442 protein-coding genes, 6 pseudogenes and 2 riboswitches (1 of these 450 running past the window's edge) are annotated in these 461,373 nt (G+C 48.7%); of the genes and pseudogenes, 265 read left to right on the top strand and 183 right to left on the bottom strand.

The features are described from left to right. The 8 genes from L4174_RS21415 to L4174_RS21380 all read left to right on the top strand — a co-directional run. Positions 1 to 1,505 carry the 3' portion of an FAD/NAD(P)-binding protein gene (locus tag L4174_RS21415; protein WP_248141790.1) on the top strand. 238 nt of this gene lie to the left of the window's left edge, so the window shows 1,505 of its 1,743 coding nt (coding positions 239–1,743); its start codon lies off the left edge, out of view; its stop codon occupies positions 1,503 to 1,505. Positions 1,506 to 1,522: 17 nt separating this feature from the next. After that, positions 1,523 to 2,053, top strand: coding sequence for a cupin domain-containing protein (locus tag L4174_RS21410; RefSeq protein WP_248141791.1), 531 nt, complete (start codon positions 1,523 to 1,525; stop codon positions 2,051 to 2,053). Next, the gene (locus L4174_RS21405) at positions 2,053 to 2,796 is read left to right on the top strand and encodes a sulfite exporter TauE/SafE family protein (protein ID WP_248141792.1); all 744 of its coding nucleotides are present in this window, start codon (positions 2,053 to 2,055) and stop codon (positions 2,794 to 2,796) included. The genes L4174_RS21410 and L4174_RS21405 overlap by 1 nt, the downstream gene beginning before the upstream one ends. A 143-nt stretch (positions 2,797 to 2,939) precedes the next feature. Next, positions 2,940 to 4,955: an alkaline phosphatase D family protein gene (locus L4174_RS21400; protein ID WP_248141794.1), complete on the top strand. Its 2,016-nt coding sequence runs from the start codon at positions 2,940 to 2,942 to the stop codon at positions 4,953 to 4,955. Positions 4,956 to 5,125: 170 nt separating this feature from the next. Continuing rightward, positions 5,126 to 6,679 (top strand): long-chain fatty acid--CoA ligase, encoded by a 1,554-nt coding sequence (locus L4174_RS21395; protein WP_248141796.1) that lies wholly within the window; start codon positions 5,126 to 5,128, stop codon positions 6,677 to 6,679. A 125-nt stretch (positions 6,680 to 6,804) separates the two neighbouring features. After that, a complete protein-coding gene (locus L4174_RS21390) occupies positions 6,805 to 7,185 on the top strand; it encodes an STAS/SEC14 domain-containing protein (protein WP_248141797.1) in 381 nt (126 codons plus the stop codon). 122 nt (positions 7,186 to 7,307) lie between these two features. Continuing rightward, entirely contained in the window at positions 7,308 to 8,024 is a 717-nt protein-coding gene (locus L4174_RS21385) for a hypothetical protein (RefSeq protein ID WP_248141798.1), read from the top strand. A 98-nt stretch (positions 8,025 to 8,122) separates the two neighbouring features. After that, a complete protein-coding gene (locus tag L4174_RS21380; protein ID WP_248141800.1) occupies positions 8,123 to 9,001 on the top strand; it encodes a 6-carboxytetrahydropterin synthase in 879 nt (292 codons plus the stop codon). A gap of 75 nt (positions 9,002 to 9,076) precedes the next feature. Here the strand turns inward: L4174_RS21380 and lhgO are convergent, their stop codons facing one another. From lhgO to L4174_RS21365, 3 genes are all read right to left on the bottom strand, one after another. Beyond that, a complete protein-coding gene (gene lhgO, locus L4174_RS21375) occupies positions 9,077 to 10,336 on the bottom strand; it encodes an L-2-hydroxyglutarate oxidase (protein WP_248141803.1) in 1,260 nt (419 codons plus the stop codon). Beyond that, a complete protein-coding gene (locus L4174_RS21370; protein WP_248141805.1) occupies positions 10,333 to 12,534 on the bottom strand; it encodes a TRAP transporter permease in 2,202 nt (733 codons plus the stop codon). Before L4174_RS21370 ends, lhgO begins: the two co-directional genes overlap by 4 nt. Positions 12,535 to 12,605: 71 nt before the next feature. Next, positions 12,606 to 13,619, bottom strand: a complete 1,014-nt coding sequence (locus L4174_RS21365; RefSeq protein ID WP_248141806.1) for a TAXI family TRAP transporter solute-binding subunit — start codon at positions 13,617 to 13,619, stop codon at positions 12,606 to 12,608. A gap of 530 nt (positions 13,620 to 14,149) precedes the next feature. Between L4174_RS21365 and L4174_RS21360 the strand changes: the two genes are divergently transcribed. Together L4174_RS21360 and L4174_RS21355 are read left to right on the top strand one after the other, a co-directional pair. Then, the gene (locus L4174_RS21360; RefSeq protein WP_248141811.1) at positions 14,150 to 15,727 is read left to right on the top strand and encodes an ATP-binding cassette domain-containing protein; all 1,578 of its coding nucleotides are present in this window, start codon (positions 14,150 to 14,152) and stop codon (positions 15,725 to 15,727) included. Positions 15,728 to 15,768: 41 nt separating this feature from the next. Beyond that, positions 15,769 to 16,197 (top strand): GFA family protein, encoded by a 429-nt coding sequence (locus L4174_RS21355; RefSeq protein ID WP_248141816.1) that lies wholly within the window; start codon positions 15,769 to 15,771, stop codon positions 16,195 to 16,197. 175 nt (positions 16,198 to 16,372) lie between these two features. Here L4174_RS21355 and L4174_RS21350 read toward each other — a convergent pair whose 3' ends face one another. The 6 genes from L4174_RS21350 to L4174_RS21320 all read right to left on the bottom strand — a co-directional run bounded on the left by L4174_RS21350 (position 16,373) and on the right by L4174_RS21320 (position 21,510). After that, the gene (locus tag L4174_RS21350) at positions 16,373 to 16,873 is read right to left on the bottom strand and encodes a hypothetical protein (RefSeq protein WP_248141817.1); all 501 of its coding nucleotides are present in this window, start codon (positions 16,871 to 16,873) and stop codon (positions 16,373 to 16,375) included. Between the two features lie 343 nt (positions 16,874 to 17,216). Next, positions 17,217 to 18,179, bottom strand: a complete 963-nt coding sequence (locus L4174_RS21340; RefSeq protein WP_248141818.1) for a hypothetical protein — start codon at positions 18,177 to 18,179, stop codon at positions 17,217 to 17,219. Positions 18,180 to 18,242: 63 nt separating this feature from the next. After that, positions 18,243 to 18,458, bottom strand: coding sequence for a hypothetical protein (locus tag L4174_RS21335; protein WP_248141821.1), 216 nt, complete (start codon positions 18,456 to 18,458; stop codon positions 18,243 to 18,245). 101 nt (positions 18,459 to 18,559) lie between these two features. Beyond that, positions 18,560 to 19,456: a hypothetical protein gene (locus tag L4174_RS21330; protein WP_248141823.1), complete on the bottom strand. Its 897-nt coding sequence runs from the start codon at positions 19,454 to 19,456 to the stop codon at positions 18,560 to 18,562. A 496-nt stretch (positions 19,457 to 19,952) separates the two neighbouring features. Next, complete coding sequence (locus L4174_RS21325; RefSeq protein WP_248141824.1) at positions 19,953 to 20,426, bottom strand: hypothetical protein; 474 nt, start codon at positions 20,424 to 20,426, stop codon at positions 19,953 to 19,955. A gap of 25 nt (positions 20,427 to 20,451) precedes the next feature. After that, the gene (locus L4174_RS21320) at positions 20,452 to 21,510 is read right to left on the bottom strand and encodes a helix-turn-helix domain-containing protein (RefSeq protein WP_371929419.1); all 1,059 of its coding nucleotides are present in this window, start codon (positions 21,508 to 21,510) and stop codon (positions 20,452 to 20,454) included. A 510-nt stretch (positions 21,511 to 22,020) separates the two neighbouring features. Between L4174_RS21320 and L4174_RS21310 the strand changes: the two genes are divergently transcribed. The 3 genes and pseudogenes from L4174_RS21310 to L4174_RS21300 all read left to right on the top strand — a co-directional run. Further along, positions 22,021 to 22,527, top strand: a complete 507-nt coding sequence (locus tag L4174_RS21310) for a hypothetical protein (RefSeq protein WP_248141825.1) — start codon at positions 22,021 to 22,023, stop codon at positions 22,525 to 22,527. Beyond that, complete coding sequence (locus L4174_RS21305; RefSeq protein WP_248141826.1) at positions 22,524 to 22,982, top strand: DUF3850 domain-containing protein; 459 nt, start codon at positions 22,524 to 22,526, stop codon at positions 22,980 to 22,982. The genes L4174_RS21310 and L4174_RS21305 overlap by 4 nt, the downstream gene beginning before the upstream one ends. Before the next feature lie 399 nt (positions 22,983 to 23,381). Further along, a pseudogene (locus L4174_RS21300) lies at positions 23,382 to 23,564 on the top strand (hypothetical protein); the annotation flags it as partial. A gap of 122 nt (positions 23,565 to 23,686) precedes the next feature. Here the strand turns inward: L4174_RS21300 and L4174_RS21295 are convergent. Then, entirely contained in the window at positions 23,687 to 24,709 is a 1,023-nt protein-coding gene (locus L4174_RS21295; RefSeq protein WP_248143273.1) for a tyrosine-type recombinase/integrase, read from the bottom strand. Between the two features lie 363 nt (positions 24,710 to 25,072). Between L4174_RS21295 and L4174_RS21290 the strand changes: the two genes are divergently transcribed. Further along, positions 25,073 to 25,873, top strand: coding sequence for an HNH endonuclease signature motif containing protein (locus L4174_RS21290; RefSeq protein WP_248141829.1), 801 nt, complete (start codon positions 25,073 to 25,075; stop codon positions 25,871 to 25,873). A 355-nt stretch (positions 25,874 to 26,228) separates the two neighbouring features. Here the strand turns inward: L4174_RS21290 and L4174_RS21285 are convergent, their stop codons facing one another. The 3 genes from L4174_RS21285 to L4174_RS21275 form a co-directional block, all read right to left on the bottom strand. Next, the gene (locus tag L4174_RS21285; RefSeq protein ID WP_248141830.1) at positions 26,229 to 27,143 is read right to left on the bottom strand and encodes a hypothetical protein; all 915 of its coding nucleotides are present in this window, start codon (positions 27,141 to 27,143) and stop codon (positions 26,229 to 26,231) included. Positions 27,144 to 27,309: 166 nt separating this feature from the next. Next, entirely contained in the window at positions 27,310 to 27,777 is a 468-nt protein-coding gene (locus tag L4174_RS21280; protein WP_248141831.1) for a hypothetical protein, read from the bottom strand. A gap of 38 nt (positions 27,778 to 27,815) precedes the next feature. Then, entirely contained in the window at positions 27,816 to 28,484 is a 669-nt protein-coding gene (locus tag L4174_RS21275) for a phage repressor protein CI (RefSeq protein ID WP_248141832.1), read from the bottom strand. A gap of 181 nt (positions 28,485 to 28,665) precedes the next feature. Here L4174_RS21275 and L4174_RS21270 point away from each other — a divergent pair, with 181 nt between their 5' ends. The 10 genes from L4174_RS21270 to L4174_RS21225 all read left to right on the top strand — a co-directional run bounded on the left by L4174_RS21270 (position 28,666) and on the right by L4174_RS21225 (position 34,796). Further along, on the top strand, positions 28,666 to 28,878 hold the full coding sequence (locus tag L4174_RS21270) for a hypothetical protein (RefSeq protein WP_248141834.1): 213 nt from the start codon (positions 28,666 to 28,668) through the stop codon (positions 28,876 to 28,878). 129 nt (positions 28,879 to 29,007) lie between these two features. Beyond that, complete coding sequence (locus L4174_RS21265) at positions 29,008 to 29,532, top strand: phage regulatory CII family protein (RefSeq protein WP_248141836.1); 525 nt, start codon at positions 29,008 to 29,010, stop codon at positions 29,530 to 29,532. 10 nt (positions 29,533 to 29,542) lie between these two features. After that, positions 29,543 to 29,944, top strand: a complete 402-nt coding sequence (locus tag L4174_RS21260; protein WP_248141837.1) for a hypothetical protein — start codon at positions 29,543 to 29,545, stop codon at positions 29,942 to 29,944. 62 nt (positions 29,945 to 30,006) lie between these two features. After that, complete coding sequence (locus tag L4174_RS21255; RefSeq protein WP_248141840.1) at positions 30,007 to 30,513, top strand: hypothetical protein; 507 nt, start codon at positions 30,007 to 30,009, stop codon at positions 30,511 to 30,513. Further along, positions 30,510 to 30,959, top strand: coding sequence for a DUF3850 domain-containing protein (locus L4174_RS21250; RefSeq protein WP_248141842.1), 450 nt, complete (start codon positions 30,510 to 30,512; stop codon positions 30,957 to 30,959). Before L4174_RS21255 ends, L4174_RS21250 begins: the two co-directional genes overlap by 4 nt. After that, positions 30,956 to 31,183, top strand: coding sequence for a hypothetical protein (locus tag L4174_RS21245; RefSeq protein WP_248141844.1), 228 nt, complete (start codon positions 30,956 to 30,958; stop codon positions 31,181 to 31,183). The genes L4174_RS21250 and L4174_RS21245 overlap by 4 nt, the downstream gene beginning before the upstream one ends. Further along, on the top strand, positions 31,180 to 31,416 hold the full coding sequence (locus tag L4174_RS21240) for a hypothetical protein (protein ID WP_248141845.1): 237 nt from the start codon (positions 31,180 to 31,182) through the stop codon (positions 31,414 to 31,416). Before L4174_RS21245 ends, L4174_RS21240 begins: the two co-directional genes overlap by 4 nt. Further along, on the top strand, positions 31,413 to 33,923 hold the full coding sequence (locus L4174_RS21235) for a replication endonuclease (RefSeq protein WP_248141847.1): 2,511 nt from the start codon (positions 31,413 to 31,415) through the stop codon (positions 33,921 to 33,923). Before L4174_RS21240 ends, L4174_RS21235 begins: the two co-directional genes overlap by 4 nt. Positions 33,924 to 34,102: 179 nt before the next feature. Beyond that, a complete protein-coding gene (locus tag L4174_RS21230; protein WP_248141852.1) occupies positions 34,103 to 34,369 on the top strand; it encodes a hypothetical protein in 267 nt (88 codons plus the stop codon). Positions 34,370 to 34,529: 160 nt separating this feature from the next. After that, a complete protein-coding gene (locus L4174_RS21225; protein ID WP_248141854.1) occupies positions 34,530 to 34,796 on the top strand; it encodes a hypothetical protein in 267 nt (88 codons plus the stop codon). Here the strand turns inward: L4174_RS21225 and L4174_RS21220 are convergent. The 6 genes and pseudogenes from L4174_RS21220 to L4174_RS24155 all read right to left on the bottom strand — a co-directional run. Continuing rightward, positions 34,793 to 35,029 (bottom strand): ogr/Delta-like zinc finger family protein, encoded by a 237-nt coding sequence (locus L4174_RS21220; RefSeq protein WP_248143275.1) that lies wholly within the window; start codon positions 35,027 to 35,029, stop codon positions 34,793 to 34,795. The genes L4174_RS21225 and L4174_RS21220 overlap by 4 nt on opposite strands. A gap of 117 nt (positions 35,030 to 35,146) precedes the next feature. Next, positions 35,147 to 35,233 (bottom strand): annotated as a pseudogene (locus L4174_RS21215) (hypothetical protein); the annotation flags it as partial. A 398-nt stretch (positions 35,234 to 35,631) separates the two neighbouring features. Then, a pseudogene (locus L4174_RS24170) lies at positions 35,632 to 35,700 on the bottom strand (hypothetical protein); the annotation flags it as partial. Between the two features lie 477 nt (positions 35,701 to 36,177). Further along, positions 36,178 to 36,417, bottom strand: a complete 240-nt coding sequence (locus L4174_RS24165) for a DUF3289 family protein (protein WP_371929446.1) — start codon at positions 36,415 to 36,417, stop codon at positions 36,178 to 36,180. A 312-nt stretch (positions 36,418 to 36,729) separates the two neighbouring features. Next, positions 36,730 to 36,849, bottom strand: coding sequence for a DUF3289 family protein (locus L4174_RS24160; protein WP_371929445.1), 120 nt, complete (start codon positions 36,847 to 36,849; stop codon positions 36,730 to 36,732). A gap of 236 nt (positions 36,850 to 37,085) precedes the next feature. Further along, positions 37,086 to 37,172 (bottom strand): annotated as a pseudogene (locus L4174_RS24155) (hypothetical protein); the annotation flags it as partial. A gap of 206 nt (positions 37,173 to 37,378) precedes the next feature. Between L4174_RS24155 and L4174_RS21210 the strand changes: the two are divergent. Together L4174_RS21210 and L4174_RS21205 are read left to right on the top strand one after the other, a co-directional pair. After that, positions 37,379 to 37,717: a hypothetical protein gene (locus L4174_RS21210; RefSeq protein WP_248141856.1), complete on the top strand. Its 339-nt coding sequence runs from the start codon at positions 37,379 to 37,381 to the stop codon at positions 37,715 to 37,717. Next, the gene (locus tag L4174_RS21205; RefSeq protein ID WP_248141857.1) at positions 37,668 to 38,153 is read left to right on the top strand and encodes a hypothetical protein; all 486 of its coding nucleotides are present in this window, start codon (positions 37,668 to 37,670) and stop codon (positions 38,151 to 38,153) included. Before L4174_RS21210 ends, L4174_RS21205 begins: the two co-directional genes overlap by 50 nt. Before the next feature lie 131 nt (positions 38,154 to 38,284). On the opposite strand, the gene L4174_RS21200 is transcribed toward L4174_RS21205, so the two are convergent. The 4 genes from L4174_RS21200 to L4174_RS21185 form a co-directional block, all read right to left on the bottom strand. After that, entirely contained in the window at positions 38,285 to 38,581 is a 297-nt protein-coding gene (locus L4174_RS21200; RefSeq protein ID WP_248141860.1) for a HigA family addiction module antitoxin, read from the bottom strand. A 42-nt stretch (positions 38,582 to 38,623) separates the two neighbouring features. Continuing rightward, positions 38,624 to 38,932, bottom strand: a complete 309-nt coding sequence (locus L4174_RS21195) for a type II toxin-antitoxin system RelE/ParE family toxin (RefSeq protein WP_248141861.1) — start codon at positions 38,930 to 38,932, stop codon at positions 38,624 to 38,626. A gap of 502 nt (positions 38,933 to 39,434) precedes the next feature. Next, complete coding sequence (locus L4174_RS21190) at positions 39,435 to 40,478, bottom strand: phage portal protein (RefSeq protein ID WP_248141862.1); 1,044 nt, start codon at positions 40,476 to 40,478, stop codon at positions 39,435 to 39,437. Then, positions 40,475 to 42,265: a terminase large subunit domain-containing protein gene (locus L4174_RS21185; protein ID WP_248141864.1), complete on the bottom strand. Its 1,791-nt coding sequence runs from the start codon at positions 42,263 to 42,265 to the stop codon at positions 40,475 to 40,477. The genes L4174_RS21190 and L4174_RS21185 overlap by 4 nt, the downstream gene beginning before the upstream one ends. A 179-nt stretch (positions 42,266 to 42,444) precedes the next feature. On the opposite strand from L4174_RS21185, the gene L4174_RS21180 reads away from it, so the two are divergent. The 24 genes from L4174_RS21180 (at position 42,445) to L4174_RS21065 (ending at position 62,783) form a co-directional block, all read left to right on the top strand. Then, positions 42,445 to 43,347, top strand: coding sequence for a GPO family capsid scaffolding protein (locus L4174_RS21180; RefSeq protein WP_248141865.1), 903 nt, complete (start codon positions 42,445 to 42,447; stop codon positions 43,345 to 43,347). Continuing rightward, positions 43,348 to 44,355, top strand: coding sequence for a phage major capsid protein, P2 family (locus L4174_RS21175; protein ID WP_248141867.1), 1,008 nt, complete (start codon positions 43,348 to 43,350; stop codon positions 44,353 to 44,355). A 9-nt stretch (positions 44,356 to 44,364) separates the two neighbouring features. Beyond that, the gene (gene gpM, locus L4174_RS21170) at positions 44,365 to 45,075 is read left to right on the top strand and encodes a phage terminase small subunit (RefSeq protein WP_248141870.1); all 711 of its coding nucleotides are present in this window, start codon (positions 44,365 to 44,367) and stop codon (positions 45,073 to 45,075) included. Between the two features lie 108 nt (positions 45,076 to 45,183). Beyond that, entirely contained in the window at positions 45,184 to 45,591 is a 408-nt protein-coding gene (locus L4174_RS21165; protein WP_248141871.1) for a head completion/stabilization protein, read from the top strand. Further along, a complete protein-coding gene (locus L4174_RS21160) occupies positions 45,591 to 46,073 on the top strand; it encodes a phage tail protein (protein ID WP_248141872.1) in 483 nt (160 codons plus the stop codon). The genes L4174_RS21165 and L4174_RS21160 overlap by 1 nt, the downstream gene beginning before the upstream one ends. Beyond that, positions 46,051 to 46,719, top strand: a complete 669-nt coding sequence (locus L4174_RS21155) for a hypothetical protein (RefSeq protein WP_248141873.1) — start codon at positions 46,051 to 46,053, stop codon at positions 46,717 to 46,719. The genes L4174_RS21160 and L4174_RS21155 overlap by 23 nt, the downstream gene beginning before the upstream one ends. Before the next feature lie 22 nt (positions 46,720 to 46,741). Then, entirely contained in the window at positions 46,742 to 47,863 is a 1,122-nt protein-coding gene (locus L4174_RS21150; protein WP_248141874.1) for a DUF2586 domain-containing protein, read from the top strand. Further along, positions 47,863 to 48,312, top strand: coding sequence for a phage protein (locus L4174_RS21145; RefSeq protein WP_248141875.1), 450 nt, complete (start codon positions 47,863 to 47,865; stop codon positions 48,310 to 48,312). Before L4174_RS21150 ends, L4174_RS21145 begins: the two co-directional genes overlap by 1 nt. Positions 48,313 to 48,321: 9 nt before the next feature. After that, positions 48,322 to 48,543 carry a TraR/DksA C4-type zinc finger protein gene (locus L4174_RS21140; protein WP_248141877.1) on the top strand — a complete coding sequence of 74 codons (222 nt, stop codon included), beginning with the start codon at positions 48,322 to 48,324 and terminating at the stop codon, positions 48,541 to 48,543. Next, complete coding sequence (locus L4174_RS21135; RefSeq protein WP_248141878.1) at positions 48,540 to 48,962, top strand: DUF5675 family protein; 423 nt, start codon at positions 48,540 to 48,542, stop codon at positions 48,960 to 48,962. Before L4174_RS21140 ends, L4174_RS21135 begins: the two co-directional genes overlap by 4 nt. Positions 48,963 to 48,966: 4 nt before the next feature. Then, positions 48,967 to 49,488 (top strand): hypothetical protein, encoded by a 522-nt coding sequence (locus L4174_RS21130; RefSeq protein ID WP_248141879.1) that lies wholly within the window; start codon positions 48,967 to 48,969, stop codon positions 49,486 to 49,488. Next, entirely contained in the window at positions 49,489 to 49,764 is a 276-nt protein-coding gene (locus L4174_RS21125) for a hypothetical protein (protein WP_248141881.1), read from the top strand. Beyond that, entirely contained in the window at positions 49,761 to 50,024 is a 264-nt protein-coding gene (locus L4174_RS21120; RefSeq protein ID WP_248141883.1) for a putative phage tail assembly chaperone, read from the top strand. The genes L4174_RS21125 and L4174_RS21120 overlap by 4 nt, the downstream gene beginning before the upstream one ends. Positions 50,025 to 50,065: 41 nt before the next feature. After that, the gene (locus L4174_RS21115; protein ID WP_248141885.1) at positions 50,066 to 50,209 is read left to right on the top strand and encodes a hypothetical protein; all 144 of its coding nucleotides are present in this window, start codon (positions 50,066 to 50,068) and stop codon (positions 50,207 to 50,209) included. A 3-nt stretch (positions 50,210 to 50,212) separates the two neighbouring features. After that, positions 50,213 to 52,240 carry a phage tail tape measure protein gene (locus L4174_RS21110; RefSeq protein WP_248141886.1) on the top strand — a complete coding sequence of 676 codons (2,028 nt, stop codon included), beginning with the start codon at positions 50,213 to 50,215 and terminating at the stop codon, positions 52,238 to 52,240. Then, positions 52,237 to 52,560 (top strand): DUF2590 family protein, encoded by a 324-nt coding sequence (locus L4174_RS21105; RefSeq protein WP_248141892.1) that lies wholly within the window; start codon positions 52,237 to 52,239, stop codon positions 52,558 to 52,560. Before L4174_RS21110 ends, L4174_RS21105 begins: the two co-directional genes overlap by 4 nt. Next, complete coding sequence (locus tag L4174_RS21100) at positions 52,553 to 53,740, top strand: baseplate J/gp47 family protein (protein WP_248141893.1); 1,188 nt, start codon at positions 52,553 to 52,555, stop codon at positions 53,738 to 53,740. The genes L4174_RS21105 and L4174_RS21100 overlap by 8 nt, the downstream gene beginning before the upstream one ends. Beyond that, positions 53,733 to 54,329 (top strand): phage tail protein, encoded by a 597-nt coding sequence (locus L4174_RS21095; RefSeq protein WP_248141894.1) that lies wholly within the window; start codon positions 53,733 to 53,735, stop codon positions 54,327 to 54,329. Before L4174_RS21100 ends, L4174_RS21095 begins: the two co-directional genes overlap by 8 nt. A gap of 7 nt (positions 54,330 to 54,336) precedes the next feature. Further along, on the top strand, positions 54,337 to 57,495 hold the full coding sequence (locus L4174_RS21090; protein WP_248141895.1) for a phage tail protein: 3,159 nt from the start codon (positions 54,337 to 54,339) through the stop codon (positions 57,493 to 57,495). A gap of 2 nt (positions 57,496 to 57,497) precedes the next feature. After that, positions 57,498 to 58,037 (top strand): adenine glycosylase, encoded by a 540-nt coding sequence (locus tag L4174_RS21085; protein ID WP_248141897.1) that lies wholly within the window; start codon positions 57,498 to 57,500, stop codon positions 58,035 to 58,037. Continuing rightward, positions 58,034 to 58,720: a hypothetical protein gene (locus L4174_RS21080; protein ID WP_248141902.1), complete on the top strand. Its 687-nt coding sequence runs from the start codon at positions 58,034 to 58,036 to the stop codon at positions 58,718 to 58,720. The genes L4174_RS21085 and L4174_RS21080 overlap by 4 nt, the downstream gene beginning before the upstream one ends. Next, positions 58,711 to 59,475, top strand: a complete 765-nt coding sequence (locus L4174_RS21075) for a hypothetical protein (RefSeq protein WP_248141904.1) — start codon at positions 58,711 to 58,713, stop codon at positions 59,473 to 59,475. The genes L4174_RS21080 and L4174_RS21075 overlap by 10 nt, the downstream gene beginning before the upstream one ends. Positions 59,476 to 59,477: 2 nt before the next feature. Continuing rightward, entirely contained in the window at positions 59,478 to 59,675 is a 198-nt protein-coding gene (locus L4174_RS21070; RefSeq protein WP_248141906.1) for a hypothetical protein, read from the top strand. A 744-nt stretch (positions 59,676 to 60,419) separates the two neighbouring features. After that, the gene (locus L4174_RS21065; protein WP_248141909.1) at positions 60,420 to 62,783 is read left to right on the top strand and encodes a Lon protease family protein; all 2,364 of its coding nucleotides are present in this window, start codon (positions 60,420 to 60,422) and stop codon (positions 62,781 to 62,783) included. 65 nt (positions 62,784 to 62,848) lie between these two features. Here the strand turns inward: L4174_RS21065 and L4174_RS21060 are convergent, their stop codons facing one another. After that, positions 62,849 to 63,256 carry a helix-turn-helix transcriptional regulator gene (locus L4174_RS21060; RefSeq protein WP_248141911.1) on the bottom strand — a complete coding sequence of 136 codons (408 nt, stop codon included), beginning with the start codon at positions 63,254 to 63,256 and terminating at the stop codon, positions 62,849 to 62,851. A 108-nt stretch (positions 63,257 to 63,364) separates the two neighbouring features. Between L4174_RS21060 and L4174_RS21055 the strand changes: the two genes are divergently transcribed. The 3 genes from L4174_RS21055 (at position 63,365) to L4174_RS21045 (ending at position 66,115) form a co-directional block, all read left to right on the top strand. Beyond that, positions 63,365 to 64,273 (top strand): aldo/keto reductase family oxidoreductase, encoded by a 909-nt coding sequence (locus tag L4174_RS21055; protein ID WP_248141913.1) that lies wholly within the window; start codon positions 63,365 to 63,367, stop codon positions 64,271 to 64,273. Between the two features lie 409 nt (positions 64,274 to 64,682). Then, positions 64,683 to 65,162, top strand: coding sequence for an N-acetyltransferase family protein (locus tag L4174_RS21050; RefSeq protein ID WP_371929418.1), 480 nt, complete (start codon positions 64,683 to 64,685; stop codon positions 65,160 to 65,162). A 101-nt stretch (positions 65,163 to 65,263) separates the two neighbouring features. Beyond that, positions 65,264 to 66,115: a GNAT family N-acetyltransferase gene (locus tag L4174_RS21045; protein ID WP_248141916.1), complete on the top strand. Its 852-nt coding sequence runs from the start codon at positions 65,264 to 65,266 to the stop codon at positions 66,113 to 66,115. Positions 66,116 to 66,187: 72 nt separating this feature from the next. On the opposite strand, the gene L4174_RS21040 is transcribed toward L4174_RS21045, so the two are convergent. The 3 genes from L4174_RS21040 to L4174_RS21030 form a co-directional block, all read right to left on the bottom strand. Next, positions 66,188 to 66,532 (bottom strand): hypothetical protein, encoded by a 345-nt coding sequence (locus L4174_RS21040; RefSeq protein WP_248141917.1) that lies wholly within the window; start codon positions 66,530 to 66,532, stop codon positions 66,188 to 66,190. Between the two features lie 163 nt (positions 66,533 to 66,695). Then, on the bottom strand, positions 66,696 to 67,379 hold the full coding sequence (locus tag L4174_RS21035) for a GIN domain-containing protein (protein WP_248141920.1): 684 nt from the start codon (positions 67,377 to 67,379) through the stop codon (positions 66,696 to 66,698). Positions 67,380 to 67,603: 224 nt separating this feature from the next. After that, a complete protein-coding gene (locus L4174_RS21030; protein ID WP_248141922.1) occupies positions 67,604 to 70,150 on the bottom strand; it encodes a hypothetical protein in 2,547 nt (848 codons plus the stop codon). Positions 70,151 to 70,396: 246 nt separating this feature from the next. On the opposite strand from L4174_RS21030, the gene L4174_RS21025 reads away from it, so the two are divergent. Next, positions 70,397 to 70,780, top strand: a complete 384-nt coding sequence (locus L4174_RS21025; RefSeq protein WP_248141924.1) for an MAPEG family protein — start codon at positions 70,397 to 70,399, stop codon at positions 70,778 to 70,780. A gap of 44 nt (positions 70,781 to 70,824) precedes the next feature. Here L4174_RS21025 and L4174_RS21020 read toward each other — a convergent pair whose 3' ends face one another. Next, positions 70,825 to 71,943, bottom strand: a complete 1,119-nt coding sequence (locus tag L4174_RS21020) for an anhydro-N-acetylmuramic acid kinase (RefSeq protein WP_248141926.1) — start codon at positions 71,941 to 71,943, stop codon at positions 70,825 to 70,827. 261 nt (positions 71,944 to 72,204) lie between these two features. Between L4174_RS21020 and doeB2 the strand changes: the two genes are divergently transcribed. The 4 genes from doeB2 (at position 72,205) to L4174_RS21000 (ending at position 77,407) form a co-directional block, all read left to right on the top strand. Then, positions 72,205 to 73,377 (top strand): N(2)-acetyl-L-2,4-diaminobutanoate deacetylase DoeB2, encoded by a 1,173-nt coding sequence (gene doeB2, locus L4174_RS21015; protein WP_248141928.1) that lies wholly within the window; start codon positions 72,205 to 72,207, stop codon positions 73,375 to 73,377. A 119-nt stretch (positions 73,378 to 73,496) separates the two neighbouring features. Further along, the gene (locus L4174_RS21010; RefSeq protein ID WP_248141929.1) at positions 73,497 to 74,756 is read left to right on the top strand and encodes an aspartate aminotransferase family protein; all 1,260 of its coding nucleotides are present in this window, start codon (positions 73,497 to 73,499) and stop codon (positions 74,754 to 74,756) included. Next, complete coding sequence (gene doeA / locus L4174_RS21005; protein WP_248141930.1) at positions 74,753 to 76,024, top strand: ectoine hydrolase; 1,272 nt, start codon at positions 74,753 to 74,755, stop codon at positions 76,022 to 76,024. Before L4174_RS21010 ends, doeA begins: the two co-directional genes overlap by 4 nt. A gap of 18 nt (positions 76,025 to 76,042) precedes the next feature. After that, complete coding sequence (locus L4174_RS21000; protein ID WP_248141932.1) at positions 76,043 to 77,407, top strand: NAD-dependent succinate-semialdehyde dehydrogenase; 1,365 nt, start codon at positions 76,043 to 76,045, stop codon at positions 77,405 to 77,407. A gap of 24 nt (positions 77,408 to 77,431) precedes the next feature. On the opposite strand, the gene L4174_RS20995 is transcribed toward L4174_RS21000, so the two are convergent. Continuing rightward, positions 77,432 to 78,649, bottom strand: coding sequence for an MFS transporter (locus L4174_RS20995; protein WP_248141933.1), 1,218 nt, complete (start codon positions 78,647 to 78,649; stop codon positions 77,432 to 77,434). 268 nt (positions 78,650 to 78,917) lie between these two features. Between L4174_RS20995 and L4174_RS20990 the strand changes: the two genes are divergently transcribed. The 4 genes from L4174_RS20990 (at position 78,918) to L4174_RS20975 (ending at position 81,878) form a co-directional block, all read left to right on the top strand. Then, the gene (locus L4174_RS20990) at positions 78,918 to 79,358 is read left to right on the top strand and encodes a DoxX family protein (protein WP_371929417.1); all 441 of its coding nucleotides are present in this window, start codon (positions 78,918 to 78,920) and stop codon (positions 79,356 to 79,358) included. A gap of 54 nt (positions 79,359 to 79,412) precedes the next feature. Continuing rightward, positions 79,413 to 80,108, top strand: a complete 696-nt coding sequence (locus L4174_RS20985; RefSeq protein ID WP_248141934.1) for a pirin family protein — start codon at positions 79,413 to 79,415, stop codon at positions 80,106 to 80,108. 99 nt (positions 80,109 to 80,207) lie between these two features. Beyond that, complete coding sequence (mog, locus tag L4174_RS20980; RefSeq protein ID WP_248141936.1) at positions 80,208 to 80,741, top strand: molybdopterin adenylyltransferase; 534 nt, start codon at positions 80,208 to 80,210, stop codon at positions 80,739 to 80,741. A 117-nt stretch (positions 80,742 to 80,858) separates the two neighbouring features. After that, positions 80,859 to 81,878, top strand: a complete 1,020-nt coding sequence (locus L4174_RS20975) for an adenosine deaminase (RefSeq protein ID WP_248141937.1) — start codon at positions 80,859 to 80,861, stop codon at positions 81,876 to 81,878. Positions 81,879 to 82,276: 398 nt separating this feature from the next. Here L4174_RS20975 and L4174_RS20970 read toward each other — a convergent pair whose 3' ends face one another. Continuing rightward, on the bottom strand, positions 82,277 to 82,873 hold the full coding sequence (locus L4174_RS20970) for a hypothetical protein (protein WP_248141938.1): 597 nt from the start codon (positions 82,871 to 82,873) through the stop codon (positions 82,277 to 82,279). A gap of 106 nt (positions 82,874 to 82,979) precedes the next feature. Between L4174_RS20970 and L4174_RS20965 the strand changes: the two genes are divergently transcribed. Beyond that, the gene (locus tag L4174_RS20965) at positions 82,980 to 83,462 is read left to right on the top strand and encodes a glutathione peroxidase (protein ID WP_248141939.1); all 483 of its coding nucleotides are present in this window, start codon (positions 82,980 to 82,982) and stop codon (positions 83,460 to 83,462) included. Positions 83,463 to 83,532: 70 nt separating this feature from the next. Here the strand turns inward: L4174_RS20965 and L4174_RS20960 are convergent, their stop codons facing one another. Then, positions 83,533 to 83,880 carry a hypothetical protein gene (locus L4174_RS20960; protein ID WP_248141941.1) on the bottom strand — a complete coding sequence of 116 codons (348 nt, stop codon included), beginning with the start codon at positions 83,878 to 83,880 and terminating at the stop codon, positions 83,533 to 83,535. 138 nt (positions 83,881 to 84,018) lie between these two features. Continuing rightward, entirely contained in the window at positions 84,019 to 84,981 is a 963-nt protein-coding gene (locus tag L4174_RS20955) for a CHAD domain-containing protein (RefSeq protein ID WP_248141942.1), read from the bottom strand. A 459-nt stretch (positions 84,982 to 85,440) separates the two neighbouring features. Here L4174_RS20955 and hppD point away from each other — a divergent pair, with 459 nt between their 5' ends. The 3 genes from hppD to L4174_RS20940 all read left to right on the top strand — a co-directional run bounded on the left by hppD (position 85,441) and on the right by L4174_RS20940 (position 89,965). Then, positions 85,441 to 86,511, top strand: a complete 1,071-nt coding sequence (gene hppD / locus L4174_RS20950) for a 4-hydroxyphenylpyruvate dioxygenase (protein WP_371929416.1) — start codon at positions 85,441 to 85,443, stop codon at positions 86,509 to 86,511. 163 nt (positions 86,512 to 86,674) lie between these two features. After that, on the top strand, positions 86,675 to 88,135 hold the full coding sequence (locus L4174_RS20945) for a hypothetical protein (RefSeq protein WP_248141944.1): 1,461 nt from the start codon (positions 86,675 to 86,677) through the stop codon (positions 88,133 to 88,135). A 171-nt stretch (positions 88,136 to 88,306) separates the two neighbouring features. Further along, complete coding sequence (locus L4174_RS20940; RefSeq protein WP_248141945.1) at positions 88,307 to 89,965, top strand: hypothetical protein; 1,659 nt, start codon at positions 88,307 to 88,309, stop codon at positions 89,963 to 89,965. 89 nt (positions 89,966 to 90,054) lie between these two features. Here L4174_RS20940 and L4174_RS20935 read toward each other — a convergent pair whose 3' ends face one another. Next, positions 90,055 to 91,128: a Preprotein translocase subunit SecY gene (locus L4174_RS20935; protein WP_248143279.1), complete on the bottom strand. Its 1,074-nt coding sequence runs from the start codon at positions 91,126 to 91,128 to the stop codon at positions 90,055 to 90,057. A 462-nt stretch (positions 91,129 to 91,590) separates the two neighbouring features. Here L4174_RS20935 and L4174_RS20930 point away from each other — a divergent pair, with 462 nt between their 5' ends. The 3 genes from L4174_RS20930 to L4174_RS20920 all read left to right on the top strand — a co-directional run bounded on the left by L4174_RS20930 (position 91,591) and on the right by L4174_RS20920 (position 93,023). Further along, positions 91,591 to 92,118: a CbrC family protein gene (locus L4174_RS20930; protein ID WP_248141946.1), complete on the top strand. Its 528-nt coding sequence runs from the start codon at positions 91,591 to 91,593 to the stop codon at positions 92,116 to 92,118. 132 nt (positions 92,119 to 92,250) lie between these two features. Further along, entirely contained in the window at positions 92,251 to 92,700 is a 450-nt protein-coding gene (locus L4174_RS20925; RefSeq protein ID WP_248141947.1) for a thioesterase family protein, read from the top strand. 74 nt (positions 92,701 to 92,774) lie between these two features. Continuing rightward, entirely contained in the window at positions 92,775 to 93,023 is a 249-nt protein-coding gene (locus L4174_RS20920) for a hypothetical protein (RefSeq protein ID WP_248141948.1), read from the top strand. A gap of 67 nt (positions 93,024 to 93,090) precedes the next feature. On the opposite strand, the gene L4174_RS20915 is transcribed toward L4174_RS20920, so the two are convergent. The 3 genes from L4174_RS20915 to L4174_RS20905 all read right to left on the bottom strand — a co-directional run bounded on the left by L4174_RS20915 (position 93,091) and on the right by L4174_RS20905 (position 96,871). Then, the gene (locus L4174_RS20915) at positions 93,091 to 94,431 is read right to left on the bottom strand and encodes a TldD/PmbA family protein (protein ID WP_248141949.1); all 1,341 of its coding nucleotides are present in this window, start codon (positions 94,429 to 94,431) and stop codon (positions 93,091 to 93,093) included. Next, entirely contained in the window at positions 94,431 to 95,813 is a 1,383-nt protein-coding gene (locus L4174_RS20910; RefSeq protein ID WP_248141950.1) for a TldD/PmbA family protein, read from the bottom strand. Before L4174_RS20910 ends, L4174_RS20915 begins: the two co-directional genes overlap by 1 nt. 65 nt (positions 95,814 to 95,878) lie before the next feature. Further along, positions 95,879 to 96,871 (bottom strand): GTP-binding protein, encoded by a 993-nt coding sequence (locus L4174_RS20905; RefSeq protein WP_248141951.1) that lies wholly within the window; start codon positions 96,869 to 96,871, stop codon positions 95,879 to 95,881. Positions 96,872 to 97,202: 331 nt separating this feature from the next. Here L4174_RS20905 and L4174_RS20900 point away from each other — a divergent pair, with 331 nt between their 5' ends. Both L4174_RS20900 and L4174_RS20895 read left to right on the top strand, forming a co-directional pair. Then, positions 97,203 to 98,780, top strand: a complete 1,578-nt coding sequence (locus tag L4174_RS20900; RefSeq protein ID WP_248141952.1) for an alkaline phosphatase — start codon at positions 97,203 to 97,205, stop codon at positions 98,778 to 98,780. A 291-nt stretch (positions 98,781 to 99,071) separates the two neighbouring features. Continuing rightward, positions 99,072 to 99,848 carry a hypothetical protein gene (locus tag L4174_RS20895; protein ID WP_248141953.1) on the top strand — a complete coding sequence of 259 codons (777 nt, stop codon included), beginning with the start codon at positions 99,072 to 99,074 and terminating at the stop codon, positions 99,846 to 99,848. Between the two features lie 107 nt (positions 99,849 to 99,955). Here L4174_RS20895 and L4174_RS20890 read toward each other — a convergent pair whose 3' ends face one another. Beyond that, positions 99,956 to 101,716, bottom strand: a complete 1,761-nt coding sequence (locus tag L4174_RS20890) for an ABC-F family ATP-binding cassette domain-containing protein (RefSeq protein ID WP_248141954.1) — start codon at positions 101,714 to 101,716, stop codon at positions 99,956 to 99,958. A 618-nt stretch (positions 101,717 to 102,334) separates the two neighbouring features. On the opposite strand from L4174_RS20890, the pseudogene L4174_RS20885 reads away from it, so the two are divergent. Next, positions 102,335 to 104,354, top strand: a pseudogene (locus tag L4174_RS20885) (methyl-accepting chemotaxis protein). 70 nt (positions 104,355 to 104,424) lie between these two features. Here the strand turns inward: L4174_RS20885 and L4174_RS20880 are convergent. After that, positions 104,425 to 105,000 carry a hypothetical protein gene (locus L4174_RS20880; RefSeq protein ID WP_248141955.1) on the bottom strand — a complete coding sequence of 192 codons (576 nt, stop codon included), beginning with the start codon at positions 104,998 to 105,000 and terminating at the stop codon, positions 104,425 to 104,427. Then, positions 104,997 to 106,580 (bottom strand): FAD-binding oxidoreductase, encoded by a 1,584-nt coding sequence (locus tag L4174_RS20875; protein WP_248141956.1) that lies wholly within the window; start codon positions 106,578 to 106,580, stop codon positions 104,997 to 104,999. The genes L4174_RS20880 and L4174_RS20875 overlap by 4 nt, the downstream gene beginning before the upstream one ends. A 631-nt stretch (positions 106,581 to 107,211) precedes the next feature. Here L4174_RS20875 and L4174_RS20870 point away from each other — a divergent pair. The 4 genes from L4174_RS20870 (at position 107,212) to L4174_RS20855 (ending at position 111,271) form a co-directional block, all read left to right on the top strand. Next, positions 107,212 to 107,526, top strand: a complete 315-nt coding sequence (locus tag L4174_RS20870) for a hypothetical protein (protein WP_248141957.1) — start codon at positions 107,212 to 107,214, stop codon at positions 107,524 to 107,526. A gap of 3 nt (positions 107,527 to 107,529) precedes the next feature. Then, positions 107,530 to 108,972: a DUF4041 domain-containing protein gene (locus tag L4174_RS20865; RefSeq protein WP_248141958.1), complete on the top strand. Its 1,443-nt coding sequence runs from the start codon at positions 107,530 to 107,532 to the stop codon at positions 108,970 to 108,972. A gap of 983 nt (positions 108,973 to 109,955) precedes the next feature. After that, the gene (locus tag L4174_RS20860) at positions 109,956 to 110,942 is read left to right on the top strand and encodes a serine protease (RefSeq protein ID WP_248141959.1); all 987 of its coding nucleotides are present in this window, start codon (positions 109,956 to 109,958) and stop codon (positions 110,940 to 110,942) included. Positions 110,943 to 111,007: 65 nt separating this feature from the next. Then, positions 111,008 to 111,271, top strand: coding sequence for a hypothetical protein (locus L4174_RS20855; RefSeq protein WP_248141960.1), 264 nt, complete (start codon positions 111,008 to 111,010; stop codon positions 111,269 to 111,271). Between the two features lie 18 nt (positions 111,272 to 111,289). Here the strand turns inward: L4174_RS20855 and L4174_RS20850 are convergent, their stop codons facing one another. Continuing rightward, positions 111,290 to 112,165 carry a LysR family transcriptional regulator gene (locus L4174_RS20850; protein WP_248141961.1) on the bottom strand — a complete coding sequence of 292 codons (876 nt, stop codon included), beginning with the start codon at positions 112,163 to 112,165 and terminating at the stop codon, positions 111,290 to 111,292. A 165-nt stretch (positions 112,166 to 112,330) separates the two neighbouring features. On the opposite strand from L4174_RS20850, the gene L4174_RS20845 reads away from it, so the two are divergent. Continuing rightward, positions 112,331 to 113,491, top strand: a complete 1,161-nt coding sequence (locus L4174_RS20845) for an S-(hydroxymethyl)glutathione dehydrogenase/class III alcohol dehydrogenase (RefSeq protein ID WP_371929415.1) — start codon at positions 112,331 to 112,333, stop codon at positions 113,489 to 113,491. Between the two features lie 150 nt (positions 113,492 to 113,641). Then, positions 113,642 to 114,493, top strand: a complete 852-nt coding sequence (gene fghA, locus L4174_RS20840) for an S-formylglutathione hydrolase (RefSeq protein WP_248141962.1) — start codon at positions 113,642 to 113,644, stop codon at positions 114,491 to 114,493. Between the two features lie 57 nt (positions 114,494 to 114,550). Here the strand turns inward: fghA and L4174_RS20835 are convergent, their stop codons facing one another. Continuing rightward, positions 114,551 to 115,747, bottom strand: a complete 1,197-nt coding sequence (locus L4174_RS20835) for an MFS transporter (protein ID WP_248141963.1) — start codon at positions 115,745 to 115,747, stop codon at positions 114,551 to 114,553. A 97-nt stretch (positions 115,748 to 115,844) separates the two neighbouring features. Between L4174_RS20835 and L4174_RS20830 the strand changes: the two genes are divergently transcribed. After that, entirely contained in the window at positions 115,845 to 116,621 is a 777-nt protein-coding gene (locus tag L4174_RS20830) for a helix-turn-helix domain-containing protein (protein ID WP_248141964.1), read from the top strand. 115 nt (positions 116,622 to 116,736) lie between these two features. Further along, a complete protein-coding gene (locus tag L4174_RS20825) occupies positions 116,737 to 117,210 on the top strand; it encodes an NYN domain-containing protein (protein ID WP_248141965.1) in 474 nt (157 codons plus the stop codon). Positions 117,211 to 117,339: 129 nt separating this feature from the next. Here the strand turns inward: L4174_RS20825 and L4174_RS20820 are convergent, their stop codons facing one another. The 4 genes from L4174_RS20820 to L4174_RS20805 form a co-directional block, all read right to left on the bottom strand. Continuing rightward, a complete protein-coding gene (locus L4174_RS20820; protein WP_248141966.1) occupies positions 117,340 to 119,358 on the bottom strand; it encodes an acetoacetate--CoA ligase in 2,019 nt (672 codons plus the stop codon). A 71-nt stretch (positions 119,359 to 119,429) separates the two neighbouring features. Then, entirely contained in the window at positions 119,430 to 120,068 is a 639-nt protein-coding gene (maiA, locus tag L4174_RS20815; RefSeq protein ID WP_248141967.1) for a maleylacetoacetate isomerase, read from the bottom strand. A 12-nt stretch (positions 120,069 to 120,080) separates the two neighbouring features. Beyond that, positions 120,081 to 121,103, bottom strand: a complete 1,023-nt coding sequence (locus tag L4174_RS20810; protein ID WP_248141968.1) for a fumarylacetoacetate hydrolase family protein — start codon at positions 121,101 to 121,103, stop codon at positions 120,081 to 120,083. Positions 121,104 to 121,157: 54 nt separating this feature from the next. Continuing rightward, positions 121,158 to 122,288: a homogentisate 1,2-dioxygenase gene (locus L4174_RS20805; protein WP_248141969.1), complete on the bottom strand. Its 1,131-nt coding sequence runs from the start codon at positions 122,286 to 122,288 to the stop codon at positions 121,158 to 121,160. 539 nt (positions 122,289 to 122,827) lie between these two features. On the opposite strand from L4174_RS20805, the gene phhA reads away from it, so the two are divergent. The 5 genes from phhA (at position 122,828) to L4174_RS20780 (ending at position 126,952) form a co-directional block, all read left to right on the top strand. Then, positions 122,828 to 123,640 (top strand): phenylalanine 4-monooxygenase, encoded by an 813-nt coding sequence (gene phhA, locus L4174_RS20800; RefSeq protein ID WP_248141970.1) that lies wholly within the window; start codon positions 122,828 to 122,830, stop codon positions 123,638 to 123,640. Further along, the gene (locus L4174_RS20795; protein ID WP_248141971.1) at positions 123,633 to 123,974 is read left to right on the top strand and encodes a 4a-hydroxytetrahydrobiopterin dehydratase; all 342 of its coding nucleotides are present in this window, start codon (positions 123,633 to 123,635) and stop codon (positions 123,972 to 123,974) included. Before phhA ends, L4174_RS20795 begins: the two co-directional genes overlap by 8 nt. Positions 123,975 to 124,404: 430 nt before the next feature. After that, positions 124,405 to 125,112 (top strand): hypothetical protein, encoded by a 708-nt coding sequence (locus L4174_RS20790; protein WP_248141972.1) that lies wholly within the window; start codon positions 124,405 to 124,407, stop codon positions 125,110 to 125,112. Between the two features lie 143 nt (positions 125,113 to 125,255). Beyond that, positions 125,256 to 126,449 (top strand): cystathionine beta-lyase, encoded by a 1,194-nt coding sequence (locus L4174_RS20785; RefSeq protein ID WP_248141973.1) that lies wholly within the window; start codon positions 125,256 to 125,258, stop codon positions 126,447 to 126,449. A gap of 146 nt (positions 126,450 to 126,595) precedes the next feature. Continuing rightward, on the top strand, positions 126,596 to 126,952 hold the full coding sequence (locus tag L4174_RS20780) for a hypothetical protein (protein WP_248141974.1): 357 nt from the start codon (positions 126,596 to 126,598) through the stop codon (positions 126,950 to 126,952). 271 nt (positions 126,953 to 127,223) lie between these two features. Here L4174_RS20780 and L4174_RS20775 read toward each other — a convergent pair whose 3' ends face one another. Beyond that, entirely contained in the window at positions 127,224 to 127,511 is a 288-nt protein-coding gene (locus L4174_RS20775; RefSeq protein WP_248141975.1) for a hypothetical protein, read from the bottom strand. A 758-nt stretch (positions 127,512 to 128,269) separates the two neighbouring features. Here L4174_RS20775 and L4174_RS20770 point away from each other — a divergent pair. The 5 genes from L4174_RS20770 to L4174_RS20750 all read left to right on the top strand — a co-directional run bounded on the left by L4174_RS20770 (position 128,270) and on the right by L4174_RS20750 (position 134,326). After that, positions 128,270 to 129,241 (top strand): cation diffusion facilitator family transporter, encoded by a 972-nt coding sequence (locus L4174_RS20770; protein WP_248141976.1) that lies wholly within the window; start codon positions 128,270 to 128,272, stop codon positions 129,239 to 129,241. Positions 129,242 to 129,406: 165 nt separating this feature from the next. Then, positions 129,407 to 129,808, top strand: a complete 402-nt coding sequence (locus tag L4174_RS20765) for a 4-oxalocrotonate tautomerase family protein (RefSeq protein WP_254589138.1) — start codon at positions 129,407 to 129,409, stop codon at positions 129,806 to 129,808. Between the two features lie 159 nt (positions 129,809 to 129,967). Next, complete coding sequence (locus L4174_RS20760) at positions 129,968 to 130,291, top strand: multidrug efflux SMR transporter (RefSeq protein WP_248143281.1); 324 nt, start codon at positions 129,968 to 129,970, stop codon at positions 130,289 to 130,291. A 595-nt stretch (positions 130,292 to 130,886) separates the two neighbouring features. Further along, a complete protein-coding gene (gene astB, locus L4174_RS20755; protein ID WP_248141978.1) occupies positions 130,887 to 132,221 on the top strand; it encodes an N-succinylarginine dihydrolase in 1,335 nt (444 codons plus the stop codon). 383 nt (positions 132,222 to 132,604) lie between these two features. After that, complete coding sequence (locus L4174_RS20750) at positions 132,605 to 134,326, top strand: phospho-sugar mutase (protein WP_248141979.1); 1,722 nt, start codon at positions 132,605 to 132,607, stop codon at positions 134,324 to 134,326. Between the two features lie 71 nt (positions 134,327 to 134,397). On the opposite strand, the gene L4174_RS20745 is transcribed toward L4174_RS20750, so the two are convergent. After that, positions 134,398 to 134,868: an exoribonuclease R gene (locus L4174_RS20745; protein ID WP_248141980.1), complete on the bottom strand. Its 471-nt coding sequence runs from the start codon at positions 134,866 to 134,868 to the stop codon at positions 134,398 to 134,400. A 229-nt stretch (positions 134,869 to 135,097) separates the two neighbouring features. Between L4174_RS20745 and mrcB the strand changes: the two genes are divergently transcribed. From mrcB to L4174_RS20720, 5 genes are all read left to right on the top strand, one after another. After that, positions 135,098 to 137,431: a penicillin-binding protein 1B gene (gene mrcB, locus L4174_RS20740; protein ID WP_248141981.1), complete on the top strand. Its 2,334-nt coding sequence runs from the start codon at positions 135,098 to 135,100 to the stop codon at positions 137,429 to 137,431. A 73-nt stretch (positions 137,432 to 137,504) separates the two neighbouring features. Beyond that, the gene (locus tag L4174_RS20735; RefSeq protein WP_248141982.1) at positions 137,505 to 138,038 is read left to right on the top strand and encodes an NUDIX hydrolase; all 534 of its coding nucleotides are present in this window, start codon (positions 137,505 to 137,507) and stop codon (positions 138,036 to 138,038) included. A 141-nt stretch (positions 138,039 to 138,179) separates the two neighbouring features. Beyond that, positions 138,180 to 138,770, top strand: coding sequence for a YceI family protein (locus L4174_RS20730; protein WP_248141983.1), 591 nt, complete (start codon positions 138,180 to 138,182; stop codon positions 138,768 to 138,770). 75 nt (positions 138,771 to 138,845) lie between these two features. Next, positions 138,846 to 139,463 (top strand): fumarylacetoacetate hydrolase family protein, encoded by a 618-nt coding sequence (locus tag L4174_RS20725; RefSeq protein WP_248141984.1) that lies wholly within the window; start codon positions 138,846 to 138,848, stop codon positions 139,461 to 139,463. A 55-nt stretch (positions 139,464 to 139,518) separates the two neighbouring features. Further along, positions 139,519 to 139,746: a DUF3820 family protein gene (locus L4174_RS20720; protein ID WP_248141985.1), complete on the top strand. Its 228-nt coding sequence runs from the start codon at positions 139,519 to 139,521 to the stop codon at positions 139,744 to 139,746. A 51-nt stretch (positions 139,747 to 139,797) separates the two neighbouring features. Here L4174_RS20720 and L4174_RS20715 read toward each other — a convergent pair whose 3' ends face one another. After that, positions 139,798 to 140,226, bottom strand: coding sequence for a MarR family winged helix-turn-helix transcriptional regulator (locus L4174_RS20715; protein ID WP_248141986.1), 429 nt, complete (start codon positions 140,224 to 140,226; stop codon positions 139,798 to 139,800). A 3-nt stretch (positions 140,227 to 140,229) separates the two neighbouring features. Beyond that, positions 140,230 to 140,859 (bottom strand): cytochrome b/b6 domain-containing protein, encoded by a 630-nt coding sequence (locus tag L4174_RS20710; protein ID WP_248143282.1) that lies wholly within the window; start codon positions 140,857 to 140,859, stop codon positions 140,230 to 140,232. A 166-nt stretch (positions 140,860 to 141,025) separates the two neighbouring features. Here L4174_RS20710 and L4174_RS20705 point away from each other — a divergent pair, with 166 nt between their 5' ends. Both L4174_RS20705 and L4174_RS20700 read left to right on the top strand, forming a co-directional pair. Further along, the gene (locus L4174_RS20705) at positions 141,026 to 141,457 is read left to right on the top strand and encodes a cytochrome c (RefSeq protein WP_248141987.1); all 432 of its coding nucleotides are present in this window, start codon (positions 141,026 to 141,028) and stop codon (positions 141,455 to 141,457) included. Between the two features lie 12 nt (positions 141,458 to 141,469). Beyond that, on the top strand, positions 141,470 to 141,922 hold the full coding sequence (locus L4174_RS20700) for a hypothetical protein (protein WP_248141988.1): 453 nt from the start codon (positions 141,470 to 141,472) through the stop codon (positions 141,920 to 141,922). A 100-nt stretch (positions 141,923 to 142,022) separates the two neighbouring features. Here L4174_RS20700 and L4174_RS20695 read toward each other — a convergent pair whose 3' ends face one another. Continuing rightward, positions 142,023 to 142,445 carry a DUF3010 family protein gene (locus tag L4174_RS20695; protein ID WP_248141989.1) on the bottom strand — a complete coding sequence of 141 codons (423 nt, stop codon included), beginning with the start codon at positions 142,443 to 142,445 and terminating at the stop codon, positions 142,023 to 142,025. Positions 142,446 to 142,676: 231 nt separating this feature from the next. Here L4174_RS20695 and L4174_RS20690 point away from each other — a divergent pair, with 231 nt between their 5' ends. Further along, positions 142,677 to 143,120, top strand: a complete 444-nt coding sequence (locus L4174_RS20690) for an isoprenylcysteine carboxylmethyltransferase family protein (RefSeq protein WP_248141990.1) — start codon at positions 142,677 to 142,679, stop codon at positions 143,118 to 143,120. A gap of 72 nt (positions 143,121 to 143,192) precedes the next feature. Here L4174_RS20690 and L4174_RS20685 read toward each other — a convergent pair whose 3' ends face one another. The 3 genes from L4174_RS20685 to L4174_RS20675 form a co-directional block, all read right to left on the bottom strand. Further along, positions 143,193 to 143,561 (bottom strand): HopJ type III effector protein, encoded by a 369-nt coding sequence (locus tag L4174_RS20685; protein ID WP_248141991.1) that lies wholly within the window; start codon positions 143,559 to 143,561, stop codon positions 143,193 to 143,195. An 88-nt stretch (positions 143,562 to 143,649) separates the two neighbouring features. Continuing rightward, positions 143,650 to 144,051 carry a DUF2750 domain-containing protein gene (locus L4174_RS20680; RefSeq protein ID WP_248141992.1) on the bottom strand — a complete coding sequence of 134 codons (402 nt, stop codon included), beginning with the start codon at positions 144,049 to 144,051 and terminating at the stop codon, positions 143,650 to 143,652. A gap of 134 nt (positions 144,052 to 144,185) precedes the next feature. Beyond that, positions 144,186 to 145,226, bottom strand: coding sequence for a transporter (locus L4174_RS20675; protein ID WP_248141993.1), 1,041 nt, complete (start codon positions 145,224 to 145,226; stop codon positions 144,186 to 144,188). Positions 145,227 to 145,591: 365 nt separating this feature from the next. Here L4174_RS20675 and L4174_RS20670 point away from each other — a divergent pair, with 365 nt between their 5' ends. From L4174_RS20670 to L4174_RS20645, 6 genes are all read left to right on the top strand, one after another. Then, positions 145,592 to 146,251, top strand: a complete 660-nt coding sequence (locus tag L4174_RS20670) for a hypothetical protein (RefSeq protein ID WP_248141994.1) — start codon at positions 145,592 to 145,594, stop codon at positions 146,249 to 146,251. Between the two features lie 44 nt (positions 146,252 to 146,295). Further along, entirely contained in the window at positions 146,296 to 146,628 is a 333-nt protein-coding gene (locus tag L4174_RS20665; RefSeq protein ID WP_248141995.1) for a carbon storage regulator, read from the top strand. Positions 146,629 to 146,810: 182 nt separating this feature from the next. After that, positions 146,811 to 147,371, top strand: coding sequence for a hypothetical protein (locus L4174_RS20660; RefSeq protein ID WP_248141996.1), 561 nt, complete (start codon positions 146,811 to 146,813; stop codon positions 147,369 to 147,371). A 151-nt stretch (positions 147,372 to 147,522) separates the two neighbouring features. After that, complete coding sequence (locus L4174_RS20655; protein WP_248141997.1) at positions 147,523 to 148,203, top strand: C39 family peptidase; 681 nt, start codon at positions 147,523 to 147,525, stop codon at positions 148,201 to 148,203. 15 nt (positions 148,204 to 148,218) lie between these two features. Then, positions 148,219 to 148,746 (top strand): hypothetical protein, encoded by a 528-nt coding sequence (locus L4174_RS20650; protein WP_248141998.1) that lies wholly within the window; start codon positions 148,219 to 148,221, stop codon positions 148,744 to 148,746. 273 nt (positions 148,747 to 149,019) lie between these two features. Next, positions 149,020 to 150,366 (top strand): VpsR-related response regulator, encoded by a 1,347-nt coding sequence (locus tag L4174_RS20645; protein ID WP_248141999.1) that lies wholly within the window; start codon positions 149,020 to 149,022, stop codon positions 150,364 to 150,366. Positions 150,367 to 150,439: 73 nt separating this feature from the next. Here the strand turns inward: L4174_RS20645 and L4174_RS24065 are convergent, their stop codons facing one another. Beyond that, entirely contained in the window at positions 150,440 to 150,568 is a 129-nt protein-coding gene (locus L4174_RS24065) for a hypothetical protein (RefSeq protein ID WP_256549385.1), read from the bottom strand. Between the two features lie 143 nt (positions 150,569 to 150,711). Continuing rightward, positions 150,712 to 151,719, bottom strand: coding sequence for an endonuclease/exonuclease/phosphatase family protein (locus L4174_RS20640; protein WP_248142000.1), 1,008 nt, complete (start codon positions 151,717 to 151,719; stop codon positions 150,712 to 150,714). Positions 151,720 to 151,931: 212 nt separating this feature from the next. Between L4174_RS20640 and nrdD the strand changes: the two are divergent. The 3 genes and pseudogenes from nrdD to L4174_RS20625 form a co-directional block, all read left to right on the top strand. Beyond that, positions 151,932 to 153,761, top strand: a pseudogene (gene nrdD, locus L4174_RS20635) (anaerobic ribonucleoside-triphosphate reductase); the annotation flags it as partial. 19 nt (positions 153,762 to 153,780) lie between these two features. Beyond that, positions 153,781 to 154,296: an anaerobic ribonucleoside-triphosphate reductase-activating protein gene (gene nrdG, locus L4174_RS20630; protein ID WP_248142001.1), complete on the top strand. Its 516-nt coding sequence runs from the start codon at positions 153,781 to 153,783 to the stop codon at positions 154,294 to 154,296. A 198-nt stretch (positions 154,297 to 154,494) separates the two neighbouring features. Continuing rightward, a complete protein-coding gene (locus tag L4174_RS20625) occupies positions 154,495 to 154,758 on the top strand; it encodes a DUF2960 domain-containing protein (protein WP_248142002.1) in 264 nt (87 codons plus the stop codon). 1 nt (position 154,759) lies between these two features. Here the strand turns inward: L4174_RS20625 and L4174_RS20620 are convergent, their stop codons facing one another. Together L4174_RS20620 and L4174_RS20615 are read right to left on the bottom strand one after the other, a co-directional pair. Then, complete coding sequence (locus L4174_RS20620) at positions 154,760 to 155,548, bottom strand: ceramidase domain-containing protein (protein WP_248142003.1); 789 nt, start codon at positions 155,546 to 155,548, stop codon at positions 154,760 to 154,762. 39 nt (positions 155,549 to 155,587) lie between these two features. Further along, complete coding sequence (locus tag L4174_RS20615; protein ID WP_248142004.1) at positions 155,588 to 156,184, bottom strand: class I SAM-dependent methyltransferase; 597 nt, start codon at positions 156,182 to 156,184, stop codon at positions 155,588 to 155,590. A 188-nt stretch (positions 156,185 to 156,372) separates the two neighbouring features. Between L4174_RS20615 and L4174_RS20610 the strand changes: the two genes are divergently transcribed. From L4174_RS20610 to L4174_RS20575, 8 genes are all read left to right on the top strand, one after another. After that, positions 156,373 to 156,726 (top strand): DUF2750 domain-containing protein, encoded by a 354-nt coding sequence (locus L4174_RS20610; protein WP_248142005.1) that lies wholly within the window; start codon positions 156,373 to 156,375, stop codon positions 156,724 to 156,726. Positions 156,727 to 156,886: 160 nt separating this feature from the next. Next, positions 156,887 to 157,432 (top strand): hypothetical protein, encoded by a 546-nt coding sequence (locus L4174_RS20605; RefSeq protein ID WP_248142006.1) that lies wholly within the window; start codon positions 156,887 to 156,889, stop codon positions 157,430 to 157,432. A gap of 11 nt (positions 157,433 to 157,443) precedes the next feature. Continuing rightward, on the top strand, positions 157,444 to 157,836 hold the full coding sequence (locus tag L4174_RS20600) for a carboxymuconolactone decarboxylase family protein (protein WP_248142007.1): 393 nt from the start codon (positions 157,444 to 157,446) through the stop codon (positions 157,834 to 157,836). 327 nt (positions 157,837 to 158,163) lie between these two features. Beyond that, the gene (locus L4174_RS20595; RefSeq protein ID WP_248142008.1) at positions 158,164 to 160,212 is read left to right on the top strand and encodes a PhoX family phosphatase; all 2,049 of its coding nucleotides are present in this window, start codon (positions 158,164 to 158,166) and stop codon (positions 160,210 to 160,212) included. Between the two features lie 170 nt (positions 160,213 to 160,382). Then, on the top strand, positions 160,383 to 161,135 hold the full coding sequence (locus L4174_RS20590) for a triacylglycerol lipase (RefSeq protein ID WP_248142009.1): 753 nt from the start codon (positions 160,383 to 160,385) through the stop codon (positions 161,133 to 161,135). 92 nt (positions 161,136 to 161,227) lie between these two features. Then, positions 161,228 to 161,389, top strand: a complete 162-nt coding sequence (locus L4174_RS20585; protein WP_248142010.1) for a hypothetical protein — start codon at positions 161,228 to 161,230, stop codon at positions 161,387 to 161,389. Between the two features lie 61 nt (positions 161,390 to 161,450). Continuing rightward, positions 161,451 to 161,960 (top strand): GNAT family N-acetyltransferase, encoded by a 510-nt coding sequence (locus L4174_RS20580; RefSeq protein WP_248142011.1) that lies wholly within the window; start codon positions 161,451 to 161,453, stop codon positions 161,958 to 161,960. 268 nt (positions 161,961 to 162,228) lie between these two features. Beyond that, positions 162,229 to 163,182: a sensor domain-containing diguanylate cyclase gene (locus L4174_RS20575; RefSeq protein WP_248142012.1), complete on the top strand. Its 954-nt coding sequence runs from the start codon at positions 162,229 to 162,231 to the stop codon at positions 163,180 to 163,182. A gap of 255 nt (positions 163,183 to 163,437) precedes the next feature. On the opposite strand, the gene L4174_RS24095 is transcribed toward L4174_RS20575, so the two are convergent. Beyond that, complete coding sequence (locus tag L4174_RS24095; protein ID WP_305885163.1) at positions 163,438 to 163,710, bottom strand: tyrosine-type recombinase/integrase; 273 nt, start codon at positions 163,708 to 163,710, stop codon at positions 163,438 to 163,440. Then, positions 163,668 to 164,447 carry a phage integrase N-terminal SAM-like domain-containing protein gene (locus L4174_RS20570; RefSeq protein ID WP_305885162.1) on the bottom strand — a complete coding sequence of 260 codons (780 nt, stop codon included), beginning with the start codon at positions 164,445 to 164,447 and terminating at the stop codon, positions 163,668 to 163,670. Before L4174_RS20570 ends, L4174_RS24095 begins: the two co-directional genes overlap by 43 nt. A gap of 202 nt (positions 164,448 to 164,649) precedes the next feature. On the opposite strand from L4174_RS20570, the gene L4174_RS20565 reads away from it, so the two are divergent. From L4174_RS20565 to L4174_RS20520, 10 genes are all read left to right on the top strand, one after another. Next, complete coding sequence (locus L4174_RS20565; protein ID WP_248142013.1) at positions 164,650 to 165,075, top strand: GNAT family N-acetyltransferase; 426 nt, start codon at positions 164,650 to 164,652, stop codon at positions 165,073 to 165,075. A 710-nt stretch (positions 165,076 to 165,785) separates the two neighbouring features. Next, entirely contained in the window at positions 165,786 to 166,148 is a 363-nt protein-coding gene (locus tag L4174_RS20560) for a hypothetical protein (protein WP_248142014.1), read from the top strand. Between the two features lie 80 nt (positions 166,149 to 166,228). Continuing rightward, the gene (locus L4174_RS20555) at positions 166,229 to 166,651 is read left to right on the top strand and encodes a hypothetical protein (RefSeq protein WP_248142015.1); all 423 of its coding nucleotides are present in this window, start codon (positions 166,229 to 166,231) and stop codon (positions 166,649 to 166,651) included. Between the two features lie 50 nt (positions 166,652 to 166,701). Beyond that, the gene (locus L4174_RS20550) at positions 166,702 to 166,890 is read left to right on the top strand and encodes a hypothetical protein (protein WP_254589137.1); all 189 of its coding nucleotides are present in this window, start codon (positions 166,702 to 166,704) and stop codon (positions 166,888 to 166,890) included. Between the two features lie 155 nt (positions 166,891 to 167,045). Further along, positions 167,046 to 167,561 (top strand): hypothetical protein, encoded by a 516-nt coding sequence (locus tag L4174_RS20545; protein WP_248142017.1) that lies wholly within the window; start codon positions 167,046 to 167,048, stop codon positions 167,559 to 167,561. A 114-nt stretch (positions 167,562 to 167,675) separates the two neighbouring features. Beyond that, positions 167,676 to 168,128, top strand: a complete 453-nt coding sequence (locus L4174_RS20540; protein WP_248142018.1) for a HEAT repeat domain-containing protein — start codon at positions 167,676 to 167,678, stop codon at positions 168,126 to 168,128. 152 nt (positions 168,129 to 168,280) lie between these two features. Further along, a complete protein-coding gene (locus L4174_RS20535; protein ID WP_248142019.1) occupies positions 168,281 to 169,042 on the top strand; it encodes an alpha/beta fold hydrolase in 762 nt (253 codons plus the stop codon). 649 nt (positions 169,043 to 169,691) lie between these two features. Continuing rightward, positions 169,692 to 170,249, top strand: coding sequence for a hypothetical protein (locus L4174_RS20530; RefSeq protein WP_248142020.1), 558 nt, complete (start codon positions 169,692 to 169,694; stop codon positions 170,247 to 170,249). Between the two features lie 139 nt (positions 170,250 to 170,388). Further along, on the top strand, positions 170,389 to 171,039 hold the full coding sequence (locus L4174_RS20525; RefSeq protein ID WP_248142021.1) for a GIN domain-containing protein: 651 nt from the start codon (positions 170,389 to 170,391) through the stop codon (positions 171,037 to 171,039). 191 nt (positions 171,040 to 171,230) lie between these two features. Further along, complete coding sequence (locus tag L4174_RS20520) at positions 171,231 to 171,608, top strand: GFA family protein (RefSeq protein ID WP_248142022.1); 378 nt, start codon at positions 171,231 to 171,233, stop codon at positions 171,606 to 171,608. Between the two features lie 97 nt (positions 171,609 to 171,705). Here the strand turns inward: L4174_RS20520 and L4174_RS20515 are convergent, their stop codons facing one another. Further along, positions 171,706 to 172,134 (bottom strand): hypothetical protein, encoded by a 429-nt coding sequence (locus tag L4174_RS20515; RefSeq protein ID WP_248142023.1) that lies wholly within the window; start codon positions 172,132 to 172,134, stop codon positions 171,706 to 171,708. 246 nt (positions 172,135 to 172,380) lie between these two features. On the opposite strand from L4174_RS20515, the gene L4174_RS20510 reads away from it, so the two are divergent. The 5 genes from L4174_RS20510 (at position 172,381) to L4174_RS20490 (ending at position 175,477) form a co-directional block, all read left to right on the top strand. Continuing rightward, a complete protein-coding gene (locus tag L4174_RS20510) occupies positions 172,381 to 172,827 on the top strand; it encodes a hypothetical protein (RefSeq protein ID WP_248142024.1) in 447 nt (148 codons plus the stop codon). 135 nt (positions 172,828 to 172,962) lie between these two features. After that, complete coding sequence (locus L4174_RS20505) at positions 172,963 to 173,460, top strand: hypothetical protein (RefSeq protein ID WP_248142025.1); 498 nt, start codon at positions 172,963 to 172,965, stop codon at positions 173,458 to 173,460. 153 nt (positions 173,461 to 173,613) lie between these two features. After that, positions 173,614 to 174,072, top strand: coding sequence for an SRPBCC domain-containing protein (locus tag L4174_RS20500; protein ID WP_248142026.1), 459 nt, complete (start codon positions 173,614 to 173,616; stop codon positions 174,070 to 174,072). Positions 174,073 to 174,131: 59 nt separating this feature from the next. Beyond that, a complete protein-coding gene (locus tag L4174_RS20495; RefSeq protein WP_248142027.1) occupies positions 174,132 to 174,881 on the top strand; it encodes an alpha/beta hydrolase in 750 nt (249 codons plus the stop codon). Between the two features lie 131 nt (positions 174,882 to 175,012). After that, positions 175,013 to 175,477, top strand: coding sequence for a hypothetical protein (locus tag L4174_RS20490; RefSeq protein ID WP_248142028.1), 465 nt, complete (start codon positions 175,013 to 175,015; stop codon positions 175,475 to 175,477). A gap of 93 nt (positions 175,478 to 175,570) precedes the next feature. On the opposite strand, the gene L4174_RS20485 is transcribed toward L4174_RS20490, so the two are convergent. The 7 genes from L4174_RS20485 to L4174_RS20455 form a co-directional block, all read right to left on the bottom strand. After that, on the bottom strand, positions 175,571 to 176,122 hold the full coding sequence (locus L4174_RS20485) for an NADPH-dependent FMN reductase (protein WP_248142029.1): 552 nt from the start codon (positions 176,120 to 176,122) through the stop codon (positions 175,571 to 175,573). Positions 176,123 to 176,172: 50 nt separating this feature from the next. Beyond that, positions 176,173 to 176,658, bottom strand: coding sequence for a DUF2846 domain-containing protein (locus tag L4174_RS20480; RefSeq protein WP_248142030.1), 486 nt, complete (start codon positions 176,656 to 176,658; stop codon positions 176,173 to 176,175). Between the two features lie 282 nt (positions 176,659 to 176,940). Continuing rightward, positions 176,941 to 177,660: an FMN-binding negative transcriptional regulator gene (locus L4174_RS20475; protein ID WP_248142031.1), complete on the bottom strand. Its 720-nt coding sequence runs from the start codon at positions 177,658 to 177,660 to the stop codon at positions 176,941 to 176,943. Between the two features lie 85 nt (positions 177,661 to 177,745). Next, positions 177,746 to 178,267: a GNAT family N-acetyltransferase gene (locus L4174_RS20470; protein ID WP_248142032.1), complete on the bottom strand. Its 522-nt coding sequence runs from the start codon at positions 178,265 to 178,267 to the stop codon at positions 177,746 to 177,748. 136 nt (positions 178,268 to 178,403) lie between these two features. Beyond that, complete coding sequence (locus L4174_RS20465; protein WP_248142033.1) at positions 178,404 to 178,715, bottom strand: hypothetical protein; 312 nt, start codon at positions 178,713 to 178,715, stop codon at positions 178,404 to 178,406. 45 nt (positions 178,716 to 178,760) lie between these two features. Beyond that, on the bottom strand, positions 178,761 to 179,105 hold the full coding sequence (locus tag L4174_RS20460; protein ID WP_248142034.1) for a hypothetical protein: 345 nt from the start codon (positions 179,103 to 179,105) through the stop codon (positions 178,761 to 178,763). Positions 179,106 to 179,301: 196 nt separating this feature from the next. After that, positions 179,302 to 180,873: a tetratricopeptide repeat-containing response regulator gene (locus tag L4174_RS20455; protein WP_248142035.1), complete on the bottom strand. Its 1,572-nt coding sequence runs from the start codon at positions 180,871 to 180,873 to the stop codon at positions 179,302 to 179,304. A gap of 322 nt (positions 180,874 to 181,195) precedes the next feature. On the opposite strand from L4174_RS20455, the gene L4174_RS20450 reads away from it, so the two are divergent. The 20 genes from L4174_RS20450 to L4174_RS20355 all read left to right on the top strand — a co-directional run bounded on the left by L4174_RS20450 (position 181,196) and on the right by L4174_RS20355 (position 210,767). Then, the gene (locus tag L4174_RS20450; protein ID WP_248142036.1) at positions 181,196 to 182,650 is read left to right on the top strand and encodes a DUF4150 domain-containing protein; all 1,455 of its coding nucleotides are present in this window, start codon (positions 181,196 to 181,198) and stop codon (positions 182,648 to 182,650) included. A 12-nt stretch (positions 182,651 to 182,662) separates the two neighbouring features. After that, positions 182,663 to 184,864, top strand: a complete 2,202-nt coding sequence (locus tag L4174_RS20445; protein ID WP_248142037.1) for a pesticin C-terminus-like muramidase — start codon at positions 182,663 to 182,665, stop codon at positions 184,862 to 184,864. Beyond that, a complete protein-coding gene (locus L4174_RS20440) occupies positions 184,861 to 185,226 on the top strand; it encodes a hypothetical protein (RefSeq protein WP_248142038.1) in 366 nt (121 codons plus the stop codon). Before L4174_RS20445 ends, L4174_RS20440 begins: the two co-directional genes overlap by 4 nt. 154 nt (positions 185,227 to 185,380) lie before the next feature. Continuing rightward, positions 185,381 to 186,190, top strand: a complete 810-nt coding sequence (locus tag L4174_RS20435) for a hypothetical protein (RefSeq protein WP_248142039.1) — start codon at positions 185,381 to 185,383, stop codon at positions 186,188 to 186,190. Positions 186,191 to 186,316: 126 nt separating this feature from the next. Beyond that, a complete protein-coding gene (locus L4174_RS20430) occupies positions 186,317 to 186,967 on the top strand; it encodes a hypothetical protein (RefSeq protein ID WP_248142040.1) in 651 nt (216 codons plus the stop codon). Between the two features lie 782 nt (positions 186,968 to 187,749). After that, positions 187,750 to 188,214, top strand: a complete 465-nt coding sequence (locus L4174_RS20425; RefSeq protein WP_248142041.1) for a lysozyme inhibitor LprI family protein — start codon at positions 187,750 to 187,752, stop codon at positions 188,212 to 188,214. A 160-nt stretch (positions 188,215 to 188,374) separates the two neighbouring features. Beyond that, positions 188,375 to 188,758 (top strand): hypothetical protein, encoded by a 384-nt coding sequence (locus L4174_RS20420; protein WP_248142042.1) that lies wholly within the window; start codon positions 188,375 to 188,377, stop codon positions 188,756 to 188,758. A gap of 54 nt (positions 188,759 to 188,812) precedes the next feature. After that, entirely contained in the window at positions 188,813 to 189,613 is an 801-nt protein-coding gene (locus L4174_RS20415; protein WP_248142043.1) for a hypothetical protein, read from the top strand. A 144-nt stretch (positions 189,614 to 189,757) separates the two neighbouring features. Continuing rightward, positions 189,758 to 190,210: a hypothetical protein gene (locus tag L4174_RS20410; RefSeq protein ID WP_248142044.1), complete on the top strand. Its 453-nt coding sequence runs from the start codon at positions 189,758 to 189,760 to the stop codon at positions 190,208 to 190,210. A 26-nt stretch (positions 190,211 to 190,236) separates the two neighbouring features. After that, a complete protein-coding gene (locus L4174_RS20405; RefSeq protein WP_254589136.1) occupies positions 190,237 to 191,025 on the top strand; it encodes a hypothetical protein in 789 nt (262 codons plus the stop codon). Between the two features lie 15 nt (positions 191,026 to 191,040). Next, entirely contained in the window at positions 191,041 to 191,580 is a 540-nt protein-coding gene (locus L4174_RS20400) for a hypothetical protein (RefSeq protein WP_248142046.1), read from the top strand. A 96-nt stretch (positions 191,581 to 191,676) separates the two neighbouring features. Continuing rightward, positions 191,677 to 192,864 carry a hypothetical protein gene (locus tag L4174_RS20395; RefSeq protein ID WP_248142047.1) on the top strand — a complete coding sequence of 396 codons (1,188 nt, stop codon included), beginning with the start codon at positions 191,677 to 191,679 and terminating at the stop codon, positions 192,862 to 192,864. 56 nt (positions 192,865 to 192,920) lie between these two features. Next, on the top strand, positions 192,921 to 193,979 hold the full coding sequence (locus L4174_RS20390) for a polysaccharide deacetylase family protein (RefSeq protein WP_248142048.1): 1,059 nt from the start codon (positions 192,921 to 192,923) through the stop codon (positions 193,977 to 193,979). Positions 193,980 to 194,216: 237 nt separating this feature from the next. Next, the gene (locus L4174_RS20385) at positions 194,217 to 198,770 is read left to right on the top strand and encodes an alpha-2-macroglobulin (RefSeq protein WP_248142049.1); all 4,554 of its coding nucleotides are present in this window, start codon (positions 194,217 to 194,219) and stop codon (positions 198,768 to 198,770) included. Positions 198,771 to 198,798: 28 nt separating this feature from the next. Then, positions 198,799 to 200,979 (top strand): penicillin-binding protein 1C, encoded by a 2,181-nt coding sequence (gene pbpC / locus L4174_RS20380; protein WP_248142050.1) that lies wholly within the window; start codon positions 198,799 to 198,801, stop codon positions 200,977 to 200,979. Positions 200,980 to 201,338: 359 nt separating this feature from the next. Continuing rightward, positions 201,339 to 201,932: a DUF1449 domain-containing protein gene (locus tag L4174_RS20375; RefSeq protein WP_248142051.1), complete on the top strand. Its 594-nt coding sequence runs from the start codon at positions 201,339 to 201,341 to the stop codon at positions 201,930 to 201,932. Positions 201,933 to 201,948: 16 nt separating this feature from the next. Then, complete coding sequence (locus L4174_RS20370) at positions 201,949 to 204,036, top strand: peptidase (protein ID WP_248142052.1); 2,088 nt, start codon at positions 201,949 to 201,951, stop codon at positions 204,034 to 204,036. A 61-nt stretch (positions 204,037 to 204,097) separates the two neighbouring features. Continuing rightward, on the top strand, positions 204,098 to 208,969 hold the full coding sequence (locus L4174_RS20365) for a DNA repair ATPase (RefSeq protein WP_248142053.1): 4,872 nt from the start codon (positions 204,098 to 204,100) through the stop codon (positions 208,967 to 208,969). After that, positions 208,966 to 209,685: a phospholipase D-like domain-containing protein gene (locus L4174_RS20360; RefSeq protein ID WP_248142054.1), complete on the top strand. Its 720-nt coding sequence runs from the start codon at positions 208,966 to 208,968 to the stop codon at positions 209,683 to 209,685. Before L4174_RS20365 ends, L4174_RS20360 begins: the two co-directional genes overlap by 4 nt. Further along, on the top strand, positions 209,682 to 210,767 hold the full coding sequence (locus L4174_RS20355; protein ID WP_248142055.1) for a toxic anion resistance protein: 1,086 nt from the start codon (positions 209,682 to 209,684) through the stop codon (positions 210,765 to 210,767). The genes L4174_RS20360 and L4174_RS20355 overlap by 4 nt, the downstream gene beginning before the upstream one ends. A 148-nt stretch (positions 210,768 to 210,915) precedes the next feature. Here L4174_RS20355 and L4174_RS20350 read toward each other — a convergent pair whose 3' ends face one another. Both L4174_RS20350 and L4174_RS20345 read right to left on the bottom strand, forming a co-directional pair. Further along, positions 210,916 to 211,752, bottom strand: a complete 837-nt coding sequence (locus tag L4174_RS20350) for a hypothetical protein (RefSeq protein WP_248142056.1) — start codon at positions 211,750 to 211,752, stop codon at positions 210,916 to 210,918. Positions 211,753 to 211,973: 221 nt separating this feature from the next. Further along, on the bottom strand, positions 211,974 to 212,318 hold the full coding sequence (locus L4174_RS20345) for a cupin domain-containing protein (RefSeq protein WP_248142057.1): 345 nt from the start codon (positions 212,316 to 212,318) through the stop codon (positions 211,974 to 211,976). A 637-nt stretch (positions 212,319 to 212,955) separates the two neighbouring features. Between L4174_RS20345 and L4174_RS20340 the strand changes: the two genes are divergently transcribed. Next, a complete protein-coding gene (locus tag L4174_RS20340) occupies positions 212,956 to 213,951 on the top strand; it encodes a S9 family peptidase (RefSeq protein WP_248142058.1) in 996 nt (331 codons plus the stop codon). 28 nt (positions 213,952 to 213,979) lie between these two features. On the opposite strand, the gene L4174_RS20335 is transcribed toward L4174_RS20340, so the two are convergent. The 8 genes from L4174_RS20335 to L4174_RS20305 all read right to left on the bottom strand — a co-directional run bounded on the left by L4174_RS20335 (position 213,980) and on the right by L4174_RS20305 (position 222,189). Next, positions 213,980 to 214,738 carry a hypothetical protein gene (locus L4174_RS20335; protein WP_248142059.1) on the bottom strand — a complete coding sequence of 253 codons (759 nt, stop codon included), beginning with the start codon at positions 214,736 to 214,738 and terminating at the stop codon, positions 213,980 to 213,982. 168 nt (positions 214,739 to 214,906) lie between these two features. After that, positions 214,907 to 215,395, bottom strand: coding sequence for a putative adhesin (locus L4174_RS20330; RefSeq protein WP_248142060.1), 489 nt, complete (start codon positions 215,393 to 215,395; stop codon positions 214,907 to 214,909). 84 nt (positions 215,396 to 215,479) lie between these two features. Beyond that, positions 215,480 to 215,629: a hypothetical protein gene (locus tag L4174_RS20325; RefSeq protein WP_248142061.1), complete on the bottom strand. Its 150-nt coding sequence runs from the start codon at positions 215,627 to 215,629 to the stop codon at positions 215,480 to 215,482. A gap of 98 nt (positions 215,630 to 215,727) precedes the next feature. Next, positions 215,728 to 217,740: a PatA/PatG family cyanobactin maturation protease gene (locus L4174_RS20320; RefSeq protein WP_254589135.1), complete on the bottom strand. Its 2,013-nt coding sequence runs from the start codon at positions 217,738 to 217,740 to the stop codon at positions 215,728 to 215,730. A 218-nt stretch (positions 217,741 to 217,958) separates the two neighbouring features. Beyond that, positions 217,959 to 218,267, bottom strand: a complete 309-nt coding sequence (locus L4174_RS24150; RefSeq protein ID WP_371929444.1) for a helix-turn-helix domain-containing protein — start codon at positions 218,265 to 218,267, stop codon at positions 217,959 to 217,961. Between the two features lie 503 nt (positions 218,268 to 218,770). Then, complete coding sequence (locus tag L4174_RS20315; protein WP_248142062.1) at positions 218,771 to 220,036, bottom strand: ABC transporter substrate-binding protein; 1,266 nt, start codon at positions 220,034 to 220,036, stop codon at positions 218,771 to 218,773. Next, positions 220,033 to 221,478, bottom strand: a complete 1,446-nt coding sequence (locus tag L4174_RS20310) for an ATP-binding protein (protein WP_248142063.1) — start codon at positions 221,476 to 221,478, stop codon at positions 220,033 to 220,035. Before L4174_RS20310 ends, L4174_RS20315 begins: the two co-directional genes overlap by 4 nt. 12 nt (positions 221,479 to 221,490) lie before the next feature. Beyond that, on the bottom strand, positions 221,491 to 222,189 hold the full coding sequence (locus L4174_RS20305; RefSeq protein WP_248142064.1) for a response regulator: 699 nt from the start codon (positions 222,187 to 222,189) through the stop codon (positions 221,491 to 221,493). 226 nt (positions 222,190 to 222,415) lie between these two features. Here L4174_RS20305 and ptsG point away from each other — a divergent pair, with 226 nt between their 5' ends. After that, positions 222,416 to 223,858 carry a glucose-specific PTS transporter subunit IIBC gene (ptsG, locus tag L4174_RS20300; protein WP_248142065.1) on the top strand — a complete coding sequence of 481 codons (1,443 nt, stop codon included), beginning with the start codon at positions 222,416 to 222,418 and terminating at the stop codon, positions 223,856 to 223,858. A 64-nt stretch (positions 223,859 to 223,922) separates the two neighbouring features. After that, entirely contained in the window at positions 223,923 to 224,840 is a 918-nt protein-coding gene (locus L4174_RS20295; RefSeq protein WP_248142066.1) for a PIG-L family deacetylase, read from the top strand. Between the two features lie 84 nt (positions 224,841 to 224,924). On the opposite strand, the gene L4174_RS20290 is transcribed toward L4174_RS20295, so the two are convergent. Then, positions 224,925 to 227,240 carry an FdhF/YdeP family oxidoreductase gene (locus L4174_RS20290; RefSeq protein WP_248142067.1) on the bottom strand — a complete coding sequence of 772 codons (2,316 nt, stop codon included), beginning with the start codon at positions 227,238 to 227,240 and terminating at the stop codon, positions 224,925 to 224,927. A 461-nt stretch (positions 227,241 to 227,701) separates the two neighbouring features. Here L4174_RS20290 and L4174_RS20285 point away from each other — a divergent pair, with 461 nt between their 5' ends. The 4 genes from L4174_RS20285 (at position 227,702) to L4174_RS20270 (ending at position 231,835) form a co-directional block, all read left to right on the top strand. Then, entirely contained in the window at positions 227,702 to 228,439 is a 738-nt protein-coding gene (locus tag L4174_RS20285; RefSeq protein ID WP_248142068.1) for a response regulator, read from the top strand. Positions 228,440 to 228,463: 24 nt separating this feature from the next. Further along, a complete protein-coding gene (locus tag L4174_RS20280; RefSeq protein WP_248142069.1) occupies positions 228,464 to 229,903 on the top strand; it encodes an ATP-binding protein in 1,440 nt (479 codons plus the stop codon). Positions 229,904 to 230,026: 123 nt separating this feature from the next. Next, complete coding sequence (locus L4174_RS20275; protein WP_248143285.1) at positions 230,027 to 231,262, top strand: ABC transporter substrate-binding protein; 1,236 nt, start codon at positions 230,027 to 230,029, stop codon at positions 231,260 to 231,262. Positions 231,263 to 231,343: 81 nt separating this feature from the next. Further along, positions 231,344 to 231,835 carry a histidine phosphatase family protein gene (locus L4174_RS20270; RefSeq protein WP_248142070.1) on the top strand — a complete coding sequence of 164 codons (492 nt, stop codon included), beginning with the start codon at positions 231,344 to 231,346 and terminating at the stop codon, positions 231,833 to 231,835. Between the two features lie 51 nt (positions 231,836 to 231,886). On the opposite strand, the gene L4174_RS24090 is transcribed toward L4174_RS20270, so the two are convergent. After that, positions 231,887 to 233,209, bottom strand: coding sequence for a PAS domain-containing methyl-accepting chemotaxis protein (locus tag L4174_RS24090; protein ID WP_305885161.1), 1,323 nt, complete (start codon positions 233,207 to 233,209; stop codon positions 231,887 to 231,889). 347 nt (positions 233,210 to 233,556) lie between these two features. Between L4174_RS24090 and L4174_RS20255 the strand changes: the two genes are divergently transcribed. After that, positions 233,557 to 234,681, top strand: a complete 1,125-nt coding sequence (locus L4174_RS20255) for a histidine decarboxylase (protein WP_305885160.1) — start codon at positions 233,557 to 233,559, stop codon at positions 234,679 to 234,681. Positions 234,682 to 234,808: 127 nt separating this feature from the next. Here L4174_RS20255 and L4174_RS20250 read toward each other — a convergent pair whose 3' ends face one another. From L4174_RS20250 to L4174_RS20230, 5 genes are all read right to left on the bottom strand, one after another. Next, positions 234,809 to 235,960 (bottom strand): hypothetical protein, encoded by a 1,152-nt coding sequence (locus tag L4174_RS20250; protein ID WP_248142072.1) that lies wholly within the window; start codon positions 235,958 to 235,960, stop codon positions 234,809 to 234,811. 20 nt (positions 235,961 to 235,980) lie between these two features. Continuing rightward, positions 235,981 to 236,745, bottom strand: a complete 765-nt coding sequence (locus tag L4174_RS20245) for an outer membrane lipoprotein-sorting protein (protein WP_248143290.1) — start codon at positions 236,743 to 236,745, stop codon at positions 235,981 to 235,983. A gap of 76 nt (positions 236,746 to 236,821) precedes the next feature. Then, entirely contained in the window at positions 236,822 to 239,176 is a 2,355-nt protein-coding gene (locus tag L4174_RS20240) for an RND family transporter (protein WP_248142073.1), read from the bottom strand. Between the two features lie 219 nt (positions 239,177 to 239,395). Then, entirely contained in the window at positions 239,396 to 240,184 is a 789-nt protein-coding gene (locus L4174_RS20235) for a TetR/AcrR family transcriptional regulator (RefSeq protein ID WP_248142074.1), read from the bottom strand. Positions 240,185 to 240,444: 260 nt separating this feature from the next. After that, positions 240,445 to 241,596 carry an iron-containing alcohol dehydrogenase gene (locus tag L4174_RS20230; protein ID WP_248143291.1) on the bottom strand — a complete coding sequence of 384 codons (1,152 nt, stop codon included), beginning with the start codon at positions 241,594 to 241,596 and terminating at the stop codon, positions 240,445 to 240,447. A 169-nt stretch (positions 241,597 to 241,765) separates the two neighbouring features. Here L4174_RS20230 and L4174_RS20225 point away from each other — a divergent pair, with 169 nt between their 5' ends. Then, the gene (locus L4174_RS20225; RefSeq protein ID WP_248142075.1) at positions 241,766 to 242,668 is read left to right on the top strand and encodes an AraC family transcriptional regulator; all 903 of its coding nucleotides are present in this window, start codon (positions 241,766 to 241,768) and stop codon (positions 242,666 to 242,668) included. Between the two features lie 89 nt (positions 242,669 to 242,757). Here the strand turns inward: L4174_RS20225 and murQ are convergent, their stop codons facing one another. Next, a complete protein-coding gene (gene murQ, locus L4174_RS20220) occupies positions 242,758 to 243,672 on the bottom strand; it encodes an N-acetylmuramic acid 6-phosphate etherase (RefSeq protein WP_248142076.1) in 915 nt (304 codons plus the stop codon). Between the two features lie 250 nt (positions 243,673 to 243,922). On the opposite strand from murQ, the gene L4174_RS20215 reads away from it, so the two are divergent. The 7 genes from L4174_RS20215 to L4174_RS20185 all read left to right on the top strand — a co-directional run bounded on the left by L4174_RS20215 (position 243,923) and on the right by L4174_RS20185 (position 250,360). Then, the gene (locus tag L4174_RS20215) at positions 243,923 to 244,276 is read left to right on the top strand and encodes a hypothetical protein (RefSeq protein ID WP_254589134.1); all 354 of its coding nucleotides are present in this window, start codon (positions 243,923 to 243,925) and stop codon (positions 244,274 to 244,276) included. Between the two features lie 88 nt (positions 244,277 to 244,364). Then, the gene (locus tag L4174_RS20210) at positions 244,365 to 245,024 is read left to right on the top strand and encodes a DsbA family oxidoreductase (RefSeq protein WP_248142078.1); all 660 of its coding nucleotides are present in this window, start codon (positions 244,365 to 244,367) and stop codon (positions 245,022 to 245,024) included. A gap of 493 nt (positions 245,025 to 245,517) precedes the next feature. Further along, the gene (locus L4174_RS20205) at positions 245,518 to 246,195 is read left to right on the top strand and encodes a hypothetical protein (RefSeq protein ID WP_248142079.1); all 678 of its coding nucleotides are present in this window, start codon (positions 245,518 to 245,520) and stop codon (positions 246,193 to 246,195) included. Positions 246,196 to 246,410: 215 nt separating this feature from the next. Then, positions 246,411 to 247,232, top strand: a complete 822-nt coding sequence (locus L4174_RS20200; protein WP_248142080.1) for a hypothetical protein — start codon at positions 246,411 to 246,413, stop codon at positions 247,230 to 247,232. Between the two features lie 546 nt (positions 247,233 to 247,778). Then, positions 247,779 to 248,720 (top strand): hypothetical protein, encoded by a 942-nt coding sequence (locus L4174_RS20195; protein ID WP_248142081.1) that lies wholly within the window; start codon positions 247,779 to 247,781, stop codon positions 248,718 to 248,720. 262 nt (positions 248,721 to 248,982) lie between these two features. Beyond that, positions 248,983 to 249,729, top strand: coding sequence for a metallophosphoesterase (locus tag L4174_RS20190; RefSeq protein WP_248142082.1), 747 nt, complete (start codon positions 248,983 to 248,985; stop codon positions 249,727 to 249,729). A 142-nt stretch (positions 249,730 to 249,871) separates the two neighbouring features. Next, positions 249,872 to 250,360: a VOC family protein gene (locus tag L4174_RS20185; RefSeq protein WP_248142083.1), complete on the top strand. Its 489-nt coding sequence runs from the start codon at positions 249,872 to 249,874 to the stop codon at positions 250,358 to 250,360. Between the two features lie 65 nt (positions 250,361 to 250,425). Here the strand turns inward: L4174_RS20185 and L4174_RS20180 are convergent, their stop codons facing one another. Beyond that, the gene (locus tag L4174_RS20180) at positions 250,426 to 251,370 is read right to left on the bottom strand and encodes a DMT family transporter (RefSeq protein WP_248142084.1); all 945 of its coding nucleotides are present in this window, start codon (positions 251,368 to 251,370) and stop codon (positions 250,426 to 250,428) included. 125 nt (positions 251,371 to 251,495) lie between these two features. Here L4174_RS20180 and L4174_RS20175 point away from each other — a divergent pair, with 125 nt between their 5' ends. Further along, positions 251,496 to 252,416: a LysR substrate-binding domain-containing protein gene (locus L4174_RS20175; protein ID WP_248142085.1), complete on the top strand. Its 921-nt coding sequence runs from the start codon at positions 251,496 to 251,498 to the stop codon at positions 252,414 to 252,416. Here the strand turns inward: L4174_RS20175 and L4174_RS20170 are convergent. From L4174_RS20170 to L4174_RS20160, 3 genes are all read right to left on the bottom strand, one after another. Next, entirely contained in the window at positions 252,407 to 253,966 is a 1,560-nt protein-coding gene (locus L4174_RS20170; RefSeq protein ID WP_248142086.1) for a cryptochrome/photolyase family protein, read from the bottom strand. The two genes, L4174_RS20175 and L4174_RS20170, sit on opposite strands and share 10 nt — an antisense overlap. After that, positions 253,953 to 255,254 (bottom strand): DASH family cryptochrome, encoded by a 1,302-nt coding sequence (locus tag L4174_RS20165; protein WP_248142087.1) that lies wholly within the window; start codon positions 255,252 to 255,254, stop codon positions 253,953 to 253,955. Before L4174_RS20165 ends, L4174_RS20170 begins: the two co-directional genes overlap by 14 nt. A 73-nt stretch (positions 255,255 to 255,327) precedes the next feature. Continuing rightward, positions 255,328 to 256,317, bottom strand: coding sequence for a LysR family transcriptional regulator (locus tag L4174_RS20160; RefSeq protein WP_248142088.1), 990 nt, complete (start codon positions 256,315 to 256,317; stop codon positions 255,328 to 255,330). Positions 256,318 to 257,052: 735 nt separating this feature from the next. Here L4174_RS20160 and L4174_RS20155 point away from each other — a divergent pair. Then, a complete protein-coding gene (locus tag L4174_RS20155) occupies positions 257,053 to 257,265 on the top strand; it encodes a cold-shock protein (protein WP_248142089.1) in 213 nt (70 codons plus the stop codon). A 349-nt stretch (positions 257,266 to 257,614) separates the two neighbouring features. Next, positions 257,615 to 257,824: a hypothetical protein gene (locus L4174_RS20150; RefSeq protein WP_248142090.1), complete on the top strand. Its 210-nt coding sequence runs from the start codon at positions 257,615 to 257,617 to the stop codon at positions 257,822 to 257,824. A gap of 41 nt (positions 257,825 to 257,865) precedes the next feature. On the opposite strand, the gene L4174_RS20145 is transcribed toward L4174_RS20150, so the two are convergent. After that, positions 257,866 to 258,798 carry a hypothetical protein gene (locus tag L4174_RS20145; protein WP_248142091.1) on the bottom strand — a complete coding sequence of 311 codons (933 nt, stop codon included), beginning with the start codon at positions 258,796 to 258,798 and terminating at the stop codon, positions 257,866 to 257,868. Between the two features lie 190 nt (positions 258,799 to 258,988). Between L4174_RS20145 and L4174_RS20140 the strand changes: the two genes are divergently transcribed. Continuing rightward, positions 258,989 to 259,873 carry an alpha/beta hydrolase gene (locus L4174_RS20140; RefSeq protein ID WP_248142092.1) on the top strand — a complete coding sequence of 295 codons (885 nt, stop codon included), beginning with the start codon at positions 258,989 to 258,991 and terminating at the stop codon, positions 259,871 to 259,873. 56 nt (positions 259,874 to 259,929) lie between these two features. On the opposite strand, the gene L4174_RS20135 is transcribed toward L4174_RS20140, so the two are convergent. Continuing rightward, positions 259,930 to 261,285 (bottom strand): MATE family efflux transporter, encoded by a 1,356-nt coding sequence (locus tag L4174_RS20135; protein ID WP_248142093.1) that lies wholly within the window; start codon positions 261,283 to 261,285, stop codon positions 259,930 to 259,932. 140 nt (positions 261,286 to 261,425) lie between these two features. Here L4174_RS20135 and L4174_RS20130 point away from each other — a divergent pair, with 140 nt between their 5' ends. The 4 genes from L4174_RS20130 to L4174_RS20115 all read left to right on the top strand — a co-directional run bounded on the left by L4174_RS20130 (position 261,426) and on the right by L4174_RS20115 (position 264,197). Next, positions 261,426 to 262,319: a LysR family transcriptional regulator gene (locus L4174_RS20130; RefSeq protein ID WP_371929414.1), complete on the top strand. Its 894-nt coding sequence runs from the start codon at positions 261,426 to 261,428 to the stop codon at positions 262,317 to 262,319. 81 nt (positions 262,320 to 262,400) lie between these two features. After that, on the top strand, positions 262,401 to 262,862 hold the full coding sequence (locus L4174_RS20125) for a carboxymuconolactone decarboxylase family protein (RefSeq protein WP_248142094.1): 462 nt from the start codon (positions 262,401 to 262,403) through the stop codon (positions 262,860 to 262,862). Between the two features lie 105 nt (positions 262,863 to 262,967). Further along, entirely contained in the window at positions 262,968 to 263,681 is a 714-nt protein-coding gene (locus L4174_RS20120) for a helix-turn-helix domain-containing protein (RefSeq protein WP_248142095.1), read from the top strand. 243 nt (positions 263,682 to 263,924) lie between these two features. Further along, entirely contained in the window at positions 263,925 to 264,197 is a 273-nt protein-coding gene (locus tag L4174_RS20115) for a hypothetical protein (RefSeq protein ID WP_248142096.1), read from the top strand. Positions 264,198 to 264,297: 100 nt separating this feature from the next. Here the strand turns inward: L4174_RS20115 and L4174_RS20110 are convergent, their stop codons facing one another. Then, positions 264,298 to 265,521: an MFS transporter gene (locus L4174_RS20110; protein WP_248142097.1), complete on the bottom strand. Its 1,224-nt coding sequence runs from the start codon at positions 265,519 to 265,521 to the stop codon at positions 264,298 to 264,300. A gap of 107 nt (positions 265,522 to 265,628) precedes the next feature. On the opposite strand from L4174_RS20110, the gene L4174_RS20105 reads away from it, so the two are divergent. The 3 genes from L4174_RS20105 (at position 265,629) to L4174_RS20095 (ending at position 268,436) form a co-directional block, all read left to right on the top strand. After that, on the top strand, positions 265,629 to 266,522 hold the full coding sequence (locus tag L4174_RS20105; RefSeq protein WP_248143293.1) for a LysR family transcriptional regulator: 894 nt from the start codon (positions 265,629 to 265,631) through the stop codon (positions 266,520 to 266,522). Between the two features lie 163 nt (positions 266,523 to 266,685). Further along, on the top strand, positions 266,686 to 267,183 hold the full coding sequence (locus L4174_RS20100) for a GNAT family N-acetyltransferase (RefSeq protein WP_248142098.1): 498 nt from the start codon (positions 266,686 to 266,688) through the stop codon (positions 267,181 to 267,183). Between the two features lie 34 nt (positions 267,184 to 267,217). Further along, positions 267,218 to 267,317, top strand: a riboswitch (purine riboswitch). 105 nt (positions 267,318 to 267,422) lie between these two features. After that, positions 267,423 to 268,436 carry an adenosine deaminase gene (locus tag L4174_RS20095; RefSeq protein ID WP_248142099.1) on the top strand — a complete coding sequence of 338 codons (1,014 nt, stop codon included), beginning with the start codon at positions 267,423 to 267,425 and terminating at the stop codon, positions 268,434 to 268,436. A gap of 51 nt (positions 268,437 to 268,487) precedes the next feature. On the opposite strand, the gene L4174_RS20090 is transcribed toward L4174_RS20095, so the two are convergent. From L4174_RS20090 to L4174_RS20070, 5 genes are all read right to left on the bottom strand, one after another. After that, the gene (locus tag L4174_RS20090; protein ID WP_248143298.1) at positions 268,488 to 269,567 is read right to left on the bottom strand and encodes a low specificity L-threonine aldolase; all 1,080 of its coding nucleotides are present in this window, start codon (positions 269,565 to 269,567) and stop codon (positions 268,488 to 268,490) included. Between the two features lie 131 nt (positions 269,568 to 269,698). Further along, positions 269,699 to 270,406 carry a murein L,D-transpeptidase family protein gene (locus L4174_RS20085; protein ID WP_248142100.1) on the bottom strand — a complete coding sequence of 236 codons (708 nt, stop codon included), beginning with the start codon at positions 270,404 to 270,406 and terminating at the stop codon, positions 269,699 to 269,701. 239 nt (positions 270,407 to 270,645) lie between these two features. Beyond that, positions 270,646 to 271,008, bottom strand: coding sequence for a hypothetical protein (locus L4174_RS20080; protein WP_248142101.1), 363 nt, complete (start codon positions 271,006 to 271,008; stop codon positions 270,646 to 270,648). A gap of 96 nt (positions 271,009 to 271,104) precedes the next feature. Then, positions 271,105 to 271,623 (bottom strand): hypothetical protein, encoded by a 519-nt coding sequence (locus tag L4174_RS20075; protein WP_248142102.1) that lies wholly within the window; start codon positions 271,621 to 271,623, stop codon positions 271,105 to 271,107. Positions 271,624 to 271,854: 231 nt separating this feature from the next. Continuing rightward, positions 271,855 to 272,154, bottom strand: a complete 300-nt coding sequence (locus L4174_RS20070) for a putative quinol monooxygenase (protein WP_248142103.1) — start codon at positions 272,152 to 272,154, stop codon at positions 271,855 to 271,857. 106 nt (positions 272,155 to 272,260) lie between these two features. On the opposite strand from L4174_RS20070, the gene L4174_RS20065 reads away from it, so the two are divergent. Further along, complete coding sequence (locus tag L4174_RS20065) at positions 272,261 to 272,668, top strand: VOC family protein (RefSeq protein WP_248142104.1); 408 nt, start codon at positions 272,261 to 272,263, stop codon at positions 272,666 to 272,668. Positions 272,669 to 272,730: 62 nt separating this feature from the next. Here L4174_RS20065 and L4174_RS20060 read toward each other — a convergent pair whose 3' ends face one another. The 6 genes from L4174_RS20060 to L4174_RS20035 all read right to left on the bottom strand — a co-directional run bounded on the left by L4174_RS20060 (position 272,731) and on the right by L4174_RS20035 (position 280,296). After that, entirely contained in the window at positions 272,731 to 273,174 is a 444-nt protein-coding gene (locus L4174_RS20060; RefSeq protein ID WP_248142105.1) for a YtoQ family protein, read from the bottom strand. A 318-nt stretch (positions 273,175 to 273,492) separates the two neighbouring features. Then, a complete protein-coding gene (locus L4174_RS20055; protein WP_254589133.1) occupies positions 273,493 to 273,849 on the bottom strand; it encodes a hypothetical protein in 357 nt (118 codons plus the stop codon). 131 nt (positions 273,850 to 273,980) lie between these two features. Continuing rightward, complete coding sequence (yegD, locus tag L4174_RS20050; protein ID WP_248142107.1) at positions 273,981 to 275,333, bottom strand: molecular chaperone; 1,353 nt, start codon at positions 275,331 to 275,333, stop codon at positions 273,981 to 273,983. Positions 275,334 to 275,424: 91 nt separating this feature from the next. Then, positions 275,425 to 275,898, bottom strand: coding sequence for a hypothetical protein (locus tag L4174_RS20045; protein ID WP_248142108.1), 474 nt, complete (start codon positions 275,896 to 275,898; stop codon positions 275,425 to 275,427). 488 nt (positions 275,899 to 276,386) lie between these two features. After that, positions 276,387 to 277,367 carry an HD domain-containing phosphohydrolase gene (locus tag L4174_RS20040; RefSeq protein ID WP_248142109.1) on the bottom strand — a complete coding sequence of 327 codons (981 nt, stop codon included), beginning with the start codon at positions 277,365 to 277,367 and terminating at the stop codon, positions 276,387 to 276,389. Further along, on the bottom strand, positions 277,360 to 280,296 hold the full coding sequence (locus tag L4174_RS20035; protein WP_248142110.1) for an MHYT domain-containing protein: 2,937 nt from the start codon (positions 280,294 to 280,296) through the stop codon (positions 277,360 to 277,362). The genes L4174_RS20040 and L4174_RS20035 overlap by 8 nt, the downstream gene beginning before the upstream one ends. A 317-nt stretch (positions 280,297 to 280,613) precedes the next feature. Between L4174_RS20035 and L4174_RS20030 the strand changes: the two genes are divergently transcribed. From L4174_RS20030 to L4174_RS20020, 3 genes are all read left to right on the top strand, one after another. Next, the gene (locus L4174_RS20030; RefSeq protein WP_248142111.1) at positions 280,614 to 281,414 is read left to right on the top strand and encodes an AzlC family ABC transporter permease; all 801 of its coding nucleotides are present in this window, start codon (positions 280,614 to 280,616) and stop codon (positions 281,412 to 281,414) included. Further along, the gene (locus tag L4174_RS20025; RefSeq protein WP_248142112.1) at positions 281,411 to 281,728 is read left to right on the top strand and encodes an AzlD domain-containing protein; all 318 of its coding nucleotides are present in this window, start codon (positions 281,411 to 281,413) and stop codon (positions 281,726 to 281,728) included. Before L4174_RS20030 ends, L4174_RS20025 begins: the two co-directional genes overlap by 4 nt. A 159-nt stretch (positions 281,729 to 281,887) precedes the next feature. Then, positions 281,888 to 283,435, top strand: coding sequence for a cytochrome-c peroxidase (locus L4174_RS20020; RefSeq protein ID WP_371929413.1), 1,548 nt, complete (start codon positions 281,888 to 281,890; stop codon positions 283,433 to 283,435). Between the two features lie 70 nt (positions 283,436 to 283,505). On the opposite strand, the gene L4174_RS20015 is transcribed toward L4174_RS20020, so the two are convergent. Continuing rightward, positions 283,506 to 284,039 (bottom strand): hypothetical protein, encoded by a 534-nt coding sequence (locus L4174_RS20015; RefSeq protein ID WP_248142113.1) that lies wholly within the window; start codon positions 284,037 to 284,039, stop codon positions 283,506 to 283,508. 410 nt (positions 284,040 to 284,449) lie between these two features. On the opposite strand from L4174_RS20015, the gene L4174_RS20010 reads away from it, so the two are divergent. Beyond that, the gene (locus tag L4174_RS20010; RefSeq protein ID WP_248142114.1) at positions 284,450 to 285,868 is read left to right on the top strand and encodes an MATE family efflux transporter; all 1,419 of its coding nucleotides are present in this window, start codon (positions 284,450 to 284,452) and stop codon (positions 285,866 to 285,868) included. Positions 285,869 to 285,879: 11 nt separating this feature from the next. Here L4174_RS20010 and L4174_RS20005 read toward each other — a convergent pair whose 3' ends face one another. Then, positions 285,880 to 286,695, bottom strand: coding sequence for a helix-turn-helix domain-containing protein (locus tag L4174_RS20005; protein ID WP_248142115.1), 816 nt, complete (start codon positions 286,693 to 286,695; stop codon positions 285,880 to 285,882). 74 nt (positions 286,696 to 286,769) lie between these two features. On the opposite strand from L4174_RS20005, the gene L4174_RS20000 reads away from it, so the two are divergent. After that, complete coding sequence (locus tag L4174_RS20000) at positions 286,770 to 287,498, top strand: gamma-glutamyl-gamma-aminobutyrate hydrolase family protein (protein ID WP_248142116.1); 729 nt, start codon at positions 286,770 to 286,772, stop codon at positions 287,496 to 287,498. A gap of 158 nt (positions 287,499 to 287,656) precedes the next feature. Here the strand turns inward: L4174_RS20000 and L4174_RS19995 are convergent, their stop codons facing one another. Then, the gene (locus tag L4174_RS19995; protein ID WP_248142117.1) at positions 287,657 to 288,787 is read right to left on the bottom strand and encodes an acyltransferase family protein; all 1,131 of its coding nucleotides are present in this window, start codon (positions 288,785 to 288,787) and stop codon (positions 287,657 to 287,659) included. A 117-nt stretch (positions 288,788 to 288,904) separates the two neighbouring features. Further along, complete coding sequence (locus L4174_RS19990) at positions 288,905 to 289,822, bottom strand: EamA family transporter (RefSeq protein WP_248142118.1); 918 nt, start codon at positions 289,820 to 289,822, stop codon at positions 288,905 to 288,907. A gap of 118 nt (positions 289,823 to 289,940) precedes the next feature. On the opposite strand from L4174_RS19990, the gene L4174_RS19985 reads away from it, so the two are divergent. From L4174_RS19985 to L4174_RS19965, 5 genes are all read left to right on the top strand, one after another. Then, positions 289,941 to 291,371, top strand: a complete 1,431-nt coding sequence (locus L4174_RS19985) for a PLP-dependent aminotransferase family protein (protein ID WP_248142119.1) — start codon at positions 289,941 to 289,943, stop codon at positions 291,369 to 291,371. 103 nt (positions 291,372 to 291,474) lie between these two features. Beyond that, the gene (locus L4174_RS19980; RefSeq protein WP_248143301.1) at positions 291,475 to 292,956 is read left to right on the top strand and encodes a DUF3404 domain-containing protein; all 1,482 of its coding nucleotides are present in this window, start codon (positions 291,475 to 291,477) and stop codon (positions 292,954 to 292,956) included. After that, positions 292,953 to 293,597 (top strand): response regulator transcription factor, encoded by a 645-nt coding sequence (locus tag L4174_RS19975; RefSeq protein ID WP_248142120.1) that lies wholly within the window; start codon positions 292,953 to 292,955, stop codon positions 293,595 to 293,597. The genes L4174_RS19980 and L4174_RS19975 overlap by 4 nt, the downstream gene beginning before the upstream one ends. 2 nt (positions 293,598 to 293,599) lie before the next feature. Further along, complete coding sequence (locus tag L4174_RS19970; protein ID WP_248142121.1) at positions 293,600 to 294,517, top strand: DUF2861 family protein; 918 nt, start codon at positions 293,600 to 293,602, stop codon at positions 294,515 to 294,517. Between the two features lie 91 nt (positions 294,518 to 294,608). Then, positions 294,609 to 297,077, top strand: coding sequence for a glycoside hydrolase (locus L4174_RS19965; protein WP_248142122.1), 2,469 nt, complete (start codon positions 294,609 to 294,611; stop codon positions 297,075 to 297,077). 68 nt (positions 297,078 to 297,145) lie between these two features. Here L4174_RS19965 and L4174_RS19960 read toward each other — a convergent pair whose 3' ends face one another. Further along, a complete protein-coding gene (locus L4174_RS19960) occupies positions 297,146 to 298,066 on the bottom strand; it encodes a M14 family metallocarboxypeptidase (RefSeq protein WP_248142123.1) in 921 nt (306 codons plus the stop codon). Positions 298,067 to 298,134: 68 nt separating this feature from the next. Further along, positions 298,135 to 299,526, bottom strand: a complete 1,392-nt coding sequence (locus L4174_RS19955) for a glycoside hydrolase family 1 protein (protein ID WP_248142124.1) — start codon at positions 299,524 to 299,526, stop codon at positions 298,135 to 298,137. A gap of 480 nt (positions 299,527 to 300,006) precedes the next feature. On the opposite strand from L4174_RS19955, the gene L4174_RS19950 reads away from it, so the two are divergent. Further along, positions 300,007 to 300,627, top strand: a complete 621-nt coding sequence (locus L4174_RS19950; protein ID WP_248142125.1) for a glutathione S-transferase family protein — start codon at positions 300,007 to 300,009, stop codon at positions 300,625 to 300,627. Positions 300,628 to 300,706: 79 nt separating this feature from the next. On the opposite strand, the gene L4174_RS19945 is transcribed toward L4174_RS19950, so the two are convergent. After that, entirely contained in the window at positions 300,707 to 300,931 is a 225-nt protein-coding gene (locus L4174_RS19945) for a hypothetical protein (RefSeq protein ID WP_248142126.1), read from the bottom strand. A gap of 79 nt (positions 300,932 to 301,010) precedes the next feature. Continuing rightward, the gene (locus L4174_RS19940) at positions 301,011 to 302,453 is read right to left on the bottom strand and encodes a PLP-dependent aminotransferase family protein (protein ID WP_248142127.1); all 1,443 of its coding nucleotides are present in this window, start codon (positions 302,451 to 302,453) and stop codon (positions 301,011 to 301,013) included. Positions 302,454 to 302,712: 259 nt separating this feature from the next. On the opposite strand from L4174_RS19940, the gene L4174_RS19935 reads away from it, so the two are divergent. Continuing rightward, positions 302,713 to 305,127: a metallophosphoesterase gene (locus L4174_RS19935; protein WP_248142128.1), complete on the top strand. Its 2,415-nt coding sequence runs from the start codon at positions 302,713 to 302,715 to the stop codon at positions 305,125 to 305,127. Positions 305,128 to 305,274: 147 nt separating this feature from the next. On the opposite strand, the gene L4174_RS19930 is transcribed toward L4174_RS19935, so the two are convergent. The 4 genes from L4174_RS19930 to L4174_RS19915 form a co-directional block, all read right to left on the bottom strand. Further along, complete coding sequence (locus L4174_RS19930; protein WP_248142129.1) at positions 305,275 to 305,901, bottom strand: LysE family translocator; 627 nt, start codon at positions 305,899 to 305,901, stop codon at positions 305,275 to 305,277. Between the two features lie 283 nt (positions 305,902 to 306,184). After that, positions 306,185 to 306,586, bottom strand: coding sequence for a cupin domain-containing protein (locus L4174_RS19925; RefSeq protein WP_248142130.1), 402 nt, complete (start codon positions 306,584 to 306,586; stop codon positions 306,185 to 306,187). A gap of 101 nt (positions 306,587 to 306,687) precedes the next feature. Then, positions 306,688 to 307,152: a DUF3291 domain-containing protein gene (locus L4174_RS19920; protein ID WP_248142131.1), complete on the bottom strand. Its 465-nt coding sequence runs from the start codon at positions 307,150 to 307,152 to the stop codon at positions 306,688 to 306,690. Between the two features lie 87 nt (positions 307,153 to 307,239). Further along, positions 307,240 to 307,773 carry a cupin domain-containing protein gene (locus tag L4174_RS19915; RefSeq protein WP_248142132.1) on the bottom strand — a complete coding sequence of 178 codons (534 nt, stop codon included), beginning with the start codon at positions 307,771 to 307,773 and terminating at the stop codon, positions 307,240 to 307,242. Positions 307,774 to 308,303: 530 nt separating this feature from the next. Here L4174_RS19915 and L4174_RS19910 point away from each other — a divergent pair. Then, positions 308,304 to 309,764: an aerolysin family beta-barrel pore-forming toxin gene (locus tag L4174_RS19910; RefSeq protein ID WP_248142133.1), complete on the top strand. Its 1,461-nt coding sequence runs from the start codon at positions 308,304 to 308,306 to the stop codon at positions 309,762 to 309,764. 78 nt (positions 309,765 to 309,842) lie between these two features. Here the strand turns inward: L4174_RS19910 and L4174_RS19905 are convergent, their stop codons facing one another. The 6 genes from L4174_RS19905 to L4174_RS19880 all read right to left on the bottom strand — a co-directional run bounded on the left by L4174_RS19905 (position 309,843) and on the right by L4174_RS19880 (position 314,848). Then, on the bottom strand, positions 309,843 to 310,457 hold the full coding sequence (locus tag L4174_RS19905) for a histidine phosphatase family protein (RefSeq protein WP_248142134.1): 615 nt from the start codon (positions 310,455 to 310,457) through the stop codon (positions 309,843 to 309,845). After that, positions 310,454 to 311,008, bottom strand: a complete 555-nt coding sequence (cobU, locus tag L4174_RS19900; protein ID WP_248142135.1) for a bifunctional adenosylcobinamide kinase/adenosylcobinamide-phosphate guanylyltransferase — start codon at positions 311,006 to 311,008, stop codon at positions 310,454 to 310,456. Before cobU ends, L4174_RS19905 begins: the two co-directional genes overlap by 4 nt. A gap of 1 nt (position 311,009) precedes the next feature. Further along, positions 311,010 to 311,789, bottom strand: coding sequence for an adenosylcobinamide-GDP ribazoletransferase (locus tag L4174_RS19895; RefSeq protein ID WP_248142136.1), 780 nt, complete (start codon positions 311,787 to 311,789; stop codon positions 311,010 to 311,012). Next, the gene (cobT, locus tag L4174_RS19890; protein ID WP_248142137.1) at positions 311,790 to 312,830 is read right to left on the bottom strand and encodes a nicotinate-nucleotide--dimethylbenzimidazole phosphoribosyltransferase; all 1,041 of its coding nucleotides are present in this window, start codon (positions 312,828 to 312,830) and stop codon (positions 311,790 to 311,792) included. A 22-nt stretch (positions 312,831 to 312,852) separates the two neighbouring features. Beyond that, the gene (locus L4174_RS19885) at positions 312,853 to 313,464 is read right to left on the bottom strand and encodes a flavin reductase family protein (RefSeq protein WP_248142138.1); all 612 of its coding nucleotides are present in this window, start codon (positions 313,462 to 313,464) and stop codon (positions 312,853 to 312,855) included. A gap of 235 nt (positions 313,465 to 313,699) precedes the next feature. Continuing rightward, the gene (locus L4174_RS19880) at positions 313,700 to 314,848 is read right to left on the bottom strand and encodes an MFS transporter (RefSeq protein ID WP_248142139.1); all 1,149 of its coding nucleotides are present in this window, start codon (positions 314,846 to 314,848) and stop codon (positions 313,700 to 313,702) included. Positions 314,849 to 315,039: 191 nt separating this feature from the next. On the opposite strand from L4174_RS19880, the gene L4174_RS19875 reads away from it, so the two are divergent. The 4 genes from L4174_RS19875 to L4174_RS19860 all read left to right on the top strand — a co-directional run bounded on the left by L4174_RS19875 (position 315,040) and on the right by L4174_RS19860 (position 319,481). Then, positions 315,040 to 316,074 (top strand): helix-turn-helix domain-containing protein, encoded by a 1,035-nt coding sequence (locus L4174_RS19875; RefSeq protein WP_248142140.1) that lies wholly within the window; start codon positions 315,040 to 315,042, stop codon positions 316,072 to 316,074. A gap of 83 nt (positions 316,075 to 316,157) precedes the next feature. Then, positions 316,158 to 317,312 (top strand): hypothetical protein, encoded by a 1,155-nt coding sequence (locus L4174_RS19870; protein WP_248142141.1) that lies wholly within the window; start codon positions 316,158 to 316,160, stop codon positions 317,310 to 317,312. 303 nt (positions 317,313 to 317,615) lie between these two features. After that, positions 317,616 to 318,803 (top strand): threonine--tRNA ligase, encoded by a 1,188-nt coding sequence (gene thrS, locus L4174_RS19865; RefSeq protein WP_248142142.1) that lies wholly within the window; start codon positions 317,616 to 317,618, stop codon positions 318,801 to 318,803. Between the two features lie 267 nt (positions 318,804 to 319,070). Then, positions 319,071 to 319,481 (top strand): hypothetical protein, encoded by a 411-nt coding sequence (locus tag L4174_RS19860; RefSeq protein WP_248142143.1) that lies wholly within the window; start codon positions 319,071 to 319,073, stop codon positions 319,479 to 319,481. Between the two features lie 175 nt (positions 319,482 to 319,656). Here L4174_RS19860 and L4174_RS19855 read toward each other — a convergent pair whose 3' ends face one another. The 3 genes from L4174_RS19855 to L4174_RS19845 are packed head-to-tail and all read right to left on the bottom strand — an operon-like array spanning position 319,657 to position 323,616. Further along, the gene (locus L4174_RS19855; RefSeq protein WP_248142144.1) at positions 319,657 to 321,180 is read right to left on the bottom strand and encodes an FAD/NAD(P)-binding protein; all 1,524 of its coding nucleotides are present in this window, start codon (positions 321,178 to 321,180) and stop codon (positions 319,657 to 319,659) included. Between the two features lies 1 nt (position 321,181). Continuing rightward, positions 321,182 to 322,393: an MFS transporter gene (locus L4174_RS19850; protein ID WP_248142145.1), complete on the bottom strand. Its 1,212-nt coding sequence runs from the start codon at positions 322,391 to 322,393 to the stop codon at positions 321,182 to 321,184. Then, positions 322,378 to 323,616, bottom strand: coding sequence for an acetyl-CoA carboxylase biotin carboxylase subunit family protein (locus tag L4174_RS19845; protein WP_248142146.1), 1,239 nt, complete (start codon positions 323,614 to 323,616; stop codon positions 322,378 to 322,380). Before L4174_RS19845 ends, L4174_RS19850 begins: the two co-directional genes overlap by 16 nt. Positions 323,617 to 324,132: 516 nt before the next feature. On the opposite strand from L4174_RS19845, the gene L4174_RS19840 reads away from it, so the two are divergent. The 7 genes from L4174_RS19840 to L4174_RS19810 all read left to right on the top strand — a co-directional run bounded on the left by L4174_RS19840 (position 324,133) and on the right by L4174_RS19810 (position 330,283). Next, positions 324,133 to 324,741, top strand: coding sequence for a DNA-3-methyladenine glycosylase I (locus L4174_RS19840; RefSeq protein ID WP_305885167.1), 609 nt, complete (start codon positions 324,133 to 324,135; stop codon positions 324,739 to 324,741). Positions 324,742 to 325,060: 319 nt separating this feature from the next. Beyond that, a complete protein-coding gene (locus L4174_RS19835) occupies positions 325,061 to 326,134 on the top strand; it encodes a DUF6765 family protein (RefSeq protein WP_248142147.1) in 1,074 nt (357 codons plus the stop codon). A 56-nt stretch (positions 326,135 to 326,190) separates the two neighbouring features. Further along, the gene (locus tag L4174_RS19830; RefSeq protein ID WP_248142148.1) at positions 326,191 to 327,135 is read left to right on the top strand and encodes a hypothetical protein; all 945 of its coding nucleotides are present in this window, start codon (positions 326,191 to 326,193) and stop codon (positions 327,133 to 327,135) included. After that, complete coding sequence (locus L4174_RS19825) at positions 327,132 to 327,461, top strand: hypothetical protein (RefSeq protein WP_248142149.1); 330 nt, start codon at positions 327,132 to 327,134, stop codon at positions 327,459 to 327,461. Before L4174_RS19830 ends, L4174_RS19825 begins: the two co-directional genes overlap by 4 nt. 207 nt (positions 327,462 to 327,668) lie before the next feature. Further along, a complete protein-coding gene (locus tag L4174_RS19820; protein WP_248142150.1) occupies positions 327,669 to 328,304 on the top strand; it encodes a LysE family translocator in 636 nt (211 codons plus the stop codon). A gap of 293 nt (positions 328,305 to 328,597) precedes the next feature. Then, positions 328,598 to 329,767 carry a MerR family transcriptional regulator gene (locus tag L4174_RS19815; RefSeq protein ID WP_248142151.1) on the top strand — a complete coding sequence of 390 codons (1,170 nt, stop codon included), beginning with the start codon at positions 328,598 to 328,600 and terminating at the stop codon, positions 329,765 to 329,767. A gap of 3 nt (positions 329,768 to 329,770) precedes the next feature. Next, positions 329,771 to 330,283, top strand: coding sequence for a GNAT family N-acetyltransferase (locus L4174_RS19810; RefSeq protein ID WP_248142152.1), 513 nt, complete (start codon positions 329,771 to 329,773; stop codon positions 330,281 to 330,283). A gap of 65 nt (positions 330,284 to 330,348) precedes the next feature. On the opposite strand, the gene gcvP is transcribed toward L4174_RS19810, so the two are convergent. The 3 genes from gcvP to L4174_RS19795 all read right to left on the bottom strand — a co-directional run bounded on the left by gcvP (position 330,349) and on the right by L4174_RS19795 (position 335,119). Next, complete coding sequence (gene gcvP / locus L4174_RS19805; protein ID WP_248142153.1) at positions 330,349 to 333,231, bottom strand: aminomethyl-transferring glycine dehydrogenase; 2,883 nt, start codon at positions 333,229 to 333,231, stop codon at positions 330,349 to 330,351. A 108-nt stretch (positions 333,232 to 333,339) separates the two neighbouring features. After that, entirely contained in the window at positions 333,340 to 333,714 is a 375-nt protein-coding gene (gene gcvH / locus L4174_RS19800) for a glycine cleavage system protein GcvH (protein WP_248142154.1), read from the bottom strand. Positions 333,715 to 333,823: 109 nt separating this feature from the next. After that, positions 333,824 to 335,119, bottom strand: coding sequence for a serine hydroxymethyltransferase (locus tag L4174_RS19795; protein ID WP_248142155.1), 1,296 nt, complete (start codon positions 335,117 to 335,119; stop codon positions 333,824 to 333,826). A gap of 564 nt (positions 335,120 to 335,683) precedes the next feature. Between L4174_RS19795 and L4174_RS19790 the strand changes: the two genes are divergently transcribed. Both L4174_RS19790 and gcvT read left to right on the top strand, forming a co-directional pair. Continuing rightward, positions 335,684 to 336,319: a helix-turn-helix domain-containing protein gene (locus tag L4174_RS19790; protein ID WP_248142156.1), complete on the top strand. Its 636-nt coding sequence runs from the start codon at positions 335,684 to 335,686 to the stop codon at positions 336,317 to 336,319. Positions 336,320 to 336,528: 209 nt separating this feature from the next. Further along, a complete protein-coding gene (gcvT, locus tag L4174_RS19785) occupies positions 336,529 to 337,647 on the top strand; it encodes a glycine cleavage system aminomethyltransferase GcvT (protein ID WP_248142157.1) in 1,119 nt (372 codons plus the stop codon). 111 nt (positions 337,648 to 337,758) lie between these two features. On the opposite strand, the gene L4174_RS19780 is transcribed toward gcvT, so the two are convergent. Both L4174_RS19780 and L4174_RS19775 read right to left on the bottom strand, forming a co-directional pair. After that, positions 337,759 to 337,920, bottom strand: coding sequence for a hypothetical protein (locus L4174_RS19780; protein WP_248142158.1), 162 nt, complete (start codon positions 337,918 to 337,920; stop codon positions 337,759 to 337,761). A gap of 375 nt (positions 337,921 to 338,295) precedes the next feature. Then, the gene (locus L4174_RS19775; protein ID WP_248142159.1) at positions 338,296 to 338,607 is read right to left on the bottom strand and encodes a DUF3081 family protein; all 312 of its coding nucleotides are present in this window, start codon (positions 338,605 to 338,607) and stop codon (positions 338,296 to 338,298) included. Positions 338,608 to 338,843: 236 nt separating this feature from the next. On the opposite strand from L4174_RS19775, the gene L4174_RS19770 reads away from it, so the two are divergent. After that, positions 338,844 to 340,025, top strand: a complete 1,182-nt coding sequence (locus L4174_RS19770; protein WP_248142160.1) for an amino acid aminotransferase — start codon at positions 338,844 to 338,846, stop codon at positions 340,023 to 340,025. A gap of 76 nt (positions 340,026 to 340,101) precedes the next feature. Here the strand turns inward: L4174_RS19770 and L4174_RS19765 are convergent, their stop codons facing one another. The 3 genes from L4174_RS19765 to L4174_RS19755 all read right to left on the bottom strand — a co-directional run bounded on the left by L4174_RS19765 (position 340,102) and on the right by L4174_RS19755 (position 342,897). After that, on the bottom strand, positions 340,102 to 341,100 hold the full coding sequence (locus L4174_RS19765) for a sphingomyelin phosphodiesterase (RefSeq protein ID WP_248142161.1): 999 nt from the start codon (positions 341,098 to 341,100) through the stop codon (positions 340,102 to 340,104). A 292-nt stretch (positions 341,101 to 341,392) separates the two neighbouring features. Further along, entirely contained in the window at positions 341,393 to 341,908 is a 516-nt protein-coding gene (locus tag L4174_RS19760; RefSeq protein ID WP_248142162.1) for a hypothetical protein, read from the bottom strand. Between the two features lie 131 nt (positions 341,909 to 342,039). Next, on the bottom strand, positions 342,040 to 342,897 hold the full coding sequence (locus L4174_RS19755) for a lipase (protein WP_248142163.1): 858 nt from the start codon (positions 342,895 to 342,897) through the stop codon (positions 342,040 to 342,042). Positions 342,898 to 343,219: 322 nt separating this feature from the next. Here L4174_RS19755 and L4174_RS19750 point away from each other — a divergent pair, with 322 nt between their 5' ends. Further along, the gene (locus L4174_RS19750) at positions 343,220 to 343,876 is read left to right on the top strand and encodes a hypothetical protein (RefSeq protein ID WP_248142164.1); all 657 of its coding nucleotides are present in this window, start codon (positions 343,220 to 343,222) and stop codon (positions 343,874 to 343,876) included. Positions 343,877 to 344,153: 277 nt separating this feature from the next. Further along, positions 344,154 to 345,854 (top strand): HTH-type transcriptional regulator SgrR, encoded by a 1,701-nt coding sequence (gene sgrR, locus L4174_RS19745; protein WP_248142165.1) that lies wholly within the window; start codon positions 344,154 to 344,156, stop codon positions 345,852 to 345,854. Positions 345,855 to 345,874: 20 nt separating this feature from the next. On the opposite strand, the gene L4174_RS19740 is transcribed toward sgrR, so the two are convergent. Further along, positions 345,875 to 347,107, bottom strand: coding sequence for a D-alanyl-D-alanine carboxypeptidase family protein (locus tag L4174_RS19740; protein ID WP_248142166.1), 1,233 nt, complete (start codon positions 347,105 to 347,107; stop codon positions 345,875 to 345,877). A 277-nt stretch (positions 347,108 to 347,384) separates the two neighbouring features. Between L4174_RS19740 and L4174_RS19735 the strand changes: the two genes are divergently transcribed. Beyond that, positions 347,385 to 348,743, top strand: a complete 1,359-nt coding sequence (locus L4174_RS19735) for an endonuclease (protein ID WP_248142167.1) — start codon at positions 347,385 to 347,387, stop codon at positions 348,741 to 348,743. A 295-nt stretch (positions 348,744 to 349,038) separates the two neighbouring features. After that, positions 349,039 to 350,439, top strand: coding sequence for a sodium:proton antiporter NhaD (gene nhaD / locus L4174_RS19730; protein WP_371929443.1), 1,401 nt, complete (start codon positions 349,039 to 349,041; stop codon positions 350,437 to 350,439). 123 nt (positions 350,440 to 350,562) lie between these two features. Here nhaD and L4174_RS19725 read toward each other — a convergent pair whose 3' ends face one another. Continuing rightward, entirely contained in the window at positions 350,563 to 352,149 is a 1,587-nt protein-coding gene (locus tag L4174_RS19725; protein WP_248142168.1) for a phosphoethanolamine transferase, read from the bottom strand. A gap of 246 nt (positions 352,150 to 352,395) precedes the next feature. On the opposite strand from L4174_RS19725, the gene L4174_RS19720 reads away from it, so the two are divergent. Next, the gene (locus tag L4174_RS19720) at positions 352,396 to 352,926 is read left to right on the top strand and encodes a cytochrome b/b6 domain-containing protein (protein ID WP_248142169.1); all 531 of its coding nucleotides are present in this window, start codon (positions 352,396 to 352,398) and stop codon (positions 352,924 to 352,926) included. Between the two features lie 43 nt (positions 352,927 to 352,969). Here L4174_RS19720 and ltaE read toward each other — a convergent pair whose 3' ends face one another. Next, on the bottom strand, positions 352,970 to 353,974 hold the full coding sequence (ltaE, locus tag L4174_RS19715; RefSeq protein ID WP_248143307.1) for a low-specificity L-threonine aldolase: 1,005 nt from the start codon (positions 353,972 to 353,974) through the stop codon (positions 352,970 to 352,972). Positions 353,975 to 354,237: 263 nt separating this feature from the next. Here ltaE and L4174_RS19710 point away from each other — a divergent pair, with 263 nt between their 5' ends. Then, the gene (locus L4174_RS19710; RefSeq protein ID WP_248142170.1) at positions 354,238 to 355,917 is read left to right on the top strand and encodes a glycosyltransferase family 39 protein; all 1,680 of its coding nucleotides are present in this window, start codon (positions 354,238 to 354,240) and stop codon (positions 355,915 to 355,917) included. Between the two features lie 111 nt (positions 355,918 to 356,028). Here the strand turns inward: L4174_RS19710 and L4174_RS19705 are convergent, their stop codons facing one another. From L4174_RS19705 to L4174_RS19675, 7 genes are all read right to left on the bottom strand, one after another. After that, complete coding sequence (locus tag L4174_RS19705; RefSeq protein WP_248142171.1) at positions 356,029 to 356,832, bottom strand: Imm49 family immunity protein; 804 nt, start codon at positions 356,830 to 356,832, stop codon at positions 356,029 to 356,031. 142 nt (positions 356,833 to 356,974) lie between these two features. Then, positions 356,975 to 361,228: a DUF637 domain-containing protein gene (locus L4174_RS19700; protein WP_248142172.1), complete on the bottom strand. Its 4,254-nt coding sequence runs from the start codon at positions 361,226 to 361,228 to the stop codon at positions 356,975 to 356,977. An 18-nt stretch (positions 361,229 to 361,246) separates the two neighbouring features. Then, entirely contained in the window at positions 361,247 to 363,436 is a 2,190-nt protein-coding gene (locus tag L4174_RS19695; RefSeq protein ID WP_254589149.1) for a filamentous hemagglutinin N-terminal domain-containing protein, read from the bottom strand. 543 nt (positions 363,437 to 363,979) lie between these two features. Then, complete coding sequence (locus L4174_RS19690; protein WP_248142174.1) at positions 363,980 to 365,701, bottom strand: glycosyltransferase family 39 protein; 1,722 nt, start codon at positions 365,699 to 365,701, stop codon at positions 363,980 to 363,982. Beyond that, positions 365,655 to 366,356 (bottom strand): TVP38/TMEM64 family protein, encoded by a 702-nt coding sequence (locus L4174_RS19685; protein WP_248142175.1) that lies wholly within the window; start codon positions 366,354 to 366,356, stop codon positions 365,655 to 365,657. Before L4174_RS19685 ends, L4174_RS19690 begins: the two co-directional genes overlap by 47 nt. Continuing rightward, positions 366,349 to 367,050: a glycosyltransferase family 2 protein gene (locus L4174_RS19680; protein WP_254589148.1), complete on the bottom strand. Its 702-nt coding sequence runs from the start codon at positions 367,048 to 367,050 to the stop codon at positions 366,349 to 366,351. The genes L4174_RS19685 and L4174_RS19680 overlap by 8 nt, the downstream gene beginning before the upstream one ends. Positions 367,051 to 367,422: 372 nt before the next feature. Continuing rightward, positions 367,423 to 368,067, bottom strand: a complete 645-nt coding sequence (locus L4174_RS19675; RefSeq protein WP_248142177.1) for a glutathione S-transferase family protein — start codon at positions 368,065 to 368,067, stop codon at positions 367,423 to 367,425. A gap of 679 nt (positions 368,068 to 368,746) precedes the next feature. Between L4174_RS19675 and L4174_RS19670 the strand changes: the two genes are divergently transcribed. Together L4174_RS19670 and L4174_RS19665 are read left to right on the top strand one after the other, a co-directional pair. Then, positions 368,747 to 369,049 (top strand): hypothetical protein, encoded by a 303-nt coding sequence (locus L4174_RS19670; RefSeq protein WP_248142178.1) that lies wholly within the window; start codon positions 368,747 to 368,749, stop codon positions 369,047 to 369,049. Between the two features lie 258 nt (positions 369,050 to 369,307). Next, the gene (locus L4174_RS19665; protein ID WP_248142179.1) at positions 369,308 to 370,147 is read left to right on the top strand and encodes an isopenicillin N synthase family oxygenase; all 840 of its coding nucleotides are present in this window, start codon (positions 369,308 to 369,310) and stop codon (positions 370,145 to 370,147) included. Between the two features lie 183 nt (positions 370,148 to 370,330). On the opposite strand, the gene L4174_RS19660 is transcribed toward L4174_RS19665, so the two are convergent. From L4174_RS19660 to L4174_RS19645, 4 genes are all read right to left on the bottom strand, one after another. Then, a complete protein-coding gene (locus L4174_RS19660; RefSeq protein ID WP_248142180.1) occupies positions 370,331 to 370,978 on the bottom strand; it encodes a hypothetical protein in 648 nt (215 codons plus the stop codon). A gap of 269 nt (positions 370,979 to 371,247) precedes the next feature. After that, complete coding sequence (gene msrQ / locus L4174_RS19655; protein WP_248142181.1) at positions 371,248 to 371,904, bottom strand: protein-methionine-sulfoxide reductase heme-binding subunit MsrQ; 657 nt, start codon at positions 371,902 to 371,904, stop codon at positions 371,248 to 371,250. After that, the gene (gene msrP, locus L4174_RS19650) at positions 371,904 to 372,914 is read right to left on the bottom strand and encodes a protein-methionine-sulfoxide reductase catalytic subunit MsrP (RefSeq protein ID WP_248142182.1); all 1,011 of its coding nucleotides are present in this window, start codon (positions 372,912 to 372,914) and stop codon (positions 371,904 to 371,906) included. Before msrP ends, msrQ begins: the two co-directional genes overlap by 1 nt. Positions 372,915 to 373,010: 96 nt before the next feature. After that, on the bottom strand, positions 373,011 to 373,703 hold the full coding sequence (locus L4174_RS19645) for a cupin domain-containing protein (RefSeq protein ID WP_248142183.1): 693 nt from the start codon (positions 373,701 to 373,703) through the stop codon (positions 373,011 to 373,013). A gap of 206 nt (positions 373,704 to 373,909) precedes the next feature. Here L4174_RS19645 and L4174_RS19640 point away from each other — a divergent pair, with 206 nt between their 5' ends. Both L4174_RS19640 and L4174_RS19635 read left to right on the top strand, forming a co-directional pair. Beyond that, on the top strand, positions 373,910 to 375,034 hold the full coding sequence (locus L4174_RS19640) for a fatty acid desaturase (protein ID WP_248142184.1): 1,125 nt from the start codon (positions 373,910 to 373,912) through the stop codon (positions 375,032 to 375,034). 347 nt (positions 375,035 to 375,381) lie between these two features. Beyond that, positions 375,382 to 376,290, top strand: coding sequence for a L,D-transpeptidase family protein (locus tag L4174_RS19635; RefSeq protein WP_371929432.1), 909 nt, complete (start codon positions 375,382 to 375,384; stop codon positions 376,288 to 376,290). Positions 376,291 to 376,396: 106 nt separating this feature from the next. Here L4174_RS19635 and L4174_RS19630 read toward each other — a convergent pair whose 3' ends face one another. From L4174_RS19630 to L4174_RS19615, 4 genes are all read right to left on the bottom strand, one after another. Next, the gene (locus tag L4174_RS19630; RefSeq protein ID WP_027251090.1) at positions 376,397 to 376,660 is read right to left on the bottom strand and encodes an Lpp/OprI family alanine-zipper lipoprotein; all 264 of its coding nucleotides are present in this window, start codon (positions 376,658 to 376,660) and stop codon (positions 376,397 to 376,399) included. Positions 376,661 to 376,884: 224 nt separating this feature from the next. After that, the gene (locus L4174_RS19625) at positions 376,885 to 377,478 is read right to left on the bottom strand and encodes an SCO family protein (RefSeq protein WP_248142185.1); all 594 of its coding nucleotides are present in this window, start codon (positions 377,476 to 377,478) and stop codon (positions 376,885 to 376,887) included. Next, positions 377,475 to 377,936: a hypothetical protein gene (locus L4174_RS19620; protein ID WP_248142186.1), complete on the bottom strand. Its 462-nt coding sequence runs from the start codon at positions 377,934 to 377,936 to the stop codon at positions 377,475 to 377,477. Before L4174_RS19620 ends, L4174_RS19625 begins: the two co-directional genes overlap by 4 nt. Before the next feature lie 131 nt (positions 377,937 to 378,067). After that, complete coding sequence (locus L4174_RS19615) at positions 378,068 to 378,979, bottom strand: DUF368 domain-containing protein (RefSeq protein ID WP_248142187.1); 912 nt, start codon at positions 378,977 to 378,979, stop codon at positions 378,068 to 378,070. 210 nt (positions 378,980 to 379,189) lie between these two features. Between L4174_RS19615 and L4174_RS19610 the strand changes: the two genes are divergently transcribed. Then, on the top strand, positions 379,190 to 379,483 hold the full coding sequence (locus L4174_RS19610) for a hypothetical protein (RefSeq protein WP_248142188.1): 294 nt from the start codon (positions 379,190 to 379,192) through the stop codon (positions 379,481 to 379,483). A 22-nt stretch (positions 379,484 to 379,505) separates the two neighbouring features. Here the strand turns inward: L4174_RS19610 and pdsS are convergent, their stop codons facing one another. Together pdsS and pdsR are read right to left on the bottom strand one after the other, a co-directional pair. Beyond that, a complete protein-coding gene (pdsS, locus tag L4174_RS19605) occupies positions 379,506 to 381,707 on the bottom strand; it encodes a proteobacterial dedicated sortase system histidine kinase (protein ID WP_248142189.1) in 2,202 nt (733 codons plus the stop codon). Next, positions 381,695 to 382,381 (bottom strand): proteobacterial dedicated sortase system response regulator, encoded by a 687-nt coding sequence (gene pdsR, locus L4174_RS19600; RefSeq protein ID WP_248142190.1) that lies wholly within the window; start codon positions 382,379 to 382,381, stop codon positions 381,695 to 381,697. The genes pdsS and pdsR overlap by 13 nt, the downstream gene beginning before the upstream one ends. Positions 382,382 to 382,619: 238 nt before the next feature. Here pdsR and pdsO point away from each other — a divergent pair, with 238 nt between their 5' ends. Both pdsO and L4174_RS19590 read left to right on the top strand, forming a co-directional pair. Next, the gene (gene pdsO / locus L4174_RS19595) at positions 382,620 to 383,372 is read left to right on the top strand and encodes a sortase-associated OmpA-like protein PdsO (protein ID WP_248142191.1); all 753 of its coding nucleotides are present in this window, start codon (positions 382,620 to 382,622) and stop codon (positions 383,370 to 383,372) included. A gap of 9 nt (positions 383,373 to 383,381) precedes the next feature. Next, complete coding sequence (locus L4174_RS19590) at positions 383,382 to 383,624, top strand: hypothetical protein (RefSeq protein ID WP_248142192.1); 243 nt, start codon at positions 383,382 to 383,384, stop codon at positions 383,622 to 383,624. A 34-nt stretch (positions 383,625 to 383,658) separates the two neighbouring features. On the opposite strand, the gene L4174_RS19585 is transcribed toward L4174_RS19590, so the two are convergent. Then, a complete protein-coding gene (locus L4174_RS19585) occupies positions 383,659 to 384,651 on the bottom strand; it encodes a chemotaxis protein CheV (protein ID WP_248142193.1) in 993 nt (330 codons plus the stop codon). 564 nt (positions 384,652 to 385,215) lie between these two features. Here L4174_RS19585 and L4174_RS19580 point away from each other — a divergent pair. Continuing rightward, complete coding sequence (locus tag L4174_RS19580; protein ID WP_248142194.1) at positions 385,216 to 385,578, top strand: NADH:ubiquinone oxidoreductase; 363 nt, start codon at positions 385,216 to 385,218, stop codon at positions 385,576 to 385,578. Positions 385,579 to 385,654: 76 nt separating this feature from the next. On the opposite strand, the gene nagA is transcribed toward L4174_RS19580, so the two are convergent. Beyond that, positions 385,655 to 386,800, bottom strand: coding sequence for an N-acetylglucosamine-6-phosphate deacetylase (nagA, locus tag L4174_RS19575; protein ID WP_248142195.1), 1,146 nt, complete (start codon positions 386,798 to 386,800; stop codon positions 385,655 to 385,657). Between the two features lie 127 nt (positions 386,801 to 386,927). Next, positions 386,928 to 387,467, bottom strand: coding sequence for a hydrolase (locus tag L4174_RS19570; RefSeq protein WP_248142196.1), 540 nt, complete (start codon positions 387,465 to 387,467; stop codon positions 386,928 to 386,930). A 300-nt stretch (positions 387,468 to 387,767) separates the two neighbouring features. Between L4174_RS19570 and L4174_RS19565 the strand changes: the two genes are divergently transcribed. Next, positions 387,768 to 388,454, top strand: coding sequence for a VC0807 family protein (locus tag L4174_RS19565; protein ID WP_248142197.1), 687 nt, complete (start codon positions 387,768 to 387,770; stop codon positions 388,452 to 388,454). 52 nt (positions 388,455 to 388,506) lie between these two features. On the opposite strand, the gene L4174_RS19560 is transcribed toward L4174_RS19565, so the two are convergent. After that, complete coding sequence (locus tag L4174_RS19560) at positions 388,507 to 389,379, bottom strand: DNA ligase (RefSeq protein WP_248142198.1); 873 nt, start codon at positions 389,377 to 389,379, stop codon at positions 388,507 to 388,509. Positions 389,380 to 389,725: 346 nt separating this feature from the next. On the opposite strand from L4174_RS19560, the gene L4174_RS19555 reads away from it, so the two are divergent. Continuing rightward, positions 389,726 to 390,406: a chromosome segregation ATPase gene (locus L4174_RS19555; protein WP_248142199.1), complete on the top strand. Its 681-nt coding sequence runs from the start codon at positions 389,726 to 389,728 to the stop codon at positions 390,404 to 390,406. A 26-nt stretch (positions 390,407 to 390,432) separates the two neighbouring features. Continuing rightward, positions 390,433 to 390,801: a cupin domain-containing protein gene (locus L4174_RS19550; RefSeq protein WP_248142200.1), complete on the top strand. Its 369-nt coding sequence runs from the start codon at positions 390,433 to 390,435 to the stop codon at positions 390,799 to 390,801. Between the two features lie 45 nt (positions 390,802 to 390,846). Here L4174_RS19550 and L4174_RS19545 read toward each other — a convergent pair whose 3' ends face one another. Next, a complete protein-coding gene (locus L4174_RS19545; protein WP_248142201.1) occupies positions 390,847 to 392,280 on the bottom strand; it encodes an FAD-dependent oxidoreductase in 1,434 nt (477 codons plus the stop codon). A 451-nt stretch (positions 392,281 to 392,731) separates the two neighbouring features. Between L4174_RS19545 and L4174_RS19540 the strand changes: the two genes are divergently transcribed. Both L4174_RS19540 and L4174_RS19535 read left to right on the top strand, forming a co-directional pair. After that, complete coding sequence (locus tag L4174_RS19540; RefSeq protein ID WP_248142202.1) at positions 392,732 to 393,718, top strand: OmpA family protein; 987 nt, start codon at positions 392,732 to 392,734, stop codon at positions 393,716 to 393,718. Positions 393,719 to 393,961: 243 nt separating this feature from the next. Continuing rightward, positions 393,962 to 395,296, top strand: a complete 1,335-nt coding sequence (locus tag L4174_RS19535) for a trypsin-like serine protease (RefSeq protein ID WP_248142203.1) — start codon at positions 393,962 to 393,964, stop codon at positions 395,294 to 395,296. Positions 395,297 to 395,378: 82 nt separating this feature from the next. On the opposite strand, the gene L4174_RS19530 is transcribed toward L4174_RS19535, so the two are convergent. Continuing rightward, on the bottom strand, positions 395,379 to 396,173 hold the full coding sequence (locus L4174_RS19530; RefSeq protein WP_248142204.1) for a M48 family metallopeptidase: 795 nt from the start codon (positions 396,171 to 396,173) through the stop codon (positions 395,379 to 395,381). A 107-nt stretch (positions 396,174 to 396,280) separates the two neighbouring features. Here L4174_RS19530 and L4174_RS19525 point away from each other — a divergent pair, with 107 nt between their 5' ends. The 4 genes from L4174_RS19525 (at position 396,281) to L4174_RS19510 (ending at position 398,757) form a co-directional block, all read left to right on the top strand. Next, a complete protein-coding gene (locus L4174_RS19525; protein WP_248142205.1) occupies positions 396,281 to 396,718 on the top strand; it encodes a hotdog fold thioesterase in 438 nt (145 codons plus the stop codon). Beyond that, positions 396,715 to 396,951, top strand: coding sequence for a DUF3389 domain-containing protein (locus tag L4174_RS19520; RefSeq protein WP_248142206.1), 237 nt, complete (start codon positions 396,715 to 396,717; stop codon positions 396,949 to 396,951). The genes L4174_RS19525 and L4174_RS19520 overlap by 4 nt, the downstream gene beginning before the upstream one ends. 194 nt (positions 396,952 to 397,145) lie before the next feature. Further along, positions 397,146 to 398,048 (top strand): phosphotransferase, encoded by a 903-nt coding sequence (locus L4174_RS19515; RefSeq protein ID WP_248142207.1) that lies wholly within the window; start codon positions 397,146 to 397,148, stop codon positions 398,046 to 398,048. Between the two features lie 67 nt (positions 398,049 to 398,115). After that, on the top strand, positions 398,116 to 398,757 hold the full coding sequence (locus L4174_RS19510) for a RimK/LysX family protein (RefSeq protein WP_248142208.1): 642 nt from the start codon (positions 398,116 to 398,118) through the stop codon (positions 398,755 to 398,757). Positions 398,758 to 398,832: 75 nt separating this feature from the next. Here the strand turns inward: L4174_RS19510 and L4174_RS19505 are convergent, their stop codons facing one another. The 3 genes from L4174_RS19505 to L4174_RS19495 all read right to left on the bottom strand — a co-directional run bounded on the left by L4174_RS19505 (position 398,833) and on the right by L4174_RS19495 (position 402,771). After that, positions 398,833 to 399,648 (bottom strand): DUF2797 domain-containing protein, encoded by an 816-nt coding sequence (locus L4174_RS19505; protein ID WP_248142209.1) that lies wholly within the window; start codon positions 399,646 to 399,648, stop codon positions 398,833 to 398,835. 121 nt (positions 399,649 to 399,769) lie between these two features. Further along, the gene (locus L4174_RS19500; RefSeq protein ID WP_248142210.1) at positions 399,770 to 402,166 is read right to left on the bottom strand and encodes a fatty acid cis/trans isomerase; all 2,397 of its coding nucleotides are present in this window, start codon (positions 402,164 to 402,166) and stop codon (positions 399,770 to 399,772) included. Positions 402,167 to 402,318: 152 nt separating this feature from the next. Next, positions 402,319 to 402,771 (bottom strand): DUF3069 domain-containing protein, encoded by a 453-nt coding sequence (locus tag L4174_RS19495; protein ID WP_248142211.1) that lies wholly within the window; start codon positions 402,769 to 402,771, stop codon positions 402,319 to 402,321. 265 nt (positions 402,772 to 403,036) lie between these two features. Between L4174_RS19495 and L4174_RS19490 the strand changes: the two genes are divergently transcribed. The 5 genes from L4174_RS19490 to L4174_RS19470 all read left to right on the top strand — a co-directional run bounded on the left by L4174_RS19490 (position 403,037) and on the right by L4174_RS19470 (position 406,208). Beyond that, on the top strand, positions 403,037 to 403,984 hold the full coding sequence (locus L4174_RS19490) for a diguanylate cyclase domain-containing protein (RefSeq protein ID WP_248142212.1): 948 nt from the start codon (positions 403,037 to 403,039) through the stop codon (positions 403,982 to 403,984). A gap of 144 nt (positions 403,985 to 404,128) precedes the next feature. After that, positions 404,129 to 404,803 (top strand): YceH family protein, encoded by a 675-nt coding sequence (locus L4174_RS19485; RefSeq protein ID WP_248142213.1) that lies wholly within the window; start codon positions 404,129 to 404,131, stop codon positions 404,801 to 404,803. After that, the gene (locus L4174_RS19480; RefSeq protein ID WP_248142214.1) at positions 404,796 to 405,098 is read left to right on the top strand and encodes a GIY-YIG nuclease family protein; all 303 of its coding nucleotides are present in this window, start codon (positions 404,796 to 404,798) and stop codon (positions 405,096 to 405,098) included. Before L4174_RS19485 ends, L4174_RS19480 begins: the two co-directional genes overlap by 8 nt. A 64-nt stretch (positions 405,099 to 405,162) precedes the next feature. Further along, on the top strand, positions 405,163 to 405,630 hold the full coding sequence (locus L4174_RS19475; protein WP_248142215.1) for a hypothetical protein: 468 nt from the start codon (positions 405,163 to 405,165) through the stop codon (positions 405,628 to 405,630). Between the two features lie 32 nt (positions 405,631 to 405,662). Next, a complete protein-coding gene (locus tag L4174_RS19470) occupies positions 405,663 to 406,208 on the top strand; it encodes a YaeQ family protein (protein WP_248142216.1) in 546 nt (181 codons plus the stop codon). 113 nt (positions 406,209 to 406,321) lie between these two features. On the opposite strand, the gene L4174_RS19465 is transcribed toward L4174_RS19470, so the two are convergent. Continuing rightward, a complete protein-coding gene (locus L4174_RS19465) occupies positions 406,322 to 406,933 on the bottom strand; it encodes a glutathione S-transferase (RefSeq protein WP_248143311.1) in 612 nt (203 codons plus the stop codon). Positions 406,934 to 407,034: 101 nt separating this feature from the next. On the opposite strand from L4174_RS19465, the gene L4174_RS19460 reads away from it, so the two are divergent. After that, the gene (locus L4174_RS19460; protein ID WP_248142217.1) at positions 407,035 to 407,628 is read left to right on the top strand and encodes a TetR/AcrR family transcriptional regulator; all 594 of its coding nucleotides are present in this window, start codon (positions 407,035 to 407,037) and stop codon (positions 407,626 to 407,628) included. 109 nt (positions 407,629 to 407,737) lie between these two features. Here the strand turns inward: L4174_RS19460 and tenA are convergent, their stop codons facing one another. Genes tenA through thiD form a run of 5 tightly spaced genes read right to left on the bottom strand, consistent with a single transcriptional unit; the run spans position 407,738 to position 411,919 of the window. Further along, positions 407,738 to 408,409: a thiaminase II gene (tenA, locus tag L4174_RS19455; RefSeq protein WP_248142218.1), complete on the bottom strand. Its 672-nt coding sequence runs from the start codon at positions 408,407 to 408,409 to the stop codon at positions 407,738 to 407,740. Positions 408,410 to 408,451: 42 nt separating this feature from the next. Beyond that, positions 408,452 to 409,393, bottom strand: coding sequence for an ABC transporter substrate-binding protein (locus L4174_RS19450; RefSeq protein WP_248142219.1), 942 nt, complete (start codon positions 409,391 to 409,393; stop codon positions 408,452 to 408,454). 19 nt (positions 409,394 to 409,412) lie between these two features. Continuing rightward, a complete protein-coding gene (locus L4174_RS19445) occupies positions 409,413 to 410,231 on the bottom strand; it encodes an ABC transporter permease (RefSeq protein ID WP_248142220.1) in 819 nt (272 codons plus the stop codon). Continuing rightward, the gene (locus tag L4174_RS19440) at positions 410,224 to 410,994 is read right to left on the bottom strand and encodes an ABC transporter ATP-binding protein (RefSeq protein ID WP_371929442.1); all 771 of its coding nucleotides are present in this window, start codon (positions 410,992 to 410,994) and stop codon (positions 410,224 to 410,226) included. Before L4174_RS19440 ends, L4174_RS19445 begins: the two co-directional genes overlap by 8 nt. A 49-nt stretch (positions 410,995 to 411,043) precedes the next feature. Then, positions 411,044 to 411,919, bottom strand: a complete 876-nt coding sequence (gene thiD / locus L4174_RS19435) for a bifunctional hydroxymethylpyrimidine kinase/phosphomethylpyrimidine kinase (RefSeq protein WP_248142221.1) — start codon at positions 411,917 to 411,919, stop codon at positions 411,044 to 411,046. Positions 411,920 to 412,015: 96 nt separating this feature from the next. Next, positions 412,016 to 412,113, bottom strand: a riboswitch (TPP riboswitch). A gap of 176 nt (positions 412,114 to 412,289) precedes the next feature. On the opposite strand from thiD, the gene L4174_RS19430 reads away from it, so the two are divergent. Then, positions 412,290 to 412,646 carry a VOC family protein gene (locus L4174_RS19430; RefSeq protein ID WP_248142222.1) on the top strand — a complete coding sequence of 119 codons (357 nt, stop codon included), beginning with the start codon at positions 412,290 to 412,292 and terminating at the stop codon, positions 412,644 to 412,646. Positions 412,647 to 412,715: 69 nt separating this feature from the next. Here the strand turns inward: L4174_RS19430 and L4174_RS19425 are convergent, their stop codons facing one another. Continuing rightward, positions 412,716 to 415,304: a family 20 glycosylhydrolase gene (locus tag L4174_RS19425; protein WP_248142223.1), complete on the bottom strand. Its 2,589-nt coding sequence runs from the start codon at positions 415,302 to 415,304 to the stop codon at positions 412,716 to 412,718. A 545-nt stretch (positions 415,305 to 415,849) separates the two neighbouring features. Here L4174_RS19425 and L4174_RS19420 point away from each other — a divergent pair. After that, entirely contained in the window at positions 415,850 to 416,389 is a 540-nt protein-coding gene (locus L4174_RS19420; RefSeq protein WP_248142224.1) for a hypothetical protein, read from the top strand. 308 nt (positions 416,390 to 416,697) lie between these two features. Here L4174_RS19420 and L4174_RS19415 read toward each other — a convergent pair whose 3' ends face one another. Together L4174_RS19415 and L4174_RS19410 are read right to left on the bottom strand one after the other, a co-directional pair. Beyond that, on the bottom strand, positions 416,698 to 417,279 hold the full coding sequence (locus tag L4174_RS19415) for a hypothetical protein (RefSeq protein WP_248142225.1): 582 nt from the start codon (positions 417,277 to 417,279) through the stop codon (positions 416,698 to 416,700). Positions 417,280 to 417,572: 293 nt separating this feature from the next. Continuing rightward, complete coding sequence (locus tag L4174_RS19410) at positions 417,573 to 418,001, bottom strand: hypothetical protein (RefSeq protein ID WP_248142226.1); 429 nt, start codon at positions 417,999 to 418,001, stop codon at positions 417,573 to 417,575. Positions 418,002 to 418,266: 265 nt separating this feature from the next. Here L4174_RS19410 and L4174_RS19405 point away from each other — a divergent pair, with 265 nt between their 5' ends. The 7 genes from L4174_RS19405 to L4174_RS19375 all read left to right on the top strand — a co-directional run bounded on the left by L4174_RS19405 (position 418,267) and on the right by L4174_RS19375 (position 423,538). Further along, the gene (locus L4174_RS19405; protein WP_248142227.1) at positions 418,267 to 419,031 is read left to right on the top strand and encodes a DUF3450 domain-containing protein; all 765 of its coding nucleotides are present in this window, start codon (positions 418,267 to 418,269) and stop codon (positions 419,029 to 419,031) included. 1 nt (position 419,032) lies between these two features. Beyond that, positions 419,033 to 420,367, top strand: a complete 1,335-nt coding sequence (locus tag L4174_RS19400) for a MotA/TolQ/ExbB proton channel family protein (protein WP_248142228.1) — start codon at positions 419,033 to 419,035, stop codon at positions 420,365 to 420,367. Continuing rightward, positions 420,367 to 420,912 (top strand): MotA/TolQ/ExbB proton channel family protein, encoded by a 546-nt coding sequence (locus L4174_RS19395; RefSeq protein WP_248142229.1) that lies wholly within the window; start codon positions 420,367 to 420,369, stop codon positions 420,910 to 420,912. Before L4174_RS19400 ends, L4174_RS19395 begins: the two co-directional genes overlap by 1 nt. Beyond that, a complete protein-coding gene (locus L4174_RS19390) occupies positions 420,912 to 421,316 on the top strand; it encodes a biopolymer transporter ExbD (protein ID WP_248143315.1) in 405 nt (134 codons plus the stop codon). The genes L4174_RS19395 and L4174_RS19390 overlap by 1 nt, the downstream gene beginning before the upstream one ends. Further along, positions 421,316 to 421,942: an energy transducer TonB gene (locus L4174_RS19385; RefSeq protein ID WP_248142230.1), complete on the top strand. Its 627-nt coding sequence runs from the start codon at positions 421,316 to 421,318 to the stop codon at positions 421,940 to 421,942. The genes L4174_RS19390 and L4174_RS19385 overlap by 1 nt, the downstream gene beginning before the upstream one ends. Then, positions 421,939 to 423,099: a lipopolysaccharide assembly protein LapB gene (locus L4174_RS19380; protein WP_248142231.1), complete on the top strand. Its 1,161-nt coding sequence runs from the start codon at positions 421,939 to 421,941 to the stop codon at positions 423,097 to 423,099. The genes L4174_RS19385 and L4174_RS19380 overlap by 4 nt, the downstream gene beginning before the upstream one ends. 64 nt (positions 423,100 to 423,163) lie before the next feature. Continuing rightward, positions 423,164 to 423,538: a hypothetical protein gene (locus L4174_RS19375; RefSeq protein ID WP_248142232.1), complete on the top strand. Its 375-nt coding sequence runs from the start codon at positions 423,164 to 423,166 to the stop codon at positions 423,536 to 423,538. A 42-nt stretch (positions 423,539 to 423,580) separates the two neighbouring features. Here the strand turns inward: L4174_RS19375 and L4174_RS19370 are convergent, their stop codons facing one another. Then, positions 423,581 to 424,057, bottom strand: a complete 477-nt coding sequence (locus L4174_RS19370; protein WP_248142233.1) for a hypothetical protein — start codon at positions 424,055 to 424,057, stop codon at positions 423,581 to 423,583. A gap of 223 nt (positions 424,058 to 424,280) precedes the next feature. After that, a complete protein-coding gene (locus tag L4174_RS19365; protein ID WP_248142234.1) occupies positions 424,281 to 424,949 on the bottom strand; it encodes a MaoC family dehydratase in 669 nt (222 codons plus the stop codon). A gap of 433 nt (positions 424,950 to 425,382) precedes the next feature. On the opposite strand from L4174_RS19365, the gene L4174_RS19360 reads away from it, so the two are divergent. From L4174_RS19360 to L4174_RS19335, 6 genes are all read left to right on the top strand, one after another. Then, positions 425,383 to 426,534: a serine hydrolase gene (locus L4174_RS19360; RefSeq protein ID WP_254589147.1), complete on the top strand. Its 1,152-nt coding sequence runs from the start codon at positions 425,383 to 425,385 to the stop codon at positions 426,532 to 426,534. A gap of 90 nt (positions 426,535 to 426,624) precedes the next feature. Next, positions 426,625 to 426,843, top strand: coding sequence for an alternative ribosome-rescue factor A (locus L4174_RS19355; RefSeq protein ID WP_248142236.1), 219 nt, complete (start codon positions 426,625 to 426,627; stop codon positions 426,841 to 426,843). 128 nt (positions 426,844 to 426,971) lie between these two features. Beyond that, on the top strand, positions 426,972 to 427,742 hold the full coding sequence (gene modA, locus L4174_RS19350) for a molybdate ABC transporter substrate-binding protein (RefSeq protein WP_248142237.1): 771 nt from the start codon (positions 426,972 to 426,974) through the stop codon (positions 427,740 to 427,742). Between the two features lie 30 nt (positions 427,743 to 427,772). Next, positions 427,773 to 428,471, top strand: a complete 699-nt coding sequence (gene modB, locus L4174_RS19345; protein ID WP_248142238.1) for a molybdate ABC transporter permease subunit — start codon at positions 427,773 to 427,775, stop codon at positions 428,469 to 428,471. Then, positions 428,471 to 429,556, top strand: a complete 1,086-nt coding sequence (modC, locus tag L4174_RS19340; protein WP_248142239.1) for a molybdenum ABC transporter ATP-binding protein ModC — start codon at positions 428,471 to 428,473, stop codon at positions 429,554 to 429,556. Before modB ends, modC begins: the two co-directional genes overlap by 1 nt. Before the next feature lie 409 nt (positions 429,557 to 429,965). Next, positions 429,966 to 430,640 (top strand): CAP domain-containing protein, encoded by a 675-nt coding sequence (locus L4174_RS19335; RefSeq protein ID WP_248142240.1) that lies wholly within the window; start codon positions 429,966 to 429,968, stop codon positions 430,638 to 430,640. Between the two features lie 78 nt (positions 430,641 to 430,718). On the opposite strand, the gene L4174_RS19330 is transcribed toward L4174_RS19335, so the two are convergent. The 4 genes from L4174_RS19330 to L4174_RS19315 all read right to left on the bottom strand — a co-directional run bounded on the left by L4174_RS19330 (position 430,719) and on the right by L4174_RS19315 (position 434,079). Continuing rightward, complete coding sequence (locus tag L4174_RS19330; protein ID WP_248142241.1) at positions 430,719 to 431,273, bottom strand: hypothetical protein; 555 nt, start codon at positions 431,271 to 431,273, stop codon at positions 430,719 to 430,721. Positions 431,274 to 431,445: 172 nt separating this feature from the next. Further along, complete coding sequence (locus L4174_RS19325) at positions 431,446 to 432,234, bottom strand: alpha/beta fold hydrolase (protein WP_248142242.1); 789 nt, start codon at positions 432,232 to 432,234, stop codon at positions 431,446 to 431,448. Then, positions 432,231 to 433,262 carry a M14 family zinc carboxypeptidase gene (locus L4174_RS19320; RefSeq protein ID WP_248143317.1) on the bottom strand — a complete coding sequence of 344 codons (1,032 nt, stop codon included), beginning with the start codon at positions 433,260 to 433,262 and terminating at the stop codon, positions 432,231 to 432,233. Before L4174_RS19320 ends, L4174_RS19325 begins: the two co-directional genes overlap by 4 nt. Positions 433,263 to 433,386: 124 nt before the next feature. Next, positions 433,387 to 434,079 carry a DUF4336 domain-containing protein gene (locus L4174_RS19315; protein WP_248142243.1) on the bottom strand — a complete coding sequence of 231 codons (693 nt, stop codon included), beginning with the start codon at positions 434,077 to 434,079 and terminating at the stop codon, positions 433,387 to 433,389. A gap of 457 nt (positions 434,080 to 434,536) precedes the next feature. On the opposite strand from L4174_RS19315, the gene L4174_RS19310 reads away from it, so the two are divergent. Then, complete coding sequence (locus L4174_RS19310) at positions 434,537 to 435,637, top strand: efflux RND transporter periplasmic adaptor subunit (protein WP_248142244.1); 1,101 nt, start codon at positions 434,537 to 434,539, stop codon at positions 435,635 to 435,637. Between the two features lie 2 nt (positions 435,638 to 435,639). After that, positions 435,640 to 438,822 (top strand): efflux RND transporter permease subunit, encoded by a 3,183-nt coding sequence (locus tag L4174_RS19305; RefSeq protein WP_248142245.1) that lies wholly within the window; start codon positions 435,640 to 435,642, stop codon positions 438,820 to 438,822. Between the two features lie 84 nt (positions 438,823 to 438,906). Here the strand turns inward: L4174_RS19305 and L4174_RS19300 are convergent, their stop codons facing one another. Then, the gene (locus tag L4174_RS19300; protein WP_248142246.1) at positions 438,907 to 440,382 is read right to left on the bottom strand and encodes a Na+/H+ antiporter NhaC family protein; all 1,476 of its coding nucleotides are present in this window, start codon (positions 440,380 to 440,382) and stop codon (positions 438,907 to 438,909) included. 26 nt (positions 440,383 to 440,408) lie between these two features. Beyond that, the gene (locus tag L4174_RS19295) at positions 440,409 to 441,755 is read right to left on the bottom strand and encodes a glutamine synthetase family protein (RefSeq protein ID WP_248142247.1); all 1,347 of its coding nucleotides are present in this window, start codon (positions 441,753 to 441,755) and stop codon (positions 440,409 to 440,411) included. Positions 441,756 to 441,960: 205 nt separating this feature from the next. On the opposite strand from L4174_RS19295, the gene L4174_RS19290 reads away from it, so the two are divergent. From L4174_RS19290 to gabT, 8 genes are read left to right on the top strand one after another with little or no spacing between them, the layout of a single operon-like run. Beyond that, complete coding sequence (locus L4174_RS19290) at positions 441,961 to 442,734, top strand: gamma-glutamyl-gamma-aminobutyrate hydrolase family protein (protein WP_248142248.1); 774 nt, start codon at positions 441,961 to 441,963, stop codon at positions 442,732 to 442,734. Beyond that, positions 442,712 to 443,266 carry an HTH-type transcriptional regulator PuuR gene (gene puuR, locus L4174_RS19285; protein WP_248142249.1) on the top strand — a complete coding sequence of 185 codons (555 nt, stop codon included), beginning with the start codon at positions 442,712 to 442,714 and terminating at the stop codon, positions 443,264 to 443,266. Before L4174_RS19290 ends, puuR begins: the two co-directional genes overlap by 23 nt. Before the next feature lie 24 nt (positions 443,267 to 443,290). After that, a complete protein-coding gene (locus L4174_RS19280; protein WP_248142250.1) occupies positions 443,291 to 444,778 on the top strand; it encodes an aldehyde dehydrogenase in 1,488 nt (495 codons plus the stop codon). 12 nt (positions 444,779 to 444,790) lie between these two features. Beyond that, positions 444,791 to 446,068 (top strand): FAD-binding oxidoreductase, encoded by a 1,278-nt coding sequence (locus L4174_RS19275; RefSeq protein ID WP_248142251.1) that lies wholly within the window; start codon positions 444,791 to 444,793, stop codon positions 446,066 to 446,068. A 22-nt stretch (positions 446,069 to 446,090) separates the two neighbouring features. Beyond that, on the top strand, positions 446,091 to 446,963 hold the full coding sequence (aguB, locus tag L4174_RS19270) for an N-carbamoylputrescine amidase (RefSeq protein ID WP_248142252.1): 873 nt from the start codon (positions 446,091 to 446,093) through the stop codon (positions 446,961 to 446,963). A 39-nt stretch (positions 446,964 to 447,002) separates the two neighbouring features. Then, positions 447,003 to 448,097 (top strand): agmatine deiminase, encoded by a 1,095-nt coding sequence (gene aguA, locus L4174_RS19265; RefSeq protein ID WP_248142253.1) that lies wholly within the window; start codon positions 447,003 to 447,005, stop codon positions 448,095 to 448,097. Positions 448,098 to 448,151: 54 nt separating this feature from the next. Then, positions 448,152 to 449,585 (top strand): NAD-dependent succinate-semialdehyde dehydrogenase, encoded by a 1,434-nt coding sequence (locus tag L4174_RS19260; RefSeq protein ID WP_248142254.1) that lies wholly within the window; start codon positions 448,152 to 448,154, stop codon positions 449,583 to 449,585. A gap of 12 nt (positions 449,586 to 449,597) precedes the next feature. Beyond that, positions 449,598 to 450,869, top strand: a complete 1,272-nt coding sequence (gene gabT, locus L4174_RS19255; protein ID WP_248142255.1) for a 4-aminobutyrate--2-oxoglutarate transaminase — start codon at positions 449,598 to 449,600, stop codon at positions 450,867 to 450,869. Positions 450,870 to 450,993: 124 nt separating this feature from the next. Here the strand turns inward: gabT and L4174_RS19250 are convergent, their stop codons facing one another. After that, positions 450,994 to 451,449, bottom strand: coding sequence for a hypothetical protein (locus tag L4174_RS19250; protein ID WP_248142256.1), 456 nt, complete (start codon positions 451,447 to 451,449; stop codon positions 450,994 to 450,996). A 266-nt stretch (positions 451,450 to 451,715) separates the two neighbouring features. Next, positions 451,716 to 453,362 carry an ABC-ATPase domain-containing protein gene (locus L4174_RS19245; protein WP_248142257.1) on the bottom strand — a complete coding sequence of 549 codons (1,647 nt, stop codon included), beginning with the start codon at positions 453,360 to 453,362 and terminating at the stop codon, positions 451,716 to 451,718. A gap of 198 nt (positions 453,363 to 453,560) precedes the next feature. Here L4174_RS19245 and L4174_RS19240 point away from each other — a divergent pair, with 198 nt between their 5' ends. The 4 genes from L4174_RS19240 to L4174_RS19230 all read left to right on the top strand — a co-directional run bounded on the left by L4174_RS19240 (position 453,561) and on the right by L4174_RS19230 (position 456,401). Next, the gene (locus tag L4174_RS19240) at positions 453,561 to 453,797 is read left to right on the top strand and encodes a hypothetical protein (RefSeq protein ID WP_248142258.1); all 237 of its coding nucleotides are present in this window, start codon (positions 453,561 to 453,563) and stop codon (positions 453,795 to 453,797) included. A gap of 87 nt (positions 453,798 to 453,884) precedes the next feature. Continuing rightward, positions 453,885 to 454,166, top strand: coding sequence for a peptidylprolyl isomerase PpiC (gene ppiC, locus L4174_RS19235; protein ID WP_248142260.1), 282 nt, complete (start codon positions 453,885 to 453,887; stop codon positions 454,164 to 454,166). Positions 454,167 to 454,551: 385 nt separating this feature from the next. Continuing rightward, positions 454,552 to 454,686, top strand: coding sequence for a hypothetical protein (locus L4174_RS24060; RefSeq protein ID WP_256549388.1), 135 nt, complete (start codon positions 454,552 to 454,554; stop codon positions 454,684 to 454,686). Positions 454,687 to 455,273: 587 nt separating this feature from the next. Then, positions 455,274 to 456,401: a hypothetical protein gene (locus L4174_RS19230; RefSeq protein ID WP_248142261.1), complete on the top strand. Its 1,128-nt coding sequence runs from the start codon at positions 455,274 to 455,276 to the stop codon at positions 456,399 to 456,401. Positions 456,402 to 456,665: 264 nt separating this feature from the next. Here L4174_RS19230 and L4174_RS19225 read toward each other — a convergent pair whose 3' ends face one another. Further along, a complete protein-coding gene (locus L4174_RS19225) occupies positions 456,666 to 457,589 on the bottom strand; it encodes a LysR family transcriptional regulator (protein ID WP_248142262.1) in 924 nt (307 codons plus the stop codon). 108 nt (positions 457,590 to 457,697) lie between these two features. Between L4174_RS19225 and L4174_RS19220 the strand changes: the two genes are divergently transcribed. Both L4174_RS19220 and L4174_RS19215 read left to right on the top strand, forming a co-directional pair. Beyond that, positions 457,698 to 458,000, top strand: coding sequence for a putative quinol monooxygenase (locus L4174_RS19220; protein WP_248142267.1), 303 nt, complete (start codon positions 457,698 to 457,700; stop codon positions 457,998 to 458,000). Continuing rightward, complete coding sequence (locus L4174_RS19215; protein WP_248142269.1) at positions 457,997 to 458,974, top strand: Gfo/Idh/MocA family protein; 978 nt, start codon at positions 457,997 to 457,999, stop codon at positions 458,972 to 458,974. The genes L4174_RS19220 and L4174_RS19215 overlap by 4 nt, the downstream gene beginning before the upstream one ends. A 162-nt stretch (positions 458,975 to 459,136) precedes the next feature. Here the strand turns inward: L4174_RS19215 and L4174_RS19210 are convergent, their stop codons facing one another. Then, the gene (locus tag L4174_RS19210; RefSeq protein ID WP_248142270.1) at positions 459,137 to 459,886 is read right to left on the bottom strand and encodes a hypothetical protein; all 750 of its coding nucleotides are present in this window, start codon (positions 459,884 to 459,886) and stop codon (positions 459,137 to 459,139) included. A gap of 580 nt (positions 459,887 to 460,466) precedes the next feature. Further along, positions 460,467 to 461,357, bottom strand: coding sequence for a transcriptional regulator CynR (gene cynR, locus L4174_RS19205; protein WP_248142271.1), 891 nt, complete (start codon positions 461,355 to 461,357; stop codon positions 460,467 to 460,469). Positions 461,358 to 461,373 lie beyond the last annotated feature (16 nt).

Raw genomic sequence — 461,373 nt, 5'->3', positions numbered from 1 at the left:
ATTTTTATGACTGGCTGGGTGAGCATCGCCAGCGTCTGGCCGCAGAGTTTCCGGCTTTGATCCGGGAGACACATCCGGGTGTCCCGCTGGATACATGGGAACCGGATCCGGAAGGATTTTATCCCCGGGCGTTATTTGGGGTCTATCTGGAAGAGCGGTTCAGGGAAACAGTTTCGAAGGCCCGTCGTCATGGGATCCGGATTCAATCCTATAACGGCTATTGTGCAATCGATGGATACAGACAGTCAGAGCGGTTCAGTCTCGTGATTGAACGTGTGGATGATGGCAGCAGAGAAGTCATCACCGGGATCGACAAGCTGCTTCTTTCGACCGGTCACTGGGTGCCGCTGGATACTGAATCTGAAATGACTGCCGGGAACTTTCTTGACAGTCCTTATCCCGATTCAAAACTCCGGGCCAGCGTGGCGGCGTGGTCTGAAGCCGTCCGGGACAAAACCCTGACGTGTTTTGTCAAAGGGATGGGACCGAGCGGAATCGATGCCATTATGTCGCTGGCCGAATCCGGGACATTCCATTTTTCAGACAGCGGGCATATCACAGGCTATAGCCCGTCGCAAGCAGAGGCTCAGATTCAGATTGTTGCGGGCAGCCGGTGCGGTTTTTTCCCTGCGGTTCGGGGCGCGTCGGTCGAGTATCAGTTTCAGTATCTGACGGAAGAGACCTTCGGCGAGCTTGAACGGGTACTCGGTCAAAAATTAGGCCTGAATGATATTTTGTCGATGATTGATCAGGAACTGAGGGCGGCGACATCAGGTCAGATCGGCTGGCAGGATATTGTCGAACCGAAGTTTGAAAATGCCTTTGAAAAGCTCCGGTATGATGTGACCTGTCCGCATGAGAATAATCTGGTTCATACAATTCTTCTCAAAGCCCGCCGGATGAAATTCTATCGTCATCTGAATGCGTTTGAGAAAGAAATCTATGACCGGGAGCTGGACACGCACTTTATCCGGATTGCCGTACCGATTCCTTTACTGAACGCTGAAAAGTTGCTGGCTTTGTTTGAATCCGGAAAGCTGGAATCCGTAAAAATGGGCTACCAGATATCGGGTAATCCTGTGGCTCATGGTGGCCAGTATCAAGTCACCTTCACAGACGGAGACGCGGAGAGCACAAGGCTGGTTGATGCCGTAATTCGTGCATCCGGACAGGATTTCCGGTTGTCCCTGCATCCGTCCAGACTGGTGTCGGCGCTGGCTGAACGTGAAGAGCTGCTGGCAAACCGGGAAGGTCATTATTCGACCGGGGGGATTATGCTCGACAGCGATGAATCTTATGGCGTGATGTGCCGGGATCCGGAAACCGGCAGGGTGGTCCCGTCACCATGGATTGCTTCGTATGGCGTATTGACCCGTTACTGGCAGAATGAGCGGAATTTTTCAGCCGCGTTTGTTGAAGCGGCAATGTGGTTGTCAGAAGAATGGGCTGCCTATTGTGCCCGTCAATCGTCACCATTGGTCGCTGAGTCTGCCTGGCAGAACTAATTTAAGGAAATGCAGTCATGGAAATGAAAGAGTTTTATTATCAGGACGGTATTCGCGTCAGTCTGTTTAATCTGGATCATGAGGCGGTGCCGTATCATTTTCACCAGTCGGTCTCTGACATGATCTATTGCTCGAAAGGTACCATTCGTATTGAACTGCCTGAGCTCGAAAAGCTGTTTATTGTGCCTCAGGGAAAAGTGTTTCAGATCCCGGCTCAGGTAAAACACCGATTTGCCAATGGTGCCCCGGAGGGAGTGGCTAGCCGGTATGTACTGATGCAGCTCGGTCATTTTGATATCGAGTTCGTGAAAGACACCCGCGCCATGCAGGCGCTGCTGTCGGAAACGGGACCGCAAAACGGGGATGAAAAGCCGGTATACATTGAGGACCGTAAAGCAGACATCCTGGCGCTGGCCGATCACTTTACACAGCACAAACCTGAGGTACTCACCGATGAGGAGAACCGGGATGTGGTGACGGCACTGAGATACTTTGCAGAGCAGGGCATTGCTGCGATTTACCCTCTGATGCCGGAAGAAATTGTTTGATGGAATATGATGTTACAACCATCGTAATCATCATGCTGGTCTTTGCGTTTGCCGGCATGATCAAAGGTGTGGTGGGCCTCGGCCTGCCACCCGTTGTTCTGGGGTTACTGACGACGGTGATCGGGATTCATTCCGCAATGTCAATGGTGGCTTTACCCGCATTTCTGACCAACATCTATCAGGCTGTTACCGGACCACATGCCCGGTCGCTCAGCCGTGAGTACTGGTTGTTTTTCCTGTCGGCTACGGTTTCAGTCGGAGCCGGGTGCTGGCTGGCGCTGATGATCGACACGGGCTACATGTCCCTTTGTTTAGGCATTTTGCTGAGCCTGTATGCTGTGACCGGGCTGCTGAATTTTCGCTTGTCTGTCCGGCCTCAGTGGCAGACGGCGTTTGGTGTGGCAATGGGCACCTGTAATGGCATCTTTACCGGCCTGACGGGATCTTCTGCCGTGCCCGGGGTGTTTTATCTGCAATCAGCTGGGCTGCCCAAAGAAAAACTGGTGCAGGCCATGGGGATTTTGTTCACCTTCTCTTCTGCAGGGCTGATGCTCGGACTATGGGTGCAAAATATACTGACACTCTCAGCCAGCGGTCTTTCTCTCGTCGCTTTACTGCCGGCGTTCGCGGGTATGGCTATTGGTGCAAAGGTCCGTCAGCGCTTATCTGTCCCTGTTTTTCAGCGGCTGTTTTTTATGTCCCTCTTTGTTCTGGGTGGATACATTATCCTCAACCACCTGTGACGTCTGGCGGTGTGTCGCCGGGAATCACCCGCTGCGTACCGCTTCACATGACCTGTCCCCGGCTTTGACAATCAATTTGCATCAGACGAAAGTGTATCGGTTACAATGCCTTCTGTTGTCCAGAGACAGATATTCGGGGATAGATGACAGTCAGTAATCAACATCAGAAAAAGACACAGCATTCGTCAAGCCTACCTGCTCAGGATGAGACTGAGTTGCCGCTGGTGCTCGCCGGTCCGGTATTGCGGCGATGTGATGCCCAGTCGGTCACGGTGTGGATGGTGACGACCTCAAGACTGGAAGGGCAGTTTGAGCTCTTTCATGCCAAGGAGGAAAACGCTTTTTTCCAGGCAGAGCTGACAGCTGAACAACAGATTCAGGTCGGCCGTTCTGCCTGGATTGTGATGGCGCAATTTCAAGGTGAGTTCCCTGTCGATTGTGAACTGGCCTATGAAATCCAGACTCAGCAGGGGCCGGTAAGCACCCTGATCCCCGAACTACTTTATCCCGGCGAGAAACGATTGTCGCTGATGATCAAATCCCGTGCGGATTATATCCAGCATGGTTCCTGCAGAAATCCGCATTTCCCCGGAAAAGACAGTCTGGTAGCAGCAGACAGTAAGGTGGCTGCGCTGGCTGTTTCGGAACGTCCGGCTTTGCTGATGATGAGCGGCGATCAAATCTATGCCGATCATGTTGCCGGGCCAACCCTGGATGCGATCAGTCAGGTGATTGATCTGCTGGGTTTGCCCGACGAGCACTTTTCCGATGCGCCTTATGCATCCTTGTCTGAGCTGCGACACAGTGATTATCAGTTATACGGCCGTGATCAGGTTTTGCCTGTTCACGAAGAAACCGGACACTGGTTGTCAGATAGCCGTGGATTCAGCTGGCTGCCGAAACGCTGTCGTCCTGTTTTCAGTTCAACTGACTGTGAAAACCACCTGATTGGTCTGAGCGAATTTCTGGCGATGTATCTGCTGGTGTGGTCGCCGCAGGTCTGGCGGCTGGTGGATCACGGCAGGCTGGCACAAGAGGGTTTTCAGTGTGGCACGCAGGTGCTGGCTGAGAAATGGCAACAGCTGTGGCATCGGGAAATGACGGAAATTGACGGATTTATTTCAGGTCTGAATCAGGTCCAGCGTCTGATGGCGCATATTCCCACTTACATGATTTTTGATGATCATGATGTCACGGATGACTGGAACCTGACGGTAGGCTGGGAGCAGGCTGTCTATCAGAATGCTTTTTCACGACGAATCATCGGCAACAGTCTGTTCGGGTACTGGTTGTGTCAGGGATGGGGGAATGACCCGTCCCGGTTTGACGAACGCTTTGCTGCCAAGGCCCGGGCATTTTTCTCGCAGCCCAGTGATGAGAACCATGAGGCGATGATCAGCCTCTTGTACGAGTTTGAGCACTGGCATTACGAGATTGCGACGCAGCCTAAGATTCTGGTGCTGGATACACGCACCCGGCGCTGGCGGTCGGAGTCGAAAATGAATAAACCTTCGGGTCTGATGGACTGGGAAGCCCTGACAGAAATGCAACAGGCCCTGATGCACGAATCTGCGGTCATTATTGTTTCACCAGCCCCGATTTTTGGTGTGAAATTCATTGAAGCCCTGCAACGGATCATGACCTGGCTTGGCAAGCCGCTGATGGTGGATGCGGAAAACTGGATGGCTCATCCGGGCGCGGCCAATACGCTGCTGAGTATTTTCACTCACACCAAAACACCGACCAATTTTGTGATCCTGTCGGGTGATGTTCACTATTCTTTTGCCTATGACATCAAATTGCGTTTTCGACGCAACAGCCCGCATATTTATCAGGTGACTGCCAGCGGTATCAAAAACACCTTTCCTGAACGATTGCTCCGATTTTGCGAGCGGATGGACCGGTTGCTATATACGCCCTCTTCACCGCTGAACTGGCTGACGAAGCGGAAGAGAATGAAGATCGAGAAGCGGGATCCGGATACGCCGGGACACGGACGTCTGGTGAACACCAGCTGTATTGGTGAGCTTTGGATTCACGAATCGGGACGACCGGAGCGGATCGCGATCCTGACAGCTGAAGGAGAGACGATCGGCTTTCCGCCGACCCGACAGGAGTCGAAGCGGCTCGCGAAAACGGAGAAGAAACTGAATTCCTGATCCTGACGATCAGGCGTAAAGTTGCGTTGGCTTCACAAGTTGTTAACAAAATCAAATCGCCTCGTTGACTTTGGTCGAACGTCCGATTAAATCTTTTGTATCAATTCCGGGTTGTGTCAACTGACCCGACAATAAGATGGTTGTGTAGAGAACATCACAAGGAAAACACCATGCTGAATCTTGCCGCTGCACTACAACGAAATGCTGTTTCTCAACCTGATAAAATCGCCATTATTTGTGGCGAGACTCAGATCACTTACGCTCAGTTCAATGCCATTGCCAGTCAGATTGCCAACGGCCTGAAAGCAAAAGGCGTCCAGCCTGGGGATCGCATTGCGCTGAGTTGTCCGAACCTGCCATATTTTCCGCTGGTTTATTACGGGATTCAAAAAGCCGGTGCAGTGGTTGTACCGTTGAATGTTCTGCTGCGTGAGCGGGAAATTCAGTACCACCTGGAAGATGCACAGGCGAAATTCTATTTCTGTTTTGAAGGCACGGCAGAATTACCGATGGCGGATGCCGGGATTGCTGCTTTTCAAAAGGTTGGTGGCTGTGAACATATGGTGGTGATGACTGCGGATCAGTCGCAGCAGGAATACAAGGGCATGCCAACTCTGTCTGCGCTGATGAAAAATCAGCCCTCTGATGGTGACTGTGCATACCGCAGTGCCGAAGATACGGCGGTTATTCTGTATACCTCGGGGACCACCGGATTGCCGAAAGGCGCAGAGCTGACACAGAGCAACCAGTATATCAATGCGCTGGCAGCGCAAAATCTGATGCAGATGCGGGGGGACGATGTCCACCTGTTGACGCTGCCGTTGTTCCACACATTCGGTCAGACCGTCAATATGAATGCGCCGGTCAGCCTTGGTTGTACCCTGGTGATGGTGCCGAGATTTGATGCAGCACTGGTGCTTGAATTGATTGAACAGCATCGCGTGACCATCTTTGCCGGTGTACCGACGATGTATATCAGCCTGAATCTCTGCAAAGCCGAACACGATGTGTCCAGTCTGCGACTGGGAGTCAGCGGTGGTGCCTCCTTACCGGTCGAAGTGTTGCGGACGTTTGAGGGCAGGTTCGGCATTCCTGTACTCGAAGGATACGGATTGTCAGAAACCAGCCCGATTGCCAGTTTTAACCATCTGGATAAGCCCCGGTTGCCTGGTTCTGTGGGACAGCCGATTCAGGGCGTTGAGATTCGCGTGGTGGACGACAATGATCAGCCGGTGCCGCAGGGCGAGCCGGGTGAAATTATTATTCGTGGTCACAATGTCATGAAAGGTTATCTGAACCGTCCGGAAGAGAACGACAATGCGCTGCGTCATGGCTGGTTCCATTCAGGCGATATCGGACGTTTTGATGAACATGGCAACCTGTTTATTGTTGATCGCGTCAAAGACCTGATCATTCGTGGTGGGTTCAATGTGTATCCCCGCGAAATTGAAGAAGTGTTTATGACGCATCCGGATGTGGCGATGGTGGCTGTGATTGGTATTCCATCTCAGCAGTATGGGGAGGACGTGAAGGCCTATGTTGTTCTGAAGGAAGGGGCGACCATCACTGAGACTGAATTGCAGGTTTGGGGGAAAGCCCAGCTGGCAGCGTACAAATATCCGCGCCAGGTTGAAATCCGTCAGGCCCTGCCGATGAACGCCACGGGCAAAATCCTAAAAAAAGAACTGAAAGCAGAGCTGCGCAACGCAACCGAAACGGCGTAATTCTTTTGCTGCATTGTCGGGCCAGATGGCCCGGCAATTGATTCAAATCCCGTCATTTTTCCTGATGCCCGCTACACTTATCCTGATCTTTCACTTTCCTCAGCCGTCGGCAACAGGAGGCCCGTATGCAAACCACGCACGGTTTATTTTTTGAAGTAGACAGACATGACGATAATTTTTTCATGGAACTGAAAGCGGTCGGTAAATTGACTCACGAAGATTATGAGCAGATCACGCCACTGATTGATGAAGCCCTGGCGGGCGTCGAGCATCCGAAAGTGAATGTGTATTTTGATGGCTCGGAGTTTGAGGGCTGGGAGCTCAAAGCGGCGTGGGATGATCTGAAACTGGGCCTGAAACACGGCAAAAAATTTCACCGTATCGCTATTTATGGTGACAAGAAGTGGATTGATGTGATGGCGAAAGTCGGCAGCTGGTTTATTTCGGGGGAAGTGAAATGTTTCGATACCCCGGTGGATGCGCTGGCCTGGTTGCGGGAGGATTAGAGCACCAGTGATGCTGTCTCTTGTTTTGACTCGGATTTTTGCTCGTCTGGAATTCAGGGACTTGCTATGATGCGGCAATACCGGGCAACGGTCCGGCGAGCCGTGATCTCAGGGAGGCAGCTTTGCAGTTTCTAACATCTTCTATTGTTCCTTTTGCGTCTGCGATGTTTGCAGGGTGTCTGTTCAGTGCCGGTGTGCAGGCTAATCTTGCACAGCCTGCGTCGGATGCAACGATGAGCAGTGCGGAACAGCAGGTTGACACTGTGCAGGCAGAAGACAGCCGGTATTTCTTTGGTTTGCGGGGCGGCGTGAGTCTGATGGGACTGACCGATAAAGCCACGGTGTCTGGTCAGACCGAAACCGCAAAAGATGCCGGTGGCAACGGATTTTGGGGTGTGGATTTTGGCTACTACACACCGGAAGGACGCAGTCGGATCTACTACAGTTTTGAACGACATCACAGCGACAGCGACTTTTCGTCATCCGGCCTGAGTTATGAAAATCTGGCGAATCTCCACCTGCTGGCGACAGATTATTTCTTCTTATATCACAAAGACTTTTCACCTTATGTCGGCTTGCATTTAGGCTATGCCAGCGTGAAATCAAACTCGGATTATCAGAGTGACTATCATGTGAATGGGGTGATTTTCGGGATGCAGACCGGCCTGGCATGGCGGGTGTCTTCGGATATGACTCTGGAAGCCGGATTTCGTCACAGTATGCTGCCAAGTAAGATGAAAAACTGGCAGGGGCAAGACGATCAGGGCAATGCGATTACTTTTCAGTCGCAGCAACGTGGTGTCAGCTCCCTGTTTCTGGCGGCAAATTATCGCTACTGAGCATCGGATTTACGGAGCGTGTTTAGGTTTACTCCTCCGGCTGTCCGCGTATAATGCCCAGCTCCGTAAACGACTATCATTTCAGTAAGGACGTCAGCGTGAAGCTATTTGTCAGAGATCTCACCGTTATTGATGCCTCATACCTGTGCCCGGCCCGCGGCATGGTGGGCGACAGCTGGATACTGGATGTGGTGATGTCTGGCGAGCTGAATGAAATGAGCATGGTGCTGGATTTTGGCCGTGTGAAGAAGCAGATCAAAAAGCTGGTGGATGAATACGTGGATCACCGTTTGCTGGTGCCTGTGAACCATCCGTCAGTGCAGATTGCGGAAACAACCCCAGGTTATGCCACGGTTGATCTGCTGCGCGATGAGAAAAGTATTCACCTGCACTGTCCTGAAGAAGCATTCTGCTTAGTTGAAGCCGAAGCCATTACCATCGACACCGTGACCGAGCATCTTTACCAAGTGCTGGCCGGAGAGTTGCCGGATAATGTTCAGGGGCTGGAACTGGTGCTGCGTCATGAACAGATTGACGGTGCTTTCTATCATTACAGCCATGGTCTGAAAAAGCATGACGGCAACTGCCAGCGTATTGCGCACGGTCACCGCTCGCCGATTGAACTCTATGTTGACGGCAAGCGGGACAGCCAGCTGGAAGCCGACTGGGCGAAGCGCTGGACGGATATTTACCTGGGCACTGCGGAAGATCAGGTCAGCGTGACGGCACTGAACCTCAGCGAGCATGCTGCAGGTGCGACGGACGAGACGCACTATGGTTTCCGTTATACCGCGCCACAAGGTCTGTTTGAACTGGCGATTGCCAAGAGCGAAACTGACATGATCCATACCGACACCACCATTGAACTGCTGGCGCATTTTATCGCGGCCGAAGTGAAACCGAAGCTGGGTGAAAACCAGCGACTGGATGTTGTGGCTTATGAAGGTGTCGGAAAAGGCGCCATGGCGAGTCTGTAAACAAGCGACTTGAACAGTCGAACAGAAACACATCAACACCCCGGTATGATTACCGGGGTGTATTTTTATGAGCACTCAGTTCGTTGCAGAATCGATGACTGGAACCACTGGCGGCATTTTTTCAGCAACTTTATCGCAGATGTAGTCGGCAATCGGCATGGCGGACGTTGCGGCTGGTGACGGTGCGTTACACACATGCAGGCTGCGCGGGCTGTCTGCAAACAGAAAATCATGTACCAGAGTTCCGTCTTTCAGCACAGCCTGTGCCCGAATCCCTGCCGGATACGGCTCAAGGTCCGCCAGTGTCAGGCTCGGACAATATTTCCTGACCCGCTCTAAATAACCGGCTTTCCACCAGGCATCCCTGAACTCCTGCAATCCGGTTTTCAGGTGTTTACCCGTGACCTGCCAGAAACCGGGAAAAGACAGCATCTCAGCACTGTCCCGGAGGCTGAAATTCAACCGTCCGTAGCCTTCCCGCTTCCAGCCCTGCACCGCATTCGGGCCAACGGTCACGGAACCGTCGATCATCCGGGTTAAATGCACGCCAAGAAAGGGCAGATCAGGATCGGGGATGGGATAAATCAGATGACTGACGATCTGATTATGCCGTGCGGCTAGGCGATAATATTCACCCCGGTAAGGAATGATCTGAAAATCGGTAATCAGCCCCAGCATGCGGGTGAGCCGGTCGGCCATCAGGCCGCCGCAACTGACCAGAAAGCGTCCCTTGACAGTAAATGGCTCGGCACTGGTGACGCTGGGCTGACGGCATGTCAGTTCGATGACCTGATCGTCTTCAGTTATACCAATCACTTCTGTGTGCAGCGCAATTTGGCCGCCCATGGCCTGAAAGCGCTGCGCCATGGTTTCCGTCACCAAACGGTAATCCACAATGCTGGTGGAAGGGACAAAAATCGCGCCCAGTCCGGTGATATTCGGCTCACGCTGGTGAAGCTGCGCCGCATCCAGCAGTTCAGCGTCAATGCCGTTTTCTCCGCACCGTTCAAACAGGGCTTCCATCCGGCTCAGTTCGGTCTCATTGGTTGCGACCAGCAGTTTGCCGCAGTTTTCGACCGGGATGTCATGCTGCCGGCAGAATGCAAGGGTGCGCTGGACCCCGGCTTTACAGAACCGGGCTTTCAGGCTGCCGGGGGGATAGTACACCCCGGCGTGAATCACACCGCTGTTATGGCCGGTCTGATGGCGGGCCAGCTGCGTTTCTTTTTCCACCAGCAGAATTTTACACTCGGGGAAACGACGTTGCAGTTCACAGGCGGTTGCGACACCGACGATCCCGCCGCCAATCACCAGATAATCGTACACGGATGTCATGGCATCACCTTTTGTTGGTTTGAGGACGACGGCGTATCGGAGGTGCCGGACATTGTTTGAATGCCTTGGGTGCCGTTTCGTGCCGTATACACAAAGAGCACAGCGAAAATCACGGCCGCGACGACCCGCCACCACCAATCGATACCGGGCAAGAGTAGGACAGCCGCATCTGCGGTCAGGAGCAGACGGCCGAGTACATTCAACCGGCCTTCCAGATAACCTTCGATCGCAGCAATGAGCGCATAAGTGCCAATGACGGCAAATCCGCCAATCAGCAGCACTTCGCCCCAGTCATGACTGATGAGCGCGGTATAGGCGATCAGCAACGGCACCAGATACAGTCCTTTCGCGATTTTCCAGGCCGTCAGACCCGTCCGCATCGGCGGTGTGCGTGCAATCGTCGCTGCGGCAAACGCGGTCAGGCAGACCGGCGGGGTGACATTGCTGTCCTGCGACAGCCAGAAAATGATCAGGTGGGCTGACAGTAATGCCAGCGTGACGGCACTTGCACCGAGGCTCTGTTCCAGCAGCATGGACTTGAAATCGGCCGGTACCAGTGCCAGCAGACTCTGAGCATTTTCCATCGTCATCGGCGCATTGAGCGCTGCCAGCTGATCGGGAGCAGCCAGCATGAAAATCGCCTTGGCCTGTTCCGGTAACTGGCCCTGAACCAGTAAGTCCAGCAACTGACTTTCAGCGATTAACTGATAAAGCGCCGGTGCCGACAGCGTGCCTAACACAATGTAAGCGGCAGTGACGGGCAAGCCCATCCCGAGGATCAGCGAAGCCAGCGCAATCAGCAGCAGCATGACCAGCAGGTTGCCGCCAGCCCATTCATTAATCATCAGCGAGAAAGTATTGCCGATCCCTGTGGTACTGATGACATTGACGACCAGTCCGATGCCAACCAGCAGCACAGCAGTCGTAGCCATATTCCGGCCGCCCATTGACAGCGCTTCGATGATGGCTTTCGGGCCCATTTTATGGGGGGACAGCCAGGATGCGACAATTACCGAAAGGATTGAAATCCCAGCGGCATAAGTGGGCGTGAAGCCTTTCACCAGCAGCACCACGAGGACTCCGATCGGGATCAGGTTATGCCAGCCCCGGAACAGGACTTTCAGAAACGGTTCACTGTGGGTGTCAATTTTGTGCACGCCGCTGCGCTTGGCTTCAATGCGGACAAAGAAGGCGACGGACAGAAAATAAATCAGTGCAGGCACCACAGAAACCGCCACAATATCGACATAGGGCACTTGAGTATATGAGGCCATGATGAAGGCACCGGCACCCATCACTGGCGGCATCAGTTGCCCGCCTGTCGATGCGGCTGCTTCGACGCCTGCAGCAAAGCGGGCAGGAAAACCGGCTTTACGCATCATCGGAATGGTGATCACTCCGGTTGAAACGGTATTCGCAACGCTGGAGCCGGACACTGAGCCCATCAGGCCAGAGCCGAGCACGGCAATAAATCCGGGACCGCCGATGATTTTTCCTGCTGCCGCTTTGGACAGATCAATGATGAAATCCCCTACGCCGGAACGCACCAGAAAGGCGCCGAACAGAATGAACATGAAGACATAGCTCCAGCTGATGCGGGCGATCGGGCCGAACATACCGTCGGCACTGTAGAAGCTCCGGTATAGCAGGGTTTCCATACTCAGACCGGGAAACTGAAACATGCCCGGCACCCATTTCCCCCACAGCACCACATAGCTGAGGCAAATCACAATCAGTACCGGAATGAACAGCCCGATGGTACGACGGATGAGTTCAAGTGCGATAGCAATCGCCAGCAGCGAGAAGACCCAGTCGGCGGTGACAAACTTCACGCCGCGGGCATATAAATCATCTTCGGCCAGCGGGATATACACCAGACAGGCCAGCGCTCCGAGCGCTATCAGGATATCGAGGGATAAAGCAATTTTGCTGTGCCGCAAGCGGGCATGGGCCGGGTACAGCAGCGCGCAGATGACGGCAAAACCGGCAAAGTGTGTTGCTGAGACCCACAATTCCGGCAGGGTTGAGAGGGTATTAAACCAGAGATGCAGCAGCGCTAAAATCACGGCAAATCCGGTGACAAAATGGGTCAGCCAGGGAATATCGCTGCGCGTGGTCAGTTCGAACTGCTGCAGCGCTTCCTGCTCTGTGGTTTGTTCGGTTTCTGGTTCAGGGCGTTGATCGGCGTTTTGAGTCATCCTGTACGCTCATAAGGTCAAACATGGGGTGTGAAATGAGATGGCCAGCCCGGAGAAGACTGGCCGAAAGCTTACTTCGCAATTAAACGTTCAGGAATGTTAATCCCGACTTCGCGGTAATATTTGGCTGCACCCGGATGGAGCGGCACGGGCAGTCCGGCAATGGCTTTTTCAATCGCCATGGCTTTGGTCGCCGCGTGGATGCTGTTCAGGAAAGGCAGATTCTCGTAAATGGTTTTGGTCAGCAGATACACATCCTGCTCGGAGATATCATCCCGAACGGCCAGGAAGTTGGGCTGCGCAATGGTCTGAACGTCTTTTCCCTGGCCCGGATATGTTCCGGCCGGAATGGTATAAGGCGTCCACAGCTCATAATTCTGATTGGCTTCTTTCACCTGCGCATCGGTGAATGACAGAATGGTGATGTCTTTCCCCAGAGAAGCAAATGCCCGGGTCACGGCGCTGACCGGCACGCCTGCCGGGGTATTCATGCCATCCACCGTGCCGTTTTGCATGGCATCGGCACTGGCACCGTAGCCCAGATAGGCCAGATTAAAGCTGTCCGGATTCACCCCCAGTCCTTTCATGATCTGGCGGCCCGAACCTTCCGTCCCGGAGTTTTTGCTGCCAATCGAGAATTTATGGCCCTTCAGGTTGGATAAATCACCCACGGTGCCGGTTTTTGCCAGATCAGAACGCACCACGAAGTGTTCGACGTTTTGCCACAGCATGGTGACGGAGCGCAGTTTGTCCTGACGGCCACTGCTGGCAAACTGTCCTTCACCGTTCCAGGCCCAGGCACCGTACAGGCCCTGTAAAATCGCAAACTGTGCTTCGTTTTCATTCATCAGTTTAACGTTCTCACCGGAACCCGCCGAGCTGATGGCCGACAGTGAAAAGTGATGGGCCGGCTCCAGCTTGACCTTGCTGAGCGTTGCCAGTGCCACACCAACCGGGTAGTAGGTGCCACCGGTGGAAGCCGTCGCCAGAATATAGTTTCTGTTTTCTGCGGCCTGTGCGCCTGCGGTCAGGCAAGCACTGAGGGTCGCGGTGGCGATGAGGGTTTTGAGGGTACGTTTCAACATCCTGTAAAGCTCCTTGCTATTGCCGGGGCCAGCCGACCCCGGATACCGGCACATTCCACTGCTGGTGCCATGAAACGAATTAACGTGTTGATCTCCTTGGCTAATATTAGCCAGTTCCGTTGGATTCGCCGCTACTGATTGTTTTCTCTGTGAACCAGATCGGGCTGTTGCACAGAAACTGTGGTCTTGACATGAAGTCGAATTCGCGCGGCTTGCGATTTTATGCATCCGATGGTTTAATGCGCGCATCATTTCTTCCGGAGTTAACGCCACGATGAATCACTAACCCCCTGACATCCTTTGAACTTATTTTTTGGATCCGCAGGGTTAGTGGGCGTTAACCGTCTTTGTCTGTGCCATTTTTCAATGGCTGCGCATTGTTTTATATACGCATCGCTTCAAGTGCAAATTGCTTTTTTATCAATCGCTTCATTTGATTGCCTGCGATTTCAAGAAAGCTTTGAACAGACACAACTGCAATACATTTTCTGACGGTCATGCCGCGCCCTGCTTTTGCACAGGAGGTCGATATGACATTACTGCACGCACAATCACTCACGGTTTTGCTCCCGCAAGGCGAGCCATTATTTTCTGATCTTTCAATCACACTGCAGCGTGAAGTCACGGCGCTCGTCGGGAAAAACGGCAGCGGTAAATCGGTGCTGGCGGCGGTGCTGAGCGGCTGGCGTCAGCCTGATGAAGGAAAAGTCACGGCAGAAGGCAATATTGTCGCACTGCCGCAGCTCACAGAGACGGCAGATTTATCGGCACTTGGCACAGTCGCAGAAGCGCTGGGCGTGGATGCCTGTTTACAGGCGCTGTCGCGCATCGAAGCGGGCAGTTGCGACCCGGCTGATTTTGAGGCCGTGGACGACCAGTGGGATTTACCGGTTCAGCTTTCACGGCAACTGCAAGCGCTGGGACTCCCCGATGATCCCTGGCAACATTGTGCGCACCTCAGCGGCGGCGAGCTGACACGTCTGCGTTTATGGCTTTGTTTTCAAAGCGAAGCCGGACTGCTGATTCTGGACGAACCATCCAACCATCTGGATCAGGCGGGCAGAACCTGGCTGGCCGAACAGATCGCGGGTTATTCCGGCGGGATCTTCCTGATCAGCCATGATCAGCAATTACTGACACTGGCCGACTGTATTTATGAACTCAGTCATACCGGGCTGACGTGTTACGGACGGGATATTGTTGATTACCGCCTGCAAAAACAGCAGGAGGCACAGGCGCTGACCAACGGGCTGGCGAAGGCGAAGCAGCAGATTGCCAGCCTGACCCGGCAGCATCAGCGCAATGAAGAGAAAGCGCAAAAACGGGCGGCCTCCGGCAATCGGGACAGACGTAGCGGCAGTCAGTCGAAACTTCTGCTGGACTTTCAGAAAAACAGTGCCGAAAGCGCCGTATCTTCAAGGAAACAGCAGCAGGATCAGCAACTGACCCAGGCCAGAGAAAAGCTCAAAACGCTTCAGGCGAAAGTCGATCCAGCCAAACCGCTCAGCTTCAGTACTGAAACGGTCAGAAAGCAAAGTGCGCGTTTACTGACGATCACTGAACTGGGTCTGGTGCGGGGGAAGATGCCGACAGTCAGCCGCAGTGTGTGGTACGGCGATAAAATTCACCTGCAAGGAAATAACGGGATTGGGAAATCGACCCTGCTGAAAACCCTGCTTGGTGAGTTACCGGCAAAAAGCGGTCAGGTACAAAGACACGGCTCGGTTTGTTATCTCGACCAGCACTTTTCCCTGCTGAACTTGTCCGACAGCATTCTGGAGAACCTGCTGCGGTTGTGTCCGGCGTATCCGGCCAGCGAGTTGAGAACCCTGGCTGCCTGTATTGGTTTCCGGCGCGATCGGGTTGCGCAGCAAGTCTCGACCCTGAGCGGCGGCGAACGGATGCGGCTGGCGATGCTGGTGGTGAGCCATCAGTATCAGGAAGGGGTCTTACTGCTGGATGAGCCGGATAATCATCTGGATTTGGAAGGAAAATCGCTGATGGCACAGGCGCTGAGTCAGCATCAGGGCAGCTATATTCTGGTCAGCCATGATCCGGCGTTTGTTTCTGAATGTGGTGTGAATCAGTACTGGGAATTATCACAGTAAATCCATTATGCTATCTGAGGCATTTCAATCAGGAGATCATCATGTCTGAAACGACAACATTTCACCATATTCATGGGCATTGTTTGTGTGGCAAGGTCGGGCTGAACTCAACCAGCGGCGCCAAACATGCAGAAGCCTGTCACTGTAACATGTGCAGAAAGTGGGGCGGTGGCCCGTACCTTTCTGTAGCTGCGGGCACCGAAGTGACTTTTACCGGTGAAGAAAATATCACCCGTTTTGCGTCATCTGAATGGGCCGAACGCGGCTTCTGCAAACAGTGCGGCACACACCTGTTCTATTTCCTGAAGCCAACCGGCCAGTACATGGTTCCGGCTGGCTTGCTGGATCAGGAAAAAGAACTGGAGATGGATCAGCAAATCTTCATCGACAAGAAACCCGCCTACTATGCCTTCAGCAACGACACCGAGAATCTGACGGAAGCGGAAGTGCTCGCGAAGTTTATGTCCTGAAGTACGACAGAACCCGGGCTGTGATGGCCCGGTTTTTTGTGTGGTGGCAATCAGAAATAGGGAGAGTACGGTTGCGCTTCCTTTTGGTGTTCACAAAGGTGATCTTGCAGTCGAATTCGTGCGTACCTTTCAGCAACACAGATTCGTTGATTCGGGCACCGGTGGCTAGGCAAATCTAGAATATCTTCCTCAGTTCTTCATCACAGTTGCTTTGTTTGATGGTTTCAAACAGGTGAAGTATCTGTGCCTCGGTCAGGAAGGTGAGTTCGGGTTCAGAGCGCCGAACTGAGTTCAGCCCTTCAAACGGATTTGGAAAGCTCCATTCGTCCAGTTTTGCCAGTTCTTTGGTGGTGATGTCGCTGGCAATCGGGTTATTCAGGTCGTTACACACCGCCAGCATACGTATTTTTGCTCTGTGGCCAGAACTGAGCTTCTTACCGTGTAGCTGAAACCACAGTTCTATTAAGTCTAACAGGCGGCGGTGATCCGTTTTTTCACCCAGCCATGGTTTATCGTCCACTTCCCGCATGATGTACCGTTCATAGGCAGCGGCCTCGCCTTTGGTACTGAAGCGTTTACTAACCCGCTTGCCGTTGCGGCCGTTCGGGTAGCACTCACAAATCCATGGATTCTTCGAGCGCCATCTTTGAGGTTTCGGATAGACATGGAAAATCACTCAAAATGCTGTATATAAAAACAGTGTTAATTGAGGCAGACAGCGAAACAATGTTTGATATGAACGAAGAAAACAATGAGTGGTGGCTCATTTGAATTCTGACACTTCAGGCTTTAACAGATCGTACAATGAGCCATACAAACTTTTCCTTGGACATTTCCAAGTTAAATTCTTAACTCTAACTCGTCAGTTTCAGATTAAAATTTCTATGAGTTAACACCGTATTAAAGTGTGAGTAACGCTACCACAAAACTAAACCATACCACCATAAACACGAACCCAACCTTGAACTGAAAATGCCAAGCGCTGGGAATCACTCTTAAATGCTTTGTTAACCCGATGCTTACTGCCAAGCTACAAAGTCAGATATATTGTCTAGTCGCTCTACCACCACAACTTTGCCTAAACAACCACTCCAATAAGTTTCACGGTCGGCTTGCTCTCCAGCACCTGACCATTCAACTACTCGTAAGGGAGTACTTTGTAAGTAAGGTTTTAGTAGCATATTTAAATGTGTATCAAACCCTGAATATCCAAATAGAATGATTTCCTCTGCCTCGGATAAAGCAAATTGAAGATAATCCCAATATGTAGAGAGGGCATCGGACGCAGCGATAACTGAAGGCTTATGTTTTACATGAGTTAGCACAATATCCTTGCTTGGTATATCTCGTCCTAAATGAAGACTGTTTCTCGATAATTTAACAATATTACCATCATTCTCCATAAACAAAGGTGAGCCGTGGAGGTGCAAGTAATAACCAAAATTATTATCGAACTTCCGCTCTAAAGCATCTGCTGAAAAACCACGACCAAGCATTCCATCGATAAGGCTACCTTTATAGCCATCTACTAAGTCATTATCGATAAACGAATTGTACAAAAGCTTGTCATAATTCAATGTTGCAACGTGAGACTTGGTTTCCCGAATAAAGTCAACCAATGCGTCCTCAAAAGCTTGAGGCAACGTACCGTTATAGTTATGAAGTTTGGTCGCTACCTTATGGATATAAGTAGCAGTTATTTCTGGAAATGATTGACCATCTTCCGTAAGCCAGTGAATATCACCGTCACCGATTGAGTTTAGTGATTTACAGTGCGTTATTGCTTGATGAAGTAAATCTAGTTCATCTTCACCTTGAGGCGCTCCAGGACGTCCAAGGCAACGCTCTATTAGTTGCTGCTGTTCTAAAGTTAAGAAATCTTCACGTTCCCAGATATCTTCCAACGCAGAGGTTAAAGAAAAATGAGCAGGATCTAATGACATTCCTAGCCCATTCCCAAAAATCACTAATTTCCTAGCCAAAATTTACTCCTAATTCTAATAAATAGGGTTAACGTCTCGTTACTGTAATGGCTTGTTATGTTTTTATTCAACAGGTATTAATACAACATTATCCCAAGTGCAATAAACACCATTTTTGACGTTCACAGGAATTCCACAAGCTGTTCTGTATCCCTTTGCTCCATCATGGGTAGTTGGAATACCATTAAGAGGTCGACTTGTCTTCTGCGAAACTTCTTCTATTATTTCGTATGTATTTCCAAATTCATCACGAAATAATCCTAGATTATTAATTTTCATTTATATTCCTTATACACAAATTAAAACCAAATGTTACCAAACACATAACGCCTCAAACACCGTCGCAGCTTTGCTACGTCCGAGTGTTTTGCTTGTTACACCTAGCTCAGCTCACCAAAAAGGAGGCTAAATATTGTTAAGTTATTGTTCATAATCGAAACCACGTCATTCGATTGAATGACGCCGTGATCCCGATATAGGAACACATCGAGTAGCAGCCCATATGAGATGTGTAGCAAGTAATAAGCATGGGCATATGTGGCCAATTTTGCTGAACTACTTCTGAATGGTGGAAAAACTCCACCATGAAACCTCTCATTCCTAGAGTTAGCCAAGATTACTTTTATAAGAAACTTTGATAGTTCCTCATCTGAAAATAAAAACTTATCGCCAGCAAGATCAACTTCATTACCGCTAAAAATTAACCTGAATAGCCGGCCAGCCTTTCTTTGATCTGCTGGTGTAGGCTTGCCATTTGCTCCTGGTGGATACTTGGTTACAAATTTTTCGACGAAACTAGCCCCTAGCGAACTCTTAGCCCTAGAGAATAATGTTTTGGCATGGTTATCAGCTTCGTTAGATGCCTCGATAACTCTTTTCGCAGCATACTCACATGTCTGGTATGGAATTAAAGGCAAATAACTTAGAAATACTGCTGAAGATTTTCCATCATTCAGGATACGATCAACGAACCCGTCAAATCGGGAACAGTTTTGGTTTCCTATCTCTTGCTGTACAAGGAAAAATTCGGAGTCTAATGCTTTCCAGACATGATCAAATGCTAGATCAGGACGTTTAGGAAGCATATCAAGAGCATCAATTAGATAACCTAGATAAAATTGAAATTGGTAATTATCCGAATAGCCTAAATCACAAGAGACAAATGCCTGTTGAAGCCCCTTAGACCTAAGCCTATTCAGGAATGTCTCCTCCACTGGAAAGTCGAAGGATTTTGGCCAGTCATTATTGTACTTAATTCGTAATTTCTTAGTGTCCATACAATCTCATTAAGAGGTGTAACATTTTATTAGTGCGCATGCGTGTTTTCCAAACTTATTAACTAATTTTGTGTAAGTTTATGTGATTAATTGTTAAGTGGTTTTGATAATTTCAGATTGAAAAACGAGCAAACTAATTATGAGGCGCTAAAAACAGGGTTAATAAATAAGAACTGTTAGGGCAAGTAGTTCGTCAATTTTCGATTCACTAAACGAGTGCTAGCAAGCTTTGGGGCATTAGCGTGCTATTTAGCTCAGCAGCCAATTTAGGTACGCTACCGCTATCACGTACGCAAAGCTCCGTGCCCTCGCCTATCCAGCATAGCTGCATACATAACCGTACACATGGTTCAATCTCATATATGTGCGGCCATTAACAAAATTATGGGCAAACGAAGTGACTAGAACGTTGTAGAGATTGCAAATCTAACGAGCTTTGGGGCATTAGTGTGTTGGAGCAATCTGTGAGGTCGTGCCAAAGCAGAGCACTTTTAAATTATTCTGGTAACTCAACCAAATTCACAAACTGCTCACCATCAATCGGTAGTCGTAAATCTTTTACTTCAAAGAATTCATCTAGTGTTTTGATGTCAACCAGCTTCAATGAAGTACGCAGTACTGCTTTGTTATTTTGTGCGTCGAGTTCATCAATTGTTAGGCTTGCAATCGTAGGATGTTTTGACGATTGCATGAACGTCTTGCCGTTGATGATGCAAGTTGAGCTGATGTTACCGGAGCTTTTTTGCTTGAGTGTGGTGTCGAAGCCTTGTTTTACATCTGCCCGCCATATAGTTACATCACAAAAGTTCTTTTCGTCTTGTGCGAGATTGATGTTTACCGCTGGTTTACCACCTATCTCATAGGCAAAGTCGGAGACTTTAATGGTGTTTACTTGAAAATCAGGTTTGTTTTCAGAGCAGGCAGTAAGTGCGATAGATACGGCGAGTGATGCAAGAATTCTAGTTTTCATTAGCTTTCCCTAGCTAGTCACAAAATCAATCCTTCTTTGAAGTAACCGCAACCCTGCCGATTACCTTGATATCTTCTTCTTTTGCTTCAATCGTGCTCTCGCCGAAGGCGATCGCCAGTTTCTTTCCTGGGAAACGCTGAATACGATTGAATGACAGCAGGCCATCCACATCGATTAGGTACACACCTGATACAGCATCAGTTGAAGACTTATCTACCAGGTAGATCGCTTCATTCGTTTCCACTTCAATGGTGTGTTCAGCCTTCAGGTTGAAGCTGTTCATCCGTCGAAGTGGATAGGGGATGTCTCCGGTATCAATCAGCTGTCCGTTAGTCAGGCAATAGCTCTTCAGTACAACCGTGGCAAGAGGATGATTGCCGAACGTTGATGCGGATTCCTGTACCTGCAGGTTTTCTGTATTGACACGCAGGGAAGGGTAGAACGCTGATTCTGTGATATGGCTCATATCTCCTAGAGCCAGCAAACGAACAGAAATGCCTTTGGCTAAATGCAACCGGACAATCAGCTCGTGCGAGTTACGGTTGTGCTGGTTCCAGGCACTGAAGGTTGATTTCGGGGCATCCAGAATATCAGCCAGTTCCAGAAATGTTCTGCACCCCACAGCACTTCTGACCAGTTCCGTAAATTGCTGACCAACCAGATAGTCAAAAGACGGGATTTGTTCACCAACGAAATTATTGTTGATGAATTGTTCACTATCCAGCCCCTCACCGAGCGCTAGTGTGCGCATGGGAATGCCTTTTGAAAGATGTAAACGCACCATCAGCTCATGAGAGGTCCGGTTATGTAAATTCCAAGTGCTGAATGTTGGTTTCTTGACGTCAAATATCTGTGACAACTCCAGGAATGTTTTACACCCGGTCACTTTCTTGAGCATCTCAGTAAACGCATGACCTTTTAAGTAGTCAAAAGGCAGAATCTTTCCCTTTACCATATCGCCAATGATGTTATTTTTGATATTGATCGCCAAATTTTCATTGAGGTTGTTGTTTTGGCGATCTATCATCGTTCTGTCCTTGGGTATCTTGCCGACCAAAGCAAAAGAAACCCGATAAAAAAGCAAACCAACTCAGGAGGATAGCACCATGTTTTCCTTTAATACACCCCTGCATCTCGCAGATCTGTACGATGACAAATTTCCATGATTTTGTGGCGAGCCACCAGTTATCATTCAGCATAAAATTTTGAACAGTGTCCCCATTACCGGACTTTCAGAAGGGATTCCATGGGCCCGTTCTGAAAAATAAAGGTATTTCACTGTAAAAATGTATTTCGCTGTGAAAGAGGCATTCCGCTGGAATACGTCCGGACCTTCGCGGCCTGTAGTTACGTGTGGCTGAATATCTTGATGAATCGTCGCTGAGCGGTCTAAAGCTGCGACAGGTCTGAAATTGTGACGGGCCTGAACCTGTTAAGAGGCAGAAGAAGGCAGCCAGCGGTGATCGTCGTCATCCGTTCTGAGAACCTGACTGGTCCTCTTTGTTGTATGAACCCTTCAAGTTTTCCCGTGAATTGATGTTGCAATGTGTCCGCCTGGTGCGGACTTTCTTGTCACTTTGGTTAGGAGAAAAGCATGAGTCATGCACAAGCCATACTGGAACAAGCCCAGCAGGCAAAAAAAGAAGCCGTTGAATTACTCAAAGAAGTGAACCGGCACTCGGAAGAAAATCTGATGTTGTTAAACCGCTGTGAAGCCATTGTGCGGCACGTACTGGTTCAGGGGACAACTTCCTTCAGCTCTCAGGAAGAACCGGCAGAAACAGGGGCTATGGACGCTGAGAAACTGGCCGAGGCGATCCTAAATCGCAGTGCTCATGATGTGGCCTTAGGCATTCTGCAAATGGCAATCGAGTGTAAACACTTGCTGCATGTTCACGTGAGCTATTCGCCCCATACCGACTGGCTGTATATTTACGTGTGTCCGCAAAATACCCCTTATGAAAACTGGCAAAGTGAAGTTCGTTTATTTGATGATTCATTTCATTTTGCACATGATGACATTCAGGATTTGCTGGCGATTGAAGATAAGCTGATTGAGTTGATTGCTGAAGCGCACCTGACAGCGGGGGTGCAATCGTGAATCAAGTCACTCTCCATGAAGTGAAAGTACAGCCTGTTCATTTCAGAGAAGTCTTAGCCGGACGTAAAACCCATGAAGTGCGTTTGAACGATCGTGATTATCGTGCTGGTGATGTCCTGATTCTGCGAGAGGTTGACGATAACGGCGATGATACCGGGCAGGTAATGAATGCAAAAATCACCTATGTGCAGCGGGGCGATCACTTTGGTCTGATGAACGGCTGGTGTGTGCTTTCGCTGGCAAATACCACGCCGTTGCAAGGGATTCGCCTGATTGGTTATTTACGGGATCGGCTCAAGGAGCATTGCGATTATCTTGAAGCGCAGGTTCCGGTTATCAAGCAAACGGGCAATGCCACGGATGATGCGACACGTGCCGTTGAGGCGGGTCGTTGCTGGGTGGATGAAGCAAACCACTTTCTGAAGCAGTTTCCGCTGATTGAATGGCAAACGTAAAGGTTACATCGTTAAGTGAATTTGATGGCGGCATTCACCGCCATCAGCAGTATCCAATACAAAAAAATCTCTTTTAGAGCGGACTTTCAATGCGGAGGCTGAAATGATCGACTCAACGTTATTTCCCGGTGTGTTGCGAGGGGGAATCAGGACCGCAGCGATTCAGTCGTTCTGGAATAAATGGCCTGTGCTTCGCCTGTCTTCTTACGGCTTAAACCTTTTGGGCGATTTAAAATCAACCAACCAAATCCAAGCCGGTTTCATTTCCCCGAATCCAAAATCGCACAAAAAACAGACAATCAAACGTTTTACGCCCTAAAACCAAGCTAAGTCACTAAAAAGTAACTATTTGCTGACTACACTGAAACCATTATCAGTGAAGAGAAGAAGGGGAAGGGTATGACCATTCAAGTATTAAAATCCGATACCCTGTACCGCAGCTGCACCCTGAACGGGCTGGATGCCGACTGTACATCGACCAAACATTTAGAACCGCTGGACGAGATCGTCGGCCAGGAGCGTGCCCAGCAGGCGGTTGAGTTTGCGATGTCGATTAAGGAGAAGGGTTATAATATTTACTCTGCCTGAGAAAGCCCGGAATCCCTTGCTATCACAGGTATAACAAGGGATTAGGATAATCTCTGAATCTGAAGAAAACCGATGAAAACCGAAAAATCCTGAGTTTTGTCGCCATTTTGTCGCCACTAGATATCGATGCGGTTGAGCGGATTTAACCGGACGACAGACGATAAATGATCGGGTGAGAAATGGGCGTAAATCATCGTATGCTTGATGTTTTTATGGCCCAGCGCATGCTGCAAATCCAAAATGTTCCCTCCAGCACGCATAAACTCAGTGGCAAAAGTATGCCGTAGAACATGCGTGCCTTGCCCATAGGGTAAATCGGGCAGGGCTATACTTAACCACTTATAAGCAGTGTAATAGGTGCAGGAAAACAGTCTTCCGCTGTGTTCTGGTTTGAGTTCCTGGTAGAGCGTTTCAGCAATTGGGATAGTACGGTTTCGCTTACCTTTGGTATTCACAAAGGTAATTTTGCAATCAAATACGTGTGAGCCTTTTAACAAAACGGCTTCGTTGATACGGGCTCCGGTTGCGAGGCAAATCTTAAATATCAGCTTCAGATCGTTGTAACAGTCACTTTGTTTGATGGTTTCGAACAAATGCAATATTTGAGTTGTTGTAAGAAAGGTCAATTCTGTCTCAGACCTTCTGACAGAACTGAGTCCATCAAATGGGTTAGGCAAACCCCATTCGTCCAGTTTGGTGAGTTGGTTGAACATGCCCCGAAGGTTGGCGATGTCGTTTACAATGGTGTTGTTTGCCAGTTCTTTACCGGTCCGACCCAGGCCCCGGTTTGGGCGGTTTGAAAAGTAGTGCGCCAGTTCTTTTGTCGTGATGTGGCTGGCTATCGGGTTATTGAGGTCATTACACACTGCCAGCATACGTGTTTGTGCCCTGTGGCCAGAACTGAGCTTCTTACCATGCAGCTGAAACCACAGCTCAATTAAGTCAGCCAGGCGGCGGTGATCCGGCTTTTCACCAAGCCAGGGCTTATCGTCTACTTCCCGCATGATGAAGCGTTCAAAGGCAACGGCTTCGCCTTTGGTGCTGAAGCGTTTGCGCACCCGCTTGCCATTGCGGCCACTGGGGTAGCACTCGCAAATCCACGGATTCTTGGAGCCATCTTTGAGGTTTCGGATAGACATGGAAAATTGCCCAGAGTGCTGTATAAAAAAACAGTATAAATTGAGGCGGGTTGTGAAACAATGTTTGATATGGACGAAGAAATACAATGAGTGGTGGCTCATTTGAATTCTGACACTTTAGACTTTAACAGATCGTACAATGAGCTATACAAACTCGTCATTGGACATAAATGAGTTATGTACCAAAGAACACTCTGAGTATTTTGCATTATCTGAAGTATGGCAAATGAAGTCGAAAAACTCAGTCTGTTCATTATTCCTACCAAGCGACTCATCAGCTTACACGCGCATACAAGAAGTTGATCAATATTCAGTCACTGATATGATGGAACAGTAAAAAACCGATAGCTAAAGGGAGTCAAAATGGCTGAAGATAGACCCGCTATACCAGAACCAATAAAACGAGAAGTCAGACAGCAATGCTGCTTCGGTTGTGCCATTTGTGGGATGCCTTTCTTTCAATATGACCATATTGAGGAATATGCCGACGTTCAGGAGCACACTGCGGACAATTTAGTCCTGCTGTGCCCCAACCATCATTCGGCAAAAACCACCAACAAGCTATCTAAAGAACGCATCAAAGCGGCAAAGAAACAGCCGTTTAATTCCACTCGTCCCCATACTTCGGGATTCCAAGTTGAGCCCTCTCAAGAACTGCTTACTCTGTTGGGCAACAATGTCGTGAGTGGTTGGTATCCAAATGGAAACGGCGATCATCATCCTGTCTGGATCAATGGTAAAAGTTACTTCACCATTCACAGCGATGAAGGCTGGCTGTCTGTTTCCCTTCAGGTGACGAATGTTCGAGGTGACATTCTTCTAGCTTTGGTGAGAGGGGAACTAATGGTCGCCACTGGTAATTGGGATTACGTTTATGAAGGCGAAAATATCAAAGTACGAGCTGGGCTCGGTGACATAATCCTTGATATGAACCTGTCAGACACGAAAGTTGAAATCCTTAGAGGTATGTTCCTTGACAGAACGATAGACGGGTATGTCATTAAAGACGATACCTTGATTACTCTATGTGAAGGCCAACCAAGAGGCTGGGATATCGGATGTTCTGCCCACGCTAATGGCTTCGGTGGCTGGGGGCTCTTGAACAAGAAAACGTCCCCTGATGTTCAAACACCAAGTGGATTCGGCTTCTTTAGAAGCTTCTAAAGTTATCGACTTGCCACGAGTTCAAGCTTTGGCAGACCGCCATAATCAGGTGAGGTATCCATCTTGATATTGTCTTTCAATATGCTTTGCATCTGGTTAGCTAACTCACCCCATTCGTCAACGTCAGAAACGAGGCGAGGAAGCATAGCCACAGGTCGGAGCGTCTGGGTTTTGCGCTCTTGTTCTAACTGCCCAAAATGGCGGGGGGCAACTCTTGCCTTTTGCCAGTCATTAGTTTGGGTATGTCAAAGTTACCTGAACATCTTTGTTCCAACTTCGAGATGCAACCAACTTTGGGGCAATAGTATGTTAGAGCGATCTGTAAAGTCATGTTGTTAACCTTATAGAATAAAAACTACAGTTCAGTATAAATAGCAATTGGTTCAATTATGATTTCATTTTCAGCACGGCCACCAAAAGTTTGCTCAAGATCATACATGTTTTCTGCAAGTGAATATATGTGAGCTAAAGGATTGTCGTTTTCACTTGGTACTGAGAATTTAGTTTTATGTTTACCGCCAATATTACTTATCGCCCCAAGAACAATAAAGTCTTTTGCAGTTTTTCTTGAATACTTTCTGTAAATTGATTTCAATGAATCCCTCAGGTGTTCATTATTTAAGCATGATGAGAATAGAGTTCCACCTAGAGTTTGTTGAAATCGAATAATATCATCTCCAAATAAGTTGAGTACTTGAACTAAACTTTTAGTAACTTTTTCAGGTAGAAAGTTCTCTTGATTTGCCACTGCTTGATTTATTGTTTTATCTAATTGGGATTGAATTTTTTTAAATTCATTAGATTTTGAGTTTTCAGATCTAAGCTTTTCTAAATACTGTATTTGCTCAGTAAATTTTAGGTGTATTAAAGAGAGGGTAGTTTCATTAAGGTTTTGTAAGAAATACTGAATCTCGCGAATATCAACAAATTTTCCTTGAGCTCTAATTCGAACAAAGGATTTATTAGATGCACATATCTCGGAATAGGTTAGATTATCGTTAGCTACATTAATTAATGAACCTGATTTTAAAAGTTCTGTCTCAAATATATTAAATGAATGATCATGAAGGAATTTTTTTGAAGTTGTAGAGCTAGTTTCACGAATTACATCAGCAATAACTCTGCCTGATGTGACTCCCTGTTTAGATGTCTCGCTGTCTTCATTTACTATTTGATCTTCATTTAGTACAAATTCAGTTACGCCTTCAAATAATTGTGATGAATAAGAGTAAAGTTTAGGTTCGTCTAAGTAGATAAAATTTTTGATCATTTTCTTGTCAGCCTTGTCCGTTTTTTGAAGCGCTTCCTCGCTTCATCCCTTTTAGCTTTTCGTTCTTGGATAAATTGTTCATGAGAGTACTTACGTTTTGTATCAACGTAAGTCCAAATTGAGAAGATCAGTGTTGCAACAACCGCAATCAAAGTAATTCCACTGATTATGATGTCTGCGAGCATGGCTCTTCTCCTATTGCTGACTTTGTTGGCTGCGATGCTTTCGCCTTTGCAGTCAATCTTCTGAAAATGACGAAACAAAGTATAAATGAACAGCAGGCCAAAATCATTGTCGATTGCGTGAGCTGTTCTACTTTTATCTTGTCAAATCCAGATTCAACTATTAGTAGAGCAAACATCAGGAAAGCATAGAGAGCAATGCCACATATGGAGATAGTGTTACTTGTAGACTTCCAGGTCTCATCACCAGTTAAATGCTCTATCTCATTGAATATTGAGATATGTAAAACAAAGCCAAATGCAATGAAATCTGCTGCTGTGAATTGATCTATACCATCAATAAAGATGCAAGCCAGAAACCGAAGTGCAATCGGTATTAACCCAATTGCGACGGTATAACAGAACCATTTAGTTAGTTTTGAAACGGGCTCGTATGATCTCGGCTGGCTCATGTTTCTCTCCATGGTGCTTCCCTAGCCAGTTAAAAAAATCAATCCTTCCTCAAAGTAACCACAACCCTGCCGATTACCTTGATATCTTCTGGTTTCGCTTCAATTGTGCTCTCGCCAAAGGCGATAGCCAGTTTCTTACCTGGAAAACGTTGAATGCGGTTGAACGACAGCAGGCCGTCCACGTCGATCAGGTACACACCAGAAACAGCATCAGTTGAAGATTTATCTACTAAGTAGATCGCTTCGTTCGTTTCCACTTCAATGGTGTGTTCAGCTTTCAGGTTGAAGCTGTTCATTCGACGAATGGGGTAGGCGATATCCCCGGTTTCGATAAGTTGCCCGTTTGCCAGACAAAAACTTTGTATCACAACCGTAGAAAGTTGGGTTACTTCAGGTGGATTTTTTTCGACAGCAGTATGGCTACCAGCTACATCATCAACTGGCTTTTCATACTTTTGTTCTGCCTCTTCGACATCTTCACCCAGTGCAAGCTGACGGATTGGCGTTCCCGTCGCCAAATGAATTCTAACCATGAGCTCATGTGAGGTTCGGTCATGCAAGTTCCAAGTGCTAAAAGTAGACTTGGGCACATCTAATAATTCCGATAACTCCAAAAAATCTTTACATCCCAGAATCCGTTTTAGGTTCTGAGTGAAGTCATGACCTTTCAAATAGTCTGGAGCAAGGATTTTTTTTCTGCTGTTCATTCTCACCTAGCGAAATATTTGACTCAGATCGTTAAATGGGATTTATAATCCAGCCAAATCTCAATTGAGTCTTGATTAAATCCCCTTTGGCGATCTATCATCCCTGTGACATCGAGTTTCACCGCCGACCAAAGCAAAAGAAACCCGATAAAAAAGCAAACCAACTCAGGAGCATAGCACCATGTTTTCCTTTAATACACCCCCGCTCGTCCCATATATGCGCTATGAAGAATTTTCGCGTTTAAGTGGCGAACCCCTAGGCACCATCAAGCATAAAGTTTCGAACGGTGTGTACATCATCAAGAAGAAAGAAAAGCCTTACGAAAAGCCCATGCTGAACATGTATGCCATGCACGAAATGGCCGCGCGTGAAGCAAAAGAGTTGTTGGGCTAAGTCATGCGTTTGTCCTCCCTGAACCCGACCAAAGAATACTGCCCGACATGGCTGGATGCCGTTGCCTGGGTTGTCATTCTTGTCCCGATATGTCTTTAAACAGTGTCTTTCATGGATGAGTAAATCGCTATGTGCGGATTACGTGAGCGCAAACAACGAGATTACAACGCTGTTTGTTGTGATTTTGCCCTGAACCACAACATGGAACAGCTCGCCAAACGCATTGGCGTGACCAGCGGCACCATGCTGCGAAACAAGCTGAACCCCGAGCAACCGCATAAGCTGTGCCCGGTTGATCTCGCCATGCTGTGCAAAGAGTCGGGTGACTTCACCATTCTGAATACGCTGTTTGCCGATCTGGGCGTGGTGACTGTGCCGGTGCCCACCGAAGCAGAAGACAAGAACCTGCTGGAACGCACCTTACTCAACAGCTCGCTGTCTGGCGAACTGTCTGGCGATGCAATGCGCTTGTGCAGTGCAGACCGTTTGCCTCGTAGCCAGAAGCGAAAAACCTTAGCCAAAGCTCAGGCTGCCATCAGCAACCTTGTGCTTTTAATCAACGATTTGGAAAACCGCACCACCGCCTTTCAGCCGCTCATGCAGTTCGGCTCGGATTTTCTGGCGAACGGTGCCCCCATTCCCGGACTTTCGTAAGGAGACACCCATGAGCCAAACCGCTCTGAAACCACAAACGCACTCCGCTGAAGTACACCCGTTCCTGCGCGGCCAGCCAAAGAGTGTGGCCGATGTGCATGTGGTGACAACCAATGCACCGAAGAAGTCGGCACTGGAATCTATCGCCGCAGCCAAAAGCCTGTTCACCCACGAGCACAAGCGCAACAAGCTGAAACTGGTTTATTGCACGCTGGATGAAGAACAGCGCCGGATGCTTTGCTTTTGTGCTGGCCTGAAACAGCTGCATGTCAGCATGAGTTTCGATGACTTCACCCAGGAAGAGGCCGCCAAAATTGCCACTGGCCTGAAGATGATGGCAGGTGTGGTTACCCGTTTTGAAAACATGGCTGGCCCTGTCGGTCGTCTGAACCCTTCCAATTTCTGTAGCTAATTGTTGTCGCCCTTTGCCCGCCTGGCGCGGGCTTTTTTTGTCACCTTGGTTAGGAGAAAACCATGAGTAATGCACAAGCGATACTGGAACAAGCGCAGCAGGCAAAAGCAGAAGCCGCTGAATTACTGAAAGAAGTGACCCGCCATTCTGAAGACAATTTAAAGCTGTTGAGCCGTTGTGAAGCGATTGTGCGACAGGCTTTGGTTCAGGTGAAACCGCGTACCGGTTCGCTGGAAGAACAAGCGGTCTCACTGGCAATGGATTCTGAAAAGCTGGCTGAAGCCATTCGGAACCGCAATTCGCATGATGTGGCCGTAGGCATCATGCAATTGGCGATGGAGTGCAAGGATGTGCTGCATATTCATGTGAGTTATGCGCCGCATGCTGATGAGTTGTATGTGAGAGTACTTCCAGTCACAACCCAATATCAACCTGATGTGCGTCAGGTTCGTCTTTTCTATGCATCGTTTTATTTCGAACGTGACGACATCAAAAACCTGCTGGCAATTGAAGACAAGCTGATCGAGCTGGTCGCCGAAGCGCGAGATAACGCGGAGGTGCAGGCATGAGTAATTTCACGATTCACGAAGTGATGATCCAATCGGCTAACTTCACTGAAATCTTAGCTGGGCGTAAAACCCATGAAGTCATATTGAGCGACAGCTATCAGGTTGGTGATGTCCTGAACATGCTGGAAATCGACGATAACGGCGATCACACCGGGCAGGAAATGAATTCGCAAATCACCCATGTGCTTGAAGGCGGCCAGTACGGCCTTGCGGATGGTTGGTGTGTGCTGTCGTTGTCGAATACTACACCATTGCAGGGAATCCGGCTCATCGGTTACCTGCGCGACCGCCTGCAGGAAAACTGCGATTGCACCGAAGCGGCTTACCCGCTCATCGAGAAAGCTGGCTGCACCACCGACGATGCCAAACGCACCGTTGATGCGGGTCGCTGCTGGGTGGATGAAGCCAATCACTTCCTAAACAAATTTGGGGAGGTCGTGGCATGAACTACCTTGCCGTATTCCTCTGTCCTGATGGCGGCATCATCCGCCATCAACAAACCGCAGAGCCTATGAATATCGAACTGGGTGAATTCGAAAGCCGTGGTGAAGCAGTACGCGAAGCCTGCGTAACCCTTGAATGCGAACACCTCATGAAAGGCGTGATCAGCAAAGGCCCCAATAAAGGCGGCTTCTTGATTGTGGATGCACAGGAGTTTGTGACGGTATGAGTAATCAAACTTTTCAAACTAGTCATGGCATTGTGACTGTTACGCCTCGCCACTTTAACTACTTGTATGGTGACTTTGCTATTGAATTAACATTGTCTCCGCCAGATTTGTCTGGCTGGAGTGTGGCCGTAGCATTACCAGAATCTATGGCTGAGAAAATCAATCAAGAATTTGTTCAACGTTGGGCGAATGACGCGATTGGCAAACTTGTTGTTGATGCCTCTACGTCATGAGTGATGTTTACTCAACACCGGAATACATCCGCAAGGCTTCAATTGCCTGCCAGAACTGGGCTCAGCAGACGTTAGATTTTGCTGAGCCTCAGCCAATCGCACTAATTCCCACCAAAATAGAAGCCGATCGCACGCCGGATGATATGACCATCAGCGAGCGCCGGCTTTACAACCTAAACCCTGCCGACCATGAATGGCGTCGTCAGTATTTTGGTGATCTGCCAGATTACCTGGCGCGTTATTTTGCCGATCGGTACATCCGTATTTTTGAAGCGGAAGGCCGTGCTGCAGCCAACATCTTTTTGCGTACCTACATGGGTGAAGACCTGCAGCACCGCATCAGCATGGTGCGCCAGCGCTACAGGCACCTGCCAACCATTCAGAAGATTGCTGTGATGAACGACGACGTTGATCAGAGCAATTTCAAGCATCAGCACGCTGTTGAAAAAGGCACGTTAGAACAGCTGATGAAGAAACCCGCTAAAAACCGCCGCGAACGTATTCTGGCTGAACTCAGCAAAGATGAAGTGGGGAACCTGGCCGCGCAAGTGGCAGTGCTGTTTGAAAAGTGCCTGCGTGATCTGTCTGAAGCGGTAAACCCCAAAGTGAAATATGAAGTGACCATCGTTCAGGCATACGAACATCTGGCCGAAATGTGCCGAAGCTTCGGCATTGTGCCGCCTGTTACCAAGCAAACCATACTGCCGGAAGATGCTGAGTGTGGTATCGGCAAATTAAGTAAAGAGAATTGGTGGAAGAACAAGTTGTGGCGTGCCCGCAATATCATGCGGGAACACCTGGCAATTGCCATGGGTGGGGTTTCTAAACTCGCCACGCCATACTGCAGCCGTGATTGTCTGGAAGAACACAAAGCCCAGTGTAAACGTAACTGGGACATGATCAGTAATCACGAACTGTTCGACGAAGACACAGAAGAAACCGCACAGCTGGAAGACATGGTGCTTAAGTCGGTCGCCAACCCAGCCATTCGCCGTCATGAGCTGATGACACGGGTTCGCGGCTGTGAAGACTTAGCCGCAAACCTGCAATTGGCCGGGCAGTTCTATACCCTCACTGCGCCTAGCAAATACCACAACAGCCGCAAGCGCCGAAAGAAAGGCGCCAGAAATACCTTTGTTGAACACTGGAACGGTGCCAGCCCGCGAGACACGCAGCAGTACCTGTGTCGCACCTGGGCAAAAATTCGCGCAGAAATGGCCCGGGCTGATATTCGCTGGTTTGGTATTCGCGTTGCCGAGCCGCATCACGATGGCACGCCGCACTGGCACATTTTGCTGTGGTTAAAACCAGAAGATGTAAAGGCCGCCAAGGCCATTTTTATTGACTATGCGGTGGAAGAAGACCGCGGTGAGCTTATTTCTAAACGCAGTGGCAAGCTGCTGCACCGTGCCCGCTGCGATGTGAAAACTATCGACCCGGACAAAGGCACTGCCACGGGCTATATCGCGAAGTACATCAGCAAGAATATCGACGGCTACGCGATGGATGACGCCGTGAGTAAGGAAACGGGCAAGCCCGTGCAAGACATGGCGAAAAACGTGACAGCCTGGGCGTCGCGCTGGAGCATTCGTCAGTTTCAGTTTTTTGGTGGTGCACCGGTTACTGTGTGGCGGGAACTGCGCAGGCTGGCAAACCTCGACCGCAACAGCTTTGCTCAGTACCTGTTCGAGCTGAACCGTAATGAACTGAATCAACTGTGGACCGACAGAAACCATGATTACGTCGGCCCGCATATGCCTGCGTATTTAATGCAAGGTAAAGAGATTCGCCAACGTCTGGTCGATAGCTATCAGCCTAAAGCCAAACTGAATGATCAGATTGCCGAAACGCTGCAAGCAGCAGATGAGGGCAACTGGCAGGGGTACGTTATGGGGCAGGGTGGCCCGTTCGCTAAGCGAAAAGAGCACCCAATTACCACCCATTACGAAGTCACGCCATTCGGGAACGAATACGGCGAGGCTGTCAGCCGCGTGAAAGGCGTGGACATCTTCAATGGGGAGTCCTCGGAAACCAAAATTACGCGGGTACGAAACTGGACCATACGCAAGAAATCGGCAACTGGCACAACAGCCGGTGAGGGCGCTCTTGTCTCTGGCGGCTCTGCCGCCTCTCGGAGTTCTGTCAATAACTGTACGGGTGCTCGGCCGGACAGGTTTGTCGATGATCTGAAAGCGGTGATCCGTAAAACCATCGGCCCTCTGGCCGACACCGACAACAATCTCAGCCGATTATTGGCTGGCCAAACGTTGTTTACCAATGATGGCGCCCGTTATCGCTTGCGTTCCGGACCATTGAACCGGCAATCCGGCTCGGTACCACTTGAAATTGAAACCACTTTCGCCACCAAACCCCAGCCTTATGGCGGCTGGGATGGTTGGGACGAACCTAAGAAACAGACAACACCCAAACATAAACCCGATACCGACCAGCCCGACTTGCTATCTCCTGCCAGCTGGCAGAGCGATGACGACTGGCCGTTGATTTGATGATAAGGAATAACAATGTGCTTTAACGCAGCAGAGCTAAAGGCGATTCAGCGGCAGATTCAAGACAACAGAGAGCGGCTGAAACGGGAAGGCGCATCTGGCGATGTGCCCCCTGAAGAGCGGCGCTCAACTTATCCCAGCCGCTATACTCTGAGTAACCCTACATCTCAGAATGTCCCATGAGCAAACGACCCAAGCGCCTGAGTACCCGGAACGACATGGACCTGTTCAGAAAGCCGGGCGCGATTGATATCAGAAAACAACGCCAGATCAAGGAAGAGCTGAACAAATCTATTTTGCAGGACAAAGGTGATTTGCTTGAAGTCTGCACCCGCTGTCATCACTACGGTATTATCCGCTACGACCATGAAACCCAGGAATACCACTGCATTAAATGTGGTGGCGTCTGGAACCCTCCCGAGCTGCCGGACTACTTTATTCGCTAGCCTGAATCGCTGTCTTTCTCTGCATGATCAGGAAAAGATGAGAGACAAAGCACATTTTCACTCGACTGTTCTATCACTCCAGGCAAGGAAATTAAGAAATTGGTTTAACACTGAAAACCACTGTATTAATATACAGTTGTTAGTGAGTTTGGAGGCGTAAATGTCTGTAGCGGAAGAGATAATGGGCCAGCGAAAGATGGACCAGACACAAAAACAGGACGATATTACGCTGGCTGCGCTGGAGATAGTGATCGACGGGGTAGCGAGTAGCAACGCATCAGTCAGGGCCAGGCAGGCGGGAGCCTACATTGCTGGCCTGATTATGGCCGATATGAAAGGGCAGTTGGATGCAAAGAAACAGGCGGCCATACTGAGCATTGTTGAAATGGCCGCCGAAATTGAAGGGAGTGATTGTTTTCGATATTAAAACATGGATAGTTGTTGGTTAAGGCTTTGCCGCGCCTCTGGTGGTAAGGCCTTAATGAGTGAAATAGCCAGTTCATGAGTGGTTTTGGCCGAAGGACTTAGCGTGTGTGCATAGGCCAACGCCATCACAAAGCGATGCCCGCAGTGCTGGCAACTGCAGTACACATCCGCCACATTATGAGAGAACCGGTTCGTTTTATTGATGACGGCCGCTTTCCCGCAACCGCAATACACCCTGCCACCCTGAGCGTATCCGCTCGGCTGCGTTTCTTGTACTTTTTTAGGCAGTTCCAGTGTGTGCTTAAATCCCATTTCAGACACAAACGTGTGTCCGCATTCCGGGTCCCGGCATGAACAGTAAAGCGCTGCTGTATCAGCAGAAAGGGGAACAGAGCGGCTGATTGAAGACGCCGATCCGCATTGGCAATAAACCCGCATATTTTTGACCTGATATGTTGATTTCTTGCTGTGAGTATATCAGGTGAACTGGATGTTTATACAGTTAACCACTAATTTTACAAACCATTCGAATAAACAATGCCTCATTTGAGGCATTGTCTGTAATGGGGAAAAGTCAACGTTGAATACGACTCAATACATCAGCAAATAAAAGGTTGGGGCAATTATCCCCATACATACGTGGTGGAGAAAAAAATGTTTCCAGTCACGTTCGATCGCAGTCAAAATGGTTTGAGCAAAATAGAAAAAAATTGTAAAAGGCACCATCAATGCAATAAAAAAACCTATTATTGGTGGAAGGTTGTATAATATGACATTAAAAAAGTTTAGAGTTAAGTAAACGAAACACAAAAAATACCAAAAAATAGAAAAGTACATTAAATTTCACCTTCAATAATATAGTCAAAATTCATTTCCGTAATAAATGGATTATAAGCGTATTTCTCATATCTTTGTAAGAGGAATCTAGACCTAAATAGAGATAATAACTCAAAATTTTTCCCACCATTAACATCGAGTCAAAAATGGTCATGTATTTTATATGTGATCACACCTCTAAATCGATTTTTATTAAACTCTAGCTCTTTAAGTTTAACAATAACGGACCAAACCTTCCGAACAGGAAATGCCTCCATTGAGGCATGGCCTGTGGTGGGATAAGTCAACGTTGAATATTATTCAATACATCAGAAAATAGAAAAATGGAGCAATTATTCCCATACAGATTTGATGGAACATAAATTTTTTCCAGTCACGTCTGTACATAGTCAAAATAGTTTGAATAAGATAGAAAATAATTGTAATCGGTACAGTGAGCCCAATAAAAATTCCTATCATTGGTGGAAGGTCATAATAAAATAGATCAAGAAAATCAAGAGCTAAAGTTATAAACATAGACAGATACCAAAAGATTGAGAAATACATTAAATTTCACCTTCAATAATATAGTCAAAATTAATTTGCGTAATAAATGCTTTATAAGCGTATTTCTCGTATCTTTGTAAGAGAAACCAAGACCTAAATTCAGATAATAACTCAAAATGTTTCCCACCATTAACATCGGGTATATCAAGTCCAAAATGGTCTTGTATTTTATATGTGATCACACCTCTAAATCGATTCTTATTAAACCCTAGCTCTTTAAGTTTAACAATAACCGACAAAACCTTTCGAATAGAAAATGCCTTATTTGAGGCATTGTATGTGATGGAATATGTCAACGTTGAATACTATTCAATACATCAGTATATAGAAAGATGTAGCAATTATTCCCATACAGATTTGATGGAACATCAATTTTTTCCAGTCACGCTTGTACAGATTCCAAATGGTTTGAACAAGATAGAAAACGATTGTAATCGGTACAGTCAGACCAAGGAAAAGTCCTAGTATTAGTGGAAGGTTATAATATATGCCAAACAAATCAAGGATTATATTAGCAAATATGAACAAATACCAAAATATTGAAAAATACATTAAGATTTACCTTCAATAACATAGTCAAAATTCATTTCTGTAATAAATGGCTTATAAGCGTATTTCTCGTATCTTTGCAAGAGAAGCCAAGACCTAAATAGAGATAATAACTCAAAAATTTTCCCACCATTAACATCGTGAACAGATATGCCTGTCCCATCTCGCCCACATCCGCCACGTTATGAGAGAATCGGTTCGTTTTATTGATCACAGCCGCGTTCCCGCAACCGCAATACACCCTGCCACCCTGAGCGTATCCGCTCGGCTGCGTCTCTTGTACTTTTTTAGGCAGTTCCAGTGTGTGCTTAAATCCCATTTCAGACACAAACGAGTGCCCGCATTCTGGATCCCAGCATGAACAGTAAAGCGCTGCTGTATCAGCAGAAAGAGGAACAGAACGGCTGATTGATGACGCCGATCCACATTGGCAATAAACCCGCATATTTTTGACCTGATATGTTGATTTCTTGCTGTGAGTATATCAGGTGGGCTGGATGTTTATACAGTAAATAAGTAATTGATCTGACAGTAAAGAGTCATAGTTGAAATGACGGTTATAAACCACAGTTTGACAGTGAAAAGTGCTGTTTTTACATCTGTCGAACGATATAAATGATTGATATTATTTTCTTTTTTTGAGAGGATTTTATGTCGAAAATTATTAACTATTGCAAGATTGATGGGTTAGAGTTGTCTGCAGAAAGCGTTCGGGATATCCAGATCATCAATTCCAAGCTTGAGCTTGGTGATATGTTGGCGACAATGATGGTCGCAGCTCCATTTGTTGAGATTTTTTCCAAGAAAATGAAACCTCACGAGCGAATCGAAACTATCTCAGATTATGATTGGGATACTTTTGCCAATGCACTGCTGGCAGTGCCGACAATTACCCGAAACCGTGTAAACATGATTGCAGAATCAAGGGCGTTAGATACATATGGAAAAGAAAGGCAATTTTGGTCGTGCGTTGAAAAAGCTAGCCGCTAGTTCTTTGTTGCTGCTGCCTCTTGTTGCGAACGCAGGCTATACGCTTGAAGAAGCCTATCAGGAAGTAAATCAGCAAACAGCTCGCTGCTTGAAAATGAAAAATCGACCAGTCGATGTTGTCCAGGATGCCTGGTTTGATTCGTTGAGTGCAGATCAGAAGCGTGCGGTTCTTTTTGAATTATCGAAAAGAGCTATGGACCGCTGTACATTAGAGCAGAGAGAAAAGTACTCTTGGGCTCTGGTGAAGCAGGCAGGCGAAACGGGTGACATGAAAGGTCTGAAAGATTGGATTGAGCTGAATAGCCCTATCGAAAGCAAAGCGCAGACCATCTTGAATTCACTGCCGGAAAAAGAAATCAATCGGTTGTCTTTATCGGATGATTTCTACTATCCGTTTGATTCAATGTCTTTGAGAGACAAACTCACTTTTGAGTAAGCTAGTTAGACTTAAAACCCAAGGTTAGTTGGGTTTGGTGTCCATAGAAATTAAAAAGGTCGCATCAAGCGACCTTTCTGTTCTGAATGTTACTTGCGGTATAGTGCTTTATGCACCACGCAATTATAAGATTAAGCGACTTCGAGAGGGAGTGGCTTAACTTCTGTTTCCAGAACCATGTTCTCTGCTTCCCAGGTGTCCAGCCTTGCCTGCATGTTAATCCAGAAGGCAACGCCTGTGCCCGTGGCTTCGGCTAAACGTCGGGCCATTGTGTGAGAGCACTTCGAGTGTCCATTGATGAATGCGCTCAACGTCTTTCTTGTTACTCCGAGTAGTTCGGCAGCCATAGTTACAGAAATCCCTCTCTCTTCAAGAATTTCTTCTTTGAAAAACTCGCCTGGATGAGATGGCTTTCTTAGTTGCTTCATGTTTGACTCCTAAACATTGCAATACTGCAACAATGCTTATTTTCAGGAGCGGGACTTTATCTGTTTACCGTGATAGTCACAATAGTCAAGGAATGTAGCTCCTTCATCAGCAACTTCAAAGGTAACTCGCCAGTTTCCGTTAACCTTGACACTGTAAACGCCTTTTCCTGCCCCCTTTTTTTCTGCAAACCTGTGTTGATACACAGCCTTTAAATCATGAGGATGATGTGATGCCGCAATAGCATCCAATATCATTCTCAGTTTGTTAGCATGCTGAGAATTTATCCCTGACTCATCCCCATTATAGTGAAACTTTTCCAGTCCTTTGTGATGAAAATCTTTGATAGCCATGATTGGCGACCTCCGGATACAAATAGAAAGCTCTATGACAGATAGACATGATAAGACTCCATATATTTTTTTTCATAATTTCAATAAGTTAATTGATAAATGCTAGTTGCCAGATACAAGAATTTAAATATCAATGCTTTAGTTTCTATTTTCCAACAGTATTACGAACATCTCAGTGTTTGAGGTTTGTTGTAACCTGTAACGTAACACTACTCGCTACTTTGGTGTGATGCAAGCTCTTTGATGAAAAAAACATCAAACTATGCCCATTTAAATAAAACTGCGTTGATATCAAAGGGGTTGTTGAGGCAGGCAAAAAAATCCCCCGGTTTGCGGCCGGGGGTAAACTGCGATGGGACAATGCTGTGTCTTCATCGGGGGCAGATTATCTGACTTTGATACCTTAGCAATTGAGTAAATCATTAAAAATGGTTGGTTTCGGCATGCATCTCTATCTGTATGAAATTTAATGATAATAACTCTTTTGATTTGCGGCGGACGTTTAAGATGCTTTTTCAAGCTCTGTGTTGAAGTGCAAATGTAAATCCCGGTACGGCGCGATCTCCGGGTCGTTGTTCACCTCATCCATGATCAGTTCACAGACAGGGATAACCTCATCGCGAGCGTACTCCCGGCTGACCTTCTCGATGTCGCCGAAACCTGCCGCATTGGTGGGCACGATGCCGCCTTTGCCGGGCGGGAACCGGTGCGAAACCAGCACATCCTGCGCGGTAATGTTCTTGATACGTTCAAACTCATCTTTGGTGGCAATGTCGCCTACCGGAATCAGCTGAATGCCTTTCTCTTTCCCGTTCGGGATGTTCACAAACATGCTGCGAAAGTTGCCCACCCCCTTACTGCTGGCGATCTTGGTTTTCATCATTTCCTCGTCTTCAGCGCTCAGGTTCGGGTCTGTGGCGTAGAAAATGAAGCCCATGTGCGCACCGTTTTTGTAATACCGACGACGGAACAAGGTGGCATCTTTGTTCAACAGAGACGACTGCATGCCCCCCACGTAATCGGGCAATCCGTATACCTGCTGCTTCGGGTCGTACTGGGGCAGCCAAATTACATCCTTTGCTTTATAAGGCCGCTTTTGGTCTTCCCGCTCTAGCAGCCAGAAATCGCCGTTTTTCCGTTTCCGCATGAACATCGCAGGCAATGGGTAATACCCCATAACGCCGCCAGCACGGTTGCGTAACTTCAGCAAGGCGCCTTGCCCAAACTGAAAGTAATCACGGCAGAACTGAGCCATGTGCCGGCGGCGGATGTTTCCGCCGCTCTTGAAACGGCCGGATACATAGTTACCACGGGCGATCAGCATACTGCCGTGATAGGCGTTGGCATGGGCAAGCTGTGCCAGCCCTTCAGGATTAATGGGCGGCTCCCAGTAGTCCTCGCCATCGTTATAGAACAGATCCGTGTATTCCGTCAGCCAGCTGTTGCTGTCGACAACTTCAATATCAGAGCCAATGGAATAGGAACTTGCCAGGGTTTCTGGCAGGTGTTCGTCATTGGCGGCGGTGGTGATCAGTGCTTCTGTCATGCTGCGGTAGCCCAGGTTGATTTGCGTTTGCTGTTATGGTCGAGCGGTTCATTGATGATGGCGTGGCTGATGGCCCAGAAAGCATCGGCATGGCCTGTGGTTTCGCTGCGCTCGGCTTTGAAGGTCATTGCGTTACCGCTTTTGGTGCTTTCGCGCTTAATTGCCATGAAGGCCATAGCGATGTCTTTGTGTTCCGCATCGAACTGCAGACGGTCGGCATCCACAATGTCGATCATCTTCAGTACCAGGCGGTTTTTATTCTCGGTTGAATAGTGAATCGCATGGGCCTCGCGGGGGTGTTTGGCGGTTACCAAATCCCACACGCCAGCACCAATGCCCGTGGTATCGACACCCAGATAAGTCACGTTGTAGCGCTCGAATACTTTTTCAATTTCCGCCACATGGTGCTGAAAGTTCAGTCCTTTCCAGTAGTGTTTTTCCAGGATCCGGAATTTTTCCAGCGCGACAGCAGGCGGTGCGACGACAACCAGGCAGGCATTGTCCCGCGTGCGGCTGGGGTCGTATCCCAGCCAGACCTCACGGTTACTGAACGGCCGTTTCTGATGCGGTTTGAAGTCCTGCCAGTGGGCGGCATCCACCATGGCTTTTTCCAGCTTGGTGAACTTAAACACACTGTTGCTGCCGTCCACGAATACGCACATGAACAGGTTGGCAAAGTCGTCGCCGCTGTATTCGTCGCGCAGTTCGTCGATGTCGAACAGGTCACAGCCGCCTGCCGCTGCATCTTCAATGGTGACCACATAACGCCACTGCCGATCGGGACACAGGCGGCCACCGTCGCGGAATTCATCAAAGCCGGGAAATTCAATTTTCTGACGGGTGTCTTTGCCTTTCTTCCAGGCATCCCCGGTCCAGAACGGATACGCCTGATGGGTTTTGGATGACGGCGTCGAGAAATAGGTTTTCCGCCATTTCTTATGCGTCGCCATGGCCGAAGCCAGTTTGTTCAGCTCGTCGAATTTCGGGATCCAGAAATATTCGTCGATATACACATGGCCGTGATAACTCTGGGCGGTTTTGCTGTTGGTCGACAGGAATCGCAGCTCTGCCCCGTTACTGAGGATGATCGGGTTACCGCTTAACTCAATGCCCAGAAATTCCTGCGCAATCTGGATGATGTAGCTGCGGAAGACCTCAGCCTGCGCACGGGAGGCCGACAGGAAAATCTGATTGTCGCCCGTGAGAATGGCGTCTTCCAGTGCTTCGGCGGCGAAATAGTAAGTTGCGCCGATTTGGCGGCTTTTCAGAATGTTGCGGATACGCTGATGCAGGTTGTCCCGCATCGTCAGCTGGTATTTGAACAGGCTGTCGTGCAGCTCTGTAAAGTCGGCTTCCCCGATTTCGCTGATGTCGTTCTTTGCCTTCTTGCCGCGTTTTTTACTGTTGGCGCCAGCTTTGTCACTTGCTGCTTTCAGATAAGCCTTTTGCTCTGGTGTCCTTTCATTGCCTGAGCTTTGCTGCGGTTCGCTTTGCTTCACCGACTGAGCCCGCTGCTTTTTCAGCTTCACATGCTTTTCAATCAGCATGTCCAACTCTTTCAGCTGGCCGGGTGTTTTCTCGGCCTGATCGGTCAGCAGCACAATGCGGCGGGCGATTGCTTCGTCCACTTCTTCTTCCCGCAACATGTCGCGCCAGCCGTGTTTGTCTGCCCAGTGGTAAATGATGCGGGCATTCGGCAGGTCGAGTTCCATGCGGATTTCATCCGGCGTATAGCGCCGGAGGTAGAGACGTTTTGCCGCCTCGCGAATTTCAGATGAGTATGCCATGCCCGCATTTTACTGGCGTTTACTGCGAAAAAATCCGCTTACCGTTCGGATGCATTCTGAAACGGCTGAAATCCGAATTTCCAAGAACAAACCAGCATGAACACTGGCTTTAAAAGTCGTATCTTTGCCGTGACCTGATACGTAAACAGCGATTTCGCGAACTGAATAACGGTAGAAAGATGGCGAAAACCAGTGATTGGAAAATTGTAGCGACAGAAGGTGCCACAGTTGATGGCCGAAAACTTCTACGCCAGTGGTTTAAAGAAATGGCTGAGCAGTATTCTACTCAGGAGTACACAGCCATGATTTGGCCGGAACATTTTCGATTCGGTGGTTTCGGCGATAACTGGGGAACGGTTGAAGCTGTTAAAGCCGAAGAACTGAACGGAAAAATGCGCTTGTTCGCAAAGATTAAGCCAAATCAATACCTTCTGACAGCCAATAAGCTTGGGCAGAAACTTTTCACCTCGATCGAAATAAACCCAGATTACAAAGGCGAAGGGCGATGCTACCTGAGAGGACTGGCTGTGACTGACTCCCCAGCATCTACAGGCACGTCGAGGCTTGAATTTTCGGAGAGGAATGGACAAGTCAAAGCCATTGAATGTGATCAACTTGAAGAGCTGGATTTTTCTGAATGTCAGCCAAACGCCTTAGTTCAAGCTATTTCAACACTGTTTACTCATTTCCAATCTGGTAATCCCACATCAGAAACACAACCCGAATCGGCATCAGAGGACACCGACGTGACTCCAGAGCAACTGAAAGCGGCGCTGAAAGAACAGTTCAGCACCATGAAAACCGAACTGAAAACGGAGCTGGAAGAAAGTCTGACAGCCAAGTTTTCCCAGAATCCGCAGGTCGATGAACCTGAAGAAGGGGGCGATGCAGGCAAAGAGACGACGACTGAAATACAGAACTTCTCTGCCGAAAGCTTCACCAAAGCACTGCAGGACGGCCTGAAACCACTGACTGACAAAATGGAAGGTCTTGAGCAGAAGTTTGCCGCCCTGAATGTCGAAGCCGACGGCCAGCGCCCTGCGGGTGAAGGTTCAGACGCAGACAAAATGGAGGTGTTTTAAATGCTGAATGCTGTCTCTACTCAATTTCTGCACGAGTTCTGCAACGCCACCGTTGAAAGCGCTGGTGCTGCGGCTGGCGCCCGGATGTTTAACATCACACCACCGATGGAAACCAAACTGCGCCAGGCCATCATGCAGTCGGATGCCTTTCTGGGCATGATTGCACTGCTGCCGGTTCAGCAGATTAAAGGCCAGGTGATCGATGTAGGCAATGATGGCTTGTCAACGGGCCGTGCTGAAGGCCGGTTCAGTGTTGAAGTCGGACAAAGCGGCAATACCTACGAACTGACCAAAACCGATTCCGGTGCGCATATTCTCTGGGAAACCATGACCCAGTGGGCGAACTCGGGCTCGAAAGGCGACTGGCTGAAGATGATGAAAAATGCCATCTCACGCCGCTTTGCACTGGACATGCTGCGGGTCGGTTTCAATGGTACGTCCATTGCGACGATCACCAATCCGGTTGCCAACCCGTTAGGTCAGGACGTCAATAAAGGCTGGCTGACCATCGTGAAGGAAAAGAAAGCGGCGCAGGTACTGGCTGCCGCTGTTCTTGACCCGACAGGCGCCACAGCTGATTCCTACAAAAACCTTGATTCACTCACGCAAGACCTGATTAACACCACCATTGCCCCGGAGCACCGTCAGGACCCGGACCTGGTTGTGATTGTCGGCTCTGATCTGGTTGCCGCCGAGCAGCACCGTCTACTGGAAGCGGCAGACACGCCAACCGAACATAAAGCGGCGCAGCAACTGGCGAAGACCATCGCTGGTAAGAAGGCTTACACGCCGCCTTTCTTCCCGCCAAAAATGATTTGGGTCACCAATCTGAAAAACCTGCAGATCCTGACGCAGGAAGGCACACAGTGGCGGAAGCAGGAAAACAATGAAGACCGCCTGCGTTTTGAAAACAACCACATCCGCATGGAAGGGTATGCGGTGGGCAACCTGAACAAGTTCGCGGCCATTGAAGAAGTCACGGTCGCTGAACCTCAGCCTGCGGCGTAGGAGTGAATCATGGTTAGCCCGTTAAAACGTCAGCGAGACCAGTTACTGCAGTCGGGCACACAAACCGTGGCGCAAGCCGCCACGGTGAACACCGACAGCCTGCACTTGCGCCTGATTGAGTTTGAAAACGACAAGAAGGCACTGAAGAACTTCAACGCCATTGCTGACCGCATCGTCCATAAACGCGATGTGCTGGTGCCCAAGTACCGCCCGGTTGCAGAAACCTATTTGGCCGCTGGTGAGCACTACGAAAACCCGATTTTCACCACCCTCACGCTGTGGCTGTTTGATATCGGTGATCTGGAAACCGCGATTGCCTGGTGCCTGAAAGCTATTGAAATGGACTTACCGACACCGGAGAACATCAAACGCGACTGGCCGACCTTCTGTGCCGATCATGTTCTGGAATGGGCCGAGCGCGAAGCCGAGCGCGGCCACAGCATTGAGCCTTACTTCAGCCAGGTGTTTGAGAAGGTGATGCATGACTGGCGGCTGCACGAAAAGGTCAGCGCTAAGTGGTTCAAGTTCGCCGGATATTACCTGCTGCGCGATGACGAAGGAAAACCACGTCCGGCGGCTGTGGGTGACATCGACACTCTGGAAAAGGCGCAGGCACTACTGCAAAAGGCACATGAGTATTACGACAAGATTGGCGTGAAAAGTGTCTTGGACCGTATCCCTCAGCGTATCAACGCCCTGAAGGACGGCAAGAATTTATAACGGCTCCTAACCCCGCCGCGCCTCGGCTGGCGAGGATAAGACAGTGTTTCACTCGTCTGAATCCGTCGACCCAGTGGGCAGAGGCGCACTCATTAAGGAAAGGCAACGATGAGCTTTGGCGGCAAACAAATCTCACAGCAGAACACAACGATTAGCAACGGGGAATGGCCTGAACTTTCAACCGAAGAGTTTCGCAAATTGCGACGTATCGCTTTTGTGTTCGAAGAAACCAGTCTGGCAATGGCTGTCAGCATTGCCGCGATGGAAGTAAATGACGAACTGAAAGATGTTGACCCGGTAAAGATAACCGGAAACAAAGTGTTTGCCTACAAACGCGCAGTGTATAGCAGGGCACATGCCGATTTGTTGCCGGAGTTCGCGACTCAGGATCGCCGAGAAGTGGCAGAGAATGCAGCGGAAGATTCTCCTGAACAGGCTGCCCGTTTCCGCGCCCAGTCAATCAGAGATATTTGTTTGTTGCTGGGACGCAGCGCTAATGGTGTGGAGCTGATTTGATGGAGACCAAATTGCAGCACTTGCACGGTTATCTGGTTGACAGCCTCAATGTGCTGGTGCACGAGGGCAAGATACACGCAACACAGGCAGGCGGTCAGGTCATTGTGGACGGTGAAGACCGAGGGAACGAAGGCTTTAGAGTTGCCTACTGGCAGTACGATGCGGGGCTGCTCATTGAAGGGTTCCCGCACCTCAAGATTGATCCCAAAAACCTGTTTGCCCTCCTGGCGTGCTGGTTGGATGAATACGACAGTGATCGGGATGTACTGGACGACCTGCGTGATCCTGAAATTGAAGTTGAAGAAAACAATGAGGCGACAGCTGATGTGCTGATTCGAATTACGTTTGCTGAACCGATCGAAATTGTTCCGGACGAAAACGGCCTGATTGTATGGAATGGCAAACGTTACAAAGTCAATCCGGTAGATATCTGGGTGGCTGAAGAAAGCGAGATAAACAATGAAACCGGTAATCACGCTTAATGCCAGTGATGCGGTTTCGGCAAGGAAGGCGTTAGAAGCGTTAGCGCTCCCTCCTAAGAAGCGATTTTGGTTACTGAAAGATTTGGGCCGCTGGGAGATTCGCCAGACCAAAAGCCGGATTCGCAGACAAAAGGATGTGAACGGCAAGCCATTTGAAAAGCGTAAGCAGGGCGAAGACCCGGTATTAGCCAGCTTTACCCAGGGAATGGAACCCTATGTGCAGGACCGGGTGACTTTGAACCTGACCTGGAAACGTAAACTGAAAGGCAGTAAAGCCGCTGCCAACCAATTGGGCTTTATCGAGCATCAGAGCGCTGCAAAGCACATCAAAAAAATGAATCGTCGTTTTGGTGAGCCGGACTACGGAGCGCCTGCCACAGATAAGCAGGCCATCGCTCTGAGGCGATTGGGTTACAAGCTGAAACGTAAAGGTGGCGGCTATAACCGACTGAGCAAGCGGAATATTGCCAAACGAATGACGATAGGCCAGGCGGGCGTAATTATCCGCATGATGCGGACGGGGTCTCGAAAAGGTAAGCAGAGCTGGACGATAGAAAACCCACAACGTGAGTTTTTAGGAACATCAATAGAACGTGTGCGTGCTCGACTGGTACAGAACATTGAAAAAGCCAGGCAGCGCAGATAACGACAAGCAAAGGATAGAGTAAATGGCAATCGGAACCGTTGATGTCAACAACCTCAACTTAGGGCAAGGCGACGTGCCGGAAATCGAGCGTCATTTGCTCTTTATCGGCAGTACGTCAAAAGCTGAGCTGCAGGGCAAGCTGACCCATGTGTCTGCAGCAACCAACTTGGATGATGTGGTGGCAGATGATGCCCTGGGCCGCAATGTGATCGCCGCGCAGCTCAATGGCAAGCAAAACTGGACCGCAGCTATCTATGCGTTGGCAGACGGCCAGACCTGGGAAGACGCGGTGGATGCGGCCAACCTGACCGGCTCTTTCGAAGGCATTGTGATTGTGGATGAAACCACAGACAAAGCCGGATTTGATGCCATGCAGGCCAAGCACACCGAACTGGTGAGCAAGCTGGGGCGCTGGGTGTTCTTTCTGGCTGCCGTACCGGGCATTGATAAAGCGGCGCAAACCTGGTCGGCCTATACCGGCTCAATGGTCACCTTGGTGAAGGATGTGGCAGCCAACATGGTGGTGCCGGTGCCCCAGCTGCATGGCAACAATATCGGGGTGCTGGCAGGTCGACTGTGTGACCGCAGTGTCACCGTCGCCGATACGCCCATGCGAGTGGCAACCGGCAATGTGCTGGGAATAGGGGATACGCCTGTCGACAGTGACGGTAAAGAACTGGATATGGCGACCATTATTGCACTGGCGACCGCCCGTTATTCGGTGCCGCAGTGGTACGCGGACTTTCCGGGGATTTACTGGGGGGATGCCACCACGCTGGAAGCGCCAGGCGGCGATTATCAGGTGATTGAATACGTGCGCCCAGTGCACAAGCTGAACCGCCGGGTTCGAGTGAAAGCGATTCGCCGGATTGGCGACAAAATCCTGAATTCCACCCCGGCGTCTATTGAGCGCAATCGTCAGTATTTCAGTGCAGACATGCGTCAAATGTCGAAGACCACCGAAATTGGCGGCATCACTTTCCCCGGTGAAATCATGAAGCCACGGGAAGAAGATGTGACGATTCAATGGCAAACCAAAACCAAAGTGATCATTGGCCTGATGGCCCGCCCGCATAACTGCCCGAAACATATCGCAGTGAATATTGCACTGGATTTGACTAACCCAGCGGATGCGGAGGCTTAATGCGTATTTCCGGAAAAAATATGCGATTCAATCTGGGCGACATCCGATTGAGCGCACAGAAGTTCACCTTGTCGATTACCGATAACAGCGCGGTGTCTAAAACCAACGGCGTGCCGGATGGCTACGTGGATGGCGATGTAGAAGCATCGGGCGAAATGGAGCTGACCACCTCGCAGTTCAACCTGCTGAACAAGGCCGCAGCCAATGCAGGCGCCTGGCGCGCACTACCGGCATTCGATGCCATGGGTTACGGCAAGATTGATAAGGATGAGCTGAAAGTCGAGATGTTCGGCGTTCGCATCAAGATTTCTGACTTGCTCGATGTTGACAGTAACGGCGGCAGCGCCCTGGTGCACAAAATCCCATTCGATATTACCAGTCCGGACTTCATCAAAATCAACGGTACATCGTACCTGCGTGATGACGAAACCGAAGATCTGGTTTTCTGAGGATAGCGAATGCCGGACGTATTTGATCATGCCAGTGCTATCGAAGCCAAATTCAACCAAATGGCGCTGGACCGACAGCTGGGTGCCACGTCCCGCCAGACGGACAACCAGACCAGCGCGACGGAGTGCGCGGAGTGTGGCGACGCCATCCCGGAAAAACGCCGTCAACACATACCAGGGTGTCAGTACTGCACCCCATGCCAGGAACTCGCAGACAAGGGGAAGCTGTGAAGAATTTCATTCTGAAACGTCGTTACTTTGAACACGGCACATACGGAACGCTTCATCGTGAAGATGGCAGCACCGTTTGCTGCATGGTTGAGCGTCCGTTTTTAAACAACAAAAAAGGGGAATCCTGTGTGCCGGAAGGCACGTACACCCTTTATCCGCATCAAAGTCCGAAGTTCGGCAACTGCTACGCATTGGAAGCTGAAAGCCTGGGAGTGACCCGTTACGGGCCGAGCCAGAGGACTCACATTCTGATCCACAAGGCTAACTCTCCATCGCAGTTGCAAGGCTGCCTGGCCCCTGGTGTTGATTTTGGGTTTGTCGGCAATGAGTGGGCGGTTTTGAACTCAGCGGCAGCGTTTCACAACCTGATGGATGAGCTGGCCGGAGCGCCTGCTGTTCTGACCATTCAAAAGGATTAACAGCATGTGGGACAAAGTGAAACAGCTAATCGGCACCGCAGCCCCCATGGTCGGTACCTTGATTGGTGGCCCGGCAGGTGTTGCAGTCGGCGGGCTGATTGCCAGCGCGCTGGGTGTTGATAACACCCCGGATGCCATTGAGCACGCGATTAAGAATGACCCTGATGCCTTTCTCAAGCTTAAGCAGATTGAGATGGAGCACGCACAGGAGCTGAAACGCCTGTCGCTGGAAGAAGGACGGCTGGCGATGGAATCCGCCCGCATTGCAATGGCGGATACCCAGCACGCCCGTGAGCAGCATAGAGATCACTGGATGCCGAGCGCGTTGGCAATTTCCATGGTCGGCATGGTGGCCCTGATGTTTACCGCGCTGCTGTTCGGTCCGCCAATGCCGGAACGCTATGACAGCGTGCTGATGATCATTGTGGGCGCTGTACTGACCGCATTTTCGACGGCCATTGCCTACTGGCTGGGAAGCAGCAAAGGCAGTGTTGATAAAACCAAACACCTGAAAACAGGGGGATAGATGACCGACACCACACGCCAGACATCACCGGAACGGACGAATTTAAGTGCAATTGTCCCTGTGCTGAGTGTGGCCCTGACAATTTTGGCGGCTTGCATTGGCTATCTGTTTATTCAAACGGCGGCCAACAAGCTGGCAATTTCTGAACAGCGCGCCTATGTCGCTGAAAACTATGCTACGCGGGATGAGCTGAAAGCAGGCTTTGACCGCCTTGAACAACGCCTCACCGACGGGTTCAACCGTCTGGATGAAAAACTGGAGCGAGTAAAACCATGAGCAAAACAATCACCCTAACCGTTGCAGGTACTGACGTCATCTTTCAACCCACCCCGGACCTGTATGCGGAATACATGGGCCAGATTGCGCAGGGCAATATTTCCGATGGCGCCCACAACTTCATCATGCAATCGGTAGGTGAAGACGGGAAGGAATACCTGAGAAATTTGACTGGAGAGAACCCAGGCGCAGCCATACAGCTGGGGTCGACGTTGATGCAGGCATACGCGCCTAAAATCGCCATCTCCGTAAAAAAATAAACAGCAAGGTCACTGCACTGGATAACAGTGACCTTGCCCAGATGCTGGCATTTCGTCGCAAGTGGCTGCCGGGTGAGACGGATGATGAAACCAGTCTTGCCCAGGCGACCTGGCTGGAAAAACGCTACTGGGAAAACATGGCCGCAGCGATGGCCTCTGGTGTGAGCAAGGCATTTTCAGGATAAACCATGTCATTACCCGAACCGCTCCGATTTACCGTTGGACTGATCGACCAAATCTCTAAACCGCTGGGGAATATCCAGCGTCAGTTTAGCGGTATGGCCAGTTCTTATCGTGACGGCACCCATACCATGGTTGCTGGCGCGGCGGGTGTAGCCGGTGCGGGGATTGCCCTGCAGCAAGCGCTGATGCCTGCCATTGAAATGGACCGGGTGTTAGGAGAAGTGAAGTCTCTGGGGGTTGCGGATGAGCAGCTTCAGCAGCTCAGTGATACTGCACTGAATTTTGCCGTGGAGTATGGCAAATCTGCCACTGAATTTGTTGCGGCCAGTTACGACATCAAATCCGCTATGGGGGATTTGACGGGTGATGAGCTTTCAAATTTGTCGAGAACAGCCGCGATTACTGCTGCGGCAACAAAAGCTGATACCAAAACGATAACTGATTACTTCGGAACCATGTATGGCATTTTCCAAGATCAGGCGACGGTCATTGGGAAAGATGCATGGGCCGATCAGCTGGGTAGTTACACAGCATTAGCGGTGGAACGATTCAAAACTGATGGTGTGAAACTGTCTCAATCTTTCAGGGCGTTAGGGAATGATGCAACGGTTGCAGGTGCCGGTTTAGGTGAACAGTTTGCAATCCTTGGGCTATTGGGCAACCAAATGGACGGCGGTGTAGCTGCCACCAAATACCAGGCTTTCATCAGTAAAGCCGCCGGTGCGGGAAAATCACTCGGGCTTAATTTCTTAGACGCGAATAACCAGCTGCTTGATGCGGCCTCAATCATTGATGTCATCAAGGGCAAGTATGGCGACTCGTTAGATGCTTTAGAAAAAATGAAATTGGAGAAAGCTTTCGGTGGTAAGGAAGCGATGTCCTTCATTTCAACGCTGTATGGGCAAACCAAGGAGCTCAGGAAGCAAATTGCAGATTTCTCCCAGGTCAAAGGGCTTGATCAAGCCATGCAAATGGCCGGAGCAATGACAGACCAATGGGAGCGTTTAGAGCAAGGACTATTCGCTGTACGTGCGGCATTCGGGCAGGCGTTACTCCCTTCCATTTTGCCTGTGGTCGAAATGCTTGCTGATGGCGCCAGGGAGGTGCTGTTGTGGACAAAACTGTTCCCCAACCTGACCAAATATATTGGTTATGCAGTGCTCGGGTTTTTAAGTCTGACCGCTGTCGGCGGCGCATTCACCGTCATGGTTGGAGCCGCAAAAATGGCCTTTTCAACCCTGATGCTTCTGATGTCTCCCATTACCGGAACCGTGGCGCTCGTCGCAGCAGCATTCGCGGCAGCAGCGTTTGTGATTTATGAGTATTGGGACCCAATTGCTGCCTTCTTTTCGGGGGTATGGGAAGCGCTGAGCGGAACATTTTCGAATGTCTTTGGCGTGAGCAACGAGACATCGGGCGCATTGAGTGAAGTGTTCAAAGCTGTGAGCCTTTTATGGGGAGCCGTGACGAACCTTTGGGACAGTACTTTCGGGCTATTTGCTGAGTTTTTGTCAGCATCTGATGGCTTGAACGCGTTTACCGAAGTCGGCCGCTTATTTGGCATGACGATAGCGAATTCATTCATGTTGGTGATTCAGGTGCTCAAGCTGGTTGCAGCCACCTTTACCTCTGTAATTACCGGCATTACGGCGTTGTGGAATTTTGCTTTTTCAGGGTTCAGTGACACCTCAGTCTTTGCGCCGTTTATTGAGGCCACTGAAGCATTTGGGCAGGCATTCTGGGGTGTGGTCGGCACTTTATGGAAACAAGTGACCGACATGATTAATTGGGTGATTAAACAGGTCAACCTGATCCCTGGAATTGAGATTGGCCTGATTGGTGAACAGCCGGACATCAAGATTGATGCTGTGGCAAAAGCTCAACCCCGAGCACAAGTACAACCCGGTGGCGTGGCGAAAACACTGTCGAACTATCAGAGCAGCTCGACCCACTACGGGGGCGTCAGTATCTATGCCCAACAGATGAATAACCCGCAGGACTTCGCGAACGAAATGGAGATGTTTGCCGGATGACCTATCAGGACATTTTGATTGAGAACGGCGATGTCGTGCTCGATGCCGGGCGAAACCCGGTACTGATTCAGGACCGGGCCGTAATTGCGCAGGACATCAAGCACGCGATTATTGAATCCGGTCTGGCTGTAGCCCTGATTGCAGAGCGCAGCCGCAGCAAGCGCCGTGACATCAGTACCCAGATTGAATTGCTGGTTGAAGAAGATGTACGCCTGGTTCCGGGAACCGTCCGGCTCGAAGAGCCCACCCCCGGCACCATCTGGGTGTTTGCCACCACGCGGGATTTCGGCACGTTAGAACTGGAGGTCAGTCATGGCTGAGATCCCAAAACCTGACTATGCCCAAATCGTGAAAGATGCCGGGGTGCCCCTGGATAAAGACAGCTGGAAGCAGGTGCTGAAAGCCGAGATGGCCGCTGAAGAGGCCATCATCAATAACGACTCGCCGTTCTCCCCGTTCTGGCGCCTGATTGAAAATGCGGTGATCCACTGCACCGTGTGGCTGGTTGACCGGCTGATGGTCAAACATGTGCTGCCGAACACCTTTCTGGCAACGGCCGCCGGGGAATGGCTCGACCAGCAAGCCTGGGCCTGTCAGACAGAACGGAAAGGCGCCAGCAAGGCATCCGGCCATGTGGCGTTTCAGCGTGCCGCCGCGCAGGGACCGGCCCTGATGATTGCGGCCGGCACCTGGATCCAGACCGATGTGATTAACGGTCACATTTACCGGGTCCGGGTCACTCAGGACACGGAGCTCCCGGAAAACCAGACTCTGGTGTTGGCACCGGTTGAGGCGGAATTGCCCGGCGCGGCGTACAACCTGGGCGAAGGGTATTACCACATCCTGCCCACAGCCATTTCCGGTATTGCTGCGGCGACCAACGCCGCGGACTGGCTGGACAGTGCCGGGGCGGATGAAGAATCCGACGATGAGCTGCGCCTGCGGGTCCGTGACCAGTGGTCAGCCATTGCCAAGTGGCACATTGATGCAGCTTATCGGGCGCTGCTGACCAAACGAGCCGGGATCCAGGATGACAATGTGTATTTTGAGCACAACGCACCGCGCGGACCGGGCACTGCCAACGCCTACATTCTGCTTGATACCGGCGAACCGTCAGCGGCAATGATTGCGGACATGAATCAGCACATCCGGGACAACGGCCAGCACGGCCATGGGGATGATTTACTGGTGATGGCCATGCCCGGTGTGGAAACAAATATTCAGGTGTCAGTCTGGCCTGTGGCATCAATGACGCTGGAAGCGCGGGACGCCCTGAAAGCGCAGATTGAACACTTTATCCGGGCCGCTTTTCGAGAGAACTCTGATTATCAACCGACCCGAACCAACCCGGTCAAACGCTTCAGCTTCTCGAAACTGGGGCAAGAGCTGCACGCCCAGTTCCCCGGCGTTGAATCACTGGAATTTGCCCAGGTGGACATTCTGAACAACCTGACCATTCCCCGTATCGGGACGCTGGAGGTGACGCTTGAGAATGCCTGACATTGTTCTGAAGTGGTGGATGGGCCAGGGTGAGCTGGCAAAGATTGCCCGCGCCCTGCATCGCTACTGGGGCAAGGTCTCGGAGGCACTGCAGCTGCCACTGCAGCAACACGACCCGCTGACCGCACCCATGGGCATGGTCGAGCTGCTGGGCTGGCAGCGGGGTGTCACACGGTTAGGCCAGGAGCCGGAAACCCTGTTTCGCATCCGGGTGGCCTACGCTTACCAGTTCACCAAAGAGGCCGGTTCGATTGCAGGCTGGGAAGATATGTTCCAAAAGCTGGGCTATCCCCACATCACTCAGGATGAGCGATTGCAAAATGTTGACTGGGATGTCATTAGCCTGGAAATCCGAGATGGTGACTTAACCAAAGTGCCCCGGTTACTCGACACCGTCATTCGCCAGTATGGCCGAACCTGTCGGCGCTACCAGTACACCAGTTATATCCAACTGCCCGTCGCCGCGAAAAGCCAGGCCATAGATGCCGGGTTTGAAACGGCGCATATCAACACCCGCGTCAATGTACCCATGTTGCCCAAAGTGCTGAACATGGAATGTGAATACTACACAGCGACAGTAAAAGGTTAAGAAAACCATGGCAAACAACACTGAAACCAAAATTCTCACCGCAGCCGGGAAAGCCCTGCTAGCGCAGGTGAACGCAGACGAAAGCCCGCTGACCATTGATAAGCTCATTTTTGCAAACATTCCGAATCTGTCAGGTTTTCCTCAGCCGGAAGATGGTGTGCCAGCAAACTCTGTCGTGTTTGAAAAGGCTGTGGAGCAGCGGGGTCGGCTCAGCGCGGATGCGGTGATTTATTCAACCACTCTGAAAAGTGATGAAGGTCCGTTCGACTTCAACTGGACTGGGGCATACAGCACAGAACATGGTGTGCTGGTCACCATTGACCACCACAAGCTGACCCCGAAAACGGCAGATGAGCCGGGCATTGCGGGGAATACTTTGGTGCGCTCTGTAGTGTTGGAATACAAAGATATTGCTGAAATCACCAACATCTCGGTCGACGCCTCCACCTGGCAATACAATGCGGCAAAGCGACTGCAGCGGATGGATGATGACAGTGCTCAGGCGATGATCGATATCAATGGCAAAGACTGGTTCATCGACGATGGTTTTCGGGTGACCCCGCAGTCTACTGCATTCAACATCAAAGCCGGGATTGGTTATGTTGCCGGGAATCGCGTTCACCTGGAATTTGACCGATTTGTTCAGGTGGCAGAGCGGCCAGCGTTTATCTATGTAGACGCCTATCGCCAGGGTACTGCGACGGGAGCTTGGGAGACAAAATTTGAATTTGTCATTACCCCCGATGAACTGGATGACTACACCAATCCCCAAGGGACCAGGCATGTGGTGTGCAAAATTGCGCAAGTATTTGACGATGGCAGTATCAGTGATTTGCGCTCTGATGGTCATGGTGCTGGAAAAAATTGGACCACTCAGCATTTTGCCAAGGTTGTGCGCAATGTGGATCAACTGCTGCAGCTTTCCGGAACAGCTGAAGGGCAGCAAGTTGAATTGCTGGGGTATCACGATGAAGGTGACGGTGGTGGCGGCTCTTTGATTTGGATGACTGAACCCGGACGTGACGTAGATGGAGCCACAGTGTTTCAAGCTGGCAGTCCTTCCGGTTATTGGGTTCGGCGAAACCAGACCATCACCCCGCTTCAGGCTGGCTGGCAGCCGGATAAAAACGGACCCGGCAGGCTGCGGGATCTATTGAATGCCGGAGTTCAGTTTGTGAAGCCTGGTCGGCTCACCTCCCTGCAAGGTCAGGCGGCAAAATGGGCTGCCGGATTGAAGGCGCCGGTTGGGTTTTATGGCGACTCAACAACGGACGGCAGGGTAACGACCGTGGATGGTGTGAATCTGGCATTTCGTTGGAACACCAATCGCCTGGTCGGGAGCCAGGTGCCGGATGACCTGACTTATGACCATGATGATACTGAAGTGCCCAATGCATACCCGAACGTTTTGCAGCGAATATTGCGGGCGTTTCACGACAATGACCAGCTTCGTGTCTATAACGCTGGTTTTAAGGGCAAACAAGCTCAGGATGGTTGGGCAGTGAATAACGTTCACAATGCTGTGTACGGCAACCCTGTTTATTCTGACATTGAGTGGTTGGGGGTGATGTTTGGTCTGAATGATTCCAACGCTGATAACAGTCCTGCAGCCTTGGAACGCCGGACCTACGTTGAAAACCAGGCCTTGATTCTGGATGCGTTTGCACGGGGAGTACAGCCCGCTTTGCTCTCATGCCCGCCCAGTAATAACACGGCGCAAAGCGGGGATTATGGAAACAACACGGAAGTGAGTGAACTGGTTGATCAGGTTAAACGCCGACTGGCCCATGAATACGGGATTGAGTTCATTGATGTGAATCAGGCGATAAAGCACTGGATTTACAACAATGGCGATAAACTTGCGTTTTCTTCTGTCTCTACAGATGGCTTGCATCTCAATGAACTGGGGCACCTGAAAAAAGCGGAATTTCTGTTTAAAACCGCAGAGCGGGACAACGTGCCCACGTTAGACAGCCAGCGTCATTGTTTTGATGTGGTTCACTCCGCCGTTCGCTACCGTTTGGGGCGCAATGATATCAGTTCGTCTGATCCCAACCGGGGGGCGAATAAATTATATCTCAATGGCGTAATTGAGGCGGATGACGTTGCCAAGGTGCAGGGACTGGATGTGATTGATCTCTGGGTCTGGAATGAGCAGCGAGATGTTTCACTGATTTACCGCGCCTACAAGGATGCAGGGGTTCATTTCGCTGAAGCGGACCGTGCAGACTTGCCCCGGGTGCTGGTTGAATCTCAGTTGTTTACCGCCAGTGATTTCCATCGCCAGGTGATATTTGAGGATGTTTCACCGGAGTGTATCGGGCATACCGGCTCTGGCCGGACAGACTTACCCTGCTTTGTCGGGAAACTGAAGTACGGACTGAATCGGGTGCGGATTCGAATCCCGGAGACGGCCAGCCGATTATTTGACAACGAGGTCGTGACAACGTTTTTGAAAATTGGCTGGTTGGATTTTATTGCTGACAGGCAGGAAAACCGCTATCCGGTGATGCATTACAACACCGGTTTCAGTTACATGGATAAAGCACACTGGCGTGATGTCGTTGCCGGACGGGGACGGGTTGTCCATCCGCCGATTGATACCGGGGTGCCGTACAACTATGTCAGGAATATCGTCTCTCCGTCACTGAGGGGTTATAACAATTACTCACTCCAGCGCCCAGGCGATGTGGTGGAGTTTCGGTTTGAAGCAAATTTCCCTTCAGGAACCGGGGTAGTTCTGAGCTGGAACAAACGGGATGACTTTGGCGATGGCTCAGAGGTTTATGACAAAAAAGTGATGTATTCGTCTGGCGGTATTTTAGTGATGTACGCCAGTACAGCTGAAGTGCCTGCAGTCAGGTTTGTTTTTCTCAGTCCGGCGAATCAGGGTATCCCAAGTGTGCCGCTGATTGAGACAGGAGTTGCAGCCAGTGACATACAAAACAAAACGATGCTGGTTCAACTGAAATTACTGTCGGATTACACCATACAGGTAACTCTGCTGAGTGCGGAGCTGACCCCGTTGTATGAAGGGATAATTGATGACCCTTTAGTGGTTGGTGAAATCGCCACAGCATATTGTGGCGGCTCGTTTGGAACTGGCTCTTTTGCCGGAGGAACGTTTGAGCTCGAATATCTGCAGCTTCGGGAATACAGCGAGTAAATATGCTGACCTTATCCGGAGCCCAGCTCCTTCTCAAATCCCTGCGCCTCAGTGTGCGCCAGCAACTTGCCGGACAGGATATGTCCGGCCAGACGGCTGCGACGGACCAGGCGGAAACCGGGGACAAAGCCAAGGTGCTGTCTGTGAGTGGCACCATTCCTTTTGAACGTCAGCAACACCTGAGCAAGCTGTTCGAACTGGCCGGGGCCAAAAACAACAACGCCCGCCAGGTGTATCGCATCAGCAACCAGACAGCCCAGGCCCTGAAAATCCGTGAAGTGAAGTTTCAGGGCAACATCAGGGCGGATGAGCAGGAATCCCTGCGTCAGTGGGCGGTGAGCTTTGAGCTGGTTGAACACATGTCTGTGCCTGAGCGGGTTGAACAACGCCAGGCAGAAAAAACAGCAGTGCAACAAAAAGTACAGGGTGTTACCACGCCAGCAACTGAAGTCATTGCTTCTGCTGAAGTACCACCGGGGACTGAAGTTGAAATGTCTGGCTTCATGCGATTCCTGAAATATTTGGATAACCAGCTGGCATGAACAATCCACGCTTTACCGTTCAGGTTTATATCGGCCGCCAGAAAACCAAGGTCAGCACGCACCGGCTGACCTTTGATGATACGGCACCAGGCCGGGCGCAACTGGTCATCGAAGGCAGCCCTGAGGTGAACAGCATTGTCGCCGTTGACCTGGGGTGGGGGGAAAACCTCAGCCGGGTATTTCTGGGTTATGTGGAACGGGTGCAGCCGACCCAGAAAGGCTGGTCGACCGTTTTTTGCCGGGAGTTGGCTGCAGTGCTCTATCGTCCGTTGCCGGTCATCATGCGTCATCCGACCCTGATGCAGCTGCTGAGTCATGTCAGTGAGAAAACCGGGCTGCAGTTCGTGGTGCCCGAGCGGGCCTACAGCAAAACCGCAGCGCCCTGCTTTTACAGTGACGGCAATGGGTATCGGGTCATGGATGAACTGGCCACGACCTTCAGCGTGCCTGATTTTTTCTGGCAGCAGCAAGGCAATGGCCAGATTTTTGTCGGCAGCTGGCAGGACAGCTATTGGGCCGATAAACCCGTGACAATCCCCAATGAACTGATGACGGGTCACACGGCCAACAAAAGCGCCACAATCCCCTGTATCCCCAAACTCAAGCCCGGTGCCCTGGTCAATGGCACTCGCCTGAAAGCGGTGGAATTTACGGGCACAGAGGTGAAATTGACATGGACTTAAATACCATCCGGCGGATGATATACCGCCTGTTCCCGGAGTTGACCGCAAAAGCGCACCTGCCTCGCTGGGGTAAGGTGGTCGCCCTGCCTGAACTTCCCAAGGAAGGCGACCTGTCCGACCGGTTTTATCCCCATTATGCAGTCAATGTACAGTTGCTGGATGAGCAGGGGAATGATTTGAAAGACTGCCCGCCGTTGCAGGCGGTTCCGCTGCCTGTGCCCGGCGTGGGCGAGATGGCCGGACGACTGGAGCCGCCCGCGAAAGGGAGCATCGTCGAAATTGGCTGGATGTTCGGTCAGGCGGATAAGCCATTTATCCGCTGTGTTCTGCCGCTGGGATTTCGACTGCCAGCCATTTTGGAAGGGGAGTCCCGTTACCAGCAGCGAAAAGGGGTTTACCACCTGGTTGATCAGGTGGGTAACTTTGAGAGCACCACAGATAAAAACGCCACGCTGAACTGCATTGACAGGAACGTGAACGCGACCAATTACACTGCAGTCATTGAGCAGCTGCGGAAAGTCCTCATCAAGCAGAATGAGGAAATCACCGTGCTCAAAGACAAAATCGAAAACATCGAAGGCCAGGCCAAACTAACCGTCAGCAAAGACCTCATCATCCAGGCGAAGAACATCACCGAGGATGCAGACACCATCAAACTCAACGGCGGCAATGGTGTCTGCACCGGCGCGACCATCTGCCCGTTTACGGGCAAGCCGCATGTGGACGTATCAACCACCGTATTCGCAGGGAAGTAACCATGGCACTCGATAAAGATTCATTGAAACAAAAAATCATCGACAACCTGAAAGCCAAGGGCTTTGTCACCGAAGGGGAGCATGCAGCTGCGGGTGATATGGCCGACGCGATCGCTGCGGCTGTGGTGGATGAAATCACGGAGAATGCTCAGGTGTCAGTTACAGGTGGCAGTTCTGAAGGAAGCTATAAAGTCACCTGAACATATTCACCGACCAGCAAGCGCCCACCATGGGCGCTTTTTTGTTGCCTGCAGTTAGCCTCGTTGCAACGGCCACGGAATGGAGCGAGCGCGTGACGTAATCCGCACTCCTCCTCCCCACCTTCGAGCTTTGCGATCTGGATTTTTTTCAATTCAAAATCCTGCAATCAGCCACATCAAGGGCTATAAAGTCAACGAACTCAAACACTGTGACTACTGGGCTCTCATCACCTGAACAAGCCCACAGTTCGTGTTACTGGGCCGATTAAGAAATTTCAAAAAGTGTGATTCTTTTCAGGGAAATGAAAAACTCAGTAAGATCTTATGGATCAAATGTTTGGCGTAAGTGATTGTCTATTAAGTAAAAGTTGTATTTTACGTGAGGGATGGAAGTGAAATGAAGATCTGGAAATGATCTCTGTTTTCTTGATAAATGCTGATAAATCAACTATTTATCATTTAAAGGGAATTTCAAATTTGATCTCACAGACAGTGGAGTGAACTGAAGGAAAAAAATTCTCTCGTCATTTACGTAATTCAAGATTACGTCAAACCGAGTGAGCCATAAGAGCTTTACACTGAGCAGAGAAGATTGGCAGAGCTACTGCAGCGAAACGCTGAGGAATGAATCAGCAAATCCGAAGCAAAGAATTTACCTGTCGCCACTTTGTCGCCATTTGGTATTTATGCAGCGTCATTTCCCATAGGCGATTTGGATGAGAAGAACAATGAAAAGGATGCACTATGGCAGTTCAAAAACTACATCCTAAAGATTTATATCTAGCTGTTAATCAAGATAAATTTGAGTTTTCTTCGACCAAGCATTTAGAACCGCTGGACGAGATCGTCGGCCAGGAACGTGCCCAGCAGGCGGTTGAGTTTGCGATGTCGATTAAGGAGAAGGGTTACAACATTTATGCCGTTGGCCGGAACGGGCTGGGGAAGCGCACCATGGTGCTGCGCTACCTGAACCGTCATGATCCCAATGGTGATGCGTCGCCGTTGTATGACTGGTGTTATGTCGCGGACTTTGATGAGCCGCGTACCCCGAAAGTGCTGAAACTGCAACCGGGAATGGGGACGCCATTCAAAAAAGATATCGAAAAGCTGATGATGCGGATGGTGAAAGCGCTGCCGCTGGCCTTCGACAATGAAATGTATTATTCGCGTTCTGAGCAGCTGAAAAATCAGCTGGCGCAAAAACAGCAAGCGGCACTGGGCAACCTGACGACTGAAGCTAAGGACCAGAATGTCAGCCTGACACTGACCACTCAGGGCGACTATCAGCTGGTGGCAATGAACGGCGAAGAGCCTCATACCGAGGAAAGTTTTGAAGCATTACCTCAGGCTGAGCAGGAGAAGTTTGAAGAAATTATCAGTGCACTGGAAGTGAAACTGCGTGGGATTGCCCGCGAGATGACCGACTGGGAAGAAGAGTTCTCCGATAAAATCCAGAAGCTGAATGAAGAAGTCGCGCTGGGTGTGGTGTCGCACTTCATCAAGCCTTTGAAAAAGCAGTATCGGGGCCATAGTGAGATTAAGGAATATCTGTCGGCGATGCAGAAAGATATTCTGGAAAATCTCGATATCTTTCTGGAAGAAAGTGAAGATCAGGTCGCGCTGGCTTATGCGGCGCTGGACCGGAAAATGCCGCGGCGTTATCAGGTGAATGTGCTGGTCAGTCAGGACAGTGAGCGTTTTCCGATCGTGGTGGAAGAAAGTCCGAATTACCACACTATTTTCGGTTATATCGAAAATGCGACCTACAAAGGCACCGTGTTTACCGACTTCTCGTTGATCCGCTCCGGCAGCCTGCACCGTGCGAATGGCGGCGTGTTGCTGATGGATGCGGTGAAAGTGCTGGAGCGGCCTTTTGTGTGGGACGGTCTCAAGCGTGCGCTGCGTTCGCGGAAGCTGAACCTGAGTTCGCTGGAAAGGGAAGTGACGTTATCCGGCACGATTTCTCTGGAACCGGAGCCGATTCCGCTGGATGTGAAGATTATTCTGTTCGGTGATTATCAAACCTATCAGTTGCTGGTGCATTATGATCCGGACTTCAGCGAACTGTTCCGGGTGACTGCGGACTTTGAAGATGAGATGGATCGCACTGATGGGTCAGAAGCGCAGTACGCGCGGTTCATTTCCAGCATTGTGCACGATAACAATATGCTGCATTGCGACCGTAAAGCGATTGCCCGGATTATCGAATACAGCTCTCGTCAGGCAGAAGATCAGAATAAGTTGTCGCTGCATTCGGCGGATATTGCAAATCTGCTGCGGGAGACCAATTACACCGCCAGAGCGGCCAATGCGACCATGATTCGTGTGGCTCATGTTGAACAGGCGCTGCTCCGTCAGGAAAAACGGGTCAGCCGGTTGCAGGATCAAATGCTGCACACCTTCAGAAACGGCACCACGCTGATTGATACGCAGGGGGAAGTGACGGGGCAGATTAACGGTTTGTCGGTGATTTCGACGTCCGATCATCGTTTCGGGATTCCGAACCGGATCACCGCGACCACGTCCTGGGGAGAAGGCGAGGTGATGGATATCGAACGCAGCGTGAAGCTGGGTGGCCGGATTCACTCCAAAGGCGTGATGATCCTGACGGCATACCTGTCTTCCCTGTTCGGAAAAAGCGCAAAAATTCCGTTGACCACCCATCTGACGTTTGAACAGTCTTATGGTGGTGTCGACGGAGACAGCGCCTCAATGGCGGAGCTGTGTGCGATTATTTCGGCTTTCTCGGGTTGCGCGCTCAACCAGTCGATCGCGATCACCGGTTCGATGAATCAGTTCGGACAGGCGCAGCCGATTGGCGGTGTCAATGAGAAGATCGAAGGCTTCTTCGATGTCTGTACCATTAAAGGCCGCCATGCCCGGCAGGGTGTCATTATCCCGCAGTCGAATGCGCATAACCTGATGTTGCGTAAAGATGTTTTGGCCGCTGTGGAGAAAGGAGATTTCCATATCTGGGCGATTCATCATGTCAGTGAAGCCATCAGCCTGCTGACGGGAGAAGAAACGGGTATATGGCAGGAGGGCGGTTATCCGCCGGATTCTGTGCTGGGGATTGCACAAAACAAGCTGAATGCGATGCGCAAGTAGCGTATGGATGCGTTTTCACTTTCCCTCTCTCCTGTCTGGGGGGAGGGAAATTTGTTGTTCAGTCGTTACGATGGCTCTTCCTGTTGTGCCAGAGACAAAAAGCTGGCCATGGCCTGTACATCCAGGTAGCCATCGGATTTTTTATGGGTGCGGAGAAACTGGTAGCCGGACAGCACTTTGGTGAGTTCGTCTGCGGTTTTGCCACTGAATGATTGCCCGGTCACATGCTCCCAGGCAACAGCCAGCGCATCTTTGTCCACGACTTCAGCCTGACGGTAGAGATAACCACAGCCGGTGGCCAGCCATTCCAGTGAACAATTGGCTTTCATCGCGATTTGATTGGCCTTCTGCAGGCTGGGTTCACTGCCATTCAAATACTTACGGATCAGCCCTTCACTCAGCTCGACCCGACGGGCAAAACCGCTGATGCTTTCCTTACCCATCAGGTTTCTTAATCGTTCTGAAAATGACATTGAATACTCGTACTCTGGTTCGAATCTTGTGGGTTATATCATTGCCCGCTGCCTCAATCCAGCCTAGGATTAGGAATTATTTCGAGCAATGAATAAAGGAGTATTGCTATGGTGGCAAAAGTCGAACTGACGCCTCAGGGGCCTGAGTTTTCTGAACTGGTCCAAGGCTACTGGCGTCTGGCAGACTGGGGCATGAGCCCTCAGGAGCGACTGACCTTCCTGAAGCAGCATATTGAGCTGGGGATCACGACCGTTGATCATGCCGACATCTACGGAGGGTACAGTTGTGAGCAGCTGTTTGGTGAAGCGCTGGCATTGGATCCGAGTGTGCGTGAGCACATTCAGATTGTCTCGAAGTGCGATATCAAACTGTGTGGCAGCCAGTATCCTGAGCAGAAGATTAACCATTACAACACCAGCAAATCGCACATCACCGAGTCGGTCAATCATTCATTGCAACGCCTTGGCGTCGAGCAGCTCGATGTCTTGCTGATCCACCGTCCGGATGTGCTGATGGATGCCGATGAAGTGGCCGAGGCTTTCGCAGCACTGAAGCAGCAGGGCAAAGTGGCGCAGTTTGGGGTGTCAAACTTCTCGCCAGCACAGTTCGACCTGCTGCAATCACGGTTAGACGCACCACTGGTGACGAATCAGGTTGAAATCAATCCGCTGAATTTTGAGGTCTGCCATGACGGCACTCTGGATCAGCTGCAAATGAAACGCACGAAACCGATGGCCTGGTCTTGTATGGCCGGCGGCGAGATCTTCAATGGTCAGTCTGAGCAGGCCGTTCGTGTTCGCAATGAACTGGAAGCGATTCGTCAGGAAATCGGTGCTGATTCCATTGATCAGGTCATTTATGCCTGGGTACGCCGTTTACCGTCCAAGCCTTTGCCGATTATCGGTTCCGGAAAAATTGAGCGGGTGAAAGATGCGGTGGCTTCACTGGCGTTTGAGCTGAGCCGTGAGCAGTGGTTCCGGGTCTGGGTGGCCTCCAAAGGACACGGAGTGCCATAACGGTTCCGTATTTTTTGAGCCAGAACATGCAACAACCCCGCAATTGGCGGGGTTGTCTTTTCTGAAGTGGTGATTGAAACGCACTTATTTTTTCTTCTCAGTAGCTTTTTTCAGGATTTCTTTGATGCGCTTGTTCGAGACTCGTCTAGCCATAAATTACTCCTTTCAAAGTCAACTCATACAGAAAATACATTCAGAAAGCCGATCATTGCTTTCAATTTAGTGACGTTGTAACTTGCTGGTGGTTGTCACCAAACTGACATATGACCTTTGTTTACTATAGCTGCTGCCTCAATGAATAATGAGACCTGCCTCAACCTCCGGGTAAACAGTCTTCGTTTTTTACGGCTCGAATCACTTAAACTGTTCATCTAACTGATTGTTTTATATTGCTGCTCGCAGGGAAATCATGAATCTGATTCGTATTGAAGCAATGAAACCGGCTCATCTTGAGCAAGTTGCGGTGTTGTCGGTTGAGGAAACACAGGTGAAATTTGTCGGGACCATGAATGAGATTCTGGTGATCATCGACAATATCGTTCATCCGCATGTGATTCTGGATGGGGAAACTGTCGTCGGTTTCTTTCTGATCGATACCCGCTATGGTCAGTGTTACGATTTTTCAGAGACGGATGCTCTGGGGCTGCGTGCCTTTTTCATCGATCAGCATCATCAGGGCAAAGGTTACGGCAAGGCCGCTGTTGCCAGCCTGAAGTCATTCCTGAAATCAGCTTATCCGGAAGCACTGCAGCTGTTTCTGACGGTGAACTGCAAAAATCCGGCTGCCAGATATTGCTATGAGCAAGGTGGATTTACCGATACCGGTGATCTTTATCTGGGGGGCGCAGCCGGGCCACAGCACATCATGCAGATGGCCCTGAAAAACTGATGCGATGCTGACTGGTCCAGCCGACGCTTTTTGTGGCTTGTGTTACTGTTCGTATAAATGCAACTCAAAGAATAATCATAAAAACGTCAGGAGAATATGTGATGGAAAACAAGTTGTTGACGATCAGGCCGATGAAAACGGACGAAGTCGAAATCGCGGTTGAGTGGGCTGCTCAGGAAGGGTGGAATCCGGGGCTCAATGATGCAGCCTGTTACGCCAAGGCTGATCCTAATGGTTTTCTGATTGGCCTGCTTGATGAAGAACCAATCGCGACAATTTCTGCGATCCGCTATGACAGCACGTTTGGCTTTATCGGATTTTATATTGTAAAGCCGGAATATCGCGGGAAGGGGTATGGCATTCAACTCTGGAATGCAGCGATGAAGTCTCTGGCTGGCTGCAATGTCGGTCTGGATGGCGTGGTTGAGCAGCAGGCAAATTATCAGAAATCCGGTTTTCAACTGGCGTACAGCAATCTACGGTATGAAGGTGTGGCTGGCGGAGATGTCCAGCCAGATGCAGCGGTTGTACCGCTGTCTGATGTGCCATTGGATGCGATTGAAGCTTATGACCAGCCTTTCTTTCCCGTTCAGCGAACCGACTTTTTGAAAACCTGGATTAATCAGCCGCATAGCCATGCGCTGGGGATCATGGAAAATGATCAGCTGGCTGGCTATGGTGTGATTCGCCAGTGCAGAACCGGCTATAAAATTGGTCCTTTGTATGCGGATAATGCCCAGCTGGCCGAGCGTTTGTTTCTGGCACTGAAATCCCGTGCAGATTCATCTCAGCCTGTGTTTCTGGATGTGCCGGAGGTCAATACAGCAGCCGTTGCGCTGGCCGAAAAATATGGAATGACAGTGTCCTTCGGCACTGCCCGGATGTATACCCAAAATGCGCCAGCATTACCGCTGAATCGGCTGTTTGGCGTGACATCATTTGAGATTGGGTGACCGGTTTCAATAGAAGAATTTTTGAAGGCCCGTATGGGCCTTCATCTTTTTGATGGCGAGTTTAGCCATGATTCATGTGACCGGTACCTGCATGATCATTTCCCGGTGTGCAGTCATGTACTGAATGTTGATCACATAGGCGCCCGGGTACTTTTGCTGTCTCTCCACCATCTTGCAGCTATTCGGATGGAGCTTTTGCCACCAGCACGCAAGGAGGGGGATGTCGGTTTTGTTTAGCAAATAGAGATCGGGTAAACCAAATAGCCAATGAGTCTGATTTCGAATCCCTGAAAATAGAATATTGACCGACTCGCCGTTATCCAGCGAAATCATGACACTCGATTCAATCCGTTTTTCATAGTGCTCTGTCGCTGCAAGAATCGCTCGCTTGGCATCGTTGATTGAAATTTCAGGCATATCTGATGGCCCCGTACCCCGGATACTGACGTTGGATGTTTATCTTAGCGGGTGCATTGAACTGAGAACTTTGAAAGGAAAAAGATGATCTTTGTGTGAGGTGATTTCTCAGGAAGAAATGAGCAGGTACTGACGTGCCTGCCCTGAATCTTTTTGACTTCTGTTAACACGCATCAAATACGAGGGTTGTGCCGTAGCCGCTGTTGATGTGGGTTTGCGTGCCGGGAGAAACAGATAATCGGGTCCCGGCTGACTGATTACCGGAAACCGATTTGGCATGGCATAACCAGGCGCTGGCGCCCATACCCAGCTCGACGGTGGCTTTGTTGATCTGTAATGGTTGCGGGGCCTGCGTCAGTACGGCACCCATGGCCAGCTCAAGTGAAAGGGTCTCGGTTTCACCGCTGAGTGCCAGTTTACTGCCCATTTTGCCGATGGCTGTGAAGCTGTCTTTCGCAAGGGCACAACTATCCACATCGGCCTGAATACCAAATCTGGCTTCGAGTTTATGCAGTGGCTGTGCGGTATAGACATGAAGCGTGATGGGTTCAATATCTTCCCATTTCCCCTCAGATTCATTGCTGATCTGAACCGTCCCCTGCCGGTCCCTGACTTTCATTTGATCCAGGACTTTGCTGTCTCCGGTGGCTTCAAAATAGTTTCGGTCACTGCAGTGCACGCTGACTTCCATCCCTTTTTCAACCGTCAGCGAGTCGAAACTGCTGAGGGGTAACGTGCGGGTTTGTTCATCAGCAAAGCTGAAAGGGATACCACCGACGATGCCGGAGAAAAGCAGGATACCGGTGAGAGAAGCGGGAAGCATTACTTTTTTGGCTGTTTGATTCATCAGTCGTCACATTCGTTTGAGGAAAATTGGATTTGAATAATCAATATACGTGCCAATGTTCAACCAAGCTGGCGAAGCCAGGTTTGATACGGCTTTGAAGCGAATTCATGTGCGAACACTCAGTGCTTTCCAGAGAAAATCATTCGTCATAAAAACGAACAGGTGGCGAATTTAGCCACCTGTTTTATCAATTTCAATCGTGCTTTTGAGATCGGCAGCAACTGCTACATCAGCGAATTCACGGTGAAAGAGACATTGCGGATCACGCCATGATCCGTCGCCAGTTGCCAGTCCGGATCGGTCATGAATCGCAACGCCGCAAAGCCAAGGCCATCGGCATCCTGTAAGGTCCAGGTCATGGTTTTGTCACTGCCGGTGAAACTGATCTCCAGTTGTCCGTTGGCCTGAATGACCCAGCTGAATGCTTTGCTGACCGGCTGGTCCGCACCCGGCGTGACATAGGTACCGGTGCCAGAGAGCAATCCGTCACCGTTGGCTGCCGGTACGCCGGAGAACTCAAGGCTGTGACCATTGTCCGTCAGGAGTTTCGTATTGGTCAGCAGCGCCGCAGTGAACTGCAACGGCGTTGCAGCCCATGGGGTTCCGCAGCTGGTCAGTGCCTGATCGTACTCTGTCCGGGTTGCACCACTGTCCGTCGGGCTTTGTGTACTGTCATTCCAGCCGGTGTTGAAGTCATCACAATGTGACAATATGCCGCCGGGTAATGCACTCCGGACCAGTGAACCCGAACTGATGGCGCCCTGTTCAGCCGTAATGCCGCCGGGTGTGCCGTTTTTCACCCAGAGGGTATCCTGAGTAAACACCTTCCAGTTGGTTTCATGGTTAGCCTCGTCTTCTCCCAGTGCGGCAAAGGTTTGAATCCAGCTGGTTGAATTTGCAACATCGCTGCCGACGATCACCAGTTGATTGTTTTCCACTTCCCACTGATAAGTCTGATAGTCTCCGTTTTTCTGACGGTAACCAAAGCCCTGATTTTCACCGTCGGTGGTCAGGAAGGTGTAACGGGTGGACAGATCGTCATCAGATTGTCCCCACAGGAAGGACTGGCTGGCCAGAAGGTCGGCAGTAAACGTAATATCCCCGCCAGTCGTACCTTGTTTGCAGGTTTCGATCGCTGCAGTAAATTGTTCTTTGGTTGCTGCTGTGGTGGGCGCATCTCCAGAGAACGAAGAGTCATCGGTGGTGCAGGGGGGCAGGCCCGCACTGGCAGCCGGAACAGGATCGTTTGACTGCCGGTAATCCAGACTCCGCATCTGCGAGATTGCCTGCGTATCGATGAGGCCATTGCCCTGACTGGCATATTCAGAATAAACGACGAAGGCATTGGTTTCGCTGTGCTTATTGAGCAGCGCCCAGACTTCCGCATCACCGTTGCTGTGGAAAATCTTCACCATACCGGGCGCGAAGCCGTTGCGGTCATTACTGGTGGTGATCAGCCAGTTGAAGCTTCCGGTGGCCAGACCATTCCGGTAGCGAACGCCAGTGCCGTCATTTGAAAATTCAAAGGCTTCACTGCCGCCTGTACCGGTCACATGGCTGCGACGCAGTGTTGTTAGCGCCTGCACGTCGGCAATCCCGAGGGGCAGATAACCCCCGCATTGCAGGATGACGTTATGTACTGAGCTGGCATCCATATCAAATGTGCTGGAGATGATGGCATCAAACTGACAGTTTGATTTTGCCGCGTCCATCGGATCTTCGTCGTAACTGTCACTGACGCCATCGTTATCATTGTCCGGATCCGCATTATCACCGGTCCCGTCGCCGTCCGTATCGACGGTTTCACTGCCGTCAGTCGGGAACTGGTCATCTTTGTCGCTGACGCCATCCCCATCGGTATCCGCATTGAACGGATCGGTTTTAAGAACAGCCTCTTCGGCATCGGTCAGGCCATCATTGTCATCATCGGGGTCGGCGTTATCTCCGATGCCGTCATAGTCGTAGTCTGCATTTTCAGTGGCGTCATCCGGGAAAGGGTCTGCCGCATCAATCACGCCATCGCCATCGGTGTCGGTGCTCAGCGCGACATCATCAACAATCACAGGCTGACTGTCACTGTCCAAAATAATCCGGCCATGAGCATCTCTGACCAGATGGTGATGGGTATCTAACTGTTTCAGGGCATCGCGTAAGCGACGAAACTCCGCCAGCGGTGCGGTCACATCGGCACCGCTGGTCAGTTCCTGTTCCGGCAGGATCCCCAGCATGACGATGGCCCGGGCTTTTACGGCGACATCCGCCAGGCCGCCGGCAATGTAATCGCCCATGACCTGAGCCGTGCCAATTCCGAGAGACTGCGCCACGGCTGCAATTGCGGTTGATTCCCCAAGTCCTTCAAACATATAGAGATGAACGATACTGGTCAGCGGGGTGACCGTGGTATAACCCACCGGAGCAGACATCAGAAAGCCAGTGGCGACGGGACTATCCGGTTGATCCCTGTCAACGGTTTGTCCCGGAATCGCAAGGACAAAGGAAGCATACTGGGAAGGTTTGTCCAGGCCATTGAGGAAAATGGAAGCCTGACCTGAAGCATTGGTCATGCCTTTGCGATCCCCGCCTTCGAAGCGGAAGTTCTCCCCGATATCCACCCACGCCTGGGCATTTTCGAGATAGCCGTCAATGGCGGTAACAGAATAGGTAGAAATAGTTTTTACTGGCGTGGCAGGTGCTTTGGCTTCTCCGCCACAACCCGCCAGCAGGCTGATCCCGATCAGCCCGCATGCGCACTCCCATGATTTGTTCATCATGTTCAGCCCCTAAAATCAGTCACACCACATACCGTGGTCAATGAAGTTGCAGGGCTGCAACATCACAGCCCGGCTTTTTTATCATGCTCTGAGTGTTAGCTTAGTGTTGTCCAGCTTGACCATCATTCAGGCCGGAGAAAATGGTTGTCACGCAACTGAGAATTGACACGTTTAGGAAGCGTTCATTGTCAACATTCTGGTATAAGCTTATGAAAGTCATCATAAATCACAGGGAGTGTTCTGCTCATGACGACAAGTTTTTTTGCTTCGGTGCTGGCGCTGTGGCTCTGCTGGCTGTCGATCCAGGTCATCAAGGCTCGCCGGCGTCATCAAATTGGTTACGGCGACGGAGAAGGGAAAGCAAAAGATCTGCAACTGGCCTGTTCGGCGCAGTCAAATGCGGTGAATTATATTCCAATTGCGTTGATCTTACTTTTTCTGCTGGAAGAAAACGGCGGTGCAAACTGGCTGATTGTCCTTGCCGGGCTGGTGTTTACCTCAGGGCGGGTGATCCATGGCCGGGGGATTCTGGCTGACAGCCTGAAAGGCCGGGTACTGGGGATGCAATTGACGCTCTGGCCGATTATCGCGCTGGCGGTGCTGAATTTGTTGTACCTCATTTTTGGCTGAAAGAAATGTCAGCGGCAGCCTTTCGGCTGCCGTTGCATTTGTGCTCAGGCGAAGTACAGCACTCCCAGAGATGCCAGTCGGCTGGCTCCGGTCACTTCGGGTAAATTGCTCGGCAGGTTGTGAATACGTCGCTGAGCCAGCCAGGCAAACGCCATGGCCTCCATGTAATCACTGTCGATGCCATGTTCACCGGTAGTGGAAACCTGCCAGTCGCCCAGCAATGCCGCTAAACGTGTCATCAGGAGCGGGTTCCGGGCTCCGCCGCCGCAGACCAGCAGGGTCGGCTGCGGGCCGGACTGAAATGACAGAACATCCCGGGCAATGGTAACTGCGGTGAATTCACACAGGGTGCGCTGCACATCTTCTGGTTTGAGTGTCTGGCCTGCCAGGTGTTGGGTCAGCCAGGGCAGGTTAAACAGTTCCCGGCCGGTGCTCTTCGGGGCTGAACGGGCAAAATATGGATCTTGAAGCAAGGCATGCAGCAGTGTCTGGCAGACCTCGCCCTGACTGGCGAACTGGCCGTCGTGATCAAATTTGTGGCCGGTATGTTGCTGACACCAGGCATCCATCAGCATGTTGCCGGGACCGGTATCAAACCCGAGCACCGGCTGATCCGGGTGGAGCACGGAAATGTTGGCGATGCCGCCGATGTTCAGAATCACGACACTGGAGTCGGAAGACTGGAAGATGGTTTTGTGAAACGCGGGCACCAGCGGGGCACCTTGTCCGCCGAGCGCCATATCTTTGCGGCGGAAGTCGGCCACGGTATCGATCCCGGTTTTGGTGGCGATAATATTGGCATCTCCCAGCTGCATGGTGAAGGGAGCATCGCCGCAAGGCTGGTGGAATACCGTCTGACCATGGTTGCCAATCGCCCGGATCTGTCCGGCGGAATAGCCGGATTTCTTCAGCAGGGCATTGACCGCATCAGCAAACAGGTGCCCGAGCAGATGGTCCAGCGCACCGATTTCAATCAGACTGGTTTGCTGGCCGATACATACATCCAGCAACCGCTGTTTGAGGTCTGCGGGCATCGGAAAGTCATAATGGGCTAATAATTCAAGGTGTTGCTCGTCAATCGCAACCAGCGCCGTATCCACACCATCCATACTGGTGCCGGACATCACGCCTATGTATAACTCCCGGTATAACTCCCGGCTCATGATTTTGCTCCTGCCGTTAAGACCAATTTCAGGCAACGACGTTATCACGATTTTGTGCCGGATGGCGTGCTGTATTTGCCCGAGCGTGAAATTCATCTGGGTCGGCGGGTGGAAAATCAAACGAAAGTTGAGAACTGCTGCCATCATGGCTAGGCTTGCAGTTAAGTGCCGGAAAATTATCAATAAAAGCGTTGGGTTGCGTGTGTAAATCTGCCGCTTCAGGGTTGTTCCGGTCTGGCTTATGGATGATCAGGTAGTGTTATGTCCGATTTTTGGCAAAAAAATCTGTCTGCGGCGAAATCCTTCAGGCAGGAATTACATCGTCATCCCGAACTGGGGTGGCAGGAACATCAGACGGCCGCAGCGATCCGGGACCGGCTGACGGCGCTGGGCATTGACTGGCGCCTTTGTGCGAAAACCGGCACGGTTGCGCATTTTCCGTCGCTTCACCCGGATGGCTGCCATCTTGCGCTGCGGGGCGACATTGATGCGCTGCCGATTGAAGAAGACAGCGGCCGAAGCTGGGCTTCCCGGCATCAGGGCTGTATGCATGCCTGTGGTCATGACGGTCACACCGCGGCTCTGATGGCGACTGCGGCCTGGCTGAAAGCGCATGAAGATCAACTGAAAGGGCCGGTCACTTTGCTGTTTCAGCCCGCAGAGGAAGGCGGGCATGGTGCCCGGGAAATGATTGCCGATGGCGCGCTGGACGGTGTTGATGAAGTTTATGGCTGGCATAACTGGCCAGCCATCCCGTTCGGAAAAATGATTTGTCCGGATCACCTGGTGATGTGCGGCAACGGGACTTTTTCGGTGACGGTGAAAGGCAAGGGGGGGCATGCCAGCCAGCCGGAGCTCTGTGCTGATCCTGTGCTGGCAGCTTCAGCGATAACACTGAATCTGCAGCAGATCATCAGTCGTCGTCTGCCCCCGCAGCATGCTGCTGTGGTGAGTGTCACGTCAATCGAAGCTGCCAGTGGGCTGACCGTGATTCCGCAGCAGGCCGTGCTGAGTGGCAGTATCCGCGTGCCGGATGACGACACGAAAGCCCGGATCAATCAGCTGATTGAAGAAATCTGCCATCATACTGCTCTGAGTTACGGCGTGACCTGTGAAGTGGCAATCCAGCCGCGCTACAGTGCGACTATCAATCATGCGAAACAGGCTGAAAAAGCCCGCCGAGCCTGGCTGGCGGATGCAGAACAGCAGCTTGATCACGCAATTTCCCTGCCGGTGATGGCGTCGGAAGATTTCAGTTACTACCTGCAACAGCTGCCGGGTGCATTCGCCCTGATCGGTGCGGATGACGGCGAAAGGACGCATCAGTATCCCTGTCATAGTCCGCACTACGATTTTAATGATCGGTTACTCGAAAAAGTGGTTCGATGGTACGCCCGGCTTGCGGGGGCGCCATTACCGGACTACACAGAGTAAGAGAGGTAAAAAAAGTTCAAGGGCTGTTGAACGCTGGCTGAGTAATTGGCGGAGCGCAACAGCCCTCTTCACATCAGAGATTTCACTCCAGATAATCTGACCGCACAAGGAGATGTACGATGAGCATTTTTGAACAGCGCGAATCCGAAATCCGGGCATACTGCCGGGTCTACCCTGTCGTGTTTGACACGGCCAGCAATGCCAGGCAGACAGATGAAAACGGCAAAGAATATATCGACTTTTTCGCCGGGGCTGGCGTGCTGAACTTTGGTCATAATAATGAACGGATGAAACAGGCGGTCATTGAATATTTGCAGCGTAACGGCGTGACCCACAGCCTGGACATGCATACCCTCGCCAAGCGTCATTTCATGGAACGATTTTCCCGGATCATTCTTGAACCGCGCCAGATGTCACACAAGATGCAGTTTATGGGCCCTACCGGCACCAATGCGGTTGAAGCGGCCCTGAAGCTGGCCCGGCGTGCCACGGGACGGCATGACATTGTGGCTTTTCATCATGGTTTCCATGGCATGACGCTCGGTTCACTGGCATGTACTGCCAATCAGTATTTCAGGGAGGCGGCCGGTATTCCGCTGACACATGTCTCGCATACCGCATTCGGGGCGGAAGGGGCAACGGCCGATACCGCCATGCAGGCATTAAAACTGCTGGAAGAAAGTTACCGGGACGGGTCAAGCGGGGTAACAGCACCGGCTGCCTTTCTGGTTGAGACGGTGCAGGCAGAAGGCGGGGTGAATATTGCCGACAAAACCTGGCTTCGGGCTTTGGCGTCACTGGCGAAGTCGGTCGGTGCGCTGCTGATTGTGGATGATATTCAGGCGGGGATGGGGCGGACCGGTTCCTTCTTCAGCTTTGATGATTACGGCATCGAACCGGATATCATCTGTCTGGCGAAAGGCTTAGGCGGACTGGGTACGCCGATTGCGATGAATCTGGTGAAACCTGATTATGACCGTCACTGGTCACCGGGTGAACACACCGGGACTTTCCGTGGCCAGTGTCTGTCTTTCGTGGCCGGCAGTGAAGCCCTGAGCTATTTCGAAGACAGTCACCTGATGGCGGAAGTGAAAGAGAAAGAAGCCATCATGCAGTCTGCACTCGGATCGCTGGGGGCTTATGAAACCATTGAGATCCGCGGCAAAGGCATGTTGTACGGTGTGGATGTCGGGAACGGCGAAAGAGCAAAAACCATTGTCAGCCGCTGTTTTGACGGCGGACTGCTGGTCTCCGCCTGCGGCAGCGGGGGCCGGGTGATTAAGCTGATCCCGCCGTTGACGACACCAGAGGCTGATCTCAAGGCCGGGCTGGCGATTCTGGTGGCTGTGACACAAGACGTTCTGCAGGAGGCGGCATGAAAAAACGCGATGATATGACGTTCCCTTTTGAAGAATATGAACGTCGCCTGAGTGAGCTTCGTCTGCGGATTGCGCAGCGCCATCTGGATGCGGTGGTGATTACCGATCCGGAAAACATCATGTACCTCACAGATTACCAGACCACCGGATATTCTTTTTTTCAGGCACTGGTGGTGCCGCTGGAAGATGAGCCTTTCATGATCACCCGGGCGATGGAAGAGTCGAATGTGTTCGCCCGGACCTGGATCGAGCGCACCCGGCCCTATCCGGATACCGGGGATGCCATTCAGATGCTGGTGGATGCGCTGCGTGAATTCGGGCTGTCGCGAAAACGCATTGGCTATGAACGGAACAGCTATTTTTTCCCGGCGTACCACCAGGATACGATTCATACCACCCTGACCGAAGCCAAATTGCTGGACTGCTTCGGCATTGTTGAGCAGGGGCGGATTTGTAAATCACCAGTCGAAATTGAGCTGATGCGCAAAGCAGCCGTTGCCACTCAAGCCGGGATGAAAGCCGGGATTGAGGCCTGCCGGTCTGGCGTGACGGAGAATGAAATTGGTGCGGCCATCAGTGCGGCAATGTTCAAAGCCGGCGGGGAAGCACCGGCTGTGATGCCTTATGTGACTTCCGGTCCGCGAACCATGATTGGTCATGCGACCTGGGAGGGCAGGGTGGTCAAACCCGGTGAGCATGTCTTTCTCGAAGTTGCCGGTTGCTATCGCCGCTATCACACCGCCATGATGCGCACGGTCGTTCTGGGAGAGCTGACGGATTCGATGTTCAAGGCTCAGGAGCTGATGAAGCAGGCGCTGCATTCGCTGAATGATTACATCCAGCCCGGTATGACCGTCTCGGATGCGGATAATCTGATCCGGAATATCATTTCCCAGAATGACGTGGGTGCCCGGCTGATCACCCGGTCCGGTTATTCAATCGGGATTGCTTTCCCACCCAGCTGGGATGAGGGCTACATTGTCAGCCTGAAGCAGGGGGTGTCTACGGTGCTGGAAGAAGGCATGACTTTTCATATTATTCCCTGGATGTGGGGCGTGGATGGCGATAAAACTTGCGGGATCTCGGACAGCATTTACATCACGGCCGATGGGTGCGAGTCCTTTTTCAGTTTGCCCAAAGATTTCACGGTACGGCCGGATCAGGGCAAAGCTTCAGAGCTGGAAGGGCCGTCGGCAACTGTATCTGCAGAGAAAGCCACGTCGATCGACAAAGCCCGCAAAGGCAAACACCAGCAGGCGAACGGATAGCATGAGGAGAGGCGCACCATGTTACTGAAAGCAATCAATCCGGCCAATGGCACGCTGATTGAAGAATATCCCACACTGAATGCTGATGAGATGGCGCAGTGTATCTCCGCGGCCACTTTGGCACAGGCGGACTGGCGGCGTTTATCTTTTGATGAACGGGCTGAAGTGCTTCGGCGGGTTGCCGGTCAGCTCAGAGAACATCAGGCCCGGCTTGGTGCTTTGATGACTCAGGAAATGGGAAAACCGGTGAAAGAAGCCGGGCCGGAAGTGGAAAAGGCTGCCTGGTGTGCGGAGCATTATGCGGAACATGCGGAAGCCTATCTGGCGGATCAGAATATCAAGACGGAAGCGTCACACAGTTATGTGTGCTACCAGCCATTGGGCACTGTGCTCGGCATTTTGCCGTGGAACGCACCTGTGTGGCTGGCGTTCCGGTTTCTGGCTCCGGCACTGATGGCAGGCAATACCTGTGTGATGAAGCATGATCCGCACGTACCGGGCTGTGCCCGGGCGATTGCAGAGATGTTTTCGCTGGCAGGAGCGCCGGACAATATCATGATCAACCTCCCGGTTGAGAATGATTTGGTCGGGCAGGCGATCGCTCACCCCGATATTGCAGCGGTTTCCTTTACCGGTTCCGATCGCTCCGGCGCCACAGTTGCTTCACTGGCTGCGAGTCTGATTAAACCGGCTGTGCTGGAACTGGGGGGATCGGATCCTTGCGTGGTGCTTGCAGATGCAGATCTGGAAACCGCCGCAGATATTGCCACCCTTTCTCGGATCATCAATGCGGGCCAGTCCTGCATTGCAGCGAAGCGGATTATCGTTGAAGCGCCGGTGTATGAAATCTTCATTCAGTTAGTGGAAAGGCGGCTGACTCTGCTCAGAGTGGGTGACCCGGTTTCCCCCGAGACGGATGTTGGGCCACTAGCACGGGAAGATTTGCGCCAGAATCTGCACCGGCAGGTGGAAGAAAGCGTTGCTGCCGGAGCGCGTTGTCTGATGGGCGGGCAGCCGGATACCGGTATGGGTTATTTTTATCCTGTGACTCTGCTGGCAGATGTGACGCCTGAGATGACCGTGTTTCGGGAAGAAACATTTGGCCCTGTGATGGCGCTGATCAAAGCCAATGATGCGGATCATGCATTGCTTCTGGCCAATGATACGGCATACGGACTCGGGGCCAGCGTGTGGACGACGAATCCGGCTCAGGCCCAGCGGTTTATCCGGGAACTGCACGCCGGTCAGGTGGCGGTGAACGGGATTGTTAAAACCGATCCCCGCCTGCCCAGCGGCGGTATCAAACGTTCAGGCTATGGTCGTGAACTTGGTCCGCATGGCATTCACGAGTTTGTGAATGCCAAACAGGTGTGGGTGAAGTGAAGGAAGGGCGTGTGGCTGAAGCGGTTAAACCGCTTCAGCTTCTTCAACTTGCTGTTGCAGATAACGCGATGAGCAGATGTACAGGTAACCAGCAATGACCAGTACAAAAGCGGTCGACAGGAACAGTGCCGGGCCGCCATACCAGGACAGGATGATGCCCCCAGCCAGAGGAGACAGACTGACACCAATGGAGGTCAGGTTACCGGCCCCAAAATAGGCCCCCCGCAGATGATCCGGAGCGGCACGGTCGATCAGCAGATTGAAGGTCGGAAACAGAATCACTTCCCCGACGCCCAGTACAAAGGTTGCCGCCAGCCAGCTCCAGTCCGGTGAATCTAACGGGAACATGGCATACATGACAAATGCGACAGCAAACAGCGACACTCCCAGATAAACCCGCTGATATAACGACCAGCGGCTCAGGAGTTTCAGCACGGGAAATTGCAGCAGGACAATGACGCTGGCATTGACCGTGATCATCTGCGTGTACAGGTCAACCACCCGATCCCCCAGCGCGTTCAGATACTGAACCAGTGAGGTTTCCTGATGCAGGTAGGCATACATCACCAGGGTGTTGGCCAGAATCAGGATCATGAACGCTTTATCTTTTGCCAGAACCTGCAGGGTTTCACCGAAGTTCTGACTGTTCTTGGGCGGCTGCGGTGTATTGCGGATTTGCCAGAAGGCAATGATAAAGCAGCCGCAGTAGATCAGATATCCCAGCGCGACCAGATAAAACGAAGACTGCACGCCGGTAAAGCCGAGCTGTAAACCGAGCAGTGGTCCAAAGGCCGCACCCAGGTTAATACAGTAATAACGGACCTGATGGGCCATCTCCCGCACAGGAATCTCTGGCAGTAAATCTGAAATCATGGCCCGGGCCGGGGGTTCGAGCATAGCCCTGCTGATCCCGGCCATGAGTGCTCCGGCAGCATACAGCCAGCTTTGATCGGCCTCAGCCAGAATGACAAAGGTCGCGACGTGCGCCAGGCAGCTGATGATCAGCAGGTTTTTCCTGCCGAGCTTATCTGACAGGTAACCCACATAGAGTGCGACTACGGCGCCCCCAAAAGCGGCCAGACTCATAATGGTGCCGATTTCAATTTCAGAGAGCCCGAAATTGCGGTGCAGCATGACAGCCATATAGGGCCAGACCATGAAAAAAGAAGCGCGGGTCAGGAATGTGCCGATCAGAACAGCCCAGATCGGTGCAGAGAAACGACGTACGTGAGACAACTCCATGTCTTTCATTTTCCATTGAACTTTCCGGATATGCAGTCTGTCACAGAGACAGAATATTGTCTGCAACTATTTTTATCAGTAAGCACAATCTTCGCTTGTTCGATTTATTCGAATTACTTACTCAAATCCGGGCTGTGTTGTTTGGCTGTCACAGCAACTACACTTGCTCTCAATCGAGTCAAACAGCAAAGCTACTGAACTTTACGGTGCTTTCAAAATCTTTGAACTTGTATCCGACTTTTATCTGAATATTTTGAGGAAATTTATCATGTCTTTGATCAAACGCCTGCTGACTTCTGCTGACAGTTTTGCTCCTCTGGCGCTGCGTGTGCCAGCCGGAATTATCTTCATGGCCCATGGTGCCCAGAAACTTTTCGGAGCTTTTGGTGGCTATGGTCTGGAAGGCACGGGGCAGTGGATGGCATCTATCGGTCTGGAACCTGGCATGCTGATGGCATTCATGGCCGGCAGTGCAGAATTTTTCGGTGGTCTGTTCATCCTGCTGGGTCTGCTGACTCGCCCTGCGGCAGCGGTGCTGGCTGTCACCATGGTTGTTGCAATTGTCAGTGTTCACTTACCAAATGGCCTGTTTATGTCAAACGGTGGTTATGAGTTCGGCCTGTCTCTACTGGCGATTGTTGTGTCTCTGGCAGTCTCAGGTGCAGGCAAACTGTCTGCAGACAGCCTGCTGGCAAAACGCTTTCAGTAAGTACGCGCTGTAAAGAAAACCTGTTATCAGGCTTCATGAATGAGGAGTGACATCATGCTGGAAATCAGACGTGCTGCAGACCGCGGAAGAGCATCTTTCGGCTGGCTCGACAGCCGCCATACGTTCTCTTTTGGTCATTATTACGATCCGAAGCAGATGGGGTTCTCAGCACTTCGGGTCATTAACGATGATACCGTGCGTCCGGGGGCAGGGTTTGATACCCACGGTCATCAGGACATGGAAATCATCAGTTATGTGCTGGAAGGCGAAATCGCCCACAAAGACAGTGCAGGCAATATCAAACGCCTGCCTGCCGGTGAATTTCAGCTGATGTCAGCCGGTAAAGGGATCTATCACAGCGAGTTTAATGCGTCTCACGAAGCGGACCTGAAATTTCTGCAAATCTGGATTCAGCCGAACCAGTTTGGCGGTGAGCCGGGTTATCAGCAGAAAGATTTTGGGCAGCAGGATGGATTAACCCCTGTGATTACGCCTGAGGGCGAAAATGGCACGCTGTCGATTAAACAGGATGCCCGCCTCAGTCAGCTGATTCTGCCGGCAGGGGAGTCCCTGACGTTAACACAGCAGGCCGGGCGACGATTCTACATTCATCAGGTCAAAGGAACGTTGACTGCGGGCACTGAAACACTTCAGCCCGGAGACGGCCTGAAAGCGGAACAGTTACCTGAGTTGATTGTATCCAATTCCGGTGAAGTTCCGGCAACAGCATTGGTGTTTGATTTGCCATAAACGTTGCTCAGAGGTTTTCCCCTCAGCCAAGATTGCTTACACTTGACCTCAGTCCGGCCACATCATGTGGCCGGTTTGATGAGAACCTGAGGAGAACAAATGACAACAGCGAAAATAGGGATTGTAACCGTCAGTGATCGTGCAAGTGCTGGCGTGTACGAAGATATTTCCGGTCAGGCCATCATTGATACACTGAACGACTATCTGACGTCACCCTGGGAACCTGTTTACGAAGTGATCCCTGATGAGCGTGATGTGATTGAATCCACGCTGATCCGTATGGCTGATGAAGAAGAATGCTGTCTGATTGTGACCACAGGGGGTACCGGTCCGGCGAAACGCGACGTGACCCCGGAAGCGACGGAAGCGGTCTGTGACCGGATGATGCCGGGCTTTGGTGAACTGATGCGTGCTGAATCACTGAAGTTTGTGCCGACGGCGATTCTGTCCCGCCAGACGGCCGGGCTGCGCGACGATACCCTGATTGTAAACCTGCCGGGTAAGCCGAAATCCATTCGTGAATGTCTGGATGCTGTGTTCCCTGCGATTCCTTACTGCATCGATCTGATGGAAGGCCCATATCTGGAAAACGACGAGTCTGTGATTCACGTTTTCCGGCCAAAACAGAAATAATCCCTGACTGCATTCCCTGCTGTCTGCACATCTCAGCAGGGAAAATCTCCCCAACACCGCCCTCTCGCAATCTACACTTTAAACAATTACCTATGTGTCGCGCGAAGAGGTCAATGCATGGAAAGCTTCATCCGAACCCTGCCGAAAGTTGAATTACATGTCCATATCGAAGGGACATTAGAGCCTGAGCTGATGTTTCAGCTGGCACAACGGAATCATATTGCGTTGCCGTACGACAGTGTGGCGGCTGCAAGAAAGGCTTATCAGTTTACCGACCTGCAATCGTTCCTGGATGTGTATTATCTCGGGGCGCAGGTGCTGCAGACTGAAGAGGACTTTTACGATCTGACCTGGGCTTATCTGCTGCGTTGTCAGCAGGATCATGTCATGCATACCGAGATCTTTTTTGATCCGCAAACGCACACCGAACGCGGGGTGGCTTTTCAGACGGTGATGGCGGGGATCACCCGGGCATTGGCCGACGGGGAACAGAAACTGGATATCTCGAGCCGGCTCATTCTGTGTTTTTTACGCCATCTCAGTGAGGAGGCGGCATTTGAGACGCTGGCGCAGGCCATGTCCTATCAGGAATACATCATTGGGGTCGGTCTGGACTCTTCAGAACAGGGACATCCGCCGGAAAAATTTCGCCGGGTGTTTGAACAGGCATTTAATGCCGGATTTCTGACCGTCGCCCATGCTGGAGAAGAAGGGCCTGCAAGTCATATTCGCGATGCGATATCCATGTTGCGGGTCTCCCGGATTGACCATGGGGTGCAATGCAGTCAGGACCCAGATCTGGTACAGGCGCTGGCCGAGAGTCAGATGCCGCTGACGGTGTGCCCGCTGTCGAATATTAAACTCCGGGTGTTTGAACGAATGGCGGATCACAACATTGTGGATTTGCTGCGGCAGGGATTGTGCGTCACGATTAATTCGGACGATCCGGCTTATTTTGGCGGGTACATGACGGATAATTTCCTGGCGGTTGCCCATGCTTTTGCGGTGACGAAAGAGGAAATGGCTGCCTTTAGTGCCAATGCGATCCGGGCGAGTTTTTTGCCGGAAGAAGAGAAAGAAAAATTACAGCAGCGGCTGGCGCATTATCTGCAGGTTCAGCTGCATCCTGTTCTGTAAAAAAGCTCTGAAAAGCGGGCAAAAAAAACGCCTGTCAAATAAATGACAGGCGGGGGAAATAAATATACTCGAGCTACCAGAGGTGAGGGGTTAAAGGCTGAAAGCCAGTCCGCAGCAACACCTGTGGTGAGAGTATATAAAGGAACAACATACTTGGTTAAAGCGTAGGCGGTATTATAGGGATGATTAAAAAACACGCAACGATCTATTTTGTAAATTATGTATAGCTAATTGTTAAATTAATAAAATATCAAAAACTTATCCAAGGATAAAAATTTCAGATTATTCCCTGAAAGGGAAAAAATTGATTTTAATAACCTGATTTCAAATCAATTATTCTTTCTGTTTTCACTTTTTTGTCTTTTGTAACTGTCGTTTTGTCCGGGGAAAAGATTTATTTATCCGGTTTTTCTTCGTAACACCTGCTGAAGCCAGCGATAAATTGCTTTTAACTTGCCCGGTACAGACGGCCTGACCTGATTTTGTTCAGACGGAAGCTGAGATGCAGATTGTCCGTGATAATAAGCCTGCATGAACTGGCGTCGTACCTGTTCGGCACGGCTGTGGCTCAGCCCGGTCTTTTCTTCAGGGAACAGCAACGCCGCGGTAGATTCTGCATGCTCAGCCACATAACTGAAGTCCATGTTTTGATTGCCGAGAACCAGCATCCATAACCGGGTGACCAGGATGCAGTCGGTCTGGTACTGATTGGTAAAACGTCCGGCATGATCGGCGCCAAGCGTCTGAACAAAAAGCGTTTGCATGGCTTCGCTTTTGTCTTCGGTCAGCTGAAGTTGTTCTAATGCTGCAAGGTGGGTTTTTGTCATGAGTCCGAGCAGCAGATCGGCATCGTTTTTGTCTGGTCGCATCGACTGAATACGGGCAAATTCTGCATCAAGATGCGCCAGAAGCGTTTTCAGACTATGGGTTTCGGCTTGATGACAGAACAGGGTATGGACGCCCATTTCAGTCAGATAATGGCTGAGGGAAGACAAAGGAACTCCGGGATACTGGGGAATAACCGTCAGTATACGGGAAATGCTGCGGTTTGCTAAAGTTTGCTAAACGGATGATAATTTTGACAAATAAGGAGAGCGGCGTATGACAGCATTTTATGATTTTTCGGCCAATACACTGCAGGGTGAATCGCAGCCGATGCGTGCCTTTGAGGGGAAAGTGGTGCTGGTGGTTAACACGGCCAGTCAATGTGGCTTTACGCCGCAATATCAGGGGTTACAGGCCCTGTACGAGAAGTACAGAGAGCAGGGGCTTGTGATTCTTGGCTTTCCCTGTAACCAGTTTGGTCAGCAGGAGCCGGGAAGCGGTGATGAAATCAGTGAATTCTGCGAACTCAATTACGGCGTTGGTTTCCCGATGTTTGAAAAAATTGAGGTGAATGGCCCGCAACGTCATCCGATGTATGCTTATCTGACCGAAACGCTACCGGGTCTGTTCGGGAAAAAGATCAAATGGAATTTCACGAAGTTCTTGATTGGGCGAGACGGAAAACCGATCAAACGTTATGCTCCGATCACTAAACCTGATGCGCTGGAGTCGGATATTCAGGCGGCGCTGAAAGGATAAGCGGGGGACGATGGGTGACCGGACGCAATGTGGTTGTTGGTCCGGTCACTGGTGAAACGAACTGGTTTGATTAACTGGAGCTTCCCGGAGGCATCTGATGGCAAGCGCTGGCTTTGTTCAGTGCAGGCTGCATTGCTTCAATGGAGAGGCGGACCCGCTTGGCACCTTCAGTGAGAACTGCCGGGCCGGACTGAGTCAGCGAATGAAGCGGTTGCGAGTTATGCTGGTTACACTGTATTGCTGAGACAGTATGAAAGACCCCCAAGGCATACCCCAGGCAGAGTGATTCATTGTGATAGGTCTGGAGGCAGTCATCCATAAATGCTTTCTGGGGATCATTTGCCATTGCTTGTGGCGTCACTGCCAGTGCAGACAGTGCTGAGAGAATCAGTGGGATGGTTTTGATTGTTTTTTTCATACACACTTCCTTCCATGTAAGCCATATCTAATCTTTAGCAAAGTGCTGAAAATAAAGCGTGATTGGGCTCTCAGCCTGTACTGATGAATGAGAATGCAGCAATGAAATGTGTGTGACCGCGCATTTTGGACGTCGTGTTTAAGGCTGATACAGCTTTTCGTAACTTTTCTGATGCGTCGCAAACGTGTACTGACTGACATGATCAACCACACTGATTTTGTGGTCTGCATGCTGCTTCTCACTGAATTCCAGTAAATGAGAAATCGCAGTGTGGCGTCTTGATTCCGGTTTCTGCTGTGCCAGATACTGGCTGAGAAAAGTCATTTGTACCGAGCTGTCGTTGAACTCCCCCAGAGATTCCTGCAAAGCCTTCAGTTGCTTGATTTGTTCTTTGATCACTTTCCCGGGAAAAAGCGGCGCGAAATACTCCAGCAGATAACGCAGCTTTTTGCATGAGATTCTGAGCTGATGCAATTGTTCGTCCGGATGGTTGTACCCGACAGCCTGACATAACGACAGGGTTTGACTGAATCGCTTCCAGATCCGCTTTTGTGCTGTCGGCAGGCACAGTCTTTTCCCGGCAGGCGTCGGGTTGTTTTCCATCTCATTGATCAGCCCGGCGATTTGCGCACATTGCTGCTCGTATTCGTCAGATTTCAGCCAGTCTTTGACGTCATGAAACGCCTGGGTGCGTTTATCCAGCAGATCATTGAAAAAGAGCGTCAGCCCCTGATGATACTGATGCTCCAACGCGTAAAAAAAGGGCTCCATGTTGTCCAGATAAACATCCAGATCCCGCAAAGCATTGGTTTTCTGCATCAGGGTTTTAAGATCATTTTGCAGCATGAGTTTTTGTTCAGGGACAAACAGCGGGCTTAACAGACCAATGATGGCGCGGCAGCGTCTCAAAGCCACACGGTACTGATGCAGAAACTCTGTGTCGTCATCCCGGATCAGCCCGGTTTCATGACGACGGGCGTGGTGAAACTCACCTTTTAAGAAATGATATGTCGGCAGATAAATGGCGCTTTCTTTTTTGAGTTTGACCTGGCTTTTTTTCCGTTCAGGTAAGCGAAGTTTGTCCCTTTTATTCATGTTCATAACGATCTTCTCCCCGGGGACCGCTGACCTTTTCCTTCGGTGTTGATGTGTTGAAATGAGATCGGTTCACGGCACAGTCACGTTTCAGGGAAAACCCCGGTTACCCACTGCAATCATGACCGTGAAAGATCATCAGCTTTATAACCATAGCTAAGCCAGTCTTCCGGCGCATACGCATATGTAAAGCTTTCTACACTATTTTTCAATTTTATGACATGGCTTGATTTCATGATGTTTCAGGTTTTTACGGCCTTTTCAAATACTGCTCTGCGAGGGGAAGCCGGACGCGGTTTTGGGTTGGCAAGCAGGGTTTACAAAAGGTTTTTACATCACGTTAACCTTAGTTTTACATCTGGCTTCTCAACCGGACCTCAGTAGTGCTAATTCTATAGGTAAGAAATCGCTGAACAGGTCAACAGACCCTAGCAATCAACATGTGAGGATAAACGGATGAGTGAAATGATGAAAAATCCTATGGGCACGGACGGCTTTGAGTTTGTTGAATATACGGCGCCGACCCCTGAGGGGATTGCCAACCTCAAAAACCTGTTCCGTCTGATGGGTTTTGCAGAAATTGCAAAGCACAAACATAAATCAGTCTGGCTGTACCGTCAGGGTGACATCAACTTCATTGTGAATGGTGAGCTGCATTCTCAGGCTGCAGGCTTTGCCGGCGTGCACGGTGCCAGCGTGAATGCGATGGCATTTCGTGTGAAAGATTCCAACGCAGCACTTGCTCATGCAGTTGAAAACGGCGCAACAGCCTGTCCTGCACAGGCCGGTCCGATGGAGCTGAACATTCCGGCTATTTACGGAATTGGTGAGTCGCTGATTTATCTGGTCGACCGCTATGGTGATCACGATATCTATGAGATCGATTTTGATTACTATCCGGACTACAAAGAGCGTCTGGCAACGCTGGATGCGGGCCTGAATACCCTGGATCACCTGACGCACAATGTGAAGCAAGGCAACATGGATCTGTGGGCGGGTTTCTATGAGCGCATTGCGAACTTCCGTGAAATTCGTCACTTTGACATCAAAGGGAAAGTCACTGGCCTGCTGTCCCGTGCGATGACAGCGCCGTGCGGTAAGATTCGGATTCCGATTAATGAATCAAGCGACGACAAATCACAGATCGCAGAGTATCTGGATCAATACAACGGTGAAGGTATCCAGCATATCGCCCTGAGCACGGACAACATTCTGGAGACGGTTGCACAGCTGAAGAAACACGGCATGCAGTTTATGGATACGCCTGACACCTATTATGAAGGCGTCAACAAGCGTATTCCGGGTCATCAGGAAGATCTGGCGAAGCTGAAAGATCTGAAGATTCTGATCGATGGTGACGAAACCGGTATTCTGCTGCAAATCTTTACGGACACTGTGATTGGTCCTGTGTTCTTTGAGATTATCCAGCGTAAAGGGAATGAAGGCTTTGGTGAAGGGAACTTCCAGGCACTGTTTGAATCGATTGAACTGGATCAGATCCGCCGTGGTGTGATTCAGGTGCCGGACAACGCTTAATTCAATTTGCCATGAAACGAAAAAGCCCGCAGTCAGATGCGGGCTTTTTTATGTGCCTTGTTCTGCGGCGCGCTGCCGGAGTTCAGGGGAGCAAAGCCTGCTGCGCCGGGCAACCTGAGGCGACTTCGTTATACTCAAGAGAGCTTCACGAAAAGGGACGATCATGCGTTTTCTGGCGGCGTTTTTTCTGGTGTTGGTCACTGCGTGCACCTCTTTGCCCGAGCCGGTTCCGGATTCAGTACCGGCCCAGAAACAGATCTATACGCATTCGCAGAGCCACTGTCTTGATTTGCTCACCGGATTTAAGCGAACGGTTCAGGCGCAGGGGGTACAAGATGCGCAGCTGGTGTGGGATCCGAGGTTTCCGCATCTTGCTTTTGACCGGTTCAGCCTGTCAATGCTGACCGGGCTGACCTCTCGCGCCAGTCAGCAGCAGTGGCTGGCTTACGTTGCACATCAGGCCAAGATGCAGCGACAGGCTGAATATCAGAACCTGCCGCAAAAAGCCGGTTATCAGGCACAGGTGCTGGAATCGTGTGCCGCACAGCTGGTCAGATACAGTCAGTATCATCCGATGTTCTGGTCTGTGCTGAGCTCGAATCCGCCGGATTTCCCCTCAGACTACGTCACCTGGCAGCGGGTGCTGGGTCTGTACCCGATCAGCCGGTATGTTGCCAGGCCGTCCATCGACAAACAGAAACGTCATTTAATCAGTCAGTTTATTCAGCCTGCCGATGGCGATGTGATCCGGTATGCGGTCCATGAAAAGCCTCCGCTGAGCCGTACACAAATCCGGCAATGGTTTGAACAGGCAGGCAATCAGTCTGCTCTGAACTGGCCGGTTTTGACGGAGGCGCAACAGCAGCGGCTGCTTCAATACTATGCGCCGGAGGTTCAGGTTGAAACGCGTTCCCGGGATGACTTTCCCGGACAGGTGAAATATGTCACGTCGGGCCAGCCAAGTATCATTACCCGGACACCGTCTGTTTATACTCACGTGAGTTACACCCGCTTTTATGGCCAGACGCTGATGCAGCTCAACTACAGTCTCTGGTTTGCGAACCGGACGGCACGCTCTTCGTTTGATCCTTATGCAGGACCATTTGACGGGGTCTTACTCCGGTTGACGCTCGACCCGGACGGGCAGCCCTATCTGCTGGACAGTATTCACCATTGCGGGTGTTACCACATGGTCTTTGCCCTGGCGCCGCAACTCAAATTTGCCTCACTGGACAATGCGATGGAGTGGCCCGTGACCCTGCGAATTTGGTCAGGCGAGTCTGCCAGACAACCAGCCGGAAAACTGGCCGTCACTTTGAGCCATGGCGAACATATGATTAAAGATGTGCGCTGGTCGAATTCGGATGACCCGACCCGGCCGTTGACCGTTCTGTCGTATCAGCAACTCCGCAGTCTGCCGGCGTCCGGCAACCATCATCAGAGCCTGTTTGATCAGCAGGGGATGCTACCTGAAAGTGTCCGTGCAGAACGTTTTTATCTCTGGCCATTCGGGATTCCGTCTGCGGGGACTCAGCGTCAGTCAGGGCATCATGCGACGGCGTTTATCGGCCAGCGCCATTTCGATGAGCCATTTCTGTTTGAGACGCTGTTTCAAAAACCTTAATACGCTTCCATTCAGCAGGTTACCTCTGTTGTGTTGTCTGCCGTCTCACTTGCCGGAAAAGTTTCGTATCCAGATTTCTATACTCATGACATTGCATCTTTAACAAGGTGTCAGACCATGCCTGTTTTGGTCTGCGCTGATCAATCAGGTATCTGAATCTGTGAGTGCATCATGATGAAAAAAATGCCGATTCTGTTTTTCACCCTCATGCTAGGATTGGGTCTCACATCTGCAGCAGATGCCGGTGATGATTTCTATGCGACGGACGCCCGGGTGTCTGGTTCTGCCGATCGGGCAAAGATCTTCCCGCTGGACAGAAGGACGGTGGCTTTTGAGCAAGTCACGTTTGATCTTGAGATTGGCACCATCGCCGCGAGTGACTGGGGGCAATTCAGAGTGAGGCTGGCACAATTGTCTGATCGCTATGGGAAACCTGTCGGTCCCGGTTACGTGAACGTGTTCTTATATCCGGATTCCGGTTCAAGTGCTGGCACGCCCGTCTGGTCCGTTGATAACTTATTTGTCTCGGGCCCCACCTCCTCAACGGGAAAACAGCACAAGATGAAAGGTGATTTCGAGAGGAATCGTCCTCACGGTTGGGCCGGTCACGATGTCTGGGATAGCAATGATCAAAGTGATATCAGGCACAATCACCGGAAAAATGATCGCTATGTCTCACAAACTCATATCGTGAAACAACAAGCCGTGAATCAACAGGCGGATGCGACGGTCTATTTCGACTTACGTCCGGGCACAGATGGTGCAGGGCAGATCCAGCGCCTCAGAGCGACAGTGCTGTTCTCGCCGCAGCCGTTACCGAATATCACAGATATCGTGCAGTTTGCGGCTCAGTTTCCGCCGCAGATGTACCCGGTTCGTACGACCGTTGTGAACGCAGAAGGTGCCGGGCACGTGGATGGCCGGGTCAATCCGGTGTCATCGTCAATCCCGAATACGCTGTCGCTTGGCAGACCGCCACAACCGGTTTTACCCGCACCGTCAGTCCCGGATGATCTGAGTTTTCCGGTTCAGGTCATTCAGGCGGATCAGCCGAATCTGGATTCAGCGCGCAATCAGTGTATTCCCATCGCCAATGCCAACGCGCTGCAGTATCTGGAAGATCGCTATGACAATCTGCCGCTCGCCTGGCGTGTACCTCAGCTACATATTCGCGGCATCGGTAAAATCGGCACCGCAGGCGATGTGACGATCTGGACGCCTGACCCAGAGAACAGTTTGGTTGCGAACATCGACAGCTATGGTCGCAGGGACAATGTGCATGATCTCGACAGTGGTGACTACACGAGTTTCTGCGGGCTGATCCGCGGCGTGTTTGGCTATCTGACCGATCCGGTTTCCGGCCCGCTGGATGTGGCGCATTTTCGTCATCAGGGCAGCAACTCGATGGTTTTGGGCGATAATGCAGACTGCGACAATGGAACGGTCAGCATGGGGGGATTGACCTCACAGCGAGAAGGCGATTTCCCGACATGGGAGTGGATTTTTAATGAGCTGTCGCAAGGTCGTGCCGTCACGATTCTGTTCAGTTGGTACGACCTGAACGGTGAATGGAAAGGGGGCCATAGTGTCCGGGTCTATGGTGCTGCCCTGATCAATAACAAGCATTACATCATGACACTCGATGATGCTTCGCAGGGGGATAACTTCAGTAATGTGTCCGATCCGCGAACGCAGCAATGGGAAGTGGCTGACACCGGCCAACCGGGCCTGGACGGGGTCCCCGACGGGCGCCTGAACATGGATGGCATGAGCTGGGAGATTGACTTTGCGTTGTCCATTGAAGCAAAACCCACCTTGCTGATTCCCTGAGTATTGTTTTCAGAACGAAAAAAAGCGGGAGGTTTGCTCCCGCTTTTTCGTGTTCACTATCCCTGATGTCCACTGCCCCTGAGCAGAGATCAGCTTGCCGATGTTGCTTCTTCAGTTGCGGCCTGAACGCCGTGCCACTGGAAGTGATGGTTTGGCTTCTTGCTGACCATGCCTTCCTGCATCATCTGGTGGAACACAGCATCGACTTCTTCTGCGGTCAGCTTGAGTGCCCGGATGATGGCGCGTTTCGAGCAACTGACCGCATTGGATGTCAGCGCGTCGACGACACGCTCATAAGGTGACTGCAGGCTGACCGCTTCAGTCTGTTCTTTCTGTTGCTGGTCCTCGTGGGCTGCTTCCAGCGCAAGTGTTGCCAGACTGGCTGAGCTTTCAGTCACGGCGTTTGTCGAACGGGTTTCATCGGATGTTTGATTGTGTACGGCGTCCGATTGCCGCACCGTTGTATCCGAGACATAAATTGCGTGCTTGCGGTTGAAGTTCTGGCGGAAACGCAGCTCTTCACCGATCAGCCCGACAAAGAAAGCAGCAAAGAAATCCAGTAAAACAGACAGGAAAATCACCAGTCCAAGCTGCGCGGATTCAGCGCTGACTCTGAGGGTCTTGGCCAGACCGTCAATCAGACCCAGCACCGATCCCTGGCTGACGACGGGCAGGTTGTCCCTTTCTATGGCCAGCGCCTGCTGCTGTTTGCGGAGTTTACTGTTTTCATGCTGGATCCGGGTGACCCCGGTGGCAATGCGCGCCATCTGGATATATTTCTGCGCAGCCACGTTATTCAGAGCAATCTGTTTTTCGATCGCTTCAATCTGCATGTTGTAAGCATTGATTTTGCTTTGCTGAACGCTGACATGGCTTTGTGCCTGATTGGTCGCACTCTGGATACCGCCCACGGAGCCGCCGATAGAAATCGCGGCCAGCACGGAATAGAAAGCAAAAGCAGAGGCCGCACCGGTGTAGCTCCGTCTGGCGCGTCGCTCGCCAAATTCATACCAGGCAAAGAATTTACCCAGTTCGAAAATGACCGCCAGTCCACCAAAGAGGACCTGCATGACCGGGTTCTCGTCGATAGATAAAAACAGCAAGAGCGAAAAAATGATTGAAGCCAAGATTGAGGCGCCGGTAAAGCTGTACACCGTCCACATGGCAAAACGGCCTTTCGGAAAGCGGATATTGCTTCTCCCGGGAATTGCGTTGTCTGAAACCATAAGTGCGTTTTTCTTTGGCTGGGCTGTGAGCCCGGCACATTCGTTATCGATTGGCGGGCAAGGATACCGGAAAAAAGCAGTCAGACCGTATGAAATTACCGGGAATTCAGGCCTTGAGCCGGAAATTTGCACAGGCCTGTCATAACTGGTGAAAGCTTATCCAGCCGGAGATTGCTGTGCGCCGGACGAACCCGGAGGGGACCCGGTCATTATGATACGATTGTCGATAAAGTGATCACGCTTCGGATTTTCTCATCCACTCTGTCAGAACCCTCATGTGTGGCTAAATTCTGTCGCATATTCGCCGCATTGGATTGATGCCAAGGTTTCTTGTTTGCTTTGGTGTGAAACGATGAGAATGGCTCTGCAAAGCCATCGGTTTGACAAAGGATACAAATAGTGACACTTCCGAAATTCACATATCATCCGGATCCACTGGCAACCGGTGCCGTCGTGAAAAGCATGAAAGTTTGCGACTGCTGTGGTGAGGCGCGTGGATACCTGTACAGTGGCAGTATTTATTCTCAGCGTGATATCGAGTGGCTGTGCCCTTGGTGTATTGCTGACGGTTCGGCTGCCAAGGCATTTAAAGCGTATTACTCTGATGACTTTCCGCTGGACGGCGCGGGCCTGAACCGCGATGTGATCGCCGAGGTCTGCCAGCGCACGCCGGGTTATCAGTCCTGGCAGCAGGAAGTCTGGCTGGATCATTGCGGAGACGCCTGCGAATTTCATGGCTTTGCTGAACCCGAGGAACTGAAAGCGCTCAGCGGACAGGCCCTGCAGGCGTTTTTGAGCCGCCATCTGCTGAAAGCGGAAATCTGGCAGGATATTCTGAGTACGTACGAGAAGGGCGGAAACCCGGCTGTTTACAAATTCAAATGTCGTCACTGCGGCGAAATCCTTTACGGGATGGATTTTCTGTAATACTGCGCGTGTTGCCCGAACGGCGTCCGATGCGTCGTCACTCACTGACTTCTCATTTCTGAGGCCGGATGTTGTGGTTATGTTGCGGAAAGGTTAGATTAAAAACTCTAACCTTATCCTTGAGGAATCAAGATGGACGCAATTCTTCAGCAGTACCCGGTGATCACTGAAATTCCTGTTGCCTGGGGTGAAATGGATGCCCTGAATCATGTGAACAACGTGGTTTATTTCCGTTATTTCGAGACCGCGCGACTGGATTACTTCAAAGAAGCCGCTTTGATGGACGACATGAAAGATACAGGTGTCGGACCTGTACTCGGTGAAACCAGCGCCCGCTACCGCCTGCCGGTCACTTACCCGGATACTCTGCTGGTCGGCTCGAAAGTCACCCGGATCGAAGACGATCGCTTCACCATGGAATACGAGATCTTCAGTAAAAAAATGGGTGCGGTGACCACGCGCGGGACTGCACTGGTGGTGATGTTTGATTTCAAAAACAACACCAAAGCCAGCATTTCTCCAAAGCTCCGCGAAACCATCGAGGCCATTGAGGCCCGCAAAGAACTGCCTGCCAGCGCATAAGCGACGACAGACCAGACAGGAAGACTCATGCTCAGCTCCTATACTCAGGTAAGGAGCTGACTGAGGAATCTTGCATGTTTATCGCGACGGAACACAATATTACGGACGTCGAGCTGTTCTCACAAAAGGCTGGGTCAGCACTGGGACAGCCGCCGGAAGGGCTGCATCTCCGGACGGCATTACTCGATAAAGACAACCACTGCTGCCAGTGTGTCTGGGAAGCCGACTCCATCGAAAGTGTTCAGGGATATCTGGATCCCGAGCTCGGCGCAGCATCCGTGAATGTGTATTATCTGCTCGATCCGGATTCAGCTATCGGGTGAGATAATCGATTGTTTACCTAAACAAAAAAAGCGAGCCGAAGCTCGCTTTTGAGGACGGTAAGCGCATTTATTTTCCGGCGATACTCAGGCCGTTAAAACGAATTTTCGGTGCGAAGAAATCGCGCTCATAATCGTTCTCCAGCTGATTTCCGACCGCATCAATGGCTTTGATCATCTGATAGAAGTTTCCGGCAACGGTGATGCCCCGGACCGGCTGAATGCGTTTGCCGTCGCGGCACAGGAAGCCGCTGGCGCCGAAGGAGAAATCGCCGCTGATCGCATCAGCACCGGAATGAACGCCCTGCAACTCGACCAGTTCCAGATATTCACCTGCGGTGACTTCGGCCTCGGAACTCTGACCTTCAGCAATCACCAGATGACGCGACGCCACACCCAGACCACCTTTCGCAGAACGGGAGGCGTTGGCCGTATTGGCAATGCCGAAATAACTGGCCGTATGGCTGTTATGCAGCAGGCTTTGCAGCTGGCCTTCACCAATTAAAATGGTGTCCTGCGTCGCGAAGCCTTCGCTGTCGAACGCTTTGATGGCAGAACCGCCTTCCATGTAAGCCATATCGCTGACGGTGAGGAGCGGGCTGGCCACCTGCTGATGCAGTGAGTCGCGCCATGGGTTGATGCCTTTCATGGCCGACTGGCCGGACAGGCACATGCCGAACGCGCCGAACAAACTGCTGAGCTCGCTCAGGTTAAAGATGACCGCATACTTGCCGGTTGCAATCGGGCCGCCGTCTAACAGTGCCATCGCGGTTTCAACGCCGTGGCTGATGCAGTACTGCGGGTCCAGCTCGTCAAAACGGCGTCCGGATGACATGCCGCCATGCATGGCCTGTTTGCCGTCCTGATCGATCAGCGCATAGGTATAGCAGTACGTGGAACGCTCTCTGTGCTGACAGAAGCTGCCACGGGTGTTTGCCAGCAGACTCAGGCTGTCGGACTCGCCAAAACCATTGTAGGGCGCACTTTTCGCACCTTTGCCGATCACACCTTGTTCCAGAGACAGTGACAGAGCAATCTTCTGATCAATCTCAGCATCATCCTGCTGATAAATTTCCGGATGAGTGGTCGTCAGACGGCTGTTTTCTGCCTGAATGCCCTGATGTGCGTCGGCTTTGGTGTACTGAGCACTTTGCAGCGCCTGTTCTACCATGAGCTTCAGACTGTCCGGATGCAGCGATTCGGAATAGCTGGTGGCTACTTTGTCGTCTTTGGCGACGCGAACGCCGATCACCTGACCGGACGTGACTTTGTACTCGTCCAGCTCGCCGTTGTTGGCTTTCAGCGACAGGTTATGGCTGCTGCTGGCCAGGACATCCGCTTCTGCACCGGCTGCTGTAGCCAGTTCCAGCACTTGTTCCATGGCGTGTTGCAGGGTTTGTTGATCCGCCATCAGTTACCTCCCACCAGAATGTTGTCTACTTTCAGCGCCGGCTGTCCAACTGTTGTCGGAACCGAGCCACTGACCGAGCCGCACATGCCGGCGGCCAGTTCGAAATCCTGTCCGACCATACTGATCTCTTTCAGGACTTTCGGACCGGTGCTGATCAGGGTGGCTGATTTCAGCGGACGGGTAATTTTGCCGTTTTCGATCAGATAAGTTTCCTGCACCGCAAAATTGAATTCGCCTGTTCCCGGCTGGACTGAACCGCCGCCCATTTTCTTGGCGAAAATACCTTTCTCGACACTGGCAATCATCTCATCCAGGCTGCTGTCGCCCGGTTCAATGAAGGTATTGCGCATCCGGGAAGTCGGCGCGAATTTGTAAGACTCACGACGGCCGGAACCTGTCGGCGCAAAGCCGGTTTTCTTCGCGCCCATCTGATCCACCATGAAGCTGGTGAGCTTCCCGTCTTTGATCAGCTGAGTCCGCTGAGTGGCCATGCCCTCGTCGTCAATGTTGATGGAGCCCCACTCATTTTCCATGGTGCCGTCATCGACCGCACTGACCACAGGACTGGCAATCATTTCACCCATCTGGTCATGGAATACCGAGGCTTTTTTGGCAACAGAAGTCGTTTCCAGCAAGTGGCCGCAGGCTTCGTGGAAAATCACGCCGCCGAAACCGTTGCCGATGATCACGGGCATTTCGCCGGACGGACAGTTCTCTGCCGTCAGCTTGATCATCGCTTGTTTCGCTACTTGCTGGCCCAGGCCAGTCGGGTCAATGCTGGTATTGAATTCCCAGCCGGTCAGCGCGCCCGGTGCTTCGAAACCGGTGGACTGTTCACTGCCGTTTTGTGCCACAGCAGTTGCCGCAATTCGGGTGTAATGGCGGGTATCGCCAATGTGCAGGCCGTTGGAGTTGAAAATTTCAATTTGCTGTTGGCGTTGCAGAATGCGGCCAATGAACTGAGCGATTTTGTCGTTTTCTGCACGGGCTGCTTTGTCGGTGGCGCGCAGGAAAGCAATTTTTGCTTCCAGATTGGCATCCTGAGACAAAGGCTGATGCACCGGATGGCGGTCGGCCAGTCGGGTAAAGTTCAGTGCGGCAGCCTGAGCAATCTGGTCGCGGCTGTCTTTGGCCGCCAGCAGGCTGGTGACCCGCTTGAGTTCCTCTTCTTCGGTACTGTTGGTGTAGCCGTACAGTACTTTATGACCGAAGAACAAACGGATACCGATACCAAAGTCGATACCGCCGTTAATTTTATCGACATCACCGGCATTGAACTCGACAGAGCCCGACTGGTGGTGCTCGACGAACAGTTCGGCGAAATCTGCGCCGAGAAACAGCGCATGGTCGATGACGGCTTTCGCCGTTGATGGGTTTAGCATAATTGCTCCTTGCGTAAATTCAGGTGGCAAGTTGATCCCAAATCATTGATTAACAATAGCAGTAATCAGGCTTTTTTAGCCAAAGAGCATAAGATCTCTTCCAGCTCATCCCAGGGCAGGGTGTCTTTGTCGATGACTTCAATGCGGGACTCAAACCCTTCCAGTGTGAGTTCGTTCACCGAGACTACCTGATTCACGACGTTGAATGCAAAACATCCCCGTTCAGTGTTCACCACGGCTTTGACCCGTTGTGCGTTCAGGTTGGTAAACAGGGTAAAGAGTTGTGAGAAGTCGAACACTAAATCGGTGGCGAAGAACCAGCCGCAGCTGTGGTAGCCCTGTCCGTGGTTTTCTCTGCGCACAAAGGTTTCGCCCGGTGCCAGTTCAAGACCCGGCAGCGGCGCAGCATCGTCACTGCTGTGATCATGGTGATGGCTGTGCGCGGCCTGACGTTGAATGCGGGGCACTTCCAGCAGCGATAAATCCAGCTGTCCCTGCTTCACCTGTGCAAGGGTCTGTTTGGCGGGCTCGCATTCATTCGCGTATTGCTCGAACATCAGCAGATCGTAGTCTGAGCAGGCATCAATTTTGTTGGCGACCAGGACATCGGCCAGCGCAATCTGGTCCTGAAAATTCTGGTTGTCGGTATAGAGACTGTCTGAAAACTGTCTTGGGTCAACCAGCGTAATGGTCGCTTTCAGATCAATATATTTCGCATAACTGTCAGACGTCAGTTTATTGATGATCTCTTTCGGATGGCCCAGTCCGGTTGGCTCCAGCAGCAGGCGGTCCGGATTTTGTGCCAGCAGGGCATTGATGCCGACGGACATCGGCAGTCCGGCCACACAGCACATACAACCGCCCGGTACCTCTTTCACGATCGCACCCTGCTGATCCAGCATTGCGCCGTCTACGCCGACATTGCCAAATTCATTAATCAGAATGGCCCATTTTTCATCCGCTGGCTTGCGTGCCAGGAGAGACAGGATTGCCGTGGTTTTTCCGGCGCCCAGAAAGCCGGTGATGATATTGGTCGGGATAGGTTTGCTGATGGTCATTGTATATCCGTCTTACCGCAGAACTAAGTGACAGCCATCATACTGCATGGCGGGGCGGGAAATGAAGGGGAATCCATGACTTGGATCAAATGCCTCGCCGCTGAAATATGAATTGAACTGAATAACGTGCCAGTGACGCCAGGCTGAAGCTGACCGGTGATGACTGAGTAAACAACGATTTCGAATCACTTTTCTGTTCATCAATACTCGCAGAGTTCAATGATGAATGGGGTATTGTGATTGATTGCGTCAATAAAACCTTTTTATTGCTGCAATAAAAACGTCAAAAAAAATTGTTTAACTGGCGCCGCATTTATATTTGGGTACCAAGATGAAACATATAGTCAAACCTCTTATTTTAGCCGCTGCAACTTCTACAATCTCTTTTTCAGCATTATCGGCAGAAATTAAAAACGTCATCTTAATGATTGGTGACGGTATGGGACCACAGCAAGTCGGCTTGCTGGAAACCTACGCGAAAAATGCGCCCCATTCAGTGTACAAGGGTGAAACCACGGCCTTGTATAAACTCGCTCAGGAAGGGGTCATCGGCGCTTCAATGACGAATCCGGGCGAAGCCATTGTTGTCGATTCGGCTTGTTCAGCAACTATGCTGGCGACCGGGGTGTATACCGCTTCAGAAGTGATTGGTATTGACGCCCAAGGCAACACGGTTGAAACCGTGCTTGAAAAAGCGAAGCGTCTTGGGAAAGCGACCGGTCTGGTTTCAGATACTCGCCTGACGCATGCCACGCCTGCAGCATTCGCGGCTCATCAGCCACACCGTTCTCTTGAAAACGACATTGCTTCCGACATGCTCGCAACCGGCGCGGATGTGATGCTGTCCGGCGGTCTGCGTCACTGGATTCCTCAGTCAGTCAATGACAAAGGTGCGACGTATCAAGCTCTGCAGACACTGACACATGGCGACGTGAAGCTGAAATCCAAGCGTAAAGATGAGCGTAACCTGCTGACGGAAGCAAAAAGCGATGGTTACAGCCTGGCATTTAATAAAGACATGCTGGAAGAAGCGCATGGAAATAAGCTGCTGGGTTTGTTTTCTGATTCAGGCATGAATGATGGGATTGCTTACAGCAATTCTAAAAACGACCCGAAACGGACACAACCAACACTGAAAGAAATGACAGAGAAAGCAATTAATCTGCTTTCTAAAGATAAAGACGGCTTTTTCCTGATGGTTGAAGGCGGCCAGATTGACTGGGCGGGTCACAGTAATGATGCGGGCACCATGCTGCATGAAATGATCAAGTTCGATGAAGCAGTCAATTCTGTGTATCAGTGGGCGAAAGGTCGTGATGATACCTTAATCATTGTCACTGCTGACCATGAAACCGGCTCATTCGGCTTCAGTTATTCTTCACAAGGGTTGCCGCAACCTGAAAAACGTTCAGGGAAAGCTTTCCAGAAGCAAGCTTATGCTCCGAATTTCAACTTTGGTAAGTTCGAAATCCTGGATGGTCTGTACAACCAGAAGATGAGCTATGCGACCATGTTCGCTGAGTTTGACGGGTTGAATCAAGCCCAGCAAACACCGGAAAAACTGGCTGAAATCGTCAATGAAAACAGCGATTTTCCAATCACTGTTGCTCAGGCTGCGGACGTGCTGACGACCAAGCCAAATCCATACCATCACGACAACCACAGTTACCTGTCTGTTGAGGAAGTCCCGGCAATCAATGATTTTGATGCTTACTTCCCGTACAACGATCGCGGAAATTTGCTGGCGCGTGAACAGGCAACAGCGCAAAACACCGTTTGGGGTACAGGGACACACACGCATACGCCTGTGAATGTCTTTGCCTGGGGGCCGATGAAAGAGATTATTCCGGTCTCGAAGATCATGCATCACTCCGAACTGGGTGAGTACATCAAAGGTATGGTGAAGTAAGGATCTGCTGAGGATTCAGACCTCAGGTCAGTTCAGCTGCATACATCACCATCAAAGATTGAAACGGCCCTTTGTCCTCAGGGCCGTTTTTTATTTTGCATCACCAACCCGTCCACCTTTCCTTATTTGTGGTTTCCGCGCTCACAGTACCTATTTATCAGGTTCTCAGTGACTGTGCTTCCTTTATGGCATTTGCGACATATGCTTAATTAAAAGTGTGGCTGACTCAGTGGCTGACGGACGCGAGCGGTGGTCGTCAGGTATTCACAGCTGAAGTGACCGGGGTGGTATATGAAAGTCGGTTTTTTAGAATCTTTGCCTATCTCTCTGATCTTTATCGGCATTGCGCTGTTCATGCTGATTTTCTGCGAAATAGGTTTTCAGTTTGGCTACCACGCCCATATGCGGAAGGACAAGGCTGCCCCCAGTACACTGGGATCAATGGTGGGCGGGTTACTGGGCATGCTGGCTTTTGTGCTTGCCTTTACCTTTTCGATTGCATCTTCTCAGCACGAGCTCAGACGGAATAATGTGCTCGAAGAAGCCAATATTATTGGTACCGCCTATTTAAGAGCCGATTTGCTGGATGAAAAATCTGCCACAGCGGTGAGACGGCTCTTAAGAGAATATGTCGATATTCGCCTCAATGCCGTCCAAGGCAGTGACATCAACCTGGCCTTAGAAAAATCTACTGAAATCCATCGTCTTTTATGGAAAGAGGTCTCTTCCGCTGCCATCGAAAATCCAAGCCCCATGACATCACTGATGGTCCAGGCTACAAATGAAGTGATTGATATGCATGAAAAAAGGGTGACGGCTGCATTGCGGAACCGGATTCCGCTCAGTATCTGGATTGCGTTGGCTGCAATCACCGCCCTTGCCATGATCGCGCTGGGGACTCAGGTTGGTTACACCGGGAACCGGAGGCTGATTGCCGTGATCCCTTTAGTGCTCGCTTTTGCTGTCCTGGTGACGCTGGTTGTTGATCTCAATCGTCCTCAGAAAGGCCTCATTATTGTCAGCCAGCAGTCGATGATTGATCTCCGGAGTAGCATGGGTACGGAATAGCCGGTAGGGAAGAAATAATCGGTGAGGCGTCAAAGCCAGTTTTCGTCATTAATCCGGGGCAATCTCCAATTGCCCCGGGGCTGCTTATCTTTTTAGATCAAGGTGCTTTAGATCAGGGTATTGAGCCGGGCGATTTCAGCCCGCCACTGTTGTTGCAGGTGTGGCTTCTGATGCTTTGGCCGCCGGTTCAGATCCTCTTCCAGCAAGGTTTCCAGTGTGATCAGCCGGTCCAGCAGCTGTTCTTCGTCACTCATTGCTGTGCCGGTTTCAGACGGTTCCGCACCGGTTTCACCCGGTTCAGCATGAACAGCAGGCTGTGATGGCTGAGACGACAGTTGCTGATACACCGCTTCAGGAGACAGATATTCCGTCAGCACGCCATGCTGAATCAGCCAGAACCGGTTACAGCTTTGCTCAATCAGGCTGCGGTCGTGGCTCACCAGTAAGGTTGCACCTTCAAACTGATTCAGGGTCTCAATCAGCGCTTCTTTGCCTTCCATGTCGAGGTGGTTGGTCGGCTCATCCAGAAACAGTAAATGGTATCGGGCTAATGTGAGCCCGACAAACAGCAGGCGAGCCCGTTCACCACCACTGAGTGATGCCACGGTTTGCTGGTGTCTTACATACGCAAAACCGGCACTGATCAGCGCTCGTTTGCACTGTTCTGTACTGAGTGAACCGAAAGACAACAAAGCATCACTGATGGTGTCCTGATCGCGGAGCTGCTGCTGGGTTTGGTCGTAGTAACCTAACCGGCAGCGATCGTGAAAAGTCACCGCTTGTGGTGTGCTTTGTGAGTCTTCCGATGCCTGATAGATGTTGTACAGCTGGTTGAGCAGGGTCGATTTACCACAGCCATTACTGCCAATGACTGCAATGCGGTCACCACTTTTGATGCGCATATCGCCGATTTCAAACAAGCTGACTTGACCCGGTCCGGTTTCGGCTGCTGATTTTACCGCCAGGGGTTTGACCGAAAATGGCGTGATTTCAACCAGGCGGTTTGCCGGCAGTGTTTCCCCCTGAAGGGTGAGTGTCCAGGGCGTGCCTTCACTCAGTTCTGTCTGTTCCTCCTCTAAGCGCTCTTTTCTCGCCAGCATCGTTTTTGCTTTGCGGGCCAGGTCTTCGTTGTCATAAACCTTGCCCCAAGTCGCGAGCCGTTTTGCACTTTTGGCAATCCGGTCGATCTCTTTTTGTTCGCTGAGATGCCGCAGCCTGTCCGCTTCATCTTTTTCTTTCAGGGCGGCCCGGGCCAGCGAACAAGGCAAGGCAAAATGATGCAGCGCCTGATCGCGCATGACCCAGGTGGTGTTGGTGACCGCATCCAGCAAGGTTTGATCGTGGGACACCAGGATGAACGCGCCTCTCCAGGAGGATAAAAATTGCTCCAGCCAGAGTAAGGCAGGTAAATCCAGATGGTTGCTTGGCTCATCCAGCAACAGTAAATCCGGCTGGTGGATGATGGCGCGTGCCAGCAGCAATCGCATCTGCTGGCCGCCGCTGCAGTGGGCGACGGGCATGTGCCATTCCGAAGGACTGAAGCCGAGTTCATCCAGCAGCAGTTCTGCCCGCCAGTACTCATCCTCCGTCAGCATTTCTGACAGCGCGGAGAGCACCGTTGTGGCCTGCAAGGTGTGTGGAATGTGCTGTTCTACATAGCGCATCAGGCAGGAATTGGCTTTTGCAATCTGTCCGTGACTGGCCTCCAGTTGTCCGTCGAGCAGCTTTAACAGCGAGCTTTTGCCGCAGCCGTTATGACCGATCAGACCGATTTTATCGCCGCGGTGAATGGTCAGGCTTAGGTCTTTAAAAAGTGACGCGGAGGAATAGGAAAGAGTCAGGGATTGTGCAGTTAAAAAAGTACTCATTATGTTCTCAAGAATTTTGGGCGCAAAAGGCCGTTGTCAAAGCTGACAATAATTCTTCGAGCATGAGGGAAAAAACTCGGGTTGACGCTACAAGTCGGTCGTAAATATTTCGCTCAAGTCGAGATTATCGCAGCGCGATCTCTGAAACTCTTGAGCGGACATAAATACCAAATAAGCGTGAGTTGATTGAACACCACTGCGACATAAATATCCTCCTTTTGTTTGTGTTGGGGAAAGCGAAAACACTTTCAGTGAATCGGTGGCGCTATCATAAAGCCATATGCAGCCATGTACACAAATAAGCGTGAAAAATTTTGGGAATAGTGGGATTTGTCAAAAAACAGCGGCTTTGAATTTTTTGGGCCTGAGACTCACTTTATTTCAATGTTTTGAATTCGTTCTCAATGGCTCAATGACAGCGATCCATTTTCCTTCAGACGTTTACCGGCCTCATCTCTGTGTTCACTTCCAAAAAAATCTTAAACCGGGACGAAGAAACGCGCGGTGAAATTTTTAGGCTAGACTCTAAGTCATCATGCTCACTCTGTTGCGTATGTTGCTGTTTCCGTATTGCATTCTTTGGTGATCACCAACATTTTGGACAAGGGGTTGGTTCCTATGAGAGTAAAAGCAAAAGTTTTTGTAACTTTTGGATTTGTCGGATTCGTGGTGGCCGCTGTCAGTCTGTTTGCGGTCAGGGCTCTCTCGTCAAGTTCGTCATCGCTCAATTACATTATCGGTGCGGCATGGAATACGGCAGATGGTGCAATGGAGACATCGATTGAAATCGAAGCGCAAATGTTAGCAGTGAAAAACCTCATTTTTGGCGCCGACCTTGCTGCGGTTGAAAAAGATCTGAACAAGGCGATTGAAGGGGCGAATGAAGCTTCCTCCCGGATGATTGAGGCGGGATTACTGGGAGAGCAGCGAGCGCAACAATTTACGCGCCTCAATCGTCAGTATCAGGCGCAACGGAACGAGTTGATTGACGTTTTTCATCAATATAATGCAGCGAAAAAGGCCTATGATCAGGCAACAACACGGCTGGTGGATTTTGGTGAAAAATATGAAGCACTTGGGGATCATGCGGTTGAAGCACTGGAGCAAGAACCCGACAAATTGCTGACCTGGCGTGAGGATGTTCAGACGCGCTGGCATGCCGCTGATGGTGCGATGGAATCTAATATCGGATTGCTCTGGAAACTCTATCAGACACAGCGTCTGCTGGATGGCGAGGATGACCAGATGCAACAGGCAAAGATAGAACAGGCGGCTCAATTCCAGAAAGAAGCGAATGCAGCCATGTTCTCGACGGGACTGTTTGATGTGGCCGTGGGGGGGCGATTGGGGAGAGCGAACCTATACCGATGTTTTTCAGCAGTTAAACAGCCAGCATGAAAAGGCGACCACAGAAGTCATTGAAGCTTACCGGCAATACCGGGCGCGGTTTGCAGAGTACAACACGACCTCTCAAGCGTTTTTGAGTTTTATTTCTGAAATGGAAGCCTATGCCGACAGCATGGTGGAGCAGCAGGCGGTTGAGACTTTGAAAGAGAGTGCTGTCGCAGCTTCTGTATTCAAAGCCGTCATCGTCGGTGCCTTGGGGATGGTCATCATTCTGGGCTGGATTTTATGCAGACAGATTTTGTCTCCGGTTGAGCGTTTAATTGAAAGAATGAACGATATCTCGGACGGCAACGGAGATTTGACACGCCGCGTCGGCATCGCGTCACAGGATGAATTTGGTCAGCTCGGCAATTCCGTTGATAAATTCATTGCCAAAGTTCAGGTACTTGTCGATGAAATCAATCAGTCGATCGAGACGGTGCGCGGGGCTGCGGCCGATCTTTCCCACACGTTTCATCTGACGACGGACTCGGTGAAGGAACAGACCATTGAAGTGAAGGCGATTGCGTCGGCGACAGAAGAAATGGCCAATAACTCCACACAAGTCGCCAGCAGTGCCCGGGATGTGGATCAGTCTGTTGCATCAATCGACAACGATACCCAGAACACCCTCAATAGTGTCCGCGAAGCGTCAGTTGCGGTCAGCGAACTGGTCACGGAAGTCGCCCGGGGAACGGAAACGATCAATGCCCTCAAAAATCATGTCACGAATATCGAACCGATTCTGGATGACATCAACGGCATTGCTGAACAAACAAACTTGCTGGCGCTGAACGCAGCGATTGAAGCGGCCAGAGCCGGTGATCAAGGGCGTGGTTTTGCCGTCGTGGCCGACGAAGTTCGGTCCCTGGCGATCCGGACACAGGACAGCACCAGTATGATTCAGGAAAGTATGCTGAAACTGCGTCAAAGCGCTGATGATTCGGTGCGTGTGATGAATGAAGGGATGACGAAAGGCAGCCAGACAACCAATATTGCAGAACTGGCTGAGGAATCGCTCCACCGCGTTGCACTGGAAATCAACCGGCTCACCGAGATGAACCAGCAAACGGTTTCTGCAATTTCTGAGCAGGAGCGGGTCGCGAATGATGTGGTGTCCAGCGTCTCGAATCTTCAGGAACTGTGTGACAGTACACATCAGAATATTCATCAGAGTGAAAGTACGATCAATGCATTGCTGGCTAAGCAGGAAGAGCTGGCCCTGAAAGTCAGCCGATTTAAAGTGAGCTAGCCGGGCACCGGCAGGGCGTTGATAACCCCCTTTGCTTTTGTGGCTGACAAAGGGGGGAGCGAAACCATGGTCAGGTTCTGAGCTGCGTCAACCCCCGGAATAATTTCTTCAGCGGCTGTGTGATCCAGTAGCGAGAAACAAACAGGCCAATCTGGATCAGGATGTACTGGCGCTTGCAGTAAAGGATACAGGCGTAATCGAACTTCTCGGTCGGTCCTTCATACAGCACATGCGGATAGACGAATTTTTGCCGGGCAGCGACTTTTGGGTTGCGTGCCCCGCTCATGAAATAGCGCTTTTTCATCCGGTAGGCTTCCCAGCAGGCATAGATGAAGACATAGCCTCGCTCAAAATCATTCAGATCGGGCATTACCCAGAGTCCGCCCCCTTCCACGATATTTCCGGTGGCGAGCTGCAGCGGGTGCTCTCCCATCTGAGGCGGCAAATCTGAAAGATAGGTCAGGGGCGTACGGCTGTTCACGGTGAAGCCTGCACACATTTTTCCTTCTGAATCGTAAAAAGCTTTCACGCACGAGCGGTGTCTGAGGTACTCAACCGTATTACTATTGCCGGAAATGGCGTGGTAATGTTCGGCAAACTCAAGCAAATCCTGCTGGGTAGAAAGACGTTTGCACCGGAGGGTCATCCTTGTTGCTCCATGGATAAGTGGGAAGAGATGTTCTGTTGGTAGCGACCGGGCGAGACAATGTCATCCGGATCGAATGCGGTTTTGATGCGCTGACGGAGCTTCAGGGCGTCCTGTTCCAATTCCTGCTCGCCGTCGAATGGCATTTCATCGACTGCACGGCGGTAGCAAGGCCAGCTGTGGGCGCGGTATAACGCACGGAGATCCCGGGCGAGGGCCGTGGCCCGTTCAATTTCATCTTTGTTGCTGGTGTCATAGTAAATACTGATAATCGCCTGACACAGATGAGCGTTGACGGCCGTGAGCGTAACACCAAACTCGAAACCTGCTGCATCGAAGGCTTTCTGAGAGAGTCGCATGCATTGCTCAACTTCAGTGCCAATTAAAGGCAGCGCTGGCGCGACCCAGAAAAATCCGCAGCCGTCTTCCACCGGATTCATTCTGGCCGGGATGTCTTTCCGGTAACGCCAGTAACAGCCTTTCAGCGCCATATCTTTCGGATTACCTTCCAGCATATCCATCATTTCGGTGAAATCGCTGAGGCTGTTTTGAAAGCGATGGTAAATCGCGATACGTCCGAAAACCGGACTGAACTTTTGGGCCATCTGATTCAGCTGCTTGAGCTTTTTCAGGCTGACAATATTAACCTGCGCAATCGGGCTGAGCAGTTTTTTCACCCGTGCTGCTTTGGCTTTGGCAATCGCTGTGGCGCCGGTAATCACAAACGCACCCGACCAGGGCGTCAGCTGATACTGCTGACAGAGTCGCGCGATGTCGGCTTCATTTGCACCTTTGGCGGGATCCCACCGTTCGAAGTTAAAGCGTTCCATCATGGTCAGCATGCGGTAGGTATTTCCCAGATGAGGGAGGCCGTCAATGGTGCCTTCAGACTTGAGGCGGCGCATGATGTCGATGTAATCCGGCAGATGTTCGGGCGATTTCAGACGGACCAGACACCGTAAACTACATTCTGGTTTACGCATCAGCTCAAAGGTCATCTTACTGATGACTGCAATATTATTCTGGGTAAACAGCTCATGGAGGTTCGCCGAAAGCCCCGCCCGCCCGCAGTAACGCGAACTCTGGCTCAGTTGGATCACTTCACCGTCCGCCAGAATCAGTTCGCTGATGGTAAAGTGCTGACTGCGGTTACCCACTGGACCATGACCGAAGCCCCGCTCAAGCACATTGCCCATGATGCTGGTATCCGGCCCGGCACCCGTACAGTCGAGCATCCACGGCGTGTTTTCAAGATAGCGGGCAACCTGACCCTGCGTCACCCCGGGCTCAATTTCAATGACGCCTAGTTCCTCATCAAAACTCAGAATCTGATTCATCGCACTCAAATCAAGCAGCGTACAGCCATCTTGCGGCGGGGTTTTACAGCCATACCCCCAGTTGTTCCCTTTCCCGATGGGGTATACCGGTTGTTTGTTCTGGTAAGCCTGCGCAATGCACTGCTGTAATTCTTGTGCTGACTTCGGCTGTACAACCTGACTGGCAACGCGGGCATGAAAACCAAGACCGCTGAACAGCGTTATCGATGGGCTGATTTCTGCTTCTTCTGCAACAGATGACACGGGCAATTCCTTTTACGGGTGAATAGAGAAACTCCTGAGAGACCGTTCTCAGGACATTTTCTGTTGTCCTCAAGAGGACGCAGATTATTTCAGTCGGATCGATATAAATCAATATTCATATTTGTGTCATGAATGATTTTTGAAAAGTGTTTTTTATCAATAGCTTCTGGAGGGTTTGAGATTGTCTGGAGCGTATGTCGCGCTTTGATTCGGAAGCAATTTCAGCATTTGTGCATGCGCGCCAGGCAGGCTTTGCTGGCCCAACTCATACCCAGAAATGCCTTTTGTTTCTCTGGTGTTGTCCGGTCCGGTTGCCGGTGCTCCCGGCGACGACAACTTAAAAATACGTCCTGAATTTTTAGGTTGTGGGGAATGGCTAAGGTCAAACTTGGAATTGCCCCATAACAAGTTAGCGACTGCTTAAGTTATTAATTTCAATATTATCATTTGGAATATTTTTCTAATTCCTAGTGAGGGCCTATTAAGCCTTTACGATTCATGGGGCAGTTGGACTCTAGCACTTTATATAACCATATAATTTATGCAATCTATTTGATTCCAATAACAATCCCGCTCTTTGGGTTGTGCTAGCATCGTAAATTAGGTTTGGTGTGCTCAAAGGAGGAATACATTGGCTAGACGAGGAAGTGGCTTAAGAACGGCTATAAAAGTTGTTAAGGCGATAGATAGAGCTACCAAGCAAGCTGCTCGCGAGGCTCAACGCAGAGAGAAAGCTCGACAACGTGCTGAAGCTCAAGCACTTAGAGAGCATGAAAAGTCTGAACGTGAAGTTCAGCGAGAGTTAAAGCGACAAGTAAGACAGCAAAAATCCGCGGCAAAGCAAGCGTTTAAAAATGCACTGGCAGGTGCAAGTGACGAGTACCAAGAGCGCTGCGAGGAACGAGCCGCCCTTAGAAAGCAATTCATAGAAGAGGTTTTAAGGTAAACAATGGATAATAATATGCTGATCTTTGCAGGTATCTCTTTAGTAGCTGTTTTGCTTACCTATATATTGACGAAACGAGCAGCGAATAAAAAAGTTGGACAGTATAAGTCTATCGAGGAAGCATTAGCCATAGCTAAGGGAGAGCACGAGGCATTAAAGGAAGCAAATGAGTCACTACAAAAAAATACTGTGATAGCAAAGCAAGAGCTTTCCACAGTTAACGCTGAAACTGCCGAACTACAAGCTTTGAAAGGCCAGGATGATTTACTTAAACTTAGCATTCAAGAGCAACAAGAGTCTCTAGAAACTGCTAAAAACACCCTAAGTGAACTTAATGCCAATATAAAAAATTACGAACTCGAACTGAACGAGTTAATGAGAGATATAGACTTGTATTCACGACTTGATGAATATACTGCTCATGGTCACTTTGAGATGCCACAATATCTATACGAAACATCTGCTCGCTATGCTGAAGAGATCAAAAACATCAGGCAGCAGCAGAAAGATATGATTAAAGACCAGACAGCAATCACCTTCCCAGAAACAACCGTTATTTCTAATGACAAGTCCTTTAATAATAAAATTCTTAATGGGCAAGTTAAGCTGATGCTCACAGCGTTCAATATTGAGTGTGACATGCTTATTGGCAAGGTATCTCCAAGTTCATTTGGTCGAACATTGGAACGAATTGAGAAACTAGCAAACAATTTAGAAAAGTCGGCAGCGACACTCGAGTGTGGCTTTGACATCGACTACATTGAATTAAAATTCGAAGAATGTAAGCTTCAGTATCAATCTTCTCTGAAGAAGCAGGAAGAAATTGCCGAACAGAAGCTTATCAAAGAGCAAATTCGTGAAGAGCATAGAGCGATAAAAGAGTTTGAAAAGGCTATTGCTGAAGCTGAGAAAGAAGAAAAGATGTATCGAAACCTTCTTGATAAAGCTCAGCAAGAGCTTGCTAAAGCGACTGAACAAGAACGTAGTGAAATGGAACAAAGAATAGCCATTCTAGAACAGCAGTTAGCTGAAGCGGAAGCTAAAGAAGAGCGTGCTAAGAGTATGGCTGAACAAACTCGTAAAGGTCATGTGTACGTGATAAGTAACATTGGTTCCTTTGGTGAAGATGTTTACAAAATCGGTTTAACTCGTAGGCTAGAGCCTATGGACAGGGTTAAAGAGCTTGGTGATGCCAGTGTACCATTTCCATTTGATGTACATGCCATGATTTATACTGATGATGCACCTGCACTCGAAACAGCATTGCACCGTGAATTCCACTCTCAACGTGTTAATGCAGTCAATCTTCGCAAAGAATTCTTTAATGTCGATCTAGAAGAAATTAAAGATGCCGTTGAGAAAATAGCGGGAGTAGAGGCTGAGTTCAAAATGACGGCTCTAGCTGAAGATTATTACGAAAGCCTTCGTCTTAGCGATGTAGCATGAATTAGAATGCACTAGTAGATCTAGTGCATTTACTACGTTATATTTTTAACTTGAACTGCACCACTAATGAAACATGGAACTAAGTTACGTTGCTATATCTAAATCAATTCATGAGTTGATAATATTTAACTTTCTGAAAATTATTTCTGTTCAAAATTGGTCTTAAATAATCAAACTATCCAGATATCCCAGGGAAAAATTCATGGATGAATTTTTAGGTTATCGGCGCCGGGAGCGCCTACAACCGGCCCGGACAACATCAAAGAACACAAAAGCATTTCTGGGTACTCTTTGTGCTGACAAAGAGTACCTGGCGCGCAAGCACAAATGCTGAGATTAGCTCAGAGTCAAAGCGCGACATACAAATGAACCATCAAACAGGCAGGCGCGACTTACCAACCACACTTCAAAAGTTGCACTCCTACAATGGATTTCCACCTTCGTAACGGAAGAGGCATGCTGTTTGTTCCAGCAAACCCCCTCCTGATCTCTGATGACCATTCAATGTTCATTTATCGTGTGAAGCGATTTTATTTATATCCATGTTTTAAAGGATATTTTTAATTTTTTATAATCTATTGTTTCGATTATTTATTAATTATTCCTAAAGTTCATATCTTCATGGAATTCTGAGATTAAACTTAAGTGTGGTTTTCCATTCGCCGGTTCTTACTGACTATATTGTTTTTTTAAATATCGCAAAGCTATGCACTTTTTAGATTGTTTGCTATATTTGATTTACTACCTTATCTTTTATTCTCATTTCTGAGATATTAGTCATTAATTCGAGTAATAGATTATTGTTTTATTGCATGAATATGGATAAATAATAATCTCTGTCACGAAATGAACTTAATTAATATATCTCGCATCAGCGCTATTCATCCTGTTCTATAGTTACCTCTGCGAAAACAGTTGGCTTTGTATTTTTCGCTTTATTAAAGAAATTTAATAAATTCACTATTCTAATCAGGACAATAATTATGAACCGGAAAATAGCAATTGCTGCAATTGCGGGCTTATGTATTTCTGCCGCAAATGCAAGCAATCTAAATCACTTTGTAAAATTGGATGAAAAAGCAGCATTCATTGAAGGTGAGAATGTTGTTCAAGTTCCTTCTGCGTCAGAGTATTCGCTGCGGCAAAAATACACTGCAGCAGAAAGAGCGGAGGCGATGAGTGCGGTTGCGGTCTCCGCTGACGGGACTCAATTCACATCCGAGATATCAGAAGAAGCGTTAGCGCTTTTAGAAAAGGCCATTCAGACGATGCAGGCGCAAGGTTTGGATTCGAGCTTTTTCAGCGCTGGTGCACACTCGCCGACAAAAGCAGCCGCAGAGGATGATTCAATGTCATCATCGCGAGTGATAGGCGCGGATAACCGGGTACGAATCACGAACACTGTTGTGAACCCACATTATTTTAATGGCCGGATTGATGTCGGTTGTACGGGGACATTAATCACCAAAAATCACGTTTTAACAGCAGGTCATTGTGTTTCGAATGGTGCCGGGAGTTGGTATAAATCCCTGAATTTTACCACGGCTCAAAATGGCTCCTATAAGCCATGGGGAACCGCAACCTGGAAAAATTCGGTCACCACGTCAGGTTGGCATAATAACGGTGATACCAACTATGATTACGCAGTGATTGTCCTGAATAGCGCTCCTCACGGCGGTAATTCTGGCTGGGGGGTATATTCAGGCGGAACACATAGTGTGACCGGTTATCCCGGTGATAAACCCGCAGGCACCATGTGGACAGACAGCGGTTCAACCTATGCGATCTCGGACAGACGAGTCTGTTACACCCTAGATACTTCCGGCGGACAAAGCGGCAGTGGTATTAAAGACAGTAATTACTATGTCAGAGGGATTCATACGACAGGATCTACAACGCAAAACTGTGGTACCCGGATGAACAGTACGATCTTTAATACAATTCGGGGCTGGATTACTCAGTTCCCTTAGTTCAATCGATTGGACTGACTTTGATAAGCCCAACTTTGTTGGGCTTTATATCGAGAGTGGACGATATGATGAGAAATATGATCGCGATTGCACTTTTCATGGTGATGCAGGCGTGTTCAGCCAGTGATTCATGGGAACGGGTGATGATCCGGGGAAGTGCAGAAGCCAATGATCCCGTTTTGAAACAAGTCCGGGAACTTGAAAAAACGGGTCAGGTGAAAGATGTGACTGTACTTGAATCGTTTCCTGTTCAAATCTGGCTGACCGCCTCAAAAGACACCATTGAAGCACTACAGAAAATACCGCGAAAAACTGCGACTGATCAGTAACGGGATTCAGACGCTGGTTTACGCTCTACTCAGCCCTTCCGCCAAAAATTCCACCAGCAATCGCACTTTGGGAGACAGCCGCACGCTGGACGGAAACAGCGCCCAGATGCCTTCGATGTCGTCGCGGTACTGGGGAAGCACTTCGATCAGTTCGCCGGATTCCAGATCCTGCTGGATGTAATAATCCGGGAGCTGGACTAACCCCAATCCGCGTCTGGCGGCGTCGCGCAGGGCAAAACCGCTGTTGCATCTGAGCCGGCCGGAAATGCGCATGGATTTGGACTGATGGTTGTCTTTGAACCGCCAGACATCAATGGTGCCGACCAGACACTGATGTTTGCTCAGTTCCGACAGGGTGTGTGGTTCGCCGTATCGTTTCAGATAAGCCGGGCTGGCACAGACGTAGGACTGACGGGTTGATAAACGGCGGGCAATCAGACTGGAGTCTTCCAGCCGTCCCAGACGAATGGCCAGATCGACCCCGGATTCGAGCAGATCCAGTTTCTGATTGGTCAGCATCAGTTCCACATCAACCTGAGGATATTGTTCCAGAAACTGATTGATCAACGGGGCGAGGTGCATTTCGCCGTAGGTCACCGGGGCGGTGACACGTACCAATCCTTTGGGTGTGGTCTGCATTTGCGTGACGGTCAGCTCTGCCTGTTCCAGCCCTTCCACCAGATGTTTGCATTGCTGGAAATACAGCATTCCGGCTTCGGTGAGGGTGACTTTTCGGGTGGTACGATTGAGCAGTTTCACCGCCAGACGCTCTTCTAATGCTGACACCCGCCGGCTCACCTGAGCCACCGAGGTTGAAAGTTTTTGCGCCGCCAGCGTGAAGCTGCTTGATTCAGCGACGGCGACAAATTCACTAACGCCTTCCCAGTTTGCCATGATGCGTTCCTGTGGTTGGGTTGACTGGTTTCGATGGAATTCAATTATTACATATCCGTAAAAATGATTTACCTGAAAGTGAGATTATCTACGGAATCGAAAGGGATATACTTCAGCCATCGACCATGAACTTAATGTAACTTATTCATCAATAAGGGAAACACTATGACCCACGATTTGAAACTGGCATTGAAACCCGGACAGACCTCAATTAAATCCAAAGCTGCTGTTGCCTGGGCTGCCGGTGAACCGCTGAAAATGGAAGAAGTGGACGTACAACTGCCGAAAGCGGGCGAGGTGCTGGTGCGAATCGTCGCGACCGGTGTGTGCCATACCGATGCTTTTACGCTGTCAGGCGCTGATCCGGAAGGGATTTTCCCGGCGATTCTGGGCCACGAGGGCGGCGGTATTGTTGAAATGGTGGGTGAGGGCGTCACCAGTGTTGAAGTCGGTGATCACGTGATCCCGCTTTACACGGCGGAGTGCGGGGAATGTAAGTTCTGTACTTCCGGCAAAACCAACCTGTGTCAGGCAGTGCGGGAAACGCAGGGCAAAGGCCTGATGCCGGACGGCACCACGCGTTTCTCGATCAATGGCGAGCCGATTTATCACTATATGGGCTGCTCGACGTTCTCTGAATATACGGTGTTGCCTGAAATTTCGCTGGCAAAAGTCAATAAAGCTGCGCCGCTGGAAGAAGTTTGCCTGCTGGGTTGCGGCGTCACAACCGGTATGGGTGCCGTGCTCAACACGGCCAAAGTGAAAGCTGGTGACACCGTTGCGATTTTTGGTCTGGGCGGCATCGGTCTGTCGGCCATCATTGGTGCGCGCATGGCAGGTGCCAGCCGGATTATTGGTATTGATATCAATGAAAGTAAGTTCGAACTGGCGCAGCAACTGGGTGCGACGGATGTGATTAATCCGCAGCAATTTGATAAGCCGATTCAGGAGGTGATTGTTGAAATGACCGACGGCGGTGTCGATTACTCATTTGAATGTATCGGTAACGTCAACGTGATGCGTCAGGCGCTGGAATGCTGTCATAAAGGCTGGGGTGAGTCAGTGATCATCGGTGTTGCGGGTGCCGGGCAGGAAATTTCGACCCGTCCGTTCCAGCTGGTGACCGGCCGCGTCTGGCGTGGTTCTGCCTTTGGTGGCGTGAAAGGCCGTTCTCAGTTGCCGGGCATTGTGGAGCAGTATCTGGCCGGTGAGTTTGGTTTGCAGGAGTTCATTACGCACACCATGGGGCTGGAAGCGGTGAATGAAGCGTTCGAGCTGATGCACGAAGGCAAAAGTATCCGCACTGTGATCCACATGGATCAGTAAGCGTTGCCTCGGATCCATCATTGAAAAAGCACCATGCAGCCTCAGGCCGCATGGTGTTTGCGCTATCAGATACTGACAGAAGAAATCGCTCAATGATGACCTCTGATGTTTAAAAAACGAGAAAACCGTGAAGAAAGGCAGGAATGCGGCATGAAAAACCTCGAACTCGCCAGTCAGAATAAAGTTTTTGGCGGCTGGCTGAAACAATATACCCATGAATCTACATCGCTGAACTGCACCATGCGGTTTGCGATTTTTCTGCCATCGACGGCATCCTCTGCACAACCTGTGCCCTCGGTGTACTGGTTGTCCGGTCTGACTTGTACCGATGAAAACTTCTCCCAGAAAGCGGGGGCATTCCGGGTGGCAGAAACCCTGGGAATCGCACTGATCATGCCGGATACCAGCCCGCGCGGCGAAGGGGTGGCAGACGATGAAAACTACGATCTGGGGCAGGGCGCAGGTTTTTACCTGAATGCGACCCAGGCGCCATGGAACGCGCATTACCGGATGTATGACTACGTGGTCAAAGAACTGCCGGGCATGGTGGAAGCACATTTCCCGGTGTCTGCTGTGAAATCGATCTCCGGGCACAGCATGGGCGGGCACGGCGCACTGACCATAGGACTGAAGCATCCGGATATGTATCGCTCTGTCTCTGCATTCAGCCCGATCAGCCATCCGATGAATTGTCCGTGGGGGCAGAAAGCCTTTGCTGCTTATCTGGGGAACAACAAAGATGACTGGCGTTTGTATGATGCGTGCGAACTGCTGAAGCTGGGCAAAGCAGAATTGCCGATGCTGGTTGATCAGGGGGATGCCGATAACTTCCTGAATGAACAGCTGAAACCGGAAGCGCTGAAAGCTGCTGCGGCGTTGCATGACTCTCCGCTGGAGCTGCGCATGCAGGCAGGCTATGACCACAGCTATTATTTCATCGCCAGCTTCATAGAAGACCACCTGCATTTTCATGCCCGGTATTTATTTGCTGAGCAGCGCTAAGTGGTTGGGTTCACCTGTCTGTTGGGCACGTCATCACGTGCCCAACTTTCGTGAATTTTAATGGCTTTCCTGCTGAGTCGATGGCTCCGAATCAACGCTTTGCCCCTGCCGTGAAACCAGAACTGCACAAAGACCCCAGACAAGACTGCATGCCAGCAGGATTTTCAGGCTGAAGTGCCAGTCGCTGCTGAGGTCATGGAAAGAGCCGAAGATGACCGGACCGGTTGCTGCGACCAGATAGCTGACGGACTGCACCATGCCGGACAGCGCAGAAGCGTGGCCTGCATCTGTTGAACGCCAGTTCAGCATCGACATGCCCATAATGAATCCCAGGCTGGTGCCCATACCAATCAAGACGCCAGCGAGCAGTGCCGTCTCTTGAGTGATCAGCAGCAGGACAATGCCGGTGAGGGTCAAACAAACGGCGGCAATACAAGGGTAAAGCGGACTTTTCAGCTTACTGAGCAAGGGCACCATGATCAGGCTGGGAATCATGGCGGAAAGCAGCGCGATTCCGTGATACAGACCCGAATCTTCTGTGCTGTAACCCATTTCCTGCACAATCACGGCGTACCAGGCCACAAAAACATAGTTAATCAGTGAATTCATGGCCATATAGGCGGTGAGTTTCCAGGCTGCGGCCGAGCGCCAGACGGTCTGCTCCGTCGAGGTCGCTGTGGATGTTCGGGTTGCGTGGCTGAGTTGCGACAGCCAGGTCAGTCCGGCCAGCACTGCAATCGGCAGGCAGGCCATTAAGGCCAGCGGCCAGTTGTTTCCACCGCCCAGTGTTGCAACGGGCACCACAAGGGTGGACGCCACGGCTGCACCGATGCCCATGATCAGGATGTAAAAAGACGTATAGGCTGCCGCACGTTCCGGATAACGGCGCTTCAGAAAGGCGGGCAACAGCACGTTACAAAATGCAATGCCTAAACCGATCAGCGCGGTGCCAGTAAAAAGCAGTGCGGCATTGCCGGTGCCCCGCAGCCCGATCCCCAGAGCGACAGCTATTAACCCCAGTAAAATGCCCTTTTCGATGCCTGTTTTAGACGCAGTGACTGAAGCCAGCGGAGAGAAAAAAGCAAAAGCCAGTAAAGGTAATGTGGTGAGTAACCCCGCGCTCTGTGATGATAAAGACAGGGTACGGCTGATGTCTTCCAGGAGGGGCGACACACTGGTAAAGGGCGCCCGCATCATGAGGGCGGTGAGCGTCAGGGATATTAGAAACAGGATGTGGTGATGTGTTTTTTTCATACTTGTCTCAGTGAATGAATCAGAAGGTAGGGCTAGTGTAAGTGGCCTGAATCCTGTTTAATTGAGTGAATTTGACAATTTATTACTAAAAACAGTCATGATGAAACCCGTCAGTGAAGCTTTATATGACAGTACGTCTTTTCCGCAGCGTGCTGTTGCTCTGAAAGTGGGCAAAGATGCCGACAGAGAATCGCCGATTCATCAGCATGGGAAGGGTCAGCTGGTGATGCCGACCACCGGCTATGTGACCAGTCATATCAAAGAGGCAATCTGGATGGTCCCGCCTCAGACGGCGGTATGGATCCCGGGGAATATGCCGCACAGTAACCGCATTTCTGAAGATGGTGAAGGCTGCATGCTATTTATTCAGCCTTCCGCGATTGTGATGCCGGAGGATGTGTGTACGGTGTCTGTTTCTCCGATGCTTCGGGAAATGATCCTGTATTTATCCGTGCAGGATCAGCAATATTCACCGGGCAGCGAAACAGATAAACTGGCGGAAGTTTTGCTTTCTCAGCTTTCGCAGATGCCTGTGGCACGGTTTGATTTCGCTGTTCCTGAAGAACCGAGATTACATCTGATTGCCAAAGCTCTGGTGGACAATCCGGGGGACCGGCGGACGATCGGCCAGTGGGCGGCAGACTATGCCATGAGCGAGCGGACTCTGTCCCGGCTGGTGGAGAAACATGTGGGGATGACATTCGGGAAGTGGCGGGGGCAATTACATATCGTCGTCGCCCTGCAGCAGCTGAATTCAAGGGTACCGGTTCAGCGGGTGTCTGAAAACCTGGGCTATGAGTCGGTCAGTGCCTTTATCACTTTTTTCAAAAAGGCGCTGGGGAAATCCCCTAAACAATATTTAGCCGGGCGTTGACCCCGGTTGCAGGTCAGTTCAGACTTCACGCTGTGGTGGCCGTGTTTCGGCAGATAAGAACAACAATATGAAGTGTTCCGAGAACACAATGAAATGATGAACAGGATTTGATTTGATGGAAAAAGTGGCCATTTTTGTCGATGTGCAGAACGTTTATTACACATCCCGGCAGCGTTATCAGCGCAATTTTGATTACAACACATTTTGGGCAAAGGTGACTCAGGGACGGGAAGTGGTCGCTGCATTTGCGTATGCGATTGACCGGGGCGATCGGAAGCAGCAGGAGTTTCAGAACATTCTGCGGGCGATTGGTTTTGATGTGAAGCTGAAACCTTTTATCCAGCGTTCAGACGGCTCAGCCAAAGGCGACTGGGATGTCGGAATCACCATTGATGCGCTGGAATATTCTGTCGATGCTGACGTGGTGGTGCTGGTCTCCGGCGACGGCGATTTTGATTTGCTGCTGAATAAGCTTCGCGTCGGCAAAGGCAAACAGGTTGAACTGTATGGCGTGCCGGATCTGACAGCTGCGTCACTGATCAATGAAGCCAGCCTATTCTGTCCGATTGACGATGGACTGTTGCTGTAGACCGGCTGTGGTTTTCAAAATATAAACGCCCCGTACGGGGCGTTTTTTGTGATGACTTCACGGCTGAATGAATTTACAGACCCCGTTGAATCACCTTCAGGCATCACTGACTGCTTGAGTCGGCACGAATCAGCACGACAATTCAGGCCGATGCTTATATTGTTCCAGCGCCTCCGGGTTTGCCAGCGCACCGACGTTTTTGACCGGTTGCTGGTGGACCACATTCCGGACGGCCAGCTCGACCAGTTTGCCTGATTTGGTCCGTGGAATATCAGTCACCGCAAGAATGACTGCTGGGACGTGGCGGGGCGAGCAGTGTTCCTTGATACGCTGGCGAATTTTCGCTTGCAGCGTCTCATCGAGCTGATGACCTGCCGCCAGCTGAACGAACAGCACCACACGCACATCATTTTGCCAGTTCTGGCCGATGACGATGGAGTCGGTAATTTCATCCATCGGATTCACCTGCCGATAGATTTCTGCGGTGCCAATACGGACGCCGCCCGGGTTCAGCACTGCATCGGAGCGACCAAAGAACACCAGGCCACCGTGGCGGGTCAGCTGAATAAAATCACCATGATGCCAGGTGTTCGGATACACCTCCCAGTAAGCGCTGTGATACCGCTGATCCCCTTCGTCATTCCAGAATCCGACGGGCTGGTTCGGGAAGCTGTTACAGCACACCAGCTCTCCCTGAGCTTCGATGACCGATTGCCCGTTGTCATCATAAACCTGCACATCCATCCCTAAAGAGCGGCCCTGACATTCGCCCCGGTACACAGGGCTGATGGGGTTGCCAATCGCGAAGCAGCCGCAGATATCGGTGCCGCCGGAAATCGATGCCAGCTGTAAATCCGATTTGATCGACTGATACACATAGTCGAATTGTTCCGGTGCCAGCACGGAGCCGGTGGAACAAAGTGTTCTCAGATAAGGCAGCTGATGGGTCTTTTCCGGCTGATAACCTTGTTTTTCGAGCGCTTCCAGATATTTGGCGGAGGTGCCGAATAAGGTGACGCCTTCTTGATCGGCCATGTCCCACAACACATTACCGTCCGGATAGAATGGTGAACCGTCATACAGAATTAAGGTTGCTCCGGCTGCCAGACCGCTGGCCATCCAGTTCCACATCATCCAGCCGCAGGTGGTGAAGTAAAACACCCGGTCCCCTGGGTTCACATTACTGTGCAGCATGTGTTCTTTCAGGTGATTCAGTAAGATACCGCCGACACTGTGCACAATACATTTCGGCTTCCCTGTGGTGCCGGAGGAGTAGAGGATGTACAGCGGATGGTTGAACGCAACACGTTCAAACTGAATCGGTGCTGGGGGAAAGGCTGCTAACACATCGTGCCAGTCCTGATACCGCTCTGCCAGAGGAGAATCGGTGGGTGCGTTCAGACTGGCGAAAGGGATCAGCACGACTTTCTCGACACTGTGCAGTTCACTCAGCATCGCGTTGACTTTGTCGGTGCAGCTGTGTCGCTTGCCGTTATAAAAATAGCCATCGGCTGCGAACAGAATTTTGGGGCAGGTCTGCCCGAAGCGTTCAACCACACTGTCGACACCGAAGTCCGGCGAGGTCGAGGTCCAGATGGCTCCGACTGCGCTGGTGGCCAGCATGGCAATCAGTGTCTGCGGCAGGTTGGGCAGGTAGCCGGCAACCACGTCGCCCTGAGTAATTCCCTGTGCACGCAGGTACTGGCTGAGCTGAGAAACCTGCTGCTGAAGTGCCTGCCAGCTCAGTTGCTGGCGACGTTCCGGCTGGCCCTCACAATGGAAGACGATTGCGTCTTTGTTTGGTGCCTGATTGCCATAGGCCAGCAGATTTTCTGCAAAATTCAGCCGGGCATCCGGAAACCAGAGGGTATCTTTGGCCGGTTCAGTGCTGTTTGGCGGACAATCGGTGACCCGGTCGCCTTTGTCACCAATCACACCACAGAAATCCCACAGGCGGTCCCAGAAATGCTCGCTGTGCCGGACGGACCAGTGATGCAGTTGCTGGTAGTCATGGAACAGGGTGTCTTCCCGCTCGCTCAATTCCACCATGAACTGGTAAAGCAGGCTGTCGTGAATACTGTCTTTTGTCGGTTGCCACAAGATTGGCGCTGACGCTTCTTCCAGATGATGGTCTTGCATGCTCATCATTATTGTCCTTATCGTGATGGCTACGTCCTGAATGGCTGACCTGATGTTTCAGTTCCGGCTCTGGTGAGAGTTTATTTTGCCTGATTGTCCGGATGGGCCTGCCTGAATGCCTCCAGAGCCTGACAAGCTTCATCAATCCTTACCAGTGTAGGATAGGGCGATAAATCAAGCTCAAACCGACGGGCGTTATACAGCTGCGGGATCAGGCAAAGGTCAGCCAGTGACGGCGTCTCACCGCAGCAGAATGTGCTGGGATGCTGCTGATGACGGGAAGCCATCCGGGTTTCCAGTGCAGCCAGACCGGCTTTCAGCCAGTGGTGATACCAGGCGAGTTTGTCGTCCGGGCTGACGTTCAGTTCGCCTGTCAGATAATTGAGGATACGCAGGTTATTCACCGGATGAATATCACAGGCCACAATCAGCGCCAGCTCCCGGCATTGTGCCTTCTGCCATGGATCGGCAGGCAGAAGCGGAAACTGGGGATGGCATTCGTCCAGATATTCAAGGATTGCCAGAGACTGGCTCAGATAGCCGTGCTCTGTTTCTAAAGTCGGCACCAGTTGCGAAGGGTTAATGGCCTGATAAGCCGGGGTTTGTTGCTCTTTTTCCACCAGTGAAACCGGGTGGCTGTGATAGCGCAGCCCTTTCAGGTTGAGCGCGATGCGCACCCGGTAGGCGGCGGATGAGCGAAAATAATCGTAAAGCGTCATCCGGCCTCCTGGTCAGTTCGGTTGATGGTGGTTCAGATCAGCCGGGCTGTACTGGTGTTCATACTTCACTACGGTTTGCTCGATCGCACCGAAGATGGTGTCACCGTGATCATCGAACATTTCAATTTTCACTTTATCGCCAAACTTCATAAACGGCGTGACGGCCTGACCCTGATCGATAATTTCAAGCATCCGGCGTTCTGCCAGACAGCAGGAACCGCTCGAACGGTCGATGTTTGAGACGGTCCCTGAACCGATGATGGTTCCCGCACTGACATGACGGGATTTCGCCACGTGCTGCACCAGTTCTGCAAAGTTGAAGGTCATATCCACACCGGCCTTGGGTTCCCCGAACAGTTCGTCATTCAGATGAACGGTCAGGCGGTGATGTACTTTGTAGTCGTGCCAGCGGTCACCTAGTTCATCCGGGGTTACGGCGACAGGTGAAAAAGCAGAAGCCGGTTTGGACTGGAAGAATCCAAAGCCTTTGCTCAGTTCCGCAGGGATGAGGTTGCGCAGCGAAACATCGTTGACCAGCATCAGCAGTTTGATGTGGCCATGGACTTCTTCGGTCCGTGTTCCCATCGGAACATCGTTGGTAATCACGGCAATTTCGCCTTCGAAGTCAATGCCCCAGCTTTCATCCGCCATTTCAATATCCTGACGGGGACCAAGGAAACCATCGGACATGCCCTGATACATCAGCGGATCTGTCCAGAAGGTTTCCGGCATTTCTGCGCCGCGAGCCTTACGGACCAGTTCCACGTGGTTGACGTAAGCACTGCCGTCTGCCCACTGGAATGCGCGTGGCAGCGGCGAGGCACAATGTGCCGGGTTGAACGGAAAGACATCCTTCGCGATGCCATCGTTCAGGTTTCGGTACAGGTGCTGCAAATCTGCCTCGACCTGTTCCCAGTTATCCAGCGCAAATTGCAGCGTCGGTGCGATATCGTGCGCATGCACGGCTTGGGTAAGATCACGTGAAACAATAATCAGTTGTCCGTCACGGCCATGGTTCAATGAGGCTAATTTCACGTTTTACTCCTTACTTTACAATGTAAATCTAATGCTTGTTTTTTGACCCGGGGATCACTTCCGGTTGATCCAGGAATACACATAATCTTTGTTTTCAACACCATCCGGCAGCTCTGCCACTTCCAGCGGATAGCGGGTATCGATCATCACTGCCACCTCGTCAGTTTCTTTTTTCGGTTGTGACATGCTGGCTGCCAGTGCTTTCGGATGCGGGCCGTGAGAGAAACCACAGGGGTGATGGGTAATCATCCCGGCTTCGATGTTGTCACGGCTGAAGAAGTTGCCACGGTGATAGAACAGCACTTCATCATAGTCGTCATTGTTGTGATAGAACGGGACTTTCAGTGCACCCGGATCCGATTCGATCGGACGCGGTACAAAGGTACAAATCACGAAGCCATCTGCGACAAACGTCGTGTGAGCCGACGGCGGCAGGTGATAGCGGTGGCTCATCAGAGGACGAATATCACGCCAGTTCAGTTTGAACACGGTCAGATTCCCTTTCCAGCCCTGTGCGTCCAGCGGGTTGAACGGGTAAGTGATGGTATTCATCTGATTTCTTGCTTTGAGCTTCACCTGCCAGCGCTGATCGTTGTTTTGCTGGGCAAGAAATGCATCGTCGATGCGCGCATATTCCAGAACCGCCGGGTCATACACGGCATGCTGACCCGCAAGACCGCGATCCGGCATCTGGTAGCCGCTGTTGGTGGCTTCGATCAGCAGCAGAGACACAGGTTCATCGACTTCAATACGCCAGCTGGTTGCGCGCGGGATCGTAATATAGTCGCCGTCGCGGAATGTCAGGTGGCCATAGTCACAATAAAGATGACCGCTGCCCTGATGGACAAACAGCACTTCGTCACCGTCACCATTACGGACCAGATGGTCCATGCTTTGTGAGGTGTTCCAGACGCGCATTTTCAGTTGATTGTTGAACAGAACCAGGGATGCATCCCAGGGAGACTGACCTGGCTGTTCCAGACGCGTTGTATCAATCGCGCGGGGGCGCAGCGGGCCATCCCATTCCACCCAGCCGGTCGGCGGGTTGTCGTGGTACATATGGCTGGCGGGGCCGAAGAAACCTTCCTTACCGCATTCACGCTCATAGGTGCCATCTGGCAGGTCACAGTGTGCCTGACGGGATGCTTTACCTTCGATAATCGGAAATTGAAACCAGTGACGCATCTTAATGGTCCTCATTGACGATGACAGCCCGGTTCAGTCAGTACATCCCTGAACCCGCTGTCTCTATCCTTGTCTGCCGGTGCCGCAGCTGAGGAGTACCCGGCATAGCAGGTGATCTCAGCTGATGTGGTCATACCGGATTAACATTGTATTAACCTGATGCTTTAACTCTGGTTGAGAGCGAATGAACAAGCAACCCCCCGGCTGATATTCGCTTTTTATGAGTGTGCGTTTTTTTTTACATAACTGTATGTTCTTATTGATGGACTAAGTAAAAGTTCTGTTTGTCTTTTTCCACCGTGTTTCATCAGACCAACGCAACAAAGTGTATGTAAAAATATTGTTACACTGATGTGATTTTGCGATTCAGGACAGATGGTTCCATTGCGATCCCGAAAACGCCTACCCTTAAACGAGATAGGGAGCAGCCCCGGTTTCTGCTGAAGCAGATGTGAAGACACATCTGGCTGAGCGGATCAAAAGAAGCCGCTGCGCTGAGAATTGCCAAGGTAAGGCAAAGAGATATAGAAGGTTGTTTTATGGGTAAAGCGACAAAGTATGTATCGAACAAGCCGGATGAAAACGGCGTGATTCACTGGTCTGATGATGAGCATCAAATCTGGCACGATTTGGTGACACGTCAGCTGAGTTGTATTCAGGGCAGAGCCTGTGATGAATATATTCAGGGGCTTGAACTGTTGAAGCTGCCGGTTGATCGTGTTCCGCAACTGGCTGAAATTAATGCGGTTCTGAAAAAATCAACGGGCTGGCAGTGTGTTGAAGTCCCGGCATTGATTAACTTTGACCGTTTTTTCAGCCTGCTGGCGAATCAGCAGTTTCCTGTTGCGACTTTCCTGCGTTGCCGGGAAGAGTTCGACTATTTGCAGGAGCCGGATTTCTTTCATGAGATTTTTGGTCATTGTGCCATGCTGACCAACCCGGCATTTGCTGAATTCACGCATACTTATGGCCGGCTTGGCCTGGCTGCCTCAAAAGAAGAGCGTGTGTATCTGGCGCGTTTGTACTGGTTTACTGTCGAGTTTGGCCTGATGCGTCAGCACGGTGAACGTCGCATTTACGGGGGCGGGATTCTGTCGTCACCGGGTGAAACTGAATATGCGATGACAAGCGATAAGCCAATTTATAAAGCGTTTGATCCGATTGATGTGTTACGTACGCCGTACCGCATCGACATTATGCAGCCGATATATTTTGAAATTGATGGGATCCAGCAACTCTATGAGCTGGCTCATCAAGACATTATGAGCATGGTTCATCAGGCACAGTCACTGGGTCTGCATGCACCTTTATACCCACCAAAGAACAAGGAGCAAGTTGGGGAATATGTCTGATTTAACTGAATTGAAGTGCGAAGCTTGTCAAATTGATGCCCCTATGGTGACAGACAGTGAAATGATGCAACTGTCGAAAGAAATTCCGGAGTGGCAGGTGCTGGATGTCAATGGCATTAAACAGCTTGAAAGAGTGTATAAGTTTAAAAACTTCAAACTGGCCTGGGCATTTGCCGATAAAGTTGCGGAAATGGCTGAGGAAGAGTTCCATCATCCGACCATTACCCTGGAATGGGGGAAAGTGACGGTGAACTGGTGGAGCCATTCAATCAAAGGCCTGCATAAAAATGATTTCATCTGTGCCGCGAAAACGGACAGACTGTCAGAAATTTAAACACATTGAAAAGCCACAAATAAATCAGTCAGCAAGGTTTAAAAAATAAAGCGTTGGTTTTCCAGCGCTTTTTTTATTGAATCAGCGAATACTGCTGTCAGTCGTTTTTACAGTCTGGCTTCTTGCCTGATGTTCCTTCGGCTGAACCATCGGGTGCTACGGTTTAGCACTTGCTGAGACCCGACCTGCTAAATGTATTTGATTCCGAAGCACTTCGCATTTTGCCTTGCAAAATGAGAAGCAAATCACAAATTTATCCCCAGTCTTTTTATTGATACGCTTCATTGCATTGACGGATGCTCGGCACCCAAATTGCATAGAGATCACACCGCTGTCTGAAAATGATGTCATTCAGACAGGACGACAAAATCAGGCTGTGCATCCTGAATCCCTTTGGATTCGGGCAGTTGTGAATTATGGGGGTGGCATTATGTATGACGCAGAGATGAAGCTGAACCATCAGATTGTACAGTTTCTTGAGTTCCAGATTCAGACACTGCAGGAAAACGTTCAGGAACAGGTGACTGAACCGCCGGAGCTGTATACTGCGATTCTGGCTGTGCTGGCACAGTACATGACCGGATTGAAGTCGATCAGTTGTTTGTTAAACCATGGTTTTGTGGCCCAGAGCCGTGGGATATTTCATACGCTGGGCGAAGATTATGAAGATATCATTTTCCTCAGCCTGCCTGCGATGAATGGCTTAATGACCAATCTTCATTATGCGTACCTGAAACGGATTGCCGGTGAGGAAGAACATGCGTATTACAGCCCACTGTCCAGATGTGAAATTCGCAGCCAGATCCGGGAAGCCAGCGGAATTAATCACAATGTCTTTCAGCTTTACCCGAAACGGCAGGCATTGCAGGTTTTACGCCCCGTTGGTGACAAGCCTTGTTCAGCCAGTCTGGCGATTGAGTTACATCGTCACTTTGCCTATAAGGCGATACTGCTGACTGTATTAACGGCGAAAGTTGCGGGTGAATCCGAAGTGATGGGTGAATGCCTGAATTACCGGGCCCGTCTTGAAATGATTGATCCGCAGGCAGTCATGATGCCTCAGGCCCAGCCGCCGCGCCGGACTCAGCCAGTGGCAGACAGAGCAGAGAACGATATATCTTATGCTGCAATCAGATAAAAACCTGTACTGCTGAGCTGTACCCAAACATCAAAGAAGATGTTAACGTCTGAGTTATTCACTGAAAGCCATGACATTTTTGTCATGGCTTGGGTCAACAGGCCCGATCCTTTGACGGACCAAAGAACAGACTTGGGAACAGCATGGCAGACAAAAAAGCATTAGATACCAAAATTATCACCGCTGGTCGTTCAAAAAAATGGACTCAGCATCTTGTGAATCCTCCGGTCAGCCGTGCATCAACGATCGTTTTCGACTCGGTCGCTGAAATGAAGCATGCGACAGCGAACCGCGCCAAACAGGCGCTTTTTTACGGACGTCGCGGCACCAATACTCACTTTGCTTTTCAGGATGCGATGGTTGAGTTGGAGGGAGGCGTTGGTTGCGCGCTTTATCCCTGCGGTACAGCCGCAATATCGAATGCCATTCTGTCGTTTGTGAAGGCGGGCGATCATATATTAATGGTCGACGGCGCTTACGAACCAACCCGCGATTTTTGCGACAAAGTGCTGGCAAAAATGGGGGTAGAAACAACCTATTATGACCCGTTGATCGGTGAAGAGATTCGCGAACTGATTCGCCCGAACACGACGGTACTGTTCCTGGAATCTCCGTGTTCCATCACGATGGAAGTGCAGGATGTCCCAACGCTGGCGCGGGTTGCCCATGAGCATGATATAGTGGTGATGCTGGATAACACCTGGGCTTCACCGATCAACTTCCAGCCGTTTGAACATGGTGTCGATATCTCGATTCAGGCCGCGACCAAATACATTGTCGGACACTCTGATGTGATGCTGGGAACTGCAACGGCCAATGAACGTTGCTGGGATCAGCTGCGTGAACACAGCTATCTGATGGGGCAATGTACTTCACCGGATGACGTTTATCTGGCAATGCGTGGTTTACGGACATTGGGGGTTCGTCTGCGTCAGCATGAAGAAAACAGTCTGAAGGTTGCCCGCTGGCTGGCTGAGCGTCCTGAAGTGGATCATGTCCGCCACCCTGCACTGCCAAGTTGTGAAGGACACGAGTTCTATCTGCGGGATTTCAAAGGATGTAACGGTCTGTTTTCGGTCGTTCTGAACCGCGGAAATACTGAAGCGCTGACAGCATTGCTTGATGGGATGGAACATTTCAGTATGGGTTATTCCTGGGGAGGTTTTGAAAGCCTGATTCTGGTGAACGAGAATATCAATTCCCTGCGTACGGCGAAGAAGAAAAACTTTGCCGGCCCGATATTGCGCCTTCACATTGGCCTTGAAGATACCGAAGATTTGATCCGGGATCTGGAACAGGGTTTCGAGCGATTAAATCGTCTCCTGGAAACAGAATAAGCTGCGCTGATAAAGCGCATGGAATGACGGAAGCCGCGTATTCGCGGCTTTTTTGTGGCTGTTTTCTGAGATCGTGACGTGGCAGTCGCCGGAAGTCGTCTAAAATTCAGACATAATAAGCTGCGTCGTAATACAGGAGTACGGCAATGAAAATACTATCAGTGATGTTTTTCAGTTTCTGGATTCTGACAGGGTGTTCCGGGATGGATTCAAAATACGGAGTCGGTGAGTACACACTTTTCCCCGAGGCTTATGTAAATCAAGAACCGTATGACAGTATTTATCATTATGGATTCAACCAGGGATGTGAAAGTGCGTTAAAGCTGAAAGGCTTAGCTGAAACAACCTATATGAAAGATATCACGCTGACCGATTCTGATACCCGGTATGACGAGGGGTGGGAGGATGGCAAAACCGCCTGCAACAGTGGACAGCGGAGCATTATGGAAAGCAGCAAAATTCATGTGGGTTCGCAAAGCGTCAATTCATCGACGGTCTATTAATTGGCTTGGGATAAATGGGAGCAGGGTAATACTGCATCAAGATGATTGAAAATCATCAGCTTAGAGGACTGAATGGTGTTTCGATGAGCAAAGAATAATAATTATCACTCAGATTGAATGGTGATTCGGGAATGATATCTTACCGTTAGGTTAGATATCGGATGAAAAAAAACAGACCGGAAGGTCTGTTTTTAGTACGCATCGAATCAGTGGACAAGAAATAAACCTAGCCCAAGTTCTTCTGTTTGTTTTTCCACAATTCTGATGCGTATTATGCCGCTAAAGGTTTGTTCAGAGAACGAACTTGCCCTTGGTGGAACAGCACCGGCACAACAATGTGGACTTCAGTCAGAATCAAATAAGCCGGGTGATCTGCCGGGGTATGCAGTTCAACAACGACCTGTAAATTTTGATCAATCGCTTTCTGAAGCAGTTTTGTTGCAGATGTCTTTCCTAGCTCGGCAAATGGACTAAATTTTCCATTTCGGGCGTAGACCCAAATGGTGAAAGAGTGTTCCTCTCTTTCGAGTTGCTCGATGAAATCAACAATGTGTTTCATTAACAGTCCTTATTGTCGAATCAATATTGAAATATTGACCCGACTATTATGAAATGCCTGTAATGAAATTCAAATTCTTTAATAGGATTTATTTGAGAATGTGACTTGAGCGATCTTTTTGTGAAATGGGTTCTATTTTTGGGAATGCTTTTCTTCTGAAATTATATGTACAGTGTTTCTTATATTTTTGTCTATACAAAAAGCGTTGTTAAAAAATATCGTTTTATTTCGACTCTAATAAAAGAAAAATAATTGGAAAGATTATTTGCTTCAGTATTTTATCGTTAATTTATGACATAACGATTTAAAACCTGTGTTTTAACGAATAGGTAAATCAATCGTCAGACATGCAGCGCTAAATATGTACATGCAGGTCATGAAACAATCTTTTGGGGGTGAGTCGGATGACTGAACATGATGGAAGACAATGCATTGATATCTTCTTTGATTTAAAACTGCTGTTTGGGCTGCTGGATGGTCAGCATGTCCCTGAGTGTTCCCTTGCGTTGGTAAGATGTCCTGGTCTCGGGGAATCTTGCAATACAGCGGTCAATTCAGCGGTTGTATAATCATCATAGAGAGAGAGGCTGCAGCCCTGAAATGAAGGGAAACGAATTGCCGCACTTTGTCCACTGAGATTGTCCGCTGAGATTGTCCGCTAACTTTGTCCAGGATAGTCTGGCAGCTATGTTGGCGTTCGGTATGTCGTGGTCTGAGAGGATGAAAAGGCAGGGACGGGGTTTGAAACAGGAATGAGTATGCAGGATTCATCACAGCAGCAGGATATCCATGGCCGGGTGGTTCGCTCCGCGACACTGGTGGGGGCAGTGCTGAACATTTTTCTGGCGGTGCTTAAAATTGTTGTCGGTAAGTTGTCTGGCAGCCAGGCACTTGTCGCTGATGGTGTGCACAGTTTCTCGGATCTGGCGACCGATGCTGCCATTTTACTGGGTTCCAGATACTGGACGGCCCCAGCTGACAGCAGTCATCCTTACGGCCACGGGAAATTTGAAACGCTGACAAATGTCTTTATCGGCGTGATGCTGGTGCTGGTCGGGATCGGGATTGGCTGGGAATCAATCCAGACGCTGAGTGAGGCGCCGCCACCGGCCCCGGGGATGATGGCTTTTTATGCTGCGATGATTTCAATTTTTCTGAAAGAATTCTTGTTTCGCTGGACTATCCGCAAGGCCCGGGAGATTAACAGCGGCGCGCTGCGTGCCAATGCCTGGCACCACCGCAGTGATGCACTCAGCTCAATTCCCGTGGCCGTTGCCGTAATCGCCAATGCCATTTTTCCCGCATTGAAGTATCTCGACCAGATTGCGGCTTTGCTGGTGACCGGCATGATTATGAAAGCGGCATTTGAGATTCTCTGGCCGGCTTTTCAGGAACTGACAGATGCCCGGGGCAGTGAAGAAGTCGAGAAACAGCTGAAGAAAATGGCTGAGCATGACACTGAGATCCGTGAAATTCATGCCATTCGCAGCAGACAGACCGGCGGCAGTATTCTGCTGGACTTCCATTTGCTGGTTGATCCGGAGCTGACGATTGACGCGGCACACACGATCAGTGAGCGGTTTAAACGACAGATTCTGGACCAGATGGATGATGTGATTGATGTGGTGATTCACATTGAGCCATACACCTGTGAGGAACGAATTGTGAACCCCTGCTCACTGGAGGAGTACCGGAAACAGCAAACCCAGCGTAAGCAAGATAAGCGCTGACTTTGGTACTTTTTTATCATCCAGTCTCAATTGTGATTCTGTTGGAATGATAAAGGATCACTAGGCTTAAAGGGAAAATCAGGGATAGAAGTCTGCGTCTAACTGACTGATGTCACTGAGAATATCTTGTTTCATACCGATTGTTACCGTATGAGCAATTGCCTGATGACTGGGGGATATATGCCGCTGATCCGTATAAAATCGTTGCCCTTTGCCGGGGATGTGGAAGTGAACGTTGCGCTGGGGCGATTATCTCAGGCGATTTCAGATGCCACACAGATCCCGCAGCAACATATCATGATTGTCTGGGAATACCTGCCTGCAGGTCATTACGTTCATGGCGGCCTGCAGGCGAATCAGCAGCCTTCCAATTCACACCCCATTCTGGTGGATATGGTTGCCCCGAACTTCAACACGGAAGCCCAAATTGCTGCGATGCTGGAGTTAATTGCCGGGAACCTATCGAAGTCATTACCCGTGGCGCAGAACAATATTTTCATTAATTACATTCCGGCGTACAGCGATGGTGTCTACGATGACGGGCATGTGGTTGAGTGGGAAAATTAACAAATAAGGAGCTGGTGGTGGGCCATGAGAGAACTTTCGGCGGGCAGGCAGAAAATTTCTTCCTCTTGTCATGGTGCTCAGTACATTCGGGTGTAGAATGAGCCGTTTTTTTCCGGATGTGAGTCAATCATGCTGCATGTTATTTCTGCATTGCCACCGATGGTGTCGCTGTTTCTGGCAATTATTTGTGAAGTGATCGCCACCTCAATGCTTCCTAAAACGCAGCAGTTTACGCAGTTGGTGCCGACGCTGGTGGTACTGACAGGCTATATGGTTGCGTTCTTTTTGCTGTCTGTGACCGTCAAAGTTGTCCCAATCGGAGTTGCATATGCGATCTGGTGTGGTGCCGGGATTGTTCTGGTCGCGCTCATCAGCTGGTTGTGGTACGGACAAAAGTTAGATTTGTATGCCTTACTGGGAATGACGCTGATTTTGGCTGGGACCCTCATCATTAACGTCTTTTCTAAATCAGTCTCACATTAATCCCTCCCGTTTCCGCTGTGTCTGGCTCTGCGTTTCGGGGCCGGCCGGGCTCATAAACCTGATCAGACACACAAAATCAGAAGAAAGAGTGAGAAAAATTCACTTGGATTTGACCTGCAGAAGTGCGTAATTATGTATTCGTTATGCAGTTCAAAGGGCAGCGAATCCGGACTCGCTGCTCAGGTGCTTTGAATCAGCTCTGTGTGCCGGATGAATCACGTCTATGCTTTTATAACGTATCTGAATGCAGCCGCAGGCTTCAGGCATTTGAAAAGAATGTGTACAAAAGGCTCTCAGCCCTTCTGCCTCTTTGAAAGTACGAAAAATCAGGGATTCAGACCGGGAAATCCGCGGTTAATCTTCCTGATATATGAGGAAAATGTCCCCGGCAACAATGTCCTGATCCGGGCCGTTTTCACCCGCCGCAAACACAGGTGAAACGTTGCGTCTGGCTGACTGACAGCGGTGAATAGGCATGCTTCAAATTGGTGTGAATATCTAATTTATAACATTTGGTTAGACAAATATCTGGATCTTGTTGCTAATGTAAAAGCTTTGTTATCTTTAGCCCGAGATAAATTGAGATGGAAAGTCTATGAAAGCACGTGAAGCGAATTTTGACGGATTGGTAGGACCAACGCATAACTACAGTGGTCTGTCGTATGGTAACGTCGCGTCAGCCAAGAACCAGGCGGCGCCATCCAATCCGAAGCAAGCTGCGAAGCAAGGCCTGGACAAAATGAAGGCTCTGGCCGACATGGGCATGCTGCAGGGTGTACTGGCGCCTCAGGAACGTCCTGACGTACACACGTTGCGCCGCTTGGGTTTCACTGGCAGTGACAAGTCTGTCATTGAGCAGGCTGCGAAGCAGGCGCCGAAAGTCCTGGCGGCTTGTTGTTCAGCCTCCAGCATGTGGACTGCGAATGCGGCAACGGTGTCACCTTCTGCGGATACTGCAGACGGCAAGATTCATTTCACTCCGGCGAATCTGACAAACAAGTTCCACCGCTCGATTGAGCACGAAGTGACTGGCCGTATCCTGCGCAGCACTTTTGCTGACCCTGAATACTTCTCTCACCACCCGGCGCTGCCTGGTGTAGAACACTTTGGTGATGAAGGTGCAGCAAACCACACCCGCTTCTGTAATCAGTATGGTGAGCAAGGTGTAGAGTTTTTCGTTTTTGGCCGTCATGCATTTGATACCCGTCATCCGGCACCGAAAGTGTTCCCGGCCCGTCACACTTATGAAGCCTGTGAAGCGGTCGCACGTCTGCATCAGCTGGATCCATCGAAAGTAGTGATTGCACAGCAAAACCCGGACGTGATTGACCAGGGTGTATTCCACAACGATGTTATCGCGGTAGGTAACAAGAACATTCTCTTCTGTCATCAGCAGGCATTCCTGGATCAGCAGGGCACGTACAGTGCGCTGAAAGAGAAAATGGGTGAAGGCTTCAATATCATTGAAGTACCGACCAATGCGGTTTCTGTTGAAGATGCGGTGACCAGCTACCTGTTTAACTCACAGCTGATTGAGCTGCCAAACGGCGAGACACTGCTGGTTCTGCCGGAAGAATGTCGTAAGAACGACAACGTCTGGCGTTATGTTGAGCAGCTGCTGGCTGACAAACGCGGTGTGGATCAGGTGAAAGTATTCGACCTGAAACAAAGCATGGCCAACGGCGGTGGTCCGGCTTGTCTGCGTCTGCGTGTGGTTCTGAATGAGCAGGAAGCGCGTGCAGTGAATCCGTCAACGCTGATGAATGACGCACTGTACGGACGTCTGACCCAGTGGGTTGAGAAGCACTACCGTGACCAGATGGTTGAAGCTGATCTGGCTGATCCGCAACTGCTGGATGAATCACGCTCTGCGCTGGATGAACTGACTCAGATTCTGTCTCTGGGTTCTGTGTATCCGTTCCAGCGTTAATTCTGACAATAAGCATTGTCCCGGTTCAGGCGGCATCCGAGAGGGTGCCGCTTTTCTCTTTTTTATCATCCGCTTGAATCTCACCCCATCCGAAGTGAATCCCTCTATACTTGTCAGACAGAGTAAAATCGGTACAGGACAACGAGACGAAGCCGCATTGCTGTCTGAACAGCCGGAATGGTCCGGGCTGGCACTGATGGTTTTTGTCTGTTGAGTGATCACAACGGGTTACAGATTGTTTTGCCTTGTGCCCGGCAATCTTTCTTATCAGAAGCCGAAAAGCGTCTTATCCCGGTTGTTTTCTTCCCACTGAGATTTTTAACTGCGAATGAATATCATTTGTGGTATTTTGTGTTCAGATCCTGCAAGTAGGAAGACAGAGAATGAAAGAACAAATTGCACAATGGTTAGCGCGAGATCCCGATCCGGTCACCCGTAAGGAATTACAAGATCTGATTGATACAGGAAATGAGACCGAGCTGGCGGAACGTTTTTCCGGCCGGCTGGCTTTCGGAACGGCCGGTCTGCGGGGGATTGTCGGCGCGGGGCCAAACCGGATGAACCGTCTGGTGATTCAGGAGACTGCAACCGGACTGGGGCAATATCTGCAGGACACTGTCGACCTGGCTACTCAGCAGGGCGTCGTCATTGGTTATGATGGCCGCCCAGACTCGAAGCGTTTTGCACACGATGCTGCAGCCGTTCTGACAGCGCAGGGCATCAAGGTTTACCTGACTGTGACCGTGGCGCCGACGCCGTTGGTGGCATACGGTGTCACCGCCCTGAAAGCGGCCGCAGGGATTGTGGTTACAGCCAGTCACAATCCGCCAGCTTATAACGGCTTTAAAGTTTACTGGGGGAATGGCGCTCAGATTATTCCGCCGCATGATAAAGGCATTGCGGCAAAAATTGATAAGGCGGCAACGCAACCATTGACGCTGATGGATTTGCAGGAAGCAGAACATCAGGGACTGCTCGTCTGGCTGGATGATGAATTTTACAGCGATTACCGGGACACGGTTCAGCAAAGTGCACTGCTGCAGAACCATACCCAGCCTGAGACGGTCAGCATTGCGTATACGGCGATGCATGGTGTCGGCGCTGAGATGGCAGAAGCTCTGCTGGCGGATGCCGGATTTACACAAGTGTTCAGTGTGGCTGCACAACGTGAACCGGATGGCAGCTTCCCGACCGTGAATTTCCCGAACCCGGAAGAGCCCGGCGCCATGGATATGGTGATTGCTGAAGCACAAAAACATCAGGCTACGCTGGCTTGTGCCAATGACCCGGATGCGGACCGTTTTGCTGTCGCTGTTCGTACAGAAGAGGGCGATTACAAGATGCTGACCGGCGATCAGGTCGGTGTCTTGCTGGGTCATTATTTACTGACCCGCGTCAATCCGGAAGAGAGCCTGGTGGGCACCACGATCGTTTCTTCCAGCCTGCTTCAGAAAGTAGCCACTGCGGTTGATGCTGCTTATTACCAGACACTGACCGGCTTTAAATGGCTGACCAATGTCGCCATGCAAAAGCAGAGTGACAGCAACCGTTTTCTGTTTGCTTACGAAGAAGCGCTGGGCTACACCGTGGGAAATATGGTCTGGGACAAAGATGGTTTGTCTGCCATGCTGGCGTTTGCACAGTTAACCGCAGAGCTAGCTGCACGTGGCAGGACGGTCTGGGATCAGCTGGAAGCCATTTATCGGGAGCACGGGCTTTACCTCAATGCACAGGTGAGCATTGCCTTGTCTCCGGATTCTCCGCCGATTGGTGACAGCCTGCGCCAGCAGCCGCCGGAAGAGATTGCCGGTCGTAATGTGATTCGTGTGGATGATTTGAAAACGTCTCGGCGTCAGTATGCCGACGGGACGGTCGAATCCATTGACTTACCGGCCAGTGACGTCCTGATTTATTTCCTGGAAGATGAATCCCGAGTGGTGGTGCGTCCGTCCGGTACTGAGCCGAAGCTGAAATGCTACTATGAAGTGGTTGAAATGATTGATCAGGTCGACACACTGGAGCATGCCGCCCAGCGGGCCCAGAGCAGTATGGATGAACTGATACGTCGTCATCAGAACAGTCTGACAGGCATGACCGCCGACTGATCCGCTCTTGTTCCGTCTACAGAAACGCCAGCATGATGCTGGCGTTTTTGATGGATTCAGAAAGATCGGATTTAAAGCGATGAACCGGCGGAGTCCTGCTGATTGTCGTTCAGGCTGGCGTAGTGATGTAGCAGATCCGTCAGAGTTTTAATCCAGCCGAAAGTGTCCTTCGGGGCATTGGGCAGTATGTTTTCAATCGCTTCACAGTGTTGTTCCAGCGTCACGGCGGCTTCAAGCTGGAAGGCAATCGCGTAAAAATGCCAGAGCAACAGCCGGGTCATGCGCTCCGTGTTTTGGGTTGCCTGTGCTGAGTCGGCAAACGCAGCAGATACTTCTCCCAGAGCAATCGCTGACATGCGCAGCATCGCGTCAAACTGAGCTGAACGAAGCCGGTCTGCGGTTTGTGTTTCTTCCGGCTCAAAGGTAAACAGCTCTTCCATGACGTCTTCAGGTACCATCCGGCTGAGGATGCGCTGGCTGAATTCTTCCAGTTCATGACGTGGCATGGTCAGCAGACAGTTCAGTGTGTAATCCCGTTGCATTGCTTTTCAACTCCCGATTGGCCTGCAATTTTGAAAGGGCCGTATTGTGCGCGATGCCTTGCTGAAAGGCCAGTTTTTTGGTTTTGAGCAGAGTCTGCTGCCGAATTGAGCGTCAATGAGTTGACACAGGATTGACAAGAAATGAGCAAAATTTAGCTATCGTGCATGCCTGAAATCCCACATTTTATGCCGGGTAAGCATACATCCGGCCGCAAGTGAAGAAATGAGAATGACAGAGTCTGCACAACAATCTGCCCATACTTCAGCCCGCTATTTATCGGGTAAAAAGTCTGATGGTGGCGAGCCGCCACGCCGCAGTCCGTGGAAAAAGCTGGTTGCCCTGATATTAATCGGCATTGTGATTGCCATGGGTGGTCTGGGCTGGACACTGAATCAACAGATTGCGGATAAGTTTTCCGGCCAGCTCTGGCAGCTGCCGTCTGTTGTTTATGCCCGTGAACTGGTGCTTGAGCCGGGCGCTCAGGTTCGCTATGAAGATCTGGTGAAAGAGCTGAAAGCGCTGAACTACCGTAAAGTCAGCAAGCCGACCCGCGTGGGCGAGTACAGTACCAGTCGTCTGAGAGTGGAATTCATCCGCCGCCCGTTCCAGTCGCGGACCGGCCCGCAGCCGACCCGTCATGTCATTGTTGAATTCAACTACGGCTCGGTGAAGCGGGTTGTGGATGCCAATACCAACCGTGAATTCGGTATTTTCAGCGTGGAACCGCAGATGCTCGGGATGCTGGAAACGGATTCCAACGAACTGCGTCTTTACAAGCCAAAAGCTGAGATGCCATCGACGATGATCGATGCGTTGATCGTGACCGAGGACCGTGATTTTTACACCCACGATGGGGTGTCAGTGGTGGCCATTGGCCGTGCGTTTCTGGCGAACCTGAAAGCAGGCCGTACCGTTCAGGGCGGCAGTACGCTGACACAGCAGCTTGCGAAAAACCTGTTTCTTTCCAGCGAACGCAGTCTCTGGCGCAAGCTGAAAGAAGCCTATATGGCGATGATCATTGATTATCGCTACAACAAAGATGAAATTCTGGATGCCTACCTGAATCAGGTTTATCTGGCGCAAAGCGGCGCGGATGCGGTTCATGGTTTCGCACTGGGTTCCCGGTTCTATTTCGGTTTGCCGCTGTCTGAGCTGCGGGTGGATCAGCAGGCGTTGCTGGTCGGTATGGTGAAAGGACCGTCTTATTACAACCCATGGCGCTATCCGGAGCGCGCAAAAGAACGTCGCGATTTAGTGCTCAGCCTGATGCATGATGCGGACAAGATTGATGACAAGACGTATCAGAAAGCCATCAAACAGGATCTGGATCTGCAGCCGAAAGGTCATGTTGCCGGACGTCAGCCTGCGTTCTTCAGCCTGCTGAAACAGGAGTTAGGCCAGCGAGTCAGCCAGGGCTATCAGCCGGGATTGGGGCTGCGTCTGTACACCACGCTGGATCCGATTTCACAGGCCAGTGCTGAAAATGTTGTCCGGACGAAAATGGCAGCAATGAAGAAGCAATACGGTAAGCAGCTGGAAACGGCGATGGTGGTTGCTGATCGTCAGACCGGTGAAATCCGGGCCATGGTTGGCGGCAGCCGTCCTGAATTTGACGGTTTCAACCGGGCTCTGGACGCCCGTCGTCAGATTGGTTCTGTGGTGAAGCCGGGTGTTTATCTGTCTGCACTGGCGCGTCCTGAGCGCTTCAGCCTGGGCAGTAATCTGGATGATAAACCGCTGACACTGACAGATGAGAAGGGCCAGACCTGGTCCCCACGGAACTACGATCGTCAGTATCGGGGCGAGGTGCCTCTGGTACAGGCGCTGGCGCGTTCGTATAATATTCCGACCGTGAATCTGGGCATGTCTGTCGGACTGGATAACGTAATTGATACCCTGGAGTCCCTGGGCGTTGATCCGGAGCAGATCCCGCATGTACCGGCAATCTTGCTGGGAGCATTTACGCTGTCGCCGTATGAAGTGACGCAAATGTACCAGACGATTGCTAACGAAGGTCGCCGCAGCGAACTGACGGCACTGAGTGCGGTGACTGATCGTGACGGCAAGATGATTTACCAGCATTTACCGTCTGCGCAGCAGGTGGTCTCGAAACAATCGGCCTGGCTGACCATGTACGCAATGCAGAAAGTGGTGACTGAAGGGACAGCACGCTATCTGGATTCTATTTTGCCGTCGCTGAAACTGGCGGGAAAAACCGGTACCTCGGATGAAGGACGTGATACCTGGTATGTGGGTGTTGATGGCCGTGAAGTTGTTACTGTATGGATGGGACGCGATGACAACAAAAACGTGAAGCTGACCGGCTCTTCCGGACCACTGCGTTTGTATGCGGACTATATTCAGCGCCGCGATCCGGAGCCGCTGTCTTTACGGGAACCGAAAGAGATTACTGAGGTGGCTTATCAGGTCAATCAGCAGGGCGGATTCACTCAGGCCTGTATCGGACAGGTTGAGCTGCCGGTCTGGGACAAAGACGGGCGGTCAACGCACGGCTGTGAGAATAAAGTCTCTACCATTATTCGCTCAATCTTCAATTGGTAAGTTGAAGCAAACTGGAAATCAACAACGGGTCGGTTACAATGCCGACCCGTTTTTATATACGAAGGAAAATGTGATGCGGCTTCTTCAGACAGCAACGCACCCGGATGTAGCCGATAAGCAAGGGACAATGTTTTATCGTCAGGCCGCCAGAGCCATTATTCTGGATGGCGAAAAGATACTGATGCTCTATACCGCCCGTTACCATGACTACACCTTACCGGGTGGGGGGATTGATGAGGGAGAGAACGTCGAGGACGGTCTGATCCGGGAACTGAAAGAAGAAACGGGTGCCCGGAATATCCGTGATATCACGCCGTTTGGTATTTATGAGGAATTTCGCCCGTGGTACAAACCGGATTTCGATATCATGCATATGAAGTCATTTTGTTTTACCTGCCAGATCGACCGAGAGCTGGGCGAAACACAACTCGAAGATTATGAGATCCGAAATGGTATGAAGCCGGTATGGATCAATATTCATCAGGCCATCGCTCATAATGAAGAAACCCTGGCGAAGAGTGACAAAAAAGGCCTGTCCGTCGAACGTGAGCTGTTTTTACTCAGAACCATCCGTGATGAGCTGCTTCAGGTCCGTATCAGCGCATAATCATTTGCAGAGACTTGGCTGAAGACGCTGTGTGATGACGTGAAGCCGCACGAAAATTGTTCGGCGATGAAAGATTTTACACACGGATATGGCAGGAAGTGCCTACTATTAATCCAATATATCTCAATGTTGGAGAAAGTTATGACAATGTTTGTCCGTAATCTGGTTCTTGTTGCCCTGTCGGTTTTTCCGCTCTGTGTTTCTGCCAGCTGGAAGCTCGACAATAATCAGTCACAGTTACGTTTTTTATCGGTAAAGAATAATAGTGTGGTCGAGCAGCATACATTTAAGCAGCTTGAAGGCACGATCACGGACAAGGGAACGGTGCAACTGATTCTGGACTTATCCAGTGTCGATACTCAGATCCCCATTCGGGATGAGCGCATGAAGACCATGCTGTTTAATGTCGCGGATTTTCCTAAAGCAATGCTGGAAGGTGAAGTTGATGTTTCTGGTCTGGAAGATCTCAAAGCCGGCGAGACGTTAACACAGCAGGTTTCTTTCAAACTGAATCTGCATGGTGCGATTAATCCGGTCAATGCAGATTTACGAATCACCCGTCTGGTGGACGATACGCTGATGATTACCACCCAGAGTCCTGTGGTGATTGATGCCAAAGCCTTCGGGATGGACAAAGGAATTATGGCACTGCAGGAAGTCGCAAAGCTGAATGGTATTTTGCCGAGCGTGCCGGTCTTCGTGAGTCTGGCTTTTGTCCCTGCGTCGTCATAACGTCCTGAATCTTTTGACTTGTCTGGTGACGCTCTTTATTCTCTGCCTTGTCATTCATCAAGGCAGGGAGCAGCCATGAAAAGCGTAACGGTTCTGAATCAGTCGGTGCAACCGGGGAAAATTATCTGTATTGGCCGGAATTATGTCGCCCACATCGAAGAGCTGGGGAATGAAGTCCCGGACGATATGGTCATTTTCCTCAAGCCGAATACTGCAATGGGGACGTCACTGCATGCGACACATCAAGGTGAAGTCCTGCACTATGAAGCCGAAATTGTGTACCACTATCAGAATGGACGATTTACAGCGGCGGCGATCGGACTGGATTTAACCAAGCGTGATCTGCAAACCCGGCTGAAAACGAAGGGCTTACCCTGGGAACGCAGTAAAGTGTTTGAAGGTGCAGCGCTGTTCAGTCCTTTTGTTGAGCTGCCCGATTCTGATGCGCCGCTTGGTTTAACCCTCCACATTAACGATGCTCTGACGCAGCAGGGGGATACAACACTCATGTTGTATTCACCGGAGGTGATTCTGGCGGAAGTGCAGAACGTCATCCCGCTGGAGGATGGTGATCTGGTGATGACCGGGACACCTAAAGGTGTTGGTGAGGTGGTTGCCGGACAGGTCTTCCGTGGCGCACTGACCTGCGATGGAAAAGAACTGGTCACTGTCAGCTGGAAGGCGCAAGCCTGATGAGCGGCATAATTTCTAATAAACTATCTTCTGAAAAAACAATCTGCTGAAGTCAATGTTTGATAAACGTGATTTGGTCAAGCTGGCCAATATGAAGATGCCATTTGGCAAATACAGTGGCCGGATCCTGATTGATTTGCCCGAACCTTATTTGCTGTGGTTTGCGAAACAAGGGTTTCCGGAGGGTGAGCTTGGCCGGTTATTGGCATTGGCCCTGGAAATGAAAATTGAAGGGCTGGAGTCTGTGATCCGTCCGCTCAAAGGATATCAGGGAGAATTATGATCCTGATATCTAGGGATTTAATCCAATCTGAGTGCAGGTCAATCCTGCACTTTAAACATCAGACACGATTTTTTGCAAGAGGGCCAGCATCTGCTGCTGCTCTTCGGCATTCAGCGCCCTTAACAGTTGTTGGTTGATGGAGAGAGGGATGGGGGTCAGTACTTCCTCCAGATCACGTCCTTTCGGGGTCAGATAGATTCGAAAAGTCCGTCGGCTTTGTGGATCCGGATGGCGTTCAACCAGCCCCAGTTTTTCCAGCTTGTCGAGTGTGCGTGTTGTGGTCGAATTTTCAACTTTCGCCTTCGCCGCAATCTCACGCTGACTGACGCCTTCTTCTTCCCAGAGACACATCAGAGTCGGCCAGAGCGCAATAGACAGGCCGTGCTTCTTCAGTTCAATGTCGAACAACTTTTCTGCTTTACTGGCAACGACATTGACCATCCAACCGAAACTGCTTAGCCTGTCAAACTTCTCACTCATTGTTTATTCCATTGAAAGTACAACCATCGCCATGGTAACGAATACGGCACCAAGAAGCACGAATAAGGCGCGTTTCGGGGAGACAAAGCTTGGCTCAGGCAAAATCAGGGGCATTTTTTGTCTGCCAGTGATCATGGCCGTGATCAATCCGTGTCCCCGGAATTGATACAGGATCGCAGCGCCGACATGAATGCTGACGATCCAGGGTAAGCCCTTCGCAAGAAGCATGTGCATTGAGGTCAACACATCCGCGACCAAATCAGTCAGCCAAAGCTGAGCAAAAGGCAAACGATCAAGGAATCCTCCCAGAGCCAGACCGGAGATGCACTGGATCAGAAGCAGGGTAATCAGTGAAAACACCATCCAGGCCCCTGCCGGGTTGTGCCCGGCACCGGCATTGTCCATCCCCTGAAGATAACGCCACGCCTCGGAAGGAGAGCTGCTGAAATTTGCAAATCGTGCTGTTTCACTGCCGAATAATCCCCATCCCAGTCGCCAGACGAGCAAAGTAAATAACATGAGTCCCAGAGGAATATGGGGGCCCGTTTCTGTATAGCCGGTGGCTAACAATCCAAAAAAGAGTAAAGCCTGTAACCAGTGATAGACGCGGATCGCCAGATCCCAAACCTGGATTGTATTCGTTGCCTGCATAATTTCTTCCCTGCCGAGTTGTGAATGAGATTCTTCTGTCTGTTTCAGAAGCGTGATTCGTTGGCCAGATAATTTACTAGACAATTGTTGCGCAAGCAACTATTGTTATTCGAACTTAGTTCACTGGAAGTCGCTGGAGATTGATGACATGCAACGCATCCTTTGCTTCAGTGTTTTATTGACGTCGGGTTTTGCGCTCGCCGCTGCCGATGAGACTGTGATTGAACACCGGCAAAATACTTTTCAACTCATTGAGACCGAATTAGAGGAAGCCGAGGATTTGCTTGATGGTGCAGAGACACCATGGGGTGCGCTTGATCCAATCGCCCTGAAGTTATTGCAAGCCGGGCGTGAGCTGAAAGATAGTTTTCCGCAGGGCAGTGACGCAGGAAGCAGCGCAAGCCATCAGATCTGGAAGAATCCTGAGCCTTTTCAGGCGCTTTTGGACGAGATGGGGCAAGGTTTTTCTCTGTTGCATCAGGCGGTAAAACAACAGAATGTCCGACTTGCTGAACAGGGCATCGAACAGGCTGAAGCGACGTGCCGTCGTTGTCACCGCAGTTATCGGTCCTTTTGGTAAATCCAGGAGAAAATGATGAAAAATTTAGGAAGCGTACACCGAATTGCCGCTATCACGGCTTTTGTGCTGATCGCCAGTTTTTTCAGCGCCTCCTTAATGAGCGAATTGTTTGCCGGGCAGCAGACGGTTGTTGTCGTGAAACAGCTGATCGGGGATGCCGTTTGGATCCTGTTGCTGCTGATGGCCGTGACAGGTTCGACTGGCACAAAATTAGCACCGGGTGTTCACTCTGGCCATGGGCCGTTGGGTCAGAAAAAACAACGGATGCCGATTGTGGCTGCGAATGGAATCATTGTATTGCTGCCATCGGCACTCTATTTAAGCCATTTAGCAGCACTGGGTCAGTTTGATCGTTCGTTTTATTGGGTTCAATCGATTGAGTTGACCGCTGGTGCGGTGAACCTGACCCTGATGGGACTGAACATTCGGGATGCGCGTCGATTCAGGAAAGGGGGAAGCGTTTGAATTGAAACCGAGGTAGAAGTGCACACGGCACTTGTCATGACCATCACAGGACACCGTTGTGGCCGCTGTGATGGTCATCAGAGCCGCATGGGCTGCGTGTTTACCGACTCAGAAAAGCATACCCTGCTACAAATGCATTTTCCTGGAACTGGCGCAGACCTGTGCCTCGGAAATCAATTGAAAGCGGGTTATGCTTCAGCTTCTGTTTGATATCTGCGTTACTGATGAAAGTAACATCCAGGTTCTCAATCAGCTGAATTGCAGTTTCCATTTTGAAACTTTCTGCACTGCCAGCTTGTTTTCCGCGGGTTTCACGGGTTTTGATGACAACCTGTTCAACCTGATAATCTTCGACCAGTTTCTGGAAGGTCTTCTGGAAATTGCGCATCTGTTCATTGTCAGACGCGTTGTTCAGCACCAGTTTTTGAGACCGGCAATCAGGAATTGAAAACATCCCTTGGTTCAGTGAAAGCAAGCAAAGGAAGGCTTCATTGCCTTTCAGTTCAACAGCAAAAATTTTCATGGCATAACCTGATAAGAGACTTTGGCCGCTATTGTAGGGCAAGACCAGCGATCCTGTTAGCGAAAATCTCTGCAGCTAAGGTTTTTTATCAGGTTGCAACATGACTTTGCTTGATTCTGTCCTGCAAACCGGGAGGGGTTTAACACTTCATTCACAACATAGCGCCATTGATCATAAATTAGGCTTATACTTTTTAATATCAAGCTGTTGACTGTGATTGAGGGATCCAACATGAGATTCAGAGTTTCTCCTCCTTTGGTGTTCTTGCTGACCTTGGCGGCTATGTATTTACTGGCCCGCTATGTACCGATCTGGCGCTTTGCATTTCCCGGGAAGGTATTGCTGGAATGGGCATTCAGTTTAATGGCTGTCGGGTTTGGTCTGGCAGGAATCATGGCGTTCGCACGAGCCAAAACGGCGATCAATCCGAGTAAAGCAACCCGTTTAGTGACTTCTGGTGTGTACCGGATTTCCCGAAACCCAATTTATCTGGGGCTGCTCTTGTTGCTGGTGGCGGTGTTTTTAAATCTGTCCGCCTTATCCCCGGTGATTATGATCCCAGTTTTTGCGCTGTATATGAATAATGTTCAGATTGCAGCAGAGGAAAGAGTTCTCAGGCATGCTTTTGGCCAGCAGTACAAGGACTATTGTCAGCGAGTCAGACGCTGGTGCTGAATGAAGACAAGAAAAGAAAGGGGAGCCGGAAGCTCCCCTTTTATTGAGGAGAAAACAGTGCGTAACGGCCTGTTACGGATTAGTCACGGGTTGTTTTAATGTCAGTGGTTGTCCGGCAAAACGAATTCCCTGCCAGCCATATTTGATGAAATTCCGGATATTCATGTGGTCTGTTCCGTCCGGATTGTTCAGGACGGCATCAAAGTAATGGTGACCAAAACAAGCCAATGTTTCCTGTTCTGTCAGCTGGTGGAGTTTTGCAAAGGCAAAAATCCGGCAAGAACCTTCATTGCTTCCGGCTTCATTGGCCAGCGTGTCGTTGCCTATCCCATTGCTGAAGGCTGTCGGCTGATAATTGTAATGGGCATTGATCACGTTCAGAACGTGTTCAAAAACAACCGATTCCGGTGTTTCCCTGATTGTTTTGAGCAGCGTATCCATGCTGTTCTCCTGATAGGTTAAAGATGATTCCCGGAAAAAACGGGTTACACTGTTTTCACCGGGAAGAAGTGGAGAAATTGTGGTGAAGTTAGCGGCGGCCTGATTTTTTTGCTTGCTGTTTCAGTGCATCGTCAAACTCGTCCGGGTACAGGATGAGTCCTTCCTCTTCCAGGCTCGGGAAAATCACAATGGCTAGTTCGTCGTCTTCCAGCCCTGGAGTCCAGCGGCTGTGCCATTTATTAACAGAAATCGCTTCTGGTTTGCAGTCTTCCCAGTCGCCGGTTGCCCAGGCTTGTGCAAATTCCTGATTTGGCCATACAGGCACACAATCTTCGTCATCGCTGTTGAGCATGACGCAGCCATGTTCGTCAGTCAGAATCCAGATTTGCCCCTGGCTTGTGACTTCTTTCAGCAAATATTGAAACCTTTTTTCCGCATCGTACTGCAAAATGGTGTCAATTTGTTCTTGGGATAATAGGGGTGTGGACATCGTCGGATCCTGTACTCGAAGATAGATTTGCAAGCGGATAACTTGCTTCAACTGCCCCTAAGCATAGTGGAAAGCGGGATGGGAAGGAAGGGAGATGCCAGCTCGGGCCGGCATCTTTGGGGAGGATAATCCGGTTATTTCAGCGTGTAAGGTACGCGGATGGTCAGCTGGAAGTCCGGCGCATCTGCGGTTAAACCCGCCGCAGCGCCTACATTGAGCGTTGTTTCCCGGTTGATGGCATAGTTTGCACCAAAGGAAATGGTATCCAGCTGGAGCAGTTTGGCATCGTCCGGATAATCACCATTTACTTTCGATTTGAGGATTGTTTTGTGGTTCAGGCCGATGCTGAATGAAAATTTCGGGTTCACGGCGAAGCCCATGCCCGCGCCCAGCGAGATGGTATCCCCTAAATCAATGGTATTGATCTGAGTGCTCGGCGCCTGATCAGTGGCCGGGATCTGCACACTGACGTCGTCTTTAATATTCCAGATGTAACTGGCATTCAGGAAAAGCACGGCGGGGTCCAGCGGCATAATCATGGTGATGCCCGGTTCTATGCTTGGAAAACCGGAACCGGTTGGCAGTTCTTTGAAGTCATTGGTATCGTCCAGCGGGACATCATAAGGGGACGAACCTGTGGTACTTTTGAAGCGCAGGCTCCCGATCCAGTAAGGCGCTTCCAGCATGTTGAACTGGTATTTAAAGGCCGCTTCTATATCACCCAGGTCATTCCCTTCCAGGGTTTTGGTGGTCGGGCTGTTTGAGGGGCCATTGATGTCACGCTCTGAAATTGAGTCGTTCCGGTACACCCAGGGGATCCGGGCTTCGACTTCTAACCGGTTGGTGATCCCGTACCGGCCTGTCAGGCCAAATGTCATGGTCGTACGGTCAATATCACTGGCGCGGATCAGACCGACGATCAGAGATGGCAGAACGGTATAACCAACAACGGAGACCGTATTGGATGAGTTCTGGGTGTAAGTTAATGAGGTATCCAGAACGAAAGAACCTTTCGGGGTCAGTACACCGGGCTTTTCCAGAATATCGGTGACTGTCTGGACTTGACGAGATTTTTGATGGGTTGTTGTAGATTTTTCTGCAGTTTCCTCTGCAGCAACCATGGTTGAAAAAATCGCTGTCAGCGCTAACAGGCTGTATGTATTGAACTTTCTCACGATATCCTCACTTAGTAAGCAAAGGTAACCCCTAATAATATGAAAGTCAGTTGCACTGGCTTGTCATAAGAATAGTCAAGCATCATATAAAAAGAGAGTGATATAAGGTTATTTTTGTCTTATTTCTGATAAGTAATAAATAGGTTTTAATATTAATACAAATATTATTAATGAGAATATTGACTCTATTCTTATAAATAAAATGATAGTAATTAATTTGACTAAAGTGTGATTTTGATTTTTATGGAAAGGCTTTTATTAAAAATAATACAAATCAAAAAGTGGCAAAAACTAGTATTAAGTTATCTCTCGTGGCAACGCGGGAGTGTAAAAAATAAAAAACTCAACATATTTGGAGTCTTATCATGCGTAAATCTAATCTCGCACTGTTAGTGGCAGTACTGGTAGCTTCACCACTTGCACTGGCAAGTGGCTATCCTCAGCAGCCTCAATCACCATCTTATGGTGGTCACTATGGCGACTACGACGATAATGATGCCACCATTGTTGACTCATACAATGATGACATCACAAAAGAAGCCACAATTACTTATGACAGTGATAAAACAATTACTGACAGCTTTAATGAAGACAATGATTATCTGAAAATGAAGGACATTAATAATGATAAGTCCTTCAAATATACAGATAATAGCGACAACAGCAAAAAGTTCTACTATGAAAGCAATTACAATCATAGTGAAACCTGGAAAATTGACATCGACAAAAACTTCTACATGGCGAAGTCTGACCTGGATGGTGAAGTCATTAAAAACGACGTAAGTTACGGTGGCGCTTGCTGTAATGACCGTGGTGGTCACGGTGGCTACGGTGACAGCTATTCACGTGGTGGCAGCCATGGTGGTGGTTACGGTGAAGTTGGTTCACTGACAGTCACTCATGTGAACGAGATGTCTGGTTCCTTTACGAATGCTTCTGGTATTAACCTTGCTGGTCAGAACGCAGGTAACAACTCGCTGATTCAACAAAGTGCAAGTACCAACGCAGTGCTTCTGGGTCAATAACACATTAGCTGGGGGATGTCTGAGACAGCTCTCAGGAGGACGTCATGAAATATTTAACACTGACTGTAGCTGTACTTCTATCATTCGGTGCCGCTGCTGATGAGTTGGATATTCTAACAAGTTCCGAAACGTTGAGTGACAGTTCAATGGTTGAGGCTCGGGGCGGGCAGTACGAGCTCAACATTGACTATATGCAAGCCGATTCGGATATGTACGGTGATGTCATAGGTAACGGCGCGTATGGAAATACAACGGGGAATAACATCATAGATGGCGGATCCTTTGACGGAGCCAGTGGTGTGATAAGCGTTGTCCAGAATAGCGCTCCTAATGTGTTAATTCAGAACTCGACCGTAATTAACCTGACATTGAAGTAACACTGTTAGTGTATCTAATCCGGAATAAGATAACCGGAAATAAACTGAATGTTAAATTACTAGTAATTGATATTTAGTTTCGCAGGGCTAACATCATTGCTTCAACAGTTTATAACATTGAACCCCGTATGAGATTTTATATGAATCTCATGCACTAAGGGAAACATAATTGGAGTAATACCATGCGTAAATCAAACGTATTGTTATTGGCAGCACTTGTTGCATCACCTCTTGCTTTAGCGAGCGGTAATAATCATGCACCAGATGCGGATCTCATTGACGGAAGTTTTAATGATACAGTACATAAAACATTAACCGTTGATGTGGATAAAAATAAAGAGATTGATTATTCATTCAATGAAGATAATGACACTCTTTATATGAAAGATATCGGTAACGATAAATCAGTTCGCATTAAAGATAACAGTGATAACTCATGGCGAATGAAAGCAATTAAGAACTCTACATATGAGAAGACATTCAAACTGGATGTTGAGATCAACAAGGTTCTGGCAAAATCTGAACTGGATGGTGAAGTGATCCGAAATGAAGTTACCTATGGCGGTGCCTGCTGTGACGGTAAGTCTGGTGATGTGAGTGTGGAACACTTTAACACCATGACTGACTCGTTTGTAGATGCTTCTGGTATCAACGTAGCGGCTCAGAATGCTGGTAACAACTCCATGGTTCAGCAATCAACCAGTACAAATGCAACTTTATCTGCCTCTGCTGGCGGTTATTAATCAACCGGGGCCGTCGAAAGGCGGCCCTTTATCCTTTTTATCTATATGATTTCTATGAACAGATTTGAAAAATCAGATAGATAAAAATGATACATAACCTGACGGTATTCTTACTGGTTGCCCTGTCAGATGAAATGAAAAGGGTGTGGTCATGAAAAAGAAATTCGTTGCCTTTGCATTGTTTGGATTCGCGATAAGTGCTACGGCAAATGCGCTGGATTATTTCCCCAGTCGGGGCGCTTATAACGTAAAGGTAAAAAGTTATCAGGAACAACTTTTCGGTGATGTGATGCGTCAGCAGTACGACTTTAGTTGTGGTTCAGCTGCCGTCGCGTCATTAATGAGATATCACTACGGGATTGAGACCACGGAAAACAAAGTCTTTAAATCCATGTTTGAAAAAGGGGACAAGGACAAAATAGAAAAGCAGGGATTTTCTATGTTCGATATGAAGGAATATATGCGCTCAGTGGGATTAGATGCGAATGGTTATCGTCTGCCACTGGAAAAGTTCAAGTCACTGGGCATACCGGGTATCACCATTGTTAATTTCGATGGCTATATGCACTTTGTGGTTATTAAGGGCATGAACAGTGATCAAATCATTCTTGGTGACCCTTCCCGGGGGACCATGGTGATGAAACTGAGTGAGTTTAAACCTTATTATCGCGGCTCTATTCTGTTGGTGAAAAACCGGGTGGATAAGGCGCGCGAAAGCTTTATTACCCAGGAAAATTACAGCGTTTATACCCCATCTCCAGTGTCTGATGCTGTGACGAGAGATTCCCTGTCGACGTTCAGTATCACATTGCCGGGTTCAAACGACTATTAAAACGCAGAGGCTAGTATGAATAAGCTATCTCATTATGCGGTTGCAGCAGCCATTGGCGGTGCTGCCCTGATCGCAAGTACGTACGCGGATGCATACGCCAAACCATCCCCCTTTAAGATGCTGGATGATTCAGGTCTGATCGCCATGACACAATCAGAAATGTCGGCGATTCGGGGCGGGTTCTCGGCGGAAGGGTCTCTGATCAGCATCGGGCTCAGCATTATTACCGCGCTGAACGGTGAAGAGATTCTGCGATCCCACATCGCGAATTTCACCATCAGCAACGGGGTACTGACGACAACAGCAGGCTCTGCCTATGCCAGCGGAGACATGATTAATCTGAAACAGGTGGGGAACGGCAACACCTTTGAGCGACCCGAGCTGCTCCCGAACAGTATTATGCAGGTCGTCCAGAATACGGTGGAAGGCAGCCATATCCGAATTGAACGGAACATAGACATTAATGCCGATATTAATAGCTATTTGCAGAATAGTGTACTGAAAAGCAGACTAGAAAATTCACTTTTACATACAGGGTATTAATTGTTCGCTACTCCTTTTTTATGCTTTTAAGTGGCAAGGTACAGTATTTCGCTGTACCTTTTTTGTATGCAACTTAGTCCGAACGAGCATACGATCTTAAAAAAATTGAACTTTCTTCCCATTCTTAACTGATTGATTCATAGTTTCTTCTATTATCAGAAGAATCTTCTCAAGACAATTCTTACTTCTGATACCACCCGGTGGTGGGCTTTCTTGCCTATATTTTCCAATGAACATAAATAATAATATGCATTGATATGAAGGTGACTTCTAATGGTATCTCAATGTCAAAATAAAGCTCTAAATGGAAGGCTGGTGGCAATCGGATGTAACTATGAGCCTTGGATAGCGCTTTTGGAACAGTCAGGTTGGAAGACTCAGTGCTGTTACGATCTAAGAACGGTTGATTCAATCCTGGAAGAGTTCAGCCCATGTATATGTATTGTCGATTTAAGCAATAATGATTTTAGCTTGAATAGTATCTCTTTGAGGGCAAATAAAACCAAACAAGTGAAATGGATTGCTCTGATCAAAAAAGAGCAATTAAAAACCGACGCAATATGTCAGTTTATTAATAATTTCTGCGTCGATTACTTTACCGTTCCGGTTCCGGGAAGCCACTTATTAGATACAGTCGGCCATCAACTGGGCATGCTGGATATTGAATCTTCCTCCTGGCAGGAAATCACGTCACAGCATGAAATGGGACTGTTTGGTGAATCGAAATCCATTAAACAATTGCGTGATATGGTCCGTCGGGTGGCATTGACTGAGGTGAATGTTTTCCTGACCGGTGAAAATGGCACAGGGAAAGAACTGATTGCGAAATCAATTCACAGCCTGTCTAAACGGAAACATGCGCCTTTCGTCACCATCAACTGTGGTGCACTCTGCAAAGACGATGAAAAGCTGAACTTTCTGAAGCACGTGTCAAAGCCTGATGAAGAGGGAACCAGTTTTAACGGCACCATCATGCTGGATAATGTGGAAGAACTGGCCAGAGACTTTCAGGACCTGCTTCTGTCTTTCATTCAGTCACCCGGCAGTGACTCCCTGGATGGTGATTCCGCCTGTGATGTCCGCATTATTGCGTCTACCAGTGCTGATCTGGAAGCGCTGGTAGCGAAAGGAGACTTCAGCAAAGAGTTATACTACCGTCTGAATGTGTTCCACATTAAAGTCCCCACACTGCGCGAACGTGGTTCAGATATCTTTTTACTGGCAGAAACGTTCCTGCGTCAGTTCGCGAAAGAATACAGCACCATGGCGTCATCGTTTTCGGAAGACTCCAAACAGCTGCTGCTGCGTTATAGCTGGCCCGGTAATGTGCGTGAACTGATCAATCAGGTGAAGCGTGCAGCTTTGCTGGCTGAGGGGAATGAAGTCAGAGCTGAGCACTTCGATTTGCCAAGCAAAGCGAATCTGAAGCAAAGCTTGCGTAACATTAAAGATGAAGCTGAGAAAGATGTGCTGGTGGCTGTGCTGGAAACGCACCGGGGTCAGGTTGCTTCTGCAGCGAAAGATCTGGGGGTTTCAAGAGCGACGATGTACCGGCTGCTGAACAAGCACAACATTGTGCCTGATGTGCGGCATTACAATTCGCCATTCCTGCGTGAATGAACGTGAGGTCAACCAAAACACCCCGCACATGCGGGGTGTTTTTTTGTGGCGGTTCTGGTGAACCAGCCCGAAATTACAGAGACAACAGAATAATTTCGTTGTGCTCGTCAGAATCTGTGTTGGTGAAGACACACTCTGGCTGGTCAACCATCAGTTCATCCATGGTTGGCACAACGAGTGTTGCCAGGCTGATATGCTCCATTTGTGTTCCTTACTACTTCTAAAGGCTTTGTATTACCCTAATCACATGGCATGACATTAACATGACAATCCCGGGTTGTGGATATTAATGCGCCTGTCGTTGATCTTTGTCCACAAATAATTCAGATTGTTCCCCACATTCGTCTATTGCATGTGGGCTGAGGGTAACGGAAGCCTGAGCACGACCGGGCAGTGATCTGAGAGGTTATAGCGACTAACATCCTCCCGAGGGAAACTGAATTGATACACCAGTCCCCGTTGTGCGGCTCCCGCGACATCTGCTGATGCCACAAAGTGATCAATCAGCTTTTTGTAGTGCCGGTATTCGGTTTTTTTCCCTCTTCGACTCAGCCGAACATAGCATGAGGCGTTCACGTCTTTTGTCAGTAAACGGACAGAATCTTTGTCACCACCCTGTTCAGCCAGTGATGTAAACAACCAGCTGCCTGGCTCTGCCATGCGATGATTGAAATCGCCGCTGATTAGAAAAGACTCCTTACGCGTCAGCCGTTGTGATATCCAGCCGCTTAATACTTCTGCCTGATAACCAAGCACCCGACAGGACGCGGAGCGTTGACTGGCTGCACGGCTGAAACACCCTGACTTCAGGTGGACACTCAGCAAGTGAAGGGGCGGGCCAGATTCGGGATAAACAATCACATAGGCACCGTAGCGGAGACGACCACGGCGGGGTTTCTCACCGGAAGCCGGTGCATGCCGGATGTTCAGGTCCGCCAGATCTTTCGGGTCAGTGATCCTCAGTGTGCGTTTTACGGCAAATCCGGTGTACTGGTTGCCGTCCTGAAACCCTTCCCGCAACTGACCTTGACGGTCAGACATAAAGATCCGGTATTGATGGTCAGGCAGAATCTGCTGCAGTGCAGAGCTGTTGTCTATTTCTTGGAATGCAATGATTTCCGGCGCAATCTGTCGGATGATACCGGAAAAATATTGGGTATCGGCTGCAGTGCGTGGTCGCTGCGGTGCGCCGAACCACTCCATGTTCCAGCTCATGATAGTGAGCACCTGCTGAGGCTTCACGAGGTGAAATTCATGGGGTTTCACTTCTGATGCCAAGGCGCTGAAGCTGGCATTCCAGAAAAGGATCAGCAAGAACATGAGCAGGAACATTGGCTGTCTCAGGTGCACCATGTGTCTGAATCCTTCAACGAAAAAGCAAAATCATCGCGGTGTTCTAAGTCTAACCGACATTCGTACAACCCTGATTCAGATCAAAGCAAGCTTGCGACGATTATCGCTAAATACACTACATCTTGTGTTTACGATAATTACAAATTGCATATTTAGTGTTTGTGGGGTGCGTGGTGACTAATAACAGGGATGGCGTTCAACCTTTGGGTCGTATGCTGGAAGAAATTCGTGGGCTGATGGCGCAGACCCACACTGAACTGCTGAATGAAAATGCCAATAAAGACGGCCGGGTTATACCGACTCAGCGTGATTTACTGGCCGGTATTGTGGCCAAACATTATGCAAAGCAGTTTCTGTTACCTACTGCCGTGGCTGAAGCGCATGAAAAGGGGGAACTGCATTTTCATGATCTCGACTATGCGCCGTTCTTTCCCATGTTTAACTGTATGCTGATTGATCTGGAAGGGATGCTCACGCAGGGCTTCAAGATGGGCAATGCCGATATTGATACGCCCCGTTCCATTTCTACCGCAACGGCAGTTACTGCGCAGATTATCGCTCAGGTTGCCAGCCATATTTACGGCGGTACGACGGTCAATCGCATTGATGAGGTGCTGGCACCTTATGTCACCAGCAGCTACCAGAAGCATCTGCAGGTTGCCAGGCAGTGGGAGATTCCTGATGCCCGCGCCTATGCCAGACAGCGCACCGAAAAAGAGTGCTTTGATGCATTTCAGTCGCTGGAATATGAAGTGAATACCCTGCATACCGCGAACGGACAGACTCCATTTGTGACCTTTGGCTTCGGACTGGGGACGTCCTGGGAATCCAGACTGATTCAGGAATCCATCCTGAAAAACCGGCTGGCAGGCTTAGGGAAGAACCGAAAAACTGCGGTCTTTCCAAAGCTGGTTTTTGCGATTAAAGACGGTATCAACCATAAAGCGGGAGACGGAAATTACGATATCAAACAGCTGGCGCTGGCATGTGCAGCAAAACGGATGTACCCGGATATTCTCAATGTGGAGCAGGTTGAAGCTGTGACCGGCTCGTTCAAAACCCCGATGGGGTGCAGAAGTTTTCTCGCACGCTACGAGGAAGACGGTGTCGTGAAGCATGAGGGACGCTGTAATCTGGGGGTTGTCAGTCTGAATCTGCCCCGGATTGCTCTGGAGGCCAAAGGGCAGGAAGCGGTGTTCTATGAACTGCTTGATCAGCGACTGAATCTGGCAAAAGAGGCCCTGGACTTTCGTATTGCCTCACTCAATGGGGTGAAAGCCAGAGTGGCGCCCATTCTTTATATGGAAGGGGCTTGTGGTGTTCGGCTCGGGCCGGAAGATGAGGTGTCAGAAATCTTCCGGCATGGCCGGGCTTCTATTTCGCTGGGTTACATTGGCCTGCATGAAACCCTGAATGCATTGTACGGTTGCAGCAGACATGTGTTTGATTCAGAAGCATTACAGCAAAAAGCATTGTCGATTGTCCGTCGCCTGCGTGAGGCAGTGGATCGCTGGAAAGCGGAGGCCGGGTATGGTTTCAGTCTTTACGCGACCCCGAGCGAAAATCTGTGCAGCAGGTTCAGTGCACTGGATCGGCAGACATTTGGTGAAGTTGCCGGTGTGACCGACAAAGGTTATTACACCAACAGCTTTCATCTTGATGTTGAAAAGCAGGTCAATCCTTACGACAAGATTGACTTTGAAATGGCTTATCCGGCGATCTCCAGCGGTGGTTTTATTTGTTACGGCGAGTACCCGAACATGCAATATAACCTGGAGGCACTGGAGAACGTCTGGGATTACAGTTACAGCCGGGTACCTTACTACGGCACCAATACACCGATTGATGAATGCTACGACTGCGGATTTCAGGGGGAATTTCACTGCACCAGTAAGGGATTTGTCTGTCCCGGCTGCGGAAATCATGAACCGTCGCGGGTTTCTGTCATTCGTCGGGTCTGCGGATATCTGGGGAGTCCGGATGCGCGTCCGTTTAATGCCGGTAAGCAGGAAGAAGTACGTCGCCGGGTGAAACATCTGTAATCCGGATGCAGAGGCTGGAATGAATTTTCATCAGTATTTTAATTGTGATGTGTTGAATGGTCCCGGTACCCGTTGCACACTGTTTGTATCGGGGTGTGTACATCAGTGCCGGGGGTGTTATAACCAGTCGACCTGGCCGGTCAACAGCGGTATGCCCTTTACTCAGGACATGGAAGACAGACTGATTGCTGATCTGCTGGATACACGGATTGTCCGCCGCGGGTTATCCCTGTCTGGCGGCGATCCGCTGCATCCGGCCAATCTGACGGATGTGAATCGGTTAATCCGGCGGGTCAGGGCTGAGTGTCCCGGGAAAGATATCTGGCTCTGGACGGGTTATGTCATGGAGCAACTGTCAGCGCCGCAACGCCAGGTTGTGGCTTTGATTGATGTGATGGTGGATGGTCCCTTCGTACGCCAGCTGCATCAGCCCGGGTTACAGTGGCGAGGCAGCAGTAATCAGCGCATCCTGCGTAAAGCGGGCTCGGGCGGAGCATGGATGGAAGCCAGTGCTCAGGCCCCGGCAGACTATTAAGCTGTTCCTTTATCATTGTATTTATTGATAACTTCAGAAGTTATCCACTGTTTCTGTGCATAACTGTGGGAAAATAAAGTGAATGAATCGGAAAACCGTGGATAAGCAGGTCCCGGCAAAGCCTGCTGCCACTAGGCTTGCCGGATAAAATCCGCTACACTTCGCCCCCAGATTCAGACAGAACACATGAGTCCAGCTATGGCACGTACAGTGATTTACACCTATAAAAACCAGGAAAAAAGCATCAGTTTTTCCTACAGTCAGTTTCGTTCAATTCATGAAGCCGTTGCTGCTGCGGAAGGTATTGATTTAACAGACTATCTGAAGATGGAACTGCAGGTCGAAGCCGTGTCGAGCGGTGAAAAAGCCGTCCGGGATTTTCGTGACAGCCACTTCCGTAAATTAGGCTTTGGCAAAATTGCGCTGGCACCCAAAGAGCATCGTGGTATCGGTGAAAAGTGAGTTATTGCTGCGATAGTCGCTTTTTCAATAACAGATAGATCCACCACCCCGACAATGCGGCCAGTAAGTGTTTCACACTGTGGCCGCTTATCCACCCGCCAGTCAGTGCAAACACTTCGTTGTCCTGATATTCGGCCAGTTTGGCCAGCCCGTATGACATCAGGGCTGCCAGATAATATCGTCCCCCCGGGCGCTTTTCGTCATACAGCAACAGAATTAAGGGTAAATGCAGAACGGGCAGTAATTGTACCAGGACGTAGGCACTTAAATCGGCAGGGCGATCGCCAGTGCTGGCCTGAACATACCAGTAAATGACCGCCAGCAGTCCGTACACATTGAGCGGAAACAAAAGTTTCTGCCCCAGACTGGGCTGAATATATTCACTCAGGACCAGACAATACAGACTCAGAAACACCAGACAGATTGGCAGGCGGTCCAGCATCAGACTGAAAGGCGCCGGCGAAAGATGGTAATAGGCAGAGCCTAAGGCAGCAGCAATCAGGCCCTGAAAAAACAAAAAATAGGCCGGAGACACTTCCGGTTCAATCACCCGGTCTACATGTTGTCTGCTGATCTGGCTGAGCAGCCGGACTCCCAGGAAGCCGATGAGCGCAAATGGCAGGTTGGTGATGACATTGGCAAAATTTGCAATACCGAAAGCAGCACGCGTATCGGCGTACTGATAGTAATCAGCGGGTTGTGTGATGGGCGATTGAGACAGAATCAGCACTAGCAAAATCAGCGCACTGGTGATCAGCAGGACAGCTTTGAACTTTTCCGTTCGTTGCATCACTAGGTGCCCGTGCTGCTTTCGCTTCATGGCAGCCGATTATTTCTTCATCGCAATTAAGGTGTGAATGTGCCACTGGTGTTTCGTACCGGTGAGGCGTGAAGAAACCTCGTGCCGCTGCTGCCAGGAAACGACATAAAACTGACTGAATAACCGCTCCAGCTCTTGTCTGCTGAGCGTCATGACCTGATCAGAGTTGTCGGTTTCATCTCCATTCATGCCAAGAAAATGACCACAGAATAATCCTCCCGGATATAAGCACTGAACAATCTTTTGCCACACCGCGTAGAAGTCTGGCCTCGGACAAAAGAAGAGTGAAGCACTGGCATTAACAAGGTGGGCCTTTGGGAAACGGTATTCGCTGAAATTGCAGTGCTGAAGATCTAACAGTGGATTGGAAGCCGCAAGCGGATGTGTTGATAATTGTCTCAGGCTTTCAAGGTTACTGTCGAAGGCATAGACCCGGTACTGATTTTCCAGCAAAAAGAAGGTATCCCTGCCGCGACCGCAGCCACAGTCCACAGCCACTTTTCCCCGCAGCTGATCCCCCAGCAACTGATGGGCTTCGATCAGATGAGGGCGAGGCGGTTGCAAAGCTGATGGAGACAGATAAGTTTGCCAGTCAATAGTGGCCATGTTTACCTCGATAATGCTTACTTCGTGGTCATTACAAGTATAAACACGGTCTGAGACGGTCAGCGTTCAATTGTTAGACGGAGTGAAAATCGGCCTAAGAATTTGATCTTACATTACGGATAAACTTTGCTACTATTTGCGCCAGCAGCCCGCGAATCAGCGAGCCCCTAATCAAGAGAGATATCACGATGACGAAATTAACTGCAGACGTTCAGGCAAATGCCGAACTGTTCTTCACTGAATCCAAAGAGGCACAGGTTGTCTACGGTTTGTGTAACGAAGAAGGGGATTGGCTGTCGGTTGATTCCAGTGAATTTGAAGAGTCAGAAGTGATGCCGTTCTGGTCGAACGAAGCTGACGCGAAATTCCACTGTGTGGATGAGTGGGCTGAGTTTCAGGCGACTGAGTTGCCGCTGGATGTTTTCGTTCAAGACTGGATGGTCACCCTTGCCGAAGATGGTGTTCTGGTAGGTCTGAACTGGAACCAGGAACTGGAAGGTGTTGAACTGGAACCTCAGGAAGTGGCCAAACAATACCTGTAAGGTTCAGCATTTTCGTGAAAAACCGCCAAAGTTGGCGGTTTTTTTATAGGTGACAAGTTGATTATCTGCCTGCTATCAACATTCTGATGATTCAGGGTTGCAAAATGAACTGTGTTCAATATTAAATGCAGCCCTCACAAAACCACGGAATGGACAAAACATGAAGAAAAGAAAAACACTGCTCGTTGCGGCAATGGGATTAGTGATGAGTGGCTGCGCGTTGGTTGGATTGCAGGCCGATAAAAATAGCGGTGTACTCGCCCTTTATATGGACATCGATTCGGAAGCAAATCATTCATTGCCTTGTCGTGCAATTGCTTTTCGAATGAAAAAAGTGACCGATGAGAACGGCACTGAAGATATCTGGAGCGCAGAATCATACTTCGATATTGAAAATCAGGCTGCCATTATTACAGGCATTGCAGATGGTAAGTACGTGATTGACAACATGCGTTGCTTTGCAAAAACGCGTCATGTCTTTAATAATTTCGCCCAGTATCTTGATATACCAACATTTGATATCGTGAACATTTATCAGGGTAAAGTGACACTGAGTTCGAAGGCGTTTAAAGCGGGACAGAGTCTTGACAAAGAGAAACGCGTCTATGTTCAGTTGACAGATGCCGGTAGCCTGAAACAGGATAAGCTGACTGATGTACTCCGGGCCAATCCGAGTTTGGCTGGCTGGGAGTTGATAAAAGATTAAAAGAGCAAATTATGACAGACGAAAAACGTTATCAGAAAGGCCTCTCCAGACTCAACGAACTGGATCCTCACGCAGCCGGGCATTTAAAAGAAAGTTTCAAGTCTGTTTGCCCGGAGCTGGCTGACTTTATTATTGCTTTTCCATTCGGTGAAGTGCTTTCCCGTGAAGGGTTGGATTTTCAGACCCGTGAACTGGCGACAATTTCTGCACTGACTGCAATGGGAAATTGTCAGCCGCAGCTGGCGAGTCATATCAAAGGTGCACTTCACATTGGATGTCAGCCGCAACAGATTGTTGAAGTCATTCTGCAAATGGCTGTCTATGCGGGCTTTCCGTCTGCCATCAATGGGATGACAGTAGCCAAAAATGTTTTTGAAGAACTGGGAATCTCATCCGTCCGATAAACAATAACTAGTCTGAAATATTCGCCCGACAGGGCCTGCAAGAAATGTTGAGACATAAAATCTCGCGGCCGGAGCCATGCATTGAACGGTTCCGGCCCTGTTTTTGTTCCGGCTGCCTCAAATCTCCCCTTCGTCTTTTTTCGCCCCCTTCCAAAAAATATCGACGCAGTACATCACATCTTGACATGTACGCGAACTAACACTCTGTTTTTAAAGAGAATGAAACTGAATCGTCATCGTTTTCTCTCCGTGTTGTAACACTGCGCCGTCAGTATATGAGCCCGTTTGTACATCTATGCTGATAATCATCACAACTAGGGAAGAATCATGAGCAAGGCGACGTTCGATCCAAATCGCTATAACAAAAGTGGCAATGAAACCTTTCAGGAAGTTCTGGACAAACATTTGTCCCGCCGTACGGCACTGAAAAGTACATTAGGGCTGGGTGCACTGACGGCGCTGAGCAGTTTCGGACTGGCTGGATGCGGCAGTGACAGCCAGTCAGGTAAATCAGGCGGCAGTACAGATACAGTCAGCCGCAGCGATGTGGTGCTGAATTTTGAGTCGATCCCTGGCGCTTTGCTGGATGCTGTTGCAGTACCAGCAGGTTATCAAGCTCAGGTGCTGGTGCCATGGGGCACGCCATTGAACAGCAAAGCGAATGCCTGGGATAATACCGGGAACAACTCGGCAGATGATCAGGCAAACGCCATGGGGATGCACCATGACGGAATGCATTTTTTCTCTTTGAATGATGCTGCTGATGACGGTCTGTTGTGTATCAACCACGAATATATTGATCAGAATGCCTTGCACCCGAACGGTCCGACCAAAGATGGCGGCACGGGTATGCGGACAAGCGTTGAAGAGATCCGGAAAGAAATCAATGCACACGGTGTCAGTGTTGTGCGTGTGAAACTGAACGGAAACACCTGGCAGATAGTAGACAAGGATCCGTTGAACCGTCGATTTACCGCAGCTACTGTCATGGACATGGCGGGCCCCCTGGCCTTTACGTCTCATCTGGAAACCCGTTTCTCGCCCGATGGCAGCCAGACTCGCGGCACCCTGAATAACTGTGGTAACGGTTACACACCCTGGGGCACATACCTGACCTGTGAAGAGAACTGGCCGGGTTACTTTGTCAACAAAGGCACGAAAACTGAAGATCAGAACCGGATTGGCGTTTCTGGTTCGGGTACGCGTTATGGCTGGGATGATCTGGCGGGCGATGCTGATGAACGTCTGGATGAATTTACCCGGTTTAACGTCACACCATCGGCAGGCAGCGCAGCAGGAGACTACCGGAATGAAGCAAACGGCTTTGGCTATATTGTGGAAATTGACCCTTACAATGCCTATTCACGCGCTGTAAAACGAACTGCACTGGGCCGTTTCCGTCACGAAGGGTGTGCGTTTGGAAAGCTGGAAGAAGGAAAGCCGGTCGTTTTCTACTCGGGCCATGACTCCAAGTTCGAATACATTTATAAATTCGTTTCTGAAGCAGTCTGGGATCCGGCTGATGCGAGTCCGGCGAACCGTCGCGCAGTCGGTGATAAGTACATGGATCACGGAACACTCTATGTCGCGAAATTCTCTGAAGACGGTATCGGGCAATGGCTGCCACTGACGATGGACAGCCCGAAAAAAGACGGCGGCGTATTGGGGGACGACTTTGATTCTCTGGCTGCAATTTTGCTGAACACGCCGGGAGCTGCAGATCTGGTGGGCGCGACACCGATGGATCGTCCGGAATGGACGACGGTTGATCCTTACACCGGTACTGTCTATCTGACACTGACCAATAACTCCAGCCGTAAGGAAGCCAATGCAGCGAACCCGCGTCTGGATAACTATTTTGGTCACATCATCCGTTGGGATGAGGGCAGTGACCAGAATTCATTCAGCTGGGATATTTTCCTGTTCGGAGCGCCGTCCGGTGCAGATGCGGATATCAACCGCTCGGGTCTGACGGATCTGAATATGTTTGCCAGCCCGGATGGCCTGTCGTTCGACGGGCGTGGCATTTTATGGGTGCAAACCGACAATGGTGCTTCGGAAGTGACCAAGTACACCAATGATCAGATGCTGGCAATCGTGCCTTCAGCCATGGTCGATGCACTGGGGAAACAACAGGTGGTCACCAGTGAGAATCAGACCCAACTGAAACGTTTCTTTGTCGGTCCGAATGACTGTGAAGTGACAGGGTTTGCAATCAGTCCGGATTACAAATCAGTCTTCATTAATATTCAGCACCCGGGCAACTGGCCATACTCTGAGAATGCGGCCGAAGAAACACCGGTAGGTGTGACGGTTCGTCCCCGTGCTGCAACGGTTGTGATTCGTCGCAATGACGGTGGTCCGATTGGCGTTTGATGTCTTGAGCTGAATCCGTCTGAGATTTCAATTGAAACCCGCAGCGAGCTGTGGGTTTTTTTATGCTGTCTATAGTTATCAGGCCCGAGTTATCAGGCGCGGCGTGAAGCATCTCTGGCGAGGAGCTTTGGTGCCGATTCAGACTCACTTGTGACGAGGTATCCCCCGGAATGAAACAGAGGGTTTTCAGATGCTTGTTCTTCTCCTGCCCGTATCTTGCTGCCAGTTCGGCGCTGGTTCAGGCTGCAACCTTGAATCCCGGTTGTGTTGTGCTGCTGCACGGGCTGGCAAGAACCGCTCATTCAATGTCCGCGATGTCTGAGGCGCTGAAGCAAGCGGGCTATCAGACAGTGAATGTCGATTATCCTTCAACTCAGATGAATATTCCGGCACTTGCAGAGCGGGTGATACCGGAGGGGGTGTCTCAGTGTGGCCACACGCAGCCGGTTCATTTCGTGACACACTCTATGGGCGGCATACTGGTCCGGCAGTATCTGTCTGTGCATCACTTGCCCGCATTAGGGCGCGTCGTTATGCTCGCACCGCCGAATCAGGGCAGTGAGGTCGTTGACACATTGCGTGACTTTTTCCTGTTTCAGTGGATCTACGGACCGGCGGGGCAACAGTTAGGAACGGATGTCCAGAGCCCGCCGAAGTGCCTTGGTCCTGTCAATTTTGAATTAGGTGTGATTGCCGGAAATCGCAGTATCGACTTTCTGACCTCATGGCCATTGCCGGACCCGCATGATGGCAAAGTGAGTGTCGAAAGTACAAAAGTTGCAGGGATGAAAGCTCATCTTGTCCTGCCGGCAACCCACACATTGATCATGAATGATGACGAAACAATTCAGCAGGCGGTCTATTTTCTTGGACATGGCTTTTTCCTGAACCCGGATATTTCGAATCAAGAAGAACGTTACTGACTGATTCAGAAGATACACAGGTTGTGACGTTAAGCAGGCTGTGACTCGTGAACAGAAGCTGCCTGAGGAAGGGCATCAAATGAGAGGTCATCATGAAAACAATCCTGAAAGTGGTTGCTCTGGTGTTACTGGTGGCTGCCGGTTTTGTTGCTGGCGTGGCCTTCGAACGGTTTCGGTATGAGGACGTATGTCTGGATATGGGAGGCGGCCAGAATCCCGGTGATTACCCCATCTGTGTGATAAAGATTCCATGATTGTTGTTGCGTGACTCATGCCGTCATTGTACAAACAAATTTTTGGAATGTGGGTCGCTTCATGGATGTCATTGAAATTAAAGATTTGTCGCCTTATTTTCAACAGTTAACCGGGTTGCTGCAGGATTGTGTGGATGATGGTGCTTCCATCGGTTTTCTGCCGCCGCTCAGCCGTGTTGATGCTGAAGCATACTGGCAGGATGTTGCACAAGCTTTGGGGGAGCACAGAAAACTTTGGATTGCCTGTGAGGGTGAACAGCTGCTCGGTACGGTTCAGCTGGCATTGTGTGGCAAGGAAAACGGTGCGCACCGTGCAGAAATCGAAAAGCTGATGGTGAACACAAACGCGCGTGGCCGTGGGGCAGGTAAGGCGCTGATGCTGGCTGCAGAAACATATTGTCAGCAAATAGCCCGCCACTTGCTGGTACTGGATACCCGGGAGGGTGACGTCGCCTCATCGCTGTACAGAAAGCTGGGCTATACAGAAGTGGGACGGATTCCACAGTTTGCGTTGAACGCGACGGGTGAACTGGATGCAACGGTCTATTTCTATAAGCTCCTGTCGCAGTAATGTCTGAAAGATAGGCCAATCAGTACGCTTCCTGTGTGAAGATTGTCTGTCAACAGCAGGGGAAGTGTGAACCGGAGTTTTCTCTGATATGACGCTTTGGAATAAAAAATTACCCCATATGAATCATTCGCATAGAAATTGTGAATCAATGTGAGGTGAACGACATAATATCCGGTCTTGAGCGTGATAAATCGGATAAAGGGTTTTCGTAAATGCTTTGGTAGTATATTTTGTGGATATGAGAGTTGAAGTTGTAGGATCGGAAGTCATGTTAGTGCCGGAGAAGCCCAGAGATGAAGTTGAACGGCTGCAGTGTCTGCGTTCGCTGGCAATATTGGATACGGAGCGTGAAGAGCGTTTCGACCGCGTGACCCGACTGGCGCGACGGCTGTTTAATGTCCCGATGTCGACGGTGACTCTGGTCGATGAAAACAGGCAGTGGTTCAAGTCTTGTTACGGTGCTGAACTGACCGAAACCGGACGTGATGTTTCTTTCTGTGGTCATGCCATTTTAGGGGATGAGCCTTTCATCATCACTGATGCCTCCAAAGACGTGCGATTTCATGATAACCCGCTGGTGGTTGGTCCGCCTTTTATTCGTTTCTACGCCGGTGTGCCACTACTGTATCGTGGAAAGTACAAACTGGGGACGCTTTGCATCGTCGATCATCAGCCTAAAATGTTGAATACAGACCAAATTCGGGATTTAATTGATTTGGCAAAAATTGCCGAACAGGAACTGTCGGCGCTGCATGAAGCAACGATTGATGAACTGACTCAGATTTCCAACCGGCGTGGTTTCATCAAACTGGCCTCGGAAAGCCTGCAAAATTGTCAGAAATACGATGAACCGTTTTCTCTGGCTTTCTTTGATCTCAATAAATTCAAGACGATTAATGATCAATGGGGTCATCAGGCCGGCGACCATGCGCTGAAAGATTTCGCAATGCTGATTAGCCAGAGTTTCAGATCTTCCGATTTGTTTGCCCGTGTTGGCGGAGATGAGTTCGTGGTGCTTTATACCGGGATGGAAGAGGAAGAAACCCGGAAAGCGATTCATCGGTTTGAACGGTCTGTAGACGAATTTAACCGCAACCAGCATCGCCCTTATCAGCTGTCATTCAGTGTTGGACTGTACACACTTCCTCCTGGCCGACGTATGAATCTGGAAGATATCTTGGCGAAGGCCGACTCCCGGATGTACCTCAGTAAAAAGAGCTAGCGGGTCCGTTTTCGGATAGAGGCATCTGCGAGCTTCTGAGCCCACGTTCATTTCTTTCACGAATTCAGGCGCATCCGATGCGCTTTGAAGGTCTACCTGCACTCACTTTTCCCGTTCTGCAATGCATCCAGAAATGCAACTTTGCGCTTACCCACAGATATGCAACCTCAAACGCATCATTGCGTGAAACGCCGTTCATCTCTGCCTATGATGTCAGGCAACAAGAAATATATCTTCAGGCGCGTGACTTGACTGTCAGGAGCGGTAGCGTGTTTGCGGGGATGCATCCATTGGACTGGTCACGCCTGAGTGATGCACACCGGCAACATGAGTGTAAATCTGTGTGGTAGATATGTCTGAGTGACCAAGCAGTTCCTGAATGCTTCGCAGATCAGTTCCGGCTTCTAACAGCCGTGTCGCAAATGAATGCCGAAAAGTGTGGCATCCGGCTTTTTTATAGATGCCTACCGTTCGAATTGCCAGGTTCACATGTCGCTGAATCTGGCGGGTACTGATATGGTGCCGCATTCTTTTGCCTGATCTCGGATCCTGACTGAGATGCAATGCTGGAAACAGGAACTGCCAACCCGTACTTTTGGACGCGGACGGATACTTTTTGCCAAAGCAAATGGCATGTACACTTCCCCAAAACCGTTTGCTAAATCTTGCTGGTGGCGTTGTGCCACCCCTAGAATCTGCCTGGACAAGATTTCATGCAAACTTTTGGGAAGCAGGGTTTGGCGATCTTTATCTCCTTTCCCAGTTCTGACAGTGAAGGCACTGCTGGTGAAGTCGATGTCCTGAACTCTCAATCGCATTGCTTCGCTGACACGTAAGCCGCTACCGTACATGAGCTGTGCCGCCAACTGATAGGGTTGGGAAATCTCTTGAATAATACTGATGGCTTCATCATGTGAAAACACAACGGGTAAGCGTACTTTCGGTGCCGCTCGTTTGAATGATAATTGCTCTGTGTTGAGCTGAAGATATTCCCGGCACAGAAAAATTAACGCATTGAACGCAGTTTTTTGTGTACTCGTAGCCACATTTGCCTGTAACACTAAATGCTCGAGAAAAACCGGAATATCTTCAGGACGAATGTGATCACGTCGTTGATAGCGATGGAACAGAACAAATCGGCGAATCCAGTGCAGATAAGTCTTTTCCGTGGAATAAGACAGTCCCCGTAACCGGATAAAAGCACGCAGCTGGTGAAGAAATTTACCTGAAGGTTGTTTAATCGGTGGTGGTATGTCGGTCATCATTTCACAAAAACAGTTGAACAGAACCGGGACTATAGTCTGTCGCTTTTTCAGTTCCGAATCACAAGTCGCTGATTTTCGATGTGATGAGTAGAAATCATGAAACGCTAGACAGAACAGTTACATAAAATTGTATACATAGATTAGATAGACGACATGATGTCGTTGAATAAAATGTTATAACTCTCCGTGGTATGGATGAAAAATGAATATTGAAGTAACAGATAATCCAAATAAAAATGACCTTGAAGTAATAAGTAAAGGTATTCAGTCGTTTAATCAACAACATATGCCAGATGAAGTTGTGTTCGAGCCTGATACAAAATTTGCGGCATTTGCGAAAGATGAAAATGGCAAAGTTCTAGGTGGTATTAGAGCAACAGGTTTCTGGAATTATTGCATCCTTGAGCTGCTTTGGCTTTCAGTGGAAACTCGAGGTAAAGGTGTAGGGAATAAGCTTATGGACGCCGCAGAACATTTTGCTAAAGAAAAAGGCTTTCAATACATACGTACGGAAACTCTTAGCTTTCAGGCTAAACCGTTCTATGAAAAACGTGGGTACAAAGTTTTTGGTGAGCTGCCCGATTATCCAAAAGGTCACACGACATACTGCCTTGTAAAAGAGTTATAACAAAGCGTTTAAGACAGATTCCCAACGCATGGCATTTTTCATTCCATCGTTGGGTTTCGTGTTTAGGGTGGTATGGTTAGGTTTCGTGGTGGCGTTGCTCACTACTTAACGCGGCGTTAGCTCTTATTTTAGTTCAGCGGGATGTTGCGTACTTTCGAATGAACTCTTAGCTACACACTTTCATTAATGGACTTACAAGCAGATAAACGTTGGTCTTTTAAGAGTCGGCGCTCATAGTGTACAAATTGACGTTTTTTCAGCCTTCGCTCATTTCGGTAGCGTCGCTCAATTTGGTAAAGACCGTCGACGAATACGGTATCTGCGATGCAAGGGATTTTAATTTTGTCGGTCATAACAATACCCCAATATCACTGGGTGGGTTAAACATCTCAAAATGTTGGTTGCCAATAAATCTCAGACTTCAACAATTGGCTTCACTATTGTGAACTAGACATACTGACCGAGTTTCGCGTCAAAAAAATTCATTTTAGGAATGCATTGGTTTTCATGTTTGTTGAAGCTGATTACAATGCAGAGCGTTTTGCAGTTCTTTGCCAAGCAAAGCAAGGTGAATTAAGCAGCTAACAAAGCGTTAAAGAGGGATTGCAAACGCGTGGCATTTTCGGTTCCAATAGGGTTTTGTGGTTAAGGCGGTTCCATTGGCATTCGAGTGGCGTTTGCAACCCCTTAACGCGACGTAAAGTGTCAATATGGATTCGTACTCTGAATTACTAGACTACATAGTTTCTCTGGATTCTAAATATCAAGAGGTATGGGATAGTGAAGAGAATTACCATCGAAATGAAGATGGTGATTCTACAATGTGTGGAGTGTTGTCAGAGTTTGGACAATATTTACAAGATCACCAAAGCCTGGAATCACTTCCTTACTTGGAGCCATTATTTCAATTTATTGAGGCTGAAGCAGATTCCCAATCGGATCTGGGGGGCTCAATCAGAGTCTGTTTTCTAGAGAATTTGAGCCATACAGAGGCAGGTAAAAAACTAGAAAAATACATGGGTAAGCGTACATTTCATTACTACAACGGAGGCACCTTCCCGTGGAACACTTAACAAGCAAAGGCAGCATCGCCCTTCGGGCTGGACGCGCTAACGCGCGCCGCTGCTTTGGGCGTTAGGCAATTGGAGATAATATGAACAAGAAGCACCTGAAAAGGTTTGAAGAATTAGAACAACAGTCTGAAGTTGTGTTATCTACAAAAAGGATGGGTACGGGAACTTACTCGCAAGGTGTTGAGTATGTGGATCAGAACACACTAGATGAGTGGCGCATCAAAGTTAAAAGCTTGATCGCCAACAGTTGTGGTAAAGATTCAGAGCATTACTCTGAGTTTGTTGCCGGTGAAAATCCAACTTCATTTGAGTCAAACCTTTCCGTATTTAAACGGCTAAAAGCAATTTTTAATGCTGCTTGTGATGACTTTGAAGGTGGCTACCTGATATCGGTGAGAACCTTGGTTCAAGCGGAAGTGTTTGATAGTGAATTAGAACAAGCTACTGAACTATTAACATCAAATTATCCAACCGCAAGTGCTGTTATCCCGGTATCGTTTTAGAGACTAGCTTAAGAGAACTATGCGATAGAAATAATATCCCTCATGGGAAGATGGACAAAATGAATGCTGATTTAACCAAAGCTGGCATTTATAACTCACTACAACAAAAACGAATTACAGCTATTGCAGGTATTAGAAATAGTGCTGCACATGGCAATCACGATGAGTTTTCTCGTGACGATGTAAGAGTAATGATATCTGATATCGAAAGATTTCTACTAACGTACTTGTTGGAATAATTGCCTAACAAAGCATTTAAGAGTGATTCCCAACGCATGGCATTTTTCATTCCATCGTTGGGTTTTGTGTTTACGGTGGTATGGGTACGTGTTGGTGGTAGCGTTGCTCACACCTTAATGTGGCGTTAGGGTTCTCTCAACAATCGAGGTTACAAATGGAAAGCAAAGTAATCGGAAAATTAAAGGTTCATGCTGAAATTGATGAATGGTATGAAAGTGAAACGATTTCAATCCCTTTGCTTGGTGGGCACAAGCTATCATTCACTATCGAAGATATCGACGAAGATGAGAGCCCAGATGAGTTTGAGGAAGCAATATCGAATTTTATGGGCCTTGACGAATCATTAAAGTCTGAGATTGAACCCTACGTATATAAAAACTATCTTGATTTCAAGGAAGCCGTTGGTGATGAGTACTGTCCTCCCAACATACTCAATCCAGCAGGTGTGTGGCAGTATGTCTACCCGAGTTACGTTAGTGTTTCACGTAGGCCTTATGGCAACAAGGAAGTATACGTTTTACTGCTTGCTGAATGTGAATGGGAGCCTGAGCATGGATTACAAATAGTATTTCACAAAGGTAAAACCCTTAATCGGGTAAGCGCTCAAGATGGTCACCTGACACACTCAGACGCATATGCCTTACCTGAGGAACAGGATCGCATATGCTAAACCCTAACAAGTCATTTAAACGGACGTAATAACGCTGGCTTTGCTCCTCCGTCGCTTAGTATAGCCTGCAATTTTGCGCCGCTTAATGAAGCGTTAGCTGTACTGAGAAAGTTCATGGATAGGGTCGAGATTGAAGAATATTTAAAGCTACTTGATGGTAGAGGATCTGATAATGAATTCTCAGTAGTTAAGGAGCTTTCTTGCCTGGGTATGGAATTCCCGAAACTGCTTCTGGAAAAGTACCGTGGTTCGAAAAAGTGGGGGGAGCGGGCTTCTTGTTTATATCACGCATCTAAGTATGTTGTTTCAAGTCCGCATGCATTTGAGCTTGGCATTGAGGCTCTAGGTGATAAATCTAAAGTGGTTAGGTATCGTGCGTGTCTCTTGCTGGCCATGGCGCAAAAGTCGGAGGCTATAAAACCACTCGGGGCATTAATTACCAATTCCGAATCATCAGATGACGCAAAGGCAGCAATTGATGCAATCGAGCATAAAAATCATCACTATATTGCTGATCGAGATCACTCGGGTATGGCAACTCTGAATGTCGAGCAAAAATACAGCTAATAAGCCTGTCAACTACGCGCCTGCGGCGCCGGACGCGCGCCGGTTATTGGGGCGTTAGGTTTCACTGTACATACAAATCTCATTGATACTGTTCTTATATACAGTATTTGTGCTACTATGCAGAGCAATTAATATAGTGGTTAGGTAACAAAATGAAAGAGTTTAAACTTGAAAATGATGTAATTATTCGATATCACGACTTTTCTGGCGATGAAATACCAATTATTTTCATTCATGGTCTTGGATGTGCATCTTCATTTGATTATCCACAAGTAGTTTCAATGGGTAGCTTAGTTAATCATAGGCGTATACTAGTCGATTTGGTCGGCTCTGGATACAGCGATAAGCCTGAGTGGTTTGATTATACAATAGCTAATCATGCTAAATATCTCGAAGAATTATTAAGTTATTTGAGCTTAGATAATATTGTGATCTTTGGTCACAGCATGGGGGGAGCGGTATCTATTGCATTAGCTGAACGTGTAAAAGATAAAGTTAAGGCTATTATTTTAAGTGAGGCAAATCTTGATGCTGGCGGCGGATTTTTTAGTAAACAAATCGCAAGTTATAGTGAAAGTGATTTTATAAAGTTTGGGTATGCAAAAACTCTTCGAGAGAGTGTTGTAAGTGGTAATACTGAATGGGCTGCTGGACTATCAAATAGTTCACCTATAGCCATTCACCGAAATGCAGTATCTCTGATAAAAGGTCAAACACCAAGTTGGCGTCAAATATATTATTCACTGGATACTGTTAAAACATATATTTATGGAAGTGAAAGTTTACCTGACCCAGATTATGACGAGTTGGCTAGGCATAAAATTAACGTTGCAGTTGTAGCTAATGCAGGACATTCAATGGCATGGGAGAATCCAGAAGGATTGGCGTTAGTAGTTGAGAAGTATATTAAATAACCTAACAAACGCTTCAAGACGGATTCGAAAATCTCGGCGGTTTTGGTTTGATTTGGTTTTTGGGTTTACGGTGCAATAATTGATTGTTGTGGTAGCGTTACTCACCACTTAATCGGGCGTTATATTTTTTCGAAAAATTCCATCGAAACTTAGTTAAAAATCTAATAACTTTAATCCACCTCAGTTCGATTTGTGATGACATTTGAGTAATGATGGATGGTGAGGAATTTGTTCAATTAGTAAAAGAAGAAGCTAGAGATTTCTCTATAGATTGGTCTGACGGGAGTCAGGTATCTCAAGCGATGCTCAAACATGGTTATCAAATCTGTTTTTAAGTGAGCAGTTATTTGTGCGTGAGATTGTTACTGAAGCAATAGATCATAGTTTGTTCCAATTGTTAGAAATAATGGATGGTGTGCATACTAAGAATCAATTACCAATAGAAGCCTCGTGTTGTAACGAGAAGATCTCTGGTGAAGGAATGCCACAGTTGCATGATTTGTACGCAAGAAAAATATAACAAAGCAATCAAGGTGATGCGTTACACTCGGCGATTTTAGTATGGAGTGTGGTGTGCTTTGTTGGTTCAGTGGGGCACAGATTTTCGCAGCCGTTATAAGCCTTAAGGTACTACATAGGATATTGAACATTGGAAAATGCAGAGAAACAAAAAGGACCTGGTTGTCTTGGATTTGTAATTGGTGGAATGTCATTCATCCCCTTGATTGGCGTTTTATTTGGGATTGTAGCAATCATCTGGGGCTTCAAAGCGAAAAGTACAAAACTTAAAGTAGTCGGTCTTTGTGGTATTAGTTTTACTTTTATCTTGTATGGGACTCTTGGGTACTTTGGTTTTGTACAAGAAGGAGGAGTATACGATGATCTACGCTTTAAGTTAGTAAAGGTACAATTGACTAATTCAGTACAAGCTATTGAACTATACAAAGTTCAACATGGCGTATATCCGCCATCATTGGAAGTACTACAAGAATCCTTGCCAGAAGGCAGTTTGGTATCTCTAAACGATGCAGCACAGGTGAGCATTTCCGGAGAGAAGCTGTATTACTATATTGTTATTGATGAAAATTATTATCATATTCGATCATATGGAAGAGACGGAATAATCAATACATTGGATGATATTCTGCCAACACCTATAGAAAAAGTAGGACTAGTCGCCGACTATCAAATAGAAAACGGCTTATAACAAAGCATTTAAGAGAGATTCGCAACGCTTGGCATTTTCAGTTCTAGGTTGGGTTTAGTGTTTACGGTGGTATGGTTTAGGTTGGGTGGTAGCGTTGCTCACACCTTAATGCGGCGTTATATTTTTTAGGGAAAAATCGATGAATATAAAAAGGATATGTTTTTTATCTGTATGTTTGATAAGTAGTTCTTTCACATTTGCTACTGAAAACACAATAGAAACCACAGTTCCCGCATGTGATTACACGAGGCTAACCATTAACGTGCCTTCGACAGTCAAACTGATTGCGAGTGGTGATTCGTCTGGTACTGTGAAAGGTGCCACTAAAGAACTGAACGCTTTGAAATACACCTGCTTTAACGGAAAGTTTGAAATTAGTACTAAAGATACGGTCGCAATCAAAGAAGGTTTTGTTTTTGAGTTAACCAATGGTTCAGTGTCTAGTCTAACCTTAAATGGCGCGCAAACGGTCGACATTACAAATTTGGCAGCTAAAAGTTTTACTCTTGTAGTAAATGGAGCTGGTACATCAAATTTGTTTGGCAGAGTTGACGATTTCGATGTTGCCCTCAATGGTGCAGCTCAAGTGGAAGCTACATTGCTAGAGTCTCAAACGGGCAAAATTAAAGTTAATGGTTCAGGCTTAGTTCGACTGAATGTTTCTTCCGAACTAACTGGAAAGGTAAATGGTTCAGGTCGTATTGAGTATTTAGGGACTCCACAAACTATTGATACAAAAATAAATGGCAGTGGCTCGATATCAACAATACTGGTGTCACCAAAAATATAACAAGGAGCCAACGCAATTGACTACAAAGTTACGAGAGTGCTGAACATACACAGCTAGCAAAGCGTTTAAGTGGGAATCGGTACGCGTGGTATTCTTGTGATGCGTTTGGTTAAATGTTTAAGGTGCAATGCAGAAGCTTCGGTATTGCGTTGCTCACCCCTAAATAGGGCGTTAAGTTGTAAGGAGTTTTGATGAACGGTAAGTGTCTATGTGGCGAAATTCAGTTCGAAGTAAATGGCGGTTGCACCAATATCTATCAATGTCATTGTTCATTATGTAGAAGAGTGACAGGCTCTAACTCCAATTCGGCAGTGCTTGTGGAAAGTAATAGTTTTAAGTGGCTCTCTGGTACTGACAAAATAACATCTTTTATCAAGGAGTCCGGATACAGATCAGAGTTTTGCGCTAAATGCGGCAGTCCAGTCCCCAACGAATTAAAAAACAAAAGTGGCTATTGGGTTCCTGTAGGATTACTCGATAAAACTATGCACTTGAAGGTATCTGCCCATCTGTGTGTTAGCTCTAAAGCGGAGTGGGATGAAATTGGTGACGATGGTCTCCAATATTGAATCACTTAACAAAGCATTGCAACGGAGTAGCTGTTGAATGCGGCGCTAGGTGTTCAAGTGAAAGTCCAGTGTGGAACTGGACTTAAGAAAGTTAGTACTATTTACAGTGATTTATCGGTAGAAACTTTAGGTCAGACGGGACGAGTTGCGATTCACTATTTACTAGTTTGATTCCAACTATGTCGTAACGTTTGTTTGCTTCTGGCGTAAATTCAAACGCATAAGAGGTAACATGGGTTTCGGATGTATAAGTAGCGTAACTTTTGACCAGAATTATTAGGCGCTTGTTTTCTTTCAATTGAACAATTTTTTCTTTCGGATCTAACAAGGCACCACCGACAAGGCCAATCTGTTGCTCAGAGTCAAAATCACATTCGGACTGTAATACGGAATAACCGTGAGCATGGTTGTATTTATGATCACCATGCATACGTAAGAAGGGACTGTTTTCATTTATGTTTTGAGGGCTGTATGTTGTTGCGCATCCACTTGTCAAAACGAAAAAAGATAGAATTAGCTTTTTCACGATATGTTTTCTGTATTATTAAAAGGTTAATGATAATTATTTCAATTTATGAAATCAACTGAAATCTATCAAATGGTTTTTCACACATAACAAAGCGTTTAAGAGGGACTCTTAGTGCCGGGAGGTTTTGTGTTATATTTGGTTTAAGTGTCTGTAGTACAATGGTTTCATTTGCACGGCATAGCGTTGTCGCAGTGAAAGCGGCGTTGGAACAGAAGTTAATTTGAAATAGATTCAGGAAACAAAATGAAAAAATATGTATTTGCTTTAACTTTGCTGACAGGGCTTGTTGGCACTTATCCTGTATCAGCAAGTCAACCATCTCATGATTTGGGGTATTGCATGAATGACAACATGACTGGTGAAGAGAGGAAGATGCTTGCAAAGTGGATATTTTTTTCCATGTCAGAGTACCCGGAAATTAAGCCTTACGCAAATGTCATAGAATTAGATAAAGAGAACGCCAATAAGTATGCAGCTGAACTAATAACCAGGCTTTTGACAAAGGATTGCGTAAATGAAGCAAAAATTGCGATTCAGCACGAAGGGAAGCTTGCTATACAAGGTGCATTCCAATTGGTTGGCAGTGCTGCTGTTGAAGAATTGTCAACGAATAGCGACGTGATTCGATCCATGTCTGGTTTTGGAAAATATCTAGATCAAACTAAATTCGATTCAATTTTATCTGAGTAAATTTCAAGTGAATTCAGTAAAAACCTCACAAGATATTTAAGGTGGCCCTGGATTATTCCTTTTCGTTTGAAGTTCGGTGTGTTTTTGGGGTTTAGTGTGGCGTTTGATTGCAGGTGTTAGATTCAAGGGATAGGCATGTTCAATAAATCACAAAAGCGTGAAACCTATCGAGTGCTTGGGTTAGCTGCAATGTGCTCTGGTGGTAGCGAATATAAGGTGTCTTGGGCTATTTACCTATTGGAGCAAGGTATCGAAACAGAACATCTTGCTATATTGGCCTCTCTTTTAAAGCCAGTAAATGAATTTGAAGCTGAAGCTTATTTTAATACTGTTCTTAATGAACTCGGTATTGTACGGCCAAATGAGGAAGCTGCTTTAGAGGGGTACGCGAAGGTCTTAGCACAGGCTGTCGTTGATGGTGCCTTAGCTCCAGAAGACGGCGTCTCTCAAATTTATGCGGTAAATGTTCAGTTGGATTATCCGGGAACACTTTCTGAATATACGTCACTTGAAGATAAATGGTATTGCGAACATATTCACGGTTGGTCAGCGCAACATAGAAGAAGTGAAATAATCAATGCGTGCAAAGAAACAATTGACGTGTTGAATTACCCAGAACTCTTTAAAGACTAATAAAGCGTTTAAAAATGATTCCAAATGTTTGGCATTTTGAATAAGAGTTGGCTTTAATGTTTACTGCACAATGGATTCGGTTGGAAGGTTGCGTTGTTCACACTGAAACGCAGTGTTAGACCCCCTCACAAACATTTATCATGGAGCCATACTATGAATAACTACCAAAACAGCATACTTCTCTCTGTACCTGTCTCTCATGTTTACGATGCCTTGACCACGCAGCGCGGCATATCTGAATGGTGGACTCCTTCTTGCGAGGTAGGCACTACCGTCGGAGAACTGATAACGATAAGGTTTGGTGAAACGTTCAAAGTGATGCGTATTGAGTCCCTGCGACCTCAATCGGAGGTTTGTTGGAGTGTTATAGACGCGCAATTAGTTGTTCCCGGTTTGACACGAACGGACGAATGGATAGGGACAACAATCGTATTCCAACTTTCAAGTCCATCCGAATCCACTACGCGTTTGGATTTAGAGCATCTCGGTCTGACCCCACAAATTGAGTGTTTCGAAGTTTGCAGTCAAGGCTGGACTCACTTTCTGGCAAGTCTTAAAAATTACCTGGAGACAGGTAAGGGGATGCCTTATACCGAGCCTTCGGCTGAATAAGTTGCCGATTAGCTCAGTGTGAGGCTTCTTTGATTACATTCTTAAAATCAGGATATTGTATGAAGCGTTTTTTGGGCGTATCTCTTTTGATCTTGCCTTTTGTGGTAAACGCAAAAACCACGGTTGTTTTGGATTCGTCTCGAGAGCGTTCCATTCCAGTTGAAATTGAGTTTCCTAAAAATACTGATAACTGTACTCCCTTAAATCGATGCAATGTTGCTTTTATCAGTGCTGGAAATCGCGTTCCGTTTACAAAGTATAAATTCGTCTCTGAGACATTGAATCGTTTGGGGTATATGACGGTTGCAGTAGATCATGAACTTCCAACTGATCCGCCATTATCGAGAACGGGTGATTTGTATCAGACTCGTATCGAGAACTGGGAGCGAGGGGCAGACACATTGGACTTCCTCCAGCGTGAGCTGGGTATGCGTTTTCCGTCTTTTGACTTCAACAAGCTCACCTTGGTTGGGCATTCGAATGGAGGCGATATCTCGACATGGTTAAGCAATGGAAATAAAAAATATATTTATCAACTAATTACATTAGACCATATGAGAGTCACTTTACCGAAAACGGACAAGATGAAAGTTCTTTCGGTGAGAGCGTCAGAATATCCAACGAAGTCAGGTGTCTTGCCGACCGAAGCAGAACAACAGACGTATGGCAGCTGTATTGTTGAGATTCCAGCGTCGAAGCATATGGATCTAACCGACTATGGTTTGAGTGCGGTTCAACAAAAAACGATTAATATCATTTCTGGCTTTGTGAAAGGGTTAACTTGCGCTGACTTGAGAACAGAAGTCTGACAGACTGTTCAAGAGGCGTCACAACGCGGGGTCTTTGACTGTGCGTTGGTTGAAATGTCTAAGATGGTTTTCGGAGGCTTGGCTACTGTGTCGCTTTCCATTTAACATGTGTGATGTGTCGTTAGGATGATATGCAAAAATTTTTATTTTTAGGCGGGCTTTTATTTATGCCTTTGGTGCAAGCGAAGTCTATTGAAGGTTGCTATCTGACAAGTGAGAAAATAACCAGTTTTGTCTCTGAAGAAACAGAAATGAAGTCAACGTATTTAAAGATTTCAAAGGCCGCTGATGACTTTTGGGTGGAAGGGGTCATTTTGGGGGCAAACTTTCATGTTTGCTATCTAGGCTCTCCTATTGAAGGTAGTGAAGGGCCACTACAAATGAGACGAGTCGATAACAAGCTTGTCTATAGTCAACATGAGGTTGAATATGGTATCAGCTGCGACCTTGAAATATCATTTCATAACAATAGCCTAACTATAAGCGACTCAAACGACCATTGTGCACGGCACGTATTTTACTGTGGTGCGCGTGTTGGTTTAGATCACGTGGAACTGCCAAAAGTCGTACAGAACTGTCCGGATACCGACAAATAACAAACAACTATAGCGACCGTAGCCAAAAACATGAAGGCGACACCGATGAACGCTGCTCATTGTTCGTGATGTCGCCTTGCTGAGGAAGGCAATTTAGATGACGTTGTGATGTTGTTTTTTCAGATGAATCGCCCCACAAAAGACCTCAAGACCGGCTTTTAGTTGGCTGGTAATTTCCTCGTTTTCCATCACACCATCGGCATCGAGTTCGGTGCCTAATAAAGGGACTGAAACGCTCGCTTTTTCAATCACATCACCCGACATGGTGGCAAGCACTTCCTTTAACGCTTGCTGTGCATGTTGTGCCCGGGGTGATGTATTCACCAGCATGATTGGCTTATAGGGAAAGGACACGCCGCTGACCAGCCAATCGAGCGCGTTTTTCATCGGGCCGCTGATGCCATGCGCATATTCCGGACTTGCGATAATCAGGCCATCCGCAACACTCAAAGCTTTGTTCAGCGCTTCTAAGGCCGGGATGTGTTCATCTTCACGATCCGGGTTAAACAGCGGCAACTCGCTGATAGAACCTATCATGATGTCGACATGACTTGGTGCCAGCCGTTGGAGTGCTGTGATTGCCGTGGTGTTATATGAGGTTTTCCGCAAACTTCCGGACAAAGCCAGTATTTTGATGTTTTCCATGGTGTACGACACTTCCTGTTGAAAGATTTGTTCAGTTCAGAAATTGCAGTTTATTGCACCGCTAAGCTGTTCATATTTGTTAGTACAATGGTTTCGGGTTGAAAGTGAGTACTTTCTTGTAAATATGTCGCTTCATCACGTTTGATCAGAAGAAATCCGGGAATTGAGACAATTTCAATGAACGGAATAAGCATCTGAGGACCCAGTCTGTCTGGGTTCGCCTTCACCATGAAATAATACTGCTGATTTGGCTCAACAATGAGCTCATAAGTCATTTTTTGCGTGGTTGAATCCGCTTTGACAGATATCGTATGTTTTCCCGGACTGATTGGCACCTCTGCATAATGGCTTGTACCCAGTTTTAAGATACTCTGATCATCGACATAGAAAATCGCGTTCATGCCCGCAGCATTCAGCTCTTCAACCCGATATAAGTGTATCGTTCCATCATTTTCTGAGATTTGATGGCGATATTGTGTAATCCCTGTACATCCGAACATCATCAGACTCATCAGGAACAAGCATAGTTTTTTCATTTTTATTTCTCTTTATGTTGTTAATCTGCTCAGGAAGAAGAATGCCTTCCTGCGATGTATTTCTTTGTTGATACTGTGTATTCATTTTGACCTCAAGAGGGGCGGCCCAGCCTTCGTTCTGGGAAGGGACAAGATACACTTGAAAATCACTGTCTTCCTCAAATGAATACATCCGCTCGTCGGTGTCGTCGAGCAGTTCTGAGCTGAATATCATGTACTCGCCAACCCGGTGAACAATGCCTCAGTCTGGTTTCTGAATATGGAGATGTTCAGAATGAAAGATTACGAATTGCCAAGCCCAACGTTTCTTTTTTCCATATAGCTGGCTAAAGCAATTGCTTCAGGAGTTTTGCTTTCACTCAGCGCCAGGTAAACACCTTGCTGATCTTCTTTTTTCCGGTGCTGGCCCAGTTTCTCTTTTGCCTGAATGTCATCAACCACAATTTTAAAACCAACAATTGCCTGTCTTAATTTGTTCTGAAATTCATCAGGCATGATGTCTCTGTTTGCATCTAACTCAGGCTCATGTCTGGCGATCATCACCTGCAGTAGTTGCTCCGTTTGAGCATCATCTAATAACTGAATCGTGCCATAACAATGCACCGCAGCGTAATTCCATGTAGGGACCGCGGGGGTATGATGATACCAGGTTGGGGAAATATAAACATGAGGTCCGCTGAATACGATCAGCACCCGTTCGTTTTCCAGTGTTTTCCAGTGATCATTCGCTTTCGCAAAATGACCATACAGAACGCCCATTTCCGCCTCTTTTTCCTCAAATACAAAAGGAAGGTGTGTTGCATCCAAGTTTGATGATACGAGCAAACCGAAGTTGTGCTCTGAGATAAATGCTGAGACAGCAGTTTTGTCATGCATGAGCATGTTTTTGGGAATATACATCGGACTCCTTTCCTGCGATATCCAATAAAGAACTATGATCAAATGGCTTCGATACAATGCTGAAGGTTTTGCATCAGACAGATGTTTTGTTGTTCTGAGCATAGCTTTTATATAGTGAGATTGCAGTAACTGGCAGTAAGATTCGGCAGACCTGTATAGAGAATGCTGTATCGATGTTGATTGTGACTCAAAACATATATCCCAGCCAGTCAATATGGCCGGATGGCCATTCCAGACCGCTGACAGGCTGTATTAAGAGTTCATTCAGGGGCTCAAAACCGATCCCGTAGTTTTGATGTTCATGGAGTCTGAGCCAGCTGTGATGTGCGGTGACCTGCTGAAAGCCATGCCGGCAGTAAAAATGGGTGTGTTCAGACATCAGCATCAGGAAATCCACATCTCTGGTTTTTGCATACGCAGACAAGGTCGCTAACATGGATGAACCGATACCTTGTCCACGGGCATGTTCACTGACGCAGAAGTCAATGACGCCCAGTATTTTCAAGACAGCATCGCCAACCCGGATGACACGATAATCCAGTCCCATGTGCCCGATGAGTTGTTCACCAGAATAAGTAAGCATCCGCGAATGTGGCAGTTGTTTGAAGTAGGAACGATTAACCTGATGATCCTGAAATGCAGCGTTTCTGAGCAATTGAATCGCTGCATGCGTTTCAGGGGGGATATCTATTTCTGCAATAATTTTCAACGAATTGTCCTATGTCTTATTTGACGTTGGGTTCAGTGAAGGGCAAAAGACTTTTGGTGTGATGCATGCTGAATGGAGAACCAAATCGTTTTATGATCATCAATTTGGCTCTCCTGAGTATTGAAAGACAGTAAATTTAATTATATGTCCGTACGATGAACGCTGAATCTTTGTAGTTTGTGGCGTTGCAATTGTAGTTATCGGCAGGATAAGCAATCATCACATTCTTCCCGGCCATTTGCGCGGAAAGCAGTGCGGCATATCTTTCTTTGGTGCCCACATCGCTCAGTACACCTAAACGTCGCCAGATACCACTCTGCTGATAAAGGACGATACTTCCTTCAATCTGAATATTTTGGATTGGAGCGGCCGGGCAGTCAGTTCTTGCTATCACACTCTGGCTGAATAACACACTAGTAAGCAGAGAAATTATGGGGATTATTTTCATGAATAAATCCTTCAAAAAAATTGAATTATTGATTTTTCTTGGATGTTATGACTTTGGGAAAGCGAAAATACCTTTGATGGAGCATTTCCACCAGCCGGTATTTTCTGTTTGCTCAAACCTTAAGTTTCCCTGAAAGTTTTTGGTTGCCATCATCGTGAGGAGCAGAGAATACAACTCTTTATAGTTCGGATTTTGTTTGGATAGTCTTGCGCCTTTATCCTGATTGCATCCAGGCAGTGAGCCAGGCTGAAATTCGATGTATAAACCGTCGCCAGCATCATGATAAAACCCTGTCGGATATAGTGTTGCTATACGTGGTCCTGTTTCAATTTCAGCACTGGCGTTGACTGAAAAAAGAAACAGGAGTGATGCAAGAAGTGAGCGTTTCATTTTCGCCTCTGTGAATTAATGTGACTAAATGAGAAGAAATTGGAGTGAATAACACAAAAAAATAACCGACGTATTATGTGTCATCATTTTTTATATGGCGAGGAAATTATATTTGTTTTTGATTATCACTCGTACGAACAATGTGTAAGTCAGTTTAATTTCAGTGTGCAATGAGTACTGCAGAGTCAATGTAATCTCATTCAAGCCGTATCATCGCCAGTCTGTAAAAGTCCAGCGCACGGCGTTTTTGTTGTACGGTGGGTCGTTTGTCATTGCAGTAAACCCAGTAGCAGGATTTTAAAATTTCGGTGATTGCTTCGGGTTGTAACCAGGAAGGTGTTGCCAGTCCGGTGAGTTCCAGCAGCAAAAAGCAGAGCTCATGATGAAATGGCACAATGAAAAAAGCACGGTATGCTTTTTTGAGGGCTTTATTGGCCAGATTTTGCTGGCGGTATTGTTGTGCCTGCTTGACTAATGTACTCCCTAATTTCAGTCGCTGATAAATTTCATCTTTAAAACCATTCAGCAATTCAATCTGGCTGAGCATCAGTCCTTCATCTTCAGCCCGGCCACAAATTTGACGGGCTGTAGCCATGGACATCTCATACATATCGGGCATGCCGCAAAAACCGTACATACGGGCAAGATTCAGTGCGGTGTAAAAGTCATCAGTTTGTTCGTGCTCCGTTCCAATCTGATTCGCGATGCTGTAACAGTTCTGAATTTCCCCGCGTAAACAGGCCAGGATGGCCAGACCAACCAGTAAACTGGGGTGATTGGCCAGATTCTTGTCTTCTTTACTGGCTTTTTGATTCAGGCGAACTAACGCATTACGTGCATCATTCACCAGTTTTGAACGTTGCTGCACATCCTTGGTATAGATACTGGCTAACAGCAAGGAAATGGATGTATTCACGTCTACGCCATAACTGTACAAACTGGTATCGCGGACTTTATCGGTAAAACGCTGATAGCCGGAAGCCGCATTTTCATGCTCCTGCTGAGTGGCATACAGGTTCGCAATGATCAGTTCACGGACCGGGTTGGCAGGGTTAATTTTGTGCAGCTGTAAAAAGTGCTGCAGTGCCTGAGGCAGTTCTTCTTTGCGGATCAGACAGTTGGCCAGGCACTGTTTGGCTTTGGGGTGATGGGGATGTTTCAGCAGGATGTCCTGAAATACTTCTTCAGCTTGTTTGAGTTCCCCTAATCCCTGAAGGGCGTTGCCAAAGCCTATCATGGGCCAGACATGCTGGGTTTCCTGACATGCCTTCTGATAAAAATCTTTGGCTTCCTGATGGCGCTGTAAGCGTAACAGGCAATCGCCGTGAATCCGGCCGACATAGCCTTTGTATTTCGGATACTGATGCGTGAGATCAGTCCCCAGTGTGATGGCCTCCGCATAGTGTTTTTGCTCAACGGCGGTCAGTAAAGGGTTCAAAGCCATTTTTCGCTCCAGAACATATTCGATCCGGGAAATGAAATCGTGAAAGCGAAATGGCTTAATCAGATAATCATCGGGTTCGAGTTCCAGAAAATGTGTGACTACTTCCTGAGTGTTATCCCCGGTTACACAGATAAAAACACTGCTTGGCGGAAGCAGGTGGTTGTGTTTGATCTCGTCAAAAATCAGGCCCCCGTCAATATGATGCTGCAAATTGTAATCACACAGAACGACATCGTACCGGTTTATTCTCAGCATTCTGAGGGCTTTCAGGCTGTCTGTGGTGGTGTGAATATTGGCGTTGGAGACGCCTGCATTGGTTAACATGGAGCGCATGAGTGCGATGGATATACTGCTGTCGTCAATTATTAAAAATGTGTGGTGGCATAACAACATACACTGCATCTTCCATGACCTTGAATACACACCAAAAAGAATAGCTCAGCATTGCATATATAACAGATAAAATTTTTCCTTTTCTGAAAGTGTTTCGTGAAACAAATTTGTAAAAAACGGAACACAGCTCACATTTTAAGTTAAACCGTTAAAACGACAGTCTGATGTGGCTGAATCACTGATAATCCAGTGAGAAAGCAATCGCACCTTGTTGATAAAATGGCCTTAAAAATCAACAGAGTGAGGATTAGGGATGCCAATAACGGTGAGTGCAGATGGCTTGAGCATTGTCCATCAAGGTTCGGATGGTGTTGCGAACGCCGATATTCCAGATGTGTGCAAGACGCAGTGTGGGCCGCCTGTGGTCCCGATTCCTTACTCAAATATGGCGAAGTCGGCCGATCTGGTCGATGGTACGAAAACCATCACCATGGATGGCGGTAACAGCATTGCCATTAAGCCCAGTAAGTTTTCAACCAGCACCGGTGACGAAGGCGGTGATAAAAAAGGGATTGTATCCGGGGTGATACAGGGCGAAGCGGCTTTTGTTACAGCGTCGGCAACGGTGAAATTCGAAGGCGAAGGTGTCACTCGTTTGTCCGATATGATGACCATGAACAAAGCCAACACCATGTGCTTGGCCGGGGTGTCACAGGCCAGTGTCGTGGTGCCGCCGGATGAAGCCTCAACGTTCGATGTCACGCTGAGTTGTCGTTATCCGACGGGCACGCCATTGGCGAATGCGCCATTTACAGTCACAGATGAAGGCGGGGCTGAACTGGGAAGCGGTACTCTGGATGCCAGTGGCCAGGCGGTGGTGAGTGGTCTGGAAGAGACACTGTGTATCTTCAACATTCAGGAGTCGCAGGATCCTTATCTGCCGTATGAAGATTTGCCAGAAAACACCACAGAAAAGCCATACCCGGACATGTTCACTTACTTCTCAGCAGTTGCGGGTAATCGCGTGCCTTACTGGCAAGAACGCAGCGGGGTTCGAAATGACTGGGGCGTTCTGCTGTCTGAAACCTGTTCTGACCCGGACTTTGAATCTCTGGTCCGATTCGAAAGTCAGTTCAGTGCTGCTTACTTTGCCACGGAATACCAGCATAAAGTGTTTGCGGAATGCTTTGTTTCGGCCATGGACTGGATTCAGCGCGATCCCGATACGGTCGATCATTATGTGCCGCTGATACACAGCCTGGCTCCTTTGTGCCATCCGCAGGGTCATATCCTGGACGCCATGTTTGCACCTGATGATCTTCTGCCTGCGGCATTTTTGCTGGGCGGCGTTCGTTATCACGGTACGGGTAACAGTATCGAATATATCCGAAATATGGACTGGGACGCAGTCGCTCAGACATTCAATCAGTACATCGATACTTTTGTCAGTGTCATCAAAGAATATCTGGCTTTCATGAAACTTCAGGCGGAATACGATCACCGGACTGTCATTGTTGATGGGATTGCCCGATATGAAGAAGGTTTAAAAACTCTGAACCGACTGTTGCCGGATATCACCACGCAATACTTTTCATCTTTAAGTGAGACCCTGATGCAGCTCACTGAAAATGCTGAAGAAAGTATTGTGACAAGTACTCAGGTTTCCGGTTACAGTTCCACGGTCGGCCAGGTGACCGCTGTGGTCTTCACTACAGCAACCACCGGACAGGAAAGCCTGCTTCCGTTCTTCGATGTGTATTCAGACTAAGGTAGTAAACACATGAAAACTGCATTCCCGATTTGCCAGGTCGACGGCAAACCATTCAAAGATCTGGCCGCACTTAAGGTATTGCTCAACGGGCAGACCAGTGGCCGGTATATCATCAGTAAAGGCCGTGGCTGGCATGGTGGTCTTCACATCAACAGTCGCATCGCTTTCTGGGCACAGCATTTTCAGCCGGTTCAGGCGATGGCCGACGGTGAGCTGGTGGCCTATCGTATGGCGGAGGAATATCCGACCACGCAATATCTGGATACCACGTCCAGTTACAGCAATAATTTCTGTCTGCTGCGTCACAGCTTCCAGAACCCGGATAAAGAAGACGAGAAATACACCTTCTATTCTCTGTATATGCATTTGCAATCCCAGAAAGAAATTCAGGATTCAATCACGATGGCGGAGAGTGTGAGTGAGATTCAATATATTCAGCTGACGCAAACGTGGTCTGTCCGGGGTAACCCGGCCACGACAGATTTCAAACCGCCAGTACTCATGCCAATGGGTACAGTGATTCAATTACTGGATCCGACACGAAGAGCGACGACAAAAAAGAAAGTCAGAGGGACTGATTGGGATTTTCTGAAATGCAAAGTTGTTCAAGTAGGTCTGTTTGATGAAAATGAAAGAAACCGTGATAACAAACAGTCTGAAGCAGATCGGAAGCTTGGTCAGGAAGTCTGGCTGGCTGTAAATAAATACACAGAAAACACGGCAGAAAATTATATACCTCAGATAGCTAATGTTCTGACCAAGAAGTTGCCCCCATGGCACACCAAGAACGGAGCGGAAGCGAGCTTGCCGATTATTGTTGATGGCACCGTTCAGATCCCGGAAATCCCGTTCAAGATTGCCGCAGAAGAGCATCTGGGCTATCTGGGCAAATATGAATATCTGAAAAATGCTCAGGGGAATATCGATCAGGAATATCGTGTTCATCTAGAAGTGTTTTCGAACGATCCACCCCCACCTTATTTCCTGAAGGCGTTGTCTGGTGGTCAGGAAGAGCATGGCTTTCAGGTGATTGATGGAAGTGACAGCAATGGTATCATGGAGCCATCAAATATCTTTTTTTGTGATGTTCGACGTGCGATAGGAATTGATACAGATGGTGACGGTAAGATTTCTGAAAATGAGTTGGTTGCTTTTTATCAGGCTGCAACAAACAAGCTGGAAAAAGTGATCGCCAAGCACCCGAGTGAGTGGCACTTTGAAGAGCAGGTGGAAGATTCTTGGGTTAACGACGTATTGGAAAAGGGGCGAGAGCTGTTTGAACAACATGTCATCCGTTACTTCCTGACCGAAGAAACTTTTCGTGAGTCGCCATATCGTGACAAAATCATGTCACTGTATGATAAATTTACTGATCACGAGAAAGAGCGAATTGAGCAGACAGCATGGATTCAGAAGTTAGATGCCGAGAAGTTGCAGATTCAGCCGCAGGTGTGGCATTTTTGGCCGTTGGGTGTAACGTCATTGCTAGATGATGAAATGAATGAAAAGTGGTTTACCGTCACGCGTGGACAATTGACATTTGACTCTGAAGGAAATGATACGCCAGGAGACGTGTTTTTTACTCGTGTACCTCATGTTCCGAATAATAATGGAGTTGTTATAGATAACTCAGGAATTACCTTAGGAAAAGGATTTGACATTGGAAGCAGAACAGAGGCAGAAGTAAAAAATATTTTGGATACGGTTCAACTGGAGTGTAAGAATATTTCAAAGAAATTATATGACTGGCTCGTAGGTGGTGCGGGTAAAACAAAACAGCCAGCTTATAATTATTATCTTACACTGGATAGTAAAGTTCCAAAGAGTGAGCAGGTTATAACGAGAAAGTTTCAAAATAAATTATTTTCTACAATATATTCAGACTATGAGTCTGATGCTGAAAGGATAACAACTAAAAAATCCGTAAGGGATGCCTATATTAATGGTAATGATTTGAATTGGGGTGATTTGTCACAGGCAGTGAGAGAGGTAATAGTGGATTTGATCTATGTGGGGCATTATACTGGGTTATCAGATTTAAGAGGAAACTCAAGGGAGAAAATTATTCCAGCTATTTATAATGACTTAACTGAAGGGAAATCTGGTTCAGGTTCACATTTTTATGAGGTTATGGATGATAGTAATTTTTGGGAAATTGATTTTGGGGTAGCAAATGATAGGTTTACTGCTAGGAGGGATTATTTGCAATGAAATTTATATATATATTGATGTTAATGTTTTCACTTGATGCTCTTGCGGATGATGTCAGTAATTATCGATATTATCAGAAGTGGAAAACTCGTCCAAACTCTAAGGACAATGGGAGTGTCTATATTAGAAATGATGATCCTTGTATTACAGTTTATAATAAAAAAAAGGACAGTAAAAAACGATATTGTCAAATGGAACCTAGTCAATTAAACTTAGAGAAAAGCTATCCTACCATTTATCCAGCACGGATAAATTTTGATGGAGCTAATCTATTTTTTCTTGTGGCAGCACCTTGGGCTGAACAGAAATGTAAGATTCATTTGGGGCGGGAAGAGATTCAGTGTGAGCCAACGGGAAAATAATCATTCATTTCTCGCATGAATATTGTAAAAATCACCAGTGATCAATAGGTTGCTGGTTTTTTAATTAGAAAACACCTGAGATTAAGTTGATTAAATTTTAGATGTTATATTCATATTTTCGTACTCTGATGATACGTAAGGATGCATGAACTTCGTGAAAATCATATTCGTTTCGTCCTTGTTCATCTTCAGCATGAAGTCATTTGGTGCACCTGAGACTGGTTGCCTTGAGAGCGATCTGAGTATCATCCAGAAATATCAACAGGGAAACGATGCTGAGTTTCAAGGTGACGTAAAATCGATTCAGTGTAAGAAACACCCACAGAATGAAAACCAAGTATTTGCTTCATACATAAAAAGTAAAAGTACCACTGAAGATTATCAGAGTTATCTATGGCGTGTTTTATTGATTGATAACTCATTATGGCGAGTTACTTCGAGTTACAATGATGTCATCGTTGAAGGTGGTGATACTGAGATAAAAAGTACAAGTATTAACCTGGATACAGCGAGATATTATTTGGACGAAAATACTCGAGCATTGGGTGTTCGTCTAAATATTGGTACGGCTCCGCGCTGTGCAAATTTTCTAGCTAATGATTTTCTAAATTTGTTTGTACAGGATGGAGAAAAACTGAAACCTGTACTTAAAAATATGCCAACTTACTTCTGGTATCTAGCGGAGGGAGACCATTGTAGTGATTATGAAGGTGTGATTAAAGAAAGAACTGTGAAAACAGTTCTACATTTATTGAAGTCTAATTCGAATGGATTCAGAGATATAAGGATATCAAATAAAATTGAGGAAATGACTCATTATAAATACAATGATGAAAAATTTGAAACTAAAAGAGTCAATAAAGTCATAAAATTTAATGGGGATCAGTATTTTATTCCGCAAGGAACATTTTCATTTTTTGATGGTAATTACGAAAATATCGGTGGCTCAAAAGATAAAAAATGATAGCTATACAGGAAGTTAGGAGATAAGTGTTGATTAAGTTAGGTATTGTTTTTTTTTACTATTTTTTCAAGTCATTTATCACTTGCGAATGATACGCAGCATTGTTCAGGTTCAATAATAAGCTTGATGAAAAAGGATGCATTTCATTCAAATGATGGAGATCATAAAAATGATGAATTAAAGGCATATTCCTGTAAAAAATATTCTGACAATCCTGATTATACTTTAGCCTCATATTTTCAGCTAAGTGAAAAATATAAAAAAAATAATTCATATCATTGGCGAGTTTTGCTTATTAAAAACGAACAAAGCGTTGAATCTTCCTATACGGGATTTATTAATGAAGAAGCTGAGATAGAGGTAGGTGATGCCCCTGTTTTTTTAGATACACAAGATTATTATATAAATGATCACGTCAAAGCATTCGGAGTAATATTGAATGTTGGATATACAGCTCCATGTTCAACGGCTGGACGAAATAAATATTTAAGCTTATTTGTTAATGATCATGATAATATAAATAGGGTGCTGATTGATTATCCAATGCAAAATTGGTTTATTTTGAAAGGAAATTCTTGTTTTAAAGATCGAAGAGTAATAAAACAAATCATAAACTCTTATATTGAAGTGCAAGAATCAAAAACAAATGGATTTTATGATTTGATGATTAAAAATGAAGATGAAATTGAAAACGGTCGAGAAGAAGTCCTAGATAATAAATTGAAAGTAACAATTGAAAATCGTCTTTTGAAATTTAATGGTGATTTTTATAAATGAAAATTCAATTCATTGTATTGAGAGTGGATTTATGTTTTGGGGGATTATTTTTATAATGAAATATTCTTGTGAAGATGTGACTCTTCTGAGCGGAGTTGGTTTTAAAGTATGAAATTCATATTGATATGTTCTTATTCCCTATTCTTATTGGCATCAGTGCAAGTTCATGCGGATGACATCAGTCAATATCGTTATTATCAGAAGTGGTAGACTCGTCCTAACTCTAAAGATAAAGGGAGTGTTTATATTAGAAAGGATGATCCCTGTATCACGGTTTACAAAAAAATAAGGATAGTAAGAAACGATATTGTCAAATGGTTCCTAGTCAATTGAATTTAGAGAAAAACTATCCAACGATTTATCCGACACGGATAAGTTTCGACGGAGCAAATCTATTTTTCCTTGTTGCAGCGCCTTGGGCTGAACAGAAGTGTAGGATTCATTTGGGGCGGGAAGAAATTCAATGTGAGTCAACGGGGAAATGATCATACTTTTTTACATGATAATTATCAAAAATCTCCAGCGGTCAACATACTGTTAGTGATGTTTAAATTTGAAATTTTCCGAAATTAAGTCTGATCCAACTTAATTATTTCATTCGTATCTCCTTTCCTAACTTGAACTTAATTTATAAGTGCAACCTTAACTTATGTATCATTTTGGTCGCTTAGGTTTACTAAGTTGCGCCTGGCGCTGATGTATCAATTTGCGGCAGAATCTTTCCTGGCTGAATGTCAGCAGGTAAACCGGTTCGATTGAACAGAACGACAGAGTACGGTGATATGAAAACACAATTTGCTGGTATTCGTTTCTTGATGCCATTGCTGTTCGTGCTCATGACCCTATGCGGTTCTTTCATGGTACAGGCGCAAAAGCCAGATTGGCAAGACAGTATTCACGGCAGTTACCTTCACGATTACAAGAAATATGAGGCCAAAGATAAAACACTGAATTTGCTTTATCGGGACCTGAAGGCGCAATTGAGTGAAGACGAATACAGTCAGCTGAGGGATGTGCAGCGGTCCTGGGTTCGCTACAAAGAAAATGTTTGTGATCACCTTCTTTATTTTGGTGATGATCTGGAAGTTCCTGAGTTAGATCCATCCGCAAAATGGATGATCTATCGATGCAAAGCAGAAGTGACGGAAGCGAGGCTGTTAGAGTTGCAGTATCTTGCATCTAAGGACACAGAACTCGCTTACGATGTACTTGTACAAACTCAAAGCTATTCCCGGAACAGAAGCTGATCAGAACATATTGTGGAAATATTATTCAGATAAAAACTGCCGTTTTATGCAGTCTTATCTGAATGAGGACATGGATGAATGTATGAAAAGACAAAGGTTCTATGACGTAGAGCTCAATCTGTAAAACTGATTTTTTATTGTATACAGAGGGACAATAAACATGAAAATGCTTGCTTTCAGTCTCGCCTTAACGAGTGCTGCTCCGGCATTGAGTATTGAGGTTTCAGACTTAAATGACATTTATCAAAATCTGGATGTGACGTCATTCAGAAGTTCGCTCATGCCAAAAGAGACCGCGCAAGAAAGGAAATTGCCTGATTTCGATTATGTACCAAAACCTGAATTTTCTGGCAGTAGTATTACTATGGAAGATGAGCAATGGGTTTATCGTTTTGATGTGATCAAGAAAAACAAACAAGGTTATTTTGTTTGTTTTACTGATGGTTCGAAAATTGGCACTTACTCAAAACAAAAATCTATGCTGTTAAGAAAGTATGGCTCGGATCTGGTTGCGATTGATTTTGAAATTGAAGCATGTAATTAATTGAGAAAAATGAAACTTGAAGGTATGAATGATAATAAATTTTGAGTGTTTGAAATGAATGATAAGTTTTTCGCAAATATGATTATTCCAGTCTTTATACTCTTTGCTGCTTCAGTGGTTAGTTTTCAAACTTCAGCTCAAGCTCAGCAGTCATGTGATGAAGCGACGCTGTTGGTAATTCAGGCTGATTATGTACAGCATAAAAATTCTCAAAGTACCCGTACCGATTTTTCATCGTTAGCATGCAAGACACTCCCGAACCAGCCAAACCTTACGTTATCCTCTTATATCATGAGAGATGGTTCTGGTGAATACGGGGATATGTTTCTCTGGCGGGTCATTCTCATCGAGAACAAAAAAAGTGTTATTGCTGACTATGAGAGTTTTTTTAGTAATGATGAAGGTGGGATCAGAATTGAAGAAGATCAAATTTGGTTAGATACAGCCAGATATCATTTGAATAAAGCAACAAGAGCTTTTGGGGTCAGGCTGGCAATTGGTCATTCATCCAGATATGCAGAAGGTGGTTGGAATGATTATTTAACCTTATTTGTTCGTGAACAGGATAAGTTAAAGCCAGTACTTGCTAACTTTTCAATGTCTTATTGGGTATTCAAAGATGGTTATCCTGGCGATTCTGTTCAGAATAAACCGGTATGGATTGAAGCGACAAAAATTATATTGGGCATTGAAAACACGATGACAAATGGATTTCGTGATATCAAGGTGAATTCAAAAATTCAAAAAAAGAAGAGTGGTGAGTTGCATCTGGATAATTTTTATTCTGAGCGAACTGAAACGCAGATCATGAAATTTAATGGGACTCAGTATGTGGGATATGACCAATGGAAATGAATAACAGTGATTGGAAATGAAATGAAATGAGAGACATTTTCATGTCTATTGGATAGAACCAATGAAGCTCAAAATGTGTCTCTGTTGGTACTCAGTTGGTTCCTGACTACGCGGAATTGGTTGATTTTTTAAAAGGTGTATTTAGTGAAAATTATATTCTTTTGTGTAGTCAATTTGCTGTGTGCATCTGTGGTTCACGCGGGCGACTTACCGGATTATCTGCAAAATGCACCTTGTGAAGAATTCAGCAACTTTAAAATTTTCACAAAGCAGGATGGTCAGCGCATTGTTGAAGTGCTGTCGAATCAGATTTATATCCAAGCCCGTCTGACAACGCATGAGGACCAAACGCTGGTTTATCTGATTCAGCCGGATGATTTGGGACTGGGTGGTATGCAATTGCATTGGGATGACTTTTCAACAGAACATCCGGTGATGGCACTTGAGAAGCGGAATGAATCACAGTATGCGGTGACCTGGTATGGCTTTTGGACTGTGTCCCGGAATGGCTATATGCATCAGGAACTGAATGGTTTGGATGACGCTTATGCCAGCAAGGAAACTGGTCGCCATGACTTGTATCGGTGTGAGTTTTGAGAGGCGTCGTGGGTGTTCACCAGATCATGAGAATGTTGAGCTTTGTGCTGATGTTTGTATCCGGCAGTGTAATGGCATTTGAAATCAGTCTGCAAAGTTCTAAAGAGGGCTTTGAGCCTTACTGTGCCATTCAGGTGAAGCATCATGATCAACGGATCCTTGAACAGTGGTGGGGACATGGCTGCGGCAGTAAGACGTCAGATTTTGTATACCGCGACAGTGAATCGCTGCTCAAAGTTATTGTAACGAGCGATCGGGGAAATCAGGGCATCGTGTATTACATTGATACATCAGGAGCGATAAAGGTTGTTGCTGAAGCATCGTTTCAGAAATTACATGTCCCGCCTTTCACTGAAGTGACGGAAACCAAAGTCAGAAAGCCGTTTGAGATGGATAGGACAAAGATCCGATCCGCCGCCGATATTGTCTTGCTCTCTGAGATATTTGGGTTGCCCCTGAGCCTGAATCAATTCTCACCGTCACAACTTTACGATGAAGCTGGTTATTCACTTATCGACCGGATTGGTCATGAATTTTACACCGGATGTTCAGCCTCAGAGCGTTATTTTTATATTTGCGATATCGGTCGTCAGCGTGTTGCCAGTGTGTGCTTTGACAACAATGCGGCACAGCTGACCTATAACTTTGCGAAATCGGGACAACGTGAACTCAGCCTGAAGCAGACTTATCCGGTTCAATCGGAGGCTGAGCTTTCATTTCAGCGGGGTAATTATGAATATGCTCTGGATACCCGAACGCATCAGTTGCGGGTGAAGCATCACCGGCAAACTCTTTTTGAAGCCCAATGCAGGTAAGTGTGGATGAGTCAGATGAAATACAGAATTGCTGCTTTTCTCTCAATGATGATTTTCTCAACATTGATCGATGCGAAAGTAAAAGTCAGTACAGAAACTCTGGTCGAAGAAGTCAATATTTATCATGAATACATGGACATTGTGTTCGTGAACGATGATGTGCAAACGATACAGGCAACTCATGATGTTGAATACCTGGATTATAGCTACCGATTTGTCGATATCAATTTTGACGGCTATCAGGATTTGGTGATTGATGATGATCCTGGCGCGAATCAGATGTCTGAAATCTTTTTATATCATCCGGCAGAACAGTTGTTTTCGGAAGCGGCAGACTGGGAAATCAATGGCATAGTCGTGAATGCCAAACGCCAGCTGGTTTGTGGGTTTTACAAAACTGATGAGACACATCAAGAAGTGCAAGTGCTCGAAAAGGGCGCTTGGGTTGAACATGTTACCTATGACTACACCAAAAATCAGGGGAAATCTGAGCTGACGCAAAAAATGATGAACCGGAAGTCTTATGAAGCGCTCAAAAAACGATGTATGCATTGAAATGAGTAATACTCAATGAATAGATGAGCAACCTCTTAAGTATTGGTATCGTTATGTCGCCATTAGGGTAACAGTCAACAAAAAGGAATAATAACGATGTTTCAACGTTCTTGGCTAAAAGCTTCATGCCTGACAGCTTGTGTGGGATTGATGTCGTCCATGGCGAATGCCGGCGAAATTCAGGTGCTCAGCGCCGTGGTGAAAGGAAAAACCATTCCGGATGCTACCGTCACCTGGCAGCGGACGGGAGAGAGTTCGGTCAAAGTGAATACGGACGCGAAAGGCACAGCCGGTTTCACTCAGTTTAAAGATGATCCGGATACCACCATGCTGATCGAAAAAGAAGGATATTCGACGCTGGTTGTGAAGTGCCCGTGTGAAGGATTCACCTATGCATTGTCACCGGAAATGCCGAACCTTGACGGATTACGCGTTGTACTGACCTGGGGTAGCTCGCCGTCAGATCTGGATTCGCACATGGTGTTTCCTGACAACCATGTGTTCTTCTCAAGTAAAGAAGGCGATCAAACGCATCTGGATGTGGATGACACCACGTCGTATGGCCCTGAAACCATTACTGTGGTGAAAAAGAAGCAGGGTGAGCGTTATGTCTATATGGTCCGGGATTATTCGAATGGTGAGCGTCAGCAATCGAGAGCGCTGTCGGCCAGTAATGCCCGGGTTGATGTGTATGTCGGGAAGACACATATCAGAAGCTATAAAGTCCGAAATGATGTGAAGGCAAACAGCTGGGTTGTTTTTGGTATTGACGGCAACGGTGCTTTCCATGATATCAACCAATACCTGTCGCTGACGCGCACTGCGGATCTTAATAATCATCTCGCAGGGATTCTGAAAGCTGATTCTTTTGAATCGCACAGCATGATCACGGACACCATGATTGCGCAAGCGAAACGAATGAACACGGCTGGTGAAAAAGCTTATCAGAATAAAGATTATCTGGCGGCCATGTACCATTTCCAGGATGCAGTGAACCTTTATCCTGATTTCAGTCAGGCATACAGCAACCTGGGCGTGACTTATCCGAAACTGGACCGCCGTGCCGAAGCGTTATGGGCGAACCGTAAAGCAATTGAACTGGCTTCCGGTAATCGTGCAGACCGCATTAAGGCCAGCTCGTATTACAATATCGGCCGTATCTACGAAGCGTCTTCTGAATGGCAAAGTGCGCTGGAAAATTTTGAAGCGGCACAGCGTCTGCGTGAACATTCTGCTTATCAGAAGGGAATTTCACGGATGAAAGAGAAACTGCACATTCAATGATGGCTCGTCTTAAAACGCCTGCAACGTCAGGCGTTTTCTTCTATTTCGGATAAACCATGAAAATCATCAGGTTACTGTTTTTACTCTGTCTCTGGTCCGGACAGGTGCTGGCTGCAGGCCCGGCAAAAGTCGCCACCATCGACAGAGCGTTGTGGTCGGAAGCTATTGATTCACGAGAGGCATTTGACCGTGCTTCTGCCGCAGAAATTTTGCAGTTCGCAAGTATGATGAATACTGTGCCTCTGGGCTCGGAAGAGGAGATTGAGACCTTTACCGGGCTGAAGCAGGTGAATTCTGCTTCAGTGGCACAATGGCGTGAAAAAACGCAGCGTCAGTTAATGCAAGGCTACGGGAATGCAACCGGGCAGACCGGCATTGATCGCTGGGAAACGTTGCTGGAGCTGGCTGACGAGCGTCTGCCAACATTGAACAGCCAGTGGCTGAAAGCCAGTGCGCAGTTTTATCAGTATTATTTATTTGAGCAGGTCAGGCTGGCAGCCTTGTTTCCGCGAATCAGCAGTGAAATTCTGACTTATGATCAGAGTGAGCTGACGGGGGAAAATTACGCGGATGGCGAGTTTCTGCTGACATTTGACGATGGCCCGCATCCGACCCGGACAAAACAGTTGATCACACAGCTTACGGAAAAAGAAATTCACGCGACTTTTTTTGTTTTGGGTCATAAGTTAGCTGAGGCCAAAAATAAAGCGCTTTATCAGAATCAATGCCTGGGTTCGCATGGCTGGCGCCATCGCGCTCATAAAGATCTGAGCTGGTCGAAATCGTCAGTTGAAAAAACGGTTCAGGCTTTGGCGCCGTTTTCTTCGCTGAATACGCAAAAAGGTTTTCGTCCGCCTTATGGCATGCGGACTGCGGAAATTTCAGCATGGCTCCATGAGCAGGGCCATCCGGTTTATTTGTGGAATATCGACAGTCAGGACTGGAACGGCAAGATGAGTGCAAAACAGGTGAGTGATCGGGTGACCACACTCATGTTGTTGTGGCGAAAGGGGATTATTCTTTTTCATGATATTCACCCGAAAGCCAATATTGCGTTGCCGGAGCTGGATCATTTGGTCAATCAAACCCGTCTGAAATGGCGATCTTGCATCTGATTTAATGGCGAAGAAAGTGTGCGGCATACGCATGCTTTCTTTCATTGACTGAACCTGTTTCTGCATCAAGTGAGATTGCCCAGTCATGGTGAGACCGATGCAATTTCAGTTGATTCTGGTTCTGCCAATTCAGGGTTTTTATTGTAGTTCTCAACTTTCAGGAAATTATATATTTTTATTTCTTACCGGGTTATTCACCCCGTTAACTCTCGTCAGTAAGGACGGCTGGGACTTTTTATGTTTATATCGCGTAACTTGAACCGGTGGAGGCAAATATCGCTTCTACTGTTTTGTTCTTTCTTTTCTGCGCTCAGTATTGCTGAAACTGAGTCTGAAAATAAGCAGCAGGCACCGGATGTTTTGTTTGTTGGCAGCGGACCTTTAGTCCCGCAGTCTGACGATCAGTCGATTCCGATTAACTTTATTAACCTGAAACATGTGGATGTCGAAATTCTGAAGGTGACGGAGCCGGGTCAGCTGCTCAACCGTCATTATATTCAGGACAAAATGTCCAGTTACGACCTGGACCACATGAACCATGCGTTCCAGAGTGTATTTTCCGACCGCTATACATTGCCGCCCAGCGAAAAGGACGTCCAGACACCGGCAAGGTTACCCATCCCGCATTCATTGCCTTCAGGGTGGTATGTCGTGGTCGTGAAAGCGCCGGGTATGTTTTACAAAGTGAAAGCCAAGCATATGTTGCTGACGGACGTGGGCATTCAGGCACGAATTCATCAGCATCAGGCATCATTCTCGCTGGCACGCTTGTCTACAGGTGACGCTGTTACTCAGGGCGTGGTTGAGATTTACCGGGATAATAAACGGATCGAACGTCAGCCGGTTAATCAGCACGGTGTCGCCACGTTCGAGATGAAAACGGAACGGGAAGACATTGTGATTGCCCGGGTGAAAAGCACCAACGATGCGGGCATTGAAAAAGAAGAAATGGCGATTCTGCCGCTACGTGAAGCGCCGCTGGATTTGGCTGAGAGTCAGGTCGGCGGACGTAAATTTCAGTCTGCAGAAGCATACATTTACAGTAACCGCGATTTGGTGAAACCGGGTGAAAGCCTGCCGCTGAATATCCTGTTACGGGATATGGATGGCCGCCAGCTGGCCGATCGGCCGATTACGCTGACGGTGATGAATCCATGGAACGAAGAAATTCTGAAAGAGCAGCTGGAACCACAGGCGAGTGGCTATTATTTCCGCCAGCTGGAAACCGAGCTGAACTGGAAAACCGGACGCTATCGTGTGGAAGTCCGGTTGGATCCGACGGCGAAAGCACCAATCAGTGAGCTGGCTTTCCAGTTAGAGGAATTTGTCCCTGAGCGGATGGATCTGACTTTTGACTCTCCGGCTGAGTTTGTATTTGCCGGACAGACAAATGATGTGAATCTGAACGGACGCTATCTGTTCGGAAGCCCGGCTGCCGGCAACCGCCTGAAAGCGGCGGTCACGTATCAGCCGGTTCAGACCATACCGGGTAAATATTCCGATTTCGTCGTCGGTGAATCCTTCACGCTGGATACGGATTACGCACAGCTGGAAGAGCAGACTTTATCTGACGAAGGCCGTCTGCTGGTGAAGTTACCGACGCCTGCACCGGAGAAACTCAAAAGCCCGGTGAAAGTGGTTGCCAACTTCAGTCTGCTGGAATCCGGCGGTGCCGCGGTGCAGCGCAAACTGAAGTATGTCTCATGGAAAAACACATCTGTTCCCGGGATCAAACCTGAGTTCGTGAGTGTGCCGTATAACAGCGATGCTTTGTTCCAAATCGCGTTGCTGAGTGCTGACGGCCAGTCGCTGATCAAAGGTCAGCTTGAAGTCACCATGGATTACGATCAGGGTCCTTATTACTGGATCTATGAAGACGGGATTGGCTGGGAGCGCAAAAAGCAGGATCGCTGGAAACGGATGTCGACTCAGACGATTCAAGTGGGTCAGAATCCGGAGCCCATGGTCTTCCCGACCCGCTGGGGTGATTACCGCCTGACGGTGAAAGATACCGCCACGGGTGTTTCGTCGACCTATTCATTCTATGCCGGCTGGTATGACGGCAATGAGCAGATCAAAGCGAAGCCTGATCATCTGGCAATCAACACGGACAAAGCGGCTTACCTGGCTGGTGAGCAGGCCAATGTCACCATTACTGCGCCGGTAAACGGCAATTTGCTGGTCACGCTGGAAACGGATCAGCTGGTATGGTCTGAAAGCTATCCGGTGCAGGCCGGTGAAGTGACAATTCCGGTACCATTGGATGCCTCCCTGGCCCGTCACGATATTTACCTCACCACGACCTTAACCGGGAATGATGGTCAGACGCCGAAACGTTACTTTGGAATTCGTCCGCTGAAACTGGATCGGACTGATCGCAAGCTGACGGTTTCGCTGACTTTACCGGATTTGATTAAGCCGTCTGAGACACTTTCTGTCCCGGTTACGATTGAACATCTGGATCCGAAGCAGAGCGGTGAGACCTGGGTGACTCTGTCGATGGTGGACAAAGGGATCATCAACCTGAGTCGTTTCGAGCCGGTTGATCCGCACGGTTATTTCTTCGGTCAGCGCCGTTACAGTGCAGATGTCGTTGATATGTACTCACGGCTGTACGATCCGCGCCCGAATCCGTTTGCGCAGTCCCGTTTCGGTAGTGATGCCAATAAAAAAGCGGACAACAAGAATGACGGGCTGGTTGAAAGCAAAACTGTCATTCTGATGAGCAAGCCGGTGAAAGTGGTGCAGGGGAAAGCTGTGGTTGACATGGTGATCCCGGATTACAACGGCGAAGTTCAGGTGATTGCCACAGCCTTCAATGGCGCTCAGGTGGGTCAGACGGTTTTGGATAAACCGGTCAGTGCGCCGGTAGTCGCTGAGCTCAGTGTGCCCCGCTTCCTGGTGCCGGGTGATATCTCGACGGTAACGGTTGATCTGCACAACGTGAGTGGTCACCCGCAGACACTAAATGTTGCGCTGAACCTGAGTGAAACACTGGCTGCACAGGGACAACTGACGCCTGAGCCGGTCACCCTCAAACACGGCGCGCACTGGAGCCAGAGCTTCAGTTTCCGCGTGTCGGATGCCATATTGACTGAACGTGCCCAACTGGCACTGACCGTGAGGAATGATGAGATTGATATCGATCGTTCCTGGGAAGTACCGGTCCGTCCTGTGATGCCATGGGTCACTCAGGTGCAGTCGGTTCTGCTGCAGAAAGGGAAAGAATACAAAGCCAGCGAGGGCTTATGGTCAGGAATGGATGTGGTGCAAAACAGTATGGGTCAGGCTTATTTCAGCCGGACGCCTGTGCTGAACCCGGAAGAACATGCACGCGGTCTGTTCCGTTACCCGTATGGCTGTGCCGAGCAGACCACCAGTAAAGCCTGGCCGTTCCTGATGGACGCGCCGGAGCTGAATCGCTTTAAAGCCAAAGTGCACCAGTCTGACCGCATCAGTCATGCTGAAAGCATCTCGCCGGATGAAGCAGACAAACGTGTGGTTGAAAAAGCCGTTCAGCGTCTGAAAACCATGCAGAAAGCCAATGGCGGTTTCTCGCTGTGGGACAGCAGCGGCCATGAAAACCCATGGCTGACGGCGTACGTGGCCGATTTCCTGAATACGGCGGAACAGCGTTTTACAGGAGTTGTGCCGGAATCCATGTTGAACCGGGCGAATAACCGTCTGCTGGTTTATGTCCGGAACGATTCACTGACCAGTGATCTGGCTTATGACAGCCAGTCTGCCAAAGTAGCCCGTGCCTATGCCGCTTACCTGACCAGCAAGCAGGGTAAGCTGAAATGGAGTGATCTGGATAAGATGAAGCTGTCGGACCTGCCGACTCAGCTCAGCTACCTGCAACTGGCCGCCAGTTATGCCAATGTGGGTGCGAGTGATGAAGCTGAAGACATGCTGGATGATATCGGCCGTTTCAGCCGGGAATACCGTTACTACGGTGATTACGGTTCTGATCTGCGTGATGTTGCCAAGTCTGTGCTGATTCTTGAAGAAATGTCGAAAGATAAATCAGTGAAGCGTGAAGCACTGGAACTTCAGGCCAAAAACCTGGAACGTTTGATTGGTTTGTCACAGACACGCTGGATGAGCACGCAGGAACGCTCTGCGCTGGTTCAGGCGTCTGTACTGGCAAGTGCAGCGAATCGTGAGCAAATGTTCAATCTGGCTTTCAATGATCAATCGGTCAGCCACAAGGGAACATTCAGCCAGCCCCTGACATCCGATCTGGTGATTCGCAATCTGGATCAGTCACCGGTTTATGTCAAAGTCATGGCGGAAGGTTATCAGAAACTGGATCGCACGATTGCCAATCAGGCGAGTCGCTTCAATACCCTGAACGCTGAGAGAGTCACGCGTCAGTGGTATCAACCGAATGGGCAGCCGCTGGCGTCTAACAAAGTGAAAGTGGGTGACCGGGTCGTGGTCGTTCTGACCGTTATTCTGCAGGAACAGATCAATGATGCGCTGCTGGTGGACAAGATTCCGGCTGGCTTCGTGCTGGAAAACCCGGCACTGAATCAGGGGCTGCCAATTGAACGGATGCTGCCGGAGAAAGTGAAACTCGAAACACCAGACCATCAGGAATATCGCAACGACCGGTTTGTTCTGTCTGGCCAGATGTATAAAAAACAGATTTATCAGTACGGCTACGTGCTGCGCGCGGAAGTTCCGGGGACGTTTGCTGTGCCACCTGTGTTTATTGAGTCCATGTACCGTCCGGAAAAACATCTGGCGTACTGGCAGACACCGCAAACCTTTACGGTCGAGCAATAATGGCAATCTCTGAGACGATAACGAATCCATGAAATTGCCGTTCACGACACGCTCATCCCTGCTGAAATTGGCGGCAGGGATGAGCGCCTTTCTGATTTTGATGGCGTGGACACTGAACAGTGTGTTCCCGCTTCCGCCTTTATATCCGGATGGTCCGGCAACTGTGGTTGTCAGCAGGGAAGGTGAAGTGCTTCGCTCTTTCGGTGATCGCCAGGGTGTCCATCGTTACAACGTCACCTTACCTGAAGTCGATCCTTTTTATATTGAGGCGTTGCTGAACTATGAGGATCGCTGGTTTTACCATCATCCGGGATTTAATCCGTTTTCAATTCTCCGGGCTGCGTTTCAGTGGCTGATTCACGGGCATGTCGTTTCTGGCGGATCTACCCTGACGATGCAGGTGGCCCGTTTGCTCGACCCGCATGAACGTTCGGTCGCCGGCAAATTTAAACAACTCTGGCGCGCCCTTCAGCTGGAATGGTATTACAGCAAAGATGAGATTCTGACGCTTTATCTGAACCTGGCACCGTTTGGCGGCAACATCGCGGGTGTAGAAGCGGCAGCTGACCGTTACTTCGCAACCTCAGCCAGACACTTAACGAAAAATGAAGCGGCGCTGTTGGTCGTGTTGCCGCAAAAGCCGTCGCTGTATCGTCCGGATCGCTATCCGGAAGTCGCAAAAGCGATGCGAAATAAAGTCCTGTCGCGTCTTCATGACAGCGGGCTGCTCAAAGAACAGGCATTTCAATATCTTTCCCAGGAACCGGTTGAACTGCGGCAGTCTGACCGGGTTCAGCTGGCTCCCCTGCTGAGCAGGACGTTGAAACAGACTTACCCGGATCAGCATGTCATCACCACCACGATCAATGACACGATTCAGCAACGAGTGGCCCGATTGCTGGTCAAAGTCAAACGTGATTTGCCGGTACACTCGTCAGCAGCCGTATTGGTGGTAGACAACCAGACAACTGAGATTCTGGCTTATCAGGGTTCGGTCGATTTTCAGGATGACAGCCGGTTCGCTCACGTCGACATGACACAGGCGGTCCGTTCACCGGGATCAACCCTGAAACCGTTTATCTATGGCATGGCTATCGATCGCGGCATCATTCATACCGAAAGTTTACTGAGTGATATTCCTTTTACGTTTTATGACTACAAACCACAGAACCTGAATGGCCGGTTTCAGGGAGCGGTCAGTGTCAGTGAGGCCTTGAAACAGTCTCTGAATATTCCTCTGATTCAGGTGTTTAACGCACTCGGTCCGGACGTGTTTGATGCGCAGATGAAACAAGCAGGAATTCAGCTTGACCATGAAAAAGCGAATCTGACGGTAGGTCTGGGCGGGACAGGAACAAATCTGATGACGCTGGCGTCCATGTACCGCTCGCTGGCAATGTCCGGTCAGGTTTCCCCGCTGCGAGTGGTGAAGGGCGGAGCGCAGGCAGTTCCTGTTGCGAACGAGGCGCAGTTGCTGAGCAAAGAAAGCAGCTGGATGGTGTTTCACATGCTCAGCAGCATCAGCGCATCTGATCGGGTAGTGCCCCGCGTGCGTCGCGAAATCGCATGGAAAACCGGTACCAGCTACGGTTATCGTGATTTCTGGTCTGTGGGTGTCAGCCCAGGCTATACCGTGGCCGTCTGGGTCGGCCGACCAGATGCAACGCCTGTGGTGGGGTATCTGGGGGCAACCCGCGCGGCGCCGGTGATGTTTGATGTGTTTGATCAGTTACCGGAAGAGAAACGACGGGTTGAACAGCCGGAGACCGTCATCCGCAAACTTATTTGCTGGCCGGGCGGACGGGCAAAGTCGGCAACGGCAGATGAAGACTGTTTTAATCAGAAATATGCTTTTACCCGAAACGGGCTCACGCCACCCACACTGGAAAGTGATGGCGACTTTGTTCGTCATGATCACTGGCCGGAATCGCTCAGCATCTGGCATCAGCAGCGGAAAATTATCAGCCAGGGACATCCGGAACTGGAAATTGCAATTCAGTCGATCAAGAACGGTCAGCATTATTACCGCTCACAAATCCGGCAACTGAAGCTGGAAAGCAATAAGCCAGCGTCCGAAGTGCTTTGGTATATTAATCATCAGCCGTATGAACAGCAGCAACTGTTATTGGCGGATTATAGTGGCGAAGTCGTCATTACTGCCTGTCAGGGGCAGCAATGTGATCAGCGAAAGATTGTGATTCACCGGTGATGTTCAAAACGGATGTGGCTTCCAAAAGTCCGAATTGCTTTGTTCTGACCGTCAAATTTTCACCGGTAGATCGACAGTTGAAAAAGTGATTTTAACCATACAGAAAATTGAAATGACATCCGGCTGTGCGTTATTGGCGGTGCAGTTCAAGTTTTGTTTTTTCCGTCTTTTACCAATGAGATACCTTTTCAGGGAGAAAACCATTTGTCGCGGAGGTTTGAGGGTGATAAATTCAATGAGCCTTTTTTAACTTTCCCTTATATACGGTCGCCAAATGTGACCAGATTCCAGATAAAAATAAATTTAATCATTCTGTAAAATAGTTGGTAAGTATGACCTTAGACGAGATGATATCAATATTGTTATCTTTCCCTACCAATGTTTTTTTTGTTCCTTTCGCCATCTTTCTGATGATTATGCTGGTGGATCTGGTGTTCAACATTGTTGAAAGTGTGGCACCGGACGTTGATTTTTTTGACGCTGAAAACATACCGGGAGCCGGTTTGTTATTACCGCCGATATTGTCGAAAGTTCCGCTGATGGTGGCGCTTTGTGTCAGCTTCTTTATTGGGACGATCCTGTCTTTTTACCTGAACCAGGGGCTTGCTGCTGTTTCTGAAGCAAGCTGGATGATTGTCATTGAGGTGGTTTCTATCCCGGTGACAGCCTATCTGGCGTTATGGATTTCAGCCTGGTTGCTGAAACCGCTGGCACCTTTGTTTGACAGAAAGAAAAGTTTTGCCAAGGTCGATTTTATTGGCCTGAAAGCCAGAGTTCACAGCAGTGCTGTCAACCAGACTCGGGGTGAAGTGGTGGTTCACCATCAAGGTAATGAATTCTTACTTGATGCCCGTGCAATTGAGCCGGAGACATCAATGGAATACGGCGATGAAGTGATTATCGTCTCACAAGATAAAACAACAAATCATTATATAGTGGCAAAAAATAGCTAAGCATAAGGAGTTGGCTATGCAAATCTCTCCAAGCGTAATATTCATTAGTGCTGGAGTCGGTATATTTTTACTGATCTTAATTTTTCTCACAACACGATATAAAAAGGTCCGTGGTGAAGGTGATGCATTGATCGTGAATGGTCTGCATGCGACCCGTGCATCGCTGACCGGTACTTTTGTCTGGCCGGTGGTGAACCAGTATGAGTACATGGATATCACCCGTAAAAAGATCTCTGTGATTCGCAGTGGTCGTAAAGATCAGGAAGGTGAAGAGTATGAAGGCCTGCACTGCCGTGACAATATTCGTGCAGACCTGAAAGTTGATTTCTATATCGGCGTGAATCACGAAGAAGAAGATATTGTTCGTGTTGCGAAGCTGTTTACTGCTCATGAAGCCTCGAATATCGAACGTCTGAAAGAACACTTCCAGCCGAAATTCTCTGAAGCCCTGAAAACTGCAGTTAAACAGTTTGAATTTGAAGAACTGCTGACAAACCGTCGTGCATTCCGTGACGCTGTTGTTGATGTAATTGGCAGTGAAATGGACGGTTTCAAAATCTATGACGTGGTTATCGATAAAGTCGACCAGACGTCTTTAGATGCTCACAGCCCGGACAATATTCTGGATGTGGAAGGTATCCGTAAGATCTCAATGATCACGGCGCAGAAGAATACGGAGACGAATGCAATCCGTCAGGATGAGCGCACAACGATCAAGAAGAAAAACGTTGAAGCTGAAGCGAACCGTCTGCAACTGGATAAACAGGAACAGGAAAGTGTTGCCCGTGCGAAGCGTGAGATCGAAATTATCAAGTCACAGGAAGAAGCACTGACTTCTGAAAAGCGTGAAGAATACGAGCGTGTGACGCAACTGGCGAAGCTGGAAACTGAAGAAGAAGTGGCTAAGAAGCGTGAAAGTGTTCAGATGGAAGTCGAAATGACACGCATCGCGAACCAGCGTCAGGTTGCTATTCAGCAGGAAGAGCTGAACCGTGCAGTTGAAACCGAGAAAGTTCGGACTGCAACGGAAGTTGCAGAGAAAGAAATGCTGAAAGAGACGACGGTTGAGGAATCTCTGAAGGCGGTTGCAGAAACCCGTTCTCAGCGTGTGGAAATTGAACGTAAGATTGCCCGCGAAGAGGAAGAAACTGAAAACCTGCGTGTTCATGAGCAAGTGAACCGTCAGAAGCGTGTGACGTTGACTGAAGCTGAAGCTATCGCTGAAGCGAAACAACTGGAGCTGCTGGTCGCTGCGCGTGCAGAGAAAGATGCTGCCCGTGAGAAAGCGGAGCGTCTGCTGATCGAAAACGATGCGGCACTGAAGATCAGAACCCGTGATGCTGAAAATGAGCTGGCTGTGAAGACCCGTGAAGCAGAAGCTGAGCAGATTGTTGCGACCAAGCGTGCTGAAGCTGAATACGTTACGAAAGAGCGTGAAGCAGCTGCGAAAGAGCGTATGGCGAAAGCTGAGAAAGAAATGATCAGCGCGACCGGTCTGGCAGAAGTCGAAGTTGAACGCGAGCGTGCACTGGCGATTCGTGAAGTGGGTGAAGCGGAAGCGTACACACTGCAGACTGCTGGTGAAGCAGAAGCGCAGGCAATGCGTGCGAAAGGTCTGGCAGAAGCTGAAGCTCAGTCTGCCCGCTTTGAAGCAGCACAGCAGTACGATGAGCATACCCGTGAACACGACAGATGGGTGATGCAGCTGCAACAAGAGAAAGAGCTGGAAATTGCACGCATTGATGCGCAGAAAGCTGTTGTGGGCGAAAATGCGAAAGCCCTGGCACAGGCACTGTCTCAGGCTGATATCAAGCTGTTTGGTGGTGAAGGCATGGAGCAAATCCGTCGTACCATCATGGATGCGGCTGCAATGGATGCCAAGTTCGATGAATCTAAAGTGCTGAATCCACTGGTTTCTGAATACATCAAAGGCCAGCGCAGCATGCCTCAGGACATCAAAGATATCCTGGAAAACACAGATCTGAAAAGCAGCGACCTGAGTAATGTCGCTCTGGCCAGCCTGCTGAATTCACAGGGCGGTGCGACTGAGTTACTGAAGAAAATTCAGACCTCTCTGAACACCAAATCAGAAACGAACTCATAATCCACGTCTTTCATCCCACGCGATCCCGCCTCGTTCGAGGCGGGATTGATTAGGTAAATGCATGTCCGAAACAACTCAACAAGCGGTGAGCGAGGGTGGGGCGTACGAAATACTGAAATCCCGTTTATTTCAGCAAGGCAAACAGCTCAAATCCCTTTCGCAGACCTTTAATCAAAATCGTCAGGCTATTTTTGGCGGCCGTGAAAGCCAGCTGGTCGGCAAGGCGAATGTTCAGACCGAAGCCCGCTCGATTCCGATCGATATGGCACAGGTCAATCAGCAACTGCTCTTCGGTTATCAGGTTCACCTTGGCCTGAAATCAGCCCCGTCCCTGCAAGATGTCTTTGGCTTATATCAGCTGCATGAACAGGACGGTACCTTCCGTATCGAACCTCTGCCGCTCGAAAACAGCTTCCTGACCGATTCACGTTTTCTCCACGAATTCACTGAACTCTTCACTTACTACGGTGATGCGCGTCTGACGCAGATCTCTCGCCAGGAAAGCATGCTGTATATTGCGTTCCAGATTGGTATGCGGCCGGAAGACCGGAAGGTGTTTCGTTTCCAGCTGAACGCAAATTCGGTTGAATACCTGGATTCGCTGGGGAATCAGCAACTGGAAAGCGTTCAGCAGCATGATTTCGAATGGATTGCGACCACACGAAATGATCACGTTGCCGGCACGCATCCGCATGTGTCGATTCGCGATAAGCTCTTTGTGGAGTGTATCGGCGGCGATCTGACCATTAAAGTGGAAGACAACACGGATGACGGCAAGGGGATTTACAGTGAAGTGGTGGAGGATCCGCACCAGAGTGTGGCCGATGCCCAGATCGAATACGCCTTTATCGGTGATCTGATTGCACTGAAGATTCGCCCGAACCGTGAAAAGCATTCCCGTTATTTCATTTATAACCCGATCAACCAGTCGGTCACGCGCGCGGATGCATTGCGTCACAGTGCGAAATCGCTGCCGGAAGATCATGGTGTGCTGTACTCCCATGGTTTTGTTCTGGCGAACGGCGAGAGCAAGCAGTTTGACATGCCGTGGCAGCATCTGAAGTTCTTCCAGAAAATTGCTTCACCCAATGGTGAAGACATCCTTTATTTCTTCTTCAATATGCTTGAAGGCCACTATGTTGGCTTTACCTACAACATGATTGAGAAGAAGTTTGCTGCGCCATTGGAAAGCCATGGTTTCAGTTTGTATCCGGATGGCCGGATGCTGGTATTCCAGGCGTCAGAAAATGCGGAAGCGTCGACGATTCACCCGCTGCGCATCTGGGATACGCCATTCTCGACACCGGAATATTATACTGCGCAGAATGCTTCTGCTGATGGTTCCAGTCCACTGTTTAATCTGGGTAACGCTGAGCTGGTCCGCGCATTGTCATCTGTGCTGTCTATTTGCCAGCTGGCGCAATCCGAAGAAGTGACTCAGGTGGCATTTGAAGTGCTGCTGAAAGAGTGTCAGACCACACTGGATCATTATCACTGGCTGAACCATGACTATGCGCTCGGCATGGGTGAGGTGATCAATGTTCTGATGGATACGGCAAACAAAATCATTGATGAGTTTGCCAAAGTACTGCAGATGCAAAAATTTGCATCAGAAAGCCTTGAAGAACATCAGCAAGTGGTGACGGATTTGATTGCGAAAATCAAACTGGCACCCAAAGAACAGGCGAATGTCCTGTTAGGTCTGTTGTCTGATGTGAAAGCTCAGGTCGGTGCGACCATGGCGCTGCGTCAGCAGCATTACATGGACACTGAACGTGTCGATGAAATGCTGGAGCAATTGCAGCATCATCGTGAGCAGCTCAATCAGCATTTGTTGTCGCTGTTGCAGGAAGAAAAAGCGTACCAGCCGTTCAAGCAGCAGATTCATGAAATCGAAGAAGCGCTGGTGACAGTCAGTAAAACGGCTGACATTCAGGCGTTGCAAAAGCAGGTTGAAACGCTCCGCGCTGATTTACAGCTGGTTTCGGAAGAAGTCACGGACATTGAAACCGATGATCCGACGCAGTCAACCCGGATTCTGGATCTGACAACGGAAGTTTCTTCACTGCTGAATGCGGTGTCCGCCAAACTGCGGAACAAATCGCAAAGTCTGCAAAGTGATGAAGCTCAGGCTGAATTCAGTGCACAGTTCAAGCTGTTGGGTCAATCGGTCAGCAGTGCGATGGAGCAGGCGACGACGCCGGATGAATGCGATACTCAGCTGGCAAAACTGGTGGGGCAGCTGGATAAGCTTGAATCACGTTTTGCCGATTTCGATCAGTTCCTGGCTGAAATTTACGCCAAACGTGATGAAATTCAGTCCACGCTGGACAACCACAAGCAGCAACTGATCGCCGCGCAGCAGCGTCGGGTCCAGAATCTGCTGCAGGCTGCCAATGTCACTATGGGCAGTATTGAAAAACGGGTGTCCCGTTTTGACGATGTGAAATCGCTGAACAGTTATTTCGCAACCGATGCCATGGTGCTGAAGCTGCACCAGTTGTCGCAGTCCATTCGCGATTTGGGTGACAGCGTCAAAGCCGACAGTCTGGATTCCCGTCTGAAGTCGTTGCAGGATCAGTCGCTGCGCGCCCTGCGGGATAATCAGGATATCTTTGAAGATGGCGGGAAAGTCCTTCGTCTGGGTCGTCATAAATTCAGTGTGAATCAGCAGGCACTGGATTTAAGTCTGGTCGAACATAACAAGCGGCTTTGTACACATATTTCCGGGACGGATTTCTATCAGCCGATTGAGGATGAAGGATTTCTGAAGCTGCAAGAAATCGCACGCCTGGATGTGTCTTCTGAAAGTGACGTCGTCTATCGTGGTGAGTATCTGGCTTACCTGATGCTATACAGCGCGATGAACAAAGAGGCTGAGCTGTCTCTGGAGATCCTGTATCAGGCGGGCAGAGAAAAGCAGTTGCTGCCAATGGTTCAGCGATTTGCAGCCCCTCGGTACAAAGAAGGTTATGTCAAAGGGATTCATGACCACGATGCAGCCTTGATTCTGCAGCAGCTTTTGCCGACGTTTGAGCAGGCTGGTTTGTTGCGTTTCAGTCAGGCAGCCCGTGCGCATGCTTTACTGTGGCTGATCGCTCAGCCGGAGACAGTACTCGAAAGCTGGGGGCTGAAGGCCAAAAATGCTCAGATGCTGAAAGAGCACCTGAATGCCGCCGACGCATTCAATGATCTGAAAGTTCTGCTGGCAGAATCTGTTCAGGGACCCGCTGCGCTCGAAAGCAGTGATTACCTGATTCGACTGCTGTCCGGTTCGGATGTGCAGATTGAAGTCAGCCAGGATGCTTATGAACTGTGTGAAGATTATCTGCAGTTCCGCCGTAGTCTGGGCTGGCAAGGTGATGAAAATACGCTGGACGTTGCTTTTGTGGATCATCAGCAGTGGCTGGGTCCATATACGCTACAGAAGCAGTATGGTCAGGCCTTTGTGGTGGAAGCAGCAGCGATCGCGGTCTGTAAAACCCACTCAAGCCGTCTGCTGAACAGTGTGGATTTCTCACTGGCTTGCTCAGTTAGCGCTCTGCTGGGCGAACATGACAACCTGGAAAGCGGTAAGCTGACACTGGTTCTGGACGATTTCATTCAGCGTTGTGAGCACCACCGTCGTGTGATTGTGCCGCAGTTTGAGGCCTATCTCAGCCAGCGGACGCATTTGCTCAATCAGGCGAAAGAACAGTTCAGACTGAGCGAATTCAAACCGCGCCCGCTGACATCTTTTGTCCGGAACAAACTCATCAGCGACAGCTATCTGCATCTGATTGGTGATAACTTTGCCAAGCAAATGGGCACCGTGGGTGATAAGAAGCGGACTGACCTGATGGGGATGCTGCTGCTGATTTCACCACCGGGTTACGGTAAGACGACGCTGATTGAATACGTGGCCCATAAACTGGGTCTGGTCTTCATGAAGATCAATGGCCCGTCGATCGGCCATCAGGTGACGTCGCTGGATCCGGCGGACGCTCCGGATCAGAACTCGGCCCGTGAGATTGAGAAAATTAACCTGGCGCTGGAAATGGGGAATAACGTGCTGCTGTATCTTGATGATATCCAGCATACCAACCCGGAGCTGCTCCAGAAATTTATCTCACTTTGTGACGGTACCCGACGGATTGAAGGGACCTGGCAGGGTAAGACGAAAACCTACGACATGCGCGGTAAGAAGTTCGCGGTTGTGATGGCAGGGAACCCGTATACCGAAACCGGTGAAGCATTCCGGATTCCGGATATGCTGGCAAACCGTGCAGATATCTACAACCTGGGTGATATGCTGTCGGATCAGCAGTCTGCCTTCGAACTCAGCTTCATTGAGAACTCACTTACATCTAACCCGGTCCTGGCACCTCTCGCGACCCGCGATCTGAATGATCTGTATCGTTTCGTGAAGATGGCACAGGGTGACGGTGTTGCGCTCAGTGATATGTCGCACTCGTATTCTTCCACGGAAGCCAACGAAATTGTCGCAACCCTGCAGAAACTGATGCAGGTTCAGCAGACGGTACTGAAAGTGAATCAGCAGTACATTCTTTCAGCGGCGACTGCGGATCAGTACCGTGTCGAACCTTCGTTTAAACTGCAGGGTTCTTACCGGAACATGAATAAACTGGCTGAGAAAGTTTCTTCTGTGATGACGGATGAAGAGCTCAATACCCTGCTGCAGGATCACTACCAGGGTGAAGCACAGACGCTGGCAAACGGGACTGAAGAAAACCTGCTGAAACTGGCTGAGTTGCGCGGCAATATGACCGATGCACAAATGGCTCGCTGGGATGAAATCAAGCAGACCTATCAGCGGAAACAAATGATGGGTGATGACAGTGACCGCGCCGGTCAGGTTGTTCAGCAACTGGCGATGCTGAATCAGCATATCGCGCGTTTTGCTCAGCCGGTCAGGCTGGAGGATCTGGAATGAATCAGCAACAATGGCTCGACTGGTTAAGTGACTCATTACAGGATGGTCGTTTAGACGACAACGAACGTCGTGAGTTGCAGGTTTCTCTGATGGAAGCCGGTCTGTCGGATGACGATCGCGCTTACCTTCGGAATCAGAGCTTTAAACTGGCCCAGCAAGCCATTCAGGAAGGGACTTCGTCCCTTTCTGTCCTCCGCTGGCTTGAACGTGTTGTAAAAGTGCTTGATAACACTCGAAATTCGGCGATTGCAGAGGTGGCAACCAGCTGGTTTTCTCCCGGACGTGCCTGTGCTGCCGGCATTATTGAGCAGCTCAGACAAGTCAGAAGCAAAGTGGATATTTGTGTATTCACTATTGCCGATGATGAACTGACCAAACATATTCTCGCTGCTCATGATCGTGGGGTAAAGGTGCGGATCATCACGGATAACGACAAGGTCAATGACGCCGGCAGTGATATTGATTATCTTGCCCGTAAAGGCGTTCCGGTCAAAATTGATACGACGGCGTATCATATGCATCATAAATTTGCTGTGTTTGATGGGATGCGCCTGATTAACGGAAGCTTCAACTGGACACGAAGCGCGTCCAGATATAATCAGGAAGATATCACGCTGACCGACGATCGCCGCTTTTTAACGGCATTTGAGGAACAGTTTGATCAACTGTGGCAGCGTTTCCCCTCTCATCAGCCAACCCAAGGAGGAAGGGCATGAGTCATCTTGTGGAGCCAGTGAAGCAAACGACGGAACAATTGCAGGAAAATGGACCAGCTGAACTGACACCGGACATTGTGGCGTTAGCAGAGCGGTTTGATCCGTTTGATTCGGTGGCGACCATTACTTTTGGTAAGGAAGCACTGGAAAAGATCACCGCGTTTTCTGATCACGTGCTGGAACAGATTCGTGTCCGGGATACGGGCGATGCGGGTGAAATTCTGCAGTCCATGGTGGAATCGATGGACAGTGCAGCGTTTGATCAGCTGAAAGGCAACAGCTTTTTGGCGAATTTACCGCTGATTGGAGAGCTTTTTGATTCATTTAAGAAGTTTTCCCGAAGTTTTGATTCTGTGAAGCAACAGTTGGAGCAGTTGTCTCAGCAACTGGAAGCGCAGGAAGTGAAACTGGCGCATGATATCAGTCAGCTCGATGGGCTCTATGATAATAATCTGGATTTGCTGAAAGGGCTGGAGCAATACATTGCTGCCGGACAATACAAGCTGGATCAGTTAAAAACTGACGTATTGCCTGAACTCCTGACTGCTTCAGAGCAGTCAGGAGATGCACTGGCAGCTCAGAAGTACCGGGATGCCAGTCAGGCTGTCGCCCGTTTGGAAAAGCGCGTACACAATCTGGCGCTGACCCGGATGGCTGCTGTCCAAACCGCACCGCAGATTCGTTTGTCGCAGGAAGGGAATAAAATGCTGATGGAAGATATCCAGGATATCGTCCATAACACCTTCCCACTGTGGAAACGTCAGTTCCTGATCGCGATTTCGAATTATGAGAAAGAAAAAGCCCTGAAAGTGACCCGTGCTGTGAAGGATTACACCAATAAACAGTACGTGAAAAATGCTGAGGGTCTGAAAATACTGGAAGAGCAGATTGCAGAGAACTACCAGCGTGGCATTCTGGATCTTGAATCTTTGCAGGCCGTGAACCAACTGACGATTGAAACACTGAACAATACCTTGTCTCGAGTGAAAGAAGGTCGTCAGCAACGTGAACAAGCCGAAAAAGTGATTGCAAAGGCGGAGCAGGAACTGAAACTGGCGTTGCAGCAGACGTTGGAAAACTGAGTGCAATAGTGAAATCAAATAAAGAAAAACGGCAGCGATTGGCTGCCGTTTTTGTTGTTATCTTTCAACCACCATCTATGGCGGTGGTGATTGCAAATCACTTTGTTTTCTGATGTGTCAAGATCGATAACAATTGTCAGCTGAACATTCAATCCCCACCCGAACTACAGCTGCTACAACTACTACAGCCACCACCACCACCACCGCTGCAGCTTTGGCTGCTGCTGTCACTGTCAAATCCACTGGTGTAATGATAATTGTCATTGGTATCAGACCCATTGCGATAGTCGTTGTCTGTATCGTTGTGACTACTGCTGTCATTGCAATCATCGTAGTTATCGTCATCATCGTCGCCTTCTGACCCATCGCCGTCATCCTCGGAGCAGAGGGGCGTTTTACAATAGAGAAACCACCCGTCCTCATTGGCAGAGTCAATGGTGTTGACATGGATGGATCTTTTCCTTGGGCTGTGGTGATAACAAAACCCATCTTCTATGTTCAGTTGTTCATCAATTGAAAACAGCAGTGGCATTTCCCGTGGATATCCAGGGCTGATTTGCTCGTGGAGACAAATGAATCGCCAGCTTTGTTCATTTCTTAATCTTCGGGAGGCTGTTGTATTGCTTTCCCAGTCGGGCGAGTGGTGGAAGTAACGGCCAAAAGATTTCTGGCAAAAGTGGTGGTAGGTTTTGGTTGCTAAAATGAACTCATGCCAGGCAACATCGACAATTTTAGAAGGCATAGAAATCGCTTTCAGGGGTGTTTGAGAACAAATCAGAAAATAATCTCGAAGTGCTTCAAATACGAGCTCTATTTCGTCATCTGAAAGGTGCGGGTAACAGGCTTTTACCTTTGCTTTGAGTGGCGGCGGGAAACGATATTTTTTTATATGTTCAGTTCTGAGATATGTGGTGGTCTTTATCCATACGTAAGCGATGATACCGAGAGGGATGAGTGTGATGAAGACGAAAATGGAAGTGTTCATTGATTGTTCAAATGCATTTGGCTTTCTGATGTAGTTGAATAGGCGACAGAAAAATCTGATGCTTTAATGAATGGCTGCATTTGCAGAACAATGCATAAATTTGAATGCGATGAGAAACCAGCAACAATTGCGTTGCTGCTTTCTTGATACGGGTGCTCTTTATTTCAGGTGTAAAAATTGTTCGAAGTTTTTCAAGTGTTCTTCTTCTGAAAGGAGATAAATTATTTTAACTCTGTTTCAAGAAGCACAATTTCAGTTGAACCCACATTTTTCACATTATGCGTTTCAGCCTGAGCAAATAAGGTCATACCTTCTTTAATTTGTAGTGTTTTGGCTGGTTTTGCTGAACCGGATGAGCTGAGTTCAAGCAAGCCACCTTTCAGGACGTAGACGGTCCGGTTTGGATAGCGGTGTGTATGCATGCCGGATTCAGTCGCGGGCGGGTAGGTCAGACGTACAACCTGTACACGGTCATTTTCTAACAGGATTTCTTTATGGTCAGATTCGGATGCCGAGTCGCTGAAAGTTGGCAATGACAGCATCAAAAGCAGAATTATATATCTCATGGTCTTCCCTCTGGGCTGAAATTGCTTTTGATTGCGCTCATCATTTAATAAGCAGTTGAATTGAATTTAGATGAATCTTTCAATCAGTTCAATTCCTTCGCCATCAGAACCTGAGATAAAAAGAACTTTTCTGATTGTTGTACCATTATTATGTTTTACTTAAACTCGACCTCTCAATATCTTTACCTCTTTGGACTGTAAAAAACAGATGGAATTTTTTAATGATTGCGCTTCTATCGAAAAATGTGCGATTGTCCCCTGATTTTCAGACTGATAATTCTCGAAAGGAAAAAGTTCCAGGCAAGTCCCGTGACCAATATTGAGTTTGAGGTTGCCCTGTGCGCTGCCCAAATCTGTGTTGGCGGAAAAGCTGAGGATGTCCCGATAGAAGGCGATAGACTTTTGGATATCCTGACAACTGACAACTGACAACTGACAACTGATAGCGATAGACTTAGTTTTAGTGTTTTGAGTCCTATTTCTCACTCTTTATTGATGAAGGCAGATATTTCGCGCAATGTATTCTTTCTTGATGTACCTGCACTTTTTTTAACAGACGAAGTGTAAACTCAAACGTTTAAAATTAGGGTGCATTCTTCCACATGATTATCCTGGATGGTTGAAAAAGGAGTTATCCATGTTTCAACGTTGCTTGTTCCTGTTTTGTCTTTGGACTTGGTCTTGGTGCGCCATTGCGTCAGAAGAAGTGGTATTTCTGCATACTGGGCATCAGCTCTCCGGGCAATATCTGGCGCCTTTGAATGGCCAGCATGCAAAGGCTGTACTGCTTTTTGTCCATGGTGATGGCGCGATGACTTATGACGCCGATGGGTATTATGCCATTTTCTGGCAACCTCTGAGGGAGAAGGGCTTTGCTATTTTTAGCTGGGATAAACCCGGTGTGGGAAAATCGACTGGACGCTGGCTGAATCAGTCAATGTCCGATCGTCAGTCCGAAGTTCGGGCTGCCGCAAAAGCTGTTCAAGATAAATATGGTTTTACATCAAAACAGACCGGATTGGTCGGTTTCAGTCAGGCGGGCTGGGTGCTCCCTGAACTGGCAAAACAGCCCTCTGACTTTGGCTTCATGATCGGTATTGGTTTCGCATCTGACTGGATCGCTCAGGGAAGGTATTACGCCAGAACAAGACTGGCAATCACCGGAGCATCTTCGGAAACGCTTAAGGCGGGTTTAGCTGATTACGACAAAGAGATTGCATTATTGCGCACTCAGCCTTCTTTTCTGCATTATCAGTCTGTTGTCGGGGAGGGTGATCTTTCGAAGGAACGGTATTCATTCGTGCTGCGTAATTTTCAATCGAACGCTGTGGCAGATTATCCGCACATTGCTATTCCGACCCTGTTGCTTTGGGGAGATCAAGACCTCAATGTTGATGCCCGGTCAGAATATCGCTGGTGGCAAGTGCATCCGAACCCCTGGGTAACAACGCAGCTGATCAAAAATGCCAGTCATGGTTTACTCAAAGCGGACACCTTTCATTCGCAGCAGTTTGGCTTGTTGCAGTGGATCAAGCTGATGTGGATGGAACAGGACGCAATGGCACCTGATGTGCTGCCAACGCTATTGACCTGGCTGAACGCATTGCCTGTGTCCAGTATTGAACGAGATTGAAAAATCAATGTGATGTTGGATATTTGTTTTATGAGCGATGATGTCCGGTTAACCCTTTTAATCCCCAGACGATCGCACCGATGACAGCCGTTGTTCCTGTAGCAAAGATTTCATCCAGCACCGGTGTATTTACGGTTTCATCCTGAAAAAGGTTAAAAGCAATTTCAACTGCGGGGGATATCATATCCACAAAAAACAGAATGATTATCAAGGTGCATAAATTTTTTATTGTCGCAAAGTCATGTTCATAATTTATCAACACGGCTGAATCTCTAGCAACGACTGGTTCAGCTACAGAATCAGCTTGATAGGCGTGAAATAAATCATCAAAAAAACGTCTCACTGATATGGTATACCAAGCGTGAAATTCATGGGTATCTGAGAGGACCGTTTCTCTCACGACTTTCCGGAATGCATTTTCCTGGGTGATGATGGAGGACTCTAATTCTTGTTTCACCGAATGAATATCACGGTCTTTCTCTGCTTCGAAATGTGACTGAATGTCATGCCAGACATACCCTTCATATAAGTTTCTGTTTGGGTTTAACTCTCTATCCATCGCATGATGAATCAGTTCCAGAAAAACAGGTGTTGTTAAAGAGGCAGCCAAAAACAGATCTTTTCCTGGTTCATGACAGATGCAATCGACGAAGTTTGTCCATTGTTCTTCAAAGATTGATCGTCCTGTTGAACGGATCATTCTATCTTGTCTCCAATACATTTTAAGGGCTGTATGAAAAGCTCTTCCACCTTGAACCCAAGGTCCAACGAACGCTGATGTATACACAATGCCTCCGGACGTTTTTTACATAAGTTGGTTATCCGTATTTTATATAAAGTATTCAATTGCCACATATCAAAGGAATATCATAATTTAATTCTGCATAGTAATTAAAGAACAGGCTCATTGCTTTCTCTGGATGAATCATCAATGAGCCTGTTTCTTTTTGATTACTTATTTTTGGGTAATATTGACACCTATTTCTTTCCCACCACTGTCGGATAGATTAACTTCACGGCAGGCAGCCCAGATAAAGATCACTTCTTTAGCTTGATGTATAGCTGGAGAGAGATATTCAAACAAAGTAGTGAGATTAACACCATCTGAATAAACACTGTCAACTGTGACCTGAATGTTGAGGTCATCAGCCGGTACTGGGTCATTGTATTTAATCTGATGCCAGGTTGTAGAGTTTGGCGCACGTATGTTCAAACCTTCAGGCGGATAGAGTCGCATATTAGGAATATGCGTATATTGTTTAGCTTCTTGTTCCGGTTCCAAACCTTTAATTCGACCTTGATCCAACTCTCCCCCAAATGCATCAGACATTAGTTTGGCGTTGAGAGTATAAAACTTAAAATGACATCCTGCGGGCACTTGAACAAAGGCATCACTGCCAAGCGGCCACATTCCATGTCCACTGAAGACAATTATTTTCGACATGACATTTTCCTCAAGTATTGCTGTAAGTGATTAAGAATATGTTTGGAAAAACGCGCGACTGGTTCAGCCGCGCGTTGTACTGATTTAGCTCAGTACACCTTGCAGAGCGGCTTGACCTGCTTTTTTCAGTACGTTCCGTACGCTTCCCCAAAATGCAGGGTTGACACCCGCAGCTTTGGCTTGTGCAATACGATTTGAACGGTCAACGCTTTGTGCTTGAGTTGGAAGTTTCATAATATTCTCCTATTGAGATTTACAGTTTTATTTTGAGGCGCAGCCTCAGGGATATGCTGCGAAACAACCTGGCAGCAATTCTGTTGACCGGCACGAAATTAATAGGCGTGCCAGGTCCGTAAAGTTCCGATGGTGACAGGTATCACGTCGCTGACATCCACGGTATAGCGATAGAGTTTCCGCGCTGCGGTTAAGCGCTCTTTCGGGTTAAAGAATTCCAGAATGACATCCCAGCAATCTGATTCCGGCCGACTGACAGGGCTCTGTTCAGCGCTGATGCGATTTAGGAACAGATTCTCTTCGAAGGCATCATCGAAAATTTCTTTCATCTGATATGCATTTGTGGCTGCATAATTGATTGCACGTTCCTGTGAATTGAGCCCCCGGTTACGCAGCTCGTAATAGATCCGGTTGAGGAAATTGGTCATTTCAGCCGTTTTGGCTGTATCTTTCGTCTCGCCCATGACCAGTTCTGCTAATGTTTCGGATTTCCAATTGAACATGCCTCGCAGGACAGGGGAGACCTTAGGAATGACATGACCATTAAACAGTCGGGTTTCTCCGGTCACGACACCTGCGATAGAAACACGCTCCACACCGGCAGTTTCCTGTTCATGTAAAAAGCTGACTAAACGGGCATATTGCAGCACAGCAAATTCACTGTCCGGGTCAATGGCATAAACCGGTATCCCATCAATTTTCAGCGTCCAAATCAGCGCATTTGACTGTTCTGCGTTATCGCCTGTGTTCAGGTGTTGCGCCATACACTCCGGATCAAACGGATGTGAATCTTTATTGCCCATCACTTGAGTGAAGTAATCCAGACGGGCCTCTGTCCCAAAATCGTATCCAATGGTGCCAATCAGGAAGACTTTCTCTGCCCCCTGAATTTCACGGGCATCTTTAATGGCTTGTGCCCTGACAGGTCTGGGTTCTCCGTGTACATAGCGGTTTGCCGCTGGATCAGCGATCCGGGGTAATTTCAGCGCGGCTGGCTCACATGTTTCATAGCCAGAAAGGTTCCCCGATGACAGTTCTGCCGAACTTATCTCTGGTTCATCCTGCACGCTTGATTCAAGGGTATCAATGAGCCCCGGTTCAAGGTCACTGATATCATCAGCCACTTGTGGCCTACATTCAGCCGACTGCATTGGGTTGGGTTCAACAGCATGTGTTGAGGGTTCGTGGTTTGACATGGCATTCGTCCTTTTGGGTGGTGGTTTCAGATTTGAGTGATTTGTTTTGCGCACAACGTGTCTTAACAAAGCAGAAAGATTGATTCGATGTACGACAACGCCGGAACGGTTTGGGCTGTTCACATACATGAATGAGGCAGTTTCAAACAGAATTTTGCGTAACCGTTCTGGGGTGTCTGATGCACATCTATCTAAATGGAGTGCGTTGATGAGTAAAGCGCAGATGCCTGAGACGATTGGCGTCGCAAAGCTGCTGCCACTCACACTGGTAATTTGGTTATCAGGAGTCGCCACAGGCATGAGCACACCGGGCGCCAGTAACATCTTCTTGACTAGACGTTGGCCATGATTATTAAAAATGGCCGGTATTCCTTCGCGATCACACGCACCCACGGCAAGCACGGAATCGAGAGATGCGGGTATGCTTTCCGTGTTCTGTCCTTCATTTCCCACCGCAGCAACCACAAGAACACCAGCGTCTTGGCATAATTTGATTGCTTTACGTAATTCGTCCGTTCCGCGACCATTGAGCGAAAGTGATGCGCCGCTGATGTTAATGATGTCGCACTGATAGTGACATGCTTGTGTGATTGCTTTCGCGAGTATTCGCTCTGAACAACCGCTGATATTCCCTTCATTGTCTTCATGGAAAACGGGAAAACTTATGATATTCAGATCGGTTGCCAAGCCGACTCCCTGCCCAGCAATTAAGCTACAGACAGCAGTGCCATGCTTTGTCTGTGCTTGCTGAACCTCTCCAGCTTGCTGGATTGAAAGATGAGTGAGCATCGGATGGTTATGTTGAATTGCACCATCAATGACAGCCACATTTATCCCCGCGCCGTGTTTACCTGCAGTTTTTAATTGCTCGAGAACAGAGACAAGTTCCTGCTCGACTGCTGATTCCATAACCATTGAAGACTCCAATCGGTTTATTATTCAGTCAGTCTCTGAACTTCATCCATACATAAAAAAACAAGCTGTAACGTCGGATATCAGAGATTTTTCTGTGTTTAAAAATCTGTCGTGTTATTCAAGTTCAGATGTTATTCCTTGCCTGATATGCAATGAATTTCCTGAACTTGTAAGTAAAGATACTTAAATTTTTTTTGGTATGCCGTATCGCTTTGGTATCAGTTTGAAGGTGAGTGATGGGTGAACATTTCTTTCATTGACGGATGCTCTTCTGATTCTTGAAGCAATAAATAAAGTGTTAAGCAGGCATGGCTGAGCGGCTGCAGGGATTCGTCACTCTTCTGGGTCAAACTTGGCTTCCAGTGAATGGTGGTGCTCTGCCATTTGGGAAAATTGACCTCAGCATGAGGAGCGACAGGAAGGAGCAGGTCGTCCGTTTTTACTTGAAAGAATTTCGCGAGTTTTTTCAGTGTTGTATTGGATGCCTTCTGTCCTGACTCTATCCGTTTGAGCGTTGCGATCGATATATAACAATGGCGCTCCAGACTTTCATTGACCAGATCTTCTTGACTTAACCCTTTTTTTTAATCGCATTGCTTTAATGAGTGATGTGTTAATTAGATTTCCATGATTCGACATGATTATTTTCCTTTTTGGTTTTGGGTTGGAATGGTGATTTGAGGGGCACAAGGAGAGCAAGAATTAGGAGGGCTTGAATGCTCACTTGTTTCCCTTGAATGAAGATTCCATGTGATTTCGAACGGAGAGTTTGTATATTTTGAATACAACAGTATATGTAGTTCAATGAATTCTGCTTCACAGGTTTCAATACACGTTCTTAGAGTGATCTCACGAGAGTCATTTTTACTGGAATCAATTTCTGGATGGGAGCTCTGCCAATGTCATGCAGACAATACGATATCTGAAAGCATGGCTGATCACTTGGGGACTGATAGTTTATATGTGAGTGCTTTGGTAATGGGAGGATTTTCAATCTTTGAAAAACCGTTCAATGAACATCGATTATTTTTCATCCCCCCCGCGGAATATTTTGCAAATGAAGAATAAAGTCTTCAGGCTTCATATTGTCATCATTAAAAAAACGAAGAATTTCACTGGATGTCGCCTGTTGTACCAGTGGGCTGACCGCCATGGAATCAACAATACTTGGGATCAATTGGCCGGTTTGGGAAGCGGTAAGCATGTCTGCTTTTGCTTTCACAGAACAGCGGTTAAAGCCATCTAATGTAATATCTTTCCTTGCAGGAATGGACCCTTTCACTTTGTTGAAGGCTTTCAGGAAGGCAGGGGAAGACAATGTCTGACTGACAATCTTAGCTGTCTCCGGATGGGTCCGCGGGCTGTCAAATAGGGCAAAGCTGTCCATATTGTAAATAAAGCCCGTTTGTTTCGATGGGGTGGGGTAACATCCGATCGCGTCCGGAATACTCACTTTTCCGGCAAGCAGTTCGCCCAGCACCCAGTCCCCGGAAATCTGAAATGCCCGCTCACCTTCAATCAGTAATTGAGTACCTTCGTCCCAGCGCATGTGTGACATCCCGGGTTTGACGAGTTGGCTGATGGCTCTGAATCTCGCCAGAATGTCATAGGTTATCTGACTGTTAAGCGCTTCGGGGTCCATGTTGATAAAGGCACGCTGGTAATAATCGGCACCGCCGTAGCCAAAGGCCAGATTTTCAAACAGCAATGCAATTTGCCACTGTTCCTTACCCAGAGCCAGCGGCTCTACACCTTGTTTCTTCAGGCGGGCGAAAACATCAATGAGTTCATCCCAGGTGGTGGGAATAGCCAGTCCGTATGTCCGGAGAACCTTACGGTTAATCCACATCCAGTTCAGGCGATGGACTGTGATCGGTATGGCCACATAGTGTCCCTGATACTGATTGACATCCCGGGCAATAGGTAAGAGGTTTTCCTGCCAGTTGCCGTCTGCTGCAACCTTATCTAATTGATGGAGAAAACCCAGCGCCGCCCAGGATTGAATGGAAGGCCCCTCCAGCTGGACCAGATCTGGCGGCGTTCCCGCGATAGCACGTGCCTGCAGGATAGACATGGCTGTATCTCCACCGCCACCCGGGACGGGCAGATCCAAAATATGGACACCTGCATTATCCAGTGCTTCTCTGACCAGATTGAAGGCAGCAACTTCACCTTTGGCGGTCCACCAGTGCAAAAATTCGATTTCTTTCATCGATGACGTTGGTGATGAAGCTGGTTCTGAGGCAGAAACTGGCAGCGTCAATGCACAGATGCAGAAAAGAAGGAATCGTTTCATGTGTCTCTCGTCAATCGGATTAGCACGACTAGCCCCTGCGCAGGATGGTTTTGTAATGTCAGGTCACCACCGTGACTTCGTGCAATACTGCGTGATATCGTCAACCCCAGGCCGGAACCCAGCTCATCTTGCGGATTGACGCGAAAGTAAGGTTCGAATACTTTTTCTGACCATTTCTTATCGAGTCCCGGACCATAGTCTCTGAACTGAATCTGGATGTCTTTTTCTGAATATTCCAGCTGAATATCTACTTTTTTGCCATATTTCACTGCATTATCGACGATGTTGTATAAACATCGCTTGATTGCCAGAGGCTTACCCAAAAAATGAATTGGCTCATTGGTAAACAAATGGACTTTGGGCTCGTTGCGGTTGTAATAGCTGGCACATTGTTCGAGCATCTGAGTCATATCGATCCATTCTGGTTCCTCATGGATATCGGTATCCCGGATACATTGCAACGCACCTTTCAGCATCAGGTCGAACTCATCGAGAATTTTTTCAAATCGTACTTTAGCCTGTTCATCATCCAGCATTTCTGTGCGCAGCTTCAGACAGGCCAGCGGTGTCTTCAGGTCGTGAGAAATGGCACCGAACAACATTTCCCGGTCACGAATATAAGCACGAACCCGCCGGTTCATTTTGTTAAAAGCACGGACGGCTGCCCGTGTCTCTTTACTGCCTTCCTCATCAACCTCTTCGACATAGAGCTGTCCACCCATCAGGGTTGCGGCTTTAGCCAGCCTGCGAATTGGCCGGATTTCCATTCGCAGCAGCCAGACCGTACAAAGGACCAACAGCAGTGAAGAGACACCCAGGAACATGAGCTGTTTCTGGTCGATAAACTGGGGCGACAGCGATGAAAAAGGGACAGGTAAGGTGGCTGCCAGATAAAACCATTCCTGCTCAGACATCTGGATTTGCATCACGACAATGGGTAAGTCCATGTCTCCAAGAGCCAGGCTGTAACTGGCCCAGATTTCCGGGAGAGCATCCAGTTTGATTCCGGAATTGAAGACCCTCAGGTCCTGGCGCCGGCTTAAAGCGATATCGATTTGCTCTGCGTGGTTTATCTTTTGACCCAGTACATCATGCGCGGTTGAAAGCAGCAGTTCAGTCCGGTCATTTGCTGTTGGGAGGGTGACGGGTAATTTCCGCTGGTTAATCGAGATAAAAAAGCGCGTACCGCCCATTTCACGTATCTGGTTCAGGATCAGGTAGCGATAATTCACGGGCAGCGCATGGAAATAGTTATAGGTGTCTGCGGCATTCGACATCAGACTTGTCATGGTTTTCTGCAGGTTTTCGGCTTCTTTTTTTGCACCGGACTGATACCAGATCAGTCCGGCGATCAGTTCCGCAATCACGATAACGATGAGCAGCGTTGCACCAATACGAAAAGTGATGGAAGAAAAAAGAGATGATAGAGAAGTCAGCTTCATGAGGAGAATCAATTACACCGTTATCACATCACTGGCCAGCATGTAGCCTTTGTTTCTGACGGTCAGAATCAAAGACCGGTCATCATCATGCAGATGTTTTCTCAGGCGGCTGATCTGGACGTCGATCCCCCGTTCAAACGGTTCGGCATCCCTTCCCCAGATACAGCGGGCAATATTGTCACGGCTGAGTAACTGATTCGGCTTTTCCAGCATCAGGCTGATCAGGTTGAAGTCAGCCCCGGAGAGCGGAATGATTTCGCCCTCTTTGCTGATTAAACGACGTTTTATCAGGTCACAGGTCCAGCCGGAAAACTGTACCAGATGGTGCGATGCGGCTTCTCCGTGTGTGACCTGAGTCCGGCGCAGCAAGGCTTTGATTCGCGCCAGCAGTTCTCTCGGGCTGAATGTTTTGGTGATGTAATCATCAGCTCCGATTTCAAGACCGGCAATCCGATCCACTTCATCGGTCACAGCGGTCAGCATGATAATCGGCACATTGGAACGCTTCCGGATCTGACCGCAGAGGGTTAGCCCGTCATCTCCCGGCATCATAATATCGAGAATGATCAGATTCGGTTCGGCCTGATTGAAGTGTGCCCACATCTCTTCGCCATCGCAGGCAGTCAGTACATGAAACTCTGAGCGACCAAGGTATTCAGTGAGTGCATCCCTGAGTTCCTGATTATCGTCCACGACGAGAATCGTCTTCATTTCTCTGGTGTTCTTCATACCTGACCGCGTTGCTTATTCCATTTGTGTATCTGATACATCATTTCAACATGGAAAACCACAGCTATAGCTCAAAACTCATACGTACCTCAACTTGGGTATGTAACAGGCTACTTACAAACTCATAGGCTTTTGTAACCTTCAGTCCGCTTGTTTTCATTAAGTTAGTTATGTACCTCTACGAAAATATCAAGAAGGACATAAAAAAATGATAAACAGTACTTTTGGACTCTTACAACGGATTGGCAGATCTCTGATGCTGCCAGTTGCCGTGCTTCCGGTCGCGGGATTATTGCTTGGGATTGGGTCAGCCAATTTTGCCTGGTTGCCGGAGTTGGTCTCAAACATTATGGCCATGTCTGGTGACGCGGTATTCAGTAATCTGGCACTGATTTTTGCTATCGGTGTCGCACTGGGATTATCAGATAATGACGGCGCTGCAGGGCTTGCTGCAACGGTCGGTTTTGCCATTATGACAGCCACCATGGGAGTCATGGCAAAATTGCACGGCATTGAACCTGCAACAATCATCGGGATTCCGAGCCTGAATACCGGGGTATTCGGCGGGATCATGATCGGTGCTGTGGCCGCTTATCTCTTTAATCGTTTCCACAATATCAAGTTACCCGAGTATCTGGGCTTCTTTGCCGGTAAACGTTTTGTCCCAATTATCACCGGTATCAGCGCTATTTTCCTCGGGATTTTACTGAGTTATGTGTGGCCGCCAATCGGCAGCGCAATTGACAGCTTCTCGCACTGGGCGGCATACCAGAGTCCGACAACCGCGTTCGGGATTTATGGTCTGGTTGAACGTTCCCTGATCCCGTTTGGTCTGCACCATATCTGGAACGTTCCTTTCTTCTTTGAAGTGGGAGAGTATGTTGATCCGGCGACTGGCAAACTCATTAAAGGTGAAATTCAACGTTATCTGGCAGGTGATCCGACGGCGGGAAATCTGGCGGGTGGTTATCTGTACTCTATGTGGGCGCTGCCTGCTGTTGGTCTGGCAATCTATCATTCAGCCCGTCCTGAAAAGCGTGCCCTGATTGGCGGGATTATGGCTTCTGCAGCGCTGACTTCCTGGCTGACAGGGATCACGGAGCCGATGGAGTTTTCCTTTCTGTTCGCCGCACCGGTTTTATATGTGATTCACTGTATCCTGACGGGGCTGGGGTTTGCATTGGTGACCGCGCTGGATATTCATCATAGTGTGACTTTTGCACATGGTGCGATCGACTTCCTGCTTTATTTCCCACTGTCGCAAAACGCCTGGTTGTTTATTGTGATTGGTCCTTTGTGGGCACTGATGTACTACAGCATTTTCCGCGTACTGATAGCCAAACTCAATTTGATGACACCGGGACGTGAAAGTGAAGCTGATGAAGTCAGCAGCCTGTCTGAAATTGGCACTGAGCTTGCGCAGAATCTGATTCAGGCTCTGGGCAGCAAAGAGAATATCAAGAATGTCGATGCCTGCATTACACGTCTGCGCGTGACGTTGCTGGATATCAAACAGGCTGATATTCCCAAAATTAAACAGTTGGGTGCCCGTGAAGTACTGGTGGTCGGAGATAATCTGCAGGCTATTTTCGGGACGCAATCAGACAATATTAAGACCGAAATGAAGGCGGTTCTCGTCGCTTCAAATTAATCCGGGACCGGGCGGTGAGAACCGTCCGGTTTCATTTGTGTTTATTGAAGAAAAGGAATGACTCATGCATTTTTCGAAGCGTTCAATGATGGCGGGCATTTTGGCTGCGGCTGTGTTTTCTCCGTCGTTGGTACAGGCTGCACCATTGGATGTGAATCAGGAAAAACTCTATTTTCTGAGTCCGCACCCGGACGATATTCTGCTGACCTTCGGCGGTCTGATCAATAAATTATCCAAAGAAGGAACACTGGATCAAAAAAACAATGTCACTGAAGTGTTTTTCTCTCTGTCAAATTACACAACGAACCATCTGAATGAGCTGACCAATAAACGTGTATTTGATGTTTCAACGATGCGGAACAGTGAAGATTTCGGGGCCCACATAAAAATGTTCGGACAGTGGGATAACTTTCGGTACAAAACGGCTGGCTTCTATGATGCGCCATTGCGGAAATATGAAGGCTCTGTCACGGCTGGTGGGGGGCCGGCAGGAACATTTGCGGACTTCCGTCAGGATGAGATTGCCGTTTATGAGCGCATTGCCGCTGATGTCACACCAGTATTGAAGCAAGAGAACTGTGCCGCATTTGTTCTGTTGGCAAACGGCAGTCATATTGATCACTTCATTGTGCGTGAAGCCGTGATGAAAGCAGCGCATGATTTGGGGAATGAAGCAAAATGTCAGATCTATTTCGGTGAAGATCAGCCATACACGGGAGCGAATCCGGAAAATGCAATGGATGAAGTGAATAGTATCCAGGCCCGGCTGCCGGCGAATGCTCTGACCTCCATGACTTTCTGGATAGATAAACAGCATAAGATCGAGATGTTTAAGGAATATTATCTGAGTCAGTACGACACAGGCTATATCCCGCCACTCGAAAGCACAGATTATGAAACCATTTATAAATGGGATAAATCGACATACAGCGCACTACAGCCCCATGCGAAGTGTCAGGCTGCATTCTGTAATTTGCAGTAGCGGATCTGTTCATTTCCCCCGAACACATTCGTTTTCTCTGCGAACCGGGAAGTAAGATACTTCCCGGTTGATTCATTGTCCGGATTAATAAGGAGCCAGATCGATTCGTTCATCGTCAACCTGACTAGGCGTAAGCACGACAGGAATGGCTTTCGAAATCGGGGTATCACTCAAGTCGCCTTTACTGTCCAGTGCCACCAGCGGGTTAGTTTCCGGGAAATATGCGGCGATATTGCCAGCCGGGATGTCATAGCTGATAAGTTTGAACCCTTCGACCTGACGCTGGATGCCATCGGCAGACAACGAAGTCACGTCGACTCTGTCCCCCGGTTTTAAGCCTATTGCCTCGATGTCTGATGCATTCATCATCAGGATCTTACGTTCGCCTGAAATCCCGCGATACCTGTCTTCAAAACCATAAATTGTCGTGTTGTACTGGTCGTGAGAGCGAACGGTCTGAAGAACGAAAACCGGATCATCGCTGAGTTGACGTAAATTGGCCGGGAGCAGGTGGTCGGGGAGCGGATGCGTTCTGAACTCCGCTTTTTGGGAATCCGTGTGCCAGATTCGCTCTGCAGCACTGTTACCCAGATAAAAACCGCCGGGCTGTTTCAGTTTGAGGTTCATCTCACTGAATCCGGGAATGACGTCGGCAATCAGATCACGTATCCGGTCGTAGTCTTCGATCAGCCAGTCCCAGTCAACCGGGTGATTCCCCAGTGTGGCTTTGGCGATACCGGCAATGATTGCAGGCTCAGAGCGCATTTCAGCGATGTCACTTTCAACGACACCGCCGGAGGCATGGACCATACTGAAAGAATCTTCAACCGTGACCGATTGCGGTCCGTTTTCCTGAAGGTCGATATCCGTTCGTCCCAGGCAGGGCAGGATCAGACTGTCTTGACCGGTGATCAGGTGGGTACGGTTGAGTTTGGTGGCAATATTCACCGTGAGCGCGCAACTTGCCAGTGCCTGCTGGGTGAGACGGGTGTCTGGTGTCGCTGAAGCAAAGTTGCCTCCTAATCCGATAAAGACTTTACTTTCTCCGGCCAGCATTGCCTTGATGGCATGAACAGTATTGTGACCCTGTTCTGATGGGGGAGTGAAGCCGAACCGTTTTTCAAGCGCCTGGGTGAATGCCGGTGCCGGTTTTTCATGGATGCCCATGGTCCGGTCACCCTGTACGTTGCTGTGGCCGCGGACCGGGCAAAGTCCGGCCCCCGGTTTGCCTAACTGACCAAAGAGTAATTGCAGGTTGGTGATTTCCTGAATGGTGCTGACAGAGTGCTTGTGTTGTGTAATGCCCATCGCCCAGGTGATGATCACGCGTTGAGAGTGGCGATATAGTGTTGCAGCGTATTCAAGATCCTGTTGGTTCAGTCCCGCCTGTTCCGTAATGAGAGACCAGTCTGTTGCTTCCACTTCGCTCAGGTAGCTGTCTAATCCTGTCGTATGCGCCCGGATAAAATCATGATCGAAAATAGAATCTTTTCCTGCAGCGGTCTCGGTTTTATCCATGGCAATGAGGGCTTTGACCATGCCCCTGACCACCGCCATGTCACCGCCCAGTTTTGGCGTAAAATAGTGACTGCTGATGGCGGTTGCGCCACCGGTCAGCATTTCAGCAGGAGATTGCGGGTTTGTGAATCGCTCAAGACCGCGCTCTTTGAGGGTATTGAAGGTCACAATTGCGGCGCCGCGTCGAGAGGCCTTACGCAGAGTATCCAGCATTCGGGGATGATTTGTGCCGGGATTCTGCCCAAAGACAAAGATAGCGTCAGCTTTATCAAAGTCTTCGATTTTTACTGTACCTTTGCCGATGCCGATACTTTGTTTCAGTGCGACGCCACTGGCTTCATGGCACATGTTTGAACAGTCCGGAAAGTTATTGGTGCCATAGGCCCGGACAAAAAGCTGGTAGAGAAACGCCGCTTCGTTGCTGGCTCGTCCTGAGGTGTAGAATTCGGCCTGATTTGGGTTATCCAGTGCATGCAAATGACTTGCGATCAGAGCAAAAGCTTCATCCCAACGGATCGCTTCATAGTGATCTGTCTTGGGGTTGTATCGTACGGGGTGGCTCAGGCGGCCCTGATATTCCAGAAAGTAATCGCTCTGTTGCTGCAGCCAGCCGACCGGATACTGGGCAAAAAACTCCGGGGTGACCCGACGACTGGTTGCTTCCCAGTTTACGGCTTTGGCACCGTTTTCGCAGAACCTGAAACGCCCCTGTTCTTCGGTTTCCCCCCAAGCACAGCCCGGGCAGTCAAAACCATGTTCTTGGTTCGTTTTCAGTAAGTTGCGGATATTTCGGGTGATGTTCTCACTTTTCACCAGATGACGGGTTGTACTGGCAAGTGCCCCCCATCCACCGGCGGAGCTTTTGTATTTTTTTACGGTCATGGTGATTCATCATCCTTGTGTGTATCAGGCGTGTGTCTGGCAAGACGTTGATTGCCGGGATCGAGAAAAAACTTTGGCTTCCTGACGGCTGTAGACGCCGGTCAGGGGAAAGACAATCGGATTAGTGTGCAGTTATCCCCTGCAGGATGCCAGTTTTCTGTGCGCGCTTGCTGGTTTTTCAGGCGGCATGGTTTTACACGGCTCTCTATAGTATTACGGCAGGCGTGATAAAAATGTAATATTCCCCACAAAAAATGTGAGATTAGTAGCGCTGCGCACTTGCAAGTTCAGTGGTAGCAGGCGGTTGCATCATGCCTCTGTCTTCATCTGACTGTTACGCGGACGTTACACTGAACCTCAAGCGTTTTCAGCCTGAGTCTGGTATCTTACGGGTTTCACGATATTGATTAGAAAGGCTGGCCTTTGCCGAAAAGAAAGGGCTGGCAGAGAGGAAAAGCAGAATGATTGCGAACAAGCTGGTCCTGGTCGTTGATGATGATCAGGAGATTCGCGAACTGTTGGACGAATATCTGACCAAGCAGGGTTTTCAGGTGGTCACTGCGGAAGATGGGATTGCCATGAAACGGGAAATGACCATCAGCGAGCCGGATCTGATTCTGCTGGATATTATGTTGCCGGGTGAGGATGGTTTTTCACTGTGCCAGCATGTCCGTAAAACCTCTGACGTGCCCATTATTATGCTGACGGCGGTGTCTGATGAAATGGATCAGATTGTGGGCCTGGAACTGGGAGCGGATGACTATATCGCGAAGCCCTTCAGCCCGAGGCAGCTCATGGCGAGAATTAAAGCGCTGATGCGCAGGGTGAAACCGTCAGAGACCCAGCAGGAACCCAGTCAGCCATTACCGAAAGCTTTTCTCTTTGATCACTGGCGGCTGGAGACGGCTTCTCAATCTCTGGAAGACATCAATACCCAGCGCCGTTATGAGATGACCAACAGTGATTATGCTGTGCTGTTACTGTTCCTGAGTCGTCCGAACGAAGTGCTGGATCGCGATACCATCTTTTATGCCACCCGTGGGCGGGATGCGCAGCCATCAGAACGTGCGGTGGATGTGCAGCTCAGTCGTTTGCGTCAGCGTCTTGGTGATAAAGGACGTCAGCAGCGTCTGATCAAAACGGTTCGCGGGAATGGGTATCTGTTTAACGCAGAAGTCAGCTACGAATCGAAGGACTGACCGGTTCGCGGGTGTTGAGGGATAATGAACTGGAAAAAATGGTGGCCAACGTCTTTGATGGCCCGAACACTGTGGTTTACGTTACTTGCTGTGTTTCTGGCGCAGATGATTGCGACTTTAATCTGGTACGGTCAATCGAAACGGCGCGATTTGGAAGGGCTTGAGTCTGCCGCGTCCAGTATGGCAACGATGTTTGCTTCGACGGTGACATTTTTTGAATCACTGCCTTTACAGTATCGTCATATCGTTCTGGATCAGATCCGGAATATGGGCGGTACCCGCTTTTTTGTTTCGTTTAATGAGGAAGAAATCCGCATTGATCCGATTCCCGCCTCCAGTATGAAACACACCGCGGTGAAAGCGATCCGGGAAGTGCTGCACGATAAACTTCCCCGGCTGGATGTTATTCGGGTGGAGTTCTCCCGTCCGGAAACGCTCCATGTGCTGAAGAACGATATTCTGCTGAGTGATTTGCCCCGATCCTGGGCGCATTACACGTTAAGTCTGGAGCCGCTCAATCCGCCGATTCTCGTGGTTCAGCTGGAACTGGCCCAGGGAGAATGGTTGTATATCGCAGCATTGCTGCCGCCGCCTTATACCTCACTCGAAGATGAAATCATCACCAAGCAGCAGGTGCTCTTTTTACTCTTTATCACCGCATTGTTGCTGTTTTTTACCTATACCATGGTGCGTCGCCAGACCAAGCCGCTCAAGCGACTGGCGGATGCGGCGAATGCCCTCAGTATGGACATCTACCAGCCGGAACTGAAAGAGGAAGGCGCAAGTGAGCTGGTGACGGCAACACGGGCATTTAACCGGATGCAGCAACGGCTGCGGCGGTATATCGATGACCGTGAACACCTGTTTTCAGCTATTTCGCACGATCTGAAAACCCCGATTACCCGGTTAAGGTTAAGAGCTGAGCTGCTGGATGACGATGCCAAAATTGATAAGTTCAACAAAGATCTTGATGAACTGGAAATGATGGTGAAAGGCGCGCTGCAGACCGTCAGAGATACGGATTTACATGAAAACCTGATTCAGGTGGATGTGTCTGAGCTGATGCGCAGTATCGCGGAAAGTCACAACGGGTATCAGACACAGGTCCATTTGCCGGACGAGCACATTTCACCAGTCATCGGGAAGCCGCTGGCACTCAAACGTTGTCTGAGTAACCTGATTGAGAATGGTGTGAAATACGGCCGGGAAGTCTGGGTAGATGTGGCAGACAGTGAGGAATCACTGGTGATCCGTCTCTGGGATAAGGGGCCGGGAATTCCGGAAGAAAAGATGGATGCAGTGTTTGAGCCTTATGTCCGTCTGGCAAAAGATGATGAAGGTCACGGCCTGGGTATGGGGATTGCCCGCAATATCTTACATGCACATGGTGGCGATATGACGATTCGGAACCTGAAGCAGGGCGGGCTGGAAGTCACGCTGACTTTGCCTCGCTTCATCGTTTGATACCATGTTACAGGCCGGTTTTGATTGCGTGTTGATGCTCTGATTTGGAATTGAAAACAGATGATTAGAAAATGCTCCGCTGGCACAGTTCGCCGATTGACTTTGTCCTTAGCCGTAGCTCTGATGCCTTTTGTTTCACCCGCTGCGCTGAGTGCGGAACCGGATTCTGCGGGGGGAGAAGTGGAGGTGCTGCACTGGTGGACCGCAAAAGGTGAGATGAATGCCGCGGATGTGCTTCAGAACAGTCTGGAGCAGCAGGGCATTGGCTGGAAAAACTTTGCGATTGCCGGCGGTGGTGGTGAAAGCGCGATGACGGTTCTGAAAAGTCGCGCGGTTTCCGGGAATCCGCCTTCAGCAGCACAGCTGAAAGGGGATGATCTGCAAGAATGGGGCATGCTGGGTTTTCTGACGAATCTGGATAAAGTCGCTCAAGCAGAACACTGGGACCAGCTGTTGCCTCCGGTCATCAGCCAAATCATGAAATATCAGGGACATTATGTTGCTGTGCCGGTCAATATTCATCGGGTGAACTGGCTTTGGGTGAACCCGGCTCTGATGAAACAGGCGGGTGCAACGGTGCCGGATTCACTGGATGCGTTTTTTGATGCGGCGGAAAAACTGAAAGCAGCTGGAATTGTGCCTGTTGCTCTCGGAAGTGACCCCTGGCAGGAAGTGACTTTGTTCGAATCGATTGCTTTGGCCGTTCTTGGTCCGGCTGATTACCGGCGTGCGTTTGTCGATCTGGAGATGTCTCAGCTGGACAGCAAAAAAATGGTGGAAGTTTTCCGTCAGTTTAACGCGATGCGTCAGTATATTGATGTGAAAACCAAGGCAATGGAGTGGAGTGATGCCAGCGCGATGGTCGTCCATGGCGAGGCTGCGATGCAGTTTATGGGAGACTGGGCCAAAGGGGAACTCACCGCCATGGGGAAAGTTCCGGGCGAACATATTCTGTGTATTCCCGCGCCTGGCACACAAGGTTATTTCACTTACAATATCGACAGTTTCGCGTTCTTTAAAAATAATTCTGCCAGACAATTGAAAGCACAGGAAATGATGGCGCATACCATTCTGACGCCTGATTTTCAGCGTCAGTTTAATCTGGCGAAAGGCTCGATTCCGGTTCGCAGCGATGTCTCGCTGGAAGGGTTTGATCAGTGTTCACGTGCATCTGCTGAGGCTTTCAGTGCAAGTGAAGCTCAGAACACGCTGGTTCCCAGTCTGTCTCAGGGGCTGGCAAATACCAGTTATGTGCAGGCGGCTATTTTTGATGTCGTCACCAATTTCTTCCACAGTAAAAATGCAGATCCGGAGCAGGCCGCGCACCGTTTGGCCAGAGCTGTAAAATCTGCCCGCTAATCAATGTGATTCAGGTATGAGTTAAGCCTGACAGATTGCGCTAGGCTTAGGACAAAAGAAAATGAGGGAGGAACCAAGAGTATGAAGCTGCTTTATATCGTCCGTCATGCAAAATCGTCCTGGGATGATCCGGATCTGGATGATCACGATCGCCCGCTCAACCAGCGTGGTCTGGATAATGCGGCAGATATGGCAAAACGTTTTGCGGCCTGGCAGGCATTACCTCAGCGAATCTTGTCCAGCACGGCAGAACGGGCTTTTCAGACTGCGCAGTATTTCGAACAGGCGTTGCATCCTCATCCGACTGAACTGGCTACAACAGTGGGACTGTATACGGACAATGCTCATGAAGTTGTTGAGATAATTCAGTCGGTTTCCGATGAAGTCGAACGTCTGATGGTTGTCTGCCACAACCCGGCAATTAATGATCTGGTGGCTCGTCTGGGGCTGAAAACAGAGAATGTTCCGACTTGCGGCGTAATTGTCTTTGCTGTTCATACCCGGGAATGGAAACAATTCGGGCCGGATAACTCTCAGCTTCTCTTTTTTGACTATCCAAAGCGTTTGTCATAATTCAATCAGGCCGCATTTGCGGCCTGATGTTTTTAGGATGCATCTTCCGGGTCAGCCTGTTTCAGACATTTTGCGGATCGCATTGACGACATCACTGATGCCGGCTTCAATGTTGTGGATGGCTGCGCTGGCTTCTTTGACTTTTTCCATGCTGCTGTGGGCATGGGTAATAATCTCAGACATTGAAGAGACCGCTCGCGTGGTTAACTGACTGTTTTGTTTCACAACATGATCGATTTTTTCTGTGGATTCGTTGGTCCGGAATGCAAGCTGACGAACTTCGTCTGCAACCACGGCGAAACCTCGGCCCTGATCGCCGGCCCGTGCAGCTTCGATGGCCGCATTTAAAGCCAGTAAATTTGTTTGATCTGCAATCCCGGAGATCGTGTCGACCATGCTGGTAATCGTTTTCGATTGCTCTTCCAGCTGGGTCATGACGCCTGAAGTGATGTTCAGGGCCTCGACCATCTGAGTCATCTGCTGAATCGCCATATTGCCTGCACTGCTTCCCTCTGCAGATAATTGGCTGGTATTGACCGACAATTCGTAAGCCAACTGGCTGTTTTCCTGACCAATCAGGACACTCTGAGTGATGTCGGTTGCAAATTTGATGATTTTATAGAGTACCCCGTTGGCATCGAATATCGGATTGTAAGTGGCTTCAAGCCACAAGGTGTCCCCGGCTTTGTTGATCCGTTCGAACTTCCCGCCCAGATATTGCCCATGGACGAGCTGATCCCAAAAATTCTGATACTCACGGGATTTCGCATACTCAGGGGCAACAAAAATCCGGTGATGTTTGCCCTGAATTTCTGTCAGCGTGTAACCCACGGTCGACAGAAAATTATCATTGGCATTCAGAATATGGCCGTTCAGGTCGAATTCAATAATTGCCATCGAACGTGAGACAGCCTGCATCTGACTGGCAAGATCATGATGCTCGGCAACCCGTTCAGAAATATCAGATGCAATTTTAATGACTTTGTAAACGGAGCCGTCCGGATCAAATACAGGGCAATAACTGGCTTCCAGCCAGATTTCTTTTCCGCTTTTAGTTAATCTTTTAAATAAGCCGTTTGATTGCTGACCTTGCGCCAGCTGTTTCCAGAAAACCTGATATGCCTGACTTTGACGGGTTTCTTCAGTGCAGAACATGCGATGGTGTTTGCCTTGAATCTCGCTCAGGTTGTATCCCATGGCACGAAGGAAAGGCGGGTTGGCGGAGATGATTTCTCCCGTGGGTGTAAACTCAATGAACGCAAAAGCATTTTTAATCGCATTGAGTAAATGTTTTGCTTCGTTGTTTTCCCGTTGTACAAATTCATCATTTGTCAGTGATACAACATTTTTTCTGGATACCCCGAACCCGAACATGTCTCATTCCTTTATGACATATACCCACTCACGACTATAGAACACCAAAATTTATTTAAAAGTGTAAATGTGCTCGAAATTTCAAGTCTTTCAGGTAGATCACGTCTCTGAGTCAGAATAGCAGGATTGATTGCTATAACTGTTCCCTGGAGATTTTTATATTTTCTGTTTGAACTATCAGTGCCGGATACCTGTAAAAAATCTTGTACAAAGTCGAGATAAGAACATTTTTATCAATAAAAATATGCTTGTTGTTGCAACTAAAATTCGTTGTTAGTATCGCCGCGAATTAAAATAATATATGAAACGTGGTTATCTCAATGCAATTATCAGCCCAAGATCAAAAGATGCTTCAAGACTTTTTTCATACCTGTAAATCAAATCAATTTAATGTTATCGGCTATCCGGTTTCGGCAGACTTTAACTATCAGGAACTTGATAAATTCTGGCAGTTTTCATTTAATAATTGCGGTGACTGGGCCGTCGAATCAATTTACAGCCTCAATACTTTCCGTTTTGAAAAAGAAGTGATGCGCTATTTCGCAGAGAAATTCAGCATTCCTTTTGAAACATCCTGGGGATATGTGACTAATGGTGGCACCGAAGGAAATATGTATGGTTGCTATCTGGCCCGTGAAATCTTCCCGGATGGTATTCTGTATTTTTCGGAAAATACGCATTACTCCGTCGCTAAGATAGTGAAATTGCTCAGAATTGAACATCGTGTGGTCAGAAGTCTGCCGAATGGTGAAATCGATTATGAAGATCTCCAGAGACAGATTGCACTGAATGAAACTGAGCATCCGATTATATTCACAAATGTCGGCACAACGTTGCATGGTGCGACAGACAATCTGGATAAAATAAAAGCGATATTAAAATATGCAGGCATTCAGCGAGAAGATTACTACCTTCATGTTGATGCTGCATTTCACGGCATGATTCTTCCTTTTGTTGACGCACCGCAACCTTATTCATTTGCAGACGATATCGATTCTATTTCTGTCTCAGGTCATAAAATGATTGGTGCGCCGATACCCTGTGGCGTGGTGTTAACCAAGAAAGAATATGTAGAAAACATTAGTGTTGCCGTTGATTATATTGTTGCGAATGATAAGACAATCACAGGTTCAAGAAATGGTATAACACCACTGATGCTGTGGTATGCCATTAAGAGCAGCACCGAGCAGGAAAAAGAACTCCGGGTGAAGCGCTGTTTGCGTCTGGCTGAATATGCGACTGAGAAGATGAACGAGAAAGGCGTACCAGCCTGGAGGAACCCGAACTCAGTGATTGTTGTCTTTCCGACACCTTCTGAGGCGGTTTGGCGAAAATATGGTCTGGCGAATTCAGCGGAGTATGCTCACATCATTATCACAGGGCATATGATTGATAACATTCAATTTCTGGATCAGCTGATTGAAGATGTGGCACTGGATTTGAAGGAAGATGAAACCATGACGGTTGCCTAGTGTCGTTGTTGAGCTGCGAGAGGTAAGTGGCATGATGAGCCACTTCCTCTTCAGTTCATTCGGATTTGCCGGAGGACTGGAGTTTTTCCGGCATCAGCTTTTAAAAAATAGATGATCAGGACTGCACTTAAAAATAATATTCTAACGCCAGCTCAATGAAGTCATCTTTGCGCGCAAAATACAAAGGGCTGTCCAGTTTGTCAGCATTAAACCACCAGGCATTCGCGCGCCATTTCCAGTTGTTATTGATGCGGGCAGAAGCTTCAACACGTCCGGTTGATTCCTGACGATGATCCAAATCCTGACTGATCCCTATCAGAACCTCTGTACCGTCGATATCATTCAGGGCAAACCGGGTTCCGAGGAATAAATCGTTCTGATTCAGGCTTTCTGAACGAGAGTCGTACTGGTATTCAGCAATCAGGCCGATATCCCAGTAAGTCTCAAATGCCCCAACGATGGTGTATTCAAAACCAGTCACTGCCGCAGAATGGTTTTCCAGACTGTCACGGTATAAGGCTTCAAGCTTTAGCAACCAGGTGCCGAAAATGCCCTGAATATCGACGCTGGTTTGCTCCATTTGTGCGTAATAGGGCGTCAGGCTGGTCGAACCGGGCAGGAAATAAGGCTCCCGGTTGGTGCCTTTGAAATAGCTGGCACCTATATCCCAATCACCGAAGTAATGGCTGTAACGAAGTGATCCGTCGATGTGTTCCTGGCCCGCGGATGATTCATAACGGGCATCGTCATTAACCGGAAGTGGCGGTCGCAGTCGGCCATCTCTGCCAGCAAATGTCCGTTCCCGGAAGTAGGGCAGGACAAAGCCAGTCACAGTTCCCCAATCTTTCACAGCGGTCAGGCTGAGCATCGGCTGACCTAGTTTTTGTTCACCGTCCACGGACTCAACGTTATCTGTCTGATTAATGACATCCACCAGATGGATGGACTCCGTTACCCCCCAGAAGACTTTTCCCACACCGATGCGTAGTTCGTAGTCATCAATTAACTGCAGGTACATGAATTCACGTAAGTCGGCATGGGTTCGCTCATTATCCAGGCTGTCGAGCCGCAGGAATGGCTGAATCGTGAGCCGGGCATCGCCGTCCTGCCATTCGGTATACCATTCTGGTTCGATGACCAGTGAGCTCTGGCTTTTGTCCTGTCCTTCAAGTCCGTCATGCAGAAACTGGCGTTGTTCAAGGTTGATCTGGCCGCTGAAACCGGCTGCCTCAACAGAGGCAGCCAGAAACAGGGGCAATACAGCAAATCGGAATGTCATGATTGCTCCTGTTCTTGGATTTATTTCGCGCGCTTGAGGCTGGCTTTATTAAAGTCGCCTTCATCAAGCCCATTGTTAAAAGTCAGCTCATGAGTGGTCAGCACCGTTGTTTTTCCTGTCTGATGATTGGTCATCGTCATTTTATGCGCACGCCAGTACTTGTTCAGATACTGCGTGTATTCTTCAAAATTCAGCGTTTTCAGCAGGCTGTCTTTCCGATCGTAAAACTCAACTTTCAGCGGACGATACTGGTCTTGATCGATCCAGACCAGTTGCTTGGTATAACCGGAATATTCATCGGTCGGAATCTGTTGAACTTTGAATACGGACTGGCCATCGAGGGTTTCATTGCCCAGATAAGTAAAATCATATTTCTCAAGCTCGAACGAACTTAAGTCTTCGTAGGCAAATTCACTGCCCATAAACGGACCGGACTTGTTGCGAGATGCAATGCGTTTGACACGCTTCAGGGCAGGAAGGTAAAGCCACTGATCATCCGGCTTTGTGGTATGGGCAAAATTGAGAAAGGCGGTGCCCTGAACATCACGCGGCTGATCGAAAATCGTCAGTCCTTTATCACCATCATCGGCGACTTCCAGGGTTTTGATGCGCATTTTACGGGTGCTGCTTTCACCCTGAGCATTGGACAACAGCATGGTCATGTCGGCAATACTGTCGCCCCAGCCAGTATCCCGTGCTTTACGTTCTTTTGCGATGTCGAGTCCCTGTTCGTTACCGGCATGGCAAACGGCCGGTATCACCGCTAAACCAAGGGCAACAATCATGCCGATTGGAGCCAGCCATTGGGTGATTCGCGCAGTTTGATTGGTCATCACGTTCTCCTTCGTCTCGAATCAATTTTTATTGGGTAATTGGATGATTTGTATTTGTTAACTTGTTGTCGGGTGAGGCAGTTTCGGCATCACCTTGCGATACGGGTTTGCGGTCAAACAGCATGAGCATGGTTGGCAGCATCAGGAAGTCCACAACAAGCGCAATAAAGATGATCAATGCGCTCAGCTGACCGAGGTCGCTGTTCAGACGGAAACTTGAACTGGCGAGCACCATGAAACCAGCCACCAGAACGACAGTCGTAATCCATAAAGCGCGGCCCACCGTATTGAAAGCGTAACGGACGGCTTCTTCTGCATTTCGGCCTTCTTTCCGGGCAATCTGGTACTTGCTGAGGAAATGTACGGCGTCGTCAACGACAATACCCAGCGTCATAGTGACCACCACAGACAGACCCAGATTGATTTCTCCGGACCACAGTGACCAGATGCCGAAGCCAATCGCAGCGGGGGCAATGTTCGGGATCAGGCTGATCACGCCCAGTCGCAATGAACGGAGCGCAAAAATCATCAGCGCAGAAATCAGGACCAGGGTGACCGGGAGTGTCCCGAGCATACTGGCCATGTTGGTCTCACCAATGTGAGCGAACATCAGGTTCGGACTTGAAGCGGTGACCCGATAACCCGGCGCATTGCCGGCAAACCAGTCATAAATTCTGGCTTCCATCGCAACCAGTTCTTTACTGCCGATATTCTTGGTCGTCAGGGTCAGCTTGACGGAAGACTTGTCGACATTCAGCTGGTTGTTCAGGTCAAGTCCGTACGGCAGTGACATTTCATACAGCAGCAGATATTGGGCAGCCAGTGCTCTGTCTTCAGGCAGTCTGTACCAGTGGCTGTCATCTCCGTGCATGTTCTTGTTGAGGCGCTTGAAGACATCACTCAGGCTGGCAACATGATCGGTCTCCGGCTGGATGCGTAACCAGTCAGTAAAATCACGCAGAATTTTCAGAAATGATGGATCGGCAATCCCCTGTGGTTGTCCGGAGTGAATTGCAATGCTGACGGAAGTCATCCCGCTGATGTTGTCTGCCATGAAGTCGGCAGCCTGACGGAATTCACTGTTGGTGCCAAAGTATTTCACTGGCTCGTCATTCACGACATTGCGGGGCAAAAGCAGCGATGAGCCGGCGAGGACGACGATCGACAGCGGCAGAATGATTTTACGGTGCTGAACAACCAGGTTTCCAAGTTTATTGGTCCAGCCGGACTGACCTTCAGGCTGGATCGCCGGTGCACGCATTGGCAGAATCGTCAGTAAAGCAGGCAGCAGGCTGACGGAAAGGAAGCAGGCGATCATAATGCCCAGTGCTGACAGATTGCCCAAATCACGTAGAATCGGCGAATCTGAAGCGTTCATCATCAGAAAACCGATCGCGGTCGTCGCTGAAGTGATGAGAACCGGTATGGCGTTCAGCGTGATGCTGTAGTGAATCGCATCTTGTTTCCCCATGCCGCGCTGCATGCCCTGACGCATGGTTGCGATCACATGAACACAGTCGGCGACAGCCAGGGTGAGCACTAACGTCGGGACATTGACGGTGGCGGTACTGAGGAACATTCCCGCCCAGCCCGAGATACCCATGGTTGCGGTCACTGAGCCGATAATCACAATCAGTGTGGCCAGCACGGCAGTGAATGTTCGCAACATCAGGGTCAGGAAAACGAGGACGATCAGGACCATCGCAGGTACCAGTGTACTGCTGTCTTGTTGGGCCATGTCCATGAACGTCCGGTTCATGGCAACAATGCCAGCCTGGTAGAAATCGACATCCGGGTATTCGGCGCGATATTTATCCAGCAATGCCTGAGAGAAATTGGTGACTTTGGTAATTTCTGCCGTTTCGTCAACTTTTGGCATTTGCAAAGTCACATTTACGACTGCAACATCTCCTTTGGCGGAGATCAGTGCATCCCGCAGAAGAGGCTCTTGCAAGGCGATTGTTTTCACTTTATTCACCCGAGCCTGATCCAATGGATAGTCTTCGAGGAGCAGATCTTCTACCAGCAGGTCATCTTCAACTGCTTCTGTATGCTGGAAATTGGCCAGCGAATCTACGCGGCTTGAAAAAGGGATCTGCCAGCTGTCGTTTGTCAGATTTCTCAACAGAATCATGGTTTCCGGGGTAAACACATGCCTGTCTCGCGGGGCTATGACAAAGCTGATATTGTCTGTTTTACTGAAGGTGTCCTGAATGGTATTGAATGCTTGTAGCTGAGGGTTATCACCATCAAAAAAGATGCTGTAATCACCACGGAAGTAAAGGTTTTTTGCCCCGATCGTTGCTGCAATCAGCAGGGCAATCACTGCCATCGTAACGAGGTAAGCTCGCTTGACTGGCAGTCTGGATATACTGTCTTTCATCACACGCTCCATAAGTGACGTTTCGTCAAAAGTTGGTGTTTAAAAACCAGTTCGAAAACTGGCTGACATCCTAATTCGCTCACAGACATTAAAAACTGTGTTTTATGTCAGGAACGTTTCACCCCAATTGATATGCATCTCAGGGAGTAAACTCTTTTTATGACTAATCGTCAACTCTGGTGTGAAATTAACCCGCGTGATGCGGGTTAAACGGGTAACTCAACGACCAAGTTGTGACAGAAGTGAGATCTCATCAGCAAAAAAGGTCTGCTCAATGTGTTTCCACAATCGTTTGTAGTCCTTTTCACTGGATAAAGGTTTCCAGTCCATCCCATCAAGCAACATGTTTACGTTGTTGAGAACTGTGAAAGGATCCTGCAGACGGTGAATACAACGGCTGTTGGTTGCATTCATAATCAATGCATTGGAACCCAGAGCAAGTGACCAATTGGCAAAAACGACGGCATCGGTACTGACAGCGGCAGACATCATCAGGTTGCCTTCTTCCAGTGCGTGATTCACGATTGCATCCGCACTATCAATCATTTGCTCTTCGAGCTGGTTTAATATTTCCACGCGAGCGCCTGAGGCTTTATCAATTACCCAAGGGGTTTTAGCCGTGAGCAGGCAGGTCGACAAAACGGGTTCGAGCCGGGCAAAGATATGATAAGCCACATGCACAGCCATCAGTATTTCCCGGCTGCTGCCTTCCATACCCAAGACTCTGTTAAACAGCAACATCTCAGCTTTAATGGCGTGAGTACACAAGGCAACGATGACATCTTCTTTACTGCAGAAGTGGTTATACACCGTACCTTTAGAATAAGGGCTGATTGCTGCCAGCTTGTCCATCGTCAGGTTCGCAAAGCCTTCTTTGTTCACCAGATCTTTGGCAAGCATGATCAATTCCTGATCGCGATCAGCAATCGCCTGCTGTTTTTTGGTTTTTGGTACACGCTCTCCAGAGAAGAGGGCACATCTATCTTTATTACAGTTAAACCCGAACATAACTTCCGACTTTTTGCTTGTCAGTTGCGTGGATACATTGCAACTCCTGTCTCATAAGTTTAACACGATTCCCTGAAGGATAAATCACTTCAAAAAATGACGATTAGTCAAAGTTGACTGATCGTCATAATAGCTGCTTATGCACAGAGATCAATACCTCAAGTGTGATCTTGAACGAAAACCGTTATGGTCGGAGCAGTCAGTAAGAAAAAAGCCGCTTGTGAAAGCGGCTTGGACAGGTGATACAACAGATTCAAAGCTTACAGCGCAGTACGCAGAATCGCTTCACTATCGGAAATACTGATTTTTCCGTGTTCGCCCAGGGTGGTCATACCATGTTTTTCAAGACTGTTGATCAGCACCAGAATGTCTTCTTCACCCAGATCGACATCGCTCAAGCGGGTTGGGACTTGCATGTCACGGAAGAAAGATTCCGTGTTGGCAATGGCTGTTTCAATGCGCTCATCAACACTGCCTTCAGTCAGCCCAAAGATACGCTCAGCATATTGCAGTAACTTCGCTTCTTTTTCCTGACGCTGTTCTTTCATGACTGCTGGCAGCACGATACTCAGTGTCCGCGCGTGATCAATCCCATAGTTCCCGGTCAGCTCATGGCCAATCATATGAGTTGTCCAGTCCTGAGGAACACCAACACCAATCAGGCCGTTCAGTGCCTGAGTCGCTGACCACATGATATTGGCTCGTACTGTCATATCTTCTGGCGATGCCAGTGCTTTCGGGCCTTCTTCAATCAAAGTCAGCAGGAGACCTTCCGCAAATCTGTCCTGTACTTTTGCATCAACCGGGAAGGTCAGGTATTGCTCCATCACGTGGACGAAAGCATCGACGACTCCATTGCTGACCTGACGCGGAGACAGGCTCAGTGTTGTAGCAGGATCCAGTACAGCAAAAGCCGGCTGGACTTTGGCGGTCATGAAGCTCAACTTATCCTTGCCGCGTGAAACCACGGCACCTTTATTACTTTCTGAGCCGGTTGCTGGCAGGGTCAGAATGCAGCCAATCGGCAGGGCATCTTTAACCGGGGCATACTTTGCCAGGATATCCCAGGGATCTGCACCCTCAAAGCGAGCGGCTGCGGCAATAAACTTGGTACCGTCAATGACAGATCCCCCGCCAACAGCCAGCAGATAATCAAAACCTTCAGTTTGAATTTTGTTTACGGCTGCCATCAGTGTGTCGTACTGCGGGTTTGGCTCTATACCGGCAAACTCATCCCACTGATGACCTTCAAGTGCCTGAGAAACCTGATCATAGACGCCGTTCTTTTTGATCGAGCCGCCACCGTACAGGACGAGGACCTTGCTGTCTTTCGGGATTTCTGTCCCGACTTTAGCAATCTGTCCTTCACCAAAATGAATACGGGTGGGATTGTGATAGCTGAATGGATTCATCATTGCGCTCCAGGTTAGCTTGAAGATTGAATGTGAGGGCAAGTGTAGGTGACATCCTTGTCATCAGTAATACACAATTCTGCTTAATTCTTGCCTGATCCTGCTTTACACTTTTCAAGGCTTGGTGATTCAGTCTGTCTGCGTCATCATGATGAAAAGAGGAAAGGTCATGAATAGATCGCTGGAACTGGCGTCATCGCTGTGTAAGCAACTTGGTTTAAAATCTAAGCAAGGTAAGGTTGGTACAGCATTAAATGGCGTCAGCCTGTTTAAAATCACTCAATATCACCATGTGACACCACAGATGTACCAGCAAGGGGTTGTGGTGATCTTTCAGGGCAATAAGATCGGCCATCTGAACGACTATCGTTTTGAGTATGATACCCGGCATTGCCTGATTGTCTCAGCACCATATCCAATCGCCTGTGAGACTTTTGCCTCTGAGGAAGCACCGTTAATCGGCATTGATATCGGATTCGAGCACAGCGTGATTCGTCAACTGGTTGATGAGATGGAAGCCGAACTTGGGGCAGATTATTTTTCGTCAGATGTTCAGCACAAAGGTGTTGCCGCTTCTCCGATCACGCCACAAATTGACAACTGTATGCAGCGTTTGCTGATGATATTACACAATCCGCTGGACGCACGGATGCTGGGCCCGCAATTGTTACGGGAGTTCTTCTACCGGCTGTTACAGGGAGAGCAACGTGCACTTCTGGCGCAGTATGTGAGGCAGGACAGTGCACTGGCGCGAGTTTCCGGGGTGATAGAACATGTGCAGTCGCACTATGCGGATAAACTGGCCATTGATGATCTTGCTGACATGGCGGGCATGAGCATTTCAGCTTTTCATCGTGTATTTAAGCAGGTGGTGACGGATCCGCCTTTGCAGTACATCAAAAAAATCCGGCTGAACAATGCGAAGCAGCTCATGGTGCAGGACGGTCTGACGGCCAGTGTTGCAGCCAGTCGTGTGGGATATGAAAGTCCGGCTCAGTTCAGCCGGGAATTTAAGCGTTATTTCGGGTTGCCGCCGAGTAAGATCGGACTCCAGGGGGAAGAAAGAGTCTGACCTTTGTCTGTGATGCTCTGAAAAAACGCACCAGATTGACAGGTACGTTTGTTGTGAGTTCAAGCTGAGGCGGGTGATCAATAGCTGGTTTAGTCCTGTGAGGAAACCTGCTGAATGGCTTTCCGGGTAAAGCCCTGATTGTCTTCAAGTAATTGACGGGCCTTATCGGCAGTTGATCCTGTCAGCAGCATCACGATTGCCGTTTTGCAGTGGCCGCCGCAAGCTGCCAGAGCAGCTTCAGCGTCTTCCCGGTTTGCGCCTGTTGCCGCGGTGACGATGTTTTTCTGGCGTTCGACCAGCTTGGCGTTGGTTGCTTCCACATCCACCATCAGATTTCCGTAAACTTTACCGGTCCGAATCATCGCGCCTGTGGTCAGCATATTCAAAATCAGTTTTTGCGCGGTTCCGGCCTTCATGCGGGAAGAGCCCGTCACAACTTCCGGTCCAACAATCGGTGTCATCGCGATATCGGCCAGTTGTGACATCGTGCTGTCAGGGTTACAGCTGATCGATCCAACGGTTGCACCAACAGATTTTGCATATGTCATCGCGCCAATAACATAAGGTGTGCGGCCGCTTGCGGCGATACCAATCAAAACGTCTTTGTCGCAAAAATTCAGGTTTTTCAGATCGTCTGCGCCCAGTGTCTGATTATCTTCGGCGTTTTCGACGGCACGGAAAACCGCTTCCTGTCCGCCGGCAATCAGACCGACAACCTGAGACGGATCACTGCCGTAAGTTGGGGGGCACTCACTGGCATCCAGAATCCCTAAGCGACCAGATGTGCCGGCACCCGCGTAAATCAACCGGCCGCCTTGCTGAAAGGCATGGGCAATGGCATCTACGGCTTCAGCGATCCGGGGCAAAGTTTGCTCGACGGCCAGTGCCACTTTCTTGTCTTCATCGTTAATCACTTTCAGCATGTCGAGCGTTGAGAGGGTATCAATCGCCTGGCTGGCAGGATTGCGACTTTCAGTGATCATGGCGTTTAAATCAATTTTCATGGCAATGCCTTCACTTCGTTATCTGGTGCCATCATATGGGATCTCTGATTTCTGTTCACTGTTTTCAATCGTTTTTCGGGTGAACACACATGTCAGTTTCGGGCACTTTGAATTCAACCCTCACTCAGAGATGAAGCCTTGCCAAGGCACAGGAAGCCGATATGGCCTGTAGCAGCATGAATGCCTGAGTATGGTGCTACACTCATATCAGTCACAACTTCGTGAAATCAGGCGGGTCGCGGAGGAAAAGATGTTCAGGCTGATTTCAGTTGCGTTTATCGCAGGGGTACTGATGATGCTGAGTGCTCAGGCTGATGCCGATATTATCGACGCACGTTGCGATATTTATCCGAAAGGAGCAAAACTGCCAGAGGGCCGATATCTTTGCGTACTGTCTCAATATCATGGCTATATCAGTATTAAAAGAAGCGATGGGGTGAATTATGACTTTCATCCGGCACATAATGCGCCTGGTTTATACAGAGATGGCTTTGACCAGCCTGTCCGGCAAAGGAATGATTTAGGACAGAAAGGGCTTATTTTTGAGTTAAATAACGAGTCAATTTATGTTTACTGGGATACATCGGCTTTGTCAGAACCTTAGCCGTCAGATCTCATTTTCGGGGATTTTGGGTTGATTTCTAACCTTTCGGTCATCACGATCAGCCCACCTACATAAAGGGACGACGCCCATGTCGACAAATACTACACTCACAATAGATATCGTATCCGATGTTGTTTGCCCCTGGTGCTATATTGGTTATCAGCGGCTGAAACAAGCACTTGATTCTTATCAGGATAAGGTAAATTACACGTTACGCTGGCACCCGTTTGAGCTGAATCCGGGGATGCCCGCGGATGGACAGCTTCTCAGTGAGCATCTCGCGCAGAAATATCAGATTACCCCGGAAGAAAGTGAAGAGAACCGTGCGCGAATCATTGCTTTGGGTGAGGCGTGTGGTATTCGCTTTCATTTCACCCCGTTATCCCGCATTTATAATACGTTCAAAGCACATCAGCTTTTACACTGGTCAGCGACTTATGGTCGTCAGACTGAACTGAAGCTGGCGTTGTTTGAAGCGTATTTCACAGAACAGGAAAATCCGAACGCGCTGGATGTTTTACTGGAAGCAGTCGATAAAGCCGGGCTGGATCGTGATGAAGCTGAGTTGGTTCTGAAAAATAATCAATTCGCAGAAGCCGTGAGATCCGAAGAGCAGACGTGGGTTGAACAAGGTGTGTCTGCGGTACCGGCATTTGTCTTCAATGAAAAATATCTGGTTTCCGGTGCTCAGGAAACGGGGACCTTCAGACAAATCATTGATACTTTACTGAGCGAAGCGGCTGAATAATCCGGCTGGAACCGCCACGTGAAGTTTGGCCTCACTGTTGGTTTCCTATTTCCCCAAAATCAGGCATGAACATCGATTGGGTGTTGATGCCTTGTATTTTGTGACTGCGATCAAATATCAAAGAATAAGATAATCTGACAGGGTGTTCCGATAAATCGCCTATGAATTCAGTTAAATTTCGATGATGGTTTTAGGATAAAATCGTTTTTATACATTCGAATGGTCGTCGATGTTTTGGATTTTCAGGAACATTTACATCGATTGTCTATTTGAGGAACGATGAAATGAGAAAAGAGTAGAATGATTAAGCTGACACTAAAACGGTATAATAGATAATATTCACTCAAAAATACCTTTTTGAAGTGTTTTACTGAAGTGCCATGAAATGATATCAAACAAATTTGTTGGTTATTCCATCAATGTCATAATGAGTGAATCCAGGTGGCATTGTATTTGACTGAGATTATTTGTCAGAGATTTGAGTGTAAATCATATGACTTGTACACAAAGTGAATATCACCAGATCAGAAAAGACATCATAGCTGATCGGAGCTATAAAAGTGATGATGAACGATTGACTACGTTTAAGGAAAAGTATCAAAATATTATTGCTTCAGAGGAAGCAGTAGCTGAATGGGATATAAAATTTTATCCAAAATCTTTAAAGTTTGAATCTGCCTTCTTTTTGTTTTTTTACATATCAATCAATGTATTTGTATATTTTTATGTCAGTGATATGATTATGACGAGCCTAACTTTGTTAGGATTCATGATTTTTTCTCCAATATTACTGATGTTTCATCTAATCTGTTACAAACATAAGTTCACGAAAAGTGGATTCTATGTTTTGAAATACAAAAAAGGCAAGAAGGCCAGAAAAGTAATCTTGGCCCTCTATTTGGTGCTTGGTGCATTTGCTGTACTATATGCGATGATGACCATTGGATTTATGGCCTTTGCAGGTGCAGGTGCAGGTGCGGGCGCATTAGGATTTCTTTCATTTATCACAATTGTCGCGAAAGAAAATCGTGTATCTGAAGTGTACTTTCCATGGCATGGTTTGTTAATTGTAGTGGCAAAGAATAATAGTGGTTTTTGGGGCGATGATTACCGAATTGATTTAAATAATTACGAGGTAAGAACTAACAAGAATGACTATGAAAATATCTAAAAGTTAATTATTAAACATATTCGTGAAGATGCTTATTTTACGGACACAGGCTATGATTATAGGTCTGATGTATGTAAAAAAGCTAAAATAACTCTTGAAAAAGAGCTACCATTTTATATGCCTGAATATAATCATATTGATTTGTAGCTATTTATTCCTCTTGAACACTCATCCTTTTCTTGTGAATCGATGAGTGTTCCATTTAGAGAAAAATCATGAACAATAATGATCGGAATCTTCAACAATATCAAAAAATTCGTGACTCGATTGTAAATGATACAAAGTTTACAACAGATGCTGAACGTTTAGCTGCATTTATGAAGTCATACTGTAATATTATAAAGAATGAAAAACCATTATTCGAATGGAAGAAAGATAGATGGGAAAAAGGGTTAAGAGGTGGTTGTCTATTTTTCTTTTTAGTTTCTATTTCGATTTCTTCAGCGATTGAATTCCTGGGAGATGAATATTTAAAAGGAACTGGGCTAGTCGTGGGTGCAGTAATGTTATCCATACTTTTAATTTCAATGTTACTGGCTTGTTATCCAGAGAGATACCATCATCGAATAACAGAGACTGGAATTTATGTCCGTTCTTACCGAAGAGGTAAAAAAATTCGTCAAGGAACGCTCAGAGTGTTTCTTTTGCTCGCAATTCCAACTGTGATCGGATTATTTTTGATCATGGGGCCAATGGTTTTTGCCGGTGCTGGCGCTGGGGCATTAGGTGTTTTTTCAATGGCTACTGTGTTCAGAGAAAAAGAACCGGTGGAAAAATCTTTGCCTTGGGAGTCAATCTTTGTTGTTAAAATATTTGATGAGAATAACTTTTTTTCATCGAATAAATGCTTTGATATACACTTTCGATTTGACCTGATTTGTGATGATTCGAATTTCGATGAAGTAAAGAAAATATTGGATAATTGCATGTCAGATAAAATGATTTATATCAATGATTACTTGATTGATACACGTACAGATAAGTATAAAAAACTGATTGATTATGTAAGAAATGAGATACCATTCTTGGTTAAATGAGTTTTACTTTTTTACGAATTTGTTGTTATTGTACTAAAGCACTCGATTAGAGTGCTTTCAATCTATTCATTTCTCGCGACTGTTGTAATGAATGAGTTAAATTTTATATTTTGATTAATTTTGTCTATCAAGTGTTCTAAGCGAGATAGCTCATAGCACTGGATATAATCTAGATCATGTGGCGATAAGTTGCCATGGAATGAAATGTCAAGTTTACTCTCTGATTATATTAATGAAATCTGTGAAGTCATCCCAGATAATAGCTTTTGGCATAATGACAAGCTGTAATGGTGTTTTAATTGTATATTGTGCCAGTATAAAATTTATGCTGACGGTAGAATAGATAAGCTTTTATTAAAAAATAAGACCGAAGCGACATTCTGGGTAATAAGTTTTGGAAAACTCAACTTAGTTTGCCGATTTCCTATTGTTCAAAAACATGAAGCAATAAACGACCGCCTGTTCAGGCTTTGTCATGATACAGTCTTTAGAATCATCCGAAAATTGAGAAATCAGTCTGTATTTAATACCTGAAGGATGATTCCCTTGAAGAAACTTACCTGGCCTGTAGCCATTGTAATCAGCATTGTCTCGTTGATTGGTTCGGCAACTGTGAGTGCAACTCCTGTGTCTGTTCATGTCCCCGGAACGTCTGTCACTATGAGTCCACCGGATGGATTTGTTGTTGCGAAGCAATTCTCAGGGTTTGTAGAACCGAAAACCAATTCCAGTATTCTGATTGCAGAATTGCCCAAAGCTGCATATGTCCAGCTCAGTCCTGTTTTTTCAAATCTGGAACTGGCGAAAAGAGCCCTGGCTGAACGGGGGATTGAAGTGACGCGCTTGTTGCAAGTGAAGCAGGGAAACGTGAGCCAGCCAGTTTTGGTTGGTGTTCAGAAGATACAAGGGACAGACGTTGGTAAATACCTGGCTTTGTTTCCAGGAGACTTCAGCGTGATGCTGACTTACAACATCATTCCGGCAGACAGTATCAGTGAAGACAAGCTTGGCGCTTCGATTGCTTCAGTATCTATCGGCAACGCCGTCACAGTCCGGGAAAAAGCAGAGCAGTTAGCATTTACACTGGATGCCGTACCGCCATTTCAACTGACCGATGTGCTGGCCGGTTCATCTGTGGTGCTGACCACTTTTGACGGTGTCGATAAAACCGGTAAAAAACCACTGATCACGATGGGGCACTCGCTGGTGGCTTCGTCTATTCGTTCACCGGATTTATTTTCAGAGCAATTGCTGAACAGTGTTGCCGGCTATGAGAAAGCCGTTGTGATTTCCACAAAGCATACGACCTTCGCCGGGCTCAAAGGTTACCGAATCGAGGCGGTGAATAACGACCGAACCATCATTCAATATACGGGGTTTGATCAGAGCGGGCAGTACTGGCGTTTGATTGCAACGGGCTCAACGGAAGCGCTGGCCAAAATATCGGATGAAATTCAGCGGGTTGCTTTATCAGTGAAACGACGTTAATTGTCGGGTGCCTCTCTGTTCGGGCAAGGTGAACCCGGTAAAATAATCTGATGCTTGGTGAAACGGAAAGGATATGAAAATGAAAGGATTCGCGCTGAAGTTTTTGACCACTCTTGTGATACTGGCTGCGCTTTTTGGCGGCGTTTTCTACTACGTTCAAAGTGGCATTCACTAAGCATCTTGTTTGAAGAGGCTGATGCCTGCTGGGTGAGTGACGCAATAGCTGAAACCGGAACATGAACTGAAATGTAAGGGGCGCGGCATGGAAAAATACGCGATATTGTCAGATATTCACAGCAACGTTTTTGCACTGGATGCGGTTGTTGAAGATGCTATCTGGAAGGGAGCAACACGTTTGGTCAATCTGGGAGATATTCTGTACGGCCCGATCGCACCTCGTGCGACTTATGAGCGCTTGCAGACCCTGAATGCGCTGACCATTTCCGGTAATCAGGACAGACAGATATATCAGTCAACCAAAGATGATGTCGCCTCAAACCCAACGCTGCAGTTTATTCTTGAAGACCTGGGTGACGTTCCCCTGCAATGGATGCGACAACTGCCTTCTGATGTGCTGATAACAGATGATATCTATGCCTGCCATGGTGCACCGGACAATGATTTAATGTATCTGCTGGAAGACATCAGTTCAGGGTATCCGCAGGTCAAAAGGGATGATGAGATTTTGGCATGTCTTGACGGGGTTCAGGCCCCGATCATTCTGTGCGGGCACACACATTTGCCCCGCAATGTACGTTTGTCCAGCGGGCAGACGGTTGTGAACCCCGGCAGCGTGGGTTTACAGGCTTATCAGGATGAATGGCCGCTACCGCATGCAATGCAGAATTACACGCCGCAGGCTTCATATGTGCTGATTGAAGAGGGGATTCAGGGGCAGTGGGATATCTCATTTCATCGGGTCGATTATGATGTGCAAAGTGCGGTTCAGGCCGCGAAATCTAATGGCCGTGAAGACTGGGCGCATTATCTGAAAACGGGCAGATGCTGAACGAAATACTAAAGTTCAGGACTGAGCCATAGCAGACACCTGGTGTCGGAAACGTCACTTTCGGATTGAATCCGCGATCTTCGACTACACTTGGCCTGTATCAAAAAATCACACAGGCATGTCTGAATTTCCGGAGGCGAAGATGGCAGCGCTATCAGTCAGCTCAGCGAAAATTGTTCCTCATCTCTGGTTTGATCAAGCGGCAATTGAAGCGGCAAAATTTTATACGCAAACATTTGAGAACTCGCGCGTCATTCATATCAGCCAGATTCATGACACACCTTCAGGTACGGTTGATATTGTGAATTTTGAGCTGTTCGGCCAGCCATTTATGGCAATCAGTGCCGGGCCAATGTTTACTTTCAATGAATCCATCTCTTTTGTTATTTCGTGTGATGATCAGGAAGAAGTGGACCGATATTGGTCTGCCTTATCAGCAGATGGTGGTGAAGCAGGGCAATGTGGCTGGCTGAAGGATAAGTTTGGTTTATCCTGGCAGGTGGTGCCAAAAGTGATGAACGAAATGATGCGCAGCGGGGATCCAGAAAAGCTGGCCCGTCTGACTCAGTGTTTTCTGACGATGACGAAGCTGGATGTAAAAGCTTTGGAACGCGCTTTTCATGGCGAGTGAAGATCGTATTGAAAAAAAGCGGCAAGGCCGACAGGAGTGACGACTTTGCCGCTGAACAAAGGGAATCAGGCTTTGGTTTCTTCGATGGTTTCTGTAACCAAGTCTTCAGATGCCATGCTTTCTGCAACCCTGGCATCTGTTTGAGTGCCAGCGGCCGCTTTTTTCTTCGCACGCTTTTCTTTCTGTGCCAGCCAGACCAGTGGCATGATGATCATCAGGGTTCCGAGAATCATGGGCATATCCGGCACTTCGTCAAACCACAGCATGCCGATAATCACAGCACCAATCAGGCCGCTGTATTCTGCGCTGGCAATTTTGTTCGATTCTGCAGAACGGTAGGCTAACACACAGGCACCGGCATAAATCATGATAAATGTGCTTGAACCGGCCGCGGTCAACAGCGGCGACCAGTCCCATGGTTGACCTTCCCACAGTGCTAATGCCAGCGCAGCGGGCATACCAGCCAGATTGGTCAGCAGCAGGGTCTGCGCGACGGTCTGATGTTTCGGCAGCTTGCGAACCAGCAGGTTGTTCCAGGCCAGCGTGAAGGCCACAACCAGTGCTGCGATCGCAGCCCAGTTGATTTCGGTCGGACGGATAATCACGAGTACGCCGAGAAAACCGATTACCGCGACACCAACAGTATATTTGGATAGTTTTTCCTGGAACAGCATCATTGCCAAAGGCAGCATGATCAGCGGCGCAGCATAGAAGATGGCATTTGCCGTTGCTAAAGGCAGACTGGTAATCGAAATCACCATGAACACCATACCCAGCAGCCAGATATGACCGCGCAGGGCATGCCATTTAAAGCCTTCAAAGAAGTCTGCTTTTTTGGTACCGATACAAAACGGAGCCAGAATTGCAACTGAGGTCAGCTGACGAAAAAAGACGAACTGAAAAATGGCTGTGTCATCACCCAGAGATTTGATCATTGCATCGGAGCAGACCGCAATCAGGTTGCCGACAACCAGCAGAATCATGGCTAAGCCAACAGACATTTGAGGCATACGCTGCTCCTTTTTTGTTTTGAGAGTGAGTGTCGAAGCGACAGGAAACTGTGATCCAAAGCATAAACCAGCCCAAGTGATGAAGTATAATGATATAAATTATTTTGGTATGAGTTTTTTCGATAATGAAGTTGCCGCCCTTACGTGCTGTCCATTATTTTGAAGCGGTAGCCCGTCTGAACAGTTTCTCGCGGGCTGCTGAGTTTCTGAGCGTGACGCAGAGTGCGGTCAGTCATCAGGTGCGTTTACTGGAAGATTATCTGGGTGAGGAGTTGTTTCAGCGTCAGGGGCGGCACTTATCTCTGACCCCCGTGGGTGAACGCTACTATGAACAGATCAGTCATGCTTTGAGTGATATTGCAGAAGCCAGCCAGCAGATTCGGGAGGGTGAAAGCGGCAAAATCCGTCTGGCGCTTTACAGCTCTCTGGCGGTGAAGTGGCTGATCCCGAGACTGGAAAATCTGCGTCAGTTGCATCCGGAAATTGAACTGACGCTCAATATGGTCAGTAATGATCCGAATTTCAGCGACGAACTGGCCGACTGCTTTATTACGGTTTCTCCGCCAAAACGCAGCAATTTTGTTTCTGAACTGCTGTATCACGAACAGTTGTATCCGGTCTGCAGCCACAAGCTGTGGCAACAAATGCGGGATAAGCCGTTGCCGGAGGCACTTTGGGATCATCCGTTACTGACAACTCGATCCATATTCAAAAATGCCAGACATGGTGAGGACTGGCATCGCTGGTGTAAGCTGGGTGGCTTTGAGCTGCCGGAGTCGGCCAGATTTCAGTTATTCAGCCATATGTTACTGGCGGCAGAAGCTGCCCGGTATGATCAGGGGATTACCTTCCTGAATGATTATCTGATGAATGATCTGGATCGCCAGCAGCTCTTTGTCCGGATTCCTATGCATGAACTGCCGACAGGCGACAGTTTCTATTTTGTTTATAAGAAATCAAGGGCGAAACAGAGCGCCATTGTGACTTTAGGGCGCTGGCTGAAGCAGCAATGTGACGAACTGGACAGAAGGGGCAGTCAGAGCTGATCCAGATGAGTCAGGCAGTATTCGGCTCTGTCGAGCACTGCCTGGCGTGCAGCGTCAGTCTGATTATCCCAGCTTCGGTAAATCATCCCGATCCGCGGATGGACCGCCAGTGTGCGCTGATGTTTGTCCATAAAACGCCAGTAAAGACTGTTCAGCGGACAGGCATCGTCACCGGTTTTCTGTTTGACGTCATAACGACAGGACTGGCAGTAATCGCTCATCTTGTTGATGTAATTCCCGCTTGCCGCATAAGGTTTGGTTGCGATAATGCCGTCATCTGCAAACTGGGACATGCCTCTGGTGTTAGGCATTTCGACCCATTCGATTGCGTCAATATAGATGCCGAGGTACCAGGCATCCACCTGATCGGGATGCATCTCCGTCAGCAGACAGAAATTCCCAGTGACCATCAGGCGCTGAATGTGGTGAGCATATGCATATTTCAAGGACTGTTGAATCGCAGCTTTCAGGCAGGCCATGCCTGTCTCGCCGGTCCAGAAGAAATCCGGCAGTTCACGTTCGGCTGAGCGGGTATTCAGAGTGCCATAGTCAGGCATGTTCGCCCAGTAAATTCCCCGGACATATTCTCTCCACCCCAGGATCTGGCGAATAAACCCTTCGACTTGAGCCAGGGTAATGTCGCCTCTTGCCTCATCGTAGCGATTCAGTGCGGCTTGAATGACCTGCATCGGGTGCAGCATTTTGGCGTTGAGCGCAAAGGACAGCCGGGAGTGGTAGAGGCTCCACTGGTGGGCTGACTGACAGGTCATGGCATCCTGAAACTGTCCGAAGTGAATCAGTTGGTGCTGACAGAAATAGTCCAGCAGCTGGCGGGCCTGGTTTCGGGTCACCGGCCAGAGCAGGGATTCTGTGGCCTGACCAAAATGCGGAATCTGATGGGTTTCAAGCCGTTTCAGGATATCGCCGACCGGATTCGTAAATATCAGCGGCTCCGGTATCTCTGAAAGATCTGTTTTTGACAGTTTCTGCCGGTTCTCTTTGTCATAGTTCCACTTACCGCCCTCGGGCTTGTCGCCATCCATCAGTATCGTGAAACGCTTTCGCATCATGCGGTAAAAGTGTTCCATCAGCACATGTTGACCTGTGGCGAATTGCTGAGATATTTCATCAAACGGCAGCAGAAAGTGCTCGGTATCGGCTTCGTAACAAATCACGTTATCGGGTAACTGCAGGCTTCTGAGCTGAGTCAGGAGCCGGTATTCATCCGGTCGTTGGAATTCAAAACTTTCAATCCGGTGTTCTTTGATCAGCCGGATCAGTAAGTCCGGCAGGGAAGGATCGTTTTTTGTGTCATCCAGTGTCAGGTGGCAGACCTGAAAACCGGCTGTGCGCAGCGCGTCTGCGAAAGCATTCATTGCTGCGAAAAAGGCACAAATTTTCTGCACATGATGTTTGGTGTAGGTCGCTTCCTGATGCAGTTCGGCGATCAGGTACAACGTACTCTGTTCTTTGGCATGAAACCACGAGTGTGCGGCATTCAGCTGGTCGCCCAGGATCAGCCGTAAAGTCTTGTATTCAGGTTTTTCCATTGTTCAGCCAGTGGCGGATGAATTTCCGTTCAGGATCATAGAGATCTGTTTGCTTTTGCAAGTCGAAATAACGCCAGCCACGCGGATCTGCACCCACACCGGCCAGGTACTGCCAGTTGCCCCAGTTTGACGCAACATCGTAATCAATCAGCTGCTGCTCAAAGTAGGCGGCACCGTAACGCCAGTCGAGGGCGAGTTCATGGACGAAACAACTGGCGACCAGCTGGCGTCCGCGGTTTGACATATAGCCGGTATGATTCAGCTGGCGCATACAGGCATCGACAATGGGATAACCGGTTTCGCCTTTACACCATTGCTGAAAGCGGTTTTCGTGATGCCGGTTTTCCGGTCCTTTTTGCCGGATGCCGTGGTAATAGAACAGTTTCTGTTGGTAGGTATGGGCATACCATTGAAAATACTCTCGCCACAACAGCTCGAAAGCGATCCATTCGGTCGACTCATTTTGGATGACTGTCTGGTGGTATTCAGCCAGTGATCTCAGCACAGTCACCGGAGACAGACAACCCAGCGCCAGCCAGGGAGAGAATTTCGTGGAGTTTTCCCAGCCGTCCAGGGCGTTTCGTGTGTCTTTGTAACGGGCCGGTAAATCACCTGAAAAATACTGCTTCATATGTACCAGTGCAGCAGTTTCTCCGCCAATAAACTGGTGGCTGTCTGTATAGCTTGTGTACAAAGACGTTCGGGGAAGCGTCAGGTTGACCGGATGTAACGGTGCTCCTTCAGGTAAAGACGGTGGCGGTGGCAGGAGCAGTTCGGTATCGGCTTCAGGGCGACAGTCGCCATTTTCCACCATCAGACGAAACTGAGTGAAGTTGGCCGGAAGTTCATTCAGGGGAAATGGCAGTAATTTCCGGGTGAACAGCGTGTGCGTAGGCTCTGTCAGAAAAGTAATTTCCGGATATTGCGACTCAATGTAGGCCCAGCTGCGGTTTTCGTAGTAGCCGGCCTGTTCACTTCGACCGATGATGGTGATCGGATACTGGTCAATCAAATTGTCAATCGTGTCTTCTAAAGGCGTGTCACGAATCATCAAAAACTGATGCTGGTGCTGTTCAGCAAGCTGAGCATTGAGATCGGCCAGCGACGCCAGCAGAAATTCCCGGCGGTGCTCCCCCCACTGGCTGATATGATCCGGAAAACTGTCCTTGGTCTGGCGGGGCAGACAGTAAAGGCACAGCAGGTTGTCCACCTGCTCGGAGATCCGTTGTAACGCCGGATTATCATGCAGGCGCAGATCGTAGCTGAATACAAAAAGTCCCGTGGTCATGACTGGCCTTTACCAATAAGCATGTACCACAAGTGTAGGCCGGGATTCAGGTAAACCAAGATCACCCGGTGAATTACTCTGCGAAAGGATGTGGCTCAATGACTGGCAGATCATGGGTTTGCTGCATCAGTGTCTGAGTGTCAACATGGCCGTTCAGATAGTAATCTGACGGCAGGTTTGTCTCGTAAAGTGACTGCCTGAGCTGGTCAGCAAGATCTACGATCAATTCGATCATGCCAGGCTGACTGGCCCTTTTCTTGTGGCACATAATGTACAGCGATTCACTGAGACGCATGGCATCATGGCGTAAAACAGGGATCAGTTCTGTGGCCGCGGCACAGAGATAACTGGGCAACACCGCAATCCCCATTCCTCGCTGAGCGGCGTGCAGTTTCGTCAGGTTGTTATCGAAGTACTGGCTTAGCTCCGGCAACTGAAATTTACTTTGCTGAGCAAAGATATTCGGCCAGTCCATTTTCCCCTGTGATTGGATCAGCAAGCGGTGATGCGTCAGATCGGCCAGTGAGTTTGGTGTGCCGTATCGTGCCAGATAGCCCCGACTGGCAACAATCATCTTCTCAATATCGGCCACACGCAGGGAATAGCAGGCCGGATCCGGCCGGTCAAAAATCAGGGCAATATCCAGTTCATCATCAATGAACGCCTTGTCCCGGCTGGGTTCAACCAGATTGATGACCAGTCGCGGGTAGGTTTCCATCAGTTGGTTTATCACCGGCAGGACGACCTGATGACCTAATGCGGCAGAGCAGGCCAGATAAACCGGGCCGGAAAGGTTTTCCGTCTGGCTCAGCGACATCATACCGTTGCGAAGTCCGTTCAGACGGGTCTGGCACTCTGCCAGCAGCTGGACACCTTCCCGGCTGAGCCGGAAATGGTGTTTGTTTTCATGGATAAACAGCGGACAGCCCAGCTGATTTTCCAGCAGTTTTACTTGGGCGCGGAGAGTCGACTGAGCTAGATTCAGCTTGTTGGCAGCCCGTGAAAAACTGTTGTACTCGGCAACAGCCTGAAAGTAATGCAGCAGCGCAAATGACTTATCCATGCTCGTCGCTATTTATCTGTCAATCAATCCGTTTTTATGAATTATTTTTGACGCCTGGCTCAATTGGTACAGGCTTTACTGACATAACTATAGGTAATTTCAGTGAATCTTGGTACCCGTTCTGCGTTGCACAGGGTTCCGCATATCATCATTGCCAGTCATGTGTTTTGTCTCGTTCTGTGATGGCTGGTGGCGTACTTTCGTGTCTGGGCGGTGAGTGTGACAGGTGAGTACGTCAGGAAAATGTGCCAGAAAATTGTGACAGATAAGCGCACTGGCCGTTTACAGGCAGCGTTTGTTTGTATATTTGGTATTCAGTGATTGAGAAAAAACAGGGTGCTTGCGATGAAAAGCCAGTGAAGAAGCGATGGTTGAACCGTACGTGTTCAAGGAAGATGGGCCAGTACATTCTCGTGTATATGATTGATAATTATCATTTATATGAAATAAGTGGACCATGATTTATATTCTGAATTGTATTTTTGCTGGTTATTTTCAGTGGTGTCTAAAATAAAGCTTTACAAAGGGGGCCACTCGCGTATGATTCGTCTTGCTCTGTCGCTCAAATTTAGTAATGCAACTTCAAGTCAAAGTTAAACCTCAGTATTTCTTCGTTACCGTTGTTAATCTTAGTGTTTCCCTTAGCTTCATTGTGACATTCAATAATTCAGATCTTCAGCGCATCGCATCATTGCGATCCATATTTTGAATTCATTTAATTAAAGGGGACATAACATGTCTAACAAATCAACTGGTCTGGTAAAGTGGTTTAACGAAGAGAAAGGTTTCGGTTTCATTACTCAGGACAACGGCGGTGCAGACGTATTCGTTCACTTCCGTGCAATCGTTTCTGAAGGCTTCAAGACTCTGGCTGAAGGTCAAAAAGTATCTTTTGACGTTGAGCAAGGTCAGAAAGGCCCTCAAGCTGCGAACGTAGTCGCGCTGTAATTTTTCTGTCGGCGCAAAGGGTTATCTTTTGCGCCGATACTCAACCGCTTAATTTACTCCCGCGCCTTTCAGCCTGACAACACCCTGTACGCCTTTCGTTCCCGTTTTTACATACTTCGCTCTGATCTGCTTTGTCACATTCGTGTCATTCGCTTCCAATATATTTATTCACAATTGATTCAGCGCTCAAAATACCCCCGAACTTTATTACGCCGTATTTTTTGCCGCCATTAAAGAAAAGATAAGGAGATATGATGTCTCGTTCATCAGGCCGACACCGTTTCTGGTTTCAGCAAACTCGTTCAAAACATGATTCAAATAAACTTTCAAACAAGAGGACCTCAATTCAGTGATTGTTAATTTTATGCTTTATGAAGACGCCGTGTCCTGGAATTCACACCTTCATCAGCTGACCGGTGATGCGCTGCGCCGCCATGTGCAGGTGAAAGGGAAGATGGCACACCGGGAGCTGGATTTTTCTTACTGTGAAAATTCGAATACCGGAAATATTCTGAACAGCGAGAATGAGATCATCGGGCGCTTTAGTGTCTGCGTCTGATGGTCAACAGACCCGGAATACAGGACGTCTGTAGATCTGAGTCAAAACGGAAAACCAAAGTTCAAGCGTATACCGTGAAAGTTCTGGTTCGTCTGGTAACTCAAACTGATACGAAAGTCATCAAGAAAGTCCCCCACATAGGGCAGATTGCCTGAAGCCGTACTCCCCAGAGAAACACCGAGTTCCATGATCTGTTGCACGCTTAAATTTCCCCGTCCCGGGCGTGTAAACTTCAGGCTCGGCGTGAAGTTGTGATAAATGACGAAAACGCCTGCATTCAGCGGAATGTTGCCAAGATGCGCACGGATCGGATGACGGACTTCTGCGCCAGTGTAAAGGGTCCCATAGGCTTCAGATTGATTGCGATTCCCGTTCCCCAAATTGCCATTCCCAGCCCAGATAAACGCCATACCGTAAAGCAACTCATAACCACCTGAATGATGACGGAATAAGCCAGAAACGCCGAGCTGATAGGTATAAAACCATGCCTCATTCAGATCGACAGCGTATTTTTCACCATCCACAATGATTTGACCATCAGCCCCGAAGTTTTTGCCCGGCCCCCAGGCAATCAGCGGCGAAATCTGGAAGGTTTCACTCAGCGGAATTTTCAGCATCAGCATGGGTTGTACTGCCAGACTTTCGCTGTCTGCACTGGCCGAGACCAAGTTGCCCTGAAAGTCACCGTTGGTTCTGAACCGGTAGCGTCCGTAGGTGACGGGGATGAACAAGTCTAACGTGGCGCTCTGAAAGACATCATCAAAGGAAAACGTCAGTGGCAGTGAGTAAACTTCCGCATCCAGCCCGCCGATAGAATACTGCCCGAATCCGAATTGGGTGGTGTAAACGTAATTGGCCTGCACGTTAATCTTCGGTGGTGCTGCTTTGGCATGACCAGCGATGGTGATGCCAAGCAATATGAGAACAGCCAGACTGAAATGATATTTCCGTCGATCGTGATGGTCTTTTTTCACTCGGCTTGCCCTGAATATAGATTGAATCATCTGGTGTGGAAGTCCGGACCCATGTCAATCGAATACAAAGGATTGGAGTAAGCATAGCACCCGCATTTCAGTGCGTTTCGGTCATGATGGCCGGGCAACGCTTGTCAGGGATTGAATGGCATCTACACTTTCAGATAACACTCTATGAAAGGTAGTGCCCATGAAAAAATTGATCACTGTACTTTTCTGTGTGCTCGTGATGATGGGCATTGCTGGCTGTGAAAGTTTATTTTTCTGGCCTTCAAGGCAATTCGTTCCTTCTCCGGAAGTGCTTAAATTTACAAAAGAAGATCGGTTTTTCACCGCAGAAGACGGCACCTTAATCCATGCCTGGCGGCTCCCGGTGAAGGGCAAAAAAAGAGGGACAATTTATTTCCTCCACGGGAATGCACAGAACCTGAGCTATCACGTTGCCAATGTGTTCTGGCTGGTCGACAAAGGCTGGGAAGTAGTGATCATTGATTACCGCGGTTATGGACGAACTGCTGGTGATCCTGATTTTGCGTCGGTTCAGCAGGATGCGCTGGCGGGTTATCAGGCGTTACTGAATGAACGTCAGGACAACAGTCCTGTCATTGTATGGGGGCAGAGTCTTGGTGCATCCATTGCCGTCAATATGGTCGCCGACCTGCCAGAGGATAAACGTCCTCAGGGGCTGATTATTGACAGTGCTTTCAGCTCTCATCAGAAAATTGTGCGGGAAAAACTGGGCAGTTTCTGGCTGACCTATCTGTTTCAATATCCGCTGAGCTGGTTTATTACGGACACCTATGCCCCGGAGCGTTCAATGGCACGTATCCAGCATGTACCTGTGTTAATTGTGCACAGTGAAAACGATCCGGTGATCAGTGCCAGTCATGCCAAAACCCTGTATCAAATGGCGCATGAACCGAAACAACTCTGGTTATCTCAGGAGCAGGGGCATATTGCTGTATGGGATGATGAAATCTGGCGGGATCATCTGGTGTGTCTGCTGGATCACTGGCCAAAGCTCAGTGCTCAGGCGCAGGCTTGCGAGCCTGACACACTGGCTTCAGTTCAGTAGACGACAATTTCCGGAAATCGAACGGGCAAGCTGAAAGTTGCCCGAAACCACAGGTATCAGGGGATGGCGGACGCAAGATGCTGCTGATCTGAGGCGCGGGACAGTGATTTCCACATTGCACCCAGTGCAAAAACGGCCAGAACAATATTGGACAGCGGCATCGCCAGCCAGACACCTTCCAGACCCAGCCATTTGGGTAACAGCCAGAGAAACGGCAACTGTACCAGCATATTTCCGAGCGAAATCGCGAAAGCCATCCCGCCGCGGCCAACCGACATAAAATACACGGTGCTGATGACGATCAGACCATCCAGAAACAGGCTGAACAGGTGTAACCGGATCCCCTTGTGTGCTTCACTGATCAGCGATGTATTGTCCCCGTTGAACCAGCCAATTACGGCTTGCGGATACAGGTTCAGCAACGCGATCCAGCTGATACCAATGACTGTTGTGACTTTGCAGGCCAGCCAAACCGTCTGACGGACTTTATGATGTGCTCTTTCGCCATGAAAGTAACTGACCGGTGGCTGCATGCCTTCGGAGATCCCCTCTGCCAGCAGGTAGTACAGTGTCATCAGGTAGCCGACAATGGCATATGCGGCCACACTGGTCGCAGAACCATATTCCATGAACAGCCGGTTATGCAGAGCCACCATCATCCCGGTATAGAGATACATCACCAGACAGGATGAACCCAGCTTCAAAATCTCAAGAAGTTTGCTTGGGTTTATCTGAAATGCTCTGAAAGACAATCCCAGCGCCGAATACCGGCTCAGGAAATAGCTCAAGGCCAGCAGCGCTACTGTTCCCTGTGCCATGACCGTTGCGACAGCAGCGCCTCTCAGTCCCCAGCCCAGTTTACCGATGAAAACATAGTCCAGCACCGTATTCATGAGGGCTCCGAAGACCATGAGGCTGGTGGCAAACTTCGGCGAATCATCATTTCTGACCAGAAAAGGAGCGGCGCTGGCGCCCACGGCCAAGACTGAACATCCGGTGAACACTTGTAAGTAGCTGGTGGCGAATTCGCCTGCCTGGTCAGCCGCACCCTGCAGTACCAGTAATTGCGAGCCAACGACTTGCAGCAGTGCGGATACCGCCAGTCCGGTCAGAACCACAAGCAATATCGCATTTCCCAGTGCCGCTCTTGCTTGTGTTGTGTCACGCATTCCCCGGTATTTTGAAATCAGACTGCCGGCTCCCATTCCGATCATGAGGCCGGTACCGATAAAAATGCTGATCACCGGCCAGGCGATGTTTATTGCGGTCAGGCCATCCTGCCCCAGGTAATGTCCGACAAATATTCCGTCCACAATCTGGTAAAGGCCGTTGACAAGCATCGCCATGACAGCCGGAATAGTGAACCGGCAGAAAATCCTGCCGATGGACTCGGTTTGTTGCATAGCTTCCATTGTATTCTCTCTGCGAAGCATCTTGGTGTTACCGTGCATTCTCTGTCAGAATCAGGATGGAACGAAGTTGGTTACTATCCGTTTTTCGGATGGATAATCAGTGTGAGAGAGAATGATAAATGGATGACGCAAGAGGGCTTATGTCACGTATTACCTGGAATCTGGACCAGCTGGAAGCCTTTGTGACCGCAGCCCGATGCGGATCATTCACAGCCACGGCACGACAACTGGGCAAAGCGCAGTCACGGGTCAGTACCGCCATTGCAAATCTGGAAGCTGATCTGGGCTTCTTGCTCTTCGACCGTTCCGGTAAATTCCCTGTGCTCACTGAAGATGGCCGGGAAGTCCTGAATGATGCCGGTTCGGTATTAACTCAGTGCCAGCGTCTTCAGTCGCGGGCTTTATCGGTTGTATCGGCCAACCCTGTACAACTTGCCATTGCCATGGATGAAGCCGTGCCGATTGAAAACTTTGAGATGCTGTATGCCCGGTTGGCTGACAGGTTTCCGCACCTGAGTGTCACCTTGCTGAACGGTTCACAGGAAGATATCGCCAGTTGGATCGATGAGGAAAAAGCGGACATTGGTTTTGTTCTGCAGGACCACGTTCTGCCGGATTCCCTGGAACGCTATGCGATTGCCCGCACCGGACAGGCGCTGATTGTGTCTGAGAATCACCCGCTGGCAGCTGTTCCGGCTCCGACGGAAAGCCAGCTGATTGAATATCGCCAGCTCGTGATCCGTGACCGGCTGGGGCAGGCACTTGGCAAACCGATCTCGCCCAGTTACTGGCATGTTGACAGTTTCTACCTGATATCGTCTCTGGTTATGCAGGGGATTGGCTGGGCTTTTGTGCCGGAGCATGTTGCGACAGCTGAATGGTATGAAGTGAAAACGCTGTCGACGGAAAATCTGCCCTACCAGCAGGATTTCATCTTGTCTGCGATTAAGCGGCGAGATACGGCATGGAACGCTGTACTGGAATGGTTACTGGCAGAATCACAGCAACTGTTTACTGAGGAAAAAGAAGCTTGAATGGCTGGTGTCGGAAATATTCAATAAAACCCGTTTCAGAGTGGTTATCTTCAGACTGCAAGTTCATTAAGGAGATATCACATGACAAACCGACTGAGTTACTTCAACGCTGCGCCTCAGGCAATGGAAATCCTGTTACAACAGGAAAGCTATTTTCATCAGCAATTTCGCGAGTCTTCCACGATGTCCATGACCATCTGGGAGCTGGTGAAACTGCGTGTATCACAGATCAATCAGTGTGCTTATTGTATCGATATGCACAGTAAAGATGCGTTAAAACTCGGGGAAAAACCTGAAAGAATTTATGGCTTAAGTGCCTGGCGGGATATGCCTTTGTATACCGCGCAGGAAAAAGTCGCACTGGCGTTTGCAGAACAACTGACCGCCTGCCAGCCGGTGTCTGATGAACTTTATCATCAGGTACTGGACACTTTCGGTGATTTGGCTATGGTAGATTTAACCGTGGCAATTAATGCCATTAACAGCTGGAACAGAATGGTAAAAGCCTTCAAACCGAAAGTCGGCATTTACCAGCCGAAATAGGATACACACTGTTTGATGGATTTCAGAATCTTCAAACCTCAGGGCTTACTGACAGACCATGTTCAGGGAATATGGTCTGTTTCCGTACCATCCGATCAGCCTGCAGTGGTCGAAAAACTGCTGTTCAGCGATGCCGGCAGCGGCATCCTGTTTAATCTGGGGTGCGAGGTCAGCTTCGGCGGCCATTGGCACCCGGCCGGAGTTGTGTTGCTACCCGTCAGTAAGGAAGCACAGCAGGTCACGATGCCACCCGGAGCGGTGTTGGCCGGAATCCGTTTTCATCCCGCCATGGGTTACAGCTTGCTGGGCAAACGTTTTGATACGCCAGTCACGATCGAACAAGGCTCAGATGATTTTCTTGTATTGCAGGTCTTACAACAACAATTGCGCCAGTGCAGCAACCACTCTGTCCGGATCGCCACCGTGTATCGCTGGATCAAGCGAACCTTTGAATTTGAGAAACTCACCCATCAGACCACGCTCGATATCGTCAGTGCCGTACAATCCAGCGGCACAGGTCAGTCTCTGCCCGTGGGAACACGCCAGATAGAGCGCCATTTTCAGAAGTGGATGGGCATAACTCCAAAACATTATCAGCGCATCCTGCGAGTGAAAGAAGCGCTCGAACAAATCAAATCTGCGCCAGACATGCCCTTAGCTGATCTTGCCTTTGAGCAGGGCTTTGCTGATCAGGCACATATGACCCGCGAGTTTTCGAAAATCGCAAAAATTACCCCCAAAAAATATAGTTTGCGTGTCAAGCAGACTCTCCGTGAAAGACCTGGAAGATATCGGCGTGATCTGCATCAGAATAGATAGCATCATTATTTTAAATTGAAAGTCCTGTTTTAATGTTTTGAAATAAAAGCATTAATTTTTCTGTTATTTTTATTCCCCTTTGGAATTAATAAATTACATTGTAGCCTCATTAATATGTTAACAAAGAATGATTAAGCCGGATTTTTTAAGCGATTGTCATTTTTTTGTGGATAAAAATAGAATGGTAAACTATTTTCGTAATGCTGTATCAAGTTTATTTGATCACATATGAGGAATAACCCGATGGCAGCTGACACCATTAAAATCGTGAACGACTCAGATACCCGTGTGCTGTTTAGTAATTTTAATGCCGGCGATAATTTTATTCCGTTTGATACGCTGTGGCTCGATCCTGGGAAAAGTGGTGAGTTGAAAACAGGCAATTTCAACGCTCTCAGTATTGGTGCTCAGGTTCAGGAGGGCGGTCGGTGGATCGGAGGTGATCCAAAAAATAAGCCTTACGCGACGCCGGGTGATACCGTCACGTTTACGATTTCCAAAGATATATCTGGTTAATTGTTACGAAAGATAAAGGCAGCCTGGCTGCCTTATTCGATTTTAAAAATATATTTCAAGTGATTACTTGAATATCAGGTCAGTGACGCAGACAAGAGGTTCATGTTTCTGTTTCTGTTTTATAAATCGATTTTTTATTTTTGAGTTTCCAACAAAACGGCACCATACAAGTCATTAAAGTAAATACCAACAGCAGACTTGAAAAATTTAATTGATCGGGTTGAGTGGAATGAATGAAGAGGCTACTGACTGCTCCGCCTAAACCGACCGCAATATGTTGAATCGCATTTTGAATTCCTGCCATTGTTGAACGCAATCCGGGGACTAAATTTGTGAAAATTGATGTCATGACGATCAGTGTTCTCGCTGAACTGACAATCATGAAACACGCAAATGACGCGAGTGCCAGCATCATCTGATGTGTGAGAAAACCTGTCAGCGCTGTGACCACCATGAGTGCTGACAATCTGTTGATCAGCCTGAAATCGGACAGGCGGTCATGACTCCTGCCATACCATTGAATCACCAGAAAAGATCCGGCACCCCCGAAGACATAGCTCAGACTGAGCAGGTTATCGGGAAGCTGCTGATTGATCACCAGCATGACTGGAAATTGCGTCGATATAGTGAATGTACTGAATACAGTCAGAAAGATGATGAAACCGAGGCGCATGATCAGTGAACGGTCTGCTGAGGAGCGGGGAATGAGATCTGCGGAACGGGGTGGTGCAGTATCTGGTTGGCTGACCCGGTTCGGGTTTGTGAGCAGAACAAGCAGTGCACACAGGCTGAAAGCACCCCCAAGAAGGTAAAAGCTGAGTGGCCAGTTTTCTTCCCCGGATACCCACAGTAAGCCCGGGACACCCAGGGTTAGTGCCAGCGGGAAGGTACTCATCAGCATGGCAATTGACCGTTTGCGCTGTTCGGCGGGTGTGATCAGGCTTAAGTAATTCAGGTTGATCACAGCCAGCGCCCCGCCAAAGATTCCTGCAATGGCTCTTGCTGCCAGCATGGCATGGAAATGCGCTAACAAGGGCAGGCAGAAAGTCGCGATGGCCAGACCGGTCAGACAAATGAGAAGCCGATTTTTTTCCCGGAGCTGATGTTGGGTTCCCCGTATGCACAGACTCGTCAGGGTTGCTGCAATCGCATAGCTGGCAGACAGGTATCCTGCCTGTGCGGCAGAGACATGGCTGGCGGCAGTGATATAAGCGCTGAAGGGCACAATGATGAGTAAATCCAGTGCCATGAAAAAATGAATCAAGTAAGCAAGGAATATTTCCCGGCTTGAAGTGTGGTTTTGGGCTTGATGTTGAATGGTCATCGTCTCGCTCTGTATTCATTCAGTGTCAGAAATGAACATTGTATAAATTACATTTGCGGGATAAATTGGGTTTTATTGGTTTAATCATCCCAAAATTTGGTTTAATTGTGATTGAAGAGATTGAGATTCAGTGGTTGCGAAGCTTTCATGCGGTTTACACCTGCAACAGCTTTAAACAGGCAGCAGAAATGCTCGGCCTTCCGACATCCAATGTGAGCCGTCATGTGGTTCAGCTCGAGGAGAAAATGGGTACCCGTTTATTGCAGCGAACCACCCGGCGTATGAGTCCGACAGAAGCGGGTCATCAGCTGTTTGCCTCGACGTCACCACTGATGACTGCTTTGAATGATGCGCTGGAAGATATCAGCCAGCACTCGCAAAGGGTTGCCGGGCAGTTGAAGATCCTGATGCCCGACTTGCCAGAACTGGCAGAGATTCTTGTCACCTTCAGCCAGGCCTATCCGCAGGTCAGTATTTGCTGCGAAACCAGCTTAAATCCGAAAGAAGATTTGCTGGATGGCTTCGATCTGGTGCTGAGTTTTCACCGGGGGGCACTGGATGACAGCGGCTGGGTGGCGAAAGAGGTATCGCGCTGGGCGAGTTGCATTGTGGGCTCCCCGGATTTGATTGCACGCTGTGGAGTGCCTGCCACGGTAAATGAATTGCGTCAGATGCCCTGTATTACCAGTCTGACGGCGTTAAACGGTATGCCCTGGATATTTAAGGGGAGCAAAGGCCGTTCTCAGACGATTCCGGTAACTTCTTCGTTTAAAGCCAACAGCGGCAACATCGCCACAAAAGCTGCGTTAGCAGGGTTAGGCTTCGCCATTCTGGCTGAGGTGGGTTGTCGCGGTGCTCTTGAGGCCGGGCTGCTTGAGAAAATCACGCTGGAAGCGGAGCCCGAGGATCTGGTGCTGTATGCTTTTTACGCCGGGAGAAAGCATCTGCCCCACAAAATTCATGCATTTCTGACGCACCTCGACTCGTATCTGAAGTTGTGAATCTTCATCCGTGCACAGTCTTCGTTGTGCTGTTGGTTTTTGCGATTCCTTGGCACAACTCAACAAATCCCCTGCTTGTCAGTAGCCCTGGCCGGGGGGCTATGGTAGAACAATGACCTCAGAAAAATTATCTTGATATGAATGACTTAGTCAGGAGTTCGGTATGGCAATCACAATCCGCCATATGGAAGAAAAAGATATGGATAGCCTGTGTGATATCTATTCTTTTTCAACGGTGCTGGAAAATACTTCTCAGTTCATGCATTTGGGCAGTAAAAGAGTTCAGGCGATATTTGCGTCTCCTGAACTGATCACTCTGGTTGCTGATTTAGATGGCCGGGCTGTGGGGCACGTGACTTTGGTGACCCGGAACAAGCCGAAAGAAAAGCACATTGCCGGTATCGTGATCGCGGTTCATCCGGAGTTTCACGGCAAAGGGGTGGGATCAATGCTCATGGCCGAAGCAATCGATCTTTCTGATAACTGGCTGAATATTCTGCGGCTGGAACTGGACGTGAATACTGACAACGCCCCTGCCATTGCATTGCACCGGAAATTTGGGTTTGCGCTGGAAGGGGAAAAGAAGCTGGCGACTTTCAAATCAGGCAATTACGCCGATTTGTATATGATGGCCCGGCTTGCAAGCTGGCACAAGGTATGAGAAAGTTGTGCGCGTTGTGGTGACGGACCTGCCTGCAAGCGGAAGTCACCAGCTTCGTATAACCCCGCTAATAGGGTGTGGGGGTCTCTACCAGAATCCGTAAAATTCTGATTACGAAGAGTAAAGCCGATGAATCGCTTTTCTCTTTGTCGTGATCAGAGCCTCTCTTATCTCCATCAATTCAGAAAAGCTGTTCATCATCCTAATCAACGTATTGAGAACCCGATGAAGAGCACCTTATGAATCAATTTATTGCCGGACTGCCAAAAGTCGAACTGCACCTGCACATTGAAGGTTCACTGGAACCAGAACTGATGTTTGAGCTGGCTGCACGGAATCAGATCGCGATTCCTTTCCGCTCTCCGGAGGAAGTCCGGGCTGCGTACCAGTTCCATAACCTGCAATCGTTTCTGGATATCTACTATCAGGGCGCCAATGTTCTGATCCATGAGCAGGATTTTTATGATCTGACCTGGGCGTATTTGTTGCGCTGTCAAGCAGACAACGTTGTCCACACGGAAATTTTCTTTGATCCGCAAACACATACCGATCGCGGTATCGCTTTTGAAACTGTGGTGAACGGGATTCACCGTGCGCTGGAAAAGGGCAGGGAAGCACTGGGCATTTCCAGTTTGCTGATCATGTGCTTTCTGCGTCATCTGGATCAGGCATCTGCCTTTGAGACCCTGGAACAGGCGATGGCTCATCGAGACAAGATTATCGGCGTTGGGCTGGACTCTTCTGAACAGGGGAATCCGCCGGAAAAATTCAAAGATGTTTTTCAGCGTGCTTTACAGGCCGGTTTTCTGACGGTAGCGCATGCCGGGGAAGAAGGTCCCTCTGAAAATATCACTAAAACGCTGGATTTTCTGGGAGCAACCCGGATCGATCATGGGGTGCGCTGTACCGAAGACCCGGAACTCATGAAACGGTTGATTTTGGAGCAGGTGCCATTAACTGTTTGTCCGCTCTCTAATCTGAAGCTGAAAGTCTTCGAGGAGATGAACGCTCACAATATCGTTGATTTGTTGCGAAAAGAAATGTGTGTCACGATTAACTCGGATGATCCGGCTTATTTTGGTGGCTACATGACGGATAACTTTCATGCTGTCGCAGAAGCGCACCCGATGAGCGGTGAAGAAATTGCTCAGTTCACGCTGAACGCCATTATGGCGAGTTTTATCAGTGACGCAGAAAAACAACGGCTGACACAGCTGACATTAGATTATCTGGCGCGTTTTCAGATGTCTTAACGAAATGACAAAAGAGCCGCGGTATCTGCGGCTCTTTCATCAGCAAGGTTGTTAAGCACAAACCAGATTTGCCAGTTTTGTCAGAATTGCTCTCAGGCGGTTGTCATCCAAATTCAGCAGGTTATCGCCGATATACCATTCGATGTATGACTGATCAGGCAGGGCTGCTTGCTGTGGGTTACCCAGCCAGACTTTGTCTTCCTGTGCGAAATTGTCACGAATGAGGGTCGCTTTTTCGGCACTGACCGGAAGATAAAGATGCAGCATATTGGCCTGTGGTGCGGCAGGATTCGGGGTGAATTGCCGATATTCACTCAAGATGCGGTAGAGCTGCTGAGTGCGTTCAAACAGTGCCGGCATTTGTGCCAGCCGCTGGTCAAACTGCATCGCGGCTGACACGGCGTAAGGCGTTCGATGGACAACATTTCCGCCCTGACGTTGTGTCCAAACCCTGGCTTTCTCAATGAAGTCCTTGCTGCCGAGCAGCATGGCTCCGCCTAAACCGGCAACGCCTTTGTAGAGCGAGACATAAGCTGAATCAAACCCGGCAGTGATTTCCTGATAATCACGGCCATAGCCGGCTTTCGTCTCCCAGAGCCGCGCACCATCCAGATGCAGATGAATTCCTTTTTCACGGCAGTGCGATTTGATGTCGTTCAGCGCTTCCCATGAAGGCAGCTGGCCGCCAATCTCGCGCATCGGCAGTTCATACAGCACAGCTGCAATGTCATCCGGCCAGGCGGTCAGATCGTCGAGTGTCCAGGGCTGATAAGGGTGACCGACAGGCAGGATGCTGAACCAGTCTTGAAGCTGATAATTCTGGCCTTCGTGCAGGTAAATATGGCTGGACGGATGCATCGCAACCACAGGATTTCTTTTTGCAGTACAGGCTATCCGCAGTGCTGTCGGCTGTGTCATCGTGCCGGTCACAACGAAGAGGCCAGCTTCAAACCCAAGCAAAGATGCGATTTTGGTTTCAAAGCTTTGTAAAAATTCACCCTGACCATAGATATCGTGATCAATGTGATGCTCTTTGCACCAGTCTGCCATGTTCTGAAACATCTCTGCTGGTGAAACCGTGCGATTGCCCGGGATGAAGACCGTGCATTGTGAGCGTAAATCCATGCCCAGAAACTCCTTGAAAGATAGGTTTTATTCCCTTGATTGAGCTGGAAATATTATGGTTATCTTCCAAGGCTGGCAAAATTATGGATTAAATTTTTGAGCTGAAGCCGCTTATTTACCTGATTGAGGAACAAAAGTTAGTACACGAATCGGGAAAACTCACTCTCAATGGATGCATAGAGCTCTGATATCCACACCGGAGAATGGTTCGAAACAGGACGAATCGGTGCTTTTCTCGGGTCATGTGGCGCGATGACGACTTCGGCATTTTGATGGCCGATTTTACCAACCAGGGTAAAGAGTTCTTCAATCGCGCTGTCACCAATGGCGAGGCATCCGATCGATGCAGCCTTACCATGAATGAAAATATTGTTGCCCGGGCGGGTACGGCCTTCAAGATCTGCGTATTTTCTGTCGAAATCATTCGGATAGTTGAGTTTCATGGACAGGTGAAAACGACTGTTCGGATTCAGGCCGATAATCTTATAAATGCCTTCCGGGACCTGGCGGTCACCTTCTTTCAGTTTCGGGCCTGCTTTACCGCTTGCTGCCGTGACAGGGTAACTGTATACAAAGTGATGGTTGCCCTGCTTATCTATGGCCCAAAGCTCGAGTTTTTTTTCTTCTTTCAGACCAAGAAGAGCAATTTTTTCAGGTGGATAGGCGACATTTGCTTTTTTAAACCGGTATTTCAGTCGTTGCTCTGAAAGATGGCCGTAAACTGCTAAAACATCATCAACGGTGCGCTGTCCATTTGTTGTCGAAACAAATTGGCTGTGAGCACAAAAAGTTGTAAATACTGTGAGTAAAGGTATGAATTGTTTTAAGTATTTTAAAATAAACATATCAGTATTGCATATTATATCCCTGTAAAGTAATTACATAATAAGATTTAGATGTCATCGTTGTCTTCTGCGCTTTGTTAATTTTTGCCACAGATCGACAAATTATATGATCCGGATATGCACTTTTTTGATGTGATTACAGAGACCTGATGACGTTCCCTGAATATTGTCATCAGGTCTTTCAATTGAATATATTCGGTGAACTGGTTGATAAACCAATAAAAATTATTCAGTGTGACTTACAGGGAAACATCCTTAGCGCAAAAGACCTGGCTCATGTCGGTAGTGCCGTAGCAGGTCAGATTCTCTTTCAGGATATCGTAGGGAATTTTTAAGCCAGGTTTTCCATTGATTGTAATTGTGTCTTTCTCTTCGCTCGAAGTGTGCGACAGGGTAGAACCATCTCTGACAGACCAGTTGCTGATATACTCAATGGCATTCGCGCAGACAGTAATAGAGCAGGATGCCGGGGCTGTTGACTCACTGCTGATGATCAGGCATTGAGCTTCTATTTCACCGCAGCCGGCAAAAGCTGAAGCATTCATGAACAGCACGGAGGTCAGCACAAAAGAGAGATTTCTCAGAGGTTTCATGTACGGCATTGACTGTCCTTATGTATGGGAATCAAGACAAATTATTTGAACATCTTATAAGGCGGTTGATTTCAAGCCGTTGTTAATTGTCATGATATGAATTTTTTATATCCAGGTCTTCATCTGACTCTGAGTTAATTTGTTTATTAACGCCTGAATAAAAAGTTCATCGCCCTTATTTTTTGTTGATAAGACGATATTAAACCAAACACCCGCTTCGATAGCACTGATCCGATAAATTCGGGCATTCCGGATATTTTTATACTGTATTGGTTTGACAGAGGCTATCTCATCAAAGGGCATTTCAATGACAGATAATTTCTGATTTTCAGATTGATTGTAATGTATCAGTAGATGATCTGTCAGAATCGTACCACCCTCTAAGACAGACCTTGTTCCGTAAGAGTAAAAGTATTCAATCTGATCTTCACCGGAAATAATATAGTGGCTGATTAATGTATTCAGTGTGCTTTGTGAGAGTTGTTCGCCCGTCTGTACTGTGGATTCCGGTACAGAGCGGAGCATAATGAACTGGACGGCAGCCATCAAAAGCAGAAACACAATGATGACGGGCGCGATGGCCTTCAAAATGCCGCGATACTGAGTGTTGTGATTTGAGTTCACCGGTTTTCCATCGTTGTGCAATATCAATGTCCCTTTCGCTGTGCTTGCCTGGCAAAAAAACAAAGGCAGCACATCGTGGCAGAAGCTATCTATTCTACGTGAATCTGACCATTTGTATATTGACCGGATGGATGTAGGGAAAACATTGTACTGAATGGTCGTTGCGTCATTTGGAGAAAGCAAAGGACAGAGAGGTGAATGTATGTCTGCCCGATTTTCAATATTAAAATGTTATTGAGGATTTCGTTGAACGACATCACAGCGAAGTACAGACTGATCTTTAATCAGGTCGGCTAAGTGTTTTCGGCTTTCCAGATAATGTGAAGTTTGTTTGTGGACTGCCAGCGCAGCCTCGCTGGTATAGATCTCATAGAGATAAAAACAATGATCGTTCTCTTGAGAGACCATTACATCAAACACCAGGCAGCCCTCTTCATTCTCTACCGATGCTGTCGCATTTTCTTTCATGATGGAGAGGTATTGCTCGCTGTAGCCTGCCTTCACAACATTCTTCACGACGATACAAAACATAATAACTGTCTTCCTTTTCAGTGAATCATTTTTCAGCCAGGGATTGAGCTGAATTGTGATTTATTGTATACAATAATTACATGTTTTGCACACGGAGTAATCTTGTATGACTCGGCGTCCCAAACCATTGAACGGACTCAGACATTTAGCGCTGGCAGTACACCCGTTTGAGGAATGTGTTCGGTTTTATACAGAAATAATGGGTATGGAAGTACTCAGAAAAGCCAATGAACACCTAATTTACCTGAGTTGCGGAAATGACAATCTGTCATTGAGCAGAGCACATGAAAACCAGGACGACCAAAATCAGTCGCTGGATCATTTTGGCTTCATTGTGGACAGCAAAGAAGAGCTGCAAGCGTGGTATGAATTTCTGAAATCACAAGGCGTACCATTACTTGACCGTCCGCATGATCACAGCGATGGGGCACGCAGTTTCCATTGTACCGATCCTGCCGGGAATGTGGTGCAACCCTTGTATCACCCGGCTGTTTCCGGACAACGCTTGCGTTAAACAGTGTCTGAGTTGAGCAACGCATGTGGTACTGCGCGCGTTGCTCAGCTGGTTTCAGTCGTTTACTTCTGAGTCAGCAGGTAGTCCAGGATCTCAACCACTTGTGCCGGAGAGGTCGCCCAGGCATTGGCACTGGCATCGACTTCTTTCAGCGGGTGAACAATATCTTCACTGTGAAGCGTAATGTAAGGTTTATTCAGCGCAGCACAGAAACCTGCATCAAAGGCTGCATTCCACTGCTTGTATTGCTCACCAAAACGAATGATGGCGAGATCGCACTGTTTGATCAGATTCTGAATTCGGATTGCATTCACCTTTGCCGACAGATGATCACGCCAGAATCCGTTGTTTTCTTTGCCCAGAACATCGCCCGCCGCATCACTGCTGTCGTGATCGGTCACAGCTGAAGTAAACATAATTTTCAGGTCTCTGGCCTGACAGCCCTGAATAATTTGTTCACGCCAGTCGGTATGAATTTCACCTGAGAGATAGACATTCCACGTCATGACATCACCTTCCATTTATTGTCTTTGTTGATAATTTCATGGTTTATTGTACACAATTTTTGAGTTTTCGCACGCGGGCTTGTCGGAAGCAATGCAGCCTCAGGTGTCAGTGCTAGTCAATACTTCATGACGGGAAACGCCGGATTCATGAAATGGCCGGGCCGGATCAATTTGAGCCAGATATTTCGGGTTCATGGATGAGAGTTGAAGCATTGTCCCGACGGGCATGAAAATGGGGCTGGTGTTTTGAAGTGTTATATAAACTTGCGAATTTCCCGGGCAAAGAAGAAAAGTCGCAAGTTTCATCCGATCGGTTGATCAGTCCACCAGGGTGATCACAGTCAGTTTAGGAGCTTTATAATTCCAGAATTCGTGGCAGCCGTTGACCCAGCCAGTAATCGATTTTCCGGAAGCCTTTGCGGTTAATGCGAGCGAAAACATCTCTTTTTCATAGGGAGATTCTTTGTTAATGACTAAGAGTCTTTCTCTGTCTTTGTCGCACTGTTCAGTATGTCGTTTTACGCCATCAGGTGCGATTTTCACAATGATCATATTTGAGTCATGAACAGTGACACTTTCCACTTTGACAGGGCCAAAGTCGCTGTTTGCAGACACAAATGGTGTCATCAGTAAGGCTGCCGCACAGACAATCTTTTGATTTATCTTTTTTATCATGACGATATTTCCTTAATAAAAGTGAGTTCGAATCAAATTCAAGGCAGGGATTGTACAGAAACACATTGCACATGAGAAACAGTTGTAATGCGTTTCTGTGATTATTTTGTGGTGCTTGATTCAAATCTCTTTTATCTGAAACAACGTTCGGCCCATCGGGTCAGGCCTGCGGTGACTGAGCCAAAGTAATCGCCGACAACAATCGGCACTCCGGGTAAGCGCTGCTCGATTAATTGGCGTAAGATCGGTGAACGGGCACTACCGCCTGTCATAAAAATCACTTCCGGGGCACATTGTGCCTGAATGAGCGCTTCATGAATCAGTATACTGATTTTCTCTGCATTGCTGCTGACGGCTTCCGCCAGCTCAGTGTCCGTACAGTGAAGCGGGAGTGTCTCCTGACCAATTTTCAGCTGAGCACCGGCGCTTGCGCGATCGGACAGCGCTATCTTCATCAGTTCCGCTTCGCGGACCAACTGATGGCCGAGGGAATGGTGATACACCTGCAATAAACGTTTGAGTACGTCCGGTTCAGCAGAGTCTCTGACCAATTGCTGCAAAACTGCCAGGTTGCTGCTGGCATAAAAGTCACTTTGGGCGGCGACATTGTTAATGGCAACAGGATTCCAGAACTGGCTGACTGGTGCCGCGAGGCCTCGCTGACTGACCGTGTTTTTGCCCAGCAGCGGCATGATGTGCTCAAAGGCGAGGGCAATGTCCAGATCGTTTCCGCCGACGCGGCTGCCACTGTGCGCCAGTAGTCCGGCTGAACGGTCAGTTTTGCTCAGCCAGCCCGGACCCATCTGTAGAACGGAGCAGTCTGTTGTCCCGCCGCCGATATCAACCACGAGCACTGTGGTGTCTTTTTCCAGCTGGCTTTCATATTCTAATCCGGCAGCAACCGGCTCAAACTGAAACTCAATCTCTTTGAAACCCGCACGGGTAGCTGCGCGTTTCAGAATATTCTCGGCCTGTTCGTTGGCTTTCTCGCCACCGGTCCCCTGGAAGTTAATCGGACGACCAATCACGGCCTGAGTGATCGGGGCCTCAATCTGCATTTCACTCTGGCGCTTGATGTTCGCCATCATGGCGCAGACTAAATCTTCGAACAGGCTGAGCTGAATATCAACCAGTCCGGAAGCGCCAAGGAAAGACTTCGGGGATTTGACGTAATAGACTTCGTCCGGATCAGCAAGATAACTGTCCAGTGCCTGCTGGCCAAATTGTAATGCCTGTGCATCTACGACAATGTCGTCTTCTTTATTTGCAGCAATGGCTCGACGAAGTAACTGTTCACCGGTCTGGCTGGCTGGTTTGATGTCATAATGACGAAACAACGCTTCGCTGACCGCATCACGTGTCGGTGCTGCGAGGGTCGAAGGGATGTAAAAGCGGTTGCCTTCCAAAGGAAGTAGCTGGGGCTGACCATTCTCCATGATGGCAACAGCGCAGTTTGCTGTGCCGTAGTCAAATCCGATATACATAACTCCCTCCTGACAATTGAAAAGCCGGACAGTCTACGTGATTTACCAGCGGTGACAAGCAAAAGGGAGCGCAGCAAGGCGCAGTATGAACTCAGCGATACAGCTTTTTGAAGAACTTTGAAGTGAGCGTATAGTCGTAGCGGAGCTGGACCAGGGAGTAGATCAGAGTCGAGCCTGCAACTGTTCCCCACGGGTAAAAGAAAAACAGGATGATCCCGAACAGCATCGTGGCTTTTTCTGCCCAGCGATGAAGCACCAGCAGGCTGTAACCAGCACACAAATGGAGGATAGTCATCATCACGGCCAGCAGGACCTTATACAGATTGTCGGTCTCAATGTTCATGATGCCGTCAATTGCGGCCTGAAAACCAGAGACGATCCCGACGATCAGCCAGATGAGGGCATAAAGTGCGTGAAATGCAACCGCCAGTCTGTATTTGAGAGAGTATTTTGAACGCAGAGAATTTGACTGAGATTGCTCTCCTTCACTGCACTTTCGACACATTTCTGCTGGTGTGCCATCGGGCCTGTCCAGCGTTCTGACACCACATTTTACGCAGTACATGATTGGCACACCACAGTTCTGATTTCCCCTGAATCTTTATCCTGAACTCAGCTTCGTGCTGAGGGGCCTGTTTGTTAACAACAAACCCATTAATTATGATTCCATATATTTCAGTGTTATTTAATATGTGTTTGTTGTTTTTTTGCTGTGAAATCGATTGTAATCACGAAAATTGCTGTGGGCATCTCATTTTAATGAACGAAAAAACCTATTGCATAAGCTGATGAAAATTAAGAATTAAATTGATTAGAATATTCTGATTTACGGTTATTGGTAAAATTGATATGAAATGCATCTGAACTCAACCGGAAGGAGATTTTGTCGATTGTCAGTGCATGAAAAGTCAACGGTACTTTCGCTTTATTTCTGTAAAATAAAAGCATTCACTGCTTTTTCACTCATTTTAAGGCGTTTTTATTCATTTTAGTTTCTCTGAAAGCTGACTCAGCGAATGCTTAAATTCATCCGCAAAGAGCTTGGTCAGACACTCATTCATGCCATTTATCTTTTGTGTGAAGCAGATCCGGCAAACAGCTGAAAAAAACATCAATCAGCTGCGGGTCAAAATGGATCCCGCTGTTCTCGCGGATATAATCTGAGGCATCTTCGACAGACCAGGCGGTTTTATAGGGACGTTCGCTGGTCAGGGCATCAAACACATCCGCGATGGCTGTGATTCTGGCTTCAACGGGGATGGCTTCCCCTTTTAATCCGTGCGGATACCCTGAACCGTCCCACTTTTCGTGGTGATAAATCGCAATATTACGGGCAATTTGCATCAGCTCGGAGCCGTCATCTTCCAGGATTTCTGCGCCAATCACGGTATGGTCTTTCATCACAGCCCATTCTTCCGGTGTGAGCTTGCCTGGTTTGTTCAGAATGTGCTCAGGAATACCAATTTTGCCGATATCGTGCATGGGGGCAGCATGTAGCAGTGTTTCCGACCAGGAAGCGCTGAATCCGGCGGCAAGCGCAATCGAATGGACGTAATGACTCATACGGATGACATGATGACCGGTCTCATTATCTTTGTACTCCGCAGCTTTGCCGAGCATCTGAACTACGGACAAACGTGTTGATTTCAGTTCTTCCACCCGAACCAGTGAAAGATGGTTTTTGACCCGTGCACGCACAATCGGAGGGCTGACTGGCTTGGCAATGAAATCTACGGCGCCTAATTCAAAGCCTTGAGCTTCATTTTGTGCATCGGACAGGGCCGTGACAAAAATTACGGGAATATTCCGGGTCTCGATAACCGTCTTTAGTTGCTGGATGACTTCAAAACCGGACAGGCCGGGCATCATGACATCCAGTAAGATTAAATCGGGCTTCTCTGCACATGCCAGCGCCAGTGCCCGGCTGCCATCTTTGGCAAAGATCAGACGATACTCTGAAGAAAGAATATTTTTCAGCACCTGAAGATTCGCGGGTTCGTCGTCCACCAGAAGCAGTGTCTTTCGTTTAAGCATGTTCGATCTCCGTGTGCAGAAGACTGTCCAGATAGTCATTGAGTAAAAGTGCGGCTTGTTCCAGCTCGAAGTTATTCATGGCAGATTCGACCGACTCTGCCAGTGCTTCAGGTAATTGAGTTTTCACTGCCATAAATGTGCTTTCCGGGTTCTCACCCTGCGACAGCTGCCGGGCAATATTTCGAATGTCTTGTTGTCTCAGCGCCGGCCGCGGCGGGTTGTCAGCCTCACCGGATGTGATCGAACCGGCTGAACTGAGCCGATCATGAATGGCGTTAAAGCGGTCTCGGTACTGGCTGAACAGCGGTACGGTGTTTTGTTCCCGTTGCAGCGCTTGCTCCAGTTGCATCATGCAGTGATGGATGGCCGGCAGGCAGAGGTTCCCTGCGATTCCTTTTAACCGGTGTATATGGGAAAGGGCTTTCGTCTGACGGCCGCTCAGCAGACGCGCCAGGTAGTCCGGGTGGTGATGCGTCTGATTGATAAACTTTTGGATCGCAGCGAGCAGGGACTGTTCCGAGCCCCAAAGCTGACGGCCTTTTTCAAGATCAATATGCATCTCAGCGTTGGAAGACTGAGGTCTGGCTTGCGGATCCACATCGACAGCAATACCCATCAGATGGGCGATTTCAGATTTCAGGTCATGAATATCGATCGGTTTGACAGCAAAGCCGCTCATTCCGGCGGCTAATGCATCACGCCGGTCTTTTTCCAGAACGCTGGCGGTCAGTGCAATGACGGGAACAGGCTGAAGTCCTTCAGAACGTTCATAGGCCCGGATAGCTTTGCAGGCTTCGAGGCCATTCATTTCCGGCATCTGAACATCCATCAGGATGATATCAACCGGTGTGTTCTGAACGATAGTCAGTGCTTCCTGACCTGTTCTGGCTGTCAGCAGATGGTGGTGGTCTCTTTTCAGCAGCCCGGTCATGAGCTCCAGATTCTGCTCGACATCATCAGCGATCAGGATAGTCATTGGCGGGATGTATATCTGGTGAGTCAGATGCTCTTCCGCTTTCGACGGTTCGCCTCTCTGCAGGGGCAGATCCACTTTGAATGTTGACCCCTCACCCAGCTGGCTGTTGACACTGATATGGCCTCCCATCAGTTCTGCCAGCTGCTTGGCGATGGTGGTCCCCAGTCCCGTGCCGCCAAAACGGCGTGACATGGTTGAGTCTGCCTGAGAGAAGGGAGCAAAGATGGTATGGAGCCGGTCTGCCGCAATGCCGATGCCAGTGTCTTTTACCTGAATGGTGATGCCTTGGGCCCGGCTGGGCGTGAGATTCAGTGTCACAGAACCTCGTTCGGTAAACTTCACCGCGTTGCTGAGCAGATTCAGAATAATTTGCTGGATACGCAGGGGATCCCCCTGGTAAAACTCACTCATCTGCACATCGTAATGCAGGTTCAGTTCGATTCCCTTTTGGTTGGCAATCAGCGATTGAGTCGCGATCAGTTGCTCGCATATCTGGCGCAGGGAAAAATGTCGTGTTGTAAGTTGTGTTGTGCCGCTTTCCAGCTTGGCGGAGTCCAGTACATCATTCAGCAGGTTGAGCAGCGTCTGGGCGGAATTGCGAATTATCCCCAGATGTCTTTGTTGTTCCGGATGCATCTCGCCGTCGAGCATCAGTTCCGAAAAACCGATGATGGCATTCATCGGCGTTCTCAGCTCGTGGCTCATATTCGCCAGAAATGTACTTTTCGCCTGGGCTGCAATTTCTGCTTCTTCTTTTGAACGCCTCAGTTCAGCTTCCATTTTTTTCTGCTGGCTGATATCCGTGATGACCCCGACAAAGGTGCTGACACCATGGAGTTTCGATTCACCTAAAGACAGACGGATCGGCTTCATTAATCCATTCTTCTGCAGGGCAGTCACTTCCCGGCCAACCCCGATGATGCGTGCCTGACCGGTTTTCAGGTAGCTGTCCAGATAAGAATCATGTGCGCTTCGGTAGGGCTCCGGCATCAGCATGCTGATATTTTTGCCCAGAACTTCGCTCTCATGATAGCCAAGGATGCGCTCAGCCGATGCGTTAAAAGAAAGAATGGTGCCGCGGTGCGAAATTTTGATAATGCCGTCAACCGCGGTGTGAATGGTGGCTTTCAGTTCGGCGGCCGTTTCTTCACTGCGCTGGAACAGCGCGCGATATCTGGCCAGAGCATTCGTGGTGGTAATCAGTAAGCTGAGTGCGACAGTCACGACAGTAATTGTGATGGCCAGCAGGTAATGATGCTGATTGTCGGAGGCAAATTCTGGGTCCGGCTGACCCACAAACCGCGTTGCTTCCATCGCGGTATAGTGCATACCGGCAATCGCTAATCCCATGACGACACTGGCGATGAGCTGAGGGAGGTAACCGGTCAGGTTCAGACGTTTTCTCAGACCAAAGCTGATCCACAATGCCAGTGTGGCCAGGGAAGCAGCAACCACAATCGAAAGCATGAACAGCACAGGATCATACTTCAGGGCAGGTCCAAGAACCATTGCTGCCATACCAATGTAATGCATGGCGCCGATCCCCAGTCCGACCGTTATCCCGCAAAGCAGCAGCCGGGCATTGCTGACGGTCTGCTTGGTCAGCAGATGCAGCGTTACCCAGGAGGCCAGAAAACTGGGAAGAACTGACAGCAGGGTAATGTTGATTTGGTAATTCACCGTCGTACAGAGTTCAAAAGCCAGCATGCCAATGAAATGCATGGCCCAGACACCGACTCCCAGGGATGCTGCGCCTGTCAGAATGTGAATGCGCCGCATGACTTGGGTTGGACTTTGCTTCGCTAATTCAGCCAGAGACAGAGCGAGCAAAGATGCACCGACAGAAATCAACAGGGAGATAGCCACCAGCGTTGAATCATATTCGCCGGAAAACAGCAGGCTGGGGTCTGTGTTGCTGGTGATGAAATAGCGGGAGAATAAATCTGAAATCATTGCTCAGTGATTACCGGCAGCAAACAGGCCCGCAAATACAGAAAGGACAATTGGTGACTTGACGCTTCCTGCACCTGACATCACGCTGCATATCGGTGTCGGCGGATAAGTGAATGTTCGGCGCAACATTATCTTTTCAGTCCGGAAGAGTAAACCTTCGTACCGTGAGCTCGTGCCAATAATCAGCGAATGTTCAATCATCTGCTTCTTTTCGGGGCAGTGGGTGATTTAACAAAAGGCAAGAATGTACAAGATGCGTGCTGAATTTTATCGTATCGTGTCTGCGGCGTCGTTGGATGTAAAGTGAGTCAGAGACCATGAAAAATGAACATGTACCCGAAGTATCGACATCAGCAGAACCTGATGGGCGTGGGTTGTTACTGAACAGACAGGAGAAGTGGCGGTTATTCAGACAAGGAGCGCTGGCAGTATCACCCTTGTGCATTGCAGTCGTTCCATGGGGATTGTTAGCGGGCTCATTTGCGATTGATGCCGGGCTGGATGTGTTTCAGAGTATGGCGATGTCCGCGATTGTGTTTGCAGGTGCGGCTCAGCTCGTCGCAACCGGTTTGATCAAAGCGGGCGTGGGGCTGTTCACGATTCTGCTGACCACGTTTTTCATCACATCCCGGCATTTGCTTTACAGTATCACCATGAGACAAACCATCAGTCTGCTGCCACTGCGCTGGCGGCTGGGGTTAGGCTTTCTGCTCACCGATGAGCTGTTTGCGTTGTGCGGAAATCAGACACCGCAACGCTTTCAGCCCTGGTATGCCTTAGGTGCAGGGTTATGGTTCTATCTCAGCTGGAATCTTGCCACAATTGCCGGCATTTTCGCGGGTAAGTTTATTCCCAATCTGGAAAGTCTGGGACTCGACTTTGCGATTGCTGCGACTTTTATTGCCATTGTGATTCCTACAATTCAGCGCTGGCCCGTTCTGGTGGCCGTGGCTGTGGCTTTATTGGCCTCAGTGTTGATGGCTGCACTGGAAATTGAAGGAGGGCTCATGATTGCGAGTTTACTGGCAATGATCTGCGGTTATTTAACGGAACGATGGGTTGGAAATCATCCGATAAATCGTGAAGGTTCTGAAACTCAGCAGGGAGAATTAAAATGACGTGGATCATTATCATCACAATGATGCTGGTTATCTTTGTCAGCCGTTATCTGTTTTTAGAGCCCAGGCTGCCGATAAAGCTGAATCATCAGACACAACGTTTTCTCAGTTACTCGGGTCCTGCCGTATTAACGGCAATTTGGGCGCCTATTGTTTTTTTGCCTGAAAATAATGGGATTGATGTCACTTATCATAACCCATATTTTATTGGCGCTTTGGTTGCAGCAATAATTGCATGGAAAACAAAGAATGTTTTATTCACGGCTGTCCTCAGTATGGTGGTGTTTTTTTGTGCGTCATTTTTTATAAATTAAGACTTTATTGCTTATGCTTTTGATTTAAGTGAAATTCTCTCTTTTGAGAAACGCGGCCGACAGAACCTCATTCTATAGTTTACCCATCGTCTCATCTTCCGTAACGCTGCCCGTTTCAGGGCGGCTGATACATGCGTGGAAAATAAGAAAGAGGTTAATATGGCCATGCAAGCATCTAAAGGCAGACAACCGATATCCATCCCTACAAAATTAACCGGAACATTTGTTCTGGTTATTTCGACCATCTTTTCAGCTCATATAGAGGCAAAAAGTGACAATCACAATGAAACCGATTTAAGTTATCTGGAGGAACTTGGCAAACGGTTATTTTTTGAAAATATCTCTGACCCTGAGCGAATGTCATGTGCCACCTGTCATGCCCCGAGCACAGGGGGGACTTACGGTGTTTCCGGTGTGAATTTACATCAGGTCGCTGTGACAGGGGCGAGACCGCATTTAAGACCGCAGGACATTGAGCTTCTGGGCCTGCAAGGTAAAACGACCACGAAAAATGCAGGGACACTGAAACCGCCGACAAATCAGTACACCATTTTCCTCGATAAAAATGGTAACCCCTTTGGTTTAGGGCGCCTGAAAGACCGGGGTGTTGCCCCATGTGGTTTCTTTCCTTGTGGGGGTGCATTCTGGAATGGTCGCGCTACGGGTGACATTGTCGAGCAAACGAATGCAGTGTTTATGCCTTCGGATGCGTCCTGGCTGAAATTAAACGAGTATTCAAAATATCTCGGTCCCCTTGCTGATCAGGCCTTTGCCAGCCCATTTTTGAACCCTGTTGAGCAAAATCACAAGTCAAAATCTGATGTGTGTCAGCAAGTTGAAGGTACGAAATGGGGGAGTGAACTGTATTATCTGTCCTGGAATGTGCCTTTAGACTGCCAAAGCGAAGATGGCACGAATCAGGCTTTTGCCCGTTTTGCTGTTGCGCTCGCGGCCTGGCAAATGTCTGCGGATAATAACCGTTTCTCGTCTAAAAGAGATATGGCTCTGGCCAGTGATGCAGACCACAAATTTCCACTGGATGGATTTACGCAGCTTGAAAATGACGGACATGACCTGTTCTACGGAGAAGCCGGATGCTCAGCCTGCCATAGCGGTGGTGGAGATGGGACTGATCCGGAGGAACGCTATACGGATGATACTTATCACTCCATTGGTGTTCCGAGAAACTATGAAATCCCGGGTTCTCCTGAGCCTAATCCGGGTGTCAATCCAACGTTGATCCAGTTTGGCCTGACATCAACGGTATTCGGTATTCGGAATGCGTTCATAGGCCACCATAAAACACCGACATTAAGAAATGTTGATAAACGGAACGGGAAAGGTTTCATTAAGGCTTATACCCATGGCGGCTGGTTCAAGAGCCTAGAAAGTTTGGTGCATTTCTACAATACATCGAATGTGAATGGCGAAACGGCAAAAGGATTTAATATTAAGCGTTGTCCGGAAGGTATCGTGACGGAGAAAGATGCACTGGCGAATAATTGCTGGCCTGCGCCTGAAATTAATTCACCGTTCAGTTCACTAGGGGCGGTTAATCCGGCCACGGGAAAAACGTTCACCGGTGATCTAGGGTTAACTGAGTATCAGGAATCGGCAATTGTGGCATACTTAAAAACGCTGACGGATACCACAACCGTGGAACCACCGAAGCCTTATCAATCCAGCAGTCAACAGAAGAAAAAATAGTGTGGTAAAACAGAATAAAGAAAGCGAGATTTAATCTCGCTTTCTTTTTTTCAGCATATTCTGCCTGAGGCTAAGGCCTTGGCCCGATTGGGACCATGATGTGCTGGTAAGGTGTATCTTTCCACATCACGTAAGGGCCGCCGTTATTTGGATCCGTCGGCAGCGAATCCAGCAGGGCTTTATCCGGTGTGATGATCATCAGGTGTGGCCCTTCGACAATCCACTGGTTGTCGGCTGTTTCACTTTCGGCATAGGGGTCAGTATTACTGGCACCGCCATCACCACCCAGCATATAAGATATTCCGATGGTTTTAATTTCAACGGGTTGCTTGTTCATCCAGGCCTTTGCCCAATCCATCCATGGGCCGTCCATACACATGGGCGCCTTTCCTTTTAACTGTGGCGGGGTTGGGAAGCAGGTATAATTACTGGTTCCTTTTTGTAACACATTGTTATCCCAGTCCATCACGGTGACTTTGTCTTTGAGTGTCGGGGGCGCCGCACTCAGGGCATCCTCCAGCATTGCTTGTTTGTCATCAGCTTGAGCGGTGCTCTGCATCGCCAGTGCCATTACAGCCAGAGAAAGATAGTAGTAATATTTCATACCGTTATCCTTAGTAGAATCACGGTGCCGAGTAGGTATCACCTAAGTATAGTTGGCAGTCATTTTCCTGAAGCACAATCGATTCAAATCCTGCCGGTTCTGATTTGTTGCGGAAATTGAGCGAAGGCTCTTGGATGATATCGTTGGGCTTCGCTCTTATTAAATCTGTCCAATTCCGAGGCTTGTGAGACTAGTCTTATCCGGAGGCGTTTGTGAAACCAGAAGACGAAAACCTGAAAATTACCGTGTGCAATCCGAAGCAGGAAAAACGGCGCGTCAGCACGTTGCACCTGCGAAGTAAAATAAAGTCAGACCTGAAATGGTCGCATCTTTGTCTGAGTATGCATTCTTAGTTGGCTTAATATTAAGAACAACAAGATGAACAGAGGCTCCTTGAATAAGGCATGGCAATGACAGATAAGCAAAAAAAATTCCTGAAAGGCCCGATTCATACAGCACTTCTCTCACTGGCGATTCCAATTATTCTCACCAATATTCTTCAGTCGGCTTATCAGTTAACGGATGCATTCTGGGTTGGTCGGCTGGGTGCATCGGAAGTCGCTGCTGTATCGGTCAGCATGCCGGTTACTTTCTTAGTCATAGCGCTGGGTTCCGGACTGGCGATGGCAGGCGCGACCTTATCGGCACAATACATGGGCGCCGGGAAAAGAGACAAGGTGAATCATGTTGCTGCTCAGACCATGCTGATGGTCGCTTTCACCTCGGCGATATTGGGAATGAGTGGTTATTTGCTCTCACCGTACTTTCTGACATTGCTGGGGGTGAGCGATAAGGTTTTTGATGATGCCCTGAAATTCATGCATGTCTCCTTTATCGGGGTTATTTTTGTGTTTCTGTTTGCCATGTTTCAGTCGCTGATGCGGGGCATCGGACAGATCAAGATCCCGTTGCTGATTGTATTGGGTACTGTGATTTTGAACTTCTTTCTCGATCCGCTGTTTATTTTCGGATACGGCAGCTTTGAAGGCCATGGCGTGATGGGGGCCGCACTGGCAACCCTGGTCACTCAGTCGATTGCCGCGATGTTAGGACTGACTGTATTTCTTCGCGGAAACCATGGCATCAAACTGGAGTGGCATCACTTTAAACCTGACTTTGCCTATATCCGGAAGGCGTTTTTTCTCGGAGCACCGGGATCGGTCGAATTGTCGGCGCGGGCATTGGGAACCATCATCCTGTCATTTCTGGTTGCAAGCTTCGGCACAGTGACGATTGCGTCTTATGGCGTGGGCGCAAACCTGTTGCAGTTTGTCATGATTCCCGCCATGGGGTTATCAATGGCTGTATCCACCTTAGTGGGTCAGAACATTGGTGCGAATCAGATCGACCGCGCTGAAAAAATCACCTTACTGGGAACCCTGTGGGGATTTCTCGGGCTGACGCTGATCGGCGTTGTTGCCTATGTGCTGGCCCCTGATCTTGTCGCTGTTTTTATTCCCGACGATCCGGCAGTCATTGCCGAAGGCGCTCACTTTCTGCGAATTATGTGCCTGACCTGGGGCGGGATTGGAATCCAGCTTTGTGTGGTTTCTGCCTTCAGGGCTTCCGGGAATATGCAAAATGCCATGATGGTCGCTCTGGTCTCACAATGGATGGTGCAATTCCCGCTGGCTTATGTCCTGTCAAAACACACCACGCTGGCTGATCGTGGCATCTGGTGGTCTTTTGCGGTCACCAATGTGGTCGTCGCGATTTTTGCTTTCATCTGGTTTCAGCGGGGGACCTGGAAGAAAACCCGGATTACCGAAGAAGAGCAGCAAATTGCTCATATTTGTGATGAAGCCATGATTGAAAAAGGCAGTCAGTAAAATGCCTGACGCTACTGATTCCGGTAGTGTTGCTTGAACTGCTGCGGCGTCTGCTTAAACGCCATCCGGAAGGCTTCGATAAACGCAGAGACGGACTGGTACCCAATGTGATGAGCAACGTCCTGCACCGCTTCATCCTGCTCCAGCAAAGTCAGGGCTGTCATCAGTCTCAGTCTTTGCCGCCATTGCGGAAAAGTCAGCTGTACCTCCTTGTTGAACAGCCGTGACAGGGTTCGCTCTGTTGCTCCCGTCTGTGAGGACCACTCTGCCAGGGTTTTCGGACTGCCGGGACAGCTCAGTAATTCATGGACAATGGGCTGAAGACGCCGGTCGGCAGGCATGGGCAATTCCAGAGAGCTGTCTTTTTCTGCCCGCAGCTCGTCTTCAAATACGGTCAGCAAGTTCAGGACACGGTCGGACAGCGGCTGCCCGATGTGAACATTCTGGGTCAGCTTCAGGATCAGTTCTCGCAGAAACGGACTGACTTCAATCGGCTGGCAGCTGTTCGGCAGCGCTTTGCAGAAAGCCGGGTTCAGATAGATTCCGATAAAAGAGGCATCCTTCATCACGTAAGATTCATGGATTGTGCGCGCAGGAATAAACAGTGCCCGGTGATGAGGGACATAAAAGTGATGCGACTCAGTCCGGCTCTTCAGTAATCCTCTGGAAGGATAGATCACCTGATGCCATTCGTGCTGGTGAGGTTTGTCATGGTAGCCCTTCGTCATGTTTACGGTCTTGATCAGTACAGGCTGTTTCGGAAAAGTCGCGATCAGCGTATTACTGCTTGGCAATGGACTTGTCTGGTTATCGGTATTTAGTGTCATACTGCCGCTATCTGTTGTGAGTAATTGTGCATAGTATTAGCACGTCTCTAATCATAATGACGGTAAGGACCATAATGAAAGTTCATTTTTTGATTCATGAAGCCTTTGAAGGACCAGGTGCATTGCTTCAATGGGTCGATCAGCGAAATTATTCAACCAGCTATTCCCGGGTTTATCTGAGAGAAGCTTTGCCGGCGCATGGCGACGATATGGATCTGCTTGTGGTGTTGGGCGGGCCGCAGAGCCCGGCGACAACGACTGAAGACTGTCCGCATTTTGATGCCGCAGCGGAAATTGAACTGATCCGCAAAGCACTGGATGCGAAAACGCCTGTGGTTGGTTTTTGTCTGGGGGCACAGTTGCTGGGAGAAGCGCTGGGGGCAAAGTATTCACGTAGTCTGGAACCTGAGGTCGGTTGTTTTCCGATTGTGCTGAACAAGCACGCTCGTTTAGACCGAAAATTTGAGGGATTTCCGGCGCAGCTGGTTGTCGGGCACTGGCATAACGACATGCCGGGGCTGACACCCGCTTGTCAGGTGCTGGCGACCAGTCTGGGATGTCCCCGGCAGATTATCCGTTACTCGTCATTAGCCTATGGTTTTCAGTGTCATCCTGAGTTTACCCGTGAATCGGTCACCGGGATGATTGAGCATGCCGGTGCCGATCTTGAGGGGGCAGGGACGCAGCCCTTTATCCAGACTGCTGCACAGTTACTGGACTATGACTACAGCGAAATGAACCGGGCACTGTTCGGGTTTATGGATGCGCTGGTGGCTGAATCACAAATACACAGACGAGGTTGAGTCAACCGACATCGATTTCACAAGCCATTGCTGAAAAGCTAGAACTGGTGCTGAATGGCGATGTCTCTCTGGCACGACCGTATAGTATTCCAGCCCTGACGGCGTCGCAGGCCGCAGGGTTGGATGTGGTGTCAGCCAGCCTTGATCCAAAGCCTGCTCTATTTCCCATTGAAGGCAAAAGCAGCCAGCCTCTGTCTGGAAATAATCTGCCGATGAATCAGAAATGAAATGATCGAGACCGTTGTGACCAGGATACAGAACCCAATGATTGCAGGTACATTGAGGTTAATGAGCAGCAAGCCAATCGCAATGACGAAAACATGATGAAATAAATAAACCGTATAGGAGGCGTCTGACAGGAACAGGATTCTCCGGGAAGGCGCATTTAAAAAGCGGTAAAAGAGGCCGAAACAAAGCGTGATAGCCATCCAGACTGTCAGCTCTTTCAGGTACACGGAAATTATCTTAGTGGTTAGATGACTGTCCGGAATAATGTTCGCTGCAAGCAGCGACGTGATGAGGATGGCTGTCAGTGCAACAGAAAGTTTGTACTGACAGAAACGCTGAAAAAATCGCGGTTCACTGGCGAGAATCAGCCCGAACAAAAAGTAAGGCAAATAGTGAATGAGCTCATAGGTATCAATTAATCCATAAACGTTTGAATAAATGGGAACACCGATTTTATTCAACGATAAAAATTCCAGTGAGAGGACGGGTAAAAGAAACAGAAGCACAGACACGGGTAACCGGGCTAACACGGTGTTCATCGCGGTGACCCAGGGTTTTGAAACGGGTCTGAAGATTGCAAAACCAATTGCAGTGACCAGAAAATAGATCAACAAAACCACCAGAAACCAGAGATGGGAAATATATTGCCCTTCGTGCAGGTAGGGCATGACTTCAAAATACTGCCAGTGGCTCTGGTTCAAGATCAATGCCTGCACCGTGTTGACCGTGAGTGCGGTAAAAAAGAAGGGAATCGCCAGCCGTTTGAATCTGACCAGGATAAATGTGCTGAATTGATATTTTCTGAAGGTCAGCACGCAGAAGAAACCGGAGACGACAAAAAAAGCCGGCATCCGGAACGTATGAATCACATCAATGAGGTCAGTCATGAGCCAGCTTGTATTCTGGCTGTAAATGAGCCAGGAGTGTTCAGGATTAAAGACCTCAGCAGAGTGCAGGACAACGCCCAGGACCATCAGGGTTGCTCTCATTGCATCCAGGAAGTAGAACCGCTCCGGCTGTTGGGCTGCACCCACCGTATTTTGACCTGAGTTTTTCAGCATCAGCCATCTCCACTTTGCAGCAACACAGTTGTTCTGCACTGAAATTAAGTGTAGCCAAGGGAGATCGCCAGGTCGTTTCTTGTGGTCGATTTCGGGCAAAATAATTCAGTTGTTCTGTCAGGTTTTCTGGCCGGAAAGCAATTTTATCCGCCATTGTAACAACGCTGTGCTCAACTGAGGGTCACCCGGGCGCATCAGAATAAACAGGACGCCCGCCAGAATAAAACTGGCAGCCATGATCTGCAGGATGCCGACGGTCTCATCGTAAAACAGATACCCGCCTGCCAGTCCAAACACAGAAACCATCAGATTGATCGGAGCGACGGTACTCAGCGGATATTTCACCAGCATGCGATTCCAGATCCAGTAGCCGAATACGGTGGTCGGGTAGGCCTGAAACAGGACCGAAAAGGTGGTATAGCCATGCCAGTTGTGAAAAGCGTGCTCAATCATTGCAGTTCCATGCAGTGACAGAGCGAAAATCAGCAGCGGCACCGGGGCAAACACCATACCCCAGATACTGAATGCAAAGGCTTGCGTAGTGCCGGACTTTTTCACAATCGCACTGACCAGACTCCACGACAGTGCGGAAACCAGAATCAAAGCCACGCCTTTGAGGGTCACTGTGCCGTCTGTGGCCATCAAAGACAGTGCTAATCCACTGGCAGCCAGGAGTGCACCAATCAGTTTGGTTTGAGTGAACTGCTCCTGAAACATCAGATAGCCGAACAGCAGGCCAAAAATGACATTGGTTTGCATCAGTACAGATGTCATACCCGCTGAAAGACCTGCGGTGATTGACCAGGACGCGAGGCCCCAGACACCCACGCCAAAAAGAACCCCATAGCTGATCAGGTAGCGCCAGGGCACATCAGGTTTTTTCACGAAAAAGATTAACGGTATTGTGGCGAGGGTAAAGCGGACTGCTGTTATCAGCATCGGATCCACATCACTGACTCCGAGTTTGATCACGGAAAAGTTGATTCCCCAGATGAACATCACGAGCAGGCCCAGTAAGGCATCTTTGAAAGCCATGCGTTTTCCCTCACTTGTTATGGATTCAATTTTCATTTTGCATTGCTGTCCGGGTGCGGTGCAGATACAATTTTTGAAAATAAAAAGAGTACAGTTGGCGTGTGAACGGAGGCAATCCATGAGGTACAAGCAGCTTGCGGAACAATACGTGCTGGATATTCAGGCGGGAAAGCTGGCCGCACAATCCCGGATGCCTTCGCTCCGTCAGTTCGCCAGCCTGCATCAGGTCAGTATGACGACTGCACTGAATTGTTATCAGTCGCTGGAGGCATTGGGCTGGATTATTGCGAAGCCGCAGTCGGGGTATTTTGTGGCAAGGCGAGGCAGCCAGAACCTGCCCGCACTGGAACAGTTCGAAAGCCGTCTGGCGGCGGTATCTGACTATCAGCCTCAGGCCGGGCAGATCCCGGACAGCCAGCATGCCGGGCCGCTGGGTTATTCACGATTTGAAGTCGGCGCAGAGCTGGCAAAGCAAATGGGGCAGAGTTTTCGCCGGGCGCATCAGCGACTGGGAGAGCGGATGAGTTTCTATCCGGTGTCTCAGGGAGAGCCCATGCTGCGCCAGGTTTTGGCTGCGCATTTCACGCAGTACGGTTTTCATTTTCAGCCGGAGCAGCTGGTGATTACCAACGGCTGTATGGATGCCATCCGGACCGCCATTGACGTATGCACCCGGCCGGGAGATACAATTGCCATCAGTTCGCCCTGTTTTAATGGCTTGCTGACCCTGTTGCGGGAAATGTCGCGCAATATTGTCGAAATACCGTCGGTGGCAACCGGGATCGATCTGGATCAGCTTGACCATCACATGCGGCTGGGGACCATTCAGGCCGGTCTGTTTTGTACGACTCACATGAATCCGCAGGGAATCACCATGTCACCGGCACAGAAACAGCGACTGGCGGACATGGCGGCACAGTATCAGATCCCGGTGATCGAAGATGATGTGTACATGGAGTTGCCACACAGCAACACCGTGCCGCTGCCTGCCAAATATTACGATAAATCCGGCTATATACTCTGGTGTGGTTCAGTCTCAAAAACACTGGCGGCCGGCTATCGGTTAGGCTGGTGTCTGCCGGGACGGTACCTGGAGGCCTACCTCCGTAAATTTCGTGCCGGGTGTTTCGGGGTTGCATTGCCGGTACAGCTGGCCATCGCCGATTTTATTGACAGCGGGCAATATGGACGTCATCTGAAGAACAGACGTTTTGCGTTACTGACCAACAAGCAGCGATACACGGAGTATCTTCAGCAACAGCTTCAGGATGCCGTGCGGATCAGTGATCCGGCTGGCGGTATGGTCCTGTGGCTCCAGCTTCCGGGGATGGCAACGGCGAAACTGAAACATCTGCTGGCTGATGCGCAGCTGGACATTCGTTTAGGTGAATTCTTTACTTGTCGTGATTTTTACCGGGACAGCTTGCGGATCAATATCGGTTTTGCATTGCCGGAGGCCGGGGAGCCGGATAATGCGGCCATGCAGGCGCTGGATTCTCTGACTCAAGTGCTGAAACAGGTGAGTCCGGCTCAACCGGACCATGTCTGAGAGATGTTGTCAGAAAACAGACAATGGTGACATTGCGGCGACAAAACGGTGCTGAGCATGAGTATACTCACAGGTTTGGGTTCAGAGGAAAATTTTGTTGAGAGTGGTCTGGTTTGCACTGATTTTTATGGCGTTGCCCGCATCTGCACAGTCAGGCGGAGCGTCGTCCGTGCCATCAATTCAGCAACAGTGGCAACAATTTACTGATCGTCTTGCGGCGATTGATGCTGACCAGATAATTTCGCAGCAAACACTTAATCAATTTCCCCAGTCTTTGCTGCTTCCGGCCAGCCAGTATCCGGATCTGGCAACATTCAGCTGGCAGCAACTGAAAACCCTTTATACCGTTCACCAGAACTGTGAATTGCCAGCGGAAGATCCGATGGTACAGAGCCCGGCCTGGCAGCAGGCGATGCAGTTTGAATGGCTGTTGTGCCAGGCTGGGGAACTGACGTCAGACTGGAATTCGGTGTTGTCAGCACTGCATCCGGCTGGGGGCAGCTATGCTGACCGGTATCTGGCCTATCTTCAAGGGCAAGCGGATCAATCTGTCGTCAGGGCATTTCTGCAGGAACATGCAGGCAATCTGACACTGGCCAATCCTGAGCATCCTTTGCACGAAGCTATGGCTTCACTCTCTTCATCCGGCAAAACAGCGCTCTTTGAAGGATATCGTTTTTATCTCAGTAATCATGGCCAGCTGTGGCGAAATCACCCCGGGGGCATTGACGTACTTCGTGCAGAACAATGGGAGGACGTTGCTGATGAGGCCGGGTTGTCTGTCACTTCGCTGGATGCTCAGGATCATCAGAATTGCGTCATGCAATACAGTAACTTATGCATTTCATCTGTACCCGAACGTCCTTTGTGGTGGCAGGCGGCACTGGTGCTTTTGCTGGTGGCGGTGCCGGGGCTGGCACTGAAGATGCTGCTGGAGCGGCGGCGTGCACTGAAAGAACGTCAGTTTATTTTGCAGTTACTTACCCACGAACTGAGAACACCAGTGACCAGTCTGGGATTCACTGTGGAACAGTTTCGTGATGAGTTTGATCATCTCAGCGGCCCGGCGCAGGATGCATTCTACAGACTTTCCGGTGATTACCAGCGCTTGTCCCGTCTGACTGAGGCCAGCAAAGGCTTCCTGAGTGACAGGCAGGATGCGATGGCGGAAGGCGATCTGGCCTTGTTCTCCGACTGGTTGGATGCCGTGACTGAACCGTACAACCTCAGTTATCGTCTGACAGGCGATCTGGAAATCGCGCTGCCGTATTATTGGCTGGGTGTGTGTCTGGACAACCTGATACGCAACGCACTCATTCATGGTGAGCCTCCGGTGCGCATTGAAGCAAAGATCACCGGGGAAAAAATCTGGATTGAAATCAGCGATCAGGGGCAGTCATCACCCCGGCGTCTGCTGTGGCGGCGTTTTGTGTCTGATGCTGGGAAAACCAAAGGAAAAACAACGGATCACACAGATGGAATGGGGATTGGCCTGATGATTGTCAGGCGCATCATGCGACGGCTGGGCGGCAAATTAACTGAACACCGTCAACCGACAAGATACAGACTGGAGTTACCCAGATGAGTCAGATATTACTGGTCGAAGACGATCATTTACTGGGGGAAGGGCTGTCTCGTTATCTGACTGGCCAGGGGTACAGCTGTCGCTGGATCAAACGTATGGCTGATGTCGAAAAGTACTGGTATCAGGCTGATTTGGTGGTGCTGGACCGGCAATTGCCGGAAGGAGACAGCGTCCAATGGCTGCCGGAATGGCTGACCAAAAAAGCGTTGCCGGTGATTATTCTGACGGCAAAAACAGAAGTGGCGCACCGGGTTGAAGGATTGGGGGCCGGAGCAAAGGACTATGTCATCAAACCTTTTGCGCATGAGGAACTGCTGGCCCGGGTTCAGGCCCAACTGCGGCCGCTGGGTGAGGTTGAGATCCGTTACAAGAGTCTGGTGGTGAACCTGTCCGGTCAGTCTGTGCAGGAGAACGGGCAAACCGTGCCATTGAAGCCGAAAGAATTTCAGCTGCTGGCCTTGCTGGTGCAAAACCCCAACCGGGTGTATCACAGAGATGAATTGCTCAACAAAGTTTGGGGATTTCAGGCATTTCCGTCGACACGGACGGTCGATAATCACATTTTGCATCTTCGGCAGAAACTGCCAGCGCTGGAAATCGAAACGGTGCGCAGTGTCGGCTACCGGCTCAGGGGAGAATAACCGTGTTGAACCGGCTTTCTTTCAGGAAACGATGGCGGCTCTCATGCCTGCTTGCCAGTCTTGCTTTGCCAACGGCAGCGGGTCCGTTCCCGACCAATCCGGCTGACTGGTTCATGACGACGCCGTTACAGTCTGTTTATCAGGCATTGGTCGAGGATCAGACTGAGCTGGCATGGCAGGAGTTGCAGCTTACTTTGCAGCAGCATGCATCGGTGCCGGTATCCCAGTGGCAACCTGTGTTTCAGCAGATCCTGAATCAGTCCGATTGCGGACGGCGTCTGGGAGCACCTTTATCTCTGGCAGACAGTACTCAAACCGCAATGCGGGTTTCATTGTCCCTCCAGCATAAAGTGAATCTTCATCAGCAGGTGCAACAGTTAAAAGTTGCCATCGAAGGTGCCAGCCAGCCGTTGACTATTGTTCTGACCGACAGGGCAGGGAAGCCCTGGCTGAGTGGTATCGTGACACCCGATAAAGAGGGTTACGCAGAGCTGGAAAGCGCTGAGTGGTTTCAGCCGGTACCTGATGGGGGGTATCTGCTGCAGGTCGGGAAACAGACTTATCCGTTGATTCTGGTCTCAGCGTGGCTGCCCGGTTCAGCAGCGCCGGTGACATTTCAGGATAAGCGTCAGACGGAGAGCCCGTTTCTGTTTCCCTCGCCGGAAGTCACACCTGCGCGCCGGTGTCAGGTTTCCCGTCGTCTCTGGCAATGGCTGGATGGCACTTATCAGCTCGCTGCACCGCTGGAAGCCGTCCAGCTCGACAACCAGAGGCGGGGAATCATACCGGCATCCGTTCCCGCGGATGCTGAATGGCTAAGCGCTGTGGTGGCATCACGCTATTTTCAGGGCAGTCTGGATATTGAACAGGTGTACCGGGTAACTTTACCAGTCAGATATCTGCATGTGAGTCGTCCGTGAATGGCGAGCAGGCGATAATGAAGACACTGGGGTGACAATTCGCAATGATGGCTCACGTCTAATACCTGTATCGAAACAAACAGGTATTTACATGAAAACAGCACTTTTCCATCAAACCCATGTTGCCCGATTTTCTTTCTCTGCTGCTTACAAACCCTTATTACTGCTGGTTTGTGCGGCTTTTGCAGCGCCAGAGACACATGCAGAAATGCTTTCTCTGCGCCATCAGAACCAGCAGGTCCGGCTGGACCCCCAAACACTGGCTATTGACTGGATCGCTGATGGTCAGACATACGCAGTGAACCAGGCCAATGCCAGTGTGGATGGTTTACGCCAGTCGGTGCGTCAGCTGCCGCAGACACAGCCCAATGTTCTGTCGTGGCTGTGGTTACCGAGCAATATTCAGGTCAGTGCCCGGCTGGAGGCGAATGATCTGAGTTTGCAGTTTGAAAGGAATGCGGATCAGCGCATCAGCCGGAATCAACCGGTACGCTTAAACTGGTTTGACTTACCCGAGGAATTTGCAGACGCCCTGTTATTACCGCTGAATGAAGGGCTGCGCGTCCCGGTACGTCATGAAACCTGGGCCTCTTATCTGCAAAATGAGTATTCCGGCAGTAATACCACCCAAGATTTGAAAATGCCGTTCTGGACGGTGTCGGCTCACCCGGTGAGTACGGCCAAAAAAACGGCCAGCCATGAAAACAAGGCAGCCTCTGCCGATCGTTTTTTCTCTTATTTGTTACTGAATCCTTTTAATAACCGGATTGATTTCAGAGACTTGTCAGGTCAAAAGACCAAAGGGCAACAGGCTGCGGTCGAGATGACATCCAGTCATCTGTTTACGGCTCTGAACCGGAAAGAGCCCTTTCAGCTCTTGATTCACATGGGCACGGACAACCTGTCGGGAGCTAGCCGTTACCGTCAGTGGCGGGAAGCGCAAGGGGAGCGGGACAGCCTGAGCGATAAGGCCGCACACAACCCGAATGTCAGGAAGCTGATCGGTGCCAGTCATGTCTATCTGTTTGGCTCGGACGGCATCGCTGAGCAGGATGTGACCGATTGGGCTGGACTGATGCAATGGTTTTTCAGCGATCCAAACCTGAGTCCGTTTGCTGACCAGGAAGCGGTCCGGGAGCTGACGCCGCTGACGCAATCGAATGGAAAGATTCGGTTGAACCAGTACCAGAAGCGGTTATTAGTTGAGGCGGTCAACCGGTCTCTGGCAGCTTATTTTCCTTTCAGTGCGCCTCAGGTGGACGAGGATGGCATTGCCAGACAATACGAAGCGGTCCGTCAGCGAAAAGCCTATCTGAAGGATCATGCGGCCCGTTTTCTGATCGCTCCCTCGCTGTGGGGGCAGAGTCTGTCACAACCTGTCCTTCAGACTTTTCAAGCTGCCGGGCTGAACCGTCTTTGGATTGGGCTGGATAACTGGTTGCCCGCATTTTTTCAGCCGGAGGTGGTGGATCAGGCGAAACAATCGGGTTATCTGGTGGCAACCTATGACTCCTATAACACCGCCATTCACGTGACCGATAATGAAAGCTGGCTGACCGCGCATCTTCCGGAATCCGTCAGGAAGGCATGTGCAATAGAAAATGCCGACGGCAGCAAGCAGCGTGGTTTTCGCGGACAAGGCAATTACCTCAATCCGGGCTGTGGAACTGATTATGTGAAACGACGGGCTCAGCACATTATGAAATTCGGACGGTTTAACAGCCTGTTTTTAGATGTGGATGCAACCGGTATGGCGCGTGAAGATTATACCGTCCGGCCATATCTGTCAGGTTCAGAGCCGGAGTCCGGCATGTCTGAGCAAAGAATGACTGAAGCTTTTAATGCCCGAATGTCATGGATGAGTGAGCAGGGCATGGTGCTGGGTTCGGAAGACGGTAACAGCATCACAACTCGTGGGGTGGTGTTTGCGCATGGTATGGAAACCACGGGATTTGGCTGGACAGATCCGGATATGAAACGCAATCGTCGTTCGCCTTATTTTCTGGGGGCCTGGTATCCGGATCAGAAACCAGCGTTTTTCTTCCGGTCTGCTCAGGTGAAGGAGCCCTACAGGTCGCTCTTTTTCACACCGGCGTTTAAGATCCCGTTATATCAGGCTGTGTTCCATGATGAGCTGATGAACACACATCACTGGCATATGGACAGTCTGAAGTTTTCGGATGTGAAAGGTGTCCGGGATCTTGCCGGTATGCTCTATAACACACCGCCGATGGTGCATCTGAGCCGGGATGAAGCGCAGTCGACGGATTTACCGAGAATCAGGGCATTGCAGCATTATCAGCAGGGATTTGCGCCTGTGCATCAGGTGCTCTGGGATAAAGCCCTGGTCGGTTTTGACTGGCTGGATAAGGACGGAAATATTCAGCAAACCCGTTTCAGTGACGGCAGTCAGATTGTGGCGAACTTTACGAAAAAGTCGCAGGTTGTCCGGATCGGCGACGACACGGTGACGCTGCCAGCGATGAGTTTCCGGGCTGAATTGCAGTCCGGGGACGGTCAGAAACCCAGTATTGTGATGTGGACATCCGGGGTGTACTGAGCCTTTGAGCAGGTTCCTCGCTATGAAAATGAATCAGTGGCAGCCTACTGCCACTGATTCACGCGGGGTTACTGTTGCCTGATGATATATTCCAGCGCGCCGACGATAGCCGCGACTTGCGCGTCATTACACTCTGACGGTGTGACCAGCGGACTGTCCGGATACACTTCCGTGGTGGAAGTGTACAGGCAGTCAGACAGGCCGGCACACAGTCCCAGTTTTTTCAGTGGATAATCAATCACCCCTTCCTGAGAGACCGGAGAACCGATGATGTTGCCTTCATCATCTGCGGGTGCAATGTGTGTCACTTTGCGTACTTCATCAATAATGGCTTTCTGGAAGGCATCGTGCGGGTTCGCGGTGTCACCGACCACATAGAAGCCATCCGGGATGGTACCCGGAATATATTCAACACCATCCCGGGCTGCCAGCGCCGGACGAAATTCAGTTTCATCCGTGTCCGTGGTTTCGTGCAGATCAATATGGGCAAGAATCTCAATGTCCATATCGTTCACCATTTCCATCAGTGCGGCAGACTCTTCAGCCGGACTGTTGTCGTAAAAAGAACGATTGGGATCGATTGCGTTCGGGTTCCAGCGATTGATGGTTTCGTATCCCCACGGGCTCACGCAGGGAGCGACCAGAAGGTTGAAAAACTGGCTGTAGTGTTCAGCTTTCTGATCCACAAACTGGATTGCGCCGTGCACGCCACTGGTTTCGTAACCGTGGACACCGCCTGTCACCAGCACTGTTGGCTTCTGGTCACTCCAGTTTTTAGAACAAATGGCAAACAGCGGGTATTTATCGGTGTCGTAGGACAGGGCACCGTACTGAAATACATCGAAGCGTGTTTTCAGGGCGTCAATCTTTGTTACGACTTCGTCCTGATATGAACGCTTGATACTGAGCTGCGCCAGCCACTCCGCTTTTTCTTTCATGGTCCATTTCTGGCCGGGAGTGCCGATAGGGTAGGTACGTTTACTGCTCATGACTGTCCTTTCTGATTTATCTTTGCGACGTCAGAAGCTTACTCCTCCTGACATACAGGTTCAAATGTTCAGGATTTTAATGAGGCACCATTGGTGCGTATGACATCCTGATACCAGAAAAAGCTTTGCTTGCGGCGGCGCTCCAGGGTGCCGCTGCCGTCATCATGCCGATCGACATAAATATAGCCGTAGCGCTTGCTCATTTCCGCTGTTGAGTTTGCGACCAGATCAATCGGCCCCCAACTGGTAAAACCCAGCACTTCAACACCATCCGCAATGGCTTCCCGGGCCTGAACCAGGTGATCGTTGAGATAAGCAATACGGTAATCATCCTGGATCTTGCCGTCCTCATTCACCACGTCTTTGGCTCCCAGGCCGTTTTCCACGATGAAGAGCGGCTTCTGGTACCGGTCATACAGCAGGTTGAGCAGATAACGCAGGCCTTTGGGATCAATGAGCCAGCCCCATTCACTTTTCTCAAGATAAGGATTCGGCACACTGTCGACGATATTCCCCACTTCTTTTTGTTTCGGATCGGCACTGGCACAACCGCTGGCATAGTAACTGAACGAAATGAAATCAACACTGGCGCTGGCGAGAATGTCGAGGTCACCGGGCATAATTTTCAGTTCAATCCCCTGATCCCGGAAGTAACGCAGCATATAGCCCGGATATTTTCCCCGGGTCTGGACATCACCAAAAAACAGCCATTTGTTGTTCTCATGCATGGCTGCCAGCACATCGTCAGGACTGCAGGTGTAAGGGTAGTTTACGGCGCCCAGCAGCATGTTGCCGATTTTTGCGTCAGGAATGATTTCGTGACACAGACTGACGGCTTTGGCACTGGCGACAAGTTGGTGGTGGATTGCCTGGTAAATGGCTTGTTCATTCGCATCTTCCGGCAATCCTACACCCGTAAATGGCGCATGCAGGGACATGTTGATTTCATTGAATGTCAGCCAGAGTTTCACTTTGTCTTTGTAACGCTCAAAGACGGTCCGGGCGTAGCGCTCAAAGCACTCGATCACCCGACGGCTTGACCAGCCGCCTTCGTTTTCCACCAGCCCGAATGGCATCTCATAATGTGACAATGTCACAAATGGTGTGATCTGATGTTTTGCCAGTTCATCAAAAATGCGATCGTAAAAAGCCAGTCCGTCCTCATTGGGTTCCGGTTCATCTCCGTTCGGATAAATGCGTGTCCAGGCGATGGACAGCCGCAAACAGGTAAATCCCATTTCTTTGAACAGTGCAATGTCTTCCGGATAACGATGATAAAAGTCGATCGCCAGATCTTTAATGCCGGGTGTTCGCTGTTCGGCCGGTTGATGCGGACTCAGAATCCCTTTGGGCAGGAGATCGGCCGTAGATAATCCTTTGCCGTCCTGATCAAAGGCACCTTCAACCTGATTTGCAGCGATGGCGCCGCCCCACAGAAAGTTGGCCGGAAATGTTTGCATGATATTTTCTCTCAATGCTGATGAGCCTGATTCGATACTAGCAAAATTGTTGATAAAGCTGATTGAATGAAGGGTGAACAAAAAGCGATTGGCTGTGTGAATGAATGATGTTCAGGTGGTGGGAGATGAAAAAAAAAGCCCCTGCAAGCGAGGGGCAAACGTACACATGCATTTCCCAAAAACATGGAGAACTTTAATTTAGCGTTCCTGACAAAAGATGGCTTGATTCAGATCAATCGAATCACTTTCTCTGCAAAATAAAGGAATTTGTCATCAAAGCCTGTTTTCTTTCACTCAGATCAATATTTGCGACGTTCCTGAGATGTTGTGATTGAAATTTGTGATATTTGCTCAGTATTGACAGCTTCGGTTCATGGAGACAGGCGGAAGAATCAGGTAGGCTGACCAGTCAGTAATATTGACAACACTGTCTGATAAGCAGGGTATGCCTGTCAGCCCTACCAAGAAAGGTCGAACTCAATGATTCAATTGCACCATCTGAACAAATCCCGTTCCAAGCGTATTATTTGGTTGCTGGAAGAATTAGGCGTGGATTATGAAGTGATTCCGTATCAGCGCGATAGCGTCACATTTCTTGCGCCGCCAGAATTGAAAACGGTGCACCCTTTAGGGAAATCACCGGTGATTGTCGATGATGGTCTGGTTGTCTCGGAGTCTGGTGCGATCACAGAGTATCTGATTGATAAATACGGCAAAGGCCGACTGGTACCACATCGCGGCACACCGGCTTACGTTGCTTATTTGCAGTGGATCCACTTTGCAGAAAGCTCTGCGATTCTGCCATTGTTGCTTAAGATGTTTGTCGAAAAAGACGGTTGTGAAACGAATTTTCTTGCCGGATATGCAGATGGAGAGATTGCGAAAGTGATGTCTTATTTTGATCAGGCTCTGGCAGGTAAAAAATATCTGGTGGAAGACACATTGAGTGGTGCTGATATCATGATGTCTTTCATCGTCGAGATTTTACAGAACAATCAGGTTCTCAGGAATTTCCCGAATATTGCCAGTTACGCACAACAGCTGGCGTCACATCCGGCGTATCTGAAATCGAATGATATTGAAGCTCATTTCAACCAATGAATGCATGCATGAATATCTGAACAGATAACATCTGTCATTCTGCTCCTTTGGCTGCGGCCAAAGGAGCGTTTGTGCCGGTTTAATCTGAAGCATTATTTCTGCGATCGACCACCGCAGCCCGGCGTGCGGCGGCCACGCCCAGTCCGATCAGCAGGAAGGGGATCACGGCAGCTGTGACTTCAGCCCAGGCAAAATAAGCGATATCTTTCATCAGTACAAAATGACCAAGTACCACCAGAAAAACACAAATGATGGCGACAGGGATTAAACTGACTTCGTCTGAAGGCTTCGTGGTTTTCTTCATGTTGCGACCCTTAATCAAGCAAGAGTCGTCATTTCAGCACAGGTGTCTGTTCCCTTACCTATACAGTTACTCAATTAAATTACCGAACAGTTTCATGCTGTGGTTCAGCTTCACATAAACATTGCCTCGCCAGTTGCCCCAAGGTTTGAATCGCCGTTCGGATCTGATCCGTCATCGGATAGGAGTAATTTAGCCGGACATGCCGGAGATCATCCTGCCGGACACTGAACAGAGTGCCGGGTGCGATTGCGATATGGCGCTCCAAAGCCAGTTCATAAAACGTTCTGCAGTCGAAAGGAGACGGAAAACCGAGCCAGAGGAAATAACCGCCATCCGGGTCTGATACCTGAGTACAGGCAGGGAAATATTCTTCAATGGCAGCCAGCATCTCAGTTTTGCGTATCTGAAGCGCTGCACGTAGCTTGCGCAGGTGGTTATCGTATCCGCCATGGCGCAAGTAATGACTGATACCCAGCTGTGCGGGCACGCTGCTGGAAATGGTTGAGAGAAACTGCTGTCGCTGAATCTGTTCGCTGTGGGGGCCTGCCACAACCCAGCCAATCCGGAACCCGGGAGACAGGCATTTTGAAAAGGAGCTGCACAGAAGCACTCTGTTGTTTGGGTCAAAGGCTTTCGCCGGTAAAGGCCGGTCTTCAGAGAAATACAGCTCGGCGTAAACATCGTCTTCAACCAGATAGGCGTCATGATGATCGAGCAGCTCAAGCAGCCGTTTTTTCTTTTCATTGCTCAGCGTGTACCCAAGCGGATTCTGAAAATTGGTCATCAGCCAGCAGGCTTTGATCGGGTAAGCCGCCAGTTTTTGAGCCAGCACCTCCAGATCTAAACCCTGTTTGGCAGAGGCAGGAATTTCTATCGGGTTCAGTTTCAGTCGTTCAATGGTCTGCAGGGCGCCGTAGAAGGTGGGCGATTCAATTGCCACGTAATCACCGGGTTGTGTCACTGCCTGCAGGCTTAAATTCAGAGCTTCCAGACCACCGCTGGTAATCACCAAATCATCCGGCATCACCTGAATGCCCTGCTGCACGTAACGTTGTGCGATGAGCCGGCGTAACTCATAGCTGCCGGGCGGTAAATTGGTCAGGGCACTGTCGTCTCCCATTTTGCGTGACGCACTGGCCAGACTGCGGACCAGTTCCTGCTGCGGAAATAAGCAGGCGTCAGGAAACGCGGAACTGAAGGGAACAAATTCACCGCTTTTGGTGCGTTGAAACACATCATAAAGCAGATCATTGATTTGCAGGGGAGCCTGGCTGTCCTGGTGAATTTGTTGTTCGGCAGCGATCAGCTGCCTGATATTCGGTGCAACGAGATAGCCGGATTGCGGCTTGGCAACCAGCCAGCCTTCACTTTCCAGTAACTGATATGCCTGAAGTACGGTCGCCGTACTGACATCGGATTGTCTACTACAGGCCCGGACAGAGGGGATTTTTTCACCCGCACGCCAGATCTGTTGCCGGATCTGTTGTTTTAATTGTCTGGCAAGTGATTGATATTTAGTCATTTGTTTGTGAGTTTTCTTGAGATAAGCAGAACATATCATGCCTTAAGGTTAACGCAAGAGAGCATGCCCGTATCTGATGATTGCGTTGGGTTTTGCTGAGTTCAGGATGAAGAATCTGGCTGGCTGTCACTGTCAACAAACTGATAGATAACTGTCATCCATATTTCGGCGGACTGTCATACACACTCCCTAGCATATTCAAACGTAAATTGGACTAGTCCACATTTACCATGGAATCAAAACAAGATAAGGGAAAAAAATGTCAATCCACAAGAAGCAGTTTTCAGCCAGAGCAGCGATTTTACTGACGGCACTGACAGTTTCAGGCTGTAATGTCAGTGAAGAAGTGACGCCTGAGGACAAAAAAGGCGAAATTGGTGTAGGCCAGATTGTGCCTGCGCCAGAGTCAGATGTTGCAGTTCAGTTTTCGATTTACCCGTATTTGCAGCAACCGACGTCGAACAGCATGGCGGTGATGTTCGAAACTGATGATCCGTCACCTGCCGTATGGGCCAGACCCGCAGACAGCAAGGGTGAATTTACCGTGGCTCAGTCGGTGAGGGTAGACAACACCAATTTGTACAGCGTGACTGTTGAAGGATTGAATGCGGATACACCGTATGAATATTTCATTGTCAGTTCCGCAAAAGGAAAAAATAACGTTTCGGCGGTTTCAGAACGCTATGTGTTTAAAACTTATCCTGCCGCCGGAGAAACAACTGCACCTTTTCGCGTGGTTGCCATCAGTGATACGCAAAATAACAGTACGCTGGGTGCCCTGAACGACATCATTTCGAAAGGGATCATTCCAACCGTTTGTCAGAGTCAGCCTGAAACCTGTGCCTCTTCGATTGCGGCCATCACGATTTCGGGCGACATTGTGAACAGTGGTGACAGTCTGTTGCAATGGCGACGTGATTTCTTTGATCAAATGAAAGCCATTTCCCCTTACGTGCCGCTGGTGGCTGTCCCCGGCAACCACGACTACTACGGAAATACCGAACTGACGAATTATCGCCATTTCTTCCAGCAGCCCGACAATGGCTCAGCCGGTTATGAAGAGCAGTGGTACTGGCTGGATTACGGGAATCTGCGTCTGGTCGGTCTGAACAGTTATCCGATTTCAAAAAGCCACGGGAAATTTAATTCGGAAACATTGGGGATTCAGCGCCAGTGGTTACGGGAGCTGCTGGTGGATACGCAAGCTGACAGTGATGTTGATTATGTGCTGAGTATGTTCCATCACCCGTGTCTGTCAGAGCTTTGGTTGTCCGGAGAAAGTATTGGCAGTTGCGAGATGGTGGCAGAAATGGAAGATTTCAGCCGGACAACCGGCAAGCTGACCGGACATTTGTTTGGTCACACCCATGCGTATTCGCGTGGTCAGTCGATGGATACCCATCACCTCTGGCTCAATGCGGCAACAGCGGCAGGTTATCGTGAAAAAATGAACGATGACAATTACTACAAAAATGACACCCGTGATTACGACACTTTCGCCATCAGTCAGAGCGAGTTTGGTTTTAACCTGCTGACTTTCAATCAGGACAATGCGCCTTCCATGCAATTGACGCGTTACAGCGCGACGGTTGCGACCAAGGGCGGCGGTTATGCCAGCCTGGAGGATACATTCACGGTCTCAGATACCCTGACGATGAAAGCCAATCCGGTGGTGGTCGATGCGCCGCAAGTGCTCGAAGGCAACGGTAATTTTGCTCTGAATCAGCTGAATCTGGCGATCAGTCATCCGGATCCGGCCAGTATTTATGAAGTTCAGTGGCAGCTGAGTCAAGACGAAGAGTTCAGTCAGAACGTGTTTGATATCTGGGGGAACAAAACCCGTGCCCATAATATCTGGCCAACGCAGGACGGAACGATTCAGGGCACACCGGTCGATACACAGGCCGGAGTTGATCTGACGAGAATCAGTCTGGCTGATTTTTCCGGTCAGCTGAAAATGGGGAATGATGAAACCCATAAGTGGCAGAAAAGAGATTCAGAGCATTCCCATGACTCGTTCCGGGATCCGTTCAAGGGCAGTTCTGCGCCGGTTCTGACGCTGTTTCCCGGCGATACCTGGTACTGGCGCGCCAGAGTCCGGAATGCCAACCTGGGGTGGTCTGACTGGAGTGATACCGCAACATTATCGATCGATGCCGGAGTCACCACAGCGCTGCCGGTTCAGAACGGTGGCGCAGAAGCGCAGGATTTGTCGGGCTGGACCCTGGAACAAGGCTACTGGCGGGTATTAGACGAAATTGACAATATTACACCAGCCGAAGGGCAGTATTACTTCAGTGCGCGTCCGAATGATACCGCAGCGGGCGGTGCTGCTTATGATGATCTGAGTCAGACGATTGACGTCAGTTCATACAGCAGTGCGATTGATCAGTCGCTTGCATTTGTCCGGTTGAGCTTCAACAGCAACGGCTGGGGCGATGGCGATCATGCGATCGTGAGCCTGCAACCACTGGATGGCAGCGGGAATGCAATCGGTCAGCCAGGTACTGTAAAGACAGAAAGCAAAAAGCAGCAATGGCAGCAGTATGATTCAACGCTGTTGTTACCGGCAGATACCCGTGCAGTGAAACTGACTCTTCGTGCGGTGAAGAAAGCCGGCAGTATGTCGGATGTACATTTGGACCATATACAGTTATCCCTGACAACGCCTTAATCGAAGGGTGGAACAGAAGTAACAAACGGCACCGGTTTGGTGCCGTTTTCATTTGCCTCGCGATGCGTGATGAGGGCTTTTACATGATTTCCGGATGTATCCGCAGAAGAGCTCAGCGAACCTCCAACCTTTGTTTAAGCGCCTTGTTTAAGGCGTTGTCGATACAATTAACTTCGCTCCAAATGCACCTAACAAAGCGCCGGCGGTGCGGCAAAAGGCACGTTTGAATCTGAGATAAAGCCGTTGCGCTTTAGGGGTGGAAAGCACTGTCGCAACAATGGCATACCAGCCGAAGTTAGACAGAAAAACGCCTGTGCTCAGGATGAATGGCGTCATGGCGGGAACGTCAGCCGGTAAGAGTGCAGCAAATACACTGCTGAACACCATCGCTGTTTTGGGATTGCTCAGCTGTGTGGTTAAGCCATAGAAAAAAGATGCCAGGCTGCTTTTCTGTCTGTTCTGAGTCTGGCTGGGTACGGACTGTTGATTGCCTTGTTTCCAAATACGGTACGCTAAAACGCAGAGGTACGCGCCACCCAGCACTTTGAAAGTGATGTAGAGCTCTGGAATTAGGGTAAATAATGTCACCAGTCCGAAAGAGGCAAGCAAGGCAAAAATCAGAGCGCCGCACCCCATCCCCAAAGCAATTGCGAAGGCATGCCGTCTTGAATGAGACATTGCCGTTTGTGCGACCAGCAGAAATGAAGGACCTGGCGTCATCGCGCCCAGGGTCAGCAAGGCCAGAATCGGCCACAGGAAAGAAAAATCTTGCATATCGGACTCTTAATATTCAATTGAAGTGGCTTGCCGGGCCATCACATCAGTCATCGGGTGAAAAACTGGCGAACTCAATATATTGCATATGCGGTCTGAAAATCCAGCCCGTCGGTATGACGATCAACTGATTGCTGACGAAGCGTAGTTCGGGTGAGGCGTTGCAGAATGAACTTGAGCCCAGTGATGCTGCCAGATAGGGGAAGCGAAGCGCGGTCATGAATTTCCGGTATGGAATCTTCGGAAAGAGAAAGGGCACGTTGCGTGCCCTGATGTTTTGATTTTATTTGTGCGGGCGATGCTGTGTATCTTCACCGGCCGTAATAAACAACATGCGTGCCCATAACTTGATTTTTGCCGTATGCCAGGTGCCTTGCGGTACAAAAACAAAGGAACCGGGCTCATGTAAGGCAACTTCCTGAACACCTTCCGGATATTCAAGGAAAAATGTTGCTGCGCCAGCCAGCAGAATCACGACTTCATCACCTTTCGGGTGCACTTCACTGCTGGGCCAGTCTTCCGAGAAATCGTATAGGCTGACGAGATACTCGTGATGAAAATCGCCCAGTTGCCCGGCCATCAGGCGGGGCCAGAAGGTATCATCAATGGTTAAGGGTTCGATGCTGGCGTCGCTGCGTAAGCGGAGACAGGTCGATTTCAGGTCCAGCGGCTGCTTATCTGACATGTGGATTCCTTTCTCTGAACTAAGAGAGTCTTAAAATCAGTCTCATGCCATAAGCATAGCTGAAGGGTCGGCTGCCGCTGTGATCTCCTGAAACGATGGGATCAGACTTCCAGTTTGAAGGTGGCAGCGTCTTCCGGGGTATAGTTGCTCTTGAAGGTGAACGCATAAGGGCTGTCACCATTGTGTCTCAGATAATCGAGACGCAGCTTTGCTTCTTCTATCGTGGGGATATGATCGTCAGCAATCCACCACAGCACATAGGTATCCTCGGCAGAACGATAGAACCATTCACTCTTACGTCGCATGATCTCGCGGTGATGTGTCCTGAACATAAAATTTTTGAGTGCATCCACAGAGTCCCATACTGACATATTGATCAGCATATCGGGATTATCAAAGGCATTGATGCTGGTGGCATCTCCAGAGTCATCTTGCAGCCGCCAGACAAAGCCATCACTTTGATCCGCAATGCTGTTGACCGGTTCAAGGTTATCAACAAAGTCTTTGATTTCAGGAGCATCCATCGGATATTTAGAAAGCGCAATATTCAGTTGTGCAAGTTTCATCTTTCCTCCGTGATTTAAGATAGACGAGCGCAGATTTGTTCTTTCAAATAAAGATTTGAACACATGCTTCCTGAAATGAGTAGACTGTTATTTCTTTCCGGCATCAGGCATTTCGATCTTTGAGATATCAACCAGATTCCAGGCCATCTCCTGATTTCGGTATATTCTTTTACCTAAATCCGGATAATCAGCAACATCATGTGGAAGGCGTTGGCCGATGACCAGACACTTCAGAACTGTGTGGCCAGTGTTCAAAAGACTATGTGCTTCGCCGCCGGCTTTGTAGCCGATAAAATCCCCGGCGCTGACCGAGTAATAGTGCTTTCCGATTCTGGCCTCGGCTGTGCCTTCGAGAATATAGACACATTCATCTTCAAAATAATGGCGATGAAATTCTGTGGTCAGCATGCCAGGCTGAACTTCAATCAAGTGAACTCCAATCCCGGTCAGTCCGGTCAGATCACCAAGTGACTTATTTACACGCTGGGCCTTAGGGTTCAGAAAGTGGGTTTTTTCGATGCCCTCGAAAGCCTCAATATTCTCTCTTGTCAGCAGGCATTTATTCATTATATATATCCTTGTTAATTGAATGGCTTTTACAGCATAGACCAGAATGAACAACAGAGAAGTTTTGTTTATCAAGTGATTTAGGATGAAAATCAGCTGATCCGATTATTTTTTAGAAACAATGCATAAGCATGGGAAGATGGTTACGGAGTGGAAAAGTCTACGTCAGATCACAATTATGGCGTCAGGTTTTTATTCTGGTTAAGATGAATTTTCAACGTGGTTTTTGGGTTTACTATTTAAAATTTAACATTTTGAATTGGTTTTATGTCCTAAACAAACCGAGCGTTCTATATGCAATGATGAGTTAACTGTTTGTTTTTATGTTTGTTTGTTGTCGGATTTATTGGGTTAAATATAAAACTAATTATTATATTTTTATAATATCTGAATTTTCAGATAAATAAATCAACAATTGTTTCAGATTATTTCATTAACATAATAAAGTTTTTTGAGGATAAATATTTTGTTGACTCGAAAAACATTGGGTTGGTATAAGAATTAATGCATATGTGCACAATGTATTATTCATTGGCTTGTGCGAATTTATTGATACAAAAATAACAATGAACAAGAAGGCAAAAATGAAAAAACAAATAGCACCTTTCATATTTTTAATACCATTTGGTCACATTTCAGCCGCGGCTGCTTTGGAAACCAGTGCTTTCTATCCTGAGGAAGTAGAAATTCACTACAACCTTGGGCCTGAAGTTTGTAAAGCGGATTTCAGACCGGTAACACGTGCTGAAGCATTGCGTTTCCGCGATTCGATCATGAATAAAATCGGCAAATGGTCTTATGTCACGCTGGCTGATGGCTGGATCATCATGGGCCCGGGTTATCAGGGTGAAATCAAGGAAGGCAGCGCTGATCATACAGCCTGTTATCCGTTGAATGCAGAAACCAACATTTTAACTTTCCCTTCTGTCACCATTGATGAGGGCTCGAAAGAGCGGGTTGAATGGACGCTGGTCAATGATCAGGATAATTTCATTCTGCCTGCCGCATACCTGGCACACCATATGGGTTATGCCTGGGTTGGCGGTCCGAAAGGTTCTCAGGTCGGTGAAGACATGAAAGTCTGGTGGGACAGCAATGCAAATGCGTGGAAGATCCGTGGGAATGATGGCCCGTGTGAAGGGTACCGTTGTCAGGATATGAGCACCATTTCGGTGAAAAACTTCTCGTACACCATGGATCCGAAGTCTTTTAAAGTCGATGGTTCTGTTGTGAATTCGAACAGTAAACTGGTGAATACCATTTCGTCGACGGCGATCAATAAAACCAGTATTGAGCAGCAGTATGTGATCGATATCAGCTACAACACCTCGACAAGCTGGTCACAAAACAACAGTTACAGTTTCAGTGAAAGTGTTGCAGTGAGCAGTACGTTTAAAAGCCCGAACGTGACAGGTGGTGTTGATAAGTCGATTCAGGTCACTATTGGCGCGACACAAGGATGGGGCAGTACCAGCGGCGGTGAAGAAAGCAACCGTGTGACCATTCAGGCCAGACCGACTGTGCCTGCGAACAGCGCACTGAAAGTGCTGCTGAATGTGTATCGTGCTGATATTTCTTACCCGTACGTGTTCGATGCCGATGTATCTTATGAGCTGGGCTTCGACGGCTTCATGCGCTGGTCAGGCAATGGTCTGCTGTGGCATCCGGAAGACAGACCTGATTTCAGCACGACCTTTGCGATTGGCCGTTTTGCAGGTCAAGAGAAGAGTCTGGAATTCCAGTGGGATCACCGTGATATCACGGGCATGAACAAAACCTGGGACTGGAACTGGATCGCGCAAAACGCGGGTTCTTACGACACCCGTTACTGGCTGGGTAAAGTGTTGTCACCGAAGAAAGCCAGAATCAAAGGTCAGTTCTACGCAGAAGATCAGTTCACCGGTGAATTGTACTTTGAAGAAATTCCGCTGCCTCAAGGCGACAGCAACATGGCGACCATGGAGAAAAGCATCAAAGATCAGCTGGAAGACGCAGGTCTGACTGATGTCCAGGTCTCTGTGAGAAAAGAAAGTACAGGCGTTTAATTGAGTTAAATCAGCCTCTTTTGTAAGAACAACCGGAAGCCACCGTGTGGTTTCCGGTTTTTTAATGATTGTGAATCGTCAGTTCAGCACCGAACCAATTTGTTTGACGGCAAAATACATCTGGTTGTCGTAATGCGTCACCTGAATCTGTGTGATGCTGCCATTGCTGATGGATAAGCCTGAGTACCAGGCCGGATTTCGCCAGTCGAGGCCGAGCACGTCGGCAAGAATGGCACGAATCACACCGCCGTGGGTGACAATCAGCACATTCCCCTTCAGCCGTGCAATTTGTTGAGACCAGCAATCCGAGACGCGCTGGTAAAAGTCTTCAAGCGTTTCGGCTTCCGGCAAACGGGTACTGGCCGGGTTTTGCCAGAACTGCTCCAGTTGCTGCCATTCAGGGCTGTCTTTTGTGACCAGGTCAAAGGGGATGCCATCAAGCAGACCGAAGTGCATTTCCTGAAATCCGGGTTCGGAGATCAATGGCTGCTCTGTGTCCAACTGGTTGGCAAGCGACCAACAGCGACGCAGCGGCGAACTGATAACGGTTTCGAAAGAAATAGGTTGATGTCTGATTTTACTGGCGATGGCCTGATTGATGTCTTCCTGAACATCAACATCTGTTGAGCCGTATAAAGCCGCCGGTCCGTTGACTTTCCCGTGCCGGACGAGCGTGATGGTGAATGTTGTCACTTTGACGCCTCTTTCAGCTTCAGCGGTAGTCCTGCCGCAACAAAGGTGACGTCCTCAGCGATGGCGGCAATCTGCTGATTCATGCGGCCGGCATTGTCGACGAAATAACGACTGATTTCACCCAGCGGAACGATGCCGAGACCGACTTCGTTCGAGACAAAAATCAGCTCCGCAGGACAGGTTCTGACTGCATCCATGAGATCCGCAATCTGTTCTTCCAATGCGTCATGACTGCACCTTTCTCCCAGTGAAAAAATCAGGTTATTGAGCCACAGCGTCAGACATTCGATCAGCACGACATCATCAGACGTCAGGATGCTGAGCAGTGCGGGCAATGCCAGCGGACATTCATGCTCAATCCAATGATCGCCCCTTTGTTGCTGATGATGTTGGATTCGCGCCTGCATCTCTTCATCAAATGCTGTTGCAGTGGCGACATAATGCAGTGATTTCCCCGGGCTCAGTTTTTGCTGTGCCAGTTTTTCTGCAAAGGATGATTTGCCTGAGCGCGCTCCGCCCAGGACCAGACTGACCTTTGACATGATCGCCATGTTACACCCCCTGATGATAGATGGAGGCAATCAGGATCAGGTAGATCAACAGCTCCATCAACTGCTGCGCTGCGCCAAGACAATCTCCGGTAAATCCGCCAAGTCTTATATTCAGCCAGGCTTTAAAAGCGAAGCGAAACAACCCGGCAGTGATGAGCAGGGCGATTGCTGACTGAGGCGTGAAGAACAGGCAGACCAGTGCACCCGTTGCAATCAGGCAGAGGAGTTCAGGAACTGTTTGGGCATTGGCAAGTGGTTTGCTTTTGCTGGTGTCAGATTCGCTGACATAGCGCATATCAAAAATCAGCGTTGCTGCCACAGCACGGCTGAGCGTGTAGGCGACAATCAATACCTCAACCAGTCCGGTTTCTGTGGCCAGATAGCTGAGCATGATGAACTTGCCCAGCAAAGCCATGATGAGGGTCGCAGCACCATAGGTACCGATACGGCTGTCTTTCATGATGGTCAGGCGGCGTTCTGTGGTCATGCCGCCACCGATACCATCTGCCATGTCGGTCAAACCGTCTTCATGAAAGGCCCCCGTCAGCATTAAACTGCAGACCATGACGAGAAAAACCGCAATCTGTGCGGGAAACCAGTGAGCGGCCACCGAATAGATGGCCGCGCAAAGAGTGCCCAGCAACAGTCCGACTAAAGCAAAATATCGCCCTGCACGGTTCATACGTTCGTCCGAATAGGGCGTCGATGCCGGAATCGGCAGGCGGCTGAAAAATGAAACCGCCAGACAAAACAGTTGCGCCTGATAGCGAAGGCTGAACATTTATACCGTCACTCCGGCATCGGCAAAACTGGCCATGTGATTGTAAAATTCAGCGCTGGCCTGCAGGAGCGGATATGCCAGAGCAGCCCCTGTACCTTCACCCAGTCGCAATCCCAAATCCAGTAATGGCACAGCTTCCAGCAGGGCTAACACTTTCTGGTGTCCCTGTTCTTCAGAACGGTGCGCAAAAATCATGATATCCCGTGCATCCGGATTGAGCAGCGTTGCGATATAAGCGGCGACAGACACAATGAACCCGTCGACGAGTACAGGGACACGCTGCTCACTGGCGGCAAGAAAAGCACCGACCATCTGAACAATTTCAAAACCGCCCAGCTCAGCCAGCGCTCTGAATGCATCAGGTTCTCCGTTTTCAGTATATCGGGTAACCCCCTGACGAATCAGGCTGACTTTGTTCAGCAGCTGCGCATCGTTAATGCCTGTGCCTTTTCCGACACAATAGGCGACGTTGGTTTGGCTGAGCGCTGCCAGGAGTGCAGAAGCACTGCTGGTATTCCCAATGCCCATCTCACCAAACATCAGTAAATTACAGCCAGATTCGATGGTTTGTCGTGCAATTGCGCCCCCCAGTTCCAGCCCCTGTGCGACCTGCGCTTCAGTCATAGCCGCCTGCTGGGCAAGATTCTGGGTTCTGGTCCCCAGACGCTGCAGAATGAAATTTGGATTGTCGGTATCGACCGGCAGCAGAATCCCGCAGTCAATGACCTTCAGGTCGATCGCATTTAACCGGCAAAACTGGTTAATCGCCGCACCGCCGGCAAGAAAATTCAGCACCATTTGCTGTGTGACTTCACTCGGAGCAATGCTAACGCCTTCTTTCGCAATGCCGTGATCTCCGGCAAACAGCAGCATCGTCGGCTGATTCAGGTGAATCTGACGGACAGCGTTCTGCTGTCCCTGACTTTGAATCAGTGCAAGCTGTAAAGCCGTGGATTCGAGTTGTCCCAGTGAACCTGTGGGTTTCGTTTTTTGGTCGATGCGTTCTTGAATGGTTGAGGTATGGCGATTATCTAAGGTCATATTTGCGTGCTCTGCTGTTGGATTAATCAGGACGTTTTACGGTGAATACATCGCCCAGCCGGGCGTATTCCGATCCACCAAGGCGAGAAATCGGATCAAGTTTGAGCGCATCTATCTTGAGTCGTTCACTGTTGCGGTCAATCATGTTTTCATCCAGATAGATCTGCTCAATTTCAGCGAAGATCAGGCTTTGCGGGGTGTTGCCAATCTCTTTGATTTCAAAGAGTGTGCAGCCGAATGCAACCGGACAGGCTGCAACACGCGGCAGTTCGAATCCCTCTAATTCCGCCAGCTCAATCTGATTGGCTTCCACTTCAGAGACTCGGTGATCCAGGGTTGCAGAGGTCGCCGTGACCTGTTCCCCCAGTTCTGCCGGAGCGATATGAATCACGAGACGGCCCGTCGCCATGACATTACGCGTGGTGTCTTTGATGTCACCGTTGGGTTTCTTGCCGACGGAGAGCATGAGTAGGGGCGGATTGCTTGAAACGGCCGTGAAATATGAAAATGGCGCCAGGTTGTAATTTGCATCACCTGCATCGGTCAGAACCCAGGCCACCGGGCGAGGGACGATGGTTTGGGTCATCAGATGATAAATATGGCTGGGCGCCATGGTTGAAACGTCAATATTCATTGTGGCTTCCATGTTCAATGTTTCATGCAGTGTACCTGCCGCTTTGCTTTGAAAGCAAAGTGATTGATCTATTTATTAGAAATGGCATCCGATGCCTGAATCTGACGTATCAGTGTCCATCTTCCGTCGGAACGATTGCCGCAGGGGCCGCGGTTGATTCTGGTGCTGACCGTTGTTGCAACGCAAGCAGCCAGAATCCTGTCGCAGCCAGAGCTGCCACGCTGATAATCATCATCTAGGCATTTGTATAACCATTACTTTGAATATAGGCACCGATGAAGACATATGTGGGCATCAATCCAATGTTTCGGATCGTGATCAAAATACCGCTGATCCGTCCTCGGTGACTGCTGGGCGAATGGTTTGCCAGATAGACTCCTTCTTTCGTCAGCAGGAAGACTTCGGCGGCAGATAACAGGAACCAGGCGAAAAAGATCACCCAGACAGCTGTCCATTGCATGATCATGGCATAGCCGATGGCGAACAGCCCCCCGGCAATTGCCAGACTGCTGAGTTCACTTTGATTGTTGGTGAGCCGCATCAGCAACGGGGTGGCAACCACAACGACGACGCTGGCAAACGTCATGAGTTGTCCGAATAAGACCGCGCCATCCTGTGCGAACACATGACTGAAATACAAAGGGCCGGTCATCGTCATCTGATTCAGTGCGAACCAGAGTAGTGTACAGAGTCCGCCAAAGACCAGCAGTCTCGGACGTTCGCGAAATACAGTCCATACCGAGCTGTCAGTTGCTTGTTCCAATGCAGAAAGTTCAGTGTTTTCGGTGGTATGATGCTCGTCACTGACGCGGTACATCACGATAAGAATGCCGATCAGTACAGCGAAGCCGTTCCCCCAGTAGATCCAGGCGGTGTGATGCCAGAAGAGGTAGCCGGCGACCACGGGGCCGACGGCAGAACCCAGATTATAAGCAAGGTAGCTGAGCGACATCACCGCATCCCGGTTCTGTGGGTTGGAGTGGTCTGCAACCAATGCGTTGCTGGCCGGCAAGGCAATACCGATAAAGAAATAAGCAAGAAACATGAGCGCGGGAGCAATCACGTGGTGTTCGGAAAAGAACCCGCAAACCAGTAACACCAGTGCGCCGAATAACTCCCCCCAGACCATGGTGCGTTTATGACCAAAGGTGTCTGAGAGTTTCCCGCCAATTAATCCCCCCATCATATATGTCCCGGTGACAACCATGACCAGCGTACCGGCAATCGTCGTGGAATAGCCCTGCTTTTGAGTCAGTAAGAGGGTCATAAACGGAATAATGAAATTTCCAAGACCAAGAATGAATCGTGCGACGGCAATAGAATAGATATCTCCCGGCAATCCTTTGTACGGCGAGAGTAATTCAATCAGGCGTTTATAAATCAATCGGAGTTCCTTTTCCGTGAGACAAAGCCGAAGCCATATTTTTTCGGCCGGTGTTCCTGCTTTCATTGAAGGGCGACATCATATCAATAAATCAATCGGGTGCATAAGACTCAAACTGTCACAGTTATCGACGCCTTTTCTGTTCATAATCAGTCGGTCAAAGGAATAAACAGTATGTGATGGAGGCTGTCATGGTGACTGCAATTCTTGTCGCGGGAATCATTCAAAGTATCGTTCTTGGTATTTTTTTAGTGAAGAAAAGCAGGGAGCAGGGATCGTTTTGGCTGCTGGCCGTGATTCATCTGTGTTTTGCAATCGATTTGAGTCTGTTGCTGGCATGGCATGAACATTGGCTGACATCGCGTCTGAATATGATGTGGCCCGTGCTCTATCCGGTACTCTTTTTACTTTTTATCCGCCAGTGTATTACCGGAAAATCAGTCACACGACGGGATGGCATTCATTTCGTTCCGCTCGTTGTTATGAGTCTGCTGTGTGCGGATTTGCTCTGGTCACCGGCTGAAATCCAGCCGGTGATGCGACATTATCTGGCAGCCGGGCTGCTGGTGGTGTTTTATCTGGGTTACAGCGCGGCAGGCATGCGACTGATCTGGCGATATCATTCGCAGCAAATGTTGTTTCAGGCTCAGTTGTCACCAGCTAATCTGGTGGTGCTTTGGGGAATCAGCTTCAGCCTGTTACTGGCAGTCGCGATGGTGGTGCCTCAGGCCAGTGTGAATACGCAATTGCCGCTGCCGCATCTGGCGATATCGCTGGTGCTTTTTGTCATCACCTGTTGTCTGCTGATTCATCCTGGTCTGCTTCAGTTTGAGGTTATGGCCGGCCCCGATCTGGATAAATCAGAAGCACAGCCTGATGCATTGATGCAGGCAATCAGTCACGACATTCTGGCAATTATGGATGAACGGCAATATTTCCTGAATGCGGATATCAGCCTGTCATCACTGGCGCAGGAACTGGGCGTGAAACCTTATTTGCTGACCCAGGCGATCAATCAGGTTCTGGGCGTCAAATTTTATGATCTGGTGAATGAGCGGCGAATTACGCATGTGTGTGAATTGCTGTTAAAACGACCGTCCAGACCGGTGCTGGAAATGGCTTTTGAAGCCGGTTTTAATTCGAAATCAACCTTTAATGCGGCGTTTAAGAAGTATCAGCAATGCACACCATCGCAGTATAAAGCTCGGATTCAAAGTCCGAATTAGCGAATTCGGACGTCTGATTCACCCAATCGGACGCTTTTTACAGGGTTCTTCTTATTCTGGAGTTTCTGAATAAGGAGATGACCATGAAACCCAAATTACTTTTCCGAACTTGTATGATCGTCGTTTTATGGGGACTGGCGGGGTGTCATTCAGATGACAACACGACAGAGAAAACACCGGAAGAAAATCAGGGGAAAAACGCTGCGGCACATGTGTATCCGGCGCCGGGCGGCCCATATCGGGTTGGCGTGAAAGCCTTCGATTTACTGGATGCCGGACCTGATGGGATGAGTCCGGTTCCTGAGACAACACGCCGTCTGCCTGTAAAAGTGTTTTACCCGACACAAGAGAACTCGGGTCAGTATCAGGGATATTTTGATTCGTGGGGACATCAGATTAGTTATCTGGAACGTGTTCGTCCCGAAGATAAACCCATTCATCCCAATCAATTTGAGTTAAGCAGTATCCTGTCCTGGTCACGGGCGAATGCACAAATCGCGCCCCCCGAGTCGGGTACGGGCTGGCCGGTTCTGATCTATTCTCATGGTGCGTTTTTATTTGAAGTGGATAATACCGAATTGCTCGAAGACCTTGCCAGCCGGGGTTATGTTGTCGTGTCTATCAACCATACATATATATCCGGGATTGCCAGTTTCCAGGATGGCAGCGCGATCAGCGCTTATGTGCCAGAAGACTCGGATGATGTAGACACGGATAAGGGCTTTGCCTATTTTGATCAGGTGATCGCGCCGCAAATTATTCATGATGTTTTTTATGTTTATCAGTGGCTGACGTGGCATCCGGAATTATTTGACTATCAGCTGGATGACACCCGGATAGGCACGCTGGGCTACAGTCTGGGCGGGTCGGCAGCGATGAACAGTTGTGCGCAAATCGCAGCCTGTGTTGCCAGTGCAAATATGGATGGCTTGTTGCTGGGGAAGGTGCGCGAACAGCCGCTCAATAAACCATTATTGCTCATGCAAACGCCAGAGCAGACATTAGCAGAGGCGTTTGCTGATAACGGTCACGAGACCTATCTGCTGACCATCGCCCATACGACCCACAGTGATTTTATGGATCAGAACCGCTGGGTTGTTGGTTATCCGTCAGGAATTGATATTGACCAAATGCACCAGATCAAGAAGCAGAGTATGGCGACATTTTTTGGTCATTATCTGAAAGATACCGATTTGTTCTGGCCGGAACATGAAGCGCTGACGCTCGAGGTGAAATAACCAGTACTGAATGACTGAATGACTGAATGACTGAATGACTGAATGAATGCGATGCAACAGAATTCATTTGCATTTCAAAATTGAGTCTGATAGAAAAAACAACATGATGAATATCAAATTAATTTCTCCACTGGCGAAGCCAGTTCAACAAACCACCACCACCGAAACCAGCAGGTTGTTCGGGGGGTAGGCACGACACAAGATTTTTCAAACCCTCTGAGCGATTCGCCAGAGGGTTTTTTTATTGTTACATCCCCCGCGTTTCGCTCAGAGTTTCACAAACCTGAAGAAGGAAAGAAACTCATGAAATCACATCGCGAAATTGCAGAACAACTTGACCTGTTTCATTCTGAGCCACAAGGTCCGGGTATGATCTTCTGGCATCCGAACGGCTGGCGTTTATTTCAAAGCATTCAGGATCACATCCGGAATCTTTATCAATCCCATGGGTTTCAGGAAGTGCGGACACCTCAGTTTCTGAAAAAGGATTTGTGGCAGACTTCTGGTCACTTGTCGATGTTTGGCGAGAATATGTTTTTCGGCGGTGATCAGGAAAATGAGCTGGATTATGCTCTGAAACCGATGTCCTGTCCGGCGCACATTTTGCTGTTCAAACGCGGGGTACACAGCTATCGCGATCTGCCGGTGAAGTTGTTTGAGTTCGGACTGGTTCACCGGAATGAATCGTCCGGCTCGCTGAATGGTTGTCTGCGTCTGCGGCAGTTTACTCAGGATGATGCGCATGTGTTCTGTGCCTGGTCGCAGGCCAAAGATGAGGTCTGCCAATTTCTGAAACGCGCCCAGCTCGTCTACAGCCAGTATGGGTATCAGCAGTTATCCGTCAAAATCTCCACTCGGCCGGAAGCGGCATTGGGCCATGAAGCGCTGTGGCAACAGGCAGAACAAATTCTGATGGAGGGCTGTCAGGCTCAATCACTGGATTATGAATTACAGGTGGGTGAAGGCGCATTCTATGGTCCCAAGATTGAACTGGCTTTGACAGATAATGTTGGCCGGGAATGGCAATGCGGCACAATTCAGCTCGACTTTAATCTGCCCGAACGGTTCGATATTGCTTACGCAAATGCTGAAGGTGAAAGAGAACGCCCGGTAATTCTCCATCAGGCTATGTACGGCTCTATTGAACGCTGGCTTGGCATGTTGCTGGAAGTGACTCAGGGCGCATTGCCGGAATGGATTCACCCGGTGCCGGTCGCAGTGGCGACAGTCGGTGAAATTGCAGATGAATATGCAGGTTCGCTGGTGGCGCTGATTGAATCTGCGGGTCTGCACGTCATCGCTGATCACAGTCACAACAGTGTTGCCCGTAAGATTAAACGATTTCATAAGATGAAAATCCCCAACATTCTGATTGTCGGAGAAAAGGAAATCGAGACAGCACAAGTCGCGCTTCGGCGTGGTAAACAAGTGACAGCGATAGAGACATCTAAGTTAGTGGAAGCACTGTTGGCCTTCCAGAAAACTGCTTGAATGACTGAAAGTGTCCGGACACGCAGACTCAACAGATAAGCGTCTGTTTCATTTCAGAAGTGCTGCTGAAAAGGGACCTTGTCTGGTAAAAGCTGTGAAAATGGCTGTTTCTCAATGATATCCAAGTATCTGGCGGATACTTGGATATTCGTGAACAGAGTATTGGCTTACTTTGCAGATGTGTTGCGTTGTAGGTCGAGGGATGCGATTGGCTGTCATTCAGCGTAAAATGAGGCGTTTTTATGATTGTAATCAGTGCAGGGATAAATGAAATCAGTACAAGAAAAAGAACAAGTAAAAATTTTGGCATCATATTTTGCAGTATTTGGTGGGATATTCCTTAGTTTTTTCTATTCACTGGAAGGGTATATTGTTTTATCAGTGAGTGTTGTTTGGTGCTTATATGCTTTGAAAGTGAGTCAATTTCCTGAAAGTAAAAAATGTCTCAAGGGCATTCTGTTGTCGATATTGCTATTAGTGTGCCTGAAGTCATTAGGGCTGTTTTTCGTCTATCAAACAGAGGATTACAGTTCCAGCCTATTGTTAAGTTTGTATTCTGATCAGGATAAGGCGGCCGGTATTCTCGCTTTTTTAGGGATAACTTTTATATTTTCCGGGAAGTTCTTACCACTATTGACGCTTTTTTATGGACTAAAAACATGGAAAGCAAATCTGTAGAAATGAATGTCTGTAGAAAAGAATGCTTTGATTTTAAATTTCAGCTTCAATGGTTGAAAACAGCTTCGTCTTAAGTGCTGACGGACGGTTTTTCTTATTGATTGAAAGCTGTGATCGGGATTAGATTGAAAAAACAGGCGGCTTTTTACAGGCCGCCTGTTTTGCACGGCGCGATTTATCTCACTTCATTTCCAACTTCATGCTCCCAGGGGGAATCTTCCGTGGGTGGTTCAGATTGCGTCAATGCAGCAATCACCGAGATGGCGCATCGTGAGCCATGCTCAACAATCAGATCCAGCGCACTGGTAAACAAAAAGTTGCCGTTAGTGATTTCACCCAATGCAAAAATCTTGGGATGCGCGAATCCTCTGTGATCAAGCACCTGATAGGTTTCGTTGAGGATTTGTAACCCGCCATGAGGGTGGCTGACGGCGAGTCCAGACGCAAACATGTGGTGCAATAAAGGGGAGTCCGCCTGGGTCAGATCGCGGGCATTCCCTGTGGCATACACAACAACATCTGCAGGTGAATCAGCAACTTTTGAATCAGGGCCTGTCTGATAGCTCAGTTGTCCGGATTCAACCGCTGCCAGCAACTTTTCAGCATTCTCTTTCGGGATCGAGACCCGCAATGCCATGGCATTGGACCAGCTTTCAGCGAAGAAGCGTCGTTTGTCTTCTTCAGCCAGTTTCCGGCGGATAATATCCAGAGCGGTGTTCGCACTGTAAAGAATCGCCTGCCAGCCCCGGGGGCCATCGGCCAGTGCAATTTCTTTTCGGAGGTAATGCCGAAAATCAGTCACTGGTGGCGTGGGAAACTGCAGCGATTCCGGTGTATCTTCATAATTTTTCCGATAGTGGCTGAGTTCGAGATGGAATAGCTGTGCCAGATGAGCAAGTGATAATGTCTCGAAGTTTTGTTCAATATAGCCTGGCGATAAAAATTGATTTCGGTACGTCCCTTGTGTTCCTCGCACGCTAGGGAAAAAGCCTCCCCGTGACCGTAACTGTATTTTTCCTTTGTGACCCCGTTCTATCAGTCCAACGACGATGTCGATGGCGCTGAGTCGTGCTCCGAAGACGACAACGTTATCATGCTCATTGATGGCACGGGTTACTGAACGTACGGGATACGGACTGGAAAAAATTTTGCCTTGCTGCTGTGCGCTATCCATAACTTTTGTATGTGTGCCGCACGCCAGAATCACCGCATCACTCGGCAATTGATGTCCGCATTCTGTGGATACGATGTACCGGGTTGAATCGTCGTCAGCACAGATCGACGTGACAGATGCAGCAACGGTCACGATGAAAATATTTTTTTCTGCGGCTTGCCGGATCACACGGAAGAATCGGTCCTGCATGTAGCGTCCGAACAGGGCACGCGGCGCATAGGTGGATGCATCAATGTTCAGCTCAGGAAAGTCCGGCTGCCATTTTAACGGGTGAGCTTTCAGCCAGTGCATGAAGTCGCCGGGTTGTCCGGGGATGCCGGATATCAGCCCAGCCTGCGTATTGAGCAGGTTGGAATGGCTGTCCTCAGCATAGGCATTGCCAACCCCCCATACACTTTTTTTCTCCATGACAAAAATCACAACATCCTGGTTTTGAACAACATTCCAATGACGGGTAAAAGCATCAAGAAAAGCAAGTGATGATGCGCCGCCGCCCACAAGGGTTAACGTGATTCGTTTCATCATTCTATTCCTTATCATCATCAGTGGATGCAAACATCAGGGTTCGTAAACCCAGACCCAGAGCTAAAACAACGACCGAGCACATCAGTGCGGCACGGGTTTCAAAGAACTGACTGACCAGTCCTGCCCAGAGCGATCCGGCTGCCTGAGCCAGATACATGACGATCAGATAGATCGCAATCACACGGGAGAGCATTTGCCGCAGAAAGGAAGACTGGATTTCTCCGTTCAGCAGGGTCACAGCCATACTCCAGCTCAGGCCAAAGATCATGAGCGCGACAAAGATGAGCGTCAGATGACTGCTCAGCCAGATGGCTGCAATGGACGATATCATCAGGCTGTAGCACAGCCAGTAGCTGTGGTGATTACGGCGGAATTTCAGCACAGCCGGCAAGACGACAACGGTTAAGAGTGCTCCCAGACCGGTTGCGCCCATTAAGCTACCTTGTCCTGCTGTGCTCTGATTTAAGTGATACTTGGCAATGAAAGGCATCATTGACCAGATCACACTGCCTGCGAAGAACAGAATACAGGCATCGAATGTGCAGCGACGGAACAGGGTGGATGTGTAAATATGTTTCCAGGTATCACGGAACGAAATGAACTCTGTTTGTTCTGTCGTAGTGTTTCGCTCGTGATAAAACCCATACAAAAAGTAGGCTGCCACCGCAAGCAGCATCGCCGCAGTGAGCAGATAAACCTGGAAATAGGCGAGCGCAAGTAACAGCGACCCGGCAATCGCGGGTCCGACAGCCCGAGCAATATTGAACCCCAGATTGTTGAGAACGGCTGCATGCCTGACCTGGTCTCTGGGCACAGTCAGTGCGATTCCGGCCTGTGCAACCGGCATCCGGAAGACGGTTGCGACAGAAAATGCAGCGGTCACTCCAACCAGCAAGGCAGGCGAAAGCAGCCCCCACCAGGTGGCGGCTGCAAGCGTCAATGAAACCAGACCCAGGCTGAGCTGAGCGACAGTCAGGACCAGCGGCTTGCTGTACTTGTCGCCCACCTGACCGGCCAGGATGCCAAACAATAAGAAAGGCAGGGTTGCTGCGACCTGAACCAGCGAATTCACAACAGCTGAGGTCGATAAGTGCGTTAAAGCGATTGAAGACGTCGTATTTTGGATCCAAATCGCCCCGTTGCTCAAGATATTCGCCACCCAGAAGTGGCGATACTGCGGATTTCTCGCAACCGCAATTAATTCAGCATGCATTGCGTGACCTCCTCAGTATTCTTTGACCAGATGAATTCGTCTGCGGCCCACTGTTCAATGGCCAGGAAAAGTTTCTCCATATTCATTTCGCTGTCGGCTTTGGCAACAACGTGTATCAGGGCGTCATTTGACATGGCCATCGCGCTGTAGTTTTTCCCTGACACTGCCCGGGATTGATACTTGACGACGTTTTCATGCCTGAACGGTGTCTGGGAACAGGCCAGCTGACCTGACTGCGGAGGAAGCTGGAAGCGTCCGCCGATCTGTACCGGAGACCGGGGGCTGGGGCAAAGCGCCTCTGATCTGAATTCGGCATGTAAATATGCCTCGACGACATTCACCCCGTAGGCCAATTCGACTTCAGTGAGGAGATCATTCCCACCCAGACGACAGGCAATTTCACACAGGGTGATCTGATTGTCTTTCCCGACAAAGCATTCGATATGGAAAAGGGAATGCCTGGGCGTCGGGAAGACGTGCTCAAGCAGATATCTGCTGAATTCAGTTAAAGGCCGATAAAGCGGGTTTGATTCAGATAGCGTGTATGAACCAAGGCATTGACCGCCAACGAAATCCATACAGTTGCCGACATATCCGGCCGGGCTGCATACCGACAGTTTTCCGTTCACGACGAGACCGTCGACGTGAAAGACTTCTCCGGTGACGTAGGGCTCAATGATCATGTCAGTCGGATCGATCTCTGAATTCACCTCAAGCCAATGCTTGTAAGAGTCGACTTTGAATGTGTGCTGGGAGCCACGTCCGGCTTTTGGCTTGATCACAATGGGGTAAGGCAATGCTTGCCAGTTGACGACCTGAATTGCATCCTGCGGCATCGCAGTGACCACGCCATACCGTGCTGCGTGTTGTTTCATCAGGATTTTGTCTCGGAACAGGATGGCTTGTTCCTGTCGCTGTCCGGGGATGCCAAGCGTTTCCCGTATTTCTGCGGCACGAAGGATGTCGCCTTCCGAAAAGGCAATGACCATGTCAATGGAAGACAGTAGATCAATGTCGGCGAGCCGTTGCAAAAGCTCCGTCGCCGAGTGGGAAAAATAATGGTCCAATTCGATGATTCGGCCAAAATGAGCTGCCAGCTCGCTCCTGTTTCCGGCAGATAACGACTCTGTGATTAAAAGACTGTCTCCATGAAAATACGCATCTCGGATACGGGGATGAATGGACAGAATAAATTTTTTACTGGATAAGATGAGCGCTGACATAATTATCCTCTTTATATGATTTTTGTTTTGGTGTTTTATTTTTAATTTTCAGAAAAATTGCAGATATATAAACCAGTAAATTTATATTTTCATGGTTCATGTGACTGCATGTCGGTTGAGATACTTGCCCATTCATCTGTGAATTGGAATGATAATTCCAGAACCATATGCAACATTGCGATCACGATCCCCTTACAACACAAAATCATTGCCTTAACAACTGAACCTATCAGTAATAAAAAAGGGATTTGGACGAGTGAAAGTGCTTCAGAGGTGAAGCGTCAGTGGGTTTTTGGTGCACGGATCTGGCTGGTTAAAAAGACTGGGAGTCTTCAGCCGTGAGGTGCGGCAGATTCCTGCTTTATTGCTGTGCTTCTGCGTTGTTTGGTTGTAAATTTATTTTCAATATCATAGCTATGAAGTGACCGCCTGATATCTTGGTATTCATCAGGCATATCGTGAATGAGATCAACCCAAAACTAATTTTCAGAAAATACCGACACTGGAGGGATTAAAGTGACTGAGCTGATAGAAGGACCGGACGGAAAATTACGCTGCTCATGGTGCAGTGCCACCGAAGATTATATGGATTATCATGATCACGAATGGGGTTTTCCGGTAAGCGATGATCAGCGTCTCTTCGAAAAAATATGTCTGGAAGGGTTTCAGTCGGGTTTGAGCTGGCGAACGATTCTGACGAAACGGGAAAATTTCAGACAAGCATTTCAGCAGTTCGATTTTTACCAGGTGGCTCAGTTTTCTGAAGAAGATGTCGAGCGTTTACTTCAGAATGAAGGCATTGTCCGGCACCGGGGCAAAATTGAAGCGACTATCAATAACGCCAAATGCGCGGTGGAAATGGTGAAAGAAGAGGGTTCTCTGGCAGCTTTCTTTTGGCGTTTTGAGCCTGATACGACAGGCGTGACGCCACAGTCATTGTCTGTTTCTGAAGAATCGAAAGCCCTTTCAAAAGCACTGAAAAAACGGGGGTGGAAGTTTGTCGGGCCAACGACGGTTTATGCTTTCATGCAGGCGATGGGGCTGATTAATGATCATGCTGAAAGTTGTGCATTCCGGGAAAAAGCAGAAAAGTTAAGGGCCTCATTTCAACGTCCTGCGGAATAAATGTTGCCTCCAGGGCGTGAACTGAATACAAAAAGCAGCAGGGTTATCAGCCTTGCTTCTTTTTTATATAAAGATAGGTCACGGTTCCCATTTATTCTGTCCTGTTTCAGGAAAGACACATTTTTGATGGATGACTCATAGTAATTATCATTATTGTTAATTACATGAGAGTGGTACTTATCCGTCACTTAAAGAATAAAAAGAAAACCATACTTTTCATATGAGATTTTACCTCCCATCTATTTCCTATGCGCGGAAATAACGGAACATCTGAATCCGGGTGTATTCCGCGGTCGACAGAATTTTTCCGGAGGCAAACATGCAAATCGATGGCCATCACGCGATGACATATGTTGTCGCCCGTTATGCAGGTTTAAATCATCACCAAGCATCTGTTGTGGCTTACTGTGCTCAGTATGTTGATGAAGCAACAAATGAAAATCCTATCTATTTTGAAAATGGTGCGATGTTTGATCGCATTGTGTCAGCACACAAGATGCTGGATTACCGGAACACGGTTAAACTCGCGAACCACATGGTCTGGATTCCTTTTCATTTTTTGCCCGGAAACCATGGAAATGAAGCGGGTCACCCGCCTGAAGGCCGTTTTATCAATCGGCTGATTTGTATGCCGGACAGTCCGGTGGCAAGAGATATGCTGAGAATGGTGGCGACACACTGGCATAAGCCTTATGCGTTGCACATGCTGGGGATTGCCATGCATGTTTACGCCGATACTTTTGCCCATCAGGGTTTTGCCGGTGTGGTTCACGATATTAATCGCGTTGAATCCATTGAGTCGGCGCAATATATGAGTTTAGCGGAACGGATCCGGAATGACGTTCTTCGGCATGGTATTTCCTCAACGTCACCTCTGGGGCATGGCGCTGCGTTGTCTTTTCCGGATCGTCCGTATGCAAGCTGGATTTATGTGAACGGAACCGGCGAAACCGTGGTGCGCGACAATACAGAAATCTTTGTACAGGCGGCTGATGCCATGTGTAAAGCGATACAGTGCTATCTCGCACAGGATCATGCTGTGAAAATTGATCAGCAGCCGGGGCTGACGGCACAACAGCGAAATCTCATTGAAAGTGCGTTGCGTACCTTTGATGACGAGGATGGTGAACGGCGGCACGAACAATGGCTGCAACATATTGCGACCGGCGATTTTGGGTTTGCGGCTGAAGTGCTGACGTTTCACAAAACAGGTCCGGAGAGCTGGAAAGAAAAAGCAAGAGGGCCGGCAATCGTGCGGGATGGGAAACCGTACTACAAGTATTCAGAGTCGTTTTTCTCTTCAGACTGGAAATTTTTCCATGATGCGCTGAAAACCTACCGGTTAGAACTGATTCGGGATGTTTTACCTGCCTATGGCATTTGTGTGGCATAACTGCAGGGTCGCCGTCCCGAAATTTGATGTTGATTGTTGTGAAGTGGATGAAAGGAATGGAAAAAAGGACGAAAGAGGCCAGTGTGTTGCATCTGGCAAGTCGGGTTGTCCTGCCCGGATTGATATTGGTCATCAGTGGATGTGCTTCGCATGAGTCAGTGAAGCTGGTCAGTGAATATGCAGAGCAGTCGGCTCAGGTACAGACTGCACTTCTGGGAGTCTATGAACGAACGGAACAAGCGAGAGTGGACTCTGTGCTGGCGGGTGCCGTCAGAGACGGCGTGACAGGCAATGATCTGGATATCAAACAAATCGATAATTCAGGTCAGATTCAGGCGTTAAAGCATCTTCTGGTGTTTACGCAAAGTATCAACGTTCTGGCTTCAGATGAGGCCAGCACGGCTCTCAATGAGCAGGCAGAGAAGCTGAATACTGCGTTAGTCTCTTTGTCTGAATATCCGCAGGTACAAGGTGTCAGTCAGGAGCAGATTGAGCTGGCGTCACTCAGTGCCAATGCACTTGGTAGGGCCTATACAGAAAGCGCGCGTTACGAAGCTTTAAAGCGCCTGATGAAAGCATCGGAACCCGTTATCCAGAATACGATCGATGTGCTGCGCAGTGATCTTCCGGCGTGGAAACAGGCGACCCGGACATCTCTGCAGAAAGAGCTGCGGATTCGTCTGTATTTACTGAACAATCCGAACCGGTGTGGACAGAGTACCGATCTGCGCTGTGTAACCTTTAGCGATTCTCTGGAAGAGCGCATGGAAGGGTATCGAAAAGCCTACCGGATTAAGCAGCAATTATTGCATCTTGATGCTGAGTTCATTCAGCTGGATAAAGCTCTGGCGGCGGTCCAGAAGCTCAACACCGCGGTTGTTGACTCCCTGGAATCTGACAATGACCTGTCACTGTCGGCCGCAAAAAAAGCTATCCAATCCACCAAAGTTCAGGTTGATGCGATCAAAGCATTTCAAAAGAGCCTTAAGGAAGCATCATGAGTCTTCACGCAGAAGCGTATAAAGAGTTAGACGCAACCTATCGTCTGATACAGAACTATCTTGATTCGACGATGCTGACGCCGGATCAGGAATCATTAATCTTGCAGTGTGAAGCGTACGGTGAACAGATTTACCGCTACAACCGGGCACTCATCGAGAAACAATCTGCTTTGCTGGATTCCCGTGAAGAGGATGTTCAGTCGTTGCTCAAGCTGGCGAAGGCTGCCCGGAAGTCGTTAGAAGAGGTGACTGAGCACGCCGAAACGGTAGCCAAAATTGCACGTGGTTTAGATAAGTTACTTAAACAACTGGCAAAATTTGTTTAGCTGTAATGGCTATAAGCGCCCAAACCAAACAGCGAGGTGTTCAGCCTTGCGGTTTGGTTTGGGCGCTTTTTGCTGCAATGAAATGAGCGGCACATTGGCGGGCCTGTGCTAAAATCTGCGCCTTGAAAAGCGACTGCGGTTGTGATGCTTAAGTGGGGTCACGCTGTGTTGTAAGGTATTATCAGGTGCAGAGAAGGAGAATTTGTCATGTTTGGTATCGAGAACTTGTGGTTGTTTGTGGTCTCTGGTTTGTTACTGAATATGATTCCCGGGCCGGACTCACTGTTGATTGCAGGGCGTGCAGCAACGCAGGGATTCAAAGCGGGATCTGCCGCTGCATTAGGAATCGGCACTGGGACGCTGATTCACATTGTTGCCGCAGCGTTGGGTTTATCGGCTTTGTTAGCCACGTCAGCAACGGCATTTACCCTCGTCAAAGTGCTGGGTGGCGCATACCTGATTTATATGGCAATCAGTATGCTCAGAAGCCGTGGTGAGACGGAGCAGGCGGAGGTGATTCAAAAACCGAAGGCCTCACTGAAACGAATCTACACTCAGGGATTGATCACCAATCTGTTCAATCCGAAAATCGCAGTTTTCTTTCTCGCATTCATGCCGCAATTCATCTCTGCATCCAGCGATAACAAGGCGTTGGCGTTTATCGTTCTGGGACTGATTTTTAACTTCAACGGCATGTTGTGGTGTCACTTCATTGCTTGGGTTTCAGCCTCTATCAGTCATAAATTGACGGTGAATCTTTCCGTGAAGAAGTGGTTGTCCCGCTTTACCGCGACGCTGTTTGGTGTGTTTGGGGTCCGGTTGCTGGTTGCTTCGCAGGGCTAAAAGGAACGCCGTCTTATCCTCGTTCTGCCTTAGCCCGGTTTTGTTGTGTTCTGCTGAATAAAACCGGGCATTTAATCTCTCTTCTCTCTCTTTTCATTTTCTCTCGTTTTCATCAATTGCTTCATTCTGAGAAGAAATCACCAGACGTATTTCTGTAGTTTGATGCCATACATCGGTATATGAATGTTCGGCTCTTTACTCTCAGAATGATCCCGAATGAATCACTGATGATTGGCCTTGACCTGTCTAAAGCTTCATAGTTTAAAGTGCGCGCATCAAACAGAGGATGACCCATGTATCGGATATCTGAATTGGCTGAAATTGTTGGGTTAAGCCGTTCAACATTGTTGTATTACGAAAAAATTGGATTGATCACCTCAAAGAGACAGGCAAATGGATATCGCCAATTTACAGAGCTTGATGTCCAGAAACTCAGATTGCTCCTTCAGTTGCAGAGTGGTGGGCTGACACTCAAAGAGTGTCAGGATTGTATGGAAGCAAAAATTGACCGGGAGCAGCTGACGCAGAGATTGAACGCACTTGATGCTGAAATCATGCAAAAGGAGAAATCCAGAGCATTGTTGGCTGCTTTACTGGGAATGGATTCAATGCGGGCGTGGCATCAGACACTTGAGAGTCAGGCACCAGAGGCTCACCTGAATTGGCTGATGAAGCAGGGGTTTAGTGAAAAACAGGCGCTTCGGTTGAAATGGTTATCTAAAGATATGAACGCACATGAAGAGTATATGGCAGAATTTGAAAGAATTTTTGAAGGGCTTGAGCGCTTGGGGCCAGGAAGCGATGCCGATACCCAAAGGGCTTTGACGATGATGCCCAGTCTTTCTGGTGAGCTTCTTGAAGTTGGCTGCGGAAAAGGCGTTGCAACTGCTGTGATTCAAAAACACAGTCAGTTTGCTATTACGGCACTGGATAACGATGAATATTGCCTCTGCTGCCTGAAAGAAAACTTTGTCAGTCATAGAGAATCAGGAAATGTAAAAACTGTCTGTGCAAGTATGACTGATATGCCTTTTTCTCAGCATCAGTTTGATGTGATTTGGTCAGAAGGAAGCGCATATATTATGGGTGTTCAGCAAGCAATTGAACAATGGAAGTATTTCTTAAAACCACACGGACTGATGGTATTGAGTGATTTGGTCTGGCTAACCGATGCTCCGGATGCCAAAGTGCGAACGTACTGGCAGCATCATTACCCTGATATGTCTTCAGTAGCCCAGCGAATTCAAATGATGGAACAAAGCGGATTTAAATTGGTTGAAAATTATCAACTTAGTCCTGAAGCCTGGAAAAATTATCTTCAACCGCTGAAAACGAAGATCGACCAGCTTGATGAAAACACGTTTAGCTCAAATGCGTTGAGTGACATTCGGGCGGAGATTGAATTTCACAACAAATATTTGGGTCAGTACGGATACCAGATATTTATTTTAGAGAGAAAGTAACACATGAATATCAGAAATGAGCACATTACAGATTTAGAAAAGATTGAAACACTCACATGGGCAGCATTTAAAAACCATCCGTCTCATGCGCCCGGCGCAGAACCCAATGAACACTTGATTGTGAATCGGTTGAGAGAAAATAAAGCGTTGGCACTATCTTTAGTCGCTGAAGATGAAACTGGTATCATCGGGCACATTGCATTTTCTCCGGTTTGTATTGCAGGCGAATCATCAAATTGGTTTGGATTGGCGCCTGTTTCTGTCGCTCCTGAGCGACAAGGCCAGGGTATTGGCGGCAAATTAATCGAAGCAGGTTTATCACGGCTATTGGCGCAAGGGGCTGATGGTGTTGTGCTACTGGGCGAACCCGCGTATTACCAAAGGTTTGGATTTGAATCCCATGTGAATCTGACATTACCGGGCGTACCGGCAGAATACTTCATGATTCAGCGGCTGAAAGCATGCAGTCCGATTCCTGTTGGTGAAGTGAGTTTTCATCAGTCATTCTACGGATGAAAACAGACAAGAAAAAAGCGAGGCCATTGGCCTCGCTTTCTATTTTACTTCGAGATCAAGAACAATTAGTCCTCAATATAGTTCTCGATGCTTGGGCACGAGCACACCAGATTCCGGTCACCGAATACGTTGTCGACACGGTTGACGGTCGGCCAGTACTTGGCGTCTTTGGCCTGTACCGATGGGTAGCAAGCCAGTTCACGGTTGTAAGTGTGGTTCCACTCGGCTTCCATCAGGTCAACCTGAGTATGCGGTGCGTTCACCAGCGGGTTGTCTTCCAGCGGCCATTCACCAGACTGAACGCGGGCGATTTCCTGACGGATGGCGATCATGGCGTCGCAGAAGCGATCCAGTTCTGCCAGATCTTCCGATTCAGTTGGCTCGATCATCAGGGTACCGGCAACCGGGAAGGACATGGTTGGCGCGTGGAAACCGTAGTCCATCAGACGCTTCGCCACGTCTTCTTCAGAAATGCCTGACGCTTCTTTCAGCGGACGGATGTCGATAATACATTCGTGCGCGATACGGCCGTGTGTACCGCGGTACAGCACAGGGTAGTGGTCACGCAGACGCTCCATCACATAGTTGGCGTTCAGAATCGCCAGTTTGGTTGCCTGAGTCAGACCTTCTGAGCCCATCATGGCGATATAGGCGTATGAGATTGGCAGAATCGAGGCAGAACCCAGCTCGGCTGCAGAAACCGCGTATTGTGCGCCTTCGGTTGCGTTCACAGACTCAACGTGGCCTGGCAGGAATGGTGCCAGGTGTGATTTCACACCGATTGGACCCATGCCCGGACCGCCGCCGCCGTGAGGGATACAGAAGGTTTTGTGCAGGTTCAGGTGCGATACGTCAGAACCGATGAAGCCCGGATTGGTCAGACCAACCTGTGCGTTCATGTTCGCGCCGTCCAGATAAACCTGACCGCCTGCCGCGTGGACCAGATCGCACACTTCACGAACCGCTTCTTCGTAAACGCCGTGCGTTGAAGGGTAGGTGATCATGATGCACGACAGGTTGTCGCGGTGTTTTTCGATCTTCGCTTTCAGATCTTCAACGTCGATGTTCCCGTTGCTGTCACAGCCAACGACGACCACTTTCATGGAAACCATGGCTGCTGAAGCCGGGTTGGTGCCGTGCGCTGAACTTGGGATCAGGCAGACGTTACGATGACCTTCGTTGTTCGCTTCATGGTAGCGCTGAATTGCGATCAGACCTGCGTACTCACCCTGTGCTCCCGAGTTTGGTTGCAGTGAGAACGCGTCATAGCCCGTGATTGAACACAGCATTTCAGACAGTTTGCCTGCCAGTTCCTGATAACCTTTCGATTGATCAGCCGGCGCGAACGGGTGTAGTGCACCGAATTCTGGCCAGGTCACCGGGATCATTTCTGCTGCAGCATTCAGCTTCATGGTACAGCTGCCCAGCGGAATCATCCCGTGAGTCAGTGAGTAGTCTTTATTTTCCAGTTTTTTCATGTAACGCATCATTTGCGTTTCACTGTGGTACTGGTTAAACACCGGGTGAGTCAGGTACTTGCTGGTACGACGGCAGCTTTCCGGAATGGCCGCAAATTCGTCTGCAGCGATGTCATCAGTGAAAGCAGAAGCTCTCAGCGCCTGACCAGTAAAGATTTCCAGCAGTTCTTCAACATCGGCAACTGTGGTGGTTTCATCCAGGCTCACACCCAGTTTGTCACCAAATTGGCGCAGGTTCATTCCGGCATCCAGTGCTTTTTTGTAGACAGCATTGGTTTGTTTACCGGTGTTGACGGTAATGGTGTCGAAGAAAGAGTCGTTTTCCAGCACCAGACCCGCATTCTTCAGACCGGCAGCCAGAATTGCAGTCAGGTGGTGAACCCGGCGTCCGATTTTGCGCAGACCTTCAGGACCATGATACAGGGCGTAGAACGCAGCCATGTTGGCCAGCAGCGCCTGAGCGGTACAGATGTTTGAGGTCGCTTTCTCACGACGGATGTGCTGTTCACGGGTTTGCATCGCCATCCGCAGCGCCTGATTGCCTTTGGCATCTTTGGAAACGCCAATTACACGGCCTGGCATCGTGCGTTTGTGAGCATCTTTGGTCGCCATGAAGCCAGCGTGCGGACCACCAAAGCCCATTGGAACACCGAAGCGCTGTGCACTGCCGATTACAACGTCAGCACCCATTTCACCCGGCGCTTTCAGAATGGTCAGGGCCAGCAGATCAGAAGCAACAGCAACCAGTGTTTTTTTCGCGTGTGCTTTTTCGATGATGTCGGTCAGGTCGGCAACTGCACCTGTGGTGCCCGGGTACTGAACCAGCGCACCGAAGACATCGTGATTGTCCAGCTCGTCGGTTTTGCCGCGAATAATTTCAATGCCGATGTATCCAGCACGGGTGGTCACAACGTCAACCGTTTGCGGGTGCAGATCGGTGGAGACGAAGAATGCTTTGCCCTTGTTTTTGCTGGCGCGCTGACACAGGGTCATGGCTTCAGCCGCAGCCGTAGCTTCGTCCAGCAAGGAGGCGTTTGCCAGTTCCATGCCGGTCAGGTCCATGATCATTTGCTGGTAGTTCAGCAGCGATTCAAGGCGGCCCTGAGAAATTTCTGGCTGATAAGGTGTATAAGCGGTATACCAGCCCGGATTTTCCAGCACGTTACGCAAAATCACGTTCGGCGTGAAGGTATTGTAGTAACCCTGACCGATGAAACTGCGGTTGATGACGTTTTTGCTGGCAACGGCTTTCAGCGCAGCCAGCATTTCTGCTTCGCTTTGCGGCTGATCCAGCTTCATCGCTTCTTTCAGACGAATGGAAGCCGGGACAGTTTCTTCAATCAACTTGTCAATGCTGTCGACACCAATGGACTGCAGCATGGTTGCTTGCTGTGCTTCATTCGGGCCGTTGTGACGGCCAGCGAAGGCTTTGTCGTCACTCAGTGCATGTAAAAGGTTCATGTCGGTCATGGTTCTTTCCTGAACAGTTACTACACATTGCCAGCCATCTGCCGGCAATGGCGAGAAATCTCTTGGGTGGAAAAACGGCTTCCAATGGATTGAAAGCCGCAGTGTTCCTTAGTCTTCGATGCTTGCCTTGTATTGGTCTTCATCGATCAGCTTGCTCAGCTCTTCGACATCAGCAACTTTGATTTTAGCAATCCAGCCACCTTCGAATGGTTCTTCGTTGATCAGTTCAGGGCTGTCGCCCAGTTCTTCATTGATTTCAACGACTTCACCAGTGACAGGTGCATAAATGTCTGACGCGGCTTTGACAGACTCAACCAGAGAGAAAGTTTCACCAGCTTCAGTGCTGCCACCAACTTCCGGCAGGTCTACGAAAACCACATCACCCAGCAGCTCCTGAGCGTGGTCTGTGATACCCATGGTGATAGTGCCGTCACCGTTGTCGCGTACCCACTCGTGGCTTTCAGTAAACTTCAGGTTGCTCATTTGAATCTCCTTGCGCAATGTTTCCGCATCTTTGTTATTTATCCCGGCAGATTTCCCTGCCGGTGTTTTCCTGCTTACCGTGTCCTTCAACGCACACGGCAAAATGAAATTACTGATACAGCGGGAAGCGGCCGCATAGTTTCTGAACTTGCTGCTTCACGCGTTGTTCGGTTTCACTGTTGTCTTCCGGATTGGCTGCCAGGCCATCCAGGACATCGCCGATCCACTCGCCGATTTGTCTGAATTCTGCTTCGCCGAAGCCTCTGCTGGTGCCCGCCGGTGTGCCCAAACGGATTCCTGAAGTGACCATTGGTTTTTCAGGGTCGAACGGAATGCCGTTCTTATTACAGGTGATTCCCGCGCGCTCCAGCGCTTCTTCAACCTGATTGCCTTTCAGTCCTTTCGGACGCAGGTCAACCAGCATCAGGTGAGTATCTGTACCACCTGTGACAATGTCACAACCACGGGTTTGCAGGGTTTCAGCCAGCACCTTCGCATTGTTGATCACATTTTTGATATACAGCTTGAATTCTGGCTCCAGCGCTTCGCCTAACGCGACGGCTTTACCTGCGATGACATGCATCAGCGGACCGCCTTGCAGACCCGGGAAGACCGCAGAGTTAATCTTCTTGTTGATGTCTTCGTGGTTGGTCAGAATCATGCCACCTCGCGGACCACGCAGGGTTTTGTGCGTTGTCGTTGTCACGACATGTGCATGCGGCAGCGGTGACGGATGTTCACCTGCGGCAATCAGACCGGCAATGTGGGCCATATCAACCATCAGGTATGCACCGACTTCGTCCGCGATCGCACGGAATTTTTCGAAATCCACCTGACGGGGAATGGCGGAACCCCCGGCAATAATCATTTTTGGCTGATGTTCGATAGCCAGCTCGCGCACTTGATCATAGTCGATGTCGCAACTGCCTTGTCTGACACCATACTGAACTGCGTTAAACCATTTACCGGAGAGGGCAGGACGCGCACCGTGTGTCAGGTGACCACCGGCATCCAGAGACATCCCGAGAATCGTATCGCCCGGTTGCAGCAGCGCCAGCATCACAGCACCGTTTGCCTGAGCACCGGAGTGCGGCTGAACGTTGACGTATTCACACTGGAACAGCTGTTTGGCGCGTGCAATGGCAATACGCTCAACTTCATCCACATGTTCACAACCGCCGTAATAACGACGACCGGCATAACCTTCCGCATATTTGTTGGTCAGACAGGAGCCTTGTGCCTGCATGACGGCTTTGGAAACGATATTCTCTGATGCAATCAGCTCAATTTGCTGATTCTGGCGGTTCAGCTCGGCTGCAATCCCAGCGTTCACAGCACCATCCACCTCAGAGAGGTTGGTTGAGAAGAACATCTCCAGGTCATGGTTTTGGTATGAAGTTTTCATTTCACGTTATCCTCAATTCGCGCCCTGAACCGATTCACTGTCACGGCAGGCAGAGCGGTATCTATTGTGATGTCTCGTTATTGTCGCTTCCTTGTCTTGGGAGGTATGCGTCTGATTGCGCCTGCCTAACAAGTGCGTAACATACGCCTCTATTGATAACGGATCAAATCAAAATTTCCAATAGTGGATAATCGTTCACTTTAGTGGTCACAATCTTACGCAAACGTTTGCTTCTTGTCATGTTAATTTCTATGATAGGCACGAAATTTTCAGTATCTGCTTATCAGAAATGTGTGCTGACTCTAATTATAGTCAGTCATCAATACCAGGGCTGGCAAGGGTTGAGGGCGGAAATGGCTGCGGCTTGCTTTCTGGTTTCGGGATGGCCTTTACGTCTTGAGACGCGATTTTTCGGCGGGTAGGTTGCTTTGTTTTTCGACGAGTTTCCAATAGGAAACTTTATTTCAAATATGATGCCTTGGTCATAGTTTTGTTACTGGCTCGCTTTCCTGTTGTGAACAGCCTGTGCCAGAATGAGGTCAGAAGTCGCCTTGGAGGGCAAAGATGACAAGTGATGAAAACCACGTGGATCCGTATCCATCATTGACTGTGGCCAGGGACCAGGAACCTGATAAAGAAAGTATTGAGCCGATGCAGCTCGGAAAGCGGCTGAAAGACATCAGGATGGCTCATGGCCTGACACTGGAAGAAGCCAGTAAGCGAACCGGGCTGGCACGCTCAACTTTATCTAAAATTGAAAACGAGCAGATTTCTCCGACCTTTCAGGCGATGCAGAAACTGGCCAGCGGTTTACAGATCGATATTCCGCAACTCTTTGCGCCACCGAAACAAATTATGGCGACCGGCCGTCGGGATATTACCCGGAAAGACGAAGGTAAGCCGCATCCGACCACGACTTACGAGCATGAGTTACTGGCAACGCAACTGCGAAACAAAAAGATGATGCCGTTTAAATCTCGTGTGCGTGCCCGGCGGTTTGAGGACTATCCCGACTGGATTCGTCATGACGGTGAGGAGTTTCTGCTGGTTCTGTCCGGAACTATTCTGTTTTTTTCTGAATTCTACGAGCCCGTTCAACTCAATGAAGGGGATTCGGTTTATTACGATGCCACCATGGGCCATATGCTGGCGTCGGTCAGTGATGAAGATGCGCACATTCTCTGGGTCACGGCATCCTGAAGAGATTTGAGCAGCAGACACAGCAGAGAGCTTTCAGCTTTCGTCACAATTTTGTGACATGGTCGGTTGAGAGTTGGGAAACTTTGTCTACTATTGGAAACAAGAGCGATTTTAGCAACAAGCTAGCAACATCTTCACGGTGACTGGTGATTAAGCCCGTCACAGGAATTGATGGAACAGCCGCAGTGCGGTGAATGGAGTAAAAATCAATGTCACAGGATCTTCTCGTTACACCTTTGCATGCCCTTCATATTGAAATGGGCGCTAAAATGGTCCCTTTTGCAGGTTATGACATGCCTGTTCAGTACGCGCTGGGCGTACGTAAAGAGCACATTCACTGCCGTGAATCTGTCGGTCTGTTTGATGTATCGCACATGGGTCAGTTGCGTCTGCACGGCGCAAATGCAGCGAAGGCACTGGAAGCGCTGGTTCCGGTTGACATCATTGATCTGCCTGATGGCAAGCAGCGTTACGCGTTCTTTACCAACGAAGAAGGCGGGATTCTGGACGATCTGATGGTGACGAATTTTGGTGATCATCTGTTCGTCGTGGTGAACGCGGCCTGTAAAGCACAGGATATTGCGCATATCCAGGCGCATCTGCCTGAAGATGTGACAATGGAAGTGATTGATGATCGCGCGCTGCTGGCGCTGCAAGGTCCGAAAGCTGCGGAGGTTCTGGCGCGTCTGAACCCGGCGGTCAGTGACATGCTGTTCATGGATGCGGTGAAGCTGGAGCTTCAGGGCGTTGAGTGTTACGTAAGCCGTTCGGGTTATACCGGTGAAGACGGTTATGAAATCTCAGTACCGTCTGATCAGGCGGAAACGCTGGCACGGACTCTGCTTGGCTATGAAGAAGTTGAGTGGATTGGTCTGGGTGCGCGTGACTCCCTGCGTCTTGAGTGCGGTCTGTGCCTGTATGGCCATGATATCGATACGACAACCACGCCTGTAGAAGCAAGCCTGTTGTGGGGGATCAGTAAGCCACGTCGTGCCGACGGTGAGCGTGCTGGTGGTTTTCCGGGTGCAGATCTGATTCTGAAGCAGATTGAAACCAAAGACGTTACCCGTAAGCGTATTGGTCTGATTGGTCAGTCAAAAGCACCTGTCCGTGAAGGCAGCAAGCTGTTTGATGCCAATGACAATGAGATTGGTGTTGTGACCAGTGGTACGTTCGGACCAACCAAGGAAGCACCGGTTGCAATGGCGTATGTGAAAACTGAGTTTTCGGCGATTGGTACCGAAGTTTTTGCTGAAGTTCGTGGCAAGAAGCTGCCGATGACGGTTGAGAAAATGCCGTTTGTACCGCAGCGTTACTACCGCGGCTGATTGCCGGTTTGAAATGCGACTGGCTTGAAATGTAAAAAGGAGCGCCATGCGCTCCTTTTTATCTGCATAAGACTGAACATCTGACAGACCCGGGGGAAAGGGTACTCAGTTTCAGCTGTTCAGCATGTTATATGCAGAAGTGAACATCAGACTGAAACCGTCCTGAGAAATTTCCTGAGGTGTCATTTCTGCTGCTTCCAGGCGGCGGTAACATTCATTCAGTGCCGCAATGACACGCTCTTGCTCTTGCTTATTCAGTAAATCTGCGTTCATCGTTTTCTCTCTTTATGCTTTTATTGTCGAGTATGCTCTGTACCGGTCATGTCGATACGAAGCACCGGGCAGAAATTGCTGTGATGATTTGTTCCTGGATGGGGCGACAAAGTTCGTTCCAGCTTTTCTGCAAAAGACTTGATGATTACAACTGAAATACAGGATAGTCAGCAAAATTGGTGTAATTGTCATGACAAGGTAAAACCTGTTTACCAGCCACTTCAAGGCGATAGGCAGCGAAAGCAGGGGATGCTTGCTGACAAAGTACTGTTTCGGACACAGTCCGTATGGCGGGAGATGCAGTCAAACGTCAGACACAACAAGTGAGCGCGTAAGGCGCTGTTTTTGCTCTGCGAGTCTGGCGTTTGCTGAGTATCAGTAGCGGTTGTTTAATTCGTTCAGCTTATTCATAAAACGTTGAATCTGTGACTCATTGTTGTTGTGAAACTCGGCTGTGGTCTGATTGATCACGGTGTCGGGATCTTCGTTGAGCGTGTGGAAGTGATAGGTATTATGAAAGTTCACATCCACACTGACGTTCCCGTCGGTGAGGCTGACACTGTAGCCATCATAACTTTCGCTACAGATGATATCTTCCAGCTGTTTGCCGTTTTCGACAGCTTTACCCTGAGTTTTTACTTTTTCATAGACATTCAGCAAGGTACGAATATCAACGCTGTTTTTCATGTTCGCCTCCGATCAGATAAACCTTCCTGTCTTAAATTTAGGAGTTGGTGAGGCGCTTGCAAGCTTAAGTGCTCACTGCTTAATCTGGATCAATTCCAACTGTAACAATTTCATTACAAATCATTGTTCAGCCTGATAAACACCCGGGATGACGAATTATGAAAAGGGGTAGTGACCTGTCGCTGGACGCGTGATAATTTGACAGTCATCGCAATAACTAAACGGAATTTATACTGATGTTTAAGCAGCTGACAGAAGCACAACTTGACCCCATTCTTTCCTTAACACAAATGTTCCGCGAAGATACCCGTTCCGACAAAATGGATCTGGGAATTGGCGTGTATAAAAACAGTGTGGGTGAGACACCGATTATGCAGGCGGTTTTGCAGGCTGAGCACAGACTGCTGGAAACCCAGAAGACGAAATCTTACGTCGGACTGGCCGGTGATGAAGTGTTTAACCAGTCGATGATGGATCTGCTGCTGCAGGGCACATCGGCACACAGTCGTGCAGCTGCAGTGCAGACGCCGGGTGCCAGTGGTGCACTGCGTATGCTGGCTGATCTGATGTATCTGGCTCAGCCGGATACCACCGTCTGGATTTCAAACCCAAGCTATGTCAATCACAAGCCTGTGATGGAAGCGGCGGGTCTGAAAGTAAAATTTTATCCATATTTCGATCCGGCAACCAAACAGGTGAACAGTGAAGCGATGCTCGCGGAGCTGGCGAAGGCGGGTCCGAAAGATGTCGTTCTGCTGCACGGCTGCTGTCATAACCCGACAGGTGCGGATATTTCTTTTGCAGACTGGCAGGCGATCACTGAACTGGCAAACAAAAATGGTTTCCTGCCTTTCGTCGATATTGCCTATCAGGGCTTTGGTGACGGGCTGGAGGAGGATGTTGCGGGCCTGCGTCACCTGGCAAACAATGTTGAAGAAATGATTATTGCGACTTCCTGTTCAAAGAACTTCGGTTTGTATCGTGAACGAACAGGTGCTGCGGTTGTGATCAGTGATTCCCTGAAAGAAGCACAGAAAGCCAAAGGCCGCATTCTGCAACTGGCCCGTTCTTCTTATACGATGCCGCCTGATCATGGTGCGGCACTGGTTGCGACGATTCTGAACGATGACGCGCTGACCGCAAACTGGAAAGCCGAGCTGAATGAGATGAACCAGCGCATGCTGCGCCTTCGTGCCGGTCTGACTCAGGCTGTGCGCAACCAGGGTTCTGAGGCATTTGACTTCATCGAACACCACAAAGGGATGTTCTCGGTGACGGGTCTCAGCCCTGAGCAGATTATCCGTATGCGTGAAGAGTTCGGGATTTATGCAGTGGGTGATGGCCGTATTAATATTGCGGGCCTTCAGGAAGACAGACTGGATTATCTGGCCTCAGCGTTACTGGCTGTGAGCCGCTGAGTACACGTTCTTTTTTCCGAACGACCTTAACAGAAGAAGGAGCACTCAGGTGCTCCTTCTTGTTTAAGCCTGCATGTTATTGATCAGGAAAATCAAACTCCGCCTGAACAGGGTAGTGGTCAGACAGATCACTGTAGTAGCCATCATGCCAGTATTCACCCTCAGGCAGTGGCCATTTGCCCTTCAGATAATGCCAGTACCATTGTTCTCTGCTTTGAAGCTTCACGACTTTCATGGCCGCTGGAGCTGTGGGTTGCAGATGGTTTTTGTGCCACAAGACATAGTCCAGCGTATCGTTGTAATTCAGAGAATAACCGTCTCTGTATGCACCGGCTTTGGTGATCCAGTTGTACTTGGCAGAAAATGAGCCGACAGAGGGATCGGGGAAATACACCTTGCTTTGTGTGGTAGAGAGCATGTCCTGAATCTGATCCTGACGGCTCCATTCGACATTCAGGTCACCGGCAATCACGACAGGTTCTGATGCCGGAATATTTTCCGCATCGATGAAGTTTTGCATCTCCGCCAGCTGCGCCATGCGAACCGGATGTTCTTTATCCGGGTTATCGGTGCTGGATTGTAAATGCGTCCCTAACACGTGGAAATGCTGGCCGTTTTTCTCGATTTCAATATAGGCAAAGCCTTTATTGGCGTAGTAGTCCCAGGTGCTTTTGTCACTGGCCTGATAGACGTGGGCTTTCTGACTCAGAATCGGGTAGCGGGACAAAATGGCGACACCACCGCGAACGACCACAATCGAGTTGGAACAGTTGCCGGTCAGTGCATCCCATCCTCTGCCGCTGCAGTCCAGACCGACAACCGGCGTCTGATAAGGGTAGAGTGAAGCGAGTTCATTGAGCATGACTTCTGAATCTGCATTGAGGGCTTCATTGATGATCAGCACATCCGGTCTATTGTCCATGGCCGCAATGGCGTCCGGAATCCGTTGGGCACGGTTGGCCTGATCCCAGTCACCAAACGGCAGGAGCAGGGTGTTGTAGTTCATGACATTCAGTGTTTCTGCATGTGTGAATGCGGACAGCAATAAACACACTGCTCCGAAGGTTTTTTTCATCGCAAGTTTCCTTTTTTGAATTTTTTAAAGAGATTCATTCTCGCGATAAATGATAGAAGCCATATTGTTAAGCCGGTGTTACTGATGGATGAAATCAGTCTCTAACTAGCAGAAAAATAAACAAAAATGAGAATAAACTCGAAGAAGTAAAATTTTTTGTTACCGAAGCGTTAACAATCAATATGTGTCAGACAGGCACAAAATGGGTGGAAAAGAAACAGAAAAAATAAAGATGCGGAGCGGGAAATGAAATAAGGCAGCCTGCGTGAATGTTCATCCGCAGGCCAGGAAATCAGCAGATACACAGTTGTTCAGCTTGTTCTGAAGCCTGCGCAATCAGCCAGGCTGTCATGGCAGATGCCAGCGCGTCCTGATTGGTCAGAGGGAAAGCACAGACATCGCTGATTAAAGTGACGTCCGGACAGTCCGGGTGAGAAAAAATCATGCCGCAGGCCGCTGGTTTACCCTGATAAAAACCGACATATAAGCGAGCCGGGCTGTCGTCATCCAGCATGATTTGGGTCAGGAATTCAACCATGGCTTCAGATTCCTGATCTGCCCACTGACTGGCCGAAACCATCGCGTAACGAATGGTCAGCGGGTGACAGTCAACCGGATAGAAACTGAGCAGTTCAGTCTGAGCAAGCGACGGTGCGTCCTGAATCTGAGTGGCATTTCGTTCAGCCTGAGCGGCTTCATAGATGGCAAGACCTTGCTGGCTGAGCGGAGTAGGGAATTCCGCATCAAGGATATGACTGGCCATCCAGGCGTTTTTCAGCGTAATTAATTGTGTGACTTGAGGCTGCATATTTATGGCTTCATCTGGACTCAGCCCCCAACCATACAGGAAAGCCGCTGAAGAAGGTATTCCAAATTGCTGAAATGCGTTCAATTCATCGTCGTTAATGTTGTCATGAGGCTGCTGAAAGCGCCGTGTCATCAGTGTTTATCAAAGTAATCTTTGTTTCGGATGTATTTGTGCATGTAATGGTAGGTAATGGGCCGCAACAGCCAGCTGAGCAGTGATTTATACAGCCTGACCGGGGTAGAAATGTTGTCGTAAATCTTTTCATTATGAAGCCAGAGCATTTTGCCGACGTGCCAGTGCAGACAGGGAATTGGCGGCAGAAAGGTCACAATATCCAGATCGCAGCAGATCCGGTAGGTGCAGTGGTGGTAACTGTATGCACGTTTGAAGCTCCAGAATCCGGCGGCGGGCTGGCCAAAGGTTACCACGCGTTTCATCGCATCAGGATACTCAAGACCCAGCCGTTCCGCGGTCAGTACAGCCATCGCGCCTCCGGATGAGTGACCGGTCAACGACACGCGTTTCCCTTCAAGGATTAACGGCAACAGCGTGGCCCGTATTTGCTGATAAATAGACTCCCCCTGAAAATGCCGGGTATCCGCAGCCTGCAGGTAGTCAATGGCTTGTGATGTCGACATGGCAGGATTTGACTGGCTGTATGGATTGTCTTCAAGCTTGCTGTTCTGTTCCAGCAGATAATGGTAGCCCCAGTGCACATGATATGGCTTTCTCCGGCCCGGTAATTTCTTCGGAAAGCAGGCAAAATTGAGTAACCAGTCCCACAGGTTCTGGGAGCCTTTGAAAACCACGATGACTTCTTTTTTCTCCTCACTCCAGAGGATGCGGATGATGGTGCGTCCCCAGCGATCGGTGATGTCCCGGCGCCCTTCAATGTCGAAACCGTATTGAGTGTGATCAAAGTCAGACGGGTAGGCCAGCCGGCAAAGAATGGCATAGCGCTCATACTGATAGCGTTTAAGTTTCTTCATACAGACCGGAAAGAGGCCCCTGTTAATGCTTTGTCCTCCCTTCAGGGTATCGGGGCAATATCGCATATTCATGACAGTCTGTCTTTTCACGCGCTGTGAGTTCACTGTGATGCATATGTCCGGCATGTAAAAACACCTGTAAATTCATGTGATAAAGCGCTGTGATGCTTGTTTTTTGTTCAAGATACTGTCATTTTGAGGTGGTAAACTATGCGCATCTGGCATTGTGTGACAGGCGTGCTATGTTGTTTTTGGCATACTCCCCTTTGTGGGGCTCACAAGGACAATTGCGATTGAGAAGCCAATCTTAGGAGAATGACTGATGGAAAACGGTTTGCAAAAGGCTTTGGAACAACAGTGGTCTTCGCCGGTCTTTGACCCGAATGCTTATTTAAATCCTGTGGGAACCTGGATGCAGGTACACCGGATCTGGGAATCGATAGCGGCGAAACATTATAAAGAAGCGACGCAGGACAGTTACGAAACGACGCTCAAGAAGATAGAAGAAGCCGATAAAGTCCTGAACCAAAAAATACAGCAGACCAAAGAACAAGGACTGGTTTTTCCTTTCGACATGATGCAACTGGCGAGCGACAACCTGGTGGCCGGCTGGAATGCTGTGACCGGGCAACATGATGACAGCAGTCTGAGTGAGCAGTATGTCGAGCTGGAAGATGCCTTAGCGAAGAAAGCCGTCGAGTGTGAGAAAGCACTGAAGGCGAAGCAAACGGCTCAGCGTAATCTCCGTAAAACCAAGACCGAACTGGATGCCAGCGATGAAAAAGTGAAGGCATTAAATGAAGAACTCCGTTCAGCCAGAACCGCGCTGGAAACTGAGAAGAAAGCAGTGCAACAGCAACAGGCCGGATGGCAGGCAGAGAAGAAAGAGCTGATTGCTCAGAATGAACTGCTGAAAAAGCAATTGGCTGAATTACAGAAGAAACAGACTGCAGCCACGAAAATTTCTGATGCGTCCTGATTGAAGGATGTTCAGATGTGACGAAAAGCGCCGAAAGGCGCTTTTCGTGTTTATACGCATAAAAAAGCAACCGAACAGGCACTCAGGAGCAGAAATCGGGGGAAAACTCCATCCTGTCCGGTTGCAGAATGAAACCGGCAACACTTGGCTAAGTCTCTCATTCTAAGCAGAAATGTACTGCGTCAGCCCAATTGTGCTGGTTTCATGACATGATAATTTAGACTAAAATAGGGAAACAAAAAATTGAACAATTCCTATTTAAAGGTTCCTCTTTTTTATGAGTGGTCAGCGCCTCAAAACCCAGTTCCAGCGTCTTTATACCCATTTTTCCGGACAGGACAGTGATACCAATCTTCAGGACATTTCTGAGGTGCTTTTCTGTACCCGCAGGAATGTGCGTATGGTCATCAATAAGATGGTGGAAAAAGGCTGGATAGACTGGGAACCGGCGATAGGGCGGGGCAAGCAGTCACGGCTGGTGTTTCACAGCACAGATACTGAGTTGCAATACAACCATGCCCGAAAACTGGTTGCAGACGGCAAGCTGGAACCTGCACTGGAAGCTTTGGGACATGATGCGAACCGGCTGGCACAACTGATTCAGGAACAGCTGGGCCTGACCACTCAGAAAGGCCGCCAGATTGTGCGCGTGCCGTATTACCGCGCGTTTACCAACCTGAATCCGCTCCGGCCGCTGCGGCGTTCAGAGCAGCATCTGGTGCGGCAGATTTTCAACGGTCTGACACGCATAAATGAGGAAAAAGAGGAAGTCGAGGGGGATCTGGCGCATCACTGGGAAGCTTTCTCCCCGCGTCACTGGCGTTTTTATCTGCGTCCGGCGGTTCGTTTTCATGACGGCAGTCTGCTGGAAAGCAAAGATGTGCTGGTGAGTCTTGAAAGGCTGAAGTCGCAGCGGCTGTTTCGTCATCTGGAAAACATCAGCTCACCGTTTCCGAATACCATCGATATCCGCCTCAGTCATGATGACAGGCGATTGCCGGATCTGCTGGCAAATATCATGGCCGTGATTCAGCCGGCTGAGCTGGATACGGCCAAAGAAGCAGAGCTGTTTCCGATCGGGACCGGCGCTTACAAGGTGGTGCAGAACGATAAACAGCGGCTGACGCTGGAAGCGTTTGATCAGTATTTCGGATTCCGGGCGCTGATCGATGTGGTTGAGATTTGGATCCTGACTGGCGTCACAGCCTGTTATCTGCAGCCGAGTACGGACCGGGTTGCCACGCAAATCAAGGAAGTCTCAGAACGTCTGACTTTAGATGAGGGGTGTAACTACCTGCTGCTGAACCGGGTGAACGGTCTTGCCAGCGATCCGCAATGGCAAGCCTATTTCCAGAATCGTCTGGGCCCGGTTCAACTGTTGTCCCGCATGAATCTGGCTGAAATCGGAGAGATGCGTCTGATTAATGCTTATGGCCTGCTGCCGGGCTGGACGGACACGAATTCGGTTTCAGCCCATGTTGATGTGCCCGCAAAACGGATGGTCACGCTGGCGTTTGCCCAGGATCATCCGGTTTATCATGAAGTTGCCCGGGCGATTGAACGTATTCTTGCAGAAGATGGGATTCGGCTGAAAGTCATGGAAATCAGCAATACGGATGTGCTGACAGGCAAATACGCAGATAAGATTGATATCTGGCTCAATGGCATGAGCATGAGTAACCACAGAGATGATGCGTTTCTTGCCTGGTTCTACAGTTTTGACCACATTGCGCGGGTCATGCCTGAAGCAGAATTTGAAGCGCTGGATCAGCAGGTGATGCATTGGCGGGCATTCGCGGAGCAAAGCTGTCCCAGTCATGATATCGGTTCGGTGCTGGTACGCAGCGGGCAGATTATTCCGCTCTTTCATGCCTGGCTTGGGGTTTACAGTGCGGGGCCGGTACAGGGGATGGAACCCAATTCAATGGGCTGGTTTGACTTTAAATCGGTCTGGTTAAAGCCAGGGCTGGAATCTTAAACCCTGGCTGAGAGATAGGATTACTGCGTGCTTTCGGGAGCGTCTTTGTCGTCGCGGTGATCCCATTCCTGATCATTGAACCAACGGCCAATCGGGCGCCAGACAGTGTCTATCATCGACTTATACCAAGGCGCCTTTTCAGATGCTTCCGCCGCCAGAATAGGCTGAACCGTGATCAGTGAGTCAGACAGATACCATTCAACTTTTCCAACCTGTTGTCCTTTAGCCACCGGTGCTTCCAGGTTGGAATTATAAAACACTTTGTGGTCGAGACTTTTTCGCTGGCGGCGGGGAACGGTGATTACCCCGCCATCGCCTAGTTCCACCTGAACATTGGATGGAGAGCCGTACCAGACTTTGGCTTTTTTCAGCGTATTTTTGTCGAAGTTGGGGGCGAGATCCTGATAGAAGCGGAAACCCCAGGTCAGCAATTTTTTGCTTTCGTTGCGCCGTGCATTGACATCTTTTGTACCGAGTACCACGGCGATTAACCGGAAGCCGTCCTGTGATGCGGATGATACCAGGCTGTATCCCGCTTCTTTGGTATAACCAGTTTTGACACCATCGGCATTGAGGCTGGTATCCCAGAGTAAAGGGTTCCGGTTGCCTTGTTTTATTTTGTTGAATGTAAAAGATTTTTCCTTAAATAATCCATACATCTCCGGTAAATCATGAATGAAAGCGCGGGTCAGCAGCGCCATGTCATAAGCCGTGGTTGCCTGCTCGTCACTGTCCAGTCCGTGTGGGGTTGTGAAGTAAGTTCTTTGCATCCCGAGTCTTTCTGCTTCGCGATTCATCATTTCAATAAATGCAGCGGTATGTCCGGCCACATGCTCGGCCAGCGCGACTGTTGCGTCATTCCCGGATGAAATGATCACGCCGTGGTTTAAATCATCCACGGTGACTTCATCGCCAACATTGAGGAACATTTTGGAGGAACCGGGAAATTTTTGTCCCCAGGCGTTTTCACTGATGACGACTTTATCGTCACCGTGAATATGACCGGCTTTTAACTCTTTACCGACCACATAGCTGGTCATGATCTTCACAAGGCTGGCAGGCGCATGCGCTTGATTCTGATTGCTGCCTGCGATCACCTGACCGGATTGGTAACTCATTAAAACCCATGCATCTGCTGCGATTTCTGGCGGGCTTGGCATGAGCGTGTCTTCAGCCGAGGCAGGGGTAATCAGGGAAAAGTACAGACTGATAGTCCAGTACAACAAAACAGGTCTAAGCAGTGTTTTCATCATAATCCAGTATCCCAGTTCAGATGAGGCCAGGTTACTTTCAGCTTAGTAAAAACTCTGTTCATGAGGATAATTTTTACCCTGAACCTCGTCTCCCTGTGACTAAGTGTATTGTCAATTGCCTGTTTTCATTTTTGTTTCATCCCGGACTGCTAATTTGACTTACTTATCAAAAAGATGACATCGAATGCGTAAATTTGTTCAAAAACCGGGAGTTGTGTGCAATTTTATCCCTCCCTTTTCAATTAACAATAATTTAACATCGATACAGGGATGACTTATGAAACAAGCGATATTGCCGCTGATTGGTCTGATCACGCTGAGTGTACACAGTGCGGCATTTGCACAGGTTAGCAATGGTGATTTTGAACTCTGGTCCAACGGGAGTCCGGACAGCTGGACAACGACAGACTCAGGGATCCAGGTTACTGAAACCAGCAGTCAGCTTCATTCAGGAAACCTCGCCGCTGCGATTACGGTCAATACCGGCACGCAAAGTGAGACCGACTTTCGACAGACTGTCAGTGTGACCAGCGGCGAAAGTTATGACTTCAGTGTGTGGGTTTATCATACGGAAGGTGGCGTTGCCGCCCGGCTGTATGTGGATGGGTATCAGGGATATTCCATACCGTCTAAAACGGGTGAGTGGCAACAACTCAGCTATCGTTACACGGCAACCAGCACAGGCAGCATAGAGGTTGGGTTACGTTTCTACGACCAGTCCGGATTTGATGGATCTGAAGTGGTCTATGTGGATCAGTTTGAGCCGACGGTGAGCAGTGCGCCATCCGAGGGTGGTGATTCGGGTAGCGGTAATAGCGGGGAGGGTGACCCGGACGGGAACGACTCCGGAGATGGGCTGAGTGATCTGTCCAGCTATTATCAAACCGCAGCGGGTCTGACCGGATATTCACTGAAAACAGCGCTGTATCAGATTATCCGGAATCACAGTGCGCAAAGTTACAGTGATCTGTGGTCTTTCTATACGGCTTATGATCTGGATAAAACCTACGAAAAAGACGGCACCATTCTGGATATTTATTCGGAAAATCCTTCCGGGGCCGATGCCTATCATTTTGTACCCGGTAATCATCAGTGCGGCACCTATCGCGGCGAGGGGGAATGTTATAACCGGGAACATGCTTTTCCGCGGAGCTGGTTTGGCGGGGCGATCGCGCCGATGAATACGGATGTTCACCATATCTTCCCGACAGACGGGTACGTGAACTCGAAACGCAGCAGCTACCCTTATGGTGAAGTCGGCAATGCGACTTTTACTTCAGCAAACGGGTCGAAGCTGGGTGTGGCTGCATCCGGTCTGGGGTATTCAGGGACAGTGTTTGAGCCCGTTGATGCTTTTAAAGGTGATGTCGCCCGGGCCTATTTTTATATGGCGACCCGCTATCAGAATGTCATTTCCGGCTGGGAAACGGACAGTTCCTATGGTGATGCGGTGTTGGATGGCAGTTCTGATCAGGTCTTTGAAGGCTGGTTCCTGGCCCTGTTACTGAAATGGCATCAGGAGGATCCGGTGAGTCAGGAAGAGCGGGATCGCAACGAATCAGCCTATCTTTTCCAGGGGAACCGTAATCCTTTCGTAGATTACCCTGCATTTGTGACTGAAATCTGGGGAAAATAATTCATATCTCTCAGGGGCCGGAATGGCCCCTTTTTTTGTACTTTTCTGTGCCCGGATGTCTGTCACCGTCGGCGTGCTGCATTCGTCAAATCTGATATCCCGATGGATCCGGTGCCGTAAAGTCCGGGTGATGCTTGGTGAGACATTTCAGATTTTTTCAGGAATTTCATCGCATTATTGCTGAGGTGAGCCACACTGTATGTAAACAATACAGTGCGTTGTATGTTGAGCTTGTTGTCTCAGGGAGTCGAGAATGCGTGTGAAACTGCCTTTTTTTGTCTTCATTTTCTTTGTAATGATTTTGCCATTCACAGCGGAAGCCGGTACAGGTGAGTCCGGGCTGGATTTAACACAGACAACCATGGGTTATCTGGCTGTTCTCATCTTCGTCGTTGCTTATGGCTTAGTCATGGCGGAGGAATATCTTCAGCTTCGCAAGTCAAAGCCTATGCTGCTGGCAGCCGGTGTGATCTGGATTCTGGTCGGCTGGGCCTACAAACAAAATGACATGATAGAAGTGGCGCATGTGGCGCTGGATCATAACCTGCTGGAATATGCGGAACTGATGCTCTTTCTGCTGGTGGCAATGACCTATATTAACGCGATGGATGAGCGGCGATTGTTTGATGGTCTGCAGGCCTGGATGGTGAGCAAGGGCTTCCACTTTAAGTCTCTGTTCTGGATGACCGGGTTGCTGGCTTTTTTCATTTCGCCGGTTGCAGATAACCTGACTACCGCTTTACTGATGTGTGCGGTTGTCATGAAAGTCGGGGGCGACAACACACGTTTTATCAACCTTGCCTGCATTAATATTGTGGTCGCAGCGAACGCCGGTGGCGCTTTCAGTCCCTTCGGGGATATTACAACGCTGATGGTCTGGCAGGCCGGACTGGTCCGATTCTCCCAGTTTTTTGAACTGTTTATCCCAGCCCTGGTGAACTTCATGGTTCCGGCTTTGATCATGTCGTTTTTTGTGCCGGGCACCAAACCCGAGACGACCAGTGAGTTTGTTGAACTGAAACGCGGGGCAAAACGGATTGTTTTACTTTTCCTGCTGACAATACTGACGGCAGTCGTCTTTCATACCTATCTGCATTATCCGCCTGTGATGGGGATGATGATGGGGATGGCATATTTGTCTTTGTTCGCTTATTTCCTGCAAAAGACGCTGCCTCGTTCGCTGGAGAAAAAACGGGCGAAAGCCATTGCGAATAATGATCATGCAGCGTTGGACCGTTTAGGTTCTGTGGTGCCCTTTGATGTCTTCCGTCGTATCTCGATGGCAGAGTGGGACACATTGCTGTTTTTCTATGGTGTGGTTATGTGCGTGGGCGGGTTAAGTCTGTTGGGGTATCTCAGCGTTGCATCGCATGTGCTGTATACCCAGTGGGATCCGGTCTGGGCCAATATCATGGTGGGTGTGATGTCTGCCATTGTCGATAATATCCCGGTGATGTTTGCTGTGCTGACCATGAATCCGGATATGGCCGTTGGAAACTGGCTGCTGGTGACACTGACTGCCGGTGTCGGCGGGAGTCTGCTCTCGATTGGTTCTGCTGCAGGCGTCGCGTTGATGGGCGCTGCACACGGGAAATACACCTTTTTCGGACACTTGAAGTGGGCACCAGCGGTTGCATTGGGTTACATCTTAAGTATTGCCGTTCATCTGGCGATGAATGCTGCTGAGTTCGGATAAACAAGACTATCAAGACAACTAAGACAACCAATACAACCAGAATAAGCAAGATAAACAAAAAACAGGGCTGATGTGATGTCAGCCCTGTTGGGTTGAGGATCTTTTGAAGTTTCGAAGAAAACCTCAGCTGCTTTTACAGGTTGCCGTAATATCCAGTTCCGGGTTTTTGGCTGTGGTTTCTACGCCGTAAAAACCAATCAGGGTATGGAAGAAATTGTCCTGAGAAAAATGTCTGGACGTTGCCAGTTTAGACAGACAGATCTTATCAATACCTTTTGCTTGTGCATATTGGTCCGGAATCCACATCAGCCAGGGAACGGTTGTTTGCTCTCTTGGCGCGATGGTGTACGGCGTACCGTGCAAATACAAGCCATTTTCACCCAGCGATTCTCCATGGTCAGAAATATACATCAGGGCGACATTGTATTTGTCCTGATAATGCTTCAGCTTTTGAATGAGCTTTGACAGGAAGAAATCAGTATACGCAATGGTGTTGTCGTACGTGTTCCGAATTTCTGCATCTGAACATTTTTCAATATCTTTGCTGTTACAGGCCGGAGTGAAACGTGCCATTGACTCCGGATACCGTTGAAAATAGGTTGGACCATGGCTTCCAATGGTATGAATCGTGATCAGCTTGTTTCCCTGAAGTGCAGTAATTTCTTTATCGAAATGGGTGAGCAGTGCTTCATCGTGGCAGGTTTCACCATTACAGAATGAACTCTCCTCAGTCGGATCAAGACTGATTTTTTCGAAATTCTTGGCAACACCTTTATCACCGCCATCATTATCTTTCCAGAGCAATGTGACACCTGCGCGGCCAATGATATCCATGACGTTATCCTGATTATTGGCTTTGCTTTTTTTGTAGTCGGAACGATTCATGTTGGAAAACATGCAAGGCACTGAAACTGCTGTCGCTGTGCCGCATGAAGAGACCTGTTGAAACGAAATCAGGCCCATATCTGCGGTATAGGGATTTGTATCACGCTTATAACCGTTGTAACTGAAGTTCATTCCGCGGGCCGTTTCACCCAGTACCACAACAACCAGGGTGTCTTTCTTGTTTTTCGCAGGCAGCAGCTTGGCATCTTCACCCAGCGGGCGATATGGTTCCGGGGTCGTAAAATAGTTCCGGTTAATGTACTTAAAGGTATTGTAGGCGTGCGCAGGGTTAATCATTTTATTCAGATACGAATTATTCCTGCCGACTGCGGCGTAATCTTTATAAAAAAACATGGCAATCAAGCCGAGGCCAATGAAGGCTGCCAGCATTAAAACGACTCGTTTCAGGATTTCTTTGAAAATACTTTTCGAGTAAATGATATGTGTCATTAAAACAAGGGTGGCAGGGACAAAACCGAAGAAGATCAGGTAAAACAAAGAGCTGCCATTCAGATAAGAACTGGCTTCACTGGTGTTGGTCTCAAAAACATTTTCGATCATGCCATAGTCAAACATGACCCTGAATTTCATTTCGGCATAGAAAGCTAATGATGAGGTGATTAATAATATAATACTGACAGGTTTAAATATAAAAGGCTGGCACAGCATGGAAAAAATAATGACAAAACTAAAAAAAAGCAGGCAGGGTGAACTGATGATGAAAGGTGTCAGATGATAGCCGGTCACCTGATAAATCTTTGAAATTACAGGCATGTTCAAGATGAAGGCATAATACACTGACATGAGCAGGATAAACCCGTTCATCGTCAGTGTAATTCTTGTTTTGAAAACATTTTTTATTATGTTTGGCATGAATAATTTATTGTGATGCGGACAATGAATGCACTATGACGATTAATTCTTAAGAGATGCTTAAGAATTGTATATGGACTTGTCACATTTCGGTAATAAAAGCTTTCAGTTTTGATCAATACAATTTCTTAAGCGTTTCTTAAGACACAGCATGAATACTGCAGAAATGATTTCGATGAATCCTCAACAGGAGCGAACATGGTTACACAACAGCAGTCCGATATTCTCTGGGATCGCTTTGTCCGATTTATTCATTGGTCCGTCGCAGCACTCTTCTTCACCAATTATGTGTTCACGAAGGAAGGGGGAGCAACCCATGAGTGGGTTGGTTATGTCATGGTGTTGCTGATTCTGTTGCGTTTACTGTGGGGAACCCGGGTGACAGGGGCAGCAAGGTTGAGCAGTTTTGTGCCTTCAGTCAGTAAGGCCCGGGAACATATCAGTACGCTGTGGGAAACCGGAAAAGATGACCATCACGGGCATAACCCTTTAGGTGCCTTCATGGTTTGGTTCTTATGGGGTGCACTGGTGCTTTGTACTTTGAGTGGCTGGGCAGCTCACGAAAAGCTGTTTAATGCAAAGAAACTGTTTAAAGAAGTTCATGAATTTCTGGTCAATCTGACGTTGTTTGCAGTGATCTTCCATGTCTTTGCTGTTGTCATGATGAGCAAGCTGACGGGCAATCAGTATGTGAAAGGGATGCTGACCGGCCGGCGGGGTCAAAAATAAGACGGAACCTGCCGCAATGGAAATCCTTGCGGCAGGTTTCATTTTATAACGCGGCTTTTAATGCCGAAATGAAGTCGTCAATATCATCCCGGCTCACATCGAGATGGGTGACCAGACGCATCGGGTGGCCGGTACTGATCAGGATGCCTTGGTTTTTCAGGGTTTCAGCCAGTGCGGTTTGATTGATATGGCTGTCCACCTTGGCAAATAAAATGTTGGTTTCGACGAATTCAGGTTTGGTGCTGAACCCGGGGACGGTATTGAGCTGTGCTGCAAGATAGCGGGAGTTCTCATGGTCTTCCCGTAACCGGGTTGCATTTTCCTGAATCGCGATTTTAGCAGCAGCTGCCAGAATACCCGCCTGACGCATGCCACCGCCCAGCATTTTTCGCCAGCGTATCGCTTTTTTGATCAGGGCTTGATCACCAAGCAGCAGTGAACCGACGGGTGCGCCGAGTCCTTTGGACAGGCAGATGGTGAAAGAGTCGAAATACTTCACGATTTCAGTGATATCGACGTCCAGCGCTGCGGCAGCATTGTAGACCCGGGCACCATCAAGATGAAGCGCCAGATTGTGCTGGTCTACGAAAGCACGGGCTTCAGCCAGATAGGACAGGGGAAGTACTTTACCGTTGATTGTATTTTCCAGGCTCAGGAGCCGGGTACGGGCAAAGTGGAGATCGTCCGGCTTGATCGCTGCTTCAAGTTTGCTGAACGGAATGGTTCCGTCCGGATCATTTTCGACAGGCTGTGGCTGGATCGAACCCAGAACAGCCGCACCGCCACCTTCGAATCTGTAGTTGTGTGCTTGCTGTCCGCAAAGATATTCGTCGCCGCGCTCACAGTGACACAGGAGTGCCAGCAGGTTGGCTTGTGTGCCTGAGCTGCAAAACAAAGCCGCTTCAAACCCGTGTTGTTCGGCTGCCCATTGTTCCAAATCGTTGATGCTTGGATCGTCACCATAAACATCATCACCGACAGGGGCATTTGCCATGGCCTGGCGCATGGCATCAGATGGGCGGGTGACGGTATCGGAACGAAAATCAATGTAGGGTTTGGATGTGTCGGTATGGCTGGTGGTCATCATGTTTTTCCAGATCGTTGCACCATTCAAGGTGCGTTTTTCGAGGTTGTTCACTATATATACCACGAAAAATAAACGATGCATGCGAAATCAGGTAATTGACTGATATTGAATTGATTTTCAGGTGATTTGAACTAGTGTTGTGCATATAAATGTGAATATTGAGTCAGATAAATACTCATGATATTTCATATTTAATTCTTCAGAAGTGAACAGGAACCTTGTCAATGCGTATGGATACGGAACACCAGGGCAATAACTTCCCACCTTACTTTTATCTGGTGGCTTCGATTATAGTTGCCATCTTCATGATAGGCGTCAGCCTGTATTTTCGGCCGCTATTACCCATCGATGAAACCCGGTATACGTCTGTCGCCTGGGAAATGTGGCATGGCGGCGACTGGCTGGTGCCTCATAAAAATGGTTTGCCTTATGCACATAAACCCCCGGTGTTATTTTGGCTGATCAATCTCAGCTGGATGCTCTTTGGTGTGAACGATGTTGCGACCCGCATGATTGTTCCCTTGCTGGCCTGTTGTAATTTCTTCCTGATTTATCAATTAGGAAAGAGGCTGTATGGAAAGCACTCACAGGCTGCTGAACTCTCGCCACTGGTTTTGCTGAGTTTCTGCATTCTGGCACTTTATCTGTCCATGACACTGTTTGATTTGTTACTGACAGTATTCCTGTTAAGCAGTGTGATATGCCTGCTGAAGGCTGCACAGGAAAACAAGATCAAGTGGGGAGCGGTCGCGGGCTTCTGGGCTGGCATCGGGGTGCTGGTGAAAGGCCCGGTGATCTTGGCGTATTTATTTCCTTTATTTGTTTCCTATCCCTTTTGGCGACAGGACGGCTGGCTGCCGAATCGAAAATGGCTGGTTGTTTGTTTGCTCAGTATCATCATCACAGCAGTGGTCGCTCTGCTTTGGGCAATTCCGGCAGCCATGCAAGGCGGTGAAGAATATGCTCAGGCCATTTTCTGGGGACAGACTGCGGGCAGAGTCTCCGAGTCTTTTGCACATGCCCGGCCATTTTACTGGTATGTATTGTTTCTGCCGGTACTGACATTGCCCTGGTTGTTTTTTCTGGGCTGCTGGCGTAGCCGGATATTCAGTCAGATGAGTCAGGCAGATAAATTTTGCTTAAGCTGGCTGGTGCTGACGGTGCTTTTATTCAGTTGTTTCAGTGGTAAGCAACCTCATTATCTGTTACCGGTTTTCCCTGCAATGGCGGTCTTCCTGGCTGCAAAGCTGAATCTGAAACTGTTCGGCAAAGAGCCTTTGCTGGCTTTGCTGTTGCTGATATTAGCGATTGCGATGTTCAGCGGCCCATGGTGGATTGGCGCGGCATTTAAAGCGGCTCAAAATCCGGAAGTTCATCCGCTCTGGGGACTGGTGCCGCTATTTTTGGCCGTGGTCGCCATCAAACCTGCAGTCTTTCAGAAATTCAGATTGCCCGTTCTCTTACTTGCGATTCCGGTCAGTGTTTATGCGCTGCTGCCGTTTGTATCGCCGGTTTTATTTCAGCTTTATGATCTCAGTGAACTGGCACAACAACTGAATAAAAAACAAACCGAGGGGCATGTGGTTGCCATCTCCGGAAATTATCATGGGCAGTACCAGTATCTGGGTCGTTTAGAAGAACCACTGGTGGTCATTGGCGATAAAAATACAGAAGAGTATCTGTGGTTAGCCCAGCATCCCAATGCCTGGGCTGTGATTGCAACCAGAAATGTCGACACTTACATCGAGCAGCATGCTGTACAGATATGGCCTTACCGAGGCAGAAAAAACGTATTGATTTCAGCGGCAGACTTATTTCAATGGCCCGACTGGAAACTGTATACGCCTGTTATCGATCAAAAGCTGACGGAAAAGAAGGTCGCCGTTAATTCTGATCTCGAATAAGGAAAGAGCACCCTGGAAAAATACAGCGCATAAAAAAATCCGGGTATACACCCGGATTTTTCAACTCAGACGGATTCAGCGATTTCGATTCACGGAATCAAAACCTGAGGGTCAGTCCTGATCGTACTGATCACCAAACACGTCCCGATAAGAACGGCGCGGCGAATCAATATTCGGCTCTTTCACGATCCATTCCGGCATGTACAGCGTCTCGATCTGCGGTTCCAATCCCCAGCGGTGATAGGCGAGTGATGCCAGACCAGTAATGGTCATCGCAAACCAATAGCCTGAATCGTAGGCTTCATCCTCACTTCCGAAATACGTTTTGTGATCTTCCAGTGCCGCCTGAAGCTTTTCTGGATATGCTGTTTCCCGGTTCGGACTGTACATGGCATGAATCAGCGGAATCAGCGGTAAAAATTTGTAATTGACCGCTTCCTGCCTTGCTTCATGGCCGACACATTCAGGCTTGAACACTTTTTCTGCTGCATCGACCAGCAAAGCGTTCATGTCTGCGTCAGGGTACAGAATGCCTTTCAGCAGGTTGAGCATGGCTTTATCAAACGCCCGGTTTGAAGGGCCATTTTGCCTTGCATCCAGATCAATGTGCGCTTCATTTAGTTCACACAATTCATAGGCGCCCGAATAATCCTGAAGAATCAAACAGCAGGCAAACACCAGCACCCAGTCATCCAGATTCAGGCGGTGATCCGTTGGCTTACCGACACCTTCGTATTCATACTGGTTGATGCTAAAGGGGACAAAGTCCCCTTGATTAAACACCAGACGGTAATAGGCCAGACCAACATCACGGTATGTTTTCAGACACCACTCAATTTGAGGTTTAGGAGCACCTTTGACGATTAGTTTGCCCAGCGTTGTGATGCACCAGTCTAATCGAAAGCCTAATTGCATTTGAAATCGTTCGGGAGATATGCCTTCTAGAGCTTCCGGAGGCATATTTCTGGCGATTAATGGTTCAAGCCTATCACCCAATGGTCGAGAAATACTTTCACGACTTTCTCGATCAATGATGTGGTGACTGAGTATATTGGGATTATTCAAAAGCATTCTCCTTATAATCCACTGTAGTGCCGTTGGCTTTCAGTGAGCCATCAGGATTGAGCTTGGTTGTAATTTTGATGAATGAAGCCGTATCATTTTTCTTATGTTGCTCAATTTTCTTAAGTGTCTCATTATGTTTTTCCAATAGGTCCGGCGATACAGAGTTTGCGTAGACGTTAGCATCTTCGTTCCATTTCTGCATAGCCTTGATGGTATCCAAAGTATGCTCTCTGTGCCCCTGAACAAAACAGTCACTGCCAATAACACGACAGTTGTCGGATGGGTTTGAGCCCCCTTTATACTCCGCAAATATGAGCTTTTCGCTGCCATCATCATGCTCAATCAGATAGATGTCGTCAAACTGGTCATTCGCCTTCTTACTGCCAGGGTAGGAAGCCTGAAGTTTACTCACGCGCTTCACACCGTTGTGACCTTCAACGAACAGCTGATTCTGGATCACGGCTTCACCCGTAAGTTTGCCAATCGTGTGACTCAGATTGTTCATTTCAATGCTGGCATCAACAAAGGCTTCCTGCTGGGCCGGCGTTTCCTGAGACTTGTTTGCCTCTTTGGTCGCTTTTGCCTTTTGGCGCAGTTCACCGAGCTGAGAAACTGACATTTCTTTGGGTTGCCCGTCGATGCTATAGGTTGCTTTCAGTTCACCATCACAGTTCGGGAAACGACAGGCATCCACCGCGTTGAGCGGTTTGCTTGTATCAACACCATTGATGATGTCGTTTTTGAAGGTTGGTGGTACTTTGGTTGTATTGCCACTTTCAGGCTTATGCCAGCCTCTGCCGTTTTCATACTCCCAACCATTTCGGACGAAGTATTCGAATTTACTTGGCGAAATCGTGACTTTTCCGACTGAATCAATATGCGCCTGGTAAAGGTCTTTGATATCCGTATCTGTCAGTTGTTCGATGGGCTTATTCGGTTTTTTGTCTCCTCCTGAATGATTGGGATCGCCACCTGAACCAAAGCCAGAGCGAGGCGCATCGTGACTCAGCTTATCCATCAGGTGCTTATCGTTTTTCACCATCCTGAGCAGGTCAGCTAATTGCTCCACGCCAGCGGACATATCCATGTCACTATACTGGCCATTCAACAGCTCGAGAATTTCGAGAGTTGTCATTGCGGCAATTGTTTTTTTCCATCCCATGATGTGTTTGGCTTTATCAACCACACCATCTTCAATTGAATTGACGGCATTTTCATACGCAATTCGTTTGAGCTCTTCAGTGGCTTTTTTTCTGTCTTCAGGGTTATCAGATTTCAGTAAGCCATAAACATCAGTTGCTGACTTCAATAAATCGGGCAATTCCATGATAGCCAGATAAGCACTGGCAGCGATTGCAGCTGTATAAAGGGTGTCAGCAAGTAACCAGAGAAGAAACGCAGCATTATTTTCTGCAGCATTTCCGGCAGCTTTCATGCCTGCTTCGACATCACCCTGAGCTGCGAAAATCATGAGACCACTCACCAGCCTGGAAATATCAGCCCCCATTTTTTGGAGTCGAGCAATTTCCTGATCAAATTCAGCTTTGGAGATTTGGCCGTTTTCTTTCTGCATTTGGGTCAGGACTTTTGCAGCGAATGCTTCGGTGCTGCCCTGAATGTTGTCGATCTGTTCCTTGTAGCCAATATCTTCTTTATATTTTTCAGCAATATATTCACCAATGACACCGCCAGCGGCGCCGCTCATGCAACCAGAAAGGATGCCTTTACGGTTTGAGCCATTGATACTGTTTGTCATGGAGCCTAAGCCACAGCCCAACGCAGCATGTGCGATATATTTCGCACCGGCAGAGATCGGGTCGACTCCGGATTCAATGATATCGCCTTGTTCATTCAGACGAATGCCACGGCTTGCGGCACCAATCTGGTTGGCCAGACTCTTACCCAAGACATTGACTGTTGAACTGGCCAGTGCGTGGATGAACGTCTCATCAATATCTTTTAAGCTGCGTAATCCGTCTCCGTTAGCCAGACTTTCTAGCTGAGAGGCAACAATCGTATGGAAGACCTGCTGGGTTGCTTGCTCTGCGATAGAGCCTGCCATCCCATTCCCCAGAGCATCAGAAGCTGCACTGCTGGCATCATTAAACAGAGAGGTATCTAACTTTTCCAGAACACCAGCGGTGACTGCAGAAAGCGCAACTGACCTGACTGTTTCAGAACTGGCCATCTGGTCGAGGGTGGACTTGATGTTGAACCCATTGGCAAGCAGTGACGCAGATGCCTGGAAAGCCAGGCTGTTGACTGCAGCGGCCATGACCGTATTGGTGACGCCCATGAGACCTGCAACACCGGCACCTCCGGTTGCTACAGCAATTGCGACAGCCAGAATCGCCATGGCCGCAGGGGTCAAACCACTTTGGTCGTAGTCCCATTCATCCAGGATGAGTTTCACTTCCTGCCAGTTCACATCTGGTGAGTCTTTGACTTGCTTCAGCCATTCCATACCATCCGTGACTGCCAATTGATCGATGTAGCTGTCTAAATCGACGAATTGCTGGTCTGGTAAAGTGGGGAACTCAACTTTGATACCGTGTCTGGCATCCAGCATGAGACCACCCTGGGTTCTGAACAGGTTGTAATATGCGATTTGTTTTTTAAAGCCATGTCCCTGAAATCTGAAACTGAGCGATCCTTCATAGGATTCCTCATAGCTGTAAACATGAGTGGCAAGCTCTAAATCAAAATCGATATTGTCAGCAATGATTTTGGTGACGCCCTGGCTGTCGACCTCAACTGCACGTAAAGTCACTGGGCCAATTTGTGTGTTTAACGTAATGTCATTTCCGGCACGGAGCAGTGTACGAACAACTTCTGCACGTTGTTCGCTTTCTGCTGTTTTCTCTTTGGTTCCGAAAACACCCCCAGTTTTACTTTGAAATGATTTGCTCCAGCTGTATTCATTTTGTGCAGCAGTTAAGTAAATCCCTTCACCCGCCAGCAGCTCCAGCATGCCTTCACTTTCGATGATTGCACCTTGCGTGATGATCTTTTCATTGGCAATGATTGAAATAATATCGACTGCTGAAAGTTTGGTTTGTAAGTTCACTAACGACTGACTGGAGTCTGTCCACCTCTTGCCCGACTGTGCATGTTGCTGGCGAACCTCCTGCGTTAGGAGTTGAACGCTGCCACCTGTATTGATGTGAAGTGTCCCTTGTGAGTCAAATTGTCCGCCTTTACTGATCACATCAGCTGCAGTTGTTAAGTTGAGTGAATTTAATCCGGTAATTTTGGCGAGGTTACCAGCTAATTCAGAATATCCGTATTCGTATTCGTGACGGAAGACTAAAGTTTCATTTCTAATTGCATTAGCAATCAGCTTTGTATCACGGCCTTGAATGGTGCCGGAGTAGTTTTCAATGTTATTCCCTGCCTGGATTTTCAGGTTTCCCTGGGATTTGACATTGCCTTGGTTGTTAATGAAATCCTGTTTGGTTTGAATGAAGAGGTTTCGTCTGGCGATAACATCACCACCGTTAACTGTAAAGCTTCCGGCATTGACCATACCATTACCAACACTAAAGGTTGTTTTACTTACTTTATTCGTTGCAATGGTTGTTTTTGATAAATAAACGAAAGGAATGACGACTTTTTTCCCGGTTGGCAATGTTCTGAATTCAGGCCAGATGACATCGCTGGAAATACTATTGATTTGAGCTGAAGTCAGGTTTTGGCCAAATTTGTAGCCTTTTTCTTTTATCAGTATCAGAGCATTGTCATAGAGTGACTTGATCATGTCATTGTAATTGTCATAATCACCTTCACCAACGATATAACTTCGGTTCAGAATTTGGTTGAGCTGCAGGCGGATGATGTCTCTCTCAACATAAGGTGTGCCGATAAATAAAGGCTTTGGAGGTGCGGCAGGAATTATTGTTGTGATCTCACCTACACCGATGGGTACCCATTTCATATCACTAAATTTTTTCGGATATTTTGATGCAGCCAGTTGGTAGAAATAACCGAAGCCATCAAATATATCCGATAAAGGTGACGTGAATACTTCTTCATAAAGATGACCCGAGACCCGGCTGGTTAACTGATACCGTGCTGATGAATCCAGCGCTGACTGGAGCTTATTCACATCTCTGGTCAGCTGAATGTTTGCATAAGCTGGAAAAGCCAGTTGCATCGGAATCACCCAGGTTAAAACAGATGCAGTTGCTTTTCTCCAGACCGGTGATTTTTCAGCCTGCATCAGCGTGGAATGGTTTTTTTTGTTCATTTTTATGATCATCCCTGATTATTTTCCGAAAGTGATATTGCCAGTTGTGACTTTACCATTTGCGACATTAATATTAGCTTTGTTGATTTCAAAGAGAGCTGGGAACTGGCCTTTGGTTTCATCTTTGATGAGTTTTTCAGAGGTTGTTGTCCATCGTTCTGTTTTTCGTTTGATACAAGCACCTAATACACGTCTTGAACAATAACGGCGCGAGTGGTGAGTCACTGTAGTTCTGATGATTTTTTCATTTAGTGCTAATCCGAGAGATTTTATTTCATTCAGATTTCCATTCATTTCACCCCAAATTTCAACGTTACTGGCTTCGTTGTAAAATTTGTTTCCGTTAAAGGTAACATTCCCTGCAACCAGCATACGAGCGACAGGGGACAGTGTTGATACATATTGTGTGTAGACTTTCTCTTTGGTGTTTTTATTTTTGTAGATGGCGTCAATATATTCTTTGCATGGTTTTATATATATTTCTTCGACTCTTTTCACCACATGTATAGCTTGATCAATCGGAAGATTGGAGTTTGAGCCTAAGAAATATCTATAAAACTCATCTAATCTTTGATAGTCCACATGATGATGTTTTTTTAAATCTGCTTCAAGCGCTTTACATTTGCGCACAGTTTCAGCAGGGAAAGTTTTAGATTGATAGTATTCGTGACTTTTTCCTTCAATGTAATAACGTTGGTTATTTATTGATGGAGAGTCAATTGACATGTTTCCATTTAATACTTCGACAACGCCAGAACCATTTTTAAAAGAATTTTTAGCTTGAATGACTAGAGCGTTTTCAGCTGAAATTGATACTGGCGTTGAATCTGTGATCTCCATTTTAATTTCAGGGTTTTTATATTCTTTACGTTGCTTGATATATGGATTCGAATTAATGATTTCTGGAGCGCTTAATGAAAGGTTAAAACCATAAATACTTGATTTTCTTTCTTCTAATGTCCAGTCTTTTTTTATGCTTTTAGTTGTGCATCGATTGATGAAATTTTTGATTAACCCAACACCAGTACCAATTTGAATCGTACTGCTTTTACTCTGTGCACTGTGACCAAAAGTCTCAACACCTACACATTGCCAGGGATCTAGAATGCCATTGATGATGGAGTTGTTACTGCTTAATGCGACATTGCTGCCAACAAATATACCTTGATGGTTGTTCTTTATATAGCTGATGCCATTGACATAGAGCGAATCACGGGCAAATAATTCTCCGCCTAAATTGCTCACCATGTTTGCAGCAACTTTTATATTATCTGCAAAAATTAGTCCTTTCATTATGAGTGAGTTCTCAGCAGAAATTTCAATGTCTCCTGCTTTAATACTGTAATCTTTGTATTCCTCTTTTGGAATGATAGATATATTACTTGCTTCCAGGATCACATTTGATTTCGTCAGCAGTTTATTTTCACTCAGTATTAATGAGCCGAATGACTTAATATGAATGTTCCCACCAGGGAAAACTGTTTTGTCTTGATAGGTATTGACGAGTGAAACGTCTCCTAAGGTTGAAATGTTACTCTTCAATGTAATGTTTGCATTTAAACTGGTTGTCTGAATCAAGACATTTCCGGCTTTAATATCCCCCAGCACTGTCAGAGCAGTACCAGTCTGACTGGCATTGGCGATGTTGATATCACCCTTTTCATATGACAGTTCAGTATTCCCAGTAACTAACTGAAGATTGCCTTGCGATGCAAGCAAATTTCCGCCCTCAGGTGCCACTTCATAATTTCCTGTGGTGTTTTTATTCGCTCTAGTGAAAGTATTAATATCACCCTGGACGTTGATTCTTTGGGCTAATAAATCAACAAAGACAGCATCTTGTGTTCTCAGACCCGAACCAATGATGTCCAGAGCACCTTTCTGTGTTTTGATCTTTGTCAGATTACCTTGGCTGAAAGAAGGAGAGCCTGTCGTCAGCACAACGCGTTTGGTATTTTTGAATTCGCAGGAATCGCAGATAAGTCCGGAAGGACTGGCAATGATGATATCGCTCGGTTGCCCAAGAACTTCAACTTCACCAATGGATAAAGGTGTGGCAGAGGTGTTGTGGATGATCGTGACTTTCGTTGGTTGGTTTTTGACACCTTTATTCAGAATCGGGTTGTTTACTAATAACAGATGCTTGACGGTTTTACCGTCACTGCTGACTTGGACGTTGGCTGTTCCTTCAGGACTGAGCTTTTCCATGAAAACAAGTGTTTCTTCTTTCTGAAGGTCTGAATGTTTTGATGAAATGATTTTGGTATTGGTTGAAGTCAGTGATGCAAACGTAAAAGAGGGCAATAAAAAAATTGAAGTGAGCATCAAGGTTGATGGCCAGAATTTTCGGTATCTTCGTGTCATGATATTTGTATAACCTGAATTGATAAATGCTTATTTAGTATGTGTTGATTAAAGGTTAACCATCTGAAATTAAAACATTACTCCCAGTTTTTGTGAAAATGAGTGAATATTACTCGCCGGAAAACTGATGTGCAAGATGATTCATTTCAAAGGAGATGGAAGTGTTGTTTTTGATTCGTGATTTGTATGTTCAATTGGTTTGAACTGCTCATGGTCATTTTCAGAGAGCTTTTGGGAGTGGCTGGAGAATTGAAAGGGGAAGCTTCAGGTTGATATTGTCGATTGCTTTGTCTGAAAAACAACCAGACGGATTATTTGCTGAAAATAGTAGGGAAATTAAACAGCCTGGAGCGAACACGCCAGGCTGTTGTTATGTACGGTGGTATTTCACCAGGGGTAGGGACGCTGCGTGACAAATTTACGCATGCTTTCTGGCGCATCGCATTGGGGCTCTGCCGTGGTGGCATCAAAAAGGATCCAGTGCCTCCGGTGGGCTTCTCCCATGTTCTGGCCTTTGCTGAGGGTAAAACAGCGGACACTGGCTGAATCGGGAATAAGAATGTATCGGTTCGGGCTGTCATGTAACCAGGCCCAAGCCCTTTCTTCCTGTTCCTGTATGGGAGCCAGATAACTGAAATGAGTGACGGTCACGGGAGAGAACAGGATATGCTGCTCCTTAAAGTTCACTAAACCGAGCTCAGCATCAGTACCAATTGTATGTGCGATGTTAGCCATCAGCGCTTTCGGGGTACGATTTGGGTCAAGCAAATGATATCCCCAGCTGGCAAAAATCAGCCAGGTTACGGCCAGAAGTCCCCCCAGGGTCAGATATGCATTTTTGTTGCGTCTGAACCAGAGTGTCCCCAACCAGATCAATCCGCAGGTGAAAAGCATCAGGCCCGCTTGCAGAGTTTGCTCTTCAAGTTCACGGACTGCTTTTTCAATTTGGGCAATTCCTGCAATCCCGCCGGCAAACATAACAACGCCGATTAACGTCATCAATCCGACCATCAGCCAGTGCAGCCAACGTTTGTGATCCAGCAGATTGACTGCCGGACTCAGTGCGAGTGCAAACATTGGCAGTGCGGGGAGCACATAGACGCCTCGTTTACCGGGACTGAGACTGAAGAAAAGGACCACGAGCACAACCCAGCTGAGGATGACCCAGATAACCGGATACTGTTTCCAGCTTTCACGAAGTGATTTCCAGAATGCGATGACCATAAATGGTAACGGAAACCAGAACACGGGGATTACGGATGAAATGAAATAGTGCCAGGGCTGCACATGACCAAGTGAGTTTGCATAGCGTTCTGCGGTTTGTTTGAACAGGATGTTATCGCGGTAGGCCTGGAACTGAGGATCGTCACTGCCACTGGTGATGAGCAGCAATGGAATCAGCCAGGCAAGAATAACGGCCAGCATGAACAGTGGTCCGAACCAGGCCTTTTTCTGAAAAGCCGGCGGTAGTTCTTTTCGTTGCGGAAAAGCGTAGATCGCAATAGGAATGAGCATTAACGCGGGTAAAAAGCCAACGCCTTTGGTGATGACACCCAGTCCCATCATGGCCCAGGCGAGATAATATAAGCGCCAGTTAGGGGCCAGAAAAAAGTGGCGGATCAGGCAATAGCACGACACAGTAATCCAGCAGGCGACCATGGCATCAATCTGGGCATTTTTGGCCTGAATGAAAAACTGAGGCGCCAGCATGAGCAGAAACAACGCCGTACGGGCAGTTTTGTTCCCCCACAGGCGACGTGCTAAATCCCAGACCAGAGTAAGCGTCAGCAGCCCACAGAGCGCATTCGGCAGCAAAAAAGCCAGTTTCAGATTACCGGTCAGCCAGTAAAACAGGGCAATGCTCCACATGAAAACCGGGGGTTTATCCGGATACAGTTCTCCACCCCGCATCGGGAAAAACCAGTGTCCGGTCGCCACCATTTCTCTGGCGACTTCGGCAAAACGGGGTTCGTCCGCCGGCCAGGGAGAGCGCCAGCCAATGCCCCAGAAAAGCAGAAGGATGGCGATTGCAAACAGCAGGATAGTCAGACTATCCCACGATTTATCTTGTTCTGTTGTCGTAATGTTTTGAGCCGGATTTGATAGCATTCGTCGCATCCTTGGTCGTTTTTTCCCGGTGGAAATAGAGATAAATGCCCAGCGCACTGGAAATGGCAAACAGCAAAATGCTGACTGTCATTTGGTTATGGTCGGAGAGTCGTACCCCTGAGCCAGCCATAGCGAATACCGCTGTCTGCGGTAAGAAGCCGATAACAGAACCCAACACAAATGCACTGATCCGAAGGTTACAGGCACCTGAAAACAGATTCGTAAATAAGTTACTGCCGACAGGGAGCAGTCGAATCACCATGATCTTTAACGTGGCATTACGTTGCAGTGACTTCTCAAAGACTTGCAGATACTTGGAAAAACGTCGCTCCAGCATGGGGTGGAGGACTGAACGCGCCATATAAAAGCAGCACAGCGAACCGATTAAACTGACCACCAGGGCTGCGATAACGCCCACAGGTCCGCCCAGCAGAAAGCCAAACAAAAAAGCAATTGCCTGACGGGGGCCGCCGATGCCAATGAACAGGATCGCTGAAAGATAGAGTGACAGCCATTTCAGGAGGCCTGCATGGTCCAGCCATTGCGCGATGACGTGGTGATCACTCAGCGGCGGAATCCAGTCATTGCGAATGATGAGATAGAGCAACAACAGGCCACAGAGGGTGATCACTGCTTTGACATACAATTTATTCATTTGCGCCTGACTGACTGATTTTTTCGATAAGCGGATTTCTGGCACGTCGGCTGAGCCAGACCACGCCCATCATATCGACCAGTCCAACCCACGCACGGTTGAGCGCATTGTATTTGGATGTACCGCCCCAACGGCCACGATGATTGACCGGGACAACAGCCACTTCACCGCCCAGACGACGGATCAGTGCCGGAAGAAAGCGGTGCATGTGGTCAAAGTATGGTAAGGCCAGATAGGTTTCTCTGGGGATGAGTTTCAGGCCGCATCCGGTGTCTTTCACGCCATCTTTCAGTACCGCCTGACGAATGGCGTTGGCGAAACGGGACTGAAAGCGTTTCCACTCAGTATCTTGCCGGTTATGCCGGAATCCGGCGATACAGAAATGAGATTGCTGTTGTTGTGCCGCAGCTTCCAGCAAAGCGGGGATATCAGCGGGATCGTTTTGCCCGTCGCCATCCATGGTGACGATCCATTTGCCCTGAGCCTGATTCACAGCGGACAATAATGCAGTACTTTGACCGACAGAACGCTGATGTTTCACGATAGTGAGCAGGATATCCGAATGAGATTTTCCCCAATCCTCACAGGTTGAATAGGTATTGTCAGAACTACCGTCATCAACGACAACGATCTCAAAATGGCAGAGACCGGTTAACGAGGCGACGACTTCATCCAAAAGTTTCGGCAGGTTCATTGCTTCATCTTTGGCGGGTATCACTGCAGAAATAAACGGGTAGGGCACAGCATTTTACTCCATGTAATGCATAAAACAGCGTTCCATACTTGGCTATCAGCATGATTCAAATCAAGTCGGGTCAAGCACCAGCATATCAGCGGTGTTTGAATGTTTTATTATCCTTCTCGGGAATGAATTATTTATATCTATAGCAGACAAATCAAACGGATGGCTGAGAGGTACGTCGGTTTTTTGGTGTTTGAATGATGCAACGTAATATTTGGTGTTTCATGAAATAAGAATAATTCTTCTTACAAGCACATGTATTCATTGGATGAATCAATCAGGCAGTCTATTTACTGCCTGATTGTGATATGAATTGAATGTCTGTTATTCGGCGTATAACAGCTGGTCGCTTTCAATAAATGATTTGAATAAGGGTAATTCAGTCATCTGTTTCAGGTAGGATGCCAGGTTTGGCCATTTTGTCGCATCGACTTCTATCTTTGAATAGCTCAGATTGATGAAATGAGTCGTGGTTGCAATGTCTGCGATCGTCAATTCATTGCCGTGCAGGAACTTTTTCTTCCCGTGTAACTGGTTATTCAAATAGTCAAAAATGCTCGGAATCGATTGAGACATAATGTTGCTGATTTTCTCTTCATCCGGCATTTGCTGTAAGACTAAAGGCTTCAGTACGCGCTCAAAGAAAATCGGGCCAAGTGCAGAAACCACCTCGGTATCCGCATATTTTTCCAGCCATTTGACCCTCGCACGTTCGACCAAATCACTGGGGCAGAGAGGGTTCTCCGGATATCGCTGTTCGAGGTAATCACAAATGACAGCAGAATCAGCAAGCAGGACTTTGTCATCTTCGAAAGCGGGAATCTTGCCCAGCGGACTGACCCGCTCAAAGTCTTTTGGCGGATCCATCGGGTTCACCTGAGGATTTGAGTAGGGAACTCCTTTTACTTGCAAAACCAGAAGCACCTTTCTGACGAAAGGAGAAAATTGCACTCCATAGACAGTGGTCATAGCCAGCTCCTTCATTCTTTATCAGGTAATTTTTATTGCGCCCGAAGAGGTTCAGATACGAAAAATAAATCGATTCATTGAACGTTTGTGTGTCTGGTTATATATCCACTGTAGTCGAGCCTTTTAGTGACATGAGCAAAGAAACAGGCGTTGTGTCACAAAAGCTGAGATTAAAACGGCTTGCAGTGTTTTCTGCTGGCTTGCGATTCATTTATCTCTGTGATGTCTGATGCAAGTTGTAACCGACATGCAAAGATCAGGTCCATCTATGTGGTTGTCGTCTGCCTTTTTGGGGATGGATGCCAGAGAAGATTTACCCGTCTGTCTCAGGATTGAATCATGTGTTTTGTGAAAGACAGACTTCACTGATATGAAGAATTGATGACAATGGATCATCAGTAAGTCGTGTATGTATGGTGTGCAATCTGATTGATTGCTGGTGTGGCAGCTGAGATTTGCCTGAAGCCAAAGTATTGAGTACCCATGTGATGACCTAGAATAACTTGACAGTTTCAGCCGATTATCGTTTTTGATAAGGTTTGAATATTTTCTGGAATGTTGCGGAAAAACCTTATTTTTCCTGATGTTAGCCAATGCTTGCGACGGGAAGAATTTACTCGCGCTTCAGAATCTTTGACTACACTATTAGTTGCGAGTCAACAGAGTGGAGGAAAGGAGGATGTTAGCTGAACACCGGCAATACCTGATGCCAGGCGGTAAGGGTTATCATTTGGATGTCAGAGTTATCCCGACTGGCTTTCTAGAAGTAGAAATCATGGAAGAACATGATAAGTTTGAGGCAGAGTTCGAGGAACTTTCCTTTTTATCGAACGGCAAAAGAACTGAGTTAGTTTGCCGCAATCATGCCGGTGGTGAATGTGTACGCTGGCAAGTTGATATGACCAGTGATGATGCCCGGGAACTGGCCAAATTAATCGAACTTGCAGAAGATGAATTTGAGTTGCTAATGCGTGATCTGTGACGGATTATCAGCATCAAAATCAGAAATGCAAACCCTGCTTCGGCAGGGTTTTTATTTGTGTCGCATCCTGGAAGTGTTTCAACCTGAAGCGCAATCGGTTAGGCAATCGTTTGATTGTCCATTTCTATCAACTCTCTGTTTCTGTCAGGCTCTGACTTGTGGGTTGTTCACGTTAGGGTGAACGTCTAGAATTCCCTCCACATGATGCGAAAAAGGCATCAAGAAAATCTACGCCCTACCGTATAAAAGAAGAACACAATGAAATTAGAAGCTATTGATTTTACCGCACCCGACGCACAGGAACGTTTTGTTGAATCTCTGCGCGAGACCGGTTTCGGTGTCCTGAAAAATCACCCGCTGCAACAGGAACTGGTCAGTTCAATTTACGAAAACTGGCAACGTTTTTTCGATTCTGAAGAAAAGTATGACTACCGCTTCAACGTTGAAACACAGGATGGATTGTTCCCGTCTGAAGTTTCTGAAACGGCAAAAGGTCACACTCAGAAAGACATCAAAGAATTTTTCCACTATTACCCTTGGGGTCAGTGTCCTGAAGAACTGAAAGCAGAGCTGCAGAATTATTATGACCAGGCTAATGCGCTGGCTTCTACGCTGTTATCCTGGGTTGAAAAACACTCGCCTGCTGAAGTTTCTGTCCTGTATTCGCAGTCGCTGTCGAGCATGATTGAAAACAGTGACAGTACGTTGCTGCGTGTGCTGCATTATCCGCCGCTGAAAGGGGATGAAGAGCTGGGTGCAGTTCGTGCCGGTGCGCATGAAGATATCAACTTGCTTACCGTACTCCCATCAGCAAATGAGCCGGGTTTACAGGTGCAAGCGAAAAACGGTGATTGGCTGGATGTTCCATGTGAGTTCGGCAACCTGATTATTAATATCGGCGATATGCTTCAGGAAGCTTCCGGGGGTTACTTCCCGTCAACCACACACCGTGTGATTAACCCGGAAGGCACAGATAAAACGAAATCACGTATTTCTCTGCCTTTGTTCCTGCATCCGAAACCTGAGGTTGTTCTTTCTGAAAAGTACACCGCTCATAGTTATCTGATGGAGCGCCTGAAAGAACTGGGCCTGATCTGATTTTGACGATAAAAAACGCCAGCTTTTCGAGCTGGCGTTTTTTATTGGAATTCATATAGCAACGGGAAGTGCTGCGCCTCAGGAATGACATATATGGGATTGCATGGTGCTGTTATGCGGCTGTGGTACTGAAACAGCTGTGGTACTGAAACATTGGGTGGATGTCGTGCGAATGAAAGCGGTCTATGACATGGATACGGACATGGATACGCGGGTAAAATAGGCGGTCATCACTGCATAACGGTGCAAAGTTTGCTGACTGTGCAGTCTTTTCAAAGGATGCAGCATGCAGGTATCGCCTTCAGACAGACCAAACTGTCTTTCAAGCTGTTCGCCCAGAGTCTGCTCACTGGGAATCAGTTTGATGCCGTCCTGAAGATACCCCTGAATATTGGCCGGCATTTGTCCCAACCACCAGGAAGCGAGCTGTTTGCTGGCTTTGCTGCGGTCAAACCAGTGGTCAGCAAGCAGCAACAGTTGATTATTCTCATTGTGATTCAAGTGGCTGAGCGTCAGTTCGATTGCCTGGAAGAGTGCAGAGCGTCGTGCCGTGTTCGCACTCTGTAAACGATGTGCGATGACCCACAGGGTGTTTTCGGGCGTCTGTATCCGAAAAATAGGCGGCATCATCACGTCGTCGTTTTGCAGTTGTTCAAGGCTGGCTTCAATGCCTTCGTTTTCGAGTGTTGCCAGAATACGGCGGCACATGAGCCGTCCTAAATGGCGATCACGCATGCCACGGTTGTGGACCGTGGGATAGTGTTGTGTACAAAGCTGTAAGCAGTCAGTCTGGAATTGCTCGATACTGACGCTGATAAACTTGTTGATCAAAAACGTAAACCTTATGCAGGGCTGGATCAAAGACGGCCTTCATTGTGTCACTATCATATTGCCAGACTGGGTGGCAGAAAAGTGTTATGTGGCTGAATAACCTGAAGCTGTATCAAATTTATGCATCTGACCAGCCATTTTCGCGCTTTGCCCCTGATAAGAGCAGTGTATCCGTGTGATGTTCATACAAACACCGATGAAGAAAAAGCGGGAGATGACTTCATCTTCCCGCTTTCTTAGCGTTTTGCCTGCCATTGATGATTCGGTGATCAGGTTTCAGGGGATGTCTGAGTGAAAAATCTGGGGAGCCAGCGTCTGAACGTTTTCCGACGGAAGCTCAGTAAAATCAAAGCTCCAACCAGATAAAGAGCTGGCTCTGTAATATTGGATTTTACCGACCAGTAATAATGAATCGGAGCCAGCAGGACCGCCAGATACACCCAGTAATGTAGTTGTTGCCAGCGTTTCCCCAAACGCCTTTGCATGCCCTGGGTTGAAGTGATCGCCAGAGCAAACAGGATCAGCCAGCAGACGGCTCCGATTGTCAGATAAGGTCGCTTCGCAATTTCACTGGCCAGAAGGGACCAGTTCAGATTCAGGTCAAGCAGGACGTAAACCAGTAAATGCAAGAGCGCCCAGAAAAAGCTGTAGAGGCCCAAAACCCGGCGAACTTTCACCAGTGCCCCCTGTTTCCACCATTTTGCAATCGGTGAGATCAGCAGTGTGATGAATAGTGTGTTCAATGCAGCCTTGCCGGTAAAGTGACTCAATCCCTGTACCGGATCGGCGCCCAGTTGTTCGCTGAACGCCCTGAAGATCAATAAGGCGAGAAAACTCAGCGAAACCAAATGAATCACGGTCTTGATGGCGGTGATATGTCCGGGTTTGAGCCTGATGCTTTTGAGGCTGAATGTAGGTTTTTGCATTAATAAAATTTCCTCAGATCCATCCCTTTGTACAGACTGGCGACTTCACTCGCGTAACCGTTGAACATTTGAGTGGGCTGACGACGGGTGCTGAACAGATTCCCTTCGCCGATGAATCGTTCACTGGCCTGACTCCACCGGGGGTGATCCACCTTCGGATTCACATTGGCATAGAAGCCATACTCATTTGGAGCTATCTGATTCCAGGTTGTAGGTGGTTGTTTGTCGGTCAGCGTAATTTTGACAATCGATTTAATACTCTTAAAGCCGTATTTCCAGGGCACAACCAGGCGCAGCGGCGCGCCATTTTGCGGTGCCAGCGTTTTGCCATACAGGCCAACCGCGATCAGGGTCAGCGGGTGCATGGCTTCATCCAGACGCAAACCTTCGACATAAGGGTAGTTGATACCACCCCCGATCCTTCTGGACGCCTGTCCCGGCATACGTTTCGGATCATAGAGTGTCTGAAAGGCCACATATTTTGCGTTGCTGGTCGGCTGGGCCTGTCTGAGCAATGATGCCAGCGGAAAGCCAATCCAGGGAACGTTCATCGACCAGGCTTCCACACAACGTAACCGATAGATTCGCTCTTCAATCGGATAGCGTTTGAAAATATCATCGTAATCCAGCGTAACAGGGCGGGAGACCATACCGCCGATCTCAACTTGCCATGGGTCAGTGATAAAGTTGGCCGCCCGCTCAGCCGGATCGGATTTATCAGTGCCGAATTCATAAAAATTATTGTATTTCAGGATTTTGTCTTCAGGTGTTAAAGACAGGTTTGGGTGAAACTGCGCCGATTGACGGGCTTGTAAAGCCCGGCGACGATCCGGGATTTTGTCATCACTGCTGAAAACATCGAACAGACCGGCCTGCGCCTGAGTGGCCAGAGGCAGCGTCGCAAGTGTAATGCCCAGTTTTTTCAGAATGTCACGTCGTTGATGGTAGACAGATTCTGGTGTGACATCACTTTCCCTGATAGCCCATGACGGCTTGGACTTGATAATCATTGGATTTCCTTTGACAGCAGTTAAAGACAGGTGTGTTAGACATGACCCGGACATCGCGGATAAATTTCATGAGTTTGGAAAAAAGCAGACCTTTGATCAGGTCTGCTCGTGCGGGAAGTGGCCGGTTTTGACCAGCAGAAGGCATCCTTCCTGCGTTGCCGGGTGGTGATAACTGCCTGGTGGTGTTCGAAGCCAGTAGCCTTGCCGGTATTCACCCCATTCGTCCTGAAAACTGCCGGCCAGAATGAAAAGTTCCAGGCCGCTTTCGTAAATCTGTTTCGGCAGGCTGGCACCGGCTTGCCATTGAATCATGATGGTTTTATCTGAACCGAAACCGTGCAGGGGCAGGACGGATTGTCCGGTGTAATGGCCGGGCTGCCATCGTGCATTATGCGTGTCGATTCTCAGCGTTTCCTGATCACCCTCGGGAAACATGTTCAGTTTGACATAGAGCATGCAGCCACTTTGGCTGGCCGGCGCATGACGGGTTCGGGCAGGGTTTCGCAGATAAGTCCCCGCAGGATAGGTGCCGAATTCATCTTCGAAGATGCCGTTGACGACAAATATTTCTTCACCGTTCGGATGGTAATGGGATGAAAAGTGTGTGTCGGGTTCATAGCGGACAATGCTGGTGACTTGCCCTGCTTCTGCTGCCTCCCGCTCCAGCTGGATACGCCAGACACCGGAGGCCGGCGAAGGTGTCCAGTCCTGTGCCAGGGTATTGATGACCACACGCTGATTTCTGTCCATATTGATGGGTTGGAAGGGGGCGTCTGATCGCGGTTCCATGGTGATTTCTCCGGATTGTCTGTGTTTCCCCTATAGTGTAGTCAAGCACTGGCCAGGCTGAGGCAGTCTCTTGGATTGACTGTTTTTGGCGCACACAGAATGCAAGCATGTGATACGGAGCAGCAAATCGCAGAGTTTTACGATTGACCTGAGCGGGAACACTGGTATTCTGGCGCACAGTTGTACGCTGAATGACTGAGAATGACATGGCACATCCCAAACCGCCGATTATCTGGCTGAATGTAATGATCTTTACCGTCACGTTTGCAATTGCTGCGGTCGGTGCTCCCTTATACGCATATTTCGTTGGTTTTGACTGGCAACAGGGGCTGATGCTGCTTGCTGCATTCAGTTACTGTGGCATGTCTATCACTGCCGGTTATCACAGACTCTGGTCACACAAAGCTTATGAAGCGAATGCTGTGGTGCGTTTTATTTATGCGATTGGCGGCGCTTTTGCGTTGCAGAACAGTATCCTGCACTGGTCGTCTGATCATCGGATTCACCACAAGCATGTTGATAACAACGATGTTGACCCGTATTCCGCGAAACTGGGTTTCTTTTACAGCCATATCGGATGGATGCTGCGGGAATATCAGGCACACCGGTACACGGATTACAAGAACTGCCGTGATCTGCAAAAAGATAAGATTGTCATGTGGCAGCACAAATATTATGTACCGCTAGCAATCGCGACGAACTTTGGTATTCCGCTGCTTTTCGGTTTACTGCATGGTGATGTCTGGGGAGCACTGCTTCTTGTGGGCGTTGTGCGTCTGGTATTGAGTCACCATACAACCTTTTTTATCAATTCACTGGCCCATATCTGGGGTGCACAGCCTTATACCGATAAAAACACCGCCCGGGATAATGGTTTCCTGGCCTTCCTGACCTTTGGTGAGGGATATCATAATTACCACCATATCTTCGAGAATGACTACCGGAACGGTATTCGCTGGTGGCAGTTTGATCCGACCAAATGGCTGATCCGCACTTTAGCGTGGCTGGGCATGGCGCGAAACCTGCGGACCTGCCCGGAGGATAAAATAGAAAAAGCCAAAGCGACCATGATGCTGAAACGGATGCAGGCGCGTTTGAATGAACGTTCAGACAGTCTGGCTGTGCTGCAGAAAGTTGAATCTGAATACGAAATATTAATGCAGAAGATTTCTGACTACTACGCTACGAAAAAGCAGGTGCTGGAAGCGAAAAAACAGACATTGCGAGCGCAGTATGAAAGTCTGGAGATTGTTCAGCAATATCAGGAGATGAAAGCCCGGCTGGAACAGCAGCGACGCTCCTGGAAATCACTGACGGCACAGTATGCCTGAGCCAGTCTGAAAACTTTAATCGTTGTACAGTAAAGCGGGCATTGCCCGCTTTTTTTGTTATCTGCTTCCTCTATTTCATAAAAATATTCTTTATTAGCGCCACTTTTTTGACGTGAATCTGACTCGATGGATACCGGACAGAAGTACACTGGCATTAAATTTGTAATCTTGCGATTGAGTGATGGTCATCTCAGTTTGTGTCATAAATGAGAAAAGTCGTGTCACTGACTGAGTAAAGATCAAACTTTGCCATAATAATTAAGAGTCTGTTTCCAGCTTTTTGGGTGAAAAATCAAGTGAATCGTGACTGATCCCCTAACAGACACCATCGATTTGGAGGCGCATCCGTGTATCGTACATTGCTTTGTACTTTGATTGGCTTAGCTTCAATGGGAGCAAATGCTATTGAATACCCACTGCCAGCCAACGGCAGCAAGCTGGTTGGTTCCGTGGAGTATTATCAGGTCCCTGAAAATGAAAAAGAGAGTATCGCTGATATCGCGAACTACTTTGATGTTGGCTTCCTGGCCGTAATGGAAGCGAACAAAGGTGTGGATCCGTTTTTGCCGGAACCTGGCACGATGCTGACGATTCCGACCCAGCTCATTTTGCCGGATGTTCCCCATGAAGGGATCGTGATTAACCTGGCTGAGCTGCGTCTTTACTATTTCCCGCCGAACAAAGACTCCGTCTATGTATTCCCTATTGGTATCGGCCGGATTGGGCGTGAAACACCGGTGATGACGACGTCGATCAGTCAGAAGATTGTTGGCCCGACCTGGACACCAACGGCGAATATCCGCAAAGAGTACAGAGAAGAACGCGGTATTGAATTACCTGCGGTCATCCCGGCTGGTCCGGATAACCCGCTGGGTGAGTATGCGATGCGTCTGGCACACAGCCGGGGTGAGTATCTGATTCACGGAACCAATAAAGATTTTGGGATTGGCATGCGGGTGAGTTCAGGCTGTATCCGTATGAATCCCTGGGATATTGAATGGCTTTTCCCCCGGGTGAATCAGGGGACAAAGGTCAGGGTGATCAATCAGCCTTTGAAAGAAACCCGTGAGCCAGACGGCAGTTTGTATGTTGAAGTGCATCAGCCTCTGTCTAAGAGCGAAGCTGAAGCCGGAACTGCGAAGGTTGTGAACCCGCCGCGTTCACTGGTCAATGCAGTGGAGAGTGATCATCAGGCTGTTTCAAAGCTGTCGCAGGCTTTGGAATCGCAGGAAGGCATCCCGGTCGCATTGGACTGAATCTGATGATGAAAGGATGACGAAAAAAGGCCGCAATTGCGGCCTTCTTTTTTAACAGGCATAAAAAAAGAGTGGAGCGCAGGCCCCACTCTTTTTGTCGGTTGACTTACTTACGATACGAGCTAGCCATATTGTCGATACGTTGGTTAGCACGCATTGCTTCCTGATAAGCAGCATCAGCAGATGCACGAGCGTCATTGACTGCGCCGGCCATCTGATCTTGCTGACTTTGCAGAGCGCCTACTTGGTCAGAAAGCATATCTACTTTGTTGGTTAATTGTTGCATTTGGTCTACTTCATCTGAGCTGGAACAGCCAATCAAAGTTGCACTCAGAATGATACCAGTAAGGATAGATAATGAACGGTTCATTTTTCTTTCTTCTCCTTTGTTTTGCCACTACAGACCGAGTGTAAAATTTTTCAGTCGGCAGAGTTAGTATGGCATATGTTATTCAAATTGCTCATCCAAGAAGCTTTTTTCCCAAAAAAAATTCTCTCAAAGACGAGAAAAAGCCCGTGGGCGACAGCAAGAATGCGGCTTTTCGCTTTCTGAGTCAATGCAACCTATGTGAATGATATGTCAAATCTTATTGGTTAATTCTCAAATAAGAGACGTTCATTCTTCGCGATGGCGTCTACCAGAATATTCGGATTTAAAGTGTGCGGGACTTTTTCCATCAGGGTGCCGTCTGGTTTCAGCAGGTAAAAATAAGAGCTGTGGTCGACAGAATATTCCAGCGCCGAGTCTTCCTGAGCTGTTTTCATATAGAGCACGCCATATTTCTTCGCCAATAATTGTGTTTGCGACTGAGTTCCCGTCATCCCGGTAATATCTTTATGGAAATATTGCGCGTATTGAGCGCTTTTTTCCGGTGTGTCTCTTTCCGGGTCTAATGTAATAAATACCGGCCAGACTTTATTGAGTTGTTCCTGTGACACGGCTTTTAGCGCAGCGCCCAGGATAGCAAGAGAAGTCGGGCAGACATCCGGGCAGTGCGTATAACCAAAATAGACAACGCGCAGACGATCATCATCGGTGTTGAACAGGTTGATCGTGTCTTTGCCGCTTTCCAGCTGGCCGCTGGATTGCTCCGCTGCAGCGACATTGGCATCGTGGTTATCGACAAAGTAACGGGTAGCGAGGCCGGCAATCAGAGCAACGGCCAGGATAATCCATTGATATTTCACTGTGTCATCCTCAGGGAAACGTATAGCGGTGAAAAGGAACCAGAATCCGGGGTGATACTCCCTTGCCAGGTCATGGCATTTTCGGTGCAGAAAGGAAGCAGGAGTTCACCTGAAAAGCTGTTATCCGGCTGGCGCGTTAATTGTAACTGATACTGACCCATCATCATTTCACGGCCTTCAAGCGTCAGCCGTAAGGCTTTCGTTTCTGCAGGCAGTTGCGGCCACTGAACTGTGATTGTGGTGGGTTGTAAGGGGCGGACGATATCATCACTCATCTGAATGACGGCATCCTGCTGCTGACAGTGTTGCTGACTCAGCTGGCAGGCAAGGGCGCTGTCGAATTCTGACGATTGAGTTACCAGCCCAGGCAGCCACTCAATTGCGGCAAATCCCAGTCCGAAGGCCAGGATCAGTTTGAATGGCACAGACCATGTTTTGAATTGGAGCGTGTGGGACATTTATCCCCCAAAGTCATCAGGTGTAAACAAAAAACGCCTGTATGGTAGCACGCTTTCCTCCTCTGTCGCAGCCTGATAAAAGTCAGGCCACCCGAAGGTGGCCTGTGATGAAGGATTTCTTATGCGAGAAGTTATTCCTCAGCAAATTTTTCCAGTCCCCAGACCAGCAAAATACCCAGTACCATCGCAGCAATGGCGTATCCCAGCAGAGCCGGATGGCCGGTGATTTGCTCAAAGCTGAATGGTGACAGGTTGTGCTCGATCAGCGGCACCTGCTCACCACTTGAGTTGGTCCGCCAGGTCAGAGTTTCTTTCCACGGCCAGACTTTGTTCAGTGTGCCCAGCATCAGGCCGGTCAGGAAAGTCAGGGTGAGGTCACGGTAATTGCGGAGTAACCACGACAGCAGGTGTGAGAAGCACAGCAGACCAATCACACAGCCGGTAGCAAACAGACCCAGAGTCCCCAGTTGTAACGATTTTGCAGCGGCCAGTATCGGCGCGTACATACCCAGTAGCAGCAGAATAAAGCTGCCGGAAATGCCGGGCAAAATCATAGCGCAGATCGCGATTGAACCAGCGAGTACTACATTTATGCTGGTGGGTGACATATCGATCGGGTGAAGCACGGTAATGCCATAGGCAAAAGCAACACCCAGCAGCAGACTGAGCAGACGGGTGGGGCCCCAATCCTGCACCTGTTTAAACATGTGCACGGCTGAAATCAGGATCAGACCAAAGAAAAACGACCACAACGGAATCGGGTGGGTGTGCAGCATCCAGGTAATCACGCGCGCCAGCGTCAGGATGCTGGTGAGAATACCGGTCAGTAAGACAATCAGAAAACCGGCATTAATGTGGTTCAGTACCGCTTTCAGGCCCTGTTGCCGCGCCAGGCGGATCAGGCTTGGATTAATACGACGAATGCTTTCAAGCAGGGTGTCATAAATACCCGTGATAAAAGCGATCGTACCACCGGAGACGCCGGGAACGACGTCTGCCGCGCCCATCGCTAATCCTTTTAAAAAAGTAAACACGTTGCTCATGAGGACTCAGAATTAATTTTTATGAAAGTGGAGGCATTATACCGCCTTCGTGTCAAAACGGTATGAGCACTTTGTTGAAACAAAGTCTGTTCCGTGGGACACAAGGTGAAATCATTGTCATTTATTGCAGAATCGATCGTTTTTTGCCGGCTTTTTGCTTAACTCTAAGTATGAGTCTGTACGGCCCATGCTGCAGTAGAGGTAAGCAAGATGAAATGGAACAGTGTGATGACAGCGACGCTGGTTGTTTCCGGAGTGTTCGTCGCGGGCGCCCAGTCTGAAAGCCGTTTGATGTCTTATGAAGAATATATGGAGCGGTGTACTGAGACCTATGGTTCAGACAGAGTCACGACCAGTGTGTGTGAAAACCAGTATCTGACTATGTACGCCAAAGAAGAAGAGGTGATGGCTCAGGCGGATACTGAATTGCCGGCAGAAACCTCTTCAGAAGATATCCCGGCATCTCAACCTTCTGTTGATACCCTTGATGAACAGCCGGAATAACCGGCTGTTCGCATTAATCATTCTAAGACAGTTTTGCTGCTGACTCGCTCAGTGGCAAAGTGATGGTGACGATAACACCCTGGCCGTCGGTTCGGTTCCGGATGGCGATCTGTCCTGCGTGATATTCAGCGATCAATCTGGCAATGAAGAGTCCGAGTCCCAGATGGGGCTTGGCTTGGTGCTGCTGGCTGCGTACTGAAACCATTGAATGCAGTAACTGATCCGTCATATCTTGCGGCAGGAGCGGGCCTTGATTGCTGACCGTCAGAACAGCAAGATGATTCTTTTGTGACAGTGTCACCTCGATGGGGGGGCCTACCGGAGAGAATTCTGTGGCGTTGGCGATCAGTTTGTCCAGTAACTGTGCCAGAAAGTCCGGCGCTCCCTCAATGAAGACGGGGGATTCCGGAATTTGAACGCGGAACTGATGTTGCCGGAATGCCAGCTGATAACCCTGCATGCAGCCACTGACGAGTTCATTGAAAGCAAATCTTTCCATGTCAGCGCCCTGAAGGCTCTGTTCTATCCGGGTTGCCTCCGTCATGCTGGACAAAATGGTACCCAACCGACGGATACCGTCCTGTGCTCGGTCGATATAACGTTTTTCGTCTTCTCCATGTTGCTGTGACATCGCCAGGTTATCCAGTGAAGAGCGGACAACGGCCACAGGTGTGCGCAGCTCATGCGACAGCCGTGACGACAGGTTTTCGAGGTAGTGATTGTACTGTCCTAGACGGCTGACCATATTTGCCAGACTGCGCGATAAATCTCCGATTTCATCCCGGGAAGAGGAAGAGACAATCGCATCCCGGATACGCCCCTGAGCATCGATGGATTGTTCCGCCTGATCACGCAAACGGCGAATCCGGCTGGACAGACTGGACGCAAAGAGAAACAGAATAATAGCTGCAATCAGAATAATGGCTAACAGGACATTGAACAGCTTCTCCAGCGCTCTGTTTTTCAGGGTTTGTACGCCCTGCGTCGATTCTTCAACAACCACTGCGCCCATCACTGTGTCATTCAGCCAAATCGGATAGGCTGCTGACAGAATCATGGCTTTTCCGTCTGAGGACGGGCGCCAGTGCGCATACCCGCGGCCATGAAGTGCCTGATCGACGTGAACCCCTTGAATCATGGCTGGATTGGCAGGCTGATCATCAAAAGGCACGGGATCTGAGAGGAGAAAGGTGTAATAGAGCGGGCGCAGGAGATACTGTTCCAGCCAAGAGCCCAGACCATGTTCCTCTTCGTCATAGCGAATTGAGGTAGCCCAGACCCCGTTTGAATGCTGAATATCACCGGACTGCGCCAGTACACGCTGGTGGCGATCCAGAACCCAGATCCGGGAACTGCTGTGTCCCATGCCCTTGACGATCTGTTCAATGTCCGGTGATGGCAGCAGGACCGGACCTAAAGTATCAGCAGACTTTGTGTTTGCGGTTGCGATAATGCTTTCAACGTCTCGTTTGGTGGCATGGTCAACATTATGGATGGCGACAGCCATCTGCTGGCCCAACAGATCCGCCGGAAGTGCGATTTCGAGTGTGTAGCCTGTATCGGAAGGCTGCCAGCTGGCTGTGACGTTTGTTACGGGTAAGAAGGATTCCTGCGTGTCCGGATTGTCACTTATCAGCCAGACAGAGGTCAGTCCGCTGGCTTCCAGTGCAATGAGATAGCGTTCAAATTTGCCCTCGGGCGTTGTCAATGCCAGTGTCAGGTGATCATTTCTGTCAACACGATTGCTGCCTGTCCGCCGAAGAACGAGATGCGGGTCGTTCACTTTCAGGGCGGCATAGATCTCTTGCTGATGACGGGCGGTTATCAGGTAAAAATCAGTGTACCCCTTCGGATAGACCTGCTGGCTGAACAGTACATAAGGATGACCGTAATAGTGCATCTTTGCGCCCATGTCTGAAGGCCAGTCATCCAGATGACCGTCCACTTGAATGGCAGCTGGCAGATCATAGACGTACAGATCCCGTCCCTGCTGAACCCGGGGCAGAAAATTGGCTTGCTGGCTGAACAGTGCCGGACGTTCGTTCAGTGCAGTTGCAATGGCTCTGGCAGTGCCAATCAGCGTCTGTTCCTGCCCCTGACGCAGCAGTTTTTCCATTTCCAGCACAAACCGGTAGCCGAACCAGGGTAAGGTCAGTAACAGGCTGGTGATGATAATGATCTTGAGCCGCAGTCCTGCTGTCAGGCGTGTGATCAGGCTCCCCATCTGTACCCCATGCCGTAGACAGTGTGAATCTGGTCGAAGCTGGGATCACATTGCATAAATTTTTTCCGGATCCGTTTGACGTGCGACGTAATTGTGCTGTCATCGACAACCACTCTGGCATCATCCATCAGATCCTGGCGGCTTCTGACATGTCCGGGGCGCTTCGCCAGTGCGTAGACCATCCAGAACTCGGTTACCGTCAGATCCACGGGCTCGGAACGCCAGAAAATCTGCATTTTGTTTTGATCGATAGTCAGCTCTTCACGATACAGAAGTGTGTCTTCTGTAGTCGGTGAAGCCAGAAGTTCACTCCGGCGGAAAAGTGCTGCAATCCGGGCCATCAGATGGGGCAGGCTGATGTCTTTGGTCAGGTAATCATCGGCGCCCATACGAAGTCCGCAAACCGTATCAAAGTCGCTGTCTCTGGCCGTCAGAAATATAATTGGCAGCGTCGGGGAGAGCGCGCGTAATGACTGGCACAGTGCAAATCCCCCGTCGATTTCATGACCTAAGCCAATATCAATAATGGCTAGATCCGGTAGTTTCACATCAAATGCAGCCTGAGCTTGTTGCCGGTCGGCATATCCATGAACGTTGTAGCCGTGCTTTTTCAGCACATCTATGTAATTTTCGCGAATCGCGGTTTCGTCTTCAACAATCGCTATGTGTTTCATTGGTGACATCAATTATGCAGTTGGATATTGCAGACTATACCGCAACTTCCGGGCTAAAAAAGTCCAAATCCGGCCCGAATTGCAATTGCCATTTTCTTGCCACAATTCATCAGCACATTGCCTTTTTTCCTCCCTTCGGCTGCCCGAACTCTTTGGTTTAATTCACTCATCGACAGACGAGCACAGCCTGATGGCTCTCGGAGACTGTTTCACATAATCAGAAAGATGAGGAATGACGATGAAAAATTTGATGAAGAAAACCACGATGACTCTGCTGGTTGCAACGGCACTGGCGGCAACCACGACTCAGGCTCAGGCTGAATCCGCGCGGTCTTTCAATGAACCTGTCGTTCAGGAGCAATGGATTGGCATGGGTTCAGGGGCCGCAGTGGGCGGGATGGTCGGCGGCCCCGTCGGCGCAGTGATCGGGGCAATGGTGGGCGGGATTCTGGGTACAGCCGTTGGCCAGGATGGCTATATTGAGACGCAAAATGCTCGGCTAAGTGAACAGGCAGAGGCAATCCAATCGCTGAATGCCCGAAATGCTGAGCTGGAGCCCGTGCTCGACAGTTATGACACGCTGAAACAGGAAATGGCAAATCTGAGAGCCACGCAGTTACAACGTGAACTGGCATTGGCAATGAACGTTCATTTCCGTACCGGTTCCTCGGAGATTGAGCCACATTTTCAGTCCCAGCTGGATGAAATTGCAGAATTGATGAAGCAGTCACCTGAAATGAACTGGGAATTGTCGGGTTACGCCGACCGGCGTGGCACAACCGCGCGAAACCTGACGCTGTCTGAAGCACGTGCAAATGCCGTGAGAGATTACCTTGAATCACGGGGCGTGAACCCACTGCAGATCGTCACAATTGCTTATGGTGAAGAAGAGCCGTTGCAGACAGACGAAAATGGTGAGTCTGACTTTTTTGACCGTCGTGTCACGCTGCGCAGTCAGCAGGGCCCGGTACAGACAGCTCAATCGAATTAAGAGAGGTTCATGATGGATTCGGCAGCCCGTTTTACACTCAGCAGTAGTTTGATTCCGATTGCAATTCTGGTGCTTTTTACAATGCAACTCGTATTCAAGGGAGAAGATACGGCAGCTTCGGCGAACTATCTGATGCAAATACAAGGAATGAACGATGATGCTTGGCAATTCATGGATAGTGAAGACGCCCCCCGGCCTTCTGCTTCAGCCTTTGCTTCAATCGCTGGTGAATGGGGCCGGACTGGCCCCTGATCAGTTACTCAAGTGGCTCCTGAAACTGACCGTTCTACACTTTAGTCTGATTTATTGCTGAAAGGTCAGGAGTAAGGCGGGGAGCGGACTGCAGTACTTCTCTCAGTCGGTCCTGTACGACTTCGACCAGAAGGTCAGGCTGGAACTTGGAAATAAACCGGTTGCAGCCGACTTTCTCTACCATTGCCTGGTTAAAGCTCCCGCTGAGTGAGGTATTGAGCGCTATAAACAGGTTGCTCATCCGTGCATCCTGACGGATTTCATGGGTCAGGCGATAACCATCCATTTCCGGCATTTCGGCATCAGTGAACATCATCAGAATTTCCTGATTGATCACTTTGCCTTCATCACACCAGCCTTTGAGTATATCCAGCGCTTCTCTGCCGTTTGTGGCTTCAATCACGTCCAGACTGAGCTGAGACAGCGTATCGCGAATTTGTGAGCGGGCGGTTGATGAATCGTCCACGATTAACACTTTCCGCCCGGATAATTCGCTGACCAGGTTTTCGTCCAGCACATGCTCAGAAATATCAGTGTTGTAATCCACAATTTGTGCCAGAACTTTCTCTACATCAACAATGCTGACCAGTCTTTCAGCACCGTCTCGCTTCACACGAGTGATAGCGGTGAGGTAATTGTTTTTGCCAACATGACTTGGGGGAGGCTGAATATCCTGCCAGGTCAGGTTGGCAATGTTGAGGACCTGAGCGACAAGAAAGCCCTGAACACTGCGGTTGTATTCTGTAATGATGAGATTCGTTTCATCACTTTCCTGAGTCGCACGAACGCCGATAGCACTACGTAGGTCAATAATCGGGATGGATTGACCGCGAATATTCGCGACACCACAGACGTTGGAATGGCTGCCAGGCAGTGAATGTAAATGAGGCTGCTTGACGACCTCGCGCACTTTAAACACGTTTATTGCAAAAAGTTGTGCGGAGTGGAGCCGGAAGATGAGCAGTTCCAGGCGGTTTTCTCCGACAAGTTGTGTTCGTAGATCGACAGCGTCGAGAATCGTCGTCATCTTGTATCCGAAAAGTTGAGTATTTATACCAAAATTCAGGGGATTATAGAGGTTTGGCTTCAGTTGTCATAGATCAGGGTAAAAAGCTAAGAGCAATATCCCAGTTTCATAACATGCTAAAAAACTGATGTAACGGCAAAGAGGGGGAGTGTTGCATGGGTTTGTCCGTGTATCCTTCACAGAATTGCGATTTTTACTGATGAAACTGTGAATTCAGGATTTAATCCTGACTATTGTTGTGACCACACAGTAACGTATTGGTGTACTGCATAGCAATGACTCGATTCTTAAATATTATATTTCATTTTTGTTGTTTCAAGAGATATTCCACTAGCGTAATAAAAATTAACGTTTTTTTAACTTTTCTGGGGGATCTCCTTATCTGACGGATATTTACTGTGTTTCAAAATGTAAATGACTGAATTTGAAATATTTTGATAACATTTCGAACATACTTCATGGCTATAAAATCATCAGGAAAACTGGAACAATACACGGAAATTTACAGGCTGGTCTGAATACGCGCCTGCGGTATCAATTTCGATGTGTTTCAATGAGGTGGTCATGAAGTTTCTGTTCATTTTTCTGGTCTCTGTAGTGGCGGCTGTGTTGTCAGGTGAACATTTTCATTCATTTATGGCGGGATTTGGTGTGGCATCGCTGGCTGTTGGTGTTGCATACTGGCTCGCGTTCCGGTCCACTCGCTATCCGCAACTGGCTTTCATGCTGTTACTTTCAGGATTAATGGCGAAGATGGGGGTGACCGTCTTGGGTGTGATGTGGGGACTGGAAAATCAGATCATCAATTCTCCGCTGGTGTTCGCCTTGTCTTACCTGTTCTTTTCAATTGTTGCAACCTACAGCTATTTCAAATTGCGGGAATTCCAGCTCAGCCGGATTGAAACCGCTAAACTGGCTAACGCGTAAAAGAAATCTCCGGCAATATGCTGTCAAAAGGGTCGCTAATGCGACCCTTTTGACTTTCAGGAATTGATTGGGTGGCTCATGCCGGAAATGAATGGAATTGACCCATCTGAATCGCTGACCTGACCTCTAAGTCATCACTCAGCAGGGCCAGATTGGCTGTATAACCTGCTTGAACGCGACCATATTGTGTCTCCAGTCCCAGAGCTTTGGCAGGGTAAAGACTGGCCATCCGCAGTGCTTCTTCTTTTGACAGCCCAACATGTTGAATCAGGTTTCTGATGCCTTCAATCATCGTGATGGCAGCGCCTGCAATTGTGCCGTCAGCGTAGTGGCATTTACCGTCAGTGACATATGCTTTTGCGCCAGGCATATCGTATTCTTTCATTGTCGTGCCTGCAGGAGCGACAGCATCCGTGACCATAAATAATTTCTCACCCAGGAGCTGGTGGGCGATACGCACCGAGGCATAATTCACATGAATCCCATCAACAATGATGCCGGCATGGGGTTTCTGATCGAAAATATATCCAACCGCGCCAGGTTCACGTGAGTCCAGCGGGCTCATGGCATTAAAGAGGTGGGTCGCCATGGTAATGCCCTGTTTGGCGGCATAATCCGTGTACTGACCATTGGTATGACCCATTGAAACGATGATTCCGGCGCGGGTCAGAATATCTATGACACCCTGGTTACAGGCTTCCGGAGCAAGCGTAACCACTTTGATGCGATCGGCATGAGCCGCCAGAAAACGGGCAGTCTCTTCATCTAAATCACGGATGCAATCTTCCTGATGCGCACCTTTCTTCTCTTTACTGATGAAGGGGCCTTCTAAATGTAATCCCAGGATGCCTTCCTCTTCAGGTTGCCGGATGCTTTCAATGAGCCGGATGACCTGATTGAATCGATCGGTTTCGCTGGTAATAAAGGTCGGAAGATATTGGGTGGTACCGTGCCGGAGGTTTGTGGCATTCATGGTGTCCAGCGTGGATTTCGCAATATCCGTATTGAGCAGGACGCCTCCGCAGCCATTTAACTGAATATCAATAAAACCCGCGGTTGCCAGCAATCCGGTTCCATCGATGCATTGTTCAGGAAGCGACTGGCTTTGATTTGCCTCAGACATTGGGATGACGCTGGCGATCCTGTCGCCGTCAATCAGTATGGCTTGATCATTTTCAATCGTGTTGCCATTAAACACGTTGATATGTGTTATTGCATACATGGCCGGATTCCTAAATGCGCGATAGGAGATGTTACATTGGCTATCTTATTTTGTGTGTAAAAATAAGATAGCACGCAGTGAATCCGGGATCAATTTTCTGTGACGCTGTTGCTGAGGCAAAACACAGTTATTTGATTAAGTTTAAGATTTTCTTGAAGCTTTCGCCCTCAGCGACCCGTTGCAGCTCGAACAGCACCATCTCGGTACAAGATAAAGCAACACCGGCCTGCTGCATACGATTCAATGCGACAGTTTTGTTGTTTGCGATACGGGAAGAAACAGCATCTGCAATGACTTCAACATGGAACCCTTTTTCCAGTAAATCCATGGCGGTCTGGTACACACAGATATGTGCTTCAATACCGACCAGAATGACGTTTTCACAACCGGTTGACTGAAGTGCATCCATAAATTCTGCAGAGTGGCAGCCGCTGAAGCAGTTCTTCGCGATGGGGGTGTGCTCCGCAAGGTAATCGGCAACCTGAGGGATCGTCGGACCGAGTTTGTCCGGTAATTGTTCCAGCCAGATAATGGGCAGATTCAGTGCAGTGGCGCCTTGAGTGATCACGGACAGGTTGTGGAAGAGGGTCTGTGTGTCGTCCATCAGGGTGGCCAGTTTTCCCTGAACATCTACGATGACGAGTGCGGTTTTGTTGCGATCTAACATAGGGACATCCTTTTCAGTTTAACGAAAAAAATCTTTCATAAGAGAAGTTTAGTTGTTATCGCGCAGCTTTTATCTGAACATTGACCTTGGTCTTCTCTGACTGGAAAGTCAAGGGGGAGTACACGATGCCGGATGATTGCACTAGAATGGAAACTATCAGCAGGCCTTGCGAAAAGCCTTGTAACTGCTTTCAACTTTACTTTCTGGAGAAATGGCGAAACAATGTGTCGATTCGAAAACGCATTTGATTCAACAAAAGTTGAAATTATTCAAGAATTTAAAAGATAAACAGCCTTAAGTATGACTGAAAAAAAATCGAACCCACTTACCGACCTCATCTTTAACGTCATTGTGCCATCTGTCATTCTGATGAAACTCAGTGGTCAGGAGCAACTTGGTCCGGTCAATGCGTTGCTGCTTGCACTGGCATTTCCTGTGATTCTGGGCAGCTATGAATTGCTCAAGCATAAGAAATTTAACTTTATCTCTCTGTTGGGTTTTATCAGCGTACTTCTGACCGGCGGTATCGGTCTGCTGGAACTGGATACGCAGTGGCTTGCAATCAAAGAAGCGCTGATACCCGGCTTGATTGGTGTGGTGGTATTTGGTTCAACATTTACCAAGTATCCCATTGTGACCAAAATGATTTTCAATGACGCCGTCCTGAACCTTGAGCTGATTAAGGAGAAACTCAATCAGTCCGGGAAGCAGTCTGAATTCAATAAGTGTCTGACTCAGTCGAACTACTTGTTTGCCAGTACTTTTGCTTTCTCTGCGGTGATGAATTACGTGCTGGCGACAAGCATTGTGACCAGTCCGGCAGGTTCTGAAGCTTTCAATGAAGAGCTGGGCGAAATGACGTTGTTGAGCTATCCCATGATTGCGATCCCGTCGATGCTGATGATGTTTGGTATCTTCTATTATGTCTGGCGCTCAATTCGTCGTATGACAAATCTGGAAGCAAACCAAATCTTTAAGGTTCAGTAATTGTGAACTGATGAGGGCTTGCCAGTGGCAAGCCCTTTTTCGATCCAGGCAGTCAGAGCGTTTCAGCCGGACGCGATCTCAGAAAGCGTGCAAACCTCGGGATACGATTTTGGGTGAATCCGTTATACCTGAAGGTCACAATACTGCCGATTTCGGGCGGGGAAGCGCGCTCTGCATCGCTGAAGCCTGAGCCAATTTTAAAGAGCGGGTGATTGTCCATCTTCACCCAGATTGCTCCGGTCAGTCCCTGATATTTTCCTTTTCCCGGTTCGTAACCAACGACGATCGCTTCTGCATCTTCGAATCGCTTCAGTTTCAGCAAACCATCTGCTTTGCCCGCGATATAACGTTGTTTGCCCCGATGCAGCATCAGACCTTCGCCTCCATGGCATTCGACTTCATTCAGCCAGTGCTCCAGAGTCTGTATTGAATCCAGCTTTCGCTGATGAACCGCTTTGATCTGTTGCAGGTGTAATGAATCAATCAGGGGCGTGACATGTGCCAACCGTTCATCGAATATGCCTGGCTGGTCCGGGGCATCAAATACCATGAACTGAATCTTCCGCCACAGGGTTTCGTTGGGGACGCTATCCAGAACGGTTTGCATGGTCAGATGAAACTGGTTCCTGCCTGCCCATAATTCACCTTCTAACGCTTCTTTGGGAAAGTCTTTCGTAAACCAGTCAGGCGCATGAATCTGATGACCCGATCGTGTCTGCAGCTGGCTGCCAGTCCAGAAGGCACGTACGCCATCCAGTTTTTCACTGACCCAATAGTCGGTGATGACGCTTCCTGCCGGGAGCACGACAGTATCATCCTGCCAGTCAATGGAATGTGCCCGCATGGTTGTCACAGTTTCCTTGGCGAGGGTCTGCGGGCTGAGCGCAAGCATGATCATAATGGCAAGTGCAGAATACTTCATCATTTCGTTCCTTTCATAATGGAAAAGGTACACGATAATTGAGTGCCGGACGGAGGAGAGTATCGGGTGCTTTCAGAAAGCGTAAGACTGCGGCTTATATGTAAATTCCTGTGTCAGATTCACCGCGGCAGACATCAGCTTTGCGAAAGAAACCATGATAAAAACCGGGTTCATCCGCCCGGAATACGGGGTGCTGTCCGAAAAATAACGTGAGAGACTGACGGGTGAGCAAACAGCCTTTATTATTGAAAGTACTCTGACATCTCAGGAAATGAGTATGTTAGGCTAATGAACAGTTTGTGATTGCCTGCCTGTGTCTGTCAAACGGGTAAGTGAATAGGAGTATGGGATGGAGTTGATGTCAAACTGGAAAGTGACTCTGGTCGCTGGTTTTATTGCCGGCGCTGCACTGGCATCGGCAATTGGGCATTTTCAGCAACAACCCCAGGCTGTTGAACTGAAATCACTGCGTGAAAAAAACGCTGGGCAAATTGAGCAAATTCAAAGCCTGAGCGGGCGGTTAGATACGCTTGAGACCCTCGAAACAGAAAAAGCCATTGCATTTAAAAAACTGCAAGAGACGCTGGCCGAAAAAGAGCAGGCACTGGAAACGCTTCAGAAAGATTACGAAAAACAACTTGCCTCACTGAAGCAGCAAAAAAAACAGTTGTCTGTCAGCAAAGAAAAGCTGGATACCAAAGTTGAAACGCTGACTGAAGCCACCAAAAAACAGCAGACCGTTTTGTCGAACTCAAAGGCGTTGTATCAGCAGCAGCTTGAGCTGCAGAAACAGCTCAGTCAGGCCGATGCAGAGCTGAAGCAGGCACGACGTGTGGCAGATGAATTCAAAAAGCCTTGTGAAGAATTCAAAACAGGTCAAAGCTGGAATTGGGTGTCTCAGGCGGACTGCGATCGGTATGAAGAGAAACTTGCCAAAGTGACTGAAGCAGAAGTGGAAAAAACTGCGCTTCAAAATGAGTTGGATGTACTGAACGCAAAAATTGATGTCGCACTGCCAAAAGAAAATTAAGCTTGAACCAGGGAAGGGGAATTGTGATGGCTTTAACGGTGTGTCAGGATGGCGTGGTGAATGTGCAGGATCTGCTGGCAGATATTCCTGAAAACTTGCCTGAAGAACTGTTTCAGAACTTATTGGTCTCATCACATTTGCGAGTTGAGCGGATTGTCTCGCGGGGTCACCAGACTCCGGCTGGTGATTGGTACGATCAGGATGAAAACGAGTGGGTTCTGCTCATACAAGGCGAAGCCGAGCTGGTTTTTGATGACTCCAGGCCTCCGGTCCACTTAAAAGCCGGTCAAAGTGTTTTTTTGCCGGCTCATTGCCGCCACAGGGTGAACTGGACAGCGGAAGGCGAACACACAATTTGGCTTGCCATCTTTTTCCCGGCTGAAAATGAAATCTGAATGAGTCTAAAACGGCACCTTGAGGGTGCCGTTTCCATTTGGATATCAGCCCAGAACCGTTCCGACTGGCCGGGCAAGAGCAACCGGAAACTGGCGTTCTTTTGCCAGAGCTTCTGCTTTCGCAACAATATCTGAGGCTTTCAATTGCATTGTGACAGGAAAGCGGCCTTCCCAGTCATGATGCAGGCCACTTTGCTGCTCGGTGATCAGGTTTTCATTCACCAGTTGTTGCAAAATTCGTTCGGCGGCAGTGAGTGCAGAAGATGCTTTGACGATCTCTGTACGGGCATACCGTTGCCCGGCAAATGACACGTCAGCTGCTCGCAGCGACGGGTCTTGTCCCGGAATTTGCTGCGCACCAAACAAAGGCGGACCACCGACCTGAGCATCAAGATAGGCTGGAATAAATTTTGCGACATGCGCAATGGCCCGTTGGGTACGCTGTTCAATATCTTGCGGCTGCCAGCCGTTTCTCAGCATGTTTTTAAACCGTGTGTCGAGGACAGGCTGAGCACTCTGATCCGTGCTGCTGACGAGTCCGTCCTTGAACAGGGTAATATCCTGCGTCATACCATGAAGCTGAAAATATCCATCCGGGTAAGGAGTCAGTTGCGCCATGCCATCAGGTGTCCCTCGCTGACCGTGGAAAATAACCTCCGGCCAGTCGGCTGTATTGTCCGCCCAGTGGGTGACGTAGGCTGCTTTAAATTCGACCAGTCGCTGTCGTTTGTGCCGGGCCATATCATCAAGGATGCCGGTACGATAACCGCAGGCATTGATCAGATAATCGACCGTTGTTGTCTGGCTGACACAATCATCGCAATCCGGATCCATTGTCTGATAGGTGATTTTCCATTGAAGCGATTCCGTATCCTGCTGAATATCAGTCACACTGGCTTGTGTGAGAATTCGGCTGTTTGGGAGTGCTTCCAGCCCGAGTGAGACAGTTGCAGCCAGACGGAATACACTGACGCCGTATTCCTGAACCAGAACAAACGGGAACTTGAACTCATCCAGATTCAGGTGTTTGGCGACAGGAATCATCCAGTCATCAGCGCAGGACGCATTGGCGGGTAAATCCTGTTTGGCCAGGTGTTCCATGTCGTCACGATAGTAAAGACGGAAATAATTATCCGGATGGCCAAGAACGGCATTGGTTGCATCTTGCTGAACCAGTGCACGGTAATGGTTTTGCAGCTGTGTCAGTCTTGGCAGCAATTGCTCAGGGTGGCCTGGGTCCTGTTTCGGAACTGCGACGACAGTTGGACGGATATTGGCACTGTGCTGATACACACGCAGGGTATCAATCGACTGCTCAAGCAGTTGAAGACACTGATGATCGGAAATTTCACGATACAGGTTACCACCTGCATGAAGATGGCAGATTGGCGGGCCATTTACTAAACTTCGGCCTTCTTCAAAAAGGGTTACCCTGAATCCTTGTTCGGCAAGCTGGAGCGCAATGGTAGAGCCAGCCATTCCTCCGCCAATAACCCCGATTTTTAGGTGGTTATTGGGTTGTTTCTTGCCTGTTTCAGTCATAATCAATGGTATTTCAACATATCAGTTATCAAATGTTATAGGTTGCATTCTACTTGCCTCAAGTCATGTTTTAAACACTGATGTTTCTGTAAAAAGTCTGTTTGTCTATTTTTTATTGTCAGCCTCAATTTACATTGTAAATTACGCGGGTTATTTTTTTGGCGCTTATGCGCCAGCAACTCAAATTTATCGGAATGTCAATTTTTTAAAGCGGGGGAACAGGTCTTTTCTCAGGGCTGTGTGAACTTTTCTTTATCTATGCGTGCAGTGTCTTATTTTTATCTTAGAAAAGATAATTCCGTGGCATAACTTGTTCATTCTCTTGCATAAAGACTTTTCTCTGTCTAACCCTAAGAAGTGGTGGTGAACAGAGAACAAGGAAAATGTGATGATGAAAATGATTAAATTCGTTCCGTTGGCAATATTTCTATCCGGCTCAGTTTATGCGGCTACAGATAATCCGTGGTATTTCGGAGCTCGGGTTGGTGGCACACACTTCGATAGTTTTGATGGTGCTCTTGACGGCCAGAAAGATAATTTTGGACAAGATGACTGGGGGGGCGGTGTTTTCCTTGGTTACCAGTTTTCGCCCGTGGTCGGTTTTGAAGGTGGATACACCTATTTAGGCGAAGCGGATTACGATCTGGGCAGTGGCGGATTTGAAGCCTATGGTTTAGATCTGGTTGCAAAACTGTCCTGGCCCGTCACTGACGTGATTGATATTTACGCCAAAGCCGGTGGTTTTTACTTCAACGCTGATAATAGTGTCAATGATAAAGATGACGATGGATTATCGGCAACCGGGGGCCTGGGGGCTGAGTTTTATATTAACCCGAGCATGTCAACCCGGCTTGAATACCAGTATTACAATCAGGTTGGCCGAAATGACCCGGGTAAGGCAGATATCCACTTTTATGGTGTCAGCCTTGTATACCACTGGGGCGGGGCAGCTCCGGTACAGGCAGAGACCATGGCACCCGCCCCAGAGCCTGCGGCTTTACCACCATCAATGATACAGCCTCTGCGTGTTGCTTTGCCCTTTGACTTTGACAGCAGCAAGCTGACGCAGGCTGACTTTGACCGCTTAAAACCCATCGCAGATCGCTTGGTGGAATATCCGGACAGTAAATTGCAGGTCATTGGCCATACTGACGCATCCGGTACGCCTGCGTATAACCAGAAATTGTCTGAGGAAAGGGCAGCCGCGGTTGCGGGCTATCTGGCAGGCTACTTCAGCATCGGTATGGACCGGATCGAAATTAAAGGTTTTGGTGAGCGGGATGCGATCGCTCCGAATAATACCGAAGAAGGACGTGCGAAGAACCGTCGTGTTGAGGCCTACATGCCGGGTATGACGATGGAAAATGGTCAGTAAATCATTTTTCAGTGATAGTTTATCCAGGGCCTCCGTTTGGAGGCCCTTTTTTATCTTCATTATTTTTCTCTGTTTGCGAGCGCGGCTGCGGGATTAATTTAAGATTCATTCTCATTTGCATCAAAACAGGAAAGTGAATTCCAGGACAAGATAATTCGCAGGCATTCCTTTGCAGAATCCTTCAACTTATCGGGTGATATCGCCTGATATGCACTGAACCCACCTTTTCATTGAGGATAAAGCATGAACAAAGGAGTCTTCATTTGGGCTGCAATTGCGGCTCTGCTATTTTCTGTGACTGGATATGCTGATGAAACTGAAAACCGGATTTTACAATTTAATGTTGATCCGCGAATTGTTGGCGGTACTGATGCGGTGACCGAAGACTGGCAGTTCTTTACCCAACTGACGGCACGACATGGAAACTGTCCCTATTGTGGCGCAAGTTATCTGGGAAATGGTTATGTTCTGACCGCTGCCCATTGTGTCGACAGTCATCGGGCATCTGATTTGTCAGTCAAAATCGGCGCACATCAGTTTGATGGCACTGACGGTATCCGAGCGAACGTAAGTCAGATTTACATCCATCCACAGTATGTCAGACAAACGCTTAGTTTTGATATGGCCTTACTGAAGCTGGACAGAGTTGTGATTGCTCCTGTGGTTGAAATTGCGGCGGGCAATCTGAATCAATACGCCGCTTTGGGAGATAAATTGCGCGTTGCTGGCGTTGGCCGCTTGACCGAAAATGGGACAAGCCCGTCGATCTTGCAGGAAGTGACGGTTCCTCTGGTAAGTGATGCCATTTGCCGGCAGGGTGGTCCGAGTTATCAAAGTGTCGGGATTGATAATTTCTGCGCCGGTTACCCGCAGGGTCAGAAAGATTCCTGTCAGGGAGACAGCGGCGGGCCAATTATTGTGAAACGTCAGGGACAAATCACACAGCTAGGCATCGTAAGCTGGGGGATTGGTTGCGCCCGTCCCGGCATGTATGGCGTGTACACAGATATTGCAGAACTCCGTCCCTGGGTTGATGACGTGATTTCGGGGACAGGACAGGCGGTATCTCTGACTTACCGGAAACAGACTGTTTTACCCGACTTTTCTGTCGGGGAGTTACGTCATCACGAATTTGTCTTCACCAATACTGGTGAAACGCAAATTACGATTGGTGACGTCTGGGCAAAAGCAACCGGCACCGCTGATGTGGCAGTCATTGCAGCGGATACCTGTTCGGTCAGTGTTTTGAATCAGCATCAGGACTGTGGAGTCCGGGTTGAATTTGGCGGAACTGCGCCAGGCCAGGCAGGAGTGAAATTGTCACTGGAGGTGGATCAGATTCAGGGCAAGGTTGAAGCAAGTGTTTCAGCGACGGTTCTGGATAACAGCAGCGGGGATCAGTATGAGTATGTCTACCCGGCCGGACTGGGGCAGTACCGGCCCGGAACTGTAGTCCTTGCAACGGATGGGAAACGCTATCAGTGCAGGCCATTTCCGAACAGTCAGTGGTGTAATTTCGGTGGTGCTTATGCTCCGGGAACGGGTTGGGCTGCTTCAGATGCCTGGCTGACACAGTAATATATGTGAGTGAAAGTTGTTTCGAACCGTCTGTAAAATCAAGGCATCCGATGAGAAGGATGCCTTAACTTTTTTGTGAGTACTACGGGGTGGTGCACTGAGGGCGTTTTGCAACCGAAGGCGGTAAGCGTTTGATTTCTGCCTTCAGGTCATCAATTCGGGTGGCGTGTGAAGGGTGGGTTGATAAAATCTCCGGTGGCTGTGAACCGCCGCTTGCTTTATTCATATTTTGCCAGAGCGCGATACTCTGGTTCGGGTCGAAACCGGCCTGTGACATCATCCGAAGCCCGATAATATCTGATTCTGATTCCTGAGCCCGGCCATACGGCATCAGGATACCGTACTGAACCCCCAGTCCCAAACCGGCCATGGCCATTTCCTGATATTCGGTTCCACCTAACGCGACGCTGGAGAGTTGTAAGCCAAGGTTGGCGAGTTGGGTGCGTGACAGCCGCTCGTTACTGTGTTTTGCCAGAACATGCCCAATTTCATGTCCAATGACTGCAGCCAGCTGATCCTGATTGGTCGCTACACCGAGCAGTCCTGTATAAACCCCGATTTTACCTCCGGGAAGGGCAAAGGCATTGATCTGATCGCTGTCAAAAACCACGACTTCCCAGCCCGGACGATTGGGTTGGCTGCCTAACTGCGCGGTGAGTGCCCGGGTCACGCACTGGACGTAACTGTTGATTTTAGGATCTGTGCTAATTTTTTCCTTCTCTTTCATTTGCTCGAAGGATTGGACACCGAGCTGGGACATATCCTGTTCAGAAAACAGCAATACCTGTTGCCTGCCAGTTGGTGAGTTACTGCAGGCGGAGATAAAAAGTGCACTTGCCAGCATGCTCGTCAGGCGAAGTGAATGGAACAATCTCATAGCGCTCACTCCTTTGTCTTATGAGTATATGTCATGTGATTCGCCGCTTATCAGCCAAATTCAGAGATGCTATGCTGAGGCGTCGAAAATGATTCTAAGGAACGTCAATGTCGATTTGGCAAAAGAAATTTGACCTGAATGATTTAAATCAAACGTCTAAAAACACCCTGGTTGAGCATATCGGCATTGAGTATTGTGCCTTTGATGACAATAGCTTAACGGCTATCATGCCAGTAGATGCAAGAACTCACCAGCCTTTTGGAATGTTGCACGGTGGTGCTTCAGTTGTCCTGGCCGAAACCCTTGGATCTATTGCGGCCAATATGTGTGTCAGTGAGGATAAATATTGTGTTGGTCTGGATATCAACGCCAATCATATCCGGGTTGTTCGCACTGGTTTCGTGACAGGTAAAGCGGAGCCGATTCACCTGGGGGCAACGACTCAGGTCTGGCAAATCACGATTACAGATGAACGGGGCAATTTGGTCTGTACCAGTCGTCTGACGATGGCTGTTCTTCGCGACAAGAAAACGGAGCGCTCATGAATCTGACTTTCAGCCAGGGAAGAATCATCGCGAATCATCACGAACTGGTCATTCGGCTTGACGGAAGCGCCCGGGTTACCCTGCAGGCCAGTGCAGAAGATGTCCGGTTAATTCAGCAGCCGCAGTTAATCATCGCGACCGGAAGTGGCGTTCAGTGGTCTATTCATTTAGATAACAGCGAACAGCTCAAAGAATTATCCGAATGTCTGGGAATTGCTATCGATAAAATGTAAAAAGGAAGAGGTGCTTAAAATGAAGACAGGCACCTTTTTTGTTTTGAGGGTTATATCGCGAAGTGAAGCTTTGTGGTTGAGAATGGACCTGACTTTGTCACAGAATCACTCAGCTTCACCTCAATATTATTGACAATATTATAAAGAGTTTGCTTTTTTGCTGTGGTTGTTCACGGCGATAGAAAAGGATATCTATGCAAGAGCATCATCTGAACCGAATTGCCATCAAGGCATTTCGAACCCTGTTTGCAGGGCCTCCCGATTTTTGCAACTTACAGACAACATTTTATGGTTGGGTTGCGTTCTTATCTTCTGGTAAGCAGCGTGCAGTCATCAAGTTTTGTCGTCAGGTTGGCAGATTAAGTAAGGAAATTCATGCATTAAAGCGGCTGGACACATATATAGACTGTAAAGTGCCGGAAGTCTTATTTTTTGGCTATGAAGAGGGGTGCGAATATATTGTCATGGAATGGGTTGAGGGTATACCGGCACATGAGTTACCCAAAGAACAGAATGCAATCCATGTGTTTTCAGAACACTTCACTGATTTATTGATTCAAATGCATGAGCAGCCGCAGCACAATGGATTTGAAATCATAGAAAATAAATATACCTCTCACTTAATTCCTGCGTTTGATGAATGGATGACACCGGTTCTGAGATATTTAACAAGCAGTGCTTCCCCGTTTTCGACCGAATTAAAGAAAAACTATGAACGAATGTGGGAGGAGCGGCATGAACTGCTGGCGCCGATCAATACTGAACCTTCTTTTGTGCATGATGACTGCCATTTAGGGAATGTTCTGTTCGACCCGGACACATACAAAGTGGTGGCTGTATTGGATCCCGCGGATGCGGGTGTTAAACACCGGGAATTTGATTTATTCCACTTAAATGACATCCGGCCAGAGTTGGATCTGATTACACGTTATGCTGAAAAGTCTCCGCTGGCTGAAGGATACGAAGTCCGTCGCTGGTATCTGAGTTTGTGGGATGATGCAAAGCACGCTTCTAATATCGGGTGGTATGATGAACAGCATTTGCTTCATAAAATGCGTCAGTATCAGCGTGTCTCAGCGCGCCGGTCGCGTTCCTGATATGTTCTGATCGTGAATTTTGAGATGTTCAAGTGTCCGCACAATTTGAGTTTGTGGTGAAGTCAGTATGAAGAAGTTGTTTCCATTGCTTTTTGTCAGTCTCTTTTCCGGCTGTATGTCGACAGAAATGGCCCGGACAACGACGTCGGAAGTGTCCAAGTCGCCTGAACCGGTTCGGGTCGGGCAGGCAAGTCTCCAGTCAGAAACTTTGCCTGCGGCTCAGAGGGCCACTCAGTCCGTGAAAACATCGGCAGTGCAGGCGGGAAAGTCAGCGAAAGCCACTTTGGTGCAGCCTGAGCCAGCAAAACACGCGACAAAAACCAAAGACGGTAAATTGATCCTGGGGCATCAGGAGTGGGTGTGGTTTAACCCGGCGAAGCAATTTGTACGTGCTCATGTTGTTCAGACACAATCGGTCTCGACTTTAGGTGTCAATGCCATAGTGCCTTTCGAACGTGACGGACGCCCGTGGGTTAAGTTTAAAGTTTTGGGGAAGGCACTGGAAATGCCGGTTGATCGCTGGCAGGAAAGTGATGAACAGGAGCTTGCTGTCGTCCAGGTGAGGACTGTCCTGGGGGAACTGAATGAGATGACTGACTTTGTGCTTGTGGAGGGTCAGGATGTCCGGTTGGGTGCAGATTTTATCCGGGACGTTGCTGTTGTTGATACGTCCAGAAAGTACGTTCAGCCAAAGACGAAAATGAACTGATCTGATGAAGTAATCGCCTTCAATATTCGTCGATAATCAGGCCGCACCAGGATGCGGCCTGATTTTTTCAATGATTTAAGGTGTTTGTACCGTTACTTCGTAGCTGGTGAATTTTCGAATGTTTATCACACCAGTATCGAAAATCAGATATTGCCCTTTGATACCCAGAAGAACCCCTTCAACGACGGCTTCCTTATCAAAATTGTGTGAAGTGATTTTGGTTGGATACTGACTGACCGGGTAGGCAATCTGTACGATTTCTTCATCCAGTCGTTCAATGGCATCGACGCCAAACTGTAAAAGCAGATCCTGAAGTCTGGATTCGATTGCCGGAAGCAGATGGTGGGCTTCGGCTTTTAAATCGAGAGCGTCTGAATCACCTTTTAGCATTGCACGCCAGTTGGTTTTGTCCGCAATAAATTCTGCCAGAGCCACTTCGACTAAGCCGGAAAGGTGGCGATTTTTAACTCTCAGTATCGGTAAAGCCTGTGTTGCCCCCTGATCAATCCAGCGGGTCGGGATTTGAGTGTGCCGGGTAATTCCGACTTTCAGCCCAGATGTGTTCGACAGGTAGACATAGTGCGGCACCATACAATGTGTATCGCCCCACTCAGGCTCCCGGCAGGTGCCCTGCGCATAATGGCAGGTTTCAGGCTTCATCACGCACATATCGCAACGAGCCAGTTTTTTCATACAGGGAAAACAGTGTCCTTGTGAGTAGCTTTTTTTCGTTTTCTTACCGCAGGCATCGCAGTAAATATTGCCGGTAAAAGTCAGCCGGAGCGGCTTGCCGATCAGGGGATTCAGATCGAGGGTTTCATCGCCGACCAGAAGTTGGTAGTTCACAACATCGCCAAGCGATGAACGCATTTTGCTCAGTGTACCTTGCATGTGTGCTCTCTGTTACATTGCTTCAGTTGGGATCTGTGTCCCTTTGCGGTCCAGTGTATCATCTGGCGCCAGTAAGAAAAAACCGGCCACGCGGGCCGGTTATGCTGTCTTCAGTCTTGATTTAGCGGTTTTCCAGCCTGTTGTAATCCAGCAGGCCGGATTCGACAGGGTGGTTGATTCTGTAAATCTGATTTAACTGATCACTGAACGCCCAAAAGTTCGGGTCTGTTCTCCGGACCGCGACTTTATCCAACAGGGCCTGGTAATCTTCCTCGCTGTAAATTCGCTTGGCCTGTTTGACGACATCAGCCAGGTCAGATTCCCGAATTTGCCAGAAAACGCTCGGGTAACTGCCCAGTAAGCCATGAACCAGCGTCAGGTTATCCTGAGATGGTTCCCGGTTCTTTTCTTCCTCAAACAGGCTGGAAATATTTTTATGCGCGCTGTTACGGGCTAGTGTCAGTAGTTGCGGCTGAACTTTCGGGTCACTCGGTTCAATCATGATGAACGTCAGTTCAGGATATAAGGTTGCCTGGCGGCCCTGAATACGGGCGAGCGCACGAAGCTGGTTGATACTGTCTTTGCTTAGTTTCAGGTTGTCCAGCGCATATCGTGTCTTATCCTGATCAACACCGGCCAACTTCTTCTTCAGCATCTGCATCAGTTCCGCTTTCGGATGATCTGTCTGATAACGGATCCCCGATGGCTGAGAGAAATCATTGATATCACCCTGCAGGAAGTTCTGCAGCGGCTGATTGGCATCCTGATACCAGTCGGCCAGCTCGGCGTGTCGTGTGTTGGGTGGCAACAGCGACAGGAAGTTAGATTCACCTTCCATCCGCAGGAAGTCCATGTACATGCGGGTTAGCAGCTGATGACCAAAGTTTCCGTAAACATCAAATCCTGCGACAAGAAGATAGTGAATTCGCTCAATGAGTGAATAATCGAGAACCCAGGCTGTTTTCGGAGGAGTGCCCACTAAACCTTTCACCACGGTTGCGCTGTCAAAGTGACGGAAGATCGTCAGGGCTGCATTGTCGTTAAAACCGTCACCATCCCAAATTAAGTCAGTGGTCAGATGCTCACCATTCTTGAAGGTCCGGTTCATGAATTCATTTTTCGCGCGCAGGAAACGGCCTTGCTGTTTGGAGTAGGTGACCCAGTTGTGTAACGGCAGGGCAGTACTGTTTTTTTCAGCCGGCAAGCGCAGGTTATCTGCCTGTGAGGCATAAAAGGCAGCCACTTCAGGAATATCTGCCATATCCGGGTCGACAAAGACGACCCAGAATCTGTCATTGATGACATTCAGTGCCAGCTGACCACGGCAGACCGGTCCTTTGATGAAACCCATGATGGTATGCTGGGAATTGTCGATCATATACCGGTATCGGGCACTGACAGGAAGCTGTTCAAAGGCCAGTAATGGGTTCGCAGCCAGTTCAGGCGTATACCCCGGCAAGGCACTGATAGTGTATTCAGGTTGAATGAAATGTTCGTTTAAACGGGCCAGACGCTCGTCATTCAGTACAAACGGCATATGGGTCTTATCGACAATCGTTTCGCGCACCGGAAGAATACGGTAATAAACCCGTGATACACCCGGATCGTCGAACGGGCGTCGTGTTGCGATCAGATCAACCGGTTCTCCCGGTGCTGTACGGGAACGCACAATGCGGAAAAAGGCTGTCTTTCCATCTGATGACTGAACACCAGAGAAGTAAAGATGGGATACAAACCAGTGCTCAAACAGGTACCGGGCGGTGAGCTGATGTTTGAAATCATTCTGGTTCAGGAATGTTTCCCATTTGTTTATTTCGTCTCTGGCTTCCGGTGAGACTGTATTTTGACTGGTCATGGGGGCGCCTGAAGCAACCCAGTCCATCAAAAGCTGGTGTTCATTTTCTGCCAATTTGGGTAGCCCGTAAGGCATCCCCCAAAGCGGGTAAGATTGCTCAAAGGCAGACATTTCTTCAATCGTCGGGCATTGCTGGTTTCTGTCCAGCGAGAAATCCCAGTTGCCGGACAATACTTTTTCATCAGGTAACGGATGAGCCTGTTTCAGGGTCAGCATTCTGGCAATGACACTCAACTGAGTATTGGTTTCCGGGCTTTGCATCCGCTCATTTAAGACCGCATTGAAACCTTTCTGACGCCATTCATCCGTACTGTGCGCATCAATAAACATACGGGTCGTATTGGCTGCGATCAGCCGTGTTCCCTGATAGACTTTTTCTTTGTTCGCGCCCCGGTCAATCCCTTCTGCTGAGGACATCTTTAACTGGCAGGGAGCATCGTAACAGGCATGACAGACAACACAGCGGTTTTCGACAAGCGGCTTGACTTCGTTCAGGTACCGTTGCGCCAGACTGGCTTCTGCGGGCAGGATTCTTTTCTGGGGTTCTGGCTGACCGTAGAGCTGATCGAGATTGAATCCGGCGTAGGTCGCACAACCTGAAAGGACCAGCACAAAAAACAGCAGCACTGGACGTTTAGTCAGTTTGGAAAAATGAAGGGTCATGAGTCTATCAAAGTCTGCCTGAAAAGCGTTAAGTATAAGTAATCGCAAGGTGATCTCAAGCTGTTTTAAACGATGTTCAATTAACTGGAGGGCGGTTCAGCTGGCAGTCAGATGAGCACTAAAAAACAGGGAGCTGAGTGCTCCCTGAAAGATTACTGATTGAAAATCGACTGGAACTCTTTTTTCATCGGCGGGTGACGACGAGCCTGTTTCAGTTGTTTACACAGATCTTTAACGCAATTACGCAGTACTTTGTCTAAAAGAACAGCTTTGTATTCGCTTTGTTCTTCTTCGCTCATCTGCTCTGGCAGTTGAGCATCCTGCATTTCGCCCAGGAAGTCGACGCCAGCATAGCTTTGACTGAGTGCAACCAGCGCATGAAATTGTTCGAAATTATCCAGTACGTTCTGAGCACTGGCCGGCAGTTCATCCCAGGCTTCCCGGGAAGTCGGTTCTGAGACCTTATACACATTGACCAGCATGTTTAACAGCTCTTCCGGTACCTGCTCAAATTCTACGACCTGGCGCAATTCAGGTGAGCAATCGTCCAGCGTGTACTCAACATTTTCGACCTGATCGAGGTCTTGTTTATCAATCTCAGACATACAAATTCCTAAGGGTGTTTTGAATAAAGGAGGCGAATGCTAATGACATAGCACTAAAAGTCAATATAGATGACTTTCTCTCTTTGAGATTAAGGTTCTTCAGAGAGATTGAAAGAGCTGAAATTAGGGGCTGAAAATTGCTTTCAAAATCGCGAGGTTGAATGCAGAGGTTGTGAACTGGACGGAGTAACGGGCGACACTTTGATATTCACTCTGTGCTATAAATGTTGTTAACGAATACCTAACAGAACAGCGGGATGCCTGAATGGATGCAATGCGAATATTGCTCGTCGATGATGTGCATGTAGAAAGATTACAATTAGCAGTGAGATTACAGCGCCTGGGTCATCATGTAGAAGCTGTGGGTTCGGGAGAAGAAGCGATTATTCGATATCCGAATTTTGAACCTGATCTGGTTTTAATGGATATCAGCATGCCGGAGATGGATGGTGTCGAAGTGGTACGGCAACTGCGTCGTCAGCATTCAGAATGGGTTCCGATCATTTTTCTCAGTGGTCACGATGAACCGGAAATGATTGCGAAGGCCATTGATATGGGCGGGGATGATTACCTGGTAAAGCCGGTTGATAAGATTGTACTGGTCTCCAAGCTCAAAGCCATGCAGCGTATTGCCAATATGCGTCATCAATTGAAAGCCACCTCTGAACAGCTCAGATTTGCAAACGAAAAGTTGTCGGAGCAAGTGAATGAGGATGGGCTGACTAAAATTGCAAACCGGCGTTATCTAGATATCAAACTTGCCGAATTCATATCAATTCATGGGCGCAGCGGAAATCCGCTGACTGTGATAATGATCGACGTTGATCACTTTAAGCCTTACAACGATCATTATGGGCATCTGGAAGGAGACCGCTGCCTGCAAATGGTGGCGAAAGAGTTGAAAGATAACTTCAGCCGGGCGGGAGAACTGGTGGCCCGATATGGCGGTGAAGAGTTTGTGGTCTTGCTGAGTCAATGCGATAAACAAAAAGCCATCAAAGAGTGTCAGCGTCTGAAAAAGTGCATTGAACGACTGGAAATTCCTCATACTCAATCGACGACATCGCATATTGTCACCGTCAGTCAGGGGATGGTTTCATGGGTCCCGACCGGGCTGGAAACGCCTGAGCACATCTACCAGATTGTCGATAAAGTGCTTTATCAGGCAAAAGAACATGGGAGAAACTGCTTTATTGCTGCAGAAGTCACCTGATTCTTGATTCATTAGTGTGTATCCCCATCATTGATGGACTTTCCGCTTGTCGGATTCTTTGACCATGATAATCTCTTTTCAGGTCATGGATGGCGGTGTTTATCGCCATCCAACAGAAAACGATAAGAAAAAGGATCAATTTGTATGGAGATAACTCTTAGCCCTCTTGAAGCGAGAATCATTGGCTGTCTGCTTGAAAAAGAAGTGACCACGCCGGATCAGTATCCCCTTACTCTGAACTCACTGACAACTGCCTGTAATCAAAAAAGTAACCGCGATCCCGTGATGTCACTGGATGAAGCGACGGTGATGGATACGCTGGAAAGTCTGAAATCTAAGCGCCTGATTCAGGAAGTGACCGGCTTTGGCAGTCGTGTCACCAAATATCAGCACCGTTTTTGCAATACTGAATTCAGTACACTTCAGTTCTCTGAACAGGGAAAAGGCATTCTTTGTGTCTTACTGCTCCGAGGCCCGCAAACGGCAGGTGAAATTCGTACCAGAACGAACCGACTGTGCACATTTGCGGATGTGAAAGAAGCAGAGACTGTGCTTGCTTCTATGGCAGAAGACAGCAAAGGACCTTTTGTGGTCAAGCTTCCCCGTGAATCCGGTAAACGTGACAGTCGTTATATGCATTTGTTTGGTGATGAAGACATCGCGCAAATGTCCTCAACGCAGAGTCAGTCTCAGTTCAGTGTTTCCGGTGGTCATGATGAGGAGACAGAGGAACGTCTGGCATTGCTCGAAGATGAAGTTGCATCGTTAAAAGAAGAAATTTTGATGCTGAAAGATAAAATCAGAGAGTTAAGTGAATAAGCGTGATCCTGTACCAATCTGGTTTGTCTATTTAATACGTACACGCTGTAATCGCCTATATTGTGGAGTAACGACGGATGTGAACCGTCGTTTCTCTGAACACCAGTCTGGTCAGAAAGGGGCCCGTTCTTTGAGAGGAAAAGGGCCTCTGATTCTGGCATGGAGTATCAGGATTGGGGATAAACGCAAGGCGATGCAGCTGGAATATAAAATTAAACAACTGCCTAAATCTGTCAAAGAGGCACTGGCTGCCAAACAAATCACGCTTGCCGAATTATTCCCCACCTGTTTTTAAGCTGCCTCTGAAAAATCTCAGTGTGCGGTGACGACTTTCAGTTTGTGTAGAAGTGGGGACGATTGTGAATAGATCATGGATATCTCGGCAAGTCATGGCGATTGGCCTGTTTGCTGCATTTTCTGCAACATCTGTGCAGGCAGCAGGCATTACCAGTCACCCTCAACCCGGCCAGCCCCTGAGTGAAAATGCGAAAAGACTGGTCAATCTGTATACGACATACATGCTCAAGGATGCAGTGCTTCAGGCTTGTACCAGGAGTATGGATGAAACCCGCCGACAGGTGAATGATCAATACATTGAATACTCCCGGCTCGCACTTGAATACATACAGGCGGGCCGGTTTGTTGTCAAAGAGCAGCTGCCAAAAGTGGATTTAATTGCCTGGCAGTCGAAATTAGCCCATTCGCAAGATTATTATGCAAATGGCTTTAGTGAATTTTCAGATGAGCGTGTAACATTGGAATGTCAGCACGTTGCAAATGCGCTGGAAGCAATGAATCAGCGTTTTGCAGCTTTACGGCGGCAATAATTAATTTTTACTGATGATCTGGAAACTCAATTATGGCTCTGAAAGCCACCATTTATAAAGCGCAAATGAATGTCGCTGATCTGGACAGGGATTGTTACCTTGACGGGTCACATACACTGGCTTGTCATCCGTCGGAGACACTGCAGCGGCTCATGTTACGGGTGTTGGCCTGGGGGCTGAATGCCGATCAGGATCTGGCTTTTACCAAAGGGCTCTGTGATACCGATGAGCCTGATTTGTGGAAAAAGAATCTGAGCGATGAGATCGAGCTGTGGGTTGAGCTGGGTCTGCCTGATGAAAAAAGGGTGAAACGCGCGGCCCAAAAAGCGGATCGCGTGGTGATTTATGCTTATGGTGATAATGCTGCGCCAATCTGGTGGCAGTCCATGAAATCAAAAGCTTCACAATATAAAAATGTTTCGGTTGTGTTCATCGAAGATGAAGCACTTGCATGCCTTGAGGGCATGGTTGAACGGACAATGCAACTGCAACTGACGATCGAAGGCGAGCACGCCTGGTTGTCCGGCAATACCGGCAATTGTACGGTCATCCCGCAGTGGTGGCAGCGCTCTGCTTAAATACGCTGAAAAGAGTGGCTTTCTGGCCACTCTTTTTGGCTCATTTCATGCTGTGACTATTTGGCGTACGCGCTGTATAGAGATCAATCATCCAAATTCCTTCTGTTGTTTTTTTACCGGGATACTGAAGCGCGGGTGCTGACTTTTTGAAGCCAGGCCTGAAGATGAGGGAGTGACTCATCAACCTCGACGTTCAGATTTTTCATGAAATTGCACATCACAACGGCGGTAATGTCTACCACAGAGAAATTCTCGCCAGCGATATAGGGCGACTTCGAGAGTTGTTGGTCCAGTTCCGGCAGAAATGCCACAAGGCGGTCCCGTGAGACTTCTCCCCATGCTTCAATACAGGTTTCACGGTCCTGATAAATACCGGTCAGATTCCTGAATGCCTGCATCGCAACCAATAAACCTTTCAATTCAACAATGCGTTGCCACATTTCAATCTGTGCTTTTTCAATCGGCGAATTGCCGAACAAAGACTTATCGGAAGGGTAACATTCGTCAAAATACCGGCAGATTGCGATGGATTCACAGATCGTAGTACCGTCATCCAGCTCCAATACCGGAATTAAGTGGTTCGCGCTCTTGCTCTGAAATGCTTCCGTCAGATTTTCGCCACTGCGGATATCAACGGAAACCCGTTCAACGTCGATGCCCATTTCGGCCAGAAAGATACTCACACGTCTTGCACTTGGGGAGGGGGCGAGCTCATAGATTTTCATCATGCACCTTTATCGGAATGATCGTTTAGATTAAAATCTAAGGGAATAAACAGCCTTACGTCAAGTACGTAATATGAAAAAAGATCCCAGTGAGAATCAATATGGCCAGAACCAAAAATTTTGACAGAGAAGAAAAGCTTATCCAGGCAATGGAACTGTTCTGGCAAAAAGGCTATGCCGATACTTCAGTGTCGGATTTGGTCGAACATCTGGAGATCAACCGATTCAGTCTTTACAACACTTATACGGATAAAGCCTCTCTTTTCAGTGAAGCGCTGGATTATTACCTGCAACAGGTGTCGTTTCCGCCATTGCGAAAAATTTTGCACGATGAATCGGGTTACTCCGATATTCTGGCTTATCTGAAACGTTTTGTTGCCCTACAGCGCGATCAGAAATGTGGGTGTTTCATGCAAAATGCTTTGCTCGAACGGGCCCACTGTGATGAAAGTGTGCTGGCATCGGGTGGTTTACTCTTCGAAACCCTGGCTGCACGTTATCAACAGGCAATCCGGAATGCTCAGGCAAACGGCGAATGGAATAAAGCAACGGATCCGGTTCAGTTCAGCCGTTTTCTGGTCATGCAAATGCAGGGAATCCGGGTGCTCGGTAAAGCGCGGCAATATGAAATGCTGGAAGATGGCGTGGGTATCCTGCTGAATATGCTGGAGAACTTACACCTGGCCGGGAAATAATTTGCGGGAACAATTGATAAATGCACAGACTGAGATGACCATGTGGCTGGGAAAAGGGCCAGATTTCAGTCTGGCCATTTGTAAACGGCTTATCAGATCAGGTAATTATTTATGATGCTTCGGCCGCGTTCAGTCCCTGTTGCCAGAACGCAACTTCCATACGTGTCGCTGTCCTGAAGATGTTGATGAGCTGCTGACCTCTCGGACTGTGTACAGAGATTTCTTCCAGCAGACTGTTCAGATAATGGATGCTGTTCTGCACATCGTGTTGGAAGGATTCGCCACCATACAGCGTAATCCAGCTGCTGTATGGGTTATTGGTTAAGTTGGTTTCAGTGGCATGAATCAGTCTTTCACCGATCATGGCATAACCAATCGCACAAGGTGCGAGGGCCGTAAACAGGTCAGCCATGTCGCCAGCCATGCCCGTATCAAGCACATAACGGGTGTAAGCCACAGTGCCGACATCTTCGGCTTCCGCCTCCATATCTGACTCAGTGAGTCCCCATTGTTCACAATAACTGATGTGATGATGCATCTCGCTGCCAATCAACGCTTGTAACCCCGGGAGAGGGCGTCGCATTTCGTCTAAAGTCCGCGCTTTAAAAATAGCCAGGGCGTAAGCACGGGCGTAATGTTTCAGGAACAAAAAATCCTGTTTCAGATAGTGCAGGTAAGCCCCCGGGTTCAGTTCCCCACTGGCGAGTTGCTGCACAAAGATGTGGTGGGTGTAGTCATGCCAGTCATTTTGACATGCATTGATCAAATCCAGATGATTCATGTGTATTCCCTGAAATGTGTGTTTCTTGTGTTCTGACCTGGCTTAAAAAGCCGGGACAAAATCTTTCGCTTTGGGGGCGTTATCGATGATCTTGTGTTGATACATAAAATCAGAGAATTGATCGTAGCGGGCCTGATCAACCGCTGCCGGACGGAGAGCAAAGCGCGGCAAGGTATCTCGCCAGGCCATTTTGTTCAGCTCATTGTCCAGGGTATCGGGTGAATATGAGATGAAGGTTTTCCAGGCCTGATCCGGGTGATTCACAATGTACTGCGTTGCTTTTTCCAGTGCCTTGTTGAATTTTTTGAGGTCTTCAGCGTTGTACTGTTTTTTATTGGCGACCACGACCAGTTCGTCATAAGGCGGTACACCGTGCTCCTCAGGGAAGAACGCTTTTGCCTGATAGCCTTCCAGTGCCAGCTGGTTTGACTCGAAGTTACGCAGGCCACCCCAGATGGCGTCAACTTTTCCGGATGCCAGCGAAGAAGAGAGTGCCCAGCCAACATTCACGATTTTGACCTCGGAGAAATCAACACCGGCTGTTTTCAGCATGGTACCAATAGTCGCTTCTTCATTTCCTGCGATGGCGATTCCAATGGTTTTTCCTTTCAGATCAGCCAGAGATTCAATCCCTTTTTTATCCAGGACCATCAAGGTGTTGAGCGGCGTTGCAATCAGGGTGGATGCCCGAATCAACGGAAGACCTGCCGCCACATCAATTGTCAGGCTGGTCTGGTAAGAAATGGCTAAATCAGTTTTGCCTGCGGCAACCAGTTTGGCGGGCATGGACGGATCGGCTGGTTCCTGAATTTTAATGTCGAGCCCTTGCTCCTGAAACAGGCCATTTTTCTGAGCAATGATGATCGGGCCGTGATTAGGGTTAACAAACCAGTCCAGCATCAAGGTGAGTTCTTTCGCTTGTGCCTGGAATGTCACAGCTGTCACTGCGACAGCGATCGCAGTACGGGTGGGGAAGTGAATCATAAGCGTATCCTTGGTTAAATCATGATTGTGACTGACTGTTTTCAGGCAGCCATGGAATTGCGCGTTTCAGCAGAAAGTCGGTCCCGAAATAAAGAGCAACAGAGAGGCTGGCCAATATAAAAAGAGCTGCAAACATCTCGTCGATCATCATTCGGGCATTGGCCTGTAACATCAGGTAGCCCAGCCCTTCGCTGGCGCCGACCCACTCACCGACAACGGCGCCAATCGGTGCGACGACAACAGCCACACGGATTCCGGATGCCAGTGCCGGTAATGCAGCCGGCAGTCGGATGTGGCGCAGGATTTGCCAGCGCGTTGCATGAAGTGTTTTTGCCAGATCAAGATATCCTTGCGGTGTATGGCGAAGACCGTCATAGCAGCAGGTCGTCACCGGAAAGAAAATGATGATGGCAGCCATCACAACTTTGGAGGCGATACCGTACCCCAGCCAGAGCATCAGAATTGGGGCGAGTGCGAAAACAGGAATCGCCTGACTGGCTATCAGCAGGGGCAACATCCAGCGTCTGACAGGGGTAAAAAGCAGCATCAACAATGCACAAAAGAGTCCGACCCCTAACCCTGTGACCAGACCCAGCATGATTTCACAGGTTGTGACCCAGGCATGGCGAAGCAGTACATCGTGGCGCTGAATCAGTTTATTGAGTACAGCCAGTGGTTCCGGCAGGATAAAACCGGGCAATTGAAACACTGTGACCACAGCCTGCCAGCCGAGGGCCAGAACACCAAGACTGATGACCAGCCGCGCGAGCGGGTGATGGTGAATAGAACGTGTTTTGACAGGTTTGCCAGTTTGCCATTGAGCCAATAATTTAGTCATTGTGTTGGTTTACCAAACTCAGGGCTTTCAGGATCTGCTGCTGACAATTCACAAGACGGGCGTCGATTTCACGCGGAATCGTCCCGTCCGGGGTTGGCAGCGAGGTGATTTTTGCGGGCTGGCCTTGCATCAGGAACACAGAGTGTCCCAGACGGAGTGCTTCCTGAGGGTCATGTGTAATGAGCAGTACGGTTCGGTTTTCCAGCAGTTCTGCAGCCAGATCCTGCAATTTGTATCGTGTGACAGCATCCAGTGCTGAAAAAGGTTCATCCATTAATACGAGTGGCTGGTCCTGCATCAGGGTTCGGGCGAGTGAAACCCGCTGACGCATTCCGCCAGAGAGCCTTGATGGGGGGGTAGAGATGTATTTTTTTAAGCCGACGCGTTCTAACAGTTCAATCGCTTGTGACTGATGCGTCTCACTGACTTTTCCGTGTTTGAGCTGAACACCAAAGCAAACATTATCAAGCACATTCAGCCAGGGAAGCAGTAAATCCTGCTGAGCCATATAGGCAATCTGTGCATTCACAGGTTGGTTGCTGCTGGTTTTAATGCTCCCTTGCCAATGGACGTCGGCAGGTAATAATCCGGCTAGTAGCCTGAGTAATGTGGTTTTACCGCATCCGCTTTGCCCGAGAATGCAATGCCACTGGCCTGGGATTAAACTGAGATTCAGCTGTCTGAATAATGGCATTTCCTGATCAGGGTAATGCAGACGAATATTATTCAGCTGAACCCCCAAGCCTGCCTGCCGGTCAGTCATGTGGTTTTCTTCCTGACGAGTGATGATTTGCTCAGGCACCTGCTTCTCCTTAACGCGGCTGGAGTGAATAGAAGTGATGAACCGGGCCATGACCTTGGCCAATCCGAAGTTGATCCGCATGTAACAGGGCTTGCGTCAGATAGGCTTTCCCGCGTGTCACGGCTTCTGTGAGGGTGTATCCCTGAGCCAGATAAGAAGCAATCGCTGCAGACAGCGTGCATCCCGTGCCATGCGTGTTCTGCGTCTGAACTCGCGAAGCAGTTAGGGTGACGGTGTCACTTTCTAGGATGAGATAGTCCGTGCTTTGTGCTTCCTGTTCCCAATGTCCCCCTTTCAGCAAAACAGCTTCAGTGTTGAGTTGTTTCAACTGCTCAATCAGCGCTTCTTTTTCTTCTGTTTCTTTTGTGTACACAACAGTTGAAACTGTACCAGAAAGGGATGAAACATGGGTTAAAGCGACTGCTTCTGGCAGATTTGGCGTGATCAGTGTTGCCAGAGGAAGAAGTTCTGACTTCAGAGTGGAAATGGCTTCGGCTTCCAGTAATAAGTCACCGCTGGTTGCAACCATCACCGGGTCGAGAACGATGAATTTCGGCCGGTATTGACGCAGTTTTTTAGCAACAGCACGAATGATAGTCGCATCACTCAGCATGCCTATTTTTACCGATTGGATATCAAGGTCGCTGAAGACAGCATCCAGCTGTTGTTCAACAAACGCCGGGCTGACCGGAAAAATACCCGTTACGCTCTGTGTATTTTGAGCCGTCAGTGCCGTGATAACCGAACAGGCATAGCCGCCAGTTGCCGAAATGGCTTTGATATCAGCCTGTATCCCGGCACCACCACCACTGTCTGAACCTGCAATTGTCAGTGTAATCGGGGTTTTAATTTCTGGGGAAAGTTCATGGTGAGCTGGCTTGTTCATTTTCATCCCTTGGCATCAATATCATGATTCATGATGGGGCAGGGATGACGAACAGTCGCGATGGTCACTGAGCCGTCAGGAATTGGCGCTTAGTGGCAGGCAAGTCTGCTAGTTCCCTACGCCAGTATGAGCTGGATCAGGTTCAACGGGTCCCACAGCGTGGTCTCAGCCTTTCGACTCCCCGACTAACGTTTAATCATTCTGTATGTTCAACCGAAGCTTGTTGTCTTCAGTATCATTTTGCGTTGGCATTCTAACCCTGTTTTTTTGAAGAAAGCAAAAGAATTCCAGAAAATCTGTGCGGGCTCCGGACAGAGGTGTTAAAGAAAGCCTATGATATCGTTACCGTCAATAATTCTGGAGACATTCAGTGAAACAGCATCATCAGATTAATTACGTTGAATTTCCTGCAAGTAACCTGCCGGCAACAAAAGCTTTTTTTGAATCCGCTTTTGGCTGGTCATTTACAGATTATGGTGATGAATATACAGCTTTTTCGGATCAGGGGCTGGATGGGGGATTTTATGCGGCGCCCCTGAAATCTGAATCAGAAAAAGGTGCGGCTTTAATTGTGCTGTACAGTGATAATTTAGAAGCGACAGAGCAAAAAGTCATCGAAGCGGGCGGCAAAATTGTGAAACCGATTTTTGCGTTTCCCGGAGGCCGCCGGTTCCACTTTACAGAACCGAGTGGTAATGAACTTGCTGTCTGGGCTGCTCCCGAGTAGCAAAGCACCCGATTGATGAATGAAAAGAGCTCCTGACGGAGCTCTTTATCGTTCGGGCAATGATGTTGCTTAATTCACTGTTGTAATCCGGCTGCTTCGGTCACCAGACACTGTTCGCAGCTGGACACCACTCGCCGCTGCTGGTGGATTGAGGCGATCATAAGCCTGCCAACTTGCGCCCTGATCGACTGAGTACTCAATGGTCAGGCCAGGGAAGGTGGAGTTCGCCTTCAGGACACCATTTTCGAGGACGCCGCCAGGGACAGGCAGGTTGAACGTAATGCCGCTTTGCTCCAGTTTCGGCAGCACTTTCTGGCCCAGGAGGTTTGCGAAGCGGTTGTAGTCCGTATTACGGGCTGCCTTGTCTACAGGGGTGCCAGCGTTGTCATTGGCTTCCCAGCCCGCCGTATGCCATGCACGCTCGGCCAGACCCAGAACACGCGGGAAAGTCATCCCTTCGAACTGAGCTTCAGTACGGACTGTTTCAGCCCACAGCGAACCCTGAATACCCAATACATTTTCAGGTTTCAGGAGTTTTTTCACACCAGCACCGGCAACCACGTCTTCTTTCGTAATTGGTGCACCGGCACGGGTGAAGTCGGCATTTGCGAACACATCATCCGGCATGTAACCAAAGGTCTTCCGGGTGTCGGTGAAACGTGGCGCCCAATAGTAACCGCGTTCGTTTGGATCCGGCTCGTATGGATGGTCGAAATACAGGTGGCTGGCATGGTTGTAAACAACTTTATAGTCGTTGTTTGCCAGATTATAGGCACGGTCAGCAACACCCCATTCCCAGATATTCTGCCAGGCGTTACCCCAGAGCTGACTGTTGGCCATTTCAGAGCGGGGGTAGACTTGTCCGCTGTGCATCAGACCGTCTTCCCAGCCTGCCATATCCAGACCATAGTTCGCTGTAATGACAGAGATACGCTCGACAAAGTAACGGCTCAGGTCAGAAACACTGTTGACGCCATCTGTGTTGTTGGCAATAAATGCCTGACAGACAGGAGAGTTAACCCATGCACCGGCAATCTCATCGCCACCAAAGTGGAAGGTTTTCAGTGGCTGAACTCCCTGATGCAGGTTCACCAGACCTTTGACCACAGCATCAACGAAATTGTAGGTTGAATCCATACAAACGTTGATAGCATTGTCTGTAAACATCTGAACAGAAAGATATTCTGTTGTGTCGCTGAAATCTGTCAGCAGGTATTTGCTGGCTTCTTCCAGATTTCCCTGAGCGGCAAAGTGGTCATAGCGCGCTTCCATGGCTTTAATCGCAGCGTGCGCATGGCCAGGAATATCAATTTCCGGAACTACTTCAATGCTCAGCGAAGCCGCATGCTGAAGGATGTCCCGGTAATCTTCTGCCGTATAGTATCCATTTGATTCAGCACTACCGTCCGGACCGGCACCCAGGAATGGCAGCAGACAGGATTTTTCTTTAGGATCATGACAACGTTTTGAACCGACATCTGTCAGTTCTGGGAGTCCTGTAATTTCAATTCGCCAGCCTTCATCGTCAGCAAGACGGAGATGGAGTTTGTTCAGCTTAAACGCCGCCATCTGGTCAAGCAACTGAATGATTGAGTCTTTGCTGCGGAAGTTGCGCACCGCATCAACGGACAGGCCGCGATACGCAAAACGCGGTGCATCCGCGATATCTACCGCGGGGATCTGGTTACCATCGACCAATTGAAGTAATGACTGAGAGGCATACAGTGCTCCTGCGCCATCCGCAGCACCGATCGAAATGATTTCGTTTTGCGGGTTAACATTCAGGTTATAGGCTTCATCCCATTTTTGAATGCCATTGACATTGACCTGGCTCCAGCCAACGTTGATACGTTTTTTCGTGGCCGGTGACCATGGTACGGCCGTCAGGCCTAACTGATTGGCAAGGAAGGTCGCCTGGCCTTCGTAGCCATTGTCATAAACAACAACCCAGCTTGAATCAATACTGACGCTGCCACTGCCGAGAGTGAACTGGGCTGGGGATGGGATGACACCCACAGGGTTTTCCAGAGTACTCAGATCGGCATTACGCTGATAACGATCTTGCGCGGTGAAGGGATTGTAGTAATCCGTGATCGCAGCACTGCCGTAACGCTTCCATTGCTGCGGTGATGTAAAATCAGCAACAAACGGCAGTTCTTCAGAAGGTTTGGTTGGCACGGCACCATTGATGTGGTTGCTGGTACTGGTGATGAGAGATGTAATGGTGTTGCCATTGTCTTCAGAAACAAAATACCAGTTCGGCATAATGTCCGTTTTCGCAGCCTGCCAGTCGGAAGCATCAAACTCAATGGTCAGTGATTGGCCGGGTGCCAGAGGAACGAACTTATCCGTTGGTTCCAGTTTGAAAATATCGCCGTTAACATGTGTGATTTTGACTTGTTCATTCAGAACATCTTTCACCATACGGATATGGCTAAAGTAAATACTCCAGCCGGTTGCAGGCAGGGTTTTGGCGCTCTGGTTCGTAAAATCAAGTCTGGCCCGGAAAGAGACCCAGTCTTGCTGGGTGTTATCTACAACGGTGTAGGTCACATCCAATCCCTGACCAAGCTGATCCAGATCTGCTGCCGGGATTGCCAGCGCCGGGCCAGCAATAGCAGCCGATAAGGCTAACGCTAATACAGATGTTTTCATCATGGTTCCTTATTTCGACGAGTAAAAAATCATTAGCTGTAGCCTAACGATCTGAATGAATTAATAAAAACATCAATAAGTGATTGGGCAAGAGGAAATACTAAAAATGCTGTTGCGGCCAAGAAAATCATACAAGCTGTTGATTAATTCACCATTTATTCGTGATTGAGGTTAAATTTTGGCGTGGAATTTTCAATAAATAGAGGATGTTATGCTAAGGCAGGTCAATTCCTCTACGACATAGCGTGCTTTCGATTGGTGGGGAGCAGGAGAGGGAAAAATTCTAAAAATTTTGATTGATAATTATTGGCACGTAAGAAGTTTGCCCACATTGGGACATAAGATTGCGGAAAAAACAAATTTGTTCAAATTTATGCGTATAGTTGATTAAAAATGAATGTTATCAGTTTGGAAATTCGAAAAAGCACATCAGATAGCATTGCGGATAAATGTGGGTGAAAAATAAGCAAATTTGAGCCGAAAACAGAACAATTGAAGAAAATGGCAGCCAGCTATCAGTTTTATGTCTGGAAGTGGAATTCTGCTTTTTGGTAGAAGATACTCACCCTGCAACACTCATAAATACAAAGGATAGAAAAATGACAAGAGCAGCAGTGATTCTTTGCTCACTCCTGGCCCTGGCTGGCTGTGATGAAGAGACAGTAAAAGATTTGTTAGAGGGCAAAGTTGAAGTATTCACGCTTTACAGCGCAAATACTCAAGGTATTACAGGTGTACCGGATGGATACCATACCTGGACAGAACTGCAGGGCTATAATGTGGGTCTGCCTGATAATGCACCTTTTGGCTCGCGGGATGATCTGGTGAATGCAGTCGGTTCGGTAACGGATGTCGGTTGTGCCAAAATTCCAGATACAGCGGGTATGTGCTTTGAAGAAGGGGACGCTAACAGCTGCTTACCAAACGAACTGACCGAGGTTGGCCTGAAAACTTATAAAATTGACCTTTCTGACCTCGAAGCAGCCATTAATGTCGGTTTTTATCCAACGGCGGTTCAATACCTTGCTGAATATAAATTTAACTCGAATCTGAGTATCGAAAGCGCTGAATGTTCAGCTATTCAGTAAGCTGAAAGCTTGAGATAACGGTTGAATCGGGCCAGACATCGTCTGGCCTTTTTCGTATGTGCTCAGAAATTAACGATATTACTTCATGGAGAAAGAGAAGATATCTTTTGGTTTTCGTTATCCACAAAAGCTGTGCATAACTCTGTGGGAAATGCTCGGACTCCAGATTCCATGTCGTATTTGCCAAAGTCAAGCACTGGGCCAGCAGATTTCTATGGTATTTTTTTGCTTTGTGAGTCTGAGTAAAATTTGCTCTAAGTGCCTGTATTTCATTTAAAGATAAACAAAAATTATGTGACTCTGTCACTTTAACCTTGAGGAGCCGTCTTCGTCTCAATTTTCAGCAAGTTTGAAGGGCTTCCTTGCAGAGCAGCGGCACGAAAGCGAAATGATGACAGCTCAGGATGCTGTTGATAAAGCAACGCCTTGTCTTGTTTTTCTGCATAACTATGAGTCAGGTAGCCGCGCCCATTCGGGTATTCGGTATTCCACAACGGGCTTTTGGACACCTGGCTGCTTGCAATAAACTGTCCCAGATAGGTAACTTCGCCGGCGATGATATGAAAACTGATATTCAAAGGTTTGTCAGATTGCGTTTGCACCGTTTTCCTGCCATCCGTTCCTTTAAAGGTGACCGTATCCAGCTGGTAAGTTCCCGCGGGCAAGGGCAAGGTGAATAATGAACTGGATACACGTGTCGTTTTGAAATCACTGTCATTATTATCATTTGAGACACTGAAGCGATCGTTCGACTCCGTGCTTCGGAAAATCAGTGTTGTTTGCAGGTTTTCGCCGGTTGAGGGCCAGATTGTTGTGGCGCCCAGGCTGCCGACGAGAAAGCCTTGGCTGGCTTTATCGGCAGTTTGAAAATCTTCAGGAATAGAGATCAATACACCGCTGCTGCATCCGGTCAGGAGTAAACTGAACAGACTGAAAACCAAGGGTTTCATGCATTGCCTTCCTATTACTTATTGATAATTTAAAAGAGAGTCTTCTCTTATATGAGTGTTGTATTACAAAGCACATTTATGCCACAGAAATCGCGAAATCTCATGGGGTAAGCGTAAAAAGTAAGACAATTGAAAGAACTTTGAGCATGAGCTCAAGTTTTTAGTGGAAAATGATTGAAGAAAGTGCACTGGCTTTGACTGACTCTGGCCAGAGTCAGTCATGCGATTCAGCTTTAGTTCGCGGCAATGATGTTTTTGAATTTACTTTTTTTGCTGAGGAGATAATCCAAATCCGGCGGGAAATCTTTATTCGATTTCGCGTGTTTCATCATATCAAACACGGTGAATTCGGTTAAAACAGCAAACTGATACGATTCAAAGTTCCCGTTCGCTTGTAAAGTTGGGTCAAAATATTGGTCTCCGACACGGATAATCGCGTGATCAACAATCGGATCTTCACAGCGGAATCCCAGGACGTAACGCTCTCCCTTACCATAGATAACGTTCATATAACTGTTGTAAAAGCATTCATCCTGCTGGGCAGTACAAGCTTCCAGTTGTTCAGGTGACATGGCTGAGACGGTGACGAAGCGCATATTCTCAGGCCGAAACCCTAAGTCGCTGAGCTGTCGTTGAATGATTTCAAGAGGGAGGTTGGTCACTTTATATTCCGAATTACTGATTTGCCGCACATTATAGCTTTCCCTAGGCGACTGGTCACTGGGTTCACCCGATCGTTTTGTCCGAGAATTTAGTTGATTCTCATGTAAACGGCGGAAAGAAATTTTCCGGATTTATAGTTTAAATGAGATTTGTTTTCAACTAAGATGTGTGACCAGTAGCTCAGATAACTGAGTATCATAACAGTTGTAGAAAGCGAACATCGGGTTTGACTTTCTGAACCGGATGCTAAGGTAACTGCTCCAAATGAACAAAGTGAAATTCAGCCTGGCCATGATAGCCATCGGTCTCAGTGTGAACGCAGCAGCCACCAGCCTTGATTCTGCTCGCGTTATCGAAACGAAAATGAATCAATCTGCAGCGCAAAGCCAACAGAGGATCGATACGAGTGCGGAACACGTTCTGTCGATGAAGGCAGACATCGAAGCGCTTCAGGAAGAAGTCAAGAATCTGACCATTTACCGGGATCACCTGGCCCGACTGGTCGACAGTCAGGAAAATGAAAAAGCCAGTCTGAATGAACAAATTACCGGAATTCAGGAAACCCGTCAGGGCGTTGTGCCGTTGATGTATCAGATGATCGACGGCCTGAAAACCTTGGTTGAAGAAGACCGACCGATCAAACGCGATCAGCGTTTAGCACGGGTTTCCAGGCTGGAACTCATGATGGCGCAGGCAGATGTCAGTGATGCGGAAAAGTATCGCCGTATTCTGGAAGCCTATCAGATTGAAATGGACTACGGCACAAAGATGGGTCTGTATCAGGGGAAAGTGACCTTGTCACCGGCAGAAAGCATTGAAGCTGACTTGCTGTATCTGGGACGACTAGCTTTTGTCGCACGCAGTCTGGATGGACAACGTTACTGGGGCTGGAATGAACAGGATGCCAAGTGGCAGTTACTGGAATCGCAGGTGGGTTCTGAGCTGGATAAAGCCTATGCGATGGCAGCGAAACAAATTGCTCCCGGACTGATTTCACTGCCGGTGTCAGCTCACGTGGAGGTTCAATAAGATGAAACTGAAAACGTTGGCTTTAGCACTGTCACTCGTATCTTTATCTGGTTCGGTACTGGCCGTGGATGGGTTAGTAGAAAAAACACGTCAGGAACAGAAATCAGAGCAAGTTCATCAGCAAGCTCGAGAAGCTGGTTTCCAGCAAACTGAGGCCGAGATTCGCGCCCAGCGGAACGCTCTTCTTGCGGAGAGAAAAAAGCTGAACGAAGAAACGGATCGTCTGAGTCATACTTTCAGCAACAATGAAAAGTCTCTGGCGCAACTTGAAGAAACCCTGCGACTGGAATCAGGCAGTCTGGGGGAGCTCTTTGGGGTGGTTCGTCAAACAGCCAAAGACTTAGACGTTGAAATGGATACTTCAGTGACGGCTGCAGATCGTCAGCAGCATGCCAAGGTTGTGCAAGAGATTGTCGCTGCGAAGGCACTGCCTTCCCTGAAGCAACTCCGTGGGTTATGGCAGGGAATGACTGAGCAGATCAAAGCGAGCTCAGAAATGCGTCAGGTCTCTGTACCTTATATAAATGGCGAAGGCTATGAATCTCATGTGGATGCGTATCGTCTCGGCAGCTTCGGGCTGGTCGGTGAACAAGGGTATCTTGCATGGAATGGTGAGCGAAAGGTTGCAACCCCTTATCTGAAACAACCCGAAAGTGCGCCAGTTTTGAGCCAAATAGCCTCAATGGCTGACTCGGGCATGCAGATGACAGTGATTGATCCGTCTCGTGGAAAAATGCTGGAGCAGCTGGCTCATACACCTTCGTTGATGGAACGTCTGTCTCAGGGCGGGGTAGTCGGTAAGATTATTCTGGGTTTACTGGCCGTTGGTGTTGTGATTGCGTTGTACCGCGGCGGGAAGTTGTTCTGGATTCGCCAGCAAATCAAAGCGCAGTTAAAGCAGCCGGAACAACCCGGGAATAACCCATTGGGTCGGGTGCTGAATGTTTACGATAAAGAACAGAATCGTTCTGTTGAAGCGCTGGAATTGCGCCTGCTGGAAACCATCGTCGATGAACAGCAAGGGCTGGAGCGTGGTTTGTCGATGCTGAAATTACTTGCAGCACTGGCGCCGATGCTCGGTCTGCTCGGGACCGTAACCGGTATGATTGAAACCTTTCAGGTGATTACCCAGTTTGGTAACGGGGATCCGAAAGTAATGGCTGGTGGTATTTCGATGGCACTGGTCACCACGGTACTGGGTCTGGTTTCTGCCATGCCGTTGCTGCTTGCTCATAATGTGCTGAGCACTCAGGCTGACGCTATTCGTAACATTCTTGAAAAACAAGGGATCAGCCTGGTTGCTGCTGAGGCTGAAAAATCGGGAAGTCCTGCATAATGGATGTTGCATTGTTCAGTGCTGATTTCGCCGGTCACTGGTGGCTGTCCCTGCAGCAATTTATGCAGCAGGGAGGCCAGGTTCTCTGGTGGCTGGCAGCTATCGTGTTACTTTGCTGGATGCTGGTGACAGAACGACTTCTGTATTTAGCATTTACATATCCGAAAGAGAAACAACAATGGCTGGATCAATGGCGCGCCAGAGGGGATCAAACTTCCTGGTACGCCCATGCTATCCGTGCTGGCTGGCTGAATGAAGCACACCTCAGCCTTTCTCAGAATCTGAATATCATTAAAGTACTGGTTGCGATTTGTCCGATGCTGGGATTGCTGGGCACCGTCACTGGAATGATCTCTGTCTTTGATGTCATGGCCAGTCAGGGAAGCAGCCAGCCCAAGTTAATGGCCTCTGGTATATCTCTGGCGACGTTGCCCACGATGGCAGGTATGGTTGCCGCACTGGCCGGAATGTTTGTGCATGCCCGACTGGCGAAAGCCTGCAAAATGCGTGAACAAAAACTCGAAAAACTCTTAAGGAGTCAATGATGAGATTAAGTCGTCCATCAGCCGCTCGTGAAGAAGCTCAGATCGATCTGACCTCAATGTTGGATATCGTCTTTATCATGCTGATTTTCTTCATTGTCACCAGTTCGTTTGTCCGTGAATCCGGCGTTGAGGTGAATCGCCCGCAGGCCAGCAATGTGGTCAGTCAGAAAGATGCGGGTATTTTTGTCGCAATCACTTCTGCCAATGATGTTTATATCGATAAACGTGTTGTCGATGTTGAACGGGTTCAGGCGACTCTTGAAACCATGCTGCTTGATCAACCTGAAGCATCGTTAGTGATTCAGGCGGATGAACATGCTTATAGCGGTACCGTGGTGAAAGTCATGGATGCGGCGAAAGGGGCAGGCGTGAAGAATATTGCTTTGGCAGCGGAGAAACGCTGATGTTCAGGCTTTTTCTGGCCGCGCCGATCGCTATGTTCGTGACGGGCGGCCTGTTCAGTTTTATGGCCTGGATGGTGGATAACGGTCACCATCAATTACCGGAATCCAAAGAGACACTGGCATTTAATATGGTGATGGTCGAGCAGGAATCGGAGGTTCAGCGTCGTCAGCGTTCAGTTCCTGAGAAGCCGGAAACCCCGGAGCCGCCACCTGAGTCTGTGCCGAAGCATACGAATGCCAACAGCACAGTGACTCCTTTGACCTCTCCGATAATGCCATCCGTTGCTTTGGATGTATCCGTAACTGGGATGGCGATTCAATTGCCTGCGTTTTCGGATATCGGTAAGGATCAGCAGGTGATGCCGTTATATCGCGTCGAGCCTAAGTATCCGCCCAGAGCACAAAAACGAAGTATTGAAGGTTTTGTCATTCTATCTTTCACGATCGATTCCCGTGGGCGTCCCACTGACATTCAAGTGGTCGATGCGCAGCCCAAACGAATTTTTGACCGTGAGGCTATTCGGGCGCTCAAAAGCTGGAAATATCAGCCTAAGCTGGAAAATGGCAAGGCAGTGGCGCAACCTGGGCAGTCTGTAAAAGTGGAATTTAATCTCGATAAATCATGAAGAAACTTGCATTCATTTTGATGCTGTTTTTTACGCCTGTCGTATTTTCAGCGCAGCTTTCACAATATTCTGCTGGTAAAGTCCAACAGGCCCAAAAACTTCAGCAGGAAGATAAACTGGGCGAAGCCATTGCTTTGTTGAAAGGCATGGATATTTCACGCGCTTATGACCGTGCTTTCATCGATCGGGTTCTGGGCGTGTATTACTGGCAGGTGGAACAACCGGCTCAGTCAATCAAACATCTGACACAGTCTGTTGAAAGTGGTTTGCTGGAAGATGAGCAGGCCCGGTCAACCCAGCGTATGCTGGCCGATATTCTGCTTTCTCAGGCTCAGTATAAGACAGCGCTGAAGCATTACTACGTATTGAGTCAGGCAATTCCGGCGACTGAAAAAGCGGATGAACTCTGGCTGAGAATTGCTCAGGCCCATTATCAGATAGAAGAATGGCAGGCGGTTCTGAAGGCGCTGAAAAACTATGAAAGCTCTCACCGGAAGGATGAAATTCAGCCGTTATCGTTAAAACTCGGTGCCCAATTGCAATTAAGTCAGCTGGCACCGGCTTTGACAACATTAAATCGTCTGATTGCACTGGAACCACAAAAAACACTCTGGTGGCGGCAGATGGCCGGAATTCAGATGCAACTCAGCCGGCATCGCCATGCGCTGGAAACGTTAGCGCTTGCAAAGCGTCAGGATGTTGCACTGTCTCAGCAAGATATCAAAACACTTGGCCAGCTGTATGCGCAGCAAGGTATCCCGGAAAAAGCAGCTCGCACTTTTGCACTGCTGGAAAACAGTGAGACGGATAAAGATTTAATTGTCACTCAAGCCAGATACTGGCAGACGGCGAAAGAATGGGATAAAGCAATGACATTCTGGCGAAAAGCCATCAAGCTAGACGCACAGTACCGGTGGCAGCTGGCACAGCTTTTACTGCAGGAAGGGCATTATCAGCTTGCTCTGACTGAACTGAAGCAAATCCATCAAAAGGGGCGAGAAGCAGAGGTCGAGCTGGCGCAAGTTCGTGCGTATTACAAGTTGCAGCAGTTTGAACAGGCGCTGATACATGCAAAGAAAGCTGATCATCTTGAATCGACTGAAACTTCAAGAGGCTGGATTAAATACCTGAATCAAATTCGTGAGATGAAAAGTTAAAGATTTCTTGTACCTTTGGTGTACGGATATTTGTTGATGAACTGACATTCGTGGCAGAATTAGCATGTCTGGCTGGTTTTTAATCAAAACAAACATGAAGAATCTATTAAAGTCATTTTTTTTGATGAATTTACTCGCGGGTGGCGCTGTTTGGGTCGGTTATCGTTTTTCTGAATTGCCGTTTGAAGTGAATCAGGATGTGTTTTTTTATATGTTCGCACTGCAATGGGGAATGGCGGCGCTGGTTTGGCATGGTGGCAGGGAAAGTACAAGAAATGACCATGATGCTGGCGGTATGAAATCGAACACGAAGCTGTCGTCTGAACTGATTGCAACGGATAAGAACAGAGAAATTGCTGCGAATTATGGATTCGGATTGACCTTATTTTTATCCGGTTTATTACCACTGTCAGCCTGTATTTTCTCGCTTTCTGTCTGAAGAAAAAAGCTACCTGTTCAGGGTAGCTTTTTTGTTTGGAGATTAATTTGTGTGGGGAAGATATCCGGTAAAACCACAAATTTTCCAGCCGGCATCTGTTTGTTTCAGATAATAAAGGGTTTGCCACAGCAGCTCATCGGCTTCTCCATCTGTACGTTGAATTTTGCCGTTAAATTGTTTACGCGCAATTGCCCGTCCATTTTCAATTTGAATTTCATTGAGTGTCGTTGCAGCATGGACGGCATCTTCCAGAGGTTCGTTATACATCGTTCCCTGAGCCACTTTTGCTTGTCGGAGCCATTCTTGCTGATACTCAGCCAGCGTAGAGAATGCAAAAGTCCACTTTGCAGGATTGTGTTCCCGGTTGGCATTGATGGCATAAAATTCATCTGCGACAAAGTCATCGGCAACCTGGAGCCAGTCGGCATCACAGTATGCTTTGATATCACGTGTGACCAGCATTTCCCAGATTGCAGCCCGATCGGCGTCAGTTGCAGAAAATGGGTTTGTTTTTTTCATGGTTTCTCTCCCTGTACCTTATTCACGATCATATAAGCGTAATGATCAATAAAGCTGAACAATATCAAACCGGATACAGATCCTGAAATGTCGTGTGATTGTTTGATGCAAAGATCTGATACAGATAAGATTTCAGGAGAATTCAGACAAAAACTGAAATGATCAGGGGAGGTGTGCTATACCGCTTCAAACTGATATTGAAGCGGCATGGCGAGTGTTTTGATCAGAAATACAGACGGACAACCGATTCAGCAACACAGCCAGGACGGCGGCAGCCTTCAATCTCGACTGAAATTTCCTGCACGATTTCCAGACCGCGTTTTATCGGTGAAACCGATTGAATTTTCGTGCGTGCACGAACACGACTGCCTGCTTTCACCGGGTACGGGAAGCGTACCTGATTCAGGCCGTAGTTCACGGTCATTTTTGCTGTCGGAAACTTCTGGTTTTCCGGATCAACGCTGTCTGTCAGTACAGAAAGCAATGACAAAGTTAAAAAGCCATGTGCGATTGTGGTTTTGAATGGCGATTCAACAGCTGCGCGCTCAGGGTCTGTATGAATCCACTGATGGTCTTCAGTGACTGCAGCAAACTGGTTGATTTTATCCTGGTCAACCGTCAGCCATTCTCCGACATGTGTTTCTTCACCCAGCGATGCATTGAGCTCTTCCATCAGCTTTGCTGCTTCAGGATGAATTTCAATGGTTGCAGTTTCTTGTACAGCATCGCCATTCAGTGCAATGCTTTCTGCTTTAGACCAACCGGATACATGGGCTTTGTTTAAAAACTCAATCCAGTAATCCCGGATTGAAGGCGACAACCAATCTTTCAATTCGAATGGGTGCTTGGCCAGAATTTCACTTTTTTGTTTGAGAAAGTCGACCACTTTCATACGTACCAACCTTTATCTTTTTTCTTAGTATGATTGAGGCGGCATATTGAATCTTGGCTGATCAGCGTCAGGATCAAAATGTGCCCTTGATCTCAAAATAACTCATCGGATGAGTCGTCATTATTATAAAACAAACTCATTTCGTCACTGTAAACTGTGCGTCAAATCATGATTTACCCATTTAATGTGATAAGTATCACATTTTATGTGAGGGTGGTATCTGCATGTGCACATGATTTGAACAAGGAACGCTCTGAATTGGATCATGCATCGAACATCATGGGCAATCGCGTGAGTATGTTAACTGATACGTTTGAGTATAGATTGTCGCAGGAAAAAGAAGTGAAAATTGTGAGGTCGATACCTGTTTCAAGCGGAATACGTTATACCTACTTTGAGTGCTCTTGTGAGTTACGGCGAGTCTGGTGGTGTTGTGTGTTGTCGAACCTGGTTGTGGTGCTTTCTCTGTCTGTTTGGTGCTCAAAGCGTCATCGCTGCTCCCGGTGATGATATTGTATTTGCCCTTGATAAATACGTCAGTCAGGCTGTGAAAACGTCGATCCCCGGCGCTGCTCTGGCTGTGATTGTGAATGGGCAAATTCGTTTACTTCGTGGTTACGGTGTCACAAAGGTAGGCGGGAATCAGAAGATTGATTCTGCGACCGTCTTCCCCCTGGCTTCGATTTCAAAGACCTTTGCCTCTGCAGCAACAGCAATACTGGTTGATAAAGGCTTGATCGAGTGGGACACCCATGTCGTTCCTTATCTGGATAATATTGAGTTTAGTGACCCGGCGCTTGGGAAAACAGTGACCTTGCGAAATGTGTTGTCGCATACAACAGGACTGGTCCCTCAAGCTTACTCGGATCTGCTTGAGCATGATGTCAGCTACAAACGCATTTTATCCGTTTTAGACCGCGTGAAGTTTGTCTGTGACCCGGGTGACTGTTACAGCTATCAGAATATTGTTTATAACCTGAGTGCCGATATGATCTCTCTGGCGTCTGGGATGGATTACACCCAGTTCGTTACAGAACAGATATTTATTCCTCTGCACATGCAGCATGCAAGTTTTGGGTTAAAAGCTTTTCTGAGCACAGAAAACAGAGTTGAGCCGCATGTCCGTGTGAAATCCGGTTACGCTGCGGTGAAGCCTGCACCTTATTATTATCATGTTCCAGCGGCGGCTGGCGTCAATGCAAGCGCGCAAGACTTAGCGCAGTGGATGCTGGCTCAATTAGGGCAATATCCGGAGGTGTTGAGTGAAGATAATCTGGTTCTGCTGCATCAGCCCGCGATCCGGGCGAACCAGTACCGGTATCGAGCCAAGCTGAGTAAAGTCTATTATGGGCTGGGCTGGCGCACTTTCGATTATCAGGGGATCCCGGGTTTTGTTCATCATGGCGGATGGGTCAAAGGGATCCGGACAGAAATGCTGTTTAACCCGGCAACTCAGACTGGAATGGTATTTCTGACCAACAGTGAAACGGATATCGCCAGAGAAGCGGTACTGGAATTTTTGAAGCTCTATCAACGTTTTATTGAGCCGTTTGAGCCAGATTCTGAAGTTGCAACTGTTGAATAAAGTTTTTCGCACAGACACTTGAAATTTGTGTGATCAGGCGTACACTTCGCTTGAAATTTGCCTTTTATATGAACGACAAAGGAGTTAATCATGGCAAAGAAACACGCTGAACAAGCGAAAGAAAGAGTGAACGAGCAGACGGTTTTTGAAACTGAACACGGTCGGGGAGTGATTCAGGATAATGCTCTGAAAGCGGTGGTCACGAGCAAAGTCTTCCGAAGCCGGGTTGAAAAAGCCAAAAAAGGTAAAGGCAGTTTTCAACGGAAAGCAAAACACGGCGGACGAGAGTCCTGGCCAATCGCCGCTTAACTCAGTTGTGATTGTCCAGGACTCTTTTTTTTCGTGGGTGCTTTTTTCTGACCCAGTAGTCAGAAAATAATTGTCGGGTATAGTCATCTCATTTACTATGCCTGTGTGATTGAATTGAAAGGAGCCTGATGATGCGTCTTCGCTGGTGGAAGTGCCTTCCGTTTGTATTTTTACTGTCCTTGCAGCCTGTAAGCGCAAAAGAAAAAGTACTGGTATTTGCTGCGTCTTCTCTGACAAATGCTTTAACAGAGCTGGCCGATCGTTTTGAGAAAAAGACCGGTGATGATGTGATCTTGTCTTTCGCCTCTTCCTCAGCGTTAGCCCGGCAACTGGCTCAGGGCGCCCCTGCAGATCTGTATATTTCTGCAAATACAAAGTGGATGGATTATGTCATTGCGCAAAAAGCGGCGAATGCTGATTCGCGCAAAGATTTACTGCACAATCAATTGGTTTTGATCACGCATATTTCTTCACCGGAAAACTCAATTGAACTGAATGCTCAGTGGGATATTGCCGCTTCGTTGCAAGGGAGCCGGCTGGCAGTGGGTGATCCGGCTCATGTCCCCGCAGGTTTGTATGCGAAACAGGCGCTGGAGGGCTTAGGGCTCTGGCAGCAGGCTGAACCACGTCTGGCCCGGGCGAATAACGTCAGGGCTGCATTATTGCTGGTTGAGCGACAGGAAGCAGAGCTGGGGATCGTCTATCAATCCGATGCTTCCATTGCAGAAAACGTCAAAGTGCTGGCCCGCTTTCCTGCCGAAACGCACCAGCCGATCACTTATCCAATGGTGCTGACGAAGAAAGTCCCTTCAGCAGCGGCAAAGGCATTTTATGCTTATATGGAATCTGCAGAAGCTGCAACCATATTCAGGAAGTTTGGTTTTTCGACCAACGGGTGATCGAACAGAAAACAGCGAACAAACGTTAAGATGGAAGCATTTTTACTGACAGACTATGAATTAACGGCTTTGCAACTGAGTCTGAAAGTCGCATTCACGGCAGTGCTGGCGAGCTTGCCTGTTGGTATCGCCTGTGCCTGTGCGTTAGCCCGGGGAAGATTTTTGGGAAAATCATTACTGGACGGTCTTGTTCACCTGCCTTTAGTGTTGCCGCCTGTTGTGGTGGGTTATTTACTGCTGGTGGTGATGGGACGACAGGGCGTTGTCGGCGCTTATTTATATGACTGGTTTAGTATTTCGTTTGGTTTTAGCTGGCGAGGTGCCGTTCTGGCCGTTTCTGTTGTCGCTTTCCCATTACTGGTTCGTTCTATCAGGTTGGCGCTGGAAAGTGTTGATCCCAAACTTGAGCAGGCTGCCCGCACGCTGGGAGCCGGTCCTGCGAAAGTATTCCTGACCATCACTTTACCTTTAATGTTGCCGGGGATTCTTACCGGTACAGTGCTCGCATTTGCCCGGGCGCTTGGTGAATTTGGTGCAACCATTACTTTTGTATCGAATATTCCCGGAGAAACTCAGACTCTTCCTCTGGCTATGTTTTCCTTCATTGAAACACCAGGTGCAGAAACGCAGGCCGGGCGTTTGTGTGTGATCGCAATTGTAATTGCATTGCTGTCACTGGTGGTTTCCGAGTGGCTTGCCCGGATTGCAAGACGTCGGCTGGGGGCTTAATGCTTGAACTGAACTTTGAAAAGCAGCTAGGGCAACTCAGACTGGATGTTGATGTGAGATTGCCGGAAACGGGCATCACGGCGTTGTTTGGCCGCTCAGGAGCAGGGAAAACCTCTTTTATCAATATCGTGAGTGGATTAACGCCGCCAGATCACGGGACACTCAAGCTGGGAAGCCGAGTGCTGTGTGATACCCGGCAAGGCATCCATTTACCACCTGAACATCGTAACATTGGCTATGTTTTTCAGGATGCGCGTCTGTTTCCCCATTATCGGGTCCGAGGTAACCTGCGCTATGGCTGCCAGGGAAGATCCAACGATGCATTGTTTGATGAAGTCATTCATCTGCTTGATATTGCTCATCTGCTGAATCGTTTTCCGTCTGCTTTATCCGGCGGAGAGAAACAACGGGTTGCCATTGGCAGGGCACTGCTCAGTCAGCCGGATATGCTGTTGATGGATGAACCTTTAGCTTCACTGGATTTACCCCGTAAACAGGAATTGATGCCTTACCTCGAATCACTGGCAAAGAGTGTCAAAATTCCGGTTTTATATGTGTCACATAGTCTGGATGAGATTTTGCGTCTTGCTGACCATATGGTCGTGCTGGAGCAGGGAAAGGTGATTGCTGCCGGGGAACTGACTGATGTCTGGGGATCCTCTGTGATGCGACCCTGGTTGAGTCCAAAAGAACAGAGTGCTGTTTTGCAGCTCAAAGTGACTCAGCATCATGCCATCTATCCATTGAGTCAGCTTGAAATTGCCGCGGGTGTACCGCTATGGGTCAGTCGGGTGCGCAGACCTGAAGGTGAGTTTATTCGGGTTCGGATCCATGCGAATGATGTGTCAGTCACGCGAATTAAACCTGAGCAAACCAGTATCCGTAATGTACTTCCCGCGATTGTCGAAGGTATCGAACAACATCAGTATCATGTTGATATTGTGGTACTTCACCTATTAATTGGCCATTCAAGGCTGACCGCAAATATCACCCCTTGGGCATTGGATGAACTGAAGTTATCAGTCGGAGAGTCCCTCTATGCGCAGATTAAAGGCGTCAGTTTAAGTCAGCAGGACATGGCCTGATCTGAGATCTCTTTGGTGTTCTAACGATACCCGCAGAAGATTTTTGACAGCACAACTGCAGCGAGCGGGTAAGATTAAATCAAATTGATTAAAAATTAACCAGCCTGTATCAGGTTGATTTTTGAACAATCTTTATTCAAGTTATCTCCTTTGTTATCAGCGATTAAAAGCAATTTCACGCCAGAAAAATGGCAGATCTTTGTGTCAAATGATTGTCAGAAAGTGCATTTTTTAATCATCAACTATTGCTAGTCGATGTTCGCAGTCAGTATATTCCTCTCCCGTTGTTGGCTGATTTGATTGTTGCAACTGTAAAGGTTGCCCGTTGCAGAGACATATTCCGATTGAGCTTGTTACATGCCTCTGTCTTAAAAATCAGGATCTTATTATTACGAAGTGGAAGTACCTTATGCGAATTCTTACAGTTTTGATTCTTTCGATGGTGACTCTGGTTGGCTGTGGCGGTTCAGGCAGTGGTTCTGGAAGCAGTGCATCATCGCCTTCTGGTAACACAGTGACAAATGGTGGTTCTTCTGAAAGACCAAGCACCGGCGAAGGGAATCAAACCACTGGCGGTTCAACTAACACAGGTTCTACCGGCGGCAGTTCAAACGGTGGTACAGGCACAAGTGGTTCAGATCAAACCGGTTCAGGCAGCTCAGATCAATCCATGGCTGATGAAATGCTGGCAGCTGTTAACGCAGCACGTGCACAGGCTCGTGACTGTGGAGGAACATGGATGGCTGCAGCAGGACCACTGACATGGGATTATTCTCTGGAGCAGGCAGCGTTTGTTCATTCCAGCAATATGGCGAATTATGATTTCTTCAGTCACACGGGTCTGGATGGTTCAACGCCAAGCAGCCGTGTTACCGCACAGGGTTATGACTGGAGAACTGTCGGCGAAAATATCGCAGCCGGACAAAAGAGTGTTTCTTCTGTGATGCAAGGCTGGCTGGATAGCCCGGGCCACTGTAAAAACATCATGAACGGCAGCTTCACTCAGATGGGCGCAGCTTCAGTTACAAACTCTGGCAGTACGTATGGTATCTACTGGACCCAGGTGTTTGCTGCACCGAAATAATCATTTTTGAATAAAATGAACACCTGATTTTGCATCAAAGTCTGCAAAGTCAGGTGTTTTTCGTTGTGCGGTCAGCTTTTATTTATGCCATTGCTGATAAGCATCGATACAGTGAATATCAGACAGTTTCTGCTTGAATTCATTGTCCATACCTTTCAGGCTGTAATTTTTCAGCTCAACGTTGTATTTGGCGGTGACCAGATCATAGTTCCGTGAGTGGATGATCGTGCCTGCACATTGTCTTTTATACGTATCCCAGTCGCTGTAATACTTCACATAGAGTGTTTGAGTCCACGCCCCGCCAGATCCGCTTTCATCTCCGGTTATCTTAGAATTGAGAATGTTTGCTGCGTAAAATTCCCAACTGCCATCATCAAATATTGTAAATTGGGCCGGATTGTCATATTTGAGCCCTTCACGGAAATAGGCGATGTTGGTGAACTGAAAAACTGTACTTCTTCCGCTCGGCGCTTTGTCTGTCCGTGCGGGCTGATAAACGTTTCTGGTTTGCTCAATCGGAGATACAGCCGGGGTTGTGTTGGTTTCTTCATTCGTGTCGCTGGAGCTGCAGGACTGAAGCATCAGGCATAAACCCGCGAACAGGGCGATTGGAAAACAGGGATGGTTAGTCATGGAATGTCTCCCAGGGGTTGGTAAGCATTGGTGGATCATTGACACGCTGAATCTTAACTCTGAGATTACTGACAAAGTTCATCTTCCGGCGTATCAAGCGTGAGACGAAGGAGATGAGTCATTTGGGTCTGGCCTTTGGGGTAAAGCGGTAACCGATCGTTTTTTGGTGCTGTCAGCGGATGCTCTGCCAGAAATTCAGCGTTTGCCGGCAGACCCATTCAGGATCATCAAGCGGGAGATCATGCCCGGCACTGGGATGAAGTTGCAGAGGGCATTGCCAGTGTTCAGCCAGTTTTTGGCTACAGGAAACATCGACTAACTCGTCATGCTGAGAGGCCAGCAAGAGTATCGGATGTGCAGGAATGTCCTGATAACGAAAGGTTGCTGCGGCGTTGAGCTGTCTGAAAAGATTCTTTTTATCCATCGGGCATTCTTTGCGCCATTTTGTCCACATTTTCAGAACATCCTGATCATCCGGGTACATATTGGATGTCATCTTGAGGATGATTGCTTCCTGTTCATCCGGCGGACTGAGCAGCAGCCTGATCAGCTTCGGATACTGTTGCCAGCGCAGTCGTCTGAAAAAAGGCGATTGTTTCCCATTACTGGTATTGAGCAGAACCAGTGATGTGACTTCTTCCGGATAAAGCTTTGCCCACTCGACGGCGATCATTCCTCCCATTGATATAGCTAGCAGATCATAGCGACAGGCTTCGGATGGATTCTGAGTTGTGAGTTGCCTGGCGTGCAGAAAGTGTAATTGCTGATGTAAATCATCCACCATTGCACTGACTGTCGAGGGAGATGTTTCGAGAAAACGCTGGCCGTTTCCAGCCAGATCCATCGTGATCACCGAACGATCCGGAAGCTGCATTTTTAACAGACGGGTAAATTCTCCCCAGTGGCGCTGTTCCCGCAGTAGCCCACGAAGCAAAATGACCGGACGTTGGCATGGTGTCATGATGAAGAATCCTTGTACCAGAGGCTGTGTGCTGCTTGCCAGTCATCACCTTGTGGCTGATGACGGAACCAATTGGTATAAGCTTCGGTCGCATTGATTAAAAAGTCGAATAAAACAAGATGCTTGCGTAAAGTGCGCTCGACTCTGTGTTTTTTCAGGGGATGGAATAATCCAAGCGGATGCCAGAGCTGCAGAGGATTTTTTCTGACCCATAACCAGGATCCCATCTCCAGTGTCAGTGGCAGCAAAGTTTGTCCCTGCGCCGTAATTTCATCATAAAGATAGTCCCAGAGATCGCCATGGCAGGTGTAATGCTTAGTCTGAGGTTCGAACACATAGTTCTGATGCGGGTATGCCTGAAAGAACATCTTGCGCAGATGGTAAATACTGCCCAGATGAGGCACAGGCTGGCGTTTGCTTTTGGCATACGGAAACCAGATACGGTCTTTCACACCAAACCCTGAATGACAATCCAGCGCGATGGTCAAAGGACTGCGTGTACATTGTTTTAAAACACGGTCGACCAGGAGCTGCGCTTCCGGCTCCATCGGGGCATCAGCCTCACCACGATACCAGGGCAGTCGCTGGCTGATACGATGTCCGCCAACCAGCCAGGCGGTTTTCTCCTGGCTGTCTACCGGCGCATTACGCATTAAGTCGACATGCTGGGCATTTGACCGCCATTGCATGGCCATGCCGACAGGATTGAGCAACGGTATCGCGACAATTTGCATCGCCTCCAGCGTACGATGCAAACTGACGTCCCAATTCAGGCGCTCACATAAACTGGAAAGAAAAGACAGTAACACCTGAGTGCCGATACGCTCGAGCCCGTGAACGCCACCCACCAGAAACAGGCAGGGCAGATTTGGATCAGGGTTTCCGAATCTGCATTCATAGACAGGGAAAGTCGTATTTTCGAAAGGGATCCTGAGCAGCTCACTGGCCTGCATATGATAGAGACTGTTGCCCTGATGGTTGTGGATGAGAGATTCTAGTTGCTTCAGCTCAGGTAAACGCTCAGTCATATCCACACCCACTCCTGCTTTTATTGCTGCCATTAGTTATCAGCATGGCTCATCATCCGGAGAAAAGCTGACAATCTGATGGCAAAGGTGTAAATGCTGGGCTTGAGTGTGCGATGGTCCTGCGTCAGGCCTTTGATGTGCCTAGTGCCCAGCGAAAGGCCTGAGAAAAGATGTGCTTACCATTCGCGGGAATGACTTCTCCGTGAGCAAATAAGATTCGCTCGAAGGGCCAGGTGAGAATTTCCTGAAGGGATTGTCTCAGGCGCGTTTTGTTCTGAAAGCTGTGTCGCCAGTAGAGCGGCATGGCAGGTTTGAAATAACAGCCATTGGCGATCGCCAGAGCAATAGTGGCGGGATGATGGCTGTTGTGGAGCCAGGACAGTGTATCTCCCAGGATCAGCGTCTGCGAGACCGGATCACAAAAGACAACCTCCTCAACTTTATCGCTTCCCCGCATGACGGTTTGCAATAACTGTCCGCGCCATTGTTCTGGGGAATGGGAACCCAAAGCATCATCAAAGACAAGATCAGTGCGTTTCAGTTCGAGTCCCGGAGCTGCATAGAAAGTTGCCTGAGCATAAGCCAGCCACCATTCGGAAAGGAAAAGGTGGTGGTTCAGGTTTGGCGTGACAATGGCCTGAACACGGCCAAGTTTTGACAGTTCAATCTGAATTTTTGTCGTGAGCTGGATGGGGGAATGGATCAGCAGATTGTTATTTTCAAGGCGAATGACCGTCATCCGGCAGCCAACAGGCACACCAAAACGTTTCAATGGCATATCCATATACCAGATTCGGTCCTTACTCCATTCAATCATTGCTTTATTCCTTAAAGCGACCCCTCATTTCCGGCGGAGTGTATCAGAGATTGCAGCCCTCAGGTATACAGGTCTCATGAAAAATTCATCTATTTATTATAGTGGGTTATCAGTTGTGTGTGGTCATCCATCGCTGTGAGAGTGCAGTGGTTTCCGTCAGAAAAGAATCAATGAATTCTTGGTGTCATTCATGTGACAATGATTCACAGTTAAATGTAATTTTGTATTTTTTCATCAGAGTTAACATATTCAGATGAATAAAGAAAAAATAAAGAAACTAAGCTTTTTATCTATTCACCCTGTAAGTAAAATGTCCCCCAATATATTTGTCGCTTTTATCAGTAACGGCTCTCTGCTGTTATTCAGTCTCTTATCATAAATTAAAATGAGTCGACTGAAATTGCATTAGACTTGAGTTGTGGTCATTGTGACGTTTCGTCATAAAAAGGAGAACAGGATGAGAGGACTACGTGCCGTGTCCAGGTGGCTGGCCGCAAGACCTTATATTTATGCCATTGTCATTACGCTGGCGATTATTGGCTGGATGCTTTCCGGGCAGGGCGCAGGTGAAAGCCAGTCTGTGCAGAATGACGGACCCGAGAAGCAAGCTTCGCAGGCACCTGTTCCTAAAGTTCGTATCACGACATTTGAGGCTGAACCAGTGTTTCGCAGCCTGACCCTTTATGGCAAAACTGAACCGAATCGTCAGGCCACTGTAAAAGCTGAAGTGGACGGACGAATCATTGAAGTGGTTGCGCAGCGCGGAAGTTATGTGGAAGCAGGTCAGGTTATTGCCAATCTGGCGAAAGATGACAGACCCGATCAGCTGAGACGGGCCAAAGCACTGCTGAAGCAGCGTCAGATAGAATTTGACGGGGCGAAACAACTTAACTCAAAGGGGTTTCAGGGCCGGGCAAGACTGGCTGAAGCTGAAGCTGCACTGGTTGATGCTCAGACAAATGTTGCGTCATTAACGCTGATGCTGGAAAAAACAACCATTCGCGCACCGCTCAGCGGCATCCTCAATGACCGGATGGTTGAAGTGGGTGACTACGTTCAGCCCGGTGATCCGGTGGGTATGATTGCGGATATAGACCCGCTGATCGTTCGCGCCGATGTCACAGAAAGTGATATCCAGCATATTCGCCTGAATCAGGAAGCGGAAGCCCGTTTGATTGGGAATGAACAGGCATCAGGCAAGGTCCGGTATATTTCGAAAGTCGCGAATGAAGAAACGAATACTTTCCGGATCGAAGTGTCTCTTGCCAATCCCGATCTTCACTTGCTGGCCGGGACCAGTGCTGAATTACAGGTTCCGCTGGAACAAACGGAAGCCATCAAAGTAACGCCAGCGGTATTGGCACTGGATGAAGTCGGTAACCTTGGAGTCAAAACAGTGGTTCAGGATCACGTTGTCTTTACGCCGGTTAAAGTTGTGAAAAGCGATGGTGATGGCACCTGGTTAGGTGGGTTCTCCGGTAAAGTGGATGTGATTACGGTAGGACAGGGTTTTGTCCGCGCGGGTGATCAAGTAGAAGCAATTAAAATGGAGAACTGAGGATGCTTGGGATTATTGATGCAGCATTGCATCGCACCCGCACCATTGTAATGGTTTTGCTGTTGCTTCTGATCAGCGGTTATATGAGTTATCACAGTATTCCGAAGGAAGCGGAACCGGATATTACGATACCTTTTATTTATGTTTCCATTTCTCACAGTGGTATTTCTCCGGAAGATGCCGAACGCTTGCTGTTAAGGCCTATGGAGCAGGAACTGCGTGGGATTGACGGCGTCAAGGAAATGACGTCGACAGCCAGCGAAGGTCATGCCTCAGTCCTGCTTGAGTTTGAAGCGGGGGGCGATACGAAAGAAGCGCTGGCTGATGTTCGTGAGAAAGTGAGTCTGGCGAAAGCCAAGCTGCCGGATGAGACCGATGAACCGACAGTAAACGAAGTGACGATGGCTTCGGAAAGTCCGGCGGTTACTGTCATGTTGTCCGGTACTGCCCCGGAAAGGGCCTTGATTACTATCGCGCGGGATTTGCAGGACAAGCTTGAAGGCATGCGGGAAGTGCTGGAAGTCGATATTGGCGGTGACCGGGAAGACATGATTGAAATTCTGGTCGACCCGCTGCTGATGGAAAGCTACAACCTGGATCAGGAAGATATCTACAATCTGATTTCCAGAAATAACCGTCTGGTTGCAGCCGGTACGCTGGACAGCGGTCAGGGCCGGTTTCCAATCAAGTTGCCGTCCGTTTTTGACAACATCAAAGATGTGATGGATATGCCGGTGAAAGTATCCGGCGACAAAGTCGTGACCTTTGGTGATGTGGCGACGGTGCGCCGGACTTTTCAGGATGCTCAGTCTTACGCACGGGTGAATGGCCAGCCGGCGGTATCGCTTGAGGTGAAGAAGCGCCCGGGTGAGAACATCATCGAAACGGTTGATAAAGTGAAAGCGCTGATTGAGAGTGAGCGTGAGTTCTGGCCATCTAACATTCAGGTCGACTATACCGGTGACCAGTCAGAGCATGTGAAAACGATGCTCAACGACCTGCAAAATAACGTCTTGTCTGCGATCTTGCTGGTGGTGATCGTCATTATCGCCATTCTTGGCGGACGAACTGCCATGCTGGTGGGCATTGCAATTCCCGGCTCATTTCTTACCGGGATTCTGGCGCTCTCTGTGCTGGGCTATACCGTCAATATGGTGGTGTTGTTCGCCCTGATCATGGCGGTGGGGATGTTGGTTGACGGCGCGATTGTGGTGACAGAATACGCCGATCGGGAAATGAGTGAAGGGACGCCCAGAAGCGAAGCTTATAAAAAGGCATCCAAGCGGATGGCATGGCCCATTATTGCTTCAACCGCAACGACGCTGGCAGCGTTTGGTCCGCTTTTGTTTTGGCCCGGCATTATGGGCGAGTTCATGAAGTTTTTGCCGCTGACCCTGATCATGACGCTGGTGGCTTCGCTGCTGATGGCTTTGATCTTTGTCCCGACACTGGGAGGTTTGTTTGGCCGACCGCGTCCGATTTCAGTGGAAAAACGTCAGCAACTGATTGAAGCCGAAGAAGGTGATATCGAACATTTGCCCGGGCTGACCGGTGCTTACGTACGCGTACTCAAAGCGGCAGTCAAACGCCCATGGAAAGTTCTGTTTGGTGCGCTGGCATTTTCTGCTGCGGTGATTGTGCTGTACGGAAAAGCGGGTAACGGCACTGAATTCTTCCCGGAAGTCGAGCCTGAAGGCTTTAATATCGTGGTGCGATCTCAGGGCGATTTATCTATCGAAGAAAAAGATGTTCTGATCAAAGAAGTCGAGTCCCGGATCCTGGATTTGCCTGAGATTGAAACGCTCTATGCCCGTACGGGCGGAGATGACAAAATCGGCATGCTCCGGGTGAATCTGATTGACTGGCAGGACCGTCGTCCGGCCGCTGAAACGGTCGAAGCTATTAAAGCACGGACTGCCGGTCTGGCCGGTCTGGAAATTGAAGTCAAGCAGGATGAATCCGGTCCGCCGACAGGGGATAAAGACGTGAACATTCAGCTCAGTTCCCGTTTCCCGGACTTGCTGAAAGAGACCGTAAGCAAGGTCAGGAAGGAACTTGAGTCCAATCCGGCATTCACCAATATTGATGATACGGGCCCGAAACCCGGTATTGAGTGGCAAATCAAAGTCGATCGCCGTGACGCCGCGCGATTCGGTGCTGATGCAACATTGGTGGGTAACAACGTCCAGTTTGTGACCACAGGTCTGACACTGGGCGAGTACCGTGCTGATGACGTGGATGATGAGATGGATATTCGGGTGCGTTTCCCTGAACAATACCGTCACATTACCCGGCTGGAAGAGCTGCGTCTGAAAACGGCACAGGGACAGGTGCCCCTGAGCAACTTCAGTACGCTGCAGGCTGCGAATAAGCTCGATACCATCAAGAAAGTCGACGGACGTCAGGCATTGTCGGTCACGGCAGATATGGCACCGGGTTATAACCTGAGTAAAGTGCTGCCAGAGGTGATGGCACGACTGCCGGAGTTGGGACTGGATCCAAGAGTGCAGATCACACTGCGGGGTGAGAATGAGGAACAGGAGAAAGCCTCTGCGTTTCTCAGCAAAGCATTCATGGTCGCGATGGCAGTTATGGCGATTATTCTGGTGACCCAGTTCAATTCCTTCTATCAGGCATTTTTGATCCTGTCGGCTGTACTGTTTTCGACTGTTGGCGTTCTGTTGGGCATGCTGGTGTTCAACCAGCCGTTTGGGATCGTCATGTCCGGGATCGGGATTATTTCGCTGGCCGGGATTGTGGTGAATAACAATATCGTTCTGATCGATACCTATAACGTCCTGCGCAATCAGGGAATGGAAGCGATTGAAGCGATTCTCCGGACTGGTGCTCAGCGTCTGCGTCCTGTGCTGATGACCACAGTGACCACGATTCTCGGCTTGATGCCGATGGTTATGATGGTCAACGTGGATCTGATTCAGCGTAAAGTGGAGTTCGGAGCGCCATCGACCCAGATGTGGGCACAGCTCGCGACTGCGGTTGCAGGTGGTCTGGCTTTCGCAACCGTTCTGACACTGGTGATTACCCCTTGCATGTTGGCACTGGGGATTCACCGGCAGCAGCGAAAAGCGGAGAAACACAGGAACCAAAATTCGCCACACCTGATTGACGAAGCGGAAAAGGATCAGACTGAATCTGAACTGAAAGCGCTGGAGCGTGTCAGCTGATCATCTGATTGAAGCTGCTTATATAAGGAAACCGCCACCTTTTCAGGTGGCGGTTTTTTCTTGGGCTGATTGAGTTGCTCGTGATCAGGCAATCGCAAAGAAAAACACGGCGGTTGCAACAATACCAATCAGTGCATAAGGAATTTGCGTCAGGGCGTGCTGCATGGCGGTACAGCCGCTGCCTTGCGCAGACAGGACAGTGGAGTCACTGAAGAAACATGAGTGACTACCAGCTGCAGAGGCCGACAACAGGGCACCAATCGTAATTGAGACTGGCACACCTAAATGTGCACCCAGCGGGAATACAATTGGCATTGCAACCGCAAACAATCCCCAGGAGGATGCAGTAGCGAAAACCAATGCTGCCATCACCAGGAAAATCACAGCCGGGAACATCTTGGCTGACAACCATGGCGCAACCGTTTCGATGACATACTGTGTCAGACCCAACTGGTCGTTGACGTTTTTCAGCATGAAACCGGCAATGACAGTCGCCAGTGGCAGCATCATGATTTTGATGCCATCGTAAACGGCTTCAAACATGGTGTTAGCCGGCATCAGACGCTGTACGCCGTACAGGCACATGGTGAAAATCATGGCAACGAAAACTCCTGCCAGCAGGTCGATATCGAAGTACCAGCTTGCCGCGACCAGCACGACCATCGGCAGGACAAAGTTCAGTACGCCAATGGTTGAATTCGGATGTGGTTTCACATCTGCGCCCAGTGCGATATCGACACCACCTTCAGGCTGAACCTGACCATTCTGCGCACGCTTTTCTGCCGCTTTCATGGCTCCGAGATCCGGAATCTTACCCAAGGCAACCAGCAAGACCACCAGCAGGGTTACCCAGCCGTACGCCATATACGGAATTGCCTCAATATAAGCAGTGATGCCTTTTCCTGAAGAAGCAACATTATTGTCTTCAAGCAGCGAGCTGAAGAAAATCGCCCAGGTTGAAATCGGCAGCAGGATACAAACCGGCGCTGCGGTGGAGTCAACCAGATAGGCCAGCTTCTCACGAGAGATCTGATAACTGTCGGTGATGCGCTTCATGGAAGAAGAGATCGCAATGGCATTGAGGTAATCATCAATGAAAACCAGAATACCCAGCACGAACGTCAGAATCATTGACTGTCGTTTGCTTTTGACTTTGGTCACCAGTGCTTCGCTGAAGCTCAGGATACTGCCGCCTTTTTCTAGAATGGTGATTAAGCCGCCCATGAGGCCACAGACCAGAATCAGCCAGGCAATGGTTTCATCCATCATGACATCCATGGACATGCTGACGACGTTGCCGACGATCTGCTGCGGATCAATCATGATCAGGCCGGCCAGTGCGCCACTGAACAGGGCTTCGACCGTTCGGTGCGTCAGTAACGCTACGGCCAGAACAAAAAGTGTCGGCAACAGGCTGTACCAGCCATAAGCGGTTCCGGCTTCATGGGTATTACCAATCATGGTGAAGGTTCCGATGATGCCGGCAATCGCCAGAATCGCCGACATGCTTTTTACACTCGGCTTTTGTGGCGCATCGATTGTGGGTGTTTTCACTGTCATACAAGAATTCCTTTCTTATCTTTCAGTTATGCTGAATGAAGCATCCAGTCAACTTCCAGTGGAGTGACGGTTTTTTCAAAGTCCGCCAGTTCACGTTGCTTGCATGCTAGATAAAGCGAGATAAAGGGTTGCGGTAGGTACATCGACATTAGCTCGCTTGATGCAAGCTTTATGAGTGCGTCCGGCATGCGCAGAGGTAACTCTACCGCATTGTCGGCCAGTTGTGGTGGGCATTGCTCAAAAGTAAAACGTTCGCTGGCAAGCAGGCCAGCCAGAATCACTGATGCCAGAACGTAAGGGTTGACATCTGCGCCAGCGATACGATGTTCAATGCGGCGGTTATTGCTGTCACTCATGGGAATCCTGAGTGCAACCCCGCGGTGGTTTTCCCCCCAGTTTGCATGGGTTGGGGTATACATTGAAGCGGAGAATCTTCGGTATGAGTTCACACTCGGACACAGCAGTGCCATCGAATCAGGCATCATCGCCAGCATGGCGGCCAGAGTCTGATAATAGAAGGGGCTGGCTTGTCCTTGCGGATCGGAGAACAGGTTATTGCCTTCCGGATCAATCACGCTCAGGTGCATGTGTTTACCGTTACCGGCTTCATCGGCAAAAGGTTTCGCCATGAAGGTCACATCAAAATCATGTGCCTGGGCGACCTGACGAATCAGGCGCTTGGCCAGAATCACCTGATCACAGGCATCGACGACATCCTGCTGATGATTGAAGTTGATTTCAAATTGTCCGGGAGCAGATTCAGACAGCGCACCGGAAGTGTTCAGGCCCTGCTGGACGGCGGCGTCATTCAGATCACTCAGAAATGAAGAATAATCATCAAGATTTTCAACATTATAAACGTCAGAACGGTGTTCTCTGTCGTGGTGGACCGGGTTCAGCGGTGGCTGAATCCCACCCAAAGCATCCCGCTGTTTATCCAGCAGATAAAACTCCAGCTCGATTGCAACAACCGGGTACTGGCCTTTCTGATGGAGCTGGTCCAGCAGGTTCATCAGGACATTCCTTATGGAGAGCTCTGTCGGCTTTGTGCCGGACTCATCCATCATGGTCAGCATCACCTGTGCGACTTCAGGATTAAATGTAGGTGTCAGCGTCCCCGGAACCGGATAACAGATATGATCGGGTTCACCCAGTGCTTCTCCTAATCCTGCTTCCTCGACGACGTTACCCTCAATACTCAGTGAAATTGTCGAGAGAGGGAGATAAACCCCTTTTTCAATCTTTTCAACTGCTTCAATCGGAATTCGCTTGCCTCGCGGGGTGGCATTGATGTCTGTAAACAGCAGATCAACAAATCTCACCTCAGGCCATTTTTGTTTAAAATTTTTAACTTCTTCTTTAAATCCGTTCATTCACGAAACACCTCGTGTGGATACATCCTGTAACTTATATTTAACAGATGATCGAGAAATGGCAATAATTGTGCGCAAATTGTTCAAAATATCGAACGTCGATCAAATTTTAGTAACATTCTTGTAAATTACGGGTTGCATTTCATTCGTGCTCTAAGCTAGGTTTGTTCAATAAATCGAACATGAGTTGCAGGAGAGACTGAAAATGAACTCAACACAAACTGGCCCGGTTATTGGCGTTGTCTGCTGTAAAAAATCACTGGAAGGCTATGGCATTCAAAGTGTGAATGAGTTCTATCTCAATGCAGTGAAGCTGTTCGGGGCAAATCCGGTGCTGTTTCCTGCCGGTTCTTCAGCAGCGGAAATCAGGCAGCTGATTTCACTGGTGGATGGTGTGTTGCTGACAGGCAGCCACTCCAATGTCGCGCCGGGCCGTTACGGCGCTGAGCATGATGAGCCCAAAAAAGATGAAGGCCGGGATGCGCTGTCGTTCTCACTGATTGACACCTGCATTCAGCAAGAAGTACCGATTCTGGGGATTTGTCGTGGTTTTCAGGAAATGAATGTGGCGCTTGGCGGCACACTGCATCCGAAAGTTCATGAAGTGGCAGGGTTTCAGGATCATCGGGAAAGCCCTCTGAATGACATGGCAATGAAGTATGCTCCGGCGCATCCGGTAAATATTTCTGACAATGGCACCTTCGCTGAGTGGCTGGCGCCGTTGGATAACATTCAGGTGAATTCTTTGCACGGGCAAGGGGTGCGGCAGTTAGCTCCCGGTCTGACCGTGGAGGCCGTTTCACCGGATGGATTGATTGAAGCCTTTAGTTTAAAGGCACACCCGTTCTTCATTGGTGTGCAGTGGCACCCAGAATGGCAAGCGACGGAAAACCATTTTTCACGAATTTTGTTTGATCAGTTTATGATATCGGCTTCACAGCGAAGGAGCCTTAAAGATGGAATCAGAACTCATTGGTAAAAAAATTGCACAGCTGAGAAAAGAACACAAATTATCGCAGCGTGAACTGGCAGAAAAAGCAGACATTACCCACAGCGCGATCTCATCCATCGAGAACAGCAAAGTGAGTCCGTCCGTCAGTTCACTGCACAAGATTGTGAAGGTGTTCGATATGTCCCTGTCAGAGTTTTTCACACAGGACCAGAAATTCGAAGAGCGTCCTGTCGTGATCAAACCGGATCAGCTGATTGAAATGGGGAATGAACAAGTCTCCATGAAGCTGGTTTGTGATGGTCGGAAAGATCGGCAAATGGGATTTCTGATTGAGGTCTATCAGCCTCATTCAAGCACCGGACTGATTAGCATCAAACACGAAGGTGAGGAAAGCGGTACCGTTTTGGAAGGTGAAATTGAACTGGCACTGGGTGACAAAACTTATGTTATCCGCGAAGGGGAAAGTTACCTGTTCGATACCAGCATTCCGCACAAGTTTACAAACAATACGGACAAACTTTGCCGGATCGTCAGCGCACATACACCGGCGAGTTTCTGACGTCCCAACCTGAAAGGAAGGCGTATGAACACTCAACAGCAATGGACAGCACTGAAAGAGCAGATAGAGATTGAATGCAGGGCATTCATTCATGGTGAATACCAGGATGCCCAAAGTCGCGACACCTTTGCGGTGATCAACCCGGCCACAGATGAACACCTTGCCGATGTTGCCCGTTGTGATGCAAAGGATGCCGCAGTTGCTGTTGAGATGGCAAAAAGCGCCTTCCAGCGTGGTGACTGGCAGTTCCAGAGTCCGGCTCAGCGAAAAGCGGTGTTACTGGCATTCGCTGACCTGATTGAACAGGACCGTGAGACCCTGGCGCTGCTGGAAACACTGGATACCGGTAAACCCATCAGTCACAGTTTCAGTACAGATATTCCGGGCGCGGCGTCTGCCATTCGCTGGTACGCCGAAGCCATCGATAAAACCTACGGTGAAGTGGCAACCACGGAAGTGAATGTCCACGCGTATATTACCCATCAGCCTATTGGTGTCGTTGCCGCCATTGTTCCCTGGAACTTTCCGCTCTGGCTGGCCTGCTGGAAGCTGGGTCCGGCGCTTGCAGCCGGAAACAGTGTAATTCTGAAACCGTCCGAAAAATCACCGCTCACGGCAATTCATCTTGGCAAACTGGCGAATCAGGCTGGGATCCCTGCCGGTGTGTTCCAGGTACTGCCGGGCTATGGCCATGAAGTTGGCGACGCTCTGGCTCGTCATGAGGATGTCGACTGCATCACTTTCACGGGCTCAACCCGCGTTGCACGTCAGCTGATGATCTGCTCCGGTGAGTCCAACATGAAGCGTGTCTGGGCTGAAGCCGGCGGGAAAAACGCCAATATCGTTTTTGCGGATTACAAGAATCTGGATAAAGCCGCAGCAGAAACCGCATCAGGCTGTTTTTACAACCAGGGCGAAGTCTGTGTCGCCGCAACCCGGTTGCTGGTTCATGAAAGCATCAAAGATGCGTTCGTCGAGAAAGTTATTGCCGCTTCCAAAGCATTCACACCCAAAGATCCGCTGGATCCGACTTCTGCCATGGGCGCGCTGATCGATCAGGAGCATAAAGCAAAAGTGCTCGGTTATGTCGCGACAGGGGAAGCCGCAGGTGCCCGTGTTTTATGCGGAGGCGATGTTGCCGGTCAGGGCGCATTTGTATCACCAGTAGTGCTGGGCGATGTCAGCAATGATATGGCGGTGGCCCGCGAAGAAATCTTTGGTCCGGTGCTTTGTGTGATTCCGTTCCGCACCGAAGCAGAGGCGATTGCGATAGCCAATGATTCACCGTACGGGCTGGGGGCTGCGCTCTGGACTTCAGATCTGGATCGTGCACACCGGGTGGCGCGTCAGCTTCAGGCAGGATCCGTCTGGATCAATAACTATAACGAAGGCGATATGACAGTGCCGTTTGGCGGCTTTAAACAAAGCGGCAACGGTCGGGATAAATCACTGCATGCGCTGGAGAAGTTCACCGAGGTGAAAACAACCTGGCTTCGTCTTGAGTCGTACTAAAAGGAGTTTACTGTGATTCAACATACTGGTTCTTATTACGCCTCAACGGCGAACTTTACACGCGAATTTCCAACGCTGACAGACAACATTGAATGTGACATCTGTATTGTCGGTGCGGGGTTCAGCGGACTCTCATCCGCGCTGCATCTGGCTCAGAAAGGCTTCAAAGTTGTTGTGCTGGAAAGTGCAAAAGTGGGCTTTGGTGCGACAGGCCGTAACGGCGGTCAGATCGTCAACAGTTACAGCCGTGATGTCGACGTGATTGAAAAACGTTATGACAAAAAAACGTCGGATGCGCTCTGCAACATGATTTTTGAAGGTGGCGATATCATTCGCGGCCTGATTCAAGACCACAACATTGACTGTGATTACAAGCAGGGCGGTCTGTTCACTGCGCTGAACACTAAACAGGTCGAAGGGCTGAAACACCACAAAGCCAACTGGGAACGCTACGGAAACAAAGACCTGAGAATGCTCGACAAAACCGAGCTGCAAACCATGATCGGTACAGACGTCTATGAAGGTGGTCTGCTGGACATGCGGGGCGGTCATATTCACCCGTTGAAACTGGCGCTGGGCGAAGCCGAAGTGATACTGGGACTCGGCGGTCAGATTTTTGAACAGTCTGCTGTGACGCGTATTGAAAAAGGTGCAAAACCTGTCGCGCATACAGCTCTGGGTTCAGTCAAAGCACAATATCTGGTTTTGGCGGGCAACGCTTATCTGGGCGGACTGGCACCCAATATCAGCAATAAAGCGATTCCTTGCGGCACTCAGGTGGTGACCACAGAACAACTGACTGATGCACTGTGTGACGAACTCTTGCCGCAGCGTTACTGCGTGGAAGACTGCAATTACCTGCTGGATTATTTCCGCATCACTGCGGACAACCGCATGCTCTTTGGTGGCGGTGTGGTTTACGGGGCCCGTGATCCTGAAAACGTGGAAAAACTGATCCGTCCGAAGATGGAAAAAGTCTTCCCGCAACTGAAAGGCGTCAAACTGGACTTTGCCTGGACCGGTAACTTCCTGCTGACCTATTCCCGGATGCCTCAGTTCGGCAGCTTTGCCGACAATATTTATTACCTGCAAGGATACAGCGGCCATGGCGTGACTTGTACGCATCTCGCCGGCAAATTGCTGGCAGAAGCGCTGACCGGACATGCTGAGCGTTTTGATGCATTCGCGTCTCTGCGTCATTACGCCTTCCCGGGCGGGCGTCATTTCCAGGTGCCGTTTACGGCGCTTGGGGCCGCTTACTATAACTTACGCGACAAGCTCGCCATCTAAGGAACGGAAAAGGAAGAGAACCATGTCTAAGACAGTGACTTTTGCTTCAGTGCAGCTTGCGATGTCATGGGATATCGACAATAACCTGAAAAAAATTGGCGACGCAGTCAGAGAAGCGGCTGCAAAGGGTGCCAACGTCGTTGTACTGCAAGAGCTTTTTGCCGCCCCTTACTTCTGTAAAGAGCAGGTTGCCCGGTATTTTGATCTGGCGGAAGAAACCGACAGCAGTCCGTTAATCAATCACATGAGCCAGCTGGCCCGCGAATACAATGTGGTGATCCCTGTCAGTTACTTTGAGAAATCCGGCAACAGCTTTTTTAATTCTCTGGTGATGATCGATGCCGACGGTACGGTCCTGGAAAACTACCGTAAATCCCATATTCCAGATGGTCCGGGTTACAGCGAGAAATTCTATTTCAGCCCCGGCGATACCGGCTTCAAAGTGTGGGAGACCCGTTTTGGTAAGTTTGGTGTCGGGATCTGCTGGGATCAGTGGTTTCCTGAGCTGGCGCGTTGTCTTGCTTTAGCGGGGGCAGAAGCAATTTTCTATCCGACGGCGATTGGTTCTGAGCCGCAGGATCCGACGCTGGATTCCCGTGATCACTGGCAGCGCACCATGCAGGGCCATTCCGCAGCAAACCTTGTCCCTGTGATTGCTGCGAACAGAACCGGTGTTGAAACCGATGACGGGATTGAAACCACTTTCTATGGTTCGTCATTCATTACCGATCACACCGGGAAGAAACTGGCAGAAGCGGGCCGGGATGAAGAAACCATCATCTACGCGACGATCGACCTCGAAGCGACCGCAAAAGCCCGTTACAGCTGGGGATTGTTCCGAGACCGTCGTCCGGATCTGTATGGTCGGATCAACTCACTGACCGGTAAACACTGATCAGTAAAAATGTACACAGAAATGGACAGGAAGTTTGCCATGGAATTACGGGGCACCCCTTCACAAGATGGTTTTTATTTTCCTGCGGAGTTTGCGCCGCAGGAACAGGTTTGGCTGGCATGGCCGGAACGGCCTGACAACTGGCGTGATCATGCGAAGCCAGCGCAGCATGCTTTTGTTCAGGTTGCGACGGCCATCAGCCAACATACGAAAGTATGTGTCGCCGTCAGCACCAACCAGTATCTGAATGCAACCTTGTTGCTGCCAGAAGCAGTCGAGGTGGTTGAAATGCCCTTGAACGACGCCTGGATGCGGGATATCGGTCCGACCGTGGTGATCAATGCTCAGGGTGAGCGCCGGGGGATCAGCTGGCAGTTCAACGCCTGGGGTGGTGAGGTTGATGGTCTGTATGTCCCCTGGGACGATGACGATGCTGTCGCAGTACGTATTTGCGATCATCTCAATATGGATTACTACCGGGCGCCTTTCGTCTTGGAAGGCGGGGCAATTCATACCGATGGGGAAGGTACCCTGTATACCACGGAAGAGTGCCTGTTATCGGCGGGTCGAAATCCGCATCTGTCCAAAGCCGGGATTGAAGCCTGTCTGGCCGATTATTTGTCGATCAGTCAGGTGATCTGGCTGCCTGACGGATTGTTTAATGATGAGACCAACGGCCATATCGATAATCTGTTACACGTGATTGCGCCGGGTGAAGTGGTTCTGAGCTGGTGCGATGATCCGAACGATCCGCAGTATGACATTTCGCGTCGTGCGCTGGCTGTACTGGAAAACAGTACGGATGCCAAAGGCCGTCCGATTCGGGTGCACCGGCTGCCGATTCCGGGGCCGCTTTATCTGAGTGAAACAGAAGCCGCGGGGATTGCACCATCTGACGGGATGAAACGCGAAGCCGGAGAACGGTTAGGGGGCTCCTATGCCAACTTTCTGATGTGTAATCAAAAAGTGTTCCTGCCGCTGCTTGATTCAGCCCGCGACCAGCAGGCCATTGATATCCTGCAGGCGGCATTGCCGGATTACGAGATTATTGGTGTTCCGACCCGTGAAGTTTTACTGGGCGGCGGCAATATTCACTGCATTACGCAGCAAATACCGACGGTCAACAATATTTAACGCACTTGCCAGCCCATCACGCTGACAAACCCGATAGAAAGAAAAGGTTTTACTATGCAGCAAATTCAAAATCGTAATTTGCTCGCCTTCCTGTGCGAGCCGTTTGACACTTCGCTGGCTGTGACGAACCCGGCGACCGGGGAAGTGCTGTGCCATATTCCGACTCAGAATGAAGCGGAGATTGTTTCTGCAATCGAGCGGGCGCATGTTGCTCAGAAAGCCTGGGCAAAAACCAGTGCCAAGGCACGCTCGGCGATTCTTCGCCGCTGGTTTGAACTGGTGATGGAAAATCAGGCCGACCTGGGTCGTCTGATGACTCTGGAACAGGGCAAGCCGCTGGCAGAAGCCAAAGGTGAAGTCGCTTACGGCGCCAGTTTTATTGAATGGTTTGCTGAAGAAGCCAAACGAACGTATGGCGACAGCATTCCGGGGCCAACGGCCGATAAGCGTATCGTGACGGTGAAACAGCCGATTGGAGTGGCATGTGCCATTACGCCATGGAACTTCCCGATTGCCATGCTTACCCGCAAAGCAGCCCCGGCTCTTGCCGCCGGATGCAGCTTTATCTGTAAGCCTGCAAACCAGACGCCGTTGTCTGCTTATGCTGTGGCAGAGCTGGGTTATCAGGCGGGGATACCGCGAGACTTACTGCAACTGGTGGTGAATGCCTCTTCCAGCCTGGTGGGCCAAGTGTTTACCGACAGTCCGCTGATCCGCAAGTTGTCTTTCACCGGTTCGACCCGTGTGGGCAGTTTGCTGATGAAGCAATGCGCCGACAGCATTAAACGGACGTCGATGGAACTGGGCGGTAATGCACCCTTCATCGTGTTTGACGATGCAGATATTGATCTGGCAGTTACCGGCGCGATGGCGTCGAAGTTCCGCAATGCCGGTCAGACGTGTGTCTGCGCCAACCGTTTCTATGTACACGACCGCGTGTACGATGCTTTTGTCGCGAAGTTCAAAGCTGCGGTAGAAACCCTGAAAGTCGGAAACGGACTGGATGAAGGCGTGACGATCGGGCCTGTCATTGATACGTCGGCCAAAGAAAAAATCATGCACCTGACGGATCATACTGTGGCTCAGGGCGCCACTTTGGTGACTGGTGGGCAGCAACTGGAAGGGCTTTTCGTTCAGCCGACGATTCTCGCCAATGTCCGTCATGACATGGATATCGTGCAGGAAGAAATTTTCGGCCCGATTGCACCTGTGATCCGTTTCAGCAGTGATGAAGAACTGATTGAGATGGCGAACGATACCATTTACGGGCTGGCGTCTTACTTCTACAGCCAGAACATCAACCGGATCTGGAAAGTGGCAGAAGCGCTGGAATACGGCATGGTTGGCATCAACGAAGGCATGATCTCAACAGAAGTGGCACCGTTTGGCGGTGTGAAACAGTCCGGCATCGGCCGCGAAGGGGCGAAGCAGGGCATCGACGAATATATGGATATTAAATACCTCTGCTTTGGCGGTATTCAGGCATAAGGAAGGTGAGTGATGAGTAATCAAACTTGGCAAACACGTAAGCAGCAAGTGATCGCACAAGGCATGGGCAATCTGAGTCCGATTTATGTTGAGAAAGCGAAAAACGCTGAAATTTGGGATATCGAAGGGAATCGTTTTATCGATTTCGGTTCTGGTATCGCAGTGAATAATACCGGTCATTCGCATCCGCGTATCGTGGAAGCGGTGAAAGCACAGCTGGATAATTTCTCTCACACCTGTGCCATGGTGACACCATATACCGCTTTTGTGGAACTGGCAGAGCAACTGACCGAACGTGCGCCGGGTGAGTCGGCGAAAAAAGCAGTCTTCCTGACGACCGGGGCGGAAGCGGTTGAAAACGCGATTAAAGTCGCACGTGCGCACACCAAGCGCAGCGGTGTGATTGCGTTCAAAGGCGGCTTCCATGGCCGGACCAACATGACGATGGGCCTGACCGGCAAGGTCGCCCCCTATAAAGCTGGCTTTGGTCCGTTCCCGGGCGAGATTTACCATGCACCTTATCCGAATGCATTTCATGGCATCAGTATTGAAGACAGCTTGCAGGCCATTGCGGATCTGTTCGCCTGCGATATCGAGCCATCCCGCGTGGCGGCAATTATCTTTGAACCGGTGCAGGGCGAGGGCGGTTTTTATCAGGCGCCGCCAGCCTTTGCGCAGGCACTGCGTGCACTGTGTGACAAACACGGGATCGTTCTGATTGCAGATGAGATCCAGACTGGTTTTGCCCGGACCGGGAAACTGTTTGCAACGGAATATCTGGGGATCGAACCGGATCTGATGACGATGGCAAAAGGTATTGCTGGTGGCTTCCCGATTTCTGCGGTTGTCGGTAAAGCTGAGATCATGGATGCTGCGGGTCCGGGGGGCCTGGGTGGTACTTATGCCGGTTCTCCGCTGGGCTGTGTCGCAGGTCTGGAAGTGCTCAAAATCATTGATGAAGACCAATTGTGCCAGAAAGCGCTGAATATCGGTGAAGTGATGACCAGTCACTTCCGTGCACTTCAGTCAGATTTCCCGGTGATTGGTGATGTGCGAAACCTGGGTGCCATGATTGCGGTGGAATTTGTTGACCCGAAAACTGGTGCGCCGATGGCTGAACTGACCAAGTCGCTGGTGGCACAGGCGCGGGAAGAAGGCGTGATTCTGCTGTCCTGCGGTGTGAAAGGGAACGTGATTCGATTCCTCCCGGCACTGACCATCGAAGATGATGTGATGGCAGAAGGGATTGAGAAAGTGAAAAAAGCGCTGGCTGCTTTGGTTTAATTCATGCGTTTCAGTTGAACGAAAGAAAAGGGCATACGAAGGTATGCCCTTTGTCTTTGACAAATCAATATTATTTTTCTCATGAACTTGTTCAATATAATAAGGACGATTTTGAGAACACGGATCAAACGGTGATTATCAGCACGCCGATTGAATTTTGTTCCTGATATATCGAATAATTGTTTTGATCATTGGCATAGCCTTGGAGGGCATTTCTTGCGTTTACACTATACCCAATTGCGACAACCCATCTTGAACCGGGATTGGGCGCTGGATAATGTACGATTTTGTTCACGTCTTGTTGTGCAGAAGCCAGGACGGCTGCTCCAGAATTATTGGCACTCTCAACTTTAAGTTCAATTGCATACCTTCCATCATTATCTTGTGCAAGTGCGTCTAAATGCCAATTACCATTTGGTGGTGGATAAGGTACTTCACGCGTAGCCTGTATTCCTCCCTGACGGAAGAGGAGAATCAGTTCTACTTGCATCCATATTTCCCAAGCAGCCCCCGTTGAAATGGCTTCGGAGATTCGCGCTGAATCATTGAGTATCATATAAGCTAAATTTTGGTTATTCATAATTAACCCTTTTCGACATTGAATTGAAAGTGGCTCACTTCGACTCATCATTAAGACTGTATGAATACAGTCAAAATAATATTATGTCTTCACCAAACAGACACCTTTGATTAATAACCAATATGATTTCTTTAAAACACATCTATAAAAATGAAAGCTGTATGTGTTTTTCAGAATTGAAATAGAATGTCCTTTGAGAAGGCTAATAAAAAAACAGGCATACCGAAGTATGCCTGTAGATGAGAAAAGAATTTGTACTGAGTTGTTTATTTAAACTCAGCTTTCCGCATCCGGTTCAGCACTGCCATCACGTCAACTACGCGCGGCTTGGCAAAATCACCATAGTTCGGCATGGTGCGGAACCAGTCCTGATGCAGCATCTTAGCAAAGGCTTTGACCGGTTGTTTTTCCCAGCCTTTCATCATAGCCAGCTGGCACCACAGCCAGCCGATGGCATGTAACTGACTCGCATCGGTAATCTGTTCCAGCGCCTGCAGATCCACAAACTCACGGCCAAAGCGCAGTCCTTGCTTGTTCTTCACCTGAATCCGGAACTTGCCTTCTTCCAGTTGCGCCTGTAACCCGGAGCGGTTCAGCTGACGGGTACGCGGACGCTCAATGGTATCGCTGCCTTCCGGCTGGCGTTGTGTCGGGTGAGACTGCACCACGATCTTTGCTTTAGCTGTGACGTCGACGGCTTCGTAACTGTGCATCTGAATCACGGTATCAGCTACGTCCAGATAGTCACCAGACCCCCCCATGACCAGCATGACAGATGTATTCAGGTGGTTTCTCAGCAGTGCAATACGGTCAACCAATGGTGTAATTGGTTCATCGTCTTTCGCAATCAGCGCCTGCATCCGCTCATCGCGGATCATAAAGTTCGATGCCGAGGTGTCTTCATCGATCAGCAGGGTCTGAGCGCCAGCTTCGAGAGATTCCTGCAACCAGGCAGCCTGCGAGGTTGAACCCGAAGCATTTTGGGTGCTGAAACACGTGGTGTCTTTGCCCATTGGCAGATTGCTGATGTAAGGTGACAAATCCACACTGTGCACACAACGGCCATCTTCAGCGCGGATTTTGGTTGCTGTCTCATCGGTCACCACATATTCACGGCCGTCGCCCGGGATATGGTCATACACAGCATTTTCAACCGCATTCAGCAAAGTTGATTTACCGTGGAAGCCGCCACCGACGATCATGGTGATCCCGGTCGGAATACCCATCCCGCGGAGTTTACCTGCATGCGGTGCTTCCAGTTCGACGGCCAGTTCGTCCGGACTTCTGAAGGTGACTGCATCCGGCATGGGCTGATCGCTGTTGCCCGCCAGTCGCGGCAAGACACTGTTATCGGCGACAAAGGCAATCAGGTTCTTGTCTTTCAACTGCGCACGCAGAGCGACCTGATCTTCGACCGTTTCACAGTGACGGCGCAGATCTTCCATCGGCAGCTCACGGGCAATGGTGGCACGACGGATAATTTTCGGCAGGGTAAACGTCAGCAGGTTCAATGTTTTCTTGGCAATGATGGTGCGACCGTCAGCAGGCAGATCAACACGGAAACGCAGCTCAATGGCATCGTCATCGAAAACGACTGCAGTGCGATCCAGGACAGCCTGACCCGGACGGTCAATCTGAATCTCGTTCACTTCTTTTGCCAGTTCAGCAAACTGACGGGCAATAAAATCACGCGCCGCACGCTGATAATCTGCCGACTGTTCTTTCAGCCAGGCCAGATCCGTCAGCGACCATTGTCGGCGTGCACGCACACGGGTTGCCGGTGCGAACGGATCCGATTGCGGGATATCGATAAAGAAATCGTAATCAACAAAGTTGTACTGACCACGCAGGCTGGAGTAGCTGCGGTAATTGCGTCGGTCGATTTTTTTGAGTCTGGCTTCCAGTAAGTCCATAGGGTCTCGATATCACTGGCTAAATACATTGGGGGCAGGAGTTTACACCAAAGCACACGGATGTGCATGTAATTCAGTGATCTTGGTCTCGCTTTATCGCCTTTGCAACCATGGTCTAATGTTTCCTGTCGTTTTTTTCAGACAAGGTGAACAGCATCATCACAGACATGCACGGGACATGCGTTGAAAGGAGTCAGTATGTTTGAAATTATCGCAAAGACATCGGAATGGGTGCTGCTCACCGTCGGGCTGATCTTGCTCCTGACCAGTATGGTGACTTACGGTCGGCGGACCAAAGACTGGGGTGGGTTAGCCACCATGTTTTTCAAGCGCATCAGCATGACTGCGAAAGAATACAATTTCTACCGTCTGGGTGTCGCCTCGATAGTGCTGGGCATTCTCATTCGTATGGTGAACCTGACCTTGTGGCCCTGACCCTGCCTTGAGCGAAAACTTGCCAGAGGCTGTGATTTATCGCACACTTGCCGCCCAATTGGTATCCGTAACAAAAAGGCGAGCATCATGGCCTCTACCGCAGCAGCATTGCACATTCTGGTGAAACATAAAGAACAAGCTGACGACATTCTCAATCAGCTGAAGAAAGGCGCCAAGTTCCAGACGCTGGCAAAGAAATATTCCACCTGCCCATCCGGTAAACGTGGTGGTGATCTCGGTGAATTCCGCAAAGGCGCCATGGTTCCGGCATTCGATAAAGCTGTTTTTACCGGCAAAGTGCTTGAGCCGATTGGCCCGGTGAAGACGAAGTTTGGGTATCACGTCATCAAGGTGCTGTATCGGACGTAACCTGCTTACGGTCTCTTTTGAAGGAGTTTGTATGTCGCGCTCGAACTCGGTACTTCTCTCAGCATTCCATTAAGCTAAGCGCGTCAGGTACTCTTTTTCAGCAAAAAGAGTACCCAGAAATGCCTTTCTATTCTTTGGTGTTGTCCGGGTCGCTTGTAGGCTTTCCCGACGCCGCCAACCTCAATCGTGTTATTGTTCTGTGGATCAACACCTTGCCTCGCTTATCCTTGCCGTGAATATTGAGCTTGGTTGGCTAAATCAATGCCATAGATAGATTGTGACATAGTGGCCTCCGGTAGTTACGGGATCAGACTTACTAAGTGTGACAAAGCCTAAAGAGGGGAGTCCATGTCATTCGTTATGTCAATTAATGAAGATCGAGAGAGTGGAAGAATTACCGAATGATATTCAAGACCTCATTGCTGAAAGTAAATCTGATGATTTTCGTTTTCTAGTCAGGCTCAAAGATGACTTTCAAAGTGGCGCAAACCAATTTGACGGCAAGGGGAAATTCCTGTGACTGTTAGAATTGATGGGGAATTGGTAGCCATTGGTGGAATGAATAATCAGCATGGATTCGCTAGGTTACTGACCTCCTCCCTCAAAATCGATGCAACCTGAATTAGAAAATTCTGGCAAGTTCAGAGTGCCATAGGAACTGAATTGCCATGAAAAAATTTACCGTTCTTGAAAAAAAAAATCTTGTTCCGTATGAATAATTCTCGCCAGACTTTTTTTACATTTCGATCTCCTGTAGGTGGCTGATTACAAGTTGTAATCCTGATGAGCTATCACATTTTCGACTAAATTCCGCTAATAGTTAGATTTGATAGTACAACAAAGCGCATATAACCTTACCAGCATTTCAACAGTCTTAATTGATCCGTATAAATCTCCGTTCTGCAGCGTGCTCTGATGGATGTGCAGCTACGTCGATGGTGTACTTTTTCTTCGTGCTAAATAAAGCGTGCATTAAATGAAACGCTGTGCTTCGGATAGTGAAAGTACGTTGGCTAGGGTAATCAAAGATATCAACGTATTTCACAGTACGTACCTTACGTACTCAATAACGTAAGGAGACGACCACAAAACTCAAAGGAGTTCGAAATGCGTACAATTAGTCACGAAGAGATGAGTCCTAAAGAGGTTGCTTTAGGTATTGTTGAACGCTTAGAAAAGCTTTGGAACGTTGACTTGAAGTCTATCATTACTAACGAAGCTTTAACCGAAGACGAACGATTGAAAAAGCTGAGAGCGCGTATGGTTGAAGCTGCTCTGTCAAATATCGATCAGTTGCATGACGAAGTTGGCCATCAACTTACTGATAATGAAGACGATGCGCTTTTACAACGTGTTCTCGCAGAGAAAGACATCGAAACTGAGCCCAATATTTGTGTTCTGCGCAGCAACTATGAAATCATTCGCAGATATCAAGGAAAGCAAGTCTACGACTATGTTTTTAACCTGTCCAAACGTATGGAAGCGATGGCCCAGGCCAAGACTCCTGGACAATTAGCGGTTCAAACGGTAGGTAGCACATTATTTTCCGTGGGCACTGCTTGGGCGAAGCTTACATGGAGTGCTTGGAGAGGCGGCCAGACGTTGCTGCAGGCGACTAGGACTGGCATTACCTCGCTTGGTATGAAAACAGCAGTCACGGCTGTTGTACTCGTTTTAGCCGTCATTTTGCTTTATTTGTTCTTGGAAAATCCGAAAAAAATCCTCGGCGTTATGTACAACGATACGGACCAGATGCTTGTAGTACAAGATTGGCAAGAGTCTGAAGGAAACTTGTATATGGAGCATGGAGAAATGAAAAACTTCATGTCTGATTACGCGACTGGAAATTTAGATTCTCCAAAGGTTCAAATGAAAAGCAGATTTCTCAACGATCCATCGAATCCGAACAATCCCGAGGATGTAATTTTTGGTGGGTTGTATTTCTCTGACCGCAAATTTGGTCTTCGAGGCACGGAAGGGCTTATCGTATTTAACTCACCTGATTCTTCATTGATCTTTGCTCATCAATTTGCTGTTCCCTACACGAAGGACAACGGTACATTTATGCAGGTATTAAGGAGCATACCATCTGATTTAAGTGGGTTGTTTAGAGAAATGTATAATCAGCGCGTTACACGCTTTGATAAGAACGAAGGTGGTTTTCGCATGACGTCAACAGTCAATGATCCGCGGGGCGGGGTTGTTGGGCTTATCGCTACTATTAGCCAACGATGACACATGTAGTAACCAAATATGGCGAAGGTTATACCTTCGCCTTTCTATGACCAACTAAATCCATTTTTTTGGACACTTCGCCCAAGTTCTGCCGGTTCTGTACAGCTGGTTGAATCGTTACAAGCTGATTCTGGAAGAGTTGGTGCGTTGGTTGAGTGATGGGAGAACAGCCGCGCTGTTGGTGACAGAAGAACGAATTTATCAAGACATTCAACAGCATAGGTTGACACACAGAAACACCTTTATGTCACTCTTACTTGACCGCTACAATTCATCTTCAAGACCTCCCACTTTATCCATCTTTTTTCTTCCAGAACTTGCTGCACCAAGGACAAAATCAACAAAGGTGCGGTTTTTCAGAGACAGATGTTTTGAACGGTACAGCAGATGTATCGGCTTGGCTTTGGGGACCGCATCTTTGAGAATTTCTACCAACAGGCCGGATTCGATTTCTGGCTCGACCAAAATCTTTGGTTGAAGCAGTACGCCGGTGCCTTGAATTGCTGCGAACTTCAATACGTCGCCATTGTTTGAAGCGAGTCGGGTGCTGCTGTGAGCAAACGTATTGGATGGCAGATCCAGTACCTGCTGGCTTTCACCTTGATGGTATTGAAAACCCAGGCAGCTGTGATGGCTGAGATCATCTAACGAATGAATCCGTCCATGCTTTTCAAGATAAGCAGGGGCGGCACAATAGGTCATCTGGTAGTCGCCTAATGTTCTTGCAACCAGCGAAGAGTCTACCAGTTCACCGATCCGGATAATCACGTCGGCATCGGATCGATATGGATCAATCAGGTTATTGTCGAGCATCAATTCCACATTGATATCAGGATATTGAGCGAGAAAATCGGCTACGATCGGGGCAAGTACCTTTTTTCCATACGTGACCGGACAGTTCACTTTCACTGTACCTCGGGGTCTATTCACCAGTGTATGGATCAGGTTTTCTGCATTGGTAATGTCTTCAATAATGCGATGGCACTCTTGGTAGTAGAGCTTGCCTGCTTCGGTAAGGGACTGTTTTCGGGTGGTGCGATGAATCAGTTGTGTCCCCAGGCTTTGTTCTAAGAAGCTGATATGTTTGCCGATCATGGTTGGGAAAAGATCGAAGTGATGTGCTGCGGTGCGAAAGTTTCCGTGTTCAACAACATACGCGAACACCTTCATGCTGGTCAGTTTGTCCATTGCACACTATAGGTTGATAAAGAATTCACTGCAGGCAAGTTTATCAATCTGATAGGTTTAATTAAAGTTGGCGTTGAACATCAAGAATAAATCACGAAGAGCGTACTCATGAGCCAAACGATTTTTGTCACCGCTGAATTGAGAATGAATGCCGAGAAGCCCAGATCGGCGGTTATTCAAGCAATCGAGCAGTTCTGTCTTGATATGCAGAGTGAAACGGGCTGTTTGCAAGCGATCGCAACGTACGATGACAACATGCCTCAACGTGTGATCCTGTGGGAGTGTTATGAGAATCGTGATGCCATTGAAGCACATTTCAGCATGCCCCATACCCGCGCATTTATTGCATTGGAAATGACCGAGTTGGTTCAGGCTTTTGAAACACAGAAAAACGGAGAGCAGGCATTATGAAGTGGGGGATTTTTGGAACGAGTTTTATCTCTGGCGTGATGGCGGAAGCGATCAAAAGTGACAGCGAAAGTGAATTATATGCAGTGGCCGGTCGCTCCGAGGGCAACTTAGCGGCCTTTGCCAAACAGCATTCAGTAGAGAAGACATTTTCAGATTATGATTTGCTATTGAGTGATGAGCAGGTTGATATTATTTACATTGCTTTGCCGAATCATCTTCATCATGACTTTATCATTAAAGCCGCTCAGCAAGGTAAAGCCGTGTTATGTGAGAAGTCGCTTTCTATTGATATGGAGAAAACTGAACTGGCGCTGCAAGCAGTTCGAGAACATCAGGTGTTTTTCGCAGAAGGACTGATGTACCTGCATCATCCGTTGATTCGTGAGCTGGTTGCGGTACTCGAATCCGGAGAGATTGGTGAACTGCGCTCGATTCACACTTCGTACATCGCATCGATTGCTCAGTTCGTCAATCCTGAGAGCAAAGGGGCGTTGTATAACCTGGGTTGTTACCCGTTATCATTACTGTATCTGGTTGTGAAAACCATGTTGGGCGAACAAGCTTTCGAGAATCGTACCCTCAAGGCAATGAGCAGAAGGGGCGCGGACAATAACATCTGCGAATCGAGTTTACTGATGAGTTTCGGCGAACAAAACACGGCCTACGTCCATACCGCCGAAGATCATGGCTTGAAGCACCAGTTTACGGTTCTCGGCAGTAAAGGCTGTATCACCATGGAATCGAATCCATGGCTTCCGGCTTCAGAGAACCACTTCAGTGTAGAAATCTACGAAACCTCAAAACGTGACATTGCAGTCACCGCGCAAGGCGATGCGTTCTTTTATCAGGTCCGTCAAGTGCGTAAAGCGGTAGAAGCCGGGCAAAAGGAATTGGTGAGCCCCTGTGCAACCTGGCAAGATTCTTACAATATTATGCGGTTATTAACAGAATGGGAAAGTCTCGGTGCGTTTTAACATGATTTAAAAAAGTGCTGAGAAAGTGCATTGCGGTGAACCTGTTGCGAAGGTGCTTTAAAGGACTTAAAGCGTGTCGTATTTCAGTTCCTTGTTTCTCTTAATATGTTTGAAAAGCGGGCAAACATTCAAGTTTGCCCGCTGAACAAATCTAGGGGCTAATTATTCAATGATAAATGAATAGGCTGCACCCACAGTGTCACGGAAGTTGCCTGGGTTGTATTGAACAATATAGCTGCCTGGTTGCAATACAATGTCGTCGACTGGAATATTCAGAACACCGGCAGGTGAGGAACCAACTTTGACGTACTTCAAGTAATTTGCATTGTTCATGATTGGCTGATCACCTTTAAGCAGGTAGATCCAGTCAATTCGAGAGCTTGGAGAAATATTTTCAGGGATTTGATATCTCACGCTAATGACTTGAGTCGTCGCATTTTGAACAAAAACAGACGTAGACTGATAATTCAGTGGATTGGACTGATTCAAAACAGCAGAAGCAACCAGTGAAGTGATGTCGTTTTTGCGCATGAATAAACCAATGGTATAAACGCCATCAAGTAAATTTATACCCGGCTTATTGGTTTCAATCGTTTTATTTGAAAATTGTCCCTGAGATTTACCATATAAATCTGTTTTGCCGATGATGTCACTCATGGATCTTGGAGCACTCAGACCTTCCCAAATACCAAGAAAAGCGCCTAAACCACCCAGGTCACTATTTAATACTGTTTTCTCATCAATCATGACAGTATTTGAAGAGTTCACAACAGCCTTATTAAGGCTACTTGTCCAAAGATTCACTGAGCTGCTGAGGTTCAGAAGGTTTTCTGGCATTGTATGGACTGTGTTTGTCATCATATTTTCCTTTAAATGCAATATGTTAAGTTGATGTTCATGTTGATAAAACATCTGCTTCTACCTTGACCACAGGAAAACGACTGGATATCCAACAGGGTTACATGGAAGTTAGTTCATTGCTGGATGATATCCAAAACTTAATGTGTGAGATTGGTCGTATAAATGGTGGTTAATTAAGGTTGTCTTGTAAAATGAAGAATCTTCATCTTTCTACAGTTGATTTGGTGAGATTTGGTCTTGATATATCTTTAAATCTATCATTTTTAATGATGAAACAAATTTTTCAAGTAATAGCGCTGATCGCTGGATCGAAATAAATTAATTGTTTTGTTAGTTGTGAATTTAAATTTTATTTCTTATGAAATGATTGAAATAGTGTGTTCTGTTCTGTTTGTTGCTGGCTACTTTCATGTCGGTTTTAATCCATCTGACAGGGCTATTTAAAAAGGACAGGTATGCATTTTTAAAGATGAACTGGACATGTGATGGAAACACCTGATTAAAGTCTGATGAATAGAGTGACAAATACTTTCCCTCTATGTGAACGACATCTAAGCGAACATGAACAAAGGCAGGATGATCACCCCGATACGCTGAAGCATTGTCAGGGGGATTCAGGTCGGATTTCAGCTCAGGACAGTTCGTTTAATTCAATATGCTGATGTGCTAACTGGATAAATGCCTGAGTGGCTGCAGATTGATAGGCCCCTTTGCGCTGCAGCAGGACGGCTGTGCGCTGAAAGAGTGAGGGCGTGATAGCGATCGCCTTTAATTCCTCATTATTTTTGGCAATGTTGGCAGGGAGCAGGGTTGAGAGCTGTGTATGGCGGACGATCTCGATCACCGCACTCAGCGAGTTGGCTTCCATCTGCACCCGGGGGTGTACTTTGTGCTGGCTGAAATACCGGTCTATCTGGAGACGGGTTGCAAAGTCACGATTCAGAAGCACAAGTGGCTGATCATTCAACGATTTCAGCTTGATTTCTTGTGCACTGGCTAGCGGGTGATCCTGAGTTGTCACAAATGCCAGGGTTTCCACCAGCAATGGCTGGAAGTCGAGTTCTGCTGATTGCACGGTTTCAAAAGCGATTCCGACATCAAACTGATCTGCAAGCAATTTTTCTTCCATTTGCTCCTGTGGCATTTCATTTACGCTGAGCGTGATGTGTGGGTATCGTTCGTGAAAGGCTTTGATCAACGGCCCGATGAGGTACGTTGAGAAGGTGGGGGTCATGGCAAGCCGCAGAGAACCGCGGGTCAGATCGCCAACGTCATGAATCGCCCGAAGTCCTTCCTCAAGATCCTGTAGTGAACGACGTGCATAACGTGCATACACTTCACCTGCATCTGTCAGTTTTATTTTGCGGCCAGAACGGTCGAACAGCGTTACCCCTAAAGTCTCTTCCAGCTGCTTGATTTGTTGTGATAAAGCCGGTTGGGATACATACATTGATGCAGCAGCCTGGGTGAAGCTGCAGTGTTCCGCAACGGCAAGGAAATATTTAATGTGTCTCAGGAGCATGGCTTTATCATAAGTT

The sequence above is a fragment of the Photobacterium sp. CCB-ST2H9 genome, from assembly GCF_023151555.2.
Taxonomy (GTDB): domain Bacteria; phylum Pseudomonadota; class Gammaproteobacteria; order Enterobacterales; family Vibrionaceae; genus Photobacterium.
This window is presented reverse-complemented; position numbering and strand designations above follow the sequence as displayed.

Coding starts and splice junctions, on each gene's coding strand:
- L4174_RS21410 (WP_248141791.1), top strand. CDS start 1,523: ATGGAAATGAAAGAGTTTTATTATCAGGACGGTATTCGCGTCAGTCTG.
- L4174_RS21405 (WP_248141792.1), top strand. CDS start 2,053: ATGGAATATGATGTTACAACCATCGTAATCATCATGCTGGTCTTTGCG.
- L4174_RS21400 (WP_248141794.1), top strand. CDS start 2,940: ATGACAGTCAGTAATCAACATCAGAAAAAGACACAGCATTCGTCAAGC.
- L4174_RS21395 (WP_248141796.1), top strand. CDS start 5,126: ATGCTGAATCTTGCCGCTGCACTACAACGAAATGCTGTTTCTCAACCT.
- L4174_RS21390 (WP_248141797.1), top strand. CDS start 6,805: ATGCAAACCACGCACGGTTTATTTTTTGAAGTAGACAGACATGACGAT.
- lhgO (WP_248141803.1), bottom strand. CDS start 10,336: ATGACATCCGTGTACGATTATCTGGTGATTGGCGGCGGGATCGTCGGT.
- L4174_RS21370 (WP_248141805.1), bottom strand. CDS start 12,534: ATGACTCAAAACGCCGATCAACGCCCTGAACCAGAAACCGAACAAACC.
- L4174_RS21365 (WP_248141806.1), bottom strand. CDS start 13,619: ATGTTGAAACGTACCCTCAAAACCCTCATCGCCACCGCGACCCTCAGT.
- L4174_RS21360 (WP_248141811.1), top strand. CDS start 14,150: ATGACATTACTGCACGCACAATCACTCACGGTTTTGCTCCCGCAAGGC.
- L4174_RS21355 (WP_248141816.1), top strand. CDS start 15,769: ATGTCTGAAACGACAACATTTCACCATATTCATGGGCATTGTTTGTGT.
- L4174_RS21335 (WP_248141821.1), bottom strand. CDS start 18,458: ATGAAAATTAATAATCTAGGATTATTTCGTGATGAATTTGGAAATACA.
- L4174_RS21330 (WP_248141823.1), bottom strand. CDS start 19,456: ATGGACACTAAGAAATTACGAATTAAGTACAATAATGACTGGCCAAAA.
- L4174_RS21325 (WP_248141824.1), bottom strand. CDS start 20,426: ATGAAAACTAGAATTCTTGCATCACTCGCCGTATCTATCGCACTTACT.
- L4174_RS21310 (WP_248141825.1), top strand. CDS start 22,021: ATGAGTCATGCACAAGCCATACTGGAACAAGCCCAGCAGGCAAAAAAA.
- L4174_RS21295 (WP_248143273.1), bottom strand. CDS start 24,709: ATGTCTATCCGAAACCTCAAAGATGGCTCCAAGAATCCGTGGATTTGC.
- L4174_RS21290 (WP_248141829.1), top strand. CDS start 25,073: ATGGCTGAAGATAGACCCGCTATACCAGAACCAATAAAACGAGAAGTC.
- L4174_RS21285 (WP_248141830.1), bottom strand. CDS start 27,143: ATGATCAAAAATTTTATCTACTTAGACGAACCTAAACTTTACTCTTAT.
- L4174_RS21280 (WP_248141831.1), bottom strand. CDS start 27,777: ATGAGCCAGCCGAGATCATACGAGCCCGTTTCAAAACTAACTAAATGG.
- L4174_RS21275 (WP_248141832.1), bottom strand. CDS start 28,484: ATGAACAGCAGAAAAAAAATCCTTGCTCCAGACTATTTGAAAGGTCAT.
- L4174_RS21270 (WP_248141834.1), top strand. CDS start 28,666: ATGTTTTCCTTTAATACACCCCCGCTCGTCCCATATATGCGCTATGAA.
- L4174_RS21265 (WP_248141836.1), top strand. CDS start 29,008: ATGTGCGGATTACGTGAGCGCAAACAACGAGATTACAACGCTGTTTGT.
- L4174_RS21260 (WP_248141837.1), top strand. CDS start 29,543: ATGAGCCAAACCGCTCTGAAACCACAAACGCACTCCGCTGAAGTACAC.
- L4174_RS21255 (WP_248141840.1), top strand. CDS start 30,007: ATGAGTAATGCACAAGCGATACTGGAACAAGCGCAGCAGGCAAAAGCA.
- L4174_RS21250 (WP_248141842.1), top strand. CDS start 30,510: ATGAGTAATTTCACGATTCACGAAGTGATGATCCAATCGGCTAACTTC.
- L4174_RS21245 (WP_248141844.1), top strand. CDS start 30,956: ATGAACTACCTTGCCGTATTCCTCTGTCCTGATGGCGGCATCATCCGC.
- L4174_RS21240 (WP_248141845.1), top strand. CDS start 31,180: ATGAGTAATCAAACTTTTCAAACTAGTCATGGCATTGTGACTGTTACG.
- L4174_RS21235 (WP_248141847.1), top strand. CDS start 31,413: ATGAGTGATGTTTACTCAACACCGGAATACATCCGCAAGGCTTCAATT.
- L4174_RS21230 (WP_248141852.1), top strand. CDS start 34,103: ATGAGCAAACGACCCAAGCGCCTGAGTACCCGGAACGACATGGACCTG.
- L4174_RS21225 (WP_248141854.1), top strand. CDS start 34,530: ATGTCTGTAGCGGAAGAGATAATGGGCCAGCGAAAGATGGACCAGACA.
- L4174_RS21210 (WP_248141856.1), top strand. CDS start 37,379: ATGTCGAAAATTATTAACTATTGCAAGATTGATGGGTTAGAGTTGTCT.
- L4174_RS21205 (WP_248141857.1), top strand. CDS start 37,668: ATGGAAAAGAAAGGCAATTTTGGTCGTGCGTTGAAAAAGCTAGCCGCT.
- L4174_RS21200 (WP_248141860.1), bottom strand. CDS start 38,581: ATGAAGCAACTAAGAAAGCCATCTCATCCAGGCGAGTTTTTCAAAGAA.
- L4174_RS21195 (WP_248141861.1), bottom strand. CDS start 38,932: ATGGCTATCAAAGATTTTCATCACAAAGGACTGGAAAAGTTTCACTAT.
- L4174_RS21190 (WP_248141862.1), bottom strand. CDS start 40,478: ATGACAGAAGCACTGATCACCACCGCCGCCAATGACGAACACCTGCCA.
- L4174_RS21185 (WP_248141864.1), bottom strand. CDS start 42,265: ATGGCATACTCATCTGAAATTCGCGAGGCGGCAAAACGTCTCTACCTC.
- L4174_RS21180 (WP_248141865.1), top strand. CDS start 42,445: ATGGCGAAAACCAGTGATTGGAAAATTGTAGCGACAGAAGGTGCCACA.
- L4174_RS21175 (WP_248141867.1), top strand. CDS start 43,348: ATGCTGAATGCTGTCTCTACTCAATTTCTGCACGAGTTCTGCAACGCC.
- gpM (WP_248141870.1), top strand. CDS start 44,365: ATGGTTAGCCCGTTAAAACGTCAGCGAGACCAGTTACTGCAGTCGGGC.
- L4174_RS21165 (WP_248141871.1), top strand. CDS start 45,184: ATGAGCTTTGGCGGCAAACAAATCTCACAGCAGAACACAACGATTAGC.
- L4174_RS21160 (WP_248141872.1), top strand. CDS start 45,591: ATGGAGACCAAATTGCAGCACTTGCACGGTTATCTGGTTGACAGCCTC.
- L4174_RS21155 (WP_248141873.1), top strand. CDS start 46,051: ATGAAACCGGTAATCACGCTTAATGCCAGTGATGCGGTTTCGGCAAGG.
- L4174_RS21150 (WP_248141874.1), top strand. CDS start 46,742: ATGGCAATCGGAACCGTTGATGTCAACAACCTCAACTTAGGGCAAGGC.
- L4174_RS21145 (WP_248141875.1), top strand. CDS start 47,863: ATGCGTATTTCCGGAAAAAATATGCGATTCAATCTGGGCGACATCCGA.
- L4174_RS21140 (WP_248141877.1), top strand. CDS start 48,322: ATGCCGGACGTATTTGATCATGCCAGTGCTATCGAAGCCAAATTCAAC.
- L4174_RS21130 (WP_248141879.1), top strand. CDS start 48,967: ATGTGGGACAAAGTGAAACAGCTAATCGGCACCGCAGCCCCCATGGTC.
- L4174_RS21125 (WP_248141881.1), top strand. CDS start 49,489: ATGACCGACACCACACGCCAGACATCACCGGAACGGACGAATTTAAGT.
- L4174_RS21120 (WP_248141883.1), top strand. CDS start 49,761: ATGAGCAAAACAATCACCCTAACCGTTGCAGGTACTGACGTCATCTTT.
- L4174_RS21115 (WP_248141885.1), top strand. CDS start 50,066: ATGCTGGCATTTCGTCGCAAGTGGCTGCCGGGTGAGACGGATGATGAA.
- L4174_RS21110 (WP_248141886.1), top strand. CDS start 50,213: ATGTCATTACCCGAACCGCTCCGATTTACCGTTGGACTGATCGACCAA.
- L4174_RS21105 (WP_248141892.1), top strand. CDS start 52,237: ATGACCTATCAGGACATTTTGATTGAGAACGGCGATGTCGTGCTCGAT.
- L4174_RS21100 (WP_248141893.1), top strand. CDS start 52,553: ATGGCTGAGATCCCAAAACCTGACTATGCCCAAATCGTGAAAGATGCC.
- L4174_RS21095 (WP_248141894.1), top strand. CDS start 53,733: ATGCCTGACATTGTTCTGAAGTGGTGGATGGGCCAGGGTGAGCTGGCA.
- L4174_RS21090 (WP_248141895.1), top strand. CDS start 54,337: ATGGCAAACAACACTGAAACCAAAATTCTCACCGCAGCCGGGAAAGCC.
- L4174_RS21085 (WP_248141897.1), top strand. CDS start 57,498: ATGCTGACCTTATCCGGAGCCCAGCTCCTTCTCAAATCCCTGCGCCTC.
- L4174_RS21080 (WP_248141902.1), top strand. CDS start 58,034: ATGAACAATCCACGCTTTACCGTTCAGGTTTATATCGGCCGCCAGAAA.
- L4174_RS21075 (WP_248141904.1), top strand. CDS start 58,711: ATGGACTTAAATACCATCCGGCGGATGATATACCGCCTGTTCCCGGAG.
- L4174_RS21070 (WP_248141906.1), top strand. CDS start 59,478: ATGGCACTCGATAAAGATTCATTGAAACAAAAAATCATCGACAACCTG.
- L4174_RS21065 (WP_248141909.1), top strand. CDS start 60,420: ATGGCAGTTCAAAAACTACATCCTAAAGATTTATATCTAGCTGTTAAT.
- L4174_RS21060 (WP_248141911.1), bottom strand. CDS start 63,256: ATGTCATTTTCAGAACGATTAAGAAACCTGATGGGTAAGGAAAGCATC.
- L4174_RS21055 (WP_248141913.1), top strand. CDS start 63,365: ATGGTGGCAAAAGTCGAACTGACGCCTCAGGGGCCTGAGTTTTCTGAA.
- L4174_RS21050 (WP_371929418.1), top strand. CDS start 64,683: ATGAATCTGATTCGTATTGAAGCAATGAAACCGGCTCATCTTGAGCAA.
- L4174_RS21045 (WP_248141916.1), top strand. CDS start 65,264: ATGGAAAACAAGTTGTTGACGATCAGGCCGATGAAAACGGACGAAGTC.
- L4174_RS21040 (WP_248141917.1), bottom strand. CDS start 66,532: ATGCCTGAAATTTCAATCAACGATGCCAAGCGAGCGATTCTTGCAGCG.
- L4174_RS21035 (WP_248141920.1), bottom strand. CDS start 67,379: ATGAATCAAACAGCCAAAAAAGTAATGCTTCCCGCTTCTCTCACCGGT.
- L4174_RS21030 (WP_248141922.1), bottom strand. CDS start 70,150: ATGATGAACAAATCATGGGAGTGCGCATGCGGGCTGATCGGGATCAGC.
- L4174_RS21025 (WP_248141924.1), top strand. CDS start 70,397: ATGACGACAAGTTTTTTTGCTTCGGTGCTGGCGCTGTGGCTCTGCTGG.
- L4174_RS21020 (WP_248141926.1), bottom strand. CDS start 71,943: ATGAGCCGGGAGTTATACCGGGAGTTATACATAGGCGTGATGTCCGGC.
- doeB2 (WP_248141928.1), top strand. CDS start 72,205: ATGTCCGATTTTTGGCAAAAAAATCTGTCTGCGGCGAAATCCTTCAGG.
- L4174_RS21010 (WP_248141929.1), top strand. CDS start 73,497: ATGAGCATTTTTGAACAGCGCGAATCCGAAATCCGGGCATACTGCCGG.
- doeA (WP_248141930.1), top strand. CDS start 74,753: ATGAAAAAACGCGATGATATGACGTTCCCTTTTGAAGAATATGAACGT.
- L4174_RS21000 (WP_248141932.1), top strand. CDS start 76,043: ATGTTACTGAAAGCAATCAATCCGGCCAATGGCACGCTGATTGAAGAA.
- L4174_RS20995 (WP_248141933.1), bottom strand. CDS start 78,649: ATGGAGTTGTCTCACGTACGTCGTTTCTCTGCACCGATCTGGGCTGTT.
- L4174_RS20990 (WP_371929417.1), top strand. CDS start 78,918: ATGTCTTTGATCAAACGCCTGCTGACTTCTGCTGACAGTTTTGCTCCT.
- L4174_RS20985 (WP_248141934.1), top strand. CDS start 79,413: ATGCTGGAAATCAGACGTGCTGCAGACCGCGGAAGAGCATCTTTCGGC.
- mog (WP_248141936.1), top strand. CDS start 80,208: ATGACAACAGCGAAAATAGGGATTGTAACCGTCAGTGATCGTGCAAGT.
- L4174_RS20975 (WP_248141937.1), top strand. CDS start 80,859: ATGGAAAGCTTCATCCGAACCCTGCCGAAAGTTGAATTACATGTCCAT.
- L4174_RS20965 (WP_248141939.1), top strand. CDS start 82,980: ATGACAGCATTTTATGATTTTTCGGCCAATACACTGCAGGGTGAATCG.
- L4174_RS20960 (WP_248141941.1), bottom strand. CDS start 83,880: ATGAAAAAAACAATCAAAACCATCCCACTGATTCTCTCAGCACTGTCT.
- L4174_RS20955 (WP_248141942.1), bottom strand. CDS start 84,981: ATGAACATGAATAAAAGGGACAAACTTCGCTTACCTGAACGGAAAAAA.
- hppD (WP_371929416.1), top strand. CDS start 85,441: ATGATGAAAAATCCTATGGGCACGGACGGCTTTGAGTTTGTTGAATAT.
- L4174_RS20945 (WP_248141944.1), top strand. CDS start 86,675: ATGCGTTTTCTGGCGGCGTTTTTTCTGGTGTTGGTCACTGCGTGCACC.
- L4174_RS20940 (WP_248141945.1), top strand. CDS start 88,307: ATGATGAAAAAAATGCCGATTCTGTTTTTCACCCTCATGCTAGGATTG.
- L4174_RS20935 (WP_248143279.1), bottom strand. CDS start 91,128: ATGTGGACGGTGTACAGCTTTACCGGCGCCTCAATCTTGGCTTCAATC.
- L4174_RS20925 (WP_248141947.1), top strand. CDS start 92,251: ATGGACGCAATTCTTCAGCAGTACCCGGTGATCACTGAAATTCCTGTT.
- L4174_RS20920 (WP_248141948.1), top strand. CDS start 92,775: ATGTTTATCGCGACGGAACACAATATTACGGACGTCGAGCTGTTCTCA.
- L4174_RS20915 (WP_248141949.1), bottom strand. CDS start 94,431: ATGGCGGATCAACAAACCCTGCAACACGCCATGGAACAAGTGCTGGAA.
- L4174_RS20910 (WP_248141950.1), bottom strand. CDS start 95,813: ATGCTAAACCCATCAACGGCGAAAGCCGTCATCGACCATGCGCTGTTT.
- L4174_RS20905 (WP_248141951.1), bottom strand. CDS start 96,871: ATGACCATCAGCAAACCTATCCCGACCAATATCATCACCGGCTTTCTG.
- L4174_RS20900 (WP_248141952.1), top strand. CDS start 97,203: ATGAAACATATAGTCAAACCTCTTATTTTAGCCGCTGCAACTTCTACA.
- L4174_RS20895 (WP_248141953.1), top strand. CDS start 99,072: ATGAAAGTCGGTTTTTTAGAATCTTTGCCTATCTCTCTGATCTTTATC.
- L4174_RS20890 (WP_248141954.1), bottom strand. CDS start 101,716: ATGAGTACTTTTTTAACTGCACAATCCCTGACTCTTTCCTATTCCTCC.
- L4174_RS20880 (WP_248141955.1), bottom strand. CDS start 105,000: ATGACCCTCCGGTGCAAACGTCTTTCTACCCAGCAGGATTTGCTTGAG.
- L4174_RS20865 (WP_248141958.1), top strand. CDS start 107,530: ATGGATAATAATATGCTGATCTTTGCAGGTATCTCTTTAGTAGCTGTT.
- L4174_RS20860 (WP_248141959.1), top strand. CDS start 109,956: ATGAACCGGAAAATAGCAATTGCTGCAATTGCGGGCTTATGTATTTCT.
- L4174_RS20855 (WP_248141960.1), top strand. CDS start 111,008: ATGATGAGAAATATGATCGCGATTGCACTTTTCATGGTGATGCAGGCG.
- L4174_RS20850 (WP_248141961.1), bottom strand. CDS start 112,165: ATGGCAAACTGGGAAGGCGTTAGTGAATTTGTCGCCGTCGCTGAATCA.
- L4174_RS20845 (WP_371929415.1), top strand. CDS start 112,331: ATGACCCACGATTTGAAACTGGCATTGAAACCCGGACAGACCTCAATT.
- fghA (WP_248141962.1), top strand. CDS start 113,642: ATGAAAAACCTCGAACTCGCCAGTCAGAATAAAGTTTTTGGCGGCTGG.
- L4174_RS20835 (WP_248141963.1), bottom strand. CDS start 115,747: ATGAAAAAAACACATCACCACATCCTGTTTCTAATATCCCTGACGCTC.
- L4174_RS20830 (WP_248141964.1), top strand. CDS start 115,845: ATGATGAAACCCGTCAGTGAAGCTTTATATGACAGTACGTCTTTTCCG.
- L4174_RS20825 (WP_248141965.1), top strand. CDS start 116,737: ATGGAAAAAGTGGCCATTTTTGTCGATGTGCAGAACGTTTATTACACA.
- L4174_RS20820 (WP_248141966.1), bottom strand. CDS start 119,358: ATGATGAGCATGCAAGACCATCATCTGGAAGAAGCGTCAGCGCCAATC.
- maiA (WP_248141967.1), bottom strand. CDS start 120,068: ATGACGCTTTACGATTATTTTCGCTCATCCGCCGCCTACCGGGTGCGC.
- L4174_RS20805 (WP_248141969.1), bottom strand. CDS start 122,288: ATGCGTCACTGGTTTCAATTTCCGATTATCGAAGGTAAAGCATCCCGT.
- phhA (WP_248141970.1), top strand. CDS start 122,828: ATGGGTAAAGCGACAAAGTATGTATCGAACAAGCCGGATGAAAACGGC.
- L4174_RS20795 (WP_248141971.1), top strand. CDS start 123,633: ATGTCTGATTTAACTGAATTGAAGTGCGAAGCTTGTCAAATTGATGCC.
- L4174_RS20790 (WP_248141972.1), top strand. CDS start 124,405: ATGTATGACGCAGAGATGAAGCTGAACCATCAGATTGTACAGTTTCTT.
- L4174_RS20785 (WP_248141973.1), top strand. CDS start 125,256: ATGGCAGACAAAAAAGCATTAGATACCAAAATTATCACCGCTGGTCGT.
- L4174_RS20780 (WP_248141974.1), top strand. CDS start 126,596: ATGAAAATACTATCAGTGATGTTTTTCAGTTTCTGGATTCTGACAGGG.
- L4174_RS20775 (WP_248141975.1), bottom strand. CDS start 127,511: ATGAAACACATTGTTGATTTCATCGAGCAACTCGAAAGAGAGGAACAC.
- L4174_RS20770 (WP_248141976.1), top strand. CDS start 128,270: ATGCAGGATTCATCACAGCAGCAGGATATCCATGGCCGGGTGGTTCGC.
- L4174_RS20765 (WP_254589138.1), top strand. CDS start 129,407: ATGACTGGGGGATATATGCCGCTGATCCGTATAAAATCGTTGCCCTTT.
- L4174_RS20760 (WP_248143281.1), top strand. CDS start 129,968: ATGGTGTCGCTGTTTCTGGCAATTATTTGTGAAGTGATCGCCACCTCA.
- astB (WP_248141978.1), top strand. CDS start 130,887: ATGAAAGCACGTGAAGCGAATTTTGACGGATTGGTAGGACCAACGCAT.
- L4174_RS20750 (WP_248141979.1), top strand. CDS start 132,605: ATGAAAGAACAAATTGCACAATGGTTAGCGCGAGATCCCGATCCGGTC.
- L4174_RS20745 (WP_248141980.1), bottom strand. CDS start 134,868: ATGCAACGGGATTACACACTGAACTGTCTGCTGACCATGCCACGTCAT.
- mrcB (WP_248141981.1), top strand. CDS start 135,098: ATGACAGAGTCTGCACAACAATCTGCCCATACTTCAGCCCGCTATTTA.
- L4174_RS20735 (WP_248141982.1), top strand. CDS start 137,505: ATGCGGCTTCTTCAGACAGCAACGCACCCGGATGTAGCCGATAAGCAA.
- L4174_RS20730 (WP_248141983.1), top strand. CDS start 138,180: ATGACAATGTTTGTCCGTAATCTGGTTCTTGTTGCCCTGTCGGTTTTT.
- L4174_RS20725 (WP_248141984.1), top strand. CDS start 138,846: ATGAAAAGCGTAACGGTTCTGAATCAGTCGGTGCAACCGGGGAAAATT.
- L4174_RS20720 (WP_248141985.1), top strand. CDS start 139,519: ATGTTTGATAAACGTGATTTGGTCAAGCTGGCCAATATGAAGATGCCA.
- L4174_RS20715 (WP_248141986.1), bottom strand. CDS start 140,226: ATGAGTGAGAAGTTTGACAGGCTAAGCAGTTTCGGTTGGATGGTCAAT.
- L4174_RS20705 (WP_248141987.1), top strand. CDS start 141,026: ATGCAACGCATCCTTTGCTTCAGTGTTTTATTGACGTCGGGTTTTGCG.
- L4174_RS20700 (WP_248141988.1), top strand. CDS start 141,470: ATGATGAAAAATTTAGGAAGCGTACACCGAATTGCCGCTATCACGGCT.
- L4174_RS20695 (WP_248141989.1), bottom strand. CDS start 142,445: ATGAAAATTTTTGCTGTTGAACTGAAAGGCAATGAAGCCTTCCTTTGC.
- L4174_RS20690 (WP_248141990.1), top strand. CDS start 142,677: ATGAGATTCAGAGTTTCTCCTCCTTTGGTGTTCTTGCTGACCTTGGCG.
- L4174_RS20685 (WP_248141991.1), bottom strand. CDS start 143,561: ATGGATACGCTGCTCAAAACAATCAGGGAAACACCGGAATCGGTTGTT.
- L4174_RS20680 (WP_248141992.1), bottom strand. CDS start 144,051: ATGTCCACACCCCTATTATCCCAAGAACAAATTGACACCATTTTGCAG.
- L4174_RS20670 (WP_248141994.1), top strand. CDS start 145,592: ATGCGTAAATCTAATCTCGCACTGTTAGTGGCAGTACTGGTAGCTTCA.
- L4174_RS20665 (WP_248141995.1), top strand. CDS start 146,296: ATGAAATATTTAACACTGACTGTAGCTGTACTTCTATCATTCGGTGCC.
- L4174_RS20660 (WP_248141996.1), top strand. CDS start 146,811: ATGCGTAAATCAAACGTATTGTTATTGGCAGCACTTGTTGCATCACCT.
- L4174_RS20655 (WP_248141997.1), top strand. CDS start 147,523: ATGAAAAAGAAATTCGTTGCCTTTGCATTGTTTGGATTCGCGATAAGT.
- L4174_RS20650 (WP_248141998.1), top strand. CDS start 148,219: ATGAATAAGCTATCTCATTATGCGGTTGCAGCAGCCATTGGCGGTGCT.
- L4174_RS20645 (WP_248141999.1), top strand. CDS start 149,020: ATGGTATCTCAATGTCAAAATAAAGCTCTAAATGGAAGGCTGGTGGCA.
- L4174_RS24065 (WP_256549385.1), bottom strand. CDS start 150,568: ATGGAGCATATCAGCCTGGCAACACTCGTTGTGCCAACCATGGATGAA.
- L4174_RS20640 (WP_248142000.1), bottom strand. CDS start 151,719: ATGGTGCACCTGAGACAGCCAATGTTCCTGCTCATGTTCTTGCTGATC.
- nrdG (WP_248142001.1), top strand. CDS start 153,781: ATGAATTTTCATCAGTATTTTAATTGTGATGTGTTGAATGGTCCCGGT.
- L4174_RS20625 (WP_248142002.1), top strand. CDS start 154,495: ATGGCACGTACAGTGATTTACACCTATAAAAACCAGGAAAAAAGCATC.
- L4174_RS20620 (WP_248142003.1), bottom strand. CDS start 155,548: ATGCAACGAACGGAAAAGTTCAAAGCTGTCCTGCTGATCACCAGTGCG.
- L4174_RS20615 (WP_248142004.1), bottom strand. CDS start 156,184: ATGGCCACTATTGACTGGCAAACTTATCTGTCTCCATCAGCTTTGCAA.
- L4174_RS20610 (WP_248142005.1), top strand. CDS start 156,373: ATGACGAAATTAACTGCAGACGTTCAGGCAAATGCCGAACTGTTCTTC.
- L4174_RS20605 (WP_248142006.1), top strand. CDS start 156,887: ATGAAGAAAAGAAAAACACTGCTCGTTGCGGCAATGGGATTAGTGATG.
- L4174_RS20600 (WP_248142007.1), top strand. CDS start 157,444: ATGACAGACGAAAAACGTTATCAGAAAGGCCTCTCCAGACTCAACGAA.
- L4174_RS20595 (WP_248142008.1), top strand. CDS start 158,164: ATGAGCAAGGCGACGTTCGATCCAAATCGCTATAACAAAAGTGGCAAT.
- L4174_RS20590 (WP_248142009.1), top strand. CDS start 160,383: ATGAAACAGAGGGTTTTCAGATGCTTGTTCTTCTCCTGCCCGTATCTT.
- L4174_RS20585 (WP_248142010.1), top strand. CDS start 161,228: ATGAAAACAATCCTGAAAGTGGTTGCTCTGGTGTTACTGGTGGCTGCC.
- L4174_RS20580 (WP_248142011.1), top strand. CDS start 161,451: ATGGATGTCATTGAAATTAAAGATTTGTCGCCTTATTTTCAACAGTTA.
- L4174_RS20575 (WP_248142012.1), top strand. CDS start 162,229: ATGTTAGTGCCGGAGAAGCCCAGAGATGAAGTTGAACGGCTGCAGTGT.
- L4174_RS24095 (WP_305885163.1), bottom strand. CDS start 163,710: ATGCGGCACCATATCAGTACCCGCCAGATTCAGCGACATGTGAACCTG.
- L4174_RS20570 (WP_305885162.1), bottom strand. CDS start 164,447: ATGATGACCGACATACCACCACCGATTAAACAACCTTCAGGTAAATTT.
- L4174_RS20565 (WP_248142013.1), top strand. CDS start 164,650: ATGAATATTGAAGTAACAGATAATCCAAATAAAAATGACCTTGAAGTA.
- L4174_RS20560 (WP_248142014.1), top strand. CDS start 165,786: ATGGATTCGTACTCTGAATTACTAGACTACATAGTTTCTCTGGATTCT.
- L4174_RS20555 (WP_248142015.1), top strand. CDS start 166,229: ATGAACAAGAAGCACCTGAAAAGGTTTGAAGAATTAGAACAACAGTCT.
- L4174_RS20550 (WP_254589137.1), top strand. CDS start 166,702: ATGGACAAAATGAATGCTGATTTAACCAAAGCTGGCATTTATAACTCA.
- L4174_RS20545 (WP_248142017.1), top strand. CDS start 167,046: ATGGAAAGCAAAGTAATCGGAAAATTAAAGGTTCATGCTGAAATTGAT.
- L4174_RS20540 (WP_248142018.1), top strand. CDS start 167,676: ATGGATAGGGTCGAGATTGAAGAATATTTAAAGCTACTTGATGGTAGA.
- L4174_RS20535 (WP_248142019.1), top strand. CDS start 168,281: ATGAAAGAGTTTAAACTTGAAAATGATGTAATTATTCGATATCACGAC.
- L4174_RS20525 (WP_248142021.1), top strand. CDS start 170,389: ATGAATATAAAAAGGATATGTTTTTTATCTGTATGTTTGATAAGTAGT.
- L4174_RS20520 (WP_248142022.1), top strand. CDS start 171,231: ATGAACGGTAAGTGTCTATGTGGCGAAATTCAGTTCGAAGTAAATGGC.
- L4174_RS20510 (WP_248142024.1), top strand. CDS start 172,381: ATGAAAAAATATGTATTTGCTTTAACTTTGCTGACAGGGCTTGTTGGC.
- L4174_RS20505 (WP_248142025.1), top strand. CDS start 172,963: ATGTTCAATAAATCACAAAAGCGTGAAACCTATCGAGTGCTTGGGTTA.
- L4174_RS20500 (WP_248142026.1), top strand. CDS start 173,614: ATGAATAACTACCAAAACAGCATACTTCTCTCTGTACCTGTCTCTCAT.
- L4174_RS20495 (WP_248142027.1), top strand. CDS start 174,132: ATGAAGCGTTTTTTGGGCGTATCTCTTTTGATCTTGCCTTTTGTGGTA.
- L4174_RS20490 (WP_248142028.1), top strand. CDS start 175,013: ATGCAAAAATTTTTATTTTTAGGCGGGCTTTTATTTATGCCTTTGGTG.
- L4174_RS20485 (WP_248142029.1), bottom strand. CDS start 176,122: ATGGAAAACATCAAAATACTGGCTTTGTCCGGAAGTTTGCGGAAAACC.
- L4174_RS20480 (WP_248142030.1), bottom strand. CDS start 176,658: ATGAAAAAACTATGCTTGTTCCTGATGAGTCTGATGATGTTCGGATGT.
- L4174_RS20475 (WP_248142031.1), bottom strand. CDS start 177,660: ATGCTCAGAACAACAAAACATCTGTCTGATGCAAAACCTTCAGCATTG.
- L4174_RS20465 (WP_248142033.1), bottom strand. CDS start 178,715: ATGAAAATAATCCCCATAATTTCTCTGCTTACTAGTGTGTTATTCAGC.
- L4174_RS20460 (WP_248142034.1), bottom strand. CDS start 179,105: ATGAAACGCTCACTTCTTGCATCACTCCTGTTTCTTTTTTCAGTCAAC.
- L4174_RS20455 (WP_248142035.1), bottom strand. CDS start 180,873: ATGTTAACCAATGCAGGCGTCTCCAACGCCAATATTCACACCACCACA.
- L4174_RS20450 (WP_248142036.1), top strand. CDS start 181,196: ATGCCAATAACGGTGAGTGCAGATGGCTTGAGCATTGTCCATCAAGGT.
- L4174_RS20445 (WP_248142037.1), top strand. CDS start 182,663: ATGAAAACTGCATTCCCGATTTGCCAGGTCGACGGCAAACCATTCAAA.
- L4174_RS20440 (WP_248142038.1), top strand. CDS start 184,861: ATGAAATTTATATATATATTGATGTTAATGTTTTCACTTGATGCTCTT.
- L4174_RS20430 (WP_248142040.1), top strand. CDS start 186,317: ATGAAAAAGGATGCATTTCATTCAAATGATGGAGATCATAAAAATGAT.
- L4174_RS20425 (WP_248142041.1), top strand. CDS start 187,750: ATGAAAACACAATTTGCTGGTATTCGTTTCTTGATGCCATTGCTGTTC.
- L4174_RS20420 (WP_248142042.1), top strand. CDS start 188,375: ATGAAAATGCTTGCTTTCAGTCTCGCCTTAACGAGTGCTGCTCCGGCA.
- L4174_RS20415 (WP_248142043.1), top strand. CDS start 188,813: ATGAATGATAAGTTTTTCGCAAATATGATTATTCCAGTCTTTATACTC.
- L4174_RS20405 (WP_254589136.1), top strand. CDS start 190,237: ATGAGAATGTTGAGCTTTGTGCTGATGTTTGTATCCGGCAGTGTAATG.
- L4174_RS20400 (WP_248142046.1), top strand. CDS start 191,041: ATGAAATACAGAATTGCTGCTTTTCTCTCAATGATGATTTTCTCAACA.
- L4174_RS20395 (WP_248142047.1), top strand. CDS start 191,677: ATGTTTCAACGTTCTTGGCTAAAAGCTTCATGCCTGACAGCTTGTGTG.
- L4174_RS20390 (WP_248142048.1), top strand. CDS start 192,921: ATGAAAATCATCAGGTTACTGTTTTTACTCTGTCTCTGGTCCGGACAG.
- L4174_RS20385 (WP_248142049.1), top strand. CDS start 194,217: ATGTTTATATCGCGTAACTTGAACCGGTGGAGGCAAATATCGCTTCTA.
- pbpC (WP_248142050.1), top strand. CDS start 198,799: ATGAAATTGCCGTTCACGACACGCTCATCCCTGCTGAAATTGGCGGCA.
- L4174_RS20370 (WP_248142052.1), top strand. CDS start 201,949: ATGCAAATCTCTCCAAGCGTAATATTCATTAGTGCTGGAGTCGGTATA.
- L4174_RS20365 (WP_248142053.1), top strand. CDS start 204,098: ATGTCCGAAACAACTCAACAAGCGGTGAGCGAGGGTGGGGCGTACGAA.
- L4174_RS20360 (WP_248142054.1), top strand. CDS start 208,966: ATGAATCAGCAACAATGGCTCGACTGGTTAAGTGACTCATTACAGGAT.
- L4174_RS20355 (WP_248142055.1), top strand. CDS start 209,682: ATGAGTCATCTTGTGGAGCCAGTGAAGCAAACGACGGAACAATTGCAG.
- L4174_RS20350 (WP_248142056.1), bottom strand. CDS start 211,752: ATGAACACTTCCATTTTCGTCTTCATCACACTCATCCCTCTCGGTATC.
- L4174_RS20345 (WP_248142057.1), bottom strand. CDS start 212,318: ATGAGATATATAATTCTGCTTTTGATGCTGTCATTGCCAACTTTCAGC.
- L4174_RS20340 (WP_248142058.1), top strand. CDS start 212,956: ATGTTTCAACGTTGCTTGTTCCTGTTTTGTCTTTGGACTTGGTCTTGG.
- L4174_RS20330 (WP_248142060.1), bottom strand. CDS start 215,395: ATGTCGAAAATAATTGTCTTCAGTGGACATGGAATGTGGCCGCTTGGC.
- L4174_RS20325 (WP_248142061.1), bottom strand. CDS start 215,629: ATGAAACTTCCAACTCAAGCACAAAGCGTTGACCGTTCAAATCGTATT.
- L4174_RS20320 (WP_254589135.1), bottom strand. CDS start 217,740: ATGGTTATGGAATCAGCAGTCGAGCAGGAACTTGTCTCTGTTCTCGAG.
- L4174_RS20315 (WP_248142062.1), bottom strand. CDS start 220,036: ATGAAACGATTCCTTCTTTTCTGCATCTGTGCATTGACGCTGCCAGTT.
- L4174_RS20310 (WP_248142063.1), bottom strand. CDS start 221,478: ATGAAGCTGACTTCTCTATCATCTCTTTTTTCTTCCATCACTTTTCGT.
- L4174_RS20305 (WP_248142064.1), bottom strand. CDS start 222,189: ATGAAGACGATTCTCGTCGTGGACGATAATCAGGAACTCAGGGATGCA.
- ptsG (WP_248142065.1), top strand. CDS start 222,416: ATGATAAACAGTACTTTTGGACTCTTACAACGGATTGGCAGATCTCTG.
- L4174_RS20295 (WP_248142066.1), top strand. CDS start 223,923: ATGCATTTTTCGAAGCGTTCAATGATGGCGGGCATTTTGGCTGCGGCT.
- L4174_RS20290 (WP_248142067.1), bottom strand. CDS start 227,240: ATGACCGTAAAAAAATACAAAAGCTCCGCCGGTGGATGGGGGGCACTT.
- L4174_RS20285 (WP_248142068.1), top strand. CDS start 227,702: ATGATTGCGAACAAGCTGGTCCTGGTCGTTGATGATGATCAGGAGATT.
- L4174_RS20280 (WP_248142069.1), top strand. CDS start 228,464: ATGAACTGGAAAAAATGGTGGCCAACGTCTTTGATGGCCCGAACACTG.
- L4174_RS20275 (WP_248143285.1), top strand. CDS start 230,027: ATGCCTTTTGTTTCACCCGCTGCGCTGAGTGCGGAACCGGATTCTGCG.
- L4174_RS20270 (WP_248142070.1), top strand. CDS start 231,344: ATGAAGCTGCTTTATATCGTCCGTCATGCAAAATCGTCCTGGGATGAT.
- L4174_RS24090 (WP_305885161.1), bottom strand. CDS start 233,209: ATGTTCGGGTTCGGGGTATCCAGAAAAAATGTTGTATCACTGACAAAT.
- L4174_RS20255 (WP_305885160.1), top strand. CDS start 233,557: ATGCTTCAAGACTTTTTTCATACCTGTAAATCAAATCAATTTAATGTT.
- L4174_RS20250 (WP_248142072.1), bottom strand. CDS start 235,960: ATGACATTCCGATTTGCTGTATTGCCCCTGTTTCTGGCTGCCTCTGTT.
- L4174_RS20245 (WP_248143290.1), bottom strand. CDS start 236,745: ATGATTGTTGCCCTTGGTTTAGCGGTGATACCGGCCGTTTGCCATGCC.
- L4174_RS20240 (WP_248142073.1), bottom strand. CDS start 239,176: ATGAAAGACAGTATATCCAGACTGCCAGTCAAGCGAGCTTACCTCGTT.
- L4174_RS20235 (WP_248142074.1), bottom strand. CDS start 240,184: ATGTTCGGGTTTAACTGTAATAAAGATAGATGTGCCCTCTTCTCTGGA.
- L4174_RS20230 (WP_248143291.1), bottom strand. CDS start 241,596: ATGAATCCATTCAGCTATCACAATCCCACCCGTATTCATTTTGGTGAA.
- L4174_RS20225 (WP_248142075.1), top strand. CDS start 241,766: ATGAATAGATCGCTGGAACTGGCGTCATCGCTGTGTAAGCAACTTGGT.
- murQ (WP_248142076.1), bottom strand. CDS start 243,672: ATGAAAATTGATTTAAACGCCATGATCACTGAAAGTCGCAATCCTGCC.
- L4174_RS20215 (WP_254589134.1), top strand. CDS start 243,923: ATGTTCAGGCTGATTTCAGTTGCGTTTATCGCAGGGGTACTGATGATG.
- L4174_RS20210 (WP_248142078.1), top strand. CDS start 244,365: ATGTCGACAAATACTACACTCACAATAGATATCGTATCCGATGTTGTT.
- L4174_RS20205 (WP_248142079.1), top strand. CDS start 245,518: ATGACTTGTACACAAAGTGAATATCACCAGATCAGAAAAGACATCATA.
- L4174_RS20200 (WP_248142080.1), top strand. CDS start 246,411: ATGAACAATAATGATCGGAATCTTCAACAATATCAAAAAATTCGTGAC.
- L4174_RS20190 (WP_248142082.1), top strand. CDS start 248,983: ATGGAAAAATACGCGATATTGTCAGATATTCACAGCAACGTTTTTGCA.
- L4174_RS20185 (WP_248142083.1), top strand. CDS start 249,872: ATGGCAGCGCTATCAGTCAGCTCAGCGAAAATTGTTCCTCATCTCTGG.
- L4174_RS20180 (WP_248142084.1), bottom strand. CDS start 251,370: ATGCCTCAAATGTCTGTTGGCTTAGCCATGATTCTGCTGGTTGTCGGC.
- L4174_RS20175 (WP_248142085.1), top strand. CDS start 251,496: ATGAAGTTGCCGCCCTTACGTGCTGTCCATTATTTTGAAGCGGTAGCC.
- L4174_RS20170 (WP_248142086.1), bottom strand. CDS start 253,966: ATGGAAAAACCTGAATACAAGACTTTACGGCTGATCCTGGGCGACCAG.
- L4174_RS20165 (WP_248142087.1), bottom strand. CDS start 255,254: ATGACCACGGGACTTTTTGTATTCAGCTACGATCTGCGCCTGCATGAT.
- L4174_RS20160 (WP_248142088.1), bottom strand. CDS start 256,317: ATGGATAAGTCATTTGCGCTGCTGCATTACTTTCAGGCTGTTGCCGAG.
- L4174_RS20155 (WP_248142089.1), top strand. CDS start 257,053: ATGTCTAACAAATCAACTGGTCTGGTAAAGTGGTTTAACGAAGAGAAA.
- L4174_RS20140 (WP_248142092.1), top strand. CDS start 258,989: ATGAAAAAATTGATCACTGTACTTTTCTGTGTGCTCGTGATGATGGGC.
- L4174_RS20135 (WP_248142093.1), bottom strand. CDS start 261,285: ATGGAAGCTATGCAACAAACCGAGTCCATCGGCAGGATTTTCTGCCGG.
- L4174_RS20130 (WP_371929414.1), top strand. CDS start 261,426: ATGTCACGTATTACCTGGAATCTGGACCAGCTGGAAGCCTTTGTGACC.
- L4174_RS20125 (WP_248142094.1), top strand. CDS start 262,401: ATGACAAACCGACTGAGTTACTTCAACGCTGCGCCTCAGGCAATGGAA.
- L4174_RS20115 (WP_248142096.1), top strand. CDS start 263,925: ATGGCAGCTGACACCATTAAAATCGTGAACGACTCAGATACCCGTGTG.
- L4174_RS20110 (WP_248142097.1), bottom strand. CDS start 265,521: ATGACCATTCAACATCAAGCCCAAAACCACACTTCAAGCCGGGAAATA.
- L4174_RS20100 (WP_248142098.1), top strand. CDS start 266,686: ATGGCAATCACAATCCGCCATATGGAAGAAAAAGATATGGATAGCCTG.
- L4174_RS20095 (WP_248142099.1), top strand. CDS start 267,423: ATGAATCAATTTATTGCCGGACTGCCAAAAGTCGAACTGCACCTGCAC.
- L4174_RS20085 (WP_248142100.1), bottom strand. CDS start 270,406: ATGTTTATTTTAAAATACTTAAAACAATTCATACCTTTACTCACAGTA.
- L4174_RS20080 (WP_248142101.1), bottom strand. CDS start 271,008: ATGCCGTACATGAAACCTCTGAGAAATCTCTCTTTTGTGCTGACCTCC.
- L4174_RS20070 (WP_248142103.1), bottom strand. CDS start 272,154: ATGTTTTGTATCGTCGTGAAGAATGTTGTGAAGGCAGGCTACAGCGAG.
- L4174_RS20065 (WP_248142104.1), top strand. CDS start 272,261: ATGACTCGGCGTCCCAAACCATTGAACGGACTCAGACATTTAGCGCTG.
- L4174_RS20060 (WP_248142105.1), bottom strand. CDS start 273,174: ATGACGTGGAATGTCTATCTCTCAGGTGAAATTCATACCGACTGGCGT.
- L4174_RS20055 (WP_254589133.1), bottom strand. CDS start 273,849: ATGATAAAAAAGATAAATCAAAAGATTGTCTGTGCGGCAGCCTTACTG.
- yegD (WP_248142107.1), bottom strand. CDS start 275,333: ATGTATATCGGATTTGACTACGGCACAGCAAACTGCGCTGTTGCCATC.
- L4174_RS20045 (WP_248142108.1), bottom strand. CDS start 275,898: ATGTACTGCGTAAAATGTGGTGTCAGAACGCTGGACAGGCCCGATGGC.
- L4174_RS20040 (WP_248142109.1), bottom strand. CDS start 277,367: ATGCTTAAACGAAAGACACTGCTTCTGGTGGACGACGAACCCGCGAAT.
- L4174_RS20035 (WP_248142110.1), bottom strand. CDS start 280,296: ATGATTTCAGATTTATTCTCCCGCTATTTCATCACCAGCAACACAGAC.
- L4174_RS20030 (WP_248142111.1), top strand. CDS start 280,614: ATGAAAAATGAACATGTACCCGAAGTATCGACATCAGCAGAACCTGAT.
- L4174_RS20025 (WP_248142112.1), top strand. CDS start 281,411: ATGACGTGGATCATTATCATCACAATGATGCTGGTTATCTTTGTCAGC.
- L4174_RS20020 (WP_371929413.1), top strand. CDS start 281,888: ATGGCCATGCAAGCATCTAAAGGCAGACAACCGATATCCATCCCTACA.
- L4174_RS20015 (WP_248142113.1), bottom strand. CDS start 284,039: ATGAAATATTACTACTATCTTTCTCTGGCTGTAATGGCACTGGCGATG.
- L4174_RS20010 (WP_248142114.1), top strand. CDS start 284,450: ATGACAGATAAGCAAAAAAAATTCCTGAAAGGCCCGATTCATACAGCA.
- L4174_RS20005 (WP_248142115.1), bottom strand. CDS start 286,695: ATGACACTAAATACCGATAACCAGACAAGTCCATTGCCAAGCAGTAAT.
- L4174_RS20000 (WP_248142116.1), top strand. CDS start 286,770: ATGAAAGTTCATTTTTTGATTCATGAAGCCTTTGAAGGACCAGGTGCA.
- L4174_RS19995 (WP_248142117.1), bottom strand. CDS start 288,787: ATGCTGAAAAACTCAGGTCAAAATACGGTGGGTGCAGCCCAACAGCCG.
- L4174_RS19990 (WP_248142118.1), bottom strand. CDS start 289,822: ATGGCTTTCAAAGATGCCTTACTGGGCCTGCTCGTGATGTTCATCTGG.
- L4174_RS19985 (WP_248142119.1), top strand. CDS start 289,941: ATGAGGTACAAGCAGCTTGCGGAACAATACGTGCTGGATATTCAGGCG.
- L4174_RS19975 (WP_248142120.1), top strand. CDS start 292,953: ATGAGTCAGATATTACTGGTCGAAGACGATCATTTACTGGGGGAAGGG.
- L4174_RS19965 (WP_248142122.1), top strand. CDS start 294,609: ATGAAAACAGCACTTTTCCATCAAACCCATGTTGCCCGATTTTCTTTC.
- L4174_RS19960 (WP_248142123.1), bottom strand. CDS start 298,066: ATGAGCAGTAAACGTACCTACCCTATCGGCACTCCCGGCCAGAAATGG.
- L4174_RS19955 (WP_248142124.1), bottom strand. CDS start 299,526: ATGCAAACATTTCCGGCCAACTTTCTGTGGGGCGGCGCCATCGCTGCA.
- L4174_RS19950 (WP_248142125.1), top strand. CDS start 300,007: ATGATTCAATTGCACCATCTGAACAAATCCCGTTCCAAGCGTATTATT.
- L4174_RS19945 (WP_248142126.1), bottom strand. CDS start 300,931: ATGAAGAAAACCACGAAGCCTTCAGACGAAGTCAGTTTAATCCCTGTC.
- L4174_RS19940 (WP_248142127.1), bottom strand. CDS start 302,453: ATGACTAAATATCAATCACTTGCCAGACAATTAAAACAACAGATCCGG.
- L4174_RS19935 (WP_248142128.1), top strand. CDS start 302,713: ATGTCAATCCACAAGAAGCAGTTTTCAGCCAGAGCAGCGATTTTACTG.
- L4174_RS19930 (WP_248142129.1), bottom strand. CDS start 305,901: ATGCAAGATTTTTCTTTCCTGTGGCCGATTCTGGCCTTGCTGACCCTG.
- L4174_RS19925 (WP_248142130.1), bottom strand. CDS start 306,586: ATGTCAGATAAGCAGCCGCTGGACCTGAAATCGACCTGTCTCCGCTTA.
- L4174_RS19920 (WP_248142131.1), bottom strand. CDS start 307,152: ATGAAACTTGCACAACTGAATATTGCGCTTTCTAAATATCCGATGGAT.
- L4174_RS19910 (WP_248142133.1), top strand. CDS start 308,304: ATGAAAAAACAAATAGCACCTTTCATATTTTTAATACCATTTGGTCAC.
- cobU (WP_248142135.1), bottom strand. CDS start 311,008: ATGGCGATCATGTCAAAGGTCAGTCTGGTCCTGGGCGGAGCGCGCTCA.
- L4174_RS19895 (WP_248142136.1), bottom strand. CDS start 311,789: ATGTTCAGCCTTCGCTATCAGGCGCAACTGTTTTGTCTGGCGGTTTCA.
- cobT (WP_248142137.1), bottom strand. CDS start 312,830: ATGACCTTAGATAATCGCCATACCTCAACCATTCAAGAACGCATCGAC.
- L4174_RS19885 (WP_248142138.1), bottom strand. CDS start 313,464: ATGAATATTGACGTTTCAACCATGGCGCCCAGCCATATTTATCATCTG.
- L4174_RS19875 (WP_248142140.1), top strand. CDS start 315,040: ATGGTGACTGCAATTCTTGTCGCGGGAATCATTCAAAGTATCGTTCTT.
- L4174_RS19870 (WP_248142141.1), top strand. CDS start 316,158: ATGAAACCCAAATTACTTTTCCGAACTTGTATGATCGTCGTTTTATGG.
- thrS (WP_248142142.1), top strand. CDS start 317,616: ATGAAATCACATCGCGAAATTGCAGAACAACTTGACCTGTTTCATTCT.
- L4174_RS19860 (WP_248142143.1), top strand. CDS start 319,071: ATGAAATCAGTACAAGAAAAAGAACAAGTAAAAATTTTGGCATCATAT.
- L4174_RS19855 (WP_248142144.1), bottom strand. CDS start 321,180: ATGATGAAACGAATCACGTTAACCCTTGTGGGCGGCGGCGCATCATCA.
- L4174_RS19850 (WP_248142145.1), bottom strand. CDS start 322,393: ATGCATGCTGAATTAATTGCGGTTGCGAGAAATCCGCAGTATCGCCAC.
- L4174_RS19845 (WP_248142146.1), bottom strand. CDS start 323,616: ATGTCAGCGCTCATCTTATCCAGTAAAAAATTTATTCTGTCCATTCAT.
- L4174_RS19835 (WP_248142147.1), top strand. CDS start 325,061: ATGCAAATCGATGGCCATCACGCGATGACATATGTTGTCGCCCGTTAT.
- L4174_RS19830 (WP_248142148.1), top strand. CDS start 326,191: ATGGAAAAAAGGACGAAAGAGGCCAGTGTGTTGCATCTGGCAAGTCGG.
- L4174_RS19825 (WP_248142149.1), top strand. CDS start 327,132: ATGAGTCTTCACGCAGAAGCGTATAAAGAGTTAGACGCAACCTATCGT.
- L4174_RS19820 (WP_248142150.1), top strand. CDS start 327,669: ATGTTTGGTATCGAGAACTTGTGGTTGTTTGTGGTCTCTGGTTTGTTA.
- L4174_RS19815 (WP_248142151.1), top strand. CDS start 328,598: ATGTATCGGATATCTGAATTGGCTGAAATTGTTGGGTTAAGCCGTTCA.
- L4174_RS19810 (WP_248142152.1), top strand. CDS start 329,771: ATGAATATCAGAAATGAGCACATTACAGATTTAGAAAAGATTGAAACA.
- gcvP (WP_248142153.1), bottom strand. CDS start 333,231: ATGACCGACATGAACCTTTTACATGCACTGAGTGACGACAAAGCCTTC.
- gcvH (WP_248142154.1), bottom strand. CDS start 333,714: ATGAGCAACCTGAAGTTTACTGAAAGCCACGAGTGGGTACGCGACAAC.
- L4174_RS19795 (WP_248142155.1), bottom strand. CDS start 335,119: ATGAAAACTTCATACCAAAACCATGACCTGGAGATGTTCTTCTCAACC.
- L4174_RS19790 (WP_248142156.1), top strand. CDS start 335,684: ATGACAAGTGATGAAAACCACGTGGATCCGTATCCATCATTGACTGTG.
- gcvT (WP_248142157.1), top strand. CDS start 336,529: ATGTCACAGGATCTTCTCGTTACACCTTTGCATGCCCTTCATATTGAA.
- L4174_RS19780 (WP_248142158.1), bottom strand. CDS start 337,920: ATGAACGCAGATTTACTGAATAAGCAAGAGCAAGAGCGTGTCATTGCG.
- L4174_RS19775 (WP_248142159.1), bottom strand. CDS start 338,607: ATGAAAAACAGCGTTGATATTCGTACCTTGCTGAATGTCTATGAAAAA.
- L4174_RS19770 (WP_248142160.1), top strand. CDS start 338,844: ATGTTTAAGCAGCTGACAGAAGCACAACTTGACCCCATTCTTTCCTTA.
- L4174_RS19765 (WP_248142161.1), bottom strand. CDS start 341,100: ATGAAAAAAACCTTCGGAGCAGTGTGTTTATTGCTGTCCGCATTCACA.
- L4174_RS19760 (WP_248142162.1), bottom strand. CDS start 341,908: ATGCAGCCTCAAGTCACACAATTAATTACGCTGAAAAACGCCTGGATG.
- L4174_RS19755 (WP_248142163.1), bottom strand. CDS start 342,897: ATGAAGAAACTTAAACGCTATCAGTATGAGCGCTATGCCATTCTTTGC.
- L4174_RS19750 (WP_248142164.1), top strand. CDS start 343,220: ATGGAAAACGGTTTGCAAAAGGCTTTGGAACAACAGTGGTCTTCGCCG.
- sgrR (WP_248142165.1), top strand. CDS start 344,154: ATGAGTGGTCAGCGCCTCAAAACCCAGTTCCAGCGTCTTTATACCCAT.
- L4174_RS19740 (WP_248142166.1), bottom strand. CDS start 347,107: ATGATGAAAACACTGCTTAGACCTGTTTTGTTGTACTGGACTATCAGT.
- L4174_RS19735 (WP_248142167.1), top strand. CDS start 347,385: ATGAAACAAGCGATATTGCCGCTGATTGGTCTGATCACGCTGAGTGTA.
- nhaD (WP_371929443.1), top strand. CDS start 349,039: ATGATTTTGCCATTCACAGCGGAAGCCGGTACAGGTGAGTCCGGGCTG.
- L4174_RS19725 (WP_248142168.1), bottom strand. CDS start 352,149: ATGAACGGGTTTATCCTGCTCATGTCAGTGTATTATGCCTTCATCTTG.
- L4174_RS19720 (WP_248142169.1), top strand. CDS start 352,396: ATGGTTACACAACAGCAGTCCGATATTCTCTGGGATCGCTTTGTCCGA.
- L4174_RS19710 (WP_248142170.1), top strand. CDS start 354,238: ATGCGTATGGATACGGAACACCAGGGCAATAACTTCCCACCTTACTTT.
- L4174_RS19705 (WP_248142171.1), bottom strand. CDS start 356,832: ATGCAATTAGGCTTTCGATTAGACTGGTGCATCACAACGCTGGGCAAA.
- L4174_RS19700 (WP_248142172.1), bottom strand. CDS start 361,228: ATGAACAAAAAAAACCATTCCACGCTGATGCAGGCTGAAAAATCACCG.
- L4174_RS19695 (WP_254589149.1), bottom strand. CDS start 363,436: ATGGAAAAGCTCAGTCCTGAAGGAACAGCCAACGTCCAAGTCAGCAGT.
- L4174_RS19690 (WP_248142174.1), bottom strand. CDS start 365,701: ATGCTATCAAATCCGGCTCAAAACATTACGACAACAGAACAAGATAAA.
- L4174_RS19685 (WP_248142175.1), bottom strand. CDS start 366,356: ATGAATAAATTGTATGTCAAAGCAGTGATCACCCTCTGTGGCCTGTTG.
- L4174_RS19680 (WP_254589148.1), bottom strand. CDS start 367,050: ATGAACCTGCCGAAACTTTTGGATGAAGTCGTCGCCTCGTTAACCGGT.
- L4174_RS19675 (WP_248142177.1), bottom strand. CDS start 368,067: ATGACCACTGTCTATGGAGTGCAATTTTCTCCTTTCGTCAGAAAGGTG.
- L4174_RS19670 (WP_248142178.1), top strand. CDS start 368,747: ATGTTAGCTGAACACCGGCAATACCTGATGCCAGGCGGTAAGGGTTAT.
- L4174_RS19665 (WP_248142179.1), top strand. CDS start 369,308: ATGAAATTAGAAGCTATTGATTTTACCGCACCCGACGCACAGGAACGT.
- msrQ (WP_248142181.1), bottom strand. CDS start 371,904: ATGCAAAAACCTACATTCAGCCTCAAAAGCATCAGGCTCAAACCCGGA.
- msrP (WP_248142182.1), bottom strand. CDS start 372,914: ATGATTATCAAGTCCAAGCCGTCATGGGCTATCAGGGAAAGTGATGTC.
- L4174_RS19645 (WP_248142183.1), bottom strand. CDS start 373,703: ATGGAACCGCGATCAGACGCCCCCTTCCAACCCATCAATATGGACAGA.
- L4174_RS19640 (WP_248142184.1), top strand. CDS start 373,910: ATGGCACATCCCAAACCGCCGATTATCTGGCTGAATGTAATGATCTTT.
- L4174_RS19630 (WP_027251090.1), bottom strand. CDS start 376,660: ATGAACCGTTCATTATCTATCCTTACTGGTATCATTCTGAGTGCAACT.
- L4174_RS19620 (WP_248142186.1), bottom strand. CDS start 377,936: ATGTCCCACACGCTCCAATTCAAAACATGGTCTGTGCCATTCAAACTG.
- L4174_RS19615 (WP_248142187.1), bottom strand. CDS start 378,979: ATGAGCAACGTGTTTACTTTTTTAAAAGGATTAGCGATGGGCGCGGCA.
- L4174_RS19610 (WP_248142188.1), top strand. CDS start 379,190: ATGAAATGGAACAGTGTGATGACAGCGACGCTGGTTGTTTCCGGAGTG.
- pdsS (WP_248142189.1), bottom strand. CDS start 381,707: ATGGGGAGCCTGATCACACGCCTGACAGCAGGACTGCGGCTCAAGATC.
- pdsR (WP_248142190.1), bottom strand. CDS start 382,381: ATGAAACACATAGCGATTGTTGAAGACGAAACCGCGATTCGCGAAAAT.
- pdsO (WP_248142191.1), top strand. CDS start 382,620: ATGAAAAATTTGATGAAGAAAACCACGATGACTCTGCTGGTTGCAACG.
- L4174_RS19590 (WP_248142192.1), top strand. CDS start 383,382: ATGATGGATTCGGCAGCCCGTTTTACACTCAGCAGTAGTTTGATTCCG.
- L4174_RS19585 (WP_248142193.1), bottom strand. CDS start 384,651: ATGACGACGATTCTCGACGCTGTCGATCTACGAACACAACTTGTCGGA.
- L4174_RS19580 (WP_248142194.1), top strand. CDS start 385,216: ATGAAGTTTCTGTTCATTTTTCTGGTCTCTGTAGTGGCGGCTGTGTTG.
- nagA (WP_248142195.1), bottom strand. CDS start 386,800: ATGTATGCAATAACACATATCAACGTGTTTAATGGCAACACGATTGAA.
- L4174_RS19570 (WP_248142196.1), bottom strand. CDS start 387,467: ATGTTAGATCGCAACAAAACCGCACTCGTCATCGTAGATGTTCAGGGA.
- L4174_RS19565 (WP_248142197.1), top strand. CDS start 387,768: ATGACTGAAAAAAAATCGAACCCACTTACCGACCTCATCTTTAACGTC.
- L4174_RS19560 (WP_248142198.1), bottom strand. CDS start 389,379: ATGATGAAGTATTCTGCACTTGCCATTATGATCATGCTTGCGCTCAGC.
- L4174_RS19555 (WP_248142199.1), top strand. CDS start 389,726: ATGGAGTTGATGTCAAACTGGAAAGTGACTCTGGTCGCTGGTTTTATT.
- L4174_RS19550 (WP_248142200.1), top strand. CDS start 390,433: ATGGCTTTAACGGTGTGTCAGGATGGCGTGGTGAATGTGCAGGATCTG.
- L4174_RS19545 (WP_248142201.1), bottom strand. CDS start 392,280: ATGGCTGGCTCTACCATTGCGCTCCAGCTTGCCGAACAAGGATTCAGG.
- L4174_RS19540 (WP_248142202.1), top strand. CDS start 392,732: ATGATGAAAATGATTAAATTCGTTCCGTTGGCAATATTTCTATCCGGC.
- L4174_RS19535 (WP_248142203.1), top strand. CDS start 393,962: ATGAACAAAGGAGTCTTCATTTGGGCTGCAATTGCGGCTCTGCTATTT.
- L4174_RS19530 (WP_248142204.1), bottom strand. CDS start 396,173: ATGAGATTGTTCCATTCACTTCGCCTGACGAGCATGCTGGCAAGTGCA.
- L4174_RS19525 (WP_248142205.1), top strand. CDS start 396,281: ATGTCGATTTGGCAAAAGAAATTTGACCTGAATGATTTAAATCAAACG.
- L4174_RS19520 (WP_248142206.1), top strand. CDS start 396,715: ATGAATCTGACTTTCAGCCAGGGAAGAATCATCGCGAATCATCACGAA.
- L4174_RS19515 (WP_248142207.1), top strand. CDS start 397,146: ATGCAAGAGCATCATCTGAACCGAATTGCCATCAAGGCATTTCGAACC.
- L4174_RS19510 (WP_248142208.1), top strand. CDS start 398,116: ATGAAGAAGTTGTTTCCATTGCTTTTTGTCAGTCTCTTTTCCGGCTGT.
- L4174_RS19505 (WP_248142209.1), bottom strand. CDS start 399,648: ATGCAAGGTACACTGAGCAAAATGCGTTCATCGCTTGGCGATGTTGTG.
- L4174_RS19500 (WP_248142210.1), bottom strand. CDS start 402,166: ATGACCCTTCATTTTTCCAAACTGACTAAACGTCCAGTGCTGCTGTTT.
- L4174_RS19495 (WP_248142211.1), bottom strand. CDS start 402,771: ATGTCTGAGATTGATAAACAAGACCTCGATCAGGTCGAAAATGTTGAG.
- L4174_RS19490 (WP_248142212.1), top strand. CDS start 403,037: ATGGATGCAATGCGAATATTGCTCGTCGATGATGTGCATGTAGAAAGA.
- L4174_RS19485 (WP_248142213.1), top strand. CDS start 404,129: ATGGAGATAACTCTTAGCCCTCTTGAAGCGAGAATCATTGGCTGTCTG.
- L4174_RS19470 (WP_248142216.1), top strand. CDS start 405,663: ATGGCTCTGAAAGCCACCATTTATAAAGCGCAAATGAATGTCGCTGAT.
- L4174_RS19465 (WP_248143311.1), bottom strand. CDS start 406,933: ATGAAAATCTATGAGCTCGCCCCCTCCCCAAGTGCAAGACGTGTGAGT.
- L4174_RS19460 (WP_248142217.1), top strand. CDS start 407,035: ATGGCCAGAACCAAAAATTTTGACAGAGAAGAAAAGCTTATCCAGGCA.
- tenA (WP_248142218.1), bottom strand. CDS start 408,409: ATGAATCATCTGGATTTGATCAATGCATGTCAAAATGACTGGCATGAC.
- L4174_RS19450 (WP_248142219.1), bottom strand. CDS start 409,393: ATGATTCACTTCCCCACCCGTACTGCGATCGCTGTCGCAGTGACAGCT.
- L4174_RS19445 (WP_248142220.1), bottom strand. CDS start 410,231: ATGACTAAATTATTGGCTCAATGGCAAACTGGCAAACCTGTCAAAACA.
- L4174_RS19440 (WP_371929442.1), bottom strand. CDS start 410,994: ATGACTGACCGGCAGGCAGGCTTGGGGGTTCAGCTGAATAATATTCGT.
- thiD (WP_248142221.1), bottom strand. CDS start 411,919: ATGAACAAGCCAGCTCACCATGAACTTTCCCCAGAAATTAAAACCCCG.
- L4174_RS19425 (WP_248142223.1), bottom strand. CDS start 415,304: ATGATGAAAACATCTGTATTAGCGTTAGCCTTATCGGCTGCTATTGCT.
- L4174_RS19405 (WP_248142227.1), top strand. CDS start 418,267: ATGAACAAAGTGAAATTCAGCCTGGCCATGATAGCCATCGGTCTCAGT.
- L4174_RS19400 (WP_248142228.1), top strand. CDS start 419,033: ATGAAACTGAAAACGTTGGCTTTAGCACTGTCACTCGTATCTTTATCT.
- L4174_RS19395 (WP_248142229.1), top strand. CDS start 420,367: ATGGATGTTGCATTGTTCAGTGCTGATTTCGCCGGTCACTGGTGGCTG.
- L4174_RS19390 (WP_248143315.1), top strand. CDS start 420,912: ATGAGATTAAGTCGTCCATCAGCCGCTCGTGAAGAAGCTCAGATCGAT.
- L4174_RS19385 (WP_248142230.1), top strand. CDS start 421,316: ATGTTCAGGCTTTTTCTGGCCGCGCCGATCGCTATGTTCGTGACGGGC.
- L4174_RS19380 (WP_248142231.1), top strand. CDS start 421,939: ATGAAGAAACTTGCATTCATTTTGATGCTGTTTTTTACGCCTGTCGTA.
- L4174_RS19375 (WP_248142232.1), top strand. CDS start 423,164: ATGTCTGGCTGGTTTTTAATCAAAACAAACATGAAGAATCTATTAAAG.
- L4174_RS19370 (WP_248142233.1), bottom strand. CDS start 424,057: ATGAAAAAAACAAACCCATTTTCTGCAACTGACGCCGATCGGGCTGCA.
- L4174_RS19365 (WP_248142234.1), bottom strand. CDS start 424,949: ATGAAAGTGGTCGACTTTCTCAAACAAAAAAGTGAAATTCTGGCCAAG.
- L4174_RS19355 (WP_248142236.1), top strand. CDS start 426,625: ATGGCAAAGAAACACGCTGAACAAGCGAAAGAAAGAGTGAACGAGCAG.
- modA (WP_248142237.1), top strand. CDS start 426,972: ATGATGCGTCTTCGCTGGTGGAAGTGCCTTCCGTTTGTATTTTTACTG.
- modB (WP_248142238.1), top strand. CDS start 427,773: ATGGAAGCATTTTTACTGACAGACTATGAATTAACGGCTTTGCAACTG.
- modC (WP_248142239.1), top strand. CDS start 428,471: ATGCTTGAACTGAACTTTGAAAAGCAGCTAGGGCAACTCAGACTGGAT.
- L4174_RS19335 (WP_248142240.1), top strand. CDS start 429,966: ATGCGAATTCTTACAGTTTTGATTCTTTCGATGGTGACTCTGGTTGGC.
- L4174_RS19330 (WP_248142241.1), bottom strand. CDS start 431,273: ATGACTAACCATCCCTGTTTTCCAATCGCCCTGTTCGCGGGTTTATGC.
- L4174_RS19325 (WP_248142242.1), bottom strand. CDS start 432,234: ATGACACCATGCCAACGTCCGGTCATTTTGCTTCGTGGGCTACTGCGG.
- L4174_RS19320 (WP_248143317.1), bottom strand. CDS start 433,262: ATGACTGAGCGTTTACCTGAGCTGAAGCAACTAGAATCTCTCATCCAC.
- L4174_RS19315 (WP_248142243.1), bottom strand. CDS start 434,079: ATGATTGAATGGAGTAAGGACCGAATCTGGTATATGGATATGCCATTG.
- L4174_RS19310 (WP_248142244.1), top strand. CDS start 434,537: ATGAGAGGACTACGTGCCGTGTCCAGGTGGCTGGCCGCAAGACCTTAT.
- L4174_RS19305 (WP_248142245.1), top strand. CDS start 435,640: ATGCTTGGGATTATTGATGCAGCATTGCATCGCACCCGCACCATTGTA.
- L4174_RS19300 (WP_248142246.1), bottom strand. CDS start 440,382: ATGACAGTGAAAACACCCACAATCGATGCGCCACAAAAGCCGAGTGTA.
- L4174_RS19295 (WP_248142247.1), bottom strand. CDS start 441,755: ATGAACGGATTTAAAGAAGAAGTTAAAAATTTTAAACAAAAATGGCCT.
- L4174_RS19290 (WP_248142248.1), top strand. CDS start 441,961: ATGAACTCAACACAAACTGGCCCGGTTATTGGCGTTGTCTGCTGTAAA.
- puuR (WP_248142249.1), top strand. CDS start 442,712: ATGGAATCAGAACTCATTGGTAAAAAAATTGCACAGCTGAGAAAAGAA.
- L4174_RS19280 (WP_248142250.1), top strand. CDS start 443,291: ATGAACACTCAACAGCAATGGACAGCACTGAAAGAGCAGATAGAGATT.
- aguB (WP_248142252.1), top strand. CDS start 446,091: ATGTCTAAGACAGTGACTTTTGCTTCAGTGCAGCTTGCGATGTCATGG.
- aguA (WP_248142253.1), top strand. CDS start 447,003: ATGGAATTACGGGGCACCCCTTCACAAGATGGTTTTTATTTTCCTGCG.
- L4174_RS19260 (WP_248142254.1), top strand. CDS start 448,152: ATGCAGCAAATTCAAAATCGTAATTTGCTCGCCTTCCTGTGCGAGCCG.
- gabT (WP_248142255.1), top strand. CDS start 449,598: ATGAGTAATCAAACTTGGCAAACACGTAAGCAGCAAGTGATCGCACAA.
- L4174_RS19250 (WP_248142256.1), bottom strand. CDS start 451,449: ATGAATAACCAAAATTTAGCTTATATGATACTCAATGATTCAGCGCGA.
- L4174_RS19245 (WP_248142257.1), bottom strand. CDS start 453,362: ATGGACTTACTGGAAGCCAGACTCAAAAAAATCGACCGACGCAATTAC.
- L4174_RS19240 (WP_248142258.1), top strand. CDS start 453,561: ATGTTTGAAATTATCGCAAAGACATCGGAATGGGTGCTGCTCACCGTC.
- ppiC (WP_248142260.1), top strand. CDS start 453,885: ATGGCCTCTACCGCAGCAGCATTGCACATTCTGGTGAAACATAAAGAA.
- L4174_RS19230 (WP_248142261.1), top strand. CDS start 455,274: ATGCGTACAATTAGTCACGAAGAGATGAGTCCTAAAGAGGTTGCTTTA.
- L4174_RS19225 (WP_248142262.1), bottom strand. CDS start 457,589: ATGGACAAACTGACCAGCATGAAGGTGTTCGCGTATGTTGTTGAACAC.
- L4174_RS19220 (WP_248142267.1), top strand. CDS start 457,698: ATGAGCCAAACGATTTTTGTCACCGCTGAATTGAGAATGAATGCCGAG.
- L4174_RS19215 (WP_248142269.1), top strand. CDS start 457,997: ATGAAGTGGGGGATTTTTGGAACGAGTTTTATCTCTGGCGTGATGGCG.
- L4174_RS19210 (WP_248142270.1), bottom strand. CDS start 459,886: ATGTTTTATCAACATGAACATCAACTTAACATATTGCATTTAAAGGAA.
- cynR (WP_248142271.1), bottom strand. CDS start 461,357: ATGCTCCTGAGACACATTAAATATTTCCTTGCCGTTGCGGAACACTGC.